This window comes from Naasia lichenicola (genome assembly GCF_004801885.1).
Lineage (GTDB): Bacteria > Actinomycetota > Actinomycetes > Actinomycetales > Microbacteriaceae > Naasia > Naasia lichenicola.
Map to the genome: position 1 here is coordinate 285,721 of NZ_SSSM01000003.1, position 397,722 is coordinate 683,442.

General features: G+C 67.3%; 371 protein-coding genes, 3 tRNA genes and 2 pseudogenes (1 of these 376 only partly in view). 135 read left to right on the forward strand and 241 right to left on the reverse strand.

The annotated features are described in order from the left end of the window. A protein-coding gene (glgP, locus tag E6C64_RS06495) for an alpha-glucan family phosphorylase (protein WP_136426830.1) crosses the window boundary here: on the reverse strand, positions 1-1,258 show its beginning. It extends 1,313 nt beyond the left edge of the window; only the first 1,258 of its 2,571 coding nucleotides appear in the window; its start codon is at positions 1,256-1,258; the stop codon falls past the left edge of the window. Positions 1,259-1,496: 238 nt separating this feature from the next. Between glgP and E6C64_RS06500 the strand changes: the two genes are divergently transcribed. The 4 genes from E6C64_RS06500 (at position 1,497) to E6C64_RS06515 (ending at position 10,311) form a co-directional block, all read left to right on the forward strand. Continuing rightward, a complete protein-coding gene (locus tag E6C64_RS06500; protein ID WP_438941845.1) occupies positions 1,497-3,701 on the forward strand; it encodes an alpha-1,4-glucan--maltose-1-phosphate maltosyltransferase in 2,205 nt (734 codons plus the stop codon). A 105-nt stretch (positions 3,702-3,806) separates the two neighbouring features. Then, complete coding sequence (glgB, locus tag E6C64_RS06505; protein ID WP_136426831.1) at positions 3,807-6,503, forward strand: 1,4-alpha-glucan branching protein GlgB; 2,697 nt, start codon at positions 3,807-3,809, stop codon at positions 6,501-6,503. Positions 6,504-7,052: 549 nt separating this feature from the next. Further along, positions 7,053-8,534, forward strand: coding sequence for a sugar transferase (locus E6C64_RS06510; protein ID WP_158437765.1), 1,482 nt, complete (start codon positions 7,053-7,055; stop codon positions 8,532-8,534). Between the two features lie 313 nt (positions 8,535-8,847). Beyond that, on the forward strand, positions 8,848-10,311 hold the full coding sequence (locus tag E6C64_RS06515; protein ID WP_438941846.1) for an MFS transporter: 1,464 nt from the start codon (positions 8,848-8,850) through the stop codon (positions 10,309-10,311). Here E6C64_RS06515 and E6C64_RS06520 read toward each other — a convergent pair. Both E6C64_RS06520 and E6C64_RS06525 read right to left on the reverse strand, forming a co-directional pair. Continuing rightward, a complete protein-coding gene (locus E6C64_RS06520) occupies positions 10,308-11,306 on the reverse strand; it encodes a tetratricopeptide repeat protein (protein WP_136426834.1) in 999 nt (332 codons plus the stop codon). The genes E6C64_RS06515 and E6C64_RS06520 overlap by 4 nt on opposite strands. Before the next feature lies 1 nt (position 11,307). Further along, on the reverse strand, positions 11,308-13,110 hold the full coding sequence (locus E6C64_RS06525; protein WP_136426835.1) for a DUF8094 domain-containing protein: 1,803 nt from the start codon (positions 13,108-13,110) through the stop codon (positions 11,308-11,310). Between the two features lie 399 nt (positions 13,111-13,509). On the opposite strand from E6C64_RS06525, the gene E6C64_RS06530 reads away from it, so the two are divergent. Then, positions 13,510-15,039 carry a coiled-coil domain-containing protein gene (locus E6C64_RS06530; protein ID WP_199240979.1) on the forward strand — a complete coding sequence of 510 codons (1,530 nt, stop codon included), beginning with the start codon at positions 13,510-13,512 and terminating at the stop codon, positions 15,037-15,039. A 34-nt stretch (positions 15,040-15,073) separates the two neighbouring features. Then, positions 15,074-16,132 carry an AI-2E family transporter gene (locus E6C64_RS06535; protein ID WP_136426836.1) on the forward strand — a complete coding sequence of 353 codons (1,059 nt, stop codon included), beginning with the start codon at positions 15,074-15,076 and terminating at the stop codon, positions 16,130-16,132. 118 nt (positions 16,133-16,250) lie between these two features. On the opposite strand, the gene E6C64_RS06540 is transcribed toward E6C64_RS06535, so the two are convergent. The 10 genes and pseudogenes from E6C64_RS06540 to E6C64_RS06585 form a co-directional block, all read right to left on the reverse strand. Continuing rightward, positions 16,251-16,964, reverse strand: a complete 714-nt coding sequence (locus tag E6C64_RS06540; RefSeq protein ID WP_136426837.1) for an alpha/beta hydrolase — start codon at positions 16,962-16,964, stop codon at positions 16,251-16,253. Next, positions 16,961-17,278 (reverse strand): Rv1322 family protein, encoded by a 318-nt coding sequence (locus E6C64_RS06545; protein WP_199240980.1) that lies wholly within the window; start codon positions 17,276-17,278, stop codon positions 16,961-16,963. The genes E6C64_RS06540 and E6C64_RS06545 overlap by 4 nt, the downstream gene beginning before the upstream one ends. Before the next feature lie 150 nt (positions 17,279-17,428). After that, positions 17,429-18,109, reverse strand: coding sequence for an aggregation-promoting factor C-terminal-like domain-containing protein (locus tag E6C64_RS19375; RefSeq protein WP_233255498.1), 681 nt, complete (start codon positions 18,107-18,109; stop codon positions 17,429-17,431). Between the two features lie 120 nt (positions 18,110-18,229). After that, positions 18,230-18,778 carry a DivIVA domain-containing protein gene (locus E6C64_RS06555; RefSeq protein ID WP_136426838.1) on the reverse strand — a complete coding sequence of 183 codons (549 nt, stop codon included), beginning with the start codon at positions 18,776-18,778 and terminating at the stop codon, positions 18,230-18,232. 98 nt (positions 18,779-18,876) lie between these two features. Then, the gene (locus E6C64_RS06560; protein WP_136426839.1) at positions 18,877-19,830 is read right to left on the reverse strand and encodes a phosphatidate cytidylyltransferase; all 954 of its coding nucleotides are present in this window, start codon (positions 19,828-19,830) and stop codon (positions 18,877-18,879) included. Beyond that, positions 19,830-20,384, reverse strand: a complete 555-nt coding sequence (gene frr / locus E6C64_RS06565; protein ID WP_136426840.1) for a ribosome recycling factor — start codon at positions 20,382-20,384, stop codon at positions 19,830-19,832. Before frr ends, E6C64_RS06560 begins: the two co-directional genes overlap by 1 nt. 101 nt (positions 20,385-20,485) lie before the next feature. Then, complete coding sequence (pyrH, locus tag E6C64_RS06570) at positions 20,486-21,202, reverse strand: UMP kinase (RefSeq protein ID WP_136426841.1); 717 nt, start codon at positions 21,200-21,202, stop codon at positions 20,486-20,488. 171 nt (positions 21,203-21,373) lie between these two features. Further along, positions 21,374-22,201 (reverse strand): translation elongation factor Ts, encoded by an 828-nt coding sequence (gene tsf, locus E6C64_RS06575; protein ID WP_136426842.1) that lies wholly within the window; start codon positions 22,199-22,201, stop codon positions 21,374-21,376. A 356-nt stretch (positions 22,202-22,557) separates the two neighbouring features. Continuing rightward, a pseudogene (gene rpsB / locus E6C64_RS06580) lies at positions 22,558-23,487 on the reverse strand (30S ribosomal protein S2); the annotation flags it as partial. 335 nt (positions 23,488-23,822) lie between these two features. Then, entirely contained in the window at positions 23,823-25,334 is a 1,512-nt protein-coding gene (locus E6C64_RS06585; protein WP_136426844.1) for a sugar porter family MFS transporter, read from the reverse strand. A 192-nt stretch (positions 25,335-25,526) separates the two neighbouring features. On the opposite strand from E6C64_RS06585, the gene E6C64_RS06590 reads away from it, so the two are divergent. After that, a complete protein-coding gene (locus E6C64_RS06590) occupies positions 25,527-26,066 on the forward strand; it encodes a murein hydrolase activator EnvC family protein (RefSeq protein WP_233255499.1) in 540 nt (179 codons plus the stop codon). Positions 26,067-26,093: 27 nt separating this feature from the next. Here the strand turns inward: E6C64_RS06590 and E6C64_RS06595 are convergent, their stop codons facing one another. Both E6C64_RS06595 and E6C64_RS06600 read right to left on the reverse strand, forming a co-directional pair. Beyond that, positions 26,094-27,122 carry a tyrosine recombinase XerC gene (locus E6C64_RS06595; protein WP_136426845.1) on the reverse strand — a complete coding sequence of 343 codons (1,029 nt, stop codon included), beginning with the start codon at positions 27,120-27,122 and terminating at the stop codon, positions 26,094-26,096. A gap of 47 nt (positions 27,123-27,169) precedes the next feature. After that, positions 27,170-28,018, reverse strand: a complete 849-nt coding sequence (locus E6C64_RS06600) for a metallophosphoesterase (protein WP_136426846.1) — start codon at positions 28,016-28,018, stop codon at positions 27,170-27,172. Between the two features lie 127 nt (positions 28,019-28,145). Between E6C64_RS06600 and E6C64_RS06605 the strand changes: the two genes are divergently transcribed. After that, a complete protein-coding gene (locus tag E6C64_RS06605; protein ID WP_136426847.1) occupies positions 28,146-28,727 on the forward strand; it encodes an MOSC domain-containing protein in 582 nt (193 codons plus the stop codon). 54 nt (positions 28,728-28,781) lie between these two features. On the opposite strand, the gene E6C64_RS06610 is transcribed toward E6C64_RS06605, so the two are convergent. The 9 genes from E6C64_RS06610 to E6C64_RS06650 all read right to left on the reverse strand — a co-directional run bounded on the left by E6C64_RS06610 (position 28,782) and on the right by E6C64_RS06650 (position 36,116). Further along, complete coding sequence (locus tag E6C64_RS06610) at positions 28,782-29,462, reverse strand: NAD(P)H-hydrate epimerase (protein ID WP_136426848.1); 681 nt, start codon at positions 29,460-29,462, stop codon at positions 28,782-28,784. Between the two features lie 114 nt (positions 29,463-29,576). Continuing rightward, positions 29,577-30,782 carry a DNA-processing protein DprA gene (gene dprA / locus E6C64_RS06615; protein ID WP_136426849.1) on the reverse strand — a complete coding sequence of 402 codons (1,206 nt, stop codon included), beginning with the start codon at positions 30,780-30,782 and terminating at the stop codon, positions 29,577-29,579. Continuing rightward, on the reverse strand, positions 30,779-32,311 hold the full coding sequence (locus E6C64_RS06620) for a YifB family Mg chelatase-like AAA ATPase (RefSeq protein WP_233255500.1): 1,533 nt from the start codon (positions 32,309-32,311) through the stop codon (positions 30,779-30,781). The genes dprA and E6C64_RS06620 overlap by 4 nt, the downstream gene beginning before the upstream one ends. Next, on the reverse strand, positions 32,308-32,667 hold the full coding sequence (locus tag E6C64_RS06625; protein ID WP_136426851.1) for a YraN family protein: 360 nt from the start codon (positions 32,665-32,667) through the stop codon (positions 32,308-32,310). The genes E6C64_RS06620 and E6C64_RS06625 overlap by 4 nt, the downstream gene beginning before the upstream one ends. Positions 32,668-32,827: 160 nt before the next feature. Then, positions 32,828-33,151, reverse strand: a complete 324-nt coding sequence (locus E6C64_RS06630) for a DUF2469 domain-containing protein (protein WP_136426852.1) — start codon at positions 33,149-33,151, stop codon at positions 32,828-32,830. Between the two features lie 10 nt (positions 33,152-33,161). Continuing rightward, positions 33,162-33,962 (reverse strand): ribonuclease HII, encoded by an 801-nt coding sequence (rnhB, locus tag E6C64_RS06635; protein WP_233255501.1) that lies wholly within the window; start codon positions 33,960-33,962, stop codon positions 33,162-33,164. Then, complete coding sequence (lepB, locus tag E6C64_RS06640) at positions 33,959-34,747, reverse strand: signal peptidase I (protein ID WP_233255533.1); 789 nt, start codon at positions 34,745-34,747, stop codon at positions 33,959-33,961. Before lepB ends, rnhB begins: the two co-directional genes overlap by 4 nt. A 305-nt stretch (positions 34,748-35,052) precedes the next feature. Then, on the reverse strand, positions 35,053-35,400 hold the full coding sequence (rplS, locus tag E6C64_RS06645; RefSeq protein ID WP_136426854.1) for a 50S ribosomal protein L19: 348 nt from the start codon (positions 35,398-35,400) through the stop codon (positions 35,053-35,055). Positions 35,401-35,630: 230 nt separating this feature from the next. Then, a complete protein-coding gene (locus E6C64_RS06650) occupies positions 35,631-36,116 on the reverse strand; it encodes a hypothetical protein (protein ID WP_136426855.1) in 486 nt (161 codons plus the stop codon). A gap of 124 nt (positions 36,117-36,240) precedes the next feature. Here E6C64_RS06650 and map point away from each other — a divergent pair, with 124 nt between their 5' ends. Further along, a complete protein-coding gene (gene map / locus E6C64_RS06655; RefSeq protein ID WP_136426856.1) occupies positions 36,241-37,011 on the forward strand; it encodes a type I methionyl aminopeptidase in 771 nt (256 codons plus the stop codon). Positions 37,012-37,111: 100 nt separating this feature from the next. Here the strand turns inward: map and trmD are convergent, their stop codons facing one another. The 5 genes from trmD to E6C64_RS06680 all read right to left on the reverse strand — a co-directional run bounded on the left by trmD (position 37,112) and on the right by E6C64_RS06680 (position 40,397). Then, on the reverse strand, positions 37,112-37,813 hold the full coding sequence (trmD, locus tag E6C64_RS06660; RefSeq protein WP_136426857.1) for a tRNA (guanosine(37)-N1)-methyltransferase TrmD: 702 nt from the start codon (positions 37,811-37,813) through the stop codon (positions 37,112-37,114). A gap of 18 nt (positions 37,814-37,831) precedes the next feature. After that, positions 37,832-38,560, reverse strand: a complete 729-nt coding sequence (gene rimM, locus E6C64_RS06665) for a ribosome maturation factor RimM (protein WP_136426858.1) — start codon at positions 38,558-38,560, stop codon at positions 37,832-37,834. A 7-nt stretch (positions 38,561-38,567) separates the two neighbouring features. Next, positions 38,568-38,804: an RNA-binding protein gene (locus E6C64_RS06670; protein ID WP_136426859.1), complete on the reverse strand. Its 237-nt coding sequence runs from the start codon at positions 38,802-38,804 to the stop codon at positions 38,568-38,570. 3 nt (positions 38,805-38,807) lie between these two features. Continuing rightward, positions 38,808-39,227: a 30S ribosomal protein S16 gene (gene rpsP, locus E6C64_RS06675; RefSeq protein ID WP_136426860.1), complete on the reverse strand. Its 420-nt coding sequence runs from the start codon at positions 39,225-39,227 to the stop codon at positions 38,808-38,810. Positions 39,228-39,470: 243 nt separating this feature from the next. Continuing rightward, the gene (locus tag E6C64_RS06680; RefSeq protein WP_233255502.1) at positions 39,471-40,397 is read right to left on the reverse strand and encodes a DMT family transporter; all 927 of its coding nucleotides are present in this window, start codon (positions 40,395-40,397) and stop codon (positions 39,471-39,473) included. Between the two features lie 190 nt (positions 40,398-40,587). Here E6C64_RS06680 and E6C64_RS06685 point away from each other — a divergent pair, with 190 nt between their 5' ends. Then, a complete protein-coding gene (locus E6C64_RS06685; RefSeq protein ID WP_136426861.1) occupies positions 40,588-41,724 on the forward strand; it encodes a glutamate--cysteine ligase in 1,137 nt (378 codons plus the stop codon). A 24-nt stretch (positions 41,725-41,748) separates the two neighbouring features. On the opposite strand, the gene E6C64_RS06690 is transcribed toward E6C64_RS06685, so the two are convergent. The 4 genes from E6C64_RS06690 to E6C64_RS06705 all read right to left on the reverse strand — a co-directional run bounded on the left by E6C64_RS06690 (position 41,749) and on the right by E6C64_RS06705 (position 46,306). Beyond that, positions 41,749-43,842 (reverse strand): xanthine dehydrogenase family protein molybdopterin-binding subunit, encoded by a 2,094-nt coding sequence (locus tag E6C64_RS06690; protein ID WP_136426862.1) that lies wholly within the window; start codon positions 43,840-43,842, stop codon positions 41,749-41,751. Then, positions 43,839-44,822, reverse strand: coding sequence for an FAD binding domain-containing protein (locus E6C64_RS06695; protein ID WP_136426863.1), 984 nt, complete (start codon positions 44,820-44,822; stop codon positions 43,839-43,841). The genes E6C64_RS06690 and E6C64_RS06695 overlap by 4 nt, the downstream gene beginning before the upstream one ends. Beyond that, positions 44,819-45,427 carry a 2Fe-2S iron-sulfur cluster-binding protein gene (locus E6C64_RS06700; RefSeq protein WP_136426864.1) on the reverse strand — a complete coding sequence of 203 codons (609 nt, stop codon included), beginning with the start codon at positions 45,425-45,427 and terminating at the stop codon, positions 44,819-44,821. The genes E6C64_RS06695 and E6C64_RS06700 overlap by 4 nt, the downstream gene beginning before the upstream one ends. A 78-nt stretch (positions 45,428-45,505) precedes the next feature. Beyond that, complete coding sequence (locus E6C64_RS06705) at positions 45,506-46,306, reverse strand: LLM class F420-dependent oxidoreductase (RefSeq protein WP_233255503.1); 801 nt, start codon at positions 46,304-46,306, stop codon at positions 45,506-45,508. A gap of 116 nt (positions 46,307-46,422) precedes the next feature. Here E6C64_RS06705 and E6C64_RS06710 point away from each other — a divergent pair, with 116 nt between their 5' ends. Continuing rightward, positions 46,423-46,848, forward strand: coding sequence for an ester cyclase (locus E6C64_RS06710; protein ID WP_136426865.1), 426 nt, complete (start codon positions 46,423-46,425; stop codon positions 46,846-46,848). Between the two features lie 129 nt (positions 46,849-46,977). On the opposite strand, the gene E6C64_RS06715 is transcribed toward E6C64_RS06710, so the two are convergent. Further along, complete coding sequence (locus E6C64_RS06715; RefSeq protein WP_136426866.1) at positions 46,978-47,808, reverse strand: META domain-containing protein; 831 nt, start codon at positions 47,806-47,808, stop codon at positions 46,978-46,980. Between the two features lie 158 nt (positions 47,809-47,966). Between E6C64_RS06715 and E6C64_RS06720 the strand changes: the two genes are divergently transcribed. Next, on the forward strand, positions 47,967-48,692 hold the full coding sequence (locus E6C64_RS06720) for an RNA polymerase sigma factor (RefSeq protein ID WP_136426867.1): 726 nt from the start codon (positions 47,967-47,969) through the stop codon (positions 48,690-48,692). Then, positions 48,689-49,219, forward strand: coding sequence for a hypothetical protein (locus E6C64_RS06725; protein WP_136426868.1), 531 nt, complete (start codon positions 48,689-48,691; stop codon positions 49,217-49,219). Before E6C64_RS06720 ends, E6C64_RS06725 begins: the two co-directional genes overlap by 4 nt. Before the next feature lie 63 nt (positions 49,220-49,282). Here the strand turns inward: E6C64_RS06725 and ffh are convergent, their stop codons facing one another. After that, positions 49,283-50,845 carry a signal recognition particle protein gene (gene ffh, locus E6C64_RS06730; RefSeq protein WP_136426869.1) on the reverse strand — a complete coding sequence of 521 codons (1,563 nt, stop codon included), beginning with the start codon at positions 50,843-50,845 and terminating at the stop codon, positions 49,283-49,285. A gap of 198 nt (positions 50,846-51,043) precedes the next feature. Between ffh and lipB the strand changes: the two genes are divergently transcribed. The 5 genes from lipB to E6C64_RS06755 all read left to right on the forward strand — a co-directional run bounded on the left by lipB (position 51,044) and on the right by E6C64_RS06755 (position 55,330). Continuing rightward, a complete protein-coding gene (gene lipB / locus E6C64_RS06735) occupies positions 51,044-51,733 on the forward strand; it encodes a lipoyl(octanoyl) transferase LipB (RefSeq protein ID WP_136426870.1) in 690 nt (229 codons plus the stop codon). Positions 51,734-51,753: 20 nt separating this feature from the next. Continuing rightward, on the forward strand, positions 51,754-52,749 hold the full coding sequence (lipA, locus tag E6C64_RS06740) for a lipoyl synthase (RefSeq protein WP_233255534.1): 996 nt from the start codon (positions 51,754-51,756) through the stop codon (positions 52,747-52,749). Positions 52,750-52,880: 131 nt separating this feature from the next. After that, the gene (locus tag E6C64_RS06745) at positions 52,881-53,807 is read left to right on the forward strand and encodes an aldo/keto reductase (RefSeq protein WP_136426871.1); all 927 of its coding nucleotides are present in this window, start codon (positions 52,881-52,883) and stop codon (positions 53,805-53,807) included. Between the two features lie 129 nt (positions 53,808-53,936). Continuing rightward, the gene (locus E6C64_RS06750; protein ID WP_136426872.1) at positions 53,937-54,455 is read left to right on the forward strand and encodes a gamma carbonic anhydrase family protein; all 519 of its coding nucleotides are present in this window, start codon (positions 53,937-53,939) and stop codon (positions 54,453-54,455) included. After that, complete coding sequence (locus E6C64_RS06755) at positions 54,452-55,330, forward strand: LLM class flavin-dependent oxidoreductase (protein ID WP_136426873.1); 879 nt, start codon at positions 54,452-54,454, stop codon at positions 55,328-55,330. The genes E6C64_RS06750 and E6C64_RS06755 overlap by 4 nt, the downstream gene beginning before the upstream one ends. A 45-nt stretch (positions 55,331-55,375) precedes the next feature. On the opposite strand, the gene ftsY is transcribed toward E6C64_RS06755, so the two are convergent. Then, entirely contained in the window at positions 55,376-56,251 is an 876-nt protein-coding gene (gene ftsY / locus E6C64_RS06760; protein WP_136426874.1) for a signal recognition particle-docking protein FtsY, read from the reverse strand. A gap of 80 nt (positions 56,252-56,331) precedes the next feature. On the opposite strand from ftsY, the gene E6C64_RS06765 reads away from it, so the two are divergent. Beyond that, positions 56,332-56,772, forward strand: a complete 441-nt coding sequence (locus E6C64_RS06765) for an EVE domain-containing protein (protein ID WP_136426875.1) — start codon at positions 56,332-56,334, stop codon at positions 56,770-56,772. 103 nt (positions 56,773-56,875) lie between these two features. Here the strand turns inward: E6C64_RS06765 and smc are convergent, their stop codons facing one another. Beyond that, positions 56,876-60,427 carry a chromosome segregation protein SMC gene (smc, locus tag E6C64_RS06770; RefSeq protein ID WP_136426876.1) on the reverse strand — a complete coding sequence of 1,184 codons (3,552 nt, stop codon included), beginning with the start codon at positions 60,425-60,427 and terminating at the stop codon, positions 56,876-56,878. Positions 60,428-60,541: 114 nt separating this feature from the next. Beyond that, positions 60,542-61,318, reverse strand: coding sequence for a metal-dependent hydrolase (locus E6C64_RS06775; RefSeq protein ID WP_233255535.1), 777 nt, complete (start codon positions 61,316-61,318; stop codon positions 60,542-60,544). Positions 61,319-61,447: 129 nt separating this feature from the next. Between E6C64_RS06775 and E6C64_RS06780 the strand changes: the two genes are divergently transcribed. Beyond that, positions 61,448-62,527, forward strand: coding sequence for a GNAT family N-acetyltransferase (locus tag E6C64_RS06780; protein WP_158437766.1), 1,080 nt, complete (start codon positions 61,448-61,450; stop codon positions 62,525-62,527). Between the two features lie 97 nt (positions 62,528-62,624). On the opposite strand, the gene mutM is transcribed toward E6C64_RS06780, so the two are convergent. From mutM to E6C64_RS06800, 4 genes are all read right to left on the reverse strand, one after another. Beyond that, entirely contained in the window at positions 62,625-63,527 is a 903-nt protein-coding gene (gene mutM, locus E6C64_RS06785; protein WP_136426879.1) for a bifunctional DNA-formamidopyrimidine glycosylase/DNA-(apurinic or apyrimidinic site) lyase, read from the reverse strand. Positions 63,528-63,560: 33 nt separating this feature from the next. Next, a complete protein-coding gene (rnc, locus tag E6C64_RS06790) occupies positions 63,561-64,226 on the reverse strand; it encodes a ribonuclease III (RefSeq protein WP_136427184.1) in 666 nt (221 codons plus the stop codon). Between the two features lie 124 nt (positions 64,227-64,350). Then, positions 64,351-64,554: a 50S ribosomal protein L32 gene (gene rpmF / locus E6C64_RS06795; protein ID WP_136427185.1), complete on the reverse strand. Its 204-nt coding sequence runs from the start codon at positions 64,552-64,554 to the stop codon at positions 64,351-64,353. Between the two features lie 3 nt (positions 64,555-64,557). After that, a complete protein-coding gene (locus tag E6C64_RS06800; protein WP_136426880.1) occupies positions 64,558-65,094 on the reverse strand; it encodes a YceD family protein in 537 nt (178 codons plus the stop codon). A gap of 260 nt (positions 65,095-65,354) precedes the next feature. Here E6C64_RS06800 and E6C64_RS06805 point away from each other — a divergent pair, with 260 nt between their 5' ends. After that, a complete protein-coding gene (locus tag E6C64_RS06805; RefSeq protein ID WP_136426881.1) occupies positions 65,355-65,762 on the forward strand; it encodes a DUF7715 family protein in 408 nt (135 codons plus the stop codon). Positions 65,763-65,828: 66 nt separating this feature from the next. Here the strand turns inward: E6C64_RS06805 and E6C64_RS06810 are convergent, their stop codons facing one another. From E6C64_RS06810 to E6C64_RS06845, 8 genes are all read right to left on the reverse strand, one after another. Further along, positions 65,829-67,190 carry an aspartate aminotransferase family protein gene (locus E6C64_RS06810; protein WP_136426882.1) on the reverse strand — a complete coding sequence of 454 codons (1,362 nt, stop codon included), beginning with the start codon at positions 67,188-67,190 and terminating at the stop codon, positions 65,829-65,831. 121 nt (positions 67,191-67,311) lie between these two features. After that, entirely contained in the window at positions 67,312-68,481 is a 1,170-nt protein-coding gene (locus tag E6C64_RS06815) for an ABC transporter substrate-binding protein (protein WP_136426883.1), read from the reverse strand. A gap of 61 nt (positions 68,482-68,542) precedes the next feature. After that, positions 68,543-69,436 (reverse strand): ABC transporter permease, encoded by an 894-nt coding sequence (locus E6C64_RS06820; protein WP_233255505.1) that lies wholly within the window; start codon positions 69,434-69,436, stop codon positions 68,543-68,545. Then, positions 69,433-70,305, reverse strand: coding sequence for an ABC transporter ATP-binding protein (locus tag E6C64_RS06825; RefSeq protein ID WP_136426884.1), 873 nt, complete (start codon positions 70,303-70,305; stop codon positions 69,433-69,435). The genes E6C64_RS06820 and E6C64_RS06825 overlap by 4 nt, the downstream gene beginning before the upstream one ends. Continuing rightward, positions 70,302-71,195, reverse strand: a complete 894-nt coding sequence (locus tag E6C64_RS06830) for an ABC transporter permease (RefSeq protein ID WP_136426885.1) — start codon at positions 71,193-71,195, stop codon at positions 70,302-70,304. The genes E6C64_RS06825 and E6C64_RS06830 overlap by 4 nt, the downstream gene beginning before the upstream one ends. Then, positions 71,192-72,220, reverse strand: coding sequence for a TIGR03842 family LLM class F420-dependent oxidoreductase (locus E6C64_RS06835; RefSeq protein ID WP_136426886.1), 1,029 nt, complete (start codon positions 72,218-72,220; stop codon positions 71,192-71,194). Before E6C64_RS06835 ends, E6C64_RS06830 begins: the two co-directional genes overlap by 4 nt. 81 nt (positions 72,221-72,301) lie before the next feature. Continuing rightward, positions 72,302-73,735, reverse strand: a complete 1,434-nt coding sequence (gene hydA, locus E6C64_RS06840; RefSeq protein WP_136426887.1) for a dihydropyrimidinase — start codon at positions 73,733-73,735, stop codon at positions 72,302-72,304. 48 nt (positions 73,736-73,783) lie between these two features. Next, the gene (locus tag E6C64_RS06845; protein ID WP_136426888.1) at positions 73,784-74,632 is read right to left on the reverse strand and encodes a nitrilase-related carbon-nitrogen hydrolase; all 849 of its coding nucleotides are present in this window, start codon (positions 74,630-74,632) and stop codon (positions 73,784-73,786) included. Between the two features lie 153 nt (positions 74,633-74,785). On the opposite strand from E6C64_RS06845, the gene E6C64_RS06850 reads away from it, so the two are divergent. Beyond that, complete coding sequence (locus E6C64_RS06850) at positions 74,786-76,159, forward strand: aminotransferase-like domain-containing protein (RefSeq protein ID WP_136426889.1); 1,374 nt, start codon at positions 74,786-74,788, stop codon at positions 76,157-76,159. A gap of 44 nt (positions 76,160-76,203) precedes the next feature. On the opposite strand, the gene E6C64_RS06855 is transcribed toward E6C64_RS06850, so the two are convergent. Further along, entirely contained in the window at positions 76,204-77,259 is a 1,056-nt protein-coding gene (locus tag E6C64_RS06855) for a hypothetical protein (protein ID WP_136426890.1), read from the reverse strand. Positions 77,260-77,380: 121 nt separating this feature from the next. Between E6C64_RS06855 and cofD the strand changes: the two genes are divergently transcribed. Continuing rightward, the gene (cofD, locus tag E6C64_RS06860) at positions 77,381-78,427 is read left to right on the forward strand and encodes a 2-phospho-L-lactate transferase (RefSeq protein WP_233255506.1); all 1,047 of its coding nucleotides are present in this window, start codon (positions 77,381-77,383) and stop codon (positions 78,425-78,427) included. 126 nt (positions 78,428-78,553) lie between these two features. On the opposite strand, the gene cofC is transcribed toward cofD, so the two are convergent. After that, entirely contained in the window at positions 78,554-79,186 is a 633-nt protein-coding gene (cofC, locus tag E6C64_RS06865) for a 2-phospho-L-lactate guanylyltransferase (RefSeq protein WP_136426891.1), read from the reverse strand. A gap of 173 nt (positions 79,187-79,359) precedes the next feature. Between cofC and E6C64_RS06870 the strand changes: the two genes are divergently transcribed. Further along, positions 79,360-81,291 carry a glycoside hydrolase family 13 protein gene (locus tag E6C64_RS06870; RefSeq protein ID WP_199240982.1) on the forward strand — a complete coding sequence of 644 codons (1,932 nt, stop codon included), beginning with the start codon at positions 79,360-79,362 and terminating at the stop codon, positions 81,289-81,291. A gap of 316 nt (positions 81,292-81,607) precedes the next feature. Here E6C64_RS06870 and fgd read toward each other — a convergent pair whose 3' ends face one another. The 3 genes from fgd to E6C64_RS06885 are packed head-to-tail and all read right to left on the reverse strand — an operon-like array spanning position 81,608 to position 84,468. Beyond that, positions 81,608-82,630 (reverse strand): glucose-6-phosphate dehydrogenase (coenzyme-F420), encoded by a 1,023-nt coding sequence (gene fgd, locus E6C64_RS06875; protein WP_136426892.1) that lies wholly within the window; start codon positions 82,628-82,630, stop codon positions 81,608-81,610. A 51-nt stretch (positions 82,631-82,681) separates the two neighbouring features. Then, the gene (locus E6C64_RS06880) at positions 82,682-83,470 is read right to left on the reverse strand and encodes a coenzyme F420-0:L-glutamate ligase (RefSeq protein ID WP_136426893.1); all 789 of its coding nucleotides are present in this window, start codon (positions 83,468-83,470) and stop codon (positions 82,682-82,684) included. Further along, complete coding sequence (locus E6C64_RS06885) at positions 83,467-84,468, reverse strand: TIGR03557 family F420-dependent LLM class oxidoreductase (protein WP_136426894.1); 1,002 nt, start codon at positions 84,466-84,468, stop codon at positions 83,467-83,469. Before E6C64_RS06885 ends, E6C64_RS06880 begins: the two co-directional genes overlap by 4 nt. A 315-nt stretch (positions 84,469-84,783) precedes the next feature. On the opposite strand from E6C64_RS06885, the gene E6C64_RS06890 reads away from it, so the two are divergent. Further along, positions 84,784-85,872 (forward strand): hypothetical protein, encoded by a 1,089-nt coding sequence (locus tag E6C64_RS06890; protein WP_136426895.1) that lies wholly within the window; start codon positions 84,784-84,786, stop codon positions 85,870-85,872. A gap of 58 nt (positions 85,873-85,930) precedes the next feature. Here E6C64_RS06890 and coaD read toward each other — a convergent pair whose 3' ends face one another. From coaD to E6C64_RS06905, 3 genes are all read right to left on the reverse strand, one after another. Then, entirely contained in the window at positions 85,931-86,443 is a 513-nt protein-coding gene (coaD, locus tag E6C64_RS06895; RefSeq protein WP_136426896.1) for a pantetheine-phosphate adenylyltransferase, read from the reverse strand. A gap of 115 nt (positions 86,444-86,558) precedes the next feature. Beyond that, complete coding sequence (locus tag E6C64_RS06900) at positions 86,559-88,730, reverse strand: ATP-dependent DNA helicase RecG (protein ID WP_136426897.1); 2,172 nt, start codon at positions 88,728-88,730, stop codon at positions 86,559-86,561. Between the two features lie 41 nt (positions 88,731-88,771). Further along, the gene (locus E6C64_RS06905; protein ID WP_233255536.1) at positions 88,772-89,140 is read right to left on the reverse strand and encodes a glyoxalase superfamily protein; all 369 of its coding nucleotides are present in this window, start codon (positions 89,138-89,140) and stop codon (positions 88,772-88,774) included. A gap of 41 nt (positions 89,141-89,181) precedes the next feature. Here E6C64_RS06905 and rsmD point away from each other — a divergent pair, with 41 nt between their 5' ends. Further along, on the forward strand, positions 89,182-89,748 hold the full coding sequence (rsmD, locus tag E6C64_RS06910; protein ID WP_136426898.1) for a 16S rRNA (guanine(966)-N(2))-methyltransferase RsmD: 567 nt from the start codon (positions 89,182-89,184) through the stop codon (positions 89,746-89,748). Between the two features lie 33 nt (positions 89,749-89,781). On the opposite strand, the gene E6C64_RS06915 is transcribed toward rsmD, so the two are convergent. Further along, positions 89,782-90,834: a thiamine-phosphate kinase gene (locus E6C64_RS06915; protein ID WP_136426899.1), complete on the reverse strand. Its 1,053-nt coding sequence runs from the start codon at positions 90,832-90,834 to the stop codon at positions 89,782-89,784. Between the two features lie 147 nt (positions 90,835-90,981). Between E6C64_RS06915 and E6C64_RS06920 the strand changes: the two genes are divergently transcribed. Further along, positions 90,982-91,551, forward strand: a complete 570-nt coding sequence (locus E6C64_RS06920; protein ID WP_233255507.1) for a DUF3515 family protein — start codon at positions 90,982-90,984, stop codon at positions 91,549-91,551. A gap of 508 nt (positions 91,552-92,059) precedes the next feature. Beyond that, the gene (locus E6C64_RS18910; RefSeq protein WP_158437767.1) at positions 92,060-92,644 is read left to right on the forward strand and encodes an endonuclease domain-containing protein; all 585 of its coding nucleotides are present in this window, start codon (positions 92,060-92,062) and stop codon (positions 92,642-92,644) included. 104 nt (positions 92,645-92,748) lie between these two features. On the opposite strand, the gene E6C64_RS06930 is transcribed toward E6C64_RS18910, so the two are convergent. The 7 genes from E6C64_RS06930 to E6C64_RS06960 form a co-directional block, all read right to left on the reverse strand. After that, the gene (locus E6C64_RS06930) at positions 92,749-93,846 is read right to left on the reverse strand and encodes a D-alanine--D-alanine ligase family protein (protein WP_136426902.1); all 1,098 of its coding nucleotides are present in this window, start codon (positions 93,844-93,846) and stop codon (positions 92,749-92,751) included. Positions 93,847-93,850: 4 nt separating this feature from the next. After that, positions 93,851-94,885, reverse strand: coding sequence for an NAD(P)H-dependent glycerol-3-phosphate dehydrogenase (locus E6C64_RS06935; RefSeq protein ID WP_199240984.1), 1,035 nt, complete (start codon positions 94,883-94,885; stop codon positions 93,851-93,853). After that, positions 94,878-95,690 (reverse strand): lysophospholipid acyltransferase family protein, encoded by an 813-nt coding sequence (locus tag E6C64_RS06940; RefSeq protein ID WP_136426903.1) that lies wholly within the window; start codon positions 95,688-95,690, stop codon positions 94,878-94,880. Before E6C64_RS06940 ends, E6C64_RS06935 begins: the two co-directional genes overlap by 8 nt. After that, positions 95,687-97,057, reverse strand: coding sequence for a UDP-N-acetylglucosamine 1-carboxyvinyltransferase (gene murA, locus E6C64_RS06945; protein ID WP_136426904.1), 1,371 nt, complete (start codon positions 97,055-97,057; stop codon positions 95,687-95,689). The genes E6C64_RS06940 and murA overlap by 4 nt, the downstream gene beginning before the upstream one ends. Positions 97,058-97,095: 38 nt before the next feature. Continuing rightward, positions 97,096-97,710: a 3-isopropylmalate dehydratase small subunit gene (gene leuD, locus E6C64_RS06950; RefSeq protein ID WP_136426905.1), complete on the reverse strand. Its 615-nt coding sequence runs from the start codon at positions 97,708-97,710 to the stop codon at positions 97,096-97,098. Beyond that, a complete protein-coding gene (leuC, locus tag E6C64_RS06955; RefSeq protein ID WP_233255508.1) occupies positions 97,710-99,278 on the reverse strand; it encodes a 3-isopropylmalate dehydratase large subunit in 1,569 nt (522 codons plus the stop codon). Before leuC ends, leuD begins: the two co-directional genes overlap by 1 nt. Positions 99,279-99,517: 239 nt before the next feature. Continuing rightward, a complete protein-coding gene (locus tag E6C64_RS06960; protein WP_136426906.1) occupies positions 99,518-100,588 on the reverse strand; it encodes a TerC family protein in 1,071 nt (356 codons plus the stop codon). Between the two features lie 318 nt (positions 100,589-100,906). Here E6C64_RS06960 and E6C64_RS06965 point away from each other — a divergent pair, with 318 nt between their 5' ends. The 3 genes from E6C64_RS06965 (at position 100,907) to E6C64_RS18915 (ending at position 102,851) form a co-directional block, all read left to right on the forward strand. After that, positions 100,907-101,602 (forward strand): alpha/beta fold hydrolase, encoded by a 696-nt coding sequence (locus tag E6C64_RS06965; protein WP_136426907.1) that lies wholly within the window; start codon positions 100,907-100,909, stop codon positions 101,600-101,602. Between the two features lie 17 nt (positions 101,603-101,619). After that, a complete protein-coding gene (locus E6C64_RS06970; RefSeq protein ID WP_136426908.1) occupies positions 101,620-102,585 on the forward strand; it encodes an arginase family protein in 966 nt (321 codons plus the stop codon). Positions 102,586-102,692: 107 nt separating this feature from the next. Beyond that, positions 102,693-102,851: a hypothetical protein gene (locus tag E6C64_RS18915; RefSeq protein WP_158437768.1), complete on the forward strand. Its 159-nt coding sequence runs from the start codon at positions 102,693-102,695 to the stop codon at positions 102,849-102,851. Positions 102,852-102,963: 112 nt separating this feature from the next. Here E6C64_RS18915 and E6C64_RS06975 read toward each other — a convergent pair. The 3 genes from E6C64_RS06975 to E6C64_RS19380 all read right to left on the reverse strand — a co-directional run bounded on the left by E6C64_RS06975 (position 102,964) and on the right by E6C64_RS19380 (position 108,480). Then, positions 102,964-103,036, reverse strand: a tRNA-Glu gene (locus tag E6C64_RS06975). 96 nt (positions 103,037-103,132) lie between these two features. Then, complete coding sequence (locus E6C64_RS06980; RefSeq protein WP_136426909.1) at positions 103,133-104,101, reverse strand: diacylglycerol/lipid kinase family protein; 969 nt, start codon at positions 104,099-104,101, stop codon at positions 103,133-103,135. A gap of 209 nt (positions 104,102-104,310) precedes the next feature. Continuing rightward, entirely contained in the window at positions 104,311-108,480 is a 4,170-nt protein-coding gene (locus tag E6C64_RS19380; protein ID WP_233255509.1) for a heavy metal translocating P-type ATPase, read from the reverse strand. Between the two features lie 152 nt (positions 108,481-108,632). Here E6C64_RS19380 and E6C64_RS06990 point away from each other — a divergent pair, with 152 nt between their 5' ends. Beyond that, the gene (locus tag E6C64_RS06990; RefSeq protein WP_136426910.1) at positions 108,633-109,268 is read left to right on the forward strand and encodes an MBL fold metallo-hydrolase; all 636 of its coding nucleotides are present in this window, start codon (positions 108,633-108,635) and stop codon (positions 109,266-109,268) included. A 7-nt stretch (positions 109,269-109,275) separates the two neighbouring features. On the opposite strand, the gene E6C64_RS06995 is transcribed toward E6C64_RS06990, so the two are convergent. The 4 genes from E6C64_RS06995 to E6C64_RS07010 are packed head-to-tail and all read right to left on the reverse strand — an operon-like array spanning position 109,276 to position 112,115. After that, a complete protein-coding gene (locus E6C64_RS06995) occupies positions 109,276-109,998 on the reverse strand; it encodes an ATP-binding cassette domain-containing protein (RefSeq protein WP_136426911.1) in 723 nt (240 codons plus the stop codon). Continuing rightward, entirely contained in the window at positions 109,995-110,858 is an 864-nt protein-coding gene (locus E6C64_RS07000) for an ABC transporter permease (RefSeq protein ID WP_233255510.1), read from the reverse strand. Before E6C64_RS07000 ends, E6C64_RS06995 begins: the two co-directional genes overlap by 4 nt. Positions 110,859-110,868: 10 nt before the next feature. Then, complete coding sequence (gene modA, locus E6C64_RS07005; protein WP_136426913.1) at positions 110,869-111,690, reverse strand: molybdate ABC transporter substrate-binding protein; 822 nt, start codon at positions 111,688-111,690, stop codon at positions 110,869-110,871. After that, a complete protein-coding gene (locus tag E6C64_RS07010; protein WP_233255511.1) occupies positions 111,687-112,115 on the reverse strand; it encodes a TOBE domain-containing protein in 429 nt (142 codons plus the stop codon). Before E6C64_RS07010 ends, modA begins: the two co-directional genes overlap by 4 nt. A 172-nt stretch (positions 112,116-112,287) precedes the next feature. Here E6C64_RS07010 and E6C64_RS07015 point away from each other — a divergent pair, with 172 nt between their 5' ends. Continuing rightward, entirely contained in the window at positions 112,288-112,887 is a 600-nt protein-coding gene (locus E6C64_RS07015; protein ID WP_136426914.1) for a molybdopterin-dependent oxidoreductase, read from the forward strand. Beyond that, entirely contained in the window at positions 112,884-113,717 is an 834-nt protein-coding gene (locus tag E6C64_RS07020; protein WP_136426915.1) for an FAD-binding oxidoreductase, read from the forward strand. The genes E6C64_RS07015 and E6C64_RS07020 overlap by 4 nt, the downstream gene beginning before the upstream one ends. Positions 113,718-113,840: 123 nt before the next feature. On the opposite strand, the gene E6C64_RS07025 is transcribed toward E6C64_RS07020, so the two are convergent. Then, on the reverse strand, positions 113,841-114,239 hold the full coding sequence (locus E6C64_RS07025; protein ID WP_136426916.1) for a PPOX class F420-dependent oxidoreductase: 399 nt from the start codon (positions 114,237-114,239) through the stop codon (positions 113,841-113,843). Positions 114,240-114,384: 145 nt separating this feature from the next. Beyond that, positions 114,385-115,299 carry a J domain-containing protein gene (locus E6C64_RS07030; protein WP_136426917.1) on the reverse strand — a complete coding sequence of 305 codons (915 nt, stop codon included), beginning with the start codon at positions 115,297-115,299 and terminating at the stop codon, positions 114,385-114,387. 70 nt (positions 115,300-115,369) lie between these two features. Here E6C64_RS07030 and E6C64_RS07035 point away from each other — a divergent pair, with 70 nt between their 5' ends. Continuing rightward, positions 115,370-115,696, forward strand: coding sequence for a nuclear transport factor 2 family protein (locus E6C64_RS07035; RefSeq protein ID WP_233255512.1), 327 nt, complete (start codon positions 115,370-115,372; stop codon positions 115,694-115,696). A gap of 27 nt (positions 115,697-115,723) precedes the next feature. On the opposite strand, the gene E6C64_RS07040 is transcribed toward E6C64_RS07035, so the two are convergent. Continuing rightward, entirely contained in the window at positions 115,724-116,434 is a 711-nt protein-coding gene (locus E6C64_RS07040; protein WP_136426919.1) for a GNAT family N-acetyltransferase, read from the reverse strand. 154 nt (positions 116,435-116,588) lie between these two features. Here E6C64_RS07040 and E6C64_RS07045 point away from each other — a divergent pair, with 154 nt between their 5' ends. Then, positions 116,589-117,038 carry a PTS mannitol transporter subunit IIA gene (locus E6C64_RS07045; protein ID WP_136426920.1) on the forward strand — a complete coding sequence of 150 codons (450 nt, stop codon included), beginning with the start codon at positions 116,589-116,591 and terminating at the stop codon, positions 117,036-117,038. Between the two features lie 39 nt (positions 117,039-117,077). On the opposite strand, the gene E6C64_RS19385 is transcribed toward E6C64_RS07045, so the two are convergent. Further along, complete coding sequence (locus E6C64_RS19385; protein ID WP_233255513.1) at positions 117,078-117,425, reverse strand: NUDIX hydrolase; 348 nt, start codon at positions 117,423-117,425, stop codon at positions 117,078-117,080. Continuing rightward, positions 117,391-117,732, reverse strand: a complete 342-nt coding sequence (locus tag E6C64_RS19390) for an NUDIX hydrolase (RefSeq protein ID WP_233255514.1) — start codon at positions 117,730-117,732, stop codon at positions 117,391-117,393. Before E6C64_RS19390 ends, E6C64_RS19385 begins: the two co-directional genes overlap by 35 nt. 116 nt (positions 117,733-117,848) lie before the next feature. Between E6C64_RS19390 and E6C64_RS07055 the strand changes: the two genes are divergently transcribed. Then, a complete protein-coding gene (locus E6C64_RS07055; protein WP_136426921.1) occupies positions 117,849-118,397 on the forward strand; it encodes a carboxymuconolactone decarboxylase family protein in 549 nt (182 codons plus the stop codon). Further along, the gene (locus tag E6C64_RS07060; RefSeq protein WP_199240985.1) at positions 118,387-119,220 is read left to right on the forward strand and encodes an SDR family oxidoreductase; all 834 of its coding nucleotides are present in this window, start codon (positions 118,387-118,389) and stop codon (positions 119,218-119,220) included. Before E6C64_RS07055 ends, E6C64_RS07060 begins: the two co-directional genes overlap by 11 nt. 67 nt (positions 119,221-119,287) lie before the next feature. Here the strand turns inward: E6C64_RS07060 and E6C64_RS07065 are convergent, their stop codons facing one another. The 9 genes from E6C64_RS07065 to E6C64_RS07105 form a co-directional block, all read right to left on the reverse strand. Beyond that, a complete protein-coding gene (locus tag E6C64_RS07065; protein WP_136426923.1) occupies positions 119,288-120,025 on the reverse strand; it encodes a glutamine amidotransferase in 738 nt (245 codons plus the stop codon). A gap of 113 nt (positions 120,026-120,138) precedes the next feature. Further along, positions 120,139-120,210, reverse strand: a tRNA-Gln gene (locus E6C64_RS07070). 142 nt (positions 120,211-120,352) lie between these two features. Continuing rightward, positions 120,353-121,849: a glutamate--tRNA ligase gene (gene gltX, locus E6C64_RS07075; RefSeq protein WP_136426924.1), complete on the reverse strand. Its 1,497-nt coding sequence runs from the start codon at positions 121,847-121,849 to the stop codon at positions 120,353-120,355. Positions 121,850-121,937: 88 nt separating this feature from the next. Then, the gene (locus tag E6C64_RS07080) at positions 121,938-123,290 is read right to left on the reverse strand and encodes a flavin monoamine oxidase family protein (protein ID WP_136426925.1); all 1,353 of its coding nucleotides are present in this window, start codon (positions 123,288-123,290) and stop codon (positions 121,938-121,940) included. 21 nt (positions 123,291-123,311) lie between these two features. Beyond that, positions 123,312-124,187: a glycerophosphodiester phosphodiesterase gene (locus E6C64_RS07085; RefSeq protein WP_158437769.1), complete on the reverse strand. Its 876-nt coding sequence runs from the start codon at positions 124,185-124,187 to the stop codon at positions 123,312-123,314. Positions 124,188-124,334: 147 nt separating this feature from the next. After that, a complete protein-coding gene (locus tag E6C64_RS07090) occupies positions 124,335-125,105 on the reverse strand; it encodes a fumarylacetoacetate hydrolase family protein (protein ID WP_136426927.1) in 771 nt (256 codons plus the stop codon). Then, positions 125,102-126,244, reverse strand: coding sequence for a branched-chain amino acid aminotransferase (locus E6C64_RS07095; RefSeq protein ID WP_136426928.1), 1,143 nt, complete (start codon positions 126,242-126,244; stop codon positions 125,102-125,104). The genes E6C64_RS07090 and E6C64_RS07095 overlap by 4 nt, the downstream gene beginning before the upstream one ends. A gap of 5 nt (positions 126,245-126,249) precedes the next feature. Beyond that, positions 126,250-127,308: a 3-isopropylmalate dehydrogenase gene (locus tag E6C64_RS07100; protein WP_136426929.1), complete on the reverse strand. Its 1,059-nt coding sequence runs from the start codon at positions 127,306-127,308 to the stop codon at positions 126,250-126,252. A gap of 79 nt (positions 127,309-127,387) precedes the next feature. Beyond that, positions 127,388-128,653: an FAD-dependent monooxygenase gene (locus E6C64_RS07105; protein WP_136426930.1), complete on the reverse strand. Its 1,266-nt coding sequence runs from the start codon at positions 128,651-128,653 to the stop codon at positions 127,388-127,390. 110 nt (positions 128,654-128,763) lie between these two features. On the opposite strand from E6C64_RS07105, the gene E6C64_RS07110 reads away from it, so the two are divergent. After that, positions 128,764-129,753, forward strand: coding sequence for a TetR/AcrR family transcriptional regulator C-terminal domain-containing protein (locus E6C64_RS07110; RefSeq protein ID WP_136426931.1), 990 nt, complete (start codon positions 128,764-128,766; stop codon positions 129,751-129,753). A gap of 33 nt (positions 129,754-129,786) precedes the next feature. Here E6C64_RS07110 and serA read toward each other — a convergent pair whose 3' ends face one another. After that, positions 129,787-131,379 carry a phosphoglycerate dehydrogenase gene (gene serA / locus E6C64_RS07115; protein WP_136426932.1) on the reverse strand — a complete coding sequence of 531 codons (1,593 nt, stop codon included), beginning with the start codon at positions 131,377-131,379 and terminating at the stop codon, positions 129,787-129,789. Positions 131,380-131,690: 311 nt separating this feature from the next. Between serA and E6C64_RS07120 the strand changes: the two genes are divergently transcribed. Next, positions 131,691-133,514: an APC family permease gene (locus E6C64_RS07120; protein ID WP_136426933.1), complete on the forward strand. Its 1,824-nt coding sequence runs from the start codon at positions 131,691-131,693 to the stop codon at positions 133,512-133,514. A 41-nt stretch (positions 133,515-133,555) separates the two neighbouring features. Next, positions 133,556-134,089: a DoxX family protein gene (locus E6C64_RS07125; RefSeq protein ID WP_136426934.1), complete on the forward strand. Its 534-nt coding sequence runs from the start codon at positions 133,556-133,558 to the stop codon at positions 134,087-134,089. Between the two features lie 84 nt (positions 134,090-134,173). Here E6C64_RS07125 and E6C64_RS07130 read toward each other — a convergent pair whose 3' ends face one another. The 5 genes from E6C64_RS07130 to E6C64_RS07150 all read right to left on the reverse strand — a co-directional run bounded on the left by E6C64_RS07130 (position 134,174) and on the right by E6C64_RS07150 (position 142,144). Continuing rightward, positions 134,174-134,674: an FBP domain-containing protein gene (locus tag E6C64_RS07130; RefSeq protein WP_136426935.1), complete on the reverse strand. Its 501-nt coding sequence runs from the start codon at positions 134,672-134,674 to the stop codon at positions 134,174-134,176. A 282-nt stretch (positions 134,675-134,956) separates the two neighbouring features. Beyond that, the gene (locus tag E6C64_RS07135; RefSeq protein WP_136426936.1) at positions 134,957-136,153 is read right to left on the reverse strand and encodes an acetate/propionate family kinase; all 1,197 of its coding nucleotides are present in this window, start codon (positions 136,151-136,153) and stop codon (positions 134,957-134,959) included. Beyond that, a complete protein-coding gene (pta, locus tag E6C64_RS07140) occupies positions 136,150-138,270 on the reverse strand; it encodes a phosphate acetyltransferase (protein WP_136427193.1) in 2,121 nt (706 codons plus the stop codon). Before pta ends, E6C64_RS07135 begins: the two co-directional genes overlap by 4 nt. A 123-nt stretch (positions 138,271-138,393) precedes the next feature. After that, positions 138,394-139,590, reverse strand: a complete 1,197-nt coding sequence (locus E6C64_RS07145; protein WP_136426937.1) for a hypothetical protein — start codon at positions 139,588-139,590, stop codon at positions 138,394-138,396. Between the two features lie 73 nt (positions 139,591-139,663). Then, the gene (locus tag E6C64_RS07150) at positions 139,664-142,144 is read right to left on the reverse strand and encodes a phosphoketolase family protein (protein WP_136426938.1); all 2,481 of its coding nucleotides are present in this window, start codon (positions 142,142-142,144) and stop codon (positions 139,664-139,666) included. Positions 142,145-142,204: 60 nt separating this feature from the next. Between E6C64_RS07150 and E6C64_RS07155 the strand changes: the two genes are divergently transcribed. Next, positions 142,205-142,612: a DoxX family protein gene (locus E6C64_RS07155; protein WP_136426939.1), complete on the forward strand. Its 408-nt coding sequence runs from the start codon at positions 142,205-142,207 to the stop codon at positions 142,610-142,612. A gap of 97 nt (positions 142,613-142,709) precedes the next feature. On the opposite strand, the gene E6C64_RS07160 is transcribed toward E6C64_RS07155, so the two are convergent. The 7 genes from E6C64_RS07160 to ilvD all read right to left on the reverse strand — a co-directional run bounded on the left by E6C64_RS07160 (position 142,710) and on the right by ilvD (position 149,572). Beyond that, positions 142,710-143,147: an MFS transporter gene (locus E6C64_RS07160; protein WP_136426940.1), complete on the reverse strand. Its 438-nt coding sequence runs from the start codon at positions 143,145-143,147 to the stop codon at positions 142,710-142,712. Beyond that, a complete protein-coding gene (locus tag E6C64_RS07165) occupies positions 143,144-143,440 on the reverse strand; it encodes a hypothetical protein (RefSeq protein ID WP_136426941.1) in 297 nt (98 codons plus the stop codon). The genes E6C64_RS07160 and E6C64_RS07165 overlap by 4 nt, the downstream gene beginning before the upstream one ends. A 47-nt stretch (positions 143,441-143,487) precedes the next feature. Continuing rightward, entirely contained in the window at positions 143,488-144,126 is a 639-nt protein-coding gene (locus E6C64_RS07170; protein ID WP_136426942.1) for a DUF998 domain-containing protein, read from the reverse strand. 114 nt (positions 144,127-144,240) lie between these two features. Next, positions 144,241-145,266, reverse strand: coding sequence for a ketol-acid reductoisomerase (gene ilvC / locus E6C64_RS07175; RefSeq protein ID WP_136426943.1), 1,026 nt, complete (start codon positions 145,264-145,266; stop codon positions 144,241-144,243). 128 nt (positions 145,267-145,394) lie between these two features. After that, complete coding sequence (ilvN, locus tag E6C64_RS07180) at positions 145,395-145,904, reverse strand: acetolactate synthase small subunit (protein WP_136426944.1); 510 nt, start codon at positions 145,902-145,904, stop codon at positions 145,395-145,397. After that, entirely contained in the window at positions 145,901-147,772 is a 1,872-nt protein-coding gene (locus tag E6C64_RS07185; protein WP_136426945.1) for an acetolactate synthase large subunit, read from the reverse strand. Before E6C64_RS07185 ends, ilvN begins: the two co-directional genes overlap by 4 nt. 75 nt (positions 147,773-147,847) lie before the next feature. Continuing rightward, positions 147,848-149,572 (reverse strand): dihydroxy-acid dehydratase, encoded by a 1,725-nt coding sequence (gene ilvD / locus E6C64_RS07190; protein WP_136427194.1) that lies wholly within the window; start codon positions 149,570-149,572, stop codon positions 147,848-147,850. Positions 149,573-149,805: 233 nt separating this feature from the next. Here ilvD and E6C64_RS07195 point away from each other — a divergent pair, with 233 nt between their 5' ends. Continuing rightward, complete coding sequence (locus tag E6C64_RS07195) at positions 149,806-152,763, forward strand: alpha-mannosidase (RefSeq protein ID WP_136426946.1); 2,958 nt, start codon at positions 149,806-149,808, stop codon at positions 152,761-152,763. Further along, positions 152,760-154,130, forward strand: coding sequence for an MFS transporter (locus E6C64_RS07200; RefSeq protein ID WP_136426947.1), 1,371 nt, complete (start codon positions 152,760-152,762; stop codon positions 154,128-154,130). Before E6C64_RS07195 ends, E6C64_RS07200 begins: the two co-directional genes overlap by 4 nt. A gap of 39 nt (positions 154,131-154,169) precedes the next feature. Here E6C64_RS07200 and E6C64_RS07205 read toward each other — a convergent pair whose 3' ends face one another. The 9 genes from E6C64_RS07205 to E6C64_RS07245 form a co-directional block, all read right to left on the reverse strand. Then, positions 154,170-155,084 (reverse strand): DUF559 domain-containing protein, encoded by a 915-nt coding sequence (locus tag E6C64_RS07205; protein WP_158437770.1) that lies wholly within the window; start codon positions 155,082-155,084, stop codon positions 154,170-154,172. Between the two features lie 114 nt (positions 155,085-155,198). Then, entirely contained in the window at positions 155,199-156,032 is an 834-nt protein-coding gene (gene otsB, locus E6C64_RS07210) for a trehalose-phosphatase (protein ID WP_136426949.1), read from the reverse strand. Further along, on the reverse strand, positions 156,029-157,534 hold the full coding sequence (locus E6C64_RS07215) for an alpha,alpha-trehalose-phosphate synthase (UDP-forming) (protein ID WP_136426950.1): 1,506 nt from the start codon (positions 157,532-157,534) through the stop codon (positions 156,029-156,031). Before E6C64_RS07215 ends, otsB begins: the two co-directional genes overlap by 4 nt. A 195-nt stretch (positions 157,535-157,729) precedes the next feature. After that, complete coding sequence (mnhG, locus tag E6C64_RS07220; protein ID WP_136426951.1) at positions 157,730-158,125, reverse strand: monovalent cation/H(+) antiporter subunit G; 396 nt, start codon at positions 158,123-158,125, stop codon at positions 157,730-157,732. Beyond that, positions 158,125-158,466, reverse strand: a complete 342-nt coding sequence (locus tag E6C64_RS07225; protein ID WP_136426952.1) for an MrpF/PhaF family protein — start codon at positions 158,464-158,466, stop codon at positions 158,125-158,127. The genes mnhG and E6C64_RS07225 overlap by 1 nt, the downstream gene beginning before the upstream one ends. After that, positions 158,463-159,071 (reverse strand): Na+/H+ antiporter subunit E, encoded by a 609-nt coding sequence (locus E6C64_RS07230; RefSeq protein WP_136426953.1) that lies wholly within the window; start codon positions 159,069-159,071, stop codon positions 158,463-158,465. The genes E6C64_RS07225 and E6C64_RS07230 overlap by 4 nt, the downstream gene beginning before the upstream one ends. Continuing rightward, positions 159,068-160,723: a Na+/H+ antiporter subunit D gene (locus E6C64_RS07235; RefSeq protein ID WP_136426954.1), complete on the reverse strand. Its 1,656-nt coding sequence runs from the start codon at positions 160,721-160,723 to the stop codon at positions 159,068-159,070. The genes E6C64_RS07230 and E6C64_RS07235 overlap by 4 nt, the downstream gene beginning before the upstream one ends. Further along, entirely contained in the window at positions 160,720-161,271 is a 552-nt protein-coding gene (locus E6C64_RS07240; RefSeq protein WP_136426955.1) for a Na(+)/H(+) antiporter subunit C, read from the reverse strand. Before E6C64_RS07240 ends, E6C64_RS07235 begins: the two co-directional genes overlap by 4 nt. Next, positions 161,268-164,270, reverse strand: a complete 3,003-nt coding sequence (locus tag E6C64_RS07245; RefSeq protein WP_136426956.1) for a Na+/H+ antiporter subunit A — start codon at positions 164,268-164,270, stop codon at positions 161,268-161,270. Before E6C64_RS07245 ends, E6C64_RS07240 begins: the two co-directional genes overlap by 4 nt. Before the next feature lie 300 nt (positions 164,271-164,570). Between E6C64_RS07245 and E6C64_RS07250 the strand changes: the two genes are divergently transcribed. Next, positions 164,571-165,440 (forward strand): sugar phosphate isomerase/epimerase family protein, encoded by an 870-nt coding sequence (locus E6C64_RS07250; protein ID WP_136426957.1) that lies wholly within the window; start codon positions 164,571-164,573, stop codon positions 165,438-165,440. Between the two features lie 238 nt (positions 165,441-165,678). On the opposite strand, the gene E6C64_RS07255 is transcribed toward E6C64_RS07250, so the two are convergent. From E6C64_RS07255 to E6C64_RS07270, 4 genes are all read right to left on the reverse strand, one after another. Then, on the reverse strand, positions 165,679-167,625 hold the full coding sequence (locus tag E6C64_RS07255) for a YhgE/Pip family protein (protein ID WP_158437771.1): 1,947 nt from the start codon (positions 167,623-167,625) through the stop codon (positions 165,679-165,681). Further along, the gene (locus E6C64_RS07260; protein WP_136426959.1) at positions 167,622-170,504 is read right to left on the reverse strand and encodes an MMPL family transporter; all 2,883 of its coding nucleotides are present in this window, start codon (positions 170,502-170,504) and stop codon (positions 167,622-167,624) included. Before E6C64_RS07260 ends, E6C64_RS07255 begins: the two co-directional genes overlap by 4 nt. Positions 170,505-170,577: 73 nt before the next feature. Continuing rightward, positions 170,578-171,153, reverse strand: coding sequence for a TetR/AcrR family transcriptional regulator (locus tag E6C64_RS07265; protein ID WP_233255515.1), 576 nt, complete (start codon positions 171,151-171,153; stop codon positions 170,578-170,580). 145 nt (positions 171,154-171,298) lie between these two features. Next, the gene (locus E6C64_RS07270) at positions 171,299-172,441 is read right to left on the reverse strand and encodes an ArsB/NhaD family transporter (protein ID WP_332908220.1); all 1,143 of its coding nucleotides are present in this window, start codon (positions 172,439-172,441) and stop codon (positions 171,299-171,301) included. A gap of 132 nt (positions 172,442-172,573) precedes the next feature. On the opposite strand from E6C64_RS07270, the gene E6C64_RS07275 reads away from it, so the two are divergent. Next, a complete protein-coding gene (locus tag E6C64_RS07275) occupies positions 172,574-172,756 on the forward strand; it encodes a hypothetical protein (protein ID WP_136426962.1) in 183 nt (60 codons plus the stop codon). Between the two features lie 34 nt (positions 172,757-172,790). Here E6C64_RS07275 and E6C64_RS07280 read toward each other — a convergent pair whose 3' ends face one another. The 6 genes from E6C64_RS07280 to E6C64_RS07305 all read right to left on the reverse strand — a co-directional run bounded on the left by E6C64_RS07280 (position 172,791) and on the right by E6C64_RS07305 (position 179,435). Next, complete coding sequence (locus tag E6C64_RS07280; RefSeq protein WP_233255516.1) at positions 172,791-174,041, reverse strand: mechanosensitive ion channel family protein; 1,251 nt, start codon at positions 174,039-174,041, stop codon at positions 172,791-172,793. A gap of 184 nt (positions 174,042-174,225) precedes the next feature. After that, on the reverse strand, positions 174,226-174,990 hold the full coding sequence (locus E6C64_RS07285) for a FadR/GntR family transcriptional regulator (protein ID WP_136426963.1): 765 nt from the start codon (positions 174,988-174,990) through the stop codon (positions 174,226-174,228). A 3-nt stretch (positions 174,991-174,993) separates the two neighbouring features. Further along, positions 174,994-175,782, reverse strand: a complete 789-nt coding sequence (locus E6C64_RS07290; protein WP_136426964.1) for a 3-oxoacyl-ACP reductase — start codon at positions 175,780-175,782, stop codon at positions 174,994-174,996. Positions 175,783-175,874: 92 nt separating this feature from the next. Further along, the gene (locus E6C64_RS07295; protein WP_136426965.1) at positions 175,875-177,269 is read right to left on the reverse strand and encodes an aldehyde dehydrogenase family protein; all 1,395 of its coding nucleotides are present in this window, start codon (positions 177,267-177,269) and stop codon (positions 175,875-175,877) included. Further along, entirely contained in the window at positions 177,266-178,000 is a 735-nt protein-coding gene (locus E6C64_RS07300) for a gamma-glutamyl-gamma-aminobutyrate hydrolase family protein (RefSeq protein WP_136426966.1), read from the reverse strand. The genes E6C64_RS07295 and E6C64_RS07300 overlap by 4 nt, the downstream gene beginning before the upstream one ends. Positions 178,001-178,034: 34 nt before the next feature. Then, positions 178,035-179,435 carry a glutamine synthetase family protein gene (locus E6C64_RS07305; protein WP_136426967.1) on the reverse strand — a complete coding sequence of 467 codons (1,401 nt, stop codon included), beginning with the start codon at positions 179,433-179,435 and terminating at the stop codon, positions 178,035-178,037. Between the two features lie 188 nt (positions 179,436-179,623). On the opposite strand from E6C64_RS07305, the gene E6C64_RS07310 reads away from it, so the two are divergent. The 11 genes from E6C64_RS07310 to mtnC all read left to right on the forward strand — a co-directional run bounded on the left by E6C64_RS07310 (position 179,624) and on the right by mtnC (position 189,977). After that, on the forward strand, positions 179,624-181,189 hold the full coding sequence (locus tag E6C64_RS07310) for an amino acid permease (protein ID WP_136426968.1): 1,566 nt from the start codon (positions 179,624-179,626) through the stop codon (positions 181,187-181,189). Positions 181,190-181,278: 89 nt separating this feature from the next. Beyond that, positions 181,279-181,662 carry an ester cyclase gene (locus E6C64_RS07315; protein ID WP_136426969.1) on the forward strand — a complete coding sequence of 128 codons (384 nt, stop codon included), beginning with the start codon at positions 181,279-181,281 and terminating at the stop codon, positions 181,660-181,662. Between the two features lie 123 nt (positions 181,663-181,785). Then, positions 181,786-183,573 carry a glycoside hydrolase family 15 protein gene (locus tag E6C64_RS07320; protein ID WP_136426970.1) on the forward strand — a complete coding sequence of 596 codons (1,788 nt, stop codon included), beginning with the start codon at positions 181,786-181,788 and terminating at the stop codon, positions 183,571-183,573. 97 nt (positions 183,574-183,670) lie between these two features. Next, complete coding sequence (locus tag E6C64_RS07325; protein ID WP_136426971.1) at positions 183,671-183,871, forward strand: hypothetical protein; 201 nt, start codon at positions 183,671-183,673, stop codon at positions 183,869-183,871. Between the two features lie 177 nt (positions 183,872-184,048). Continuing rightward, a complete protein-coding gene (locus E6C64_RS07330; protein WP_136426972.1) occupies positions 184,049-184,504 on the forward strand; it encodes an SRPBCC family protein in 456 nt (151 codons plus the stop codon). A gap of 116 nt (positions 184,505-184,620) precedes the next feature. After that, positions 184,621-185,109 (forward strand): Dps family protein, encoded by a 489-nt coding sequence (locus tag E6C64_RS07335; protein ID WP_136426973.1) that lies wholly within the window; start codon positions 184,621-184,623, stop codon positions 185,107-185,109. A 111-nt stretch (positions 185,110-185,220) separates the two neighbouring features. Beyond that, complete coding sequence (locus E6C64_RS07340) at positions 185,221-185,709, forward strand: fluoride efflux transporter FluC (RefSeq protein WP_136426974.1); 489 nt, start codon at positions 185,221-185,223, stop codon at positions 185,707-185,709. Further along, positions 185,706-186,092 (forward strand): fluoride efflux transporter CrcB, encoded by a 387-nt coding sequence (crcB, locus tag E6C64_RS07345; protein ID WP_136426975.1) that lies wholly within the window; start codon positions 185,706-185,708, stop codon positions 186,090-186,092. The genes E6C64_RS07340 and crcB overlap by 4 nt, the downstream gene beginning before the upstream one ends. Before the next feature lie 134 nt (positions 186,093-186,226). Continuing rightward, entirely contained in the window at positions 186,227-187,285 is a 1,059-nt protein-coding gene (locus E6C64_RS07350; protein ID WP_199240986.1) for a translation initiation factor eIF-2B alpha/beta/delta subunit family protein, read from the forward strand. Further along, positions 187,282-188,490, forward strand: a complete 1,209-nt coding sequence (locus tag E6C64_RS07355) for a phosphotransferase (RefSeq protein ID WP_136426976.1) — start codon at positions 187,282-187,284, stop codon at positions 188,488-188,490. The genes E6C64_RS07350 and E6C64_RS07355 overlap by 4 nt, the downstream gene beginning before the upstream one ends. Then, positions 188,487-189,977: an acireductone synthase gene (gene mtnC / locus E6C64_RS19395; protein WP_233255517.1), complete on the forward strand. Its 1,491-nt coding sequence runs from the start codon at positions 188,487-188,489 to the stop codon at positions 189,975-189,977. The genes E6C64_RS07355 and mtnC overlap by 4 nt, the downstream gene beginning before the upstream one ends. A gap of 130 nt (positions 189,978-190,107) precedes the next feature. On the opposite strand, the gene E6C64_RS07370 is transcribed toward mtnC, so the two are convergent. Further along, positions 190,108-190,491 carry a winged helix-turn-helix transcriptional regulator gene (locus tag E6C64_RS07370; protein ID WP_136426977.1) on the reverse strand — a complete coding sequence of 128 codons (384 nt, stop codon included), beginning with the start codon at positions 190,489-190,491 and terminating at the stop codon, positions 190,108-190,110. 80 nt (positions 190,492-190,571) lie between these two features. Here E6C64_RS07370 and E6C64_RS07375 point away from each other — a divergent pair, with 80 nt between their 5' ends. Next, positions 190,572-191,216 carry an NAD(P)-dependent oxidoreductase gene (locus E6C64_RS07375; protein ID WP_136426978.1) on the forward strand — a complete coding sequence of 215 codons (645 nt, stop codon included), beginning with the start codon at positions 190,572-190,574 and terminating at the stop codon, positions 191,214-191,216. A 150-nt stretch (positions 191,217-191,366) separates the two neighbouring features. On the opposite strand, the gene E6C64_RS07380 is transcribed toward E6C64_RS07375, so the two are convergent. From E6C64_RS07380 to E6C64_RS07410, 7 genes are all read right to left on the reverse strand, one after another. Further along, positions 191,367-192,605 (reverse strand): RNA polymerase sigma factor, encoded by a 1,239-nt coding sequence (locus E6C64_RS07380; RefSeq protein WP_136426979.1) that lies wholly within the window; start codon positions 192,603-192,605, stop codon positions 191,367-191,369. 49 nt (positions 192,606-192,654) lie between these two features. Beyond that, positions 192,655-193,095, reverse strand: a complete 441-nt coding sequence (locus E6C64_RS07385; protein WP_136426980.1) for a YciI family protein — start codon at positions 193,093-193,095, stop codon at positions 192,655-192,657. Positions 193,096-193,153: 58 nt separating this feature from the next. Continuing rightward, positions 193,154-193,612, reverse strand: coding sequence for a YciI family protein (locus tag E6C64_RS07390; protein WP_438941847.1), 459 nt, complete (start codon positions 193,610-193,612; stop codon positions 193,154-193,156). 304 nt (positions 193,613-193,916) lie between these two features. Beyond that, positions 193,917-195,167 (reverse strand): S-methyl-5-thioribose kinase, encoded by a 1,251-nt coding sequence (mtnK, locus tag E6C64_RS07395; RefSeq protein WP_136426981.1) that lies wholly within the window; start codon positions 195,165-195,167, stop codon positions 193,917-193,919. A 17-nt stretch (positions 195,168-195,184) separates the two neighbouring features. Further along, entirely contained in the window at positions 195,185-196,264 is a 1,080-nt protein-coding gene (locus tag E6C64_RS07400) for an ABC transporter permease (protein ID WP_136426982.1), read from the reverse strand. Further along, the gene (locus tag E6C64_RS07405) at positions 196,261-197,958 is read right to left on the reverse strand and encodes a sugar ABC transporter ATP-binding protein (RefSeq protein WP_233255518.1); all 1,698 of its coding nucleotides are present in this window, start codon (positions 197,956-197,958) and stop codon (positions 196,261-196,263) included. Before E6C64_RS07405 ends, E6C64_RS07400 begins: the two co-directional genes overlap by 4 nt. Before the next feature lie 8 nt (positions 197,959-197,966). Further along, the gene (locus E6C64_RS07410) at positions 197,967-199,058 is read right to left on the reverse strand and encodes a substrate-binding domain-containing protein (protein WP_199240987.1); all 1,092 of its coding nucleotides are present in this window, start codon (positions 199,056-199,058) and stop codon (positions 197,967-197,969) included. Between the two features lie 333 nt (positions 199,059-199,391). Here E6C64_RS07410 and E6C64_RS07415 point away from each other — a divergent pair, with 333 nt between their 5' ends. After that, on the forward strand, positions 199,392-199,976 hold the full coding sequence (locus E6C64_RS07415; protein ID WP_136426984.1) for a 1,2-dihydroxy-3-keto-5-methylthiopentene dioxygenase: 585 nt from the start codon (positions 199,392-199,394) through the stop codon (positions 199,974-199,976). A 210-nt stretch (positions 199,977-200,186) separates the two neighbouring features. On the opposite strand, the gene E6C64_RS07420 is transcribed toward E6C64_RS07415, so the two are convergent. Beyond that, positions 200,187-201,368 carry an acyl-CoA dehydrogenase family protein gene (locus E6C64_RS07420; protein ID WP_199240988.1) on the reverse strand — a complete coding sequence of 394 codons (1,182 nt, stop codon included), beginning with the start codon at positions 201,366-201,368 and terminating at the stop codon, positions 200,187-200,189. 265 nt (positions 201,369-201,633) lie between these two features. Here E6C64_RS07420 and E6C64_RS07425 point away from each other — a divergent pair, with 265 nt between their 5' ends. The 6 genes from E6C64_RS07425 (at position 201,634) to E6C64_RS19400 (ending at position 208,968) form a co-directional block, all read left to right on the forward strand. Then, complete coding sequence (locus E6C64_RS07425; protein ID WP_158437772.1) at positions 201,634-202,857, forward strand: GAF domain-containing protein; 1,224 nt, start codon at positions 201,634-201,636, stop codon at positions 202,855-202,857. Positions 202,858-203,053: 196 nt separating this feature from the next. Continuing rightward, positions 203,054-204,385, forward strand: coding sequence for a GAF domain-containing protein (locus tag E6C64_RS07430; RefSeq protein WP_136426986.1), 1,332 nt, complete (start codon positions 203,054-203,056; stop codon positions 204,383-204,385). 287 nt (positions 204,386-204,672) lie between these two features. Next, positions 204,673-205,194, forward strand: coding sequence for an alternate-type signal peptide domain-containing protein (locus E6C64_RS07435; protein ID WP_136426987.1), 522 nt, complete (start codon positions 204,673-204,675; stop codon positions 205,192-205,194). A 128-nt stretch (positions 205,195-205,322) separates the two neighbouring features. Then, positions 205,323-207,521, forward strand: a complete 2,199-nt coding sequence (locus tag E6C64_RS07440; protein WP_158437773.1) for an RICIN domain-containing protein — start codon at positions 205,323-205,325, stop codon at positions 207,519-207,521. After that, positions 207,518-208,276, forward strand: a complete 759-nt coding sequence (locus E6C64_RS18920; RefSeq protein ID WP_158437774.1) for a hypothetical protein — start codon at positions 207,518-207,520, stop codon at positions 208,274-208,276. Before E6C64_RS07440 ends, E6C64_RS18920 begins: the two co-directional genes overlap by 4 nt. Further along, positions 208,273-208,968 (forward strand): signal peptidase I, encoded by a 696-nt coding sequence (locus E6C64_RS19400; RefSeq protein WP_158437775.1) that lies wholly within the window; start codon positions 208,273-208,275, stop codon positions 208,966-208,968. The genes E6C64_RS18920 and E6C64_RS19400 overlap by 4 nt, the downstream gene beginning before the upstream one ends. Before the next feature lie 415 nt (positions 208,969-209,383). Here E6C64_RS19400 and E6C64_RS19405 read toward each other — a convergent pair. After that, positions 209,384-209,815 (reverse strand): annotated as a pseudogene (locus E6C64_RS19405) (SDR family oxidoreductase); the annotation flags it as partial. 100 nt (positions 209,816-209,915) lie between these two features. On the opposite strand from E6C64_RS19405, the gene E6C64_RS07455 reads away from it, so the two are divergent. Beyond that, the gene (locus tag E6C64_RS07455; protein ID WP_136426990.1) at positions 209,916-210,809 is read left to right on the forward strand and encodes a sigma-70 family RNA polymerase sigma factor; all 894 of its coding nucleotides are present in this window, start codon (positions 209,916-209,918) and stop codon (positions 210,807-210,809) included. 26 nt (positions 210,810-210,835) lie between these two features. Here E6C64_RS07455 and E6C64_RS07460 read toward each other — a convergent pair whose 3' ends face one another. After that, the gene (locus E6C64_RS07460; protein ID WP_136426991.1) at positions 210,836-211,168 is read right to left on the reverse strand and encodes a DUF3140 domain-containing protein; all 333 of its coding nucleotides are present in this window, start codon (positions 211,166-211,168) and stop codon (positions 210,836-210,838) included. A gap of 114 nt (positions 211,169-211,282) precedes the next feature. After that, positions 211,283-211,714, reverse strand: coding sequence for a DUF1579 family protein (locus E6C64_RS07465; RefSeq protein ID WP_136426992.1), 432 nt, complete (start codon positions 211,712-211,714; stop codon positions 211,283-211,285). An 87-nt stretch (positions 211,715-211,801) separates the two neighbouring features. On the opposite strand from E6C64_RS07465, the gene E6C64_RS07470 reads away from it, so the two are divergent. Together E6C64_RS07470 and E6C64_RS07475 are read left to right on the forward strand one after the other, a co-directional pair. Further along, positions 211,802-212,155, forward strand: a complete 354-nt coding sequence (locus E6C64_RS07470) for a VOC family protein (RefSeq protein ID WP_136426993.1) — start codon at positions 211,802-211,804, stop codon at positions 212,153-212,155. A 293-nt stretch (positions 212,156-212,448) separates the two neighbouring features. Next, the gene (locus tag E6C64_RS07475; protein WP_136426994.1) at positions 212,449-213,936 is read left to right on the forward strand and encodes an MFS transporter; all 1,488 of its coding nucleotides are present in this window, start codon (positions 212,449-212,451) and stop codon (positions 213,934-213,936) included. A 96-nt stretch (positions 213,937-214,032) separates the two neighbouring features. On the opposite strand, the gene E6C64_RS07480 is transcribed toward E6C64_RS07475, so the two are convergent. Next, complete coding sequence (locus E6C64_RS07480) at positions 214,033-214,668, reverse strand: DedA family protein (RefSeq protein WP_136426995.1); 636 nt, start codon at positions 214,666-214,668, stop codon at positions 214,033-214,035. Continuing rightward, positions 214,668-215,471, reverse strand: coding sequence for a COG4705 family protein (locus E6C64_RS07485; RefSeq protein ID WP_136426996.1), 804 nt, complete (start codon positions 215,469-215,471; stop codon positions 214,668-214,670). The genes E6C64_RS07480 and E6C64_RS07485 overlap by 1 nt, the downstream gene beginning before the upstream one ends. A 214-nt stretch (positions 215,472-215,685) precedes the next feature. Here E6C64_RS07485 and E6C64_RS07490 point away from each other — a divergent pair, with 214 nt between their 5' ends. Together E6C64_RS07490 and E6C64_RS07495 are read left to right on the forward strand one after the other, a co-directional pair. Continuing rightward, positions 215,686-216,075 (forward strand): hypothetical protein, encoded by a 390-nt coding sequence (locus E6C64_RS07490; protein ID WP_136426997.1) that lies wholly within the window; start codon positions 215,686-215,688, stop codon positions 216,073-216,075. After that, on the forward strand, positions 216,072-217,439 hold the full coding sequence (locus E6C64_RS07495) for a ferredoxin reductase family protein (RefSeq protein ID WP_136426998.1): 1,368 nt from the start codon (positions 216,072-216,074) through the stop codon (positions 217,437-217,439). Before E6C64_RS07490 ends, E6C64_RS07495 begins: the two co-directional genes overlap by 4 nt. A gap of 194 nt (positions 217,440-217,633) precedes the next feature. On the opposite strand, the gene E6C64_RS07500 is transcribed toward E6C64_RS07495, so the two are convergent. From E6C64_RS07500 to E6C64_RS07540, 9 genes are all read right to left on the reverse strand, one after another. Further along, complete coding sequence (locus E6C64_RS07500) at positions 217,634-219,208, reverse strand: ABC transporter substrate-binding protein (RefSeq protein WP_136426999.1); 1,575 nt, start codon at positions 219,206-219,208, stop codon at positions 217,634-217,636. 22 nt (positions 219,209-219,230) lie between these two features. After that, positions 219,231-220,034 (reverse strand): alpha/beta fold hydrolase, encoded by an 804-nt coding sequence (locus tag E6C64_RS07505; RefSeq protein ID WP_136427000.1) that lies wholly within the window; start codon positions 220,032-220,034, stop codon positions 219,231-219,233. 10 nt (positions 220,035-220,044) lie between these two features. Next, a complete protein-coding gene (locus tag E6C64_RS07510) occupies positions 220,045-220,884 on the reverse strand; it encodes an ATP-binding cassette domain-containing protein (protein ID WP_158437776.1) in 840 nt (279 codons plus the stop codon). Continuing rightward, positions 220,881-221,777: an ABC transporter ATP-binding protein gene (locus E6C64_RS07515; RefSeq protein WP_136427001.1), complete on the reverse strand. Its 897-nt coding sequence runs from the start codon at positions 221,775-221,777 to the stop codon at positions 220,881-220,883. The genes E6C64_RS07510 and E6C64_RS07515 overlap by 4 nt, the downstream gene beginning before the upstream one ends. Beyond that, positions 221,774-222,646, reverse strand: a complete 873-nt coding sequence (locus E6C64_RS07520) for an ABC transporter permease (protein WP_136427002.1) — start codon at positions 222,644-222,646, stop codon at positions 221,774-221,776. The genes E6C64_RS07515 and E6C64_RS07520 overlap by 4 nt, the downstream gene beginning before the upstream one ends. Beyond that, positions 222,643-223,602: an ABC transporter permease gene (locus E6C64_RS07525; RefSeq protein WP_136427003.1), complete on the reverse strand. Its 960-nt coding sequence runs from the start codon at positions 223,600-223,602 to the stop codon at positions 222,643-222,645. Before E6C64_RS07525 ends, E6C64_RS07520 begins: the two co-directional genes overlap by 4 nt. Continuing rightward, complete coding sequence (locus E6C64_RS07530; RefSeq protein WP_136427004.1) at positions 223,599-224,420, reverse strand: FadR/GntR family transcriptional regulator; 822 nt, start codon at positions 224,418-224,420, stop codon at positions 223,599-223,601. The genes E6C64_RS07525 and E6C64_RS07530 overlap by 4 nt, the downstream gene beginning before the upstream one ends. After that, positions 224,417-225,706, reverse strand: coding sequence for a M20/M25/M40 family metallo-hydrolase (locus E6C64_RS07535; RefSeq protein ID WP_136427005.1), 1,290 nt, complete (start codon positions 225,704-225,706; stop codon positions 224,417-224,419). The genes E6C64_RS07530 and E6C64_RS07535 overlap by 4 nt, the downstream gene beginning before the upstream one ends. A 209-nt stretch (positions 225,707-225,915) precedes the next feature. Continuing rightward, a tRNA-Lys gene (locus E6C64_RS07540) sits at positions 225,916-225,988 on the reverse strand. Between the two features lie 157 nt (positions 225,989-226,145). Between E6C64_RS07540 and bcp the strand changes: the two genes are divergently transcribed. Continuing rightward, complete coding sequence (gene bcp, locus E6C64_RS07545) at positions 226,146-226,625, forward strand: thioredoxin-dependent thiol peroxidase (RefSeq protein WP_136427006.1); 480 nt, start codon at positions 226,146-226,148, stop codon at positions 226,623-226,625. A 50-nt stretch (positions 226,626-226,675) separates the two neighbouring features. Here bcp and E6C64_RS07550 read toward each other — a convergent pair whose 3' ends face one another. Next, positions 226,676-227,728, reverse strand: coding sequence for an ABC transporter permease (locus E6C64_RS07550; RefSeq protein ID WP_136427007.1), 1,053 nt, complete (start codon positions 227,726-227,728; stop codon positions 226,676-226,678). Between the two features lie 97 nt (positions 227,729-227,825). On the opposite strand from E6C64_RS07550, the gene E6C64_RS07555 reads away from it, so the two are divergent. Further along, positions 227,826-228,422: a TetR/AcrR family transcriptional regulator gene (locus E6C64_RS07555; protein ID WP_158437777.1), complete on the forward strand. Its 597-nt coding sequence runs from the start codon at positions 227,826-227,828 to the stop codon at positions 228,420-228,422. Positions 228,423-228,439: 17 nt separating this feature from the next. Here E6C64_RS07555 and E6C64_RS07560 read toward each other — a convergent pair whose 3' ends face one another. Further along, positions 228,440-228,850 carry a hypothetical protein gene (locus E6C64_RS07560; RefSeq protein ID WP_136427009.1) on the reverse strand — a complete coding sequence of 137 codons (411 nt, stop codon included), beginning with the start codon at positions 228,848-228,850 and terminating at the stop codon, positions 228,440-228,442. A 201-nt stretch (positions 228,851-229,051) separates the two neighbouring features. Between E6C64_RS07560 and E6C64_RS07565 the strand changes: the two genes are divergently transcribed. Continuing rightward, positions 229,052-229,300 (forward strand): WhiB family transcriptional regulator, encoded by a 249-nt coding sequence (locus E6C64_RS07565; RefSeq protein ID WP_136427010.1) that lies wholly within the window; start codon positions 229,052-229,054, stop codon positions 229,298-229,300. Between the two features lie 175 nt (positions 229,301-229,475). Here E6C64_RS07565 and E6C64_RS07570 read toward each other — a convergent pair whose 3' ends face one another. The 6 genes from E6C64_RS07570 to E6C64_RS07595 all read right to left on the reverse strand — a co-directional run bounded on the left by E6C64_RS07570 (position 229,476) and on the right by E6C64_RS07595 (position 234,175). After that, complete coding sequence (locus tag E6C64_RS07570) at positions 229,476-230,969, reverse strand: sensor histidine kinase (RefSeq protein WP_136427011.1); 1,494 nt, start codon at positions 230,967-230,969, stop codon at positions 229,476-229,478. 136 nt (positions 230,970-231,105) lie between these two features. After that, the gene (locus E6C64_RS07575) at positions 231,106-231,429 is read right to left on the reverse strand and encodes a DF family (seleno)protein (protein ID WP_136427012.1); all 324 of its coding nucleotides are present in this window, start codon (positions 231,427-231,429) and stop codon (positions 231,106-231,108) included. Between the two features lie 5 nt (positions 231,430-231,434). After that, the gene (locus E6C64_RS07580) at positions 231,435-232,325 is read right to left on the reverse strand and encodes an aminodeoxychorismate lyase (protein WP_136427013.1); all 891 of its coding nucleotides are present in this window, start codon (positions 232,323-232,325) and stop codon (positions 231,435-231,437) included. Between the two features lie 94 nt (positions 232,326-232,419). Next, positions 232,420-233,163 carry a formylglycine-generating enzyme family protein gene (locus E6C64_RS07585; protein WP_136427014.1) on the reverse strand — a complete coding sequence of 248 codons (744 nt, stop codon included), beginning with the start codon at positions 233,161-233,163 and terminating at the stop codon, positions 232,420-232,422. 50 nt (positions 233,164-233,213) lie between these two features. Beyond that, a complete protein-coding gene (locus E6C64_RS07590) occupies positions 233,214-233,600 on the reverse strand; it encodes a CpaE/TadZ family protein (protein ID WP_136427015.1) in 387 nt (128 codons plus the stop codon). A gap of 95 nt (positions 233,601-233,695) precedes the next feature. Further along, entirely contained in the window at positions 233,696-234,175 is a 480-nt protein-coding gene (locus E6C64_RS07595) for a hypothetical protein (RefSeq protein ID WP_136427016.1), read from the reverse strand. An 81-nt stretch (positions 234,176-234,256) separates the two neighbouring features. Here E6C64_RS07595 and E6C64_RS18925 point away from each other — a divergent pair, with 81 nt between their 5' ends. From E6C64_RS18925 to E6C64_RS07615, 4 genes are read left to right on the forward strand one after another with little or no spacing between them, the layout of a single operon-like run. Then, a complete protein-coding gene (locus E6C64_RS18925) occupies positions 234,257-234,772 on the forward strand; it encodes a hypothetical protein (RefSeq protein WP_158437778.1) in 516 nt (171 codons plus the stop codon). Then, positions 234,772-235,044: a hypothetical protein gene (locus E6C64_RS07605; RefSeq protein ID WP_136427018.1), complete on the forward strand. Its 273-nt coding sequence runs from the start codon at positions 234,772-234,774 to the stop codon at positions 235,042-235,044. The genes E6C64_RS18925 and E6C64_RS07605 overlap by 1 nt, the downstream gene beginning before the upstream one ends. Continuing rightward, the gene (locus tag E6C64_RS07610; RefSeq protein ID WP_136427019.1) at positions 235,041-235,244 is read left to right on the forward strand and encodes a hypothetical protein; all 204 of its coding nucleotides are present in this window, start codon (positions 235,041-235,043) and stop codon (positions 235,242-235,244) included. Before E6C64_RS07605 ends, E6C64_RS07610 begins: the two co-directional genes overlap by 4 nt. A gap of 31 nt (positions 235,245-235,275) precedes the next feature. Further along, the gene (locus tag E6C64_RS07615; RefSeq protein ID WP_136427020.1) at positions 235,276-237,537 is read left to right on the forward strand and encodes a type IV secretory system conjugative DNA transfer family protein; all 2,262 of its coding nucleotides are present in this window, start codon (positions 235,276-235,278) and stop codon (positions 237,535-237,537) included. A gap of 53 nt (positions 237,538-237,590) precedes the next feature. On the opposite strand, the gene E6C64_RS07620 is transcribed toward E6C64_RS07615, so the two are convergent. The 26 genes from E6C64_RS07620 to E6C64_RS07745 form a co-directional block, all read right to left on the reverse strand. Next, on the reverse strand, positions 237,591-237,917 hold the full coding sequence (locus E6C64_RS07620; protein WP_136427021.1) for a histone-like nucleoid-structuring protein Lsr2: 327 nt from the start codon (positions 237,915-237,917) through the stop codon (positions 237,591-237,593). 120 nt (positions 237,918-238,037) lie between these two features. Beyond that, positions 238,038-238,580: a hypothetical protein gene (locus E6C64_RS07625; RefSeq protein WP_136427022.1), complete on the reverse strand. Its 543-nt coding sequence runs from the start codon at positions 238,578-238,580 to the stop codon at positions 238,038-238,040. Positions 238,581-238,582: 2 nt separating this feature from the next. Continuing rightward, complete coding sequence (locus E6C64_RS07630) at positions 238,583-241,381, reverse strand: hypothetical protein (protein WP_136427023.1); 2,799 nt, start codon at positions 241,379-241,381, stop codon at positions 238,583-238,585. A gap of 392 nt (positions 241,382-241,773) precedes the next feature. After that, positions 241,774-241,968, reverse strand: coding sequence for a hypothetical protein (locus tag E6C64_RS07635; protein WP_136427024.1), 195 nt, complete (start codon positions 241,966-241,968; stop codon positions 241,774-241,776). A gap of 2 nt (positions 241,969-241,970) precedes the next feature. After that, a complete protein-coding gene (locus E6C64_RS07640) occupies positions 241,971-242,636 on the reverse strand; it encodes a M23 family metallopeptidase (protein WP_136427025.1) in 666 nt (221 codons plus the stop codon). After that, on the reverse strand, positions 242,633-242,872 hold the full coding sequence (locus E6C64_RS07645) for a hypothetical protein (RefSeq protein WP_136427026.1): 240 nt from the start codon (positions 242,870-242,872) through the stop codon (positions 242,633-242,635). The genes E6C64_RS07640 and E6C64_RS07645 overlap by 4 nt, the downstream gene beginning before the upstream one ends. Beyond that, positions 242,869-243,231, reverse strand: a complete 363-nt coding sequence (locus tag E6C64_RS07650; protein ID WP_136427027.1) for a hypothetical protein — start codon at positions 243,229-243,231, stop codon at positions 242,869-242,871. The genes E6C64_RS07645 and E6C64_RS07650 overlap by 4 nt, the downstream gene beginning before the upstream one ends. Further along, a complete protein-coding gene (locus E6C64_RS07655; RefSeq protein WP_136427028.1) occupies positions 243,228-244,211 on the reverse strand; it encodes a C1q-like domain-containing protein in 984 nt (327 codons plus the stop codon). Before E6C64_RS07655 ends, E6C64_RS07650 begins: the two co-directional genes overlap by 4 nt. A 24-nt stretch (positions 244,212-244,235) precedes the next feature. Continuing rightward, positions 244,236-246,353, reverse strand: a complete 2,118-nt coding sequence (locus E6C64_RS07660) for a hypothetical protein (RefSeq protein ID WP_136427029.1) — start codon at positions 246,351-246,353, stop codon at positions 244,236-244,238. After that, a complete protein-coding gene (locus tag E6C64_RS07665; RefSeq protein WP_136427030.1) occupies positions 246,350-247,135 on the reverse strand; it encodes a hypothetical protein in 786 nt (261 codons plus the stop codon). The genes E6C64_RS07660 and E6C64_RS07665 overlap by 4 nt, the downstream gene beginning before the upstream one ends. 67 nt (positions 247,136-247,202) lie before the next feature. After that, on the reverse strand, positions 247,203-247,502 hold the full coding sequence (locus tag E6C64_RS07670) for a hypothetical protein (protein WP_136427031.1): 300 nt from the start codon (positions 247,500-247,502) through the stop codon (positions 247,203-247,205). Then, complete coding sequence (locus tag E6C64_RS07675) at positions 247,502-249,469, reverse strand: hypothetical protein (RefSeq protein WP_136427032.1); 1,968 nt, start codon at positions 249,467-249,469, stop codon at positions 247,502-247,504. The genes E6C64_RS07670 and E6C64_RS07675 overlap by 1 nt, the downstream gene beginning before the upstream one ends. Beyond that, positions 249,456-250,109, reverse strand: a complete 654-nt coding sequence (locus tag E6C64_RS07680) for a hypothetical protein (protein ID WP_136427033.1) — start codon at positions 250,107-250,109, stop codon at positions 249,456-249,458. Before E6C64_RS07680 ends, E6C64_RS07675 begins: the two co-directional genes overlap by 14 nt. Before the next feature lie 91 nt (positions 250,110-250,200). Beyond that, on the reverse strand, positions 250,201-250,587 hold the full coding sequence (locus E6C64_RS07685) for a hypothetical protein (protein ID WP_136427034.1): 387 nt from the start codon (positions 250,585-250,587) through the stop codon (positions 250,201-250,203). Further along, complete coding sequence (locus E6C64_RS07690) at positions 250,587-250,772, reverse strand: hypothetical protein (RefSeq protein ID WP_136427035.1); 186 nt, start codon at positions 250,770-250,772, stop codon at positions 250,587-250,589. The genes E6C64_RS07685 and E6C64_RS07690 overlap by 1 nt, the downstream gene beginning before the upstream one ends. A 21-nt stretch (positions 250,773-250,793) precedes the next feature. Next, on the reverse strand, positions 250,794-251,630 hold the full coding sequence (locus E6C64_RS07695) for a hypothetical protein (protein ID WP_136427036.1): 837 nt from the start codon (positions 251,628-251,630) through the stop codon (positions 250,794-250,796). A gap of 18 nt (positions 251,631-251,648) precedes the next feature. Further along, positions 251,649-252,356, reverse strand: coding sequence for a hypothetical protein (locus tag E6C64_RS07700; protein ID WP_136427037.1), 708 nt, complete (start codon positions 252,354-252,356; stop codon positions 251,649-251,651). 120 nt (positions 252,357-252,476) lie between these two features. Further along, the gene (locus tag E6C64_RS07705) at positions 252,477-252,779 is read right to left on the reverse strand and encodes a hypothetical protein (protein WP_136427038.1); all 303 of its coding nucleotides are present in this window, start codon (positions 252,777-252,779) and stop codon (positions 252,477-252,479) included. Beyond that, positions 252,769-254,649: a hypothetical protein gene (locus E6C64_RS07710; protein ID WP_136427039.1), complete on the reverse strand. Its 1,881-nt coding sequence runs from the start codon at positions 254,647-254,649 to the stop codon at positions 252,769-252,771. The genes E6C64_RS07705 and E6C64_RS07710 overlap by 11 nt, the downstream gene beginning before the upstream one ends. Positions 254,650-254,713: 64 nt before the next feature. Next, positions 254,714-254,935: a hypothetical protein gene (locus E6C64_RS07715; protein ID WP_136427040.1), complete on the reverse strand. Its 222-nt coding sequence runs from the start codon at positions 254,933-254,935 to the stop codon at positions 254,714-254,716. Between the two features lie 2 nt (positions 254,936-254,937). Beyond that, entirely contained in the window at positions 254,938-256,296 is a 1,359-nt protein-coding gene (locus E6C64_RS07720; protein WP_158437780.1) for a terminase large subunit domain-containing protein, read from the reverse strand. Continuing rightward, on the reverse strand, positions 256,283-256,792 hold the full coding sequence (locus tag E6C64_RS07725) for a terminase small subunit (protein ID WP_136427042.1): 510 nt from the start codon (positions 256,790-256,792) through the stop codon (positions 256,283-256,285). The genes E6C64_RS07720 and E6C64_RS07725 overlap by 14 nt, the downstream gene beginning before the upstream one ends. A 220-nt stretch (positions 256,793-257,012) precedes the next feature. Further along, a complete protein-coding gene (locus E6C64_RS07730; protein WP_136427043.1) occupies positions 257,013-259,772 on the reverse strand; it encodes a DNA methyltransferase in 2,760 nt (919 codons plus the stop codon). Between the two features lie 39 nt (positions 259,773-259,811). Further along, on the reverse strand, positions 259,812-260,042 hold the full coding sequence (locus tag E6C64_RS07735; protein WP_136427044.1) for a hypothetical protein: 231 nt from the start codon (positions 260,040-260,042) through the stop codon (positions 259,812-259,814). Next, complete coding sequence (locus E6C64_RS07740) at positions 260,029-260,325, reverse strand: hypothetical protein (protein ID WP_233255519.1); 297 nt, start codon at positions 260,323-260,325, stop codon at positions 260,029-260,031. Before E6C64_RS07740 ends, E6C64_RS07735 begins: the two co-directional genes overlap by 14 nt. Before the next feature lie 3 nt (positions 260,326-260,328). Continuing rightward, entirely contained in the window at positions 260,329-260,634 is a 306-nt protein-coding gene (locus tag E6C64_RS07745; protein WP_136427046.1) for a hypothetical protein, read from the reverse strand. A 61-nt stretch (positions 260,635-260,695) separates the two neighbouring features. On the opposite strand from E6C64_RS07745, the gene E6C64_RS07750 reads away from it, so the two are divergent. Then, positions 260,696-261,103 (forward strand): hypothetical protein, encoded by a 408-nt coding sequence (locus E6C64_RS07750; RefSeq protein WP_136427047.1) that lies wholly within the window; start codon positions 260,696-260,698, stop codon positions 261,101-261,103. 820 nt (positions 261,104-261,923) lie between these two features. Here E6C64_RS07750 and E6C64_RS19510 read toward each other — a convergent pair. The 3 genes from E6C64_RS19510 to E6C64_RS07760 form a co-directional block, all read right to left on the reverse strand. Next, positions 261,924-262,058, reverse strand: coding sequence for a hypothetical protein (locus E6C64_RS19510; protein WP_269846371.1), 135 nt, complete (start codon positions 262,056-262,058; stop codon positions 261,924-261,926). A gap of 119 nt (positions 262,059-262,177) precedes the next feature. Further along, entirely contained in the window at positions 262,178-262,525 is a 348-nt protein-coding gene (locus tag E6C64_RS07755; RefSeq protein WP_136427048.1) for a hypothetical protein, read from the reverse strand. Positions 262,526-262,597: 72 nt separating this feature from the next. Continuing rightward, entirely contained in the window at positions 262,598-263,305 is a 708-nt protein-coding gene (locus E6C64_RS07760) for a replication-relaxation family protein (RefSeq protein WP_136427049.1), read from the reverse strand. 623 nt (positions 263,306-263,928) lie between these two features. On the opposite strand from E6C64_RS07760, the gene E6C64_RS07765 reads away from it, so the two are divergent. The 3 genes from E6C64_RS07765 (at position 263,929) to E6C64_RS07775 (ending at position 265,535) form a co-directional block, all read left to right on the forward strand. Then, entirely contained in the window at positions 263,929-264,207 is a 279-nt protein-coding gene (locus E6C64_RS07765; protein ID WP_136427050.1) for a hypothetical protein, read from the forward strand. After that, complete coding sequence (locus E6C64_RS07770) at positions 264,192-264,821, forward strand: ERF family protein (RefSeq protein ID WP_136427051.1); 630 nt, start codon at positions 264,192-264,194, stop codon at positions 264,819-264,821. The genes E6C64_RS07765 and E6C64_RS07770 overlap by 16 nt, the downstream gene beginning before the upstream one ends. Positions 264,822-264,965: 144 nt before the next feature. Next, positions 264,966-265,535 carry a hypothetical protein gene (locus tag E6C64_RS07775; protein WP_136427052.1) on the forward strand — a complete coding sequence of 190 codons (570 nt, stop codon included), beginning with the start codon at positions 264,966-264,968 and terminating at the stop codon, positions 265,533-265,535. An 800-nt stretch (positions 265,536-266,335) separates the two neighbouring features. Here E6C64_RS07775 and E6C64_RS07780 read toward each other — a convergent pair. After that, complete coding sequence (locus E6C64_RS07780) at positions 266,336-266,797, reverse strand: hypothetical protein (RefSeq protein WP_136427053.1); 462 nt, start codon at positions 266,795-266,797, stop codon at positions 266,336-266,338. Between the two features lie 278 nt (positions 266,798-267,075). On the opposite strand from E6C64_RS07780, the gene E6C64_RS07785 reads away from it, so the two are divergent. The 7 genes from E6C64_RS07785 to E6C64_RS07820 all read left to right on the forward strand — a co-directional run bounded on the left by E6C64_RS07785 (position 267,076) and on the right by E6C64_RS07820 (position 270,749). Continuing rightward, positions 267,076-267,402 carry a hypothetical protein gene (locus E6C64_RS07785; RefSeq protein ID WP_136427054.1) on the forward strand — a complete coding sequence of 109 codons (327 nt, stop codon included), beginning with the start codon at positions 267,076-267,078 and terminating at the stop codon, positions 267,400-267,402. After that, positions 267,399-267,764: a hypothetical protein gene (locus E6C64_RS19200; RefSeq protein WP_199240990.1), complete on the forward strand. Its 366-nt coding sequence runs from the start codon at positions 267,399-267,401 to the stop codon at positions 267,762-267,764. The genes E6C64_RS07785 and E6C64_RS19200 overlap by 4 nt, the downstream gene beginning before the upstream one ends. Positions 267,765-267,858: 94 nt before the next feature. Then, positions 267,859-268,323, forward strand: coding sequence for a YopX family protein (locus E6C64_RS07795; RefSeq protein WP_136427055.1), 465 nt, complete (start codon positions 267,859-267,861; stop codon positions 268,321-268,323). Continuing rightward, the gene (locus tag E6C64_RS07800; protein WP_136427056.1) at positions 268,320-268,508 is read left to right on the forward strand and encodes a hypothetical protein; all 189 of its coding nucleotides are present in this window, start codon (positions 268,320-268,322) and stop codon (positions 268,506-268,508) included. Before E6C64_RS07795 ends, E6C64_RS07800 begins: the two co-directional genes overlap by 4 nt. Then, positions 268,498-269,292 carry an ArdC-like ssDNA-binding domain-containing protein gene (locus E6C64_RS07805; RefSeq protein WP_136427057.1) on the forward strand — a complete coding sequence of 265 codons (795 nt, stop codon included), beginning with the start codon at positions 268,498-268,500 and terminating at the stop codon, positions 269,290-269,292. The genes E6C64_RS07800 and E6C64_RS07805 overlap by 11 nt, the downstream gene beginning before the upstream one ends. Before the next feature lie 533 nt (positions 269,293-269,825). Continuing rightward, positions 269,826-270,233: a hypothetical protein gene (locus E6C64_RS07815; protein ID WP_136427059.1), complete on the forward strand. Its 408-nt coding sequence runs from the start codon at positions 269,826-269,828 to the stop codon at positions 270,231-270,233. A gap of 42 nt (positions 270,234-270,275) precedes the next feature. Continuing rightward, positions 270,276-270,749, forward strand: a complete 474-nt coding sequence (locus E6C64_RS07820; RefSeq protein ID WP_136427060.1) for a DUF3846 domain-containing protein — start codon at positions 270,276-270,278, stop codon at positions 270,747-270,749. Positions 270,750-271,022: 273 nt separating this feature from the next. Here E6C64_RS07820 and E6C64_RS07825 read toward each other — a convergent pair whose 3' ends face one another. From E6C64_RS07825 to E6C64_RS07840, 4 genes are all read right to left on the reverse strand, one after another. After that, entirely contained in the window at positions 271,023-272,459 is a 1,437-nt protein-coding gene (locus E6C64_RS07825; RefSeq protein ID WP_136427061.1) for a recombinase family protein, read from the reverse strand. Beyond that, complete coding sequence (locus E6C64_RS07830) at positions 272,419-273,330, reverse strand: CpaE/TadZ family protein (RefSeq protein WP_136427062.1); 912 nt, start codon at positions 273,328-273,330, stop codon at positions 272,419-272,421. The genes E6C64_RS07825 and E6C64_RS07830 overlap by 41 nt, the downstream gene beginning before the upstream one ends. A gap of 3 nt (positions 273,331-273,333) precedes the next feature. Next, positions 273,334-273,963: an SAF domain-containing protein gene (locus E6C64_RS07835; RefSeq protein ID WP_158437781.1), complete on the reverse strand. Its 630-nt coding sequence runs from the start codon at positions 273,961-273,963 to the stop codon at positions 273,334-273,336. A gap of 185 nt (positions 273,964-274,148) precedes the next feature. After that, the gene (locus E6C64_RS07840; RefSeq protein ID WP_136427064.1) at positions 274,149-274,736 is read right to left on the reverse strand and encodes a hypothetical protein; all 588 of its coding nucleotides are present in this window, start codon (positions 274,734-274,736) and stop codon (positions 274,149-274,151) included. A gap of 293 nt (positions 274,737-275,029) precedes the next feature. On the opposite strand from E6C64_RS07840, the gene E6C64_RS07845 reads away from it, so the two are divergent. Further along, a complete protein-coding gene (locus tag E6C64_RS07845) occupies positions 275,030-275,425 on the forward strand; it encodes an Rv3235 family protein (protein WP_136427065.1) in 396 nt (131 codons plus the stop codon). Between the two features lie 171 nt (positions 275,426-275,596). Here E6C64_RS07845 and secA read toward each other — a convergent pair whose 3' ends face one another. The 6 genes from secA to mtrA all read right to left on the reverse strand — a co-directional run bounded on the left by secA (position 275,597) and on the right by mtrA (position 284,678). After that, on the reverse strand, positions 275,597-278,488 hold the full coding sequence (secA, locus tag E6C64_RS07850; RefSeq protein WP_136427066.1) for a preprotein translocase subunit SecA: 2,892 nt from the start codon (positions 278,486-278,488) through the stop codon (positions 275,597-275,599). Positions 278,489-278,818: 330 nt separating this feature from the next. Next, on the reverse strand, positions 278,819-279,622 hold the full coding sequence (gene hpf / locus E6C64_RS07855) for a ribosome hibernation-promoting factor, HPF/YfiA family (protein WP_136427067.1): 804 nt from the start codon (positions 279,620-279,622) through the stop codon (positions 278,819-278,821). 124 nt (positions 279,623-279,746) lie between these two features. Beyond that, complete coding sequence (locus tag E6C64_RS07860; RefSeq protein ID WP_136427068.1) at positions 279,747-280,496, reverse strand: ComF family protein; 750 nt, start codon at positions 280,494-280,496, stop codon at positions 279,747-279,749. Positions 280,497-280,607: 111 nt separating this feature from the next. Next, positions 280,608-282,323, reverse strand: a complete 1,716-nt coding sequence (locus E6C64_RS07865; RefSeq protein ID WP_136427069.1) for an LpqB family beta-propeller domain-containing protein — start codon at positions 282,321-282,323, stop codon at positions 280,608-280,610. Next, positions 282,320-283,969 (reverse strand): MtrAB system histidine kinase MtrB, encoded by a 1,650-nt coding sequence (mtrB, locus tag E6C64_RS07870; protein WP_136427070.1) that lies wholly within the window; start codon positions 283,967-283,969, stop codon positions 282,320-282,322. Before mtrB ends, E6C64_RS07865 begins: the two co-directional genes overlap by 4 nt. A gap of 13 nt (positions 283,970-283,982) precedes the next feature. After that, positions 283,983-284,678, reverse strand: coding sequence for an MtrAB system response regulator MtrA (gene mtrA, locus E6C64_RS07875; RefSeq protein WP_136427071.1), 696 nt, complete (start codon positions 284,676-284,678; stop codon positions 283,983-283,985). Positions 284,679-284,887: 209 nt separating this feature from the next. Here mtrA and E6C64_RS07880 point away from each other — a divergent pair, with 209 nt between their 5' ends. The 5 genes from E6C64_RS07880 (at position 284,888) to E6C64_RS07900 (ending at position 290,718) form a co-directional block, all read left to right on the forward strand. Further along, positions 284,888-286,210: a hypothetical protein gene (locus E6C64_RS07880; protein WP_136427072.1), complete on the forward strand. Its 1,323-nt coding sequence runs from the start codon at positions 284,888-284,890 to the stop codon at positions 286,208-286,210. A gap of 194 nt (positions 286,211-286,404) precedes the next feature. Then, the gene (locus E6C64_RS07885) at positions 286,405-286,848 is read left to right on the forward strand and encodes a DUF4129 domain-containing protein (protein ID WP_233255520.1); all 444 of its coding nucleotides are present in this window, start codon (positions 286,405-286,407) and stop codon (positions 286,846-286,848) included. Further along, positions 286,845-288,113, forward strand: coding sequence for a DUF4350 domain-containing protein (locus E6C64_RS07890; protein ID WP_158437782.1), 1,269 nt, complete (start codon positions 286,845-286,847; stop codon positions 288,111-288,113). Before E6C64_RS07885 ends, E6C64_RS07890 begins: the two co-directional genes overlap by 4 nt. Before the next feature lie 169 nt (positions 288,114-288,282). Continuing rightward, positions 288,283-289,236 carry an AAA family ATPase gene (locus tag E6C64_RS07895; RefSeq protein ID WP_136427074.1) on the forward strand — a complete coding sequence of 318 codons (954 nt, stop codon included), beginning with the start codon at positions 288,283-288,285 and terminating at the stop codon, positions 289,234-289,236. Positions 289,237-289,386: 150 nt separating this feature from the next. Continuing rightward, complete coding sequence (locus E6C64_RS07900) at positions 289,387-290,718, forward strand: DUF58 domain-containing protein (protein ID WP_136427075.1); 1,332 nt, start codon at positions 289,387-289,389, stop codon at positions 290,716-290,718. 201 nt (positions 290,719-290,919) lie between these two features. On the opposite strand, the gene E6C64_RS07905 is transcribed toward E6C64_RS07900, so the two are convergent. Further along, complete coding sequence (locus E6C64_RS07905) at positions 290,920-291,177, reverse strand: hypothetical protein (RefSeq protein ID WP_136427076.1); 258 nt, start codon at positions 291,175-291,177, stop codon at positions 290,920-290,922. Then, a complete protein-coding gene (locus E6C64_RS07910) occupies positions 291,177-292,172 on the reverse strand; it encodes a stage II sporulation protein M (protein ID WP_136427203.1) in 996 nt (331 codons plus the stop codon). Before E6C64_RS07910 ends, E6C64_RS07905 begins: the two co-directional genes overlap by 1 nt. A 16-nt stretch (positions 292,173-292,188) precedes the next feature. Here E6C64_RS07910 and E6C64_RS07915 point away from each other — a divergent pair, with 16 nt between their 5' ends. The 3 genes from E6C64_RS07915 (at position 292,189) to E6C64_RS07925 (ending at position 295,004) form a co-directional block, all read left to right on the forward strand. After that, on the forward strand, positions 292,189-293,031 hold the full coding sequence (locus E6C64_RS07915) for an RDD family protein (protein WP_136427077.1): 843 nt from the start codon (positions 292,189-292,191) through the stop codon (positions 293,029-293,031). Positions 293,032-293,230: 199 nt separating this feature from the next. Then, positions 293,231-293,653 (forward strand): MarR family winged helix-turn-helix transcriptional regulator, encoded by a 423-nt coding sequence (locus E6C64_RS07920; protein WP_158437783.1) that lies wholly within the window; start codon positions 293,231-293,233, stop codon positions 293,651-293,653. 25 nt (positions 293,654-293,678) lie between these two features. After that, a complete protein-coding gene (locus tag E6C64_RS07925; protein ID WP_136427079.1) occupies positions 293,679-295,004 on the forward strand; it encodes an MFS transporter in 1,326 nt (441 codons plus the stop codon). 132 nt (positions 295,005-295,136) lie between these two features. On the opposite strand, the gene ahcY is transcribed toward E6C64_RS07925, so the two are convergent. Next, positions 295,137-296,639: an adenosylhomocysteinase gene (gene ahcY, locus E6C64_RS07930; RefSeq protein WP_136427080.1), complete on the reverse strand. Its 1,503-nt coding sequence runs from the start codon at positions 296,637-296,639 to the stop codon at positions 295,137-295,139. A 185-nt stretch (positions 296,640-296,824) separates the two neighbouring features. Here ahcY and E6C64_RS18930 point away from each other — a divergent pair, with 185 nt between their 5' ends. Continuing rightward, a complete protein-coding gene (locus E6C64_RS18930) occupies positions 296,825-296,977 on the forward strand; it encodes a hypothetical protein (RefSeq protein ID WP_158437784.1) in 153 nt (50 codons plus the stop codon). Positions 296,978-297,043: 66 nt separating this feature from the next. Here the strand turns inward: E6C64_RS18930 and E6C64_RS07935 are convergent, their stop codons facing one another. Continuing rightward, positions 297,044-297,259 carry a DUF3499 family protein gene (locus tag E6C64_RS07935; protein ID WP_136427081.1) on the reverse strand — a complete coding sequence of 72 codons (216 nt, stop codon included), beginning with the start codon at positions 297,257-297,259 and terminating at the stop codon, positions 297,044-297,046. A gap of 44 nt (positions 297,260-297,303) precedes the next feature. On the opposite strand from E6C64_RS07935, the gene E6C64_RS07940 reads away from it, so the two are divergent. Both E6C64_RS07940 and E6C64_RS07945 read left to right on the forward strand, forming a co-directional pair. After that, complete coding sequence (locus E6C64_RS07940; protein WP_136427082.1) at positions 297,304-297,744, forward strand: metallopeptidase family protein; 441 nt, start codon at positions 297,304-297,306, stop codon at positions 297,742-297,744. 202 nt (positions 297,745-297,946) lie between these two features. Then, positions 297,947-298,915 (forward strand): type IV toxin-antitoxin system AbiEi family antitoxin domain-containing protein, encoded by a 969-nt coding sequence (locus E6C64_RS07945; protein ID WP_136427083.1) that lies wholly within the window; start codon positions 297,947-297,949, stop codon positions 298,913-298,915. Between the two features lie 76 nt (positions 298,916-298,991). Here E6C64_RS07945 and E6C64_RS07950 read toward each other — a convergent pair whose 3' ends face one another. The 3 genes from E6C64_RS07950 to E6C64_RS07960 form a co-directional block, all read right to left on the reverse strand. Then, positions 298,992-300,533, reverse strand: a complete 1,542-nt coding sequence (locus E6C64_RS07950; protein ID WP_136427084.1) for a DUF5719 family protein — start codon at positions 300,531-300,533, stop codon at positions 298,992-298,994. Further along, positions 300,523-303,612 (reverse strand): glycosyltransferase family 2 protein, encoded by a 3,090-nt coding sequence (locus tag E6C64_RS07955; protein WP_158437785.1) that lies wholly within the window; start codon positions 303,610-303,612, stop codon positions 300,523-300,525. The genes E6C64_RS07950 and E6C64_RS07955 overlap by 11 nt, the downstream gene beginning before the upstream one ends. A 253-nt stretch (positions 303,613-303,865) precedes the next feature. Next, a complete protein-coding gene (locus E6C64_RS07960; protein ID WP_136427086.1) occupies positions 303,866-304,189 on the reverse strand; it encodes a WhiB family transcriptional regulator in 324 nt (107 codons plus the stop codon). A gap of 658 nt (positions 304,190-304,847) precedes the next feature. Between E6C64_RS07960 and E6C64_RS07965 the strand changes: the two genes are divergently transcribed. After that, entirely contained in the window at positions 304,848-305,372 is a 525-nt protein-coding gene (locus E6C64_RS07965; protein WP_136427087.1) for a hypothetical protein, read from the forward strand. Positions 305,373-305,446: 74 nt separating this feature from the next. Here the strand turns inward: E6C64_RS07965 and E6C64_RS18935 are convergent, their stop codons facing one another. Then, positions 305,447-305,599: a hypothetical protein gene (locus E6C64_RS18935; protein ID WP_158437786.1), complete on the reverse strand. Its 153-nt coding sequence runs from the start codon at positions 305,597-305,599 to the stop codon at positions 305,447-305,449. 147 nt (positions 305,600-305,746) lie between these two features. Here E6C64_RS18935 and E6C64_RS07970 point away from each other — a divergent pair, with 147 nt between their 5' ends. After that, positions 305,747-306,871 (forward strand): DUF2510 domain-containing protein, encoded by a 1,125-nt coding sequence (locus E6C64_RS07970; RefSeq protein WP_136427088.1) that lies wholly within the window; start codon positions 305,747-305,749, stop codon positions 306,869-306,871. A 75-nt stretch (positions 306,872-306,946) separates the two neighbouring features. On the opposite strand, the gene galE is transcribed toward E6C64_RS07970, so the two are convergent. Further along, positions 306,947-307,909 carry a UDP-glucose 4-epimerase GalE gene (galE, locus tag E6C64_RS07975; protein WP_136427089.1) on the reverse strand — a complete coding sequence of 321 codons (963 nt, stop codon included), beginning with the start codon at positions 307,907-307,909 and terminating at the stop codon, positions 306,947-306,949. A gap of 48 nt (positions 307,910-307,957) precedes the next feature. Continuing rightward, positions 307,958-308,104, reverse strand: coding sequence for a hypothetical protein (locus E6C64_RS18940; protein WP_158437787.1), 147 nt, complete (start codon positions 308,102-308,104; stop codon positions 307,958-307,960). An 86-nt stretch (positions 308,105-308,190) separates the two neighbouring features. On the opposite strand from E6C64_RS18940, the gene E6C64_RS07980 reads away from it, so the two are divergent. Together E6C64_RS07980 and E6C64_RS19515 are read left to right on the forward strand one after the other, a co-directional pair. Further along, positions 308,191-309,198 (forward strand): GlxA family transcriptional regulator, encoded by a 1,008-nt coding sequence (locus E6C64_RS07980; protein WP_136427090.1) that lies wholly within the window; start codon positions 308,191-308,193, stop codon positions 309,196-309,198. 95 nt (positions 309,199-309,293) lie between these two features. Then, positions 309,294-309,428, forward strand: a complete 135-nt coding sequence (locus E6C64_RS19515; RefSeq protein WP_269846372.1) for a hypothetical protein — start codon at positions 309,294-309,296, stop codon at positions 309,426-309,428. 101 nt (positions 309,429-309,529) lie between these two features. On the opposite strand, the gene manA is transcribed toward E6C64_RS19515, so the two are convergent. Together manA and E6C64_RS07990 are read right to left on the reverse strand one after the other, a co-directional pair. Next, entirely contained in the window at positions 309,530-310,792 is a 1,263-nt protein-coding gene (gene manA, locus E6C64_RS07985) for a mannose-6-phosphate isomerase, class I (RefSeq protein WP_136427091.1), read from the reverse strand. Positions 310,793-310,824: 32 nt separating this feature from the next. Beyond that, on the reverse strand, positions 310,825-311,871 hold the full coding sequence (locus E6C64_RS07990) for a hypothetical protein (protein ID WP_158437788.1): 1,047 nt from the start codon (positions 311,869-311,871) through the stop codon (positions 310,825-310,827). 167 nt (positions 311,872-312,038) lie between these two features. Here E6C64_RS07990 and E6C64_RS07995 point away from each other — a divergent pair, with 167 nt between their 5' ends. Beyond that, positions 312,039-312,425, forward strand: coding sequence for a VOC family protein (locus E6C64_RS07995; protein ID WP_136427093.1), 387 nt, complete (start codon positions 312,039-312,041; stop codon positions 312,423-312,425). 17 nt (positions 312,426-312,442) lie between these two features. Here E6C64_RS07995 and E6C64_RS08000 read toward each other — a convergent pair whose 3' ends face one another. From E6C64_RS08000 to E6C64_RS08005, 3 genes are all read right to left on the reverse strand, one after another. Next, the gene (locus tag E6C64_RS08000; protein WP_158437789.1) at positions 312,443-313,579 is read right to left on the reverse strand and encodes a FecR family protein; all 1,137 of its coding nucleotides are present in this window, start codon (positions 313,577-313,579) and stop codon (positions 312,443-312,445) included. A gap of 19 nt (positions 313,580-313,598) precedes the next feature. Beyond that, positions 313,599-314,063 (reverse strand): hypothetical protein, encoded by a 465-nt coding sequence (locus E6C64_RS18945; protein WP_158437790.1) that lies wholly within the window; start codon positions 314,061-314,063, stop codon positions 313,599-313,601. A 127-nt stretch (positions 314,064-314,190) separates the two neighbouring features. After that, complete coding sequence (locus E6C64_RS08005) at positions 314,191-315,906, reverse strand: MFS transporter (RefSeq protein ID WP_158437791.1); 1,716 nt, start codon at positions 315,904-315,906, stop codon at positions 314,191-314,193. A 124-nt stretch (positions 315,907-316,030) separates the two neighbouring features. Between E6C64_RS08005 and E6C64_RS08010 the strand changes: the two genes are divergently transcribed. Next, positions 316,031-316,768 (forward strand): GAF domain-containing protein, encoded by a 738-nt coding sequence (locus tag E6C64_RS08010; RefSeq protein WP_136427096.1) that lies wholly within the window; start codon positions 316,031-316,033, stop codon positions 316,766-316,768. Then, entirely contained in the window at positions 316,765-317,571 is an 807-nt protein-coding gene (locus tag E6C64_RS08015) for a S8 family serine peptidase (protein ID WP_136427097.1), read from the forward strand. The genes E6C64_RS08010 and E6C64_RS08015 overlap by 4 nt, the downstream gene beginning before the upstream one ends. Positions 317,572-317,578: 7 nt before the next feature. Here the strand turns inward: E6C64_RS08015 and E6C64_RS08020 are convergent, their stop codons facing one another. Beyond that, entirely contained in the window at positions 317,579-317,824 is a 246-nt protein-coding gene (locus tag E6C64_RS08020; RefSeq protein WP_136427098.1) for a hypothetical protein, read from the reverse strand. Between the two features lie 306 nt (positions 317,825-318,130). Here E6C64_RS08020 and E6C64_RS08025 point away from each other — a divergent pair, with 306 nt between their 5' ends. The 3 genes from E6C64_RS08025 (at position 318,131) to E6C64_RS08035 (ending at position 320,399) form a co-directional block, all read left to right on the forward strand. Next, positions 318,131-318,322: a hypothetical protein gene (locus tag E6C64_RS08025; RefSeq protein WP_136427099.1), complete on the forward strand. Its 192-nt coding sequence runs from the start codon at positions 318,131-318,133 to the stop codon at positions 318,320-318,322. Between the two features lie 117 nt (positions 318,323-318,439). Next, a complete protein-coding gene (locus tag E6C64_RS08030) occupies positions 318,440-319,639 on the forward strand; it encodes an acyl-CoA dehydrogenase family protein (protein WP_136427100.1) in 1,200 nt (399 codons plus the stop codon). 502 nt (positions 319,640-320,141) lie between these two features. Further along, positions 320,142-320,399 carry a hypothetical protein gene (locus tag E6C64_RS08035; protein WP_136427101.1) on the forward strand — a complete coding sequence of 86 codons (258 nt, stop codon included), beginning with the start codon at positions 320,142-320,144 and terminating at the stop codon, positions 320,397-320,399. A 7-nt stretch (positions 320,400-320,406) separates the two neighbouring features. Here E6C64_RS08035 and E6C64_RS08040 read toward each other — a convergent pair whose 3' ends face one another. The 4 genes from E6C64_RS08040 to E6C64_RS08055 all read right to left on the reverse strand — a co-directional run bounded on the left by E6C64_RS08040 (position 320,407) and on the right by E6C64_RS08055 (position 326,005). Next, positions 320,407-321,714, reverse strand: coding sequence for an excalibur calcium-binding domain-containing protein (locus tag E6C64_RS08040; protein ID WP_136427102.1), 1,308 nt, complete (start codon positions 321,712-321,714; stop codon positions 320,407-320,409). A gap of 188 nt (positions 321,715-321,902) precedes the next feature. Next, complete coding sequence (locus E6C64_RS08045) at positions 321,903-323,738, reverse strand: CHASE2 domain-containing protein (protein ID WP_136427103.1); 1,836 nt, start codon at positions 323,736-323,738, stop codon at positions 321,903-321,905. Between the two features lie 51 nt (positions 323,739-323,789). Then, the gene (locus E6C64_RS08050; RefSeq protein ID WP_158437792.1) at positions 323,790-324,923 is read right to left on the reverse strand and encodes a FecR family protein; all 1,134 of its coding nucleotides are present in this window, start codon (positions 324,921-324,923) and stop codon (positions 323,790-323,792) included. A 17-nt stretch (positions 324,924-324,940) separates the two neighbouring features. Next, entirely contained in the window at positions 324,941-326,005 is a 1,065-nt protein-coding gene (locus E6C64_RS08055) for a FecR family protein (protein WP_158437793.1), read from the reverse strand. Between the two features lie 172 nt (positions 326,006-326,177). On the opposite strand from E6C64_RS08055, the gene E6C64_RS08060 reads away from it, so the two are divergent. Then, positions 326,178-326,852 carry a Crp/Fnr family transcriptional regulator gene (locus E6C64_RS08060; protein ID WP_158437794.1) on the forward strand — a complete coding sequence of 225 codons (675 nt, stop codon included), beginning with the start codon at positions 326,178-326,180 and terminating at the stop codon, positions 326,850-326,852. 25 nt (positions 326,853-326,877) lie between these two features. Here E6C64_RS08060 and E6C64_RS08065 read toward each other — a convergent pair whose 3' ends face one another. Beyond that, complete coding sequence (locus tag E6C64_RS08065; RefSeq protein WP_136427107.1) at positions 326,878-327,972, reverse strand: FecR family protein; 1,095 nt, start codon at positions 327,970-327,972, stop codon at positions 326,878-326,880. Between the two features lie 198 nt (positions 327,973-328,170). After that, positions 328,171-328,614, reverse strand: a complete 444-nt coding sequence (locus E6C64_RS08070) for a hypothetical protein (RefSeq protein ID WP_136427108.1) — start codon at positions 328,612-328,614, stop codon at positions 328,171-328,173. Positions 328,615-328,846: 232 nt separating this feature from the next. On the opposite strand from E6C64_RS08070, the gene E6C64_RS08075 reads away from it, so the two are divergent. Beyond that, positions 328,847-329,281 (forward strand): DUF1003 domain-containing protein, encoded by a 435-nt coding sequence (locus E6C64_RS08075; RefSeq protein ID WP_233255523.1) that lies wholly within the window; start codon positions 328,847-328,849, stop codon positions 329,279-329,281. Between the two features lie 3 nt (positions 329,282-329,284). Here the strand turns inward: E6C64_RS08075 and E6C64_RS18950 are convergent, their stop codons facing one another. Beyond that, a complete protein-coding gene (locus tag E6C64_RS18950) occupies positions 329,285-329,449 on the reverse strand; it encodes a hypothetical protein (RefSeq protein WP_158437795.1) in 165 nt (54 codons plus the stop codon). Positions 329,450-329,698: 249 nt separating this feature from the next. Here E6C64_RS18950 and E6C64_RS08080 point away from each other — a divergent pair, with 249 nt between their 5' ends. Together E6C64_RS08080 and E6C64_RS08085 are read left to right on the forward strand one after the other, a co-directional pair. Continuing rightward, positions 329,699-330,946, forward strand: a complete 1,248-nt coding sequence (locus tag E6C64_RS08080) for a GAF domain-containing protein (RefSeq protein WP_136427109.1) — start codon at positions 329,699-329,701, stop codon at positions 330,944-330,946. Positions 330,947-331,093: 147 nt separating this feature from the next. Then, on the forward strand, positions 331,094-331,897 hold the full coding sequence (locus tag E6C64_RS08085) for a hypothetical protein (RefSeq protein ID WP_136427110.1): 804 nt from the start codon (positions 331,094-331,096) through the stop codon (positions 331,895-331,897). Position 331,898: 1 nt separating this feature from the next. Here the strand turns inward: E6C64_RS08085 and E6C64_RS08090 are convergent, their stop codons facing one another. From E6C64_RS08090 to E6C64_RS18955, 4 genes are all read right to left on the reverse strand, one after another. After that, positions 331,899-332,507, reverse strand: a complete 609-nt coding sequence (locus E6C64_RS08090; protein ID WP_136427111.1) for a DUF805 domain-containing protein — start codon at positions 332,505-332,507, stop codon at positions 331,899-331,901. Between the two features lie 47 nt (positions 332,508-332,554). Beyond that, on the reverse strand, positions 332,555-333,214 hold the full coding sequence (locus E6C64_RS08095; protein ID WP_136427112.1) for a hypothetical protein: 660 nt from the start codon (positions 333,212-333,214) through the stop codon (positions 332,555-332,557). A 507-nt stretch (positions 333,215-333,721) separates the two neighbouring features. Next, on the reverse strand, positions 333,722-334,036 hold the full coding sequence (locus E6C64_RS08100; protein WP_136427113.1) for a hypothetical protein: 315 nt from the start codon (positions 334,034-334,036) through the stop codon (positions 333,722-333,724). Between the two features lie 104 nt (positions 334,037-334,140). Continuing rightward, positions 334,141-334,290, reverse strand: coding sequence for a hypothetical protein (locus tag E6C64_RS18955; protein ID WP_158437796.1), 150 nt, complete (start codon positions 334,288-334,290; stop codon positions 334,141-334,143). 451 nt (positions 334,291-334,741) lie between these two features. Between E6C64_RS18955 and E6C64_RS08105 the strand changes: the two genes are divergently transcribed. From E6C64_RS08105 to E6C64_RS08115, 3 genes are read left to right on the forward strand one after another with little or no spacing between them, the layout of a single operon-like run. Then, the gene (locus tag E6C64_RS08105) at positions 334,742-335,386 is read left to right on the forward strand and encodes a response regulator transcription factor (protein WP_136427114.1); all 645 of its coding nucleotides are present in this window, start codon (positions 334,742-334,744) and stop codon (positions 335,384-335,386) included. Further along, a complete protein-coding gene (locus E6C64_RS08110; protein ID WP_136427115.1) occupies positions 335,383-336,600 on the forward strand; it encodes an ATP-binding protein in 1,218 nt (405 codons plus the stop codon). Before E6C64_RS08105 ends, E6C64_RS08110 begins: the two co-directional genes overlap by 4 nt. Next, entirely contained in the window at positions 336,593-337,639 is a 1,047-nt protein-coding gene (locus E6C64_RS08115; RefSeq protein WP_136427116.1) for a DUF8320 family protein, read from the forward strand. Before E6C64_RS08110 ends, E6C64_RS08115 begins: the two co-directional genes overlap by 8 nt. A gap of 30 nt (positions 337,640-337,669) precedes the next feature. Here the strand turns inward: E6C64_RS08115 and E6C64_RS08120 are convergent, their stop codons facing one another. The 4 genes from E6C64_RS08120 to E6C64_RS18965 form a co-directional block, all read right to left on the reverse strand. Further along, on the reverse strand, positions 337,670-338,101 hold the full coding sequence (locus tag E6C64_RS08120; RefSeq protein ID WP_136427117.1) for a hypothetical protein: 432 nt from the start codon (positions 338,099-338,101) through the stop codon (positions 337,670-337,672). A 330-nt stretch (positions 338,102-338,431) separates the two neighbouring features. Next, entirely contained in the window at positions 338,432-342,967 is a 4,536-nt protein-coding gene (locus E6C64_RS08125) for a PKD domain-containing protein (protein ID WP_158437797.1), read from the reverse strand. A 132-nt stretch (positions 342,968-343,099) separates the two neighbouring features. Further along, on the reverse strand, positions 343,100-343,264 hold the full coding sequence (locus tag E6C64_RS18960) for a hypothetical protein (RefSeq protein ID WP_158437798.1): 165 nt from the start codon (positions 343,262-343,264) through the stop codon (positions 343,100-343,102). Between the two features lie 124 nt (positions 343,265-343,388). Then, the gene (locus tag E6C64_RS18965; protein WP_158437799.1) at positions 343,389-343,886 is read right to left on the reverse strand and encodes a VanZ family protein; all 498 of its coding nucleotides are present in this window, start codon (positions 343,884-343,886) and stop codon (positions 343,389-343,391) included. Positions 343,887-344,226: 340 nt separating this feature from the next. Here E6C64_RS18965 and E6C64_RS08135 point away from each other — a divergent pair, with 340 nt between their 5' ends. After that, a complete protein-coding gene (locus E6C64_RS08135; protein WP_136427120.1) occupies positions 344,227-345,456 on the forward strand; it encodes a hypothetical protein in 1,230 nt (409 codons plus the stop codon). A gap of 74 nt (positions 345,457-345,530) precedes the next feature. Here E6C64_RS08135 and E6C64_RS08140 read toward each other — a convergent pair whose 3' ends face one another. Both E6C64_RS08140 and E6C64_RS18970 read right to left on the reverse strand, forming a co-directional pair. Further along, on the reverse strand, positions 345,531-345,770 hold the full coding sequence (locus E6C64_RS08140) for a hypothetical protein (protein WP_136427121.1): 240 nt from the start codon (positions 345,768-345,770) through the stop codon (positions 345,531-345,533). Positions 345,771-345,978: 208 nt separating this feature from the next. Then, positions 345,979-346,128 carry a hypothetical protein gene (locus tag E6C64_RS18970; RefSeq protein WP_158437800.1) on the reverse strand — a complete coding sequence of 50 codons (150 nt, stop codon included), beginning with the start codon at positions 346,126-346,128 and terminating at the stop codon, positions 345,979-345,981. A gap of 265 nt (positions 346,129-346,393) precedes the next feature. Here E6C64_RS18970 and E6C64_RS18975 point away from each other — a divergent pair, with 265 nt between their 5' ends. Then, a complete protein-coding gene (locus E6C64_RS18975; RefSeq protein ID WP_158437801.1) occupies positions 346,394-347,017 on the forward strand; it encodes a hypothetical protein in 624 nt (207 codons plus the stop codon). Positions 347,018-348,294: 1,277 nt separating this feature from the next. Here the strand turns inward: E6C64_RS18975 and E6C64_RS08150 are convergent. The 5 genes from E6C64_RS08150 to E6C64_RS08160 form a co-directional block, all read right to left on the reverse strand. Next, the gene (locus tag E6C64_RS08150; protein ID WP_136427122.1) at positions 348,295-348,474 is read right to left on the reverse strand and encodes a hypothetical protein; all 180 of its coding nucleotides are present in this window, start codon (positions 348,472-348,474) and stop codon (positions 348,295-348,297) included. Between the two features lie 375 nt (positions 348,475-348,849). Next, positions 348,850-348,987 (reverse strand): hypothetical protein, encoded by a 138-nt coding sequence (locus E6C64_RS18980; RefSeq protein ID WP_158437802.1) that lies wholly within the window; start codon positions 348,985-348,987, stop codon positions 348,850-348,852. Positions 348,988-349,112: 125 nt separating this feature from the next. Next, positions 349,113-349,916, reverse strand: a complete 804-nt coding sequence (locus E6C64_RS08155) for an HAD-IIB family hydrolase (protein ID WP_199240991.1) — start codon at positions 349,914-349,916, stop codon at positions 349,113-349,115. A 160-nt stretch (positions 349,917-350,076) separates the two neighbouring features. Further along, complete coding sequence (locus E6C64_RS18985; protein ID WP_158437803.1) at positions 350,077-350,229, reverse strand: hypothetical protein; 153 nt, start codon at positions 350,227-350,229, stop codon at positions 350,077-350,079. Positions 350,230-350,644: 415 nt separating this feature from the next. Next, entirely contained in the window at positions 350,645-350,932 is a 288-nt protein-coding gene (locus tag E6C64_RS08160; RefSeq protein WP_136427124.1) for a hypothetical protein, read from the reverse strand. 399 nt (positions 350,933-351,331) lie between these two features. On the opposite strand from E6C64_RS08160, the gene E6C64_RS08165 reads away from it, so the two are divergent. Further along, on the forward strand, positions 351,332-352,780 hold the full coding sequence (locus tag E6C64_RS08165) for a sugar transferase (RefSeq protein WP_136427125.1): 1,449 nt from the start codon (positions 351,332-351,334) through the stop codon (positions 352,778-352,780). Positions 352,781-352,889: 109 nt separating this feature from the next. Here the strand turns inward: E6C64_RS08165 and E6C64_RS08170 are convergent, their stop codons facing one another. The 3 genes from E6C64_RS08170 to E6C64_RS19205 all read right to left on the reverse strand — a co-directional run bounded on the left by E6C64_RS08170 (position 352,890) and on the right by E6C64_RS19205 (position 357,439). Next, positions 352,890-354,203, reverse strand: a complete 1,314-nt coding sequence (locus E6C64_RS08170; RefSeq protein WP_136427126.1) for a UDP-glucose dehydrogenase family protein — start codon at positions 354,201-354,203, stop codon at positions 352,890-352,892. 366 nt (positions 354,204-354,569) lie between these two features. Next, positions 354,570-356,732: an acyltransferase family protein gene (locus tag E6C64_RS08175; protein ID WP_136427127.1), complete on the reverse strand. Its 2,163-nt coding sequence runs from the start codon at positions 356,730-356,732 to the stop codon at positions 354,570-354,572. A 515-nt stretch (positions 356,733-357,247) separates the two neighbouring features. Then, a complete protein-coding gene (locus E6C64_RS19205; RefSeq protein WP_199240992.1) occupies positions 357,248-357,439 on the reverse strand; it encodes a hypothetical protein in 192 nt (63 codons plus the stop codon). 841 nt (positions 357,440-358,280) lie between these two features. Here E6C64_RS19205 and E6C64_RS08180 point away from each other — a divergent pair. Further along, on the forward strand, positions 358,281-359,261 hold the full coding sequence (locus E6C64_RS08180; RefSeq protein WP_136427128.1) for a glycosyltransferase: 981 nt from the start codon (positions 358,281-358,283) through the stop codon (positions 359,259-359,261). Positions 359,262-359,270: 9 nt separating this feature from the next. Here the strand turns inward: E6C64_RS08180 and E6C64_RS08185 are convergent, their stop codons facing one another. Beyond that, positions 359,271-360,641 carry an O-antigen ligase family protein gene (locus tag E6C64_RS08185; RefSeq protein WP_158437804.1) on the reverse strand — a complete coding sequence of 457 codons (1,371 nt, stop codon included), beginning with the start codon at positions 360,639-360,641 and terminating at the stop codon, positions 359,271-359,273. A gap of 364 nt (positions 360,642-361,005) precedes the next feature. Here E6C64_RS08185 and E6C64_RS08190 point away from each other — a divergent pair, with 364 nt between their 5' ends. From E6C64_RS08190 to E6C64_RS08205, 4 genes are all read left to right on the forward strand, one after another. Continuing rightward, positions 361,006-361,986 (forward strand): glycosyltransferase, encoded by a 981-nt coding sequence (locus E6C64_RS08190; protein ID WP_136427130.1) that lies wholly within the window; start codon positions 361,006-361,008, stop codon positions 361,984-361,986. Continuing rightward, positions 361,979-362,812: a glycosyltransferase family 2 protein gene (locus E6C64_RS19570; protein ID WP_136427131.1), complete on the forward strand. Its 834-nt coding sequence runs from the start codon at positions 361,979-361,981 to the stop codon at positions 362,810-362,812. The genes E6C64_RS08190 and E6C64_RS19570 overlap by 8 nt, the downstream gene beginning before the upstream one ends. A gap of 42 nt (positions 362,813-362,854) precedes the next feature. Beyond that, positions 362,855-364,045 (forward strand): lipopolysaccharide biosynthesis protein, encoded by a 1,191-nt coding sequence (locus tag E6C64_RS08200; protein WP_136427132.1) that lies wholly within the window; start codon positions 362,855-362,857, stop codon positions 364,043-364,045. Positions 364,046-365,492: 1,447 nt separating this feature from the next. Next, positions 365,493-365,870 (forward strand): hypothetical protein, encoded by a 378-nt coding sequence (locus E6C64_RS08205; protein ID WP_136427133.1) that lies wholly within the window; start codon positions 365,493-365,495, stop codon positions 365,868-365,870. 576 nt (positions 365,871-366,446) lie between these two features. Here the strand turns inward: E6C64_RS08205 and E6C64_RS08210 are convergent. Then, positions 366,447-367,226, reverse strand: a complete 780-nt coding sequence (locus E6C64_RS08210; protein ID WP_136427134.1) for a DUF4190 domain-containing protein — start codon at positions 367,224-367,226, stop codon at positions 366,447-366,449. Between the two features lie 91 nt (positions 367,227-367,317). Continuing rightward, a complete protein-coding gene (locus E6C64_RS08215) occupies positions 367,318-369,234 on the reverse strand; it encodes a hypothetical protein (protein WP_136427135.1) in 1,917 nt (638 codons plus the stop codon). Between the two features lie 419 nt (positions 369,235-369,653). Between E6C64_RS08215 and E6C64_RS08220 the strand changes: the two genes are divergently transcribed. Further along, entirely contained in the window at positions 369,654-372,281 is a 2,628-nt protein-coding gene (locus E6C64_RS08220) for a choice-of-anchor L domain-containing protein (RefSeq protein WP_136427136.1), read from the forward strand. A 127-nt stretch (positions 372,282-372,408) separates the two neighbouring features. Here the strand turns inward: E6C64_RS08220 and E6C64_RS08225 are convergent, their stop codons facing one another. The 3 genes from E6C64_RS08225 to E6C64_RS08230 form a co-directional block, all read right to left on the reverse strand. Then, positions 372,409-374,127, reverse strand: a complete 1,719-nt coding sequence (locus E6C64_RS08225; protein WP_136427137.1) for a hypothetical protein — start codon at positions 374,125-374,127, stop codon at positions 372,409-372,411. A gap of 96 nt (positions 374,128-374,223) precedes the next feature. Then, on the reverse strand, positions 374,224-374,385 hold the full coding sequence (locus E6C64_RS18995; protein ID WP_158437805.1) for a hypothetical protein: 162 nt from the start codon (positions 374,383-374,385) through the stop codon (positions 374,224-374,226). Between the two features lie 9 nt (positions 374,386-374,394). After that, positions 374,395-374,673: a hypothetical protein gene (locus E6C64_RS08230; protein ID WP_136427138.1), complete on the reverse strand. Its 279-nt coding sequence runs from the start codon at positions 374,671-374,673 to the stop codon at positions 374,395-374,397. Between the two features lie 354 nt (positions 374,674-375,027). Between E6C64_RS08230 and E6C64_RS08235 the strand changes: the two genes are divergently transcribed. After that, entirely contained in the window at positions 375,028-376,521 is a 1,494-nt protein-coding gene (locus tag E6C64_RS08235) for a GmrSD restriction endonuclease domain-containing protein (protein ID WP_136427139.1), read from the forward strand. 67 nt (positions 376,522-376,588) lie between these two features. Here E6C64_RS08235 and E6C64_RS08240 read toward each other — a convergent pair whose 3' ends face one another. From E6C64_RS08240 to E6C64_RS08250, 3 genes are all read right to left on the reverse strand, one after another. Then, positions 376,589-378,304: a hypothetical protein gene (locus E6C64_RS08240; protein WP_136427140.1), complete on the reverse strand. Its 1,716-nt coding sequence runs from the start codon at positions 378,302-378,304 to the stop codon at positions 376,589-376,591. Further along, positions 378,301-378,648, reverse strand: a complete 348-nt coding sequence (locus E6C64_RS08245; RefSeq protein ID WP_136427141.1) for a hypothetical protein — start codon at positions 378,646-378,648, stop codon at positions 378,301-378,303. The genes E6C64_RS08240 and E6C64_RS08245 overlap by 4 nt, the downstream gene beginning before the upstream one ends. Positions 378,649-378,954: 306 nt before the next feature. Further along, positions 378,955-380,937, reverse strand: a complete 1,983-nt coding sequence (locus tag E6C64_RS08250; RefSeq protein ID WP_136427142.1) for a hypothetical protein — start codon at positions 380,935-380,937, stop codon at positions 378,955-378,957. A 216-nt stretch (positions 380,938-381,153) separates the two neighbouring features. On the opposite strand from E6C64_RS08250, the gene E6C64_RS08255 reads away from it, so the two are divergent. Beyond that, the gene (locus E6C64_RS08255) at positions 381,154-383,121 is read left to right on the forward strand and encodes a hypothetical protein (RefSeq protein WP_136427143.1); all 1,968 of its coding nucleotides are present in this window, start codon (positions 381,154-381,156) and stop codon (positions 383,119-383,121) included. Between the two features lie 145 nt (positions 383,122-383,266). Then, positions 383,267-384,682, forward strand: coding sequence for an O-antigen ligase family protein (locus E6C64_RS08260; RefSeq protein WP_136427144.1), 1,416 nt, complete (start codon positions 383,267-383,269; stop codon positions 384,680-384,682). Positions 384,683-384,931: 249 nt separating this feature from the next. On the opposite strand, the gene E6C64_RS08265 is transcribed toward E6C64_RS08260, so the two are convergent. Continuing rightward, complete coding sequence (locus E6C64_RS08265) at positions 384,932-385,705, reverse strand: SGNH/GDSL hydrolase family protein (RefSeq protein WP_136427145.1); 774 nt, start codon at positions 385,703-385,705, stop codon at positions 384,932-384,934. A gap of 214 nt (positions 385,706-385,919) precedes the next feature. Between E6C64_RS08265 and E6C64_RS08270 the strand changes: the two genes are divergently transcribed. From E6C64_RS08270 to E6C64_RS08290, 6 genes are all read left to right on the forward strand, one after another. Beyond that, positions 385,920-392,015 (forward strand): PKD domain-containing protein, encoded by a 6,096-nt coding sequence (locus E6C64_RS08270; RefSeq protein ID WP_136427146.1) that lies wholly within the window; start codon positions 385,920-385,922, stop codon positions 392,013-392,015. A 319-nt stretch (positions 392,016-392,334) separates the two neighbouring features. Then, positions 392,335-392,781 (forward strand): FAD synthase family protein, encoded by a 447-nt coding sequence (locus E6C64_RS08275; RefSeq protein ID WP_136427147.1) that lies wholly within the window; start codon positions 392,335-392,337, stop codon positions 392,779-392,781. 230 nt (positions 392,782-393,011) lie between these two features. Beyond that, positions 393,012-394,214 (forward strand): DUF1972 domain-containing protein, encoded by a 1,203-nt coding sequence (locus E6C64_RS08280; RefSeq protein WP_136427205.1) that lies wholly within the window; start codon positions 393,012-393,014, stop codon positions 394,212-394,214. Beyond that, entirely contained in the window at positions 394,214-394,381 is a 168-nt protein-coding gene (locus tag E6C64_RS19000) for a hypothetical protein (RefSeq protein WP_158437806.1), read from the forward strand. The genes E6C64_RS08280 and E6C64_RS19000 overlap by 1 nt, the downstream gene beginning before the upstream one ends. 407 nt (positions 394,382-394,788) lie before the next feature. After that, complete coding sequence (locus tag E6C64_RS08285; RefSeq protein WP_136427148.1) at positions 394,789-396,468, forward strand: right-handed parallel beta-helix repeat-containing protein; 1,680 nt, start codon at positions 394,789-394,791, stop codon at positions 396,466-396,468. Positions 396,469-396,874: 406 nt separating this feature from the next. Next, a complete protein-coding gene (locus E6C64_RS08290; protein ID WP_136427149.1) occupies positions 396,875-397,684 on the forward strand; it encodes a hypothetical protein in 810 nt (269 codons plus the stop codon). The last annotated feature ends 38 nt before the right edge of the window (positions 397,685-397,722 follow it).

Below are 397,722 nucleotides of genomic sequence, written 5' to 3' on the forward strand. Positions count from 1 at the left end.
TCCAGGTGGGGGCGTGCACGCCGTTGGTCACCGACGTGATCGGCACGTCGTCCTCGTCGAATCCCGGCCAGAGACCGGAGAACATCCCCCGGCTGACCTCGCCGTGCAGGATCGAGACGCCGTTGGCGTGCTGGGCGAGGCGCAGGCCCATGACGGCCATGTTGAACACGTCGCCGTTGCCGCCCGAGTAGTTCTCGGTGCCGAGCGCGAGCACGTCGTGCACATCGACGCCGTGCAGCAGGTCCGTCGAGAAGTAGGCCTCGATCAGCGAGCGCTCGAACCGGTCGATGCCGGCCGGCACAGGCGTGTGGGTGGTGAAGACGGTGCCCGCGCGGACGACCTCGAGCGCCTCGGCGAAGCTCAGCCCGCCGGCGACGAAGTCGGAGATGCGCTCGAGTCCGAGGAAGCCGGCGTGGCCCTCGTTGGTGTGGAAGACGGACGGGAACGGCTGGCCGGAGAGCTCGGTCCAGACCTTGATGGCGCGGACGCCGCCGATTCCGAGCAGCAGCTCCTGCAGCAGGCGATGCTCGCCGCCGCCGCCGTACAGGCGATCGGTGACGCTGCGCAGCGACTCCTCGTTCTCCGGGATGTCGGTGTCGAGCATGAGCAGCTTCACCCGTCCGACATCGGCCTGCCAGACGCGGGCGAAGAGGGTGCGGCCGCCGGGCAGGGCGAGCGCCACCTGCGCGGGCGAGCCGTCGTCGCCGCGGAGCACCGAGAGCGGCAGGCCGTCGGGGTCGAGGACCGGATAGGTCTCCTGCTGCCAGCCGTCGTTGGAGATGGCCTGCTTGAAGTAGCCGGACCGATAGAACAGCCCGACGGCGAGCAGCGGCAGTCCGAGGTCGGACGCGCTCTTCAGGTGGTCGCCGGCGAGGATGCCCAGACCGCCGGAGTACTGAGGGAGGGCGGCGGCGATGCCGAACTCCGGCGAGAAGTAGGCGATGGATCGGGGGGCTTCAGGCTGGGTCTGGTACCAGCGCGGCTCGGAGATGTAGGCGCGCAGGTCGTCGCGCAGGCCGTTGGCACGGGCGACGAAGTCGGGATCTGCGGCGAGCGCCTTGACGCGCTCGGGAGCGACGGCACCGAGCAGCGAGACGGGATCGCGCCGGCTCTCCTGCCAGAGCACCGGATCGATGAAGTCGAAGAGCTCACGGGTCGGCTCATGCCACGACCAGCGGAGATTGCCCGCCAGCTCATCGAGGGCCGACAGTGTTTCGGGGAGCACCGTGCGCACGGTGAACCTGCGGATTGCCTTCATGGATCCCATTCCTCGGTCGCGTTCGATTCAGTTCACCCTAGAGCCACGACGGGGCGCAGCCGATAGCCGGACGAGCCGGTGCACGCACCTCCCAAATCGATTCGGTGACCACCGTGAACAGCCGCTGAACGGGCGGTCACCACCGGGACGATCTCCGGCATCGGATGGTCGAAGTCCGCTGCAAGGACTTCCAGCACCTGATCAGCGCCCGAACCAGGGCTCGGACTAGGGTTGGAGCGTGGCCACCACTCCGAACGGCAGCGGCGCCGACGTTCCTCCTGCCGCTCTGCCCAACACGACAACGCCCAAGCGCCGCGCCCAGCCCGGCGAAGCGAAGACAGCCGCCCGAACCAAGGCCGCGCCATCGAGCGGCGCGAAGAGTGCCACCTCCGGCACCGGATCGTCCCCGCTCGCCGCTCCCGTCCCCTCCTCCTACGTCCCGCTGGTCGGACGCATCCCGATCTTCGACCTCTCACCCCAGCAGCCGGACAACCTCTGGCCGGCCAAGGGCTTCGTCGGCGAGGTCATCCCCTTCGCCGCGACGGTGTTCCGCGAGGGCCACGACCTGCTCGGCACCGACGTCGTGCTGACAGCCCCGTCCGGTGCGACCAGCACCCACCGGCTGACCCTGCTCGCTCCCGGCAGCGATCGCTACGGCGCCGAGGCGCTCGTCGACGAGGAGGGCAGCTGGACGTTCGCGTTCCGCGCCTGGTCCGACGACTGGGGAACCTGGCGGCACAACGCCGACATCAAGATCCCTGCCGGCCTCGACGTCGAGCTGACCTTCCAGCTCGGAGCCCAGCTGCTCTCGCGCGCCGCGGCGGAGACGGACCGAAGCGACGCCGACCGGCGGCTGCTCGCCGACACCGCGGCGGCGCTCCTCGCCGACGACCGCTCGGCCGCCGACCGACTCCAGCTCGCATCGGCGTCGCGCCTGAGCACGATCATCGAGGCCGACCCGATCCGCAGCCTGCTGACCCATTCCGAGAGCCGCACGCTGCGCGTCGAGCGGACCCGTGCGGGCCGTGGCGCCTGGTACGAGTTCTTCCCGCGCTCCGAGGGCGCCATGAAGCGCGCCGACGGTTCATGGCAGTCGGGCACGCTGCGCACCGCGGCGAAGCGCCTGCCCGCCATCGCGGCCATGGGCTTCGACGTGGTCTACGTGCCGCCGATCCATCCGATCGGCCTCACCAACCGCAAGGGGCCGAACAACACCCTGACCGCGGGACCGAACGATCCCGGGTCTCCCTACGGCATCGGCTCCGAAGCGGGCGGGCACGACGCCATCCACCCCGACCTCGGGACGGAGGAGGACCTCGCGTTCTTCATCGCCGAGGCGAAGGCGAACGGGTTGGAGTTCGCGCTCGACATCGCGCTGCAGGCCTCGCCCGACCACCCGTGGGTCACCACGCACCCCGAGTACTTCACGACCCTGCCCGACGGCTCGATCGCCTATGCGGAGAACCCGCCGAAGAAGTATCAGGACATCTACCCGCTGAACTTCGACAACGACCCCGAGGGCACCTACGCGGAGATGCTGCGCATCTTCCTGCACTGGGTCGGCCTCGACGTGAAGATCTTCCGCGTCGACAACCCGCACACGAAGCCGCTGGCGTTCTGGGAGCGCCTCATCCACGACGTGAACGAGATCGATCCGTCGGTGATCTTCCTCTCGGAGGCGTTCACGCGTCCGGCGATGATGCGGGGCCTCGCCAAGGTCGGCTTCCAGCAGAGCTACACCTACTTCACCTGGCGCAACACCAAGGAGGAGCTCGGCTCGTACTTCACCGAGCTCGCCACCGAGACGGCCGACTACCTGCGTCCGAACTTCTTCGTGAACACCCACGACATCCTCACCCCCTACCTGCAGTTCGGTGGCCGTCCGGCCTACAAGATCCGTGCGGCACTCGCCGCGACGGCGTCGCCGATCTGGGGCGTCTACTCCGGCTACGAGCTCATCGAGGACGTCGCCCGGCCCGGGGCCGAGGAGAACATCGACAACGAGAAGTACGAGTTCAAGCCGCGCGACTATGCGCGGGCGGAGTCGATCGGCCTCTCGCTCGCGCCGTACCTGACGAAGCTCAACGAGATCAGGAAGGCCCACCCCGCACTCGGCCAGCTGCGCAACACCTTCGTGCACTGGACAGACGACGACCAGATGCTCGCCTACAGCAAGCACATCGACGGCCGCTTCACCGCCTCCGGCGCCTCGGACACGATCATCGTGGTCGCCAACCTCGACCCGCATGCCGTCCGCGAGACCACCGTGCACCTCGACACCACCAGGTTCGGAGTCCCCCAGGGGGGCCTGTATCAGGTCGAGGACCTGATCACCGGTGCCATGTGGACCTGGGGCACCGACAACTACGTGCGCCTCGACGCCTTCACGGAACCGGTGCACATCCTGCACGTCGTCAGTGCCGTTCCCGCCTACTTCTCCTGATCCGACGGTCAGGTCCACCCCTACCCACCCGACATCGATGCTGGATCCGGACCCGCTGCAGAAGCGCTCCCGGAACCGGCGCACAGTGAACTGAAGGGACCCGAGATGGCCCACGACAAGAAGTCCAAGAAGAAGGACGCGGAGGCGGTCGAGTCCGCCGTGGCCCCATCGCTCTCGAGCGACGCCGCGACCGTCGGCGACGCCGCGACCGCGCCCAAGAAGACTCCCGCCAAGCGTGCTCCGAAGGCATCCGCCAAGGTCGAGGCGGAGAAGGCCGAGCAGGCGAACGCGGTGGAGGCGGGCGCCTTCGCACCCGAGGCCATCGAGCCGGCCCCGAAGGCGCCGCGTCGCAAGGCTCCCGCGAAGGCTTCGACGGCGACCTCCACGCGATCGGCCGCCACACCCGAAGCCGCACCCGGCTCCTCCGAGGCCACGGCGAGCGCCGTCCTCTCCCCTGCAGGCGAGACCGACCTCACCCAGACCGCCGCAGCCCCGACCGCTGCCGTCCCGCTGACGGCCGAGAGCGCCGACGTGCCCGCCGACCTGCCCGCGCTCGACGACGCGAGCCCCGCCGTCGTCCATGCCACGACCTCGCAGGGCAGCGATCCCGAGCTGGTCCTGCCCACGGTTCCGGCCGAGATCCTGGAGCAGATCGCATCCGGCACGCATTCCGGACCGCACTCGGTGCTCGGCCAGCACCCGGTCGAGGCGCCGGGGGTCACCGACCCGGTGGTCGTCATCCGTGCGCTCCGTCCGCTCGCCGACACGGTCACCGCCGTGCTCTCGACCGGCGCGCGCATCGAGCTCGGCCACATCGGATCGGGTGTCTGGCAGGGCACGAGCATCCTCGGCTTCCAGGACTACGAGATCGAGGCGAGCTACCCCGACGGGACCGTCTGGAGCGTCGACGACCCGTACCGGTACCTCCCCACCATCGGCGAGGTGGACCTCTACCTCTTCGGCGAGGGACGCCACGAGCGGCTGTGGACGGTCATGGGCGCCCACACCCGCGAGCACTTCGGCGTGAACGCGCCGGCCGCGGGCACCTCGTTCACCGTCTGGGCGCCGCACGCGCGCGCCGTCCGGGTGCTCGGCGACTTCAACGGCTGGAACGGCGTGCTGCATTCGATGCGCCGCCTCGACGTCACCGGCATCTGGGAGCTCTTCGTGCCCGGCCTCACCGCCGGCACCTCGTACAAGTTCGAGATCCTCACCGCGGCCGGCCACTGGATCGAGAAGGCCGACCCGATGGCGCAGTACACCGAGATCCCGCCCGCAACGGCGTCGGTCGTCGGCGAGACCGACTACGTCTGGGGCGACACCGCCTGGCTGTCCGCTCGCGCCGCCCACGATCCGCACAACCAGCCCATGTCGGTCTACGAGCTGCACCTCGGCTCGTGGCGCCCCGGGCTCGGCTACCGCGAGCTGGCCGACCAGCTCGTCGACTACATCCACGAGACCGGCTACACGCACGTCGAGTTCATGCCCCTCGCCGAGCACCCGTTCGGCGGCTCGTGGGGCTACCAGGTCTCGGGCTACTACGCGCCGACCTCCCGGTTCGGCCACCCCGACGACCTGCGCTTCCTGATCGACCGACTGCACCAGGCGCGCATCGGCGTGCTGATGGACTGGGTGCCCGCGCACTTCCCGAAGGACGACTTCGCGCTCGCCCGCTTCGACGGCCAGCCGCTCTACGAGCACTCCGACCCGCGCCGCGGCGAGCAGATGGACTGGGGCACCCTGGTCTTCGACTTCGGGGAATCGCATGTGCGCAACTTCCTCGTCGCCAACGCCCTCTACTGGCTGGAGGAGTTCCACATCGACGGCCTCCGGGTCGATGCGGTGGCCTCGATGCTCTACCTCGACTACTCCCGCAAGGCCGGCGAGTGGATCCCGAACAAGCTCGGCGGGCGGGAGAACCTCGAGGCGATCAGCTTCCTCCAGGAGGTCAACGCGACCGCCTACAAGCTCTACCCCGGCATCGTGATGATCGCCGAGGAGTCGACGAGCTGGGGCGGCGTCACGCATCCGACGAGCGTGAACGGGCTCGGGTTCGGCCTCAAGTGGAACATGGGGTGGATGAACGACTCCCTGCGCTACATGCAGGAGGACCCGATGTACCGCTCCTACCACCAGGGCGAGCTGACCTTCTCCTTCATCTACGCGTTCAGCGAGAGCTTCCTGCTGCCCATCTCGCACGACGAGGTCGTGCACGGCAAGGGCTCCCTGATCGGCAAGATGCCCGGCGATCACTGGCAGAAGCTCGCGAACGTGCGCGCCTTCCTCTCGTACCAGTGGGGACACCCCGGCAAGAAGCTGCTCTTCATGGGCCAGGAGTTCGGTCAGCCCTCCGAGTGGAGCGAGGAGCGCGGGCTCGACTGGTGGATCCTCGACCAGCCCCTGCACCGCGGTCTGCTCACCATGGTCAGCCAGCTCAACCGGGTCTACCGCGACAATGCGGCGCTCTGGGAGCAGGACAACGAGGCGTCGGGCTTCTCCTGGATCGACGGCAGCGACTCGGCCAACAACGTGGTCTCCTTCCTGCGCTGGGACCGCGCCGGCAATCCGATCGCAGTGATCTCGAACTTCGGCGGCAGCACCCTCAGCTCCTATCGCGTCGGCCTGCCGCACGCCGGGGTCTGGGACGAGCTGTTCAACTCCGACGCCGTCGAGTACGGCGGATCCGGGGCGGGCAACCTCGGCGTCGTGACGGCGGAGGAGCACGGGCACCAGGGCCAGCCCGCGTCCGTCGAGCTCACCATCCCCCCGCTCGGAGTGCTCTTCCTGCGTCCCCGCGCCTGACGTCGGCCGCTCGACGAGCGGCAGCGGCAGCCTTCGACCGGCCATGCTGAGGTCCCCTCAGCGGAAGCCGGGAAAAGGTGCTGGACAGCCGCGTGTTTCCGAGAGATTTCGACGCGCCGGGAACGGCCCCCAGTTCGGGGGACCGTACCCGGACGGGGGGCCTGATCGCCTTGTCGGGGGTCTTCCGACGGCGCTACATTGGGCGGACGGCAGCGACTCAGGAGATCCCGAAAAGTCTCCTGTACCCCATCGTCGCCGCAACGCCTCTTTACCCGAAGAGTCGCTTACCCCCCTCGCCGAACAGCCCGGTGCCCCACACCGGTGACCTCACGGCGCACGCGTTGAAAGAGCCGCCCATGCTCACCCCATCCCTGCACACCCCATTCCACTCCTCTCTCCGAGAGAACGGTCGGCGCTCCTAACGAGCGCAGCGCTCCGGCGCACTCCCCGTCCACGGACACCGCGGCTCCCCCGCCGCAGTCCTGGATTCGACCCCATCTCGGAGCATCAGCTCCGAACCCTGCTCTAGCCCCCAGAGGATCAGGCTTCGTGACCACATCTGTCCGCGTCGGCACCGCCCCGACCACACTCAGCACGCCGCGCATCGCCGGCTGGGCGAAGCGCTACGCGCTGCGCCTGTCGATCAGCGACACCGCGACCGTCGCCCTCAGCATCGCCGCATCGCACCTCCTCGTGCTCGGCGCCAACAACCTGCCCATCGGCGCCGCCGGCGCGATGGACAAGGTCATGACGCAGCTCCCCCTCAGCCTCGGCATCGCCGTGGTCTGGATCCTGGCCCTGCGCCTGATGGACACCCGAGGGGCCCGCGTCATCGGCGCAGGCACCACCGAGTACAAGCGCGTCGTCGACGCATCGGTCGCCACCTTCGCCGTGTTCCTCGTCGCCGCCTTCTTCCTCGACCTCGACGTCTCCCGCGTCTTCGCCACCGTCACCTTCGCGCTCGGCACCGTCGCCGTCGTCGGCAGCCGGTGGGCCTGGCGGCAGTGGCTGCTCGCCAAGCGCCGCAGCGGTCAGTACAGCTCGCGGGTCGTCCTGATCGGCTCCGAGCAGTCCGTGACCTCCACCGCACTCGAGCTCTCGCGCAACAGCGCCTTCGGCTATCACGTCGTCGGCGTCGGCCTCTCCGACGGCCCGGACTCCGGGCTCCTCGGGAACACGGGCCTGCCCGTCATCGGCGGCATCGACGACGTCCCATCGCTGCTCGACTCCTACGGCGCCGACACGGTCATCGCGACGAACTCCGACCACCTCCCCGCCGAGCGCGTCCGCGAGATCAGCTGGGGCCTCGACCCGCAGCGCCACCAGCTGATGATCGCGCCGAGCATCGCCGACGTCGCCGGTGCCCGCGTGCACCTCCGTCCGGTCGCCGGACTCCCCCTGATCCATGTGGAGACCCCGCAGTACGAAGGCCCGCAGCGCGTCGCGAAGCGCATCTTCGACATCGTCGGTTCCGGCCTCATCCTGCTCGGCCTGCTTCCGCTGTTCTTCGTGCTCTCGGTGCTCATCAAGCGCGCCGACGGCGGCCCGGTCTTCTACACGCAGGACCGCGTCGGACGCGACGGCGAGAACTTCCGCATCCTCAAGTTCCGCTCGATGTACACCGACGCCGACGCCCGCCGTGCGGAGCTCGTCGCCGCCGTGGGCATCGGCCGTGGACTGTTCAAGATGGCGGACGATCCCCGGATCACCCCGGTCGGCAAGGTGCTCCGCAAGTACTCGCTCGACGAGCTGCCCCAGCTGATCAACGTCTTCCGCGGCGACATGAGCCTCGTCGGACCCCGCCCGGCCCTGCCCGAGGAGGTGTCGGACTACAACTCCAAGGAGCGTCGCCGCCTGGTCGTCACGCCCGGCATGAGCGGACTCTGGCAGGTCAGCGGTCGCTCGAACCTCGCATGGGAGGACGGCATCCGCCTCGACCTCTACTACGTGGAGAACTGGTCGATGACCGGGGACCTGATCATCCTGTGGCGCACCGCCAAGACCGTGCTCTTCCCGGACGGCGCCTACTGATCGCTCGATAAGACTTCCGCTGGCCGGGCGACCATCCCGGTCCCCCACCTGGACGCTGTGGCGCATACCCGCGAGACTCCCCCATCTCGACGCCCGCACGGTCGCCCGCCAGCGGAACCCAGGGCCGCACTCCCGATCCCCCGTCGGAGAGTGCGGCCCTTTCCTTCTGCGCAGCGCTTTCGGCAACCTTTCGGTCCGGCTCGGCCACCTTTCCTCCCGTGGGCACGGGAAGGAAACCTGGCCGACGGGAGGAAAGGTGGCCGACATGCCTCGACCGGGGAATAGCTCGCGCGCCCCCGGCGCTGACCTACTGGTGAGTGCAGAGACTGAAGCCGGGACCCCCAAGATCACCCGAGCCTCCGTCGGGCTGCGATCCGAACGCGGACCGGTCCTTCTCGCGCTGATGATCTCCACGGCGCTGATCGCGCTCGAGGCCACGATCCTCGCCACAGCAGTGCCCGGCATCGTGCGCGACCTCGGCGGCTTCAACCAGTTCCCGTGGCTGTTCTCGATCTACCTGCTGGCGCAGGCCGTCACGGTTCCCATCTACGGCCGGCTCGCCGACGTCTACGGACGCAAGCGGATCATGCTCGTCGGGATCGGCCTGTTCCTGATCGGCTCGGTCCTCTGCGGGCTGGCCTGGAACATGCTCACCCTCATCCTGTTCCGCGCGATCCAGGGCTTCGGCGCGGGCGCGGTGGCCCCGATGTCGATCACCATCGCCGGCGACATGTACTCCCTCGCCGAGCGCGCCAAGGCCCAGGGCTACCTGGCGAGCATGTGGGCGGTCGCCTCGGTGGTCGGACCCGTCGTGGGCGGCGTCTTCTCCGACCTCGACGCCTGGCGCTGGATCTTCGCGATCAACATCCCGCTCTGCCTGCTGGCGGCGTGGCTGATCGTGCGCAACTTCCACGAGAAGCTCGAAGCGCGCCAGCAGAAGATCGACTTCGCCGGAGCGGTCCTGATCGCGGGCGGCAGCGCCCTCCTCATCCTCGGCCTGCTCGAAGGCGGCCAGACCTGGCCCTGGCTGTCGGCACCGAGCTTCGCCGTGTTCGGCGCCGCTCTGGCGCTCATCGTGGCGTTCGTCCTGGTCGAGCAGCGCGTCGCGCAGCCCATCGTGCCGCTCTGGATCTTCCAGCGCCGCGTGACGCTGTCCACCAGCTTCGTCGCCCTGGGCGTCGGCGCGATCCTGCTCGGCCTCTCGAGCTACGTCCCGACCTTCGGCCAGGAGGTGCTCGGCGCCTCCGCCCTGCTCGCCGGCTTCGCCATCGCCGCCCTCACCCTCGGCTGGCCGATCGCGGCCACCAACGCGGGCCGGGTCTACCTCCGGATCGGATTCCGGGCGACCGCGCTGATCGGCTCCGCCTTCGTGATCACGGGGTCGGCGCTCAACCTGCTGCTCGGCGCGGACTCCACCATCTGGTTCGTCGCCATCAACTGCGCCGTGATCGGCTTCGGGATGGGCTGGGTCGCCTCGCCCGCGCTCATCGCCGCGCAGTCGAGCGTCGGATGGGGCGAGCGCGGCGTGGTCACCGCGGGCAACGTCTTCGCACGGTCCATCGGCAGCGCGATCGGCGTCGCGGTCTTCGGCGCCATCGTGAACGCGGCGGTCGGCGGCGCGGACGACCCGTCACCGGAAGCGCTCACCGGCGGGATCCACTCGGTGTTCATCGCGCTGCTCGTGGTCAGCATAGGAATCGCGATCGCCGTGTCGTTCATGCCCGGACGCACGGCGGCCATGACCGTCGAGCCGGCCCCTGTGGCCGATCCGAGCTAGTAGAGCAGGCTCGCCAGGCGTCGACGGGCGGCGATCACGCGGGGGTCGTCGGTGCCGATGACCTCGAAGTACTCCACCAGGCGATTGCGGACCGACTCCCTGGAGGCCGCATCCAGCCGCGGGAACAGGTCGAGCAGTCGTCCGAACGCGTCGTCGACGTGGCCGCCCGAGAGATCGAGGTCGGCGACATCGAGCTGCGCCGCAAGGTCGGTTGGATCGGCGGCCGCCGCCGCACGGACGTCGGTGGCGGAGACCGCGGCCAGGCGCGAGAGCAGCTGCACCTGAGCGAGGCCCGCGACGGCCAGGCTGTCCCGAGGATCCTGGGCGATGGCCGTCTTGTACTCGGCGATGGCGGTCGCGTAGTCGCCCTGCTCGATCGCGGCGTAGGCCTCGGCGTGATGCGGCGGCAGCGGCTCCTCGATCGGCTCGGCGGGCGGAGCGCTGGGATCGACGCCCTCGACGGTGACCGACTGGGTCACGCCGTTCTGCTGGGCGAGGGCGAGCAGCTGATCGAACACCTCGCCGACCTGCGCCTCGGGCAGTGCACCGACGAAGAGCGAGATCGGCCGGCCGCCGACGAGTGCTGCGACGGTGGGCACGGACTGCGCCTGGAACGCCTGGGCCAGCTGCGGATTGGCGTCGACGTCGACCGTCACGAGGAGCAGCCGTCCGCCGAAGCCGGTGACGACCCGCTCCAGGATCGGCGAGAGCTCCTTGCAGGGCTCCGACCACTCGGCCCAGAGGTCGATGACGATCGGCACCTGCTTGGAGAGCTCGAGCACCTGGCCGAAGTTGGCGTCGGTGCCCTCGAGCACGAGGCTCGGAACGCGGATGACGCCGTCACCGGTGGGACCGGCTCCGGCGGTTGGGCCACCTGTCGCACCGGAAGCGGGAGCACCCGCAGGCGGGCGCGGCGCGTTGGCGCGATTGACGAGGGGGGCGAGGTCGATGGCGCCTCGCAGATTGCCGATCGATTGCGGCGCGGGGGGATTCACGTCACAACTCCTTCGCTGAGATCAAGGCCTGAGCGTACCCGAGCAGCTGGACCTGCCCGCCATCGATGGCGGGAGGCACGAAGAACAGCAGCTGATAGCCGTAGGTCGAGACGACGCCCTTCTCGGTCGAGGTCAGTCCGGACAGTGCCTTGACCGCGCCCGTCGGGCTGACGGTCGCGCCGGTCTCCACGGGCTTGACCGTCTCCGTCTCGACGATGCTGGTGGCGATGATCGCGCCGACCTCGTTCGTGGCGAGCGTCACCACCGGCCCCGATCCCGGCCCGTTCGCATACTCGATCGACGCCGTCGTCGGCAGGGCGGCGCGCTGGCCGTTCTTGTAGTCCACACCCACCTGCGTGCGCAGTCCGTCGGGGTCGGCCTGGAACAGCGGGAACGATGCGCTCGCCTCGCCGTTCAGCAGGATGTCGGCGTACTGCGCTCCCACCTGATCCGGCTGGGTCACGAAGAACTTCGCGTCTCCAGGCAGCGAGGCCGTGCCGACCGTGGGAGGAGCGACGGCCGGGAACTCGATCCCCGGCTGCAGCTTGACCGCGTAGTTCACCAGGTACTTGTCGCGCGGCGTCTGCTGCATGAGCACGAGCGCCACGGGCGCGACAGCGGGATCCTCGGTGCCGACCACGGCGAAGACGGTGCGCGGCCAGGTGTCGGTCGCTTCGGGGAGGTCCACCTTGATCTTGCCTGCAGCGATGGCCTCCGGCGGGGCGATGGCGCCGTCGGCACCCCGCTCGGCGTAGTTGGCGAGCCGCTCCTCGAGCGCCGGGCCGGCGAAGCGCGAGGCGAGCAGATCGCCGTTCCGATTGGCGTCGGCATCGGTGGACACCGCGACGACATCGTCGATGATCCGATCGAGCTGCGAGACGGTGACCGCCACTGGCAGAGCGTCGTCCAGCGGGACGTCGGTGGACGACGGGGACGGCGACGGCACGGGCTGATCGGCGAACAGGTCGTCGACGGCCGAGCAGCCGGAGAGTGCCAAGGTGGTGAGGATCAGACCACCCGCGAGCGCCCCGACCCGGCGTGCGGAGCGGCGGCCCTTCGCCGTTGTCGCGGGCTCGAGGACGTTCTGCGGCTTGTACTTCGGCGGCTGCGGCAGACGCGGCATCTTGGGCGGCGCCTTGCGGCGGGGACCGCGCGTGCGGCGCATGTGCACGAGGCCCCAGACGTAGAGGATGAGGCCGATGATGAGGAGCACGCCGCCGCCGATGATCAGCGGTCCCGCCCATGGGGTGCTGTGCACGACGGGCCAGCTGAGGCGCAGCGCGGAGGGCGCCGGTGCCGCGCCGTCGGACGCGATGATCAGGGAGAGCTCGCTCGGGAGGTCCACCGTCCAGCGCAGCTGCGATTCGCCGGTGCGCTCCTCCAGCCACAGGTCCGAGCCCGCCGGATTCGGCGCCGGGGTGGTCGCCGTCGACGCCTCCCCCGTGGCTGTGTCGGTCGCCGTGTCGGTGTTCGTGTCGGTGTTGGTCACGACGGTGGTGTCGAGCCGGCCGGACTGCACGTCGTAGCCGACCTCGTTGTAGGGGGTGTCTCCGAGCCAGGCCTGGATGTCGGCGGTGCGGGCGTAGGCCGCGAAGATGGGTCCGGTGCCGGCGAGGTCGAGGCGCTGCTGGCCGGGATTGGCGGCGAGCACCGATCCGTCGACCACGGTGAAGGCGGTCGTGCTGTCGAACTCGGCGACGGCGACCACCCGGTCGTCGGGCGCCAGCACGGTGCGCTGGGCGATGCCGTAGGCGATCATCCCTGCGGCGATGACGAAGGCCACGATGGCGAATACGAAACGCACTGCACTCCTCCTTCCGACACCGGTCGCGGATCGACCCGGCCGATACCGCGCGTGAGTGCGCGTCCGGCGACGGCCCGCCATCGCTCATCGTAGGTCGGCGCTCTGTTCGGAGCGGCGAGGCACTCCCGGCAAGGCCGAATCGCGCTCCCGACGGTAGACGGACGTTCCACGATAGCCAGGGGCATCCGCGTAGACCGTGCGCGTTCGCTGAGAGCTGTCCGTCGAGCCTCCCCTCGTCGACTGACGCACCCTCGCCGCTTGCGCGGTTCTGCCGCCCCCGAGAGGGTGCGCGCGCGGTGGACGGTGGGCCTGCGGCCCGCGACGGACGTGCGGTCTATGCTTGCGGGTGGCTCACCCGAGCCCGCCGTCTCCGTCTGATCCGATAGCTCAGGAGTGACCGTGGCCAGCGACGAAGCCAATTTCAGCCAGGCCATGCGTGGCTACAACCGCGACGAGGTCGACAAGGCCTTCACCGATATGCGCCGGGATCTCATCCAGGCCAACACGGCCAGCGCGGATTCATCGAAGGAAGTCCGTCGACTGACGCAGCTCGTCGACGAGCTCTCCTCCGAGATAGAGGAGGTCGGCAGTCCGACCTACTCCGGTCTCGGACACAAGCTCGAGAACATGCTCCGGGTCGCGGAAGAGCAGTCGACCCGCGTCATCGCACAGGCCGACATCGACGCCGAGCGCCTCCGCACAGGAGTGCAGCAGGACATCGACCGCCTCAAGACCGAAGCCGCCGCCGCCGCCGAGCGCACGCTGCTGGATGCCCGGTCCCGTGCCGACGCGATGCTCGCCGCCGCGCGCGCCGAGGCCGATCAGATGACCGAGCGCGCCGAGAACAACTCCGAGCAGATGGTGCAGGACGCGTCACGCGACGCGGCCGCGATCCGCGGTGCCGTCGCGACGGAGGCCGCCGAGCTGCGCGGCACGTCCAAGCGGGAGGCAGCCGCCATCCGAGCCACTGCCGAGCGCGAGGCCACGGAGCTGCGCGTCGTCGCCGACCGCGAGACGATCCAGGCCCGCGAGGAAGCCGCTCGGCTCGTCCGCGAGAGCGATGTCGCTCGCGCGGCGGTCGCCCGCGAGATCGACGAGGCCCGCGAGGAGCATGAGCGCCTCATCGCCGACGAGCTCGCCACGACCCAGCGCGCGATCGCCGCCGATCGAGCCGCCTACGAGCTGGAGCGCGAAGCCGCCCGAGCCGAACTGGAGCGCGAGCTCGACGAGAAGCGCGCCGCCGTCGAGCGGGCTCTGGGCGCCGCCCACGCCGACCTCGCCCACGAGCTCGACGCTGCGCGTGCCGAATTCGACGCCGAGCTCGCCGAGGATCGCGCGGCCCACAGCCGGGAGATCGAGCAGGCCAGACTCGACCTCGATGTCGAGCTGACCGCCCGTCGCGACGAGGCGGAGCAGGAGTACCTCGCCCGCCATCAGGAGGCGGTCGCGCAGACCCAGAAGTACCTCGACGAGGCCAACATGCAGCTGGCCGACGCGATCCGCCGGGCCGGCGACAAGCGACTGGAGGCCGACACTCTCGAGATCGCCGCCGAGCGCGACACCCGCACCAAGCGCGAAGCCGCCGAGACGCATGCCGCCAACCTCGTGCAGGACGCCGAGGACCGCGCAGCGCGCATCGTCAGCGAGGCAGAGGAGCGCACGCGCGTCCTGGTCACCGAGGCGGAAGAGCGGCTCGCCGCCATCACTGCCGAACGGGACGAGGTCGCCGAGTACTTCGAGAACCTCCGCGGCATGCTCACGCCTGGCTCGGGCGGATCGGGACCGGCCTCCGGCAGCTCGACGTCCCGCGGCTCGTCCTCCAGCGCCACAGCCGACTCCGCGTCCGACGCCTCCGAGTCGGCCGCCTCAGCCGGCGCCGCGGCATCCAGCTCGTCCCCGTCCAAATCCAAGGTGAGCGCCGACAGCTGAGCTGTCGGCGTCAAGAGGCCGGTCGAAAGGCCCCGTGAAGATTCTCAACCCGTTCCGCATCGGCCTCCTTGCGGGACTCGGAGTGCTGGTCGCCATCGGCATCGGCACGATGGTCGGCCAGCTGGCCACCATCCTCACCTACGTCGGCGCCGCCATCTTTCTGGCACTTGGCCTCGACCCTCTGGTCTCCCTGCTGGAGCGGCGCAAGCTGCCTCGGTGGGCCGCGCTGCTCATCGTGGTAGTGGTGGTCCTCGGCGCCTTCGTCGGCATCATCTTCGCCGTGGTCCCGACGATCGTCGGGCAGGGCACCAAGCTCGTCCAGGGCGTGATCGACTACGGCCAGACGATCAGCTACACCGACTTCATCGGCAACATCCAGTCCGTCGTCGGCAACTCGATCGACGTGCAGGGCATCATCGACCAGGCGGTGGACTACGTCCAGAAGAACGCCGGGACGATCGGCGGCGGCGTCTTCGCCGTGACGATCAACATCGCGAGCGGGCTGTTCGGCGGGGTCATCGTCATCATCCTGACCCTGTACTTCACGGCGTCGCTCGACATGTTCAAGTCGGGGCTGTACCAGCTCGTGCCGGCCACGCGCCGAGCCAAGTTCGCCGACATCGCCGAGCAGATCAGCCAGTCGGTCGGCCGCTACGTGATCGGCCAGGCGTCCCTCGCGCTGGTGAACGGCATCCTGTCGTTCATCTTCCTCAGCATCATGGGGATCTTCGGGGCGCAGCTGCCTGCGGTCTTCGCGTTCATCGCCTTCCTGTTCTCCCTCGTCCCGCTGGTCGGCACGATCAGCGGCTCGATCCTGATCATCCTGGGCCAGGTGCTGCTCGTCCCGAACCAGCCGGGCGTCTGGCTGGCGGTCGCGATCTACTACGTGGTCTACATGCAGGTCGAGGCGTACGTGCTCAGCCCGGCGATCATGAACCGCGCGGTCAAGGTGCCGGGGGTCATCGTCGTCATCGCGGCGCTGGTCGGCGGCACCCTCCTCGGCGTCCTGGGCGCGCTGATCGCCATCCCCGTGGCCGCATCGATCCTGCTGATCATCAAGCAGGTCATCGTCCCCCGGCAGAACGAGCTCTAGCTCCGCTCCTCGTTTCACCGATCAGGCGACCTTCACCGATCAGGCGATTCTGCGGTTTCGGACACGGATCAGGTGAAAATCGCCTGAACCGTGTTCGATCACCTGAACCGTGAAAGGGCTAGTCCCCGGCCGTGGGCAGAGGCAGGGCGGACGGATTGGTGCGGGCGACGATCTCATCGAGCACCCGGCGGGTGTAGTTCTCCCCCACCCACAGGTGCTTCGCGCCTGGCACGTCGATCACCTCGATGTTCGGGGCGACGGCGAACCGCTCCCGCGCCTCGGTGGGCTGGAGGAAGTCATCGTGTTCGGGGACGAGGGCGATCACCGGCCGTGCGTCGTGCGCCCAGGCGGCGACATCCTCGTCGCTGGCGCGATGCAGCGGCGGGGAGAGCAGGATGACGCCGTCGCTCCCATAGGCGCGGGCGAACTTGAGCGCGATCTCGGTGCCGAACGACCAGCCGACGATCCAGACGTGCGGCAGCGCGCGCGATTCGAGGAAACGCCAGGCAGCCTCGAGATCCGCCGCTTCGGCCGTGCCGTGACCGAACTCGCCCTCGCTCGTTCCCCGCGGCGAGCTCGTGCCGCGGGTGTTGAAACGCAGCACGGCCAGATCTGCGAGGGCGGGAAGCCGAGCCGCGGCCTTGCGGAGGATGTGGGAGTCCATGAACCCGCCGGCAGTGGGCAGCGGATGGAGGGTGAGCAGGGTCGCCACCGGCGGATGATCGTAGGGAGTCGAGAGCTCGCCCACCAGCGTGAGTCCGTCGCTCGTGTGCAGCTCGATGTCCTCACGGACGGCGGGCAGCTCGACGCCGCCTCGGATCTCGATGCTCATGCGACCTTCCAGCAGTGCTCGTGCCAATGCCGACGAGCGGCCAGGTCGACCGCGTCACCCAGTACTCCGTCGGTGCGCCAGACGACCAGGTGGGCGATCCCGGGATCCACCGCATTGCCGCAGCCCGGGCAGCGGTATTCCTTCGTCGCCTGCAGCGCGGTGATCGGCTGCACGTTGTAGACCAGCCCTCGCTTGGTCTCCGAGCGCCGCCAGCCGCTCATCATCCGAGCGATGTCGAGTTCGCCGGGTTCGGCTGCGCCCTGCGCACGAGGATCCCCGCGACGCGATCCACGTGATCGGTTGCTGCGGGGCATGGGTCGAGTCTACGGAAGGGGTTGGGTGGGGGTGCTGGGGTGCTGGTCGAGCGGCGTTGTACTGCGGCGACTCTCAATGGTTCGAGACGTCGCGCAAGCGTGCGCGACTCCTCACCATTAGGGCTGCAAATGCTGGCGCATTTGCGGGCCCTAATACCACCCTCGGTCGACGGAGGACTGCCAGGCGCCGCAAGGGCTGCCGTAGCGGGACTCGATGTATCCGAGGCCCCAGGCGATCTGGGTGGCGGCCGAGGTCTCCCAGTCCGCACCTGCGGATGCCATCTTGCTGCCGGGGAGCGCCTGCGGGATGCCGTACGCGCCACTGGAGGCGTTGTAGGCGTTGATCCGCCAGCCCGACTCCTTGTTCCAGAGCGCGACCAGGCAGTCGTACTGGTCCGTGCCCCAGCCGCGTGCGGCGACGGCCTCGGCTCCAGCGGCCTGCGCGGATCCCGGATCGGGAACGGCAGCGGCGGGCGGAGCCCACTCGGCGGACGTGGTGTCGGCGGGCGCGGGCGCGATGACCTCGATCTTCTTCTCCGTGACGGTGAAGCCGTCGCGGACGATCGTGGTGCCGGCCCCCGATGCGGCGGCTAGCAGCTGCTCCCCGCGGGCGGCCGAGCTGGGAGCCGCGTGGTAATACGGCGAGGCCACGGCTCCGGCGTACGGATCGGTCACGTTCACCAGCACGAAGGCGAAGGCGGCCAGGAATCCGAACAGCGAAAGGGCCAGGTTGCCGTGGAACGGCGCCCGGATTCTGGGTCGCTGGGGACCTGCAGTTCGGGTTATCCGGCGGGGACGGGGGTCCACCGCGGAGTCAGCATGTCTTCCCACGATCCGCCCATGCTAGCAAACGGCCCCAGCGCGGCCCGGTTGGGGCAGTTCGCCCGCATGTCGGCGGGCCTCCGCGCCCCCGAGATCGGCCTCGCCGCGAGCTGCACGAGCACGTAGCGCTCAGCGGACGGCGAGCATCACGTCGACGACGTGATCGAGCAGCAGGTCGACCTGCCATTCGGCGTATCCGCCGTGCTTCGGGGTGAACGCAACGGTGCGCACCTCTTCGATGCCGAGCTTGGCGCCCTTGCTGAAGAACGCCTCGAGGCGGTCGCAGAACTCGTCCACCTCGTGCTTGTCGTAGCCGATTCGCAGCGGTCCCTCGCGGCGGAAGCGCCGGCCGTCGGGGCGCCCGAGCCGTTCGAGGATCTCCTGGGCCGATTGGCGGGCTTCGCCGAACCAGGCCTTGTCTCCACTGATCCGGCGGGCATGCTCACGCTCACGGAGCGCGAAGGCGTCCTCGAGTCGCTCGAGCGCGGCGTCGACCTGAACGGTCGAGTAGCCGCCCTTCTCCATCGCGAAGGCGGCGCGACGGATGGCTTCCGCATCGATGTCGGCGGTGCCGATGGGGGCGTCGTACGCACGGCGGGCGGCCTTCAGGAAGGCGTCCACGTCGTCGGGCTGATAGCCCAGCTTCGATTTCCGCGAGTGCTGAAAGGTCGTCCCCATGCGGCTCATTGTGCCCCACGGACCCCTGAAGAACGGGGCGACGGACCGTGGATCCGCCGATCAGGAGCCGTACCGCGAGCTGCGGCCGGAGGCGCCGATCAGGCGAAGATGAGGTACAGCGCGTAGGCCACGGCGGCCGACGGGAGGATCGAATCGAGGCGATCGAGGAATCCCCCGTGGCCGGGCAGCCATGAGCTGATGTCCTTGATGCCGAGGTCGCGCTTGATCAGCGACTCGGTCAGGTCGCCGACGGTGGCCGATCCGACGAGCACGAGTGCCATGAGGATGCCGAAGTACCAGGGCTCGTCGAGCAGGAAGATCGAGGCGGGGATGGCGGCCGCCATCGCGAACACGACGGATCCGCCGAAGCCCTCCCAGGTCTTGTTCGGGCTGATCCTCGGCGCCATCTTGTGCTTGCCGAAGTTCAGCCCGCTGACATAGGCGCCGATGTCGACGAACACGACTACCACCAAGAAGGTGATGGTCCACCACCGGCCGTTCGGATGCGCGGCCAGGGCGACCGCGCAGCTGGCCAGAAGGGTCAAGTAGAGCTGGATGAAGGCGCCGGCGCCGAGGTCCTTCCACAGATCCGACCGCGAGGTCCCGCGCGCGGTCGTGACCGCCTCGACCAGACGCCAGACCGTGACGAAGACGATCGCTCCGAGCACTCCCCAGAACTGACCCGAGCCGGTGAAGAGGAAGGCGAGCGGCATCACCAGGATGCCGGCGATCACCGAGGGGATGCGCGGCACGTCGCGGCCGGCATGCCGCAACGCGCTCGCCAGCTCGGTCGTGGCGAAGGTGATCAGCACAGCCACCACGACGAGGAACAGTGCCGGGATGAACAGCAGGCTCGCGAGCATGGACACGCCGAGCAGGACGCCGAAGACGATGGCGGACAGCAGGTTGCGTCCGCTCCGCTGGTTGATCCGCTCCTGGGCCTCGTCGAAGTGCTCGCGGGTGGCCTTGACCTGTGCCTGCAGCTCGGCGCGCCGATTCTCGATCTGCGACTGCAGCTCGGAGCGGCTGCGTCGACGCCCCCCGTCAGCCATCAGATCTCGAGGAGTTCGGCTTCTTTGCGCTTGAGAGCGTCTTCGATGGCGTCGACATGCGTCTTGGTGATCGCCTCGAGATCCTTCTCGCCGCGTGCGATCTCGTCCTCGCCGATCTCGCTCTTCAGCGCTTCGAGGTCGTCCTTGGCGCGCCGACGGATGTTGCGGATCGAGACTTTGGCGTCCTCGCCCTTGCCACGTGCCACCTTGACGAACTCCTTGCGGCGGTCCTGGGTCAGCTCGGGGATGGTGACGCGGATGATGTTGCCGTCGTTCGATGGGCTCGCACCGAGGTTGGGGTTGGAGACGATCGCCTTCTCGATCTCCTTGATCGCGCTCTTGTCGTACGGAGTGATGATCATCATCCGAGCCTCGGGGGTCTGCAGCGAGGCGAGCTGCCCGAGGGGCGTCGGAGTGCCGTAGTACTCGACGTTGAGGCGCTGGAAGAGCAGCGGGTTGATGCGGCCGGTCCGGACGTTGGCGAAGTCGTCCTTGGCCGCCTCGACCGCCTTCTTCATCCGGTCGGTCGTCTCGGACAGCACATCCGCGATCACAGGAGCTCCTTCGTATCTGTAGCGCTGATCATTCTAGGCCGCGCCCCCGACCGCACCCTCCGGGCGGCGGGGCCACCCGAGGCGAGCGCGACCGGTTCGGATCAGGCGTGGACCAGCGTGCCGATGGGCACGAGTCCGCTGATGGCGCCGCTCACGTGGCCGTCTCCGTCGATGCCGAAGACGATCATGTCCATGCCGTTGTCCATGCAGAGGCTGAACGCGGTCGAGTCGACCACCTTGAGCCCCTTCTGCAGGGCTTCGAGGTAGGTGACCTTCTCGAGCTTGACCGCGGTCGGATCGGTGCGCGGGTCGGCGGAGTAGACCCCGTCGACGCCGTTCTTCGCGACCAGCACGACATCGGCGCGGATCTCGAGCGCCCGCTGGGCGGCGACGGTGTCGGTGGAGAAGTAGGGAAGTCCGGCGCCGGCGCCGAAGATGACGACGCGGCCCTTCTCGAGGTGCCGGATGGCGCGGCGCGGGATGTAGGGCTCGGCGACCTGGGTCATCGAGATCGCGGACTGCACGCGGGTCTCGGCGCCGGCCTGCTCGAGGAAGTCCTGCAGCGCGAGAGCGTTCATCACGGTGCCGAGCATGCCCATGTAGTCGGCACGGCTGCGCTCCATGCCCTCCTGCTGCAGCTGTGCTCCGCGGAAGAAGTTGCCGCCGCCGACGACGATCGCGATCTCGACGGTCTTGGCCGCCTCCGCGATCTCGCGCGCGAGAGCACTCACCACCTCGGGGTCGACACCGAGTGCGCCGTTGCCGAACGCCTCTCCAGACAGCTTGAGCAGTACCCGTCGTTTCTCACCGGCGGTCATGTGCATCCTCCTAAGGCCCGGACAAGGCTACCGGAACGCGGAAGCGCCCCCATCCGCGGAGGATGGAGGCGCTTCTGTCCCGCGCGTTGCGGGGGCTTCGAGACGCGGCGCAAGCATGCGCCGCTCCTCAGCCTTCGCCGCTGCAACGCTGGCGCGTTGCGGGCGGCTCGGCTAGGCGCCGACCTTGAAGCGCTTGAACTCGCTGACGGTCAGGCCGGCGTCGGCGAGGACCTTGCCGACGGAGAGCTTGTTGTCGCGGGCGTAGTCCTGCTCGAGCAGGGCGACCTGCTTGAAGTAGGACTGCAGGCGGCCCTGGACGATCTTCGGCAGCGCGGCCTCGGGCTTGCCCTCGTTGCGGCTGATCTCCTCGACCACGCGACGCTCGTTCTCGACGTCGCTCTCGGGGACGTCGTCCTTGCCGAGGTAGATGGGGTCGGCGAACGAGATGTGCTGGGCGACACCGCGGGCGGTGTCCGCGTCGTCGCCTGTGTACGAGACGACGACGCCGATCTGCGGAGGCAGGTCCGCGTTGGTCTTGTGCAGGTAGATCGAGAACTTCGATCCGGCGATGCGGGCGACCTTGCGAAGCTCCACCTTCTCGCCGATGATCGCCGCGGCGTCATCGATGATCTGGGCGACGGTCTGGCCGTCCTTCGTCACGGCGAGGGCGGCATCCACCGTCTCGGCGCCCGACTCGGCGATCGCCTGGAGCACCGTGTTGCCGAGGCCGATGAAGCGCTCGTTCTTCGCCACGAAGTCGGTCTCGCAGGCGAGTTCGATGAGGGTGACTGCGGTCGCGCTCTCCTGGGCGGCGATGAGGCCCTCGCTCGTTGAGCGGTCGGCACGCTTCGCGTTGCCCTTCGCTCCCTTCAGGCGGAGGATCTCGACGGCCTTCTCGATGTCGCCATCGGCCTCGACGAGAGCGTTCTTGGTGTCGACCATTCCGGTGCCGAGGCGCTCGCGCAGCGCCTTCACGTCCTGCAGGCTCACAGTGGCCATGCTTCAACTCCTTGTGTCTGTTGCTGGGTGCCTGAATCAGGCATCTCTTCTGGCATTGTTCTGGCTTCGTTCGTGATGCGCCGACCGGAGCCGACTCACGCGGAAGCGGTGAGCGTCCGTCTGGACCCTCACCGCCTCCGTTCGTTCATGATCCGCAGATCAGGGCTGACTGCTCAGGCCTTGTCGGCGTCTGCCTTCTTGGCCGGGGCCTTCTTGGCGGGCTTCTTCTCGGCGGGAGTGGCAGCAGCCTCTTCCTTCGCCTCGACCTCGGCGTCGGTCTCGGGCGCGTGGTGGATGACGACGCTCTCGTCGGCCTGCGCTGCGAGGTCGGCCTCTGCTTCGGCGTCGGCGTCGTTCTCCTCGACGGGCAGCGGGGCGCTGTCCTCGGCGAGGGTCTCGGCGGCGACGTCGTCGGCGGTGGCGCCGGCCTCGACGTTGTCGTTCGAATCGGGCGACGAGGTGACCTCGGCGTCCGCGACGACCTCATCGCTCACGGCGGAGGCCTCGACGACGGGCTCATCAGCCGTGGTGCCGGCCTCGAGGAGCTCGCGCTCCCACTCGGCCAGCGGCTCGGCGGGCTCCTGCTCGGACGAACCCTGGTGGCGCTGGATCAGGCCCTCGGCCGCGGCGTCGGCGATGATCCGGGTGAGCAGGGCGACGGAGCGGATCGCGTCGTCGTTGCCGGGGATCGGGTAGGCCAGCTCGTCGGGGTCGGCGTTCGTGTCGAGGATGCCGATGACCGGGATGCCGAGCTTCTTGGCCTCATCGATCGCGAGGTGCTCGCGCTTGGAGTCGATGACCCAGATCGCGGAGGGCGTGCGGGTCAGGTTGCGGATACCGCCGAGGGTCTTCTCCAGCTTGTCGCGCTCGCGACGCTGGATGAGGAGCTCCTTCTTGGTGAAGCCGCGGGTCGTGTCGTCGAAGTCGACGAGGTCGAGCTCCTTGAGGCGGTTCAGACGCTTGTGCACCGTCTGGAAGTTGGTGAGCAGACCGCCGAGCCAGCGCTGGTTGACGTAGGGCTGGCCGACGCGGATCGCCTGCTCGGCGATGGCCTCCTGCGCCTGCTTCTTGGTTCCGACGAACAGGATGGTGCCGCCGTGGGCGACCGTCTCCTTGGCGAACTCGTACGCCTTGTCGATGTAGGCGAGCGACTGCTGCAGGTCGATGATGTGGATGCCGCTGCGCTCGGTCAGGATGAAGCGCTTGACTTTCGGGTTCCAGCGGCGGGTCTGGTGCCCGAAGTGCACGCCGCTGTCGAGCAGCTGGCGGATGGTGACGACGGCCATGGCCGTTCTCCTTCTCTTGGCGCACGGCCGCGCGAATGCGCGGCGCGAGGCCGATTCGGTTGTTCCCGCGTGCCGGTCGGCCGCGGAGCCTGGTGCCCGACACGCATCCGCCTCATCCGCTCGTGACGAGCTTCGAAGACCGCTGGATGCTGGTGCCGCGACTCGGGCCTGGGGCCGTGTCGCAGAGGGCACGCGAAGTCACCCCGCAAGCGAGGTGCATGAAGAAGGTTACCAGGATCCGGGTCGGCGCATACCCCACCGCGAGATGCCCATTTCTGCCGCTCGGAAGGCCTTCCAGGCGGCAGAACTGGGCAACTCGCGCCGAATCTGTCGAGCTAGGTCGTCGCGGCGGCCTTCTTCTTGGACCGGCCGAAGACGAGGCCGCCGACATCCTCGAGCTTGACGCCCTTCGTCTCGGGCACGAAGAAGAAGACGAAGAAGAACGACAGCGCGGCGAACGCGGCGTACAGGCCGTAGGCGAGCACGAGCGACAGCTCCGAGATGGCCGGGAAGGAGACCGTGATCAGGAAGTTCGCTATCCACTGCGCGGATGCGGCGACCCCGAGCGCCTTGGCGCGGATGCGGTTGGGGAAGATCTCGCCGAGCAGCACCCAGACCAGCGGGCCCCAGGTGGCGCCGAACGCGACGACGAAGCCGTTGGCGGCGAGCAGGGCGATGATCCCCCACGGCGCGGGCAGGCTGACCGCGTCGCCGTCGGTCTGCGCCTGGCTGAACGAGACGGCCATCAGACCGAGGGTGACCGCCATCGCCGCGGAGCCGACGATGAGCATCGGGCGGCGCCCCACCTTGTCGACGAAGGCGATCGCGATGAAGGTGACCGCCACGTTGATCACCGAGGAGATGACCGAGATGAGGAACGAGTCTTTGAAGCCGACGGCGTTCCAGAGGGTCGTCGAGTAGTAGAAGATCACGTTGATCCCGACGAACTGCTGGAAGACCGAGAGGGCGAGCCCGATCCACACGACGGGAGCGAGGCCGAGAGCGGAGCCGCGGAGGGTCGCCTTCTTCTCGTTCTCCCTGTCCTCATCGATCGACTTGCGGATGCGCGCGACCTCCTCCTTCACCTCGGCCTTGGGGACGACGGTCGTGATCACGCCGGTCGCAGTCTCGGTGTCGCCCTTGGCGAGCAGGTAGCGCGGCGACTCGGGCAGCCGGAGGGCGAGGATGCCGTAGACCACGGACGGGATGACGCCGACGAGGAACATCCAGCGCCAGGCCTCGAGTCCGAGGAGGATCTGCGAGGCGCCGTCCTTGCCGTCGAAGCCGGCCAGCAGCGCGTCGGAGAGCAGCGCCGCGAAGATGCCGATGGTGATCGCGAGCTGCTGGAACGAGGCGAGCCGTCCGCGCACCAGCGCGGGCACGACCTCGGCGATGTAGGTGGGCGCCACGACCGACGCGATGCCGATGCCCAGACCGCCGATGACCCGCCAGACCATGAAGTCGACGACGCCGAACGCCAGTGCGGCGCCGACGGAGCTGACGAAGAAGAGGATCGCGCCGATGAGCATCACCCGCAGTCGGCCGAACCGGTCGGCGAGGTTGCCGGCGAGGTATGCGCCGACAGCGCAGCCGAGCAGCGCGATCGCGACGGCGAAGCCCTGGATGAACGCGGTCAGGCCGAACTGCTCGCCGATCGCGTCGACGGCCCCGTTGATGACCGAGGAGTCGAAGCCGAACAGGAAGCCGCCGACGGCCGCGGCGAGGGCGAGCGCGGTGACCCGTCGCCGGATCTTGGGATCGACATCCGCGGTCGACGGCGTTCCGCCTGACTGACCTGTCGTCTGATCGTTCGACTTGCCGCTGGGGCGTTCGGCCGTTCCCGTCATCGGGTGCTCCTGACTCTCGATTTCATCCTGGCACCGACGCACCTCAACGGGGGCGCGAAGTTGTCTGAATCCTCAAGGTGATCAGGGCGGCAGTGCCCGCCGGGCTGCGTCCACACCGGCGCATCGGCTCGAGTTGTGCACAGAAGGGATCGCGGCCACCCGGCGACTCGCATCGAGGACGACCATGGGCGGATGACGAGCCTCTCCCGCATCGTTCGAGCCATCGGCGTCGGCGCCCTGATGGGCGGTCTTCTGGTCGTCAGCGGCGCGTCGCTGCCCGCCGACGCCGCCCGCCCGGGGTCGTGGCGATGGCCGGTGAGTGCTCCGCTGATCGTCGAACCGTACGATCCGCCGGCTACCCGGTACGGAGCCGGACACCGCGGCGTGGACCTGGCGGCGGCGGTCGGCAGCTCGGTGGTCGCGCCCGCAGACGGGGTGATCTCGTTCGCCGGCACGGTGGGCGATCGTCCGGTGCTCTCTGTGGCGCACGGGAGCGGCCTGGTGTCGAGCTACGAGCCCGTCGCGGCTGTCGCGTCCGTCGGCACCGCGGTGCATGCCGGCGAGACCATCGGCACGATCGCCGCTGCGCCCGCGCACTGCAGCGACGGCTGCCTGCACTTCGGCGTCCGGCGGGACGGCGAATACCTCTCTCCCGTCGGGTTCATCGACGGGATTCCGCGAGCCGTGCTCCTGCCGATCGGCGGCGGCTGGCCACGATCTGCAGCACGGTGATCGGCCATGGCGAGGGCGGTCGAGCGGTCAGGCCCGCGGATGCGCCTGCTGATATGCCGCCTTCAGCCGCTCGGCGGAGACATGCGTGTAGATCTGGGTCGTTCCGAGGCTCGCGTGGCCGAGGAGCTCCTGCACCGCGCGCAGATCCGCGCCTCCGTCGAGCAGATGCGTCGCGGCCGAGTGGCGGAGCGCGTGCGGCCCGGATGGGCCCGATCCGGGGACCTCGGCGAGCAGCCCGGCCACCAGTCGGTAGATGGTCCGCGGACCCACCCGGCCGCCGCGCGCGCCGAGGAACAGCGCCGATCCGGCGCCCGAGGCTTCCGCCGACTCGCTGGCAAGGACCGCCCGTCCGCGATCGAGATAGGCGCCCACCGCTTTCGCAGCCGGCACCCCGAACGGCACGACCCGCTGCTTGTTCCCCTTGCCGGTGACCAGCGCGGTCAGCCGCTCCAGGTCGAGATCCTGCAGGTCGAGGCCGCACAGCTCCGACACCCGGATGCCCGACGCGTAGAGCAGCTCGACGATCGCGAGATCGCGCAGCGACGCGGGGTCGTCCTCCGAGGCCCGCAGGGTGAGGATCGCGAAGACGTCATCCAGGTTCGACGTGGTGATCACGCGCGGCAGGTCGCCGCGGGTCTTCGGCGAGCGCAGCCGGAGCGCGGGGTCGCTCGCGATCAGCTGCTCGCGGGCGAGCCACCCCGAGAAGCCGCGCACCGATGCGGTGCGTCGGGCGATGGTCGCCTTGGCCAGGCCGCGCTCCGAGCTGTCCCAGAGCCAGTCGCGCAGGAGGTCGAGCGACAGGGTCGCGACGGGCGCCTCGCCGCCGCGGGAGGCGAACTCGGCCAGATCGAGCAGATCGGCCCGGTACGAGGAGATCGTGTGAGCGGAGTAGCCGCGCTCGCCGTCGAGATGGGCGACGAACAGCTCGATGGCGCGTGCGTATCCGACGCTCGTGTGGACGGATCCGTCGGCGTGCAGGCGGGTGTCGGCAGGTGGGTCGGGCGTCGCCGCCGCGTCGACCGAATCGACCGTCGTCGCCCCACCCGTGCCGTCCATCCATCCAGAGTGCGCGTGCGCGACTCCACGGCGGGGACCCACACCGGTCAGCGGTCGAAGAATCCGTCGGGAAGGGTCACCACGGACGGACGGACCTCGAGCGGGGCCGCGACGTGGGCGATGGAGTCCTCGTACACGTAGACGAGGTTGATCGCCTGCTCGCCGTCCACACCGGTGAATCCCAATGGGGGCGCTTCGACCCTGACCGTGTAGCTGGTGGCGGTCGCGACGGAGACGGGCCGACCCGCGAGCGTGCTCGTGATGCCGTAGTGGAAGTGTCCGGCGAGCAGTGCGCGCACGTCGCTGTCCGCTATGGCCGCTGCCAGATCGTCGGGGTTGTCGAGCTGGAACGACTCGAGCACTCGGACCTGGGTGGGAACGGGCGGGTGATGCAGGGCGATGATGGTGCCCCGGGCGGCCGGGATGGACAGCTCGGCGGTCAGCCAGGCGAGCTGCGCCTCGTCGAGATGCCCGTGCCCCATTCCGGGAACGGAGGTGTCGAGGCCGATGATCCTCAGCCCGTCGACCTCGATGACGGTCGTGACCGGCTCGGCTGTCGGATCCTGATCGAAGATCCCGACCCGCAGCGGGCCGCGCGAATCGTGGTTGCCGGCGATCCAGACGATCGGGCAGCCCAGCCGCTCGGCGACGGGCTCGATGATCGCGCGCGCGCGGCGGTACGCGTCGAGCTCGCCGAGATCAGCGATGTCACCCGTGTGCACGATCGCATCGATGGCGAGTCCCGAGTCCAGCACCCGCTCGAGGGCCCGTTCGAGATGGGCGACGGTGTCGACAGTGCCGTGCAGTGGGGCGCCGCCGGCGAGGAGGTGGCTGTCGGTGAGGTGCACGATCACATGGCTGGGCGGCGGATCGGCGATCCCTCGGTTCGCGGGCATGACGGCACCCTAACGCGAGCCTCCGATGACGGCCGTCGCGGGCCCTTCGTCGCTTGGAGGTCCGTCTGTCGTCCGTCTGTCGGCCGTCCGTCGGCCGCCCGAAACGCGTCGACCCTAGAATCGGCCCATGGCCAGCCTCATCGCCGCATGCATCGTCCACGAGCTCCATCCGGACTCGGGCACCAATGGGGTGACCGCGATCGACAAGCGGCCCGTCGATGGTCCCGTCAAGGTCGGCAGATTCGGCCTCCGCGCTGATGTGCAGGCGGACCGCAAGTGGCACGGCGGCATCGATCAGGCGGTGTACGTCTACTCCCAGGACGATGCGGACTTCTGGTCCGATCAGCTCGGACGCGAGCTTGCTCCGGGCTGGTTCGGCGAGAACCTGCGCGTCGACGGCATCGACCCGAACACCGCGAAGGTCGGCGAGCGCTGGCGGATCGGCACCGGCGCCGATGCGGTCGAGCTCGAGGCCACTCTGCCGCGCGAGCCGTGCTCGACCTTCGCCCGCTGGGTGGGCGGCGCCGACTCCAAGGGCTGGGTCAAGCGCTTCGCCGCAGAGCGACGACTCGGCACGTACTTCCGAGTGGTCAAGCGGGGCAAGGTGTCCGCGGGCGACCCGATCGAGGTCCTCTCCTCCCCCGCAGACGGCCAGACCGTCATCTCGCTGTTCGCCGTCGGTCCGTACGAACCCGAGCCATCGCGCTAGGCGTCGCGTTCTCCCGGGCTGCAACGATCCGATCAGCCCGGACGGCCCATTCGATCACCGTTCGGTGCGCACCGTGGGCTCGACGCGGCTCATATCGAGGCCGATGTCGATGAGGCGCACCTCGCCGGCGTGATCCCGCCCCGGTGCGAGCAGCAGACCCGCCTTGACTGCGCCGAAGGTGACCGTGACGTCGGCCCGCAGCGCAACGCCGGGAATGCTGCCATCATCCGGGTCGACGCCGGACGGTAAGTCCACTGCGACGACCGTGCCCAGTTCCTCGCGCACGAGCGACAGCTGTTCGAGAAGCCCCCGAGCGATCCCGCGAGGGGCGGCCCGTCCTGCGGAGCCGGTGCCGAGGATGCCGTCGACGAGGATCGATGCGGCCCTGGCTCGCGCGAGGATCCGGTCGATCGACCACGGACCGTCGGCGTCCTCGGCTGTCTCCGCCCCCGCCTGGAGGGCAGCGGCGAGGCCCGCCTCGTGCACGCGATCGGAGAGGAGCACCAGCAGCACCTCGACATGGTCAGCGAGGCGCGCGGCCGCGTAGAGCGCATCCCCTCCGTTGTTGCCCGAGCCGACGAGCACGACCACCGAGCGCGGCCTCACGGTGCGGTCGAGCTCGCGATCGATCTCGGCGGCGAGCCCGTCGGCGGCCCGCTGCATGAGGGGCACGCCGGCGTCGAGGAGGGGCCGCTCAGCGGCCTGGACCTGTGCCGCCGAGTAGCCGTCCGCCATCCCCTCATCCTCCTCCGACTCCCATTCGAGAAGGGCGAGTTGCCCGGTTCTGCCGCTCCGAACCGCTGACAGACGGCAGAACTGGGCAACTCACGACATTGGCATCGGCCTGCATCAGCCGCGACGCCAGCCCGACTCCCCCACCGATGCGATGCCCTCGAGCTCGAGCAGTCCGAGCATGGACTGCACGGTCGCGACCGACAGCCCGCTGAGCCGGGCGATGTCATCGATGGACCTCGACCTGTTGGACAGCGCATCGAGCACTCGAACGCGCTCAGCGTCATAGGGCGCCGACGAGGGCATCGCGAGTCGGTCGTCGGAGGGCCCGATGACCAGCTCGGCCATCTCGTCGGCGCTCGTGACGCAGGTGGCGTCGTATTCGCGGATCAGACGATGGCAGCCGGCGGACGCGGCAGAGGTCACCGGGCCCGGGACGGCCCCGAGCGGGCGGCCGATCGCCGCCGCGTGCCCCGCGGTGTTGAGCGATCCCGAACGGCGGCCCGCCTCGATCACGACGGTGGCCCTGCTCGCGGCCGCGATCAGCCGGTTGCGTTGGAGAAATCTCCAACGAGTGGGGCTGGAGCCGCAGGGAAGCTCGGAGGCGACCATGCCGGACGCCTCGATGCGGCGCAGCAGGCTGTCGTGGCCGCTCGGGTAGAACCTGTCGACGCCGCCTGCGAGGAAGGCGATCGTGCCGCCGCCGCTGGCCAGTGCCGCGCGGTGCGCCATTCCGTCGATGCCGTAGGCGGCGCCCGAGACGATGGTGAAGCCGCGGTCGACGAGCCCGGCGGCCGACTCCATCGCGATGTGCTCGCCGTATCCGGTCGCGGCACGCGCTCCGACCAGGGCGATCGAGCGCGGCAGGGTCCGGAGGACATCCTCGCTGCCGAGCGTCCACAGCGCGATCGGGCCGTGCAGTCCGAGATCGTCGACGCCTTCCGGCCAGACGCGGTCCGACGGGACGCGCAGCCGCACTCCGCGGTGCGCGGCCACGCGCAGGTGCTCGAGCGCGAAGTCCCCCTTCGCTCGAGGAGTCCATCGCTCGAGAGCCTGAGCGGCCGTCGCGGCCGCGACCTCCTCTCCCGATGAGTCGCTGAGCAGCTTCGCGAGCCGCTCCGCCGTCCAGCCCTCGTGCAGTGCGGCAAGTGCGCCCTCGGCACCGAGCGCGGCGATCGCGAGACCGGCCACGGAGTCCCCGGGCTCGGCGACTCCGCTCCACACCGCTCGGGCGAACGCCTCGCCCGGTTCCGCCGCGTCATCGGGCCGCACAGCGCGGATCGCCTCCGTGATGATCGCACTGTCGATCTCGGCCATGTTCATGAGGTCCCTCTCCGCATCGCGTAGGCCCGAGCGACGTGCGCGACCGTCGGCCGCTCGGCTCCGTCCAGATCGCTCAGGGTCCAGGCCAGCCGGAGCACGCGGTCGTAGCCGCGCATGGTCAGCGAGCCGAGTTCGAGCGCTCGGTCGATCACGGCCATCGCGGGCCGTTCGAGCAGCTGCGCAGGTGCGCGCAGCCAGCTCCCGGGCACCTGCCCGTTCATCCGCCACGGGGTCTCGGCGAGGCGGAGCTCCGCCATCTTTCGGGCCTCCAGCACGCGGGCCCGAGCCTGCGCCGTCGTCGTGCGCGTCGACTCCGCGCTCATCCGCAGCTGGATCGCGGTCACCCGCGGCACCCGCAGCTGGATGTCGATCCGATCGAGCAGCGGCCCGGAGATCCGCTTCAGATAGCGGTCGCGGACCAGCACGGGGCAGGTGCAGGCGGAGTCCTTCACCCCGTACTGCCCGCAGGGGCAGGGGTTCGCGGCGAGCACGAGCTGGAACGAGCACGGGAAGGTGGCGACCGCCGCCGCCCGGTGGATCGAGACGCGCCCCGTCTCGAGCGGCTGGCGCAGGGTGTCGAGGACATCCCGATTGAACTCGGGTGCCTCATCCAGGAAGAGGATGCCGTGCGAGGCGCGGGCGGCGGCACCCGGTCGGATGAAGCGGCTGCCGCCGCCGATCATCGCCGACGCGGTCGCCGTGTGGTGCGGGCTCTCGAACGGCGGAACGGTCGACAGGCTCGTGCCGATGTCGTAGCCCGAGAGCGAGCGCAGCGACGCCACCTCGATCGCGGCGTCCTCGTCGAGGTCGGGCATGATGCCCGGCATCCGCGCAGCGAGCATGGTCTTGCCGGCTCCCGGCGGGCCGAGCATCAGCATGTGATGCCCACCCGAGGCCGCGACGATGAGCGCCTCGACTGCCTCGTCGTTGCCGATCACCTCGTCGAGGTCGGGCACGGCGTCGGGAAGCGGGAAGGATCCGCGCGCGAAGAGCGGCTCGACCTCCCAGCCGTCGAGGTCCGCGCCGTGCCAGATGGCGACCTCGCGCAGGCTCGACGCCCCGACGACCGTCAGACCGGGGATCAGAGACACCTCGTCGACGTTGCCTGTCGGCACCACGACCGTCGTGGCTCCTGACCGGGATGCGGCGAGCGCGGCGGGCAGTGCGCCCCGCAGCGGTCGGAGTCGACCGTCGAGCGCGAGCTCGCCGAGGTGGATGGTGCGCGGTCGTGAGTCCAGCGGGATCTGCCCGTTGCTCTCGAGGGTCGCCACGGCGATGCCCAGATCGAAGAGGGCACCCTGCTTGGGCAGCTCGGCGGGCGAGAGGTTCACCGTCAGCTTCTGCAGAGGGAACTTCAGGCCCGAATTGGTGATGGCGGCGCGGACCCGCTGCTCGGCCTCCTTGCAGGCCGAATCGGGCAGCCCGATCATCTTGAAGCCCGGCTTCTGGGTGGACACCTCCGCCTCGATGTCCACGACGGATCCCTCGAGCCCGAGCAGCGCGATGGACGAGGCACGTCCGACGCTCACCACGTGACGCCCTGCATGAGCTCGATGACGGGCGGTGCGCCCTGCTCGGCGACGATGCCCACGACGTCGACCCGCACGGGTCCGTGCCTGCCGGGATGCGCGACGCACCAGGCGATCGCGAGTCCGTGCAGCCGCGACAGCTTGGCGTCGGTGATCGCCTCGAACGGATGTCCGAAGGCCAGGCTCGAGCGCGTCTTCACCTCGATGAAGGCCGTGCCGGCATCGGCTCGAGCCACGATGTCGATCTCGCCCTGGCTGCAGCGCCAATTGCGGTCGATGACCCGGTAGCCGTGCTCGCTCAGATACTGAGCGGCCAGCTCCTCACCCCATTGCCCGAGGGCATCCTTCTTGCGCATCTGCGACCTCCGAGCACCAAGGATGCGGAGCGCAGAGACGCCGGAACGGGGCCGACAGCGATCTGGGGAGAATGCGACGGGATCGCCGACTGTGAGCGCACGCCGACGCGAGGGTCGCGGATCGCCGGACTCGAGGGAGCAGACCGGTCAGTCGGAGGAGCTACTCGTCGAGCGCGAGCTCCTGAGGGAGCTCCAGCTCCTTGGAGGAGAGCTCCTCGACGTTGACGTCCTTGAAGGTGAGCACGCGGACGCTCTTCACGAACCGGTCGGAGCGGTAGACGTCCCATACCCAGACGTCGCTCATGGTGAGCTCGAAGTAGAAGTCGTGCTCGGTGTCGCGACGCTGGAGGTCGACCTCGTTGGCGAGGTAGAAGCGCCGTTCGGTCTCGACGACGTACTTGAACTGACCGACGATGTCGCGGTACTCGCGGTAGAGCGCCAATTCGACTTCGCGGTCGTAGTCCTCGAACTCGTCTTCGTCCATCGAACCGATCCTACCCGGCGGACGGACCCTCGAAGGCGGCCTCGACGTCGCGCTCGGATCCCTGATCGTCGACCGACGGCCCGAGGTCGAACAGCGACGGCGTCCGCAGCCAGGTGTGGCGATGCAGCTCGCTCGGGCCGACCTGATCGATCGCCGCCCAGTGCGAGGCCGAGCCGTATCCCTTGTTGCTGACCCAGCCGTAATGCGGCCGCTGCTCATGGTGGTCGATCATCAGACGGTCGCGGGCGACCTTGGCCAGGACCGAGGCGCCCGAGACGGAGGCGCAGTCCATGTCCGCCTTGATCCGGGTGACCACCCGCGGGCCGGAGCCGACGCCCTCGCGAGCCAGGGCCGGGGTGAGGTAGTCGAACTTGCCGTCGAGGATGAGGGCGGAGCCGCCGAGCTCGAAGCCCTGCTCGAGCAGGCCGATGACGGCGCGTGACCCGGCCAGCCCCAGAGCGATGGTGAGCCCGAACCGATCGATCTCGTCGTTGCTCGACATGCCGATCGCCGATCCGACCGCCCAGCCCGCTACGGGTGGCGCGAGGCTCTCGCGGACCTTCTCGGAGAGCAGCTTCGAGTCGCGCAGGCCCCTGGGAACGCGCTTGCGGATGTCGACGATGCAGACCCCGACCGCCACCGGGCCCGCGATGGCGCCGCGGCCGACCTCATCGCAGCCGATCACGAACTCCGCGCCGGCCTCCATCAGGTCGCGCTCGCGCCGCAAGGTCGGCGCCTTGGCGGCAGGCGACCGCTTCGCAGCCGGTCGAGGGCTGGGCCGACGAGGGGTGGTAGGCGTCGAATCGGTCACTGGGCGCTCTCCTTGAGATCCCGCGCGACACCTGCCGCCACGGTTTCGGGCTCTCGGGCGAGCGCGTCGTCCTGCTGTCCCGCGTCGCGGAAGACAGACGGATAGTTGTCGAGCCAGGTCCAGCGATCGATCGGCCAGCTGATCAGCAGCGCGCGCCCCACGACGTTCGAGATCGGCACGAAGCCCTTCGTCGGCTGGTCCTGGTTGTAGCGGGAGTCGCGCGAGTTGTAGCGGTTGTCGCCCATCACCCAGAGGGAGTCGGCGGGCACTGTCACATCGAAGTCGATCTCGCTGACCCGCGTGACGCCCTCGGGCAGCTTGATGTACGGCTCGTCGAGGGGAACGCCGTTGACGCTCATCTGACCGAGCGCGTTGCAGCAGGTGACGTGGTCGCCCGGAAGCCCGATCAGCCGCTTGATCAGGTGATCGTTGCTGTCGGGCGCGGACAGCCCAACGAAGGACAGCACCCAGTCGATGGCGGCCGTGACAGGCGGCTGCTGCACCGGCTCCTGGGCGAGGAGCCATCCGCCGGGATCACGGAACACGACGACGTCGCCGCGGTTGAGCGGCATCAGCTCGGGAGTGAGCTGGTTGACGATGATCCGGTCGTCGATCTGAAGGGTGTCCTCCATCGAGCCGGAGGGGATGTAGAACGAGCGCACCAGGAAGGTCTTGATGAGGAACGAGACGAGCACCGCGACGACGAGGATGATGAGCACGTCGCGTAGGAAGAGCCCGATCCCCCGCGGCTTGCCGCCCTGTCGACCGCCCTGTGCGCCACGCAGCGATCGCCGGGTCACCGGCTGCGCCGAGTCGTCCGACCGGGTTCCGCTGGAGAGAGTCGGTGCAGGCACGGGCGATGAGTCTGCGGTGGCATCCACCGCGTCGCTGGCCCGGGATGCGCCGTACGAAGCGCTGTCGGTCACGCCGGTCCACCCGTCATCTTCCATGCCGCGCTGCAGTCCGGCTGAATGAGCCGGAGCAAACGCAGAACCCCCGCGACAGTGTAAGTCGCGGGGGTTCAGTTTAGGCGTCGCGCAACAGGTCGTCCCTGTGCGCCTGCCTGCTCCAGTTGTGGAGGGGACGCTGATCAGGCGTCGCGCTTCTCCTTGATCTTGGCCTTCTTGCCGCGCAGACCACGCAGGTAGTACAGCTTCGCGCGCCGGACATCTCCGCGCGAGACGACCTCGATGTGATCGATGATCGGGGAGTGCACCGGGAAGGTGCGCTCCACGCCGACCTGGAAGCTGATCTTGCGGACCGTGAAGGTCTCGCGGACGCCGGCTCCCTGACGGGCGATGACGACGCCCTGGAAGACCTGGATACGGCTGCGGCTGCCTTCGACGATGTTGACGTGCACCTTGACGGTGTCGCCGGGCCGGAAGTCGGGGATGTCGCTCTTCAGCGATGCTGCGTCGAGCTCATCGAGAATGTTCATGGTTTCGCTTCCTGCAACCGCCGCGGGTCGATCGCATGTCTGTGCACGCACACCGACGGCCTGATGCCATCGCCTGTGGGCGAGAGATGATTTCTGGATTCGTGCGCGAGACGAGCTGATTCCCCTGCGGCAGAACCGGGCCGGGCACGACCGCTTATTGTGTCACAGTCTCCGGAGGGCTCGCAATCCGAGCCCGGTGCGGCCGATCCGACCCGAGGACGGCTCCCGGTTCAGGACCGAGGCGCTCCCGACGGCGGCTGGATGACGATGTACTCGCCCGCGTCGATGGGTGCGCGCGAGGCCGGCGTGCGAGCGGTCCGATCGATCGTCTCGAAGACTGCACGGACCCGCTTGCGGGCCTCGTCGAAGATCTGCCAGGCGATCGCCCAGAAGGCCACGATCCCCGCGGCGATCGAGAGCACGCCGAACAGTTCCGCTGTCGCACCGAAGAAGCCGAGCCCGATGATCATCGCGTGCCACGCGGCCAGCACTCCCACGTCGAGGAAGGAGAGTGCACGGGTCGTTCGCACGCTGCGGCGCGCCAGCAGCAGGCCGGTCACGACCAGCAGTGCCACGACGAGGAACGGGGCGGTGAGCGCGACACCGAGGAACGAGGAGGTGGAGGAGCCGAACACGGCCCAGCCGACGAGGATCCAGACGGGCAGCACGACGACCGACGCGAGCTGCCACCAGTAGAACGCCTTGCGCACCAACATGAGACGAGGGTACGGCCGAGTTGCTTGGAGCGCGCATGACGTTCGCCCAGAGCACGCGCCCGTTCCCGGGCCTCGACGGGGAGCTGACGCCAGGCGTTTAGGCTGATTCGGAAAGAGGAGAACCATGATCGAGCTCAGAACACCCGCCGAGATCGATGCGATGCGACCGGCAGGCGTCTTCGTGGCGAGCGTGCTCGAGACGCTGCGCGATCGCATCGCCGTCGGGGTCAACCTGCTCGAGCTGGATCGGATCGCCCACCAGATGATCACCGAGCGCGGCGCCGAGAGCTGCTACATCGACTATCACCCGTCGTTCGGCGCGATGCCGTTCGGCAAGGTGCTCTGCACATCCGTCAACGACGCCGTGCTGCACGGGCTGCCCTTCGATTACGTGATCCAGGACGGCGACGTCGTGAGCGTCGACTTCGCCGCGTCGGTCGACGGCTGGGTCACCGACTCCGCGCTGACCGTGATCGCCGGGACGGTGGACGAAGAGGATGCGCGTCTCATCCGCACCACCGAGATCGCGCTCGACGCCGCCATCGCCCAGGCGGTCGTCGGCAACAAGATCGGCGACATCTCGGCCGCGATCGGCGATGTCTGCGAGGCAGCCGGCTACTCCGTGAACCTCGAGTTCGGCGGCCATGGAGTGGGTCACACCATGCACGGCGACCCGCATGTGGCCAACAACGGTCGAGCAGGGCGCGGGCTCAAGCTGCGTCCCGGCCTCGTGATCGCCATCGAGCCGTGGCTGCTCGCGACGACGGACGAGCTCTACACGGATGCCGACGGCTGGACCCTGCGCAGCGCCGACGGATCCCGCGGCGCCCACTCGGAGCACACGGTCGCCATCACCGACGACGGCCCGATCATCCTCACCAAGCGCGCGTCCTGACCCAGGACGCATCTCATCGAGATGCCACTTTCCGTCCCTATCTGAGCGATATGAGGACGGAAACTGGCATCTCGATCGAGGGACCGGTCGAGACCCGGAGTCAGTCGGAGAGCAGGTCGGGGCGCACCCGGCGGGTGCGGGCCAGCTGCTGCTCGCGGCGCCACGCGGCGATCGCGCCGTGGTTGCCCGAGAGCAGCACGGGCGGCACGTCGAGGCCGCGCCATGAGGCGGGCTTGGTGTAGCTCGGATACTCGAGCAGCCCGTCCTCGTGACTCTCCTCGTCGAGGCTCGCGGGATTGCCGATGACGCCGGGGATCAGGCGTCCGATCGCCTCGATCATCGCCAGCGAGGCGACCTCTCCCCCGTTCAGCACGTAGTCGCCGAGGCTGACCTCGAGCACGCGCACCCGCTGGGCCGCGGAATCCATCACGCGCTGATCGATGCCCTCGTAGCGTCCGCATGCGAAGACGAGGTGGCGCTCCTGAGCGAGCTCTCGGGCGAGCACCTGCGTGAAGCGCACGCCTGCAGGCGACGGCACGATCACGACGGCGTCTGACAACCCGCTCTCGGCATTTGGCGTGAGGAGCTGGTCGAGGGCCTCGCCCCACGGCTCGGGTCGCATGACCATGCCGGCTCCCCCGCCGTAGGGGGTGTCGTCGACGGTTCGATGGCGGTCGTGCGTCCATTCGCGCAGATCGTGCGCGCGCACGTCGAGCAGTCCACTGCTGCGCGCCTTGCCCAGCAGCGAGACGTCGAGCACCGAGAAGAACTCGGGGAAGATCGTGACGATATCGATGCGCACGTCAGTGCCTCGAGGCGTTCAGTCGCGGGGCGACGAGTCGGGCGAGGCGTCATCGGGAGCCGCGGCCGCGGAGTCTGCCGACGTCCCCGGCTCCGGTCCGTCGGACTCAGCGTCGCCCGCAGCGTCGTCGGCTTCACCCTTGGGGTCGGCCGTCTCGGCGGGCTCAGAGGCCTCGGGCTCGGGGTCCTCGTCCACGAGCTCCTCGAAGAGCCCTGCCGGCGGCGTGACGGTGACCACTCGCGCCTCGATGTCGACGCTGGGCACGATCGCCTTGACGAACGGGACCAGCACCTCGCCGTCGGCGGTCTTCACGACGAGCAGATCCTGCGCAGGCAGATGCTCGAGCCGGGCGATGGTGCCGACGGGCGAGCCGTCGCGCACGACGGTCAGTCCGACCAGCTGGTGGTCGTACCAGGCGTCTTCCTCCCCCGGCTCATCGACGGGCTGTTCGACCCAGAGGATGGCCTTGACCAGGGATTCCGCTGCGGTGCGGTCGGCGACGCCCTCGAAGAAGCCGACGGGATGGCCGTTGTACCAGCGCAGCTCCGTCAGCGAGATCCGCTTGCCGTGCCACGGCGAGCTGGTGGGCACCTGGAGCGAGAACTCCGCTCCCGGTGCGAACCGCTTGGCGGGATCGTCGGTGAACAGCTCGAGCTTGAGCGCGCCCTTGAGGCCGTGCGCCTTGGTCAGGCGTCCGACGCGGAGCTGTGTCTGAGCGGACTGGCCGCTCGCCTTGCCACGAGCCACGACCCGACTACTCGTCGGTGTCGACGACGTCGACGCGCACGCGTCGACCGTCGGCGAGCGCCCCGACAAGAGTGCGGAGTGCCTTGGCGGTGCGACCGGCGCGGCCGATCACTCGGCCGAGGTCGTCGGGATGCACGCGCACCTCGAGCAGCTCGCCACGGCCCGTCGACTTCTCGGTGACCTTGACCTGGTCAGGATTGTCGACGATGCCCTTGACGAGGTGCTCGAGTGCGGCGGCAAGCATGGACTAGGCCTGGTCCGTCTCGTCAGCTGCCTCGGTCTCGGCGGCGGGCGCCTCGACGGGGGCGGCCTTGGGCTCGGCCTTGGGCTTGAGCACGGCGCGCTTCTTCTCGTCGGCCTGGAACGGCTCCTTGGGGGCCTTCACCTGAACGGTGCTGACCGCGCTGGCGTCGCCCTTGTACTTGCCCCAGTCGCCCGTGAGCTTGAGGATCGCGGCGACCTGCTCGGTCGGCTGCGCGCCGACCCCGAGCCAGTACTGCGCGCGCTCGCCGTCGACCTCGATGTACGAGGGCTGCTCGGTGGGGTGGTACTTGCCGATCTCCTCGATCACGCGGCCATCGCGCTTGGTGCGCGAGTCGGCGACGACGATGCGGTAGTACGGCGCGCGGATCTTGCCCATGCGCTTGAGACGAATCTTGACAGCCACAACTCTCCTGTGTGTTGACCTTGATGTTTGGTGAACCTGTTGCCGCGGGCGTGGGGGCACACTCGGCGGAAGCTCTGGATGGGGCCGGGCATCTGATTAGAGGGTCGGATGCAGCTGGCCCGACCAACTATTGTGACAGACCGCGCGCGCAGTCGGAACCGCCGGCCCTGCCGAATTCGGGAACGCGTGCCGTCAGCGGGCGCGAGATGGACGATTCCGCCCTGAATCGAACGTCTCGCGGGATCAGGAGAGCGACGGTCGACGCCGCGACAGACCGACGCCGACCAGGCACAGCACGCCGCCGATGATCGCCGTGACGGTGGGCACCTCCTGGAACACCACGAGCCCGGCGAGGATGACGAGCGGCGGCACCAGGTAGGTGGTGACACCGAGCTGGCCGGCGGGCATGCGGCTGAGGGCGTAGCCCCAGGTGGTGAAGGCGATCGCGGTCGGCACGACACCGAGGTAGACCACGCCGAGGGTCGATGCGATCGGCGCTGTCGCGACGTCGGAGATCAGCGGTCCGGCGAACGGCAGGCAGACTGCCGCACCCGCGAGAGCGCCGAGGAAGGTGACCTCGCTGACCGGAAGGCGTCGCAGCACGGGCTTCTGGAAGAGCACTCCCGCCGCGTAGGTGAGGGCGGCCAGGACCGCAGCGACGACGCCGACCAGGAGGTGGAATCCGCGCACTCCATTGGAGATCCCGATCAGCACGACGCCGGCGAAGGCGACGGAGGTGCCGATCACCAGCCAGCGGCTGATCCCCTCGCGGAGGATGAGGCCGCCTCCGAGGGCGATCAGGATCGGGCCGATGCCCACGATCAGCGCCGTCGTCCCGGCGTCCAGGGTCTGCTCGGCAAGGCCGAGCAGCACGTTGTAGGCGCCGAACCACAGAGCACCGAACGCGAGGATCATCAGCACCTCGCGGCGGGTCGGACGGATCCACCGCTTGCCGACGCAGAGCACGCCGAGCGCCGCGGACCCGACGAGCATGCGTCCGAGGGCGAGCCCGCCCGCCGAGAAGTCGGCGCCCGAGCCGCGGATCACGATGAACGCGCTCGCCCAGGAGAGCAGGGTGGTAACGATCGCGGCGATCACCAGAGGCTCGAGCCTGCTGCCCCCTGACGACAGGGCGGGAGGGGTGCGGAGAGGGTTCGGAGTGGTGACCACCACTCGACGCTAGTTCGAACCTCCGACGCCTCACCGGTGCCTTTCGGACACGGCACCTCCCGGAGGCGCCAGATCCGGCGAAGACCGGGCCCACAAGCCCACCACTCGGACTCTCCCGCCGCCGTCCGGATCGGCGGTATCCCCGTGTGATCAGGGCCGCCATGTCGGGCCGCTATGTCAGGATTGCCCCGTGGCCATTGACTTCACCCGGTCCGAGCGAGGAACGCTCGGACTCGAATGGGAGCTCGCTCTCGTCGATCACTCGAGCGGTGATCTCGCCCCCGTGGCTCCCGAGATCCTCGAGCAGCTCGATCTCACCGACGACAGCGGCTTCTCCCGGCTGGCGGGCGAGCTGCTGACGAACACCGTCGAGGTCATCTCCGGGGTGCATTCGACGGTCGGCGCCGCGGTCCGCGACCTGGAGGAGACCATCGCCAAGGTCCGCGAGGTCGCCGAGCCCATGGGCGTGGATCTCATGTGCGCCGGCACCCATCCGTTCGCGCAGTGGACGCAGCAGCGGGTCACCGACAAGGAGCGCTACGCCACGCTCATCGATCGCACGCAGTGGTGGGGTCGGCAGATGCTCATCTGGGGCGTGCACATGCACGTCGGCGTCGAGGACCGGAGCAAGGTCCTCCCCATCCTCAACGGCCTGCTCACCTACTACCCGCATCTGCAGGCCCTGTCCGCGTCGAGTCCGTTCTGGACCGGCGAGGCGACGGGCTACGCCTCGAGCCGGGCCATGCTATTCCAGCAGCTGCCGACCGCCGGTCTCCCGCCGCAGTTCGCGGACTGGACCGAATACGAGGCGATGGTCGACGATCTGCTGCACATCGGCGTCATCGACCACTACGACGAGATCCGCTGGGACATCCGGCCATCGCCCAAGTGGGGCACCGTAGAGGTGCGCGCCTGCGACGGGATGTCCTCCACGCTCGAGGTCGGCGCTCTCGCGGCGCTGGTGCAGTGCCTCGTCGAGGAGCTGTCGGACCAGCTCGACCGCGGCGAGGAGGTGCCCACCATGCAGCCCTGGTACGTGCGGGAGAACAAGTGGCGCGCCGCCCGCTACGGCATGGAGACGATCCTGATCCAGAACGCGGCCGGAGACGAGCGGCTGGTCCGTGATGACACTCGCGAGCTGATCGCCCGCCTCGATCCCATCGCCGACCGGCTCGGCTGCGCCGACGAGCTGCACGACCTCGAGGTGATCCTCGATCGCGGCGCGAGCTATGAGCGGCAGCTCGCGGTCTCGGCTCAGAACGCAGGCAGCACGAAGGCCGTCGTCGCCGCCCTGGTCGCTGAGCTCCGCGACGGCCTCGCCCGCTGATCCGCACCGCTTCCGCGATGCGCCTCAGAATCGAGCGGGCAGATCGGCGATGAGCTTGTCGGGCTGGATGGGCAGGTCGCGCACCCGGATCCCGGTCGCGTGCGCCACCGCGTTGGCCACGGCGGCTGCTGCTCCCACGATCCCGATCTCCCCGATCCCCTTGCCGCCCATCGGCGACAGGTGGGTGTCTTCCTCGTCGAGCCACTCGACTCGGATGTCCTTCACGTCGGCGCACGCGGGGATGTGGTAGGTCGCGAAGTCGTGGTTCGCGTAGTCGCCGAGGACGGTGTCGAGCTCGCCGACCTCGTGCAGCGCCATGCCGAGCCCCATGGTCATCGCGCCGATGAACTGCGAGCGGGCGAGCCGGGGATTCATGATCCGGCCGGCCGCGAAGACGCCCACCATCCGCGGCACGACGACCTCCCCCGAGTCGAGGTCCACCCGCACCTCGACGAACTGGGCGCCGAAGGCGTGCCGCGACAGCTCCTCCTGCGCGGCGATCTCGGCGTCGGTCGTCGCCGTCACGGTGATGCCGTCGGGCGGGATGGTCATCCCCGTCTGGAGGCTGATCCGCAGCTCGCGGCAGGCCTTCGTCACCGCCCAGCCCCATGAGGCGGTGCCGGAGGATCCGCCGGCGACCGAGGCCTTCGGCAGATTCGAATCGGCGATCCGGATGTCGATCGCCTCCGGCTCGACATCCAGGGCGTCCGCGGCGATCTGGCGCATGACCGTGCGGGATCCTGTGCCGATGTCGGTCGCGTTGATGCCGAGTCGGTAGCGGCCGTCCGGCATCGCGGTGACCACCGCGCCGCTCGGCTGCGCCATGGCCGGATAGGTCGATGCGGCCATGCCCGTCCCGATCGCCCACCGTCCGTCGATGTGCGCGGCGGGCCGCGGATCGCGCTCCGCCCAGCCGAAGAGCTCGGCTCCGCGCTCCATGCAGCCGATGAGGTCGCGGCTGCTGTACGGCACGTCGAGCTCCGGGTCGCGCTCGGGCTCGTTCCGACGACGCAGCTCGATCGGGTCGATGCCGGCGGCCGCCGCGAGCTCGTCCATCGCCGACTCGAGCGCGTACATCCCCGGACACTCCCCGGGTGCGCGCATCCATCGCGGCGTCGGGACGTCGAGGGCGACGAGTCGGTGCGTGGTGCGCCGGTTGGGCGCCGCGTACATATGCCGCGTCGCTTCGGCGGTCTGCTCGGCGAACTCGAACAGCGTCGAGGTCTGCGAGAAGGCCTCGTGCGAGATCGCCGTCAGCCGCCCATCCGCATCCGCGCCGAGCCGCATCCGCGACACCGTCGGCGTCCGATACCCGGCCAGCGAGGACATCATCTGACGGGTGTAGGCGAGCTTGACCCGCCGTCCGGTGATCTTGGCGGCGATCGCCGCCAGGGGCACGTTCGGCCGCGGCGATCCCTTCGATCCGAAGCCTCCACCCACGTGCTCCGCGCGGACATGGACCGCCTCGCCGGGGATGCCGAAGAGTGCGCCGATCTGCTCGGCGGTGACGCTACTCCCCTGCGTCGAATCGACCAGCTCGAGCCGGCCGCCCTGCCATTCGGCCGTGGTCGCGTGCGGCTCCATCGGGTTGTTGAACAGCGCGGGCGTGCTGTAGCTGTGGTCGATGGAGGTCACGGCATCGGCGAGCGCGACGTCGACCTCGCCGATCACGCTGTCGGTCTCGAAGGCGGGGTTCACCTTGTCCGGGGCGTAGAGCCGAAGATGGTCCGGGCTCATCAGGACATCGGATTCACCCGCGGAGTAGCTGACCTCGAGGACGTTCGCCGCTTCGCGCGCGGTCTCGAGGGTTTCGGCGATCACCACCGCCACGGGTTGGCCGCGGTAGGAGATGATCGCGTGCTGGAGCACATTGAGCTCCCCGTCGCCGGTGTCCTCGAGATGCGGGGCGTTCCGCCAGGTGACCACCTCGACGACCCCGGGGAGAGCGAGGACGGCGTCGACACCGATGTCGAGGATGCGTCCCGTCACGATCGACGACTGCACGACCCAGCCGTAGAGCGTCTCCTGCTCCGCCGTCGTCTCATAGGCGTAGTCCGCCGCACCGGTGACCTTCTCGATGCCCTCGATCCGGGCGAGGGAGGCGCCGATCGCGCTCACGGGTGCGCCAGCTCGTCGAGGACCCCGACGACGAGCCGGGTGACCAATGGGATCTTGAAGGCGTTCTGCTCGGTAGGCCTCGCGATGTCGAGCTCGGCTCGGATCGCCGCCTCGAATCTGTCCGGCGTGGCAGGAGAGCCGCGGAGGAGCTCTTCGGCCACGGTCGCCCGCCACGGCTTGTGGGACACGGCGCCCACAGCGATGCGGAGATCGCGGATGATGCCGTCCTCGACGTCGAGCGCCGCGGCGACGGACGCGAGCGCGAAGGCGTAGGAGCGGCGATCGCGGGCCTTGCGGTAGGTGGAACGCCCGCCGAACGACAGCGGCGGGACCTCGACGGAGGTGATCAGCGCGCCGGGTGGGAGGTTCGTGTCACGACTCGGGTCGTCGCCCGGGAGGCGGTGGAAGCCGCTCATCGGCAGCGAGTCCGGTCCGGCGGCCGTCTCGAAGTGCACGATCGCATCCAGCGCGGTGAGGGCGACGGCCATGTCTCCCGGGTGGGTGGCGATGCAGTGCTCCGAGGCGCCGAGGATCGCGAGCTCGCGCGAGACGCCGACGATGGCGGGACAGCCGGATCCGGGCTCGCGCTTGTTGCAGGGCTTGCTGGAATCCATGAAGTAGACGCAGCGGGTGCGCTGCAGGAGGTTGCCGCCGACGCTCGCCATGTTCCTCAGCTGACCGGAGGCGGCCGACAGCAGGGCCCGGGACAGCACGGGGTACCGCTCTCGGATGACCGGATCGGCGGCGAGGTCGCTGTTGCGGACGGCGGCTCCGATGCGCACGGCGCCGTCCGCCTCCACGACGATCCCGCCGAGGTCCAGCCGGTTGACGTCGACGAGACGCGAGGGGGTCTCGACGCGCAGTCGCATCAGGTCGACCAGGTTGGTGCCCCCGGCGAGGTACTTCGCATCCGGGTCCCGCTCGAGCGTCGCCACCGCACCCGCGACGTCGTCCGCACGCTCGTACTCGAATGGCTTCATCCCGCCACCTCCTCCACGGAGGGGATCGGATGGAACTCCTCGCGCCGCGGCAGGTCGGTGCCGTCGTCGCTGCCCTCGCCGGCGGCGTCGAGCACCGCAGGGACGATGTTCGCGTAGGCCCCGCATCGGCAGAGGTTGCCGCTCATCCGCTCTCGCACCTCCTCGTCATCGAGGACCACCGCTGCAGCGCTGAGGTCCTCCGTCACATGACTCGGCCAGCCGTCCTTCGCCTCGCGGATCGCGCCGACCGCGGAGCAGATCTGCCCGGGGGTGCAGTAGCCGCACTGGAAGGCGTCGCGCTCGAGGAAGGCGCGCTGAACGGGATGCAGCTCTCCGCCGTCCGAGAGACCCTCGATGGTGTGGATTTCGGCGCCGTCGAGTGTCACGGCGAGAGTGAGACAGGCATTCACGCGGCGCGAGTCGACGAGCACCGTGCAGGCGCCGCACTGCCCGTGATCGCAGCCCTTCTTCGCTCCCGTCAGCCCGAGCTGCTCGCGGAGCAGGTCGAGGAGAGAGGTCCTGTTGTCGACCTCGACCGCTGTGCGCTCGCCGTTGAGGGTGATCGCGATGGCCGACCGAGGTACCTCGATGCGCGTCGCTGCCATCGCTTCACGATAGGGATGCCGAGCGCCGCCGTCACGGGCTTGCGACCGACCCGTGACGCGGCTATGCCGCAGCCCGCCTCAGCCGTTGTGGGCGTCGCGCCAGGCGATCCAGCGGCGGACGGTGTCGATGTCGTAGGTCGGGCCCGTGACGCCGATCGTGAACAGGCGCACGCCGACCTCGAGCAGCTCGTCGGCGGTCTTCTCGTCCCGTCCGCGCAGCTCGTTCGAGAGCTCGATCTCGCTGACATCGCGGCCGACCTCGGCGGCGTGCTGCTCGAGGATGCCGAGCTTGCGGGTCATCGTCTCGACATCGCCGAAGCTGTGCCAGATGTCGGCGTGCTCGGCGACCAGGCGCAGCGTCTTCTTCTCTCCTCCGCCGCCGATCAGGATCGGGATGTCGCGGGTGGGTGCCGGGTTCAGCTTCGTCCAGCGATCGCGGATGGTCGGCAGATCTGCGGCGAGCGCGTCGAGACGCGATCCGACCGTGCCGAACTCGTAGCCGTACTCGTCGTAGTCCCGCTCGAACCAGCCGGAGCCGGTGCCGAAGATGAACCGGCCGTCGCTGATGTGATCGATGGTGCGGGCCATGTCGGCCTGGAGGTTGGGGTTGCGGTAGGTGTTGCAGTTGACGAGGGGGCCGATCTCGATCCGGTTGGTCTGCTCGGCCCACGCGGCGAGGATCGTCCACGACTCGAAGTGCAGCCCGTCCGGCTCACCGGACAGCGGGTAGAAGTGGTCCCAGTTGAAGATGATGTCCGCTCCGAGATCCTCGGAGATGGCCGCCGCCTCGCGGATCGCGGCGTATGGCGCGTGCTGGGGCGCGATCTGCACGCCGAGTCGGATGGGACGCTGGTCGGCCTTGAAGGCATCGATGCTCACTCGACAAGCCTACGGCTGGCACACACCGCTCTGACCTCGGGCGTTGAGCAGACACTCGAAGTGGAGGCGTAGGCAGGGAACACGGAAACGTCCGAACTCGATCCCCTAGGAGCGACATGGCCATCGCCACAACCTCAGCCCGAGACACCAACCTGGAGGCGCAGCAGCGGCTCGGCGAACTCCTCACCGCACGGGACATCGACTCCCTCGACGAGATCTTCGCGACCGATGTCGTCGATCACGACCCGGCGCCCGGTCAGCCGGACGGCGTCGCGGGGATCAAGGAGTTCTGGACCACGTTCCTCAGCGCCTTCCCCGACGCGACCATGACGCCGCAGGTCGTCTCGGCGGACGACGAGCATGTCACCGTCGTGCTCGACGTCGAGGGCACGCACACGGGTGAGTTCCAGGGGATCGCGCCGAGCGGAAAGCGCATCAAGGTGCGCGGCATCCAGGTGGGACGCTTCGCCGACGGAAAGCTGGTCGAGCGCTGGGGCGCCACGGACGAGGCGGGCATCCTCACGCAGATCGGCGCCGCCTGATCCCCTGCCGCTCTGCCGGTCGAGCGGGTCGAAGGAGGGGCTCCGTCCGCGCTGCAGAGGCGGATGGAGCCCCTTTCGGCGCTCGCTGCGCCGCCGCTCCCCGGCCCGAACCGGATGAGCGGAGCCTGATCAGGGCTGCGGGGTGAGCAGGCCGATGACGGCGCCGAGCTCGTCCCAGATCTGCACGGTGCCGTTGCTGAGAACCGCGGCGTGGGTGCCCGAGAGCCATGAGTAGCGCTGCACCGCATCGCAGACCCGGTCGCCCATCGCTGCGGTGTCCGGTGCGACGACGGAGGTGAGCTGCTGGCCGTCGATGGACCAGGTGCCCGACTGCACGAGGCATCCGTCGGTGGCGCTGACGGTGCCGTCGGCGCGGAATTCCACGGATGAGCCCTCGGCGACGGAGATGGCGTCCAGGTCGACGTCCGCCGGGGTCCACCGGCCGACGAGCTCCTCGGCCGTGGGCGAGACGGGCAGCGCGCTGCCGTCGCCGATGCCTGGCTCGATGGGCATCGCGCCCTCGGTGCTGGGCGTGAGCCGCCCGATGGAGGCGCCGTCGGCGTCGGCGAGCACGAGCTCGCCGTCCTCGAATCCGATCGAGCGGGCGGTGGAGAGCCAGGTGTGGGTGTCGACGTAGCCGTCGCAGAACATCTCGGTGTGCGGGCCGGTCTCCGCGGTGAAGGTCGTGCCCTCCAGCGTCCAGGTGCCCTCTCCCCCGTTGCAGCCATCGGACAGGGTCACCGTGCCGTCGTCGTCGAACTGCACGAAGGCATCGGGCGATGCGCCCTCGTCCGTCGGCACCCAGCGTCCGAGCAGCTGGGCGCGGGCCGGACCGACCGAGTCGGACTGGCCGTCCGATCCGGAGGAGCCGGCGGTGGCGGCACAGGCGCTGAGCAGAGCCGCCGCGGCGACGGCGATCGCGGCGGTGAGCAGGCGTCGGGCGATCGGCGTGGCAGTCATGTCGGTCCGTCCTCGGTTCGGCGTGAGGCGCAGAGGCGTCTCTGCAGGGGAGTGTCCGCCGACACGGGAAGCGTCTCAGATCGGCGTCGGAGGCAGTGGGATCCCGATCCGAGCGCGCCGGTGTGAGACGATCCCGAGCGAGGCGGACAGTCCATGATGTGAGCACCGTCCTCGAAGGGAACCCGACCTGGGACCGCGCGTCCTGGCGGCGGGTCCCGGCGAGCAGAGGAGCGCGGATGGAGGGCGGTGCCGAGCGCGCGGCCGCCCGCGCCGACCAGTCCGGCGTCGATCCGGCGCACGAGCCGGACATCGACTCGGGTCTCCACGGCGACGTCGAGCCGTCGGACGGCGATCTGCTCGAGCTCTTGGCGCTCGCCGGGGATCGGAAGGCGTTCGATGCGCTCGTCCGGCGGCACAGCCGGGCCGTCTATCTCGCGGCGCTGTCGGTCACCGGTGTCGCGGCGGACGCGGAGGAGCTCGCCCAAGACGCCTTCCTGGTGCTCTGGCGCAGGAGGACGGATGACGTGCGCCTTGTCGCCGACTCGGTCGCGCCGTGGCTCATCGTGACGGCTCGCAACCTGGCCCTCAATCGGATCCGCGGCGAGAAGCGCCTGCGACTGCGTGAGGAGCGGGCGCGCGAGCTGACCGAGCTCGCCGATCCTCAGGCGGAGCTGCTCGCCGCCACGGCACGCGATGCGGTCGATGCGGCGCTCGCCGGCCTCGATCCGCTCGACGCGCAGATCGCCCGACTCTGTCTGGCGGACGGTCTCAGCTACGCAGAGGCGGCCGAGAAGCTGGGCGTCGCGCACGGCGTGGTCCGCAACCGGCTCTCGCGCACCCGCCGCCGACTGCGAGATCTGCTCGGCAACGGGAGCGACTCATGACCTCTGGACGCCCGGACATCGAGCCCTCCGCCGCGGCGCTCGACCGGATCGCGGCTGCGGTGTCGCTGCGGATCGATCGATCCCGGCGACGCTCACGGCTGGCGTTCGGGCTGGCGGCGAGCATTGCGGCGATCCTCGTAGTGGCCGGGATCAGCGTCGCGATCCAGCCGACAGCCGGTCAGGTCGGCTGCTACGCCGCGTCTGATCCTGCGTCGCTCACCTCGAACGGCGACCTGGAGTCGGGTGAAGGAACGGCGGCGGAGCGCGCGTTGATCCAGTGCACGACGGTGGCTGCGGCCGCGGACAGCCGCCAGGAGAGCACGGCCGGCGGGTCGAGCGACAGCGCCGCCCCCGGTGCCGACGGAAGCGGAGACGCGAGCAGCTCGACGATGGCGGATTCGAGCGCGCTGCCCGAGTACCTGGTCTGCCGCACCGGCGACGACTACGGCGTGCTCACCCTCGATCCGACGGCGCGGATCGATCCGCTCGCCGCCTGTGCGGCGATCGGCATGCAGCCCGCCGAGTAGCTCCGGCGCGAACGCGGAGCGGGCCGGCTGGGCAGCGCCGCCCCGCGGATCGTCGGGTCCCCGCTAGCTACCGAGCATCTTCTGGAGGGCGGCGAGCTCCTCCTCGCTCGGACCACCCTTCTTGGCCCCGCCGCCGAGGCCGAATCCTGTCCCCCCGGCGTTCGTCGGCTTATTGGCGGCGCCGGCGGCGAGCGCCGCGTTCTCCGCCGCCCGCTTGGCCGGATTGCCGGAACGCGAGCCCTGCTTCTTGACCAGCGGCTTCTTCTTGCCGCCGTAGCCGGCGCCGGGGATGGGGCCCATGCCGGGCACCTGCGGAACGCCGCCCTTGGCGACGGTCTTCATCATCTTGGCGGCCTGATCGAAGCGCTGCACCAGCTGATTCACGTCGGTCACGGTCATGCCCGAGCCGCGCGCGATCCGCAGTCGACGCGATCCGTTGAGCAGCTTGGGGTTCACCCGCTCCGCCTTGGTCATCGACTGGATGATCGCCTCGGTGCGCACGATCTCGCGCTCGTCGAAGTTGTCGAGCTGCTCGCGCATGCCCTTCGCGCCGGGCAGCATGCCGATCATCTTCTTGATCGAGCCCATGTTGCGCAGCTGCTGCATCTGCTTGAGGAAGTCGTCGAGCGTGAAGCTGTCGGTGGCGAACTTCTCGGCCATCTCACGGGCCTGGTCCTCGTCGAAGGCCGACTGGGCCTGCTCGATGAGGGTGAGGATGTCGCCGAGGTCGAGGATCCGGCTCGCCATCCGGTCGGGGTAGAAGGGCTCGAAGTCGTCCAGGCCCTCGCCTGTGGACGAGAAGATGATCGGCCGTCCGGTCACCGAGGCGACCGACAGCGCCGCACCGCCGCGGGCGTCGCCGTCGAGCTTGGAGAGCACGACGCCCGTGAAGTCGACGCCGTCCTGGAACGCCTTCGCGGTGGCGACGGCATCCTGGCCGATCATCGAGTCGATGACGAACAGGACCTCGTCCGGATCGATGGCCTTCCGGATGTCGGCGGCCTGCTTCATCATGTCCGCGTCGACACCGAGGCGGCCCGCAGTGTCGACGATGACGACGTCGAACTGCTTGTCCTGAGCGAACTTGATGGAGTCCTTGGCGACGCGCACCGGGTTGCCGACGCCGTTGCCGGGCTCGGGCGCGTAGACCTGGGCGCCCGCCTGCTCGCCGACGACCTGCAGCTGGGTGACGGCGTTCGGGCGCTGGAGGTCACAGGCCACGAGCAGCGGGGTGTGCCCGTCCTTGGCGAGCCACTTGGCGAGCTTGCCCGCGAGGGTTGTCTTTCCGGCTCCCTGCAGGCCGGCGAGCATGATGATGGTCGGCGGGCGCTTCGCGAATTCGAGCCGGCGCTGCTGGCCGCCGAGTATCGCGACGAGCTCCTCGTTGACGATCTGGACGACCTGCTGGGCCGGGTTGAGCGCCTGACTGAGGCTCGCCTCCATCGCCCGCTCGCGCACCGTGCCGGTGAACTGCTTGACGACCTCGAGGTTGACGTCGGCCTCGAGCAGGGCGCGCCTGATCTCGCGCACCGTGCTGTCGACGTCGGCGGCGGACAGCCTGCCCTTGCCGCGGAGGTTCGCGAGTGCCTGGGTGAGCCGGTCGGAGAGCGTGCCGAAGGTAGCCATATCGGCGTCAAGTTTAGATCGCCGCTCGGACGTCGGATCCGAGAATCGGCGGACCCGGCGGGATGCGCCGATGTGGATGCCTGCGAAACCGGCAGATGTGCCCGAACGAGTCGGCCTACAGAGCCGTCCACATTGAGCCGGAACGCAGCAAACCGGGGTTGATGTACTCGGTACAGAAAATAGATCTACTCTGGTCGCGTGGCTGACATCGTGCACGCCGGGCTCGCTCCCGAATACCTCGACTACCGCGCGGGCTGGGATCTCCAGCGCCGCATCCATCGCGAGGTGGTCACCGGGGAGCGCCCCGACACCGTGATCTTCTGCGAGCACCAGAGCGTCTACACGGCGGGCAAGCGAACGCTGCCCGTCGAGCGGCCCGTCGACTCGAGCATCCCGGTCATCGACGTCGATCGCGGCGGCAAGATCACCTGGCACGGGCCGGGTCAGCTCGTCGGCTATCCGATCGTCCGGCTGCGCGAGCCGATCGACGTGGTGGCGTTCGTCCGCCGGCTCGAAGCCGTCATGCTCGACGTGCTCGCCGAGCTCGGTGTCGAGGCGCAGCGCGTGCAGGGCAGATCCGGGGTCTGGGTCCGCCGTGACAGTCCGTTCGGCGGCGAGGTGTTCGACAAGGTCGGAGCCATCGGGCTGCGCGTCCAGGAGGGAGTCACCATGCACGGCTTCGCCCTCAACTGCTCCAACGAGCTCACCCCGTACGCGGCGATCATCCCCTGCGGCATCTCCGACGCGGGCGTCACCACCATCAGCGCCATTCTCGGCCGCTCCGTCACGCCGACCGACATCGTCGGCATCGTGACCCGACACCTGGAGGCCGCAGTGCTGCACAGCGACGCCGGAACATCGGCCATTGTCCGAGAGGTGGCCGCATGAGCCCGGCCGTCAACATCGGCATGCCGCTCGAGATCGGCAAGGACGGCCGCAAGATGCTGCGGATCGAGTCCCGCAACGCCGAGACGCCGATCGAGCGCAAGCCCGAATGGATCAAGACCCGCGCCAAGTTCGGGCCCGAGTACAAGCAGCTCCAGGGCCTCGTCAAGGAGGAGGGCCTGCACACCGTCTGCCAGGAGGCCGGCTGCCCCAACATCTACGAGTGCTGGGAGGACCGGGAGGCCACCTTCCTCATCGGCGGGGCGCAGTGCACGAGGCGCTGCGACTTCTGCCAGATCGACACGGGCAAGCCCGCTCAGTACGACACCGACGAGCCGCGTCGGGTCGCCGAGTCGGTGCAGCGGATGGCCCTGCGCTACGCGACCGTCACCGGCGTGGCCCGCGACGACCTGCCCGACGAGGGCGCGTGGCTGCACGCCGAGACGGTCCGCCAGATCCACGCGATGAACCCGGGAACCGGCGTCGAGATCCTCGCCACCGACTTCTCCGGCAACCCCGACCTGCTCGGCGAGGTCTTCTCCAGCCGGCCCGAGGTATTCGCGCACAACGTCGAGACGGTTCCGCGGCTGTTCAAGCGGATCCGCCCCGCCTTCACCTACGAGACCTCGCTCGGGGTGCTCAGCCAGGCGCGCGCCGCCGGGCTGATCACCAAGTCGAATCTGATTCTGGGCATGGGCGAGACCCGCGCCGAGATCAGTGAGGCGCTCCAGCACCTGCACGACGCCGGGACCGACATCGTCACCGTGACTCAGTACCTGCGTCCGACTCCGCGCCACCTGCCCGTCGATCGCTGGGTCACCCCGGCCGAGTTCGTCGAGATCAAGGAGGAGGCCGACGAGATCGGCTTCCTCGGTGTCCTCGCCGGACCGCTGGTGCGCTCCTCGTATCGCGCGGGCCGGCTGTGGGCGCAGTCCATGGCTCGCAAGGGCCTCGAGCTGCCCGACGGCCTGCAGCACCTCGCAGACGAATCGCTCGGCTTCGCCCAGGCCGTCGGCTAGGCATCTCCGACCGAATCAAGGATTTCTTCGTTCACAGGGGCCGGAATCCGCATGACTTCGTCGGCGGCCAGCAGAATCTCCTTGATTCGGTGAGGACCGGGTGATGTGAGCGCGGCACCTACTCTGAGCAGGTGCTCCTCTTCCCCCTCGGATCGTCCGGCCTCTCCACCACCGAGTTCGTGTTCGGAGCCGCTGCAGGCGCGATCACGGGCGGCGACAGGCTCGGCGACCAGGTCAAGCGCGTCGATGAGGCGTGGGATGTGGGCATCCGCTCGATCGAGGCCGAGAACCTCACCGTGTCCCGCCGGAGCGAGGCCGCAGTCGGTGCGTGGCTCGGCGACAGCCAGCCCGACGACGCGCTCATCGCGACGACGGTCGGCGGGATCGCCGAAGTGGGCCAGCGGATCATCGACCTCTCCGCCGCGCACATCGATCGGCAGCTGACGACCAGCCTGCGGACACTCGGACGGATCGACCTGTACCTGGTGGAGGGCGCCGACGAGCGCACTCCCATCGAGGAGACCCTCGTGATGCTGGCCTCCGCTATCGACGCCGGTCAGATCCGCTCCTACGGCTGGAGCGAGCTCGACGTCTGGCAGCTCGAGGCGATCCTGAGCGCGGCCGACAAGGCGGGACTCCCCCGGCCGATCGCGGTGCAGAACCCGTTCAGCCTGCTCGATCGCGGCGACGAGCGGGACCTCATGCCGCTCGCGATCGGCGAGGGCATCGGCTACATCGCCTCCGCTCCACTCGAACGCGGCGTGCTGTCGGAGCGGTGGATCGAAGCGCAGAACACCCTGCGTGCAGAGCGGGCCGCCGAGGGCATCGAGGAGGATGACGACCCCCTGCTCGCCCAGGTCCAGAGCCTCGCCCGCCACGCACGCGACTTCGACGTGAGCGCCTCGGGTCTCGCCCTCGCCTGGCTGCGCCAGCATCCCTCGGTCACCGCAACCGTCGTGGCACCGCGGGCGAGCGCCCAGTGGGACATCGTGCACGAGGCCCTCGAGCGCGATCTCGACGATTCGGATGCCGAGCAGGTCGCCGCCCTCTTCCGCTAGGCCCTTTGCACGGATCCGGAGTTCGCCGTCCGGCCGGGGCTGATCGGCGGCAGAACTGGGCAACTCGTCAGTCCGCGGGGTCGGCACACCGGATCCGTGCAAAGCCTCGGGGATGGATAGCGTGAACCCATGCCCGTGATCCTCCCCTTCGGACCCGACCGTCCCGCCGTCGATCCGTCCGCCTTCGTGGCGGAGAACGCGACCCTGATCGGCGACGTCGTCCTGCACGAGCGATCGAGCGTGTTCTTCGGCGCCGTGCTGCGGGGCGACCGCGCCACGATCGCCCTCGGGGCGGAGAGCAATCTGCAGGACAACGTGGTCGTGCACTGCGATCCGGGGACGCCGACCACGATCGGCACCGGGGTGAGCGTCGGGCACGGCGCAGTCCTGCACGGCTGCACCATCGAGGACGGCTGCCTGATCGGGATGAGCGCGACAGTGCTCAACCGCGCCGTGATCGGGGCGCAGTCGCTGGTCGCCGCTGGCGCCGTCGTGCTCGAGGACACCGTGGTCCCGCCCCGCTCGCTGGTCGCCGGAGTGCCGGCGAAGGTCCGCCGTTCGCTGACCGACGAGGAGGTGGCCGGTCTGCAGCGCAACGCCGCCACCTATGTCGAGCTCAGTCGCAGCTACCTCGGAGCCGGCGCATGAGGCACGGGATCGTCATCCTCCCCCAGGCGCCCTGGGCCGAACAGGCCCGGCTGTGGCGGGATGCGGAGTCGCTGGGATTCGACTCGGCCTTCACCTACGACCACCTCTCCTGGCGCAGCCTCGCCGGTCAGCCGTGGGGCGCGACCATCCCGACGCTGACGGCGGCCGCCTCGGTGACCTCCACGATCCGGCTCGGCACCTTCGTGGCATCGCCCAACTTCCGGCACCCGGTGCCGTTCGCCAAGGAGCTCGCCACCCTCGACGACATCGCCGGCGGACGAGTCACCCTGGGGGTGGGATCGGGCGGCACCGGGTTCGACGCCTTCGTGCTCGGCCAGTCCGAGCTCACGCCCCGACAGCGCCATGAGCGGTTCGTGGAGTTCGTGCACGACCTCGATCTGCTGCTGCGCTTCGAGCAGGAGGACCGGGGGATCTCGTTCACCGGCGACTGGTTCAACGCGGTCGATGCGCGAATGGTGGGCCGCCCGGCGCAGACTCCGCGCATCCCGATCCTCATCGCGGCCGATGGGCCCAAGGGAATGGCCCTCGCCGCCGAATCCGGCGACGCCTGGGTCACCCTCGGCGAGTGGGGCGCGACGGGCGACGACTGGTGGACGGGCGTCGCCGAGAAGCTCACGCGCTTCGAGGATGCCGGAGCGGCGAGCGGCCGACACGTCGAGCGCTACCTCAACTTCGATTCCGAGGACCAGTTCGCCCTCGAGAGCGTGGACGCCTACGAGGATGCCGCAGGTCGCGCCGAGGAGCTGGGCTTCGACGAGTTCGTCACCCACTGGCCTCGGGCGGATGGGATCTACGCGGGCAGCGAGTCCACCCTGGTCGAGGTCGCGTCGCGGTTCCCCGAGAACTCGCTCTAGCCGGCCGGCTCCTCGTCGATCCGCTCCAAGCTCGGAGCGAACGCGCTAGCCGACGAGGTTCTGCGCGAAGACGTGCGGGGTGAAGCCCGTCAGGTCGCCGATGCCCTCGCCCTGGCCGACGAGCTTGATCGGGATCCCGGTCTTCTCCTGCACGGCGAGAACGAATCCGCCCTTCGCCGATCCGTCGAGCTTGGTGAGCACGAGTCCGGTCACGCCCGCCATCTCGAGGAACGCCTCGGCCTGAGCGAGGCCGTTCTGTCCCGTCGTCGCGTCGAGCACCAGGAGGGTCTCGGCGATGGGCGACTGCTTCTCGATCACCCGTCGGATCTTGCCGAGCTCGTCCATCAGCCCCTGCTTGGTCTGCAGACGACCGGCCGTGTCGATGATGACCATCTCGATGCCCTCGCGCTTGGCCTTCTCGACCGTCTGGAACGCGACGGATGCCGGATCCTGGCCGTGATGCTGCGGACGCACGATCTCGGCGCCCGCACGCTCGGCCCACGTGGCCAGCTGCTCGACCGCCGCGGCGCGGAACGTGTCCGCTGCGCCGACGACCACCGTGCGGTCGAAGTTGCGCAGGAACTTCGCGAACTTGCCGATCGTCGTGGTCTTGCCGACGCCGTTGACGCCGACGACGAGGATGACGGCGGGGCGATCGGTCAGCTTGAGCGTCGAGTCGAGTCGGGAGAGGCGCTCCTCGATGAGCTCGCGGAGCATCCGCTGGAGATCCTTGGGATCCGTCGTACGGTACCTGTCGACCTTCGCCCGCAGATCCGCCACGATCTCATCGGTCACCGTCGGGCCGAAGTCGGCGCCGATCAGCGCGTCCTCGAGGTCCTCCCACGACTGATCGTCGATGGTGCGCTTGGTGAACATGCCGCGCAGCGCTCCGGAAAGGGACCACGGGGTGCGTTCTGCCACGGGTCAAGGCTAGTCGTCGCATCGCCCGCCCTGGCGCGATGTCGGTGGCGCATGTCGGTGGGGCGGAGCAGAGTGGGCCCATGACGAACTGGATGGGCGTGGTCTCGCGCGACCACGTGCAGAAGGGCGTCCGGCTAGGCATCGCTCAGGTGAATCACGGCAAGCGGACTCCGCTCGAGCGGATCAGGCCCGGCGACGGAATGGTCTACTACTCGCCGCGCACGACCTACCCCGACGGCCCGCCGCTCAGGGCCTTCACCGCCATCGGCCGCATCGCCCCCGGCGACGTCTGGCAGGCGACGGACGGCGACTTCCACCCGTGGCGCCGCGCCGTCGACTGGTGGACCGATGCCATCGACGCCCCTGTCGCTCCGCTCACCGGGGACCTCGAGCTGACGTCCGGGCCGAACTGGGGCTACGCGCTGCGACGCGGACTGCTGACTCTGTCCGACGCCGACTTCGCGACCATCGCCGCGGCGATGGGTGTGCCGGAGCGGGTTTCCGCATATCCCGGTGGCTGAGTAGGCCCACGCCGAAGGCAGGGCCGTATCGACGCCCGTTCATCGACGGCGGCTGGGCTTCGACGCGGGCGCTGCGCGCCCGGCTCAGCCACCGGGAGGGTGGTTATTCCGCCGGCTCATCGCGGCCGATGCGCTGACCGACGACCGCAGAGATGCCGTCCTGACGCATCGAGACGCCGTAGAGAGCGTCGGCGATCTCCATGGTGCGCTTCTGGTGGGTGATGACTATCAGCTGCGAGTTCTGACGGAGGTCCTCGAAGATCGTCAGCAGGCGGCCGAGGTTGGCGTCATCGAGGGCCGCTTCCACCTCGTCCATGATGTAGAACGGGCTCGGCCGGGCCTTGAAGATGGCGATCAGCAGGGCGACCGCCGCCAGCGAGCGCTCACCGCCCGAGAGCAGGGACAGGCGCTCGATCTTCTTGCCGACGGGACGCACGGTGACCTCGATGCCGGTGAGCAGCGGCTCATCGTGCGAGGTCAGTTCGATGCTGCCGGAACCGCCGGGGAACAGGATGGGGAATACCTGGTCGAAGGCTGCTTTCGTGTCCTCGAATGCGTCGAGGAAGATCGTCTGCATCTTCACGTCGAGCTCGTCGATGATGGTGAGCAGGTCCTTGCGGGTGCTGGTCAGGTCGTTCAGCTGCTCGATCAGGAAGGCGTGCCGCTGCTCGAGCGCGGCGAACTCCTCGAGGGCCAGCGGATTGACCCGGCCGAGCTGAGCGAGCGCGCGCTCCCCCTCCGCGAGCCGCTTCTGCTGCTCGGCGCGCACGTAGGGCCGCGTCTCGATGACGCCGCCGCTGTCCGCATCGCCCGACTCGATGCCGGTCGGGATAGGCACCGTGGGTCCGTACTCCGCGACGAGCAGTCGCTCATCGAGCCCGTAGGCGCCGGCACGCTCGAGCAGCGAATGCAGCTGCAGCTTCTTCTCGTGGATGCGGATCTCGGTGCCGTGCACCGTCTCGGTCAGCACCGCGAGGCGGGCGCGCAGGTCGGCCTCTCCGCGACGAAGGGTGACGAGCTCCTGATTGCGCACGGACCTCTGGGCCTCCGCCTCGGCGAGCTCGAGACGTGCTGAGGATACGGACCGATCGACCGAGTCCAGGATGGCGGGCAGCGATTCGGCGACGCTCGTCGCCGTCGCGATCTGCCGACGGCGGATGACCGCGCGCCGGGCCGCTGCCTCGGCGGCGATCCGATCGGCCTCCAGCTGCCGCTCGAGATCGCCGATCCGCGCGCTCTCGGCCCGGACGCGCTCGCGGGCGGTCTCGAGGGCGAGACGTGCGCCGATCTCCCGCTCGCGGGCCGACTCGACCGCGGCGGCGGCGGGCTCCCGGCGGGTGGCGTCGAAGGAGGGTCGCGGGGCCGAACGGGCAGCCTCGTGGGCGGATCTGGCCGAATCGGCGGCGGCCTCGACATCGGTCACCCGCGCGGTGGCGTCGGCCAGAGCCCGCGCGAGCCGCTCGTGCTCTGAGGTGGCGGCATCCACTTGGACCCGTAGCCGGGAGATCGACTCGGTGCGGGCCGAGAGCGTGGCATCGAGCTCGCGCAGCGCCGACAGGGCTGCGGACTCCTGATCGCGCGCCCGAACGAGGTCGGCGCGCTGCTCGGCGTGGGTGAACTTCAGTCGGTCGACGGCGTGCGTGGCCGCTTCGAGGCGCTCGGCGGCGCTGTCCCGCTGGGCGACGAGCTCGATCCGGTTGGCCTCGCCTGATCCGCCGCGCAGCAGCTGCGGGGTGAGCACGTCACCTGTGCGCGTGACCAGGGTGACGGCTGGATACTCACCGCGGAGCGCTGCGAGCGCCGCCTTCGCGCCGTCGAGGTCGTCGACGAGCTGCACGCGATCCAGCAGTGCGAGCACACCGGTCGGCCCGCTGACGACGCTCGTTGCCGATACCAGCGAGACACCATCCACCCGCGGATCGGGTGACGCCCCTGCGGACGCGATCGTCGGCAGAGCCGCCGATCCGATGACGACCTCCACCTGGCCGAGTCCATGCTCGCCGGCGTGACGCAGACCATCGAGCGCCGCATCCATCCCGTCGGCGAGGGCGGCCTCGGTGAGGGTGCCGAGCGCCGCGGCGATGGCGGTCTCCCATCCATCGCGCACCGTGATGCCGTCGGCGACCAGTCCCGATACGCCGCGCACGCCGGCGGACGCGAGCACCGCAGACCCTCCGCTCGCGTCGAGCGCGAGCGTGAGTGCCGACACCCGGGCCTGAAGGGCATCGCGCTCGCGTTCGCGCTGGTGCAGCTCGTCGCGCAGCGCCTCGACCTTCTCCTCGATCGCCTGCACCGCGTCGGCCGCCCGCTCGTGGGCCTCGTCGAGATCGTCGCCGTCCACGTCGAGAGCAGCGTCCGCTTCGACCTCGGTGAAGCGCGCTCGGGCGACATCGCGGCGTTCGGCGGCCGCGTCGAGCGCGTTCTGCGCGCGGAGCACCTCTCCTCGGACTCCCGCGAGACGCGAGGCCGCGGCGTCGGCTCGACCGGCGAGCTGCGAGAGGTCCAGGTCGTAGCGGGAGAGCAGCGCGCCCTGCGTGGCGATGTCCTCGTCGATCAGATCCAGTGCGGCTCGACCGCCTCGGAAGTCTCCTTGAGCATTCTGCAGCGCCGTCTCTGCGGCCTGGACGAGGCCGCCCAGTCGCACGACCTCATCGCGCGCATCGGCGATCGTCTGCGGGGTGACCGACGGCGCGGCCGCCGGTGCATCCTCGGTGGAGCCGAGCAGCGCCAGGCGCTGATTGGCGAGGGTGAAAAGGCTGCGCAGGCGCTCCTGGACGGATTCCAGCGAGAAGGCCACTCGGCGGGCGCGGTCGACGTCGTCGCCGGTCTCCCCCACCTCGAGATCGGCGATGCGGGCGGTGCGCTCCTCGAGCTGCTCCTGGAGGAGGCCACGCTCGCTGTTGCTGTCGTTCTCGACCCGAGCGTGCTCGATCAGCGCCGTGCGGAGCTCGACGACCTCGTCGGCCAGCAGACGGGCACGTGCGTCGCGGACTCTCGCCTGGATGGACTGGGCCTCACGGGCGACCTCGGCCTGGGCGCCGAGCGGCTTGAGCTGGCGCCGGATCTCTCCGGCCAGGTCGGACAGACGCGTGAGGTTGGCCTGCATCGACTCGAGCTTGCGCTGGGTCTTCTCCTTGCGGCGGCGGTGCTTCAAGATCCCGGCGGCCTCCTCGATGAAGCCGCGCCGATCCTCGGGGCTGGCACGCAGCACGGCATCCAGCTGACCCTGTCCGACGATGACGTGCATCTCGCGGCCCAGTCCGGAGTCGGAGAGCAGCTCCTGGACATCCAGCAGCCGGCAGTTCTCGCCGTTGATCGCGTACTCGCTGCCGCCGTTGCGGAACAGCGTGCGCCGGATCGTCACCTCGGTGTACTCGATCGGCAGAGCACCGTCGGAGTTGTCGATGGTGAGGGTCACCTCGGCGCGACCGAGCGGACCCTTGGTCGCCGTCCCGGCGAAGATGACGTCCTCCATCTTGCCGCCGCGGAGCGTCTTGGCTCCCTGCTCGCCCATCACCCAGGCGAGCGCGTCGACGACGTTGCTCTTGCCGGAGCCGTTGGGGCCGACCACGCACGTGACGCCCTGCTCGAACGCGAACGTGGTCGACGTCGCGAAGGACTTGAACCCCTTGAGGGTCAGGCTCTTCAGGTACAACGTGCCTCCGGCGCTTGATGGACGGCTTCACGGTACCGCGCGGCCCGGACACAGCGGTGGAACCCGGGCCTCCGCCTTTTCCCCATCCGCCTCGTGCGCGGGTCGGAGGGAGGGCTAGAGGACGAACGGGATCCCGAGGAGCCCGAACACCGAGAATGCGATCCCGTAGCAGCAGTACGCGCCCAGCACGATGGCCAGGGCGAACTCGCGCTTGGATCCCGCGGCTCCGAGCACCGGCACGGCCACGTAGCCGTTCGGCTTCCACATGTCGTTGAGCACATTCGTGCGCCGCCACCACCTGGGCGGCTTGATGGAGATCGGCCAGAGCAGGGGCGGGACGCCCTGGATCGTGAGAGCGTCGCCGACGATGTGGGTCACATAGCCGATGCCGACAGCGAGCGGGAACCACACCGTCGAGTCGGGCGCGTAGATGAAGACGGCGATGGCGGCGACGAGGCCGAGGGCCCATGCCATCAGCCACTTCGGCACGAGCTCGCGGGACTTCGCAGCGAAGGCGATGAGGATCACGGTGGCGATCGCGGGTCCGAGCCTCCCTTCGCCCAGGAACGGGATCGTCGCCTGCCAGCGACCGAGGAATACTGCTCCGACCGTGACGGCGGCTGCGGCGATCAGCGTGTGCGCCCCGTGACGGTGGCCGCCGCTGATGTCGTTGATCGCAGTGGTGACCGCGGGTCCGATGATGGGCACGGAATGGGCGATCGTGGCTCGCGGGTGATCGGCGTCCGGCAGGATCGCGGCGCCCGCGCAGACCAAGGTGCCGGCGAGGACGCCCTCGGGTGTCAGCGGCAGGATGTCGGTGCCGAGGGCGGGCAGCGCCGCAGTCACCGCGAGCCAGGCGGCGGTGCCGCTCGTGGCATGAGTGAAGCCCATCACGCGGCCATGGTCCCCCTGCGGTGGCGCACCGACGTCAAGGCGCGCCCAGTCCGGTGCGATCCACCAGCCGGCGACCGGACCGATCAGCTCGTGACTCGGCCGTCCGCGGGCGGCAGACTGGGCCGGGTGAGCACCGATGCCCTCTCGATCGAGCCCCTGACCATCCCCGCCTTGATCGATGGGCCCGACGCGGGGCCGTTCCGCGAGATGACCGAACTGCGCAACGACATCGAGGCGTCGATCGTGGGCAGCCGCGATCTGGCCGTGAGCGCCGCCGGGCTGCTGCCGGAATACCAGGATGCCTGGATCGACAAGCAGGTGCACGTCGCCCGCCTCGGCGATCGGATGGTGGGCCGGGTGTTCGTCGAGCTCGCGCAGGAGGAGGGCGCTCGCACCGCGCTCGTCGAGGTGGAGGTGCTGCCGGAGTTCCGTGGGCACGGCGTGGGCTCGGCGCTCCTGGCGCACGGAGAGGCGATCGCGGCCGCCGCCGAACGCCCCGTCATCGAGGCGTACATCCTGCACACCCTCGGTGATCCGGCGGCCGAGCGCGTCCACGCGACCACGGGCTTCGGCGATGTCCCCGCCGACGACCCGGGTGTGCGCTTCCTCACCGCCCGCGGTTGGACGCTCGAGCAGATCTACCGGATGAGTCGGCTCGATCTCGACGATGGAGCGAGGAGGTTGGACGCACTCAGCGCCGAGGCGGTCGCGGCGTCGTCGGTGGGGTACGACCTGGTGACCTGGATCGGCGCGACGCCGGACGAGTACCTCGACGACCTCGCGGTGCTCAATGCGCGGATGTCGACGGACGCGCCGCAGGGCGGCCTGGAGATCGACGAGGAGGTGTGGACGGCCCAGCGGGTCGCCGATCTGGATGCCCGGACCCTGCGGGGCGGCTACCTGTTCCTCTCCACCGCGGCACGGCAGCGCGAGACGGGCCGACTCGTGGCCTTCAGCAACATGTACGTGGACGCGGATCGCACGCGTCCCGCGCAGCAGGGCGACTCACTCGTGCTCCGCGAGCACCGCGGCCACCGGCTCGGCCTCCTGGTCAAGACGGGACTGCACCGCCTGCTCGCCGAGGAGTCGCCGCAGACCCGGGTGGCCTACACCTTCAACGCGGAGGAGAACCGTCCGATGCTCGCCATCAACGAGGCACTGGGCTTCGTCCCGGCCGGCTACCAGGGCGTCTGGAAGCGCCCCTGACCAGCGCCTTCAACACGGCGCCGAATTGCCACCTTTGGCTCTCTGGAAGGGGGTTTGAGAGCCAGAACTGGCATTTCGACGCTGTCTTGAGTCGCCGTCAGCCTGCGCGGGGGAGGGGCTGGCAGTGCGGACAGAAGTGGCTGTTGCGGTTCATGAACGCCTCGCGGACGATCGGCCTGCCGCAGCGGGCGCAGTCCTTGCCCTGCTGCCCGTAGGCGTTGAGGCTGTGCGAGAAGTAGCCGGAGGCGCCGTTGACGTTGACGTACTGGGCGTCGAAGCTGGTGCCGCCCTCCGCGACAGCCCGCGCGAGCACGAGTCGGACCTCGGCGAGCAGGGTCATGGCACGCGGCCTGCTCAACGTCTCGGTCGGGGTGTCGAAGTGCAGCCGCGCCGCCCAGAGGGCCTCGTCCGCGTAGATGTTGCCGATGCCGCTGACCAGCGTCTGGTCGAGCAGGGCGCGCTTGATGCCGGTGCGCTTCCGCCGGAGCGCGGCGAGGAGCGCCCGATCGTCGAAGGCAGGGTCGAGCGGATCGCGAGCGATGTGCGCGACCTGATCGGGGATGAGAGCGACATCCGATCCCTGCCCAGCGGCACGGCCGTCCGTCGTCGGCACGAGTGCGCGCACCGACATGGAGCCGAAGATCCGCTGATCCACGAAGGCCACGACGAGCTCGCCGTGCTCGGGTGAATCGATGCCGATCCGGATCCGCAACAGCCGGTCGGGGTCGGCATCGGGAGCCCGCAGCAGGACCTGTCCGCTCATCCCGAGATGGGCGACGAGTGCAGTGTCCGTGTCGGCGAGCGGCAGCCAGAGGAACTTGCCCCGGCGCACCGCCGCCTCGAACCGGGCGCCGACCAGCTGCTCGACGAAGTCGAAGGCGGGTCCGTCGTGCCGGCGGAGGGAGCGCACGTCGAGCACGTCGACGGAGGAGACCGTTGAACCGGTGATGGCCGGTTCGAGGCCCGCACGGACGGTCTCGACCTCGGGCAGCTCAGGCATCGCCGCGCCCCGGAACGATCAGGACGGCGCGGATCACGCGGTCGGGCTGTGCCGACGGCGGCGCACCAGGGCGCTCCACGCGTCGAGCGCGGCCGACATCTCGGCCTGCTTCTTGCTGGTTCCCGTGCCCGTGGCCGTCACGAGGGTCCCGACGGTGACGGTGGCAACGAAGACGCGGGAATGGTCCGGTCCGCTCGACTCGATCGAATAGACGGGCAGACCCGCGCCGCGCCGGGCGGCGACCTCCTGCAGGCTGGTCTTCGGATCGACGAAGGCCCCTGTGCGGTCGGGATCGTCGAGCAGCGGCTGCACGAGGCGGAGCACGAAGCGGTCGGTCTCTTCGCCGCCGGCCGACAGGAAGGCTGCGCCGATGACCGCCTCGACGGCGTCGGCGAGGATCGATGACTTCTCGCGTCCGCCGGTGCGCTCCTCGCCTCTGCCGAGCAGGAGGTGATCGCCGAGTCCGATGGTTCGAGCGATCTCGGCCAGGGCGACGCTCGAGACCACGCTGGCGCGCAACTTGGCGAGTTGGCCCTCGTCGAGGCCGGGATTCTCGGTGTAGAGCATCACGGTCACGGCCTTGCCCAGCACGGAGTCGCCCAGGAATTCGAGGCGCTCGTTGTCGGGACTGCCGCCGTTCTCGTACGCGAACGAGCGGTGCGTCAGAGCGAGCTCGAGCAGCTCGTCATCGATCTCGATGCCGAGGCGCTCGAGAAGCTCAGCCCGCGTCGCCGGGGCCGCGGAGGGCTCGACCGACGTGGGCCGAGGTGCACGCTCCGAAACAGAGGAGACCGACTCGGACGTGTCCGAGACGACCGGCGAATCAGACGTCGGCGACCTTGCGACCCTTGTACTCGAGGTACAACGGGGTGCCCGCGGAGTCCTCGACGACCTTCGCGCGGTGCGGGAGGCTGTAGACGGTCTTGCCGTTCTCGACGGTCTTGACCAGCGTGGGGACCTCGGCCTTCCACTGCGAACGGCGCGCGTGGGTGTTGGAGCGGGACTTCTTCCGCTTCGGAACAGCCATGGTCTATCTCTCTTCTGTCGTTGGGTCGTCTTCGCGGAACCTCGCGAGACCAGCCCATCGCGCATCGAGAACAGGGGGCTGCTCGTCGTCTGCGAGCACCAGGGTGATACCGGGCCCGAGTTCGAGCTCCTCGCATCCGCCGGCGCATTCAGGCTGGAATGGCAGTGATAGCACCACTGCATCTCGCACTACCGGTTCAAGATCCACGTGGTCGCCTTGAACCTGGTAGTCGAAAGGTTCGTCAGAAGGATACGCGAAAAGCTCCTGGAATTCGACTTGGACCGGGAGCTCCAGGTCCCTGAGGCACCGCGCGCACTGCGCATCGGCCACCGAGTCGACCTCGCCGGACACGAGGATGCCCTCGTGCAGCGACTCGAACTTCAGGTGCAGGTCGATCGACTGCCCCTCGGGCACCCAGGCGAGACCTTCGCCGAGCTTCTCGGGCGAGAGGATCTCGACATCGCGCTCGCGCATCTCGCCGGGGGCGCGGACGAGGTCGCGCACATTCTGCAGGTACGGATTCTTGGCGCTCACGGCCATCGATCCTACGCGGCTGCTGCTCGACTCGGGTCGGTGTCCGCTGTCACCGAACTGCCCGCCGCCGAGCGCGCATCTCGCGCGGTCTGCAGCACCGAGCGCGGTTGGTGCACCACCCGCGCTCGGTTGCAACGACCGCGCGACGAGCGCGTTCGGCGTGCGGTTGCGTGCCCGGGGACGCGCTGTCGGAGGTCATTCGTAGGGTGCTCGCACGTGCCGGATACATCCCTTGCAATCCCCTTCGAACTCGAGGAGTACGGCACATGCATGTCTTCGTCGCAACCAGAATCACCCAGGGGCGCCACTCCGGCGACTACTTCAATGCGATCGACGGCGAACTCGTCATCTGGGACTCCCTGGGCGCCAGGAACCACAGCCCCGAGGACGACTGTCCCTGCCTGACGAGCTTCCTCGGCGTCACATCCGAGCGTCCCACCACGACTGCGATGGTGGTCGATCGGCCCGACCTGTCCTTTGACGAGTACATGCGGATCATCCACGACTCATTCCTCAGCGCCTACCGCCTGCATGACTGGGATCTCGAGGCGGCCGAAATGATCTCGCTGCGCGCGGCGATGCTCCAGCCCCGAGACATCGTCCACCGCAATCGATCACGCTTCAGCGTGCGCCTCGGCCCCTCGAGACCATCGGCTTTCCAAAGGAAGCGCTGACAGCGAGCTGCCCAGTTCTGCCGCTCGGAACTCGATTCAGGCGGCAGAACTGCGCAACTCAGATCACTATGCCTCGACGGCGGTGAAGGCCTCGTCGTAGATGGCCAGCGCGCGGGCGACCTCTTCGTCCGTCACGATGCAGGGAGGAACGACGTGGATGCGGTTGTCCGCGGCGAACGGCAGCAGTCCGCGCTTCATCAGCTCCGACTTGAGCGCAGCGATGACCTGCGGGCCCACGGGCTCGCGGGTCTCGGGGTCGCTGACGAGGTCGAGCGCCCAGAACACGCCGACGCCGCGGACGTCGCCGATCATGGGGTGCTTGGCGGCGAGGGCGGCGAGGCCCGGGGCGAGCAGGTCGCGGCCGACTCGCGCGGCGTTGTCGACGATGCCCTCCTCCTCCATGGCGTCGAGCGTCGCGACGATGGCGCCCATGGCGAGCGGGTGACCCGAGTAGGTGAGCCCGCCCGGGAAGACGCGCTCCCCGAACTCGTCGGCGATCCACGGCGGGATGATGACGCCGCCGGCCGGGACGTAGCCCGAGTTGACGCCCTTGGCGAAGGTGATCAGGTCAGGGACGATGCCGTCGGGGTTCACCGTGTCGTTCTGGAAGGCGAACCAGTCGCCGGTGCGGCCGAAGCCGGCCATCACCTCATCGAAGATGAGGACGATGCCGTAGTCGTCGGCGAGCTTCCGCACCCCGGTGAGATAGCCGGGCGGCGGGATCAGGATTCCGGCGGTACCCGGAACAGTCTCGATCAGGATCGCCGCGATCGAGGTGGCGCCCTCCGACTGGATGATGCGCTCGAGATGCTTCAGCGCGCGCTCCGACTCCTGGGCTGCGCTGGTGGACCAGAACTCGGTGCGGTACTCGAACGGGCCGAAGAAGTGCACGTGGCCGCGAGCGTACTCGTTGGGCACCCGACGCCAGTCGCCGGTCGCGACCACTGCCGCGCCTGTGTTGCCGTGGTACGAGCGGTACATCGAGAGGACCTTGTCGCGTCCGGTCACGAGGCGGGCCATCCGGATCGCGTTCTCGTTGGCGTCGGCGCCTCCGTTGGTGAAGAACACCTTCGAGAACGGCTGGCCCGCACGGGCGAGGATGCGCGAAGCGGCTTCGCCGCGGGTCAGATTGGCGTGGGCCGGGGCGACCGTGGCCAGCACGTCGGCCTGCGCCTTGATGCCGGCGATCACCTTGGGGTGCTGGTGGCCGATGTTGGTGTTGACGAGCTGACTGGAGAAGTCGAGGTAATAGTTTCCCTCGAAGTCCCAGATCTCGCAGCCGGCGCCACCGGCGAAGACGAGGGGGGTGATCTTCTCCTGCGCCGACCAGGAGTGGAAGACGTGCGCGCGATCGAGGTCGTAGGCGCGCTGACCATCGTCGGGGTCGAGCGGGCCGACAGCAGGGGCGGTGGTGGAGGCGATGGTCATGGAGTTCTCCGATAGTGCGGTGGTCGAGGAGCGGATCGCTCCGCCCCTCGACCACCATCATGGGGCTATTCGCCGCGCTCCGCCTGCGACGTGGTCGCGGGCGGCGTGTGCGAGGTGGTGCTTACTGGCCGCCCTCGGTGAGGGTGACGTCGATCGGCGTGTAGTCGCCGCTCACGTCCACATCCTCATCCGCGAGTTCCGCGAGTGCCTTCTCGATGTACTCGTTCGAGTACGCGGAGTCGGCTGGCTCATCGGTGATGAGGTTGAGGCCGTCCTGGTTGACCGCGACGAGCGCGCCCTTGACGGTCTTGTCCCATGCCGCCTGGTCGATGACGCCGAAGTCGTCGCCGGTCCAGATGAGCTTGTTGACCTCGTTCATCTGCCACAGCTGATGCACGGGGCCGACCGGGAAGGCGGCCTCGGCATTGATTGCGGCGTCGTAGGTGATCGAAGCCGCGTCCTCGGGGTTGTCGCGGGCGTAGAGCCAGCCCTTGGTGACGGCCTTGAGGAACCGCACTGCGGCGTCGGCGTAGGCCGGGTCGTCGAGGCGGGCGGTGTCGGCCCAGATCGCGTCCTGGAGCATGGCACCGTCGGTGTCCTCGTACGAGACTACGTCGAAGTCATCGGGAGTGAAGAGCTCACCGGTGGCCGGGTTGACGGTCTCGAGGATCTGCGCGTACTCGTTGTAGGTCATCGCCTGGGCGGCGTCGACGTCTCCATCGAGCAGTGCGTTCATCGAGAAGTCCTGCGTGGTGATCGACACCGTGGACGCGTCGAGGTCGTCGGCGGCCATGGCCGCGAAGATCTCCCACTCGTTGCCGAAGCCCCACGAGCCGATCCGCTTGCCCTCGAAGTCGGACACGTCGGCGACGGGATTGTCCTTGAACGAGACCTGCAGGGTGCCGGACTTCTGGTAGACCTGCGCGATGTCGGTGAGCTCCGCCCCGGTGGCCTCGAGGGTGCCGAGCACCTTCGGAACCCACGCGACCGCGAAGTCGACGTCGCCGGCGACGAGTGCATCCTGCGGCACGATGTCGCCGCCGGAGGGAATGATGTCGACGTTGTCGAATCCCTCCTCCTCGAAGTAGCCCTTGTCGAGCGCCACGTAGTAGCCGGCGAACTGGGCCTGGGGCAGCCACTGCAGCTGCAGGCTGATGTCGGTGATGGGCTCGAAGTCGCCCGAGGAGGCGTTGGGCGAGGTGCCGCCGCCGCTCGCGCAGGCGCCGAGGGTGATCGCCGTCACGACGGAGATGGACGCGACGGTGATGCCGCGTTTGATGCTGTGTCTCATGCGGTTCCTATTCGTGTGATTGGTGGAGTGCTGGTGCGAGATGGTGCGGTGGTGCCGCCGGTCAGACCGGCTTTCGCCTCGTCGCGATCCGCTCGAGGAGCGAGGTGACGAGGAAGAACGCGAGGCCGATGGCGATGCCGCCGGCGACGTAGGCGAAGGCGAGCGCTGCGCGCCCCGACTTGGCGTAGGTGGCGATGGCGGTGCCGATGCCGTCGGCGGGACCGCCGAAGTACTCGGCCACGAGGGCTGCGATGACGGCGATCGAGCTGGCGATCCGCAGTCCGGTCATCAGATAGGGCACGGCGGTCGGCAGGGTGAGCACGCGGAAGGTCTGCCAGCCGTTGGCCCCCGCCGATCGCAGCACGTCGCGATGCACGGGGCGGGTCTGTCGCAGGCCGCGCAGGACGTTCACGAAGACCGGGACGAACGAGGCGATCGCCGCCACCGCAACCCGGCCGAACTGGCTCGAGGCGCCGAACATGGTGTTGAGGATGGGCGTGATCGCCACGATCGGCACGACGGCGATGGCCGAGACGAGAGGTGCCAGCATGCCGTCGATGGGACCGAACGCCGAGGCGAGGGCGCCGAGCAGGATCGCGACGATCGCGCCCAGCGCGAGGCCGATCAGGGCGTTCCTCGCCGTGATGGCCATGTCCTCGAGGATGATGTCGTTGTGGTCGGCGATCTGCTCGAGGATCGCGATGGGGCTCGGCAGCGCTCGCGGAGCGATGGCGAGCACGTCGACGACCAGGATCCAGAGCAGCAGGATGACCAGGCCGACGACGACGGGGGCGACGATGCGCACCCAGCTGGGTGGGGTCCATCCGCTGCCGTCGTAGGCGGACCGTCCCCCGCGAGCCTGGCGCATCGCGCCGCCGGGCTTCGGCGCCTCCGTGATCGATGCGCCGTCCTGAGCCTGTCGAAGGGCGTCGTCCTGAGCCTGTCGAAGGGTCATCGCTCGTTCGCCCGCTCCACCGGTGAGCCGTGCAGCGCCTCGCGCACCGCGGTCACCCGCTCGAAGTACTCGGGCGACTCGCGCAGCGACTCGCTGCGCACGTCGCCCAGGCCGGTGGGCAGGATCTCCGTGATCCGTCCGGGCCGCGGGCTCATCACGACGACACGGTCCGAGAGGAAGACCGCCTCGGGGATGGAGTGGGTGACGAAGACGACCGCGGCGCCGGTGTCCTTCGCGATGCGGGTCAGCTCGCCCTGCAGGTACTCGCGGGTCATCTCGTCGAGCGCGCCGAACGGCTCGTCCATCAGCAGCAGCCGCGGCTGCTCGGCCAGCGCTCGAGCGATGGCGACGCGCTGCTGCATGCCGCCGGAGAGCTGGTCGGGATAGCGGTCGACGAAGTCGGAGAGCCCCACCAGGGAGGCCAGCTCGGCGACCCGTGCGCGGCGGGTCTCCTTGGCGACGCCGTGCAGCTCGAGGGGGAGCTCGATATTGCCGGCTACGGTGCGCCACGGCAGAAGGCCCGCCTGCTGGAAGGCGATGCCGTAGTCCTGATCGATGCGTGCCTGCTTGGCGGACTTGCCGAAGATCTGCAGTTCGCCGGACGAGGTGCTGTCGAGGTCGGCGATCAGTCGGAGCAGCGTCGACTTCCCGCAGCCCGAGGGGCCGATCAGGGAGACGAACTCCCCCGCCGCCACCGTGAGCTCGACGCCGGTCAGCGCGACCACGTCTCCGGTCTTGGTCGGGAAGATCTTTCCGACCCCTGCTGCTCGGACCGCCAGGGAGGTCGAGTCGGCGCCTGTCGAGTCGGTGCCCGCCGAGTCGAGACCCGTCGATGCGGCTGGCGTGCTTCCGGTGGTTGGCGCGCTCATGCGGTGGCCTCTCCCCTGCGGTAGTTCTTCAATCCGATGCCGACGAGGGCGATGGTGCCGGCCGCGACGAGGCCGAGCGCGATGGACCCGAAGGTGGGTCCCCATGGTGCGGCCGGGTCGCTCGATCCCTGGCCGGCCAGCTGGATGAGCATGCGTCCGATCCCGCCGCGCATGCCGATCGACACCTCGGCGACGACCGCTCCGACCACGGCGCTGGCGGCTCCGAGCCGCAGAGCAGGGAGCAGGTGCGGCACCGCGGCGGGCAGCCGCAGGCGGAGCAGGGTCTGCCAGTAGCCGACCGCATAGGTGCGCATGAGGTCGAGATGGATGCGGTCGGGAGCGTCGAGGCCGCGGAGCACTCCGACGGCGACCGGGAAGAACGACAGGTAGGACGCGATGATGGCGACCGAGAGCCATTGCGGCCAGGGGGTGCCCATCCGGTCGATCTGCGAGCCGATGCTCGCGACCAGTGGCGCGAAGGCGATGAGCGGCACCGTCTGGCTGACCACGATCCATGGCAGCAGGCCCCACTCTGCGAGGCGGAAGCGCTGCATGAGCAGGCCCAGCACGAAGCCCACGACCACGCCGATCACCAGGCCGACGGCGGCGATTCCCAGCGTGGTGAGTGCCGCCGTGATGACCGGGACGAAGAGCGGCGGAGTGCTTCCCCCGCTGGTCGACTGGAACAGCCGCGCGACCATGTCCCAGATGTGCGGCATCGCCCGGTCGTTGGTGCGCGGCAGCAGGAGGAAGCCAGAGCCGTTCTCGCCCTCGACGGCGCCCACCGTGAGTCCTTCGGCCGGCCCTGCGAACTTGTAGAGCTCCCAGACGGCGAGGACCGCGAGCACACCGACCACGCCCCAGAGGGCGGCCGCTCGCGACTTGGTCACGCCTTGGCCACGATGACGTCGCGCATCGCGGGGATGACCGTCTCGCCGTACACGCGGAGGGTCTCCTCCTTGTTGTCGTGCTGGAGGTAGCCCGCGAACTGGTCGACCCCGAGGGCCTTGAGCTTCTCGAGCTTCTCGATGTGCTGCTCGGCGGTGCCGAGGATGCAGAAGCGGTCGACGATCTCGTCGGGCACGAAGGTGGTGTGCGAGTTGCCCGCCCGGCCGTGCTCGTTGTAGTCGTACGCCTCGCGTCCGGCGATGTAGTCGGTGAGGGCGGCCGGCACGGAGCCGTCCGTGCCGTATTTCGAGACGATGTCGGCGACGTGGTTGCCCACCATCCCGCCGAACCAGCGGGACTGATCGCGGGCGTGCGCGAGTCCGGCCTCGGTGCCGTCGGTGATGTACATCGGCGCGGCCACGCAGAACTTGATCGAGTCGGGGTCGCGCCCCACGTTCACGGCGGCGTTGCGCACGGTGGTGATCATCCACTCCGCGATGTCGAGGTCGGCGAGCTGCAGGATGAAGCCGTCGCCGACCTCGCCGGTCAGCTTGAGCGCGAGCGGGCCGTAGGCGGCGACCCAGACATCGAGCTCGCTGCCGACCGACCACGGGAACTGCAGCGTGGCGCCGTTGTATTCGACGGATCGCGAGTTCGCGAGCTCGCGGATCACGTGGATGGATTCACGCAGCGCCTTGAGGGTCGTCGGAGCACCGTTGGTCACCCGGACGGCGGAGTCGCCGCGGCCGATGCCGCATATGGTCCTGTTGCCGTACATCTCGTTGAGGGTCGCGAAGACCGAGGCGGTCACCGTCCAGTCGCGCGTCGCCGGGTTGGTGACGAAGGGGCCGACCTTGACCTTGCGGGTCTCCGCGAGGATCGCACTGTAGATGACGTACGGCTCCTGCCAGAGCAGGTGCGAGTCGAAGGTCCACACATGGCTGAAGCCATGCGTCTCGGCCAGCTTGGCGAGCGCGACGGTCCGCGAGGCGGGCGGGTTGGTCTGGAGTACTGCTCCGAAGTCCACGGCTGCTTCCTTGAAGAATGTGCACGAAACCGGCGGATGTGCTCGCAATTACGGGCACATTGGGCCGGAACGTATGAATGGTCAGATCAGGTACTGGCTGAGGCCGCGCTTGATGTAGTTCCCGTGGCCCTTGGCTCCGACGTACTGGTTGTCGTCGACGATCACGCGGCCGCGGCTGAGCACGGTGTCGACGTGTCCGTCGATCTCGTAGCCCTCCCACGCGGAGTAGTCCATGTTCATGTGGTGGGTCTTGCCCACCCCGATGGAGGTGTGACCGTTGGGGTCGTAGACGACGATGTCGCCGTCGGCGCCGGGCTGGATGACGCCCTTCTTGCCGTACATGCCGAACATACGGGCGGGGGTGGTCGAGGTGACCTCGACCCAGCGCTCGGGAGTGAGGTGACCGTCGGCGACACCCTGGAACAGCAGGTCCATCCGGTGCTCGACCGAGCCGATGCCGTTGGGGATCTTCGAGAAGTCGCCGATCCCCATGTCCTTCTGACCCTTCATGCAGAACGGGCAGTGGTCGGTGGAGACCATCTGGATGTCGTTGGTGCGCAGCGCCTGCCACATGTGGTGCTGGTGGCCCTCGTGCTTGGAGCGCAGCGGGGTGGAGCAGACCCACTTGGCGCCCTCGAAGCTGCCCCACTCCTCGCTGCTCGCGCCGAGCTGGTCCTCAAGCGAGAGGTAGAGGTACTGCGGGCAGGTCTCGCCGAACACGTTCTGGCCGTTGTCCCGCGCGGCGGCGATCTGCTCGACCGCCTGCTTGGCCGAGACGTGCACGACGTAGAGCGGGGCGCCCGTCAGGTTGGCGAGCATGATCGCACGATGGGTGGCCTCCTCCTCCGCCTGCCACGGTCGAGAGACGCCGTGCCAGAACGGATCGGTCTTGCCCTCGGCGAGGTACTGCTGCACGAGCACGTCGATGACGCTGCCGTTCTCGGCGTGCATCATGATCATCGATCCGTTGCTCGCTGCCTTCTGCATCGCCCGGACGATCTGCCCGTCGTCGGAGAGGAAGACGCCCTTGTAGGCCATGAAGAGCTTGAAGCTCGTCACCCCCTCCTTGATCAGCTCGTCCATCGCGACGAGCGAGCTGTCCTGCACGTCGGAGAGGATCTGGTGGAAGCCGTAGTCGATGGCGCAGTTGCCGAGCGCCTTCTCCTGCCAGAGCGCGTACTGGTCGAGCACGTTCTCGCCGGCGTACTGGACGACGAAGTCGACGATGCTCGTGGTGCCGCCCCAGGCGGCCGCGCGGGTGCCGGTCTCGAAGGTGTCGGACGCCTCTGTGCCGCCGAACGGCATCTGCATGTGGGTGTGCGCGTCGATCCCGCCGGGGATGACGTATTTGCCCGCCGCGTCGATGACGGTGTCGACGTTGCTCTCGATGTCGAAGCCGAGCAGGGTCGAGCCGGGCGCGAGCACGGCGGCGATGGTCTCTCCATCGATCAGCACATCGGCGGTGGCCGTGCCGGTCGCGTTGACGACCGTTCCGTTCTTGATCAGGGTCTTCATGGTGCTCTCCTGCGGCTCTTTCGGTACGGGTGAGGCTGCCGGCTGGGGTTACGGCTGCGCGATGGCCGTGTAGGAGTCGGGGCGGCGGTCCCGATAGAACTGCCAGTCGTCGCGCATCTCGCGGACCATATCGAGATCGAGGTCGCGGATGAGGATCTCCTCGGTGTCGCCCGATCCGCGCTCCCCCACGAAGTTCCCGCGGGGGTCGATGACCTGGCTGGTGCCGTAGAAGTTCACGGCGAGCTCGCCGTACTCGTTGTCCTCGAGGCCGACCCGGTTGGGCTGGAGCACGAAGTAGCCGTTCGCGACGGCCGCGGCAGGTCCCTCGACCTCCCAGAGGCGGTTGGAGAGACCAGGCTTCGTGGCGTTCGGGTTGAAGACCATGTGCGCGCCGTTCAGGCCGAGCTCGCGCCACCCTTCGGGGAAGTGGCGGTCGTAGCAGATGTACAGGCCGATCTTGCCGACGGCCGTGTCGAACACGGGGTATCCGCCGTTGCCCGGACGGAAGTAGAACTTCTCCCAGAACCTGTCGACGTTGGGGATGTGCTGCTTGCGGTACTTGCCGAGGATCGAGCCGTCGGCATCCACGAGGACCGCGGTGTTGTAGTAGACGCCGGTGATGTCCTCCTCGTAGATGGGCAGGATCATCACGATGCCGAGCTCCTTCGCGAGCGCCGCGAAGCGCTGCACGATCGGGCCGTCGGCCGGTTCGGCGTAGCGGTAGTACTTCTTGTCCTCCGTGATGCCGAAGTAGGGGCCGTAGAACAGCTCCTGGAAGCAGATGACCTGGGCGCCGTCGGCGGCCGCGTCGCGCGCGAACTGCTCGTGCTTCGCGATCATCGACTCCTTGTCACCGGTCCACGTGGTCTGGGTGATGGCGGCGCGGACGGTGGTCATCGGGTTCCTCTCCGGTAGCAGAGCCGGGCGGGGCGGACGGTCGCTTCGTCGCAACGCAGGGCGAACGGCCTCTCGGTCAATCGGCTCGTTTGTTATTGTGAAGGGTGGACATTTCCCATTCGTTTCCCCGAGTGACAGGGGAGTAAAACCTCGTTGTCCTCCCTCGCCGACCATATCGAGGAGCCCACCTCGAGGGCTATCGCCGCCGCCGTGGCGCGCCTGGTCACGAGCGGCGAACTGGCGCCCGGCGATCGGCTTCCGACGGTGCGCGACCTCGCCACGGAGCTCGGAGTGAGCCCGGCGACGGTGAGCAATGCCTGGCAGGCGCTCAGCCGAGCGGGCCTCGTCGTCTCGCGCGGACGCAGCGGAACCACCGTCCGCGGTGCGCCCCGCGACTGGCTTCCCCAGCGGTATCAGGACATCGACGGATCCGGCGAGACGCGGCTCGACCTGTCCCGGGGCACACCCGATCCCGAGCTGCTGCCCTCACTCCAGGCCGCCCTCACCCGAGTGCCGGATCGCGCGCAGACCTCGAGCTATCAGGCGAAACCCGACATCCCCGAACTGCACGACCTGCTGCGGGACCGCTGGCCGAGCCGGGTCGAATCGCTCACGGTGACGAACGGCGCGCTCGATGCGCTGGATCGGGTCTTCGGCACTCTGCTGACCTTCGGCGACCGGGTGCTCGTCGAATCCCCCGGATTCCCGCCGATCCTCGACCTGCTCGAGCACTACGGTGCGTCCGCGATAGGCGTCTCGCTCGACGCGGACGGACTGCTGCCGGATTCGCTCGCCTCGGGGCTCTCCCGACACCCGAAGGCGCTGGTGATGCAGCCCCGCGCACAGAATCCGACCGGTGCCTCGATGACCACGGCGCGGGCCGAGGCTCTGGCCAGGGTGCTGAATCGGACCAGCGCCGGAGAGCGGGTGATCGTCATCGAAGACGACCACTCGGGCGAGATCAGCACCCGCCCGGTCGTCACGCTCGCCTCCTGGCTGCCGGACCGGGTGCTGCACATCCGCAGCTTCGCCAAGTCGCACGGCCCCGATCTGCGGATCGGCGCGCTCGGTGGCCCCCGTTCCCTGGTGGATCGCGTGGTGTCGCGACGGCTGCTCGGAGCAGGCTGGACGTCGCGGATGACCCAGCGGATCCTGCTCGAGCTGCTCACCGATCCGGTGCCCGTCGAGCAGGTGGCGGCCGCCCGGTCGGCGTACGCCGAACGGCAGCGCACCATGAGCTCCGCGCTCGCCCGTCACGGCATCGACCTGCCGCTCGCGGACGGACTCAACTTCTGGCTGCCGGTGCACGACGAGCGGGCCGCCCTCGTCAGCCTCGCCGCGGAGGGCATCCGGGTGGCGCCGGGCGGTCCGTTCCTGCCCGCGGACTCCCGGACGACTGAAGCCCGGGTCGCCGAGGCCCGGGGCGGCGATCCACGCGGAGCCCATGTGCGCGTCACCGTGGGCATCGTGCGGGAGGACCATGCGTCGATCGCCGCCGCCTTGGCCGCCGCCAGCACCGCCGGCTGACCTATGCGCCTGGCCGGAGCTCCGTGCCTGGCTGCGTCCCGGGATCAGGAGCAGCTGACGGACTCCACCGAGGCGTAGTCGGGGCTGTCCACGCCTGCCGGCACGATCAGCACCGCGGAATTCGTCTCGTCGAGTCCCGTCAGCGGGAACTTCTGCTGGTCGGTCGGCGCACCCGACTCCGATTCCGCGAACTCGACGAGTGCCGTGGCGCGTCCGTCGCAGGCCTCGTCGAGAGTGACCCGGAAGGTCCAGCAGCCGATGTCGGAGCTGCAGGAGAGCCCGGTGAGATCAGACGCGGTCGTGTCCGCGACGGAGAAGCCGACCGTTCCCGCGGCCGCCGGGTCACCGCCGGGGAGGAGAGAGCGACCGAGCACCACGACCAGCGCGAGCAGGCCGATCAGCCCCACTGCACCGAGGGCTCCTGCGACGATCGCCAGCGGTTCGCGGCGGAGTGACGTGAATTCGGGTCCTGATGCGTGAGCCGCGTGCGCTCGGACGGGAGTCGTCGGCGACTGCCCCCATGCCGCTCGCTCCTTGGCGTCCGCGAAGTCCTCGTAGTCGAGGGGCCGGTCGTCGGGCGCTCCCGCCTCGGCCGTGTGCGCCTGCTCGAAGTCGGCGAGGTAGTGCTCCCACGCGGCCCTGTCTCGACGGTGCATCTCCGGCGTCGCGCCTTCGACTGCGCTCGCTGCGGTCGTCCGGGTGATCTGCACGAGGACGAAGGGATAGCGGATGAGCCCAAGCACTCCGGCGAGCGCGACGACCGGGTAGGCGACGAACGCGCTGCCCCGAGCGGCCGGGTCGAGCAGCCCATGCACCGTGAGGATCGATCCGATCACCAGCGCGACGAGGGCGATCACGGCGCTCACATGGGCCCGACGCCGCGCGCGATCCGTCAGCCGGGACCAGACCGAGGGGTTGGGCTCCCAGAACCGCCAGCCGTCGGGGGCAGGCGGCAGGCCTTCGACAGGCGTCCAGCCCCTGCGCGGCTGCCAGCCCTGATGACCGGCCGTCCAGTCCTCGTCGGGAGCCGGCCATCCCGGTGGCGTCACGAAGCGGAGGGTGGAGGACGATCCGTCCCCTCCCCGTTCGAGCTCGCTCACCTCGGAACCGTAACCGGCGTTCCGTCGCGATGCCATCCGGCTCGCGCGCGGAAGGCGCTCTGCGGCTGTGGTTCCGCCGATCCCGGGCTGCCTCGATCCCCCGCGGATAGGCTCGAGGATCGTGCCTGCAGAAGATCCCGACGTGAGCGCTCCGGTCCGCATCGCCGTCCTGGCGGGCGGAGTCGGCGGCGCGAGATTCCTGCGCGGACTGCGCGAAGCCGCCGCTCGACGCTGGCCCGACGGCGATGGCGGTACCACCGCCGCGATCACGGCGATCGTCAACACGGGCGACGACGCATGGCTGGCGGGACTGCGCATCACCCCTGACCTCGACTCGATCCTCTACACGCTCGCCGGCGTCAACGACGAGCAGCGCGGCTGGGGCAGGGTCGGCGAGACCGAGCGGGTCAGCGCCGAGCTCGCGGAGTACGGAATCGGCTGGCCGTGGTTCACGCTCGGCGACCTGGACCTCGGCACCCACATCGCCCGCACATCGATGCTGCGCGACGGCCTCCCGCTCAGCGCCGCGAGCGCGCGCATCCACTCTCGCTGGCCGCTCGGCGTCACCCTGCTGCCGATGACCGACGACGAGGTCGAGACCCACGTGGAGGTCGACGATCCCGAATCGCCCGACCCAGACCAGCGCATCCGCACCATGCACTTCCAGGAATGGTGGACGCGCTACCGCGCGTCGCTGCCCGCCCGTCGATTCGTCCAGCAGGGCATCGAGACGGCGACACCGGCGCCCGGCGTGCTCGAGACGATCGAGGCCGCGGACGTCATCCTGCTCGCACCGTCGAACCCGGTGGTGTCGATCGGCACGATCCTCAACGTCCCGGGCATCCGAGCGGCGCTCTCCCGCGGAGCGGGTCGCGTGATCGGCGTCTCCCCCATCATCGACGGATCCGTCGTGCGCGGAATGGCGGACGCGTGCCTCACAGCGATAGGGGTGGCGACCTCAGCGTCGGCGGTGGCCCTGCACTACGGAGCGCGAATCGCGGGAGGCCTGCTCGACGGCTGGCTCGTCGACTCCGCGGACAATCAAGCGGTGGAGTCGCTCGCCGCCGCGGGCATTGCGACCGTCGCGCGTCCACTGTGGATGGTCGATCTCGAGAAGAGTGCGGCGATCGCCGATGCCGCGCTGGAGTTAGGACTCCGCGCCCGCTGAGCTCGTGGCTCAGGCTTTCGCACGCCGTTCAGGTGAATTCGCCTGATCCGTGACCGAAAACGCAGAATCGCCTGATCCGTGGGAATCGCCTGATCCGTGAAGATGGCGGCTGACGGAAGCGTCGAATCAGCGGAGAGCGGCTCGGGTGGCGGGGCCGAGAACGCGGTCCGTGGTAGATCCGAGGTCGGCGATCGTGTCGACGTCGCCGCGGAGGCCGATGTGCATCGACGGCGGGCCGAGCAGCGGGATCGGAACGTAGCCGACCGCCCGGTGGCGCGCGGCCGAGCCGTCGCCGAACAGTGGGACGTGCCGCACGCCGGCCAGCGCGGTGGTGAGCACCGTCCCGGCCCCGGATGCGTCCGGCACCAGTCCACGCGGAGTCCGGACGGCAGTGAGCGCCGTCGCCAGCTCGGCCGGCCGCAGTCGGGGCAGATCACCGAGCAGGACCGCAGTTGCGTGCCGAGGATCGCGCACTCGCCGGAGTCCTTCGCGGATCGCGGAGTTGAGGCGACTCCGCCCCGCGCCATCTCCGCTCGGCTCATCCACGCGCCGTGCGCCCAGGCCTCGGACCGTTGTCTCCAACGAGGCGGGGCCGACCACGATGACCTCTGCCACCTCGGGCACGGCGAGTGCGGCCGAGATGGTGTCCGTCGCGAACGACAGCGCGAGCGCTCCGCGCAGCTCGTCGTCGACGCGGAGCCGCGATTTCGCTGCCGCGTCTCCCTTGACGGGCACGATCACCGACCAGCGACGCGTCATCCGATCTCCGCACCCTCGACGAATGGGCACGTGATCAGGGAGTCCACCCGTCGACTCTACCCGCCGCCTCAGGCGTGCGATTTCGCGTCGCACCTCCTCGCTACTGTGTCGGTAATCCCTGCCACCGACTCGGAGGTCGAGCACGTGACATCAGCTGACAAGCTGCACAACCGATGACCGCCCCGCTCCCTCCGCTGCCCGCCCGGCCGCACCATGACGGGTCCGTGCTGCACACCACCGCGGTCGCGCCCGCACTCGACGAGACGGTCATCCTGCGCCTGCGCATCCCCGAGCACTTCGGCACCGTGGCCGACGTGCAGCTGCGCTCCGTCGTCGACCACGAGCCGCGCTACACCCGGGCGATGCTCGTGGGCGCCGCCGACGGCTGGGGCTGGTGGGAGGTGCCTCTGCTGGCGGAGAACCCGGTAATCCGGTACCGCTGGCTGGTCGTCCAGGGCGATGGGGAGCACCTGTGGCTCACGGCTGACGGCTGCACCCGCCAGGAGCCGCGGGACAACGACGACTTCCGGCTGGCCGCGGGCACCGACATCCCCGAGTGGTCGACCGAGGCCGTGCTGTACCAGCTGTTCCCCGACCGCTTCGCCCGGTCCGTGGCCGCCGACGAGCGCGAGCTGCCCGAGTGGGCGGAGCACGCCGAGTGGACGGACACGGTCATCGACCGCGGCCCGTCCATCGGCCGCCAGTTCTTCGGTGGCGATCTCGACGGAATCACCGAGCACCTCGATCACCTCGAGCGCCTCGGCATCAACCTGCTGTACCTGACGCCGGTCTTCCCGGCCCGCTCCAACCACCGCTACGACGCGCTCTCCTTCGACGAGGTCGATCCCCTGCTCGGCGGAGACGAAGCGTACATCCGGCTGATCGAGGCGGCGCACGCGCGCGGGATCCGGGTGATGGGCGACCTGACCACGAACCACAGCGGCGACGCCCATGAGTGGTTCACCCGATCGCATCTCCAGCCCGGCACGCCCGAGAGCGAGTTCTATTACTGGCTCGACCCCGAGCAGCGCACGTACGTCAGCTGGCTGGGGCACTCGAGCCTGCCGAAGTTCAACTGGAACTCCTCCGAGCTGCGCGATCGCTTCATCGAGGGACCGGACTCCGTCGTCGGCAAGTGGCTGCGGCCGCCATTCTCGCTCGACGGCTGGCGGATCGACGTCGCCAACATGACCGGCCGGTACTTCGACGAGGATCACAACGTCGACGTCCGTCGCACGATCCGCACCACCATGCGCGAGATCGAGCCAGAGACTCTGCTGCTCGGCGAGTACACCGCCGACGCCTCGCCCGACTTCCAGGGCGACGCCTGGCACGGGGCCATGACCTATCCCGGCTTCACCCGTCCGGTGCTCGAGTGGCTGTCCGTGCCCGGCAGCCCGTCGAGCTACTTCGGCATCCCCTACGGAACCATTCCCGACCGGACCGGCGTCGACTTCTACGAGACCCACCGCCGCTTCACCGCCGGCTTCCCCTGGCAGGTGCGGCTGGCGTCGATGAATGCGCTCGACACGCACGACATCCCCCGGTTCGCCACGCATGCGCGCGAGGGTGCGGTACCCGTCGCGCTCGGCCTCTCGATGACCCTGCCCGGAATCCCCGTGGTCTGGATGGGCGACGAGATCGGCGCCCTCGGCGAGAACGGCGAGGATTCACGTCGCCCGATGCCGTGGGACACCCTCGAAGACGCCGCCGAACGGATCGATCTCTACGCCCGGATGATCCGGTTGCGCCGCAGCAACCCCGCGCTCCGCGAGGGCGGGATCCGCTGGCTGCATGTCTCGGACGACGCGCTCGCCTTCGTGCGCGAGACCGCCGTCGAGAGCGCCCTGGTGCTCGCCACCCGCACGCACGCGGTCATCGACCTGGAGGACGGCGCCCTCACCGGGGCCCCCGAGCGGCTCGAGGGCCCCGGCATCGCGACGGGGAACGGCAGCGGATACCGGCTCACGACGGACGGCATCTCGTTCACCGTGTGGACGCTGCCCGGCGTCGTCATCCCCCAGGCCGTGCTCGACGAGACCATCGAGGACCTCGCTCCGACCGACATCGCCGGCCACCCGGGCTCGATGCCGGGCTCGAAGTAGAACCAGGTTGCCGCCTCGAGGCCAGCTCAGCCGGTCTCGAGACGGGCGCGGGGCGCCCTCCTCGACCAACGTCTGGGGCTGGCTATCACCACCTCGTTGGTCGAGGAGGCCGTTCACGGCCGTCTCGAGACCGGTTGCCGAGCTCAGCCGGTCTCGAGACGGGCGCGGGGCGCCCTCCTCGACCAACGGATGGGTCGACCGTCCATCTTTCGTTGGTCGAGGAGGCCGTTCACGGCCGTCTCGAGACCGGTTGCCGGACGCAGCCGGTCTCGAGACGGGCGCGGGGCGCCCTCCTCGACCAACGGACGGGTGGTGTCTAGGCGCGGGAGCGCAGGCGCGGGGCGATGTCGCGCTCGAACTGCTCGAGGAAGCGGCGCTGGTCCTGACCCGGCCCGTGGAAGACGAGGTGGTTGAAGCCCCAGTCGATGTAGGTGCCGATCCTGGCGGCGACCTCGTCGGGATCGCTGCCGACGATCCAGCGCGAGGCGATGGTCTCGATGGGCAGAGCGTCGGCGGCCTTCTCCATCTCGACGGGGTCGGTGATGTCGTGCTTCTGCTCCTTCGAGAGCGCGAGCGGCGACCAGAAGCGGGTGTTGTCGAGCGCCTTGTCCGCGTCGGTGTCGTAGGACAGCTTGATCTCGATCATCCGATCGATGGAGGACGAGTCGCGGCCGGCGGCCTGGGCGCCCTCCTCGACGGCGGGCAGCAGCTTGTCGACGTAGAGCTCCTCGCCCTTGCCGGAGGTGCAGATGAAGCCGTCGCCCGCGCGACCGACGTACTTCGCGACGACGGGTCCGCCGGCCGCGATGTAGATCGGGATGCCTCCCTCGGGGCGGTCGTAGATGCTCGCCTCATGCGTGGAGTAGTACTCGCCCTCGAACGAGACGCGCTCGCCGGCCCACAGCTCGCGCATGAGCTTCACCGACTCGCGCAACCGGGCGAAGCGCTCCTTGAACTCGGGCCAGTTCTGCTCACCGGCGCCCTGGAAGCCGGTCGCGATCTCGTTGAGCGCCTCGCCGGTGCCCACTCCGAGCATGATCCGGCCGGGGTAGAGCAAACCGAGGGTGGCGAAGGCCTGGGCGAGCACGGCGGGGTTGTAGCGGAAGGTCGGCGTCATGACCGAGGTGCCGAGCTGGATGGTGGAGGTGCGCTCACCGACCGCGGCGATCCAGGCCAGTGAGAACGGGGCGTGGCCGCCCGTGTGCCGCCAGGGCTGGAAGTGGTCGGAGACCGTGGCGCTCTCCATGCCGTGCGCCTCCGCGGCGACGGCGATCTCGACCAGCTCACGGGGGTCGAACTGCTCTGCGGAGGCCTTGTAGCCGAGCTTGAGGGGAAGCATGCGATCTCCTGATCGGTGGGTGGTGGAGGGGAAGTCGTGAAGTCCGTGAGGTCAGGGCTCGTCGCGAGCGGACTCGGACTGGCCCTCCTGGAAGCCGTCGCGGTAGCCCTCCGCATAGGCCTCGTCGCTGCCCGTGCGGAACATGTCCTCGTCGCCGACGCGCACCAGACTGCGGGCACCGGGGGCCGCGTCGTCGAGCAGGTGGGCGAGGCCGCGGACGATGGCGACGGGCCGAGACGCCGACTTGCCCTTGACCAGGTCGGCGGCGGAGGCGATCTCATCGGCCACTGCCGGAAGGGTCACGTCGAGCGGGCGCCCACCCGCGTCGAGGGTGCCGCGCAGATCGTCGACGACACGGAGTCCGCTCGCGCCGATCGCGGCATCCACCTGTCCGGTGCGCCATGGCCTGCCGAGAGTGTCGGTGATCACCACGCCGACGGTGACACCGAGGCGCTCGCGCAGTGCCGCGCGCAGCTCGCCGGCGGATCGATCGGGGTTCTCGGGGAGCAGGAGCACGTAGCCGTCCGGCACATTGCTGGCGTCGACGCCCGCCGCGGCCTGGACGAGACCGAGTCTGTTCTCGACGATCCTCGTCACACCGCCGTTCGGTCGAGCACGGGTGGCGACGACCCGGACCGTCTCGGACGTGATCGCATCTTCGCGATCGAGCGCCGCAACGATCCTGCCCTCGGCCTTCGAGACGATCTTGCTGCTGACGACCACGACGTCGCCGTCGGTCAGCCCCTCAGCGGCACCCGCGATAAGCGAGCCCAGATCATCACCGGCAGTGATCTCGGGGATGCCGTCAAGGGACCAGACCTCGATCCGGGTCGCGCTCATCGGACGACCTTCGGCAGCACGTCGCGGGCGAAGGCGTCGATCCATTCGCGCTGGTTGCGACCGGCATTGTGCAGGTAGATGCGCGTGGCGCCGAGATCGGCGAAGCGCTGGATCGCGGCTCGGTGCAGGTCGAGGTCGGCGGAGACCACCATCCGCCCCTCGAAGTCCTCGGGGCGGACCAGCTTGGCGAGCTGCTCGAACTCGAACGGCGAGCGGATGTCGCTCTTCGGAAAGCGCATCGCGCCGTTCGGCCACTCGCGCAGCGCATTCGACATCGCCTCCTCGTCCGTGGGCGCCCACGAGAGGTGGAGCTGGAGCACCTTCGGCGCGCGCGTCGGGTCCTTGCCGACCTCGCGGGCGCCGTCATCGAAGCGCGAGAAGAGTCCGGCGACCTTCTCGTACGGGGCGCCGACGGTGATCATCCCGTCCACCGTGCGTCCGGCGCGCTTCGCGGTGACGGGTCCCGCGGTGGCGACGAGGATCTCGGGGATCCGCTCGGGCATCGTCCACAGCCGGGTCGACTCGAGCTTGAAGTGGGTGCCCGAGTGCTTGACGTCCCGACCGGACCGGGACGCCGTGAAGAGCTTCTGGATGAGGTCGACCGCCTCGAACATGCGGTTGATCCGCTCGGGCGCCTCGGGCCAGTACTGACCGACGATGTGCTCGTTGAGCGCCTCGCCCGAGCCGATTCCGAGCCAGTGCCTGCCCGGATACATGGCGCCGAGGGTGGCCGACGCCTGAGCGACCATCGCCGGATGCCAGCGGAAGGTCGGGGCGGTCACACCGGGCCCGAAGTCCCCGGTCGTCCGCTCGGCGACAGCGGTGAGGACGTTCCAGACGAAGGAGCTGTTGCCTTGCGACGGCACCCACGGCTGGAAGTGGTCGGCGGCCATCACACCCGAGAAGCCCCGACTCTCCGCGTAGGCGGCGAGCTCGACGGCCTCCATGGGCGCGAACTGCTCGAGCATCGCCGCGTAGCCGATGCTGAGGGGAGCCATTCCCTTATCCTCCCACCGCGCATTCGGGTCTCTGCCGCGCACCCTCCAGGGTCCTGCGGTCCACCTGGGCTCCGGGTGTGGACTCTGCGTCCCGCCGGCTGGTTCCGACGTGTGTTGCGTTCCGTGACGCGGCAGGCTTCCGATCCGGCCGGAGCCGATGCGAGTATCGGCGTCAACCGCAGCGCATCATGCGAGGCCTCGCGTTCTCCATCCCGATGTTCCGGATCGTCGATCCGAACGTCCGCCGAGAACACGCCTGCGGCTCCCGTCGACCGGGAGTCGCGCTTCGCCACTCCCCTCCCTTTGGAGTTCCAGATGCCCATCACCTCGTCCCGCACGTCTCCCACCCTGATCGGCGCGCACCTCGTCGGCAGCATCAACCTGCCCGACGCCGCAGCGGTCTTCACCACGGCGGCCGAGCATCTCGGCGACCAGCTCGTCCGCATCCCGGACGGCGAGGTCGGTGAGCGCTTCTACTGGCTGCAGTTCCAGACCTTCCGGTTCGATGAGACCCCGGGTCTCGAGCGGGTAGGCGAGCTCGGATTCAAGATTCGCGACACCTTCGATGTGCGCCCCTTCCGGCTGGACGGCTCGGTCGACGCCGCTGCGCTCGTCTTCCCCGACCTCGGCTATGCGACCGCCGCGCTCGAGTCCTACGCCGAGTTCGCACGCCTCCGCGACTCGGGAGCGCTCGCCGAGGGCGTGCGGTTCCAGGTCTCGCTCCCGACTCCGGCCGCCGTGGTCGGTGCGTTCTTCGTGCCCGAGGATCGCGCGGCCGTCGAGCCGGTCTACGAGCAGGCGCTCTTCGGCGATCTCGAGCGCATCCTCGTCGGCATCCCGCACCGGGACCTCGCCATCCAATGGGACACGGCCGTCGAGTTCGCGCTGCTCGAGGAGGGCGCCCCCGGCCTGCCCGGACTCACCGCCTGGTTCGACGACACCCTCGGGGGCATCGTCGAGCGAGCGGCGCGTCAGGCCGCGGCCGTTCCGGACGATGTCCAGGTCGGCTACCACCTCTGCTACGGCGACATCGAGGAGGCGCACTTCGTGCAGCCGACGGATGCGGGCAAGCTCGCCGACTTCATCGGCGGGGTGCTCGCCGCGCGGCCGCGCACCATCGACTTCATCCACCTGCCGGTGCCGATCGAGCGGGATGACGAGGCGTACTTCGCCCCGCTCATCGGCCTCGACATCCCGGAGGAGACCGCGATCCACCTGGGCCTCGTCCACCACGAAGACGGCGTCGAGGGCGCCCGCCGCAGGATCGCCGCCGCCGGATCCGCCATCTCGACATTCGGCGTCGCCACGGAATGCGGCTTCGGACGCGGCCCCTCGGAGCGCACCGCTCCCCTGTTCGACCTGCACCGCGAGATCCTGACGGGCGTCCTCGCCGACGCCCGCTGACCCGGATCTTCGTTCCGGCGTGCCGAACCGTCGCTCGTGCGCGGTGGTACGAGCCGAGCTAGCGCTCGGCGCGCAGCAGGTCGGGCGAGGTTCCCGGCCGCAGGAATGCGGCAACAGCGGGCGGAACGTAGGGCGCCACGTCGCCGCCCAGGGACGCGACCTGGCGAACCAGCGAGCTCGACACATGCGCATGGGACGGATCCGGGAGCAGGAACACGGTCTCGATGTTCGCCAGGTTGCGGTTGACGATGGCCATCGGGGTCTCGTAGGCGACATCGATCTGCGAGCGGATGCCCTTGATCAGGGCGACCGCACCCACATCGTTGCAGTAATCGACGAGCAGTCCGACACTCCACGACGCGACGCGTATGTCACCGGCGAAGCCGGCATCCTCGATCGATTTCGAGATGAGCGAGACGCGCTTGCCAATCGGCAGCAGGGCGGTCTTGGCGGGATTGTGCACCACCAGCACGTGGACCTCGTCGAAGAGCTTGGCCGCGCGCTCGATGACGTCGAGATGACCGAGCGTGACCGGGTCGAACGAGCCAGGGACGACCGCGATCCTGTGCATCCCTCAACCCTATCGGCGACACCTTGCGGCGGGTTGCGAGTCGCCCTCAACTTCCATCTGCCCGGTTCTGCCGCCCGAGGACGCCTCCAGGCGGCAGAACCGGGCAGTTCGCGGGCTAGTTCTTGGCCAGGTACTCGCGGGTGGATTCGTCGAGGCGCCGCGAGATGGCCGCGCGCAGGGCAGGGTGCCCGGCGAGGATGGGATCGCCGTCGAGCACCTGTCCGGCGGCGGCGCGGGCCTGCTGGATGACGTCGGCGTCGGCGACCACCCGGAGCAGGCGAAGCGATGACCTGCCACCCGACTGCACTGCGCCGAGCACATCGCCCTCCCGTCGCAGCTCGAGGTCGATCTCGGCGAGCGCGAAGCCGTCGGAGGTGCCTGCGACGGCGTCGACCCGGACGCGGGCGGGGCTGTCCACCTCTGCGAAGGTCACGAACAGGCAGATGCCGGCAGCCTTGCCTCGTCCGACGCGTCCTCGGAGCTGGTGCAGCTGGGAGACGCCGAACCGGTCGGCGTCGAGGATGATCATCGTCGACGCGTTGGGCACATCGACGCCGACCTCGATCACGGTCGTCGCGATGATGAGGTCGAGGCTGCCGGCCGCGAAGGCCTGCATGACGGAGTCCTTCTCATCGGAGGTCATCCGCCCGTGCAGAGCGGCGATCCGCAGGCCCTTGAGCTGGTCGATCGTCGGCATCGCGCCCATGATGACCTCGACGGACGCGGCCGGACGCTGAGGGACCTCGTCCTGCTCGGGAGACGCACCCTGCTCGGGATGCTTGGCGTCGATCGCCGGGCACACCACGAAGACCTGATGGCCCTTCGCCACCTCCTCGGCTGCCCGCTTCCAGACGCGATGGATCATCGTCGGTGTCTCGGTCAGCCCCACCACGAAGCTCTCGATGGCCGAACGCCCCAGCGGCAGCTCGGTGATGGTCGAGATGTCGAGGTCGCCGAACACCGTCATCGCGACCGTGCGCGGGATCGGGGTGGCCGTCATCACGAGGACGTGCGGCGGCGTGTGACCCTTCTGTCGAAGCGCCTCGCGCTGCTCGACGCCGAAGCGGTGCTGCTCGTCGACGACGACGAGACCGAGGTCGAAGAACTCCACTTTGTCGCCGATCAGGGCGTGGGTGCCGATCACGATGCGCGCCTGGCCGCTGACGATCCGCAGCATCGCCTTGCGCCTCTCGGCGACCGACAGCTGGCCCGTGAGCAGCGTCGGCATCAGGCGGGCGGAGAGGTCGGGGCCCAAGGACTTCGCGATGGATCGGAGGTGCTGCGATGCGAGCACTTCGGTCGGAGCGAGCAGCGCGGCCTGGCCGCCCGCGTCGATCACCTGCAGCATCGCCCGGAGTGCGACCAGGGTCTTGCCCGATCCGACCTCGCCCTGCAGCAGCCGATTCATGGGGATCGGCTGCTCGAGGTCGCGCGCGATCTCCTCGCCGACGACCTCCTGATCCTTCGTGAGATCGAACGGCAGGGCCGAGTCGAACTGGGCGCGATAGCCGTCCTGCGCGTCGGGGCGAGGGGTTGCGGCCGTGGCCCGTGACACGATGCGCTGCTCGAGGAGTGCCGTCTGCAGCACGAAGGCCTCGTGGAACTTGAAGGTCTCCCTCGCCTGCAGGAAGTCGGACGCACGCTTGGGCCGGTGGATCAGCTCGAGCGCGGCACCCTGATGGATGAGCGCGTACTCCTCGCGGATCTCGGGGGGCACAGGATCGTCGAGCGGATCGAGGGACGCGAGTGCGAGCGCCACTGCGTCCTGGATCTGCCAGCTGGTGATGCTGCCGGTCGCGGGGTAGATGGGGATGAGCTGGTTCGCGAAGGCCTTGGCCGCCGCGTCATCGAGGTCGTGGTCGGGCACCGTGTCGAGCTCGCCGAACAGCCGGTAGTCGGGATGGGCGAGCTGCGCATTGCCCTTGTATCGCGAGATCTTGCCGGAGAAGATCCCGCGGACGCCGACCCTGAGCTCCTTCACCCGCCAGGACTGATTGAAGAAGGTGAGGCTGACGAAGCCCTTGCCATCGCTGATCGAGACCTCGAACAGGCTCCCCTTGCGCGACTGCATCTTGCGCTCGGTCGCGCTGCGTACCTCGCCGACGATGGTGACCTCTTCGTCCATCGGCAGCTCGTCGAGCGCGGTGAGCTCGCCCCGGCGGGCGTAGCGGCGGGGGTAGTGCGAGAGCAGGTCGCCGACCGTCTCCATCGCGAACGCACGCTTGTATGCCGTGGCGGTCTTGCCCCCGAGCACGCCATCGAGCTTGGTGTCGAGTGTGCCGGCCACGGAACGAGGCTAGCGCGACCGTCCGACACGATCGCCTGCGATCACTCCGGGTTGGGCTCGAGGAATCTGAGCTGATTGCCGAACGGATCGCTCACGTCCACGGTCCTCCCCCACGGCTGGCGTTCGAGGCCGGGCCGGGCGTGGCGGTACTCCTTCTGGTGGAGCTCCTTCCAGAACTCCGCGATCCCGGTGACCGTGATCTGCGTCGCGGTGCCGGGAGTGCCGTCCCCGAAGTGCTCGGTGAGGTGCAGGAACGCGCCGGACCGGCTGATCTGGCGATAGGTCGGGCCACCTGATGAATACGTGTGCTCCCAGTCGACCTGGAAGCCGAGGAAGCCGAGGTAGAACTCGTCCGCCTTCGGCACGTCGAAGATGCGGAGGATGGGGATGACTGGGCCGAGCAGCATCATGGCGCTCACGCTACTCGCCGCCGCCGCTACCCTCGGAGATCGTGACGCGGATCATCTCGGGCTTCGCCGGCTCGCTCCGGCTCGCCGTTCCGAACGGCGCCACCCGCCCGACGAGCGACCGGACTCGGGAGGGCATCTTCTCGGCGCTCGACGCTCGCGGGGTGCTCGACGGCGCGCGCGTGCTCGACCTGTACGCTGGCTCCGGGGCGCTCGGGCTCGAGGCCGTCAGCCGGGGAGCGGTGTCCGCGCAGCTCGTCGACTCGTCCGCCTCGGCGGCGTCGGCCTGCAAGAGGAATGCAGCGACGGTGAGCGCATCCCCACGGGCGCCACGAGGTCTGCAGCTGCTGGTGACCCGTCAGACGACTGACGCATTCCTCTCCACCGATACGGCGACCTACGATCTGGTCTTCCTCGATCCGCCCTATGACGTGGCGACCGAGGAGATCGATCGGACGCTGCAGCTCGTCGCCGAACGGATCGCACCGGACGGGCTCATCGTGCTCGAGCGCAGCACTCGATCGGCCGATCCCCGCTGGCCCGACGGCATCGAGCTCAACCGGGCGCGGGACTATGGCGAGACGCGCGTCTTCTACGCCCAGCCCGCTTGACCGGCGGGCTCACTCGGCAGGATCAGACCCGAGTCAGCCCGCTGCGCCGTCCCAGCCCACGAAGGAATCCCATCCCGTCGTGCGGACGGCGGGATCCTCGCCGTTGACGAGCACCCGGCCGTCGCCCTGACGGACGACGCCGATGGGGCGGAACGCCCCAGGGAGCGTGGCGGTCGCCGGGAAGGTCGCGAGCAGCGAGTGGTCCTCCCCGTCGGTGAGGACGATCTCCGCTGACACCTCGATCAGCTCAGGGGCGGCACCGGCGATCCAGGCGCGATCGGCCTCGAGCGCGTGCAGATCGATGTCGAGGTCGAACCCGCTGGCCGATGCGATGCGTCCGGCGTCGAGGAGCAGCCCGTCGGATACGTCGAGCATCGAGGTGGCGCCGGCGAGGGCAGCCGCCACTCCAGCCGCGATCGGCGGGGTCGGGCGCAGCTGCGCCTCGACGGCGGCCGGCCGACGCGCGACCAACTCGGCGGCTGCGGTGGGATCGGGCTCGCCGTCCTCATCGATCCCTTGCGCGAAGAGCAGCCGCAGACCTGCAGCCGCGCGCCCGACGGTGCCGGCGAGCGCGATCACGTCTCCCGCCCGAGCGCCCGAGCGAAGGACGGGGTCGACGCCACCCAGGTCGCCGAATACCGTCACGGCGATGGTGAGGGTGTCGCTCGCCGACAGGTCGCCGCCGACCACTCCGACCCCGGGCGCGAGCTCGGCGCACGCATCGCGGAGGCCGCGGGCGATGCCCTCGAGGTCGGTGATCAGCGTGTCGAGCGGCGCGGCGATGGCGACGACCAAGGCGGTCGGCCGCGCACCCATCGCGGCGATGTCGGCGAGGTTGGTGGCCGCGCCCTTCCAGCCCAGGTCGAACGGCGACGACCAGGCGAGCCGGAAGTCGGGCCCGTGCACGAGGAGATCGGTCGAGATGACGACCCGTCCGTCCGGTGCGGCGATCACGGCGCCGTCGTCCCCTGGTCCGACCGTCGCCGCGGCCGCGGGAGGCAGGATCGGGAAGATCCGACGCAGTGCCGCCAGCTCGCCCGCCGACCCGAGCGTCGCGGAGTCGGGGGCGGCAGGGTCGAGGCTCACCCTCCGACGCTAGCCCAGCCCATGTGTACGTTCCGGCCCCATGTGCACGGAATTTCGCGCACATCCGCCGGTTTCGTGCACATTCGGCTGCCACGTACGCAAGACCACGGGGCCCTTCGTCCAGGCGCCGGCCGGTACCCTGGCGACGTGCTCCGGTCCCGATCGCTCCTGCCCGCGCCGGGCCGGACCGGCACCCGGATTCAGACCCGGCTGCAGCTGGCGCAGCGGATCGCAGGAATCACCGCAGTCGTGATCCTGAGCACGGGCCTCGCCGCCTGCTCCCCCACCGTGTCGCTCGAGCCCGGGCCGGAGGCGACAGCGACCGCCTGCGCCGACGTCATCGTCCGCCTTCCCGACACGCTTGACGGCGCGGACAAGCGCGAGACCAATGCGCAGGGCACCGCCGCGTGGGGCGATCCCTCGAGCGTGCTGCTCGTCTGCGGCGTCACGCAGCGCGCTCCGACCACCGACCGATGCATCGCGATCGGCGACGGCGCGAGCGAGGTGGACTGGGTCGAGGACGACTCGAAAGCGCCGGTCTACAGCTACATCAGCTACAACCGCGCGCCCGCGGTCGAGGTGACGATCGACAGCACCAAGTCCTCGGGAACCGACGTGCTCACCGACCTGTCGGACGTGGTCTCGATCCTCGCGCTCGACCACCCCTGCGTCGGCGCGGAGGACGCAGAGCTGGTCCCCTCCACCCCCGCCCCGTAGCGGTTGCCGGATCTCCTGATTTCAGGTGTCCTTTTCTCCTGAATTCAGGCGGATGCGAGGTTCTCCGGCCCCTTCGACGGATGTCACCGGAGAACTTCATCCAGACCTGAATTCAGGACGCCAGGGCGGTCGTCCACAGTCGGCGAGCGCCGGAACGTCTGCACAGATTCCGGCGGATGGAAGGTGGGTGTCAGCAGAGCGGGCACGCTCGTATGCCATGAATCCCGAACAGCTGCTTCGCGACCAGTGCGGCGTCGCTTGGCGCGCGGACCTTGTCAGTGCAGGGTGGACGCGTCCTCAGATCAGCCGGCTCGTCGCGGCCGGACGGCTGACCGTCCTGCGCAACGGGTGGGTCGCGACAGCGGATGCTGATCCGAGCATCCGTGCGGCGGTCCGAGTGGGAGGGGCATTGACCTGCGTCTCGGAGCTTCAGCGAAGGAGCCTCTTCGCTCCGGCGGATCGACGTCTTCACCTCGCGGTGGCCCCGAACGCCTCTCGATTGAGATCGGTGGAAGGGGTCGATCCGATCGTGCACTGGAGTGGCGAGCTCGTGGCGAGGCCGCGGGGAGCCGTGACGGATCCCCTCGACAACCTGATCCCGCATCTCGCGCAGTGCCTGCCGACTGATTGGGCGGTCGCCGGAATCGACGCCATCTCGCGCTCGGAGCGGCGGTTCACCTCCGCCCACATCTCCAAGATCGCCATGCGTGCGCATAGCCAACGACTTCGCGCGCTGCTTCCGCTGCTCGATTCGCGAGCGGAGAGTGGCCTTGAATCCCTCCTCCGGGTTCGCTTGTCTGCCGCGGGCATCCAGATCGCGCCCCAGGTGCAGATCGGTCCGTTCCGCGTCGACGGGCTCATCGGCGAACGGCTGGTGATCGAAGCCGCGGGTTACCAGTTCCACTCACAACGCGAGGACTTCGAAGCCGACCATGCCCGGGCGGCCGAGTTGCAGCTGCGCGGCTTCACCGTGCTGCAGTTCACCTACCAGCAGATCGTAAATAACTGGCCGCGAGTGCTGGAGACCATCCAGGCCCATATCGCGCGCGGCGATCACCGTTGGGATTCGTGGCGGCGAAGCGGCACATCCTGAATTCAGGACGATGTGACGTTCTCCGGGCTCCTGGCGAGATGCTGCCTGCAAACGTGATCTCGGCCTGAATTCAGGAGAGAGGACTCCTGAATTCAGGGACCGCGTCAGGAGGCGGCGGGCTCCAAGGCCAGGGTGATCAGCTCCATGATCAGCTCCGGATAGGTCAAGCCGGATTCCAGCCAGCAGCGCGGGAACATCGAGATCGGAGTGAAGCCCGGCATCGTGTTGACCTCGTTGACCACGAAGCCGGTCGGGGTCAGGAAGAAGTCGACCCGGGCGAGGCCTGCGCCGCCGATCGCCTCGAAGGCGCGGATGCCGATGGACTGCATCTCGGCGAGCTCATCGTCGGTCAGCGACGCGGGGCAGACCAGGTCGACGCCGGGTGCATCCAGGTATTTGGCGGCGAAGTCGTAGAAGTCCCGGCCGGTCACGACCACCTCGCCGGCGACGGACGCCCGGGCGGGAGAGCCGGCGCGGCCGCCGAGCACCGCGACCTCGACCTCTCGACCGCTGATCGCAGCCTCCACGAGCACCTTGGAGTCCTCGGCGAACGCGAGCTCGAGAGCCGGAGCGATCCCGTCGACATCGACGACCTTGCTGACGCCCACCGACGATCCCGCACGCGCCGGCTTGATGAACATGGGGAATCCGAGCGACACCATCGAGGGCAGCAGCACATCCTGCGACGATGCCCAGCTGCCGGCGGTCACCGTGACCCACGGGGCCACCGCGATCCCGGCTGCCGCCAGCACGGTCTTGGTGAAGTGCTTGTCCATGCCGAGCGCCGAGGCGAGCACGCCGTTGCCGACGTAGGGAAGTCCGATCAGCTCGAGCATGCCCTGGATCGTGCCGTCCTCACCGAACGGTCCGTGCAGGATCGGGAACACGACGTCGATGTCGCCGAGCGAGCGGACCGAGCCATCCGACTCCACCCGCAGCTCGCGGGAGGCGGCGCTGTCGGGCCAGAGCACACGCGATCCGTTGTCGACGACCTCGGGCAGCGCGGAGGGATCGAGAGCGAAGCGAGACGCGTCATCCGCCTCGAGCACGAAGGCGCCGTCGCGGGTGATGCCCACCGGGATCACCTCGTACCGTTCGCGGTCGATGGCGCCGAGCACCCCGCCGGCCGTGGCGCAGCTGATCGAATGCTCGCTCGAGCGCCCGCCGAAGAGGAGCGCAACGCGGATGCGGCCGTCGGCCATTGGATCATTCCCCCTGGGGCAGGTCGTCGGTCGTCAGATGCGGAGCGATGTCGCGCGGATCGAGCGTACCGTCGAGCACCTGGGCCACCTGGAGCGCGATCGGCATGCTCACCCCGCGGGCCGCTGCCAGCTCGAGCACGGGTGCGATGGAGGCGAGACCCTCGGCGGTCTGCTTCATGGTCGCGACGACATCGCCGAAGCTGTAGCCCTGACCGAGCAGCCGGCCGGCCGTGTTGTTGCGGGACAGCGACGACTCGCTCGTCGCGATGAGATCGCCGAGTCCCGCGAGGCCGGACAGGGTCTCGGGCCGTCCCCCGTAGGCCACCGCGAAGTCGGTCATCTCGGCCAGGCCTCGGGTCAGGATCGAGGCCTTGGTGTTCTCGCCATATCCGACGCCGTCGACGATGCCGATCGCCACCGCGACGATGTTCTTGAGCACTCCGCCGATCTCGGTTCCGATGACATCGGTGTTCACGAACGAGCGGAAGTACTTGTTGGTGGCGGCGAGCGCGACGGTCTGCGCGGTCACCAGGTCGTCCGAGGCGATGACCGCGGCGGTCGGCCACTGCTTCGCGATCTCCAGCGCCAGATTCGGGCCCGAGGCGACCGCGATCTGAGCTCCGCCGATGCCGAGCTCCTCGCCGATCACCTCGCTCATCCGCTTGAGCGTGCCCTGCTCGATGCCCTTCATCAGGCTGACGACGATCGCGTCCGACGGGATGGAGGACGCGGCGGCGGTGAGGTTGGCGCGAAGGGTCTGGCTCGGGACGGCGACGAAGACGAGCTCCGCCCCCTCGAGCACCGCGCCGAGCCGCGAGTCCGCCCGCAGTGCGGCGGGCAGGTTGATGCCGGGCAGGTAGTCGCTGTTGCGGTGGCCGGTGTTGATCTCGTGCGCCAGCTCGGGCCTGCGGGCCCAGAGCATGACGGAGGCGCCGCCGTCGGCGAGCACCTTGGAGAAGGTAGTGCCCCAGCTGCCGGCACCGAGGACGGCGACGCGCGTCGGGCGGACCGGGATGAGGTCGGATAAGGGGTCAGTCAAAGCGGCCGATCTCCGTCTGGCCCTTCTTCTTCGGATCCCAGCGCTCGACGGGGGCCGTCTCGCCGCGCAGGTCTTCGAGCAGGGCGGTGATCGCGGCCATCACCCGTTCGGTCGCGGCCGTCAGGGTCGGTCCGTCGAGCGGCCGGCCACGATATTCGCTGAGGTCCACGGGGTCGCCGAACTTGATGGTGATCTTCGACCGCGGGAAGAGGCGGATGCTGCGGCCGTATCGGCTCATCAGCCGCTGGGCGCCCCAGTGGGCGGCCGGGATGACGGGGATGTCGTTCTGCAGGGCGATACGCACCGCACCCGACTTGCCGCGCATCGGCCAGGTGTCGGGATCGCGGGTGAGCGAGCCCTCGGGATAGACGATCAGCCCCTGCCCCTTCTCGACGAGCCGCTTGGCCTCGTCGAGCGGGATCGCCGCGCCGCTTCCGCCGCCGGCGCGCTGCACGGGCACCTGGCCTGTCGCGCGCAAAACGCCGCCGATGACGGGCACGCTGAACAGCGACTCCTTGGCGAGGAAGCGCGGCGCGCGGCCGATCCGCCAGAGGGACCAGCCGACGACGACCGGGTCGATCTCGGTGATGTGGTTGGGGGTGAGCACGAAGGCGCCCGACGCGGGCACCTTGCCGCCGTCGACGATGGTCAGCCTGCTGAACAGGCTCATCAGCGGGATGGCGGTGCCGGCGACAGGCCAGAACGCCGACGGATGGCTCTTCTCCGGATGCTTCGAAGAGCGCACCGAGCGACGGCGCGCGTCAGTGGGGCGAGGCTCCGCCCCGCCGGCCTGCTGCCCGGTCATCCCAGGATGTCGAAGCGCGCGCCCAGTGCCTGCAGCTTGGCGATGAAGTTCTCGTAGCCGCGGCTGATGATGCCCACGTTGCTGACCGTCGACCGGCCCTCCGCGGTGAGCGCTGCGATCAGGTGCGAGAAGCCGCCTCGAAGGTCGGGCACCTCGATGTCGGCGCCGTGCAGAGGGGTGGGGCCGGTGATGACGGCCGCCTGCTCGAGGTCACGACGAGGCACCCGGCGCGGCGTTCCGCCGAGCCCGGAGGCGTGCACGGTGATGTCCGCGCCCATCTCGATGAGTGCGTCCGTGAAGCCGAAGCGGTTCTCGTACACGGTCTCGTGCACGATCGAGGAGCCGTGGGCCTGGGTGAGCGCGACGATGAGCGGCTGCTGCCAGTCGGTCATGAATCCGGGGTGCACATCCGTCTCGATGACGACCGGCTTGAGCGCGCCGCCCGGGTGGTAGAAGCGGATGCCGTCCTCGTAGATGTCGAACTTGCCGCCGACCTTCCGGAAGACGTTGAGGAACGTCATCATGTGCTCCTGCTTCGCGCCGCCGACGAACACGTCGCCCTGGGTCGCCAGCGCCGCGGACGCCCAGCTGGCGACCTCGTTGCGGTCGAAGATGGCCCGGTGCGTGTAGCCCTCGAGGCGGTCGACGCCCTCGATCAGGATCACGCGATTGGGCTCGACGGAGATGATCGCGCCCATCTTCTGCAGGATCGCGATGAGGTCCATGATCTCGGGCTCGATGGCCGCGTTGCGCAGCTCGGTCGTCCCCGTGGCGCGCACGGCGGTCAGCAGGACCTGCTCGGTGGCGCCGACGCTCGGGTAGGGCAGCTCGATCTCGGTGCCCTGCAGGCCGTTGGGCGCGGTGATGTGGATGCCGCTCGGCAGCTTGTCGACGACGGCGCCGAATTTGCGGAGCGCGTCGAGGTGGAAGTCGATGGGCCGGTCGCCGATCCGGCAGCCGCCGAGGTCGGGGATGAACGCCTCGCCGAGCTGGTGCAGCAGGGGGCCGCAGAACAGGATGGGGATCCGGCTCGAGCCGGCATGCGCGTCGATGTCCGCCATGTGGGCGCTGATGACGTTGGACGGATCGAGGATGAGGTCGCCGGGCTCGGCGCCATCGCTCACCTTGACGCCGTGCACCTCGAGCAGTCCGCGGACGACCCGGACATCGCTGATGTCGGGCACGCCGCGCAGCAGGCTGGAGGTCTCACCGAGAAGCGAGGCGACCATCGCCTTCGTGACCAGGTTCTTGGCGCCTCGGACCTCGATGCGGCCCTTGAGCGGCACTCCGCCGTCGATCGCGATGCGATCGAAGGTGAGCCCCACGTGTTCGCCGGCCTTCTGAGCATCCTTGAGGAGACTGTTCACGAGATGCGGGATCCTTTTCCTGTCGTGACCACCGTCGCTCAGCTGCGTGCGGGAAGAGTGGTCGGCCGCCAGCTTTCGCGGCGTCCTTCGAATTCTGCGATGCGCTCTTCGTCGCGCAGGGTCAGGGCGATGTCGTCGAGACCCTCGAGCAGCCTCCATCTGGTGTAGTCGTCGATGTCGAACGGTACGGAGAGGCTGCCAGCGGAGGAATCTCCGATGGAGGCCTTCTTTGCAACAAGATCGACGGTAACGGCTATTCCTGGGTTCGCCTCCATTGCGGCCCAGAGTTTCTCCAGATCGCTCTCGGAGACCGTGCCGGCGACCAGTCCCTGCTTGCCGGAGTTGCCGCGGAAGATGTCGCCGAAGCGGGTGCTGAGCACGACCCGGAAGCCGTAGTCGCGCAGGGCCCAGACCGCGTGCTCGCGGCTGGAGCCGGTCCCGAAGTCGTGACCGGCGACCAGGACGGATGCCCCGGCGTACTGCGGCTGGTTGAGCTCGAAGGCCGGATCCTGGCGCCACTGGTAGAACAGCGCGTCCTCGAAGCCCGTCTTGGTGACGCGCTTCAGGAAGACCGCGGGGATGATCTGATCGGTGTCGACGTTGTTGCGACGGAACGGGACGCCGACGCCGGTGTGAGTGGTGAACGCATCCATCAGGCGGACACCTGTCCTGAGGAGGAGCTTGCGACGTCCCGAAGGGCCTGTCTGATGACGGTGCTGGTCTCGGCGATGTTGTTCAGCGCGTCGTCGTGTTCCAGGTCCCATGGGCTCGACAGCGTGCCGCGGACCGCGGTGGCGGCCGCGACGAGCGGGGAGACCAGGTGGGTGCGTCCGCCCTTGCCCTGGCGGCCCTCGAAGTTGCGGTTGGAGGTGGACGCGCAGCGCTCCCCCGGAGCGAGCTGATCGGGATTCATGCCGAGGCACATCGAGCATCCGGCGAACCGCCACTCGGCGCCGAACTCGGTGAACACCTTGTCGAGGCCCTCCGCCTCGGCCTCGATCCGCACCCGCGCGGAGCCGGGGACCACCATCACGCGCACCCCCGGCGCCTTGGTGCGGCCCTTGACGATCGACGCGAAGGCGCGGAGGTCCTCGATCCGGCTGTTGGTGCACGAGCCCATGAACACGGCGTCGACGGCGATGTCCTTCATCGGCGTGCCCGCCGCCAGATCCATGTATTCGAGCGCCCGTTCGGCGGAGGCGCGCTCGTTGGCGTCGCGGATCTCCGACGGGATGGGCACCGAGTCGGACAGCGAGACGCCCTGCCCGGGGTTGGTCCCCCAGGTCACGAACGGCTCGAGGGCGTTGGCATCGAGGAACACCTCGGCGTCGAACACGGCGTCGTCATCGGTCTGCAGGGTGCGCCAGTACTCGACGGCCGCGTCCCAGTCGGCACCTTCTGGTGCGTGCGGGCGACCCTTCAGGTAGGCGAAGGTGGTCTCGTCGGGGGCGACCATGCCGGCGCGGGCGCCCGCCTCGATCGACATGTTGCAGATGGTCATCCGGCCGTCCATCGACAGCCCGCGGATGGCGCTGCCACGGTACTCGAGCACGTAGCCCTGGCCGCCGCCGGTGCCGATCTGGGCGATGACGGCGAGGATGATGTCCTTCGCCGTGACGCCGGGACGCAGCTCGCCCTCGACCGTGATGGCCATGGTCTTGAAGGGCTGCAGTGGCAGGGTCTGGGTGGCGAGCACGTGCTCGACCTCGCTCGTGCCGATGCCGAAGGCCATCGCGCCGAACGCGCCGTGGGTGGAGGTGTGCGAGTCGCCGCAGACGACCGTGATGCCCGGCTGGGTCAGGCCCAGCTGCGGGCCGACGACGTGCACGATGCCCTGCTCGATGTCGCCGAGCGAGTGCAGGCGCACGCCGAACTCCTTGGCGTTGCGGCGCAGGGTCTCGATCTGCGTGCGGCTGGTCAGGTCGGCGATCGGCTTGTCGATGGCCAGCGTCGGGGTGTTGTGGTCTTCGGTCGCGATCGTCAGATCGGGGCGGCGAACGGGCCGACCGGCCATCCGCAGGCCGTCGAAGGCCTGCGGGCTGGTGACCTCGTGCACGAGGTGCAGGTCGATGTAGAGCAGGTCGGGGGTGCCGTCCTCGCCCTTCTTGACGAGGTGCGCGTTCCAGACCTTCTCGGCGAGGGTCAGGCCCCGCGTGCTGGAATCGGGCTCGGGAGCTCCGGACGCGGGGGTCTCGGGCTCAGGGCTGAAGGGTGCGGTCATGATTCTCTTTCGGTCGATCTCGACGTCGTGGATCGGCAGCCGGCCCGGGGAGGCGTCAGCTGGTCAGCCCATGGCAGACTCCGCGACGAGGAAGGACTGAAGAGCTCAGGCCTCGTCGCGGCAGCTAAGAAGGAGCCGGGCGGAACGCACGCCGCCACATTACCACCGCGATCAGCCGCCGATCCCGTCGAGAGATCGGGTCTCCGGACAGCCTCCACGACTCCGCCCTGGTGCTGCCCCTAGTGCTCGGCGCTCTTGTCGACCGGCGTGTCCGCCGCCTTCGGGGTGGACGCCTCTTCCGCCGGGTCCTTGGTGCTGCCGAGGTGCAGCTCGCTGGGATTGGGCAGGTCGGGATCGCGCTTCATCTTGATCAGGCTCGCGATCGTGGCGACGGCCATGGAGACGACGATCACGCCGAGCGACAGGCCGGTGCCGATGTCGGGCGCCCACTCGACGTGCTCGCCGCCGTTGATGAAGGGCAGCTCGTTCTCGTGCAGCGCATGGAAGACGAGCTTGACGCCGATGAAGCCGAGGATGAACGCGATCCCGTACTTGAGGTAGATCAGCTTGTCGACGAGGTCGCCGAGCAGGAAGTAGAGCTGGCGCAGCCCCATGAGGGCGAAGATGTTGGCCGTGAAGACCAGGAACGGATCCTGGGTGATGCCGAAGATGGCCGGGATCGAGTCGAGCGCGAACAGCAGATCCGTCGAGCCGATGGCGATGAACACAATCAGGATCGGCGTGAAGATCTTCTTGCCGTCGACGACCGTCCGGATCCTGTTGCCGTCGAAGGTGTCGGTGATGGCGATCCGCTTGCGGAGGAAGGCGATGATCCGGCTCTCGCCCTCGGCCGAGTGGTCCTTGCCGAAGGCCTGCGTGTAGGCCGTGTAGACGAGGAACGCACCGAAGATGTAGAAGATCCAGCTGAAGTTCTCGATCAGGGCGGCGCCGAGCAGGATGAAGATCCCGCGGAAGATCAGCGCCAGGATGATGCCCACCATCAGGATCTCCTGCTGGTACTTCTTGGGCACCGAGAAGTTGGCCATGATGATGACGAAGACGAACAGGTTGTCGATGCTGAGGCTGTACTCCGTCAGCCAGCCGGCGAGGAACTCCCCCGCCTGGGTCGTGTCGCCGAGCAGGAAGAGCAGGCCGGCGAAGATCAGCGCGAGCACCACGTAGATCGAGACCCAGATGGCCGACTCGCGGATCGACGGGATGTGCGGTCGCATGTAGGCGAGCACGAGGTCGCCGACGAGGATGGCGCCGAGGACGACGAACGAGGTGATCTCGAACCAGACGGGAATCATTGGAGAGAGGGCCTTTCGAGGCTCGACGTATCGTCGAAAGTCTCTCCCGCACCCGGATCGGATGTCATTCGCATGACGCGGATCGGATGCCACCATGCCCGGAGCCGCGGCTGCGCGACCCGTCCTGACGGACATGGCGAATCGGGATACTCCCCTTCGCTCGGGCAAGCGTAGCGGGCCTCCTCCCCGCTCCACGTTTCCGGCGCGTGAAAAGCTCGAAGGCAGGTGGAAGGTCATGGGCCGTTGCGCTTTTCCGGTGCCGGGCGCAGGTGTCGGGCGGGCCTGGATGCTGTCGGAGGTCCGGCGTAGCGTGCAGGGATGAACATCGTCCTGGTTCCGGGGTTCTGGCTCGACGGCTCGTCCTGGGACGAGGTGGCGCGGCCGATCCGACTGGCCGGTCACGAGGTGATCGCGCTCACGCCGCCGGGCCGAGACAGCCTGGGGGCGGACCGGGCCGGCATCGGCATCGCCGATCATGTCGCCGCAGTGGTCGACGCGATCGACGGCATCGACGGTCATGTGGTGCTGGTCGGGCACTCGGGTGGTGGTCCGACGATCTACGGCGCCGTCGATGCCCGGCCGCAGCGTGTGGTCCGAACGATCTACGTCGACTCCTTCCCCCTGCCCGATGGATTTCCGATCAACGACTCCCTCCCTGCTGTCGGCGACAGCATCCCGCTTCCGCCATGGGACTTCTTCCAGGAGGCCGATCTGGTCGATCTCGACGAGGATCTGCGCGAGTCGTTCCGTGCTCGCGCCATTCCGGAGGCCCGCAGAGTCGCGTACGACCGGCAGTCGCTGTCCGATGAGAGCCGCCGGCATGTGCCGGCCACCGTCATCACCTGCGAGTTCCCCATCGCTCAGATCGAGGCGTTCATCGCACAGGAGGTTCCCATGGTCGCCGAGCTGGCCGCGCTGAAGGACGTGGAGTACGTCGAGCTGCCGACGGGCCACTGGCCGCAGTTCACCAAGCCCGAGGAACTGGCCGAGGCGATTCTCGCCGCGCTTCGCTGACCCGCGTGGAGCAGGCGATGAACGCGGGAGCCGGACGAACCGGCGGGCGGATCGCCCTGCTGTCCGCGCCGAGCGGACTGGGCTTGCGGCCGCCGGCTCAGGGACGGGAACCCGGCACCTCCGGGGCACCCGACGCACTGCGCACGGCTGGGTTGTTCACCCGCTTCGCCAACGCCGGCGCCATCGACGCGGGTGCTGTCGTGCCGGGCAGATACGTCGATGACGATGAGACCCGCCCGCCGGGCCGTCTGAGGAACCAGGACCAGATAGTCGAGCACGCCCGTCGGCTCGGTCATCGCATCGCGCACCTTCTCGGGGAGGGACGGGTTCCGCTCGTGATCGGCGGCGACTGCAGCCTGCTGATCGGCGCCGGCATCGGTCTCTCGGGGATACCAGGCGCCGGCCTGGTGCACATCGACGGGCACACCGACTTCCGGCACCCGGGCAACTCCGACAGCTGGGCGAGCCTCGCCGGTGAGGATCTGGCGGCGGCGATCGGGCGCCATATCCCTGCCATCGCGGACGTCGACGGCCTGGGGCCCTTCTTCGCCGCCGACCGCACGGTGCACATCGGCTGCCGCGACGATGACGACGAGCTCGCTGAGGTTCGTCGCGCGATCGGGCTCGTCCTTCCGGCGAGCCGAGTGACCCGGATCGGCGCTGCGGCTTCAGCCGACGCCACGCGCGCCGTTGTCGGGCATGGCGGCTATTGGCTCCACCTCGACGTGGATGCGCTCGATCCGTCCTTCATGCCGGCGGTCGACAGTCCGGATCCCGGCGGGCTCGGCCCTGACGAGCTGATCGAGCTCCTGCAGCAGCTGGCGCCCGAGGCCATCGGAGTACAGATCACCGTCTTCGATCCCGAGCTCGACCCGGATGGTCGGTACGCCGCGCTGCTGACAGAGGTGCTCGTCGCTGGACTAGGCGAACTGGGCTCGGGTCGCGCCGGCCACATCGCCGGCGTCGACCAGACCGCCTGCTGACCGAATCTCGCGCAGATGGAACCTTCGCGCTCTGACCGGACATCCAGTGTTGAGGGTGTTCCGCGCATGGACCGCTCAGTCGTTCGGAGGGCAGGGAGCCAGCGTCGATGAAGCCACGAGGATCCGAGTCCGATGACGCGTCGGGCGACTCCCGCTGGGCCCGTACGCGCACCTGGATGAAGGCGGTCTGGATCGTGCTGGCCGCCATCGCGCTCGCCGTCGGCGGCCTGATCGCCGGCCAGATCAACGTCGACGTCATGAATTGAACGCATTCGCCCGTGGGGTGCAGACCGGACGCTGACAACGCTCCGATGCATTCACCGACACGGTGGAATGCAAGAAGCCCCCGGCGTCATGCCGGGGGCTTCTTGCGTGTCGTGACCCCAGCGGGATTCGAACCCGCGTTACCGCCGTGAGAGGGCGATGTCCTAGGCCTCTAAACGATGGGGCCGAACGATGGCGACTCCAACCTGCGGAGCGCCTCAACGAGTATAGGCGACGCCGGCGATCTCCGCGAACACGGGGTGAACGGCGGCGGCGCTGCGCGTCAGGCGGTGACGCGCTTGGGATCGGCGCGCTGGACCGGACGGGGCGGCAGGGTCTCGGGAGCCAGAATCGGCAGGGCGCCCGGCACCACGTCGATGTCGATGGGCAGCGATCCGACCCGCTCGCCGTCGGCGTAGGCGACGACGCGCGGCTCCTCGATCCGGATGCTCGAGACCCGCTTGGTCCAGACCACCTCGGTGTGCCGCAGGTGGTTGCCGGAGAACACCTCGGGATAGATCCGGAGGAACCGGTAGCGGCCGAGCGGGCGGACGAAGACCACGTCGAGCTGCCCGTCGTCCACGAGCGCATCCGGCGCGATGAGCATGCCGCCTCCGAGGGAGACGTTGTTCGCCACGGCGAGCAGCACGCCGCGCTCATCATGCGGCTTTCCGTCGAGCACCAGGTGGTAGTCGAAGGGGCGAAGTCGGAGGAGCTCGATCAGCAGTGCCAGCGTGTAGCGGCTGGGGCCCTTCGGCCAGCGCATCTGGTTGGCGCGCTCGTTGCAGAGGGCATCGAAGCCGGCGGAGAGCAGGCAGCCGAACCAGGTGGTGAAGCTGGCATCGCCCTTTCCGTGACGGACGCGGCCCGCATCGATCCGCCGCATCGGCCGGTCGAGAGCGGCGATCGCGATGTCGACCGCCGTGTCGGTGTCGTCGAACGGGATGCCGAGCCCCCGCGCCATGTCGTTGCCGGTACCCGACGGGATGATGCCGAGAGGGATCTGCGTGTTGACGGTCAGATTGACGCCGAAGTTGACCATGCCGTCGCCGCCGATCACGATCAGCGCGTCGGCGCCTTCGATCTCGCGCAGGGCGGCGGCGCGGAGCTTCTCGAAGTTGCGCTCGACGAGCGGGGTCACTCGGAATCCGGCAGCCCGGAACCGGTCGACGGCTCGTGGGCCGACGTCGCGGCCCTTGCCGAAGGAGGCGTTCGGATTGATCGCCACCACGATGTGGCGCTGGTTGTCCATGTGCCGATTATGGGGGCGCGGACGCCCCCGCCTCCCAGGCGCGCTCGAACTGGGGCGCCCCACTTGGTCCGATGAGCGTGCGCCCGCATCCCGCAGCAGCCCGCCGGCCTCGAGTCCGAGCGCCACGGCCACCTTTCGTACCGTCGGCACGGGAAGGAAACCTGGCCGACGGGAGGAAAGGTGGCCGAGCGCGTCAGAGGAGCCGGGGCTCAGCGGCGCGCGGTGAGGCGCACTCGGCGGAGCAGCTGCGCGTTGAGCGCCACGACGATGGTCGACACCGACATCAGCAGGGCTCCGACCGCGGGCGAGACGACGACGCCCGCGCCGATGGCGACACCGGCCGCGAGCGGAAGGGCGATCACGTTGTAGCCGGCGGCCCAGCCGAGGTTCTGCAGCATGGTGCGGTAGGTCGCTCGCGACAGGGTCAGCACATCGGCGACTCCGCGAGGATCGTTGGAGGCGAGCACGATCCCCGCCGACTCGATGGCGACGCCTGTGCCTGCGCCGATCGCGATCCCGACATCGGCCTGCGCGAGAGCGGGCGCATCGTTGACGCCGTCGCCGACCATCGCCACACGGGCGCCGCGGCTCTGCAGCTCCGCGACTGTCTTCGCCTTCTCGCCGGGCAGGACCTCCGCGTACACCTCGTCGATGCCGAGCTGGCTCGCGACCGCCGATCCGACCTCGTGCGTGTCGCCGGTCACCATCGCCACGCGCACCCCTCTGCGGTGCAGGGCGTCGATGGCCGCCTTCGACTCGGGCCGCACCGTGTCCGCGACGCTGAGCAGGCCCAGCACCTCGTTGCGTTCGAGCACGAAGACCACGGACTCACCGCGGGCATGGGCGGCCTTCGCCGCGAGCACGATGTCCGCTCCCCCGTGCAGTCCGCGCTCGATGAGGGCTCGGGGACCCAGCACGGAGATCTTGCGACCGCGCACGTCTGCCTGGACCCCGCGGCCGGGCAGCGCCACGAATTCGGTGGTCAGCAGGGGCGAGATGCCGCGCAGGCGTCCCTCGGCGACGATGGCCCGTCCGATGGGGTGCTCGGAGCGGCCCTCGGCATTGGCGGCGAGACTCAACAGCTCGGCCTTGCGCGAGGCGAGCTCTCCCGGATCGACGACGGGCATCGATCCGGTCCGGGTGCTGACCACGGAGATGGTGCCGGTGGAGCTCGTGACGGCAGGGATGATGTCGACGACGCCCTGCTTGCCCTGCGTCAGCGTTCCGGTCTTGTCGAAGAGGACGACGTCGACGAGGCGGGCCTCTTCGAGCGCCGCGCGACTGCGCACCAGCAGCCCGCTGCGTGCTCCCGTCGTCGTGGAGATCAGCGCGGCGAGCGGGATGGCGAGGCCGAGGGCATGCGGGCAGGCGATCACCAGCACGGTGACGACCCGCTCCAGGACGAACGCCGGATCGTCGGGTCGGATGATCGCCCACACCACGAAGGTGAGGAAGGCGACGCCGAGGGCGACGTAGAACAGCCACTTCGCGGCGCGGTCGGCGAGCAGCTGGACGTCGGACCGGCTGGCCTGGGCGTCCGCGACCAGGCGCATGATCCCGGCGAGCGCGGTGTCGCCTCCGATGCGGGTCACCTCGAGGGTGAGCCAGCGGGTGCTGACGCTTCCCGCGATGAGGGCCGATCCGAAGACCTTGGCGACCGGCGCCGACTCCCCCGTCAGCAGCGACTCGTCCACCGTCGACTCGCCTTCGAGCACGCGGCCGTCGGCGGGGATCCGGCTACCGGGCCGCACGATCACGCGGTCTCCGAGCTGCAGCTCGGAGACGGGCACGATGTCGCCTTCGTCCGACGAGCCGTTGCGCAGCCGCTCGGCGGTGTCGGGGAGCAGCGCGGCGAGCTCGCCCAGGGCGTTGCCCGCGCGCAGAACGGCGGACATCTCGATCCAGTGTCCGAGGAGCATGATCACGATCAGGGTCGCGAGCTCCCACCAGAAGTCCATGCCGTTGAGACCGAACAGCACGGCGAGGCTGTAGCCGAATGCCACGACGATCGCGAGGGAGATGAGCGTCATCATCCCGGGCGTGCGGGCGCGCAGCTCCTCGTAGCCGCCGCGCAGGAAGACGACTCCCCCGTAGACGAAGATCGCCGTGCCGAAGACGGCCGGGATCAGGTCGCTGCCCGGAAACCGGGGCCCGGTGAGGCCGAGGATGTCCTGCAGGCCGCGGGAGAAGATCAGGGTCGGGATGGCGAGCGCGAGGCTGATCAGCAGCTTGCGTCGGAACAGTGCCGGATCGTGGCCCCCATGATCGCCATGGGCCGCGTGGCCGGTGTGGCCTGGGTGATGTCCCGTGGGACCGCTGGACTCCGACCGCTCGGCGTCTCCGCGGTGGTCATGGACCGCCGACTCACCACGCTCGAGGGAAGAGCGCGCGTCGCCGTGCGACGTCGGCGCGGAGTCAGCGACAGGGTTCGCGGACAGCGCGCGCGAGCCGCCTCCTCGACGGATGGTGCGGGAGGCACGGGGAAGGACGGGCGCGTCCGCCATCGCGCGGCGGGCGAAGCGCTCGAGCGCCTCGAGCCGACTGCGCATGGCCGCTGCGGCGGCCGAGTCGACGGGGGACGAAGCGGATTCCGGGTATCGGGGTTCGGATGACTCGAGCGCGACGGCTTCATCGGCGGAGACGTCGGATGCGGACAGGCCCGGACGTCGGCGCGTGATACCCACGATCGGCACGTCGTGGGGTCTACGCGGCGATGCGTCCGCCGTCTCCGGACCGTCTGCTCCTGCAGCCGTCGCATCGGCCGGGACATCTGCGGGGAAGACGTCCGGGTGCGCCGCGATCGGCGCAGAAACAGCCGCAGTGCGCACGTCCTCCGTGCCGATCGAGTCGTCGACGTCCGCGGATGAGACGGGAGTGAGCGGCGCGCTGGTCGTCCACTCCGTCGCCGGCTGCCGACCGGCGTTCGAGGCACGGGACGGGGCTGCATCGGCCGAAGTGTCGAGAATTGAGGCGTCGACGGGCGGCGCCTCGACGAACGCGGCTTCGACACGGGGGGCGTCGGCGAGCGGAACGGCTCCGACGGGCGGCAGCGGTCGGGTCGTCTCCGCGTCCGACGCGTCGGCCCGGGAATCCCGCTGGTCAACCTCAGGAGGGAACCGCGCGGTCGAAGCCGCGCGGGAGGGAGGCGAAGCCACGGGCCCGGCGGAGCGGGATGCCGTGAGCCGCGCGGCGAGGCCCGACAGGCGGCTGCCGATGGTCTCGGGTTGGACTCCCCTCCGGATGCGCGGCCGGTACATCGGCCGCTCCTCCGTCGACCGCGCGGGCGCGCTGGCCCCGCTGCGGGATCCGCCCGGCAGTCCGCCCGATTGTCCGCCCGGCTGCGTGCGCAGGGAGCGACGACTTCCCGCCGAGCTGATCGCACGGCCGGAAGGCAGCGGATCCGATGGATCCGAGCCTCTCGAGGGACCGAGGAGATCGGTGCGGTCGTCCGCCGCGATGCGAGCCGCGAGTGAGGCGAATCCGGGATTCGAGGAGCCGTCGTCGATGTCGGCGTCCGCGGCAAGGTCGGCGGCGTCCTCGTTCGGGTGGGAATCCTCGCCGTCGACCGTTCCGTCGGTCGCGCCGAGACGGACGGCGCCGTCGATCGGCTCATCCCGTCGGCCGGCCACGGCGACCTCGGGTGCCGGCTCGGGCTGAGCCTCGAGGCGCCTCGGCGGAAGCGGTTCGGGAACGGTGCTCACCGGGCCCGTCGTCGGGTGGCCGAGGGAGGTGCGCGTCCAGGTCACCGAGCGATCCGGCGCCGGTCCCCCGAGGAATACGGGCAGGTCTGCCTCGGGCACCAGGTCGTCGGGGATCGACGGTGCGATCGCCTCAGGGGCGGACGCCCGTGCTGGCGCGGTGTCGGTGCGATCCCCCGCGACAGACGCCACCTGCAGATCGGGATCAGCGGGTGAGCGGTCGGACCGGTCGTCCGAGCCGCTGCCCCACGCGCGTGTCGCCGGGACCGCCTGGGCGGGCATCGTGTCCTCGAGATCGACGCCGTCGGGCTCGTCATCGAAGTGCGCGAGCGCCTGCACCGTTGGGGGCAGCGCTGATCCGTCGTCGCCAGCACCATCAGCCGCACCGCCAACCGCACCGTCAGCCGGGCTCGTGACGCGGCTCGACGCCGGCGCGGTCAGAGGTGCCCACTCCGCGGGATCGGCCCCGGGGCGGGGAGTATCCGTCGGCTCGGACTCGGCGAGAGGCGGTGCCGCGCGACGCGATGACGCCGACTGACGGGCAGCCTGCGATCGCGGAGCGGGCCGCTGGGCATGGCCGTCCCCCACGCCTCGGAACGTGCTCCGCCTGCGAGGCGGAGCATCCACGCCGTCGCCATCCCCGGGGTCGGATGGCGCGGGACCTCCCGGCGCTGTGGTCACCCGCCCACGCTACCCCGCAGGTGTATGCGCTCGAACCGTTCGGCCGGTGGCCCGCGCTGCTCCCGTCATGCTCCGAACCGCGCAGGCAGCGCGATCGCGGGGCCAGCCCATCCGAGTTGCACCGCACCCCACGGGGGTGTTGGCTCGGGGGCATGAGAGTCACGAAGCTGGAGCACGCCACACTCAAGATCGAGCATTCCGGATCGGTGCTGGTGATCGATCCCGGCGTCTTCACGACCCCGCTCGTGGATCAGGGCGACGTCGTCGCCATCGTGCTCACCCACGAGCACCCGGATCACTGGACGCCCGACCAGCTGACCCGGTTGATCACCCGCAACCCTGAGGCCGTCATCTTCGGTCCGCAGGGAGTCGCGAACGCGGCCAAGGACTTCTCCATCGACGTGGTGGCTGCAGGCGACACGCGCCAGGTCGGCCCGTTCACCCTCGAGTTCTTCGGCGAGAAGCACGCGGTCATCCACGAGTCCATCCCCGTGCCGGACAACGTCGGCGTGCTCGTCAACGGCACCCTCTTCTACCCGGGCGATGCGTTCACCGTGCCGGCGGTCGAGGTCGACACGCTCGCCGCACCGGCTGGTGCACCCTGGCTGAAGGTCGGAGAGGCCATGGACTACGTGGTGGCGGTGGCCCCGAAGCGCGCATTCCCCACCCATGACATGACGCTGTCGGTGGCCGGCCGCAACATGCACGGCGACCGCCTCAAGTCGTCGGTCGAGAAGGTCGGCGGCGAGTGGTTCCCGCTCGAGCCGTTCCAGTTCATCGACATCTGATCTGGCCTCACTCCGCCGGGAACAGCGCCGCCACGTAGGCCGAGATGGGATCGCGGCGCAGCTCGTCGACCGTGCCGCTCTGCACGATCCGACCGTGGTCGAGCACGAGGATGCGATCGGCGAGCACCTCGGCATCGACCGGATCGTGGGTGACGAGCACGGCGCATCCCGTGTGCTCGCGGAGTCGGATCGCGAGCTCGCTCCGAACGGAGTCGCGGATCTCGGCGTCGAGCGCGGCGAGCGGCTCATCCAGCAGGAGCAGCTCAGGTTCCGGCGCGAGGGCACGGGCGAGCGCGACGCGTTGGGCCATTCCGCCGGAGAGAGCCGATGGACGGGCCTTCGCCCGATCCTCGAGCCCTACCCGCCGCAGCCAGTCGAGCGCGATCCGCTGCGAGTCGCCCCGGGAGCGGCCCCGAGCGCGCAGCCCGAAGGCGACATTGGCGAGCACCGACAGATGCGGGAACAGCAGGTAGCTCTGGAACACGACGCCGATCGAGCGATGCGACGCGTCGAGAAACCGATCCGATCCCGGATCGTCGAGGATCGCGTCGCCCACAGCGATCCGGCCGCCCGTGAGCGGCAGCAGTCCGGCCAGCGCGGCCAGCGCGGTGGACTTGCCGGCGCCGTTGCGTCCCAGCAGGGCGACCACCTCACCGGGTCGGCATTCCAGTTCGATGTCGAGCAGGAAGTCTCCGCGCTCGGCGACGAGGTGCGCGACGAGGTCGCTCATCGGAGCGCTCCTGTCCATCGGTCGCGGAGGCTGAGCAGCACGCCGACGGCCACCGCGAGCAGGAGCAGAGCGAGCACAATGGCGGTGTCCGGGTCGGATTGCAGCCCGAGGTAGGCCGCGATCGGCAGGGTCTGAGTGACGCCGGGGAAGCTGCCCGCGAACGTGATCGTGGCGCCGAACTCGCCGAGCGCTCGGGTGAAGCACAGCACTGCCCCCGCGGCGATCCCCGGAGCGATCATCGGCAGGGTGATGCGGCTGAACGCCCGCCAGCGGGATGCGCCCAGGGTGGCGGCGGCGTCCTCGTAGCGGCGATCGAGTCCGCGCAGGGCCCCCTCGACCGCGAGGACGAGGAAGGGCATCGAGACGAAGGTCTGAGCGACGACCACGGCCGGGGTCGTGAACGGCAGCGCGAAGCCGGTCGCGGCGAGCAGCGGCGCCCCGAGCAGGCCCCGCCGGCCGAGGAGCAGCAGCAGCGCGATCCCGCCGACGACAGGCGGAAGCACGAGCGGCACGGTCACTCCGGCACGGAGCAGCCGCCGCACGATGCCCGGCCAGCCATCCGACGCGGCGAGGATCGTCGCGAGCGGGATGCCGAAGATCAGGCAGAGCGCCGTCGATGCGAGCCCGGTGACGAGCGAGAGTCGCAGGGCCTCGAGCGTGCCCTGCGACAGCGCGAGCTCGGCCACCCGATCCCACGGTGCGCGGATGACCAGGCCGGCGAGCGGAAGGATGAGCAGGGCCGCGCCGATTCCTGCGGGAACCCAGAGGATCCTCGGAAGGCGCCTCGCCGAGAGCCGGGCCGTCCGTGACGCCGGCCGGGAGCCCGTCCGCGACGCCGACCGTGAGCCCGTCCCGGACACCGCGCGCCCGTTACGGGGCGGCAAAGCCCGCCGCGGCGATGACGGAGGCGCCATCGCCGAGCACGTAGTCGACGAACGCCTGGGCGACCTCGGGTGCGGCCGAGGTGCTGATCGGCGCGATCGGGTAGTCCGTGATGGCGCCGGCCGCTTCGGGGAAGTCGATGGCGTTCACCTGGTCGCCCGCGGCGAGCGCGTCGGTGACGTAGACGAGTCCCGCCTGCGCCTCGCCGAGCTCCACCTTGGTCAGCACCGCCTTCACGTCCTGCTCGTACGTGTCGACGGAGGCGGTGATGCCCGCCGCGTCGAAGACCTTCTGGGCTGCGGCGCCGCATGGCACTTCGACGGCGCAGACCGCGATGACCTTGTCGGGATCGGTGAAGTCGGCGAGGCCCGCGATCTGGCCGGGGTTGTCGGCGGGCGTGACGATCTCGAGCTGGTTGCGGGCGAAGACGACCGGATCGCCTTCGGCGAGGCCTGCGTCGCTGACCGTCTTCATCGTGCTCGCGCTGGCTGCGGCGAAGACGTCGACCGGCGCTCCGTTGTCGACGATGTCGGTGGCGAGCGCCGAGCTGCCACCGAAGTTCAGCGTCACCGTGACACTCGGGTGCAGCTCCATGAACTCGTTCGCAATGGTGGTGAAGCTCTCGGTGAGCGATGCGGCCGCGTCGACGACGATCGTTCCGGAGAGCTCGTCGGCCGTCCCCGTCGCGATCGGCGTCCCGGCGGGGTCGGTCGCTTCGTCGGTCGCGGGTGTGCTCGAGCATCCGCTGAGCATCAGCGCCGAGATGAGAGCGCCAGCCGCGATGACGATCGAGAGTCGCCGCGCGGTCATGCGCCGGTCTCCAGGTTCGGCGACGCCTCGACGACGACGTTCGTGGCCTTGACGGTGGCGGACGCGATGCGGCCGGGCTCGAGGCCCAGCTCGTCGGCAGCCTCACGACTCATCAGGGAGACCATCCGGAACGGACCCGCCTGGATCTCGACCTGGGCCATGATGCCGTCGCGCAGAACGCGGGTGACGATGCCGGGAATGCGGTTGCGGGCGGAGGTCGCGCCGAGCTTCGGGCCGACGGATGCGAGCAGGGACTCCGCGGCGATCTCGCTCGCGAGGCCGGCGAGCTCGACCGCGTCGACCGTCATCCGCCTGCCGTCGGACTCGAGCCCGATCCGTCCGCTTTCCGACCAGCGTCGGAGTGTGTCGTCGCTGACGCCGAGGAGGGCCGCCGCGTCCGACACCTTGATCCGTGGGACCGTCACAAGAGCTCCGCATCTGCGGCAACTCCGAGTCTCGGATGCCGCATCTGCGTCGATCCTATCCAAGTGCCAGCCCACTCGACCGATATAGGGCCGATACGAGCCGGAAGGGGCCTCCTTCACGCGCACGCCGACCGCGCTAGCGTGGAGTCCCTACGCGAGGCCAGGAGGCGGAATGGCGATCTTCTCCCCCGGATTCACCGGACGGCGCAACACCGACGACGTGAAGCTGCCGCCCGGGCAGTATCTCGAGCGCGGCTTCCCGGTGCTCACCGCCGGGCCCACCCAGCGGATCCGCACGGACCAGTGGGAGTTCAGCATCGTCACGGAGACGGGCGAGAAGAAGGCCTGGAACTGGCAGGGGATGCTCGATCTCGGCCCCGAGAAGATCGACACCGACATCCACTGCGTCACCAGCTGGTCGAAGTTCGGCACGACCTGGAAGGGCGTCTCGCTCGACAAGTTCCTCGACGGCATCGAGACCACCGCCGACTACGTGATGGCCACCAGCTACGGCGGCTACACGACCAACCTCCCGCTGGCCGAGATCACCGGCGGCAAGGCGTGGGTCGCCTACGAGTTCGACGGCAAGGACCTGCACGCGGAGCACGGCGGACCCGCCCGCCTCCTGGTGCCAGCGCTCTACTTCTGGAAGAGCGCCAAGTGGGTGACCTCGCTGCGACTGATGAACGGCGACGCCCCCGGATTCTGGGAGCAGAACGGCTACAACATGCACGGCGACCCGTGGCGCGAAGAGCGCTACTGGGGTCAATGAGCACGGCGGATCCCACCCAGGCTCCCATTCCCCCGCGGGTTCCTCCTCAGGGCAGCGAGCCGGCGATCGCCGGGGCGCCGCCCGCAGGCTCCATCCGCTGGCTGCCGGCAACCGTCGTCTCGGCGCGGATGGAGACCGCCGGCTCTCGAACCCTGCACCTGTCGGCACCCGGATTCCTGCCGACCGTGGCCGGCCAGCACCTCGACGTGCGGCTCACCGCACCCGACGGCTACACGGCGCAGCGCTCCTACTCGATCGGATCGCCCGCCGCGGCCGGCCAGCTGGAGCTGACGGTCGATCTGATGGCGATGGGCGAGGTGTCGCCCTACCTCGTCGAGGCGGTCGAGGTCGGCGACATGTTCGAGGTTCGCGGACCGATCGGCCAGTGGTTCGTCTGGCGGCCCGAGCAGACTGGCTCCGTGCAGCTGATCGCCGGCGGATCGGGCATCGTGCCGATCATGGCGATGATCCGCACCCACGCGCAGATCGGATCGGCAGCGACGTTCCGGCTGCTGTACTCCGTCCGGTCCCCCGATGTGGAGTTCTACCGGGACGAGCTCGACGCACTCGAGCGGTCGAGCGCCGGAGCCCTGGTCGTCGAGCGGATCTACACCCGCACCGCCCCCTTAGGACATCCGCACCGGGTCGGCCGCATCGACCAGGCCATCATCCAGCAGCTCAGCCTGCCGCCGTCATCCGCCGATGGACCGGCGCCGACCGTCTATGTCTGCGGCCCCACGCCCTTCGTCGAGGTCGTGGCGAACGCACTCGTCGGCATCGGCCACGCCCCGGAGAACGTCCGCACGGAGCGCTTCGGCCCCACCGGCTGAGCCTGCCCGCCGCATCCCTTCACGGATCAGGGGACGTTTCACCGATCAGGGGATCCGGGTTGAGTGGGGGCGTTTGGGGCCGGATCCGGGCGGCTTTCGGGGGCAATCCCCTGATCCGTGCAATCAGTGGGTCTGGAACACCTCTGGCGTGAGGCTGACGATGACCCGGTCCTCGGAGTCGGGCGGCGGAGCCTGCTCCGCGTTGCCGTAGCGCTTGCCGAGGACGACGTAGAGGGCGCCCGTCGGATCGGGGTCGATGCTCGCGAGGCGGCCGCGCACCTCGAGGTAGCGGTACGGATCGTCGGGATCGATGATCGTGAACGAGAACCGTGGCTCCGCCTCGAGGTTCTTCAGCTTCTGCCGATACGTCGTGTGGGTGAACTGGAGACTCGTGCCGTCCCACAGGAACCACATCGGGGTCGCCGTCGGAGCGCCATCGGTGCTCCGGATGGTGGCGAGCGTGCCGACGATGGGCCGTTCGAGCAGGTCGCGGAACTCTTCGGGAAGCGTCTTGGAGGCCATCCTCCGACCCTAGCCAATTCGACCGGAGAGGCATCGGCCGTGCACGCAAGCGGACTTCCGCCCGGATTGGCGGTCGAAACGGATCTGGGAGCCGAATCTCCGCTTGCGCGAACGCTGCGCACGCGGCTGCGAGCGAGCGGGCGGCTCAGACGAAGCGGATCGTGGACTGCAGGCGGGTGCGCACCTCGAACAGGTCCGTTCCGCCGACCCCGACGTCTGCGATGCCGGCGCGCAGCAGTCCGGGCAGTCGGGAGCGCTCGACGAGCAGCGCCGGCATCCCCTTGATCTTCCCGAGCGACGCGACACCCTCCTCGGCCGCGCCGTCGGGCACCACGAGCACGATCGTGCTGAACCGCACCCGAGCGGCGCGGGCGACGTTCTTGGCGCGGACGGCCAGGTCGTGCACGGGGCGCTCGTCGGGATGGATGCCCTCGCCGATGACCTCGCCGCGCCGGATGCGGACGGGCGATCCCCAGTCCTCCGACAGCACGCCCCACAGTCCTGTCGGACCGAGCACGATGTGGTCGAGCTTGTCGATCGGCTCGCTTCCGGCGACCACGTCGTGCCAGAGCGTGTAGCCCATACCCAGCTCGGCGAGCACCCGGGCGGTGTCCTCTTCGGCCACCGCGGCCGCGAGGCTGTGCCGGATCTCCCGCGGAACCCGCCGCACCAGCGCGGGATCGTACGGATCGTCGACCGAGTTGCCCACTCCGAGCCACTCGCGGAGGCTGTCGAGGTAGACCTCGCGCCACCAGCCGCCGGGATGTCCGTGGGATCGGGCCTGCGGGCGGCTCTCCCTCTTCGGCGGCGGTGCGGGTGCCCATGCCTGTCGCGAGGTCTCCGCGGCAGGCGCCCCGCGGTCGAACGCCGCGCGCGCCTCGGGAGTGCCGATCCGCTCCCAGGCCAGCTGGACCGCGTGGAAGCGGGCGGGAGCTCCCCCGGTGTCCGGATGGGTCTCGCGGAGCTTGCGTCGATAGGCCTTGCGCAGCTCGTCGTCGCTCGCTGTCGCCGAGATGCCGAGGATCTCGTACGGGCTCGCGGTCAGCGGGCTGTCGGCCATGGCGGGTGCTCTCTCGATCGGGGCAGGACGCTCGAAGATATCAACCGGAATGCCGTGGAATGCTGAAGCGGTGAGCATTCCTCCTGCCGTGGCCGGGTTCATCGAGAGCACGAACTCCGGGGACGTCGATGCGTTCCTCGCCGGCTTCACGGACGATGCAGTCCTGATCGATTGGGGTCGGGAGTTCCGGGGACGCGCCGGGATCGCGCGCTGGAACCTCAGCGACAACATCGGGAAACAGGCTCATTTCGAGCTGATCCGCGTCGATGAGACCGCTCCTGGTGAGGAGTTCGAGGTCACCTTGACCGTCACGGGCAACGGCTACAACGGGACCGGACCGATGACCATCCGCGTGGATGGCGACCGGATCAGCGCATTGACGATCTCTCCGAGCTAGAGCATCTCGCCGAGCTGGAGGATCCGACTAGAGGATCTTCTCGGCCAGGATCCGGACCGGAGAGGTGGTGGCGCTGATCGAGCGCTCCGCCGGTCCGAGGTCGACTCCGTAGCGTCGTCGTGCCTCGCGACCGTGCTCGTCCCAGGTGAGGCCCGGCATGAGGAACGCGTCATGCTCCTCCCCCGCGGCAACGGCGTTGAAGCCGAGGCGACGCGCGAGGGCGGCCGAGCGGAGGTTGCCGGTCCGAACGATGGCGGTCACCCATTGCGCTTCGAGCACGTCGAAGGCCAGGGCGAGCATGGCGGTCGCCGCCTCTGTCGCATAGCCCCGGCCCGAGTGCCGACTGTCCAGCAGCCAGCCGATCTCGGCGGACCGGTTGGACTTCTCGGTGCTGCGAACATGAAGCGAGACGTCGCCGATCACGACGCCGTCCAGCTCGATGGCAAGTGCGAGGAAGTCGTCCGCCTGCCACAGCCGCACGTGGCGAGTCCGATGCTCGAGGTGTCTGCGGCTGGCATGACGATCGCGATGCGGCCATTCCAGGAACTCGCGGGTCTTCGGCTCGTTGACGATGAAGTGCCACGCCTCGGCGTCGGCGGCGTGCAGCCGATGCGGGCGGAGCAGCAGCCGGTTGGTGGCGATCGGCGTCGCGTCGAGCGGCCGCTCCATGAAGGGACCGCGCAGGAATCGCGGACGCCGGCGCAGCGAGAAGGATCGCCCGCCCCAGTTGATTCCCATCGGGTCACTGTGCCGGACCTACCTCAAAGGGTCATCAGAAGGTGCATCCCGGGCGTGTGCTATGCGCGCGCATGGATCTCCGACCTCGAGCGCGAACGCTGCCACTGCAGCGCAGGGCTAATCTCGTGCACACGAGCACGGTGGAGGCGCGAGCATGACGGAACCCGCGATCGGCACGATCCTGGCCCAGCAGTCCATCCGATTTCGAGGCAGCGCGGAGGACCGCTTCGACGCGGTTCGGCAGTGCGGTCGAGCGCTCGTGGACTCGGGAGCTGTCGAGGAGCCGTACATCGACGCGATGCTCGCGCGCGAGCAGGCGGTGTCGACCTTCGTCGGCGAGGGGATCGCGATCCCCCATGGCACTCTCGCCGGGAAGGATGCGGTCAACCGCGACGCCCTGGTCTTCCTCCGCTTCCCCGACGGCGTCGACTGGGAGGGTGAGACGGTCACGCTCTGCATCGGCATCTCCGCCGAGGGCGGCGGCCACATCGCGCTGCTCAGCCGGCTCGCGGACATCGTGCTGGAGCCCGAGCGGGCCGCGCAGCTGCGATCGGCGACGACGCCCGACGAGGTGTACGCGCTGCTCGACGCGACGGACGACTAGCTCACCCGCCCCGCGCGCCCGCCGGCATGGCTCGACGCCTCAGGTGGCGAACGGCCCCGTGAGGGCGGCCCACTGCAGCAGCATGATCGTCTTCGCGTCGACGATCTCGGTGCCGATCATCGTGAGAGCGTCGTCGAAGCCGATCTCGAGCACCTCGATGTCCTCGCCCTCGTCCGCCAGTCCCGCCCGCGCCCAGTCCCGCCCGGCTCCGTCGTACGGAGCGGCGTAGAAGTGCAGCTTCTCGGTGACCGATCCAGGCGACATGTAGACGTCGAAGACGTGCTCGACGTCGCCCACGACCACGTTGGTCTCCTCCTCCGCCTCCCGCCGGATGGCGGTCTCGGCGTCATCCTCATCGAGCAGCCCCGCCGCCGTCTCGATCAGCACGCCGTCGGGATGCCCGTTGACGTAGGCGGGGGTAGCGGAACTGGCGCGTGAGCAGCACTCTCCGACGGTCGTGGTCGTAGAGCAGGATCGTGGCGCCGTTGCCGCGGTCGTAGGTCTCGCGGCGCTGAGTGCTCCACTGTCCGTCGTCACCCTGGATGTCGAAGGTGCTGGCACGCAGGACGTGCCACGCGGTCGCGATGAGCTCGACCTCGCGCATGCGCACGCGCGGGTTGCCATCCAGATCCATCCCGGTGAGATGCAGGCCGGTGCGACCTCGGGCGTCGGGCTCGTCCACTCCGCGGGTCATGGGCGCCACCCTATCGCCGCGCCCGATGCGACCCGTCCGACCTGACCGGATCGGCGGGCCCACCTCCGACGTAACGGATCCGTGGGTCCCTGCGGCTCCCGCGTAGGCTCCCCAGCATGAGCTTCCTGCCCGCTCCGGACCCGGCCCATCTCACCGCTGAGCAGCAGGCGACCTGGGAGGACTTCGTCCTCCGGCACCCAGGACGTCTGACGAACCAGAAGGCCGTCATGCTCCACGATCCCGACACGTTCGAGATCTACATGGGCTGGTACACCCTGTTCGACCGGCTGGCCGCAGTCCTCGGCGAGCGGCCCGTGCATGTCTTCGCCCACGCCATCTCCGACGCGAACGACTGCCTGATCTGCTCTGTCTTCTTCCGCAGGATCCTGATCGACGGCGGCGACGACCCCGACCATCCCGCCACGACGCCGCTCGAGGACCTGCTGCTGGACTTCGGACGGGCGATCGCTCAGGCGCCCACCGCGGTGCCCGATCCGCTCTACCGCCGAGTGGAGGAGTTCATCCCCGACCCTCAGGCCCGCCTGCTGCTCATCTCGTTCGCCGGTCAGATGGCCGCGACGAACCTCTTCAACAGCGCCGGACGGGTGCCGCTCGATGAGGTCCTCTACGGGTACCGGAAGACGGGCGACGACCGTGTCCGCTGAGCCGCGCCCCGTGCTGAGCGAGCGGCTGGACGGGCGAGTGGCATTCGTCACCGGCGCCGCCCATGGTCAGGGCCGGGCGATCGCCCTCGCGCTGGCTCGCGCCGGCGCCGACATCGCCGCGCTCGACGTGGCGCAGAAGATCGCGTACCCCGGATACGGGCAGGGCTCCGTGGAGGAGCTCGACTCCCTCGTCGCCGAGGTGGCGTCTCTCGGCCGCCGAGCGGTTCCCTTCGTCGCCGACGTGCGCGACGACTCCGCGGTGCGCTCCGCCGTGGCCGACACGGTCGAGCAGCTCGGCGGCCTCGACATCGTGATCAACAACGCGGGGATCGTCGCCTATGCGGCCTCCGATGAGATGACCGACGACGAGTGGGCCACGATGATCGGCATCAACCTGACCGGACCCTTCCAGGTCGGGCGGGCCGCGATCCCCCACCTCAAGCGCTCGCCGCACGCGGTGATCGTCAACAACTCGTCCGTGATGGGACTGCGCGGCGGCAATCGACTCGCCCACTACACCGCGTCGAAGCACGGCCTCACCGGCCTCACGAAGGCATGGGCGATCGAGCTGGCGCCGCACGGCGTGCGCGTGCTGAGCATCCATCCGACCGGTGTGAACACCCCGATGAACGACGGACTCGCCTGGCTCGAGGGCGCGACCGCCGAAGAGATCGCGGAGCGCTCGGCGGGCAACCTGCTGCCAGGCGTTCCGTGGATCGAGCCGGAGGACGTCGCCGAGCTGGTCGCCTTCCTCGTCTCGGATCGATCGCGCTATGCGACAGGATCACAGGTCGTGCTCGACGCGGGGCTGCTGACGGGCTGACCCAGTCGAACCTGGTCGAATGGCGCGGTGCCTCCTGCCGGCGGCCGTGCCGAGCCCGCCGCCGCTGTCAGGCGGAGACGGCGTAGCGCTCGACGAACCGCTTGAGGACGGTCGATGGGTGCCGGACATCGCTCGCGCGAGCCCGGTCCTTAAGGGCTTCGGCCTCCTCCGGCGGAAAGTAGCCCGCGTGCCTGTAGACGTCGATCCGGGTCTCGATGCCGGCCGCGTCCAGCTCGGGATGGAACTGCGTGGCGTAGACGTTGGCGCCGATCCGGAACGCCTGCACCGGGCACGCGGGCGATGAGGCGAGCCGCACGGCGTGCGGAGGAAGCTCGCGCACCGCCTCCTTATGCCCGACGAAGGCCTCGAATTCGGTCGGCAGCAGGCCGAAGATCGGGTCCTTCCGACCCTCGTCGGTCAGCATCACCGAGACCGGGCCCACCGGCTCCGAGTAGGTGCGGTCGACCACCGCTCCCTGATGGGTGCCGATCGTTCCCACGCCGTAGCAGGCGCCGAGCATCGGGAAGTCGGCGGCCACCACCGCATCCAGCAGGGTGGCGAGCTCGCCCTCCACCCTGAGCTGCACGGCGGACTTCGTCTCAGGAGGGTCCGAGGAGTTGAAGGGGCTCCCACCCATGATCAGCCCGGAGTAGTCCTCGAGACGAAGCTCGCCGAGCGGCTGCTGCTCGAGCCGGATCCGATGCAGCTCCGACTCGTCCAAGCCGCTGAACCGGAGCATCGCCTCGTACTCGCCATCGGCCGCCGCGTCCTCGGGACGGGTGGCGAGCAGCAGGAAGGGCTTCATCCGAGAAGGCTAGACGGCGCGCCGACCCGACTGCTCACGACCCGACTCGGGGCGTAGTGAAGACGACCGCCCCGGAAACGCGGGAAGCCCCGCGCATGGCGGGGCTTTCAGTGCTGGGGTGCCTGGACTCGAACCAAGAACAAAAGAATCAGAATCTTCCGTGTTGCCAATTACACCACACCCCATTGGAGCCACCAGGGGCTCCGGGCGGTCAGGACAGAGCCCCGAACCGACGTGTAACTCTACCGTATGACGCGGCCGCGTGCTGTCCGCAGCGTCCGTCGTCCCCGCTTGTCGTCGCACGCGGGCGGGGGGATCCCGCTCGGGTCAGCTCGCCGAGAGGTGGGCGCGCAGCCGGTCGAGCCGGGCGAGGGTGGACTCCTTGCCCAGGATCTCCATCGACTCGAACAGCGGCGGACTGATCCGCCGTCCGCTGAGCGCCGTCCGCAGCGGGCCGAACGCCACCCGCGGCTTGAGTCCTGCGCCGTCGATCAGCGCCGTGCGCAGAGTCGCCTCGATCTCGGTCCGCGACCAGTCCATCAGCGGCTCGAGCGCGGCGACAGAGGCGTCGAGCACCAGCGCACCGTTCGATCCGGGGAGCGCATCCTCGTCGTAGCGGATCGCGTCGTCCGCGAGGAAGAAGAACTCGAGCAGCCCGCGCACCTCGCCGAGCACGCCGACCCGCTCCTGCACGATGGGTGCCGCCTCCCGGAGGATGGCGCGCTCGAGCGGCGTGGGCGGGTCGGACACGATGCCGGCGAGGTAGGGCACGATCCGCTCCTCGAAGTCCTCGGGAGCGAGCAGGCGGATGTGGTCGCCGTTGATCGACTCGGCCTTCTTGAGGTCGAAGCGAGCCGGATTCGGGTTGACGTTCTCGACGTCGAATGCGGCGGTCATCTCGTCGATGCTGAAGACATCGCGGTCGTGGGTGAGCGACCAGCCGAGCAGCGCCAGGTAGTTGACGAGGCCCTCGGGGATGAAGCCGCGGTCGCGGTGATGGAACAGGTTCGATTCGGGATCGCGCTTGGAGAGCTTCTTGTTGCCCTCGCCCATCACGTACGGCAGGTGGCCGAAGCGCGGCACGAAGGTGGTCAGCCCGATCTCGATCAGCGCGGCGTACAGGGCAATCTGGCGCGGGGTCGAGGAGAGGATGTCCTCGCCGCGGAGCACATGGGTGATCCCCATCAGCGCGTCGTCGACCGGATTGACCAGCGTGTACAGGGGCTGGCCGTTCGGGCGGACGACGACGAAGTCGGGGAACGACCCGGCCGGGAAGGTGATGGGTCCGCGGACCAGGTCGTCGAAGGAGAGGTCGTGATCCGGAACCCTCAGTCGGAGCGCGGGCTCGCGCCCCTCGTCGCGGAAGGCCTGGCGCTCCTCCTCGGTGAGGTCGCGTTCGAAGTTGTCGTAGCCGACCTTGGGATCGCGGCCGGCGGCGATGTTGCGCAGCTCGATCTCCTCGCCCGTGGCGAAGCTCTCATAGAGATGGCCGCCCGCCTTGAGCCGCTCGATGACGTCGAGGTAGATGCTCGTGCGCAGCGACTGGCGGTACGGTCCGTGCGGTCCGCCGACGTCGATGCCCTCATCCCAGTCGAGCTTCAGCCAGCGCAGCGCCTCGACGATCTGGCCGTAGCTCTCCTCGCTGTCGCGGGCGGCGTCGGTGTCCTCGATCCGGAAGATCAGCTTGCCGCCGGTATGCCGTGCATAGGCCCAGTTGAACAGAGCGGTGCGGACCAGTCCGACGTGCGGCGTTCCGGTCGGCGATGGGCAGAAGCGCACGCGCACGTCGGCGCCGGTCGCGGTGGTTACGGGATAGTCGGACATCGGTCAGCAAGCCTACCGACCCAGCTCTTCCTCCGTTCCGGCCGAATGTGCACCGTATTTCGTGCACATGGCGCCGGAACGTAGGAACTCAGAGGGTGCGGAGGAGCTCGTTGGCGACGCGGGAGCCGGATCGGACGGCGCCCTCGAGGTGCCCGTTGCCGATCGGCGAGGTCTCGGTCCCGGCCCAGTGAATCCGGCCGACGGGCTCGGCGAGCGCGTGACCGTAGGCGGTCCACGCTCCCGGGGCGAACAGGGCGCCGTACGCGCCACGGCTGAACTCCTCCATCGACCAATCCCGCTCGACGTACTCGACGGAGTCGCGCCCTCGCGGGCCGAAGAAGTCCACGACGCTGTCCTCGAACGCCGCCCGCCGAGCGTCGGCGCTGGCCGGCGCGGCACCCCGGCCGGCGACGCGGGTGCTCATCCCCGCCAGCACTCCCCGGCCGTAGCCGACAGGCGTGGCGTCAAACGTCGCGTGGACGGCGGTGCTGTCGCCGAGCGCCCGCCCGCTCAGGCCGTCATCGCGCCAGAAGGGAGTCGGATAGACGAGGAACTGCTTCACGGTCGCGCCGGCGACCAGGCGCGAGGCGAGCTGGTCGCGCCATCCGGGCAGGATGGGGTCGTAGTCGAGGCGCCCGGCGAGCGCGGGTGGGATGGCGACGACGACGCGATCCGCATCGAACTCCTCGCCGAATCGGGTCGTCAGCACGACGCGATCCGAGCTCTGACGGATCGCCCGGACCGGTGTGCTCAACCGGATGTCCAGGCCGATCGCCAGGCGCTCGGCGATGAGGCTCGCGCCGCCGAGCACGCGACTCTGCTGGGCGCCGCCGTCGACGGCGATGAGGGTGTCCAGCCCGTCGGAGGATCGCGCCAGGAACGCCGCATGCAGGAGGGACAGCTCCCCCGCATCTGCGCTGAGCGCCGTCTCGGCGAGAGAACGGAAGTAGCCGCGGGCACCGGCGGTGAGCAGGCTCCGCTTGATCCACGACTCGAGCGTCTGAGCGTCGAGCTCGGCTGCATCGGGCGAGTGCCACGGCTCGTCGATGTCAACATTCCGCACCAGCTCGCCGAACCGGGCTAGCGCCCGGGTCAGGTCGACGAGCGCGAAGGGCTTGAGTCGCGGCATCGCTCCGAGCTGCGGCGGCATGTACGAGGTGCGGCCGCCCAGTCGGACCGTGGTGCGTCCGACGTTGTAGGTCGGGATCAGGTCGAGCGCGAGGTGGTCGATCAGGCCGCGGAGGGCCGCCTGACCCGTGCCGATCCACTGTCCGCCGAGCTCGATCCACTGGCCGTCCGACAGCGTGCCGTTCTCGACCCGCCCGCCCACTCGCGCTCGAGCTTCGAGCACGCTGACGCTGCACCCCGCCTCAGAGAGGTTGCGGGCCGCCGTCAGGCCTGACAGCCCTGCACCGACGACGAGGACGCGCGGTTCGGTCACCCGGAGGACCTCACGCCCGGGTCACGCGATGGTCCCGGTCTCGAGTGCGATCCGCAGCTCACCGGGACGGTTGGTCGTCACCTCGGAGATGCCGAGCTCGAGGCAGAACTCGAGGTCCTGAAGGGTGTCGACCGTCCACACCCGCACGGTGAGCCCGCGCTCGATCCAGCCGCGCACGCGGTCCGGCTCCTCGCGCACCCACTCGATGTCGGGGCCGCCCTGCACCTGGCCGTCGTCGATCAGATCGATCGCCGCCGTGAGGGCGATGGTGAGCCGTTCGCGTTCGAGCGCCGCCTCGGACTCGTTGAGGGTCGGGTCGGAGGCGACGATCGCTGCGACCTCATCGGGATCCACCGCACCCGTGAGCAGCATCACGAGGGACGGGTCGACCTCTGTCCGAAGCAGGGCGACCGACCCGGGATCGAAGCTCATCAGCGAGACCGTGAGCAGGCCGAGGGCGCCGGTGCGCCGGTCCCAGTGGTGGGCGTCGAGGGTGTCGAGAACGGCTCGCTCGAGCTCACGGCCGAACGGATCGGGGCGCTTGAGCTCGATGGCCAGCATCAGCGGGCGGCCCGAGGCGAGAGCGATGTCGATGAGCTCGGGCAGGGTCAGCAGCTGCTGCTCCGGCGCACCGAAGTCCTCGGGGATGGCCTGCCCGCGCATGAGATCGATGGCGCGCAACTCGTCGATCGTGCGCTCGTGCAGGAGCCCCGACTCGTCGGTGGTGCGGTCGAGGGTGGCGTCATGCCAGAGCACCAGCTGCCGATCGGCGGTGAGGTGCACATCGCCCTCGAGGCCGTCGGCGCCGTCCGCGATCGCCTGAAGGTAGGCGGCTCGGGTGTGCTCGGGGAACGCCGCGCTGGCTCCGCGATGGGCGATGAGGCGGATGGCGGTCACCTCTCCATCCTGCCGTGGATGAACGCGCGAGGCCGCCAGGCTGTGCGGGACAGCGAGGGCCACCCTTTCCGACGACGGCCCGGGTTGCAACACGTGCCGCCGTCGTAAAGGGTGGCCGAGCGCTTCGCGCCGGGTGAAGCTGCGGAGTCAGACCCGGTTCTTGGCCGGGTTGCTCAGGCGGCCGATGCCCTGGATGTCGATGTCGACCGTCTGACCGTCGACGAAGCCGCCGAGCCCGGCGGGGGTGCCCATCAGGATGATGTCACCGGGCAGCAGGGTCCAGACGTCGGAGGCGAACTCGATGATCTCGGCGACGTCGTAGATCATCTCGCTCGTGTTCCCGTGCCGACGCGGTTCGCCTGCCACGTAAGTCTGGATCTCGAGGTCGCTCGGATCGAGCTCCGTCTCGATCCACGGCCCGATCGGGCAGAACGTGTCGTAGCCCTTGGCGCGCGCCCACTGGCCGTCGGCGAACATCTGATCGCGGGCGGAGATGTCGTTGGCGATCGTGTAGCCGAAGATCACGCTCTCGGCGTCCTCGGCCCGCACCCGCTTGGCCACGGCGCCGATGACGACCGCGAGCTCGCCCTCGTGCACCACGCGCCCCTCGACCGGCGGGATCTGGATGGTGTCGCCGGGCCCGATGATGGCCGTGTTCGGCTTGAGGAAGATCAGCGGGTTGTCGGTCGGAGCAGGCTGGGCGAGCTCCTCCTTGTGCGCCGGATAGTTGAGCCCGACGCAGATGACCTTCGATCGCGGGATGACCGGCGCGAGCAGCTTGGCGCTGCTGAGCGGCACCCGCTCCCCCGTGGTCTCGTAACCCGCGAACATCGGGTCGCCGCGGAGGACGACAAGATCCTCGTCGTCGACGATGCCGAACCGGATGTCGTCGCCGACACTGAAGCGCGCGATCTTCACGCGAGCCTCACCATCCAGTCGTGGTGGTCCGGCTTGCGGCCGTACTGGATGTCCGTCAGCTCCTGGCGGATCGAGATGGTGAACTCGCCCGCAGGGGTCGACGCGTCGCCGATGGTGAAGTCCTTCGACTTGAGGGCGGCGATCGGGGTCACGACGGCGGCGGTGCCGCAGGCGAACGCCTCGACGATCTCGCCGGACGCCCAGCCGTCGCGCCACTCGTCGATGGCGATCGGGCGCTCCTCCACGGCGTGCCCGCGATCCTTCGCGAGCTGGATGATGCTGTCGCGGGTGATGCCCTCGAGGATCGAGCCGTTGATGCTCGGCGTGACCAGGGTGCCGTCGTGGCGGACGAGGAAGATGTTCATCCCGCCGAGCTCCTCGAGGTACTTCCCCTCGCTGGAGTCGAGGAAGAGCACCTGCTGGCAGCCCTGCTTGTAGGCGTCCTCCTGAGCGAGCAGCGACGACGCGTAGTTGCCGCCGGTCTTCGCGGCACCGGTTCCGCCGCGTCCAGCGCGGGCGTACTCGGTGGACAGCCAGATCGAGACGGGTGTGACGCCGCCGTGGAAGTAGGCGCCGGCCGGGCTGGCGATGAGTCGGTAGTCGACCTTGTGGGCGGCGCGGACCCCGAGGAAGCTCTCGCTCGCGATCATGAACGGGCGCAGGTAGAGGCTGGTCTCGGGCGCGGACGGTACCCAGGACGCGTCGACCGCGAGCAGCTGCCGGAGCGACTCGAGGAAGTACTCCTCGGGCAGCTGCGGCAGGGCGAGGCGCACGGCGGAGCGCTGCAGACGCAGGGCGTTCATGTCGGGGCGGAAGGTCCAGACCGATCCGTCCGCGTGCCGGTACGCCTTGAGGCCCTCGAAGATCTCCTGCGCGTAGTGCAGCACCGATGCGGCGGGGTCGAGGGAGATCGGGCCGTACGGGACGACGGCGGCATCGTGCCAGCCGTCGGCTATGGTCCAGATGATCTCGACCATGTGGTCGGTGAAGTGCTTGCCGAAGCCGGGGTCGGCGAGGATGGCCTCGCGCTCGGCGTCGGCCTTCGCGGCGGTCGACGGGGTGGTGCGGAAGGCCAGCGGGAACGCCGCGGGTCCGTCGGACGCCCCTGTGGGTGGAGCTGTGGTGGCTGTGTCGGTCATGAGGCTCAGTCCTTGACGAGGAGTGCGGCGATGGCGTCGCCGGTCTGGGATGTCGTTCGTGGTCCCTCGGTTTCACCGCGGACGGAGAGGTCGGCCGTGACGGCGTCGGTCACCCGCCCCGCCGCGTCTGCCAGCCCGAGGTGGTCGAGCAGCAGCGCGACGGAGAGGATCGCGGCCGTCGGATCCGCCTTCTGCAGTCCGGCGATGTCCGGCGCGGATCCGTGGACCGGCTCGAACATCGAGGGATAGGTGCCGTCGGGGTTGATGTTGCCCGAGGCCGCCAGGCCGATGCCGCCGCTGATAGCGCCGGCCAGATCGGTGAGGATGTCGCCGAAGAGGTTGTCTGTGACGATCACGTCGAATCTAGCAGGATCGGTCACCAGGAAGATGGTGGCCGCGTCGACGTGCAGGTAGTCGACCGTGACACCCGGGAACTCGGCGCCGACCTCGTCGACGATCCGCTTCCAGAGGCTGCCCGCGAAGGTGAGCACGTTGGTCTTGTGCACGAGCGTGAGCACGCTGCGGCGGGATTCGGCCTTGGCGAAGGCGTAGCGGACCACGCGCTCGACGCCGTGCGCGGTGTTGATGCTCACCTCGGTGGCGATCTCGTGCGGGGTGCCCACCCGGATGCCGCCGCCGTTGCCGACGTACGGCCCCTCGGTGCCCTCCCGCACGACGACGAAGTCGACGTCACCTGGCTCGGCCAGCGGGCTGATCACGCCGGGCAGCAGTGCGGTGGGGCGCAGGTTGACGTAGTGGTCGAGCGCGAAACGGAGCTTGAGCAGCAGTCCACGCTCGATGTTCGCCCCGACCAGGCGCGGGTCGCCCGGCACTCCCCCGACTGCGCCCAGCAGGATGACGTCGTGCGCGGCGATGGCGGCCAGCTCGTCGTCGGGCAGCACATCGCCGGTCGCCAGATAGCGCGCGGCGCCGAGCTGGAACTCGGTGACCTGCAGGTCGACGTCGCCGGGAATGGCTGCCTCGAGCACCTTGAGAGCCTCGGTGATCACCTCGGGGCCGATGCCGTCTCCGGGGATGGACGCGAGTCGGATGGTGCGGGGCATGGCTCTCCGGTGCGCTCGGCGGGATTGGGCTCCATCAGGCTACCGCCGAGCGACCGCGCCGCCTCTCGGGTCGCGCTCGTCAGCCGACCGGGCCGGCGTGCACGCCGACCGCGCCGTAGTCCGGCAGGTCGAAGTCCATCGCCTTGTCGAACTGCCCCGCCATGATGCGGTTGAGCGGCCATCTCGTCATGAGTCCCATCACCGCGAGCCTCATCCGGATCTCGAGCGCCCGGGTGGGCACGAAGGCGTCCACCCCTCCCGGCGGCAGCTTCTGGGCGCTAGCGACGAACGGACGCATGCGCTCCTCGTATCGGCGGAGTGCGGCGCGGATCTCGGCGTCGCGCCCCAGGCCCCCGCTCGAGTCGTCGTTCGGAGCTGCGTCGGCGGCGTGCGCGAGCTCCCCCGCGAGGACGTAGGCGCCCACCATCGCCAGGGTCGTGCCGAGACCGGTCAGCTGGGTCGGCGACCAGGCGGCATCGCCGAGCAGCACGATGCGTCCGTGCGACCAGGACGGCAGGTGGACCTGCGCCGTGGAGTCGAAGCCGAAGTCGGACGCGTCGTGCATGGCGGCCACGAGGCGCTGCACCTCCCAGCCGCCGTCGGCGAAGTGGTCGGCGACGATCGCCTTCTGAGCGGCGACGTCTGCGCGGTCGTACGCGATGCGTCCGGACCGGAAGGACAGTCCCGCCTTGAGCTCCCCCGGCACCCTGCCGGGCCGGACGGTCGCGACGCGGCCGCCGGGGAGGTTGTGCATGAGCATCCAGCCGTCGACATCGATGCCTGCGGGAGCGGTGAACCAGCACGAGTAGAGGCCGAGGTCGCGGGTGAAGTCCTCCTCGGGTCCGAAGGCTAGCGAGCGCACGACGGAGTGCAGTCCGTCCGCGCCGACGACCAGATCGAATCGTCGGCCCGGCGCGTGCTCGAATGCGACGTCGACGCCCGAGCCGTCGTCGTCGAGAGCCACGATGCTGTCTCCGTACACGTACTCGACGTCGGCCGTCGCGTCCGCGAGGACGGCGGCGAGGTCGCCTCGGAGCACCTCGATCTCCGACACGATGCCCTCGCCGCCGAAGGCGTCGACGCCCATCCGAGCGGCGATCGAGCCGTCGCCGCGCACCCAGGCGATGCCGCGCTGATCGAGCGACACGGCCCGGATGGCGTCGAGCAGCCCCATCCGCTGCGCCACGGTGCGAGCGGCCCCTCGGAGATCGACCGCCTGACCGCCCGAGCGTGGGACGGCGGCCTGCTCGACCACCGTCACGGCGACGCCGCGAGCGGTGAGCAGGGCTGCGAGGGCCGGGCCGGCGATGCCGGCGCCTGAGATGAGTGCTGTGCGTGATGTCATGGCTGGAGCGTATGCTGTACGCAGTCTCAACCTCCATACGTTCCGGCCAGAATCCGCTCTAGTGCGGAGCACGGATCTCACCCAGTGCACTAGAGCAGGGAGCCAGCCCGATGTCCGATCAGCTCGAACCCGCCTCGGTCCGGATCGCCTCCGAGCTGCGCCGTCGCATCGCTTCGGGCCAGCTCACGCCGGGCGGCCGGATGCCCTCCACCCGCGCGATCATGCAGCGCTACGGCGTCGCGATGGCGACTGCGACGAAGGTGCTCGCCCTCCTGCGCGCCGAAGGCCTGATCGAGAGCATCCCCGGCATCGGCACGGTGGTGGCTGACCGGGTGGCAGACCGGGCGCAGGACTCCGGCGCGGGTCCGGACCGGTCGGGCTCGCCGCGACGGAATGGGGCTCCGCTCTCGGCCCAGACCATCGTCGCCGCTGGACTCCTGGTGGCGGACGGCGAGGGGATCGCCGCGCTCTCGATGCGCCGGGTGGCGACCGAGCTCGACACCGCGCCGATGTCGCTCTATCGGCACGTGCGCGACAAGGACCAGCTGCTCCTCGGCATGATGGACGCCGCCATGTCAGAGGTCACTCTGCCCGATCCCCCCGCCTCCTGGCGCGACGGCCTCGAGATCGCGGCGACGGCACTGTGGACGACCTTCCGTCGTCATCCGTGGCTCCCGTCGGCGATCTCCGTCACGCGGCCGCAGCTGCTGCCCGGCGCACTCGAGTACAGCGAGTGGGTCCTCGGCGTCCTGGAGGGGTCGGAGATGGATGCGACCACCATGTTCACGACGCATCTGACGCTGTTCACGTTCGTCCGAGGGGTCGCGATGAACCTCGAAGCGGAGTACGAGGACGAGGCCGCGAGCGGGGTCACCGGGGACGCCTACATCTCGGAGCAGGAGTCCGCGATCGCCGACCTGGTGGCCGACGGGAAGCACCCGCACTTCGCCGGGATCCTCCAGCGGATGAACTTCGATCTCGACCTCGACGAGCTCTTCCGCTTCGGCCTGCACCGACTGCTGTCGGGCATCGAGGCGTCCACCCAGACCGCGGCCGGGACTGCGACCGACACTGCGGCCGGGAAGCGCGAGCGCGGCTGACGGACGGCCGTCGCGAGACCGCCGTTTCGAGGATCAGTCGAAGTCGACGTCGATCTCGCGCAGCAGGTCCGCCCGGATGGCGGTGCGGATGTCCTCCAGCAGGTGGTCGGGCGCCGGGCTGTCGATGGTCAGGACGCTGAGCGCCTTTCCGCCGCGTGCGCGCCGAGCGATCTGCATGCCGGCGATGTTGATGCCCGCCTCGCCGAACTTCTGGCCGTAGACCGCGACGATCCCAGGCCGATCGTCGTAGGAGAACACGACGAGGTGCTTCGCGATCGGCACCTCGACGTCGTAGCCGTTGATCTCGACGATCTTCTCGATCTGCTTCGTGCCCGTCAGGGTGCCCGAGACGGAGATCTGGCTGCCGTCGGCGAGGGCGCCGCGGAGGGTGAGCACGTTGCGGTACTCCTCCGACACCGAGTCGGTGAGCAGGCGCACGAGGATACCGCGCTGCTCTGCGAGCACGGGGGCGTTCACGTAGGAGACGGACTCGCTGACCACGTTGGTGAAGATGCCCTTGAGGGCGGCGAGCTTGAGGACCTTGACGTCGTACTCGCTGAGCTCGCCCTTCACCTCGATGTCGACGCTGATGATCGCGCCGTCCGCGAGAGCGGAGAAGACCTGGCCGAGCTTCTCGACGAGCGGGATGCCGGGGCGCACGTACGGGTCGATGATGCCGCCGGCCACGTTGACCGCGTCGGGCACGAGCTCTCCCGAGAGGGCGAGGCGCACGGACTTGGCGACGGAGACGCCCGCCTTCTCCTGCGCCTCCTCGGTCGAGGCGCCGAGGTGCGGGGTGAGCACGATGTTGTCGAGCTCGAGCAGCGGCGATCCGGTCGGCGGCTCCGAGACGAAGACGTCGATGCCCGCCCCGGCGATCCGCTTCGACTTGAGCGCCGCGTAGAGCGCGTCCTCGTCGATGATGCCGCCGCGGCTCGCGTTGACGATGCGCAGCTCGGGCTTGGCCATCGCGAACATGTCGGCGTCGATCAGGCCCGTGGTCTCGGGCGTCTTCGGGATGTGGATGGTGATGAAGTCGCTCGTCTTCACGAGCTCCTCGAGCGAGAGCAGGGTGATCCCGAGCTGCTGGGCACGGCTGGGCGTGACGTAGGGGTCGTAGCCGACGAGGTTGGCGCCGAAGCCGGCGAGGCGCTGAGCGACGAGGGTGCCGATCCGGCCGAGGCCGACGATGCCGATGGTCTTCTCGAACAGCTCGACGCCGCTGAACCTGCTTCTCTTCCACTCGCCGCGCTTGGTCGACGCGTTGGCGTCGGGGATGTGCCGCGCGAGGGCGAGCAGGTGGCCGATGGCGAGCTCCGCTGCCGAGGTGACGTTGGAGGTGGGCGCGTTGACGACCATCACGCCCGCGGTGGTAGCGGCCGGGATGTCGACGTTGTCGAGGCCGACACCGGCGCGGGCGATGACCTGCAGCTGCTTGGAGGCGGCAATAGCCTCGGCATCCATCTGGGTCGCGGATCGGACGAGCACGGCGCTGGCATCGGCGAGGGCGGCGAGCAGCGCGGGCCGGTCGGTCCCGTCGACGCTGCGGACGTCGAAGTCGGGGCCGAGGGCGTCGACGGTGGCGGGCGAGAGTTCTTCGGCGATCAGCACGATCGGCTTTGTCACGTGGGTTCAGTTCCTCGGATCGAGCGGCCGGCGGACAGCGGTGGCCGGGGCGCCGCAGAGACGCCGCGACGAGGGCGGTGTTGGGCGCTAAAACCCTAGCGCGTCGCGCCACGCTCCCCCGTTTCGGCGGACTCGGAGCGACGCACAGGGCACGGGGAAACGAGGGCTTTCGCTTCGGATCCCGTGGGCGATACGTTCAGCGGCAGTCGCTCACGGAGATCGAGTGTCCGCCGACGACGGTATCCGCTGCATTGCGCGTCCGACCCCCGAAGACACAGGACGCCGAATCGCACACGAAGGATGGTCGGCTCATGACAACTGCGTCCCCCGAAGACCTCAAGCCGGGAGCCGTCGAGAGCAAGGGGCTGAAGGGCGGCGCGCTCGGCCTGCTCGGCAGCATCGTGATGGGCGTCGCGTCGACGGCGCCGGCCTACTCGCTGGCGGCGAGCCTCGGCTTCATCGTCGCGTCGGGCGGCGCGATCCTCGCAGGCGTCAAGTCGCCCGGCATCATCCTGCTGGCCTTCGTCCCCATGTACTTCATCGCCGTGGCCTATCAGGAGCTCAACAAGGCGGAGGCGGACTGCGGCACGACCTTCACCTGGGCGACCCGGGCGTTCGGCCCGCGCACCGGGTGGATGGGCGGCTGGGGAATCATCGCCGCGGACGTCATCGTGATGGCGAACCTCGCGCAGATCGCGGGCTCGTACTCGTTCACCTTCGTCGGCGGCGTCATCGGCAACAGCGACATCCAGGCGCTGAGCGGCGACGTGGTCTGGTCGACCGCGGCAGGGCTCATCTGGATCGCCCTGATGACCTGGATCTGCTACCGCGGCATCGAGGTGTCCGCGCGGCTGCAGTACTTCCTGCTCGCCATCGAGGTCGTCATCCTCGTCGCGTTCGCGGTGGTCGCGATCGTGCGGGTCGCGACCGGCAACGGCGAGACCTATTCGATCCCGTTCGACATCAGCTGGTTCTGGCCGTTCGACCTCGACTTCGGGTCGATCATCGCTCCCGCGGTGCTCACCGCGGTGTTCATCTACTGGGGCTGGGACACCGCCGTCGCGGTGAACGAGGAGAGCGACGACCCGGGCAAGACCCCCGGTCGTGCGGCGATCATCTCGACGTTCCTGCTCCTGGCCACCTATGCGCTCGTCGCGGTGGCCGCTATCTCGTTCGCCGGCATCGGCACCGAGGGCGTGGGCCTCGGCAATCCCGAGAACGCCGAGGACGTCTTCAGCGCCATCGGTCCGGAGCTGTTCGGCAACAGCGTGATCGGCAACATCCTGCTGTTCCTGCTCTACGCCTCGATCCTCACCTCGGCGTCCGCCTCGACCCAGACGACGATCCTGCCGACCGCGCGCACGACGCTCTCGATGGCGGTCTACAAGGCGATGCCGGCGAACTTCGCGAAGATCCACCCCAAGTTCCTCACCCCGACCTGGTCGACCATCGGGATGGGCATCATCTCGGCGGCGTTCTACCTGCTGTTCACGCTGATCTCGACGAACCTGCTGAACGCGCTGATCGGCTCGGTCGGCCTGCTGATCGCGTTCTACTACGGCCTCACCGGCTTCGCCTGCGTCTGGTACTACCGCAGGACGCTGACGAAGAACGTGCGCGACTTCGTCATGCGCGGGGTCATCCCGCTGCTGGGCGGGCTGATGCTGCTGGCCGTCTTCGTCTTCGGGCTCGTCCAGTACGCGCTGCCGGACTGGCTGACGGATGACGACGGCGAGAACGTGACGATCTTCGGGATCGGCGCGGTGGCGGTCGTCGGCATCGGGGCGCTCGTGCTCGGGTTCGTCCTCATGTTCGTCTGGCAGTACGTCGCTCCCGCGTTCTTCAGGGGCGACGTGCTCGAGAAGCGAGCGGATGACCTGATCCTGCATGGGGAGGGGACGCGGGCGTACTTCGGCCTGCCGGACTCCAGCGAGTATCCGACGGTCATCTCCCCCGACCTCTCGAACCTGCCGCCGGGCCAGACCGCGATCGACCCGAAGACCGGCGAGCGCTACACCCGCCCCCAACCGACTGACCTCCTCCTACGTTCCGGCCGAATGTGCTCGAAATTTCGCGCACATCGGCCGGTTTCGCAGGTACTCCTGCGCGGGCGAACGCCGAAGTGCCGTCGCTAGGATCCCGAACGGAGCACAGGCTTCCAGAATCGGGGAACAGCATGAAGTTCGGGATCTTGATCGTCCGACTCGTCGTCGGAGGCGTGTTCATCGGGCACGGTCTGCAGAAGCTCAAGGGCTACTTCGACGGCCCCGGCCTCGACGGCGTCGAGGGGATGATGAAGGCGCTGGAGATGCACCCGCCGCGACGCAACGCGCAAGCGGTCGCCCTCACCGAGACGCTGGGTGGAGCGGCCATCGCCCTCGGTGCGGCCACGCCCGCCGCCGCGGCCGGGCTCATCGCGACGATGATCGTGGCGATCCGCAAGGTGCACTGGTCCAAGGGGGTCTGGAACTCCAACGGCGGCTTCGAGTACAACGCGGTCCTGATCGCCGCAGTCGCGGCCATCGCGGGCAGTGGTCCCGGCAAGATCTCCTTCGACGCGCTTCTCGGAAAGTCCCGGTGGGGTGCGCTCGGCGGGATCCTCGCCGTCGTCGGCGGCGCGCTCGGCTCCATCGCGGCCGTCGAGCTCGGCAGGCGCTCGGCCCCAGCCGCCTCCGCCTCAAGCCCGTCCGCCCCGACCGAGTCCGAGTGACCGCGGCCACTTAGTCACCGAGATGCCACTTTCCGTCCCTATGCGGCGGTTTTAGGGACGAGAAGTGGCATCTCGATCAGCGGATCAGTCGTCGAGGACCGCACGAGCGAAGTTGGACACCCGCTCGCGGAGAGTCGCCATCCGATTCAGACGGGCGGCTTCGACGTCGTATCCGATGTACGCCATCGGTGGGAGCTTGCGCACATTGGCCGAGCACTCGAAGTCCGAGCAGATGAGGCTGCCCAGCGCGTTGCCCGTCCGGCCGGCGCTTCCGGCACGACGGGCGCCGTAGAACACCACATCGTTGGGCAGCGTCACGTCCTGGCAGAGCGAGCACTGTGCGCGCCTCCCCGACTTCGCGTCGGCCTCCTTCAGGACGATGCCGATCAGTGCGTCGCCCTCCGACGCCGAGGTCGGGACGACCATGTAGGCGCGGCGGGCGTACTTCGGGTCGCGCCAGCCGAGGTAGTCGAGCTTCGTCCAGTCGAGCTCGCCCAGCCCGGGCGGCACGGTGAGGTCGGCCAGCTCCTTGCGGGATGCGTTGACGAATGATGCGCGGATGGTGGTCGGGTCGAGCGGGTGCATGGTGTCTCCGGTAGTCGTGGGTCCGCGTTCAGAAGCGGACGGTCTCGGGCGTCGTGCCGACGGCATGACGAAATGGCGGACCTCCGCGAGATGCGGGATCCGCTGCGAGGCGGGACTACCTGCCGCCGACGGCCGAGCCGTCGACGACCTCCCGACTGCCCGAAGGCGTGTGGGAGGCGGAGATGTTCACGAGGTCAGGCTACGCCTGCGATCCACGTGCACGAAACCCGCGGATACCTACGAAATAACGTAGGTATCGGGCCGGAACGTACACATGGAGGGTCAGAGGGCGCTGGCGGTCTGTCTGGCGATCTCGAGCTCCTCGTTGGTCGGGATGACGAGGACCGCCGTGCGGGAGGAGTCGGTCGAGATGATGCGCTCGCCGCGGGCCGGCGCGAGGTTGCGCTGGTCGTCGAGCTCGATGCCGAGGCCCTCGAGCCCCGCCACCGCGCGCTGACGGATCCGGGGGGCGTTCTCGCCGACCCCGGCCGTGAAGACGATCGCGTCCGCGCCGCCGAGCTGGGCGAGATAGGCGCCGATGTAGTGCTTGAGCTGGTGCACGTAGACCTCGAGTGCGAGCTCGGCGTCCGCGTCGCCCGACTCGGCGCGCGCCTGGACGTCACGCAGATCGCCGCTGCCCGAGAGGCCGAGCAGGCCGCTTTTGCGGTTCAACAGGGTGTCGAGCTCGTCGAAGCCGAGACCCGCCTTGCGGTGCAGGTGGAACAGCACGGCGGGATCCACGTCGCCCGAGCGGGTGCCCATCACGAGTCCCTCGAGCGGCGTCATGCCCATCGACGTCTCGACCGACCTGCCGCCCGCGACCGCACAGGCGGATGCACCGTTGCCGAGGTGCATCACGATGACGCGCGACTGCTCGGGATCGAGCCCGAGGAAGGCGATCGCGCGCTCCGAGACGTACTTGTGCGAGGTGCCGTGGAAGCCGTAGCGCCGGATCCGGTTGGCCGCAGCCAGATCCTTATCGATCGCGTAGGTGTAGGCCGCGGGCGGCAGCGTGGTGTGGAAGGCGGTGTCGAAGATCGCAACCTCGGGCACCCCCGGGAACGCGTCGCGCGCGGCGAGGATCCCGGCAAGTGCGGGCGGGTTGTGCAGCGGGGCGAGCGCGGACAGGTCATCGATGTCGGCGATGGTCTGCTCGGTGATGATCGTCGGCCCCGAGAAGCGTGCGCCGCCCTGCACGACCCGGTGGCCGATCGCCGCCGGGACTCCGTCTCCGAGCGACGGACCGTGGGACGCGAACGCCTCGGTCATCGCCGCGAACGCGGCCGCGTGGTCCGGGATGGGCGCGGTCGTCCTCCACTCCTCCGATCCGACGGAGTGCGAGGTCGCTCCGGCGTCCTGGCCGATCCGCTCGATCAGGCCCTTGCCGAGGACCTCCTCGGTGCCGGTCTCGATCAGCTGGTACTTGAGCGACGACGACCCGCTGTTGACGACGAGCACGGTGGTGGACGGATCCGTCACGCCTGCAGCGCTCCCGCCTGGATAGCGGTGATAGCGACCGTGTTGACGATGTCGTCGACGAGTGCGCCACGGGAGAGGTCGTTGACCGGCTTGTTGAGACCCTGCAGCACCGGTCCGATCGCGACCGCGCCGGCGCTGCGCTGCACGGCCTTGTAGGTGTTGTTGCCGGTATTGAGGTCGGGGAAGATGAACACCGTCGCGCGCCCGGCGACCGGCGATCCCGGCAGCTTGGCCCGACCGACCGCGGCGTCGGCCGCGGCGTCGTACTGGATCGGCCCGTCGACGAGCAGCTCGGGCGCCCGCTCGCGGACGAGCGCGGTCGCGGCACGGACCTTCTCGACGTCGGCGCCCTCGCCCGACTCCCCCGTCGAGTAGGACAGCATCGCGACGCGCGGCTCGATGCCGAAGGCGTTCGCGGTGACCGCGGATGAGAGCGCGATGTCGGCGAGCTGCTCGCTGGTGGGGTCGGGGATCACGGCGCAGTCGCCGTAGACCAGCACGCGGTCGGCGAGCGCCATGAGGAACACGCTCGAGACGACCGAGACGCCGGGCTTGGTCTTGATGATCTCGAACGACGGACGGATGGTGTGAGCCGTCGTGTGGGCGGCGCCGGAGACCATCCCGTCGGCGAGGCCGAGGTGCACCATCATCGTGCCGAAGTAGGAGCCATCGGTGACCACCGAGCGGGCGATGTCGATCGTCATGTTCTTGTGCTTGCGCAGCGCCGTGTACTCGACCGCGAACCGCTCGCGCAGCTCGGGGTCGAACGGGCTGAGCACGGTCGCCTCGGTGATGTCCGCACCAAGGGCGGTGGCGCGGGTCCGCACCTCCGCCTCCTCGCCCAGGATGGTGAGCCGGACGACCTTGCGGCGCAGCAGCCGATCCGCGGCCATCAGGATGCGGTCGTCGTCCCCTTCGGGCAGCACGATGTGCGCACCCGCGGCGCGGGCCTGCTCGAGCAGCGAGTGCTCGAACATCAGCGGCGTGACCACTCCGCTGCGTCGGACCTGAAGCAGGCTGGTGAGTGCCGCGCGGTCTACGTTGCGCTCGAACAGGGCGAGCGCCTGGTCGTACTTCGCGCGGGACTCGGCCGCCAGCTTGCCGCGGCTGTTGATCACGCGGACCGTGGTGTCGTAGGTGCCGTAGTTGGTCGAGACGATCGGCAGGGTGATGTCGAGGCCCGCCATCAGCTTCTCGACGGGTTCGGGCAGGGCGAAGCCGCCGTTCAGCAGGATGCCCGCAAGGGAGGGGAAGGTGTCGGAGGTCTGAGCGAGCAGGGCGGCCAGCAGCACCTCGGTCCGGTCGCTCGGCACGACGACGACGGCGTTCTCGGTGAGGCGCGGCAGGACGTTCACCATCGACATGCCCGCGACGACCACGCCGAAGACGGGCCGGTTGAGCATCGCGTCGTCGCCCTTGATCAGCGCGCCGCCGGTCGCCTCCATGAGGTTGCGCATGGTGGGCGCGACGAGCATCCGATCCTCGGGGATCGCCCACACCTGCACGGATTGCTCATTCAGGGTGAGGCTGATCGTGAAGCGGACCGCCGAGAGGATGGCGGGATCGACCCGGTTGGCGATCACCGCGAGCAGCTGCGCGTGGGCGCTGCGCAGCTCTCCCGCCGCCACTTCGGCGATCTGTGCGAGCTCGTCTGCGGTGCGGGCGAGCGCGGCGCCGAGGCGATCCGCCCCACCGTGGGTCGCACGTCCACCCAGCACCAGGATGACGGGCGCTCCGAGGTTGGCGGCGACGCGAGCGTTGAAGGACAGCTCCGTCGGGGTGCCGACGTCGGTGTAGTCGGAGCCGAGCACGACGACCGCGCCGCACTTCGCCTCGACCTCCTTGTAGCGCTCGACGATCCGGGCGAGCGCGGCCTCGGGGTTGGCGTGCACGTCGTCGTAGCTGACGCCGATGCACTCGTCGTAGCCGAGGTCGACGCCGTCGTGCTCGAGGAGCAGCTCGAGCACGTAGTCGCGCTCGCTCACCGATCGGGCGACGGGACGGAAGACGCCGACCCGCTCGATCTCGCGGGAGAGGGTGTCGAGCACGCCGAGGGCGACCGTCGACTTCCCTGTATCGCCTTCGACGGACGTGATGTAGACGCTTCGTGTCTCGATCGGCACGTGCTCGATCGTATCGACCCCGCCTGGGTGGACTCGGGCCGGGTGGGGCTCGACGAGCCCCGTTGGTCGAGTAGGCGCGTCAGCGCCGTATCGAGGCCGTCCAAGCCCGGTTCGCAGTCAGCGCGCGATGCAGTACGGGTCGCTGCGGAGGTGGACGACGCCGAAGGTGTAGCCGATCCCGATCGATGCCGCCGGCTTGCTGACACCGCCGCCGAGCGCGGGCTCGCCGTGGATGTACTCGGGGGTCCCCCAGCCCATCGCATTCCACGCGGCCACGATGCGCTGGGCCGCCGCGACGTTGTCCGCGATGACCTCGCGGTCGCTCTCATCCGAGGTCGTGTCGGTGATGATTCCGGTCGTGAAGGTGGCCTGCGGCAGGCGGAAGCCGACCCCCGCCCCGTCGGCGCACTCGAACTCCTCGACGATCGGACCGGTCGCTCCGTCGGGATAGGTCCAGACGGCCGTCGGCCCCGCCGCCTGCACGGCGGCGTCTGCGGTGGCCTGCATCGCGGCACGCGCCTCGTCGGGGGTGAAGAGCGTGGTGGGCACGTCGGTCGACGGCGGCAGCACTCCGCCGACCGGAGCCGACTCCCCCGGGTATCCGCCGTCGATTGGCGCCGCCTGCACGGACGCGGGCGGCTGGTAGCTGCCGTAGTCGTCGGGACCGCTCGAGGGCGGCGTCCGGAGAAAGCCCGAGAGGGCGGAGATCAGGACGCCGCCGATCGCGACACCTCCGAGGGCGACGATGAAGAGGACTCCCCAGTCTCGGCGCGCCGGCCCAGGAGAACCCGCGGCCGTCAGGCGGAAGAACGCGACGCCGAGCACCGCTCCCGACACCGCGGACGGCACCATTGTGAGAGCGAGGCCAGCAGGTCCGAGGATCCAATGGACCGGCAGGAGCATCGCGAAGGTCGCGAGAGCCCCTGCCGCGCCCGCCGCCAGGGCGGAGGCCGAACGAGAGCGGGGAGCCCAGCGCGAGATCCACCCGCCGACCACGCCCGCGAGTGCTCCCGATGCGACGCCCACGAACGCGCCCATGATGGCCCCGACGGGCAGGGTGAACGCGAGCAGATACGCCCCACCTGCCAGCAGGGTGAAGACCGCCGTGAGCGCCGCCGCGACCACCGCGCCGAGGACCAGTCCGCGGCCCGCCATCGACCCGACCTGCGACGCGCGACCCGGCGCGCGTCCTGGCTGAGGCGCTGCTGGAGGAGGGCCGTAGGTGATCCCCGCCGCGGAGGCGCTGCCCGGCCGAGGAACGTAGTCGGCGCCGACCTCGGCCGCCTCTAGGCGCTCGTCAGGGGGCTCGGCCATCATCCGACTCTAGGAGGAGCGGACGGCCTCGATACGGCTCGGGGCGCCCACTCGACCAACGGGACGCGCGCGCTCAGGCGTTGTCGTCGCCCGTGGACGTGCCCGCCTGGCTCAGCGTGCGCTTCCCGCCGACGTCATCGGGCCACGTCCAGTCCTCCACCTCGGGGATGTCCTCGCCGTGCGCCCGCGTATAGAGGCGAGCGGCCAGCCGGGCATCGTGCATCTCCTGACGCAGGCGCCCCTGACGCGCACCGAGCCCGGGCACGCGATCCAGCACGTCGATCACCAGGTGGTAGCGGTCGAGGTCGTTGAGCATCACCATGTCGAACGGCGTCGTGGTGGTGCCCTCCTCCTTGTAACCGCGCACGTGCAGATTCTGGTGACCGGCACGTCGGTAGGTGAGGCGATGGATCAGCCATGGATAGCCGTGGTAGGCGAAGATCACGGGCTTGGTCGTGGTGAAGATCGAGTCGTAGGCCTTATCGCTCAGTCCGTGCGGATGCTCCGACGTGGTCTGCAGGCGCATCAGGTCGACGACGTTGACGACACGAACCTTGAGCTCGGGCAGGCGCTCCCGCAGGATCTTCGCCGCGGCCAGCACCTCGAGCGTCGGAACGTCTCCCGCACAGGCGAGGACCACGTCCGGCTCCTCGTCCTCCCGCTCGGTGCCCGCCCACTCGAAGATGCCGACCCCGCGCGTGCAGTGCGCGATCGCCTCATCCATCGTCAGCCAGTTGGCGGTCGGCTGCTTGCCGGCCACGACGACGTTGACGTAGTCGACGCTCCGCAGGCAGTGGTCGTAGGTCGACAGCAGCGTGTTCGCGTCGAAGGGCAGGTACACCCGCACCACGTCCGCCTTCTTGTTGATGACGTGATCGATGAAGCCGGGGTCCTGGTGCGAGAAGCCGTTGTGGTCCTGCCGCCAGACATGGGAGCTCAGCAGGTAGTTGAGCGACGCGACCGGCGCTCGCCACTGGATGCCCCGCGACACCTTCAGCCACTTCGCGTGCTGATTGAGCATCGAGTCGACGATGTGGATGAAGGCCTCGTAGCTGGTGAAGGTGCCGTGGCGACCGGTGAGCAGGTAGCCCTCCAGCCAGCCCTGACACTGGTGCTCGCTGAGCATCTCCATCACCCGTCCGCTCGGCGCGAGGTGGTCGTCGCCGTCGCGGAGCTCCGCATCCCACTGCCGCTCGGTCACCTCGAACACGGGCGAGAGCCGGTTGGAGTTGACCTCGTCCGGTCCGAAGAGCCGGAACGTGGCGGGATTGCGCCGCATTATCTCCGCCATCCACTCGCCGAGGACCTTCGTCGCCTCGGCGGTGGTCGCACCCGGCTCCGGGACGTCGACTGCATAGTCGCGGAAGTCCGGCAGCCGCAGATCCTTGCGGAGGAGCCCTCCGTTGGCATGCGGATTCGCGCTCATCCGACGGTCCCCCTCCGGAGCAAGGCGGGTCGCGAGGGCGACGGGCGCGCCCGCCTCGTCGAACAGCTCGTCCGGCCGATAGGAGGCGAGCCACTGCTCCAGCAGCTGCGTGTGCTCCGGGGTGTCACGCGCGTTGGACAGCGGGACCTGATGCGCGCGCCAGGTGCCCTCCGACTTCTTCCCGTCGATCTCCTTGGGTCCGGTCCAGCCCTTCGGGGTGCGGAGAATGATCATGGGCCAGGTCGGTCGACCGTCGAGGGTGCCGAGGGCGGCACGGCTCTTGATGTCGGCGATCTCGTCCATCACCGTGTCGAGCAGCGCGGCGAAGCGGCGATGCACCGAGGCGTGATCCTCATCGGCCTCGGCGGAGAACAGGTGCGGCGTGTGGCCGTAGCCGCGCATCAGGTCGAGCAGCTCGCCCTCCGGGATTCGTGCGAGCACGGTCGGATTCGCGATCTTCCAGCCGTTGAGGTGCAGGATCGGCAGCACGACCCCGTCGGTGACGGGGTTGAGGAACTTGTTCGAGTGCCAGCTCGTGGCGAGCGGGCCCGTCTCGGCCTCGCCATCGCCGACGACCGCGGCGACCACGAGGCCCGGGTTGTCGAATGCCGCACCGTAGGCGTGCGAGAGCGCGTAGCCGAGTTCGCCGCCCTCGTGGATCGATCCGGGCGTCTCGGGCGCCGCATGGCTGGGGATGCCGCCGGGGAAGGAGAACTGTCGCATCAGCGCCTTGACCCCGTCGGCGGTGCGGTCGATCGCGCCGTAGATCTCGGAGTACGTGCCGTCGAGGTAGGCGTTGGCCACCATGCCGGGACCGCCGTGGCCGGGACCGGCGATGTAGATCATGTCGAGGTCGCGCTGCTGGATCTCGCGGTTCAGGTGCGCGTAGAGGAAGTTGAGCCCCGGCGTCGTGCCCCAGTGGCCGAGCAGCCGCGGCTTGATGTGATCGCGAGTCAGCGGTTCGCGCAGCAGGGGGTTGTCGAGCAGGTAGATCTGCCCGACGGACAGGTAGTTCGCGGTCCTCCACCACGCATCGAGCGCCGCGACCGTCGGATCGTCGATCGGGGGCACGGTGCCGTGCGCATCGTTCGTGTCGGACGGATGGGCGGATTTCGAGCCACGGGCCATGCGTCGACCCTAGGAGTCGCGAGGGCGGCCGCACAGGGGCTTGCTGGAAGACTCCAGGTGATGAACGGGTTCGAGGTCGCGCAGTGGGTCATCCGGATCGCGTTCGCTCTGGCCTTCATCGGGATGGGCCTCAACCACTTCCGCCGCGGCCCGGCGAAGGTGATGGCCAAGATGGTCCCGCCGGCCCTGCGCGGGACGGGTGCGCTCTCCCCCGCGCGGCTCGTGCTCTACACCGGGATCTGCGAGGTCGCCGGCGGAGTCGGACTCGTCGTGCCTGCCGCGCTCATCCCCGGAGTGCAGTACGCGGCGGCGATCGCGCTCATCGTCTTCCTCATCGCGGTGTTCCCGGCGAACGCGTACGCGGCGGCCCATCCGGAGACCTTCAGGTCGCTGGCGATTCCATTCTGGCCGCGATTCCTCGCCCAGGTGGTCATGATCGGGCTGCTCGGAGTCACGCTCGCCGCCTGACCGCGCCTGACCGAATCAAGGAGTTTTCTGCTCTCGTGGATCCGCTCATGCGGATCGAAGGCCCTTTAGGGGAAGAACTCCTTGATCTGGTCTGCGCTCAGCGGACGAGGGCCTCGAGGGTGAGCGATGCGCAGGAGGTCGCCGCAAGGGCGGCGAACAGCACGAGCGCCAGCCGTGCGGGGCCGCGGCGTCGGCCGACCCCGAGGGCGATCGCGTAGCCGAGCGGTGGCAGGACGATGGCGGTGCCCAGCACGATCCAGGCGAACGAGTTGAGCCGATAGCCGGCCGCCGCCGCATAGTTGAGCAGGCCGACGAGGTTCGCGAGCGCCTCGAAGAGGTCCCAGCCGAAGGCGAAGCCGAAGAGGATCGCCACGATCAGGCTCCCCCAATCGCGCCTCTGCGTGGGTGCGGGAGGAGGCAGGATCGCGCCCGGCAGCTCCACCGAGCTCGAGCTGCGCTGCCGGAACTCCGGCGGGATCTCGATGGGGCCGGTGACGCGGTCCTCGTCGCGCATGTTCGGAGGAAGGTCGCTCATACCGCTCCGATCACGAACGGCCACGGCACGAGGAGCACGAGGCCCACGATCAGCACGATGTCGCGGCTCTGGGGGGTGCGCGCCAGCCAGACGGTCGCGAGGAACCAGGCGGCCGGAGCGAGCACCGCGAACGCCTCGCCCAAGAAGTAGAGGACCTCGGCGGCCAGCCCATCGGGCCCGAACGGGTTGCGCAGCACGGCGGCGACCCAGCCGAGCGTTTCGGCCGCGAAGAGCACCGCGAAGACGATCAGGACGACGACGCTGCCCTGCGCTCCCCTTCTCCGCGCTGACACACCCCCATGATCCTGCATCCCGAGCTCGAACCCGGGCAGCAGGGGCCTCAAACGGCGAACTGCCCGGAACGGACGAGAGAGGCGGTCACGAAGACCCAGCCCAGGATGCCCACGAGGCAGATCCGCTCGGCCAGCCCGAGCAGCGCCGGGAGGGCGGTGATCGTTCCCAGGAGGAGGGCCGCCCCGAGTGTGGCGAGGCCCACGGCCAGAGCGGTCGGGCGATCGATCCGGGCCTGCCCTCGCCTCGACTCGACGGTGAGGACCCAGCAGGCGACGAGCGCCAAGACGAAGCCCGTGGACGCCGCCACCAGGTGGACGACGCCCCCGCTCGTCGTCGGAGCGACGCCCGTGCCGCTCACCTCCGGGATGTCGGTGGGAAAGAAGGCGAGGACCGCGGAGCAGAGACCCGCGAGGGCGAGGATCACCAGTCCGACGTCGCGCCGGATCGTCCGCGGCAGCGTGATCAGCAGAGCAGCGGCCAGTGCGGCCGACGTGACTGCCCGCCCGAGGAAGTTGAGGCTCATGATCCAGCCGAACGGGCCGACGGCCAGATCGCTCTCCGCGTCTGCGAGCACGCTGTAGTGCGGGGGCAGCAGCTGCAGGACGACATCGACGAGGACGTAGAGGACGACACCGGCCATCGCGATCAGCGCGAGGGAGCGGCGCGCGCGGGCCCGTGACTGCATCCGCCTCGACTCCTCGTCAGCGTCGATCGGTCCGTCGGAAACGCCGAACTGCCCAGTTCTGCTGCTCGAACGCGCGTTCAGGCGGCAGAACTGGGCAGTTCGTGAGTCAGTGCGTCAGCGCGCAGCGCTGCCGTCGGTGTAGTCGGCGTCCTGCTGCTTCCAGGCGAAGAGAGCGCGCAGCTCCTTGCCGGTGGCCTCGATCGGGTGCTGGGCACCCTTCTCGCGCAGGGCGAGGAACTCGGGAGCTCCTGCATCCTGATCGTCGATGAAGCGCTTGGCGAACGCACCGGAGACGATGTCGCCGAGGACGGCCTGCATGTTCTCCTTGACGTGCGGGTCGATCACGCGCGGGCCGGAGACGTAGTCGCCGTACTCGGCGGTGTCGGAGACGCTCCAACGCTGCTTGGCGATGCCGCCCTCCCACATGAGGTCGACGATGAGCTTGAGCTCGTGCAGCACCTCGAAGTACGCGATCTGGGGCTGGTAGCCGGCCTCGGTCAGGGTCTCGAAGCCGTACTGGACGAGCTGCGAGACGCCGCCGCAGAGCACGGCCTGCTCGCCGAAGAGGTCGGTCTCGGTCTCTTCGGTGAAGGTGGTCTTGATGCCGCCCGCGCGCAGTCCGCCGATGGCCTTGGCGTACGACCACGCGAGGTCCCACGCGTTGCCAGTGGCGTCGTTCTCGACGGCGACGATGACCGGAACGCCACGGCCGGCCTCGTACTCGCGGCGCACGGTGTGGCCCGGGCCCTTGGGGGCGACCATGAACACGTCGACGCCCTCGGGCGCCTTGATGTAGCCGAAGCGGATGTTGAAGCCGTGACCGAACACGATGGCCTTGCCGTCGGCGAGGTTGGGCGCGATGTCGTCGGCGTAGAGGTGACGCTGGACCTGGTCGGGCGCGAGGATGACGATGACGTCGCCCCATGCGGCGGCCTCTGCCGGAGCGAGGACGGTGAAGCCCTGGTCCTCGGCCTTGGCGCGGCTCTTGGAGCCCTCCTTGAGTCCGACGACGACCTCGACGCCCGAGTCGCGCAGGTTCAGCGCGTGCGCGTGGCCCTGCGAGCCGTAGCCGATGACGGCGACCTTCTTGCCCTGGATGAGCGCGAGGTCGGCGTCCTTGTCGTATGCGATGTCCGTCATGTGTCCGGTTCTTTCCTTCTCTTCGGGTGTCTGTCGTGAAGCGTGCGGTGGTGAGTGTGGGGCGGTGGAGCGAGGCGGGGCCTGCTTTGGAGGTCGTCAGCCCGTGAGACTGTTGCCCCTTGGGACTGCTATCCCTTCGGAACTCGCTCGGTGATGCTCTTCGAGCCCCGGCCGATCGCGAGCAGGCCCGACTGGGCGATCTCGCGGATGCCGTACGGCTCGAGGATGCGCAGGAACGCTTGGACCTTGCCCGAGTCGCCGGTGACCTCGATCACCAGGGCGTCCGGAGCGACGTCGACGACCCGCGCACGGAACAGGTTGACCGATTCGAGGATCTGCGACCGGGTGGAGCCGTCGACCCGCACCTTGATCAGCATGTGCTCACGCTGCACGGACTGCGTCTGATCGAGCTCCACGATCTTGATGACGTTGATCAGCTTGTTGAGCTGCTTGGTCACCTGCTCGAGCGGGAGCTCGTCCACATCCACGACCACGGTGATCCGCGACAGGCCCGCGATCTCGGAGTGGCCCACAGCGAGCGACTCGATGTTGAAGCCGCGGCGCGCGAAGAGTCCGGCGACGCGGGTCAGCAGACCCGGCTTGTCCTCGACGAGGAGGGACAGCACGTGGTGGCTCATTCGTTCCCTCCGATCACGGTGCGCAGCGACGTCTCGACGCGTCCGGTCTCGGCGAGGTCGTCGTCCCAGGTCGGGCTGTGATCCCGCGCGTACTGCACGTAGCTGTTCGAGACGCCCTGCGGCACCATCGGCCAGACCATGGCGTCCGCGGAGACGACGAAGTCGATCACCACGGGGCGGTCGTTGGTCTCGAGGGCCAGCTTGATGGCCGCGTCGACCTCCGACTCCTTCGTCACCCGGATGCCGAGCGCGCCGTAGGCGTCGGCGAGCTTGACGAAGTCGGGGATGCGGATCGAGTCGTGCCCCGTGTTGAGGTTCGTGTTCGAGTAGCGGCCGTCGTAGAACAGCGTCTGCCACTGGCGGACCATGCCCAACGAGCTGTTGTTGATGATCGCGACCTTGATCGGGATGTTGTTGATCGTGCAGGTGGCGAGCTCCTGATTGGTCATCTGGAAGCAGCCGTCGCCGTCGATCGCCCACACCACGCGGTCGGGCTGGGCCACCTTGGCGCCCATCGCCGCGGGCACCGAGTAGCCCATGGTTCCGGCGCCGCCGGAGTTGAGCCACGCGTTGGGGCGCTCGTACTTGATGAACTGCGCGGCCCACATCTGGTGCTGTCCGACGCCGGCGGCGTAGACCGCCTCGGGGCCGGTGATCTCGCCGATGCGCTGGATCACGTGCTGCGGGGAGAGCAGGCCGTCCTCGGGCTTGGTGTAGCCGAGCGGGAACTCCTCGCGCAGGTCGTTGAGGTACTTCCACCAGGCGCCGAATCGCTCGGTGCCGACCAGGTCGTCGGCGGCGGTGGCCTCGCGGTAGGCGGTCAGCAGGTCGACGAGGACGTCCTTGAGGTCGCCCACGATCGGCACGTCGGCGACGCGGATCTTGGAGATCTCGGCGGGGTCGATGTCGACGTGCACCACCTTGGCGTTGGGCGCGAACAGCGCGGCCTTGCCGGTGACCCGGTCGTCGAAGCGCGCGCCGAGCGAGACCACGAGGTCCGACTCCTGCAGCGAGAGCACCGCGGGAACGGTGCCGTGCATCCCCGGCATGCCGACGTTGAGGTCGTTGGAGTCGGGGAATGCGCCGCGCGCCATCAGGGTGGTGACGATCGGAGCGCCGATGAACTCGGCGAGGGTCAGCAGCTCGGCGGACGCCTGGGCGCGGATGATCCCGCCGCCCACGTAGAGCACGGGCTTCTTCGACTCGGCGATCAGCTGGGCCGCGGCCTGGATCTGCTTGCCGTGCGCTTTGGTGACCGGACGGTAGCCGGGCAGGTCGCGCTTGGGAGGCCAGATGAACGGCACCGTGGCCTGCTGGGCGTCCTTGGTGATGTCCACGAGCACGGGGCCCGGGCGGCCGGTCGATGCTATGTGGTACGCCGCCTCGATGGTCGCCGGGATCTCGGAGGCGTCCTTCACCAGGAAGCTGTGCTTCGTGATGGGCATGGTGATGCCGACGATGTCGGCCTCCTGGAAGGCGTCCGTGCCCATGAGGGTCGAGAACACCTGGCCGGTGATGGCGAGCATCGGCACCGAGTCCATGTGGGCGTCCGCGATCGCGGTCACGAGGTTCGTCGCGCCGGGGCCCGAGGTGGCGATGCAGACGCCGACCCGGTTGCTCGACGACGCGTAGCCCTCCGCCGCGTGGCCGGCGCCCTGCTCGTGGCGGACCAGGATGTGGCGCAGCTTCTTGCTGTCCATCAGCGGGTCGTAGACCGGCAGGATCGCACCGCCCGGGAGGCCGAAGACGTCGGTGACGCCGAGGAGCTCGAGGGTCCGGACGACGGCCTCTGCACCCGTCAGCAGCTCAGGGGTGGATGGCGCAGCAGCGCTGGGGGCGTGCGGCGTCGGAGTAGGAGACGCAGGCATGTGTGTTCCTCAGAACGATGGTGGAGGAGCGGACGGAGCCGACTCGGAGATGCGCGGCCAGTCTTTCGACCAGCATTACCCGGTGATGGCGCCGACGGCAGCCGACTGCACCAGCTTGGAGTACTTCGCGAGGACGCCACGGGTATAGCGCGGAGGAAGCGGAGCCCAATCCTGGGCTCTGGCTTCTAGCTCAGCCGCGGGGACAAGTAGGTCCAGCGAGCGAGCTGCGATATCGACCCGTATCAGATCACCATCGCGCACGAAGGCGATGGGACCAGCGTCCACCGCTTCGGGTGCTATGTGGCCGATGCACAGGCCGGTTGTGCCGCCCGAGAATCTGCCGTCGGTCAAGAGTAGTACATCCTTGCCGAGCCCTGCGCCCTTGATGGCGGCGGTGATCGCCAGCATCTCGCGCATGCCCGGGCCGCCCTTGGGGCCCTCGTAGCGGATGACGACGATGTCGCCCCTGCTGATCTCGCCATTGGTGAGGGCGTCCATGGCGCCGCGCTCGCGCTCGAACACGCGCGCGGGGCCCTCGAAGACCTCGGCGTCGAAGCCGGCGGTCTTGACGACGGCGCCCTCGGGGGCGAGGGAGCCCTTGAGGATGGTGAGTCCGCCGGACTTGTGAATCGGGTTGTCGAGGGTGCGCAGGACGGATCCGTCGAGGGGTCCGATGTCCATCGCCTCGAGGTTCTCGGCCATCGTCTTGCCGGTGACGGTCATCACGTCGCCGTGCATGAGGCCCGCGTCGAGCAGCGCCTTCATCAGCACGGGCAGTCCGCCGTGGCGGTCGACGTCGTTCATCACGTACTTGCCGAACGGCTTGAGGTCGCCGATGTGCGGCACCTTGGAGCCGATCCGGTTGAAGTCGTCGAGGGTGAGCTCGACGCCCGCCTCGTGCGCGATGGCGAGCAGGTGCAGCACGATGTTGGTCGAGCCGCCGAGCGCCATGCCGACCGCGATGGCGTTCTCGAACGCCTTCTTGGTCATGATGTCGCGCGCGGTGATGCCGAGGCGGAGCAGGTTGACGACGGCCTCGCCGCTGCGGTGCGCGATGTAGTCGCGACGGCGGTCGGCGGAGGCCGGCGACGCCGAGCCGGGCAGGCTCATGCCGAGCGCCTCGGCCACGGAGGCCATGGTGTTGGCGGTGTACATGCCGCCGCACGCGCCCTCGCCGGGCGCGAACGCGCACTCGATCCGCTTGGCGTCCGCCTCGCTCATCTTGCCGGCCTTGACCGCGCCGACCGCCTCGAACGAGTCGATGATGGTGATGTCCTTCTCGGTGCCGTCCGAGAGCTTGACCCAGCCGGGCGCGATGGATCCGGCGTAGACGAACACGCTCGCCAGATCGAGTCGGGCCGCGGCCATGAGCATGCCGGGCAGGGACTTGTCGCAGCCCGCGAGCAGCACCGATCCGTCGAGGCGCTCGGCCTGCATGACGACCTCGACGCTGTCGGCGATGACCTCGCGCGAGACGAGGGAGAAGTGCATGCCCTCATGTCCCATCGAGATGCCGTCGGAGACGCTGATGGTGCCGAACTGGAGCGGGTAGCCGCCTCCGGAGTGCACGCCCTCCTTGGCCGCCTGCGCGAGGCGGTCGAGGCTGAGGTTGCAGGGGGTGATCTCGTTCCACGAGCTCGCGATGCCGATCTGCGGCTTGTCCCAGTCGGCGTCGCCCATCCCGACGGCGCGCAGCATGCCGCGCGACGTGGTGGCCTCGATCCCGTCCGTGACGACGCGGGAGCGGGGCTTGATGTCAACTGCGGGCGTGGCGGGCGCGACCTCGCCCGAAGGGTTCATTTCCGGCACATTACGTAGGGTACCGCCGCGCCACCGGCCGGACGTTCGCCGAGCGATCGCTTCAGACGACCGGGCAGCCGCGGCGACGGAGGGCTCCGAACGATCCTCATGAAAGACTGTCGGCAACCGGAGGAGGCGATGATGCCCACGCACCGCACGCTCGCTGACAAGTCGAGGCTGATCAGGGGCATCCCGTCGGTCTTCGTGCACGGCATCGCCGGGATCACCCTCTGATGGGCCTCGCGACCTTCCTCTTCGGCTTCCGCGTGAAGCAGCCCCGCGACTACCTGCGCCTGCGCCGCATCCGACGCGGCATCCACACCACGGTCGGTCGTCTCCACGCGGAGATCTCGCGCTCCCCCGAGCCCGTCCCGTTCGCCGACATCGACCCCAGCAGCTTCCGTCCCATCCGCCCCGGCACGGCGTGGGGTGCGGTGTTCGAGTGCGCCTGGCTCCGCGTCACCGGCGAGGTGCCCCCCGGCGTGCAGGACCCCGTCGTCCTGCTCGGCATCGGCGGCGAGGGGCTCGTCTACTCCCCCGGCGGCGAGGTGCTCGACTCGGTGAGCACGGTGTTCCAGCAGGGCGATCTGCCGCACTCGGCCGGTCGATTCCGTCCGGTCAGCGGCGTCGACACGAGCACCGGGCGGGTCGAGTTCTATGCCGACGTCACCTACAACGGCTTCATCCTCTACCTCATCGGCCGGGCGGTGTACCGAGGTGCGCGCCTCGCCACCCGCAATGCGGAGGTCTACTCCCTCTACTACGACTACCTCACCCTCTCGGTGCTGGCCGACTCGACCGACGACCAGGCTCTCGCCACCGAACTCCGCGCCGCCCTCGACTCGGCGTGGAATCGCTTCCGCGCGCGGGACGTCGCCGGGGCGCGCGCAGCCCTGGCACCCGCCTTGGCCGCGGAGTCCACGAGCGAGTTCACCTACAGCGCGATCGGCCACGGCCATCTCGACATGGCGTGGCTGTGGCCCCTGCGCGAGACCCGGCGCAAGGCCGCTCGAACCTACGCCCGGGCACTCAATGCCTTCGACACCCGCGCCGGCTACATCTACGGCACCAGCCAGCCGCAGCAGCTGTACTGGATCAAGCAGCAGCACCCCGCGCTGTTCGAGCGGATCAAGGCCGCGGTGGCCGACGGGCGGATGGAGCTGCAGGGTAGCTTCTGGGTGGAGACCGACACGAACCTGCCCGGCGGCGAGGCGCTCGCCCGCCAGGCGATGGTCGGGCGCAGGTTCCTCCAGGAGGAGTTCGGACTCGACGACGCGGATCTGCGCCTGTGCTGGCTCCCCGACACCTTCGGCTACAGCGGGAACCTGCCGCAGATCCTGAAGAAGAGCGGCATGGACTGGTTCATGACCATCAAGCTCGCCTGGAACAAGGTCACCGTCTTCCCCTATCGCACCTTCAGGTGGTCGGGCATCGACGGCAGCGAGGTCCTCGTGCACATGGCTCCCGAGGGCGACTACAACAGCCGGGGGGCGGCGGACGGCCTGCTCACCGGGCTGCGGCAGTATCCCGAGAAGGCGCTCGACACCGCGCTGCTCATCTTCGGCTCGGGCGACGGCGGAGGCGGCCCGGGCGAGATCCACCACGAGGTGACCGCCCGCGAGCGGAACCTGCGCGGCCTGCCACGGGTGGAGTACTCCACGGCGGGCGACTTCTTCCGTCGGCTGGAGAAGCGCGACCTGTCCCAGCTGCACTCGCACCGCGGAGAGCTCTACCTCGAGACCCACCAGGGCACGTACACGACCCAGGCGAAGATCAAGAAGGGCAACCGGCTCGCCGAACGCACGCTGCACAACGCCGAGGCCCTGGCCGCCATCGTCGGGGAGAGCAGCCGCGCGGTGCTCGAGCCGCACTGGCGCGACCTGCTGCTCGGGCATTTCCACGACATCCTGCCCGGATCGACCATCGAGCGTGTCGCCCGCGAGGCGCGCGAGAGCCTCGACCACGTGCGCCTCGAGGTCGACGGCTACATCGGGGGCCTCCTCGAGCGGCTGCCGCGGGCGCGCGCCTCGCAGAGCGACTCGTCGCCGGCGGAGGTCGGCGCCCTCAACCTGACCGGGCTGCCGCGCGACGAGTACCTGAAGACTGATGCGGGCTGGATGCGGGCGACCGCCGAGCCCTATGCCAGCGCGGTCCTCGCGCCCACCGCACCCGCGACCGGCCTGGTCTTCACGGCCGACTCGATGTCGAACGGGATCCTGTCGCTGCGCTTCGGCGAGACCGGCGAGATCGTGTCGTGCGTCGATGCCTCGGGCATCGAGCACTCCGCCGACGGGCTGTCTCGCATCGTGCTGCACCGCGACCCCTACGTCTTCCCCTTCAACGCCTGGGACATCGACCAGGGATACCTGCAGCGCACCCCGCGCATCCTGTCCCTCCGTCACCTGGAGACGGTGATCGACGGGCCGACCATCGCGCGGCGTCAGGCCTACCGGTCCGCCAAGGTGACGATCTCGCAGACCGTCGTGCTCGAGGCGGGCAGCGACGTCGTGCGCTTCGACACCCGGGTCGAGTGGCACGAGAAGCATCACATGCTGCGCGCGGACTTCCGGCCGGTCCACGTCGGCGACAGCGCGCTCTGCGAGATCCAGTTCGGCCACCTCGAGCGCGTCATGACGGAGAACACCGACGTCGAGACCGCGCAGTTCGAAGTCGTCGCACACAAGTGGATCGCCACCGAGAACGAGACGGGCGGCTTCGCCCTCCTCAACGACAGCAAGTACGGCCATCGCGCCAAGCAGGGCCTGATCAGCCTCAACCTGCTGCGCGCTCCCACCTATCCCGATCCGACGGCCGACCGCGGGCGGCACAGCTTCAGCTATGCGTTCACCCCGTTCGCCCACGGCGACCTGGCGAAGGTCGTCCGCGAGGGCTACCGCCTCAACAATCCGCTGCTCGCCACCTCCGGAACGGTGCTGCCGAGCGTCGCCAGCACGACCGATCCCGGCGTGATCATCGAGACCATCAAGCCGGCCGAGGACGGCGACGGCGTCGTCCTCCGGATGTACGAGAGCCTCGGTCGGGGCACGACGACCTCCCTCCGCACCTCGCTCCCCCATGCCGCAGCGACCGAGACCGACCTGCTCGAGCGCCCCGTCGGGACGGCCGATCTCGACCGCCTCGAATTCATGCCCTTCGAGATCAAGACGATCCTCCTGGAGCGTGCCTCATGACCGGAACCCTCGATCTCGGCCCCTCTGCCGCCGACCAGCGCGCGCCGTCGCCGCGCGCGCAGACCGTCGCCATCGTCACGGCAGGATTCGGCCAGAACCTCATCCTGACGACCGTCACGACCTTCATCACCGTCTACCTGCTCCAGTACGCGCACTTCAGCACCGGCGCGATCGCTGTCGTCACCGGGATCATCACGATCAGCAAGGTCATCGACGCGATCAGCGATCCGCTGGTCGGCAGCCTCATCGACATGACGCGGACGCGCTGGGGCAAGCTGCGTCCGTTCGTGCTGTTCTCCGCCGCACCCGTCGCCGTGACCACCGCGCTGCTCTTCGCGGTGCCCGACACCGACCAGACGACGCAGCTGGTGTTCTTCGGCGTGGTGTTCTTCGTCTGGGGCATCGCCTACACGTTCTGCGACGTGCCGCTCTGGGGCCTGATCGGGTCGGCATTCTCCGAACCAGGCCGGCGCAATCGGGTGGTCTCGCTCGTCCGCGCGTTCGGCGCGATCTCGCTCGGGATCGCCACCCTCGGGCTCCCGCAGATCGCGCACCTGCTGAGCTTCGCCGGCCAGACGACCGCCGCCGGCTGGTCGAGATCCGTCGCACTGATCGCGGTCGTCGGGATGGGGCTCTACCTGATGGCCTTCTTCCGCGTCCGGGAGAAGGAGAGCCCGGCGGCGCGCGAGCGCCTGTCCTTCCGGCAGCTCTTCCGCACCCTGTTCCAGAACACCCCGCTGCTCATGGTGCTGCTCGGCTCGGTGCTTGGCTTCGGCCGCTTCATCGTTCAGGCGGGCGGGGCGGTGTTCGTCGTCATCGCGTACGGCGACGAGGGCGCGTTCACCCTGGTGGGCGCCGGCATCATCGCAGGGCTCGTCGCCTCGTCGTTCGCGACTCCCGCCCTGCTGCGACGCTGGAGCGGTCGCACTCTGATGATCGCCAGCTCGGTCCTCGGGGCCGTCGTCTACGTCGCGATGTACCTCGCCGGCTTCGAGAACATCTACGTGCTCCTCGTCTTCATCACCCTGTCCGGCATCAGCCTCGGAGTGTTCTCGGTGTGCCAGGCGACCATGATCGCCGACTCGGTCGACGACATCGAGGAGCGCACGGGAGTGCGCAACGACGGCATCTCGTTCGCGACGCTGACCTTCTCGGCGAAGATCATGAACGCGCTCGCCGTGCTGGTCTTCGGCATCGTGATCGTGGCCGCCTGCTACCAGGACGGCGTCGAGATCACGCCGGCCCTGCAGAACACGATCTTCCTCGGCATCACCTTGGTCCCCGCGGTCAGCTGCCTGCTCTCGGCGATCCCCTTCCTCTTCTACCGCCTCGGCACCCCCGATCGAGATGCCACTTTCCGTCCCTAAAACGCGCATATAGGGACGGAAAGTGGCATCTCGATCGGGTCAGGAGCGCCAGCCGCCTCGGATCAGAGCGTCGCGGATGCGGCGGACCACGGCAGCCTCGTCGCTCAGATGGTGATTGAGCACCCGGATGACCTGCCATCCCGACGCAGTGAACCCTTCGAGCCGATCGACGTCCCGCTGGTACTGCCGCTGTTCGGTTCGATGCTGATCTCCTTCGTACTCCACCAGCACCTTCCAGTCGGGATAGACCATGTCGCCCCGGCCCAGGAAGCGCCCGAACGCATCGCGAACGTCCACATTCAGCTCCGGCTCGGGCAGGCCCGATCCGACGATGATCATGCGCAGTCGACTCTCGCGAGGTGACTCGGATCCGGCACGGATGAACGGCACGGCGTCGCGCACGGTGGCGATGCCTCGGTAGGACGGACGCATTGACGTCGTCGCGCGAAGCTGCTCCAGCGAGGCCAGGGGCCGGGGCCCTCGGACGATCGCATCGCCGAGTGCGACCAGGTCGTGCAGTCGGAGTTCATTGGACAGCTGCCGGAACACCCCGACGGCGTCGGCGACGAACCATCCGTTCACCGTCAGGGTGCGGATCGAGTCGACGCGAACATCATGGCCGACGATGCCCGCCATCCGCGGAGCCCTGTCCGGGCGGTACACGCAGACATGGAGCGGTTCGTCCTCCGCCTCGGGCCACGGCAGCGGGAGCCCGAGGATGCGGGCCGCCGTCCGATGGCTGAAGAACTGGCCGGGAGGCATTCCCTCGGCGTAGACGGCGCATCTCCCAAGAACGCTCATGTCGGCTGGTCCGGCGACACGAAGACCGCGGAAGGGCGCGGAGAGATCGGGAGACCGCATCCGCTCCTCCCCCACGCCCTTTGCGTGTGCATCCCTCACGCGGAACGGACCGGAGCCGAGCCACTCGGGCAGCGGCGAAGTGGGACGTGGCATCCGGACATGATCGACTGCGCAGCGATGCGCCGCAGAGGTTATCCACACCCCGCAATCGAGATGCCACATTCCGTCCCTAAAACGGCGAAATAGGGACGGAAAGTGGCATCTCGATCAGTTGGACTGGGGGAGCTCCGCAAGCCAGGTTTCGCGGAGGGTGGCCAGGAGGGTGAGGACGTGGGCGACGTCCTCCGGGCCGGCGACGCGGTGATCGGCGACGGTCGGGCCCGTTCCGCTCTTCAGGCCCAGATCGTGCGAGGCCAGGGCCGCGAAGGCGTCCTCATCCGTGATGTCGTCGCCCGCGTAGAAGACGGATGACGAATCCGTGTAGCGCCGCAGGTGCTCGACCGCCTCGCCCTTGGTCGTGGACCGGACCGAGAACTCCAGCACGTCCTTGCCGTGCCGGACCGTGAGGTCCTCGACTTCGGCCCGCGCCTCGGAGAGCGCGACGAGATGGGCGATCCTGCTGTTCTTGTCCGTCGCGAGCCGGGTGTGCAGCGCGAAGCCGGCGGGCTTCACCTCGACCCAGACCTCCTCCACGTTGTCCGCGACCTGGTCGAGCACGTCGCCGAGCAGACCGAGTCTGGCCTGCTCGTGCTCATCGAGGGTGAAGACGTCGTCGGGGTTGTCGAGCCGCAGCTCGATGCCGTGCGATCCGACGAGCAGCACCTCGTCCGGGACATCGGCGACCTCTTCGAGGCTGTCCAGCGCCCGACCCGAGACCAGGGCGACCCGGGTGTGCGCGATCGAGGCCAGGCGCAGCACGGCCGCCCGGGCTTCGGGGAGCGCGCGTGCCATCGCCGGGTCGTCGACCGTCGGAGCGAGCGTGCCGTCGAAGTCGAGCGCCACGAGCAGGCTGCGGCTCTTGGCGATCTCGCCGAGCGCGTCGCGGATCTCCCGCGGGACCCCTGATCCGGCCGAGCCGATCCGGGAGTCGATGGTGCTCACTCGTCCTCCCCCGGCAGCGTCACGGATGAGCTGGTGCCAGGACGGGATCGGGCGAGCACTGCGAGGAAGTCGGCTGACCAGCGGTCCACGTCGTGCTCGATCACCCGTCGGCGGAGGGCGCGCATCCGATTGGCGCGCTCGCGGGCGGGCATGCCGATCGCCGTCATGATCGCGTCCTTCACCCCGTCGATGTCATGGGGGTTGATCAGCAGCGCGCTCTTCAGCTCATCGGACGCCCCGGCGAACTCGCTGAGGATCAGGACTCCCCCGTTGTCGATGCGGCTCGCGACATACTCCTTGGCGACGAGGTTCATGCCGTCGCGCAACGCGGTCACTAGCATGACGTCGGCCGCGAGGAACATGGCCACCATCTCCTCGCGCGGGTAGCTGTGGTGCAGGTAGCTGATGCCGGGATGCCCGATCGCGCCGAAGTCCCCGTTGATCCGGCCCACCATGAGCTCGATCTCGTCGCGCAGCGCCCGATACGTCTCGACGCGCTCGCGGCTGGGGCTGGCGACCTGCACCAGGACAGCGTCCTCGGAGCGGAGCCGGCCGTCCTCGAGGAGCTCGCCGAACGCCTTCATCCGGTGGGCGATGCCCTTGGTGTAGTCGAGGCGATCGACGCCGAGCATGACGATCGTCGGGTTGCCGAGCTCATCGCGGATCTGCTTGGCGCGCTCCTGGACGTCCGGCCGCTTGGCGAGATCGCTGTAGGCCGAGGTCTCGATGGAGATCGGGAAGGCCCGGGCGATGACGGGGCGGAGGCGCTGGGATCCGTCCGAGGCGGTCTCGGGGACCTGGACGACCGTGCCCTTGGTCGAGTATCCGAACAGGCGGCGCACGGCCCGCGCGAAGTTGCCGGCATCGGCCGCCCGCTGGAAGCCGATGACATCCGCGCCGAGCAGACCCTCGAGGATCTGGCGGCGCCAGGGCAGCTGCGAGTAGATGCCGTACGCGGGGAACGGGATGTGGTTGAAGAAGCCGATGACGATGTCGGGGCGCAGCTTGCGGATCATCGCCGGGACGAGCTGCAGCTGATAGTCCTGCACCCAGACGGTGGCTCCGTGCTCCGCGACGCGGACGGCCGCCTCGGCGAACCGCTGGTTGACCGCTGCATAGGCCTCCCACCAGATCCGGTGGTATCCCGGCTGGGCGATCACGTCGTGGTACAGCGGCCACAGGGTGTCGTTGGAGAAGCCCTCGTAGTAGTCGGCGACCTCGCGCTCGGACAGTCCGACGGGCACGAGCCAGGATCCCTCGGAGTCGAAGGGCTCGTACTCGTGATCGGCGATCCCGGGCCAGCCGACCCACGCGCCGTCGTTGATGGCCATGATCGGCTCGAGGGCGGTGACGAGGCCCCCGGGCGAGCGGTTCCAGCTGCCGCCGTCGGCGGTCTCGACGCGATCGACGGGCAGCCGGTTCGAGACGACGACGAAGGAGAAGGTTCGCTCCTCCGGCGAGGACTGCGCGTCGCTCGCGGGACGTGGGGTGGGTCCGGCCACTTCGGGCTCTGCTGAGGAGATGGTGCTGTCCGTTCCATGGGCCCGCCTGTCCGGCGGGCAGCTCGAGTCTACCGAGGCGGCATGCTCATCGATGGGAAATGCCTGATCGCAGGCACATCAACCAGGCGTGGCGCACGGCGTCCGCGCACCGCGCCGCACCGGTCCGCCCCGCACCGGTCCGCGCCGAGCCGCTCATCACGACTGCGCCCGATCGATGTCGTCCTGCAGCTCGTCGCTCACGATGAGGCTGCGGCGATAGTTCTTGGTGCGATAGCCCGCGCGGCCGATCATGTGCGCCGCCATGGGCGTGGTGATCAGCTGCAGCACGACGATCGGCGCGATGAACAGCAGCGTCAGCCAGCTGCCCGACTCGAGCGCGACGGCGAGGAGCACGCAGATCAGGCCGAGCACCTGCGGCTTGGCGGCCGCGTGCATCCGGCTGAGCGCGTCGGGGAAGCGGACCAGTCCGACCCCGGCGGCCAGGGTGAGCAGCGCGCCGATCACCAGCAGCACGCCGGCGACGACATCGACGGCCCCGACATCCACAGCCTCGACATCCACAGCCTCGACGCCCACAGCCCCGACGCTCATCACTCGACCTTCCCCTCGGCGCGCTCTTCCATCTCCTCGACCCCCGGCACGCCCTCGGTATCGACCACCTCGACGCGGTCGTGCTTGGACACGTAGCGGGCGACGGCGATCGATCCGAGCACTGCGGTGCCCGAGAGCGCGAGCACGATCGGCAGGGTGCGGACGTGGTGGTTCACCACCATCTCGACGCCGAGCACGAGCACGACCGACGAGACGAGCACGTCGGAGGCGACCATGCGGTCGAGGATGCTCGGACCCCGCAGGATGCGGAAGAGGATGAGCACGGCGGCCGCGCCGAGCAGGACCGCGGCGATGGCGTGCAGCACGCCGACGATCGTCATCGGGAGCTCTCCTTCAGCTCGTCGCGCGATCCGATCGCTCGCAGCAGTCGGTGCTCGACCACGCGCACCCGCTCCCTCGCCCGCTCGATGTCCCGTTGATTCTCGGTGCCCAGGACGTGCAGGAACAGGGTGGAGTTCGATCGATCGACTTCGAGCACGAGGGATCCGGGGATGAGGGACACGGTGATGGCGATCAGGGTGAGGGCGAAATCGGATCGGGTGATCAGTCGCACCTCGACCACGGCGCTTCGAGGAACGCGCCGGAAGTCGAACGCCCGGGCGGCGACGCTGAACGACCCTTCGACGACCTCGACCGCGAGCCAGAACAGGTAGACGAGCAGCCACCACGGGTTGAAGCGGCCGGACAGCTGGACGGGCGGCAGCTCGAAGACCCGGGTCACGAGCAGCGCAACGCCGATCCCGGCGAGCAGGTCGATCGGCGTGAAGGACCGCCAGAGCACCATCCAGAGGAGGACCAGCGTGATGAGCAGCGGCGACTGCTGGCCGAGCTCCTTGAGCAGCTGACGGCTGTCGGGATCGTGCTCGCCGCCGTGCCGGCGGACGCTGACGCCGCGCCGGGCGCGCCCCGCGTCGGATCCGCTCACGGCGCCACCTCCTCAGCGGGGACATTCGACGGGTCGTCGGCGAGCTCGCCGTCGGGTCCGAGCCGGGATTCGGCGCTCTTCGGGCCGAGCACGCTCGAGACATAGCGCTCGGTGCCCTGCAGGTCCGCCCCGGCACGGGTGCTCAGCGCGTAGAGCGGTCCGGCGAGCACGGTGATCCCGACGCTGACGGCGACCATGGCGGTGGTCGCCCCCACCATCCAGCCCGACAGCGACCGGGTGGCCGTCGTCGATCCGGTCACGGCCCCGGATGCCCGCCCGGCCCACGGGTCATCGTGCAGCTCCACGGTGATCATCGACTCGTAGTTGTCGACCTCGGAGCGCGGCCGCCAGAACGCGAGGTTCCAGGTGCGGGCGAGCGGATAGAGCGTGAACAGCGAGACCACTGCGGCGGCGCCGATCAGCACGTAGGCGAGCGGCGTGCCCACCTCAGCGGCAGCCTCGAGCAGGCCGAGCTTGCCGAGGAAGCCGGAGAAGGGCGGGATGCCGCCGAGGTTGAGCGCGGGGATGAAGTAGAGCACGCCGACGATCGGCGACGCCTTGAGCAGCCCGCCGAGGGAGTTAATCGACGTGGTGCCGCCGCGTCGCTCGATGAGTCCCGTCGCGAGGAACAGGGTCGTCTGCACCACGATGTGGTGCACCGTGTAGAAGATCGCCGCGGCCACCCCCGCGGCCGTGCCCAGCCCCACGCCGAGCACCATGTAGCCGATGTGGCTGACCAGGGTGAACGACAGCATGCGTTTGATGTCGGCCTGGGCGATGGCGCCGAGGATGCCGACGACCATGGTCAGCAGGGCGACGATCAGCAGGGCGTTGTTCAGCTCGGGGCTCGGGAAGAGGATCGTCTCGGTGCGGATGATCGCGTAGACGCCGACCTTGGTGAGCAGGCCGGCGAAGACGGCAGTCACCGGCGCGGGTGCGGTCGGATACGAGTCGGGCAGCCAGAAGGACAGCGGGAACACGGCCGCCTTGATGCCGAACGCGACGAGGAGCATGACGTGCAGCAGGGTCTGCACCTGCGCCGGGAGATCCCCGATCCGCTCGGAGAGCTGCGCGATGTTCACCGTTCCGGTGGACGCGTAGAGCATCGCGATGGCGGCCAGGAAGAGCAGCGAGGAGAGCAGGCTGACCACGATGTAGGTGGTGCCCGCCCGGATCCGCGGCTCGGTGCCACCGAGGGTGAGCAGCACGTAGCTGGCGACGAGGAGGATCTCGAAGCCGACGTAGAGGTTGAACAGGTCGCCCGCGATGAACGCGTTGAAGACGCCGGCCGCCAGCACGAGGTAGGCGGGGTGGTAGATCGAGACAGGAGTCTCCTGGTCGCCGTCCGCGAGACCCTGGCCGATGGCGAAGATGAGGACCGCGAGCAGGACGATCGCCGAGATCGACACCATCAGGGCGGACAGCCGGTCGACCACGAGGCTGACGCCGAACGGCGCGGGCCAGCCGCCGACCTGCATCACCAGGGTCTCGCCGGTGTCGACGCTGATCAGCAGGACGATGCCGATGACGGCGACCGCGGCGAGGACGACGACGGTGATGCCGCGCTGCAGGATCGGCCGACGGCTGGAGAGAAGAGCGGCCGCGGCGCCGATCAGCGGCAGCAGCACGACGAGCGGGACGAGCGAGATCACGGCTTCGGTCCCTCCGCTCCCGACTCGGCGGAGGCGTCGGCATCGGCCTGCGCGGCCGATTCGGTTGCGGACCGGCCCTCGTCCTGACGTCCGGCGCCTTGCAGCACCGGGTCCAGGTCGGACGAGTCGAGCGGGTCGTCGCTCTGGAAGTCGGTGTCCTCGTCCGCTCCCTCCGGTGTCTCGGCCCGCGCGCCGGCGCGCGTGGAGATCGCGAGGTCCTCGGCGTCGGGCTCGAGCTGGTCCTCGCGGGCGAGCTTCCAGGAGCGGTAGACGAGCGCCATGAGGAACGCGGAGACCGCGAAGGTGATGACGATGGCCGTGAGGATCAGCGCCTGGGGCAGCGGGTCGGAATAGGGCTCTTCGGAGCCGCCGTCGGTGATGGGCGCAGAGCCCGGGCGTCCGGCGGTGATGAGCAGCAGGATGTTGGTCGCGTTCCCGATCAGGAGGAATCCGAGGATGACGCGGGTCATGCTCTTCTCGAGCAGCAGGTAGACGCCGCAGGCGTAGAGCACGGCCATCGGGATGAGCAGGGCGAGCGAGACGGTCATCGGGCGGCCTCCGGCTCGGTCGATTCAGTGGGGACTCCGCCTGAGGCGTCCTCGGCCGCCTCGATGTCCCCTCGGACATCGGACTGGGCGCCCGAGTCGACGTTCTCGCCGTTGCGCTCGTCCTCCTCCTGCTGACGGTCGACCTCTGCGCCGAGGCTGCGGAGCACGTCGAGGACGAGCCCGATCACGACCAGATAGACGCCGACGTCGAACAGCGTGGAGGTGACGAAGGTGATCTTCCCGAACCAGCCGAGGTCGAGGTCGAACCAGGTGGAGGTGAGAGCGTCGACGCCGAAGAACAGCGGGACGAGGGCCGTGAGGGTCGCGAAGACGAGACCGCTGCCCAGGAGCGCGCCGGCATGCACGGGCGCCGCCGCGGCGAGCTCGAGGCGCCCGGCCGCGAGGTAGCGGGCGACGAGGGCGAGCCCGACGACCAGTCCCCCGGCGAAGCCTCCGCCGGGAGCGTTGTGCCCGACGAGCAGCAGGTAGAGCGAGACCACGATGAGGGCGTGGAAGACGAGTCGCACCACGACCTCGAGCAGGATGGACCGGTTCCGAGGCGCGAGGGTTCGGCCGGCGAGCAGCCAGGCTCCGCGGTCTCCCTCGTCGATGGGCTGCTGCGGATGCGACTTGGCGAGGCCACGGCCGGAGCGGCGCGCGAAGTCGGGCATCCGGTCGCTGCGACTGGAGAGGAAGACGAGGCTGGCGACGCCGGTGGCCGCGGCGATCAGCACGCTGAGCTCGCCCATCGTGTCCCAGCCGCGCAGGTCGACGAGGGTGACGTTGACGACGTTCGCGCCGTGGCCGAGCTCGTAGGCGAGGTCGGGGAACTCCACCGAGATCGGCTCCGCGATGCGGGCACCGAGCGCGACGACCACGACGACGGCCATGAGCGTGCCGACGGCGATGCCGAGCAGTGCCCGGCCGATCCGGAACGAGCTGCCGTTCTTGGTGCCGAGCCGTGCCGGCAGTCGGCGGAGCACCAGGACGAAGGCGACGAGGGTGACGAGCTCGACCAGCGCCTGGGTGAGGGCGAGGTCGGGCGCGCCCTGCTGGGCGAAGAGCACGACCATGCCGAATCCGGTCACGCCGACGAGCACTACCGCCTGGAAGCGCTTGGCTGCCACCGTCGCCGCGATGGCCGCCACCGACATGACGACGCCCACGATGACCTGGGTGAGGCTGTCGAAGGGCAAGACGCCGTCGGGCCAGTCGCGGACGAATGCGAGAGCTGTGCCAGCCGTGCCCAGCAGCACCAGCAGGATGATGCCGAGGTAGGACGGCAGCGATCCGCGCTGGATGAAGGCGGTAGTCCGTGCCGCAGATCGGTCGACCGCGTGCAGGGTGTGACGGTAGCCGGCCGCCGCGCTGAACTCGACCGTGAGCGCCTGCTGCAGGCGGGCGACCGCGTCGCGAGTGAGGAACAGGCCGATCCCGGCCGCAAGCGTGACCGCCGAGATGCCCAGTGCCGGCTCGAGTCCGTGCCAGAGGGCGAGGTGGGCGCCGGTGGCGACGATCTCGTCCTCTCCAACCGCCGCGGGCAGACCCGTCGCGGCCGGCGCGAGCATTCCGTCGACCAGGGAGGCGAGCGGCCCGAGCAGGAGGCCGATCATCGCGAGGATCGCGGGCGACGCCAGGAAGGCGGGCTCGGCGAGCTCGACCTCGGTGTCGGCCATGCCCGGCTTGCGGGCGAAGGCGCCCCAGACGAAACGCGCGGCGTACGCGACCGTGAGGATGGAGCCGAGTCCGACGCCGAAGAGCGCGACCCAGCCCCAGATCTCCCCGTCGAGCCCAGCGTCGAGGAAGGCCGTGAGCACGGCCTCCTTGGCCACGAAGCCGAAGGTGGGCGGAAGCCCCGCCATCGAGAGGGCCGCGAGCACCGCGATGCCGGCGAGGACCGGGGAGCGTCGGCCGAGGCCCGACAGCCGGCGCAGATCGCGGGTTCCCGCGTCGTGGTCGATGATGCCCACGACGAGGAACAGGGTCGACTTGAACAGCGCGTGCGCGAGCAGCAGGGCGAGACCGGCCAGCGCGGCGTCGCGGGTGCCGAATCCGACGACGGTGATGAGGAAGCCGAGCTGTCCGACGGTTCCATTGGCGAGGACCAGCTTGAGGTCGGTCTCGCGCAGCGCGCGCCAGCCGCCGACGAGCATGGTGACGACGCCGAGGAGGACGAGCGACTCCCGCCAGCCCGGAGTGTCCGCGAAGCCCGGGGCGAGGCGGGCGACGAGGTAGATGCCCGCCTTGACCATCGCGGCGGCGTGCAGGTACGCACTGACCGGCGTGGGTGCGGCCATGGCCCCGGGCAGCCAGAAGTGGAACGGCAGGATGGCGGACTTCGTGATGGCGCCGACGAGCACGAGCGCGACGGCCGTGGTGACGATCGGGCCACTCGGCGCCGCGGCGATCAGCTCGGTGAGATTCGATGTGCCCGCCTGCTGACTGAGCAGCACCAGTCCGACGAGCATGGCCAGCCCGCCGAGAGTGGTGACCAGCAGGGCCTGCAGCGCGGACGCGCGGCTCGCTCGCCTCCGCGTGTAGTGACCGATCAGCAGGTAGGAGAAGACGGTGGTCAGCTCCCAGAAGATGAAGAGCAGGTAGACGTCGTCGGCGACCACGAGGCCGTACATGGATCCGGCGAAGGCGGTGAGGATCGCGGCGAAGCGGCCGAGCGCGGCCTCGTCCCGGGTGAAGTAGCGCACGCAGTAGAGCAGGACGAGTGCGCCGACTCCTCCGACGATGAGCGTCATCAGCCAGGACAGCGGGTCGAGCCGGGTGTCGAGAGTGAGATCGAGCTGGGGGATCCACGGCACCGACTCGACGACGTCTCTGCCGCTTCGGCCCCCACTGCCGAGCACTGTGGGGCTGAGCACGGCCGCATAGACGGTGACGGCGATCGCGGGAAGCGCCGCCACGACGAACACCTTCGTGCCCAGGCGCGGGGTCAGCGCGGGGAGGAGGAGGGCGACGATTCCGAACGCGGCGAGGAGGAAGAGCATGCTTCCTCCCGTACGTCAGGCGGCCAATGGTCGTCGCGTGCGGAGCCGATCAGATCTGCGCCACGAATTCCGAGTTTAGCCGATCTTCGCTTCTTGACCTCCTGAACGGGGGCGCAAAGCCGCGCCCCCGTAGCGCGGCACCGAGCACTACCGGCATGCCCGGACGGTCTGCCGGATTCCCTGTTTCCTGCCGTGCGAACGGGGTCGCGGTTACGCGCCCCCGAACGGAAGGGAACGGGTTGAGGAAACGTCGGGCATTCGGACACGAATCGACCGGGTTGTGGTCGTAGTGTGTCGCCAATGATCCCCATCGGCATGAGCACCACCTGCGTCTTCCCGTATGGCCTCGAGCGCTCCTTCGCGATGGCCAAGCAGGCGGGCTTCGATGGGATCGAGGTCATGGTGATGACCAATCGGGGCACGCAGACAGCGTCGACCCTGCTCACCCTCTCGGCGAAGTACGAGCTGCCGATCCTGTCGATCCACGCTCCGGGTCTGTTCGTCACCCAGTTCGTCTGGGGTCGCGATCCGCAGAACAAGCTCGACCGGTCCGCCGCCCTCGCGGCCGAGGTCGGAGCGAAGACGGTCGTCGTGCATCCGCCGTACGTCTGGCAGCGCGCCTACGCGCCCACCTTCCTCCGCTCCGTGCGCGAGACGGCGACGCGGCACGGCGTCGAGATCGCGGTCGAGAACATGTTCCCCTGGCGGGTGGCGGGCGGCAGCTTCGGCGTGTACAACCCGGGCATCGATCCGATCGCGATGGACGTCGATGCCATGACGCTCGACTTCTCGCACGCCGCGATGGCCGGCCGCGACGGACTCGAGATGGCGATGAAGGCGGGCGATCGACTCCGCCACATCCACCTCTGCGACAGCGTCGCCTCCTCCCCCGAGGGCACCGGGGCCGACAAGCACATGGTCCCAGGTCGCGGAGGGCAGCCCGTGGCGGAGACCCTGCAGATGCTGGCGGACACCGGCTGGACCGGCCAGCTCGTCGCCGAGATCCACACCCACACCGCACGCACATTCGAGAAGCGGATGGCGATGCTGCGGGAGACCGTGGAGTTCGCCCGCGCACACACCGTTCCCGCGAAGGCGCCCGAGGATGCGGCGCGCGATTCGGTCAGCGACCCGGATCCGAGTGGGGTCACTGAGGGCTCGCGAGGCTGAAGGACTGACCGGACCGCGGCGGGAGAACTCAGGTCCATCGGGAGAATTCAGGTGCTCCAACGCCTTGGGGACCTGAGAACTCCCGTTCGGCCGGTGACCTCCCGCCGGAGCCGCACTCTGCTCTCCTGAATTCAGGCGGATGTGACGTTCTCAGGCCTCCCTACCGGATGCCTCCTGCAAACGTCATCACGTCCTGAATTCAGGGCCGGCCACCCGAAGGGCGGCCCGACGGCACCACCTACGCCGTGGCCACGATCCCCAGCGCACGCGCGCTCCGGCGGCGCGACACCACGACGACCACCAGCAGTGCGCTGAAGAGGCCCCACAGGATCAGGCCGGTGCAGGCGGCGAACACCGCGGAGGCATCCGCTCCGGTGACGATCGCCTGCATGCCGTTCACCGCCGAGGTGACGGGCAGCAGCGGACTGATCGTCTGGAAGGGCTTCGACAGTAGCTCGATTGGATAGAGGCCACCGGTCGCGGTCAGCTGGAGCGCGAGCAGCACGAGCGAGACGATGAGTCCCCAGCGGCCGAAGGCGACGCTGAGCAGGGCGTGGATCGCCGAGAAGACGACGGCGATCAGCAGGGCGAACGGCAGCGTTGCGCCGATCGAGCCCCACGGGACGCCGATGACGGCGTGCAGGAGCAGGACGAGCAGCACCGCCTGTCCGGCCGCGAGCACTGCGGCGCGGGCGAGGGTGCGGAGGGCGATCCGTCCGCTGCTCGCGGTCGATGCGAGCACTCGGCGGCTGAGCGCGCCGAACGCCAGGAACACGGCGAGCGCGCCGATCCAGAGCCCGGCCGGCACGAGAAGGGTCGACACGATCTGCGGGATCTCGCTCACCTCGTTGCTGCGGACCGCGGTCAGGGTGATCGGCGACGAGGCGACATCGGCCGCCTGCGTCTTCTGCTCATCGGTGTAGGTCGGGATCTGCGCCGCGCCGTCCGAGAGGCCCGATGCGAGGGTGGTCGCACCCGCCGCGAGCGAGTCCGCCCCCGATGCCGACTGGCCGGCGCCGCTCGCCAGCTGGCCGATGCCGTCGGTGATCCGCTGCGCGCCCGAGACGAGCGGCGCCGATCCGTCGGACAGCTGTTCGGCGCCGTCGGCGAGCTGATCGGCGCCATCCGCGATGCCCCCGATGGCCGACTGGACCGACGCGGCTCCCTGGGCGCCCGCGACGAGCGAGGACCCGCCCGCCGCAAGCTGGTCGAGGCCTGCAGAGATGGCGGGCAGGCTCGCGACGACCTGGGCATCCGTGAGCTGGCCGGCCTGGTATGCGGCGAGCAGCTGGGCGAGACCCTGGGCCGACTGACTGACTCCACCCGTGTACTGGCTGACGCCGGCAGGGAGCTGTTGGAGGCCGCTGGACGAGCTGCTCAGCTGATCGAGGCCCGAGCTCAGCTCGCCTATGCCCGAGCTCAGCTGATCGACTCCGTCGGTGTAGTCCGAAAGGCCGTCCGTGAAGGTCTGCGCTCCGGTGGCCGCCGCAGCGGCGCCGGACTGCAGGGTTCCGAGCCCCGCGCCGAGCGCCGTCGCGCCATCTGCGAGCTGTGTCGCCCCGCCGGACGCATCCGTGAGGGCGGAGCCGAGCGTGGCGGTTCCTCCGAGCAGGCCGGAGATGTACTGCTGGGAGATCTGGTCGCCGAAGATGGCGGCCAGCCCGTCGCCGACCGCGTCGGTCAGCGGACCCGTCACATATCCGTGCGCGTCATCCGTCTCGAGCGTCAGCTGCGCACGCACCGGATCGTCGCTGGAGAGCGAGGTGATCGACTTCGAGAAGGTGGACGGGATCGTCAGCACGGCGTAGACGTCGCCGGACTTCAGCTTGGCGGCCGCGTCGTCTGCGCTGGAGATCTGCCAGTCGAAGGTCGACGCTGCGGGATCGTCGGAGTCGGTGCCGGTCAGCGCGGTCACCAGCAGCCGCCCGGCGAGCACCTGGGTCTCGGTGCCGTCGGCGGCGGTCTGGGTGATCAGCTCGTCGCTGTTCACGATGGCTGCAGGGATGCGCGAGTCGTCCTGCCCGACGGCGGCGAGCGCGCCGGCGAAGAGGCCCACCACGATCAGCGGGACAGCGATGAGCGCGACGAGGGCGAGCGGCCGACGGCGCTTGGGCGCTGCGAGGACGGACGGCGATGTCGCCACCACCGCGGTCGTGGAGCTGGACGAGCGTGGGGTGAGGCTCACGAGAGCACCGCCTTTCGGCTGAGGCGGACGGGGAGGGCTGGTCTGCCCGAGCGGAGGGAGATCGGCACGTTCAATCCGGTGCCGATGAGGAGGGTCGTCTGAGACGGGGCGATCGTGTCGATGAGGCGCAGCACGCGGGAGAGCTGCTCCCCCTCCGCGTCGACCAGGTCGAGGGCGAGCACGGATGCGCCGCCGGCCATTCCCAGCGCGACGGCGACGCCTGCTCGCGCCTCGAGCGGCAGCAGGGAGAAAAGCTCCCTCTCGTCGATGGGAGGGCAGTTCTCCCCCGCGAGGGCACGGTTGACCCGGTCGACGTAGTGGCCGACCGCGCCGCGACGGCCGCCCAGCCGGTACCAGGGCGAGGCGAATTCGATCTGCTCGCGCAGCAGCTCGCCGACAGTCATCTCCTCGGCGAGATGGGGCTCGACCTCGAGGAGGGCGACGCGTCGGCTCACCGCACCGGCCTCGGTGGGCAGCGCGTAGCCGAGCACCTGGGCGTGGCCGCCGATCGGATGCTGGCGGCCGGCCAGGGTGGCGAGCAGCGATCGGCGCTCGGGGATCTCGCCGACCAGCAGCGCCATGGCGCCGCTGATCAGGGTGATGTCCACCGGCGACAGCGAGGCCTGGGTCTGCAGGCCCTCCGTGGAGAGCACCATGCCGCTCTGGCCGCTGGCCCATTCGGCGCCGTCGCGGTGCTCGGTGAGGCTCTCGCCCTCGATGTCGACGTTCGGCAGGATCCGCTCCAGCCACTTCGGCAGGTACCAGGCCGCGGGTCCGGCGAGCGCCATCAGCGCGGGGATCAGGGTCATCCGCACGAGGAACGCGTCGACGACGACGCCGACGGCCAGGCCGAGCGCGATCGGCTTGAGCAGAGCGATGCCCTCCGGCACGAAGGAGAAGAAGACGAAGAACATGATCAGCGCAGCCGCGGTGACCACGCGGGCCGCGTGGGTGAAGCCCTGGGTGACCGCGGATCGCGCGTCGCGGGTGTGCACGTACACCTCGCGCATGCCGCTGACGAGGAACACCTGGTAGTCCATCGCGAGGCCGAAGACGATGGCGATCAGCAGGATCGGCATGAAGCTGAGGATCGGACCGGGGGTCGCGCCGAACAGGCTCGCACCGTAGCCGTCCTGGAAGACGAGCACGACGGCGCCGAACGCCGCGACGACCGACAGAACGAATCCGAGCGCCGCGGTGATGGGAACGAACAGCGATCGGAACACCATCATCAGGAGGATCACCGAGAGCCCGACGACGATCGCGGCGAACGGCACGAGCGCGCCGCCGAGAGTGGAGGAGATGTCTGCGGCCACCGCGGTGGCGCCGGTCACCTGGATCGGGGTGCCGTACTGGTCGGCGATGCTCGGGGCGAGGGCGCGGATCCGCTCGACCAAGGCGGTCGTCGACGGATCGGACGGACCCTCCTCGGGGATGACCTGGATGATGGCGGTGTCGACCGTCTCGTTGGGCACGCCGGGTCCGACCGCTGCGACATCGTCGAGGTCTTCGAGCTCAGCCGCGATCGCGTCGAGGTCGTCGAAGATGTCGGTCGTCTGGGTGATGTCCACCAGCACCACCAGCGGACCGTTGCGGCCCGCGCCGAACTCGTCGGCGACGATGTCGTAGGCCTTGCGCTGGGTGGTCGAGGTGGGCTCGCCGCCGTTGTCGGGCAGGGCCAGCTGCAGGCTGAGAGCCGGAACGATGAAGGCGCCGAGGAGGCCGATCACCAGCACGATCGGGATGAGCGGGATGCGGGTGACGAGCCGGACCCAGCGGGCACCCATCGTGGGCCGGAAGTTCTTCTCCTCCGGTGTGCCTTCGGCGAGCACGGCGAGCGCACGGCGGTGCGCGCGGGACCCGGTCTTCGGCGTGAGCCGGCCCTTGGCCAGGCCGAGCAGGGCGGGCAGCAGGGTGATGGCGGCGAGCACGGCGAGCGCCACCGCCACCGCTGCGCTCACGCCCATCACCGCGAGGAACGGGATGCCGACGATGAGCAGGCCGAGCAGCGCGATGATCACCGTGACGCCCGCGAAGACGACCGCACTGCCTGCCGTGGCGACCGCCGTCCCCGCGGATTCCCGCGGATCCGAGCCGGTCGCGAGCTGGTTCCGGTGCCTCGAGATGATGAACAGCGAATAGTCGATGCCGACCGCCAGGCCGACCATGAGGCCGAGCAGCGGGGTCGCGCTCGAGACCGGAGCGAAGGCCGCTGCGGCCAGCACGCCGAGGCTGGAGATGCCGACGGCGAGCAGGGCGACGGCGAGCGGCATGCCGGCGGCGAGGAACGACCCGAAGGTGAACACGAGCACGATGCCGGCGAAGATCACGCCGAGGCCTTCGATCGGCGAGACGCCGACGGCGGTGTCCTGCAGCACGGATCCGGCGAATTCCACCTGCATGCCCGCGTCGCGGCCGATCAAGGCGGTCGCCTCGATCGCGGCGATCGTCTCGTCCGAGACGTCGTCCTGCTGATCCGTGAGCGTGACCTGGCCGATCCCGACTCGTCCGTCCTCCGAGATGGCGTCCGTCGCGTACTCGGAGAACGGATCGGTGGCGGCGGCGACCCCGTCCACCTCGGTGACGGCGGCGATCGTGTCGGTGATCGCGGTCGTGTACGGCTCGTCCTGGACCGAGTCGCCCTCCGGAGCCTGGAAGACGATCTGGATGCTCGCGCCCGCGGTCTGCGGGAAGACCTGCTCGAGCCGGTCGAGCGCCTCCTGCGACTCGGTGCGGGGGATCGAGAAGGCGTTCTTGAGCGTTCCGCCGAGCCCGAGCGCAGCCCCGCCGATCGCGGCGAGCAGCAGCACCCAGGCGACGATCACGCGCCAGGGGCGCGCGTACGTCCAGAGTCCGAGTCGGTACAGGACGGTGGCCACGGCTGCTCCCGGTGCTATTGGGCGGTGCTATTTGGGCGGTGCTATCGGTGCTGTGCTGGATCAGGAGGGTGGATCACGCGGTCGCGGCGGAACTCACAGGGAGGTCCGCCAGCAGCGTCGTGATCGTGTCGACGAGAGCTGCCCTGGTCTCATCGAGGTCATCGAGCGGCTCGCTCGACCATTGGGCGGCCGCGACCAGGACGTACGCCGCGCCGCCGAGGGCGACACCGAACCGGATCCGGTCACGGACCGTGGGGATGTGGTCGGTGACGGCGTCGCCGAGCCGCTGGATGAGCGCGTTCGCACGCTGGATGGCGGGGATGTCGGCCAGCGACTGGCCCTGGTTGATGAAGACGTGCACCTCGAGGCGGTGGCTGAGCAGCAGGTCGACGAAGCGCTGGACGAACTCGTCGTCCATCGCGCCGCGGCCGGTGCGGGTGAACCCCTCGATGACTTCGGCCAGCCGGTCGACGGCCGGTTCGACGGCGGCCGCGAGGAGCGCCTCCTTGGAGCTGTAGTGGTACAGGACGCTGGACTTCGACAGTCCCGCCTCCTCCGCGATCGCGTTGAGGGAGGCGCCCGCGAACCCGATGCGGGCGAAGTGCTGCAGAGCGATGCGCCGCAGTTCCTCCGCCGATGTGTTCACCACGCAGAGCACCCTACCTGTCCGATCGGTCAGATTCCTGACCGTTCGGTCAAATGTGTACGTTCCGGCCCCATGTGCTCGAAATTCCGCGCACCTGATGCCGGTTTCGTGCACATGGTCAGCGCGCGAGGCCCTTGCGGATCAGCACTCAGTGCACGAGCAGTCCGAGGGTCGCCGCGGCGACGATCACCGGCGCCGCCACCAGCCCGAGCAGCATGTAGCGGCCCCAGCCGAACGAGACGCCCATGCTGACCAGCGACCGGTGCCAGAGCAGCGTCGCGAGAGACGCCCACGGCGTGATGAGCGGTCCGCAGTTGACGCCGATCAGCAGCGCGGCGAGCCGGAGCGGATCATCGGATGCGGCCTGCTCGAGCACCAGATACGCCGGCAGGTTGTCGATCGCGTTGGCGCCGAGAGCTCCCGTGGCGGCCAGCCGGAACAGGTCGATCGGATCCGTCCCGGTGCCGGCGACGACGGAGGTGACCGCGGTCATGCCGAGCTGATGGGCCATGTCGACGACGACGAACAGTCCGGAGGCGAAGAGCACCAGCCCGGCCGGAATCAGGTTCGGATGCAGGGCTCGAGGCCGTCGCCAGACGAACAGGCCGATCATCAGGATCGCGCCGATGAGGGCGGGGATCCACACCTCGATGCCGCTGACCAGCGCGGGAACCAGGGCGACCACGATGCCGCTCGCGCCGAGGAACAGCACCTGATCGGCGACCGGTTCGCTCGGTTCAGGCGTGTACTTCCGGCGCAGGTCGCGGAAGAAGACGATCCCGAGCACGAGCAGCGTCGCGGCGACCGAGAGCAGGAAGGGAAGGGCGAGCAGCGAGACGAACTCGCTTGCGCCCCCGATGTGCGTGGCGGCCAGCAGGTTGCTGAGGTTGGAGACCGGCAGCAGCAGAGACGCCGTGTTGGCGAGCCACACGGTGGTGAGGGCGAACGGCAGGGCGGGCAGGCCGACGTGCCGGGCGAGGATGATCACGATCGGGGTGAGCAGCACGGCGGTGGTGTCCAGCGAGAGGAACACCGTGCTGACGACGGCGATGGCCGCGACGAGGCCCCACAGCGCGACGGCACGGCCTCTGCCCCATGTGGCCGCCCGCTCGGCGAGCCAGCGGAAGACCTCCGCCTTCGCTGCGAGCTCGGCCACGACCGTGATGCAGACGACGAAGACGAGCACCGGCAGCACGCGCTCCGCCACGGGCGCGAGCGAGTCGAGCGAGCCGGTGCGCAGCACCGAGGCCCCGGTGCCGACGATGAGGAGAACGAGTCCGATCACCGCCATCTGCACGGGCTGAAACTACTGCACTCCGCGAGCCGCACGCGCCACGGCGCGGAGTCGAGCGCCATCCGATACTGCAGCCGCTCAGAATCCGCCTCTGGTCAGGAGGTAGGTTGATCCCCAGGAGGCCCCATCATGCGCAAGTACATCCTCAACGGCAGCATCATCAGCGCCATCGTCAGCTCGTGGTCGACCGTCCGGACGGGCGCCCAGGGCCAGCGCGACTGGCGCTTCTACCTCAGTGTCGCCGCGTCGATCCTCACGCTGGTCGTCGCATTCGGCACCGTGCACATCGAGTCGCAGGAGAAGCAGGACTGACCGAACGGGTCAGGCGGTCCGCCGTCTGATCAGGTCAGCTGTTGTCGCCGCGGGGCATCCGCTGGCGGCCGGTCTCGCGCTGCAGCTGCGCTGCGTCCACGGTGCTGATCGGACCGGTGAACTGCGTGCCGCGAGCGGCGTCGGCGGCGTCCTCGCCGGAGAACAGCGAGCGATCGCCACTGCTCCCCGACACCGCCGTGCGCGCCGGTCGCCGCGCGGGAGCCTCGGCCTCCACTAGCTGCACGCGCTGGCGCGGGATGGACTGCGGGCTGGAGTCGTGCAGCCAGGCGACGAGCTCCTCCCGGAGGTAGCAGCGCAGGTCGAAGAGGGTCGGCGCGTCGACCGCGGTGACGAGGATCCGCACCCGCACGTAGCCGCCGACGGCGTCCGTGACCTGCAGCACCGCCACCCGCTTGTCCCACAGCTCGGTGCGATCGAGCACGCGGTGCATCTCGTCCCGCATCTCGGCCGGGGTGACGCGCCAGTCGAGATCGAACTCCACGGATCCGAGCAGCTCGGAGTTGCGTCTCGTCCAGTTCTCGAACGGCTTCGAGGTGAAGTAGGTCGAGGGAAGCACCATCCGACGGTCGTCCCAGATGTGCAGCACCACGTAGGTGAGGGTGATCTCCTCGATCCGCCCCCACTGCTCTTCGGCGATGACGACATCGTCGACCCGGATCGCATCCGAGAAGGCGAGCTGCATGCCGGCGAACACGTTCGCGAGCGTGGACTGGGCGGCGAGGCCGGCGACGATGGAGACGACGCCGGCGGAGGCGAGAACGCTGGCGCCTGCAGCCTGGGCTCCGGGGAAGGTGAGCAGGATCGCGCCGGCCGCCAGCACGACGGTGGCCACGATCGCGAGTCGGCGCAGGATGAGCACCTGGGTGCGGATGCGGCGGGCGACGCGATTGTCGGGACCGTCGACCCGATAGCGCGCGAGCGCGAGGTCGAGCAGGAACAGCAGCACCGCGCAGATCAGCCACGCGGCCGAGGCGATGGTCGCGATGAGGAAGAGGCGCGCCACGATCGGCATCTCGGCATCGACGGTGGGAAGCGACGCTTCGACGGCCGCCCAGCTGCCGATGATGAGCGCGAGGATGCGGAACGGAATCCGCATCCGCTTGATCGAGCCGGCGGGCATGCCGCGGCGGTCGCCGACCCAGCGGACGGCGGCGCCGACGACGCCAGTGACGATCACGGCGAGCACGATGGCGATGGCCAAGGCGAGGGCGGTGCGGGCGAACGGGTTGTCGACGAGGTCGGCGAGAAGCGTTTCGGGGCTCACAAGAACTCCAGGGGATATCGGCGGTCGGTGGAGCAGACGGCGTCGTCCGAAGGAGCATCCAGTCTTACACCGATGTCATCCTCGTGCTCTGGACGAGCATCGAATTGCCACATTCGGCTCGCAAAGTACCTGGATAGCAGCCATATGCGGCAATTCGAGGCTGTTGTCGGCGCTGCGGGCGGATTCAGGCGAGGAAGCCGCGGAGCAGGGAGGCGGAGCCGGCGAGGTGCTCGGCCATCGCCGTCGCGGCGGCATCCGGATCGCCCCGGAGGATCGCCTGCACGATCCGCTCGTGCTGCTCGTTGGAGTGCTGCAGGTTGCGCTCCAGCAGCGGGATCTCGTCGAGCAGCGCGTTGACCCGCGAGCGGCTCTCGACCAGCAGCGGGAGCAGCGAGGGGATCCCGGAGAGCTCCCCGAGCGTCAGATGCAGGCGGGAGTCGATGCGCCGATAGTCGGTGACACCGGACGCGGCAGTCTCGAGCAGTCGGCTCCAGAGCGTCTCGCGCTCGATCGCGCTCAGTGCGCGCCCGGCCGCGGCGCGCACGGCGCCGAGTTCGAGGATCTCGCGCAGGTCGAGGACGTCGTCGATCTCGGCTCGACTCCGGTCCCGGCGGTCAGCGATTCCGGCGGCGTCCGCCACCGAGGCGCTGGCGATCTCTGCCTCGTCCCGCACGAAGGTGCCGCCGTAGCGCCCGCGCCGGGCGACGAGATATCCCGCATCCGCGAGGGAGCGGATGGCATCCCTCACCGTGTCCCGGCTGACGGACAGCCGCGCGGCCAGCTCACGCTCCGGCGGCAGCGACTCCCCCGGGGCGATCACCCCGAGCCGCACCGCCTGCAGCAGCCGCTCGACCGTGTCCTCGAATGCGTTGCCCGACCGCACGGGCCGGAACAGCGCGTCGTCGACACCCAGTCCGGAATCGGCGCCTCGTGAGTCGGGAGCTGGCATCGATCAGACCGGTGTGACGTAGGCCGAGCTGATGCCGCCGTCGACGAGGAAGGTCGAGCCGGTCATGAAGGAGGAGTCGTCGGAGGCCAGGAACGCGACGGCGGCGGCCAGCTCCTCGGGCTCGGCGAATCTGCCGACCGGGATGTGCACCAGGCGGCGCTGGGCGCGCTCGGGATCCTTGGCGAACAGCTCCTGCAGCAGCGGCGTGTTCACGGGGCCGGGGCAGAGCGCGTTGACCCGGATGCCCTGACGGGCGAACTGCACGCCGAGCTCGCGGGTCATCGCGAGCACGCCGCCCTTGGACGCGGTGTAGGAGATCTGGCTGGTCGCCGATCCGAGCACCGCCACGAACGAGGCGGTGTTGATGATCGATCCGCGCTGCTGCGGCACCATGTAGCGCAGCGCCGCGCGGGAGCAGAGGTAGACGGACTTGAGGTTGACGTCCTGCACCTTCTGCCAGGCGGGCAGCTCGGTGGTCTCGATCGAGTCGTCGTCGGCGGGCGAGATGCCGGCGTTGTTGAAGGCGATGTCCACCGAGCCGTAGGTGTCGTTCGCGGTGGCGAAGAGGGCGTCGACCTGGTCCTCTTCGGCGACGTTCACCTGGACGAACAGCCCACCGACCTCCTCGGCCGCGGCCTGGCCGGCGGTGGGATCGAGGTCGCCGATGACCACCTTCGCGCCCTCGGCGGCGAAGCGTCGGGCGGTGGCGAGGCCGATGCCGCTCGCGCCGCCGGTGATCACGGCGACCCGGCCGGCGAGGCGCTGGGTGAGGTCGAGGGGTGCGATGGCCATGGGGCCCTTTCGAGGTGCGGGTGGAGATCGAGCGGTCAGGCGGTGCGTGCGGTGCGGACGAGGGCAGGGAGGAAGGCGCGTTGAAGGAGGGCTCAGGAGGCGAAGAAGACGTTCTTGGTCTCGGTGAAGGCGAGGGGCGCATCGGGTCCGAGCTCGCGCCCGAGGCCCGACTGCTTGAACCCGCCGAACGGCGTCGTGTAGCGGACGGACGAGTGCGAGTTCACGGACAGGTTGCCGGACTGCACGGCTCGGGACATCCGGATGCCGCGGCGCATGTCGTTGGTGAAGATCGAGCCCGAGAGGCCGTGTTCGGTCGAGTTGGCGATCCGGATGGCGTCGGCCTCGTCGTCGAACGGCACGACCGAGACCACGGGGCCGAAGATCTCCTCGGTCAGCACGCGGGCGGTCGGCGATGTCGGCAGCAGCACGGTCGGTGCGAACCAGAAGCCAGCTCCCGTCGGCGCGGAGCCGCGGAACGCGATCTCGGATTCCGCGAGCTCGCCGCCCTCGAGGAACGACGCCACTCGATCCCGGTGCGCGGCTGAGACCAGCGGCCCCATCTGCGTGGCCTCATCCAGCGGATCGCCGACGCTGAAGGCGGCGACGGCAGGCTCCAGCAGCTCGAGGAAGCGATCGAGCACGCCGCGCTCCACGAGGATCCGGCTGCGCGCGCAGCAGTCCTGGCCTGCGTTGTCGAACACGGCACCGGGAGCCGACGACGCGGCGAGCTCGAGATCCGAGTCGGCGAAGACGATGTTGGCGCTCTTGCCGCCGAGCTCGAGGGTGACCCGCTTGACCTGGGCCGCGCAGCCGGCCATCACCCGCTTGCCCACAGCCGTCGAGCCGGTGAAGACGACCTTGCGGACGTCGGGGTGCGTGACGAACCGCTCGCCCACGACGTCGCCGCGGCCGGGCAGCACGGTGAACAGGCCGTCGGGCAACCCCGACTCGAGAGCCAGCTCGCCGAGCCGGACGGCGGTGAGCGGCGTCCATTCCGCCGGCTTGAGCAGCACCGCGTTGCCTGCGGCGAGCGCGGGAGCGAAGCCCCATGCCGCGATGGTCATCGGGAAGTTCCAGGGCACGATGATGCCGACGACGCCGAGCGGCTCGTGGAAGGTGACGTCCATCCCGCCGGCGACCGGGATCTGCTGGCCGATCAGGCGCTCCGGCGATGCGGCGTAGTAGGTCAGGACGTCGCGGACATGGCCGGCCTCCCAGCGCGCCTGCCCGATGGGATGGCCGGAGTTGCGCACCTCGAGCTGTGCGAGCTCGTCGACATGCGAGTCGACGGCGGCGGCGAATCGACGCAGCGCGAGTGCCCGGTCCGCGGGCGCGAGGGCCGCCCAGCCGCGCTGAGCGGCGACCGCGCGCGCGACCGCCTCATCCGTCTGCTCGATCGAGTTCAGCTCGATGGTGCGGATCACGGTCTCGTCCGCGGGGTTGATCAGGTCGAGCGAGGCAGAGCCGTCCGCGATCAGGAGGCTCATGAGGCGGCCGCCACGAGGCCGCGGAAGATGCGCCGATCCGCCGCATCCTGCTCGGGATGCCACTGGAGTCCGAGGCCGAACCTCGCGCCGTGCAGCTCCAGCGCCTCGACGACACCGTCGTCGCTGCGGGCGGAGACGGTGAGGCCGTCCGCCACCCGGTCGACGGCCTGATGGTGGTAGCTCGGCACGGTGAGCCGATCCCCGACGGAGCCGAGCAGGCGGTCGAGGAAGCTGTCCGGATCCACATCGACGTCCACGAGGCCGTAGCGGCCGGGCTCCGGCGCGTACTTCTCGGTCTCGACGATGTCAGGGAGGTGCTGGTGCAGGGTTCCTCCGAGGGTGACGTTGAGCAGCTGCGCGCCCCGGCAGATGGCGAGGAAGGGCAGATCGCGGTCGATGGCGCCGGTGAGCAGCGCCTGCTCCCACGCGTCGCGGTCGTGCCGGGGGTCCTGCGTACGCGGGTCGCGCTCATGGCCGTAGAGGGCGGGGTCGACGTCCACTCCCCCGGCGATGACCAGCCCGTCGAGCGCGTCGAGCACGCGGGCGACCGCCGCGTCGGACGGGGGCTGCGGCGGGAGCAGGACGGGCACGCCACCGGCCTCGGTGACCGCGATCAGGTACACCTCGGGCACGAACGCCGACCGCCGCTCCCAGACACCCTGTTGAACCTGCTCGAGGTAGGTCGTGACTCCGATCAGCGGAGGACGAGTCGAAGGATTCTCAGTGCTCATGCCCTCAGTCGACACCTTCCCGATGGACGCCCGCTCAGAAGCGCTCGAAGCCACGGACGCGCTCCCAGTCGGTGACGGCGGACTCGAACGCGGCCAGCTCGACGCGGGCGTTGTTGAGGTAGTGCTCGACGACCTCGTCGCCGAACGCGGACCGGGCGATGTCCGAGCCGCCGAACAGCGCGGCCGCGTCGCGGAGGTTCGACGGCACCCGTGGCTTGTCGCTCTCGTAGGCGTTGCCCTCGAGCAGCGGCTCGAGCTCGAGCTCGTTCTCGATGCCGTGCAGGCCGGCGGCGATCATCGCCGCCACCGCCAGGTACTGGTTGACGTCGCCCCCGGGGACCCGGTTCTCGAAGCGCAGGGACTGACCGCGGCCGACGACACGGAGGGAGCACGTGCGGTTGTCGAGGCCCCACGCCACCGCCGTGGGCGCGAAGCTGCCGTCGGCATAGCGCTTGTAGGAGTTGATGTTGGGGGCGAAGAAGAGCGACAGCTCGCGCATCGCGGCCAGCTGTCCGGCGAGGAAGTGCTCCATCAGCTTCGAGAAGCCGTAGGTGCGGCTGGGATCCGACATCACCGGGTCGCCATCGACGCTGCGCACGCTGAGGTGGATGTGGCACGAGTTGCCCTCGCGCTCGTTGAACTTGGCCATGAAGGTCAGGGCCTTGCCGTGGCGGTCCGCGATCTCCTTCGCGCCGTTCTTGTAGATCGAGTGGTTGTCGCAGGTGCTCAACGCATGCGCGTATCGGAATGCGATCTCCTGCTGACCGAAGTTGCACTCGCCCTTGACGCCCTCGCAGTACATCCCGGCACCGTCCATCGAGTTGCGGATGTCGCGCAGCAGCGGCTCCATCCGGGTCGAGGCGAGCAGCGCGTAGTCGATGTTGTAGTCGCTGGCGGGCGTCAATCCGCGGTAGCCCTTGGACCATGCGTCGCGGTAGGTGTCGTCGAAGACGATGAACTCGAGCTCGGTGCCGACGAACGGCACGAGTCCCTTCTCGGCGAGCCGGGCGATCTGCGCCTGCAGGATCTGCCGCGGGGACTGCACGACCGGAGCGCCATCGAGCCATCGGAGGTCGGCGGTCACGATGGCGGTGCCGGGCAGCCATGGGGCGCTGCGCAGAGTGTCGAGGTCGGGGATGAGCGCCATGTCGCCGTATCCGCGCTCCCACGAGGACATCGAGTAGCCGGCGACGGTGTTCATCTCGACATCCACCGCGAGCAGGTAGTTGCACGCCTCGGCGCCGTGGCCGGCGACCTCGTCCCGGAACAGGCGGGCGGCCACCCGCTTGCCGACGAGCCGGCCCTGCATGTCGGTGAAGGCCACGATGACCGTGTCGATCGACCCCTCGTCGATCTGCCGGTACAGCTCGTCGAGCGAGAGGTTGCCGGTGCCGAGGGACTGCGATGCGGCGGGAGCTGCGGGCGACGACGACATCGGTCCTCCTGGGATGGCGGGCACGCGAGGGCCCGATCGCCGACCATTGAACCACAGCCGGAACCCGGGATCCGGGTCGGGAATTTACAAGCCTTTAACACCCAATGGTGGACCCCAGGTACCAATAGCGGCCATGCTCTCGATTGTCCGCGCCGATCTCGCGTCGCCGAACTTCAGGAGCCCTCCGCATGACCAAGACCTCGCCGTCCGGCAGCACGACCGGAGGATCCTCGGGAGCCACCTACACAGCAGCGGAGGCGGGCTACTTCGAGAAGCGGACCCTCAAGCGCACCGCAGGGTTCTGGGGCCTCATGGGCATCGGCATCGCGGCCGTCATCTCGGGCGACTTCTCCGGATGGAACCCTGGTCTCGGCCAGGCCGGCTGGGGTGGCCTGTTCATCGCGACCCTGATCATCATCGTCATGTACTTCGGCATGCTCTTCTCCATCGGCGAGATGTCGGCCGCCATGCCGCACACCGGCGGCGCATACTCGTTCGCTCGCGCAGCGCTCGGACCGTGGGGCGGCTTCGTCACGGGCCTCGCGGAGACCATCGAGTACGTCGTCACGACGGCCGTCGTCGTCCTCTTCTCGGCCTACTACCTCGACGCGATCACGCTGTCCCTGATCAACTTCACGCTCGCACCTGCCGACGGCCCGAACCTTATGTGGATCTGGTGGGTCGTCCTCTACGCCGTATTCGTCGGGCTGAACTCCCTGGGGGCGCAGGCGTCCTTCCGCTTCGCGCTGATCGTGGCGATCATCTCCGCCGCCGTCCTGGTGGTCTTCGCGGTCCTGGCGATCGCGAACGGAGCGGTCGACTTCGGTCGCCTCCTCAACATCGAACCCGAGGCGGGCAACAGCCAGTTCCTGCCCTTCGGGTTCGCCGGCATCCTGTTCGCGCTGCCATTCGCGACCTGGTTCTTCCTCGGCATCGAGGAGCTGCCGCTCGCGGCCGAGGAAGCGCACAACCCGCAGAAGGACATCCCGAAAGCCGGCATCTGGGGCATCATCACGCTGGCATTCTTCGCGCTGCTCGTGCTGTTCCTGAACCCGGCGGTCACGGGATCGGCGGAGATCGCCGCATCGGGCGAGCCGCTGCTCGACGGCTTCCGGGCCTTCCTGCCCGAGGATGTCGCCGCGGTCCTGTCGCTGTTCGCACTCATCGGACTGCTGGCCTCGCTGCAGGGCATCATGTTCGCCGCAGGGCGCAACATGTACTCGCTCTCGCGGGCCGGCTACTACCCGAAGTTCCTGTCGCTGACGGGTCGCAAGCACCAGACCCCGTGGGTCGCGCTGATCGCGGGAGCGGTCATCGGCTTCATCGTGCTGCTCCTGGTCCAGGCGATCGCCTCGACCTCCGATTCGGCGTCCGCCGCGGCGAACGGCATCATCCTGTTCATCGCGGTCTTCGGAGCGGTGATCTCGTACTGCTCGCAGATGCTGTCGTTCGTGGTGCTGCGGCGCAGGTTCCCGAATGCCGTCCGCCCGTACAAGAGCCCCGTCGGCATTCCCGGAGCGGTCGTCGCGGGAGTCATCGCCTTCATCACGCTGCTCGGCATCGTGTTCGTTGAGGACTTCCGTCCCGCCATCATCACGGGGCTGATCGTCTTCGCCGCCGGCATCATCGTCTTCGCCGTCTACGGCCGGCACCGCCTGGTGCTCTCCCCTGAAGAGGAGTACGCGCTGAGCGGCGGCCTGCACCGCGACCCGGCCGTCGAGGACTACGACCACCCGGCCCCACCCCAGCCCTGACCCGAATGTGTACGTTCCGGCGCTATGTGCTCGATATTTCGAGCACATAGCGCCGGTTTCGTGCACACTGCTGCCGGAAGAATCGTGTCGTGGCAGCGATTCCCCTGCGTGACCGATACCTCGCCTGCATCGAGTGCTGCAACGCCCATCGCTTCGATGACCTCACCGAATTCCTGGCGCCGACCATGCGAACCGCTGCAGGCGACATCGTGCCGGGCGAGCACATCGCCCGACTCGATCGACTGCACGCCTCCTTCGCCGGCATCCACTGGCGTCCGCTCGACGTGGTCACCGAGGGTGTCACCGTCGCCGCCCGGTTACTGGTCAGCGCCCGGCACACCGGCGCGTACGCGGGCATCGCGCCGAGCGGACGGGAATCCAGCTGGGCCGAGGGCGCCTTCTCCACCTGGAGTGACGGTCGGATGACGAGCTGCTTCAGCCTTGGTGAGGATCTGCGCACGATGCTGAATTAGGAGCATCCGTTCGCGGGTTGGGGTAGCCGACGCCATGTGCACGAAACCGGCGCTGCGTGCACGAAATAACGTGCACATGGAGCCGGAACGTACACACAGTCGGCGGAGAGCATCATTGGCGCTATGCCGCTGCCTATCGAGGACTACGCCATGATCGGCGACTGCCACACCGCCGCCCTCGTCGGGCGGGACGGCAGCATCGACTGGCTCTGCCTGCCCCGCTTCGACTCCGCCTCCACCTTCGGCGCGCTGCTCGGCGACGAGGAGCACGGGCGCTGGCTGCTGGCTCCGGACGACGAGCGCGCGACGGCCGTCCGCCGCTTTCGAGGCTCGACCCTCATCCTCGAGACGGAATGGACCACGCCCACCGGAACGGTCCTGGTGACCGACTTCATGCCGATCGGCAACCGCCGCGGGGACATCATCCGCCGGGTCGCCGGCATCCAGGGCACCGTCACCATGCGCCAGGACGTGCGCATCCGCTTCGACTACGCCCGCGCCATCCCCTGGATCCGGCAGGTCGGCAGCGGCCACACCCACGCCATCGTCGCCGTCGCCGGACCGGACGCCGTCATCCTGCGCGGCCCGCACCTGCATCCCGCCGATCACTCCCATCAGGGCGAGTTCACCGTCCTCGCGGACGACGTCGTCGACATCTCGATGACCTGGTACCCGTCGCATCGCGAGTGGCCCGACCCGACGGATGTGGACCGTGCGCTCGAGCGCACCGCCGGATGGTGGAGCGACTGGGCGGGCACGCTGTCGCACGACGGGCCGCACCGCGAGGAGGTCCTCCGCTCCCTCATGCTGCTGCGCGCGCTCACCCACGAGGACACAGGAGGCATCGTCGCCGCCGCGACGACGAGCCTGCCCGAGCAGGCGGGCGGACTGCGCAACTGGGACTACCGCTACGTATGGCTCCGCGACGCATCGCTCGCGCTCACCGTGCTGCTGTCGCACGGCTCGACCGACGAGGCGATGCGCTGGAGCGGCTGGCTGCTGCGGGCCATCGCCGGCGACCCGAGCGACGTGCAGATCATGTACGGCATCGCGGGGGAACGGGACCTCGCCGAGCGCGAGCTGTCCAGCCTGCCCGGCTACCTCGGCGCGTCCCCGGTGCGGATCGGCAACGGGGCCTTCAGCCAGTTCCAGGCCGACGTCATCGGCGAGGTGATGATCGCCCTGCACGCCGCACGCGAGGCGGGCGTCGCCGAGACCGAGTACTCCTGGGCGCTGCAGCGCGCCCTCCTCAGTTTCACCGTCAGCCACGTCGACGAGAAGGACAACGGCATCTGGGAGATGCGCGGTGATCCGCAGTACTTCGTGCACTCACGAGCCATGGTGTGGGCGGCGTTCGACCGCGGCGTCAAGGCCGTGGAGGACTTCGGGCTCGATGGTGACAGCGACCTCTGGCGCCGGATGCGCGACAGGATCGGCGCGGAGATCGAGGCCGACGGCTTCGACGCGGATCGCGGCAGCTACGTCCAGCACTACGGGTCGACCCACGTCGACGCGTCTCTGCTGCAGCTCGCGCAGATCGGCTACGTCGGCTGGGCCGACCCCCGCATGCTCGGCACGGTGGCCGCGATCGAGGCGGATCTCATGCCCGACGGGCTCGTGCTCCGCTACCTCAGCGAGACGGGAGTGGACGGCCTGCCCGGTGGGGAGAACCCGTTCCTCGCCTGCTCGTTCTGGCTCGTGGAGCAGTACGCGAATTCCGGGCGCCACGCCGATGCCCAGGCGCTGATGGATCGCCTGCTGGGCTTCGTCAACGATGTCGGTCTGCTGTCGGAGGAGTACGACGTCGCCGGCCGGCGTCAGATGGGCAACACCCCCCAGGCGCTGTCGCATCTCACGCTCGTGCGGGCGGCCGATGCACTGGCCCACGCTTCTCAGCCTGCGAACGACTGACGCAGGATCGCCGCGACGAGGTGGCCGACTCGCGGACCGTTCCTCCAGACAGCGGGGCTACCGTGACGGCAGCCGACACCGACGCGAGGAGCATTCCATGACCGCAGACCACCACGACCCCCTCGGCGGAGCGCACCCCACGGGGCCGGACGCGAACCTCGAGGACGAGTACCAGATTGTCAGCCCGGGAAGCACAGCGACGGACTCCCCCACCGCGTCGAAGGCGCAGCCCACCCCGCCCGATGGTGATGACCGCGAGGACGCCGTGGACTCCCCTACGGACGCCGCCACGGAGTAGTCCCACCCTCATCGGTGGCGCCGCAAGCGAACGATCGGCCACCGGTGTCTGACGTGCAGGCGAACACCGAGTGAGAGGTAGCTGGGAACACGCCGAGCCCCCAGCTGGGGGCGCGTAGGTTGGGAAATCCCAGCCCGGCACGTGTCGCGGGCCCCTCAGCAGAAAGGCAGGGTTCCCATGCCCCAAGTCATCGAGACAGTAGACGTCGACGTTCCCGTCAGCACCTCGTACAACCAGTGGACGCAGTTCGAGAGCTTCCCCAAGTTCCTCAGCTTCGTCGAGGAGATCACCCAGACCGACGACACGCACAACCACTGGAAGGTGAAGATCGGCGGAGTCGAGCGCGAGTTCGACGCCGAGATCACCGAGCAGCACCCGGATGAGCGCGTCGCCTGGAACAGCATCAGCGGCAAGGACAAGCACGCGGGCGTCGTCACGTTCCACAAGCTGAGCGACAGCACGTCGCGCGTCACCGTGCAGATCGACTGGGAGGCCGAAGGCCTCGTCGAGAAGGCTGGCGCACTCCTCGGTGTGGACGACCGCGCGATCAAGAAGGACCTCGAGCACTTCAAGGAGTTCATCGAGTCGCAGGGCTCCGAGACGGGCGCATGGCGCGGAAACGTCGAGAACTGACGCCTCACCTGTAGCCCCGCATCGAGATGCCACTTTCCGTCCCTATCCGAACGTCACAAGGACGAAAAGTGGCATCTCGATCTTGAGAAGAACCACGCAGAACGAAAGGCAGCACCATGAAGGCATCCGACCAGCTCGGCGACGACCTGCAGAAGGTCCTCGTCGACCTCATCGAGCTCCACGTCCAGGGAAAGCAGGCGCACTGGAGCGTCGTCGGCAAGAACTTCCGTGACCTCCACCTGCAGCTCGACGAGATCATCGAGGCGGCACGCGGATTCAGCGATGAGGTCGCCGAGCGCATGCGCGCACTCGAGGCCATGCCAGACGGCCGCTCCAGCACCGTCAGCGCCAGCACCTCGCTGCCTCAGTACCCGGACAGCGAGGTCGACACCGCGGAGACCGTGAACCTCGTGGTCGAGCGCCTCGACGCGACGGTCAAGACCCTGCGCGACGTGCATGACGAGGTGGATGAGGAGGACCCGACCTCGGCCGACCTCCTGCACGCGATCATCATGTCGCTGGAGCAGTACTCCTGGATGGTCAGCGCCGAGAACCGCAAGCCCCGCCAGCGCGCGGTGCACAAGAAGCTCACCGCCACCAAGTAGCAGCTCGACTTCTCGTGAACTGCCCAGTTCTGCCGCCCGAAATGCATTCCGAGCGGCAGAACTGGGCAGTTCGGCGTTCGAGGGTCGCCGCGAAGGTGTTGAGTTGAGAGCGTGAGCGCACCTCGTGAGAGCCCCGGGCCGACATCCGGGCCGGCATCCGGCCCGGCACCCGGGCGGCCGCCGCATCTGCAGCCGCGGTTCATCGGGCTCGTCGCCCTCGGCGGTGCAGTCGGCACGCTGACCCGGTACCTCATCCAGCAGGCCGTTCCGCCGACCGGCTTCCCCGTCGCCACGATGGCCATCAACATCGTCGGCGCCTTCCTGCTCGGACTGCTCCTCGCGACCCTGGCGCGCCGCGGAGACGACAGCGGATCACGCCGCTCGCTGCGGCTCCTGCTCGGCACCGGCCTGCTCGGCGGCTTCACGACCTACAGCGCTCTGGCGCTCGACACGGTGTCGCTCGCAGGCGGCGCCGATGCCTCGAATGCCGCCATCTACGCGTTCGGCACGCTCATCGTCGGGGTGCTGGCAGCCGGCCTCGGCATCCGCCTCGGCTCGGGTCCGCGCAGTGCAGCGGTGCGACGGACGGTCGGCCGTTGATCCTCGCACTGGGCATCGCGGTGGCGGGCGGACTGGGAGCCGCCGCTCGCTTCGTGCTCGACGGCCTGCTCAGCCGTCGCCAGGCGGGATCGGTCCCTCGCGGCCTGATGGCCATCAACATCTCCGGTTCGCTGCTGCTCGGCCTCGTGACCGGCCTCGCCGCGCACGCCCTGCCGGAGGAGTGGCGCCTCATCCTGGGCACCGGATTCCTCGGTGGCTACACGACCTTCAGCACGGCGGCGTATGAGACGGTCCAGCTCCTCCGCGGCCGTCGGACCAACGCGGCGCTGATCACCGGCCTGTTCATGCTGATTCTCTCGATCGCGGCGGCCTTCGGCGGCTATGCGCTCGGGATCGTGCTGATGCCGGTCACCCCGACCTGACGGCCACCGCTCGTCGACTCGACCCCGTCGCGGTGACCCGATCCCGGTGAACGGCTGGGTCATGCGCACTGCTCTTCATGACGTCCGATTCGCGCCATCGCCGTCGAGACGCGACGATGGACGCGGAGGCCATCGTGACCACACGCGCCGGCGACGCGATCGCCACTCTCGACGATTCCGTCCGCCTCACCGCGGGCACGGTCGAGATCCTCGACCGCCGCGTCTTCCCCGAGCGGGTCGAATGGGTCAGCGCGCACTCTGCGGAAGAGGTCGCGGACGCCATCCGGGACATGGTCACCCAGAGCTCCGGCCCCTTCTACGCCGCGCACGCCGGGCTCACGCTCACGGCCCACCAGGTCGCCGGCCTCCCCCTCGACGCCGCGCGCGAGCGGATGCGCCAGGCGGGTGTCGCACTGGGCGAGGCGCGCCCGACCAACGCCCACCCCCGCGAGGCGGTCGACCGGGTGCTCACCGCCATCGCTCCGGCGACGAGCACGGCGGAGCTCGTCGAGGCCGCCGTCAGCGCGGGGGAAGCCGGCCTGCGGCACTATGCCGACCTGAGTGACGCACTTGCCCGGGCGACCGTGGCGCTGCTGCCCGACGGTGCGCGGATCATGACCCACTGCTGGATGGACGCCTACCTGTTCGCGATCGTCCGCGCCGCCGACCAGGCGGGCCGAGGCTACGACTGGGTTGTGACAGAGACACGGCCCTACCTGCAGGGAGCGCGGCTCACCGCGCACAGCCTCCGCGAGCTGGGCCAGCGCGTCACCCTGATCACCGATGGGATGGGCGCCGCCGCCCTCTCCCCCGGCTCGACGATCGGCCGGATCGACGCCCTGGTCACGGCCGCGGATCGGGTCAGCCTCGACGGAGCGGTGATCAACAAGGTCGGCACCCTGGGCCTCGCGATCGCCGCCTCGACCTTCGAGGTGCCGTACTACGCGCTCGTCCAGGAGCCCGATGCCTCCGCCCAGTCGGCGGCCGACATCGTCGTCGAGCAGCGCCGCACCGACGACGTGCTCGAGACGCTCGGCGTCCGCACGGCCAGCCCGCTCGTCTCCGAGGCCTGGTACCCCGCCTTCGACGTGACGCCCGCCCGCTTCGTGACGAGGATCGTGACGAGCCGGGGCGACTTCGCACCGGAGCGGATCCGCGACTACTTCGCCCCGGCGCAGGGTGGCCGCGCATGACGCCGGCCGGACTGCTGGCCTCGCGGGACGACGTCGTGGCCTACCTGGCCGCGCGTGATCTGCTCGGCCTGGTCGGTCCGATCGACCTGATCCAGGTGGACGAGGTCACGGCCGGCAACATGAACCGGGTCTTCCTCGCCCGCGGGCCCCTCGGCTCGCTGGCCGTCAAGCAGGCGCCGCCGTTCGTGCAGGCCGCCGGGCCGGACTGGCCGATGGACCCCGAGCGGATCGGCGCCGAAGCGCGCGCCTACCAGCGCCTCGCCGAGCTGGCCCCCGATGTCGTGCCCGAGGTCATCCTCGTCGACCTCGACTCGCACGTGATCGTCATGGAGGACCTCTCGGCGCTGCGCGTGCTGCGGGACGTGCTCGTCGATGAGGTCGCGGGCGCTGTCGCCGGGCGGCCCGCGGCGCGGCTGCTGGCCTGGCAGGTCGGCGAGACGGTCGGCAGGTTCGTCGGCGAGCTCAGCTTCGCGACCGGCGAGCTGCTGTCCGATCCCGCCACCCGCGACGACCTGCTCGCCGAGTCGGCCAACGAGGCCCTGTGCGAGCTCACCGTCGACGTCGTGCTCGACGAGCCGTACCGGCCGCATGAGCACAACCGCTGGCACGCCGCGCTCGAGAGCCGGATCCGGGCCCTGTACGAGGACGCCGATGTGCGGGACGCGGTCGCGCGCATCCGCGATCGCTTCGGTCGCGCCCAGGAGGCCCTGCTGCACGGCGACCTGCACACGGGGTCGGTCATGACGGCCGCCGTGTCGGACGACAACCCGGACGGCGACGAGCCTCCGGTCACGAAGGTGTTCGACCCCGAGTTCTCCTTCGTCGGTCCGATCGGCATGGACCTCGGGCTGTTCTGGGCGAACATGATGATCGCCGCCACCGCTGCCACGGCGGTCGGCGCGGAGTCCCTCGGCGTGCGCAGGCTCTCCGCGATCACCGAGAGCTGGCGCGCCTTCTCGGCGGTCTGGGAGTCGAACTGGACGGGGACGGCCGCCGAGCTGCGCGAGCGGCTCGCCGGCATCCGCTCCGACGCGTGGCGCTTCGCCGGCGTCGAGGCCATCCGCCGGGTGGCGGGCTGGTCGCACGCCGCCGACCTCGAGACGCTCCCCGAGGAGCTCATCGGCCCGGCGAGCATCCTCGTCTTCGACCGCGCACGCGAGTGGATCCTCGACGGCGACGACACCTTCCCTAGGCTGGATCGATGACCTCCACAGCTGCGCCCTCTTCCGGCACCGACACCGGCACCGACACCGGGAACGGCAGCGCCCCCGTAGCCGACTCCCCCATCCGGATCGTCGCGTCGACAGTGGTGCTGGATCTCGAAGGCACGACGAGCGCCGCCGGATTCATCCTCGGCGACCTCTACGACTACGCGCGGCCGCGGCTGCTGCCCTGGATCCAGGAGCACGCCGACGACCCCGTGATCGCGGAGGCACGGCAGCAGGTCATCGACGAGGCGGACCTGCTCGAGATCGCGACCGATGAGGACATCGAGCAGGCGCTCCTCGGCTTCATGGCATCCGACGTCAAGTCGACGCCCCTCAAGACGATCCAGGGCCAGATCTGGGCGGAGGGCTTCGCCCGGGCCGAGATCTCGTCGCACTTCTTCGACGACGTCATCCCCCGGCTGCGTACCTGGCACGGCGACGGCGTCGGCCTCGCCGTCTTCTCCTCCGGCTCGATCGCCTCGCAGGTGCCGTGGTTCCGCCACTCACCCGACGGCGACCTGACTCCCCTGATCACGGACTACTTCGACACCGTGAAGGCCGGCCCCAAGAAGGTCGCCACCTCCTACGACCGGATCGCCGACAGCCTCGGCGCCGACCCCTCGTCGCTGGTGTTCTTCACCGACAACCCGGGCGAGGTCGAGGCGGCCGTGGAGGCCGGCTGGCAGGTCGTGGCCTTCTCCCGACCGGAGGAGCCGTTCTTCGGCGCCGACTTCGGCGACGTGCCCGTGGTCGACTCCTTCGACGCGGTCGAGGTCGTCCCGGTCGGTGAGGACGCCGATGCGGACGAGGCGACGCCCGAGACACCCTCCGCCCCTGTTGCACCGGCCGAGCCGAGCTACGACGAGGTGTTCGCGGCCGGCGAGGCGCTGGCGGTCGAGTCGGCGCGCTTCGCGGCGATGGGCTGGATGCGCGGCACCTCGGGCAACCTGTCCGTGGTGCTGGGCCGTGATCCGCTCCGGCTCGCGGTCACCGCATCGGGACTCGACAAGGGCGAGCTGACGGCGGCCGATGTGGTGGTCGTCGATGCGGATGGCGAGCTGGTCGGCAAGGAGCAGGGCAAGCGCCCCTCGGCCGAGGCCGGCCTGCACGCCCGGATCGCGGCGGTCACGGGCGCGAACGCCGTCGTGCACCTTCATGCGCTGTCCGCGGTGCTGGCCGGTCTCTACTGGCCCGACGGGGTGGAGCTGCATGACCTGGAGATGCTCAAGGGCCTCGGCCACGACGCGCACGGCGAGACCGTCGTCATCCCGGTGATCCAGAACGGCCAGGACATGCGCGAGCAGGGCGACGCCTTCGAGGAGGTCTACCTGCCGCCGACGCTGCGCGACAACGAGGTGCCGGTGCTGATCATTGCCTCGCACGGCATGTACGCCTGGGGAGAGACCCTGACCCAGGCCCGCTGGCACGCGGAGCTCGCCGAGTGGCTGCTCAGGTTCACGGTCGAGACCTCTGCTCCCCGCTGACCCTCACCCGCATCTTCGCGGATCAGGCGATTCTCACCGATCAGGCGATTCTGCGATATCGAACGCGGATCAGGTGATTTTCACCTGATCCGGAGTCGAAAGCCTGAACCGTGAAACGGTGGAGCGCGAATCACCCGACCCGCGCCGAGTACTCCTCCTGCGCGTCCCGCACTCCGGCGTAGTGGTCGATCGACCACTCCTCGAGCGCACGAAGCGGACCGACGAGCGATCGGCCGGGGCCGGTGAGCTCGTAGTCCACCCGCACCGGGACCTGCAGGGTCGCGGTGCGCTGCACGAGCCCATCGCGCTCGAGCGCCTTGAGAGTCTGAGTGAGCATCTTCTGTGAGATGCCCTCGATCCGACGGAGCAGAGCCGAGAAGCGCAGCGGTCCGTCATCGAGCGCCCCGACGATCAGCACGGTCCAACGGCCGCCGATCAGATCGAGGATGCGACGGGTCGGACATCCGTCGACATAGGGGTCCAGCGGGAGCGCGCTGCCGATCACGATGGCCATCCTGGTTACTCGAAGGTGCCTACTTACCGTTGGAGAGTAACTCGCGTACCGTTGTCGATGCAACCATCGAAAGGAACCCCATGACTCAGATCGTTCTCCTCGGCGGCACCGGCTACACCGGCGCCAACATCGCGGCAGAGGCCGTCTCCCGCGGTCACTCCGTCATCTCCTGGAGCCGCACCCTGCCCGAGTCGCCCATCGACGGCGTCTCGTACGAGACCGGATCGCTGCTCGATCCCGCCGTCCTCCGCCGCGCCATCTCGGGAGCCGACGTGGTCATCGGCACTCTCTCGCCCCGAGGCGAGCTCGCCGGCAAGCAGCGCATGCTCTACGGCAGCATCGCCGAGCAGCTCGCCGGCACCGGCACACGCTGGGGAGTCGTCGGCGGGTTCAGCTCGCTGCGTCCGGCGGAGGGAGCCGCCCGCTTCGCGGACTCGGGCGAGGTTCCGGCCGAGTACCTGCAAGAGGCCCAGGAGCTCTCCGGCGTCGCCGACGACCTGGGCTCCTCCCCCGACGACCTGGATTGGTTCTTCCTCAGCCCCGCGGCGGTGTACGGCTCGTACGTCCCCGGCGAGAAGCTCGGGCGCTACCGAGTCGGCGGGGAAGTCGCGATCTTCGACGAGAAGGGCGAGTCCGTCATCTCCGGCGCGGACTACGCGACGGCGGTCATCGACGAGATCGAGACACCGGCTCACCACCGCGCGCAGTTCGGCGTCGCGTACTGAGGTCGCGTGCTGAGCATCCGGTCGAGGGCCTCGATACGGCCGTGAACGGCCTACTCGACCAACGAAGAACGCTCACACTCATGGGTCGTCGAGGGCCTCGATACGGCCGCCAACGGCCTGCTCGACCAACGAAGAACGGTCGAGTTCACCTCACGCGGTCAGGTCGGTCGCCTTCGCCTGCAGCACGGCGCGCTCGCGCTCGTTGGCGGTGAGCTCGGAGGCCCGCCGGAACTCCGCGCGGGCCTCCTCCGCGCGGCCGAGCCGAGCGAGCAGCTCGCCGCGCACGCTCGGCAGCAGATGCGATCCACGGAGCGAATCGGCAGCCGCCAGGCCATCCACGATCCGCAGGGCGGTCGCCGGCCCGGTCGCGAAGGACACGGCGACGGCGCGGTTGAGGTCGACGATCGGATTGGGTGCGAGCCGGCCGAGCGCCTCGTACAGCAGCACTATCCGCTCCCAGTCGGTGTCCGCGTAGGCGGGCGAGGTGGCGTGCACCTGGGCGATCGCGGCCTGCAGGCAGTACGCGCCTCGTCCGCGCCCGACGGCGTCGGCTCGCACCAGCGCGGCCGATCCGCGCGCGATCTGACGATGGTCCCATCGGGCGCGATCCTGGTCGGAGAGCAGCACCGGCTCGCCCGACGCCGTGATCCGTGCGGCGAATCGGGATGCCTGGAACTCCATCAGGGCCACCAGTCCGTGCGCCTCGGGCTCGCGCGGCACGAGCTCGGCGAGCTTGCGGGCGATCCGCAGCGCCTCGTTCGCGAGATCCGTCCGCATCCAGCTGGATCCACTGGTCGCCGAGTAGCCCTCGGTGAAGATCAGGTACACGACGCCGAGCACGGAGGCGATCCGCTCCTTCCACTCGGCAGGATCGGGCGTCTCGAACGGGACCTGCGCGGCGCTCAGCGTCTTCTTGGCCCGGACGATCCGCTGCTGGATCGTGGCGACCGGCACGAGGAAGAGCCGGGCGATCTCCTCCGTGCTGAGACCGCCGATGATCCGCAGCGTCATCGCGACCTGCGCCTCACGCGCGAGCACGGGATGGCAGGAGATGAAGACGAGCCGGAGCACGTCGTCGTCGATCGGCTCCCAGGCGGCATCGACCGAGGCCGTCTCCTCCGAGAGGTCGTGGGCGATGGCGCTGTACCTGTCGTCCAGCCGCTCGCGCCGGCGCCAGCCGTCGATCGCCTTCCGCTTCGCGACGGCGGTCAGCCACGCCCCGGGGTTCTGCGGAACCCCGGCATCCGGCCACTGGGCGAGCGCATCCACCAGCGCCTCCTGAGCGAGGTCCTCGGCGAGGCCGACGTCACGGGTGATGTTCACCAGCGAGGCGACGATGCGCGCCGACTCGATCCGCCAGACGGCTTCCACCGCACGTCGTGCATTCATCGCCTCGTCCCGCCGTTCTCGCTCGCCTGGCTGACCGGCCGCCCCTCGGCTACGCCTGCTCGCCCTTGCGGTGCTCAGCGCTCATCTCGCGCCACTCGTCCTCGGACCTGAGGTACTCGTTGTCGGCGAAGTCCTCGAAGTCGCTCATGTCGGTGATCCGACGGACCTCCAGCTTCTGGCCGGGGCTGAGCGGCGCCCGCTTCGCCCATTCGGCCGCCTCCTCCTTGGAGGAGACCTGGATCGTCCAGAAGCCGTTGAAGAGCTCGTGGGTCTCGCCGTACGGCCCATCCGTGACGGTGGGCGTCGGGCCGCTGAAGTCGACCACGAACCCCTCGGAGGCATCGGACAGCCCGTCGCCGTCGAGCAGCACGCCCGCCTTGACGAGCGACTCGTTGAACTGCCCCATCGCGTTGATGATCGACTCGAAGTCGGCGGTCTTCATGGCCTCCACGGCCTCATCGGTCTGACGCATGATCAGCATGTACTTCATTGCAGCTCCGTCTTCATGGTGTTGTCTCCTGTCGGATGGCTGGTCGCGGTGGACGGTCTCAGAGCTGGCCGGTGGACTCGCGCCAGGCGCGCTCGCGCTGGATGTGCTCGTTGTCGATGTCGAACTCGGCAATGGAAGGCACTCGACGGAGTTCGAGCTTGACGCCGGGCCCGAGCGGCGCCTGGCTCGCCCACTCGACGGCCTCCTCCCTGCTGGCGGTCTTGAGGATCCAGAAGCCGTTGAACAGCTCCTTCGTCTCGCCGTAGGGGCCGTCGGTGACGATCGGCGGGGTCTGCGCGAAGTCGAGCACCAGGCCCTCTGCGGCCGGTGCGAGCCCCTCGGCCGTGACGAGCACGCCGGCCGCGATGAGCTTCTCGTTGTAGGCCCCCATCTGCTCCAGGATCTCGTCGAAGGAGAAGCCGGCGAGCTCCTCGGGCGTCAGCTCCCGCTCCTCGCGCATGATGAGCATCCACTTGGACGGAGTGGCTGCGACAGTGGTGCTGGTGGTGTCGGACATGGTGTCTTCCCTCATTCGTCGGGTTCGCGATCTGGCGAACGCTGGGGGCGCCGTGTGCGTCCCTCTACTATCGCGTCGAATGGGGATGGCCGATATCGACATCTCGACGGGAGAACTTCTCGGGACATCTTCACGGTTCAGGCTTTCGCCCACGGTTCAGGTGAATATCGCCTGATCCGTGATCGAAATCGAGAAATCGCCTGAACCGTGGAGATCGCCTGAACCGTGGAAGTGCGGGGTGATGGCGGGCCGGCTCCGCCGACGAGAGGCGGCGGGGTGGTTCCTCCCCGTCCGATGGGTCGGGTCAGGCGGTGCGGCGGCGGCCCCGGAGGCCTCGAAGGCCGCGGACCGGCTTGGCGTGCTCGGCGATGATCCTGCTGGTGTGCTCAGTCAGCGCCTGCGGGCTCGAGTCCTGCAGCCGCTCGAGCACCAGCGCCCGCCCCGCGAGCAGCACGGCGCGGGCGGCGCCGACGCGCTGCTCCTCGTCGAGCGACTCGATGTCGGTGGCCTTCGCGAATCCGATGATCCGGCGGATCGCCTTCGCTCCCGCGAAGACCGCGGCGTCGGAGCGTATGCCGGCGAGCGCGGCCTCGAGGACGTCGTCTCCGTACACGCGCGGATCGGAGCGGCTCGGCCACAGCGAGCGGTACTCGAGCTCGAAGGAGTTCCACAGGGCGACCGGCAGCCCCAGCAGCTCGACGGCCCGCTCATGCTCGCCGAGCGCCTCGGCTCGCGCTGCAGCGATCACGAGGTTCGCCCACACCGCGCCGAGATCGAAGCCGGTCGGGCCGTAGAAGCCGAACTCGGAGTCGAACGCGCGCACGGACTCCCCCTCCGAGCGGACGAACACCGATCCGGTGTGCAGATCGCCGTGCAGGAGCGACTGCGAGGAGTTCTGATAGTGCAGCTTGGCGAGACCGATCTCGCGCAGCAGGTCGCGATCCGCGCGCAGGTCGGCGACGTCCTTGTCGTTGCCCGGCAGTACCCGATTGTGCGGGTGGTCGATGTACGGCTCGGTGAAGACGAGGTCCTCGGTGATCTCGCACAGCTCGGGGTTGGCGGTGGCGGCGACGAGATTGCGCTTCTGCGGTCCCGTCAGCCCGAACGCGCTCGTCCAGAACGCGGTCCGCCCGATGTATCGGCCCAGCGCGGCGGCGGCATAGGGGTGCACCCGACCTGCGTTCAGCTCGGTGCGCCAGACGACGTGGTCGCTGAGGTCCTCCATGGCGAGGATGTAGTCGATCGGGTCGAAGCCGTACAGCGCGGGCACGTGCTCGGCGTCGATCCGCGAGTGCTCGGCGAGCAGCGTCGCCTCCCGCGTGGAGCGCGCACGGGTCATCGCCCATGTCGGATCGGTGCGCACGTGCGGCAGCGACTGCTTGAGCACCAGCCCGCGTCCGCCCTCGTCCTTGACGATGAAGACGAGGTTGAGGTTGCCGTCGCCGACCTCGACGACGGAAACCAGACGCCCCGCGTCGATGTGGGTGGACAGCTCCGGGCGGCTCGCAAGATACCCGGGCACCGTCGTGATGCTCAGCTGCGAGAACTCGCTCATGCCAGACCGTTCATTTTTCAGGTCATGCTTCCTGCGACGACGACGGTCCGACGCTTGCTGAAGGTGAAGCTGAAGAGGAGCGCGACCAAGAGGACGACACCCTTGCCGAAGTCCTGAGCGTAATAGGGCAGGCCCACCATCGTGAACCCCGTCACCATCACGGCGATGAGGACGGCGCCGAGCGCGGTGCCCCACGCGTTGGGGCGTCCCGCGCCGAGCACGGACACGCCGACCAGGGCGACCGCCACGGCGTCGAGCAGAAGCGAGTTGCCGGCGCTCACGTCGCCCTGTCCGATCCGCGCGGCGAGCAGCAGCCCGGCGATGGAGGCGAGCAGCCCGCAGCCCATGTAGGCGGCGGCGCGGTAGAGGCTCACCCGGATGCCGGCCAGGCGAGCTGCCTCGGCGTTCGCGCCCACCGCATAGAGCGCCCGACCCCAGCGGGTGTGCTGGAGCACGAACCAGAGCAGAGCCGTGAGCAGCAGGAAGATGATCACGGGCACGGGGATGATGCCGATCTTGCCGCGGTCGAGCCAGAGGAAGTCCGCGGTGAACTTGCCGGGCGCGGTGGAGCCGTCCTGGAGCGTCATCTGCGACGAGATGGACTGACCGTCCACGATGATCAGCTTGAGCCCGACCACCACGAACATCGTCGTCAAGGTCGCGAGCAGGTCGGGGATCCGAGCGATCACCACGAGGACCGCGTTGATGGCGCCGATCAGCAGGCCGCCGAGCAGCACGACGGAGATCGCCACCCCGCCCACCTGATTCGCGACGACCATCGTGTACGCGGCGATCGAGACCGCGAAGCCGGCGCTCGCGCCGACCGAGAGGTCGATGCCGCCGACGGTCATCGCCAGCGCGACGCCGAGGCCGGCGATGGCCGTCGGGGCGATGTACTTGAGCATGCCCAGGGCGTTCGCGGTGGTGCGGAAGTTCGGCTCGGTGATCACGAAGAAGGCGATCAGCCCGACGGTCACGGCGATGAAGCCCCATTTGGCGATGCCGGCGGCGATGGCCGTTCCGACGGATGCCCGGGTCACCGCGGCTCGTGTCTCGGGGCCCTTTCCCTCGCGGCTGGGGGCGGTCGAAGTGCTCACCTGGAGTTCTCGTTTCGTGCGGGATCGGATTCGGGATCAGGGACGGGTCCCGGTCCGGATGCGGGAATGGAGCCGTCGGGGCCGGCGCCGGTGGGAGTGAGTCCGGAATCGGCCGAAGCGGAGTCGGCCGAAGCAGAGTCGGACGAAGCGATGGCGAGCAGCGAGCGCACGACCGTCGCGCGGTCCGTCTCATCCGCATAGGCGTCGAGGACGATGCGCCCGTCGACCAGCACGACGATGCGATCCGCTACCTCGAGGATCTCATCCACGTCCGACGAGAGCACGACGCCTGCGCGCCCGTCGGCGGCGAGCCGCCGGAGGGTGGCACCGATCTCCCGGCGAGCGCCGATGTCGACGCCCCGGAACGGCTCATCGAGCAGCGCGACCGAGGGCGAGTCGGCGAGCCAGCGTCCGACGACGACCTTCTGCTGGTTGCCGCCGGACAGATCGTCGATGGGAGTCGCCGCATCGCGGGCGACCACGTGCAGCGAGGCGATGACGCTGTCGCCGCGGCCCGCCTCGCGGAAGCGGCTGAGCACGCCGAGGGCGGAGCTGAAGGCGCGCAGGAACGGCAGCGTGGTGTTGTGCGCGATGGACCAGCCCGGCAGGATCCCCTGCGCCTGTCGATCCTCGGGCACGAGCACGACGCCCGCCTCGATCGCATCCCCGGGTCGCGCGGGCGCATAGGGCGTGCCGTCGAGCTCGAGCGATCCGCCGAGCATCGGACGGGCACCGGCGAGGGTCTCCGCGAGCTCCGTCTTGCCCGCGCCGAGCAGGCCGAGCACGCCGAGCACCTCACCGGCGCGGATGTCGAGATCGAGCGGCGCCGCATTGGCGAGCACGGGCAGGCCGCGGACCGCGAGCAGGGTGCGCTCGCCGCGGCGGATGTCGACGACGCCCTGCTGCAGCTCCGTCGGCCGCCCGAGCATCTCCTCGAGGATGGTGTGCCAGTCGAACGGCCGGGGCACGTCGACGGCGAGCACGCCGTCGCGGAGCACGAGCACCCGATCGGCGAGCGACTCGATCTCGCCGAAGCGGTGCGACACGTAGAGGATGGCGAGCCCCTGCGCGCGGAGCCTGCGCAGGACGACGAAGAGCCGCTCGACCTCCGCGGCGGTGAGCGCCGAGGTCGGCTCGTCGAGGATCAGCAGCTTGGGGGTGGTCCGCAGGACTCGGGCGAGGACCAGGAGCTGGGCATCGGAGATGCCGAGCCTGCCGGCATCCGTTCGGAGGATGCGATCGGACCACGGCAGATCGAGGGTCTTCAGCACCTCGCGCGCGCGCTCGAGGGTCGTCCGCTCGGTGACCAGTCCGCGACGGCCCCCCGATGCGAAGTCGGTGAGGATCAGGTTGTCTGCCACGCTCATGCCCGGAACGATGCCGTCGGCGACCTTCTGGTGGACCGTCGCGACGCCGAGGCGCGAGGCCACCTGCGGACTCGTCAGGCGCACGGGCGCCCCGTCGAGCACGATGGTCCCCGAGTAGTTCGGGTTGGCTCCCGACAGCGCCTTGATCAGCGTCGACTTGCCGGCGCCGTTGGTGCCGAGCAGCGCGGTGATCCGGCCCCCGGCGATGGACGCGGTCACCGACTCCAGGACGCGGTTGGTGCCGTAGCTCACCGACACGCCCTCGAGGGAGACGACCGTCTGGTCGCCTCCCTCGAGGTGCGGTTTCTCCGGGGAGATGGAATCCAATCCGATCGTCACTGCGAGACGGCGGGCAGCCAATCGGCCGTCTCGACATCGTCGAGCAGCAGGCTGGGCTCGGCGGTGCGGAGGTCGGCGACGTTGGTGATGCTCTTGTCGGCCAGGAACTGCTGGGTGATGGTCACTGCGGGGAACTGTACGTCGGTCTCGGTCGATTCACCTGCGAGGGAGAGGGCGATCGAGCGGACGACGGCTGCGCCCACCGCGGCGGGGTCGGTCGCCGACGTGGTGACCCAGGGGCTGCCGTCGGCGGTGATGACCTCGATGTCGGCGTTGGAGATGTCGATGCCGTAGACCTTGACGCTGCCGGCGAGGTCGTTCTCGTTCACCGCGAGCACGGTGCCCTTGGTGATCTCGTCGTAGGGGGCGAAGATCGCCTGCACGTCGGGGTGCTGCTTGAGGGCGGCGGAGACGAGCGGCTGGTTGTCGGATGCGGTGGAGGCGCTGACCGTTCCGGTGGAGAAGACGACATCGAGGTCGTTGTCGGCCACGACCTCGTCCCAGACCTTGGCGCGGCGGTCGAGCGCGGCGTAGCCGGTGGCCGAGACGTAGCCGACCTTGGCGCCCTTTCCGACATCCTCGATGAGCTGGTCGAGCACGCCCTGCGCCATCGACTCATCGGACTGCGAGGTGGTGATGACCCCCGTCGGGTCGTTCAGCGCGAGGTCGTAGACGATGACGGGGATGCCGGCGTCGACGGCCTGGTGCACGAGCGGCTCGATGGTGTCGGTGAGTCCGTGGTCGACGATGATCGCCGCGGGCTTGCTGGCGATGGCCTGCTCGAGGTCCGAGGCCTGCTTGGCGTTGTCGTCCTGCGCGTCGGTGACCGTGAGCTTGATGTTCGCGGCGGCGGCCTGCGCTGCAGCTCCTGCACCCCACTGGGTGAAGTAGTCGCCGGCGCCGCTCTGGCGGACCAGGGCGATCTCGACGGGGTCGCCGTCGAACGGAGCCGGAAGCGCGGCACTGGCGGTCGCGGCGCTGGAGGGCGCGGTGGTCGCGTCGGTGGTGCCGGAGGACTGCGAGCAGCCGGCGAGCGCGAGGATGCTCGCCGTTGCGGCGGCGAGGATGATCAGGGGGCGGCGTGACATGCGGAGGCCTCTTTCATGGAGCGCTGCGGTGCGCATCCGATGCTGCGGGATGCGGTGCTGGTGGGCTGCGCTGCGGTTCTGGTGCGTGCAGGAGCGGTGCTGCCGCCGTGCGCGCAGGGCGGCCCGTCGACGCTGTGGAGTCAATCAGGGACGGCCCCGCACCCACGAATCAGGTGACGCACTGTTACGGGATCGTGGCCCAGCGCATGACTTGTGCCGTCATCCGTTTTCCCGAGTCGTAGCCGGCGGGGCAGAATATGAGGCACACCCCGCCTGCCGCACTCTTCGCGGCCGGGCACCCGAGCCGCAGCGCGGCGAGATGAACGGACGAACATGACCCTCCTCACCGTGTGGGACGAGACGGATCCGGGCACCGTGGTGCTCGAGACGACCGATGCCGAGAAGATCCGCGAGACGCTCGCCGGACTCGGCGCGCGCTTCCTCCGCTGGGACCTCAAGGAGATCCCCGAGGGGGCCGGCCAGGACGACGTGCTCGCCCTCTACCGCTCCGAGATCGACGGCGTGCTCGAGTCGGAGGGCTACACGCTCGTCGACGTCATCGAGCTCAAGCGCGGCGAGGGCCCCGAGTGGCAGGAGCAGGTCACCGTGTCGCGCAACAAGTTCCTCTCGGAGCATCAGCACGACGACGACGAGGACCGCTTCTTCGCCAAGGGCAGCGGAGTCTTCTACCTTCGGGCGCTCGGCAAGGTGCACGCGGTGTTCTGCGAGGCGGGCGATGTGATCTCCGTGCCCGCGAACACCACGCACTGGTTCGACATGGGCACCAACCCCGAGTACGTCTCGGTCCGCTTCTTCCACGACGACGACGGATGGGTCGGCCACTTCACCGGCTCGACCATCGCCGAGGGCTTCGCAAGCTACGACGAGCTCGCCGACCGCCGCCTCGCCCTGGCCTGATCCGGCCCCTCTTCATCGAACTGCCCAGTTCTGCCGCTTGAAACGCGTTTCAGGCGGCAGAACTGGGCAGTTCGTGCGTTGAGGGGCGGGCCGCGGGTCGGCTCGCCCGAACACCCCGCAGCAGATCTCAGGCCGTCCGGGAGTTCTCATGTCCTCCAACGACTGGGGCTCCTGAGAACTCCCGCCGGGCCTGAATTTGACGTACCGCGGTCAGCTGTAGCGGCTCGGGGTGGCGTGGCGACCCTGCAGGGCCCACTCCCCCAGCTCCCGCGCCTTGTAGACGACGGGATCGTGCAGGGTGATCGTGCGGGCATTGCGCCAGAAGCGGTCGAAGCCGAGGCGGGTGGACGTGGCACGCGCGCCCGTCAGCTCGAACGCCTTCGTGGTGACATCGAGCACCATCCGGGTCGAGGCAACCTTCGCGGCGGTGATCTCGACGGCCAGCTCGCCGCGCTCGTCGTCGGTCAGCGCCCAGCCTCGCGCGACGGCGGCGGCGGCCCGATCCGTCGCCCGCTCGACCAGTGCATCCGAGGCGCGGGTCTGCGCGATCAGCTCGCCGGCGATCTCCAGCAGGTAGGGATCCTCGACCGCGCTGCTCACCCCCGAGGTCGCCCAGGGCCGGGTCGCCGTCTTCAGGTAGTAGATCGCCTCGTCGAGCGCGCCTTCGGCGATCCCGACATGCAGGTGGGAGAGCAGCAGCTGGAAGAACAGGATCGACAGTGAGGCGTAGGGACGGTACCCCTCGCCATCCTGATCCGACGGACCGAGCACGTGCTCGGCCGGGACGAAGACGTCGTCGAACGAGACCGACCCGCTCGCGGACAGACGCTGGCCGATGCTGCTCCAGTCGAGGTGGTGGGTCACCCCCGTCGCGCGACCGTCGATGACGATCGCCAGCTTGTCCTCCGTGCCGGCGACAGCTCCGCTGGCGGTGATCCGATCGGCGACGGACGAGCCCGTCGCGAAGAACTTCCGGCCGGACACCCGGTATCCGTCGCCGTCGGGGGTCAGGACCAGTCCCTCGTCGCGCGGGTTGCCTGCTCCGCCCCAGAACCACTGGTGCGTGACGGTGTCGGCGAGCAGCGCACGCGCTCGTGCGTCCTGGTCGTTGAGCAGCGAACGCCACGAGTGCACGTAGTGATAGGCGAGCACATGCCCGATCGACGCGTCGGCGCGGAGGATCGGCCGGATCACCCGCATCACCGTCGGCCAGTCGAGTCCTGCACCGCCGAGCTCGATCGGGATGTGGATGGCGAGCAGCCCCGCCTCACGGATGGCGGCGACCTCGGCGTCGGGATTGGCGTTCGCCGCATCACGGGCCGCGGCATCCTCCCGGAAGCGGGCGGCGAGGGACTCGGCGGCGGCGGCCGCCTCGGCTTCTGACCTGATCACGGTACGGAAGACTATCGGCCGCCGACCCCGTGAGCTGTCATGCGGAGACACTCGCCGACTCCTCCGGGCCGGCTCGTCACCGCGACGAACGACGCCCAGCTCGAAACCCGCCGGAGGCGGGGCACCCCAAACGTGCTCGAGCCATTCTGCGAACGCCACGCCGACGCCCCCTGTTGCGCCCCCATACCTACGCGTAGCCTGCACACAGATACCACTCCTGCAACCCTCCCCTGGTGCGTCGCCGAGCGATGCGGAGAGCCGGCCCATGGACACGATGCTCCGCCCACTGATGCGCTCATGGTCGGCCCGCGCCGAGCGGAAGCTCCAGAACGTGCAGCGGCCGGAGGGCCCTCCACAGGTCCACGCCCGCGGTCTCGACCCCGACCGCATCCTGCTCTACGGCTCGGGTCCCGCCACCGGATGGGGAGCGTCCCATCATCGACTCGCCCTGCCCGGGATGCTTGCCCGGGCTGTCGCCCACACCACGCATCGCGGCGTCGACATCGACATCCGGGCGGACGAGGACATCGACGCGGAGAGCTCCGTGCTCCATCTGGAGGGCCGGGACCTGGCGGGCTACGACGCGATCGTGGTGAGCATCGGAGTGCGCGACGCGGTGCGGCTGACCGATCCCGCTCTCTGGCACGCGTCGATGATCGAGCTGATCGAGACGCTCGAGGCCCGCACGACGCCCTCGACCCAGATCGTCATCGCGAGCATCCCCTCGATCCGGTCGATCCGGGCCTACAACAGCTGGTGGGGCGACGTCGCGGCCCACCGAGCGGAGGCCTTCGAGCGGATCACCCGCGAGGTCGCGATCCAGTCCCAGCGCACCGCCTATCTCGCCCTGCCGACCGATGCATCATCCCCTGCCGACGAGGTGGCACCAGAGCGATTCCGCGCGTGGGCGTCGTTGATCGCCGGACAGGTGCTGCCGAGCCTGGCGCCGTACGGGCGGCGCAGCGCGAGCAGCTCGTTGGCGCGCGACCATCGGAATCAGCCCCAGCCCGAGCTGCCGCGGCAGCGCGCCCTGCTCGAGCTCGGCATCGTCGGCACGGAGCCGGCGGACGGGCTGCAGCAGATCGTCCGGGCGGCCCGGGTGGCGTTCGGGACCCAGTCGGCGGCCCTCACCCTGGTCGACCACAACCGGCAGTGGCACCACGTGCGCGACGGCGGCGAGCGCGAGGTCATCGAGCGATCCCGGTCGTTCTGCTCCGTCACGATCACCGGCGCCGCCGAGATGGTGGTGCCGGATGCCCGAGTCGACCGACGCTTCTTCCGCAATCCGGATGTGATGGGCGGCGCGATCTGCTCCTATGCCGGCTACCCGATCGAGTCTCCGAACGGCTACCGGATAGGCGCACTGTGCGTCTTCGACACCCGGCCACGCGCATTCAGCCTTCGCGAGCGCTCCATCCTCCGCGACCTCGCCATGCTGGCGCAGGAGGAGATCTGGAGCGGCGCCCCGGACGCGGTGAGCGCGGGCTGATCGCACCGGTATTGCGAGGAGCGCGAAACCCTTGCGGGCTGAGCAGACGATCGCTCACCGTCGATGGCCCGAACGGAAACCGAGCTATCGTCATCGTTCCGCTCGGTGCGTCGTCGAGGCGATCCGCGGATCCATGACATAAACAAGAGCAGGTATATGGCATATACGGGCTTCGGTCCAGAAGGAGGACGCCATCGTGTTGGCGCCCATGATGCGGCTTCTCACGCCGTCGATCGAGAAGCGACTTGCGGAGATCCCGCGTCCTGACGACGCGCCCGCCGGTCACGCGACAGGACTCGATCCCGACCGCATCCTCGTCTTCGGCAGCGGCCCTGCGTCGGGTTGGGGCGTGCGCACGAACGACCTGGCGCTCCCGGGACATCTCGCACGCGAGCTCACCAGGCGCACCGGCCGCGGGTCCGACGTCGACCTGCTCGCGGGCGAGCGGATCACCATCCGAGACAGCATCGCCGAGCTCGGCCGGCTCGACCTGGCCGGCTACGACGCCGTGATCGTGACCCTCGGGGTGGCCGACGCGCTCGGCTTCACGGACCCGGCGCACTGGAAGCACCACATGGACGCCCTGCTGTGCTCGCTCGCCTCGAGGATGAGCCGGAGCGCGCAGATCCTGGTGGCGGGCATCCAGCCCATCCGGTCGATCACCGTCTACAACGCATGGTGGGGCGATCTGGCCGACCGTCGAGCACAGCACTTCAACCGGATCTCCGAGACCCTGGCGTCGACCCACGAGCGCACCCAGTTCCTGGCGCTGCCCGGCGAGCGCCTTCCGAAGCGGCGGCACACGGCACCGGAGATGTACCAGACTTGGGCCGCGCTGATGGCGGGCCGCCTGGCGGGCGTGCTTTCCGGCAGCGACGCAGGAGGCCATGTGAGCGGGAGGGATCGACCCGCGGAACTCGGCTCCGCCCGCGAGCACCGGCGAATGCAGCGGCCGGAGGACGCCCGCCAGAATGCCCTCGATCAGCTGGAGCTCGTCGGCAGCGAGCCGACGTCCAACCTGCAGCGGATCGTGCAGATGACCCAGATCGCCTTCGGCACCGAGGCCGCCGCCATCAATCTCATCGACCACGACCAGCAGTGGGTGCATGCGAAGGCTGGCCCCGATGTGCACTCCTCCACGCGCGCGGAATCGTTCTGCGCCGTGACCATCAAGGATCCGAACGGCCTCGTGGTGCCGAACGCCTCGCTGGATTGGGAGTTCGCCCAGAACCCGATCGTGCGCGCCGGTCGCGTCGGCTTCTACGCCGGCTACCCGATCGAGTCGCCGGACGGGCAGCGGATCGGCGCGCTCTGCGTGACCGATCCCCAGCCGCGCCGATTCAGCGGAAGCGATCGCAGCGCCCTGCGGGACCTCGCCCTGCTCGTGCAGCAGGAGCTCTGGAATCAGTGGAACGCCGCCCAGATCGCCGAGCGCCAGACGTCCGCACCGCCGCCCGCTCCCCCGCGAACACGCATCCCGCCCGTGCCGACAGGCCGATCGACCGCACCGGAGCAGCCCGCCCGCTGACCAGACGTCCTCTCCTCCGCGCCGCAGAAGGTGACCCGGTGACGGCCGCCACCTGACGAGCGCGATCAGACCCGAGCACCATTCAGCGCCCCACCATCCGGTGCGGCGCTCGTCGTCGTGCCCCGGACTGGGGGGAGTGGCGCTGCGGTCCCCCTTTTGGACGACCTGCCATGGTCGTCATCGGGGTACAGACGGGACGCTCCCATGAGTCGTGCCGAACGCGCTGCGCACATCGCAGCGCGGAAAGTCGTGCCCGCTTCGACTTCGACTCGACCGGCAGGACAGCAGTGAACAGGATCGTCAAAGGCAGCATCGCGGGCGTCATCGGAATCGCCCTCCTCACGGGCGGCGCCGGAACCTTCGCGCTCTGGAACTCGACCGCGAGCGTGAGCGCCGGGACCATCACTGCCGGCAACCTCGCACTCGTGGCCAATACCGACGGCGTGTGGAAGGACGGCAGCACGACGATCACGCCGGCCACCTACAAGATCATCCCGGGCAAGACGCTCACCTACACGCAGACGCTGAAGGTGACCGCGGTCGGCGATGGGCTGAGCGCCAACCTCACCGTCTCCAGCCTCACAGCGACGGGCACGAACAGCCTCAACACCCTGATCACGCCGAGTCTCGCCGTCACCTCGGCGAGCAGCAACGTGACCGTCTCGGGCAGCACGATCACCGTCACCTCATCGGCGACCGACGCGACGGTCCTCGCCACGGTCACCCTGACGTTCCCGTCGACGGCGACCGCCGGACAGCTGGGCACCATCAACCTCAGCAGCCTCACCTTCACCCTCACCCAGAACTGATCGCCGACGGCGGCGCGGTCCGCGCCGCCGGAGGAGCGGGAACGATGACTCGACGGCTTGCCGGCCCTCAGGGGCCATGGTGGCGCAGCGCGCGCCACCGTCGAGTCGCGCCCGGACGCGGATTGAGGGTGCTCTGGTCTGCCGCGCTCGTCGGAGTGCTCGGCATCGGCCTCGCGGTCACCGGATCGACATCCGCCAGCTGGCTGAGCGGCGCCACGATCGGCGCATCCACCATCTCGGCCGGAAGCATCCAGGCCACGATCTCCGGCTGGTCGAACCTCACGCATCGCTTCGCGCCCGGCGGGATGACCGACACCGGCTACCTGACGATCACCAGCACCGGCACGCAGACCGTGAGCTGGTCGGCGGCGTCCGCGGTGTCGGCCGGATACTCCAGCGTGCTCGACGACGCACTGGCCGTCACGATCTGGTCGACCGCATCGACCTCGTCCTGCGCGGCCAGCGCCACACCGAGCACCGGCTTCACCGGGAAGTGGACCACCGTGCCCGGATTCTCGGGATCCCTCGCCTCCGGCGCCTCCGTCTCGTACTGCATCCGCACCACGGCCAGCAGCGCCGCCCTCTCGATCACCGGATCGCTGAGCGCGACGCTGACCGTCAACGGCACCCTCCCCGGGACGCAGTGGACCTCGAGCGCGACCGCGACGGCGACCCTCGACAGCGCCGCTGCGAGCCCCGCCTACACGAAGGCGGTCGTCGCGGATTCGCCCGTGCACTACTGGCCGATGAACGAGACGACCGGCGTCAACGTCTACGACGCCATCGGCACCGATCATGCGATCGCGGGCGCCGGCGTGACCCGGAACAGCGCGGGTGCGCTGCTCGGCAGCACGGCGCCGTCGTCCAGCTTCTCCGGCGACACGACGGGCTCCGTGATCGCGCAGACCTCCGAGGCGGCGCCGAACACCTTCACCGTCGAGGCCTGGTTCAAGACCACCGACAGCAACGGCGGCAAGATCATCGGGTTCGGCTCGTCGAAGACCGGCCTCTCGACGAACTACGACCGACACCTCTACCTCGACGCTGCAGGCCGGCTGAACTTCGGCGTCTACAACGGCTCGTCCAAGACGCTGCAGACGACCGGCAGCTACAACGATGGCACCTGGCACCACGCCGCGGGCTCGATGGGGTCCTCCGGCCTGACGCTCTACGTCGACGGCGTCCAGGTGGCCAGCCGCACCGACACCACGACGGCGGAGTCGAACACCGGCTACTGGCACATCGGCATGGACAGCAGCTGGTCCGGCGACTCCTCGCTGAGCGGGCTGATCGATGAGCCTGCCGTCTACCTCTCGGCCCTGCCCAGCTCGCGGATCCAGTGGCACTACGCGGTGGGATCCGGAAGGCCCTACTCCTCGTTCGCTGCGACCCCGTCGGGCCTGACCGCCGCGTTTGACGCCTCCGGCTCCCTCGATACCGACGGCACCGTCGTCGCCTACGCATGGAACTTCGGGGACGGCACGACCGGCACGGGCATCACCCCCTCGCACACATACCCCCTCGGCAGCGCGATCTACACCGTCACCCTCACGGTCACCGACAACTCCGGCTACACCGGCACCTGGAGCTCCCCCGTCTCGATCGTCGACCCGACGGCGGCGACGAGCCCCGGCGCTCCGACGTTCAGCGGCACGACCGGCACCGCGACGACGATCAGCTGGACGGCGCCGCCCGGCGGCGCCACCATGTCCGGCTACAACGTGTACCGCGACGGCGTGCTCGTCGCCCAGACCACGGGCACCACCTACACCGACACGGGGCTGGCACTCAATACGACGTACAGCTACTACATCCGAGGCCAGGACGCGGCCGCGAAGGACGGCAGCGGGCTGACGACGCCGTCGCCATCGCGCAGCGTCAGCACCCTCGGCTTCGACACGACCCAGTGGTACCAGATCAAGAACGTGGGCAGCGGTCTGTGCCTCCGCGGCCCGGCGACGGCCAACGGCACCCAGCTCGAGCAGACCGCCTGCGCGACCGCGACCAACCAGAACTTCCAGCTGATCGCCACCACGAACGGCTATCACAAGATGCTCATCCGCACCGCGAGCGGCGTCGGCTGGGACGTCACCGACAACTCGACCGCGGCGGGAGCCCTCGTCCAGCTCTGGGGCTACACCGGCGGAGCGAACCAGCAGTGGCTCCCGACCAGGCAGAGCGACGGCAGCTTCCAGTTCGTCGGCCGGCAGGTCGGGCTGTGCCTCGACGTCGTGGGGCAGTCCATCGCCGAGGGCGCCAAGATCCAGCAGTCCACCTGCAGCGCGACGAGCACGTCGCAGCGCTTCACCCTGGTGGTCGCGCCGTGACCCGGGCGGCCGCGGCCGACCCGACAGTACGACGGCGCCGGTCCGTCGGCGCCCTGCTCGCCGTGCTGTCCACCGCGGTGCTGACCGGACTGCTCATCACCTCCGCTCCCGGGGCCGCCGCCGGTGTCACGACCAGCTCCTCGACACCGGGATCCGTGATGGTGAGCACCGATGGCATCACCTGGTCGCGCAGCCTGCCCGCCGGCCTCTTCGATGGATCACTGCTCGTGCCGGGAACCCCGCAGAACCGCACCCTCTACGTGCGCAACGACTCGTCCTCCTCTGCGATCCTCGAGATCGACGCGGTCGACGCGTCGAGTGCGTCCGCCGGCTTCCTCGACCAGCTCCGACTCTCCGTGGTCTCAGGGTCCACCGCGTCCGCGATCGCCCTCACGGCGGCGGAGAATTGCGCCCCGGTCACGGCCGGCATCGTGATGGAGCCCGGCGAGAGCCTTCCCCTCGGCCTCGCGCTGGAACTCGTCGACGCCGCGGGCGAGCACCACGGCAGCATCGCGACCGTCCAACTGCATGTGCTGCTCCGCGAGGCGGGAGCGGCATCCATCAGCGCATGTCCGACACCCGCTGCCCGCCAGTCGTTCCCCTTCGTCGGCCCCGCGGGGCTCGCTGCCACCGGCTCGTCGAGCGGCCCGATGCAGGCGCTCGCCGCAGGCACGGCGGTGGTGGGGATCGTCGGCGGTGTCGCACTGATGGTCGGATCGCGTCGAGTCCGACCGAAGTCGGCGGCGCGACGGTGAGCGGCCGGCATCGCCGCGAATCCCGACTGCCGTTCCGCGGCTCCGTGGCGGCGATCGGACTGGGCATCAGCTGGGGAGTGCTCGCCCTCGTCGTCGGGCTCGGACTGGCGACCGTCGTCGTGCCCTTCGCGACCGGGTCGACACCGCTGACCGTGCTCACCGGATCCATGCAGCCGACGCTGCCACCCGGCACCCTGCTCATCGTCCGGCCGACCGAGGCCGCCGACATCCGGCTCGGCGACGTCCTCACCTACCAGATCCGTTCCGGGAGCGACGAGGTCGTGTCGCACCGGGTCGTGGAGGTGCGATCCGTCTCGGACGGCAGCTTCGCGTTCATGACCAAGGGCGACGCCAACGACATTGCCGACGTCGAGCCGGTGACCGAGGGACAGGTGCGCGGCACCACGTGGTACAGCGTCCCGTTCGTCGGATACCTGGCCACCGCCATCTCGGGCGGCGGCCGGCAGTGGCTCGCGCCGCTCATCGGAGTCGGCCTGGTCGGCTACGCGTTCGTCCAGGTCACCCTCGGCCTGCTCACCGCGCGCCGACGTCGCATCCGCCTCCAGGCCGAAGCCAGGCGGGACCCGGCTGCGGTTGTCCCCGAGACGCCAGGGGCTCCGGCGACCCCCGCGCCCACGCCCGTTGCGGCGGCGACGACGACCACACGACCGATCGCGATCCTGCGGGCGTGAAGCGCATCTGATGCGGACGACATCGGCCCGTCAGCGCGTCACCGTGCTCGCGGACCCACGGCAGCGGAGGCGAGGAAGTCCTCCCAGCTGAGCCCCTGATCTGTCGCATGATCGGTGAGATTGGCTCCGGCGCTGAACGCCTTCGACGCGGTTCCGGGAGTGCCGACCCGCAGCAGCGGACGTCGACGACCAGGGCGGCGAGATATCCGCGCACCAGCTCCTCCATCCCGTAGGCCCGCCGGCCGCCGACCTCCGTGACGAGCCCTGCGGGTGCGCCGAGTGCCAGCTCCGCCAGGCGACGCGCCACCACATCGGCGTCAATCGGCTGGAAGCGCCAGCCGGCGGGCACGGGGACGATGGGCAGCGCCGCCATCGCGCCCACCGCCAGCAGGGTCAGCTCGTGGAACTGGGTGGCTCGCAGGGTGCTGTGCGGGATGCCCGACTCTGCGATAGCGACCTCCGCCGCGCGCTTCTGCTCGTAGTAGCCGAACATCCCGCGATCGATCGCGGACCGCACGGGGATCCGGTCGGCGCCCACGACCGAGATGAACACGATGTGCCCGACGCCTGCTCGGAGGGCGGCCGTCACCAGCGTCCGCGCCTTGAGCCCGTCTCCCTTTCCGCTGCCCGCGCAATGGATGACGGTTCGCACGCCGGCGATCGCTTCGGGCAGCCCCGCGCCGGACGACAGATCGGCGGGCAGGAAGTCCGCGCCGCTCAGACCCGTCCCTGCCGGCGTGCGGGCGGTGATCCTCACGGGATGTCCGTCGGCGATCAGGAGCCCTGCGACCCGGCGGCCGAGGTTGCCTGTGCCGCCGGTGATCAGAAGCGGGGTGGATCGGGTCATGGCCAGTGCTCTCCTCAGCGGCTCGGGATCGACTCGTCACATTCGCGCGACGGACGGGGTCCTAGAGGTATGACCCCGCCCGCGGAGAGAATGTGACGACATGGACCACACCGGCGACCTGACCGCCGCATTCGAGCTGCACCGACCACGGCTGCGCGCCATCGCCTATCGCATCCTCGGATCGTCCGGGGATGCCGACGACGCGGTCCAGGACACCTGGCTGCGACTCAACCGGGACGACCGCAGCGGTGTCGAAGACCTGGGGGCGTGGCTCACGACCGTCACCGCTCGCGTCGCGCTCAACCAGCTCCGCGCCCGCACGGCCCGCCGGGAGTCCTCGATCGAGCTGTTCGTGCCCGACCCATCGGTGCAGCCGTGGCCGGAGTCGCCAATGGGCGGGGATCCCGAGCGCGAGGCGGTGCTCGCCGACAGCGTCGGTCTCGCCATGCTCGTCGTGCTCGAGACCCTGACTCCGTCCGAGCGCATCGCATTCGTGCTGCACGACATGTTCGCCGTGCCGTTCGAGGAGATCGCGGTTCTGCTCGAGCGCAGTCCCGCCGCCGTCCGACAGCTCGCGAGCCGTGCTCGCCGTCGCGTGCACGGTGGAGCTCCCGCCGCCGATCCGGATCTCGGCCGCCAGCGGGAAGCGGTCGACGCGTTCTTCCGCGCCGCCCGTGCGGGAGACTTCCGCGCTGTGCTTCAGATCCTCCATCCCGACGTCGTGCTCCGATCCGACGGCGGCGCGAGCCGGACTGCGATGACGATGACCATCCGAGGCGGTTCCACAGTGGCGTCGCAGGCACTCATGTTCGGCCCGTTGTCGCCATTCGCGACGCCCGCTCTGGTCAACGGCGCAGCAGGCGTCGTGGTCGCCCGCGACGGCCGGCCGCTCTCGATCATGGCGTTCGGGGTCTCAGGCGGGCGGATCGGCACCATCGACGTGCTGGCCGATCCGGACCGCCTGGCGGATGTGCTTCGCGAGTGGCCGGGTTGAACGCCGACTCCTCCACGGGCCGCCGCTCACTTCTTGGGGTCGTTGCCCCAGTTCATCAGCGAGTAGCGCCACCGGGTCTCGGTGATGTCACCCGACGGGCGCTGGGCCGAGTGCCGCGAGACGTATCCGCTGACCTTCTTCATGTGCGCGTAGTCGTCATCGGTGAGATCCGCGACCTTCTTGCCGAGGATGCTGATGATGTGCCGGCCCGATGCGTGACCGACGGACTCGCCGCCGTCCTTCTGGCCGACCTCCTTGGACTCGTCCGTGTCGAGCCACTTCTCGAGTGCCGACGCGGTCATGTTGACCGCCTCGTGGAAGTCGGCGCGGATGCTCTTCTGCTCGTCGCTCTCGGTCATCCGACCATTCTGCAATCGCTCGAACCAGGCGGAAAGCGGTTCGCGGGCACTCTGCAGTAACGACAGATCCTCAGCACCTCGCGCTTCAACCGCCGACGCTGAAGATCGGTCCGCTCACTCGACGCGGGTGGCGACCCTCTCGCACAGGGTGACCCACTCCCCCTCTGGCCGGTGCTCCCAGTGGTGGGTCTGCTGATGGCCATGGGCGCTGAAGGTCACGGTGGCGCGCTCGTTCTCGCCGGTGAAGGTCCAGGTCAGCCCGTCCTTCGCCAGGGAGTACTGGTGGGCGAACCCGTGGTTCTCGACGCTCCAGGAGAAGTAGCCGCCGCGGTCGGGATCCCAGCCGAGAAAGCTCATGGTGTGGAAGGGGCCGTTGGCGCGCTCATCCTGCAGCACGAAGAACTCGCCGACGTGCCAGCGTGCGGAGTGGATGCTCTTCCAGGGCGAGGCGGTGCCGTCGGGAGCGTAGGAGGTACCCTCCGCATGCCATTCACCGAGGAACGGCGCCAGTGCGCGGTGGTGTTCGAAGACCTCGTCGTCTGTCATGGACAGATCGTGCGCCCGCAACCTGAAGCCCAGGCGAACGTCGCGGCCGCCCAAGGGCGATTCCTTCTCTGCCGCTAAAGTGCGGGGATGAAGGTCACAGGGGTCACCGTGAGCATCGGTGTGCAGGATCTGAAAGAGGCGGTCGAGTGGTACCGCCGGGCGCTCGCGATCGAGGATCCCGCGATCGAGCCCGCCCCCGGAGTGGTCGAGCTGGACCTGGGCGGCGGAAGCTGGCTGCAGTTCATCGCGGTCCCCGCCCTGCCGGAAGAGGGCCGGGTCACGCCCTACTTCACAATCGAGGACGTGGCCGGCGAGCACGGGCGGATGAGCGCGCTCGGCTTGACGGTCACCCCATTGACCGAGGTCGAGGGCGTCGTGGCGTACTTCGACCTGACCGACCTGCACGGGACGCAGATCGGCTTCGTCACCGTCTTCGACTGAGCCGGTCGAAACACGGTTGGCGGCTTCGCGCCTCGCGCTGCAGACACTTCAGCGACCCGCCGATGTTTGCATTTGTGTAACTTTGCGGTGGATGCAAGAATAGCCGAGCGATCGACTAGTCCGTTGGAACGGGACGTCCATCGCGGATCTTCAGTCGACCGCATCAACGCGCGGCTGGAGAGGACCTCCGCCCCGTGCGCACCCGTGCGCGCCGCGGCGAAGGAATGGATCGCCATCGGCCGCCGATCCTCGCATCAGGACGCGAGCCGCGCTCGCATGACAGAAGGACTGCGATGACCGAAGCAATCGCCGAGAAGGCGCTCCACACGGAGCCCGTCGGGCACTCCAACGGACGGCCACGTGCCAACAGCACGCTGATCATCATCTATCTGGCGCTCGGAGGCCTGTCCTTCGCCGTGCTCCAGTCCCTTGTCGCTCCGGCGCTGGCGACCATCGGGAACGACCTCGACGCCTCGACCACCGACGCCAGCTGGATCCTCACCGCATACCTGCTGTCCGCCTCGGTGCTGACCCCGATCCTCGGCCGACTCGGCGACATGGTCGGCAAGCGGCGGATCCTGATCGTCGTGCTGTCCCTGCTGCTCGTCGGCACGGTGCTCGCCGCCCTTGCACCCAATCTCGGCGTGCTGATCATCGCCCGAGCCCTGCAGGGCGCCGCCGGCGCGGTGATGCCACTGTCCATCGGCATCGTCCGCGACGAGCTGCCGCGCGAGCGGGTCAGCGTGACCATCGGCCTCCTCTCGGCCATCTTCGGCATCGGCGCCGGCGTCGGCATCGTCGCGGCCGGTCCGATCGTCGAGAGCCTCAGCTGGCACTGGCTGTTCTGGCTTCCGCTGGTCCTCATCGTCATCGCCCTGATCGGCGTGATCTTCGGGATGCCGGAGTCCCCGGTCCGCAAGCCCGGCCACCTCGACTTCCTCGGCACCGGCATCCTCAGCATCTCCCTCGTTGCACTCCTGCTCGCGGTCAGCGAGGGCGAGACCTGGGGCTGGGGATCCTTCGCGACCATCGGACTGCTCGCGCTCGCCGCCGTCGGCCTCGCCGTCTTCGTCATGGTGGAGCTGCGGGTCAAGGAGCCGCTGATCGACATGCGCCTGTTCCGCATCCGCGGCGTCTGGACCGCTCATGTCGTGGCGCTGGTGTTCGGATTCGCGATGTTCGGCACGTTCGTGCTCGTCCCGACGCTGCTGCAGCTGCCCACCCAGCTCGGCTACGGCTTCGGCTTCGATGTCTCGAAGGCCGGCCTCTTCCTGCTGCCGACCGTGCTCGCCATGATCGTCCTCGGACCGGTGACGGGCATCGTCGTCCGCCGGGTCGGCCCCAAGCCGCCCATGCTGATCGGCGGAATCGCCGTCACCGCCGCGTTCATCATCCCGGCGATCGGACACGGGGAGATCTGGCAGGTCGTGCTGTCCGGCATCCTCACCGGCGCGGGCATCGGCCTCGCCCTGGCCTCGACGTCGAATGCGATCATCGAGAGCGTGCCGGCCACGCAGACCGGCGAGGCGATCAGCGCCAACACCATCGCGCGGAGCATCGGCAGCAGCGTCGGCACCGCCGTGATCGCCGCCCTGATCACCTCGCACAGCACCCCGCAGGGCCTGCCGCTGGATGACGCGTTCACCATCGGCTTCTGGGTCTGCGCGGGCGTCGGCGTACTGGCCATCCTGGGCGCGATCGTGGGCCCGTCGCTCAGCAAGAGGCGCGAGCAGGCGCGCCTGCTCGGCATCGAGGACGACACCCTGGCGGCCGCGCACTGACCCAGCACTGATCACACACCGGCCCAGTGGTCGGACGCGGGAAAGCCCGGAAGTCGTGGAGGACTTCCGGGCTTTCCTGCGCCTCGCGGCAGCCGGTCAGCTGGTGGAGCGCTTGCGCCTCTGCCGCAACAGGTTGATGGCCAGCGAGCCGACGGACAGCACGACGATGCCGATGAGGATGATGTCGATGTAGCTCGACACGAAGTCCGCAACTCCCGGTATCTGGCCGAGGAAGTATCCGGCCACGATGATCAGCAGCGTCCAGGCGGCTCCGCCGACGATGTTGTAGATGAGGAAGCGGCGGTAGTGCATCCGGGCGGCGCCTGCTGCCACGGGCGCGATCGTGCGCACCACGGGGACGAACCGGGCGATGGTCACGGTGCGCGCGCCGTACTTCGCGAAGAAGGCGTTGGTCCGCTCGAGGCTCGCCTTGCTGATGAGCCCGGCCTGCTTCCGCTCGAAGACTGCCGGGCCGGCTCGATGGCCGATGAGGTACCCGAGCTGATCGCCGAGGACGGCCGAGACGATGACCGCGCCGATCACCACGGGCAGCGGCACATCCAGCACGCCGGAGAAGGTGAGCACCCCGGTGAAGAAGAGCAGGGTGTCCCCGGGCAGCACGAAACCGATCAGCAGACCCGTCTCGACGAAGATGATGGCGCAGACCACGAGCAGTCCCCACGGGCCACTGGATTCGATGATGCTCTGCGGATCGAGAATGCCTCGGATCATCAGGCTGCTCCTGGAAGGTCTGTGGTGGTCATCTGGGTCGTTTCGCGCCGCGCGCTGACGACGGCGACGAGGACGACGGTGATCGCCGCAGCGATGAGGGCGACGGCTCCCGAGCCGACGCCGAGGCCGCCGCGGCCGTGATCGACGCCGATCCAGTCCGCGAACGAGGCACCGAGTGGGCGGGTGACGATGTACGACGCCCAGAACGCTGCGACGGCGCCGAGCAGTCGCAGCCGGTGCGCGACGCCGGGCAGGGCGATGACGACGGCGAACAGCACGCCCGATCCCAGGTACCCGAGCTGGAGGCTGTGCGCCGTCCAGTCGCCGAGCGCCGTGCCCAGCGCGAAGGCGGCGATGACCGTCGCCCAGTAGAACAGCTCACGGCGGCGGGAGGTGATCGAGTGGATCGAGATGGTGCCCTCCACCCGCTTCCAGGCGGTGAGGATCGCCCCGACCAGGACGGCGAAGAACGCGGTGGATGCGAAATACGGGACTCCTGCGACGACATGCGCGACATCGGCGATCATCGTCCCGAAGATTCCCACCATCGCCACCACCAGCCAGTACTTCCACGCCACATATCGAGGGGCGCGCAGCTGCAGGACCAGGGCTGCCGCGAAGAGGGCCGCGGTGATGAGGACCACGAGAACCGGCTCGAAGCTGACGACGAGGTAGTCGGATGCCGCCTCGCCCATGCCCGTGGTGAGCACCTTGATCACCCAGAACAGCGCCGTGATCTGAGTGACCTTGCTGAGGAGGTCCGACCGGAGCGTGGACTCGCCGGATGAGGTGGACGCAGGCATCGGTCCCAGTGTGCCCGCCCCCGGCTGACGAACGGCCGCAGGGCGCGCTTCGAACCTGGCAGGGCTGGAGGGGCGCGTCATGCAAAGAGACCGGCTTCTTGTCTGGCTCCTAGCCTCTTGAACGGATCCTGTCGGCTTCGGCCGCGAGTCTTGCCCGGAAGGTCTGTGACCTCGAAGGCGAGCCGGCGGACGGAGTGACGAGGAGACGAGCTGCATGCAGACGGACCAGAGGGAGCGCACCACCGCGGCGCGCCATCGCGAGGCGACGGGCTACGAGCCGCAGGCGGCGGCGTCCGGATGGTGGCGAACCCTGCGCAGCGGGATCTCCGTCGCCGTCGCCGGCAGCGCCCTGGCCTTCGGGCTGTATCTCGGGATGACGGGGCCGCTCGTCTCTCCCGTCGCCTCCACCGCTGTCGACGCGTCAGCCCCCGTCGCGGGCGCAGCGGGCGGCGCGGCCGCCGACGCAGCGATTCCCGAGGCCGCCGATCAGGCGACGACGGATGGGTCGGCAACGACTCAGGCACCCGGACGCGATGACGACGACGGACGGATGCAGCTCGCCGACGATCGAGGCGACCGCCATCACGGCGGTGGCGGACGGTGAGCGCCTTCGACGGTCGCAGCGCAGTGCGCGACGGACGATCCGCCGCCGCGTCGGCACGGCCCGGACGGCGGATGTCGCCCGGCGCCCTGCTGACGCTGATCGGCACGGGGGCCGCCACCGCCGCGGCGCTGGGCTTCATCGGCGCTCCGACGCCGATGAGGCTCGACATTCCGCTCATCGCCCACCTCGCGGGCCTGCTCGCCGGCTACGGCGTCGTCGTCATGGTCGCTCTCATGTCACGGGTTCCGGCGCTCGAGCGCGGCGTCGGCGCGGACCGCATGGCACGGTGGCACGGTTGGGGCGGTCGCCTGGTGATCGCGCTCATCCTCATCCACGGGATCGCTGCCACGATCGGCTGGATGCAGCTGCGGGGCCTGGACGCCCTGAGCGCGATGGTCGAGGTGATCGGCTTGCCGTGGATCGGCGCCGCGACGGTGGCATCAGTGATGCTGCTGGGAATCGGCTACGCCTCGATGCGCGCCGCTCGCCGCAAGCTCGGCTACGAGAACTGGCATCTGATCCACCTCGCGACCTACGTGGCGATCGGGCTGTCCTTCCCCCACGAGCTCGCCGGCCCGGACCTCGCGGGCATCCCCGTCTTCCAGGTGTTCTGGAGCCTGCTCTACACCATCAGCTTCGGCCTCCTCCTCCGCTACCGGGTGCTGGAGCCGCTGCTGCAGTTCCTGCGCCACCGCATGCGAGTGGAACGGGTCGTCACCGAGGCGGACGGGGTCACCAGCATCGTCATCCGGGGTCGCCATCTGCCGGAGCTCCAAGCGGAATCCGGACAGTTCTTCCGATGGCGCTTCCTGACCCGGACGGGCTGGCGGGCGGCCAACCCGTTCTCCCTGTCAGCGCCGCCCAGCGAGCATCACCTCCGCCTGACCGTGAAAGCGGTCGGCGAGAGCACCCGCGCCATTCAGACCATGAAGGTAGGCACCCGGGTCTTCGCCGAAGGCCCCTACGGCGCGATGACCGAGCATCGCCGCACCGGCTCGGGAGTGCTCCTCATCGCCGGCGGGGTGGGCATCACCCCGATGAGGGCCCTGTTCGAGAGCCTCGATATCGACGGCGACCAGCTGACGCTGCTCTATCGCGCTTCGAATGAGGCCGAGATCATCTTCCGAGACGAGCTCGAGGAGATCGCGATCCATCGGGGAGCGCACCTCATCTACGTGCTCGGTCCGTCGGCCGATCCGGCGAACGCCATGTCGGGCCGCAACCTCGCGGGATGGGTGCCGGACCTGGCCGATCGGGACGTCTACATGTGCGCCTCGCCACGATTCTCGGAAGCCGCTCGTGCTGGGCTTCGAGAGGCCGGGGTGAGCGCCAGTCGGGTGCATCAGGAGGAGTTCGCGTTCTAGCGCGGACATCGAAGACTCCTGGGCTCGTGCACCCCGGGACATGAATCCGGTCACACGGTCGCGACGTCGATGGGGCGAGCACGTCTCCATTCCAGCCGTTCAGCTGGTCGGCGCACTGCCGTGCGCACTTGGCCGACTCGGACGAGCAGGCCGCCGCATCGAGCGGGATGCGGCGGCCCTTGTCGATCGGGCAACTAGCTCGTGAAGCCGATGTCCTCCATGTGCAGGCTCAGGGTGGGAGTGATGACCGATCCCGTCACGTTCTTGTTCATGAGGTAGTTGATGGTCTCGTAGTGTGTGAACACCAGAGGTGCATCCTCTGAGACGATGCCGCGGATCTGGGTGTACAGATCCATCCGCGCATCCACGTCATCGCTGGCGGCCGCCTGGTCGATGAGCGCATCCACGTCGGGGTTGGAGTACCCGGTCGTGTTGATCGGGCCACCGGACTTGATGACCAGAGAGTAGAAGTTGTCCGGATCGATGGTCCGCTCCTGATAGGCGCTCGTCATCTGATAGTTGAGCGAGCTGTAGTCGTCGTACCAGGCGGAGACGTCGACCGCGTTGATCGTCATGTCGATGCCGATCGCCTTCAGCTCGTCGCGGATGACCTGTCCGGTCTTCAGCAGCTCCGGATAGTCCGAGAGGCCCAGGTACTCGACGCTCAGTCCGTCCGGGTATCCGGCCTGGGCGAGCAGGTCCTTCGCCTTGTCGACGTCCGTCTCGGCGCCGAAGATGTTGCTGTCGTCGTACCAGCTGGATCCGGTCGGGACCTCTTCGAGCCCGTCCTCACCCGTGCCGAGGTAGGCGACGTCCTTGATGTCGTCCCGGCTGATCGCGAGAGCGACTGCCTGGCGGACCAGCGGGTCGTCGAACGGCGCGACCGTCGTGTTGAGTGCGAGGAAGTCGGGGATTCCGGCTGTCGCGCTCGTGACGTAGGTGAACCGCGAGTCCTTGCTCAGTGTGCTGACCTGCTGCAGCGGCACGGCATCCGACCAGTCGATCTCGCCGGCGGACAGGGCGTCGATGCGGCTCTGGTCGTTGGCGAGGAAGCTGAACGTGATGGTGTCGAGGTGCGGCTTGTCGGCCTTGAAGTAGTCCGGGTTCTTCTTGACGGTGATGTGGTCGCCCTGCACCCATTCGACGAAGATGAACGGTCCCGTGCCGACCGGCTCGCGGGCGGGGTCAGTGCTCTCGATCGCCTTCTGGTTCACGATCTCGCCGTTCGTGGCGAGGTTGGTGAGGAACGGACCGAAGGGCGCCTTGAGGTGGAACACGACGGTGGTGTCGTCGACGGCCTCGACCGAGTCGATCTGCTCGTACAGGCCGGCGTACGCGCTGGCCGTATCGGGGTTGAGGATGCGGTCGAACGTGTAGACCACATCGGCGGAGGTGAACTTCTCGCCGTTGTGGAAGGTCGCGTTGTCGACGAGCGTGAACGTCCACGTGGTCGGATCGGTCTGCTCCCACTTCGTCGCCAGGTCGGGCACGAACTCGCCCGACTCGTCGAGGTCGATGAGCTTGGAGAAGATGCCCTCGTACACCTGCGCGCCGGTGTAGATGGAGGAGGTGGCCGGATCGAGCACGTCCGGCTCGCCGCTCAGTGCGGCGCGCAGGTCGCCGCCGTCCACGATGGCGCCGCTTCCTGAACCGGTGCTGGAGGTGCCCGACGAGCTGCAGCCGGACAGGAGGAGCGCGGCGGCGAGAGCCGCGGCGCCGAGCGGTATTCCGAGCCGGGCCAGCCGGCGTGATCGGTGCTGTGTGTGCATGTGAGTGCTTTCTTGGTGGGGTCTAGCGCGAGGAGGTGCGGACGAAATCGAGGAACGCGGCGTTGAAGGGGTCGGGGCTCTCCCACAGGCAGGCGTGGCCGCCGGGAACGGTCCCCCACGCGGATCCCGGCAGGGCTTCGTGCAGACGACGCGAGAGTCGGACGGGAATGAGGATGTCCTCCTCACCCGCGAGCACGAAGGTGGGGACCGTGATCGCGGAGAGACGATCCATCGCGTCGTGGGTCTGGATGACGTGCAGCTGGGACAGATAGGCCTCGAGCGTCATGTCGAGCGCGGCCATGCCCTCGGCGAACTCGGCTGCATCCTCGGGACGCTCCTCGAAGAACGGGCCGGTGAACGCCCAGAGCGACACATCCCGCATCACGAACGGCACATCGACGACCGTTGCGAGGTCGGCCCAGAAGCCGAACATCTGCAGGCAGAACGCGTCGGGCGTGCCGTAGGTGCAGGCGAAGGTCGCCGAGACGAGATCCGTGCCGTAGTTGATCGCGTACTCCTCGGCGATCATTCCGCCCATCGAGACGCCCATGAGATGGAAGCCGGTGATGCCGAGCTCGTCGACGAGCGCCTTGGCGTCGTCGGCCAGCATGCGGGATGTGTACGGCCCGACCGGCTTGTCGCTGGCGCCGATGCCGCGATTGTCGAACCGCAGCACGCGATATCCGGCCTCGAGGAAGGCGGGCACCTGGAAGTCCCACGACTCGAGCGCATCGGCGAGGCCGTTGATGAGCACGATGGTCTCTGCGTCTTCCGGGCCTTCGAGCAGGTAGTTGAGGGTGATGCCGTTGACGTGGGCGGTGGGCATTGCGGTGCTCCTAGTTCTCTGGGGTGGGGGCCGGTGCGGCTATGGGGATGGCTGCGAGCAGGGTTCGGGTGTAGTCGTGCGTGGGGCGGCGCATCACCTGATCGACGTCTCCGGTCTCGACCACTACGCCGTGATAGAGGACGGCGATGCGGTCGCTGACGTGCTCGACGACGCCGAGGTCGTGCGTGATGAAGACCGAGGCCACGCCCAGGTCGTTCTGCAGATCCATGAACAGGTTGAGGATCTGCGCCTGCACGCTGACATCGAGGGCGCTCACCGGCTCGTCGGCGATGATCAGGTCGGGCTCGCTGGCCAGCGCCGCCGCTATGCCGACGCGCTGCCGTTGCCCGCCGGACAGGCTGCCGGGCAGGCGCGAGGCGAAGTCGGGGTTGAGCCCGACACGGTCGAAGAGGTCGAGTACCCGGCGATCGCGGTCCGCCGGGGTGCCGATGCGGTAGCTGTCCAGCGACTCCCGCACACTGCGCCCGACGGTCCACCGTGGGTCGAGACTGCCGTATGGGTCCTGGAAGACGGGCTGCACCCGACGGCGCACCGAGGACAGGGCACGCGGTCCGAGGCCCGCGATGTCCTGGCCGTCGAAGACGACGCGGCCGGAATCGGGCTTGGTGAGGCCGAGGATGCACCGGCCGAGCGTGCTCTTGCCGCTTCCCGACTCCCCCACGATGCCCAGGGTCTGACCCTTCTCGACCGTGATCGAGACGTCGTCGAGCGCGTGCACACGGCGGCGAGCCCACGGCGGACCTCCGGTGTAGAAGGTCTTGCTGAGGCCCTCGACCCGCAGCAGCTGATTTCCGGGGCTGCTCGCTGACCCATTCCCTCGATCGGTCACTGTGCCGCCTCCGCTTCTGCGACGGCTTCCGATTCGTGCAGGCTCTCGACGCTCCACTGGGCGGGGACGACGGGCAGCCGGGTGCCCCGCGCGACCCGGTTGGGCGATGCCGCGAGGAGCGCGCGCGTGTACGGATGGGTCGGCCGGGCGAACAGCTCGTGGGCTGTGCCGACCTCGAGCAGCCGACCGGCGTACATCACGCCGACCCGGTCGCAGACCTGCGCGACCACGCCGAGGTCGTGCGTGATGAGCAGCACGGTGGTTCCATGATCGCGTCGGAGACGGTCGATGAGCTGCAGGATCTGGGCCTGGATGGTGACGTCGAGCGCCGTCGCCGGCTCGTCGGCGATCAGCAGCTGGGGGTTGTTGGCGAGCGCGGCGGCGATGACGATGCGCTGACGCATCCCGCCTGAGAGCCGGTGCGGGGCGTCGCCATAGCGACTGGCGGCATCGGGGATGCCGACCTCGGTCATCAGCGCGATCGCCTGCTCCCTGGCCGCGCGTCGGCCGATCGCGCGATGGGCGCGGATCGTCTCGGCGATCTGGTCTCCGACGGGCCATGTCGGGTCGAGGCTGGCGGAGGCATCCTGGAAGATCATCGCGACCTCGTCCCCGCGCAGCGCACGCAGGTCGGATTCGCTGAGGCCGAGCACGTCGCGGTCGTTGACCCGCACGTGGCCGCGAACTGTCGCGGACGACGGCAGGAGTCCAAGGACGGTGTTCGCCAGGGTGCTCTTGCCGGAGCCGCTCTCGCCCACGATCCCGAAGATCTCGCCGCGACGCAGGGAGAGGGAGACGCCATCCACTGCCGGAGCGGAGGCCGTCGGCCCATCGCTCCGGAAGGCGACCGAGACGTCTGTGAAGTCGAGCACGGAGTCCGATGCCGTGGTCATTCGGCCACCCCCTCAGGATCGAAGGAGCGTCGCAGACCCTCACCGAGCAGCGTGAAGCAGAGGACGGCGACCACGATGGCGAGACCGGGGAAGATCTCGACCCACGGCGCCTGGAGCAGCACGTCTCTGCCGTCGGAGAGCATTCCGCCGAGCGACGGGGTGGGCGGCTGGGTGCCGAGGCCGAGGAAGCTCAGGCCCGCCTCGAGCTGGAGCGCGAACGCGGCGAGCACCGACGCTTGCACGATGACAGGGCCGAGGGCGTTGGGAGCGATGTGACCGATCAGCACCCTGAAGTGACTGGAGCCGCGCGCCCGCGCACCCGCGACGTAGTCGTTGCGGGTCACGATCAGGGCGCTCGTGCGCATCACGCGAGCCAGGATCGGCAGGTAGATGACCGCGATCGCGATCGCCGCGACGACGCTGCCCGGGCCGAGGATGGCGATGAAGGTGATCGCGAGCAGCATGGCCGGCAGCACGAGGATCATGTCGAGAACACGGGAGATCGCGGTATCCACCCAGCGGCCGAAGTAGCCGGCGAGCAGGCCGAGAGGGACGGCGATGATCATCGACGCGAGGACCGCCGAGATCGACACCGCCAGGCTGGTTCGCAGGCCGTAGATCACCCGGCTCAGCACGTCGCGGCCGAGGGCGTCGGAGCCGAACGGATGGGCGAGACTCGGGGCGCCGAGCACCTCGTCGACGACGACGGACTCGGGATCGTGCGGCGCGATGAGCGGCGCTGCGATGGCGATGAGCACGAGCACGCCGAGCACGATCGCCCCAGAGATCAGCAGTCGGGTGGAGGTGCGTCGCTTCGCGGGCCGATGGCTGACTGCGGTGGCGGCCACGAGCGGTGCCTGGGCGGTCATGTCGCCGCTCCGTCCGCGACTCGGGGATCGAGCCATCCAACGATCAGATCCGTGACGAGCGAGACCATGATGAACGTGGTCGCGATCGCGAGCACGCCGATCTGGACCGTCGGGTAGTTGCGCTGGGTGATGGCGGTCACCACGAGGCGCCCGACCCCGGGCAGCGCGAAGAGCTGCTCGACGATGATCGCGCCGCCGAGCAGCACGCCGACCTGGATGCCGATCACGGTGACGATGGCGGGCGCGGCGTTGCGCAGCGCGTGACCGGCGACGATGCGACGGGTGCGGATGCCCTTCGCCCGCAGGAACGTCACGAACGGGCGGTCGAGCACGGAGGTCACCGCGGCCCGCGTCGTGCGCAGGATGTAGGCGGCCTCGCCGATCGCGAGTGTGAGCACCGGAAGGATCATGTACCGGATGTTGCCGGCGGGGTCGTCGGCGAACGGCACGTAGCCCGATGGCGGCAGGATCACCAGGGTTCCGGCGAACACGAGGACCAGCAGGATGCCGAGCCAGAAGTCGGGAATGCTGATGCCGAAGACGACGAAGCCCTCCGTGAGCCGCTTCACCCACTTCCCGCCCGTCGCGGCCCGGACGCCGAGAGGCACGCCGATCAGCACGGCCAGCAGCATGGCGAGGCCGGCCAGCTCGAAGGTCACGGGCAGCCGCTGCGCGAGCAGGTCGGAGAGCGAGGCATGGCTCACGATGTCGGTGCCGAGGTCGCCGCGGAAGATGCCGCCGATGAAGTCGCCGTACTGGAGGAGCCACGACTGGTCGAGACCAAGCTGGTGACGCACCTGTTCCACGTTCTCGTCGGTGGCGCGGAAGCCGAGCATCGTGCGCACCGGATCGCCGGGAACGAGCCGGATGATGAGGAACACGATGATGCTCATCACGAAGAGCACCGGCACGGTGAGCGCCAGCCGGCGCAGGACGAAACCGAGGCGGGAGGTCACGACGGATCTCCCGTCGGCTCGAGCTGAGCGCGCGCGACGAGGTCGCGGATCAGGTCCTCCGACAGGGTGAAGTGGTGGGCGGCGATGTCTGCGGCGAGCTCGCCGTCTCCGCCGATAACCGCGGCCACGAGCTCCTGGTGCTGGACGATGGCCTTCCTGCGCACCTCGTCGGTGTACGGCTCCGCGCCGAGGTTGAGGCTGACGCGCGCCCGGAGGTCCTCGGACAGCTCGACGAGGATCGGGTTCTGCGTCGCCTCGGCGATCGCGCGGTGCAGAGCGGAGTCCGCCTGGCGGGAAGCATCGTGATTGGGGGCCGCCAGGTAGGCGTTCAACGCCTTGGTGATCGCCTGAGCGTCAGCGGGGGTGCAGCGCCTGGCCGCGGTGCGCGCGATCACCGGCTCGAGCAGGGTGCGGGCGTCGAAGAGCTTCTCGAACTCGTTCCAGGACGGCAGCAGGTGTCGACGCACGTGCTCCGCAGAGGTCGGCCCCCAGTCGGCGAGCACGAAGTAGCCGCCATTTCGCCCACGGCGCACGGCGAGGTAGCGCGACTCGGTGAGTTGCTTCAGTGCCTCTCGGACCGTTGTCCGCGAGACGCCGAGCATCCCCGCGATCGTTCGCTCGGGGGGAAGCTGCTGCCCGGGCACGTAGACGCCGAGAGCGATGGCCGTGACGAGGCGGTCCACGACATCGTCGGCGATGTGGCGCGCGACGATGGGCTCGCTCAGCGGGCCCAGTGGGATGGACGGGTCGATGGCGACCGTGGTCGGCGTCGAGGGTTCAGGCGTGGTCGTGCCGGAATCCGCAGTGGAGGTGCTCACGCGGTCGCCTCCGTCTCTGCGAAGCGGGCGAGGAGGAAGCGGGCGAGGGTCCGCGCGCCGTCGACGATGCTCTGGAGTTCGACGGATTCGTCCACTCCGTGCATGTCGTGCGCGATCGCGCCGAAGCAGACGGCAGGAGTGCCGAAGTGGTTGATATAGGTGCGGGCGTCAGTCGTGCTGCCCAGGCTGAACAGTCTCGGCTCGTCGCCATGAGCGTCCAGATGAGCGGCACGCAGATCCCGGACCAGCGGATCCTCCTCGTCGAGGAGGTAACCCGACGCCCGGAAGCCGGACGCCCGCACGACCGGCTGAGCGGGGAAGTCACTGTCCTCGTCGGTGACCTTCTGGATGAAGGCGCGCAGCTCGCGCTCTGCCCGAGCGGGATCCCAGCTTCGGGGGAAGCCCATCCGCAGGCCGAGCGTCGCCCTCGACGGCGCCGACGAGTTCCAATCGCCCGCCGTGATCCGTCCGAGATTGAGGTTGTAGGGGTGGTCCGTGTCTGGGAGCGCCGGATCGGGCTCCGCGATGGAGAGGTCGGCCGACCAGGCGCGAAGGGCTGCCACGAGGCGCATTCCAAGGTCGATCGCGTTGCTCGTCGAGTCGGCGGATTCGGCGTGGCTCGCATGGCCGGTGACCTCGACCTCGAGCCATAGCACTCCCACTCCGCCGAGCATGAGGCCGAGATCGGTGGGCTCGAGCAGGACGACCTCATCGGCGAGGACACCATGCTCACTGGCTGCGTTCAGCGCTCCGTTGCCGGTGCACTCCTCCTCGATCACGGCCAGGAATCCGAGACGACGTATCGAGAACAGGTCCGGGGCCACATCCTTCAGCGCTCGAAGCGCAAGCATCCCGATCGCGAAGCCGCCCTTCATATCGGCGGTACCTCGGCCGTACATACGTCCGTCCCGCCGATCCGGTTCGAATGGGGCCGTTCTCCACAGAATGGAATCCGTTGCCGGCACGACGTCGATGTGACCGTTGAGCAGAAGCGTGAGCGGACCATCCCCTGGGGTCCGGCCCACCACTTGGTAGCGGCCGGCGGCGTTGCCCGTCCCATACAGGTCCTGCGGGCGCGGGCTGACTCCCCCGCGAGGATCGCTGAACGGCTCGGCAGGGAAGGGCAGGAGCTGCACCTCCAGCCCTATAGCCGTCAGTTCGCGCGCGAAAACGTCCAGCGCCGTCTGCTCGGATCCGACCAAACTGGGTGCGCGCACCAGGTCCTCGAGAAAGGCGAAAGCCGATTCGGTGTGTGCGGCGATGGCCGCGTCGAGAAGGTTCAGCATCGTGTCCAAAAGGTCTAGTGTCTGGACGTTATACCGTTACCCATCCTCGCCGGGCAGCCTCGCCCAGGAATTCACGACGCCGAAACAGTCGGATACATCGGCGAAACACAAGCCGATCGAGCCTGGCCGTCGCGCACTGGCACTCGCGCCCCGGTGCCTTTGGGGAAATGCAAAAAGCCCGGAAGTCGTGGAGGACTTCCGGGCTTTCGTGCACCCCCCGGGACTTGAACCCGGAACCCACTGATTAAGAGTCAGTTGCTCTGCCAATTGAGCTAGAGGTGCGTGCGGTGCCACTCGGGCGAACCGACCGTCAACATTACCATGCGCGAGAGCCGCAAATCGCATGCTCGACGGCGCAGGATGCCGGGCTTCGTGCTGGATAGAGTGAAATCTCGACACCCGATCCTGTGGATCAGGGTGACAGGCGAAGGGACGATCCATGACGGACACCGCACGACTCGAGGTCGGCGACGCGGCACCCGAATTCGCACTGCCCGACGAGACCGGCAGCACCGTCTCGCTGGATCAGCTGCGCGGCCAGAAGGTCGTCGTCTACTTCTACCCGGCGGCCATGACGCCCGGCTGCACGACCGAGGCCTGCGACTTCCGCGACAATCTCAACTCGCTCGCCTCCGCCGGCTACAAGGTGATCGGCGTCTCGAAGGACGAGCTGCCCGCGCTGGTGAAGTTCAAGGAGCAGGAGAACCTCAACTTCCCGCTGCTCAGCGACCCCGACCTGGCGGTGCACAAGGCGTATGGCGCCTACGGCGAGAAGTCCCTGTACGGCAAGACCGTGACAGGTGTGATCCGCTCGACCTTCGTGCTGGACGAGCGCGGATCGGTCGTCCTCCCCCTGTACAACGTGAAGGCAACCGGACACGTCGCCTCACTCCGCAAGAAGCTCGGCATCGACGCGTAGCCTGCGACCTTCGGGGCCGCGTGCCTGTGCATCTTCTCCTCGCCCGAGGGTCAGGCGATGGACTCCACCACGGCATAGCGTCGACTGCGGAAGTGTCCGACCAGGGCGAGCAGCACGCCGGCCGCCGCCCACACGGCGAGCACGGTCCACGGGAACGCGGTGTCGGCCTTGGGGAAGTAGGACAGGTCCCGTAGGAGCGTCGCGCCGGCTCCCGGCGGGAGGTACTGACCGACGGCACCCCATGGCTCGGGCAGGAACTGCACCGGCGAATTGGACGACGAGATCGGATTGCCGATCAGCAGGAACAGGACAGGACCGATGGCGATGCCGGCCCGTCCGACGAGGGCCGCGACGCCGACGATGGTGCCGCCGATCGACAGGAACGCCAGCGCGAGAGCGGCCATGTTGACGAGTACGTCACCCTGCAGGATTCCGAGCCAGCCCTGGAGGATGCCTCCGGCCACGGCGCCCGCCGCGATCACGTAGATGGCCAGGGCGACCAGTCGGCGCGCGACTCCCGCCACGGCGAGAGTGAGGCCGATGCCGCCGATCATCCCGCCGATCACCATCGGGAAGGAAGCAGCCGCGAGCCCGACGCCGCGCGGGTCCGTGTCGGCGAGGGGCACGACATCGGTGACGGCGACGCTGATGACCGGCGCCTGGGCGCCTGACGCCGCGGCCTGCGCCTGGGCTGCGGCGTTCGCCTGAGCCTGGATGGAGCCGGCGATCCCGGTGAGGAGCTGGCTGACGACCGCGCTGCCGGCGGATGTGGTGAGGACCTCGGGCTCCTTGCCCAGGACGATCGCGCCATAGACCGCACGGGTCTCGATCAGCTCGCGGGCCTCGGCCTCGTCGTCGGCCGTGCGGAGGTCGAGCACACCGGGCTGATTCTCGTCGACGGCCGCGGTGAAGGCCTCGACCTGAACATCGGGGCCGACGATCGCGACGGGCAGGTCTTTCACCTCGGAGGTGACGCCCGGCCAGCTGAAGGCGAGGACGAGCACGCCGACGATGACCGCCATCAGCAGTCCGACGACGGGGATGCGCTTCCATGGTGTGGGCGCAGGTGCCCGATTCGCTGTGGTCGGTGTCGCGTTCGACATCCTGGTCTCCTCACTATAAAAAACGAATGCTCGTTCTTTATAGTGAGGATGGCGAGCCCCGTCAAACTCGCCACATCCCATCGACAGAATGGACCGCATGCCCCGCGTCACGGACGAACATCGAGCTGCTCGGCGTGAGCAGATCGCCGAGGCAGCGCTGCGCGCCTTCGCCGAGCGAGGGTTTCAGCACACCTCGATGGCCGACATCATGGACGAGGCGGGACTGTCAGCGGGTGGCGTCTACGGCCACTTCGCCAGCAAGCGAGAGATCGCGATCGAGGTCGCCGGGCGCGTGATGAGCGCACGCTCCGCCGAGATCGAGTCCGCGCGGGTGTCCGATCCCCTGCCCGAGCCCAGCGAGCTGATCGGCAGAGTCGTGCGATCGATGCGCGGCGAGCTGCGCGACAGCCGGCTGATCCTCCAGCTCTGGGCCGAATCGTCCATCGATCAGGAGATGCGCGAGATCGTCGCCGCCACCTTCGCGCGGCATCTAAGGCAGTCGATGACCGGCTACTTCACGGAATGGGCCCGCCAGAACCGCAGTCTCCCCGACCCCGAAGCAGTGCGGTGGGCCGACCTCGTGACGCCCGCCATCATCGGGATGATCCAAGGCTTCATCGTGCAGAGCGCGCTGCTCGACGACTTCGACGAGCAGGGCTACCTCGCCGCGATCGCGGAGCTGCTCCCCCACTGAGGCGGCGGCGCGACAGATCAGACGCGGCGGGTAGCCGCCACGACGCTCGGCGTGAACAGAAGAACCAGGGCGATCAGCGCCGGCACCAGCAGCGCCCATCCGACCGACGGCACGGCGAGGATGCCCTGAAAGCAGCCGATGGCGCACGCGATCTGGATCAGCTGCCAGGTGACGACGGCGCCGCGGATCCACGGCCGGGCTCTGAAGGTCGCGATGGTCAGCGCGACGAGGAAGATCGCGGCGATGACGGCGATCCCGATGAGAGCGATCGAGCCGCCCGAGACGGCGGCTCGACCGTCGATAATCTCGAGGATCAGGTAGCCCACGAGCGCGATGGAAGCGATCGCTTCGAGGCCCAGAACCACCCCCAGCGCCTTCAGGAGGACGGGCGCGACGACCCCGTCCGACATCGGTTCAGTTCCACTCACAGCGGGATCCCATACAAAGCTATTGATACAACGTTGCCCATATGCAACCATAAGTGAGGTCGTTTTCGATGCCCACACAGACGTGGGGCGCTCGGATCAGATGGTTTACCGAACATTCCGTCGCCGAGACAAACGACTGATCACCCCCCGATCTCCGGTCGATCGACCGTTCTGTCCGCACGTCTGAAGGAGCACCACCGCATGGATTGGCGCGACAAGTCCGCCTGCCTCACCGCCGACCCCGAGCTGTTCTTCCCCGTGGGGAACACCGGGCCGGCCGTCGACCAGATCGACAAGGCGAAGGCCGTGTGCGCTCGTTGCACCGTCACCGAGACCTGCCTCCAGTACGCACTGGAGACCGGCCAGGACTACGGCGTGTGGGGCGGCCTGTCGGAAGACGAGCGTCGCGCCCTCAAGCGCCGCGCAGCGCGCGCCCGCCGCGCCTCCTGACACCAGGCCCGCCAGCCCCTCCGCGCCCGCCTGCTCTGCTCCGCATCTCCACGGATCAGGCGATCCTCACCGGTCAGGCGATTCTGCGATTTCGAGCCCGCTTCAGGCGATTCTCACCTGAACCGCGTCCGAAGGCCTGAACCGTGAAAACGGCAGGTCGGATCCCGCGGGCAGCCTAGGCGGCGGTGACCCAGCGCATCGGGATCTCGATCGTGACCTCCGTGCCGCGGCCCACCATGGTGTGCCAGTCGATGGAGCCACCGAGCTCGCCCTGGATCAGGGTGCGCACGATCTGGGTTCCGAGGCCGGATCCGACCTTGCCCTCGGCGAGGCCGTTGCCGTTGTCGCGCACGAGAACCGTGAGGGTCTCGTTGTCCCGGGTTGCTCGGATCTCGACGGTGCCCTCGCGACCGGCGAGTCCGTGCTCGACCGCGTTGGTGACCAGCTCGGTCAGGGCGAGCGCGAGCGGTGTCGCCGATGAGCTCGGCAGCACGCCGAAGGTGCCGACCTTCTGCGGATGCACCTTGGTGCTGTGACTCGACGCGACCTCGGCGACGAGCAGCAGCACACGCTCGAAGACCTCGTCGAAGTCGACGTTCTGGTTGAGGCCCTCGGAGAGCGTGTCGTGCACGACGGCGATCGAGCCGACCCGGCGCATGGCCTGGATGAGGGCATCGCGCGCCTCATCGGTCCGCGACCGTCGGGCCTGGATCCTCAGCAGCGATGCGACCGTCTGCAGGTTGTTCTTCACCCGGTGGTGGATCTCGCGGATCGTCGCGTCCTTGGTGATGAGCTCCTGCTCCTGATGCCGCAGCTCGGTGACGTCGCGGCAGAGCACGATGGCCCCGAGGCGCTCGTTGCGATGTCGGATCGGGATCGCCCGCAGCGTCACGGTCACCCCGCGGGAGTCGACATCCGTGCGCCACGGAGCTCGCCCGGTCACCACGAGCGGCAGGGTCTCATCGACGGTGTGCTGCTCCTCGGCGAGCTCGGTCGTCACCTCGGCCAGCGACTCCCCCTCGAGCTCGCCGGTGAAGCCCATCCGGTTGAACGCGGACAGGGCGTTCGGGCTCGCGAAGGTCGTGATGCCGTCGACGTCGAGCCGGATCAGCCCATCGGACGCGCGTGGCGCCCCGCGACGCGGGCCGGACGGTGCTCCGAGGTCGGGGAAGTCGCCGGCGGCAATCATCCGAAACAGGTCGTCGGAGCACTCGTTGAAGGTGAGCTCCTGCCGACTCGGCATGCGCGTCTCGCTGAGGTTCGTGTGTCGGGTGAGGACTGCGATCGGCACGTTCGTGATCGCGAGGCCGCTCGGCGAGATGCGTCGCTGCACCGGGACCGCGCGCACCCGGGTGGGCGTCTCCTCGAACCAGTCGGGAGCGGACGAGTCGATGATCCGACCGCTCTCGAAGGCGTCGGTGACGAGCGCCTTCCACTCGGACTTGATCCGCTGCCCGACGAAGTCACGGTAGAAGAGGGTCGCGGAGCTCGACGGACGGGCGTGCGCGACGGCGATGAACGACCCGTCATCGGTCGGCACCCAGAGCACGATGTCGGCGAAGGCGAGGTCCGAGAGCAGTTGCCAGTCTCCGACGAGCAGATGGAGCCATTCGACGTCGGCGGCGTTCGAGCGGCCGCCGGTCGCGACGAGTTCACTCAGCGTAGGCACGGCCCCAGCCTACGACCGCCGCTCGGAACGAAGATCCGGGGCGCCCGGGTGGCGGCGGATGGAGGAGCTTGCCTCGCCCGCCGAGCGCGCGCTCATCTGGGAACCCCGATGAGACGGCTCCGACCGCCCCAAAGCATCACCGCGAGGTGAGCAGGCGCTCCAAGCCCTCCCGAAGGTCATCGCGGTCCGGCAGCGGCGAGTACTTGCCAGCGCGCGTGAGGTAGACGCGGCAAGTCAGTCCTGTCGGCTCGCCCTCGTCGAACGGAACCACTTCGACACCGTCCACTCTGATGGTCGGCGATCCGATGAAGCCGAGCGCTGCGGCATCGCCCTCCGACTCGACCCAGCGCTCCTCGATGGGCTCATCCGTGCGGCCGAGCGCATCCAAGGTCTCCCGCAGCCGCGTCCGCGCATCGTCGTGCGACGGGCAGCCCGACCAGATCAGTAGCTCGACCGCCATGGCGACTACTTCGTGCGGTGCAGCAGGAAGTCGTTGAGCGCGTCGGTGAACGTGCGGTCGATCGGCTTGGGCGTGCCGTCGACGGCGCGGATCGGTGCCGCGTGCCGCACGCTCGACAGCAGCCACGCGGCGTCGGCCTCGTGCAGAGCTGCGATCGGCAGCAGCTCGTAGGCGACCTCGAGTCCTTGGGTGACTGCGAAATCGAACACGTCGCCTTGGGTCGTTCCGGCCAGGATGCCGAGGTTGGTGCCGGGGGTGACGAGCCGGTCGCCGAACCGCAGCAGAATGTTGGACGTCGAGCCCTCGAGCAGATAGCCGTCGGAGCTGACGAAGACCGCGTCGTCCGCATCGCGTCGGTGCGCCTCGCGGATGACCGCGCGGTTCACGGCGTAGGAGAGCGACTTGGCGCCCTGGAGCAGCCAGGGGGAGGTCTGTCGGACGTCGTGGCGGTAGCCGCGATCCAGCAGCACGACGCGGATCCCCTCGGACCGAGCAGTGGCGCGGCCGAGGGCGGGAGCGGCGTACGCCCATCCGGTGGGCCGGTCGTCTCCCTCGATCCCGCGGGTCATGATCGTCTTCACGTACGCCTCGTCCACCGGATCGATGGCCGCTGCGGCAGCCTGGACCGCGTCGCGCCAGGCATCGGCGTCGGGCTCGGGCATCTCGAGGATGCCGGCTGACTTGGCGAAGCGGGCGATGTGCGCGTCGAGGGCCTGGATCGAGCCGTAGCCGACGCTGATCGTCTCGAAGACTCCGTCGCCGCGGGTGACGCCGAGGTCGAGCACGTTGACGAGCGGCTCGTCTGGCTCGACGAACCGGTGCGCGGGCGCCCCGTCGACATGCGCCGGTGCGGCGAGAGAGGGGCGGTTGAGCAGGACGAGGGCTGTGGATGGCACTCCCCCATCCTTCACCCGATCGCCGGGCCGAGCACACTCGACCGGGTCGGCGCTCGAGGGTGGCGTCGACTCCGCGCTCAACCGTGCCTCGAGCTCAGCGCCGTGGAGTCCAGCCCGAGGGCAGCGGGCCGTCGATCGAGGCGCGCTCCCGATCGACTGCGGCGGACCAGCCCTGCGCCGCGTCCTGCCCATCCATGGCTCCGCGCGCGAGGCGGAACCCGACATCCTCATGGGACATGCGGGGCGCTCCTCCGCGTCGGGTGCCGGCCCGCACGCTGAATGCATCGTCGGCGAATCCGCCGCCGCGGAACACGCGATAGCTGTCGTAGCGGGCGGGATCGAGCAGGTCCCAGCACCACTCCCACACGTTGCCCAAGATGTCGAAGAGGCCGTTGAGATTGGGCAGCTTGGCGCCCACGTTCTGCGGCGAGCTCACGCCATCGGCACTCGTCCAGGCCACCTCGTGGAGCGGCCCGTAGGTCGCGCCCGTCGATCCGGCCCGGCAGGCGAGCTCCCATTCGGCCTCCGTCGGCAGGCGGTACCCGTCGGCGTCGACGTGCCAGGTGACGTCCTCGCCGTCGAAGCCGTACGCGGGATCGAGTCCCTCCCACTCCGATGCGGCGTTGCAGAAACGGATGGCCCGCAGCCAGCTGACCTCGACCGCCGGCCGTCGCGGATGCACCGACGGCACATCCAGCAGCTCGGCCAGCTGCTCTTCCGTGACCGGGAAGACGCCGATCTCGAATGGCTCGAGGTCGACGCTCCAGCGCAGCATCCGGCGCGCGTCGTGCAGGGTGACAGTGCCCCCGGCGATCCGGGCGAGCTCGATCTCATCCACCGAGGAAGCCTGACATACGGCGCCGACGAGAGGTCTGCACCGTCTGCTGATCAGGCGTGCGCGAGCGGACGGGACCATCGCCCCCGCAGCTTGCGAGCGGTCTCAGGCACGTTCGCTGCGACGAGCTCCGCAGACACGAAGCGTGCGATGGCCGCGACGGCCGGAGACCGAGGCGCGGCCTCGCGGACGGTCCTGCCCGTCAGCAGCGCCGCGTCGTAGGCGACCGGGTCGCTTGGGACGAGGGCCGCATCGCGGATGCCCCCGAAGCGCAGCAGCGACGCGGCGATCTGCGATCCGGGATTGAGACCGACGGCGCTGGCACGCACCTTGTTGACGATCACACGGATGCGCTCGGCGTCGGCGAGCTCAAGCAGATCGACGTGCGCCCGCACCAGGCGCGAGAGTCCGATGGGATCCGCGCTGCCGACCGCGACCACGAGATCCGCTTCGGCGAGGGCGGCGAGGGTCGCCGCGTTCCTCCGCGGCGCGAAGAGGTCAGTGTAGGCGGCGCTATACGTCGGAGCTAGGGCGGCTACTCCGGCACAGCCACGATGGGTTTGAGGACAAAGAACAGGAGCCGCCTCTTCGTGTCAATCTCGACAAGCCGCCTAAATTCGCCTGATGACCAGGGCCATGGGTGACCTGACTTCGCGAGCCCTTGGATGTTTTCCATGAGTAGCTCCAGCTCTTCGACGCCCCTCCGCTCGCGCCTGATCACGTTGCGGAAGTCTGTCGCCTGAATCCGCATCATCTCTTTGCGGCGACCTTCGAGAGTCAGAGGCAGCTCCTGCGGGATGTCCTGTACCGCTAGCGCGTAGATGATCGCCTCCGTGGTTCTCGACGAAGGCAACGAATAGGCAGCACGCCTGATGTCGCGGCGCAGCTCTTCGGGAGAGTCGACCTCGAACGCCTTCAGCATCTCGGGACCCATCTGGGCGATGTGCTCGTGGGTAGCCCCAGGACCGGTCGCCAGCTTGCGCAGGAACTCGAGGCGCGCGGGGACATCGACCATTTATGAATGGTACCGCGTTGATTGGCATGCTTGCCAATGGCAGTAGTGCCAATGTACCCTCCCCAATAAGGAGGTCGTGCGATGACCAATACGGATCGTCTGAGACAGAACGTCGACGAGATCAAGGAAGCTCTCGCCTCTCAGCTGGATCCACGGCAGACGCTCGCCTCCGCTCTACCCAAGCCGCTCCCCCGGCGGCACCCGATTAGAAGGAGCAGTCCCGTGTCCCTCGTTCCAAACATCTCGTCGCTCCACGGCAGCAACCCGTTCCAGTCCGGTCACAGCTTGAGCGCGCCCCAGCTCAGTCCTCGCGCTTCGAAGGAGATGGAGAAGCAGACGGACCGGCTGGATGTCGCAGCCGAAGCCGCCATCTACGAGGACACGCAGATGCGCCGGGTCCGCTCGAATCGCGCTGAGATCGCCGAGCAGGAGGCTGCCGACCGCTCCTTCTATTTCCAGAACCGCATGCGCGACGCTGCACAGGTTGCCGACATCGTGCTGAACCAACCGAACGAAGCCCGCGCCAGCTACTTGGAACCCATGGCGGAGCTGTTCCGGGACATGGAGCTGGGCATCTACCGACGCACGTTCCTCTGATGGACCGGCTCATCGCGAGCATCACTCCGTCCGAGTTCGTGGCTGTCTGCCTGATCGTCGCGGTCATCGCCGCCCTGTTCGCCATCGCGGCGTGGAAGCTCGGCGCGCTCCTGGGCAGGAAGGCGGGCTTCGAGCGTGCCAGGCAGCTCTACGAGCGGGATGCCGTCCTATGGCGCATGCACGATGCGAACTACTGCGCGAACCTCGAGGCGCATCACCGCTTCATGAACCTGCTCAGGGCACTCGAGCAGATGGATGAGGACGTCCGGTGAAGCGCTTCTACAGCTCGATCTTCGGCATCGCGCTGCTGGTCTTCGGTGCCTTCGTCCTCTTCGACGCCATCGTCATGTTCGTGATCGTGGGCATCTCGAGGTACTACGTGCAGGTCGCGATCGGCGCATTCGTTGTCATCGCGATCTTCGTCGCCTACCGAGTCATTCGTAACCGATTGGCGCGTAAGGCGTTCTTTTAATTCGACGCGCTCCGTGTCAAAGTAATGCCAGATGTGGATGACACTTCTGGCATTACTTCTTCCTTCACTACTTCTCCCACCGGGGGTACTGATCTTGAAGTTGCAAAGCCAGAAGCAATTCGACCAGCAGCGGATCGGTTACACGCTGGGGTTCCCTCCTGATCTGACCGGCGCGCGAATGGCTGTGTGGATCGGATCCCTCCGCGGACTGATGCCCGGCAAGCTCGCCCGCGCATTCGGAATGCCCTCGATCTGCTTCGAGACCATTGGCACGAACTCCGGGATCATTCATCGCTTGCTCGTGCCGGCTGCAGATGCTGACTACATAGTCGGGCAGCTCCGAAGCCTGATCCCGGGCATCAACGTCACCCCGGACCACGACCGTGTCCGTGAGCAGTGGGTCGCCGGCATCTCCATCCGCATGTCCCGACCAATGCAGCCGATGATGCCCACTTCAGCGGAGGACATGTCGACGAGCCTCCTCGCTTCCATCGCGACCCTCGGGGACAAAGAGTCGGTGATGATCCAATGGGTCATAACGCCCGCCCCGGCGAAGATGCCACCGCGGTCCGAGGGCGCAGCGTCCGACCAGTTCGGCATCCTCCGGGCGTTGTCAGGTCGGATCACCGCGAGCGCTGAAGAACTCGAGCAGCGACGGACCAAGCTGCAGGAGCACAACGTCCTCGCTGCAGGTCGGGTCGTGTCCCTTGCCGAGACCAACGCACGTGGGCGACATCTGGTGGACCGAGTCCAGAAGGCGCTAGCCGGCATGCACACCAGCTCGAACCGCTTCAAATCCAAGCCGCTCGACCTGTACGGACTGGCTCAGGTGAACGAGGCACGCACGCCGATCCTCTTTGACGCCCAGTTCTCCGTGACGGAAGCGGTTGGGATCTTCGGATGGCCTATTGGTTCGCCTTATGTCGCGGGACTCCCCCGGGGCGCTGCCCGACACCTTCACGCCACGGCTGAGATCCCGCAGACGGGCAGGCTGATCGGGGTATCTAACGTCCCGGGGAACGAGCGCCCCGTCGCAGTCGGCTACCACGAAGCCCTCAGCCACACGTTCATCGTTGGCGGCACCGGATCCGGGAAGTCAGCGCTCATGGCGAACCTCTTCGCCCAGGACGTGGCGCATGGATATGGGGCGATCGTCATCGACGTGGGCGGCAGCGAAAGCCACGAGACCCTCTTCTCGCGCGCACTCAGCTACATCCCTACGGAGCGGATGCAGGACGTGATCATCGTCGACCCGAAGAACGGGGCAAACCGACCCGTCAGCTTCAATGTCCTCGATCAGGGCGCTCCTGGCGTGGTCGGGGATCAGATCACGCAGCTGTTCGAGCGCATCTACGGCGACTCGAAGTCCGGCGTCTGGCTACCCCAGCTGATCTTTCACGGGCTATGGACCCTTGCTGCTGCCGGCGGGTACGCCTTTACGGACATCATCCCTCTGGTCACCCCCGGCGCGAATGAACTTGCTTGGGCGGACGACATCAAGCGCTCCGTGAAGGACCGCGACCTGCAGCTTTTCTGGCAGCGCTGGGACAACATGCCAGAAGCGACCCGAAACACCTACGCGACTCCCCTGCTCAACCGCGCGTGGCAGCTAGCAAGCCGCCCCGAGACCCGCCACATCATTGGGCAGTCGAAGTCGAGCTTCCAGATGGACGACGTCATCAACCAGAACAAGATCCTGCTCGTGAACCTCGCGGGTATCCCGTCCGAAGCCGCGAAGCTCATCGCCTCTCTATTCATGGACGCGCTCTGGAACAGTGCCCAGCGGTTCACCCCGAGCAAGCCGAACTTCCTCTTCATAGACGAAGCGCAACTGCTGAAGCTGCCGATGAATGTGCAGTCGATGTTGCAGCAGGCAAGGAAGCACCGTCTCGGCGTAACGGTCGCGACCCAGAACATCGAGACCCTCGACCCGGATGTGCAGACTGGCGTGCTCACCAACGCCCTGACAAAGGTGATCTATCAAACCGAGGGACGAGCTGCCCGCCTATGGCAGGGAGAACTCGGCAGGAAGTACTTCACCGAAGAGGACCTTGCCCGCATCGGCAAGTACGAGGCTGTGGCGAAGATCGCCACGGAATCCAGTGGATCGAGCGCGCCGATCACGCTGAAGGTGACCGCTCCCCTGCCCACGACAGGCAATGACCACCACACCGTGCGCCTCAGTTCCGCGACCTATGGGCGACCGGTTGAGCAGGTCCGATCCGAGATCGAGAACAGACGAGCGCCAGCGCCAACTCCTGAGGACAAGCGACCGCCGATCGGCGAGTGGTAAACGCAAGAAACCCCGTCCAAATCACGGACGGGGCTTCTTGCTATTGCTTGTGTCTAGTGCGCTTCGTTGTACGCGTCGATGATCGACGACGCGATACGTCCGCGTGCGCTGACCTGGTGACCGTTCTCGGATGCCCACTGGCGAATCGCCTGCAGGTCCTTGTTCCCGGACGACTTAGCCGGCGCCGCGGCAGGCTTGCGACCGCCACCGTTACGGCGAGCTGAATCGATGTAGTCGCTCAGCGCCTCCCGCAGCTTGTCTGCATTCTCTTCGGACAGGTCGATCGAGTAGTCGATGCCCTCATAGCCGAACTGGACAGTCTTCGTAGCCGGCGAACCATCAATGTCGTCCAGCAGTTCAATAACGTGCTTCTGCACCATAAGAGCCTCCCTAAAGCTTGAAATAAACGATATGGGCAAATACTCGTCTTTGCAAGTTGGTACGCCTAGAAACGCCTGAGAATAGGTCATAGGTGCGTATATGAAGGGCGTTCGATGGTTCTAGACCTGAAAATAGCCCATCAGGTCAAGACGCGCCGTGTAGGCAGTCAGGGGAAGCCCCGTTGCAGGGGTATTCACCTTTGCGTATACCGCCGTGCCTCCGTTTAGCGCTGCTCGAGCTGATGCGAGGGTAAGCGCGTTCGAGGATGTCAGCCCGATACCAGCCAAGGTTCCCAACAGACCCTGGGATGCGGCGATGTCGGCGTAGTTCGGTCCGGTGGCACCCACCGCTAGCTGAGCCTGGGTCAGGACGTTGCCAGTAAGCGAGAGGATCTCGACATGCACGCCAATCACGACGAAGCGGAAAGATGTCGGAGCTAATGTGTAGATGAGAGTCGACCCGGTCGCAGCTAGATTCACTGGCGCGGTTCCTCGAAGTACGCGGAGCGCGTCCGTAGGGAACCAGCCGGAGCCGTTACTCCGATAGAACATCGTCGTGTCTGATGCGTAAGCCAGATCACCGGGGCGCCCAGTGGTCGCCATCATGTTCGCCTCGCTGTCCCAGACCTGATTCTGCCCGTAGTACTGGACGCCTACACCCATGGCTAGTTGTTTCCGATCACGATCCAGTTAGCGCCGTTGCTCTGGACACGGACGTACTTGTATTGGGTGCTCAAGCTATAGGTACTGGCTCCGTCGATGGTCTGGCTAGACGTGGTGACGACCGTTATCACTCCAGTACCCGAGTTCTTGATGAGGTACTCGCGCCCGGCGATGCCTGCGGAGGTAGGAAGCGTCGCGTTCACCGTTCCACTCGTGAAGTCGACCACCGCGTCACTGGCACCCAAGGTGTACGCCGCCGTCTTCACAATGTAGGCAATCGCAAACGAACCCGCTGATTGCAACGTCGAGTGAGGGGCACCAGCTTGCCCAACCACTAGCCGTTGGTTGACGCTGTCAGCTACGACGTATGTCGTGTTACTTGCTTGCTTCAGCTGAAACGAAATAGTGCTGTCGCCCCCGGGACGGAACACGAGAGCACCAGTCCCCTTGGTTTTGATCGTCCCTTGAACGTTCGTATCAGACCCCGTAAAAATCAGTGACGGCGAGATACCAGCTGCCCCATTAGCCATTTGTAGATAATTGACCGCTAAACCCGCTGCAGGAAGTGATAAGGCTATGGCGCCTGTCGTGTCATTTATTTGTGCAATAGCGGGTGTCGTGATGGTAGGCGAAGACGCAAGAACCAGGGCACCACTTCCGGTGGAGGTAGAACCGCCAGATCCTCCTTGAGACACCGACAAAGGTGTCGTCAATCCACTCAGACCTGTAATGTCCGAATTGGCTCCCTTGGCAGCTTTTGATCCGACCTGAGTCTGCAAAATGGCATCGGCTGAGTCAACATACAGCTTTGTTGCTGCATGGAGGTTCACCGTGGGCGCCCCCGAGAGAAGGACCGGCACAGAAAAGTTTGCAGCAGTGCTATCCACGACGACCCGGTCAGTAACGGAATTCAAGGAGTTGCCTGAAATACCTGGCGTTGGAGTCTGCAGTCGGATGACGGCCGTACCGGATCCTCTAGATTCAGACGCTACCAGGAGCAGTTCTCCGGCGTCTTTGTCTACGGCATCCAGTGCCGGCTGACCACTATAGATCTTGTGATTGAAGCCCGGGAGACCTGAGCCTCCAGAGCGGGCTACTCCAGTGTTACGGGGCGTATCACCGGCGTAGGTAAGCCCGTCTGCAGTTTGAACGCCCGCCGGAGCCCCAACAATAAGGCGACCACGTTGCGAGCTTGTAAGGCGCATACGCTCTTCCTGTATTTGGGTGGTGGTACCGCTTGACGTGTCGCGCGAAGTCCAGAAACCTACGTATCCCAGTCCAGAGTTTCCTGTTCCTATTCCAGACTTGATGTCCACATGACCGCCACCAAGGTTCGTGCCTCCGATAACGGAATCAGCCGCCTTAATTATGAGTGAGCCGCCAGCGCCAATCTTCGATTGCCCTATACCGATGGCGTGATCGCCCACGTCGCTAAGTTGTATATCTTGCCCTAACCCAACGTTTGCATGGTAAGAAATCTCATCGGAGAGACCAGCTCCCCCAGGCGTCGAGATAGGCGTAGTAGTGTTGAGGATTCGATTTCCAAGGAAGCTAATCCCGTGAACGTCATACAAATAGACACCTGTATCAGAGCCGTCGATGATGTTCTGACTTACAATCACATCTCGAAGATGCTGAAGGTTGATACCCCTAGTGAGATCAACGCCGCCTTCCTTCGTCCCATCCACCTGATTGTTCGCAATGATGACGTTCCGGGTATAGGAGACTGCCCCCTCATCTTGCCCCTGAACGTAGATGTTTCCACCAATCACATGGTTGTGGGTGATGGTCAGGAATCGACTTTCTTCTGTTTGACCGACGTTGCTGTCCGTGAAAACTACGATGCTGGCTCCGCGCCCCGACCCCCCGGGACTTAGCACATTATTCGAGACGGTCACGTGATAATGCGGAATCTTCTCGCCACCAAGCGTGATGAATCCGTCGACGACATTGTTGGCAATAACGAAGCGCTTTTGAGCAACGAGGTTGATAGCCGACGGCGAATACGTGAGTCCGAGATCACCCTGGCGAATGAAGTTGTTCTCAATAATGACCTGGCTGATCGTGGAGATCGAATCGTCTGGGCCACCAAAAATTACGTCCCCGTTTCCTCCTCCTACCAAGCGGTTGTGGTGAATCCAGATCTTGTTTGAGTCTGCCAGGTTGTTGTTCTTGATCGAAAGGCATGTTCCTGGCGTATTGAGAACCTGACAGTGGTCGACTTCCACTATGCCGCTACCATTGGCGATGTTTATGATTTTGTCGGAATCAATGCTATTGACACCATTGATAAAGAGATTGGATACGCGAGCGTTACTGATATTGCTAATATTTATTGTGCGCCCGCCACCAGGGGTAGGCGTTAAGACTGTCGCGACGCCCTCTCCCGACAGCCACACGTTGCTCCGCATGCTGATGGCACCGTTCATTGAATAGTTGCCGGCGCGCAATACAACTCGTCCTCCACCAGCTGCACTGACCGCGCTTATAGCAGTATTGATGACCGTGTGGTCATTAGTGCCACTCGTGCTGTAATCCGCTGCAATACCTGTCGGCGCGACAATCTTCGATACCGTCCGGGTTCGTACAATAGGCGACGATGCAGAGCCCGCGAGGTCACCCGCTAGTCGAACCAATCCTTTGACTGATGACGTGGCGTCTCCCGGCAGCGCCGATGCTTCGGCTAGACCTGTCACGACCCCTGTACGTCCATTGACGCTCTGAACCTGGCCATCCTCACCCCTAGGCCCTTGCACACGCGCCTGCACTTTGAAGATCGGCGCCGCCTTGACCTGCGCCACGATCTTCATAGAGCGGATAGAGCTACCCACTAGGAGCTTCCCCGTGGAGGAGTCACCTCGACTTCTACAGAGTCGAAGCGGAATGTGGTCAGCTTTTGGGCTGCGCTGAGGTACCGCCCGTACCAGTAGTACTTTCCGACTGGAATCAACGAGCTATTTGGGACGCCCGCCTGGCTCGACAACTCGAAGTCGAACGATGTCACGTCAGATTCGAACGGTCCGAGCGAGGACGTGATGACCGCCGATGGATCTACGACCGTATCGCTGGCGTTCGCACCCCTCGGAATGACAAAGAGGTAAGCGGACCCTCCCGTTACGTCCCCGAACAGAGCGGTAGCCGGGACCGGAACCGTCTGATCGTCTCCGCGGATGATCTCGGGAGGCTTAGCCATCTAGTTGGATGCCCCGTCGTTTTTCTGCACGTTGAGCGCCGCAAGCACGTTGATCACGGCTACCTCACCGCTCCAGAGGGCGACTTCGAGGGATCCGATGTAGTCCTTGGCTAGGAGATAGGCAATGACCGGCGTGCCGAGCGCGGTTGCGACATATAGGACGACGCGGACCTTGGGAGGGATGCTGACTTGCATACTCACCCCGCTACCACTTCGTAGAGCCCTGGCTTCAGGGTCGTGGCGGATTGGGACTTGCTGCCCTGGATGCCTTGAGCCACCTGGTCGCGCTTGAACCCATGTAGGTCGTTCATCACAGGGGTAATCAACTCGATCGACTGGTGCATGTCACCGTTCCATGCTTCGGATGCGATGACCGCGTCCTTGTACTTGGTGGCGTCGATGCCCTTGGCTTTCCAGCTCTTCAGGTCCTCGTACTCTTCGTATGAAATTGAGATCATGCTTCCTCCTCTCGAGGTGGTTAGTTCTTGCCCGACGAACGTCGCGACGCTGCTCAGGTGGCAGTACGTCACGTATGAGTCGCCCACCCGCACCGTGACGTAGTTGCCCCATTGGCTCCCGATTCCCACGGCGACTACGGTGCCCGGCTGAAACTCGTACGGCGTCGGGTCGATGTCCTTCTGGCAGGCGATATCCGTGCCCGCTTGTATGTGCAGGTGAGGACCGCCGGTCACCCCGGTGTTGCCCGTGTAGCCGATGATCACGCCACCGATGACGATCGGCGTTCCGACTGGACACGCTCGATCGTTCCCGCGGTGGTACTTGCCCACTGAGCCTTTAGGTCCGTAGAAGACACCGTCCGTTGCTCGGTAGCCGAAGGTCACTGGGAAGTCATTGGCGATCATCGTCCGCCTCCCTTACGACTCTTCAAGTCAAGAGCGTGGAAGAGCAACGCGAGCGAGAAGAGCGACGAGAGGACAAAAGGAAAGAGCGCAGGCGGGCTTGGAAGCGTCAGCGTGTAGAGGACGGTGGCGATACAGAGCATCGCCGCGAACGTCAGCCGGAGGAACCCCTTCTGCCAAGCGATGATCGCGGTGAGCAGGTATGGAATCAGGCGTAGTGCGATCAGCAGAGTGATCATCGCGCGGCTCCCGATCCGATGAAGAACGTGATGATGCCGGCTGCGCCCGCGGTGATGATGCCAGCTGCCTTGACGAGATCCTTGTTGTCGTACCACTTGCGCTGAACGGTGAGGTTCTCCGCCTTGATGTTCTGGATCGTCGGGTGCTTCGCCATGTAGTCCTCTTGCCACTTGGCTTGGCTCTCCTGCAGCTCGGCGCTGCGCTCGAGCTTGTTCACGCGCCCGTTGGTCTTATAGGTCTGCGTCTTGATCTCAGCGACGTCCGACATCAGGACTTCCTGGTTGATCGTGAGCGCCACGAGCTTGTCCATGATGTCTCTGCCCGAATAGCCGATGTCCTCGCGGTTGTGCTCACTCATGAGGGCTGCCTCTTCAACGATCCGGCGAAGTAGGTGAGGAATGCACCAGCCTTGACCTGATTACCCACAGTCCCGGAGATTCGAACCTCGACGTAGTCTCCAGCGACCAGCTCGATATCGTCGGCTACAGCACTGGAAAAATCGAATGTAGCGCTGGCTAGTACCTCCGTTCCCCTACTTGTTTCCGAGCCGTTCTTGAAGAGGGAAATATACAGAGCGTTTCCGCTGGCAATGTTGTGGTTCACGGCTGCTTTGAATTCATACGTCCCCGTGTGCTGGGCAGTGAAGCGGTAGGTGCTGGTGCTGAAGTTGTTCAGGGTGTCGCGATTCTCGGCATCGAGGTGCACGACGTCGCCGCTTGCTCCAAGCGCGTAAGCATTGGAAAGATACGCGCGGAAGTTTGGCTTCGTAGATGCGGGAGCGAGGATCCGATCGTTGTACAAAACAGCGACCGCTGAGCCGTTCGTGACGACCTTCGCGACTAGCAGGTTGTTCGCTGGGGTCGCGGGTACGGAGGAGCCGTTCGCGAGCGCTGAGTACTGCACGACACCATTTAGATCGATGTAAACGTAGGTGTCTTTGCTTGCAGTAAACGCATACGAAGTCACCATAGCCGTTGTAAGACGCTTTCCGGCTATGTAGGAAACAGCTGCACTCATCGTGGCGTTTAGACCGGTGAGCGGGCTCCAGACACCGCCAGAGGCAACAAAATCACCCATTGATTCGTACAGGCGTGTGTAAGGACTGGCTTCTGCCGTCATGGCAGAGCCGGGAATCGTGCTAGCGGTGAGCTTAGTTCCGCTGAGGGTCGAGACATTGGTATCATCAATGCCGCCATTGACGACGACTGCCAACGCGTTGGCACCCTGATTCACCGACTCAGCGGTTATCTCATCATTCGGATCAACTTGAGGAACGGAGGCTAATATAGCTTTGTCTCGTGAGCCCGTCCTAGTTATTCTCAATATAGCAGAATGCACCGGGCGTGAAAATAGGCGAGGGGTCTATTCTTCGCTTATTCCACCGCCATAGAGCAGGGCATTGCTTTGAGATCCTTGGAGACGAGCCCGTAGCGCCGCAAACTTCGCAGCCGCGACCCGCGGATTATCAGTTAATTGAGGTAATGCCTTAATGAGGGCTGCCGCGTCGGCGTCTGACACCGTGCCGCTACCGTTAATCGCCTTAGCGAGCTGTGACGTCGCGGACTCGGCGAGTGACGTGTATGCGGCTGCGTTGTCGTCCAATCCAGCGTTGCCGAGGAAGGTCTGGACCCGCCCACCGATTTGTCCGCCGCCGCTACCAGCTTGTTGGAACAGTCCTTCGAGCTGGTCGAGTGTGCTGAGTCCGTTCGATGATGTCGCGAGAGCCTGTCCTGTCGTGGCGCTCAGACTTCCGAGACCAGGCGCCTGTTGGGATGATTCCCAATCTGTCGAGAGCGCGTAGAGCTGCTTGAGTTGCGCAGCCGCTTCTTCGTCCCCGGCGGCAAGTGCCTTCGTATATGCCTGCGCAAAGTCGGCACTAGATGCGCCAAATGGGTTCTCTTGTTCCTCGGGCGGCGTCGTGGCTGTTTGGTCCAAGGTGCCCGCGGGGTTCGTAGTGAAGCCTGGTTGGATCGTCGGGTCGATAGGCATGGCACCGGCATCGGACTCTGGATCGGTCAGTGCGTTCACGGCGATGCGAGAGCCGCCCTGACGGGCGATTAGTGGCACCACGCCTTGCGTGCCGGCTACGCCTGCAAGCGCGTCGGTGAGACCTCGAACCGCCGGCTTAGCCCCGCTTCCTCCGACGAGATCTGCAGCGGTGCGCAGTGTTGTGCCGGCTACTCGTGCAGCCGGATTTTTTAGGACGTTTGTCGCGGCGCCGCCAAGGGTATCCAGGAGCCCGTTGCCTCCCCCTGCAAATGCGTTTCCAACTCGTCCGCCGAAAGTCATCGCGTTGCGCTCGCCCTCATCGATTATCTTGCCGACCTTGACAAATGGAGCAACTGAACTGCGAAGCTCATCCACTGTTTTGGAGCCGAAAATGTTGTCGTCGACGTACTGGGTCCATTTCGGGTTATCCGGGAAGAGACCAGTGAGAGTGTCGCGAACCTTCGGCGTCAGAGCGGAAGCAACACCTCCGTTCGCACCCGCGCCAACGAAGAGGCGATCCTCGAGTTCGTCACGTACGAGCTTCAGGACTGCTGCCTGATCGAGGCGTTCCGGAGTGCTGAGGCGATAGTTGTCGCCCTTACCGCTGAGATTCGCAATGCGCTTCTCGAGCGCGCGGATGACGCCGATCGAGGCGTCCGGATCAGCTCCTGTAGCGAGTGAACCTGCCGGTCCCCCGTTGAGCTTGCCCATTTGCGCCTTGAAGATCTGACGAACCGACTTGGCATCTGCGTCCACAAGTCCGTTGTTCGAAATAGCCTGCTCAAGTACCTCGTCGAGTCCGGAGGTGTTGACGCCCTTCGCGGTGCCTACGGCATCCGCGGTTGCCTTGGTGATGATGCCGCTGCCGCCTGTTATAGCCGAGGCGATGCGCTCTGCGTCCGCAGGCTTCGTGATACCTGCGCCGGCAAGAGTCGAGATGGTCGCCTTCGGGTCCGTAGATCGCGCGAATGGTTTCGAGATGGTGCCGTACTGCGAGGTGAGAGCGTTGTCGCCCAAAGTGCGTAGCCGACCGGCGAGCGACGTCTTGGCAGCGGTGCCACCGGTCGCTTTGACCGCAGTGTTCACAGCTGCTTTGGATCCCACCCCACCCAGAGCCTTGATGCCTGCGCCCGCGAGCTTGAGACCGCTTCCTATAGGCAGGGATGTAACGCCACCAAGTAGTGCTTCGCCAGCTACGCCCTTACCTAGATCCGCTTCACCTTCGGCTGAGTTCTGCAGCACCTTGCCTCCGGCGGAACCCCCGGCTCCTCCGATCAGTGCTCCCACGAGCCCGCCGATCGCCGTACCGAGTCCCGGAACCACTGAGCCGAGCGCAGCGCCTGCTGCGCCGCCTGCCAATGCTCCTCCCGAACCGCCCAGTGTGGGAATCAATGACGTGAGAAACGTTCCCTTCTTCTTTTTAGGTGTGGCTACGCCTGTCGCCCAGTTCGGGTTCGCCTTAGCGATGAAATTCGGATCGTTTTGCATCATGCACCTCCCAAGATGTAGCTATATCGCTGGACGTCGACAGGGTTGAACTGCCCGATGCCGGTCTTGACCTGGTTGGAGTTCTTGAGGATCGCGGCTGAGGTCTTGTCGCCCGCCTTAGCCATCATCTGGATGACGTTGATGATCGGCTGATTGGTAGCCGTGGCGTACTGCGCCGCCGTGATCGGCTGACCGGATGCGTTCACGAAGTAGAATCCGCTTGATGCGCTCTTGCCATCGTTGAAGCCGTACTGGGCAGGCGGCTTGGCAGCACTTGTCGTTGCGGTCTTGTCGGTGCCCGTCAAGTACGCACCGATACCGGCAGTCGAGCTGGAGGCTGCAGCAGCTGCGGACTTCTGCAGCGCGTAGCTCAGATCAAATTGGCGCTGTTGCTCGGCAAGAGTCGCCGCGCTCTGGTCGGCGCCGATCTCGTTATCCCGGATGCCTTGCGCCTGGCTGACAGCTTTCAGCTGCAGATCGCTGAGGGACTGAGCAAGCGTGGTGGCTTTCGCAGCGCCTGTGGCTTTGAGACCGGCGACGGCTGGTGCGAAGTCGGTGGCGGCATACTTTGCCTGCTCCCCCACGGGGATGCCAGAGAAGCCAAGACCACGCGTTCGAGCGCCGTTCAATATGTTTTCGTTGGCGACGCCGAGTTTGGCTTCTGCCTGAGCGATGCCAGCCTCTGTCTCACCCGGGACGGCATCGAGTTGAGACTGTACGACCTTACGACTGGGATCGTAATAGGGGTTCAATTCAGCAAGGATCTGATCGAGGCTTCTTGCCACTCAATATTCTCGTAAAGCCCGTCCTAGTTATACTCAAAATAACATAATGGACGCGTACTGAATAGTGCTACGCGCTGAGATCGAACGCGATATCCGACGGATTGGTCGAGAGTGCATCCTTTCCCGGCTTGGCTACCTTGAGGATGCGATTGTTCAGGCTGTCCACGGCGCCGTAGATGCCGATGTTGCCGTCAGTCCCCTTGATCATGAAGCCATAATCACCGTTGGGCATCTTGCCGATCGTCATTCGGTCGCCGCCAAACGACTTGGCGATCACTTCGAGATCGAGCTTGGCGAAGTTCGAGTTGGAAGTGCGAATAATCGAATTTGTATCCGCGCCATTGATCTGCTGCAGTCTATTTGCCATCAGACTAACCTTTGCACTTCGATAGCCAGAATCTCACTGTCAAATTCCACGGGCTCGCGCGCAGCATCGTGCTTATAGCGACGCTGGAGGCGCTTGAACTCTACGGGAATCGACAGGAAGGTTGGCTCGACGTTGCGAGTTCCTGAGTAGCGGAGACCTGAATTGAAGCGACGACCAGTGTTATAGCGAAATCCGCCACTCAGCTCCACGTCGAAGTAAATAGGAGCCTCTTCCATGTCTTTCGTCCAACCCGCCTGTATGGAATACTGCCCACTCGTCGAAAGGAAACTCGGACGCCACTTTGTTACTCGCTTTGGGGTACCAGGGTTGTCAAAGCTGCCGTACGAGGTCCTCAGCTCGAAGGCGATTGCGTCGCCCATATTGTGGTAGTCATTGCTTTGGAGCTCTCCATAGAAGAGCGCAGCGACCCTATTGCTTGCTTGGATGAAGACGTCGTCCTGAGCGTATTTGGAGAACGTCCGTCCGATCGGGGTGTTGACGTCGCGACTCTCGAGCTTGCCGAGCAACAGGTTGAAGACGAAGCACTCTTCGTTGTCGGAGGCGCCATTCGGTTTATAAAAGATGTAGAGACGATTAAGATAGATATCGAGCTTGATCGTGGTCTTGTCGGCGATGTCCAGGTACTCCTGGAGGAACGCCTTAGCGATGTTGTCCTCACCGGCACCGTTGTCCTTCCAGATCCCTTCGTGATCCGCGTAATACATGAAGTTCGCATCAAAGACGAGCGACTCCTGACTGAATGTGCCGCGCTGACTCGCTGCCTCGTCAAGATTGAAGGTGTCGTCGGTCGATCCGAAGAGCGAAAACTTGTTCCTGTGGGCGAAGAGGTAGAGCACTCCGTTGAGCTTTCCGAACGCCGTAAGGGAGTCGGATGCCTTCGGGGCAGGGGCGTACAAGAAGTCGGTGCTCGTGTAGGTCAGGTAGTCGCCGAAGTTGCTCCAGAAGCCGCGGCTGCCATCCTCGACGTCGTTGAATAAGAGCAACCCCTTGTGCTCCATGATCAGATCAGGGATATAGGGAGCGTTGGTTAGCTCTGTCCAGCCAAGGGTCGCAAGGTCGAGCTTCCACGGCTTCTCCTTGCCGTTCACTAGATAAAGCGCATCCTGAACCATCGCGAAGCGGTACCTGGTCGCGGTCGAGTTGAAGTCGTCCTTGAGCGGCGTCGTGGCTCCAGTAACGTCGTCGACACTGGAGATCGTCGACCCGTGGGCTATGACCGTGAGTGTCTGACCGTTCGGGCGGTAGGCACGGAACGTCCCTTTGGTCGGTGTTGATGTCGCGCTCGAGAGCTTGACGTTTGCAGCGAAAGCTTGCGGACTCCAGTTGCCGGCATTGCCAACGAGTGCGGTAGCGCCCGTGGCGGTCGTTGATAGTTCGTAGGCTCCGGACCGGGCGTTCTGGAGTGAGACAGTCATCCAAAGGGTGGTGCCACTGCTCGCCGACGGAGTTGAGATGAAGTACACGGGCACGTAGTCGAAAGTCGAGGCAACGTCTGCAGGCGCGATCGAGCTGCGGCAGAGCAGGACGCCCGGGACCCCACCGGCGTCCGAGTGGATCTCGACGAGCACGACGCCCGAGCTTGATGGGGTGCTTCTGATCCGGACTTCGGCTTTGGTGAGACGCTGTGACGAGCCGCTCATTGTGAGCCTCTGAGAGACGCTCTGCGATGCGTTGACCTCTATGACTGACGGATCAGCCACAGATGTGACGGAAGCCGTCACGGACTCTCCCACGGGTACTGAGTAGCGATCGCAACCGCGTCGTGTCTTGTACCTCCCGATCTTCACGAAGCGGGCGTCGATCGCCTCGATGAGTTCCGTAGGCGCGACGTCGTCATTGTCTTTATAAGTATTGCGACCACCCTTGAAGCTGATCTGGTTGGTGATCGCCTTCCGGGTAGTAATGGACGGGATGATCGTCCGGTAGCCGAACCTAGATTTCCGCACCGCGCATCCTCGATGAGCGGACCTTGCCAGGGGCACGCTTGCGAAGACCGTAGCGCCCCAGAAGGTCTTCGCTCAGATCTTCGCATTGACGGTCGTAGACCGCAGCGATGTCGAAGTTTTGGCGATAACGCTCCACACCAGCCAACCCGCCTTTGATGAGGATGTTCTTGAATTCAACGGGAAGCTGAGGCTTGTCCTCAGTGCTGTCCTCGAGACGCTTGGGCGCGATGCCATGGCGCACCCGAGCGATGTACTCACGGTCGGTCGGGCAGTTCCAGTAGATCTCGCCTGCGTAGTCGGTGTAGCTCGTCGGTCTACCAGGTCTGCTGGTATCCGGCATCGGGTACTGCTCAAAGAAGAGATCCGGAGCCAGATATAGAGGATGGCTCGTGCTGTTTGTTGTCGCGTCGGTCAGCGTGATATCGATGATGTCCTGGTGGTCGCTCTCGTAATCAAGGGTCACCGTGTCGGCGCTCATCTCTTCGTCGAAGATGTCCTCGGTAAATTTGAAGCGGTGGTGTCCGAGGACTTCATCAGACTTGTCCTGGATGTACCGCAGCACTCGATCCCGAGAGAAGGTGGGATCCTTCGCATCGTCGATAATCGAATCAATGACATTGGCGGTCGAATAGTCTGCCATTTAGCATCCGTGAGCCCGTCCTAGTTCCTTTGAATATAACAAAAAGAAGCGGTCCTGCATATAGGACCGCTTCTGTGGACGCTAGCTTTGGCTAAGCCTGGCGAGCCCAAGTTCCGATCACTGATTCGACGATCCAACCAGTTACGCCGGTCGTGCCGGTGCCGCGCAAGGTGATGAGATCACCGTACTTGTTGGTCGTTTTGTCGGAGATCAGATCCTTATTCACTGTGGCGGTGTATCCGTTTCCGGTTACTCCGTCCGACGCGTTCGGATCGATCGTGACAGTCGGTTGATTACCCGAAGTCGCACTCTGTCCGACGTGAATTGTGAAGGTCAGACCCGCTGTGCTCGCTGGCAGCGAGATAACTGCATCTGATTGCACGTCCTGGACGATGCCTGAGTCAGCTGCGGTAAGGGTCTTGTTGCCCGTCACTGCTGCCGACAGGAAGCCTTTGCGAGTGTTGTTGATTACTGGCATTACTTGCCCTCCTCGGCTTTGTCAGCCTTGTTACGAGCTTCGGCAGTCTTTTTGGCATCGAACTGGAAGCCGAGGCGCACGAATGCGTCGGCTTGCGGAACGTTCAAAGCCTCGAGTTCTTCACCTGACTCTTTGTGGACGTACACGCCCACAACGTTTGCTTTTTCACTTGCTTCAGTTGCCATGATTGATGGTCTCCTTGCCGATTAGGCGTTCTTGTGGACGCGTATCGCAACGCCCTTGTTCTTTGGGATGAAGGCGTCGTAGTAACGGCGACCTTCCGCAACTGCGCCGTCGACACCACGGACTTCAGTGAGCACGCGGACCATGTTGAACTTGGTCGGCGCAACGAGAACCTGCCTATGGACGGTCAGGTAGTCGATGTTCGCTGGGAACCACGAAGTCGGGATCTTCACCAACGTGTTGCCGTCCACGGTGCCGATGATTCCCTTTTTGAGGTCGTCATAGGCGTGGTCGCAGCCCTTGATGAAGTTCTGGTCCAGCTTGAACAGGTTGTACGTGGTTGGCGTCAGGTAGGTGACACGGTCTTCTGGCGCGACTTCAGCATCGTCGAGTGCAGCCTGATCAGCGAGGAACGTCGTGTAGGCGTTGGTGCTGTTGAGGGCGGCGGTCGCTTGCTTTTGGTTGTTGGCTACCGCGTACGCGACAAGCACTGCAAGGCGGTACTTGTCGGTGTTAGGAACTGACACCTGGCGGACTTGGCGCTTGACGGCGGTGTTAGCTTCTTGGATCAGCATGCTGTCCTCGAGGTTGCCGCGGTCGACGCTGAAGGTAAACGACTTGTCCTGGGACATCGTGAACTCTTGTGTGCCGGTTCCGAGTTCGATCAGCGAGCCGAAGCGCTCGGTTCCGTTACGGATGTAATCGACTTCGTCGACGACATCGACGGTGTAGATCGTTACGGTCTTCACACCTGTGAACTCAAGGCGAATGCCCTTGTTGATGATCATGTCGGTCTTCGACTCAGTAAAGAACTTTTCGTCGAGGACCTTCAGATGCGCCTTTGCATAGTTTTGTGACATTTGGGGTTACTCCATAAATTAATCGTCTGCGAGCAACGCCTCCATAATCGGATCACGTTCAGGGGTCTTACCTGATGCCGCGTTTCCGGAAACGGGAGTAGTTCGTTGCTTGTTCGCAAGCGTCGTGAGCGCTTCATGTCCCCCCTGCTTTTTGATCGCAGCCGTATCGACAGGCGTTGCCGCCGATGCGAGTGTGCGCAACTGATCAAGGGACAACTTCCCTCCGGTCAGCAGCTCCGCGATGTCAGGGTTGTCCTGTACGTATTGCCCCATGGCTTGGTCCTCTTCAGCAGTCACACCCTTCTCGGCTTTCCAAGTGTTGATGGTGTTCGCGTTCTGAAGATTGCGAGCTATGTGGAGTGCCTCAGTGGCTTCAGACGCACCCTCTGGTGCTGGCGTTGCTGATGTCAGCTTGCGCGCTAACTCTGATGCCTCCTGGCTCTTCTTGGTCATCGCCTGCTCTGCCTCGCGGTAGGACTTGGTCGCTTTCGCGAGCCCTTCTGGCGTGCTGATGTCGATGCCCTTCTTCAGCCAATACGCTGCGGGATCGTCTTCCTCGGTGGCTGCACCTTGTGCTGGATCAGCGGGCGCGTCGCCTTCGTCTTCAGACGGGTCATTGATTGGTTCGGTAGTCGTTGGGACCGCCGTTGGGTCTGTCGTCTCGATGCCTTGTGCTGGATCAGCGGGCGGAGTCTCGACAGGCTCAGGGGTTGTGGTTTCACTCATTGGAACCTGCTCCTTTGCTTGCTTCACCCCTCTCTATTGGTGGAGAGGTGCTGCCGGAGTAGGAGTTCAACCAGGTGACGGGCCGGGTTAATTGATGTATCTCCTACTCACGCAGCACACCTACACGATGGGGACCGCCTCCTTTGAGGATCGCCGGGACAGGGCGTCGAGCACGCGCTTCTTGAACGTCGGGCTTGTCGTGACTTTTCGCGCGATTGCGAAGTAATCCAGCTCGCTCTGGATCGTGGCAGCGATAGTGCCCGAATGGGCGCGGAACGTCTCAGTGAGAGTGACGTCCATGACGCTTGCGAGGTGGCGCGCCTTGGCATCCCTGAGACGCTTCAGGTAGTGCTTGCCGAAGTCGCTCTCGGCGAACGCCGTTGCTTCTGATGCGCGCTTCAACGCGCTGACATCACTGTCCATCTGGAACTCCTGGCGGCACCACGGCAGGCGCAGGTGCGGCATTTGGAAGCATCGGTTGCGCGGGCGCGGTCATGATCGCCTGCAGGTCCCCCTTATCGATGTTGAACATCTTCGGGTAGAGGCGCTTCTTGGCTTCCTCCAGGTTATTCGTCGGGTCCTGGATGAGGATCTGATAGCTCTCGCGCGCCTGTTCCATCTGCTCGCGCTCCTTTGACTTCGCTTCGACATCAAGAACGATGCGCGGCTTCCAATCCTCCTGATAGTCCGCAGGATCGAAGATCGCAGCGCCAGGCGGCAGATCGATGCCGTATTTCTCGAGCATCGCTGCGCGGTCCTGCTTGGCATCAAAGGTCTCGACGACAAGCGGGCGATCGACGTTCAGCTGGATGAGCCTGAAGAGGATGTAACCCCACCAGTACAACCCGTCCTTCTCGAAGATGCGGGCTTTGCTCTCGATGCGCTGACCGGTGCCGGCAAGTTGCGCGTTTACCTCTGTAGCAGTGATGTCGCCCTTGGCTTGTTGACCTTTGGCGATCTGATCGATGGCAGTGGTCTCGCGGATCTCCGCCTTGATGTTCATCCGGTTATTGAAAGAGTTCGCCGGGAGCACAGGTGTATCGCGGTCCTTAAGAGATCCGGGCTTGAACGGGTACACGATGTCGGGATCGTTGGTGATGAGGTCGATCCAGTCTTCGTACTCAGGGTCCAGCTCCTTTTGTGGGGCGAGCTGCCGGATGATGTAGTCAGCTTCCATGTTGGTGAAGTCGTTGAGCAGTTCCTGCTCCTTGGCGATCGACTCGATCTCGCCCTTGGCATAGAAGAGCGACTTGCGGCGCAAGTTGCGGAGGAAGAAGAACGGCACAAGCCCTTTGGCTTCTGACGTCGCACGGCTCTTGACCGCGTCAGACTCCTTCTCGTAGGTCTCCATGTCCGGATAGCCCTGGACATCGACATACCCCCCGGATTCGAGCTTCGCGTCGATCTCCGCCTGGAAGCGTTTTTCGAGCAGCATCTGATGGCGCTCTTTGTATGGATTGACGATGTTTTCGATGACGTCGGTGCGGTTGCGCATCGTGACGACGCGGTCGATGTCCCAGATCTCGATCAACTCGTCTTGGTCGTCTGCAGCGCTGCCGAGAGTGGATCCCGCGAACATCTCCTTGACGGCTTTGTCGTCCGGTTGCCCGTTGTTGATGCCGCCTGGAGCGTTCGTGATCGACTCCAGATTGAAGCGAGGGATCAGTTCGCCGTATGTCTTGCTATTGAGATCGGTGTCCACGACCTCGTACGTCTCGAGAGTGCCCTTCCGTACGTGGTAGCGGCGCCCGGCGTATGAGCCAGCCTTCTGGAGGTCTGCAGGCTTCTTGATCGTCGGATCGACGATGGCATCGCGCATGGCGAAGCTCTCAAGCTCGGGGTGATCAATGTCCCAAGCCAGCATGTGCGCGACCATCCCGTCGATGAAGGTTTCGCGATAGTCCTCCTCGAGCTCAAGATCCCACTGCCCCTGATCCCAGTACTCCTCGACGAGTGCGTTGAGAGGCGCCGGATCGACACGCTTCATCGGATCGCCAGACTCGTAGTCGAAGCGGAGGTTCGCGTTGTTGAGCGCGCTCGTCATGGTTTCGATGGTCTGGTAGGTCATCGGGACGAAAGTGTCCGTTGTGCCCTTGTAAGCAGCGTCAACGCGCTCGTTGTCGTAGAGCTTGTTCGCGCGGTCCCAGCGTTTGTGCCAGTTCGACCGCTGGTATTCGTAAGACTCGTCGTAGCGCTTCAGAGCCTTGACGAGGACGGGGTCATCGGTCGGAGCATCATCAGCAGGACTCTTGATCTGCTTCCCTGTTGTCGATGTCCTTTTCGCGCTAGCCATTCAGTTGATATATCCCCATTTAAATCCCCCTAAACATAACATGTGCCCAATGGCTTGAATAGTCCTATTCGGCGTCCCGCTCGGTCACAGTGCCACCTAAGTCGCTCGGCAGGAATGTGATGACCTGGCGAACCTTACAGCTGCGCATGCGCTTGTTTAGATAGATAATCTTGAACTCCGTCATTCGCCCTTCGGCGTTACGAAAACGCAGTACGTCACCCCTCTTGAAGCGGTCAAATGCCGCATCGGTCAGGTCTTGCCCAATATCTTCGATAATCTTTTTCATACTCACCTCCTGCTGCGATATGCACCGCGTTTAATTTCCGGCTTCTTGCGACTAATGCGACTCTTCATGAGCGCATAGCGCAACATGTCGTAGTCGTGATCGTCTGCGCCCGTGTCCACGTCGTCGACCTTATGGCGGTCGTACGGAAGATCAGGCAGGGTCGTGATCATGCTTGTACAAGTCGAGAAGACCTGAAGCATTGGGATGCCGTCTGCCATGGGTTGGAGTGCCTTGTGCACTACCTCGAGCCCTGCCTTGCGATCGTTGACCGCCGGCTGCCACTTCACACCTGCTGCTTCGTAAAGCTCAGCGATCGACTTGCCCTGCTGATCGTTGTGATCGGCTGAGCCGTTCCATATCGCTGGGTCCGCCATCCCATAGCGGATGTCTTCCCCAGCCTCGAGATCCTTGATGACGCTCGCCTTGTAGTCGATCGTCTTGTACTCATCCAGACGAAACTCCCGGTACATGAAGACGTGCTCCGAGGCGGGATCTTCGGCGAACCATCCGACACTGTTGTGGTTGCCGTAGTCGGTCGACCGCCAACGCTTCCAGTGATCCGGGATCGCGAAGGGATCGACCACGTGGGTGCGCCTGGACCACTCAGTGAAGACCTGACCGGCGAACATGTCCCAGTCGCCGTATCGCAGCGCTTTGCGTAGCTGGGGGTCTGAGATCTTCTGCAGCTGCTTGTTGTAGTCGGTCCTGAAGCGCTCGTCCGGGTGATCGTCCAGCGAAGCGGGGATGAAGACGCGAGTCGTGAACGATCCGTCAGGGAGGCGGATCTCCTGGACTTTGCCCCACTCCCCTATGTCGATGTAGTGCTTCTTCACCCAGCCATGCCCTATGCCGCCCGGGTTTGTTCCTGCCATAAAGATCACAGGCCATGCAGCGTTACTCGTGCGATTACGGGTCTGTAGATACTCGATCCAGTCGAAGGGGAATTGGGTCAGCTCATCGACGCCGATCACTGGCATCTCGGATCCCTGGTAGCGAAACATGTCGGACGCGTTGTCCAGATAGTTAAGCGTGATGCTCGAGCCGTTCTCAAAGACGTAGGACCTGCCCTCGTACTCAGCGCTCGCTTGCCCGTGATAGACGATGTGCCCCGCCTTCATGTAGTCGCGGGTCTGCTTCATCAGCTCGGGGCGGATGGTCTTGTTCAACTCCGGGATCGTGCGGCGGAACAGGTTGATCGGGATGCCTGGGTACTCGAGCGCGAGCGTGATGCTCTCCGCCACGATCGCGGCGGTCTTCCCTCCCCCAGCTGCACCGCCATAGAGCTTCTCGTCAGCTACAGCCGTGTGGAACGCCGTCTGCCGATCGGACGCTGTGTAGTCAGGAACCTTAAGGCTCGGCATTGCCCGTCTTTGGACGCGGAACATCGTTCACGAATGAGACGTTGCCCGTGTGGTTGTTCTCTACTTCGGTTCTGTCCTTCCAGCCCCAGTTGTTCTTCAGGCTGAAGGCTGCTCCCGCTTGGGCTCTGCCGAAGAGCTGAGACTCGGCATACTCGTGGCAGCGGTCGTAGGCAGCCTGTATCGAGCCGATAAATTCGTCGCGCTTCTTGTAGTTGATCAGGGTGTCGCGGTCGATGCCGAGAGACCTGGCGAGACCTGAGACTGTGTATGGCTTCTGCTCCGTGATGCGCAGCCGGCTATCAAAAAGCATGTTGTCGTGCGAGTCGCGCCCGACTTCAACGAGCGTCTTCTCGGTATGAGGATCGCACTCGGCGAAGTAGTTCTGGATAGCGAGTTCGAGATCCTCGACGGTCTTGAATTTGAGCGGACGACCAACAGGATTCGGTTGTTCCGAATCGTTATCCTGCGCTACTGCTGGGTCCTGCTCCGCTTCCATATCGTGCCCTTATTTATGCACAACTATTGCGCTTTTACAAGGACGAAAGCACTTCCCTTCCACGCCCGCGCAACTCCCCCGCTGCGTTTATTTTTTACAACACTTAACAGGGGTGGAGAGGGTACCCCCACGGCAGGGAAGGGGGTTTGGCTAAGGGGCTAGGTGCGACTCAGGGGTTGGGGAAGGGCACACCCCACAGGCGACCCATACGTTCACACCCCTAGACGGTGAGTGCCTCCTCGTGCTGCTTGTGCAGAGCTAGCAAGTGACGCACTCTCTCTTCCCATCCAGCGAACTCTTCTTCGCGGTAGAGACTGTCCACGTAAACGTCGATCGCATCGTGTGCCTTGCGCAGCTCAAAGGGCATCAGCACGTCGTCGTAGAGATTGGCGAGGGACTCATTCGGGTAGGCAGCTCGGGCGTCAAGGACCGCCTGCCCAAGAGCCTGCAACTTGACGATGTGCTGGTCGGTGAGCTTCGGGAAGATGAAGTTGTTGTAGACGACATCCTTCGAGTAGCGGTACCGACTTTCGAGCCTGCCGCCCACCAGCCGCATCCAGTCCATGTGCATCTGGCTGGTCAGGACCGCGAACAGTTCGAGCGTCCCGTCTTGGATCGCGAGGTTCAGATTCGTGGTCACGACGCCGGGCTCGAAGAAGCCCATGGGCACGTAGCGCCGCGACTCACTGGACACGCTGGGGATGAGTAGGAACGGGAACTTCGGCGACTGGGTGCGCTGCGCGAATAGGTGCGGGATCGACGCCAGTTCGGGACGGGCGGACTTCGCGCGGTTCGCCTTGTTGGCTTCCACCCGTGAGTAGACGAGCGGCATCGCTTTCAGCTCGGACGGCGAGATCCCTTCCAGCCACAGCGCGTAGCGATCTTCCTTCCGGATGAACTCGCGCGCTCCATAGCAAGGCAGGATCCAAGCCGCGGCTGCTGGTTCGTGAGCGACCAGGTAGTCGCGCTCTTCAGTCGACAGCAGCAGGTTCCCGTCGTCCGCCGGCATGTTGCCAAACGCCATGGGAAGCATCGAGCTGATCTGGTTCTCGCGGTTGCTCACCACGTACTCGTCGCCTTCGATCAAGTACGGGCTGATGGATGGCACCAAGCTCAGCACGGGCTCGCCCGTGATGTCCGGGTACTCGTACAGCTCCTTCTGTGCCTTCGCCTTGCGTCCGAAGCCCACGATGACGCAGTGGACCCGGGCAATCCCCTTCGCACCATTCGTCCAGCGGAAGGTCCGGTGGGCGAAGTTGATGTGCGCACCGTTTGCGAGCAGCTTCTTCCAGAGAATCCCGGGCTGCTCCCCCTGGCTGATCGAGCTGGTGGACACGAATGCCACCTGGATGTCCGGGTTCACATCGAGGAACTTGTCCGCCTTGATGTACCAGCCAGTGACGTAGTCCAGGAATCCCGACTGCTTGTAGCCCTTGGCAACCGCCTTCAGCTCAACTTTCTGGGGCTTGCTCATCACCCGCGAGCCGAGGAAGGGCGGGTTGCCCATGATGAAGTCGAGCTGGTCAGGCTTTACTACATCGCCCCAGTCCTTCGTGAGCGCGTTCGCCCACACGATGTTCGCGCCCTCAGTGAGTGGAAGGCGCGTGTAGTGCTCGCCGAGCTGCTCACTGGCTTCCATGTTCATCTGGTGGTCCGTGAGCCACAGAGCGGTCCTGGCGATGAGCGCAGGGAACTCTTCGATCTCGATGCCGTGGAACTGCTCCACGCGTACCCTGAGCAGCTCAGTGACGTCCAGCAGAGCGGTTCCGCCCGCCATGGCTGCCACGACGCGGTGCTCGAGCCGGCGCAGCTCCCGGTATGCGATCACGAGGAAGTTCCCGCAACCACAAGCTGGGTCGAAGAAGTTGAGGTTGGCGATCTTGTCGTGGAAGGTGTCGAGCCGAGCGAGGCGGTTTGCACGGACGCGCTTGTCCTCTTTATCCTCCTGCTGGGTGCGGGAGCGACGGCGGACCAGAGGCTCCAGCTCCGCGTAGAGGTCGTCGAGGAAGAGCGGCTTGATAACCCGGAGGATGTTCTCCTCGCTCGTGTAGTGCGCGCCGATGTCGTGACGCTGGTCCTCATTCATGACGCCTTGGAACATCGCGCCGAAGATTGCGGGGCTGACCTTGGACCAGTCAGGGCGCGTAGCCATCAGAAGGCTGAAGCGGGTCGTGGTGTCGAAGTCAGGTATCGGGATCAGCTCGGAGAACAGACCACCGTTGATGTACGGGAAGGCGGCGAGGTCATCGTCGAGGGCTGTGGAGCGTTCCTCTGGCTTCGTGTTGAGCACCTCGAACAGCCGCGACATCTTCGGACCGAGATCGGTGCCGTCCACCTGCGTGCGATTGCGGATGTAGTTCTGGAACTGGTTCAACTCGAAGATCCTCGAGTCCTCCGCGAAGAGGCAGAAGACCAACCGGACGAGCAGCAGCTCGAGCTTGTGCCCCCGGTACCCGGTCGCCTCGATCGCGTTGTGGAGTGCAGCCATGCGCTCCGCTGCTTCCCGGTTGACCGGGTTCTGCTCCTCGTACTTTTGAGGCGCCTCGTCGACGAGGATCGCGAACTCTCGGACGTGCTTCGGCAGATCCTCGAGCGGGAACGTGACGACCTCGCGGGTTTCGAGGTCCAAGATCTGGAACACCGAGAAGTCGCACGTGACGATGATGTTCGGAAGGTCGTAGTTCGTGAGCCCGTCGAGGTAGCTGAGCGCCTGCCCTTGCGCCTTCGACAGATCGCGACCGGAACTCTTCTGCTCGACGAGCATCTTGCCCGGCAGGAACATGTCGATGAAGCCGTACTTTTTGCCGGCTAGCTTGACCGCGTACTCGAAGTAGCCGCCTGCCCGCTTGCGGTTGATGCCGAAAACCTCGAGGAACTCCGTCCAGAAGGTTTGGGACTCACTCGTCTCCCGGGTCTCCCCTGCCCACTCAGTCGCGAACTTCGCTGCTCGGGCTGTGATCTCGTTCCAGGCAAGGTGCACATGGCGATGCTATCCAGCGCCTTGAGCGTTCGACAGCGATCAGGGTGCGAAGCGCTCGTCCATGGCTCTCGTGAGCTTGATGGCTATAGCGCCCATCAACTTCTGCCGGCGAGGCGTTATCCGGTGGACCTTCTCCACTTCCGCGAGCCAGTCATACATGTCCACGATCATGCCGGTCTCGACCTTGTCGCTGGAGTAGTCGAGCCTCAGGACAGCGAGGAGGATCGACTCCAACTCGACGTCGTCCGGGTGGGGCTCACGCTGTTCCATCACCGCCCTTCGTGGCGAAGCCGAGGCGCTCGTCGATCAGCAGGCACATGCGGAACAGGTTGCGTGAGATGCGGGTCTGACGTTCTAGGTCCTTCGCGAAGTCCGGACGCACACCCTCGAGCCATTCGAACAGGTAGATCAGGCGGGCGGTCTCAGTGCGCTTGGCGCGATCACCCATCCCCTCGAAACCATCGAGGATGTCGTCAATCGCTTCATCGCGTCCCCAAACGTTGTCGCTCTCCATATCGCCGCTGACTATGAGCCGGAGCTGCGGATCCGTCAAGACCTACAAGCGCTCCACGGCAGCCGCCCACACCCACGCGTCCCGGTAGTTGCCGTCGCCGATCCCCCAGTGGACATGCACTGCCCGGCTGGTCCGCTCACGGGCTTGTCCAAAGACCTTCGCGATCCGCCCATCGTCGAACGCCATCCAAGCGCTCACCTCATAGATGGCAGTCACCGGCTTGATGGGATCGTGCTCGAAATCGAGCTGTGCCGGCGTGAGTGAGATGGGCAGGGCAGTGCGCAGCTCGGCAGCCTTGTTGGACCGGTACGTCTGCAGCTGCTCGCCGTATCGCTTATTGCTTCCCACCGGTCGAGTAGAACATACGTTCGAATGACGCGCCAACCCTCCGCGCCGATACCCTGCTCTCGTGAGTGACGATCAACCGCACCCCGTACGTAAGCGGGTATCCACAGCAGCCCGCTGGCTGACGGATGAGTCTTTTTGGAAGGACGTCACGACCCGGACGATGGCGGGACTCATCGTGGTCTTCGTCGCTTGGGGAGTCGGTGTCGCGTCAGGCGCGTTGTCTAGCGTGGAAGGGCAACATGCCTTCAGTAACGTGCTGCAGCTCGTCTTCATATTCATCGGGGCGGTGTTCGCGGTCTATTTGGTCCGACGAGGCACGGACAGCACGCTCCGAACGAGAGTCTTGGGGACCATCTTCGTCGTATGCGGGGCACTGGTGTTCATTGTCACCGGTCTACTGGTCTTGGACTTCGTAGCGCGGGAGATCGTCGGCAGTCCCATTGGAGGATTCGGAAACGTCAGCCAATAGGGACCCCCTTCCGCAGCTAAGCGGGATCTGCAGGTCAGAGCTTCTCGTGGTGTCCCTTGAGACCGTTCGCTTCCGCGACTACTAGGTAGGGGCTTCCCGATACTTGCCGCGCACCGCATAGACCAGGGTGACGTTACAGGGGTCATTGCCCAGTCCATTACGTGACGTAACCTACTGGGATATCAGAGCCTGGCTTTAGCGCAGCCGGCAAGTATCTACTCCGATTTTGAATAGATCGGGAACTAGGGTCAGAAGTATTTGCATAAGAGAAGAGACCTGCTAAAATAGATGGCAGGTGAACGAGTCAGCAACCTCTCCGATAATACGGGGAGGTTTTCTTATACCCCCGACTGACAAGTTGGTGAACGAGTCAGCGGTTACTTCTGATTATGAACGAACGCGCGTAATTTGCAACTATTGCCAAAAGCGCCCGAGTACTTGATACTCAGGCGCAATGGGTAGTAATGAATCTAAAAGCCTCTTCCGCCGGATCCCTGTTCCGGATTTCAAGATCCCCCGGGCTGCCAGTGAGATCGAGCGCGAACGCCTCGATAACCTAAGCCGGCACGTGAACCTGAGTTGGCGATCACAGCAGGGCACAGTAGGCGATCGAGCAGATCGCTACCGTAAGCGCCGAGATGGCGACAATAAAAAAGAGGCTGCCGCTTAGGGCAGCCTCTCGCTTTTTCAGGTACGGACTCTGTGGACCGTTGTGATTGGTTCGCTGGGGCGGGTAGCTAAGCCTTCGCATCTTGCAGCTCGAGAATGTACTCGATCAATTCGCTGACACCCCAGTCCTGCAGCTCGTCGAAGTCGTAAGTCATACGGCGAGCCCTTCGATGTCACCATCCCATGGCGAACGGACGCCGGCGATGACCTCGCCTATCGCCTGACGACTGAAGAAGGTCTCGACGTTGCTGATGTGATGGAAGACGGAGTAGACCCCGTCGCTCAACCTGCTGGCTTCTTTGCTGCTGCGTATACGGTTCCCATAAAGACTGACGTCCACTATGTCGCCTTCGTCCAGACGACGGAGGCTTTCTTCTACTGACGAAGTTTCTAGTAGTACAGCCATTACAAGCCCTCCGGCACGTCTATCACCGGGTCATACTCGGGATCCCAGTTCGCCTCGAACTCGAACATCCATGGTCCGTATAGCTCATTCAACTCCGCCTCGAATGCCTTTGGGGTTCCCTGAGGCAAGTGCAGGCAAAAGTATTGCTTCGTCAGCTCCACCATTTTGAAGTGCATCTGCATCTTCACTGTTTCGAGGGTGTAGGTCGCGTGGGCGAACCCCCCGTACTTCGCGGACAGCTTGATAATGTCGACCGCCGCCGCGGCGATTTGCTCTTTTGAACCCGGACGGAAATACACTTTCAGTTCATGGGTTGGGTTGTACGGTTCTTCTCTCTTTTCTGTCATATTATCCCCTGGGCATAGCCCTATTTATTTACTCTCTTAGTATACCATTTACAGGGGTGTTAGTGAATACTTTTAGAGAAGAATATCGGGGAAATTGCTTTGTAGCGCTACCCGGAATAGGGCGTGTGATTCTGCCGGCTGCCGGCGAATCGTGTCGGCGATCTGTTCCTCCCGCAGCCGATCCGGGACAAGGAAGAGAACAGGCGGGTAGACGTCGAGATGCGCCGTCGTGGCGTGCTGGTATGCCGTCCAATAGCGATCGAGCTTGTCGGCAATCTGGCGTTGCCGCTCGGTGCCTAGATCCACTTCGATCCACAGCGCAAAGCTCGGCTTATTCGGACGCCCGATACGGACGAATAGGTCAGGCGTGAGGCGAGTACCGGCTATGAAGCGATGAGCGTCGTCCTCAACGTCGTAACGCTCGATCGTGAGTCTCTGATCCTGTTCCGCCTTATTCAGGGCTACAAACGCATCTGCGACGGCTAGGGCGTGATAACTCACGGATCGCAGCGGGAAGTACCGACCTTCCCGCCCGCATAGTTCCCAGCCCGTAGGTCCCAACTGGTAGACGTATTGACCGCTACCTGCCCCGCTGCCGCCTATCATCTTGCGCTCTATACGGACGAGGTACTTATCCCGCAGCAGGCGGGTGAACGCACGATCTAAAGGCGTTTGAGACGCGTTGTCCGCGAAAAGCAGACTCCGCACATGCGAAGAAGCGAGCTGTCCGAAACGTCCTACGGACAGCACGATTGCCTTGTCGCGGTCGTGCGTCAACATGTTCTGAGCATGACAGGTTGAGCCCCTGCGTCAAGGCGCCCGCGTTCCCTGCAATCACGGGCGATGTGGGTGGGTCGGACCACACGTCACCCACACGTCCGCCCACACACCAAAACGGAGGGTCAAAAGCGTTGTCAATTCCGCTTCGTTTAGGTATTTACTAAATCAATTGCTTGGTGCATACTAAGCCCCAGAACGAAAGCAGAGCAGTTTGGCTCCATCGCAACTAGTTCGAACATTTCTAAGTCATCGCGCAACCTGGCTACTCGATGCCCACCCTCGAGTAGCTCGTCCTGCAGCAAGCAACTAATAGTTGTTAGGCGTTTACAGCCGCTGCAGGCGTCCAGGCTGCCCGATGACGGAAGGGGGATATACGCATAGCGAAGGAATACATATGAGCAAGATTCAATGGTGGACCAAACCGCGAACCCTCGGGGGCGCGCTCAAGAACACCACACATAAATGGAGCCCAGCGTTTCGGGCAGCGGTTCAGGAACTGGCTAAGAAGGAGGGAATCTCCGCAACAGCCGTCATCGAGAACCTCACGCTCCGGAACGGCAAGGCATTCATCGCAAAGCGCAAGCAACTAAATATACGAGTCAAAGCACTCGGGGGGATAATCAGTGAAAGCACGAGCAACAGACGGGATCTCGATCCTATCGATACCGACTAACGATCAAACAGAACAGAAAGTACTTGAGCTTCTAGCCAACGCACGAGCGATTCGCCGCGACGGTAAGAAGAACAAGCGCCTGCATGCACCGCTGTATGGCGGCGGAGCCTACGCACCGTCTCGTCCGCAGCAGTTCAAGCACGACGAGTTCCAATCAGTACGACCGAAGAAGGTCATCAAACTCAACCGCATGGGCGGGAAGCTGCAGGTCATATGGCCAGTGAAATAAACGCCGAAGGGCACGAGCTGATCGCAGCTGCGCTCGTCAAAGTGCAGGGTCAGATCCCAAACATCGCCAAGAGCAAGACAGCAGGCGCCGGCACATATGCCTACAAGTACGCTGACCTCGGTTCAATCTGGGAAGCCATTCGCAAGCCGCTAACGGATGCTGAACTGGCTGTAACCCAGTTCCTCCAAAGCCGCGACAACGCGGACTGGATGGACACCACGATCTGGCACGCAAGCGGGCAAAGCCTTACGAGTTCGATCCTGATCCCACTCGAGGGTAAGAAGCCCCAGGACGTCGGCTCGATCATCACCTATTACAAGCGCTATGCGCTAGGTGCTGCGCTCGGTATCGCGACGGAGGAAGACGACGACGCCCAATCCGTAGCCACGCAGAAGCCGTCTGAACGTAAAGCACCTCCAGCTGCCAACCCCGGACCTTCCGACGAGATCCTTGACGAGATCCGTGAGCTGTCACAGAAGCTCAAGCTCACACCTGAGCAGATCCGAAAGACCAACGCGCTCATCAAGACGGAAGCCAAAGCGCTGCAGATCCGGGATGAGATGAAGGATCGGCTATCCAAGCTCGACATCGCGCCACCGGAGCAAACGGCATGACCTGCCAGTTCTGCGTAACCCGCCACCGTATGCGCGGCTCAACGCTCTGCTTCCACTGCAAGTCCACGTACGACTGGGAGATCACCAAGCTCCTCTTCGCACTCACCACACCAGTAACGGGCATCGCCCAAGGAGAACCAATGAATGAGTCAACTCACTAAACGAGGAAAACCTCGACAACGATCAGCACCAATCACCCGTAGCCGCTTCCATGCCGTCAGGCGTGACATCGCCGAGTGGAAGCGTGCCGGCGAGTACAACGCAGCGCGATTGGCATCTGCCCTCGGGCTCAGCGTTGAGTCACTAAACAGCATTCGTAGAGCCAAGAGCTGGAAGGACTTCGAGAAGTCGAAAGCCGATCGCCTCGCTAAGAAGGTGGCGAAGGAGCAGTTGCGGGCGCCACACATTCACCACCAGGAGGAGCTACCTCTCGAAACCAAGGGTTCGCTCTTGGACCGAACGGCAGCTAGGAAGCTGATCGACGAGGGGCTGAGCGAGGTCAGAGCGAGCGTCAAGAGCTCAAACAGGGCGGTCGGAAGTCTCGAGAACGAGGTTAACGACTTCAGCGATTACATCCGCAACCGCATGAACACTGTCGAGAAGCGTATCGAGCGTCGGGTCCGGTTCCTCTACCGCGGCGTGCTGGTACTCGCAGTCCTGCTACTAGTGGCGTCCATCGTAATCGCCTGGGCGAGCACATCGTGGAAACCCTAATCACCCTCGGCATCCTCTGGGGAGGAGCCATGGCAGCTGCAGCGGTGATCCTCTGCTTCGCCATCTTCTACCTAGCTGGTCTGATCGTGACGGCAGCTAACAGAGTGATCCGAGCGACTGGCGCCTGGAGGATGCGTCAGACGGAGCGGACAGCGTGACCTTGGCTGAAGCGATCGTCTGGGGTGCCTTGTGCATCTCGATCGCGATGATCGTCACGGCGGGCATAGGAGCCATCGCAGGATTATCAGCGCGGAGTAGCACCTAAACAATCAGGACTAGAGCGCAGCAGTTCCCCTGGCAAACAGTGAGGGTCTCGAAGGCAGTGCGAATGCACCAGCAACTGAGAACGGACGGCAGACGTGTGCGTCCGCAGGACCCAAGACATGTGCGGCGACCGGATCGAACTCCAAATTGGAGCCGGGGAGATGCTGCTGGGGAAGCTCCTGCGCTCTAGACATCGCCCGCAGCACTACAGCCGCGGCACACGAACACAAGATGCTCGACGGTCTTCGACCAGCTCGTGCAGCGGATGAGACAGGGCACAGCCTTGTAGTTCCCGCACACCGAGCACCAGTGCTCCCGCAGTCCCCGCTCCGTCATGGATGCCAGGACGACGGAGCGCAGCAGGTCAGGTCGAGTGATCGCCGCTCGCGTAGGGCGGGGACCAAGCCGATCTCGGATGAGCCTCTGCACCTGTCTCACCGAGATCCGCAGGTCAAGTCGCTCCTGAATCCAGGAGGCGGACTTCCCGCTCTGCGCGTAGGCGATCACTTCGTCGAGGTCATAGTGCATTTGTGGAATCAATTATAAACGAAAGGAGGCATATGAGCCGAAGAGTAGATGGCATCAACATTGATCGCGTTTTCTGGAACGGCGAGCCAGCAGAAGCGAAAGTAGTAGAAGTTATAGTGGCAAAATCCCCACGCAGCACCTGGTGGTGCGCGAGTATGGCGGGAGAAAAGCATCGAGCGATCGAGATAACGCAACACGGCAAGACGTTTTTTCTGAGCGATGACCGCGACAGTCGATTGAAGATCACGACCGGAATGGGCTCGCCTCGATTTGGTCACAAGAGTCTGCCGGTCGAGCGCGTTGTAGGTCCAGTGTCGCAATAGCGACGAGCCGCACAACCTACCTTTCACGCCACCTGCAACAGGGGTCGTGACGCACAACACACTTATGACAGGAATCGCGAGAAAAGCGAATAGCTCAAAACCTTGATTCTCGTCACGAAAAGTTGCGTCGCTAGCCTTCTTTGACATCGACTGCGAGCGATGTCAAACGAAGCCGGCGACGTGACTTATCCACAACTTGCAACCACAGGTTGCATGCACCATCAACAATTCAGTGAGTACATGGCGACGCGAGTTGACAACTAACCAAAGTTTCAAATACGCCTCGCGCCGCCAACGCCCGATCGGAAGGCAGCCAAAAGAGTAATCTGCGGCGCCGTGAGGCTTTCGAGCTGATCAAGTGGTAGGTCATGCCGATCGGGGACATGCGCTCACTGAATGACATAACTAAATAGAGGAGATCACATATGGAACCAACACAACTGGAGCAGATACTCGGGATGGCAATGGGTTCAGCATCGACGCTGTTCATGTCCAACCCTCAGCCGGGCACCAAACAGGTAATGCCGCAAGCGGAACTGCTCGACATCGCGGCGGAGGAGCGCAGTCTTATCAAAAAGCTCATCTTCCATGTCATTGGCGAAGATGAACCTATTCTGATCCCCGAGAAGATCTCGCCCATCTTCGATGAGGTAAGCGAGAAGCAAGCCATTGACGCCGTCCGCGGGATCACGGATGCCCTGGCGCGCAATAGCTTCAGACGCGATCTGCGTGAATCGGTCGAGGCGCTATGAGCGAATCCCTCAACGAACAGATTGCTCTCAAGTTCGCCGGTCTCTCAGACCACGAGCTAGCGAAGCGGATCGAGAAGGCACCTGACTTCGGCTACGACGATGAAACCGTTGAGCTGAACCGTCGGCTTGCCCTTGGCGGTATGGCTTGGCGCTGGGCGCAGGGTGACCAGCACGTAGAGATCTACGTCCCGGCAGTCGAAGCAGCCCAACAGCTCAGCGAGCCAGATCTCATCACTCTGATGACGACGCTCGAGACGTCCAGCACTCCCCTAGCGGCAGCAGCTCGCGACGAGTACTTCAAGCGCCGTGGGGAGGTGATCGACGCAGCCATCGAGGCACGACGCCTAGAGGATCTGCAATGACCTGGTGGCAGAGGCTGATGCATGAATTTGGACGCTGCCCGAAGGAGAAGCTCGGCTATCGCTGCAGCGGTCACTTCGAGACAAATGAGTGCGGATGGGAGAAGCGCTCGTGAGCCGGGTGACCAAGTTCCGAGCTTGGCAGCCTCACGCGTCGCTGCACCTTAAGCCTGGGATGTACCTAGTCGACGACATGGTTTGGTACCTCGAGCAAGACGGCAGGACTCTAGGCGGCGAGGTCTTCCTCACCAGGCACCTTGGCACGTCTCGCAGCAGCGAATTCTTCGAAGACGTCGAGATAATGCAGTTCACCGGTCTCATAGATAAGAATGGGGTGGAGATCTACGAAGGCGACATCATCGACTCGGATCACAACTTCGGAGGACCGTTTGGAGCAACGGTCCATCGAGGCACCATCGTCTACGAGCACGCACGCTACTTGATCAAGACTGGAATCGTCGGCAACGATCTGACCACGCTCTATCGGGCGAATTGGAAGATCGAAGTCATCGGCAACATCCACGAGAATCCTGAGTTGCTCAGTGGTGGAGAAGCGTCGTGAGTGTGCGCTTGGTGGACGACGAGCAGGAGATCTTCGAACTCCTATTCGCCGATCCTGCCTTCACCGAAGCAGTCAATCGCAACAAGAACGGTGTGTTCCTGCTGGGAGCCAACGGCAAGAAGCGATACATCAAGCAGCTCAGCGTCGAGTCTGACGGAGCTTCAGAGGTCGGTGATGACGCTTGAGCAAACCCGCCCACAACTCGACGTTCCCAAGTCCCGCGAACTACTCGAAGGTCTGCTGACCCTCCCAGGCTCAACTGGCGAGAGCTACCGACGCTTCCACAACTACAGCCCACGCAACATCGGCTTCCTCGCACTGCAGGGCTGCCCGCCCGAACCGGTCGCCACCTTCAAGAAGTGGCAGGAGCTGGGTCGTCAGGTCCAACGCGGCGAAAAGGCGTACTCGATCCTCCGTCCCATCCAGATACGGATCGAGGACGCGAAGACCGAGCAGGTCAAGCTGATCAAGCGATTCAAGGTGGTCCGCGCTCTCTTCGCAGTGAGCCAGACCGACGGCGAGGAGCTGCCGGCATACGAGCCGCCTGAGTGGAGCACAGAGCGCGCCCTTGGGAAGCTCGGCATCAGCCTGGTGCCGTTCCAGAACTTCGATGGCAACATCGGCGGCTACGCACGGGGCAAGGAGATCGCGATCAACCCGGTCGCACCGTTCCCGCTGCGCACAACGATCCATGAGATCAGCCACGTCGAGCACGGGCATACGACACCAGAGCATCTGCAGCTCTACGCGGGACATCGCGGCACGTACGAGTTCGAGGCGGAAGCCAGCGCCTACGTGACCCTCAACGAGATCGGCGCGCTCGACGAGCAGACAGCCACCGTGAGCCGGGGCTATGTGCAGGGATGGCTCGGAGAACAAGAACCAGCTGAGGAGTCGCTACGACGCGTCCTCAACGTAAGCACGCGCGTCCTGGAGGCAGGGTACGCGGCAGAAGAAGGAGATCAATAGATGGCAGGAACGAAAATGGGGGGGGTATTAGCCGCCCGTATCAATATGGAGCGTCACGGCAAGGACTTTTACAAGTTGATCGGGGCTAAAGGTGGGCGCAACGGCGCGGGTCCGGACTACCGCAAGGGCGGACCGCTCGCCACTGGATTCGCAGCTCATCCCGACCTTGCTCGGATCGCAGGCGCTAAGGGTGGACGTATATCCAAACGGCGTAAGGCGGACGCGTAAGTGCCGAGGTACTACCGCATCGGCACCGGGCGCTTCGCTGGCATGTGGCACGTCCGCGACTATCGCGATGGCAAATACTTTCACCTCGGGAGATTTCGCACGGAAGAGGAAGCCCTAGCGAAGATTGCAAGCCTTGACAATCAGCCCGACTAGATCAAAATAAGGGCGGCAGAGCAGAAGACGCGGGCGTATCAGTTTCCCCTCGCGTCGTGGCTCTCACTGGGGTGCGCGTCAAACCGTGAAGACGTGGTAACTGCCGAGCGAAAACGCTATTAGTACTAGGCGACCTCCCCCTTGATTTATCTATGACCACTCAACCAACTATCAGCCGCGGCAAGATCCGCCTATGCAAGGTCTGCGGCAAGCAGATCGTTGTGTACAACACGACCCACAACAAGTGCGCGGACTGCTTCTACAAGAACACGAAACCGGTCGCGCAGAGGGGCAAGCAAGCCCGCCTCTGGGAAACGTTCCGCGACAAGGTCGCCCATCCCTACCTCGATAAGAAGTACGGACGTGCCTGCGTCGACTGCGGTGCCATGCCCGGCATGAAGCCGGACGGCACTCCTCGACATCACGACGTCGACCACATCAAGAACAAGGGCAGCCACCCGGATCTGCGCTTCGACGTCAAGAACTTGGCGTACCGCTGCCGGTCGTGCCACATACGGAAGACGGACGGCAAGCCACCGATCGCGAGCAGCACGCTGTAGCCAACCGGCTCCAGCGCACATCCTCACGATCAAGGAGTCGTCATGCACGGCATCGTCATCCCCGCGGTGGAGCACATCCTCCCCCACGTCACACGAGTCCAGGGCTATCGGGACATCCAGTCCGTAGTCCGGGGACCGTTCGAGAGCATCGAGATGGAGGACCCCAACTTCGAGATGCTCGTCAACGAGGAGGGGAAGCTCACTCTGCTCCCGACCAACAGACGCGCCACCCTGCTCATGTACGTCCACAACCCCAAGCTGGCGGAACGGGACATCATTTGCGGGGACGCCCTATTGGTCGGTCCGACCGATCACATGGGCGAAGGCACCGACATCCCGCAGGAGATCGCGGATCTGATCCTCGGTCGCCAGCTGTTCGACATCCAGATGCCGGACGACGATCCGGACACCATCAAGACCGTCGAGCACGGCTTCACCAACTGGACGAACGCCTACGCGGCGGTCGTCCGGCTGCGGAGACACTACGACCGGGACTTCAAGGTAATACCCGCTTGATCGAGAGTAAGTCCGCTACCAATCCAGGTGGCGGACTCTTTCAATTAACGGGCAAGGTGATAAAATAGAAGGGCAAATGAATAGCAACGCCCTACACAATTACCTGATCAAATCCACGGAAGCCAGCGAGGTTCCGTTGAAGGTGAGCGATAAAGGTGCTATCAAGCGCATCGCAAAGATGCTGTAGACGGGCAAGCTTGTAGCTCAAAGTTACATAGAGCGATGGTCGCGAACCTAGCGTACGGGTGTGGTAATCCCGTCAAGCTTGTCCATCTACATCTTCCAATCGATCTTCACCCGTTCCGGGTCCAATGTGAACCGATTCCCGTCTACCGAGTAGGCGGGTCTTTTCGTTGCCGGCATGATCTCGATGCGTTCGATGAGTAATTCGATCAGCTCGCGCCGCCAGCCATCGGGGTTCGCATCCCAAGCAGCCCTGACTGAGTCACCCGGCTTTAGGTCGAGCGTCGCCTTCGGACGGCGATGCTTCTGGATCTCTCGGTCTACAGACTCGAGCCGCTCAGCTACGCGGGCACTCGCCCGCTGGTACGCCGGCTTGTCGAGCGTGCCATCGGCGTAGTCGTCGATCATCTGCTGCGCTCGAATCGTCAGCTGCTCGTGCTCGCTCAGGAGCGCGCGTACGGAGCGTTGGTCAACGGAAGAAGCAGCGATCAGCTCGGAGAGCAGGGGCGTGTCCAGGCGTGCGCATATGAGTTCACGGACGAAGTGATCCAGCGGCGGACTCTGCACCATGCAGCCGCCACAGCCGGCACCCTTCCGATCGGTCTCCGTCTGAGTCCTGCATTGATAGGTGCCGACCAGCCCTGAGCTGAAGCTCTTTGTCATGCCGTAGAGGTAGCCGCCACACTTCCCGCAGTGGAGCATCCCAGTAAGGAGGTAGCGACGATTCGACGGACGCTGCCGGGTCTGCGCCTTGCGATGCTTCGCCATCGACTGGATGGCTTCCCATTGGTCGCTACTGAAGATCGGCTCCCACTGTCCCGGGTAGCGCGTTCCCTCTACCTCTCTATAGCCGGCGTTCCGATCGCGCTGCAGGAACTTCTTGATCTGATCCGGGTACCAAGGCTTCCCGACTCGGGTGAGGGTTGCGGTCTCGTTGAGTCGCCATGCGATCTCCCGATAGCTGTAGCCGTTCATGAACAGCTCGCCCATCTTGCGGACGACCGTTGCTTCGACTGGGTCGAGCGTCATGCGGTCTTGGCTGTACCCGTACGGACGAACGGGCGCGCCATATGGCTTGCCATCGATCGCGTTCTGCAGAAGCTTTCGGCGGATGCGATCTGAGTGGGTCTGACTTGATTGCTGGGCATCCGCGAACCGCAGCGCATTCATCAGCACTTGGCTCATGTCGATCTCGCCGTCCATCACCGTGGCGATGAAGAACTTCTGCTTCTTGTGGATCTCCATCAGGCGCACCAGGTCCCTCAGCTGGCGCGTTATGCGGTCCACCTTCCAAGCAACGAACCCGTCGATCTCACCCGATTCGAGATCTGCCAGGAGTCGCTCGAACTCCGGACGAACGACGTCGTCCTTGTAGGCGCTCATGCTGTTGTCGGTGTACTCCCTCAGCACATCCCATCCACGTTGCGCAGCCAACCCTCGATTGTCGACTTGCTGCCTTTGGACACCAGCACCCTCACCATCCCGGTCAAAACTTATACGCGCATAGACTCCAATCATGGGTTTCATCAGGTAGTTTCCTCTTTCTGGGCATGATTATGAGCCGGTCGGTCTCATCCGTCAATACCGACGTATGGCACGTCGTAGGTTCGCTGACGATCTCCTCGTCGCTCTCGAGGTTGAAGCCGACGTCGACGATCACGGTGTCGACCCAGCTCCGGCATCGGCGGAGAGCCGTCGTGACGCGATCGGCCGAGAGCTCGGTCCAGCGACTCGGACGTCCGATCCCGGTCAGCACCGGGATGATCCGCGATCCCACCGAGTAGGGCTGGGCGATCCGCTCCAGCTGCGCCAGGTCGAGAGCGTCTGCTCCTGCGAGCCGACAGGCGGCAGCGAATCCGGGCGCCTCATCGAGCAGTCCGAGCGACGGCGCGATCGTTCCGCCATAGCTATCCGCGTCGACCAACGCGACGCGCTCCCCTCGCGCCGCCAGCTCGGCGGCCAGCGACAGGGCCGTCGTGGTGCGCCCCGGACTGCCGGCCGGACCCCAGACGACCACGATGCGACCGCCCGCTCGAGCCGGCGCCTCCGCGCGCTCGCGGGCGATGGAAGGCGGCTCGCCCTGCAGCACCGACTGGATCTCCTCCCAGCCTGCGGAGGATTCTACGACCTCATCGAGGCCGAGCTCGGCGAGGTGCGCACGATCGCTCGCCGACGAGGCGAGTGCGACCACCCGCACCTTGGCGACGCCGGCGACTCGCAGCACGGTCGGGGTGAGCACGGGCGCAGCGACGATCGCGCCCTCGGGACTCTGCCCTTCGATCGCAGCGATGAGCTCGAAGCTGCCGGCGGGACGTGCGATGAGCTCGTGACCGGCGTCGAGCAGCGATCCGATGATGCGGTCTTCGACGTCGGCCGCCAGGGCCAGCACGATGCGCATCGATCAGCCCGCGACCAGCGGCTGGCTCACCGGCACGACCGAGATCGCGTCGGAGTTGGCGATCGCCTGCAGCACCCGCGCGACCGCGGTCTTCGGGACCAGCACCTCGACAGCATGCGAGTCGGCATCGAGGATGAGTCCGGACGCCTCGACGATCCGGACGACGGTGGCCGATCCCACCAGCACCGCCGGCGGCGCGTAGCGACCCGAGTTCTCCTGCTCGGCGGCCGACCAGAGGTCGATGACGGTGCCCGCATCGACTCCCCGGGGCAGCTCGCTGGACGTCCGGATCACGATGGACGCGTCGCGGATGCTCGTCGGCGCTCCCACGGCGGCGATCGGCACGAGCTCGCCGGCGGCGACCGAGCGGGTAACCATCACCCCTCCATCCGGAAGATCGCCGTCGGAGAGGTAGCGCCCATCCGCTCCGCCGAGTCGCACCTCGATGGTGGTCAGCTGATCGGCCGTCACCAGATCGCCCGCGGCCAGCGGCTCGGCCGCCGCGTAGACCGCGACGGTCCGTTCGGCGGATCCGACGACGAGCACCACTCCCGTCACCGAGCCGACGACCAGCAGGATGCCGAGGACGAATCTGACGTCGAGCCAGAACCGCGGGCGGCTCGCCCCGCCCACTCCAGTTCGCGGCGATCCGGCGCCCGATCCCACAACGCGCCCTGGTCGCGCACCTGGTGCGCGGTTGCCTCCGCCAGCCATGCCGTTCCCTTCGATCGAGAACCATGCTGACCTGGTGCCCGAATCGCCGCTGAAGTTATCCACAGGAGATCCCGCGGATCCGCCATCTGCTCCATCACGCGTGGTCAGACGCGGACCGCGAGGATCGCGGCGAAGCTGACGATCTCGATCGCCGTGAGCGCCGCCGCCCGGCGCGGAAGACCCGGCTCGTGCAGAGCGAGATCCAGATGGTCGCGGCCGACCCGGTCGATGGTGCCCTGCAATCCACCGGCCAGGGTCAGGAGCTCGAGCGGCACCCGCCTCCGACAGAGGTCGCGGAGCATGAACGCCAGCCCGAGCTTGGCCGTCAGCCCACGCTCTTCGGCGACCACCTCGACCTCGGCGAAGCGCGCGGTCGGCGGATCGAGCACGATGCCGGCGATCGCGCCGATCGGCACCACGATCTGCGTGGTCCGGATCGCGTCGTCGATGATCCGGCCGCTCAGCCAGTCCCGTCCGAAGGTCAGCGGCATGACCCGCAGGAGCTCACCAGACCCGAGTCGGATTCGCAGCGGCCGCTCGGGCTCGGCTCGAGCCATCGCCTGCAGCCGATCGCGCAGCACCAGCCGCCCCCGCCTGAGTCGCTCCTCTTCGGCGCGCGCGCCGGATTCCTCGGCGGACAGCCCGTCCTCGAGCTGCCCTTCGAGGTCGTCGAAGAGGTTGTCCCAGCGCATGGAAGCGAACGGTAGCCGGTCGATTCGGAACCGGGAGGGAGTTATCCACAGAGCAGGAATTGGAGCTGGACAGCCACAAGAGGGAGTGCTTCTATGTCGCCACCCGATGCGATCCGCCGCACCTCGACCCGGTCCCGACACCCTACTGGACACTCCGGCGGCTCTCTTTGGCGACCGTTCCGCAGGTCCCCACCCGAACTGGAGTCGCTATGTCCATGCCTCGAACGCCATCGTCACGCAGCACGCGCCGTCCGATCGGGCCCGCGGCGTCCCGGTCCAAGTCCACGCACAACATGACCTCCGACGACGAGCTCTTCGGACCGCAGCCGACTCCGATCGCGGAGCTGGGAGACCCCGAGCGGGTGCTCCGCTTCCTCGCGCTGGCGATGGTCGAGGTCGATGAGGGCGCCCGTGAACTCGACCAGATCGCCCACATCCTCGACGAGAGCGTCTACCGCCGTCTGATGGGCCGCGCCGCGCTGCTGCATCGCGCACGGCTCCTCGAGCGAGGACCGTCGACGCGCATGCGCCCCACCATCACCGTCGGTCGGATTCACGCGCGGTCGCCACGCGAGAACGTGCTGGAGGCCGTCGTGATGGTCACCTACAACGAGCTGACCCGAGCCGTGGCCGTCCGCCTCGAGGGCGTGGACCACCGCTGGCGCGCGATGGCATTGGACATCCTCTGACGCCACAGCGCCCATCCGCCGTGCTGGTGGGAACGTTCGTTGCCTCAGGTGACCCGAATGGCGGGTCATGGGACGGCGAGGTGACCTGAATGGCGACCTTCAGGCCCTAGTACCCACCCTTCGGGTCACCTCGCCAACCACCCGACGCAGCGCGCTTGATGGCGGGAGCCGCTACTTGCGCTTGTCGGCGGCCCGACGCTCGGCGCGGTTGACCGGGGCGGGAGCGGGAGGCTGACCGCCGCTCTGCTGGCCGAATGCGCCGCGCGCTGCCGGAGCCGGACGTCCACCAGCCGGCGGGCGCTGCCCCTGCGGGGCGGGACGCTGCGCGGGGGGCGGTCCCGGCTGCGCGAATCCGGGCGCGAGCGTCTGAGCCTGGCTCTCTTCGCGCTGCTGGGCACGAGCCGTCGCGGCGCGCTCCAGCTGGCCGCGCTGGTTGCGCACCTCGACGCCACCTGCATCGCTCGGAGCGGAGTAGCTGAGGTTCTGCGCTGGCGCGGCGGTCCCACCGAGGCCCTTGGCCTGCACGACGGGCTGGGCCACGAGGCCCGGTCCGCCGAGGTTGGGCGTGACCTCGACCTCGAGGTTGAACAGGTAGCCGACGGTCTCCTCGCGGATCTGCCCCATCATGTTCTGGAACAGGGCGAAGCCCTCGCGCTGGTACTCGACGAGCGGATCGCGCTGCGCCATGGCGCGCAGGCCGATGCCGTCCTTCAGGTAGTCCATCTCGTAGAGGTGGTCGCGCCAGCGGCGGTCGATCACCGAGAGGACCACTCGACGCTCGAGCTCGCGCATGGCCGGCGCACCGAGCCCGGACTCGCGCTTCTCGTAGGCGATCCGGGCGTCGGAGAGGATCTCGCGCCGGATGAAGGTGCGGTCGACGCGGCCCTTGGATCCGGCCTCGGCGAGCACCTCGTCGATGGTGATCGTGATCGGGTAGAGCGTCTTCAGCTCGGCCCACAGGGCGTCGAAGTCCCAGTCCTCGCTGTTGCCGCCCGAGGTGTGCGAGTCGAGCACGTCATCGACGACGCTCTCCAGGAACCCCTGGGTGCGCTCGTGCAGGTCGCCGCCCTCGAGGATGCGCCGGCGGTCGGCGTAGATCGCCTCGCGCTGGCGGTTGAGGACGTCGTCGTACTTGAGGACGTTCTTGCGGATCTCGGCGTTGCGCGCTTCGACCTGCGACTGGGCCGATCGGATGGCCCGGCTGACGACCTTCGACTCGATGGCGAGGTCGTCGGGGACTCCCCCGCGACCCATCAGCGCCTCGGCGGCACCCGCGTTGAACAGGCGCATGAGGTCGTCGGTGAGCGACAGGTAGAAGCGGCTCTCGCCCGGGTCGCCCTGGCGACCGGACCGGCCGCGCAGCTGGTTGTCGATGCGCCGCGACTCGTGCCGCTCGGTGCCGAGCACGTACAGTCCGCCGGCGGCGACCACGCGCTCCGCCTCCTTGCCGACCTCGGACTTCACGCGGGCGAAGACGTCATCCCAGGCGGCCTCGTACTCGTCGGGGGTGTCGATGGGCGAGAGACCCTGGTTGTGCATCTCGGCGACGGCAAGGAACTCGGCGTTGCCGCCGAGCATGACGTCCGTTCCGCGGCCGGCCATGTTCGTGGCGACAGTGACCGAGCCGAGACGGCCGGCCTGGGCGACGATCGCGGCTTCGCGGGCGTGGTTCTTGGCGTTGAGGACTTCGTGGCGCACGCCCTTCTTGGCGAGCAGGCGGGAGAGGTACTCGCTCTTCTCCACGCTGGTTGTTCCGACGAGCACGGGCTGGCCGGACTTGTGGCGATCCGCGATGTCCTCGACGACCTGCGCGAACTTGGCCTGCTCGTTCTTGTAGACGAGGTCGGGCTGGTCCTGGCGCTGCATCGGCCGGTTGGTCGGGATGGGGACCACGCCGAGCTTGTAGGTCGACATGAACTCGGCGGCCTCGGTCTCGGCCGTTCCGGTCATGCCGGAGAGCTTGGAGTAGAGGCGGAAGTAGTTCTGCAGGGTGATCGTGGCGAAGGTCTGGTTCTCGGCCTTGACCTCGACGCCCTCCTTGGCCTCGATGGCCTGGTGGATGCCCTCGTTGTAGCGGCGGCCGGTCAGGATGCGGCCGGTGTGCTCGTCGACGATGAGCACCTCGCCGTTCATCACGACGTAGTCCTTATCCTTCTTGAACAGGGCGGAGGCCTTGATCGAGTTGTTGAGGAACGAGATGAGCGGGGTGTTCGCGGACTCGTAGAGGTTGTCGATGCCGAGGTGGTCTTCGACCTTCTCGATCCCGGGCTCGAGCACGCCGACGGTGCGCTTCTTCTCGTCGACCTCGTAGTCCTCGCCGGGCAGCAGGCGCTTGGCGATGTTGGCGAACTCGGTGAACCAGCGGTTGGCCTCGCCGGACGCCTGGCCCGAGATGATCAGCGGCGTGCGGGCCTCGTCGATGAGGATCGAGTCGACCTCGTCGACGACGGCGAAGTAGTGGCCGCGCTGCACCAGGTCGGCGGGCTGCCAGGCCATGTTGTCGCGGAGGTAGTCGAAGCCGAACTCGTTGTTCGTGCCGTAGGTGATGTCCGCGGCGTACTGCTCCCGGCGCTCCGCAGGGGTCTGACCCGAGAGGATCACGCCGGTCGTCATCCCGAGCGCGCGGAAGACGCGGCCCATCAGCTCGGACTGGTAGCTCGCGAGGTAGTCGTTGACCGTGATGACGTGCACCCCGCGCGAGGTGATCGCGTTGAGGTAGGCGGGCAGGGTGGCCACGAGGGTCTTGCCCTCGCCGGTCTTCATCTCGGCGATGTTGCCCAGGTGCAGCGCTGCGCCGCCCATGACCTGGACGTCGAAGTGGCGCAGGCCGAGTGTGCGGGTCGATGCCTCGCGCACCGCGGCGAAGGCTTCGGGAAGCAGCTCGTCGAGCGATTCGCCGTTGCCGTAGCGCTCACGGAGCACGACGGTCTCGTGGCGGAGCTCGTCATCCGTGAGGTGCTTGAAGTCCTCTTCGAGCTGGTTGACCTGCTTCGCGTAGTTCTCGAGCCTGCGCAGGATCCGGCCTTCGCCGACGCGGAGGACCTTTTCGAGTACGGATGCCACGTGTCTCCTTGGTGATGTGCCGACGGCTGGAATGCCATCACGCAGAGATCACCCCCGACCCCTGCAAACGCCTGAGCGTACCAGCGTTACCTATCTGTAATCCCGGCGCAGAGCCGCGCCAGCGGCGACAGCCGGGATGGTGAGCGGGTCGCGCACGCTTGCGCGACCCGGACGAACCATGCGGGAGGCGGCGCGTAGTTGGGCCCTCGGAGCCTCCCAGCCACAGACGTTGGTCGAGGAGGCCGTTCACGGCCGTCTCGAGACCGGCTGCATTCGGCAACCGGTCTCGATACGGCGCTGGCGCGCCTACTCGACCAACGAGGGGCAGACCTAGCGGCGCAGGGCGCGGGCCGCGGTGGCCACTTCCTGCAGCTCGTCGGCTGCGGCGTCGAGGTGGATGACACCGTAGTCCCAGCCCTTGCGCCGGTAGACGACGCTGGGGCGGTCGCTCTCGGAATCGATGAAGAGGTAGAAGTCGTGCCCGACGAGCTCCATGTAATAGAGGGCGTCGTCGACGGTCATCGGCGTGGAGGCGAACACCTTGTGCCGGATCACGACGGGCGAATAGTCGTAGTCGTCGACGGGGGCGCCGTCGTCGGTGTGCAGCGCCGCGTACTGCTCGGCGTTCAACGAGGACAGATCCATGGCGGCCGTGAGCACGGGTGGCTCCTCGACGGTACGGCCGATGGTGGTCTGCCGTGCGGAGTCGCTGATCGATCCCGTCTGCGCGTCGACCCGGCGCAGGACTTCCGCGTCCGCGGGTTCGACGTCGACGAGTCGGAAGTCTCGATGGTCCACCGACCGCATCGTCGTGGGCCGGTGCTGGCCGCGATGGACCTTGCGCCGATCCTTCGCCCGGCGCAGCCGTTCCATCAGCTTGTCAAAGGCGAAGTCGAACGCCGCGTACTTGTCATTCGCGCCCGCTTCGGCGCGCACCACCGGTCCGGGACCGATCAGGGTCAGCTCGACGCGGTCGTCGCCCGCCGTGCCGTTGGTCTCGTGATGCCGGCAGAGCCGGATCTCCAACGCCAGGGCCCGTTCGGCGAGCTGCTCCACCTTGGCAGCCTTGTCCTCGACATGGTCTCGGAACCGATCGGTGATCCCGGCCCCACGTCCGGTGATGGTTATGTCCATGCTGACCTCCCGCGATCGAAGCGCTCGCCCGAACGGTCCCCCGACGCGTGATTTGGGTCCGCTTTCTGTGCGAGCGAGCTGATCTTCGTCGAGGACGGGCGATCTGGAACGCCTTTCCCTGAACCTAGTCCGGCGTCTCGCCACTGTCACTGGGCAGGACCTGGGGATCCCTCAACACGCCCCTATTGGGGCGGCCGACGGGGGCGCGGTGCAGAGCTGTCGAGGCGACGGTGGCGGCGCCCAGCACGCACCCGCCTGCAGCTCGGATCGCCCGGGAAGCCTCAGTGATGCTGGCGCCCGTCGTGAGCACGTCGTCCACCAGGATGAAGGCTCGACCCGACAGATCGGCGCGGGCAGCCATGCTTCCGACGAGGTTGCGGTGGCGCTCCTCCGCCGAGAGGGATGCCTGATCGCGGACCGATCGGACGACGCGGAGGGTGGGCGAGGACGGCAGACGGGCTGCGTGCAGTGCGAGCTGGACCGGTCGATAGCCGCGTCGGCGGATGGCGGCACGTGAGCTCGGCATCGGGGTGAGCTCGATCGGCCACTCGCAGTCGGCCGCGATGGCGAGCGCTCCGCTCACCGCCCAGCGGAGCGCGCCGCCGATGGCGTGCGCGGCATCCGTTCGGCCGGAGTCCTTGAACGCCACGACGATCGCGGCCACGACCCCGTCATAGGCCGCGGCACTGACAACGTCGATCGTTCCGATCCGCCGGTGCAGCAGCGGCTGGACGAGCGCTGCGGCGCAGACCGTGCAGACGGCGCGGTCGGGCGCTCCGCAGCCGCTGCAGTCCACGGGCAGCACGAGCGCGACAGCATCGAGCAGCGCACCGAGGGCGATGCGCCAGGCGGCGGCGGTGTCAGGCGGGCGCATGGGGAGAGGATGCGCTCGGAAGCACGGCGGAAGGGGCCGTCGGTCGGATCTGTGCGGAACTCGTCCCGGAGCGCGCCTGGGGACGAACGCCGTCGTCGAGGCGGATCGGGCTCAGCGCTGGGTCGCGAGCAGCTGCACGCCGCTCACCGTCGCCTGCCAGTTCGTTCCGCGCAGCACCTCGACATCGCCCGACTGGGTCAGCACTCGCAAGCCGTTCTGGCCGTTGCCGCCCACCACCGAGACGGCGTCGGTGAGCCGCGGAAGAGCGGTGCTCGGGCCGCCGATGTCTTGGAGGATCACTCGGTAGTCCGCCTCCCCCACCCGCACCAGGGTGGCCACCGATGACTCGTCCACCCACGTGGTCGTGATTCCGGTCCCTGCGGGCAGCACGAGCTCGTAGGCGTCATCGGAGAGGGTGAAGGGCGAGCCCTGCTCGTCCCGGATGATGCCGTAGACCCGCAGCACCGACGCTCCGCCGATGTCGAGGAGAACAAGCAGTCGGGTGCTGTCCCGCGAGACCGCCATCGATCGGATCGCGGTCGCGTCAGTCCATGGCACCTCGATCGGGGTCGCAACACCCTCCAGCGTGACGGCCCGCAGGTTGGCGGGGTCGGTCGATGGGACGCTCCAGACGATGCCGCCGCCGTCGAGACCGGGTGCGATCAGATCGGCTCGATCATCGACGAGCGCCGCCGCACCGGTCGCGCTGACCGCCTGCACGCCGCTCGGAGTCAGCACCGCCGCGCTGTCGAAGCTGGTCGGCATGGTCACCGCGATCGGCTGAAGTCCGGCGATCGCCTCGCCGATCGGCCCGAGCGAGGTGGTGGTCGAGCCCCCGACCAGGCCGAAGGTCCCGTTGCTCAGCACGAGCGGTCGCGCGTTGACGAGTGGCTCCAGGACGGGCCCGCCCTCGCCGAACTCGGGGATCGCCACGTTGCGACCGTCCACGTTGATCCGGACGGAGGCGATTGAGCCGCCCTCCAGGGAGCTGGCGAGCTGCAGCTTCATCCGCTGCTGGGTGATGGAATCGGCGGTCGCGACGACGTCGTTGAGCTCGACGTCCGCGATCCCTCCGGTGGTCGGCACGGACTGCCGGGCGAGCCGGGTACCCGGGGGGAACGCGGAGAACACCGATTTCAGCAGCGGGGCGGCAGGCCCCGCGAGCAGCGCCTCGACGATGCGCGTGGGCGAGTCGGCGGTAGAGGGGAACCAGCGCAGGTCGGGCACGAGATAGTTGTACGAGGAGTCGTAGAAGTAGAGCGCGCGCTGGGCGAAGAGGGTCTCGAACTGCTGGCGCAGCAGCACGACGCCGTCGGGCGCATCGCTGATCCGCCACTGGCCGTCCTCCTGCACCAGGGTGAAGCCGAGGTCGAACGGGTCGCCCTCGGCGAGCTCGGTGTAGCGGCCGGTGGAGTCGACCGAGGCGACGGCGGGCACCACGAGGTGGACCTCTCCTTCGCTCTCGAGCACGGTGGTGGCCTGCTGGTGCACGAGGACGGAGGCGGACGGATCCCAGGTCGTCGCGAATGCGGCGCTCAGGTACTGGCGGGCGACCTTGTAGTTGTCCTGCGGGCCGGTGCCGGCCGCGATGAACCCCTCGACGATCTCGGTGGCGGCCGCCCCGTCGGTCGGTCCGCTCGGGCTGAAGACGGTGGAGGGGGGAGCCTCGGCGTCGGCACGATTGCCGGCCTGGACCGATCCACTGAGCGGGATCGTGGCGCAGCCCGAGAGTGCGATCGCACCGGCGAGCAGCCCGCCGATCAGGGTGAGCATGCGGGTGCGTCCTCGCGAGCGGCGGATCGGTCGGCAGATCGGTCGGTCGCTCATCGTGCGTCCTCCGGTGCGTGGGGCGCGTCGTCGGGCGGGAGCGGCAGCGGGGACGACTCGATGGGCGCGCGCGGCGAGCGCGGCAGGGTGAGTCGGAAGCAGGAGCCGCGTCCTTCGGCCGACCAGACGTTGAGCCAGCCCGCGTGCAGGGTGGCGTCCTCGAGGGAGATCGCGAGGCCGAGGCCCGTGCCGCCGGTGGTCCGCTGACGGGACGGGTCGGCGCGCCAGAAGCGGTCGAACACCCGGTCCGCGTCAGCACGGGTCATGCCGATGCCATGGTCGCGGACGGCGATCGCGACGGCCGTGGCATTGCTGTCGATGGTGACGGTGATCGGCTTGCCCTCGCCGTGCTCGATGGCGTTGCCCAACAGGTTGCGCACGATCCGACGGATCCGCCGCGCATCCATCTCCGCCTCGAAGTGCCCACCCGGAGCCACCAGCTCGACCACCGATCCCTTGCGGTCGGCGAGGGTCTCGACGGTGGCGATCGCCTCTTCGGCGAGGTGCACGAGGTTGACGGGCGCGAGCTCGATGTCGGCGGCGCGCGCGTCGTAGCGGCTGATCTCCAGGAGGTCGGACAGCAGCGACTCGAAGCGCTCGACCTGGGTGTGCAGCAGCTCGGCGGTGCGGGCACTGGTCGGATCGAAGTCGCCGCGATTGTCGTAGAGCACGTCGCCGGCGAGCCGGATGGTGGTCAGCGGGGTCCTGAGCTCATGCGACACGTCGGAGACGAAGCGCTGCTGCACCTGGGAGAGCCCGGCCAGCTGCACGATCTGGCGCTGCAGGCTGTCCGCCATCCCGTTGAACGACCTCGCCAGGGTGGCGATCACGTCCTCGCCGCGCTCGGGGATTCGCTCTTCGAGCTGTCCGGCCGCGAGTTTGCGGCTGGTCTCCGCAGCGACCCGGATGGGTGCGATGACCGACTGGACGACGATCCAGGTGACGCCTGCGATGAGCATGATGAGCGCGAGTCCGCCGATCAGCAGCGTGTTCTGCACGAAGGAGAGGGACTGCTGGACGTCGGCGAGGTCGTAGAGCAGATAGAGCTGGTAGGTGCCCTGAGTCGGGACGTTGACCGTCGATCCGACGATCAGCCCGGGATGCGGAGCGCCGGCTGCGGGGATGCTGACCGACTGGTAGTACTGGTCGTCCTGCCCCGTCGACACCTCGTCCTGCAGCTCGTCGCTGAGCAGGGTGGCGGTGCCCCGGGTGGACACATTGGGTACGGCGAAGTTGACCTGGGTGCCGGGGGCGCGCTGCAGCGCGATGCCTGCGTTGGAGGTTGCGATGGACTCGACCTGGGTGAGCACCTGCAGCTGGAGCACCGACAGCGCGCTGCCGTCGGCCGCGGTGGTGGAGTCGAACAGGCTCTGCGCGGCGTCGACGGCGCGATCCGATTCCGCCCGCACCTGATCGACGCGCGCCTGGAACAGGCCGTTGCCGATCGTGTACGACATGTACGTGCCGGTCGCGAGGAGCGCGATCGCGGACAGCGCCACGGTGATCGCGACGATCCGCACCTCGAGGGAGCGCCGGAACGCGGAGGCGATCGCCGACCCCACGGTTCGAGGCAGTCGGGTGAGGGCCGAGAGTCGGATGCCGAGCGGGATCCGGGACAGCCCGGCGGAGCTCGGCGGGATAGTCATGGCGCGGGGTGGATCAGGCGGGAGCGCCGGCGCGATAGCCGACTCCGCGGACCGTCATGACGATGCGCGGGTTCTCGGGGTCCTCTTCGACCTTGGCGCGCAGGCGCTGCACGTGCACGTTGACCAGGCGGGTGTCCGCCTTGTAGTGGTAGCCCCAGACCTGCTCGAGCAGCATCTCGCGGGTGAAGACCTGCGAGGGCTTGCTGGCCAGCGCGAGCAGCAGGTCGAACTCGAGAGGGGTGAGGCCGATACGCTCGCCGCCACGACGGACCTCGTGTCCGGCCGAGTCCACGACCAGGTCGCCGACCTTGAGCATCCCGCTGTCGCTGGAGTACGGACGCAGCCGGGCGCGGATGCGGGCGACCAGCTCCTTGGGGTTGAACGGCTTGACGATGTAGTCGTCGGCGCCGGACTCGAGGCCGCGCACCACGTCGGAGGTCTCGGACTTCGCGGTCAGCATGATGATCGGAGTGCCGGATTCGGCGCGGATCTGCTCGCAGACGTGGATGCCGTCGATGCCGGGCAGCATGAGGTCGAGCAGGACGAGGTCGGGGCGGACGTCGCGGAACACTCCCAGCGCGCGGGACCCGTCGGCGCAGAAGCTCGGCTCGATGCCCTCGGTGCGCAGGACGATTCCGATCATCTCGGCGAGCGCCGTGTCGTCATCGACGACGAGTACACGGGCGGGCGGGGCGGCGGGATCGGTCATGCTGTGCCGATTGTAGTCCGCGAGACCTGTGCCGGCACGGAGGGCCGGGCCGGGGATCTTCCGCCGGAGCGTCCGCGGCGCGCCTGGTGGTGCCGCGACGTCGTCCCTGATCAGCGCGCGAGTCCGCCCGACGGCCGTCGGACGGAGCGAGCATCCCACCCTGCGCCCGTTCCCTGCGTCGGCAGGAGCGCATGTGACACGATTGGGCCATGACCAACGCGGGCGACGGCAACGGCTGGCAGGCTCCCGGCGGCTCGTCGGACAGTTCGTCCGAGAGCGGGCGCGAGGGATCCGGCGCGACTGCGCCGGCCGACCCGCCCGGCGCATCCGCTCCCGAGCAGCCGCGCTACGGGCAGTTCGCGCCGCCGACCGGCTATGGCGCGCCGACCGCCGGCTACGGCGCCCCGGCCGCCTCCGATGCTCAGACGTACGCGGCTCCGGTCCTCCCCAGCGCGCCGGTGGGCTGGACCCCACCGCCCAAGCCCGGCATCGTCCCGCTGCGTCCGCTCGGATTCGGCGCCCTGCTGGCCGCACCCTTCCGCTACCTGCGTCACTCTCGCGGCGTGCTCGGCTTCGCTCTCCTGCTGCAGGTCGGCCTGCTCGTGCTCATCGGGCTGATCGGCGTCGCGGTGTTCTTCGGAGGCTTCAATCGGATCACCGACTACACGGATCCCGACCAGAACCCGCTGATCGCCGGATCCATCGCAGCGAGCATCATCGCCGCGATCGGCTACCTCCTGCTGAACCTCGTCGTCTCCGCCTTCATCCAGGGCGTCGTCGTCGTGGACATGTCGCTCGCCGTCCTCGGCCAGAAGCAGAGCCTGCGCCAGCTCTGGCAGCGCGTGAAGCCCTCGTTCTGGGCGCTCGTGCGCTGGACGCTGCTGCTGTCCGTCGCCGTGATCATCGCGCTGCTCGTGCTCACCGGCATCGTGCTCATCGGTGTGGCGATCGGCGGCGTCGGCCTCGCGATCAGCATCGGAGTCACGATCCTCCTCGCCCTCGGCGCGATCGTGCTCGGTGTCTGGCTGTTCGTCAAGTTCTCGATCACCCCCAGCATCATCGTGCTCGAGCGCTCCAAGGCGCTGCCCGCCGCCCGCCGCTCGTGGGCGCTGACGACCGGCTACTTCTGGCGCACGCTCGGTGCCCAGCTGCTCACCGCGGCGATCATCTACCTGGCGTCCTACCTGATCAGCATCCCCTTGGGACTGCTCCAGTTCGTCGGCCTGATCATCGATCCGACCGGCAGCAGCGGCGCTGCCATCGCCGTCATCATCGTCGTCTACGTGCTGTCCACCGTCGTCAGCCTGCTGATCGGCACGGTGGGCGCCCTCGTGCAGGCGGCCCTCGTCTCGCTCATCTACATCGACCTCCGGATGCGCAAGGAAGGCCTCGACCTCGTGCTCCAGCGCCACGTCGAGCAGACCGGCTCGAGCACAGCGAACAGCGCGGGGAGCAGCACCGGCTACTCCGACCCCTCGGCGGCCGGTACACCCGCCGACCCGTACGCCCCGCTCACGCGGGAGTTCGCCTGATCGCACCGGTCGCCGTTCCGCTCGAACCGGATGGCGACCAGGGCAGGCAGTGGCTCACCGACGAGCTGAGCAAACAGGTCTACCAGGCGGCAAAGCCGACCCCGTTCGACCTGGCGGCCCAGGCGATCTCCGACTGGTTCAACTCGCTGCTGAGGAGTGCGGGACAGGCGCAGGGCGCCATCGGACTGGTGCTCGTGGTGATCCTCATCACCGGCATCATCGTGGCCGCCTTCTTCATCTTCGGACGGCCTCGACTCAGCCGCCGGAGCGGGGTCGCTGCCGAGCTGTTCGGTGAGGACGACGCCCGCGGCTCGGCGGAGCTGCGCCGCTCGGCCGAACAGGCTGCCGCGGCGGGCGACTTCACCCTCGCCCTCGAGGAGCTGTATCGAGCGATCGCGCGCGGCCTCGCCGAGCGCACCATCGTGGAGGTCTCCCCCGGCACCACAGCCCGTGGATTCGCGCGGCGAGCGGGAATCGCGTTCCCGGCGGAGGCGGCCAGGCTGGCGTCATCCGCCGAGGACTTCGACGACGTCCGGTATCTCGGCCGGACCGGAACGCGCGAGCAGTACGAGCGGCTTCTGGACCTCGACCGCACGCTGTCGACGGCCCGTCCCAGCGCTCTCGAGGCCGCGAGGTGAGCCTGTTCGACGGCGGGACGGCGACCGCGACGGCGCCCACGGTGTCGGTGACGTCCGGCTCGTCCGACAACGCGGCGTCGGCATCACCGCGGCAGGCCTTCCGCCGCGCCTCCTTCTGGATCGTCTTCGGCGCCATCGCGATCGTGGTGGGCATCATCAGCACGATCGCGGCGGGCGGGGTCACGCCGACCGATCGATTCGGCGCGGACAACGCCGGCCCGACGGGCGGCCGCGCGCTCGCGGAGGTGCTGAGGCAGCAGGGCGTCACCGTCACGGCGGCCGGTTCGGCCGACGAGGTCACGGAGCTCGCGGCCGATCCCGCCGACACCACGCTGATGCTCTACGACACCAACGCCTTCCTCACGTCGCAGTCCGCGGCGGAGCTGCAGGGCGTCGCGGATCGGATCGTGCTCGTCGAGCCGACCGCGGATCTGCTCGACGTCTTCGCGCCGGATGTCGCGACGGCCGGGTCCCCGGACGTCGGAAGCGACGCGTCCTCCCTCGCGGCCGCGTGCTCGGTTCCCGCGGCGCAGCGCGCGGGCAGTGTCACGGTGGGCAGCATGAGCGTCCAGCCGCTGGATGACTCCGACTCATCGCAGACCCAGTTCTGCTTCCCCGATGATTCCGGGCGCTACCTGCTGGCCCAGCTGACCGCCGGCTCCACGACCGTGACGGTGCTGCCCGACTCCGAGCCGTTCACGAACGAGCAGATCACCCGATCGGGCAATGCGTCGCTGGCGCTCAGTCTGCTCGGCGAGACGGATCAGCTCATCTGGTACCTGCCCGGGCTGGGCGATCTGGCCGGCGGCGAGGACGTTCCGACCGTGGCCGACCTGACGCCGGAGTGGGTCACCCCGATCCTGCTGCTGCTGATCGTGGTGTTCGTCGCCGCGGCGGTCTGGCGAGGTCGGCGCCTCGGGCCTCTGGTCATCGAGAACCTGCCCGTGGTCGTCCGCTCCCGCGAGACGATGGAGGGTCGGGCGCGGCTCTATCAGAGATCGTCGTCGCGGGGCCGGGCGCTCGACAACCTCCGGATCGGCACCATCGGTCGAGTGGCCACCATGCTCAATCTCTCGCGCACCTCGTCGGTCGACGAGGTCGTCGATGCGACAGCCGCCCTGCTCGGCGAGCCGGCGTCGATCCTTCGCGCCCTGCTGCGCGACCTCGAGCCGGCCACCGACGCCGACCTGGTCCGGATGAGCGACGAGCTGCTCCGCCTGGAGCGCGCCGTCCGCCGGGCGACCAGCCCTCTGGGGCCTTCGTGATCCGCCGCCGCCTCCCCGCGTCCTCTCCCCTCCCGTCCACTTCCACGGATCAGGTGATTCTCACGAATCAGGCGATTCTGCGATTTCGAACACGGATCAGGCGATTTTCACCTGATCCGGGATCAAAGACCTGATCCGTGACACTCCCCGAGAACGAAAGAATGACTACATGAGCGTCGAACTCCGTCAGCAGCTCGAGCGCGTGCGCACCGAGGTCGGCAAGGCGGTGGTGGGCCAGGACGGCGCCGTCACCGGGATGATCATCGCGCTGCTCGCCCGCGGGCACGTGCTGCTCGAGGGCGTGCCCGGTGTCGCGAAGACGCTGCTGGTGCGCACGCTCAGCCACACGCTGCAGCTCGACACCAAGCGCGTCCAGTTCACCCCCGACCTTATGCCGGGCGATGTCACCGGATCGGTCGTCTACGAGCCCTCGTCCGCGGGCTTCGTGTTCCGCGAGGGACCTGTCTTCACTAACATCCTGCTCGCCGACGAGATCAACCGCACGCCTCCGAAGACGCAGTCCGCACTGCTCGAGGCGATGGAGGAGCGTCAGGTCTCGGTCGACGGTCGCACGCTGCCGCTGCCGACGCCCTTCATGGTCGCCGCCACGATGAACCCGATCGAGTACGAGGGCACCTACACGCTGCCGGAGGCGCAGCTCGATCGGTTCCTGCTCAAGCTCGTGCTCGACCTGCCGCCGCGCGACACAGAGTTCGAGGTCCTCCGGCGGCACGCTCGTGGCTTCGATCCGCGCAATCTGGACGCCGCCGGCGTCACGGCGGTCCTCGGTCCCGCCGAACTCGCCGCGGCGCAGAAGGCGGTCTCGGCCGTCGGCGCCTCGGACGATGTGATCGGCTACGCGGTCGACCTCGCGCGCGCGACTCGCAGCTCGCCGTCGGTCAAGCTGGGCGTCTCGCCGCGTGGCACGACCGCCCTGCTCGCCGCATCCAAGGCATGGGCGTGGCTGCAGGGCTTCGAGAGCGTGACACCCGACCACATCCAGGAGATGGCGCTGCCGGTGTTCCGTCACCGCCTCGCTCTCCGCCCCGAGGCCGAGCTCGAGGGTGTGTCGGTCGATGCGATCCTGCGCTCGATCCTCGCCCAGGTCCGCGTCCCGATCTGATCCGATGCCGTCCATCCTCATGAAAGCGGCGACCGCCGGCGCTTCCTCCTGTTCGTCGGTCGAGGAGCGCCTGCCGGGCGCGTCTCGAGACCGGCTGCCGTCGTCGAACGCTCGGCACCCGAACGTCGCGTCGACCGCCGAAGCGCGCTGATGGCGGTCACCGGCAGATTCGTGCTCTTCGTGCTCATCGGCATCGTGCCGGTGCTCGCGTTCGGAGTGCTGTTCGACGCGGGAGGTGCCTCGCTCGCGATCTGGCTCCTGGTCAGCATCCTGCTCGGCGTCCTCGATCTCGCTTTCGCCGCGTCACCCCGCACGGTCGGCGTCGAGCGCACCCTTCCCTCGCGGATCCGACTCGGCGAGAGCGCGGACGCCCGGCTGCTCGTCACGAACAACGGATCCCGCACCCTCCGCGGGCTGGTCCGCGACGCCTGGCAGCCGTCCGCTGGCGCCAACCGCACGCGCTTCCCGATGACGATCCCCGCGGGCGAGCGGCGCGCGGCCGACTTCACCCTCGTCCCGTTCCGCCGCGGCGAGCGCCGCACATCGCAGGTGACCGTGCGCTCGAACGGACCCCTCGGACTCTGGGCCCGCCAGGCGACCCTCTCCGCGCCGGGAGCCGTGCGCGTGCTGCCGCCGTTCAACTCTCGACGGCACCTGCCGTCCCGGCTGACGCGACTCCGCGAGCTCGACGGTCGGACGAGTGTGATGGTGCGCGGACAGGGCACGGAGTTCGACTCCATCCGCGAGTACGTCCGCGGCGACGACGTGCGCTCGATCGACTGGCGCGCGACCGCTCGGCGCAGCAGCGGACCGGACGGATCGGCCCAGCAGGTGATGGTGCGCACCTGGCGCCCCGAACGCGATCGCCGGGTGGTAATCGTGATCGACTCAGGACGCACCTCGGCCGCGCGAGTCCAGGACGAGACGCGGCTCGACACGGCCTTCGAGGCGTCGCTGCTGCTCGCCGCCCTGGCCACCCGCGCCGGCGACCGGGTCGACATGTTCTCGTACGACCGCCGAGTGCGCGCCCGCGTGCAGGGAGCGGTCGGCGCGGAGCTGCTGTCCCGGATGGTCGATGCGATGGCGCCCCTCGAGCCCGATCTGATCGAGACCGACTGGACGGCCGTTCCCTCTCAGGTCCGATCGATCAGCTCGCAGCGCTCGCTGGTGGTGATCCTGACGTCCATCGAGTCGGCGGGCGCCTCGAGGGCACTGCTGTCGATGCTCCCCCAGCTGACCCGTCGGCACGTCGTGGTCGTGGCATCGGTCGTCGATCCGGAGATCCTCGCGAGCACAGGTCAGCGCGGCGATCGCGAGGAGGTCTACCGGGCCGCCGCCGCCGAGCGATCGCTGCTGGACGGCGAGCGCGTCGCCGCCGCCATCCGCCAGCTGGGCGCAGAGGTCGTCACCGGCGCACCCGCAGACCTGCCCCCGGCGCTCGCCGACCGCTACCTGGCCCTGAAGGCCGCCGGCCGCCTGTAGTCGCGAACGCGTCGCAGCAGCCGGCCGCCTTTCCTACCGTCGGTCACCTTTCAATCTCTCTCGGCCACCTTTCGTACCGTCGGCCACCTTTGGATCCCACTCGGCCACCTTTCGTACCGTGGGCCAGGTTTACAACCCGTGCCGTCGGTAGGAAAGGTGGCCGAGCGAGTCCCCGAGAAGCCGATCCGCTCGGCCTCAGCCCTATCGGGCGAGGAGGCCGGCGATATCCAGGATCGCGCCCAGCCCGAGGGAGATGACGGTGGCGAGCGAAACTCCCCCGACGGCGAACGCGGTGATCGACAGCGCGAGGACCCATCCCTCGGCCTTGGGCCTGTCGACCGTCTCGACGTCCTGCAGCACCTCGAGGTCCCCGAGCTCGACCAGCTGCTCGCCGGTGGGATCGACCCCCGCGGGACCCGCCTGCTGCGCGGAGTGCACGTGCATCTGCGGATCGACCATCAGCCGGCCGTCAACTGTCGCGCGCCGGATTCGAACTCGTCGATGTCGCCCGTCTGCCCAGCTCGGTAGGCCCGCCCGCCGATGACGATCATGTAGAAGAGGAACGCTCCGAGCGCGAGGGCGCCGATCGCGACCTTGATCTGCCAGGGCCACGGCTGAGGGGTGACGAAGCCCTCGATGATGCCCGAGACGAACAGCACGATCACCAGTCCGATGGCGACCGAGAACAGTGCGCGCGCATCCTCCGCGAGCGCGCGTCCTCGGGTGCGACCGCCCGGCGCGATCCACGCCCAGAAGATGCGCAGCCCTGCAGCCGCCGCGACGAACACCGCCGTCAGCTCGAGCAGGCCGTGCGGAAGGATGTACTGGAAGAAGGTGTCGCCCTTGTCGTAGGCGAACATCACGCCGCCGGCGGTGCCGACGTTCTGCGCGTTGGACAGCACCACATAGGGCACCCATACCCCGGTGATCCCGAAGGCCACGCACTGCGCGGCGATCCAGGCATTGTTCGTCCAGACCTGACCGGCGAACGACGCCGCAGGATTCTCGCTGTAGTAGTCGGTGAAGTCGTTGTTCACGAATGCCTGCAGATCGGTGTTCTGGCCCAGTGCGGCGAGCACCCGCGGATCGCTGGCGATCCAGAATCCCCAGATAAAGGCGACGATCACAGTGACGGCGGCGACGGCGGCCGTGATCCAGCGGATCCGGTAGAGCGCAGCGGGCAGCTGGCCGGCGAAGAACAGGGGCAGGGTGCGCAGGAGGTTGCCGCCGACTCCGGTGAACCGCAGCCGTGCGCGGGACAGGGTGACGGACAGCCGATCGCCGATCAGCGTCGACCCGGCCGTGGTCTTGATGGCGGAGAGATTGGTCGCTCCTGCCTGATAGCGCTCGATGAGCTCGTCGGCCTCTGCGCCGTGCAGGTCGCGCCGCCGTGCGAGGGCGGCCAGGCGATCCCACTCCTCGCGATGCGCAGCGGTGTACGCGTCGAGGTCCACGCTTACGATGATAGGCATGCCCGATCGTCTGGACGGCCCCTCGATCGCCGATGACGAGGTGATCGTCGGCGAGGCGGTCGCGCTCGACGTGCGACCGGCGAGCGTGATCCTGCGAGCCGCGGGCGCCCTCATCGACATCGTCGCCGCCGGACTGGTGCTGCTCGCCTTCTTCACGGGCATCGGATTCGTCGTGCAGTTCAACTTCGACAACGCTCTGCTGGCGGCGCTGGCGATCACGATCATCGTGACCGTGCTGATCATCGTGCCGACCGTGGTCGAGCTGGTCACCGGCGGGCTGTCGCTCGGCAAGCTCGCGGTCGGCGTGCGGATCGTGCGCGACGACGGGGGTGCGATCGGCTTCCGCCACGCATTCGTGCGCGCGCTGACGGGAGTGCTGGAGTTCTGGTTCACGGCGGGCGGGCTGGCGCTGCTCGTCTCACTGCTCAATCCGCGTGCCAAGCGGCTGGGCGATCTGCTGGCCGGAACCTATTCGCAGCAGGAGCGGGTGCCCAAGACGATCGAGCCGATCTGGGGTGTCCCCGAATCGCTGCAGGAATGGTCGCGGCTCGCCGATGTCGGCCGCCTGCCGGATCGGCTCTCCCGGCGGATCGCCGCGTTCCTCGGTCAGGCGGGTCGGATGACGCCCTACTCGCGCGGCCGGATCGCCGCCGACCTCGCGGCCGAGGCGTCACCATGGGTGTCGCCCCTGCCGGCCGAGCTGGAGCCGGAGCTCTTCCTCGCCGCCGTCGCGGTCCTCCGCCGCGAGCGCGAGGCAACCGGGTACGCCCTGGAGCGGGACCGTCTGGCCCGCCTGGATCCGGTCCTGACCGGCAACCCCCACGGCTTCCCGAACCGCTGACCTCTTCCTGCGTTCCGGCCGAGTGTGCGCGCACGGGGTCAGCATGGCGCGCAGCGACAGGCTTCTCCGTGTCATAGGTCGCGAGCGGCGCCCGAAGGGTGCCCGAGCGACCGTATGGGGATGGCGTGCGGAATCCACCATCCGCGTCAGGCATATGGCGGTTCATTAGCGTCGCTAATGAGCTAGGCTAATGATCGAGATGACGACGATCGATCCTGACGACAACGAGCTGCGAATGCTCATCCAGAAGGTCGCACGGCGGATCCGGGCGAATCGCGGAGACGCCGACGTCACGGACACCCAGCTCGCGACAATGATGCGCATCACCCGGGAAGGTCCGACGACGCCCGGACGGCTTGCGGATCTCGAGAAGGTCAGCCCCCCATCGATGAACCGCACTCTCAATTCGCTCGAGGATCGTGGGCACATCCTGCGCACCCCCTCCCCCGATGACGCCCGCAAGGTGCTCGTCGACCTGACACCCGCCGCCCGCGACCTCATCGCCGAGACGAAGCGGCTGCGCGCAGAGTGGTTCAGCGCCCATCTCGATGTGCTGACCGAAGTCGAGCGCGCCCAGCTTCGCGACGTCCGCGACATCCTGCGGAAGCTGGCCGATTCGTGAGCGTGTGGTCAGTGGAGGTGAACGGATGAAGGCGATGTTCGCGTCGCTCAGCTGGGCGAACTACCGGCTCTGGTTCGCGGGGGCACTTCTCTCCAACATCGGCGCGTGGATGCAGCGCACGGCGCAGGACTGGATCGTCCTGACCGAACTGAGCGACCACAACGCGATCGCCGTCGGAATCACGATGGCTCTGCAGTTCGGCCCGCTCCTCTTCATCGCACCATTCGCCGGAGTGCTCGTAGACCGGATCAATGGGCGGAAGCTGCTCGTCATCACGCAGACGGCCCAGGCCGTGCTGGCCGTCGGACTCGGCGCCCTCGTCCTGTCCGGCCTCGCCCAGCTCTGGATGGTCTTCGTCTTCGCATTCCTGCTCGGCGTGGTGACGGCATTCGACAATCCCGCTCGCCAGACCTTCGTCGGCGAACTGGTGCCCGCGAAATCGCTGCCGAACGCGATCGCGCTGAACTCGGCGTCCTTCAACTCCGCTCGCCTCATCGGGCCGGCCATCGCGGGCGTCTCGGTCGCCGCGCTCGGCGCGGGCTGGGTGTTCGTCATCAACGGCGCGACCTTCGCCTTCGTGCTTCTCGCCCTGTGGCGACTCCGCACCGACGAGCTGCGGGTCGTGGCGAAGGCCCCACGCGCTCGTGGACAGATCCGCGAGGGGATCCGGTACATCCGTGGCCGCTCCGACCTCGTCGTCGTGCTGATGATGACCTTCCTCGTCGGCACCTTCGGGTTCAACTTCCCGATCTTCACCAGCACGATGGCGAGCATCGAGTTCGGCACCGATGCCGACGGCTTCGGCTTCCTTCTCTCAGCACTCGCGGTCGGCTCGGTCGCCGGCGCGCTGCTCAGCGCACGTCGCGAGCGGCCTCGGGTCGCCGTGGTCGTCGCGGCGGCAGGAGGCTTCGCTGTCACCATCCTGATCGCCGCCCTCGTTCCGAGCTACGCCACCTTTGCGATCGCCCTGGTGTTCGTCGGCCTCTTCTCGTTGACGTTCTCGACGAGCGCGAACGCATTCGTGCAGACGTCCACGGCGCCCATCATGCGCGGACGGGTCATGTCGATCTACATGGCGATCTTCGCCGGCACCACGTTCGTCGGAGCACCGATCGTCGGAGGTATCGCAGACACGCTCGGACCCCGGTGGGCGCTCGGCGTCGCGGCCCTGTCAGGATTCGCGGCACTCGGGATCGGGATCGTCTGGTTCGTGATGCGCCGTCGGCATGCGGAGGACTCGGGCGGACCGGCAACGGATCAGCCCGTCGGATCGAAGGCCAGCGCCGCGCCCGCTGTCACGACGGTCGCCGAAGCTCCGGTCGCCGAGGACGAGCATGCCGTAGTCCCCTGATCCGGCCGAAGGCGAGCACCGAGCGATCGATGAATGGGCAACCGGCCGGATGAGGCGAACCCTCAGCCACGCACCGGCTTTGCCGCTCGGATCACTCCGAGCGGCAGATCTGGTCAGCTCGCTGGACGATGCTCAGTAGCGGTAGTGATCCGGCTTGTAGGGTCCGGCCGGGTTGATCCCGAGATAGTCGGCCTGAGCCGGGCTGAGCTCGGTGAGCTGCACCCCGAGAGCGGCGAGGTGGAGACGTGCCACCTTCTCGTCGAGGATCTTCGGCAGCACGTGCACACCGACCGGGTAGCTCTCGGGAGAGCCGAAGAGCTCGATCTGCGCGAGCACCTGGTTGGAGAACGAGTTGCTCATCACGAACGACGGGTGTCCAGTGGCGTTGCCGAGGTTCATCAGTCGCCCCTCGGAGAGCACGAGCACGCTGCGTCCGGTGGGCAGACGCCACTCGTGCACCTGCGGCTTGATCTCGATCCGCTCTGCCTGGCCGCTCGCCGCAAGGCCCTCGAGTCCGGCCATGTCGATCTCGTTGTCGAAGTGGCCGACGTTGGCGATGATGGCGAGGTGCTTGAGCCCGAGGATCGAGTCGAGCGAGACCACGCCGGCATTGCCGGTGGCGGTGATGAGGATGTCGATGTCGCCGATGACGTTCTCGAGCCGCTGGACCTGGAAGCCGTCCATCGCCGCCTGGAGGGCGTTGATGGGGTCGATCTCACTGACGATGACCCGGGCGCCCTGGCCGCGAAGCGCCTCGGCTGCGCCCTTGCCGACATCGCCGTAGCCGCAGACGAATGCGACCTTGCCGCCCATCAGCACGTCGGTCGCGCGGTTCAGGCCGTCGGGCAGTGAATGCCGGATGCCGTAGACGTTGTCGAACTTGCTCTTGGTGACCGAGTCGTTGACGTTCATCGCGGGGAAGAGCAGCTTGCCGTCGCGAGCCAGCTCGTAGAGGCGGTGGACTCCGGTGGTGGTCTCCTCGGTGACGCCGCGGAGGTCGGCGGCGATCCGGGTCCAGCGATCGGAGCTGCGGTCGAGCGAGCGACGGAGCACGTCGAGCACGATGATGAACTCGGCGGATTCCGTGTCGGCGGCCTCGGGCACGCGGCCGGCCTTCTCGAATTCGACGCCCTTGTGCACGAGCAGCGTCGCATCGCCGCCGTCATCGAGGATCATGTTCGGCCCCGACCAGGTCTCGCCGGCGGCGGTCGCCTCGTCGCTCCAGTCGAAGATCTCCTCGGTGCACTCCCAGTACTCGGCGAGTGTCTCGCCCTTCCAGGCGAAGACAGGGACGCCGGCGGGCTGCTCGACGGTGCCGGTGGGGCCGACGACGACAGCGGCAGCTGCCTCGTTCTGGGTGGAGAAGATGTTGCAGCTCGCCCAGCGCACCTGCGCACCGAGGGCCACGAGTGTCTCGATGAGCACGGCGGTCTGCACGGTCATGTGCAGCGAGCCGGCGATGCGCGCGCCGGCCAGCGGCTTGCTCTCGCCGAACTCGGCGCGAAGCGCCATCAATCCGGGCATCTCGTTCTCGGCGAGGCGGATCTGGTGACGGCCCGCCTCGGCCAGGCCGAGGTCGGCGACCCGATAGCTGAAGCTGACGGCGGTGGGCGACTCGGTCGACGTGATGCTCATGGGCACATTCTCGCAGACCCGCCCGACATGGGCGCTGGGTGGAAGAGCGGCCGACAGCACATCGACGGAGCACGTCCCGAGCCGCGTTCGACCCGATGTCCGAGGGTCCATCTAGCTTCGAGATGAGCAGGACAATCGAACGCATGTACTAATAGACTGATCGAACGAGCTGAGGGGCGCACATCATGATCACCACCATCAACTGGAACTGGCTTTTCGAGACCACCACCGATGGCGAAGGGGCGCTGGCTGTCGCACTCGGCGTGGGAATCGTCGAGATGCCCGCCGTCGAGACGGCAGTCGCCGCTCTCCGCACGCGGGAGCTGCAGGCCGCCTGAGCCGGTCTCGGGCGCGGCAAACTCAGCGGCCGCCACCGAGGTCACGGTGAGGGACAGTGCGGGGCTTCAGACCGCCTGGTCGCGGAGGTCGACGTACCTGATGATCTGCCAGCCCTGCGGGGCCGACAGGCGCTCCGCGTGACGGGCACACAGGTCGTAGCTGTGCGGCTCGGCGGTCTGACTGAGCGGGCCGAGAACGGCCATCGAGTCCGCGTAGACGTACGTGAGGGTGGCCACGGCATCGCCAGGGCACCCCACGCGCGAACACGGACGATTGCTCATCGTGACCAGGATACGCGCCGAGCCCGCCCGAGTACGCTAACCACATGGCCCGGTCTCGCTCCGTCTCGTCGCGAGTTCGCGCTCCGCGGGCCCGCGGACGCGATCGTCACGGCCGTGGCCTGCGCTCGTCGGTGACCGGCCCGCACCTGCCGATGCTGCGTGGGCGGATCGATCTATTCGAATCGACCGTGGCCGACACCGCCGAATATCTGCGGGGCTTGTGGCCCGAGCTCTCGTCGGCGACCTTCGAGGTCGCCGGGCTCCCCCGCGCCGTCTCGGGTCCCGGCATCGACCGCTGGCTGGTGATCCCCGAGGAGAGCAGGATCATCCTGTTCCGCCTCCCCATCGAGCGCCTGTCGAAGCTGCACATCAATGACGAGGCGCACATGCGGATGATGATCGAGGGCTGCGTGCTCCGCGCGGTCGGCGAGCTGCTGGGTCGCGACCCATGGGACCTCGCGCCCGACCGCTTCCGCCACCACTGATCGGCGGCGGCCAGGTCCGCCGGCTCGTCGCTATCGCGGGTGAAAGCGTCAGACCGCGGGGGAAACGACCTCCGCGAGAAGGCCGGTGCACCCGCGACAGTCGAAGGCCCATCCGGTTCCCCACAGGCCGCAACGTGCGGTGTCTCTGCACAGATTCGATCCGTGGCCGCAATGACAAGCGTCCTATAGAGATCCTCATTGAATGCGTTCTCTGCCGAGCACAGCCGACGGCCTCCTCGTCAGCTCCGACCTGCTGCGGCTGGGCTTCGGACCGAAGACTCTGCAACGGGAACTGGTCTCCGGTCGCCTCTACCGCGTGCGACGTGGCGCCTACTGCCTTGCCGAAAAGTGGAACGCCTTGGACGAGCGTGGGCGTCATCTGTTGCGGATGCGCGCCGTGCGTGCTGGGATGAGGCTGGAGCCCGTCTTCTGCGACGTATCCGCCGCCATGGCATTGGACCTGCCCTGGCTGGGTCCGACCGGCGACGACGTTCACATTTGCTCGGCCGCCGCTTCGGGCGGTCGCTCCGAGAACGGCGTGCGACGGCATCCGCACGACCTCGAGGGCATGGAGATCGTCGAAGCCGACGGTCTCCTGGTGACCGGAGCCGCTCACACCGTGGCAGCCCTGGCCGCGCGCCTCCCCTTCGCGCAAGGGGTGGGCATGGTGGATGCCGCCCTCTCGCGAGGAGACGGCCACCGCGCGACACCGGACGAGCTGAGTTCGGCGATCAGAAGATTGGGGCCGCGCTCCAACGCTCGAGGCGCCACCGCGGCGTTCGAGTTCGGCACTCACCTGTCGGGCTCGTTCGGGGAGTCCTACTGCCGTGCGCTGATGCACGAACTGGGCTATCCGACTCCTGAATTGCAGGTGCCGTTCTTCGACGAGCGAGGGCGTATCGGGATCGTCGACTACTGGTGGCCCGAGGCGCGGGTGATCGGAGAATTCGACGGCGCGGTCAAGTACCACCGCGCGGACATGCGCAACGGCTCCAGCCCGTCGGAGATCGCCTGGCGAGAGAAGCAGCGCGAAGACAGGCTCCGTCGTCAGTGCGACGGGTTCGTGCGGGTGGTCTGGGCGGAGACCATGGATGCGTCCAGACTCGACGCCGTCCTGCGCGCGTCAGGTCTTCGGCCGGATGCGCGGGGGAAACGACCTTCCCGCGGGTGACGTTTCTCTCGCGACATGTCCGTTTCACCCGCTGAGCCGCGAGCTGCGGCTGCCGCCCGCGATGGGTCGGGAGACCTCAGTGGTAGACGGTGAGCGGAGTGGCCAGCGGATTCGCCTGGCGCACCGGGTAGGACGCGAGCGCCCCGTCTCCCTGGAAGCTCACGGCTCCTCGCACAGAGGCCACATTGGACAGCGTGTAGAAGGTGACGCCCACATCGACGCTGACAGCTCCGCCGGCTGGGACGGCGATCTCCTGCGCGGTGCCATCGGCGGCCGTCAGGGTCACAGAGGTGTCCGCGTCGCCCGAGTTGACGAGGGAAAGGCGCGGCGCGGGCCCGCCGGCTACTGCGAAGGTGGTGTCCTCTTCGAGCTCAGATGCGCTGGCGAACCAGGCCAGGTCGATCCGCTCCCCATCGACGATGGTCACGTCCGCGCCGGAGCCCGATACGAGCTCACCGCCCTGGGAGACGGTCGTCTCCTCCTCGTCCTCCTCCTCCTCGTCATCCGATTCGGACGAACTGTCGTCGGGAGGTGAGACGACCGACGCGCGGACGGCCGTGACGATGGGCACGTTCGACTTCGCGGTCACCGTGTAGGTGCCGTCGGTCAGGCCAGGCAGGAGGATGTCGGTGACGGTTCCGGAGCGTGCGGTCACCTCGAGCGAGGTGCCGAGCGCGTCCGCCGTGTCACCGGTGACGCCGACCGTGACCGTGGCGTTGTCCGCGCCCGGCACCATGACGCGGAGCGTCGTCTCGACATCCTGGGATCCGCCCACCTGCGCGCGCTGATCGCGCGCGGCCGAGGTGGCGACCCGGACGCCGGGGATGATCTGGGTGCGTGACGGTGTTGCTGACGGACCGACGAGGTCGACGCCACCCGGCTCCAGGCCGCGGACGATCGACTGCTCGAGCGTGGCCGAGATCAACCCGCCGGTGCTGTCGATGCGCATCGCCAGCTGCGCGTCGCCCGGTGCGTAGCCGGACAGCGGCAGCACGCGCTGCGTATGGGGAGCGATGATCAGCTGACTCAGGCCACCGGCCTCGACGGGACCCTCGACGCCGTACAGGTAGATGTCGACGGTCGCGGGCACAGGGCTGGGGTTGGCGAGCAGGAGCAGGCTGGTGCGGCCGGTATCGGTCGCACCCGCGACGATCCAGCTGGTGGCGCCGCCCTCATTGCAGGAGATCGCCGCGAGTCCGAACGCATCGCTCTCGAAGGCGGTCTGGGCCTGCGCTCCGGAGAGCAGATCGGACGCGACGGTGGCGGTCGTCGAACTGAGCAGAGCGGAGGTCTGGCCCGACTGGGAGGACACCACATCGACGTCCTGCAGAGGGCTGGGCGTGAGGGTGGCGGCACCCGAGGAGGAGACCATGTTCGCCGCCCCGAATGCGTTCACGGTCGTGGCGCCCTGACCGTTCGCGTCACCCAGGCGCAGCAGCGGCCCTGGGCAGACGCGCTCCTGGCCGACGGAGACGGGCGTGATCTCCACGCCTTCCGCACTGGTGTCGAGGGTGGGCAGGGGCAGCACCGAGGCGCCAGCGATGAGCACGAAGGCGGCGCCGAGCGCGACCACGCCGCTCGTGACCCGGCCGGTGATGACGAGGGCTCTATTCGCCACGACGCCCCTTTGCGAGGTTGGTGGGGGTGAACTGGAACTCCGCCGTGTCGACGGGGTCGTAGGCGTTGACGATCGCCGGAGTCCGGCGGACCGGCTCGGGGGCCGATGTCGGCACCGGCGCCGTGATGGGTCGGATGGGCGCATCCCAGCCGGTGGGTCGAACCGGCTGCACGGTCCCCTTTGCGGCGCGAACGCCCCGCAGTCCGGAACCGCGGCGGGCTTCGCGCTCGGGGCGCATCCGGTCGGCGAGATCGCTGGTCGGCAATGCCAGAAGAAGGGTCAGCAGGAGCACGAGCGCCTGAGCGCCGAGGATGAAGACCCCGGTCGAGGTCTGGAGGTTGCCCGGTCCGCTCGGCGCCGCCGTCGGCAGCCCTGCGTCGAGACCGACGAACCGCCAGAGGGATCCCTCCGTCGTGCGGGTGACAGGGCTGAGCAGGGAGTTGCCATCGAGCGCGGCGGCCGCTCGGTCGTGCATCGCCGCGGTGGCCGCGGTCGGCGGCGCCAGCAGCACGAACCCGACACGGAGCTCTCCGAACGCGGTGGTGAAGTCGTAGCCGCTCGTCGAGGACAGGTTGCCCCCGAGCTCCGACAGCAGCTCGTTGTCGTCAGAGAGGTTGTCCCCCGCCGTGCTCGCCAGCGTGGACTGCTGATCGAGGGTGCCGCCGAGGCCGCGCTCGAGTCCGACCTCGACGCCGTCGCCTGGCTGCGCGGCGAGGGTGAGGGTTCCGAGCGTCGGATCGGCCACCGCTTCGGCACGTACGAGGGCGGGGAGACCGCGCCCGCCCGACCCCACCAGTGCGGTGCCGAACGCCGATGCGCCGAGCATCGGAACGGTGGCCACGAGAACCCCGATCACGGCGACCGTGCCGAGCAGACCGCGGAGGGCACGGGCCGCGACGGCCTCGTTAGCGCCGAGGGTCAAGACGGCCGCGGCGAGCATCCCCATCCAGTAGAGGCTCAATCCGGGGCCCGGCCACAGGGTGACGGCGTCGGCCCCGATGCTCGCTACCGCGATGCGGCTGGCGGCGACGGCCGTCACGAAGCCGAGGCCCGCCATGCCGAGCGAGGCGATCGCCTTGGGCGTTCCTCGGAGGAAGGGGGCGGCGATTCCGACCACGAGCAGCGGCAGCAGAAGGACGCCGACGACGAGTCCCGGCGCGATCGCGCCGAGGCCGAGCGTGTCCAGCACGCCCTGCCAGCCCGTGCTCGATCCGCCGGGCACGCCGATGACGAGGTGCAGCGCCGAGGAGACCTGAGGAGGAAGGAAGCCACTGGCCAGCGGCGTCGGAGCAAGGGTGATGCCCGGATCGGCGAGTGCGCCGAGGGGATTGCCGCGCACGATCTGCTGAGCGGTGAGCGGCAGGAACAGCACGGCGACGGGGAGCGGAAGGGGCAGCAGCCGGTGCCAGCCGCGGCCGTGCTTGCCCGCACTGGCGAAGATGAGCACGGAGACGAGCCAGAGCGCGGTCAGCGCCGGCAGCAGCGAGGGCGCGGAGGCTGCCACCGCTGCGGCCAGCAGGGCTGTCGTCGCGGACGCCGACCAGGAGCGTCGCGCGGAGAGCGCCGCGAAGACGAGCCAGGGCAGCAGCAGGTGCACGAGGACGGCGCCGATCCGTCCCTCGTCGAAGGAGATGAGGAACGGCGGCGCGAGGGTCCAGAGGACGGCTGCGACCACGCGCAGGGTCGGCTTGGGCGTGAGTCGGGCGGCGGCGAGCCAGGCGCCGGCGGTGGCGATGGGGAACGCGGCGAGGAAGAGCAGGACGATGCTGAGCGACGGGGACCAGAACGTGAGAGTGCCGAGCAGCGCGAGTATCCAGCTGAACGGATCCGCTACGCCGACGAAGCCCGCATCGACGGAGCGCCAGCCGTAGCCGACCTGACCCCAGACCTCGCCGATGCTGCCGAGCGGGAGGATTCCTCCGCCGGTCAGCGAGGAGGCGCCGATCAGCGGGATATGCACAGCGAGGCCGACGAGTGCGGCGATGACCACGGTCCACGCGCCACCGCCGGTGAAGAACCGCAGCTCGTGACGGCCGGCGCGTTTGATGATGGCGGCGTCGTCCCGCGCGAGCCCGCGACGTCGACGCACCTCCGCCCACGGCAAGCGGAGCGAATCGGTGGCATTCCAGCTCACAGTTCGAGCGCGGGCGAGGCGGCTGCGCGCGCGGACGACCGACGGGATGGCAAGCGCCGCGCCGATCGCCGCGACGAACTCGCCGATCACGCTGCCGGGGCGCTTGCGCAGCAACTGCCCGATGGCGCGCACTAGGGCGAGCGGAAGCAGGCTCAGCCAGTGCAGGGGTGTGGCGACCGCAGGCGAGTAGACGAGGCGGCGGTGCAGCTGGGCCGAGCGGGCGACACGGGCGCGCTTGCCGCGAGACGCTCGAGGACCGAGCATCTTCGACCCTGGCGCACGACGGCCGGCAGAGAGCACCTTGGCGCCCGGGACGAGGGTGACGCGGTGACCGGCGAGGCGCGCGCGGACGCAGAAGTCGAGGCCGTCGTCGGTGGCGGGCAGTCCGGGGTCGAAGCCGCCGAGCTTCTCCCAGACCTGGTGGCGCACGAGCATCCCGCTGGAGGAGACGCCCATGACGTCGCTCAGCCGGTCGTACTGCGACTGGTCCAGCTCTGGCTCGGCGACCTCGACGGAGGTGCCGAGCGGGGTCATCGTCTCGCCGAAGGAGTAGATGTAGCCCGGATCGGCCCACTGCATGAGCTTGGGTCCGGCCACGACGACCGACGGGGACACCTCGACGGCGTGGACCAGCATTTCGAGGGCGTTGTCCGCGGGCGCGTTGTCGGCGTTGAGCAGCCACAGCCACTCGTGTTCACCCGTCGGTGTCGCGATGGTGCGGGTGGCATGCCAGGCGGCTCCGCCGAAGCTCAGCCTGGACGGCGCCGCGATGTGCTGAGTAGGTCCTGAGCCCGAAGGCGACCCGGTGACGCGCGACTTGACGCCGGTGTCGACCACGATCGTCTCGTGGACCGTGAAGGTCTGGCGCGCGACGGCCTCGAGGGTGCGCTCGAGATACTCGCCCCCGTCATGGGCGACCACGATGATCGTTACTTTCGGCCGCACCATGCCACGGTAGGCGTCGCCCGCCAGCGCCCCGGGCCGACACCCCGGGCAGCCGCGAACTGCCCAGTTCTGTCGCCCGGACGGCCGCATAGGTGGCAGAACTGGGCAGCTCGGCCTTCGATTCGCTCGCTTCAGTCCCTTAATCCACGAAGGACTCCCTCGAACCCGAATCGAGGGAGTCCTTCGCTGTGGCGAACCCGCTAGGCGGGAGCCAGCTGTGTACCGGAGTGTGACCGCCGGAAGTATGTGGGCCTCAGACGGCGCGCTTGCGGAGCTTGCGACGCTCGCGCTCGCTCAGGCCGCCCCAGATGCCAAACCGCTCGTCGTTCTGGAGTGCGTACTCGAGGCACTGCTGCTTGACCTCGCAGCTCGTGCAGATCTTCTTGGCCTCGCGAGTCGATCCGCCCTTCTCTGGGAAGAATGCCTCAGGATCGGTTTGCGCGCAGAGCGAGTCGGCCTGCCAGGCCAGCTGGTCGCTGTCGTCGACGTGGGTCTTGCGGACTCCGGGAACGCCTAGGCGAACCGGGTCGACGAACCAGTCCTGTGGGACCCCGGTCCGCTGCTCGGAAATCGTCATATGTAAAAGTCTCCCCATCGGCAAGTGACCTGGGTGGTCGAATGCGTCTGGGGTAATTACAGCGGTGTGATTAGTCGCACGTCAAGCCGCAGATGGTAGCTCCGGCTCCGAAGGGACCCGGATCAGCCGCGCCGCTAACACTGGCGAAACACATCTGCAACTCAGCCCCCGTTCGGGAGCCATGCAATCCGTTGCGACACGCGCGGAATCCGCACCTGAAAGTCCGTTTCAGTCAGGAATTCGTCGAAAGGCCCTGCCCCCCGTATTGGGGGCCATACCCCCCAACGGGATGTCACCCGCCATTCGGCGTGTCTGAACCCCGATCCGGGGGACAAATCAAGTGGGCGCCGTCGAAAGGTGTCTCGAAAAGTGAGCAAAAAATGTGCGGGAAATCATCTGAGGCGTCCATGCGAAGCGGCGTGTCGGAGGTGCGCGAAGAGATTGAGATGCATCCCCGGGTCGAATGGTGTCAACAGTGTCACGAGCCGCAGACATCGCCGCGGGACGTCGATGATCGACGGATCCGGTGGCCGCGGCTTCGTCTGCCTCGGATCAGCGTGCGCCTCCTTCGCGGGCTGTCGCTCTGCGCACTCGAGTGGCAACGTTGAAGGCGCGATGCGGGGGTGTCGCGAGGGTCGACATATAGGGGGATCGAGCGATGACCGAGGCAGGACTTCCGCGCTTCTCACCTACGACTGTTGGTCAGCTGACGTCTGAGGACGCCGCGCGGGCTGTTGCCGCTCGGGAGGATCGGCTCGCTGGACTTCGTGTGATCCGCACGCTCTTCCGGATCATGCTTCCCGTCTACTTCATCATGATCCAGATGACACGGGACCAGGGCTGGGTCAGCAACGGATCCATCGGACCGGAATTCGGCGCGATACTCCTGCTCGTTGCACCCGCCATCGTGGTTGCACTGGCCGCCTGGCTGGTCTTGCGCGTGCGACAGGACGTCGGTTCGGACCTGCATCGCAGGCTGCACTCGGCCGCAACGCTGGATGCGAGCGTCGCGATCATGTTCGCTCTTCTCGCGTTCGCCGCCGCGACCACCGTCGTCGCAGCGCTGCTCGGGCTCATGAGCGCGAATGGACTCGTCGACGCCTACTACGCCTACGCGATCGGTCTCGTCGCACTGATCGCTGCAGGAGCCCTGCTCTTCCTGAAAGCCAAGCGCGCGCTGTAGAGCGTCTGATCGATCTCATCCATGGAGACCGACCGACCGAGGCGCCCAGCGCCGAACGGCAGGCGAGCCGCTCGTCAGTTCGGCGACCCGCGCGTGAGCTCGCGCTGCATGTCGCGCAGTGCGAGACCGACGAGGAGCGTGGCGAAGACGGCGGAACCTGCCCGTTGGAAGGCGAGAGCAACGAATGCACGTACCGAAGCGGCGGTTGGCGGGACGATCGAGATCACAGCTCTCTCCTCATCGAACCATCCCGCGGACACGCTAGTAGGCGTACCTGTGACTCGAAAGGTCGACTTCTCAACCGACGCCGCACCGTCGCCTCCTCTGACGGTCGCGATGCGCATCGTCGGCGATGCGTCATATAGTCGCGTTTCATGAGCAACATCCCTGCCGGCTGGTATCCCGACAACACCGACACGAGCCTCCAGCGGTATTGGGACGGCACCGCCTGGACGCAGCACACAGCCCCTGCGGCGCCACCAGCACCTCCGGCGTCGGCCGCCTCGGGAACCGGATACGAACGGTCGACGTTCACCGCTCCGACCGCCGCCGCACCCGTAGAAACGGGCACTCCCGTTACAACCCCGCCGTATGCGAATTCCGCATCGGTCCCTCCGTATGCGGCTGCCGTCCCCAGGGGCGCCGCGCACTCCCCCGCGACCGCTCCTGGCGCCGCGCGGCCCCGCCGCGCGTGGATCCCGATCGTCATCATCGCGGCCAGCGTCGTGGTCCTGCTGGTCATCGCAGGCGGGGTGTTCGCCGTCGTCAATCTGATGAATCGCGGCCTGCCGACTCTGGCCGACAGCTCCGCCACTCCCGTGCCGACGTCACCATCGGACCCGACTCCTTCAGCGGCCCCTGAGGACACAGGCGATCTGTTCACCGCCGATGACCTCACGGTCTTCGCAGTCGGCAACGCCCTGTTGCCTGCAGACTATGAGGCGTTCGATTCGAGCTTCACCGACGCGACCGCCGGTGACGGTCTCGCCACCGCGGACAGCGAATGGTTCGAGTACAACGGTGCTCCGGCCGAGTGCGAGGACCTCAACTTCTATGAACCCCTCACGAGCTCTACCGACGCGGGATCACTCGATCCGATCGCCGCGGTGGGCGCCTATGGAACGGACACCGACGCGCTCGAGGCGCACGCACGCGTGTTCCCCGATGAGGCCGCCGCGTTCGCTCAGCTCGCGAACACCGACGCCGAGATCGGGCTATGTGCTGCGGGTTACGGAACCGACAATTTCCACGCGGACTCGGTCGCGCCCATCCGCACCGATCTGCCGTCGGGTATCACCGCGACCGGATGGCAGGAGCAGGGCTTGAGCAACGGCGACGCCTACTACTTCGAGACAGTCGAGATGCAGCGCGGCAATCTCGTCGTCCGCGCCAACTGCTATCTGCCCGCCGAGGGCGGAGGAACATCCGACATCTGCGGGATCTGGTACGACCAGGTTGCAACGGATCTGCTTCAGCTGACCAGCGGATCGGAGACGTAGGGATATCGAAGCCGCGCGGGTGGACTCGGCCACCCGCGAAGCTCCCGCTGAGGACAGTTGAACCCGTTCCCTGTCCTAAGCGGCGTTGCGGCGGGCGTCCCAGGCGCTCTGGACCATCTCGGCGAGGGTGTGCCGCATCTTCCAGTCGAGATCGCGTGCGGCCAGCTCGCCACTGGCGACGATGCGCGCCGGGTCGCCCGGACGCCGCGGTGCGACCTCGGGCTCGAAGGCGATCCCCGTGACCTCGGCCATGGCGGACATGATCTGCGCCACGGAGACGCCGTCGCCGCTGCCCAGGTTGTAGACCCGCTCCACCGACTCGCCGGCCTCGAGGCGCTGGGCGGCCGTCACATGCGCGAGGGCGAGGTCGGCGACGTGGATGTAATCGCGCACGCAGGTGCCGTCCGGAGTCGCGTAGTCATCGCCGTAGATGCGCGGCGTCTTGCCTGCGAGCAGCGCCTCGAAGACGAGGGGAAAGAGATTGTGCGGGCTCGCGTCGTAGAGATCGGGATAGCCCGATCCGACGACGTTGAAGTAGCGCAGCGACGTGTGGTCCAGCTTCGTGGCCTTGGCCTGATCGCGGAGCAACCACTCGCCGATCAGCTTCGACTCGCCGTACGGCGATTCGGGAAGGGTCGGCGTCTGCTCCGTCACCAAGTCTGTGTCAGGAGTGCCGAACACCGCGGCACTCGAGGAGAACACCATGTTCGTCACGTCGTGGTCCTGCATGACGGCGAGCAGCTTGGCCATGGCGGTGACGTTCTGGTCGTAGGTATGCAGAGGCTTCTGCACCGAGACGCCGGCGTACTTGAAGCCGGCGAGGTGCACGACTCCGGTGATGTCGTGCTCCTCGAAGGCACGCATGAGCAGGGGCCCGTCGAGCAGGGTGCCGTGCACGAGCGTGACTTCGGGCGGGACGAAGTCGAGGAAGCCGCTCGACAGGTCGTCGAACACCACAGGCTGGATGTCGGCCTCGATGAACGCACGGACCACGTGGGCCCCGATGTAGCCGGCTCCGCCGGTGACCAACCATGACATGCGGTCAGCCTATCGACGGGCGGCAGGAGGCCGACGAACGGCGGGCACCTACCGGCGGACTGCTCCCGCGAAGTCGGCGTAGTCGCTGTGCGGCTCGTCGTCGCGTTGGCGGTAGCCGTCGCGCACGGCCATCGTCACCGAGGAGGCGATGCCGATGAGAGCCAGTAAGAGGAGGACTGTTCCGAGAATCAACATGGCAGAAACGCTACGCATTGCGATTTCTCGCCAACACTGGCAGGCTTGCCGCCCACCAGCACATTTCGGCCACATCGGAGGATGCAGTGCTCAAGAAGATCGCCGTCGTCGCCCTGCCCGGAATGCCTCCCTTCGAGTTCGGGGTGGTCTGCGAGGTGTTCGGCATCGACCGCACCGAGATGGGCGGCCCTGCGTTCGACTTCCATGTCGTGACGGCCGAGCCGGGTCCCGTTCCGATGAGCCACGGCCTGCAGCTGGTCGTGCCGACCGGCCTCGGGGAGGCGGCCGACGCGGACCTCATCGCTATTCCGGCGTACTACTGGACAGGCTTCGATCCGCGCATCCTCGACCTCATCCGCGACGCAGCCGCTCGCGGCGCCTGGGTGCTGAGCGTCTGCAGCGGTGCCTTCTACCTGGCGGAGTCGGGGGTGCTCGACGGGCGCCGGGCGACGACGCACTGGATGCACGCCGAGAAGATGGCCGCTCGCTACCCGCTGATCGATGTCGACCCCGACGTGCTCTTCGTCGAGGAGGGCAACATCGTGACGGGCGCGGGCACCGCGGCCGGCATCGATGCCGCGCTGCATATCGTCCGCAAGGAGCTCGGTGCGGGGGCTGCGAACGTCATCGCCCGCCGCATGGTGGTGCCCCCTCAGCGCGACGGCGGACAGTCGCAGTACATCGCCCAGCCGATGCCGGAGTGCCAGTCCGACTCGTTCGCCGAGGTCATCGACTGGATGCTCGAGAACCTGCATGAGGAGCTGACCATCGACCAGCTCTCACGCAAGGCGATCATGTCGACCCGCACCTTCGCGCGCCGCTTCCGCGCGGAGACCGGCACCACACCCGCTGCCTGGCTGAACCGGCAGCGCATCATCCGCGCACAGCATCTGCTCGAGGTGTCGGATTCGAGCCTGGAGCAGATCGCCCAGCAGACCGGCTTCGGATCGTCCGCCGTGATGCGCCACCACTTCGTCAAGGTGCTGAAGGTGAATCCGCTCACCTATCGGCGGACATTCGGCGGTCGGCCGGTCGTCGATATCGCTTCCGTCGATGCGGTCGAGTCACGCGAGAGGATCCCTCAGCCCGCCTGACTCGTCTCGCACCGGTGTCCCCTCTTCGGGGCACCGTGCAGGGTAAGTGTGTGTCGCGAGCCTGCCCCAGCGTCACCAATCATTAGAAATGTCGCGTGCTCATCATCGCGATCCTGCTCACCTGGTGCCTCGTCTCAGTGGGGCTCGGCCTCGGGATCGGGCACGCGATGTCACTGAGCGAGAAGAGTCGCCCTCGCCTCACGCGGTCGAACTTCGACTCCGCGGCCTGACGGCCACTTCGGATGCCCGACGGGCCATAGTGATGCCTGTCCGGCAAGGGGTCTCAGTCCCGACGCCATAGGATCCAGGCGGGCCTGCCCGCTTCGCCTTCCTACCGATTCGTGGTCGCGACGAAGGCGACACCTGATCCGCTGAAGGTCAGCGCGCCCTCGTCCGGAGTGATGAAGGCGGACTCGCCGCGCTCGAGCATCGTGGATGTCGCAGCGCCGACGATCGCGACGCTGCCCTGGACGACGAGCACGATTCCGGGTCCGTCAAGCGGGAACGTCGCCTCTGCGCCGCCGCTCAGCTGATGGCCGTGCTTCTCGGCGGCCGCGCCGATGGTGATCCGGGCGAGAGCGAAGTCGGGCACATCGGGTCGGAAGATCTCCATTCCCGCTCCTCCGTCCTCCGCCGGCCAGATGGGCGCAGGAAGCGGCGTGAACTGAACGACGTCGAGCAGTTCGTCTGTGTCGATGTGCTTCGAGGTCAATCCTCCGCGCAGCACATTGTCGGAAGCCGCCATGATCTCCACGGCGAGCCCGGCCAGGTAGGCATGCACGTTGCCGGATGGCAGATAGGCGGCCTGCCCCTGCGGAAGGGTGATGCGGTTGAGCAGCAGCGCAACGCCGATTCCCGGGTCGCCGGGGTGCCGCTGGGCGAGCTCGGCGATCGTCGCGTACTCGCGGGCGAAGCTGGAGACTCGGGGCGCTTCGGACGCGAAGCGTGAGATCGCCTCGATCGCGAGCTTCGAGCCGTCGGATCCGCCGAGCAGCCAGGCCATCGTGCCCCTGAGGGCAGCTGCCGGGTCGGGGTCGTCGAGCTGCGCGCGGAGCTGGCCGAGCGCAGACAGCTCGAGCTCCGACCCCAGCGCCGACGCGATGGCGACGAGCTCCTCCACGAGCAGCTGGGTGTGACTGAGTTCGCGGAAGCCGGCGAGCGCCTCGAACGTGTCGCTGAGCGCAAGGGTCAGCTCAGGCTTGTGCAGGCGGTCCTTGTAGTTGCGCGCCGGATCGTCGAGGGAGATGCCGGCCGCGTCCTCCCGGTCGTAGCCGGCCTCGGCCTGAGCGATCGAGGGGTGGGCCTGGATGGACAGCGGCTCGTTTGCGGCGAGCAGCTTGAGCAGGAACGGCAGAGTGTCGCTGGTGCGGGCATCGCCGAGCGCGCGGGCGGGGTCGGCGGCGATCCAGGCGTCGAGGGTGGCCATGCCATCGCTCTGCGTCGTGTCGACGATGCGGCTCGGCCAGGCCGGGTGAGCGCCCAACCACAATTCGGCTTCAGGCTTCCCCGACGGCTGATGCCCGAGCAGTTCGGCGATCGCCGTCGTCGAGCCCCATGCATAGTCCCGCGGGACGTTGGTGATGCCGAGGAACATGAGCAACCTCCAGGTCTGTGCCGTCGATCAACCTACTCGGCGACAACTGGAGAAATCACAGTGAGCACGGCGTCGGCCGCCGCGGCGAGCTGCTCGTCGGAGAGGGTCCCATGGTCGTCATGCAGCGCGAGCCATCCGTCCGAGGTGAAGACATCGGCGAAGGTGTATCCCTCGGCGGTGGTGCGCAGCAGCACCGACCCTCGGCTCATCGGCAGCGATCGACTCGTGTAGCCCGGCTGGGCGACGATGAGCGGCTCGGTCCAGCCTGCTCCGGGGAGCATCTCGACGGAGAGCCCCGGATCTCCGTCGTCCCACGAGCAGCGCAGCGGGTGCTGCGAGGCGGTGGCGTAGTAGTAAGAAGGCGTGGCGCCACCCGGCTGGTCCGTCGCGGATGGCTCGACCCCCGCCGCATCGATGGCGTCAGCGACGGATCCGTCCGGATCGAGACCATCGCACGATTGCGGAAGCACCCACGTGCTCGCCTGAACCCACGGAACGCGCGCCAAAGTGGTCAGGTAGGCGCCGCTCTGTTGGGCCAACTGGAGCAGGGCCACTGACGGATCATCGACCGAGTCCGAGTCGATGGCGAATTCGATGTGCACCCAGTCGACGCCCACCACGAAGTCGCCGACACACGTGTCTCCGACGCTCACGTCGTAGCAGTCGTACGTCGAGTCAGCGGTAGTGGCGTTGCCCTCGTCCCAGTTCGCCGGTGCCGCAGCACCTCCGCCGAGCAGCACGTCGATGATGAGCTGCCCACCATCTTCTGCTCCATCGGTCCAGCTGCAATCGGCCCATCCGGCCTGGATGGCCGCGGCGCTCAATACATCGAAGACCGCGGTGCTGCTGGGATCGCCGCTGAATGCGAGATCGCCGAAGATGCTGACGCGCGCGCTGGCGGCCAGCGCCTCGCAATCGATCGCGTCAATCGCGGTCGGATCGGGGTCGATCATCGGCTCCTCGGAGGGAGTCGGCGTGGGTGTAGGAGTCATCGAGGCGGTGGCCGTGGGGCTGGGCGCGGGCGCTGCCGCCGAGCACCCGGCCAGCATGAGCGCGACCATCGCTGCACCCACTGCCACCGCTCGCCGACCTCGCACGGCTACATCTTCACCAGTCGAGACCTCATTCCCTCGGCCAAATCAAGGAGTTTTTCGATTCCATGCCCTCCGATCTGCATGAGCTGGTGGCCGGGATGCCGAAACTCCTTGATTCGGTCAGGGAGTCCGCCGGGCGACAGGATGAGCACATGCAGATCAGGCGGATCCACCACATCGCGGTCATCAGCACGGACTACGAGAGGTCGAAGGCGTTCTACATCGGCATCCTCGGCTTCACGCTGAAGTCGGAGGTCTTCCGGGCAGAGCGCGACTCGTGGATGGGCGACCTCGCACTGAACGGCGAGTACATCCTCGAGCTCTTCTCGTTCCCCAACCCGCCCGCCCGTCCGACCGGCCCCGAGGCCGTCGGACTGCGCCACCTCGCCTTCGAGGTGGACGACGTGGAAGGGTCGATCGCCGAGCTCACCGCGAAGGGTGTGCGCTGCGAGGAGGTGCGGATCGACCCGCACACCGGACGCAGGATGGCATTCTTCTTCGACCCAGATGGGCTTCCGCTCGAGGTCTACGAGGCCTGAGCGACCACTCCCCGCTGTCAGGCGCCCCAGTCGACGATGATCAGCGGCCCTTTCGTCTGGGTGTCGGTGACGATCAGGGAGAGCGACAGGCGCTCGCCCGCAGGAGAGTCGAGCTCCCATGACTCGGACGAGACGCCCTCGTAGACCTCACCGGCTATCTCGACCCTGTCTCCGGTATAGCCGTTCGCCTTGGCGACCGCGGCTATGGCATCGAGATCCTCCCGTGTTCCTCCGTAGAGGTAGGCCCAGGTGAAGGGGTTGTCCGTCGTCGCGCCGAGGACCTCCGTGCACGACGGTTCAGGGAGGAAGGCTGGCATGCCCGCCTCGTAGGCGTCCACCAGCGTTTTGGGGAAGTCGCCTTCCCGCGGCGCCGGGCATGGATCGAACGCCTTGACGAACGTCGGGCCCGGAGTGGACGCAGTCGGCGTCGGCGACGAACTGGCGCCGTTGTCGCGAGCCAAGTTCGCGGACGCCCAATCGGAGAACTCACCAGCCGACACGTCTTCCACGACAGGATCGCCGCCGCCGGGGTTCGGAATCGTGGTCCGCTGGTTCGCGCCGATCGTCACCGACGTTCCGTCGGTCAGGGTGAACTCCACTTCGCCGTCGAGAACGGTGATTTCGCAGGCGGGTGCGTCAGTGCATTCGACGGCGAAGGCCGTTCCATGCACGGCCGCGACGCCTACGGGGGTCTCGACCTCGAATCTCGCGTCTTCGGCCACAAGCTTTTGCACCCGATGCCAGGTCTGGCCGACCTCGAGAGAGACCGCGGTGCGCTGCGCGTCGGAGGAGGAGAGCTCGAGGACCGTGAGGTCGGTGCCCGGCCCGACCCGGGTGAGCGAGTCGTCGGCATACCTCAGCTCGGCCAGGCCCGCAGAGTCGGTGATGACGTGATCGCCTGCCACGGCCTCGGTCGACTGGGTGATCGAGCCGCTGGAAGCGGAGGAGACGAGTCGCACATCCGTGCCGAGAACGCTCACCCGAGCGGTCGCACCTCCGGAATCGGATCCCGAACCTGCGCCGCAGCCGGTCAGGGCGAGAGCAAGGACGACGAGAAGTGCGGGAACTGCGGCGATGCGACGCATGGTCTTCTCACTGTTCGGGGGCAACCGGTGGCTGAGCTTGTCGAAGCCCGGTCGAGTGGGCTTCGACAAGCTCAACCGTCGGGAAGGTTCAGTGGCCGATCTTGGCCGCGTGGCCTTCGACGTCGTCATCGACGAGCGGGCGCGTCGGCTGGTTGCGGAAGTCGTGCCCCTCGACGTCGTCTCCCTCGATGATGCGACCGGACTTGAGGGAGTGACCCTCGACGTCATCCTCATCGACCAGATGACCGCGGACTACGCCGTGGCCCTCGACGTCATCCTCATCGACCGCTCCGTTGAAGCGCGCTCCGTGACCCTCGACATCGTCCTCGTCGATGATTCGGCCGTGCGCGGCGGCGTGACCCTCAACGTCGTCCTCGACCAGGTGGCCGGTACGAGCGGTGTGACCCTCGACGTCGTCCTCCTCGACGACGCGACCGCTCCGGGCGGCATGACCCTCGACGTCATCCTGCTCGACGATGTGGCTGGGCTTGAGGCCGTGGCCGGCGACGTCGTCGGTGGTGTCTTCCGGGGTGGTGTCGGTGTTCTCGTTCATTGCTTCGTTCCTCTCGATGGGGTGTCGCTGGGTGCGATAGATGAAGTGTGCGTGGTGGCGCGAAGCGGAACTGTCGGCTGGCGAACACAAATTGTGTTCAGTTGCCGACCGGCGGAGATGTTCATGCTCACGCCTCTGCTCGAACGAGATCCGGATGGGTCCGCCGCAGGCGGACCATGGATGGACCGAGCAGCAGCAGTGGCTGACGCTGCGGCTCGACCGCGGCCACGAAGTCCTCCGCGCTCAGTCGCCACACGATCGCCGACGTCGCGGCCACCACGGTGGCCGTTCGCGGGATCGAGGTCAGCACGCCGATCTCCCCGACCACATCGGGCGCGGACACATCCGGGATGCCCGCAGCCGTTGACGAGGTGACGGACAGCCTGCCCTCGGCGAGCACCCAGAGCGCGTCCGCGTCGTCGCCCTCGCGGATGAGCAGGTCCCCTGGCGCGAGGTGCGCGACCTGCATGGCGCTGGCGAGACGCTCCTTGACCGTCCGCGACGACGGGGCGAACAGCCGGATCGCCTCGAGCAGCCGCACCCGATGATCGAGCAGGGTCGTTCGCGCCGCGGACGCGCGATCCACCCGGAGCAGCAGCGGCGAGAGTGCAAGCGCGACGGCGGAGAAGCCGACGCCCATCGCGATGAGCGCCGTCTCGATCGAGATGCTCGACAGCAGAGCCGCGGCCCCGATGCTTCCGATCACGCTGGCAAGCAGGGCGGCGGTGTCCTGCAGGGACAGCACTCGACTGAGCAGTCCTGCCGACACCTCTCGCTGGATGGCAGTGAGCGCCACGACGTCCACGATCACCATGCCGATGCCGGACAGCAGCTGCAGGCCGATGCCGACGGCCGCAACGTTGGTGAACGCGGTCAGCGCATAGGGGATCGCCTGCACGAGCACACCGCCGACGATGATGGGGGCGAGTCGGCGGGCGCCGCTGAGCCGATCCGCGACGACCGCGCCGATGATCCCGCCCACGGCCATGCCGGCGAGCAGGTAGCCGTATCCCTGATTGCCCATGCCCAGGTGCTGACTGATCGGGATGTAGATGACCGTGTACGCGCCGCACAGCATCGTGTCGAGCGCAGCGAACAGCAGCAGCACCGCGGCGGTCGGGGTTCGGCGAAGCGCTCCGACGCCGTCGAGCACCTGGCGGACCAGTCGCTCGCCGGGGGCCGCGTCTCCCCTGCTGCGCACGCGGAGGCCGAGCGCGAGCGCCGCCGCGGCGAAGTAGCTGATCGCATTGATCGAGACGCCGATCGCGGGCTCGCCGATGAGGACGAGCAGACCGCCGATCGCGGGGCCGATCACGATGACGATGTTGTCCAACCCGGCGTAGAGCGAGTTGGCCGTCGGCAGGTTCTCCTCGTCCACGACCTCGGGGGTCAGCGCCCCGGCGGCGGGCCCATACGGGCTGCGCACGATCGACGCGACGATGGTCAGGACCAGGATGACGATCACCGGTCCGCCGCTGATCACGATGCCGACGACGGCGAGGCCGACGACGCCCGACAGTAGCGCGGAGACCACCATCAACGTGCGGCGATCGACGCGGTCCGCGAGCACTCCGGCGAGCGGGGCGATGAGGAGGCCCGGGATCCAGCCCGCCGCGGCCATCGCCGCGAGCCAGCCGAGCGACCCGGTCACCGAGTAGACGTAGACGTCGAGGACGACCTGGGCGACCCAGCTGCCGATCGAGTTGATGAACGACGAGGTGATCAGCAGACGGAAGTCGTAGAAGCGCAGGGCGCCGGCGTAGCGGTCCATGCGGATGCCACCTTGCTCCCGGCGTTCGACTGCTGCGGCTAATTCCCCGCTGATCAGGAAGTGTGCTGACATTGCATACTTCTGCGCCGATGGTCCCACATAGATAACCCTCAGGGAAAGAGCGAGAATTCGTGCACCTCGGCGCGCTGCGGACGCTTGGTTGTCAGCACCGTCCCCCGCACACCAGACTGACGCCATGACCGACCCGACCCCCGAGCTCGTCGCACTCGTCGCACGCCTGGGCAATGCGATGGGCGTCGCCACCCGACCGTCCGCACTCGAAGCCGAGCTCGGCCGGGCGACGGCCGGAGTGCGGGCGCTCTTCGACGCGGCCGCGACATCCTGCGCACTGATCGAGGAGTCGGGCGATGAGATCCGCTTCATCGCGGCGAACGGCATCGGCGCCGCCGCGATCACCGGACGGTCGATGCCGATCGAGCGCGGGATCGCCGGGTGGGTCGCCATGACCGGCCAGCCCATCGCGATCGCCGACGTAGGCGTCGACCCGCGCTTCGCCCGCGATGTAGCGGAGGAGACGAACTACGTTCCGACCTCCATCCTCGCGGCTCCCCTGCTGGGCGACGACGGCGAGGTGCTCGGCGTGATCGAGGTGCTGGATCCGCGGGCGACGAACGAGAACACGAGCCGCGACCTGGACGTGCTCGGCCTCCTCGGCTCGCAGCTCGCCGCCACCGTGCGACTCTCCCGCACCTACGACCGCCTCGGCTCCGTGCTCGTCACCGCTCTCGCGGGCGCGACCGGCGCCGCGGACTTCGGCCAGACCCTCGACGCGCTGGTGGAGTCGGTCGACGACAGGCCACTCGCCGAGCTCGCGCGAGCCTTCCACCAGATCGCCGAGACGGGGTCAGCGGGCCAGACGTTCGCGTTGTCCGTGCTCACGGCGGCCGTCGACTACTCCCGGCGCCGCGCGTGACGCTGCCCGAGTGGTCGTCTGCGTTCAACGACGCGGTGCTGCAGCCCACAGTCGCACTGCCGCTGCCCGCCCCGACGCAGGATTGGGCCTTCGGCGAAGCGACCGGCGCCGGTGTGAAGGTCGCTGTGATCGACAGCGGCGTCTCTGCCGAACATGAGCGGGTCGGCGGGCTGGCCGGCAGCGTCGCCCTCGAGGTCGATGACGACTCCCCCGAGGGATATCGGATCGTCGACGGGCCGCATGAGGATCTCTACGGGCACGGCACCGCCTGCGCCGGCATCATCCGCGGACTCGCCCCCGAGGCCGATATCTACAGCGTCCGGGTACTCGGCAAGAACCTGACCACCCGCGGTGCGCTGTTCGCGGCCGCGATCCGCTGGTGCATAGACAATGGGATGCAGGTCGCCAACCTCAGCCTGAGCAGCCGCAGCGAGCAGTGGTTCGGCCCCCTGCACGCACTCGCGGACGAGGCGTACTTCCGCAACCTCATGCTCGTCTGCGCCGCGAACAACGTGCCGGGCCCGACCTATCCGTCGCAGTACGCGTCGGTGTTCTCCGTCGCGGCCCGCGAGGGGCACGATCCGTTCTCCCTCGCCTACAACCCGCGTCCGCCGGTCGAGTTCGGGGCGCCCGGGATCGATGTGGACGTGGCCTGGACGACAGGCAGCATCACCGCGACGGGTAACAGCTTCGCGGCACCGCACATCGCAGGGCTCGTCACCCTGCTGCTGTCGAAGCACCCCGAGCTCACCGTGTTCCAGGTCAAATCGGTGCTGCACGCCCTGTCGTCGAACGCTCGGTAGCGAGTCCCTAGGGACGCTTGTAGCCGTGGCCCTCGACATCGTCGTCCAGCACGACCGGGTGACGGTAGCCGTGACGCTCCCCGAGGTCCTCGGCGAGCGGCCGACGGAATCCGTGCCCCTCCACGTCATCGTCGATCATCGGCCGGCGGTATCCGTGCCCCGCGACGTCCTCCTCGAGAATCGGTCGCTTGAATCCATGGCCCTCGGTGTCATCCAGCGGGTCGATTCGGATGTTGGTCTCGTGCTCGCTCATTGTTCGGTTCCTCTCCCTTTCGCGGTGTTGCGATAGGAGCAGTGTCCACGCGGCTGCGGCAGGCGGATGTCCGCGGGCGAACACACCCTCAGTCCGATCCCCGACGTCCGATCTCCTTCGCCGGATGCCCGCCTCCGATCGATCGCAGGAGGTCGCCCACGCCCGATTCCGGCCCGACTATGGCGGCAGGGCGTGAAGAGGAGTTGTCTATCCGACAGACGCAGCGTGCCGCCGCCGACCGTCATCAGACCACCGGCGTCGCACCCTGAGGTCGTCGCACCCGCGACGACAGGAGAGGACAGAGCGATGAGCACACCCGAGAGCACCCCGCAGGAGCCGACCGACGACGTCGAGGAGCAGTCCACGAAAGCGAAATCGGTCGACGAGGACGACGACGTGAGCGGTCACTTCTCGTTTCAGCCGAACCATCACCTCGACGAGAACGACGCTCGGAGTGAAGGCACTCCCTTCAGCCCGAGCCGTACGGACGTCAAGTAGCGCCATAGCGGCGGATGACCCGATCATCCGCCGCTACGGACGTCACGGGCTCAGCCAACGGTGAGTACGCGGGGATAGCGTCGGAGACGAAAGATCCTCGACTGCAACGGAGCGCCAATGTCCATCGCGACCGCCACCACCCCCTTCACCACTCTGTCCAGCGACTTCTTCGGCTACGAGGACTCGCTGACGGATCGCGAGAAGCAGTCCGTGCTCGAGATTCGCGACTACCTCGAGCGCGAAGTCAAGCCGATCGTCGATGACTACTGGGCGCGTGCCGAGTTCCCGACCCAGGTCATCCAGCCGCTGGCCGATCTCAAGATCTTCGCGAACCCCTGGAAGGAGACGCAGGAGTTCGAGAACTCCGCCGTCTTCCGTGGCTGGGTCGCATTGGAGCTCGCCCGCATCGACGCATCGATCGCCACCTTCGTCGGCGTGCAGAACGGCCTGGCGATGGGCTCGATCAGCGTCGCCGGGGACCAGGCTCAGCGTGACGAGTGGCTTCCGAAGATGGCGACCGCCCAGGTGATCGGCGCATTCGGGCTCACCGAGCCGTTGTCCGGATCCGACTCGGCACAGGGCCTGCGGACCACCGCCACCCGCGACGGCGACGAGTGGGTGCTCAACGGCTCCAAGCGCTGGATCGGCAACGCCACGTTCAGCGACATCACCATCATCTGGGCGAAGGACACCGCCGACGGGCAGGTCAAGGGCTTCATCGTCGACGCGACAGACCCGGGCTACTCGGCCACGAAGATCGAGGACAAGCAGAGCCTGCGGATCGTGCAGAACGCCGACATCGTGCTGACCGACGTACGAGTGCCGGAGTCGAGAAGGCTGCAGAACAGCAACAGCTTCCGCGACACCGCCAAGGTGCTGCGCCTGACCCGCGCCGAGGTCGCCTGGGCTGCAGTCGGCAACGCGATGGGCGCCTACGAGGCGGCATTGAAGTACACGGGCGAACGCGTGCAGTTCGGCAAGACGATCTCCTCGCACCAGCTCGTTCAGGATCTGCTGGTCCGAAGCCTGGGCAACATCACCTCGTCGCTCGGCTTGGTCACCAAGGTGTCGCAGATGCTCGATGCCGGCACTCAGAAGGACGAGCACGCCGCGCTCGCCAAGACGGTCGCGACCGTGCGGATGCGCGAATCGGTCGGTTGGTGCCGCGAGGCCCTCGGCGGCAACGGCATCGTGCTCCAGCACGGCGTAGCCCGGCACATGGCCGACGCTGAGGCCATCTACTCCTATGAGGGCACCCGCGAGATGAACACCCTCATCGTCGGCCGGGCCATCACCGGCAAGGCCGCCTTCGTCTGACACCCCATCGAGATGCCACTTTCCGTCCCTATCCGGCGTCCATGGGGACGGAAAGTGGCATCTCGATCTCCTTCAAGGGGGGGGGTCGGACTGACTGATGTTCCGGTGGGAAGGTCATCCATGCCACGGTTGAGGGATGGGATTCTTCGAGCGACCGAAGCCGGCGGATTGGCGTGATGTGACGATCCTGCGCTCCTGACCGCAATCATCGCGGTCGTCGGATGGTCGTTGGCGCCGCAATGACTGTGCAACCTTCGGGCGCCCCCGATTGGCGCCGTCGGGGGCTTCGGTGCTGCGACGGGATATCGCGACTCGTCCCCCGGTAATCACCAGCAACTCAGGGGGTATAGGCTCCTCCACGCCGGTACCCCAGATAACCCGGTCGCGCCCCCGAATGCTTGCATTGCGGGGGCACCCTAATTTTTGACCGGTGACGCCCCACGCTGAGCGACACGCGCGTTCAACGGGCGGGCACCTCGATCGGCTGACCTATGGTCTGCGCATGGTCTCCGTTCTCAAGAAGGCACTCTTCTGGCTCGCCGCCACCGCTCTGTGCGCCGGAATCCTGGCTTTCGCGCTCGCGAGCGCGACCTCCGGTTACCCCGGATCGTCCGCGACCACGGACTTCGAGTACGGGCTCAGCCGCATCCTGATCCCTGGCGCCTTCATCGGATTCATCGGCTGGCTGATGCTGTCTGCCCTGATGGAAGCCGACCTCCACGCGCAAGAGCGCCGCTCGGCGTTCTCGCTCGAGGCCTAGCGCGCCGCTAGGGCCTCTTCTCGCACCCCGTTCCGTCCCCGTCCCTGTCGAACTTCTGCTGGAAGCCGGGGTCACCGCGCTTGATCGGGGCGGCATTCGCCTGCCAGACCGCCGCGCAGTTGGCGTAGCTCAGAGCGGGAGCGGGATCGGCTCGCGGAGGAACGGAGGCGGGAATCGGCTCCGCGACCGGCTCCTCTGTCACTGGACCGATTTGCGGGTCGGCAACCGGTTCTTCAAGGGATGCGGGCGTCTCGATCACCGGTGCCGGGCCTACCTCGGCGGCGGGGGACGACTCGGGTGACGCGACCTCGGCCGGCGCCACCGGTGATGCGATCGGCTGACGTGCATCCGACTCGGCCGCGGACGGTCCGGCCCAGGTGACTTCCGGAACAGTCGGCGCTGCGAACCCGAGCATCCCGGTGTCGACGACCAGCACGGGATGCACCGCCTTGTTGACGATCGTTCCGCCGACGACGAGTACGAGGCTCGCTGCCAGCAGCAGGGCGCCGGTCTGACGCGACCACAGGCGCAGCCACGACGGCCGCCCCGTCACGGCCACGTAGGCACCGGTGAGGAGGGGAAGCAATCCGAGGGCGGCCGCGAAGATACCCCATCCGGCGAGGATCGCCGGCAACGACAGGATCAGCCACACGATGGGGATCACGATCATCCAACCCGACATCAGCCGCCGAGGCCGGACAGTCTCCGCGTACTGGATAGGTACCGCAGCCGTATCGGACGCGGTACGGGTACTCAGGAGTTCGGATGGGGCCAGCTGCCGCACCGGCGCACGGATGATCTGTATCGCCGCGACCGTCGGGTCGGGGCCGCCAATGCCCACGACGGGTTGCGGCCCCAGGGTGGGTGACTCAGGCGCCAGTTCGGACACGGGTTCGATGGCCGTATCCGGCTGCGCAATCGACGCCGCAAGCGCCAGGTCTTCCTCGACGTCACCCGCGACATCGGGCTCTGGCAACCCAGCCTTCGGGCCATCCGACGCAACCGAGCCGTCGTCGAATTCAGCGGGACGAGCAACACCGACGTCTCCCGACCTCACTGCGGCCACCGCAGCGGCGATGCTCAGACTGCCCGTGGTCGGATTGCGGGTGTCAGCGCGGGCTGTGGATTCGGCCTCCAGCTCCCAGAGTCCACGACCGCGGCTGGCTCCGACGGCAAGGTCAGCATGGCCGGCGTCCTCGAGTTCGACGAAGGGACCATCGCCGGCGAACTCGGTCCACCCCTGGCCGTCCCACCAGCGCAGGCGCGCAGGATCACTCGGATCCTCGTACCAGCCTTCCGGCGCCGCCTGATTCACGTTCCCCCCAGAACATCCAGGCGCTCACGTTAGACATCTGCCCATGCGACGCCGTTCGGACCCGCGCAGGATTCCCCCGCTCTGGGGGCGCGCCTCCGACAACGCCGAATTGCCACCTTTGGCTCCCAAATCGCATTCTTGAGAGCCAAAGGTGGCAATTCGAGGGGCAGAGGGAGGTGGGGGGCAGATCAGGGGAGGCTGGTGAGCTGCTCCGCAGTGACGCGGACGACGGAAAGCGAGCGCTCGATGCCCTTCACCTGAGCGGTCTCAGGCGTGCCGCCCAACCATGTGGCCGACCCGGCTGCCTCCGCGGAGGCGACAACCTGGCCGCCGCGGGCGAGGCCGCAGAGTCGCGAGCCGACGTTGATCGGGTCGCCGATCACCGAGTACTGGCGCCGATCTGGTGGCCCCACATGGCTGGCGACGATCGAGCCCGTGTGCAGGCCCATCCCGAACTGGATCTGCGGCAGCCCCGCTTCCTCGAGTCGCGCGGACAGCGCCGGAAGATCCCGCAGCAGATCGGCGGATGCCTCACGCGCATCGCGCGCCGGCTCCTCCAGGATGCGCGGAGCCCCGAAGACGGAGAACACCTCGTCGCCGACGAACTGCATGACGGTTCCGTGGTGGGCGAAGACGCGCTCGCAGACGTAGTCGTAGAAGATGTCGAGCACGCGCTGCACGTCGCTCGGATCCAGACTCGCGGCCATCGGGGTGAAGGATCGCAGGTCGGCGAACAGGATGCCGACCGTGAGCCGCTCCCCCGATCCGGTGCTCTCCGCGCGCCCCTCGCGGAGCAGCTCGAGGGCGACATCGCGAGGAACGTAGCGGGAGAACAGCCGCTCGGCCGTCTGCCGGTCGCGCTGCTCGGCAATCGCCTTGATGCCGAGGCTGGCCACACCTGCCGCGAGGATGCCGATCGGGATGCGCACGAAGTCGGGCAGCCAGCCGAGGATCTGGAACAGCGCGAGCCCGACCGCGGTGACCAGGACGATGGCGCTGACGGTGATCAGCACGGCCCAGCGGAGGCGCAGCCGACGGGCGGCGAACGCGACAGGCAGCCCGAACAGCAGAACCGCGAGCCCGGTGATCCATGGTGAGTACGGCACAACCCAGGCGTGCTGAAGGATCGTGCTGATGGCTTGCGCCTGGACCACTACCCCCGGCGTCGTCACGCCCGGCTGGAGCGGGGTGATGTGGCGGTCACCCACTCCTCCGGCTGTGACGCCGAGAATGACGACGGCGCCCGTGAGCCGATCACCGACGGCGCCGCTGAGCACGTCTGCGGCAGAGACGATCGTCGTGTCCGCGGTCCAGTGGATCCGCAGCGCGGCGTCCTGTTCGACGGGGATGGTCTCGGCGCCGATCTGGACGGCCGAGGGGCGCACGATCACGGGATCGATCGCCCCATCGAGCGCGTCCACCGCACGGACTGACAGCGACGGCTCGAACTCACCGTCGGCGGTCTCGACGAAGGCCGGAAGCGAACGCAGGATCCCATCGCTGTCAGCCAGGACGACGGCGTGCCCGAGGCCGGCGGCGTTCTCCCGGACGGGGGGCGGGACGGCCGTCCCGCCGCTGACCTGCAGCCACCGATTGCGAAACGTGGATGCGGCGCTGAAATCCTGCGCCACGACGAACGGGCCGCTGGCGATCGCATCGGCCACGGCGAAGTCCGAGGCGGAGGGGACGACGTCGACGGCCACGACCTCCGGCCCGGCCGATGCGATCGTCCTCAGCAGGCTCGCCTGCAGTCCGTCATTCCACGGCCATTCGCCCCGCTCGGCCACGGATGCGTCGTCGACGGCGACGACGACGACCCGCTGATCCGAGGCGCCATCGGTCCAGAGCAGGTCGGAGGCGTGTCGAACGACCGCCTCGCCCACCCCACCCAGAGCGGCGAGACCCGCGAGCAGAGCGACTACCACCCCGACGATCAGCGGCGGCCAGGCGGCGCCGAGACGGGTGACCCGCGCGCGCCCCGAAGAGGGACGATTCGGACGCGTCAGATCGGATCGGCGGCTCATGTCCGCCACGGTACGAGCAAGCTGAGGCGCATATTCAATGCGCGATCACTGTCATTGGAAGTTCTCGATACCGGAGAACACGTAGGCCGTGAAGGGCGGCGTCCCTTCGGGAGCCTCGTACTTCGAATTGGTCGTGCGGCCCTCCAGGTCGACGAGCCCCGGGTCGCTCGTTCGGAAGAGGGTCACCAAGCCGAGCTCGTTGTAGTAGTTGGTGGCGAACATCCCGTCATCTGTGCGGGTCCACCTCGCAGTGGCGCTTGGAGCTGAGACCCGCGCGGAGGAATTCTCGAAGGACTCGTAGAGCGCTGAACTGAAAGCGTCGTCGGCATCGAAGTAGATGCCGAGGTACACGAGGCCGCCATCGGCTTGGGTGACCTCGAGCAGGCATGAGGGCGTCGGGAGCGACGTCAGTTCCGTCGGTCCGGTGAAGCTCTCGACCGGCGTCGCTTCACCTGTCACGTTGGGCACGATGCTGAGGGCGAGCTCGTTCGAGCATGCGCCCCCGTCCGCCTCCACCGGCGGCGCCGAACTTGCAGCCGCTGACCCGCCTGCGTCGAGGTCGAGATTGTGAGTGAGCCAATCGTCTGCCAGCTGACCTGCGGTCATCATCTCGACGGTTGGATCTCCGCCGTCGGCAGCTGGCACCACGAGCTGCTCACCCGCCGCGATCGTCAATTCCGTACCGTCCTGCAGCGTGAACCCGACCTCCCCGTCGAGCACCTGAACGGTGCAGACCTCTTCGGCCGTGCACGTCACCGCGAAGGCCGTGCCGTGCACGGAGGCGACGCCGACCGGGGTGGATACTTCGAACGCGGCATCCTCCGCGACGAGCTTCTCGACGCGATGCCAGGTCTGGCCGACCTTGAGCTCGACGACCGTCCGCTGGGCCGAAGCGTCGGAGAGCTCCGTGACTGTCAACTCCGTTGCAGGACCGAGACGGGTCAGCGACCCGTCGGCGTAGTCGAGCTGGGCGGAGCCGCTGGAGTCCGTGCGAACCGTGTCTCCGACGGCCGCCGTCTGGGGCGTGGTCCCGTTAAGGTCGCGGCTCGAGTCGCCCGTGAGGATGGAGACGAGGGTCGCGGAGGCGGTCACGTTCGCGGACGGGCCCGCCGGTGACGCAGTGCAGCCGGCGAGTACGAACAGGACTGCGACGCCGACTGCCAGTCGGGACAAGGAAGTGCGCATTCTGCTGCTTTCGATCGTCATGGCGCGGCTCGGGTCAAGGTGATCCCGTACTCACCGGGCGAGACATCGGGAACACAGGTGAAGATCACCGGGACGACCGACTGCGAGTCGACGATCGAGATGGATTCGACGGATCCATCGGCGGCCAGCTCAGGCGTCAGGGTCGAGCTGGTTCCTCGGATGTAAGCGACATCGCCGCTCCTGTTTCCGTTGAGGCAGACCGTGCCTTCCGTGCTCGTCGATGGGCCCGCGAATGTGCCATTCGGCTGCTCGGTGAACTGGAGCGCCAGCGAGCTGTCGGAGCCGACCTGCACGATGCAGGTCGGCTCGCAGGAGAGAACAGACACCGTCACCGGATCCGGAAGGTCCCGCAGCGTCGTGGAGAGCGCACCCTCGTCAGTGACGACGGTGACGTTCCATTCGCCGATGAGCGCATCGCCTGGATCGGGCTTGTCGAGAGAGACCCCATCGGAAGCAGCGTTGTCGGACAACCATGGCTCCGAGAGCTCCGCGTCCGTCAGCGGCACGGCGGCGAGTGCCGCGCCATCCGCGGACGGAAGAGTGAGGCCCTGGAACGCGCCGACTGTGACGGTCGTTCCGTTCGTCCTGGTGAAGTCGACCTCGCCCTCTATGACCTGAACGGTGCAGACCTCATCGGCCGTGCAGGTCACGGAGAAGGCCGTCCCGTGCACCGCGGCGACGCCGACCGGAGTCGAGACCTCGAAGGCGGCATCCTCCGCGACGAGCTTCTCGACCCGATGCCAGGTCTGACCGACCTCGAGATCCACGATGGTCCGCTGGGCAGAGGCGTCGGAGAGTTCGCCGATGATGAGCGATGTCGACCCTCCGAGGCGGGTGAGCGATCCGTCCTGGTAATCGAGCTGCGCCCGGCCATTCGCGTCTGTGGCCACGACGTCACCAGCGACTGCGTCCGCGGAACCAGAGACGTCCGCGGTGTCGGAATCGGAGGTGAGCGTCACCTGGTCGGCCGACGCGGTGACCGCCGCGGTGGGGCTGACATCGGACCCGTCCGAGTCTTCGGAGCCTCCGGAGCTTCCCGAACATCCGGTCAGAATCGCCACGACGGCCACCAGAGCGATCGCACCTGATGCGCGTCGGAGGGCAGAGCGGCGACTCCGCCGCGATGAGAAGATCATTTCTGCCCATCGATCAGGTAATTTGTGCAAATCTATGGCGTGGCCATGCATGGGCGCAATGCTCGACTTGCTGAGGCCGGCGGCCGATTCCGCCACAATGAGCACACCCGAGAGCGGAGCGTCGATGCTGTGGTTGGAAGCCCTGTCCGACGAGGAGCGCGCACGCATCGAGCTCTCCTTCCTCAAGCGCTCGTTCAAGCGAGGCGAGACGGTACTGCTGCAGGGCGAGCCGAGCGCCAACGTCTACGTGATCGACGGCGGGCATGCTGCGGTCAAGGTGGCGACGCCGCACGGCGAATCGATCACCGTGACGGTCCTCAGTCCGGGAACGAGCTTCGGCGAGATCGCCGCCCTGACCGGCGACGAGGTGCGCACCGCAACGATCGTCGCACTGGACGCGCTCGCCGTGCGGGTGCTGCCCCACAAGGTCTTCGATGACGTCCGGCGCCGCAACCCGGCAGTCGACACCGCCATTGCCCAGTCGCTGGCCGGCAGGCTGCAGGATCTCAGCGATCGGATGGCCGAAGCCACGTTCGAGACGGTGCAGCGCCGGTGCGGGCTACGACTACTCGAGCTGGCGGAGGCATTCGCCCCGGGCGCCAGTTCCGCGTCGCTCCCCCTCACTCAAGACGACCTCGCGGGCATCATCGGGGCGACCCGTCCCACGGTGAATCAGGCCCTGGGGGCACTCGTGGCTGCGCACCTCGTCGTGGTGAGCCGCGGAGTGATCACGATCGCTGACATCCCGGCGCTGAAGCGCCATATCCGCTGATGCGCGGCTCTTGCGAGCCCAGGGGTCAGTTGCGAGAGATCGAGATGTCGGCGGCCTCGTCGAACGACGAGTCCCCGTAGGAGCAGAAGCCGGACGGCTGGCCGTTGAAGACGTAGTGCCAGACGAGGGTGCCGGCGAAGATCGTCGAACGAGTGGCCTCGTCGTCGGTGCGGTCTGCTGTCACATCGATGCTGTAGTCGTAGGCATCGGTGAACTCCTCGCCCGTGCTGGGATCGGCACACGTCGTCTTCTGCGGCTCGCTGGTGGCCGCGGTGAAGCCGGCATCCGTCAGCGTCGCCAGGTACTTCGCGCCACCGGATGAGGTGATCGGGAAGGTGCACGCATCGTCGCAGGTGAGCTCACCGAACGTCCACGTCGACTGCCCGGTGTCGGGCTCCGGGGCCAAGAAGCCCGACACCGAGCTGTAGTCGTAGGCCATGGTCCACTCCCCGGCCAGCGAAGCAGCTGCCATCGGAATCACTTCGTCGATGCTGTCCGCCGCGATGTTCGCGGTGATCCACTCGTCTGCCTCGATGAGCGCGGAAGGAGTGACCGCCACGACCGGAGCACCGCCGTCCGGATTTGGGATCACGAGCCTCTGATAGGGAGTGATCTCGAGGACCGACCCTTCCTCGGTGGTGAACTCGACCACCCCCTCCATGACGGTGATCGTGCACGCAGGCGCATCGGTGCAGTCGACCTCGAACGCAGTCCCCCTCACCGCCGCGACGCCGACGGGAGTCGAGACTTCGAATGCCGCGTTCTCGGCCACCAACTTCTCGACCCGGTGCCAGGTCTGACCCACGTCGAGGCTGACGACGGTCCGCTGGGCCTCCGCCGAATCGAGCGTGGTGACCGAGAGCTTCGTGCTCGGCCCGAGGCGGGTGAGGGATCCGTCCGGGTAGTCGAGCTGGGCTTGCCCCTCGGAGTCGGTCTGCACGACGTCGCCCATGGAGGCGGTTTCGGTGTCGGTGATCTCGGCCGGGTTCCCGTCGGCGGAGCCCAGCGTGACCTTCGAGGCGGACGCGCTCACGTCGACGGTGGGTCCGGAGGTGCAGGCGGCGAGGACCAGGGAGACGGCGATCGCGGCCGTGATCGATCGAACGAGACGGATCTTCACGTTGCGACTCCAACTCTGCAGTCGAATGGAGGAGAGCGATGCTCGCTCGGCGCCGGGGGCACGATCATCGCGAGTGCCCGCGAGGCGCACCACTGTTCGTGACAACTTCAATGCCTGACCAGGAGTTGCTTTGCGAATCCGACAAGAGCCCGGCGTCCGGCTCGGAGAACGAGACGGGCGTCGGGCCGCTGCCGCCGATCAGCCGTAGACCCAGTAGTAGTTGTTGAAGCGGAGCGACTGGCCGTTGTAGATCCGAGTCCAGTCGCTGTAGCCCGACCAGGTCCGCCCGCCGACGTTCTCGTACGCCTGGAAGCGGAAGGCGTAGCCGTTGGGATTGGTGAACGTGAAGCTCGTGCATCCGTCGACCGACGCGATCTTGTTGGTCAGATTGATCCAGCTGGTGCCATTGCTGTACTGGGCGTAGACCCGGTTGGTCCACTTTGCGCCGTTGCTGGCGAACTTGAAGCAGACGCTGATGCTGCCTGTGTTGGTCGCCGCTTGGGCGGGAGCGGCCGCAAGAACGGATCCACCTCCGATAGCAGCGACGATGGCGAGAGCAGCGACGATGCGTGTGCGCAGTCCGGACTTCTTCTTGACGGGCTGGATGTCGGTGGCGACGGGGGCGAGGGCGATGTTGGACATGTCCGATTCCTTTTGCTTGGGGGGGGATGAGTGGAGCGGTTGTTCGTGAGAGAACTGTCTCGCTCGGCGGCTACGGGAACTGTCGGCCCAAGAACACATCAGTCGTCGGCTTCACGACAGCAACCGCGCGCGCTACCCGTGCATCGACCCCAGCGGAGCACTATCTCAAAGCTCCGGCCGGCGAACTTAGGCTTCAAGGGTGGCGCAGCTCGAGCGCCGAAATGGAGTTCCCATGACGCAGACGTCCCCGGGCAGTGGCCGCAAGGCCCCGAAGATCAACTGGCACGACAAGCACCGCGAGTCGCTGACTCCCGGCCAGCGAGCGGCCGATGCAGTGCGCAATGTGATGGGCAGCTGGCCATTCGTCATGGGCTTCGTCGGCTTCATGGTGGTCTGGGCGATCCTCAACTCCTCTGGAAAGGGCTGGGATCCGTACCCCTTCATCCTGCTCAACCTCTTCCTCAGCATGCTCGCGGGCCTCCAAGGCGCCATTCTGCTGATCGCGGCGAAGCGTCAGGATGCGATCGCCGCCTCACTGGCACAGCACGACTTCGAGACGGACACCGCAGCGCGCAAGGACATCGAGATGCTGCTCGAGATCAACAACCGCCAGCTGGCGATGATCGCCGAATTGCAGCGCGCCCTCGCGGACACCCGACGCTACTGAGGTTCAGCCCAGCAGCGAGCTCATGATTCTCGTCTCGGCGGTGGACGAGATCGGGCGGCGACGGAGGTCGCCTTCACGGCCGGCACGGCACATCTGGCTCACGAGATATCCGACGGGCACTGACCCCAGCGCCCAGGCAGCGACCGCCGCCATCAACATGATCATCATTTGCTCTATGGATAGACCTCGCGGGTGAACGCAGTGAGAACGCAGGATGTCGCCCTGCCTGCCATCGAGATGCCACTTTCAGTCCTTATCTGGCGGTTTAGGGACGGAAAGTGGCATCTCGATGGGAACGATGTCTGCTCAGGTATATGAGCAAAACGTGTCGCTCCCTGAACCGAACCTGTCCTCGGGTTACGTTTTCGGATCTGGGGGACGTTCCGTGCGCCTCCGAAGCACCTGCACAGGAGACACATGCCCGGCCCCGGCCTCCAGTTACCGCGCCCCTTCCGGAGCGCGTGGAAGAACGATGAGACGTTCAAACTCAATCTGATCCCGCGGCCGTCCGATGCTCCCCAGGTCCACGCGAGCGGACCCGATCCCGACCGGATCCTGGTCGTCGGGACTGGAGCCGTCGTCGGCTGGGGCGTGAGCAGTCACGACCTCGCCTTCTCGGGCCAGCTCGCGCGTCAGCTCTCCGAGATCACCGCTCGCGGTGTGGATGTCGACGTGATCACCGAGCACGGCCTCACGGCGAGCGCCACCCTTCGCAAGATCACCGACCTGCGCCTCTGGCGCTACGACGCCATCATCATCTCCGTCGGCACCGCCGAGGCGCTGCGCCTCGACTCGACCGCTCGTTGGAGCAACACGATGAGCGCGCTCATCGCCGACGTCGCGGAGCAGGCGTCCGCCACGACGCAGATGATCGTCTTCGGCATACCGCCCGTCGGCAGCATGGGCCCGTTCGGCGACAAGTTCGGTCGCCAGAGCGATCGGCTCGCCAAGAAGTTCGACGCCATCACCGAGGAGATCTGCGCGCAGGACCCGCGGATCTCGTTCCGATCGCTGCCAGAGAAGGGCTCGCCGGTGCAGCTGAGGGAGATCGCGCCCCGGGATCTCTATCGCATGCTCGCGGGGAGCGTCGCGGCTCAGCTGGCGCCGAAGCTCGAACGGAGCTGCGCCGACAACGCCCAGATCTCGGAGTGGGGAGCCCACTACCGCCGAGGCAAGCCGCAGAACGAGGATCAGCGTCAGGCCGCATTGACGGCGATGAACATCCTGCAGCTGCAGCCCAGCGAGCGCCTCGATCGGATCACCCGCCTCGCGCAGCAGATGTTCAGTACAGAGGTTGCAGCCATCACCCTGATGGACGGCGATCGACAAGTGTTCAAGTCCGTCGTGGGCTTCGACGACGTGGTTATCCCGCGCGAGTACTCCTTCTGCAACGAGACGATCAAGCACGAGGCGCCGACGGTGTTCCGCGACATGGGCGCGATGAAGATGTTCGGCAAGAACCCACTGGTGCACGCGGGCCCGAAGGCGCGCTTCTATGCGGGTTACCCGATCGAATCGCCGGACGGCTACCGGATCGGCGCGGTCTGCGTCATCGACTCGAAGCCACGTCCGGAGGGCGACCTCGACCTCGTCGGACTGCGTGACCTGGCGATGGCCGTGCAGAAGGAGATGTTCGGCACGGCGGTCCCGAGCTACCACATCTGAGTCCTCCGCCGCGGGCCTCGGTACGCGCCGCAGACGGCGCTACTCGACCAACGAGATCTGCTACGCCTGGTGGCTGAGCCGGGCGCGCAGCGCCCGCGTCGAAGCCCGCTCACGCGGATGGCAGGCCGCCCCGCTAGCATTCGGCGCATGAGCGAGCTCGAGATCATCGAATCCCCCGACGGCGTCACGGTGATCCAGCACGTCGGCTTCTCCCCCACACCTCGAGTGAGCCTCCAGGCGCTCCGGGTGATCGGCGGGACAGTGCTGTTCGATGTCGCCGAACCTCTGGCCGGCGCTCGCGTCGAGATCGTCGATCGAGAATCCGCGATCGGCTGGCTGGAGTCCTTCTACCCGGACGCCGTCGCTACATTGGGTGCGAACAGGGAGACATCCCCTGCCGAGACCGGCTCCCTCTACTCCCCCATCACCCGCCTCATGACGGCGATGTGGCTGCACCGCTCCTGGCCCGACGAGGCCGAGGGCATCCGCGACATCGACCTCTGGATGCTCGACTCCGAAGCCGCCGAGCTCGCCTGGATAGCGGGCGCCGCCCTCCCCGACGGCGGGCTCGCCGCATCGCTGCTCCTCCCCCACACCGCCGAGATCGCGGCTGCCCGAGACACCGCCACGGACGCGCACACGCACGCCGATCCGCTCATCCCATCCTTCGCGGCGCACGTCGGCGCCGCAGCCGAGCAGGCGGGCGTCGTCCTGGAAGACGGAGTCACGGTCTCGGATGAACCCAACGCCGAGTTGCTCCGAGAGGCCTACCCCACGCCGGACGACGAGTACGACGCATTCCGGGTCGGTCACCTGGTCGAGGGGATCGTGCGGGCACGACTGCAGAGCGCCTACGCCACGGCCGGCGTCTGGACCTCTGAGGGCGACGCGACGATCCCGTTCGCCGCCGAGATCGTGGCCGCGCGACGGAAGACCGCCGCCCTGCTCTGACTCAGTACTGCGGGGCGTAGACCGCCGGGCGCGCTGCCGTCGGCTCGCTGGCGAGGATGATGATCAGCCAGATGCCGCCGATGAACGGGATGTAGCTGACGAAGATCCACGGCCACGGATAGCCTGCGTCGCGCAGTCGGCGCACGGTGACGGCGAGCGATGGCACCAGCAGGCCGAGGGTCGCGAGGGAGTAGATCCCCGTGAACAGGAACGGCCAGACGGCGCCGACGCTGAGCAGGACAGCCAGCAGGATGAGGTCGAGGACAAGCGCGATGACGGCCGCGAGGATGGTTGCCAGGTAGAAGTACCAGAACTCGGATCGGCTGGCGACGCCGGTGAAGACCGCGTAGTTGCGGACGACCTTCGAGATCGACTCGAGAAAGCCGACCGGGGGCGCGGGCGGATAGACCGGACCGCTCGGCGCGTATCCGAACTGCGGACCCGCTGGGTAGGCGAATGCGGAGGCCGCGTACGGTGCGGAGGCTGTCGGGTTACTGGCGAACTGATATCGATCGGTCCATGTCTCGCCATTCCACCAGCGCACCTGCTCGGTGCCGGCAGGATCCGGATACCATCCGGCGGCGGGTGATGCGGTGCTGTCGTCAGCCATGGTCAATCCCTCGGGTCGAAAGCCGCGCGTTGGAGCCGCGAGAGCGTCTACTGGTGGGTGGAGCGGATGCCCACGACGACGATCATCGTGATGAGCACGGTCGTGACGATAGTGCTGGTGATCGCCGCGAGGGCGATGTTGGCGCGAGTGCCGCGCGGAGTCGCTTCGAGGATCCACTTTCGGAAGGCGAGAAGGCCACGAGCCACCACGACGACCATGATCGGCAGCGCGATCGGGATCCAGTTGAGGCCGATGCCCGAGATGACCGATGCAAGCGCCAGGCCTGCGACGACCAGCCCGATGACGGCCAGCGCGATCTCGGAGCGCAGGCTCCACGGGGCATGGTCGGCGGGGCGGCGGTTCTCGCGTGACGGGTTGAAGTGCAGGGCGGTCGCCGTCGTGATGGCGTCCCACTCGGCGAGCTCGTCGTACTCGAACGGCAGCGCCTTGCGACTGATGGTCTGATCGATCGGCAGCACGTCGAGCGCGCCGAGGTCGATGGGCGCGGTGTCGAACGGCACCAGCCCCTCAGGAGCGTCGAGCTCGTCAGCATCGTTGGATGCGACGAGCGGCGCAGCGACGAGCGGCACGCGGCCGACCGGCGCAGCGATGAACGGAGCGCGCGCTGCCGGAGCGGCGAGGCTCGCCTTGACGGACTCGAATGCGTCGGTGAGCTCATCGTGCGTGAGCTGGTCTTGCATGGTCATCTCCACCCCCATGGATCTGATGTGCGGACGCGAGCCCCCCGGCACGCTGTTCCGCACCCATCACGCTACGGGGTGGCGTCGCCGGGGTCTTTCCCCTGTTCAGGTGCTAAATGGCGGAATCCTGACCCCAGCTGTAGGGGGATACTGGCCGATTCACACCCGTTCATGGGGCATGCACCTCCGCCCACAATCCGTTGGTCGAGGAGCGCCGTCCACGGCGCATCTCGAGATCGGCTGTGGGGGTATGTGCGCTGCAGATCCGGCAGCCGGCCTCGATACGGCGCTTCGCGCCTACTCGACCAACGAGCCAGTCGGCGGTGGCGCGCCTACTCGACCAACGGGCGAGATACCCGTTGGTCGAGGAGCGCCGTCCACGGCGCGTCTCGAGACCGGCTGTCGGGGTTTGTGCGCTGCAGATCCGGCAACCAGCCTCGATACGGCGCTGGCGCGCCTACTCGACCAACGAGCGAGGGGCGCCACCGCGCCTACTCGACCAGCGAAGGAGAGCTAGGCGGCTTCGGTGAGGTGGGGCGACTCGACGAGGACCGCGACGCGGGGGTCGGCGGTTCGCCCATTCCACTTCAGCGCGCTGACGAGCAGCCAGAACAGGAAGGAGATGGCGCCGATCCCAATGATCGCGCCGCCCCAGATGAGCGATGGCAGCGCATCAGCCGCAGCATCCGGGTAGAGCGGACTGGGAGCGGCCTTCGAAGCGGCGACGCCGAAGGTGATGACGCCGATGGCGATGAGCACGACGGCTACGGAGAGCAGTGCGGCCTGGAACGGATTGTCTCCGCTCCGCACTACCCGATCCACTGTCATGCAGGGAGAGTATCGCCCCCAGACTTGCCGCGCTCGGAACACGCGGGCCAGTCGCGCGAAAGCCTCACCCTGAGCTTCAGGGCTAAGCCTGAGACCCTGGAAGCTCAGCTCGAAGAGGGCATGTGCGAGCACAGCTCGAGGGGGCAGACCACCCACGCATCGAAGCTGTCCAGCGCCACTTTCACCTGGTCGGGAGCGATCTCCGCGATGACCGTTCCTGCTCCATAGCCTTTGACGATCACTCGGTCCGACATCTCAGCCTCCTCGCTCGCGATCAGTGGATGCGAAGCTACGCCCGGCCTCCGACGCAGCGACGGAACGACACGGAAGGGATCTCGGCGGAAGGCGCGTGCGCCAGGCAACCGATGCGCAGGTCAGTGCAGGATGCCATCTGTCCCGCTAGCTGCCCTGCTCGAATTCTTGAGCATCCGGCGCGGCCGACGGGCGCTGGAGCGTGCCCCTTCATCCATCCCCATACCCCAGAATGCAGACAATCCTGCGTCCGGAATCCCCGGAATCATGCGGAATTCCGGCCGTTCCCAGATCGCGCCGCGACCATCCCACCAAACCGATTCGTCCTCAGTTGGTTCGGGCCCTCGTCGCACGCGCGTCATGCCCGAGCCGAGCCCTCGTGGCCTAGACCTGGCCGCACCCACGCCGATGGTACGGTTCAGGCCACCACCCCTAATCCGTCCGAGGGACCCGATGCCCGCGCAAGTCCATCGCATCGCCGTGCTCGATGACCACGAGATAGTGAGCGCCGGCGTCGCCTCCCTCCTCGCGGGGATCGACGGTGCGGAGCTCGCGATCACCGCCCGCACCGTTGACGAGCTGAGTCCGCACATCGAAGACATAGACCTCGTGCTGCTCGACCTCCGCCTCGCAGATGGCTCCCAGCCCGGTGACAATGTGCGCTGGCTGCGCGACAACGGTGCCAACGTGCTGGTCTTCTCCGCGGGGGATGATCCCGACCTCATCCGCTCGGCGGCTCGGTCGGGCGCCTTGGGCATGGTCATGAAGTCGGCGCCCAATGCCGCCATCGTCGAGGCGATTCGGCTGGCGATCGAGGGAAGCACCGTCCCGTCCACCGAGTGGGCGGCGGCCATCGATGGTGATCTCCAGCTCGCCGATGCTCGCCTCTCCGTTCGGGAGAAGGAGGTGCTCGCCCACTACGCGGCGGGCGACAAGGCCTTCAGCGTGGCGATGAAGACGGGCCTCTCGATCGATACGGTCAACAACTACATCAGCCGCATCCGCCGCAAGTACGAGCTGGTGGGCCGCGACTCCCCCAGCCGGATCGACCTCTACCGGCGGGCGCGCGAGGACGGGCTCATCGGCGGCGAGATGTGACCGTCGACGTCCCGTCTGCTGACTACGATGTGGTCCGTCGGCCGATCCACGATGGACTCACCGCGCGCGGGATCCGTCGTGCGCTCGGAGCGTCGATGGGGGCGGCCAGCATCGTGTTCGGAGCGCTGGCACTGCCGACCGCGATCCAGCAGATCTCCCTCCTTCGGCCCTTATGGTCGGCGCTGTTCATCGGATTGCTGCTGCTGCTGCCGGTAGTCGTGGCGGTCGGAGCGCTGATCGACAGCCTCCGGGTGATGCGCGCGGCCGCCTGGGCGCTGACGATCGCTCTCCCGGTCGCGACGATCACCTGGATACCGGCGATGGTCGACCCGCCGCTGATCCCCGACGACGGGCAGCCGTGGCTGCTCGCCATCACTGCGGTCCCAACGAGTGCGGCGTGCTTCGTCCTCTCCCGACGCTGGGCGTGGACGTACGTCCTCGCGGCGTCGTTGCTCACCGGAGGGTTGAGAGTCATCACCTCCGACGGCGAGAATCACTTCGTCCTCGCCATTGGCGACACCCTATACATGATCCTGCTCTGCTCGATCTTCGCAGCGGCCATCCTCGCTGTGCTGCGTGCGGCCACCACTCTCGACCGGTCCATCGCACGAGCCACCCGCGAGGCCGCAGCGATCGCCGACGCCAGGGCGCTCGCGCGAGAGAACGCTCGCTTCGACGCGCTCGTGCACGACGAGATCCTTTCCACACTGGTGGGGGTGCTGCGGCAGCCGACCGCGTCGGACGAACTCTTGGCACAGGCTCGCCGTGCGCTCATGCGGGTGGAGCAGCTCGATAACAGCGCCGAGCCGGTCAGCCATCCCGGAGAGCATTTCGCCGAGCGGCTGAGCCGCACCATCGCCGACATCTCCCCCAGGCCGCTCTTCACCTCCTCGGTCACTCACGGCACGTCGATGCCGCGCTCGGTCTGCGCCGCTCTGTCGGACGCGACAGCGGAGGCAGTCCGCAACGCGCTGCGGCACACGGCTCCCGACGACGTCATCGCGGTCGACGCCCGGGTCGAGCCGAATCAGGTTGCCGTGACAGTCCGCGATGAGGGCCCCGGATTCGCTCACGACGACGTCGACGATTCGCGCCTCGGAGTGAGGCTCAGCATCATCGCTCGAATGCGTGATGTGCCGGGCGGATCGGCAGCCATCAGCTCGCGGCCGGGAGCCGGCACGAGCGTAGGGCTGCACTGGCGTCGCGATGACTGAAGCGGCCTCGAACACAGAGGCAAGCGCAGAGCTCCCCGAGCCGACCAGTCCCTCGATCTCGATGACGCCGGGCACCCTGCTCGGCATCGGCACGCCTGGCGCACGGGCGCTGCTCTACCTCTTCTTCATCACCAACGCCGCGCTGCTCGGAATGAGCATCGCCGACTATCGCACGCCGCTTCCCGCGGTCGCTGCCTTCCTGGTCGTATCCGCCATCGCCCCCTTCCTGTTCGTCGACAGCGAGCGGCCGCTGCCAACCAAGCTGGCTCTGCTGATCGGTTCCGGGCCCGTGCTCGCTACGGCAGCCATCAGTTGGGAGATGCCTACGCACGGCTGGCCCGGATACGCGTCATGGCATTTGGGAGCCTCGACGATCATGCTGTTCTTCCTCGCCATGCGCGGGCGGATCGCGATCGCCTGGGTCTCCTACCTGCTGATGTCGGCGATCACCATCGTCTGGGCCGTTGATGTCGGGCAGGGAATAGGCACAGGCATCGCCTTGACCGATCGCAACGCAGGGGTCCTGCTCATCGGCTCCCTCTTCGGTGCGGCTATCGGACGACTTGCGCAGCGGATCAGGAATCTCTCCGAGATCGAGGTTCGACGCGGAGCGGCGATCAGCGCGGAGCAGGTATCCGTGGCTCAGCGAGGGGTGCGCCTCGAGCGCCTTGAGCAGATGGCTCTGCCCTTCCTTCGTCGAGTCGCCGGCGGCGCGGATCCGGCCGAGGTGCACGCGGAGGCGGTCGTGCTCGAGGGGCAACTGCGCGATCAGGTTCGCGCGGGGGTCCTGGCGCCGGCACTTGCAGAAGCGGTGAGCGAGGCACGCGCACGGGGTATCGACGTGACCCTTCTCGACGACCTCCGAGACATTCCTCCGTCCGACGTCATGGATGGCCTCACCGCCTTCGTTCGGGGACGGCTTGCGGAGATGACGGAGGGCAAGCTCGTGGTGAGGCTGCTTCCGCCCGGACGCGAGATCCGTGCGACGGTGCTGGTCTCACGACCGGACGAGATCAGTGACCGTTACGACTTCAGATGACCGTTGAGACTCGAGTAACCGGTCTTGGTCCTAGAGCTTCACCAGGCCGCAGTCGGGACAGAGCCAGCCGACCGTCGTGACCTCCATCTGAGTGAAGTCGGTGGGACAGAGGGGTGTGCGTGGCAGCCGATCGACGGGTCGACCGCGCGGCCGCCAGTATCGTCCAGTCCATACGGCTCCGCTGGCTCGTGCATCGGGATCATCGGGCTCGGGGTCTCCCGCCGCCAAGTCGTCGGCCGTAGGAAGCCAGTCGTCGTCGTCGACCTCGGGCTCTCGCATGTCGCCGAATCGCCCGTAGAACTCCGACTCTTCCGGCTTCAGCGGGCCGTAGGACGATTCGCCCTCTGGCGCCGGCGGGAGGTAAGGATGTCCATGCTCATCGAGCAGTGGCCCCCGCGCGCGCACGGAATGGATGTCTATGGTCCGACGTCCCTTGTGTGAGGTGTCGTCCGGTGTCTCCATGGTCTCTTCCTCATGCGTCGGGATCTCATTCTGACGTGAGGATCGTACACAGGCAGAAGTTACCCACAGCTCCGTGCATCCGCCCAGAGCTCGCTACCGGTGCGAGTCCATCCGAGCACCCTCGTAGACGCGCGCCCTCTGGCACATGAGTCCGACGAACACTCCCAAAGGAGCCGAGGCACAGGTCCATACCGCAGCCGTGATCAGAATCGTCGTCATTGAGAACCTGGTTCGCTTCAGAGGCGGACCTTCGGGTCGGGCCGCCATTGGCGCCCCCATTCAATCGCATTCGGGCGGAATGCCCTACTCCTGCGTCGTCGGCGCTCGCCGCTAGCCGGCGGGAACCCCTCGCACGTCGTCGACGGTGATAGCCGATGAGCTTGGCGCCGACCCGCTGCTGAGGTAGGTGTAGATGCCTACCCCTCCTGCCGACTGCAGTCCCGCGGTGGCGTCGCTCACGCTGACCTGCCACGTCGTCGGCTCCGTCATCCCGACCTTCCAGACCTTGGCGCGGACCGTTGTCGGAGATGCTCCGAACACCTGCACCCGAACCTGGAGCCGGTCGCCGGCCGCATAGGTCAGGCCGCTCACCCTGACCTCCTGCAGGGTGGTGCCGGTCCGAAGCGCCTGAAGTCGCACGGCGCCTGTGGTGCTGACGACGGCGCGGGCGGTGTAGTTGGCGGTGCCGACCCGGCGACCCATCAGGCCGACGTAGGTGCTGCCTGTCGTGGTGCGAGGGAAGCCGAACGTGGCCGTCAGGTCCGTGCTGGCCGACGACACGGAAGCGAGATAGGCGTTGCGTTCAGAGCCCGCCGGAGTGGTGATGCGGCCGAGGCCGCCGCTGACGGAGTAAGAGGCCGTGCTGCTCGAAGTCGTCCAGGCTCCACCGGTGTCGGCGGTTCCGAAGCTGTTCGTGGTGGTCCGGGCGAAGGCATCCGCCGCGAAGGCGGTGCCTACGGGAGGCGTCACTGTGCTCACGGTGACGGTGCGACTGGTCGAGTTGGTCGCCCCGCCGTTGTCGGTCACTGTGAGCGTCACCGTGTACGTGCCCGCCGCCGCGTAGGTGCGGCTGGTCGTTGCTCCGGTCCCCGTCGATCCGTCGCCGAAGTTCCAGGCGTACGAGGCGATCGTGCCGTCGCTGTCCGTCGATGTGGACCCATTGAAGCTCACTGCGAGCACGTTCGAGGTGCTGGTGAAGGCGGCCGTCGGCGGGATGTTGGCCGGCGGGGCAGAGGTCACGGTGATGCTGCGACTGGTCGAGTTGGTCGCCCCGCCATTGTCGGTCACTGTGAGCGTCGCCGTGTAGGTGCCCGCGGCGGCGTAGGTGCGACTGGTCGTCGCTCCAGTCCCTGTTGTTCCGTCGCCGAAGTTCCAGGCATAGGAGGCGATCGTGCCGTCGCTGTCCGTCGATGTCGAGCCGTTGAAGCCCACTGCGAGCCCGTTGGGGGTGCTTGTGAAGGCCGCGGTAGGGGCTGCGTTCGCCGGCGGAGTGACCGTGCCGGAGGTCGTTGCCGACAGATCATCGAACGCGATGACTGCGTTGGCGGGCGTGGCCGAGCTGCTCAGGTAGCTGTAGAGCGCGATGGAGCCCGCCGTCTGCAGCCCTGATGTGGTGTCGGTGCGGCTGATCTGCCAGGCGCTGGGCTCGGCAGTGCCGACCTTCCAGACCTTGGCGCGGAGGGTTGTCGGCGAGGTGCCCACGGTCTGAACCCTCAGCTGCAGGCGATCTCCGGTGTTGTAGGTGAGCCCGGCCGGGGTCACCGACTGCAGCGTGGTGGCGGTCGCCTGAACCTGGAGCTGGACGGCCCCGGTAGAGGCGATCACGACGCGAGCCCGGTAGTCGGAGCTGCCTACGCGGCGGCTGAGGATGCCGGCGTAGACACTGCTCGCCGTGGGTCGCGGCACCGAGATGGTCGCCGTCACGTCGGTGTCGGTCGACGAGACGCCGGCCAGGTAGGCGTAGCGGGTGCTGCCGGATGCGGTGGAGATGTTCGCGGTCCCGTTGGCGACACCGAAGCTCGTGGCGCCGCTCGAGGTGGTCCACGTGCCTCCGATCTGAGCGGTGCCGAGGCCGCCGCTCACGGTGCGCGTGAAGCTGTCGAGCGCCAGCTGGTTGCCGGTCGGGGGCGTCGTCGTAGTGCTGACAGTGATCGCGCGGCTGGTTGTTCCAATGGCGCCTGCATTGTCCGTCACCGTGAGAGTGACGGTGTAGGTGCCTGCGGAGGCGTAGCTGTGGGTCGTCGTGGCTCCGGTGCCGCTCGCACTGTCGCCGAAGTTCCAGGAGTACGACGCGATGGTGCCGTCGGCATCCGAGGATCCGGTGCCCGAGAAGGTGGCGGCGAGACCGCTGCCGCCGTTGGTGAATGACGCGGTCGGGGCGAGGTTCGCAGGTGCGCTGGCGGTGTTGATCAGGCCGGGCGTACCGCCCGTCGTCGAGGTCGCGGTCCAGCTGGAGGCGAGCGAGTTGTCGGACGAGGTCGAGTTGAGCTCGAGCGACGGACCTGTGCCATCCGCGGCGGCAGGCCACGGATCGGTCGGCGAGTAGCTGACGGTGTCGACCACACGCGCTCCCGCTCGCAGCTCGACGGTCTCGCCGGAGTTGTCGAGCGCCCCGCTGAACTGGCCGCCGACGAATCGGTTGCCGCTGTAGGCGGCGCGGAAGGCGACGTCGTTGCCGACGAAGACTACTCGTCCGCCTGCGGGGATGACTGTCCCGGGCTGGATGGTGAGGCCGACGGCGTCGATCGTCCAACCAGACACGTCGACTGCGGTGCCGCTCGGGTTTGCGAGCTCGATGAATTCGCCGCCCGTGCCCGCCGGGTTGTACTGCAGCTCATTGATCACGACCGCTGCGGTGGACGACTGAGAGGTCGGAACCAGCTTGCCGGCTCCGGTGTTGTTGGCGATCGCGTTGCGACGGTCGGCGAGGCCGTTGAGGAAACGCGTGCGGTTGGAGCTCGCAGAGCTGCTCCCCCACTTGGCGGAGTCGAGCGCCCAGTCCGAATTGGTGGTGGCGGTGATCGCGTCCCACTGCGCCTCGTACTGTCCCGCAGGAAGGAACTGGTCGGCGAGGGTGCGCAGCCGCCGGTAGTACATCTCCTTCACCTCGGGGTAGTTGAGCATCGCGATGGTGAAGTTGTTGGTGGTGTCAGGGGTGAGGAAGAGTCCCTTGTTGTCGGTCGCGGCGGTGCCGAAGGTGAGGTCGAGGTCCCACTGCCACATCTCCCAGCGGCCGGTGCCCTCGGTGTCGCGGGCGACGTACCAGTTGTGCCAGCCGCTGTCCTGATGCCGGATGATCGACTGGATTGCCATGTAGTTGACGAGCTCGGGGATGTTGACGTTCTGGTAGATCCACGCCTGCTGCGCCGCGGAGGAGGAGGCCGAGACGTTCTGGCTGAGGTTCCAGACGTCGGTGTAGTCCTCGTCTTCACGGGTCTTCTTGTCCAGCCAGGCGTTGGCCTGCAATGCCGCTGGTGATGCGGTGCGGCCGAGCGAGCCGCCGTCGCCCTTGTAGATGGCCCAGTCATCGACGCCCTGATCGTCGCGCCACGAGCCGTCTTCGGTCTCCATGATGCGGCCCAGGCTCCAGAACGTGCCGTTCTTCTGGGTGCGGACGGGGATGATGGCCGGCCCGCGGTTGCCGGCCGCCTTCACGGTCGCCCAGCTGATGTCCGCGTTGTTGTTGGAGTAGTTCTGGAGGGCGAACTCGTCGATCGGGTAAGGCAGCTGGCCGCCCATGTCCCACTCGTAGCCCTTCGGCAGCTCGACCTTCCACTGGACCTTGGCCGCCTGACGGGAGGCGCCGCCTCGGATGTTCATCAGGACGTTGTCGAAGACCTCGCCGTTGTAAGACCACACCGCTGCGCCCTGCACGTCGTCCTCGCGATGATTGGCGAGCAGGTCGTTGTAGACGGCGTCGTCCATGAACCATTCGATGACGGGCAGCTGGGTGCTGACTGCGGAGTTGGTCACGACGACCCCGCGGTAGCGGGCTGAGTCGTCGGCGGCGGGAGCCGAGAAGGTGGCCGCTCCGCGGGTGGCGTCGATACGGTATCGCACCAGCTGACCGGCCGCCTGGCCGGGGATGGTGGCTCCGTATACGCCGTCGCCGGCGCCGCCCGGGCTGGCCGCGTCGTCGAGGAACGGCAGAGGAGTGTCGGCGCCGAAAGCGATCCGATAGGTGAGCGTCGCCGTCGATCCGCTGAGCAGGCGCGCTGAGACCGCGATCGCCTGGTTGGGTGTCGGACGGTTCGGGGTGGCCGTCAGCTCGCTGATGGTGGGGGCGGGGCCGGTCCCCGCGATCGAGTTGACCGCGTGGGGCGTGCCGCCCGCGGTCAGGCTGGCGCCCCAGCTGTCGGCCAGGGTGTTATCGGAGAACAGATCGCGCAGTTCGAGGGTGGGGCCGGTGCCGTCAGGGGTCGCCGGCCAGGGGGTGGCGTCGGCGTAGGTGACGGTGTCGACGACGGCGAGGGCCGCGTCGACGATGGTGACAGCCTCGCCGCCGTTGCTGAGGTTGCCGCCGTAGACGGCGTCAGGCGCGAAGCCGTGGCTGAGCTGGAACTGAGCGGCGTCTTTCGCGATCACGAAGTAGCCGTTGCCTGCGATCGAGGCGCCGGCCGGGAAGGTGCCGGTGACGCCTGCGCTGAAGCTCCAGCCGCTCATGTCGATGGGCGCGGATGAGGTGTTGGTCAGCTCGACGAAGTCGTCCCCGTCGAGGTCGGAGCCCGCGTGGTAGTTGAGTTCCGAGATCACGACGCCGCCCGGATCCGCGAAGGCGGGAGCCGCACCTCCCAGTGCGAGGCCACCTGCGACCGTGCTCAGAGTGAGGAGTGAGATGAGGGCGCGGGAGCGTCGTCCAACCGTCATTGGTGGGGAACCTTGCATGCTGTGAGCGAGACCTCAGCGGGTGAGCCGGGGCCTGCGACCTGGGGGGTGGCTGGGGGTCACAGTACTCTCAGACGATTCATGGGCATGACCCCCATTCGGGGGCATGCTCAACTAGTTGAGCAGCATTCCTCCGATCAGACGGCCTGCCGGCTCTCGATACGGGCGTCGTCCGAGCTCTCGCAGCTGGCCTGCACGGCTCATCATCGCGATGGTGATTCCGAGTGGGAGCGATCCGATCGCCCAGATGGCCCCTGCCACCGTCAATGTCATCGTCATTGTCATATTCATCTGGTCCAGGTGTAGCCGCGGAAGGTGAACACGAGGACAACACTGGGTCACGCGCGAACGACAGATCCATGCACCGCTGGCATCTTCAGCCGTATCGGGATCAGCGGAACGCTCAGAGCACGCGGCGGCCAGCCCGCACATCTATATAGAGGAGAAGGTCGCGTCGATGCACGGCTCGGCGCACAGCGACTGCCAGGAGCGCTCCGAGGAGAGCGCCGAGGCTGTTCGCGATGATGTCGCCGATGCTGGCGACGCGGCCGGGCAGCAGCAGAAGCTGGCTGAATTCGATGAAGCTCGAGGTCCACGCCCCGCAGATGATCGCCGCCCACCAGAGGTGTCGCGGTAGCAGCAGAGCGATGAGCAGCCCGAGGGGCAGGAACATCAGGACGTTGGCCGTGAACTCGAAGACGGGATAGCCGATGAAGGCCGGCAGCCCTCGCTCCTGCAGCTCCTGGATGATCCGACGAAGCTGAATCGCGATCGGCCGGTCTGGCGCCGTGGGGGTGAGTGTCATCGCGATGACGATGACCACATATGCCGCCAAGAGGATGGAGACCAGTCGGAGACGGAAGCGTGTTGCCAGGGCCGCGCCTTCCGGTCGACGGAGCATCGAGTCTCCAAGGCTACCCGACACGGCTCCGGCTCCTTCCGGACGACCGAGGAGCGCCGAGCCCCCGCGGCGAAGCACCGCGTAGCCGCACGCCCTCCCCGCCCCACGGCTGGAGCCTCCGCCGCACCAAAAGTTTCCTATGGATTTTCGGAGTGAAGTGGTATCAGGCGGGACACATCGAGAAATCCCCGATGAGCGGTTGCTTTCGACAACGAGCATCTTAAAGGTCGAAGCAAATATGACACCTTCAAGCCCAGCCTGAGGGTGAGAGCCGGCCCGAAATAGCTCACATATGGTGATCGCCGACCCCTGCTGCTCACCCCCGAAAAGAGAGCTACTCGTGGCCAATCGCCCCATCGCCCTGTCCATGTCTCGACACCCCTACCGTGTCGCGGCCTCCGTCCCCCTGATCCTCCTCACCGCTGTGACGTTCACCGTCTCTGCGCAACCGGCCATCGCGACCCCGTCGTCCGCCGAGTCCCCTTCGATCGTGCTCGCCTCGTCGAAGCAGCCCCTGTCCATCGATCGTGAGATCACCGCCGAGATCGCTGGCCACTTCGCTGACTTGCGGGCCATTGAAAAGGCGGAGCGCGATGCCGCAGATGCGGCACACGCCGCGTACCTTGCGGCCCAGGCGGCCGCCAAGCTTGCGGCCGAGCAGGCGGCCGCCGCGGCAGCGGCAGCCGAAGTCGCCGCGGCCGAAGCCGCCGCACAGGCCGAGACGGCAGCGACCGCCTCCGCGGGCTATTCGGGCTCTGGCAGCTCGTCTTCCGGTTCGAGCGGCTCCAGCAACGGCTCTTCGGGCAATGCGGGATCTGGAGGCATCGGCGTCCCCTCCGGTGTCTCGCTCTCGGTGGTGTCCGGTGACGTCACCGTGACACAGGCGGGCACCGTGCTCGACTCTCTCGATATCCACGGACGAGTCATCGTCAAGGCTCCGAACGTCACCATCCGCAACTCGATCGTGCGCGGGACGGATTCCGGCGGCAAGTACGGCCTCATCGATGCCATGGGCGGCTACGCCAACCTCCAGGTCATCGACACCGAGATCGCGGCGAGCAATCCCAACTGGTCGGTCAACGGCATCATGGGGTCCAACTTCGAGCTGCACGGTGTGAACATCCACAACACCGTCGACCAGGTGAGCATCGCTGGAAGCAATGTCGTGATTGCGAACTCGTGGCTGCACGGCGGTCTCTGGTTCGCGGACGACCCCGATCACTCCGACGGTTCGCACAGCGACAACATCGAGATGACCGGCGGCAGCAACGTCACGATCACCGGCAACACCCTCGACGGCGGCAGCAACGCTGCCATACAGATCACCCAGGACCGTTCCACCGTGTCCAACCTGACGATCTCGGACAATCAGATCGGTGGTGGCGACTGCTCTATCAACATCAGCGAGAAGGGCAAGGGCGCCATCCAGGGCCTGTCGATCCTCGGCAACCTGTTCGGGCTCAACACCTCGATCGGTCACTGCGCGATCGTGGGTCCGAGCAGCACTCCGATCAATGCCTCGGGCAACGCATTCGTCGACGGCCTGGTGGCTGCCGTCAAGGAAGGCTGAGCGCCCCCCTCGGCCGAACTGTCCGCTCCGCGGCTTCTCGAGGCGCTCGGCCTCGACAACGGATGAACTCGTGCTCAGGCCGCGACGTCGTCGCGCATCGGCTCCTCAGCCGGCAGCGCGATGGCGGCCGCGGCCTGTTCGCGTCCGCGCCGCATGCGGCCCTGCAGGAGTCCGAAGACGGCGGCTGCGAAGAGCAGACATCCGAGCGGGACGAAGACCAGGACGCCGGTCGGGCCGAGGGTCGCGGCACCGCCGACTCCGATGATGAAGCTGATCAAGCCGAAGCCCGAGAGGGCAGGAACGTACTGAGACACGGGTGATGTCCTCTTTGGGTGAAGAGTAGGCGGCGTCGGGTTTACACCGCACCGCCAGCGTATGCGTCAGGTACGCGCGGGTATGCCCCTCTTTCGGGCAGCCGGTCTCAGACCATGCCATGCCTCGTTGGCAGACGAGGAGCGCCGGCGCCGCGGGAAGCGCTATGAGGACAACCCTCGGCAAGGCCGCTCCCAGCGACCGAAACAGCTACGCCGCGAGGTCGAAGTTCGGCTTCTCCTTGTCGTCACGGCCGGTGAATCCGTCGACGACCGTAGACACGGCGAGGCTGATGGCCATCCCAGTCACGCAGGTCACACCGAATACGACACCGAAGACGGCAAGAGGGAGACGAAGCATTCCCCCTGTCTATCTGCCGCCTGCACCGCTGCCCCGGAGGCACGCAGGTGGGGGCTCAAATCAGTAGCCGCGGCGATAGAGCGTCAACGCGCCCAAAGCGAGTCCTGCCGCCAGGAGCAGGCCGAGGATGCTGCCCACCAGTACTACAGGCCCGGGCAGGCTGCCGAGCAGGGTGGTGGGCTGCGTGGAGAGCCGCGCGACTGATGCCGCGTTCTCGGAGTTACTCGGGCCGATGGCCTCCGTCGGGAGCTGTGCGGGAGTCGCAATGGCATCTGAGCTCAGACTTGATTCTCTCGCCGGGGGAACCTCGACAGTCGAGGCCGCGGCAGGCTGCCCCAATGAAGAGGTCGAGCTCGCGCGGAAGGTAGTGGTCAGCCCAGCGATGATCTCGACGGGCGTCGCGGACGGACTCGGCATGGGGCCAGATGCCGACGGGTTGCCGCCGACCGCGGCGATGGGAGCCGTCGTGGCAGATGGAGACGGCCGCGGAGTCGACGACGGGCTCGGCTTCGGGGTGGGAGTCGTTGTCGGCCGAGGCGTTGCTGTCGGGGTCGGGGTTGCGGTTGCGGTCGGTGAGGGCGTCGCGGTCGGTGTCGGTGTCGGTGTCGGTGTCGGTGTCGGTGTGGGTGTCGCGGTCGGCGTAGGAGTCGGCGTCGCAGTGGGCTCTGGTGTCGCTGTGGGAGTAGGAGTCGCGGTCGGCTCAGGTGTTTCGGTCGGCGCGGGGGTGCTTGCCCCGGTGGGTTCCGGGGTCGGCGTCGGCTCGGGAACCGCCACCGCGCAGGAGGTCGGCGCGAAGATCCACGTGATGGACGTCAGATCCCCCGCCAGTCCCCCGCCAAGGGTGTCGACATCTCCGAAGACCAGGCCTTCGGCAAGGGTGAATGTATAGGTGCCTATTCCGAGCAGGTTCGACTGCGTCATCGTTCCGTCCGCGGTGGCAGAGAACTCCTGCATCACCGTGCCGGCGCAGTAATCGGCTAGCGACGGACTCTGCGGCGGTGTTCCCACCCACTGGCCGTCGACTACCTCGGCGTGCGCTGCGGTCGCCAGCATCGGGGCGCCGAGCGCACCGATCGCGATGCCGAGTGCCGCCAGCGCTGTGCCGCGCCGGGTCGAGCGTCGTCGAAGATGACTTTCGCGGCCGTCTGCGGCAGGCGAAGATGGATGGTTCTGAAGCGGGTGGGTCACCGCTGCTCGTCTCGGGTAGTTGAGCGTGGAGCTCACAGAGTACGTCCGAGTTGCCCTGCGCGCTACCCCTTGTGCAAAGCGACGGATCGTCGTCTTTTCGTCAGGCGGCGAGGGCGAAATCCGAGCCGCGCGTGGGCCGCCCGGTACGGGGTGATGTGCTCCGGAGAGGTGCAAGGATCACGACGACTGCCATGCAGGTGACGCAGAGTGCACCGACGAGGAGCGCGGTTGCGAGCGAGATCTTTGTCATGGCATCTGTCTAACGGACTCGAGACACCCTCCCTGCGGATTCCACGCACTCGTCACACAGCGTGCACCGACTCGTAACCTCACCCCACCACACTCACCCGGTGGCTGAGCCGGGCGCACAGCGCCCGAGTCGAAGCCCACCCGACCACACTCACCCGGTGGCTGAGCCGGGCGCGAGCGCCCGCGTCCAAGCCCACGCGACCACACTCATCCGGTGGCTGAGCCGGGCGCCCAGCGCCCGCGTCGAAGCCCACCCAACCGGCCTACGTAGCCCTCGACCTCCGAGCCCGCCTCCCTGTCACATCAGGCGCAGCGCCCGACTCCCGCTCCCCCGCCTGCGGCGGGACCACCCGCACGTGCTCCTGCACCCGGTCCACCGCCTGAATCAACGTAGACGCTCCGCCGATGCGCCTCCCGGCTTCGTCGGCGGCCACGTACTCGGTCGGCGTCATCGTGATGGTCGCGTAGGGCTCGCCGAAGGCGTCATGCAGCGTCCATCGGCCACGAGGGGCTTCGATGGCGGAAGTGAGGGGATGCCAGGGCGTCTCGGGTGACATCCGGAGTGGGGCGAACCTATGGGAACCGTCAAGGTGGACGATTTTCGGTCGTTCGGACCGAAGCCCGATTCGGATTGGTCTTTTGGGCGATGAAATGGAGAAAGCCCGAGGAACAGTAGTTCCCCGGGCTTTCGCTCAGCTCAGATCGCTCGACGCATAGTCGAGCGGCAACTCAGGCGGCCGAGGCCATCTCGCGGGCCGGCTTGCGAGTCATGGTGGAGAGACGGGCAGTGCGGGCGCTGGTTTCCTTGACCTCCGCGATACGGATGGCCCGGCCGATGCCGAGTCCAAGAACAAGACTGACCGCTACCCAAACGACCGCCACGATTGCGATGACTCCCCAGAAATCCATGTCTTGATCGTGGCAGTTTGTCCCCCGCCGCCCCACCCCCACTGAGAGCGTCGGCATAAATGAGGACATGCCTCGGGCGGGGATCCATTCCGCCCCGTCAAGAGTGTTTCGAGGCCATCACCTGCTGAGGACCGCGGTGATGATCGCCCCTGCACAGATGCTGAGCGCGCACGCACAGGCGAGGAGCAGCCAGTTCGGAGCCCCCTTGGTCTGCCGCTGCCACCAAGGCTTCGGGAGGTAGTGAGAGCGTCGTCGGGCCATGTGGGCACTGTATCCACCGACCGTGAACGAGTCCTAGTAGGGCAGAAAGGCCGATGCCTCAGCAAAGGTGCGGGTTCTTTGTTCCGGTCGAAATTGATCCCGACCTGAGCGAACCTAAAAGAGCGAGAGAATGGCGACCACGCCGCCGACGGCAAGGGCCAGCGCGACCACATAGATGAGGTAGTCGCGGGCTGTGCGCACTCGTCGTCCTCGAGCCGTGTAGCGGATGGCCTTCGTCGATGATGCGCTCATGGAATGACGTTATCCGCGGCACCTAGGAAGTCCCAACAGGCTCGCCGCTTTGCGCAGGTGGCCCCGCAGTCACCTGCTCGGCCCGGTTGCTCGCCTCGGTCGCGGCTGCGTTTGACGCCGAAAATTCAGTCGGCGTACTGCGGGATGAGCCGGCGCAGCAGCTCAGCGGTCTCTGGCCAGCCCTCGACCGCATGGCACTTCACTCCCAGCGCCTTGACCGGGTAGTCGTTGCCGTCGGCGTCCAGACGGTCGCCGACGAACAGCATGTCGTCGAGCGGGATGCCGGTCATCTCCGTCAGCTTCTTCATGCCGTAGGCCTTGTCGATGCCCAGCCGGGTGATGTCCACCGAGGTGGAGCCGCCGGAACGGACCTCGAGGTCGGGCAGGTCAGCGGCCACCGCCGCTCGGAGGCTGTTCTTCCGCTCCCCCGTCGGGTCCCATGCCTTCTTGGCCTCGACGGGCGCCGCCTGGCCGAGCGCGGAGAAGGTCACCTGTGATCCGCGGTCCTCCAGGACTGGTCCCCACGTGTCGGTCTCCCAGAGTCCAAGCTCCTTGGCGCGGGACTCGAGCGAGGTCATGGCGGCGGAGATCTGTTCTGCGGTCAGGTTCTCGGCGTAGACCTCGTTCCACTGGCCGTTCCAGGTGAGGTACTGGGTGCCACAGGTGGGCATGAGGTGCAGTCGACGCAGCTGCTCGGGTGTCGCGTCCGGGAGCTGAGCGATCACCTGGGTCTGGAACTGCCCGATCTGCCCTCCCGAGATGATGCAGACCTCAGCGACGCCGAGCAGCTCGAGCAGCAGTCGTCCCATCTCGGGGTCGATAGCCGTCTTGGAAGGGGCAAGGGTGTCGTCGAGGTCGAACGCCACAAGCGTGGGCGACCAGTCGCCGCTCCACGCGTCGTGGGCGGCGATGGTACGAGAGTCGGTCATGGCAGAATCCTCGGTCATGGTGGCGGCTCAGGAGAGATGCACCTGAAGAACGATCATCTCGCACTCCATGCGCAGACTCACTCAGACGCCACTTCTGGGCAACGCCTGCGAGCTCGAGCGCGCATGGCCGTAGAGGGTTGGCGTCCGAAGTCTCGATCGATCAGAGCAGCGGATGCGCCAGCCCAGAGCCGAAGAGGTAGACGACAGTGGCAGATCCAAGGATCAATGCAAAGAGGGTCGCGAGCAGCCAGCGTGGGGCGCCGCCGGTCTCGTGGATCCACCAGCTGGGTGGGCGGTGGGGATTTCGGGTCATGGAACCAGGATAGAAAGTCCTGGTCAGCGCCAACATGCCCAGTGAAGGGGCCAGTCGCGAGTCAGCTCACTACGAGGAAGCTCGCGCACCCGGCTTCGTTCATCTCTGGATGGCTACCAAAATCACTACCCCGCTCGCTATGAGCGCGAGTCCACTCATCATCAACAGCCACCGCGGAGCGCCTCCGATCGAGACGAGCCACCAGTTCCTCGGCCGCAGCTCCGAGTCAAAATAGCGCGGGTCCGAGTCGCGAGGAGAAACCGGTCCGGCCGGCGCCCCGTCCATCAGGTCAAGATCCTTGGTTCATCGGTCGAGCGCTCGCACGGAGCGATGGAGAAGTGAACAGCGACCACCTCGGCCCTCCTCGAAGATGTCGGAGCCCACGCAGTGCCGCGCGCCTTCGTCCGTGCGAGGACTACGCGTAGGTCGGGGTAGCGACGTCCCGAGGTGCCTCAACGAGCGCAGGGCGGGTCGGCTTGCGGCGGACGACGGTAGCACCGAACGTCACCATGGCTCCCAGACCGATGAGACCGGTCGCTCCCCACGCCAGGATGGCGGGGCTGACACCAGGGTCGACCGCCGACGTCGACGCACCTGCGGAATGCGACTGAACGGCGGATATCGTGACCGCCGTGGCAGCGGCTGGTGCGCCCAGAAGAGCCACGGCGACAAGGGTGATGGCAGGCAGAGAGCGAAGCGACAAGGTCGGAGATCCGTTCGTTCTTTTCGGGAGAACTGGTAGGAGGCAAACTCAAGCGGCATCGATCGAGTGGAGCGGGTGGTATCACCGTAACCGATCATTGCCCCCTGGACGAGGGGCAATGTTACGACGGTGTGATTCTTCGGCGCGTCGCTGCGAATGGGGCGCGTGGGGTGGGGGCAGCGAACGCCCATGCGATCGCGCGCCGCCTAGAAAGGCAGTGACCGTCGGTCGCTTCCCGCTATCTCGCACCCGCAAAGCGATGTGGATCGTTGCACTCGGGGTGACCGATAGATTGACCCAAGAGCATTCGTTCGTATGCGGAGGCCCCTCGTATCGAGCCTCCGACCCGACACGAAGGAGATGGGATCCGCCAGTGACTGCGAGCGCAGGTTCGGAGGAATGACGATAGCGAAGAGCACCGAAGCCGAAGACTGGCGGGCCAGTTATCGGCGGCGGATCGTGATCACCGACACCCTTGCCGTCGCCTGGGCTGTAACGGGCGCGCAGCTCATCACATTCAACGATCGGCTGGCTCTAGCCGCCCAGGATGGGGTCACCTCACTGGCGGTCTCCTATTGGTTGGTTTCGGTCCTCCTCATCGGCGGCTGGATGCTCGCGCTGCACATTGCAGGCAGCCGCGGAGTGCGGGTGATTGGGACCGCAGTATCCGAGTACCAGGCCGTGCTTATCGCCAGCCTGGGGCTCTTCGGGATCGTCGCGATGCTCGCGTACGTGCTCGACGTCGACATCGCCCGCGGCTACCTCATCACTGCGCTCCCGGTAGGGGTAGCCGCCCTGATAATCACCCGTGCCCTGTGGCGGCGCTGGCTCAAGGCCAAACGCCTCGCAGGCGAGTGGTCGTATCAGGTCATGCTCGTCGGCTCCGAGGGAAGCGTCACTCATCTGGCTGAGCAGCTCCGACGCAGCCCTGCGTCCGGGTACCACATCGTCGGCGCGGTGATCCCTCGCAGCCGGCTGGATCACCTCCCCGGCACTCACGTTCCCGTGTGGCCGAACCTTTCGGACCTGCTTCAGCACATGGATGCCACGGGGGCGGACACCGTGGCGGTGGCCAGCAGTGACGACCTTCCCCCGTCCCGGATGCAGGAGTTGAGCTGGAGCCTGGAGCCTGGACGTCGTCATCTTGTGGTGGCTCCTGGCCTCACCGATGTGGGCGGCCCTCGCATTCACATGCGCCCGGTGCTCGGGCTGCCGCTCATTCATGTGGAGACGCCCACGTACAGCGGGCGGAAGCTCTACACGAAACGGGCATTCGACATCGCCGGCTCTTTCATCATCCTGCTTCTGCTGCTGCCGGTCCTCGCCGTAGTGGCTCTGCTCGTACGGATCGACAGCCCCGGACCCGTCTTCTTCGGCCAGCCACGCATCGGCAAGGATGGCACCGAATTCCGCATGCTCAAGTTCCGTTCGATGGTGACGAACGCGGAAGAGCTATTGGCGAAACTTCAATCGGAGAACGAAGGCGCGGGGGTCCTGTTCAAGCTGAAGCAGGACCCACGTGTCACCAAGGTCGGCAGAGTTCTGCGGCGGTTCAGCATCGACGAGCTGCCCCAGCTGCTCAACGTGCTGCGTGGGGAGATGTCGCTCGTCGGCCCCCGACCACCTTTGTTGCGCGAGGTGGAGCAGTACGAGGACAAGGTGCACCGACGCTTCCTGGTCAAGCCGGGCGTCACGGGGCTGTGGCAGGTCAGCGGACGGTCGGATCTCTCCTGGGAGGAGTCAGTGCGGCTCGACCTCTACTACGTCGAGAACTGGACCATGACGGGCGACCTGGTCATCCTCTGGCGCACTGCCCGCGCCGTTGTCGGATCTTCGGGCGCCTATTGAGCGGCCAACGCCCGATAGGCGCTCAACCTGCCCGAAAGATCTCGAGAGAACGCGTCGAGGTCTCGAGGTCTCCAGGTCTCGAGGTCTCGAGGTCTCGAGGTCTCGAGGTCTACGGTCGGCCCATACCGCGGTAAGTCCATCCGGCCGCACGCCACTTCTCGGGGTCGAGGGTGTTGCGTCCGTCGATGATGACCTTGTCCTTCACGAGCTCGCCGATCTCGACCGGGTCGAGCTCGCGGAACTCCTTCCACTCCGTCACGAGCACGACGATGTCCGCGGAGTGCAGGGCGTCCATGGTGTCAGTGGCGAACCCGAGCTGGGGGTGCAGGCGGATCGAGTTAGGGATGGCTTCGGGATCCGTGGCGACCACCTTGGCACCCAGTCCATGCAGCTGCACGGCCACGTCGAGCGCGGGTGAATCGCGCACGTCGTCGGAGTCGGGCTTGAAGGCCAGGCCGAGCACGGCGACCTTCTTCTGGAACACCTGCCCGCCGAGCGACTCGATGACCATGTCGACCGCGCGCTGACGGCGACGGAGGTTGATGGCGTCGATCTCTTTGAGGAAGGCGACGGACTCACCGCGCCCGAGTTCTTCGGCGCGGGCAGCGAAGGCGCGGATGTCCTTCGGGAGGCAGCCGCCCCCGAAGCCGATGCCGGCATTGAGGAAGCGACGGCCGATTCGGGCGTCGTAGCCGATGGCGTCGGCGAGGGCCGTGACGTCGGCTCCAGCGACCTCGGCGATCTCGGCCATGGCGTTGATGAAGGAGATCTTGGTGGCGAGGAAGGCGTTGGCGGAGACCTTAACCAGCTCGGCAGTCGCGTAGTCGGCGACGACGAGAGGCGTCTCGTTCGACAGCGCGGTCGCGTAGACCTCGTCGAGCAGGGCTTTGGCCTTCGGCCCTTCGTTGCCGGCAGGAACGCCGTAGACAAGGCGGTCGGGAGCGATGGTGTCCTTAACGGCGAAGCCCTCGCGCAGGAACTCGGGGTTCCAGGCGAGCATGGCACCGGTCCCCGCGTCCGCGATGCTCTGAGCCAGACGCGCGGCGGTGCCGACTGGAACTGTCGACTTGCCGACGACGAGGTCGCCAGCGGAGAGGTGCGGGATCAGCCCGTCGATGGCCGAGTTGACGTAGGTCATGTCGGCTGCGTTCTCGCCCTTGCGCTGCGGAGTGCCCACGGCGACGAAGTGCACCTTAGCGCCCTTGGCGTCCGCGAGGTCGTTGCTGAACGACAGCCGACCGGAGGCAAGAGCCGACTGCAGGATCTCGTCGAGTCCTGGCTCGAAGAAGGGGGCCTTGCCTGCGGAAAGCGCCGAGATCTTGGCGGGGTCGACGTCGATGCCGACGACCTCGTGGCCGAGCTCGGCCATGCTCGCCGCGTGGACGGCTCCTAGGTAGCCGCAGCCGATGACAGAGAGCTTCATGGGGTTGATTCCTTGGGGGTCAAGAAGGAACGTCACGGCGGTGTGCGGAGTTCTTTCATATCAGAACGCCTAGGAAGCGCCGTCGACGATGGCGAGGGGAGGTCGTGGGTGCGACTGCCAGCGTGTTGCCTCGGCAAATCGCGTTAAATTAGTGTCTAACACTATTCGGCCGATTGGCGCAGGCCCCCAAGATGGTGGCGCGACGCGAGGCACCGATCCTGTACTAGCGGCTTATCGTCAAATCAGATCAGGTTTGGATGTCGTACCTCGCCTGACGTGGAGACATCAGTCCGGTAGCCGGTCAAGCTCCGGCGCCGACTACGCAAGCAGTTAAACCACACAAAATTCCGGGAACACCAGACTTCCTCAAGCAGCAGGTGCGTCAATTACCTCGCGCTGTACGAGGAACTCCCGCAGCACAGGCGCAATCCGCCGAGCATAGGCTGCCGTGATGTGGGCGGCATCCAACTTCACCGGGAATGATCCGACGAATGCAGGACACTGTCCGCCAACGCAATACCACATTTGAGGATCGATGAACGTTGCGCCAATTCTCTTCGCCAAGCCCCGGTCGGCATCGGCATACTGATCGGGCACCTCACTTATGCAGTCAGCCGGGTGACTGATGGGGGTGTAACACTCCGCGACGTTCTTGTCGGACGGAGGCCCGGGAAGCACAACGAACTTGGTTGCCGGCGAGGAAACCTTCGCGACCTCCGAGGCGGCGTTACTCGCCGTGAGGATCCCACTGATGAAAACGAGATCTGGCTGAAGCCGATTTATCGCCTCCACCGCCTCATCCGGGCGCTGCCCGCACCCCTCCCTCGTCCCCTGATCGCTTTCGGGAAGAATGCTGTAGTCCGCGAAGGGACATCCAAACATGCCGTACGGAATCACTCTCCACCCACTATCACCAAGCGCAGTTCGAAGCGTCTCGATGTAGGTCATACTTATCGAGCTTCCGACCGCGACTATCGTCCGCGGCCCTTGTGCATTTCCAAAGATGCATTCGGACTCAACGGAGGTTATGAAGCCACAAGGAAGGATCTCCTTGGGTGTCTGCAGCCCCGCAATAACCTCGTCCAATGTCGGATCCAAATCTGGCCAATCTGTTGCTCGTAGCGCAGACGCGACCTCGTTTTGTAGCGAGGCCAGTTCTGGCTGATCCGCCAGTGGGTCGTCCTGATCACCGGCTTGCGGAACGAACCGCGGAACATTGGCTGTCACGGGAGTCTGCTGGTGAACAGCGCCAGCCACCAATGCGACAATGACTAGGCCCGCGAAACTTAACGCGGTGAGCCTATAGCGAAGGGTAAAAACGGACACCTCCGTATTCCTGCGCTTTCGCCGCCGCCTTGATCCAGCCCGAACTAGCCTGGGCTTCCGCAACAGAAATTTAGATCGGCGTATGGGGTCCTCGAGAAGGTGAAAACTGTAAACGGATAAAGTACCGAACACCGCGAGACACATCATGTTCTGTATAAACCCTCCTCCAACGAGGGTCTGGAAGAAGATGATTACCGGGAAGTGCCACAGGTATAACGAATAGGATATGTCCCCGATATAACGGGACACAGGATTCACTAGCGGCCAGATCCGAGGCCCGTGGTCGCCAGAACCAGCAATGATAATTGACGCCGTGGCCAAAACAGGCAAGGCGGCCCACGGAACAGGGAAAGCCGAAGCCTCACTAATGACGATAAGAGAAGCAATCAAGCCAGCAAAGCCAAGCCATCCCAACCACGCACGAAATCGAGCCGACGGCCCTGTAAGCATCGCTCCCGAAACCGCTAATAGCGCACCCACGCCGAGCTCCCAGGTGCGCGTGATTGTGGAAAAATAGGCGACAGTGGGTCGGAACTGTGTCTCCCACGCCCCCCACGCGAAGGTAGTCGCAATTAGGAGAATCATAATCGCGGTTAGAACCGTCCGCGCCTGTATGCTTCCACGACTCCTTCGCTTCTTAACCAGAAAGAACACCAGTAACATCAACCACGGCCAAATGAAATAGAACTGCTCTTCCACGGCGAGTGACCAAAAATGCTGCAACGGCGACTCCGGGCCTGTCGCCTGAAAATAGTCAGTACCCACAGATGCGTAGCGCCAATTCGCTACGAAAAAGAACGACGCGAGCGCGTCCAAGGCTGTACTTGAAAGCCGATCCGCGTTGAAAAGAAAGCGAGCGGCAAGGATCGTGCTCAGCAAAACCAGCGTCGCGGCGGGCGCGATTCGCCTTAATCGATTTCGGTAAAACCCCTTGAACGAGATCGAACCGGTACGCTCGTGTTCGCGCAAGAGCAGGCTCGTAATCAAGTACCCGGATATCACAAAGAAGACATCCACTCCTACAAACCCACCCGCGGGCCAGCCCAGGAGGTGATCCAAGATCACGGCCACTACGGCGAAAGCCCGAAGTCCTTGAATATCACCTCGAAACCCATGCTTACCGGCACGCTCAGGCGCCACCGTGGTGACCGGGGCGATGGGCGCAGCGGGGGCGACGGGCGGAGCGGGGGTTGTTGATGACATGCGACATCCTGAGGTCCGGGATCGCAATATTATCGCTGCCGCGAAAAGTCGAGAAGGCTTGTCCCGAAAGTCGAGCACTCAAAAAGTCGAGCACTCAAAAGTCGAGCACCGCTCAGGGTAGACGCTGGAGCGACGCGCGAAGAGTGGCTACCGATTGTCTTAGTGAAAATGACCATTCCTCTGCGGCGACACCCTGATTTCAGGCCGCGTGCAGTGGCGCCTTATGGTCAAGCGCTGCTCTGCTCGGAGAGTGCGGGATCGGCAGTCCAGCGACGACCCGATGGCCTCTCATGACGAGCGCCACGCCTCGGCCGCCCTCCGACCGCGACCTCCTTCGCGGGCGGCCCACACCTCAACACGCAACTCGCCTTGAGTAACCGAGTCCTTGTTCCGCTGTCTCACGAGCGACTCTCTTCCCGGAAAATCCAACTGGCGCCGCGCCGCTCGTCTGTTCGAGGTATAGGCCGTCAACGATGCCCTCCCCCTCCGCCCACGCCCACGCCCCGCCATCCCCTTCACCTTGCGCCGTCCCCTTCACGTTCACCTTCGCCTTCGCCTTCGCCTTCGCCTTCGTTCTTACCCTCGACTCCACCGTCCTCCGAGTTGCCGAAGCCCTCCCGGTCGAGTTCGCGATACTCCTTGTTCCCTGCCCATCGGCACCGGCATCGCATCGGCATCGGCATCGGCATCGGCATCGGCATCGGCATCGGCATCGATGGTCTCGGGACGAAGCCGAACTGCGTGGCCGTGGGAATTGAGTTGAGGTTGGCCTCAGGTCGGCGATGACATTCGCGCCAAGTCACTACAGCAACAAGGCGCCGGCAATTTGCGGAAGTCGTCGAAGTCAAGCTTGAACGCTAGGCCGAGGAAACCGCCTTCTACTCAAACTCTGACCACCATGCGGCGATCCGTGCGAGGGCAGTCATGGCAGCACCTGCGACCTCCGCGATCCCAGCCACCACCGCCTTGATGAATAAGATCCTGGTGGCGAGATGCACGTCGCCGCGAGACTCACCAACTCCACGATCACTTAGTCCGCGATAACCAGAGGCGTACCGTTGAAAAGCGCCAGCCTTGATGCCCCTGGCTAGCTAGCGACTAGGCGGTCGGGAGAGCTGGTGTCTCCAACTGGGAACCCTTCGCAGAGTAACTCGAGGGCCAGGCATGCGAGGGCGAGCAGCAATGCCACCGGGCACGATCGAAGTGACCCGGACCAGGTCCCAATCGGATAGGTACGGGATGAGCCCGTCGACCGCGGACCCAACCAGGTCGCGGGAGCGGCGTCCTCTCTTGCCTCGCAGCGCCGACGGCGACGAATGGGCACCGATTGGAACCGCAAGGGCCGATGGGGACGCACAAAGAGTGTCAGCAAATGCATCCCCCGCCTCCATGCTAACTTTTCGCACGGGTCTCAGTATTGACAAAAGAACACCGCGACCCGGTTCTCGCCCCAGTGACAAGGCGGCGCGGCTACCGGGCTCGAATTATCTATCCAAGCGCCACCCCTGACCACACACGGCCCACTCACCTCTCGGAGGAAAGCACCCCTTGGAATCACAAGCGAGCATCGACAGGACATCCCCAGAAGCCCAAACCATTGTGCTTAGCTGGGTCAAGTATCACGGGCGCTCCGCAGGAATCGCAAAAGGCCTCCGTGGTACCGCTCTCTTCCCTCCGGACGAGATAATGAACTTGAAGGTCCCTAGCCGATATGTGCAACTCGCAAAATGGACCAATACGACACTAAAGGAGACATCGGCAAAACTGATAATCGTGATGATGCCGCCGTCGTTTCTCGTGTTCGCCGTCAAGCTATGGACGCCCAGGACGACGAGAGTGGTAGGGGATCTTCACTCAGCTGCATTGAGGGGCGCCCGCTGGGGTTGGCTCCGAGGGCTTGCCTTTTGGAGTTTGCGGCGTGATGGCGCAATCGTCACAAACCAGGAGGACGCAAGACTCCTTGCGCTTCACCGTGTGAACTCAGTGATTCTTCACGATGACATCAGTATTGCGAGAATCGAACTCAAGCACAAAAAATCTGCCATCCGCACGGTGGTCTTCCCCGCCAGCTACGCTCCGGACGAACCCATTCCAGCCATACTGGACGCCTGCAGGCTTTTGCCCGACATTCGTTTTGTATTCACAGGCAAAGCTCCAAACGCACTTCGCGACAACTTGCCGGCTAACACTACCGTCACCGGATTCTTGGCCTATGAGGACCTTATCGAGCTGTTGTCAACCGCAGATTCTATTCTAGCCATCACTACGAGAAACTTCACGATGCAGCGCGCAGGGTACGAAGCTTTTTCCCTGGGCGTACCTCAAGTCACGTCAAATTTCCCGGTGCTTCGAGAGTTCTACGAGGATACGGCCAGCTATTGCAACCCGACCGAACCCGAGAGCATTCGGGACGCCATCATGGACTCCCTCGCCCGGACGACTACGATTAAAGCAGATATCGAACACCTACGAGGTCGGCGCATTTCCGAACAAAGGGCGACATACGATGCGATACTCGCTAAGGCTTAATCGAGGCTTTCAGGCGGGATATTTACCCGGATGCATTTCGCCTTGCCTGCGAGCGAAGTTCTTCATCTTCGAGGCGAACCTAATACCCTTGGGCATTGAGACAATAACGGCAAGCGGCAGGAGTGCAGATGGCCAAAGTATAGCGCGGTCAACGAATCCAAGGTTTAGTTCAAGAATACCTGACAGCAGGAAGGCCACGATGTAAAGCGCGGCAGGCATCGAGCGATGTGAGGCAGACCGGATCGCCAACTTCATTGCAATAAAGAGCATCGCAAGCACCGCGATAGAAAGAACCACTCCTCCAGTGGCCAGCAATTGAAGCCACTGATTATGAGCATGAAAGACATACTGATTTGCCGTAGAACCGAAATCGCTATCTGTTCCGGTTATAACAGTGAACCACCGCGAGCCCATGCCAAGGATTGGGGACTCGGCGACGTAACTTAGCGTGGTGGCCCAGATATGCCCTCTGCCAGTAAACGCTCGCGCATCTCCAGAGAAGAAGAACGGCACAAGTAACGAAACTATCAGCGCGATCGTCCCAACAACCCAGGCCAGCCTCCTTCGAGATGTGTCCGAGTCGATGAGTACGAGGAGCAGCGCAAGCACTGCAATCACGATCATCGTGATGAGCGAAGATCTAGATCCGGTCCATACGATTGCGAAGACGACGAGAACGACTCCGAGGACCCTGCCGAACCGCGTCTTCAGGTAAAGCATTAGCGGTAGTAGCAGCACCAAAAACTGGCCCAGATTATTCCCAGAAAAGTAGACGCCGGACAAAAGGGATCCGAACAGCAGTGCCTTCTCCGAAGCTATGAACTGACCCGTCGTGATTGTCTCCAGGCCCGAATTTGGAAACATTGAACCGAGGATGACTGAGATCGCTGCTACCGCGATCGCGCAACGCGCGATGACCCGTAACCCAGACTCTCCCAATCGGGCCCGCCAGATCGCCACGCACAGCAATGGATAAAGTAGCGATTGTGGAGACGGAATTATCCGGTGCCCGAAGAAGTCAAAGACTGTTAACAACAGCCAAGGAATCAGCAAAACGACAATCCCCGCGACTGCTGGGGCAGTAGAGGCGGAACGGCGCTGTCGTCGCACGATCAGGTACACGCAAAGAATGATGGCGACCAAGCTAATGATGGTGCGCGTTAACGATGCTTGGGCCGAATCAACCACGCTGGCCCCAACGATTCTTGCTGAAGCTCCTCCTAGAAACTTCTGGATGATGTTGGGGACGAACACGAGCGCGAACATGGCGACGATGACCGCTACGGCAGGCAGGTCGCGTCGGTGGGCCCCGCCGTCAACCGTGTCCGATACTGATCGCGCCCCGTTCTGAGCATCGATGTCAGCCCCGCTCGACGGCACTCCTAGCATGATCCTCGAGACACTACACGAAGACTTCTCTCGTAATCGGCGCCCACAGGAACTATGTGAAGTCGCAATAGTCCTTCATCTCATCCATCGTGACACTGCGGCCGAGAGCTGATGACGAGCGCTAGGGTTGTAGATCGACGCTGAATGAGCAGGTCATTGCCAGCGAAGTAGCGGGATCGAAGTTGCCGACAAATTGGAGGTTCGGTAACTTCGACAACGGATGACCCAGAGTTGCGCCGGATTGCGGTACCGTGTTGCGAAGGCGCGCTTCCCCGGGCCGTAAGTTCCACGCTCGTAGGCGAGTACCCCACACTCGAGTTCCTCACGTCGCGTGCTTGCGAAAGGATCGCTGCTCTTGCTAGCGCAAGCACCCCGCTACCTCCTGGTGTCATCAGGCGGCGGCCATCTAAAGCAGTTGTTCGAGTATGCACGTCGACTTGAAATCGACCCTGCCGATCAGGATTGGGTAACGTTCGACACGGGACTAAGCAGAACGCTTCTTTCAGGGAGACGCCGGGTATTCGCACGCTACGCCGCGCCACGGGACTTGCCCAACATTTTTCGAAATTTTGCGCTGGCATTCCGCGTGCTTCGGTCCTCAAGATATGCAGTTGCGATTAGTACAGGTGCCAGCCTGGCTGTCTGTTTCCTGCCACTGGCTCGAGTAATGGGCGTCCGGACAATTTACATTGAGAGCGCTGCCCGCGCTACAGGTCCTTCACTCACCGGGAAGATAGTCGCCGCTATCCCCGGTATCGAGACATTCAATCAATATCCTGCCTGGGCAACCGACAAGTGGCGCTATATCGGGTCGATTTTTGACCGATTCGCTCGAGCAGCGGATGCAAAAACCGAGATCAAGAAAGTAGTAGTCAGCGTCGGGACAACGGAGTCCTACGGGTTTCGGACACTTTTCGAGCGCCTCGAACCGTTGCTTGCTGACGTGGACGTGACGTGGCAGACGGGAGTGACGGACCTAACCGGGTTGGATATCGACGGCCGACCAAACATCCAGTCCGCCGAGCTCAGCCGTCTCGTGGCTGAAGCGGACCTCGTGATCTCGCATGCCGGAACCGGCGCCGCCCTAACGGCGCTTGAGAACGGCAAGATCCCGCTGCTGGTTCCCCGCCGCAAGTCGCGGGGTGAACACGTGGACGACCATCAGGCGCAGATCGCCGATGACCTGGTCATGAGAAACCTAGCCATATCGGCCGAGGCGGACGACATAAACCTTATACACATGAACGCCGCGGCAGAAGGTAGGGTCTCCGCCGTTCTACCACCGACGATTTCGCTCCAACTCCACGACACTCGCAGCTTGACATCCAATGACTGACGTTTCGGGAATCGATGTTGTGATCACGCACTATCGGTCACTCGACGATTTGCGAGAAAACCTCCACGCGCTACGCAAACTCGGGTCAGCCCACGTTCGATCGGTGGTTGTCAGCGACAGCGCAGCCACAGGCGAGGCTCGCTCCATTGTCCGAGATGAGTATCCGACCGCGACTTACATACCTTTCACTCATAACGTTGGATATGCACGATTGGTGAATGCAGGCATCCTCAGCACAAGCTCTCCATACGTTCTCGTGCTCAACGCCGACGTGTCGTTAGCTCCGGGAGGCATCGAGGGGCTGGTTGGCGCGCTCGATTCCGACCCGGGTTTGGGGGTGGTTGGCCCCCAAGTATCTAACGAAGACGGGTCGCGGCAGGAGACTGCCTTCTCGTTCTACCGCCCCCTTACCTTCCTCGCGAGGCGCACTCGCTTCGGGACAACACGACTGGGACGCATGGAACTAGACCGTTTCACGAACGCAGCGCGAGTCGCTTCTTCGATATCGAGCCAGTCGCGCATGGACGTTGATTGGGTCATGGGGTGTGCGTTCGCGATTCGCCGATCCGCCCTAGTTTCGGTCGGATTGATGGACACTCGCTTTTTTATGTACTTTGAGGACGTTGATCTTTGTCTTCGTATGTGGCGCGACGGATGGAGGGTAAGTTACGAGCCAAATGCTCGTGCGCTTCACTCTTGGGGTAGAGCATCTAAAGGGGGCTTTGCCGCACTATTGATAAACCCGATGGCTCGACGTCACGTCGCTTCTGCTGTTCGCTTCTACCGGAAGCATGGATGGACGGGCGGCACGCGGCATGCAATCTGACGCTCATATCGATGGTCAACTCCCAAATATTCGATGTAGCAGATGAAGTCGAAGTTCGCCCTCTTTGCTGGCGGGCGAGTATTGGGAAGTTTGCTCCAGGCAATTATCTTCCTGCTTTTTACTCGGGTATCTACGATTTCGGAGGTAGGCGCGGCGGGCATTGTCTTCGGTGCCTGCCTATTCCTGGGGACCTTCGCGGACCTTGGGATGATGAACTTTGTATCCCGCGCTCGGGCCGTGAATCGGGACGATCACGAAGTTGCTCAGGCGCTAGTGGTAAATCGGTACACCAGCATCGCTGCCGCAGCCGTATTCGCGTTCGGCGCCTGGGCGCTAGCGCCGACTGGCGTATCTTCCCTCGCCCTCGCGCTTCTGGCTATCTCGGTGGCCGTCGAGAAGAATGTCGAAACGGCGTTGGCCGTTCCGATCGCCGACGACATCGGTGTGATGCCCGCAACGTCAATCGTTCTGCGCCGCGCTTCCGCTCTCGTTGCGTTTCTCGCCTTGCAAGTAACTGGATTGGATGGACTAACTTCCTATGCAGTGAGCGCTTTGATTGGCAACCTTGTGGGCCAAATACAGATCCAAATATGGCTGAGCAAGCACGTTCGCGCGTCGAACGATATCCGCTTCTCGCACTTGGTGTCCGTCGCTCAGAAAGGGGCACCGTTCCTCCTCAGCAATGTGGCCGGACAAGCGCGAACACTTGACACGGTCTTTCTAGGCCTATTCTCAACTTCTTTTCAAGCTGGACTTTATGCAGCCGCGACACGACTAACGGCTCCCCTTATGCTCGTCCCGGGGACGCTCACGACTATCTTGATGCCACACGCGGCGAAAAGTTCTTCAGCGGCCGCGCGTACGACGGCGCGGAACATTATCTTGGCGTACCTTGCATGCCTTCTTCCGTTAGGAATAGTGGGCATATTCGCAGAACCCCTCATCGTGCTAGTCCTAACCGACCGATTCGCCGGGGCCGCTCTTCCCTTCACCGTAGCACTCCTCTCCGTCCCATTTGTCGCATTATCTCCGGCCCTCGGTGCAATTCTTCAAGGCCAAGGCCACGAAAGGCTCGTAGCGATCAATGGCGTTGTATCCGCTTGCGTTCTTCTAGTAGCGCTCGTTGCCGGATCAATAGGGCTTGGCGCCACTGGAGTAGCGCTAGCGGTCGGGGTTGTATATTTCTTGAAGTCGGTTTCGCTCTGGCAGAGCATTCGAACCCATCTCCATTAGATCCCCCTCAGCCGAACGGGAACCGGCAGTGGATTCAGCAATATGGACGCAGTACTCTCCGAGTTGGTGGATTGCACCTGCCTGAACCAATACGGTTGTAGACGTGGAGGCACAAGACACACCCCAAGTCGCTCGACGTGTCTTCCTGGCTGGGATCATGGCCGCTTCAGCCGGTTTGCTGTCCGCGTGTGCGATACGAGAGCCAAAGGCAAGCGGGATCCCTCTTGCGCCGTCGCCAGCCGCGAGCAGTCGCCTGCCGGCCCCTGCCCCTCGGCCAGCCCCTGCTTCCCGACCAGTCTCTGTTCCCCCGCCCATACTCAGCGAGACCGCTCCCCCTGCGGTTGTGTCAGCATCAGCCCTCTTGCCGTGGGCACCGCCTGATGTTGCATACACAATCAAACACATAAATTTGGCGATGACTAGTGTCGTCAACTCTGACATTCGAGAAGTGGTATTGGACCCAAATGTTGACTATCATCTCATCTTCGATGAAGTGATACATGAGCGTATTCGCTTTAGTGGTGGGCGGAATATCAAGATAATTGGCGCTGAATTTGACATCGACTTTGATCGACCTCACGTGGGTTATAGCCCGTCAGACAGCGACTATTACGCTCGGTCGAGTGGGCCTGAGTTTCAAGGCCAAACGGGCACTCTCTTCATCGAAGGACTCTGGGTACATGGAGCGTATGCCCTTGATGGCATCCGGCAGCCAGGAGGAGCTTCTACAGACTTGGTCCTTCAAAATTCGCGATGCGAATGTGATCGAATCATACAGGGACTCAATTCCTTAGACGGATTCTATCACTCAGATGGTTTTCAGTCGTGGGGCGGACTGCGAAGCATGAAAGTGTTCAATTGGACTGTCTGCAATCCATATCAGGGCGGCATGATTGGCGACGGAGCCATCACTGGCCAATGGGGGCCCACGCTCTGGAGCCGCGTGAACCTTCGGCCAGGGCTGACTGTTGGGCAAGCTTCCAAATTGTTTAACATCGTCGCCGATCCCTCTTTCCTACGCGGTCCCCTGTCATTCTTCGATGTCTATTACGAATTGGGCGAGGGCACGCGATGGAGTACCGCCTATCACCTTCCGACGACACCCCCGTACACGTTCGGTGCTTTCTATAGTGGTTTTCAGTTCAAAAGGGACTCCTCGGGTAGGTCCTATGCAGTTCCCCCCGAGGGCAAATATCCAGGACTCGCCGGGATCGATGATGGCGCCGGAGGTGAGGCGCGCATCTACCGAGGGGTGCCTCCTGGCGGAGATTACGTGGCACCGGGCGGGACGAGTTCAGGACTCGGCTACGTCTCGCCTGGGTACCAGTAGCGCCTCGCTTCGTCGCCCTTGTCGCTCCACCCGGCTCGGCACCGGGCTCAAGCGCGGCAGGCGCCCGAGAACTTGCGAGCAAAGGAGACCTGTTGCGAAGGGAGCAACGGGTCTGAGGTGGCCGTGCAGGCGTTCCTCAAGCAGCTCGCGTTCGGTCTCCTTGACCTGGGCAAGACTCCGAAGGAAGCGGCCGCGATCCTCGGCCGGATCTCCATCGCGCTAGCCGTCCTCCCCGCGATCACCAACGAGTACGACTTCGCGTTCGAACGTCAAGCAGACGCCAATACCCGCCGAGTGACTGTAGAGGTCGGCGCCCCGGCTGCGGTGAAGGGTGTCGGGTCCACCAAGGTCGTCGACCTCCTGCCTTGGAGTGATAGGTCGACCGTCGACGGCGCCAGCGAACTGGCGGGCGACTTCTCCGGTATCAGCGGGCGAGCCGACGCATATCGGTGCTTCGGCGAGCGCAGTATTCGACGCGTGCTTCATCGCCCTTGACTCTTCCGGTAGGTCTACAGAGGCACTCTGCGGGGACGGCACCCGCGAGTGGCAGCGCGTCAACGCGGATTCCGACTTCCACGATGGAGCGGACCGTGACGCAGCCGGCCCGGGTGGAGCTCAAACTGGCGGATGGGCGAGTGTGCTCGTTGGCGACGGGCGCAGCGCCGGCTCCGCCGGTCAGCTAATTCAGTTGGCTCGGCGGCTGCGCTCAGCCGGGCGAGTACACCGATGTGCTCTGGGCAAGTCCGGACGCGCCTTCGGAGGATCTCGCCTGGCTATACATGTTCGGCGGCCTCGGGGCAGGCGGACTGCTTCAGGTGGCGGAGGGGCCGGAGGGTGCGGAGCCAGAGCTGGTATGCGTAGAGGTGGTCGATCGCTGAGAGGGGGGCGGGCGTCGCTGTTCGGTTTCCAGGGGACGTTGGGCGGGTGATCATCGGGATGATGGCCGCAATCAACTCTGCGGGCACACGGAAGGCAATCAACGATTGCAATTCGTATGCCGCGCCGCCGATGTGTGAGGGGGCGTGGACTCGCGCATAGCGCCCGCTGGGCCACGCGGGTGGACTTGCCTGACTAGGGAGTGATCAGTTCAACCGTGGAGTAATCGGTCTGGCACGAGTAGGTGAAGGTGATCGGTCCGCTCATGCCGACGAGCGAGAAGATTAGGTCGCCTGCGCGGTGGGTGCCCTCGTTCACCGTCATCTCAGCGCCAAGGGGCCGGACGGTGAATCCGGATGAATCGTGGATGCACGATGAGTCCGCGGCGCGCAGGTCGCCGTTGCCCATTGCATCGACGCTGACCCGCAAGTCATTGCCCTCTACCGAAGCGCCAAGGATGTTCGCGTAGTACACGTCGCTGTACTGCGAGACTCCCGTGACGTCGACTACTCCCTGTGGGTAGACGGCCTGAATCTCCGCGGGAGCGACGGGCTCTGGATCGGGCTGAGACTGCTCCTGAGCCTGCTGCGCCTGTTGCGCGGAGTACGACGACGACGCAATCCCCAAGCCAGCGAAGGAGATCACCCAGACTGCCGTCGTGATCACGCTGAGCGCGAGTGTGACCCCGCCGAGAGTGATGCCTGTGAGGGCCATCCCGCGTCCGACGCGTACCTCCTTCGCCCGACGCACGCCGAAGAAGCCGAAGATCACCGCCAGAAGCGCTGGAACAAACGTGGAAAAGGCGAACGCGATGCCTATCAAGGGCACGACGATCCAGATGCCGAACACGATCGCGACGATCCCCAGCACCAGCGCGGCGACGGCCAATCCGTTCGACGGACGTCTGGCGTATGGATCGAAGACGACGGATGGCATCTGCGTGGGCGGTGCAGGAACAGTGGGCTGCGTCGTCATGAGCAGAAGCTAACGGTCGCGCGGACTAACACGCCAGTGGAGGTGCGGGTCGCCGTCAATTCGTTCATCCCTTACCCACGATGCGCTCGCACTAGGGCCGCACCGTCGGAGCGAAGTTCGCGGTGATGTCCGTCACTACTCCTCCCTCCACGACGATGCCGGTCAGGGTGCCCGTCCCAATCGGCGAGTCGAAGAACTCCGTCGGGATGTCGCTGACCTTGGCAAGAGGTTCGACGCGATCGCCGATCGGATCGCGAATGTCGGTTGGAACCGAAACCGATCTGGGCGGATTCTGCATGGGCAGCTGATAGACGACGCCGCTGTCGGCGTAGGCGTACGTGATGCACCAGTTGATGGTCTCGGCACTCGGCGTGAATCCGTGTTCGGCGCAGTAGGCATCCATGTCGGCACCGGTGAGAGAGTTCCACAGGTTGAACACGATCGCCTCGTCCGTTCCCGACCGGATGTAGCCCTGATAGAAGCCGTCTGCAATCGAGGTCAGCATCGGGGACATGAAAGGTGCGCCCGAGTTACCACCACCAGGCCCGTTCTTGGTCACGGTGATGGTCACGCCGAGCAGGTCCGTGTAGACCTGCGAAATCGCGCCCGCGACCGCGAGCCCCTCGAAGGTGCGCAAGGTGTCGGGAAAAACCGTGAACAGTGACGCGAGATCCTTTGCAGAGCCCTCGACGTTCTCTTGCAGAGTGCTCAGCGCGCATTCCTTGCCTTCACGGACCGCTGCGTCGAGAAGGTCCTCGCCATCGTTCGCACCAAGGGCGCTGACCGCCGAGAGCCCGCACGACAGGATGGCGGCCACAGCCTTCGCCCCTGCCGCGGTTCCTCCACCCGTCTGAATGATCTCCTGGACCTTCTGCACTGAAAGCGCCGGCGTGAGCTCGCCGGGAGCGATCTCGGTGAGCGCGGCACGCACGGTCGAGTTCGTGATCACCTGCACGCTCTGCTTGGCGACCGGCCAGACCGATAAGGCGACGAGACCTGCATCGAGGATGAGCCCGAGGACGTCCGGGGTGAGGTATACCGTCTCGTCGTCGCCATTCTCGATCCTGCTGGCCTCGTCCGCCGAGATGGAGAGCTGGGCACGGCCTCGTGAAGGCAGCACGGATTTGTCTTGTGTCGCGGAGATCAGCCGGGACAGCAGCGAGGCGGTGTCGAGCCCTAGGTCGTAGTCGTTGGGCCCGATGCCGTAGCCGTCCGGCGGATCGACGATGTAGCGAAGGAAGATGTCGTTGTCCATCCTCAGCTGATAGTCATCCCCCGCCGGGACCATGCACGCGTCGAAGTGCGAGTTGCTGACTGACACCGTCCATGAGTCGTCCTGCTTGGAGCAGTCCGCCTCCTCCGCCTTGAAGCCGAACGTCTTCGCGACCGAGCTCCATAGTGCGCGACCTCCCGTGCTCGCGATGTCAGCCACCGCGCCGGCTGCAGCCTTGACCGGATTCACCACGTACTTCTGAAACGGGGAGAAGTGCGGGGCCTCAGCCACCAACCGCCGGGTCGCCGCGTCATAGGTGGTCGGGATCGGGATCCACGTCTCGAGCTGCCCGTTGTAGACCGCCAGGAAGGCATCAGCCGTGGTCGTCTGGACGCCGTCGATGGTCGGAAGCTCATCCGCGTCGAGCGGAACGCTGACGGTTGCGCCATCCACCTCGCTCTGGCCTTCGAAGGTGATCTCGTAGGGCGACGACAGAGGGACCGCGTAATCGGAGGCGGTGGCGTCATCCGGCCCTTGATCGGAATTGCTCACGATCTCGAGCGTGGTGTCAACGGTGAGCGCCGCGGCGGGCACGGTGACTTGGACGTCGTCTCCGAACACGCCGCCCGCCGCCCCGACTGTCCACGTCTCACTGCGCTCGTGCGGTCGGACTGCGATGTAGACGATCGCGGTGATCACCAGAAGGACGACCACCGTTGCGGCGATCAGCACGATGGGGCGTCGGCGAGCGCGGTCGAGCAGGAATTGGGCGCTGGAGCGCTCAGTTGACGTCATCGTTCTGCCCTCGTTGGATGGGTCCTTCGGGGTGTCCGACGCTGGCGTTCCCCGCGTCCCGTCCTGGGAGCGTTGCCGCACTCTATCGAGGCTCGGGGTGCCCGGGGAACGACCTCCGCGACTGGACCTGATCGGAAGGCCGCAGCGAGGAGAAGGGTCAGACGGGATTGCCTTGAAAGACGTCGCTCTCCGTCCAGCTCGGTGGCTAGGTTGGTGACCCAAGGCGCCTTCGCTAAGGAACTGGAGCATCTCAAATTCCGAGACAATCCCTAGGTTGGATCCAGCGACGTTCGAGGGACGTGTGTGCTTGCCCCTAGGTCTGCACACCACGTCGGCTCGCTACTTGACGCCGTGTACCCGAAGCGCGGTCCAGTGACTTCTTTCATTTGCTAGCCGTTTAGGCAGTCGGGGGCTCAGTCGTGCGCGCACGAATCGGAATTGCGATCTTCAGTGCGCTCCTCATGGTGGTCGGGGTGTCGAGTCCCGCCTCGGCCCATCCATGGGTGATCCAGCCGGGGACCGTGCAGGTCACGATCACGGCGCCCGACGGCGTCGCCGCTAATGTCGCGATTCGCCGCGTCGACAAGAAGGTCAACCTCGCCGTAGCGGCTAAGCCGGCGGCAGGCAAGACGCAGACCGTGAAGGTCGCCGCAGCCGTGGGCGCCTACGCCGTGTCCGCGCCAGCCATGATCGTCGCCGGCGTGCTCTACGAGGTCAAGAACCCGCAGCAGAAGGTGGTGGTGCTGCCAAACCGCACGACCAAGCTCACGGTCAGCTATGTCGCGAGCGGCGGAGCGAGCGACCTGCACACGACCGGTCTGACCACCACATCAGTCACGCTGGCCTGGACGACGTCGAAGGAGAGCACCTACCTCCTTCGTCGCGCGATCGGGGATGTGCCCCCGAGCTCGCCGACCCAAGGCGTGGCCGTGCCGATCAAGGGCTCCACCGCCATTGACGCCGGCCTCACAGCCGGGAAGCACTACTCCTACGCGCTGTTCACCAAGTCGGAGAAGAAGTGGTCCAGCAGCGAGTGGCACGGCAACTCGTGGTCCGGCGGCCACTGGTCAGGTGGATACGGTTCGGGCAGCCAATGGTCGAGCAACCGGTGGTCGACGCCGTTGACGCTTACCGCCGGTACCGCCCCGCCCGCGGGCTCGACGGACGCCTCCTACGTCGCCGAGCCGACGACGCTCATCGCGACCGCGAAGCAGATCAACTCGGCGACCCCGACTGACAGCGGAGTGACCGTCGTTCTCGCCGACGGTGTGCCGACCCCGGTGCTGGGAGCCGCGGTCATCCTGCCGATTTCGACGATCCTTGCCGGCGGGTACCTGGGCGTCGTCGCTTCCATCTCGACAGACGGCCGCACCCTGCAGCTCACAACCGGTGGGCTGGCGGATGCCTTCAACTTCTATCAGCTGGCTTCGGGCCCGTTCAGCACCGACCCGTCGATACTCACGCCCCAGGAAGCGGACGCGATCGCCGCCGCGACGCCCACCCCGACGGTCGGATCGCCGGCCGCGCCGAACACCCTCCTCGCCCCGACGCCGACGGACAAGGTAGCGGCCGCCCGCCAGCAGGATACGGATGAGGCTACGGCGGCGCCGGCACCTCACTCACTCGCGGCAGCCGCGCCGGCCACCGTCAAATGCAACGACGGCGGAGTGGATCCGACCGCGGACTTCAAGGTGGCCGCGGGAGGCCACTTCAACACGACCGTGGACAAGCACTCGTTCCTCGGCGTGGAGGTGAACGTGGGAGCCACGGTTGACACCGGCCTGGCACTCAAATCCACCGGGGCACTCGACATCAAACTCGAAGGTAAATGCGGGCTCGAGATCGCGCCCCTCTACAAGCAGATATCGGTGTACCCGGTGCCGATCGGGGTGTTGGTGTCTCCCTACGCGGAGATATCAGTAACCGGAACGGTGGAGATCAAGAACGTCGGCATGACGGCCACTGCCGGCATCTCGATGAAGGGAACGCTCAGCCTTTCCAATGGCCCCAAGTTCTCCACCTCGAAGTCGTTCTCCGCCACGCCGACCCAACCAGGCGGTGTGGGCTTCGCGTTTCCCGAGATCGGCATGAAGCTCGGCTCGAGCGTGGTTCTCGGTCCCGGCATCGGCTCCAAGGTGGCCGGAATCATCGCGGGCATCAAGGGCACGCTCGATCCGTTCAGCGCCAGCTTCAAGCTCTCGGAGAGCCCCAGCAACCCTGGTCAGCTCTGTGGGGTGGTCAACGCCAACTTCGCGCTGGCGCTCGGACTGACGGCCACTGCATGGTTCCCGAAGTGGCCGACCGCGAGCATCGACATCTCGAGCGAGGACCTGAACGGTGAGTTCCCGTACCCGGGCTTCCCCATCACCTTCCCGAACGGATGTGACAAGCCGGTCACGCCTCCACCCGCCCCGACACCGCCTAACAGCCTCTTCGGCGACGGGGTGACGAAGGTCAACGATTCGACGACCGGGACATCAGACCAGGTGGGGTACGTCGAAGGGTTCGTGCCCGGCGCGAAGACCTGGGTCTTGAGCACCGGTAGCATCGCGAGGGCTGTAGGGTCACCCGGCCAGCTGGCGAGCACGAACCTCGGTCTCGCTGGCGACGCGCAGCTCACTGCGCTTGCCGGACGCCCCACCTTCGACGCGGTGGCGTATCAGGTCACTGTGGTGCCCAAGGGGACGACCCTGCACGTGCGGTACGTGTTCGCCAGCGAGGAGTACCCGGAGTACGTCGGCAGCGCCTACAACGACGCGATGGCGGTGTTCGTGAACGGGGTGAACTGCGCCTACGTGCCGGGGACGACCACCCCTGTGGCGGTGAACACCGTGAACGCGCAGACCAACAGCGCCTATTACATCGACAACGCAGCAGGAGTAGCGGGGTACAGCACCTCGATGGATGGGCTCACGAAGCCGCTCACCTGCGACGTGCCAGTCAAGGCGGGTGTTCCGGTGACGGTGCGGATCGCTGTGGCCGATGCGTCCGATTCCGTACTTGATAGCGCGGTGGCGCTGGTGGATGGCGGGATCTGGAGCAACTGAGGCGGGCGCGGCTGATGGCCGTCTCGGAGGCTTCGTGACGGCGCTGGCGCGCCTCCTCAGCCAACGAAGGCTGACGAGTGGGCTTCGTCTCGGCAGCTTCGTGCTCGGCTCAGTCGCCGAGGGTCTCCTATTCGAAGGGGACGGCCTCATCGTCGACGTAGGTGTTGAAGAAGGCGCCGTAGCCGACCGACGACGCTCCGCATGAGCCGTCGGTACTGGCTTCGACGGTGAGGGTCTGCGCACCCGTCACGTCGATCGAGGTGCTGATGTCGTAGAACGGGTCGCCTTCGGCTATCTGCTTGTCGACGACTACCCGGCCGTCGAGGAACATCCGCAGGTGCACGCTCAGCCCGGCGGGCGCGCTGTCTATGACGGCGAAGGACCACGGCATCTGCACCCAACGACCGCGCAGGTCGTAGTCCGTGCTCGCGACCGTGCCGTTGCAGCCCACCCACTGCTCGGTCGAGTCTTCCGCAGTGAGGGTCTGCTTTGAGGTGGAGCCATCGCCGTTCACTCCCGGCAGCCGGAACGTGGCGGTGATCAGGTTGCCCGATTGCTGGGCCGAAGTGTGCGGGAGCTCGTAGAGCTGAGCCATGTCCGTGGGGTAGTCGGCGTCCTCCCCCGGCGCCGTGACATATATGGAGTAGCCGCTCGGGTTCAGCGCGGTGTCGACGGCGCCGGCGAAACCGTTGGCCGCCGAACGCACGCCGGAAATGAACCACGACATGCCCTCGGCGAAGGCGACGCCCCAGAAGCCGAGTCCCGCCTTCTCGATGGCGTCGTCCAGACAGCCGAGGGTCGTTCCGATCGCGTCGTTGAGGAAGTTGGCCGCCTGGGTGGCCGTCTGCAGGTTGGTGGTCAGCATGCTCGAGTAGCCGGACAGGCAGCTCTCCCAGTTGACCAGCTGCGCGACGGCCTGCTTGGTCATCGAGCCCTTGCCGCCCGCCTTGAGCACCAGGCCGAGGGTGTCGACGGCGTACTGGGCCGCGGTGAGGAGGTAGGCGGAAGGACTCGGCTGGACGCGGACGCCCATGTCGCCCGTGCCCGTGATCGCGTAGTCGATGGTGTCGCCGGCGCCCAGCACGTTGACGGTGTTGCCCCGCTGCGATGGAGCGGGCTTGAGGATCGCGGAGATGATCCCGATGAGATCCGAGGCGCCCGTGGAGCCGGACATGCCGGGGGTGTTCTCCGCCCCCACCCCGTAGCCGCGGCCGTTCGTCAGGCGCAGCTGAGGGCTGCCGTCGTCGTCGAGTCCGAAACACCAGTACACGCGGTTGCCGTCGTCGGACGTCACCTCGTATCCGTCGGCACGGACCTCGTCCTCGCCGTCGCAGGTCGGCTGCTTGCCTGCGTCGCTGTAGATGCGATCCATCTGCGCGCGGGCCTTGTCCAGCAGGTCACCCCACCAGCTGGTGAACCAGGTGGAGAAGTGGGTGGTCTGCACCACCGCATAGCCGTCCTCGACCGTGACGTCGGATCCCTCGAAGGCCGTGCCGTCTTCGGTCGACGCGATCAGCGGCGGCGGCTCCCCCTCTTCGAAGTCGTGCCTGAAGCGGACGGTCGCAGTGCCCGTGAGTTCGGCGCCTCCGATGAGCTCGATGCTCCAGGCGTTGCCATCCGAATCGGCGAGAGGCTCGGCGTGCAGGGTGCCTGTTCCGGTGATCGCGTCGCCGGGGATGTCGACGAGGAGGGCGCCGTCGTCGACGGACAGCGACGCGTCGTTGCCCTGAGTCACCCGGACGGACCCTGGGGCGGTCGGCTGCTCGGATGCGCAGCCGCTGAGCAGGACTGCGAGCAGGGCGACGGTGGTCGCGCCGGCGATCAGTGCTGGGAGGCGATGACGCACGATGCTCTCCTCTTCGCCGACCGGATGGCCGCCCTGTGGCGATCATTCTGGCGGACGGGGTGCGTCGGAAGGGGGATCACCCGCAGGTGTTCCCTATCAACCCGCCGCCACCGGCTGCCGGGTGGTCAGCAGGGACGCCATCTGGCTCAAGGCGTCGGTGAGGGTGTCGTCACCTCCGATGTTGTACAGCTGCACGATGTAGAAGTAGTCGCCCGGCGCGAACACCATCGCTTCCGTTCTGCCTGCTCCGATGACCACGGTGCCGTCTCAGATCGCATCCTGATCGCTGGTCGTGTTCGCGACGGCTGCCGCGCGGGCGTTGGCGACGCCCTCTTCAGCATTGGGTGCGATCCACGAGGTGGTGTGATCCGTACCGAATCCGTAGTCGCTCGTCGGGTCGTACGCCCAGAAGTCGATGTCGACCCTGCCCGGCAGGTCGATGTCGGGCTCGGAGTACTCGCAGCTGGTGTCTCCGTCGCTCGCCGGGCCAGCGAAGGTGAGGCCCTTCGCCTGCCAGGCGGCGTTCACCTCGTCGAGGGTGAGCATGCATGCGCTCTCCCAGGTGAGCACATCCCCGCCGGCGGTCGGCGCCTCGCCGATGACACCCGGCTGTACATATGACGTGTGGCTCTGCCTGCCGCCTAACTTGTGCTGAACCGAGGTGTTGTGTCGCCTCGTCGCAACGTCATGAGCGTCGGCGATGCCGAGGTGGACTCGCTGGCACCAGCCCCTCAGTCGGCGCCCACACGCTCCGTTTCTTGAGCATGCCCACCTTGACGTCGGCGCGGCATCATCGCATCTCCCCTCGGCCCGCCGATATTGGGTCCGGCGGATAGACCTCCCTGAGCCACTGATCGGTGGCGTTGTGTCTCCGCCGTCCGCTCGGACCGAAGGAGACCCGTGTCTGCACCCGCCGCCTGGTATGACAACCCAGACAACGAAGCGCAGTTGCGCTATTGGGACGGATCGGCCTGGACCGCGCACTTCGCGGAAAAGCTGCCAGCACCTGTCGCGGCGTCGACATTCAGGGACGTCGAGGTCGAGCCAGCTTCGGTCGCTGCGCCCGCACCTGCGATGCAAGCGACCGCGCCAGCCGCGCGGCGCACCTCGCGATTCAGCCGCCGGCAGCTGATCATCGGCGGGGCGCTGGCGTTCCTGGTGCTGATCATCAGCTTCTCCGGCGGATTTGGCGCGCTCCTCGTCCTCGCGGGCCTCGTCGCGCTGGGTGTCGGAGCGTTCGTCCTCGTCACCGGCCGACGGTCGTTGCTGCGCCTCGCGTCACGCAAGGTCGGAGCGGGGGTGCTGGCCGGCGGCCTCATCGTCGCGATGATCGGCGGCGGTGTGAATGCGGCCACGAACCCCGCCGCGGGGCGCTCTTCTGTCGAAGCCGCGCCGGCTACGACGGGCAATGCAGAGCCGACGATGGCGCCGACTCCCACAGCGAGCGCGAAGCCCACGCCGGCCCCGACCCCCACGGCCCCTGTATCGACTGTCGAACTCGACCCAGCGGTCGCCGAGGCACCACTAGGCAACGCGTCCGTCGCCACCGCGAGCTTCTCGAGCTCCGTTCCGGCGATCGATCTGCTCGGGACCATCGCCATCAAGGGGCGTGCGCCGAAGACCGGCTACGCCCGGACCGCTCAGTTCGGTACGGCATGGCTCGATGTGGATCGCAATGGGTGCGACACCCGCAACGACATCCTCGCCCGCGATCTCGCCGATGAGGTGCTCGAGGGTCCCTGCAAGGTGATGAGCGGAACTCTGCTCGACCCGTACACCGCGAAGACGATCAGCTTCCTGCGCGGCAACACCACCAGCACCCTCGTGCAGATCGACCACGTCGTGCCGCTGATGGACGCCTGGCAGAAGGGCGCGCAGCAGCTTACCTACGAGCAGCGCGTCACCTTCGCGAATGACCCCCTCAACCTGCTGGCCGTCGATGGTCCGTCCAATTCATCGAAGGGCGCCGGCGACGCTGCCACGTGGCTGCCGAAGAACACGAGCTTCCGGTGCGCCTACGTGGCGCGGCAGGTGGCCGTCAAGGCCACCTACGGACTTTGGATGACCCAAGCGGAGCACGATGCCATTGCGAAGATCCTCGGCAGCTGCCCCGGCGAGATGGCTCTGACCTCGCAGTTCACGCCCATGCCAGCTCCCGCTCCTGTCGTCGTGGAAGAGCAGCCCATCGCGCCCGCACCTGCTCCAGCCCAGCCAGTCATCGAGGACGCCCCGGAGCAGCCTGCGCCAGCACCAGCACCTGTGGCCGTGGCCGTGGCCGTGGCCTATGCCAACTGCGACGCCGTACGCGCCGCCGGCGCTGCCCCCATCCACTCCAACGAACCGGGCTACTCCCGGAAGCTCGACCGTGATGGAGATGGCATCGCCTGCGAGTGAGCTCCTTCTCCCGACGCGGTTTCTGGCGGAGCGGCTCACCAGCGGCGAGGTCCCCCGGTATCGGATCTCAAACCAAGATGATCGAGCTCTCCGAGGTCATGCGTCTCCGTCGCACGAGAAGAGTGGCGACAACGATTGGGACGGTCAGCCACTGGGTGGCCAGAACTGTTGCAACGTCGCCGCCGAGCAGGCTCGCAGTTCCGAGGGTGGCCAGCAAAGCGGCGGCGAGCTGCGCACTCGCAAGAGTGAGCAGTGCGCGTCCGTGGGTGTGCGGGTCTGACGACACCTTCGGCGCAGCCACGAACACAGTGACGACCAGGCCGATCGCAACCGTGGCAAGACCGAGTGGCTTGCTCAGGAAGAAGGGGAGCGCTTCACCGGCATGCACGGCAATGATCGGCACCACGATCATGCGGAGAATGACCGATGAGGGGACAACGCGCCGACGAGTCATCAGGTTCACCAGCGCGAGCGCACCGCCGATTCCGACGAGCAGAACGACCACCTGCTGTGCGGTAGCCCAGAACGGGACGAGGGCAGGATCGTCGCCGACGCCGACCGCGATGACGGTAAGGATCGGCACCAGGTAGAAGGCTGAGATCAGCGCGATCGGACGATCCACGGTGCGCCGGAATCGCGGAAGCATGACGATCGCAGCAAGGGCCAGCACGACGATGAGCGACACCCACGCGTCGACGTCGACGAAGCCGTCCCAGACGAACGGCTGCGCCGTAATCAGGAGCGAGATGACTCCGGTCACGCCGACGGCGCTCCAGACCAGCAGACTCCAGGAGCCGGCCAAGCGGATTCCCGTCATCGAGACTCTGGTGTCCTCGGCCGCGAGCGGTCCAGGGGCCGGTCGTAAGGCGAGCACGGCGATCGCCGCGGCGACGAGTGCGGCGTGCAGCCACGACCAGTTGCGGCGGATGACCCACGTCATGGCCTCGGTCTCGTTGAAGAAGCCGTTGGCGAAGGTGATGCGTGCGGCGATGATTCCTGCCGCGATGAGGAACACGATCGCAACGACCCAGGGCGAGTGGTCGGTGCGCGCTATCCAAGGCAGCCGTGTCTGCCGGCTGCGGGTCACGCTCACCAGGGCGTAGAACCCGATGAAAGCGGCGGCTCCTGTGGCGAGGGGCATCAGCTCGATCCAGATCCAGCCGGCGAAGCCGATGAACGGGGCCCGCAGCTCGAACCATGCCGCGATGACCCACGGCACCGCCGATAAGAAGGCACCGAGCGCGACGCGCGCAGCTCCGACTCGCGTGCCTACTGCTCTGTCGCGTCCAGCTCGTGTTCCGTGCTCACGCGTCGCGGGTTCTCGTGGTGCGAGCCCCAAGGCGATAGCACCCGCGGCTGAGACAGCGGCAATGGACAGGGCCACCCACTCCCGGTCGGCGGCGAGGGCGAGCATTGGCAGCGTGGCCGGGAAGCCGATGCGCACTATCGCGGTTCCTACCGGCCGTGATCTGCGCGGAGCGTCCAGCAATACAGCGGTCCAGGATGCGGCGAGCGCAGCTGCACAGATGAGGAGGCCGGACATGAACCAGGCTGGCGTAGGGAATCCGATGGGGCTCTTCATCACCGCGTCCGCGAATCCGGGAAGGAGCAGCAGCCAGGCGAGCGCGCCTGAGAACGCCCAGCAGAGCACGATCAGCACGGCAAGCGGCGGGGGAACGCGTCGAAGAGCATGCCGTCGAAATCGGATCACGAGCCAGCCGATGCCGGCGTCGAAGCGGGAGGTCGAAGGCGGCCCGGAGGGTCGGCGGGTGGCGAGCGTCATCGCGACGCGCAGCCGTCGGCCTCGATGAGCCGGCTGTCCGCCGTCGCCTTGGCCACAGCAGCGGTGGCATCCATGCCGGCGTTAAGCGAGCCGACGACTTCTAGCAGGTCGGAGACGAGATTCGTCTCGTGCTGCACCGTCTCCTGGCAGCGAGCCAGCTGACTCTGCGCGACGGCGATGTACGGGCGCAAACTCGACTCGGTCGCCAGGGAGCCGAGGACCCCGCCGATTGCAATTCCCGCGACCAGTCCGACCAGCAGTCCAACGGCAGCGCCCCGCCGGAGTCCGCGTCGAGCGGTCGCCGCACCCGGCGGCGAGGGCTCTGCGGGCAGGTCAGCGTCCATGAGTCTCCCGTCGGGTCAGTGGCCAGACGCTAGCACCCTGACCGCGCCGGAGGTGGTCTGCTCTCCTGCGGCGGGTACGCAGGAGGCTCGCGCTGCCCCCAATAGCAACCGGCTGGCCGTCCTCGGCTGGTACGGCGCGATGGAGCTGCTGGCTGAGAAAGGCCTCCGCCGACTACAGCTACACCGTGGCGCGGATCACGCGCGGCATCAGGGTCGGCGACAACGCGTTCGTAAGCTGAGCGGACCGCAAGGTCGGCGTCTATGAGCGCACCAACGGCACGCGAAACGTGGCCCGGCAGCCCTGCTCTAGAGGTCGCCCTCAACGATCATCCGGATGAGGCTGGTGCCCACGTCCACCTTGGTCACGACCCCGTCGGTGAAATAGATGACGCTCAGCAGATCGATGTCGTCCGAGGCACTGGTCACCGGCGAACGCGGGAGATCGCGGAGGGACGCGACGGACACGACGCCATCGGGCGTCCGATAGCCGAACTGAGCCGTCGGACTGATGGGGATCGTGTAGAGGACTGGACCGTCCTCATCCGAGTCCACACGGTAGGTGTGGTTGCCATTCCCATCGACGTCACCCGCCACCTTGAAGATGTCGACTGTCAGACTCGTCGCGCTCAGGCGACGAATGAAGCCCTGGTAGGCACTCGTGCCGGTCGCCGGCGTGACGCCTTGCGTGGAGGCCGCGGGTGGCGGTGGTGACTCTTGAGTGGTGCCTGGAGAAGCCGTTGATCCCAACGGTGGGGTGGTCGGAGTGGCGGTCGTGCTCACCCTAATGCTCACATCGAGCAGATCGCGGTCAAACTCGGAGACCGCTGTGGATGTGACGAGCCCCTGCCAGGCACGGATACCGTCCGGGAACACAGTGAACAGCGAGAGCAGGTCTTTCGCCGATCCCTCGACGTTGTCCCTCAGCACGCCCAAGGCGCACTCCTTGCCTTCGCGCACGGCTGCGTCGAGCACGTCCTCGCCGCTCTGCGGGCTGAGGGCGTCAAGGGCGGCAGCGCCACACGAGAGGACGCTCGCTATCGCCTGCGCCCCCGCTAATGTTCCGCCGTTCCTCACGACGTCCTTGGTGATGGTCTCGCTGATCCGTTCGACATAGAGCGCCGGGGTGGTGATGCCGCCGATCTCTGAGACGGCCGCTCGCACCGTCGTCTTGGAGATCACCTGAACGCTCTTCTTCGCGACTGGCCACACCGATAGGGCCACCAGGCCAGCGTCCATGATGAGGCCGAACATGTCCGGAGTGAGATGAACGGTGTCCTCGCCGAAGTTGGCGATCCTCTCAGCCTCGGTGGAGGGGAGGGAAACCTGGCCCTGTCCACGTGATGGCAGAACGGTGTTGTGATTGTGGATCTGCCAGAGGCGAGCGATGGCAGAACCGGCATCGAGGCCCGTATCGGAATCGTTCGCGCCGATCCCGTAGGTCTCCGGCGGATCGACGATGTACCGAAGGAAGAGCTCGTTGCTCATCCGCAGCTCGTAGTCTCCGTCGTCCCTCTTCACCATGCATGCGGGAAAGAACGACGAACTCGACGCGACGGTCCAATCAGGATCGGGCTTGGAGCAGTCGGCTTCATCGACGGTGACGCCGAACGTCTTGGCGAGGGAGCTGAAAAGGGCTCGGCCGCCGGGGATGGCATCGACGCTGGCATTGGCCAGATCTGCCGCGCCGCTGGCTGCGGTCTTGATCGGATTGATCACGTATTTGCGGAACCAGGAGAAGTGCGGAGCCTCGGCCACCAGACGGCCACCCTCGTGACTGGTGGGTATGGGGATCCAGGTGTCCAGCTGATCGTTGTACACGGCGAGAAACGCCCCCTCTGTGGTGGTCTGCCGCCCGTCGACGACGGGGAGCTCCGACGGGTCGAGTGGAACGCTGACGGTCGCGCCCTCGATCTCTGTGACCGCGGTAAAGGTGATCTCGTAGGAAGTACCGAGGGGCTCCGCGTAGGCCGCGGCTGTTGCATCACTCGGGCCGCCGTCGGAACCGCTGAGGATCTCGAGCTTCGTCGCCGACGTGAGTGCGCCGGAGGGCACGGTCACGATGGCATCCGAGCCGAACGCTCCTCCGGACGTCGGGACGGTGAAGCTCTCCGTTCTCGAGTGCGGTTGAACGGCGAAGAACACGATGGCCGAAACCACGAGGGCGAGGACGACCACCCCGGCGGCGATCACAAAAGGTCTGCGACGGGAGTCGAGGAGGACCCCGAATCGGCCGGCCGACCTCTGTGTGTTCGCCGGCGATGTCGTGCTCTCGCTGGTGTCCTTCGACATGGATCCCCACCTCGCGTTTGAATCAGCCATCCGCGGCTCGCGTCGGAGATCCGCCCTGATCACCCCGCCTCCGGAGGGGGCGTCGCCGAACTCTATCGAGGCGCGGCGCCGCATCGCACATGCCTTCTGCGGGGACGGCTGCTGGCCAGTTCATGAGTGGGCCATCTGGGAGCGACGAACTCAATAGAGTGCGCTCATGGGGATCGGTGGAAGACGATGACGCGACGCCGAATCGCGCGTGTCACGGCGGGAATAGCCGTCCTGGCGACCGTCCTTTCAGTGATCGGCTGCGCGCCTTCGTCGTCGGCCGGCCCGAGCGCTCTTCGAGCCACGGCGAACAGTCTCACCCAACCGACTATCGCCGCCCCCGAAGTCTCCGAGCAGGCGATCGAGGAATTGAAGATCCTTGCCGACACCGACTCACTCGTGGGAACCCCAGTCGAGATCACCTATCCCGACGCCATCCCATCCGATGGGCTGCGTCTCACCCGCAGCTATGCGGAAGCACTGCCCGACGAGGTGGCGGCCTCGTTCATGTACTTCGACGAGAACACCGAATCATGGACGGCGGTCCCCTCCGCACTCAGTGCAGACCGGCGCATGTTGACCGCCACTGTCCACCACCTCTCGCTGTGGGACGACATCGTCAGCGGCACCAAGGCCGGCGTCGGCTCCGTCGCCGACGCGGCGACGCGGGCTGGGCAATCGGTGGTGGCTGCCGGCACTGCACTCGCAGGGGCGGCGAGCTCGGTCGTGCCCATCTTCCAGTCCGAGTTCGAGAAGGGTGCCACCACCCTGCACTACGGGGTCGGCTCGCTGCTGACCGCCCGTGTCGATGCGCCGTCGTGCGCAGGACTGGAGCCCGACTGGGTCGACAACATCGCCGTGCCGGGCCAGGGCTCGGACGATTCCGTGCTGTTCTGCGCCGGGGCAGACCCCAGTGACGACGACCAGCTTCTGGTAAAGGCCCGCGTCAACCGCGGCTTCGGATTCACCGCCAAGTCCTACCTCGACACCGTCGCAGCGGACAATGACACCTACGACGACCTCATCGGTCAGGCGCTCACGGCGATCGGTGCCACTGATAGTTCGATCGGTCAGTCGATCGCCGACCTGACAGCCGACGGCGATCTGGTGGGCCCCGGAGCCGAGGTCGACTACACGTTCGAACGCGCTGCGTTCGGCAGCGGCTATGAAGGCTACGTCGTGGAGTTGACTCCGCCCACCGTCCTGCAGTTCGTGGCATCCACCCTCGCCTCGACTGCGACCAGGTACGGAGTCAGTCAGGCGGAGGGCACTCTCGGCGCGGTGCTCGCCGTTGCGTCATGTGCGTCGTCGATCTACGACATGGACGACGCCGGAGACATCGCTCGGGCGGTGCTGGAGTGCATCAGCGCCAACGATGAGGCGTTCGCCAAGCAGCTCGCGGTCGGACTTCTCGAGCTCGGCAAGACTCCGAAGGAGGCGGGCGCGCTCGCCGGCAAGATCCTCGGCCGGATCTCGATCGTGCTCGCCATCCTCCCCGCGGTCATCAACGAGTACGACTTCGCGTTCGAGCAGAGCGCGGCAGACGACACTCGCCGCGTGACCATCGAAGTCGGCACGCCGCCGGTGGTGAAGGGTGTCGGCTCCACCAAGGTCGTCGATCTGATGCCGTGGAGCGATGAATCGATCATCGAGGGTGCCATCTCCATGAGCGGCAACTTCTCCTGCGACACCTCGGCCATCAGTGGGAGAGCCGACGCGTACCGGTGCTTCGGCGAGGATGCCGTGCTCGACCCGTGCTTCATCGACCCCGACTCCCCCAACTCCCCCAACGAAGCGCTGTGCGGAGACGGCACCACCGACTGGGAGCGAGTGAGCGGAGACTTCGTCGCTCACGACGGAGTGGATGTTTCCGACGCCGACCCGCTGGGCGTCGAGCTCGAAGACGGCCGGGTCTGCTCGCGCTCGACCGGTGCAGGGCCGACACCGCCAACGGGGTACTCCAGCTGGCTCGGCGGCTGTGCCGAGCCGGGCGGCGAATACACCGATGTGCTGTGGGGATCACCCGACTCGGAGTCGGAGGACGTCGCGTGGCCGTTCATGTTCATCGCGCTCGGGTCGGGCGGGCTGCTTCAGGTCGCGGTAGGGCCGGAAGGCCGCAATCCGGAGCTGGTGGGCGTGACGGTGGTCTATCGCTAGAGCGGATTCGTCGCTTAGATCTTCTGGATCTGTGAGGCAACCGGTTATTCCTATCTCCGGCGGTCCGCTGATTGGGGCGCCTCCCGCGGTCAGGTCGATGCGCGAGGCGTGCGATGCTTGGCCGCCCGCCTAATACGGTGGTGCCGTGGCCACTCGAACTGCGGCGTATGCCTACGCGATCCTCGCGTTCTTCACGCTGTTCGCCGGTGAAGCGATCCGCAACACCTTCAGCTGGTACGGGTACGCCGGGTGGATTGCGGTCATGTTCGTAGGCTGCGTGGTGGTGTTCGCGCAGGGGGTGCGAGCGGGGCGGCAGGTCGAGGGTGACCAATCGAGGGCCTCGATACGCCCGCTTCGCGGGCTACTCGACCAACGAAAAGGCGCGGCATTCGGGAGGCTGTGGCCGGCGGCCGTCGTGCTGCTCGGCGCGTACATCGTGTGGGCGATCGTGTCGCTGGCGTGGTCGGCGTATCCGCTCGGAACGCTGACGGGCATCGCCGCGCTGCTGGTGGTGACGTTCGTTGCGGTGACTCTCGTGCGCAGCTTGGGCTGGATCGAGATCGCGCGGGCTCTGGCCGTTGCGCTCACGGTGATCCTGGCGTTGTCGCTGCTGTTCGAGATCATCGTCGCCGCAGTCGCCCGCCGGCCGATCCTGCCCGTGTTCCCCATCGACGTCGTGCCCGGGCAGAAGATCCCCGACGCCTTCTATTGGAGCCGGGCGCTCTTGTTCGAGGGTGGCCGTATTCAAGGCATCGTCGGCAACGCCAACCTCCTGGGCTTCATCGCGCTGCTAGCGCTGATCCTCTGCGGATGCCTGCTCGCCGCTGGCGCACTCCCCCGCTGGCTCGCTATCTCCGGCCTTGCCCTTGCGACGCTCGAGCTCGTGCTGACTCGATCATCGACCGTCATCGCGGCAACCGTGACGACGGTCCTGGTGCTCGCCCTCGGCGTACTGCTTCGACGAGGAGCACGAGCGTCTCGCGCGGTCCGACGTCGTGTGGGGAGTGGGGTCATCGCCCTGCTCCTGGTCGGTGTCGTCGTCGCGCTCATCCAGTACCGCTCGCTGCTGGCAATCATGGGCAAGAGCGACGACCTCACTGGGCGCTTCGACATCTGGTCGACCGTCGGCACCCTATTCCTGCAACGCCCTGTCGTCGGCTGGGGGTGGATCGGCTATTGGCTGCCGTGGATCGCGCCCTTCGATCACCTCGCAGAACGCCGTGGGGTCGTATACCTGCAGGCGCACAACGCCTTCCTCGACGTGGCGTTCCAGCTGGGGGTGGTCGGGCTGATCCTGTTCATCGGGCTCATCATCGCCATCGCTACCCGGATCGGCCGCGGGGAATTGGGATCCGCTGACGCGTCGGCCTCGACAGTGGGCGTGCTGCTGCCCGCTCTGCTGCTCACCGCGCTGCTCACTCAGGCGCTAGCCGAATCGCGGCTGCTGTACGAGGGGAACTGGGCACTGCTCGGAGTACTGGTCCTCGCATCGGCTGCCCCTTTGGCACAGTCACGGGCGAGGCCGGATGACGCCGCCGTGCGGCTCGACGAATCGCGCTGACCCGCAGGAGAGTGGGCTTATAAGATAAGGGCCGTCGGGCGAGATACCCGGTATCGCCCGGCGGCCTCGTCGCGCGGCTTACCCGGACGCGCGGCGTACCCCGATTGTCCCCCCGATGGGGGACGCGGACAATGGTGGACCAGCATCTCCTGGCTGATTCCCATAATCGGCGAGCTGCGGGCATCGTGGCGGGCCTCGCGTCCCACCTCAGCCAGCCATTGAACGCAAGGGGGAGGCCGGCGGGGCTGATCAGCCGGTTGACAACCCGATGTCATCGAGGGCCGAAGCGATCAAGGCGGACATCTTGGTGGCGATGTACTTCTGGCCCTCTTCCGTCGCATAGAGGCCGTCATCTGTCGTCAGTGCCTCACCGTCGACCAACCAGCCCTCCGCGATCGGATCGACGAACCGCACGGACGCCTCCTCCGCCGCTCGGCTGAGCGCGTCGCGGTCTTCGAGGATCTTGATCGGCGGCGCAATATCCGCCCAGGCCGGTCCGACCACCAGGACCTGTGCATCCGGGACCTGCCTTGCGGCGACGGCGAGCGCGATGAGAGCAGCGTCGAAGACGTTCGTCCCCTGATTGACGTCACTGCGGCTGCCGAAGAAGACGACGAGATCCGCGTCTTTGCGCACCTCGCCGGCGTGAGTGGAGAACGTGTCGCGCGACGCCTTCGGGTTGTAGGTGACGTATCCGCTCCCATCGGTCGCGAGCACCTGGAAGTCAGCGTCCACCGAGGTGGCGAGCAGCTCGGGCCAGGTCGCATCAGTCGAAGCGCCGTCGAGTGGGCCCGAGGTGAAGGAGTCCCCTATGACAGCGATCACCGGCCGAGGCGCCACGGCGAGGCTGGCGCCCTCTGCCCCGGCTTTTGACGGCGGTGCCGAGCGACTGCCGAGGACGATCGTCACCGGCGCGCCGATGACGATGACAGCGATCACGGCGATGAGGAACCAGCGGGGCGCGCCACCGAAGTCGTCGTGCCACCAGGGGTTTCGGGTCCAGCTGCGATTCGGGTCTCGCATGCGGCGGATCCTACGCGCCGCGACTGCAATTCGCCACCACCGCTGGAGTCAGCGGACCTCGAATTTCTCGCGACCCGGCCGACCCCGAAGTGGGGGCACCCGGAAAGGGGCGTGAAGCATTCAGGCAGGAACCGTACTCTGAGCCGTACAGGCGTAGTTACCCGACTTCGCGGTTACCCAGACCGCTCGCCTGACCCGAACAAGAGGCTTACCCGTGCCCTACTCCTTCCGTGCGTCCCTGCGCGCGCTTGCCACTGTCACTGCCGTCGCCGTCGTGGCGGGTACGGTGCTCGTCACCGCCCCGGCCTACGCCGACACCTCCCCCGCCGCCGGGGTGACTCAGACCGTGTCGTCTGACGCGCTGCCCACCGTGCAGATCAACGGCGTGGTCTACACGCAGGTGATCGTGGGCAATACCGTCTATGCAGGCGGCAGCTTCTCCACCGCGCAGCCGGCCGGCGCAGCGTCAGGCGTGGGCACCGTCGCCCGCGCCAACCTGCTCGCCTACAACCTCACGACGGGTGAGCTGATCAGCTCGTTCGCGCCGAACCCCAACGGAATCGTCCGCTCCCTCGCGGCCTCCCCCGACGGCACGCGCCTCTACATCGGCGGTCAGTTCACCAGCATCGGCGGCGCCGCCCGCAATCGTGCGGCGTCGATCGACGTCGCCAGTGGTGCTCTGACCACCTGGAACCCGAACAGCAACGGCGCCGTGTACGGGATCGTCGCCAGCAACAGCACGGTCTGGATGGGCGGAAACTTCACCTCGATGAAGAGCACGGCCCGGCTGCATGCCGCCGCGGTGACTGCCACGGACGCGTCGATCCTTCCCTTCTCGGCCTCCGCTGACGGCGGCCGGGTCAACGCCATCGTCGCCAATGCCGACTTCACCAAGATCGTCCTCGGCGGCTCGTTCACCACCGTCAACGGTGCAGGCAGCCCGAACACCGGCGGAGACAGCGGCTACGGCCTCGGCATGGTCGATGCCGCCACAGGAGCTTCGCTGTCCTTCCCCGCCTCACAGCGCGTGAAGAACGGCGGCGCCGACGCCGCCATCTACAGCCTCACCTCCGACGGCACCAGCTTCTACGGCACCGGCTACCACTTCGGCGGCGGCGGCAACACCGAGGGGACCTTCCGCGCCGAATGGAGCAACGGCTCCCTCGTCTGGGAAGAGGACTGCCACGGCGACACCTACTCGGTCGCCACCTCGACGGACGCCGTGTACATCGCTGGCCACCCCCACTACTGCGGCAACTCCGGCGGACACCCGCAGACCGACCCGTGGACCTTCCAGCGCGCCATGGCCTGGTCCAAGACCAGCAGCGGCGAGCGCAACCTGGCCGACCCCTACGGCTACCCGAGCTGGACCGACGTCGAACACCCCACCCTGCTCAACTGGTACCCCGACTTCAACACCGGCACCGTGACCGGGCAGAACCAGGGACCGTGGAGCGTCGCAGCCAACGCGAACTACGTCGTCTACGGCGGCGAGTTCACCACCGTCAACGGCGTGCGTCAGCAGGGCCTGGTCCGCTTCGCGAACAAGACCATCGCGCCCAACCTCGACGGACCGCGCGTCAGCAGCTCGAAGTTCCTGCCGACCCTCAACTCCTTCTCCTCCGGCCAGGTCCGCGTCAGCTGGCCCGCCAACTACGACCGCGACAACCAGTACCTGACCTACACGCTCTACCGTGACGGCTCCAACACGACGCCGATCTGGAGCGGCGTGGTCGGATCGCGCATCTGGTTCGACCGGCCAACCACGACCGTGGTCGACACCGGCCTCGTCCCCGGAAGCACCCACACCTACCGCATCCGGGCAACCGACCCGTACGGCAACACCGTGCTGGGCAACTCGGTCTCGGTGACCGTCTCGGCCGCCACCCCCAGCGGCTACGCACAGTCCGTCCTCGACGACGGCGCGAAGAACTTCTGGCGCCTCGGCGACGCGGCCGGCTCGACCACGGTCGCCGACTGGGCGGGTTCCGACATCGCGGCCGCCGGCACGGGCGTCTCGTTCGCCCAGACCGGCGCGATCGCTGACGACACCAACAGCTCCGCTCTCTTCTCGGGCGACGGCACCGGCGTCATCACGAGCAACACCATCCAGGCCGGTCCGAACACCTTCTCGATCGAGGCGTGGTTCAAGACCACGAGCACCTCGGGGGGAAAGATCGTCGGATTCGGCAATGCGAAGAGCGGCGACTCCAGCAACTACGACCGCCACGTCTACATGGACGGCAACGGAGCGGTGAGCTTCGGCGTCTACAACGGCAACACCTCCACAGTGAGCAGCAAGGCCGGACTGAATGACGGCCAGTGGCACCAGGTGACCGCGAGCCTCGGCGCTGCCGGCATGCAGCTGTTCGTCGACGGCATCAAGGTCGCCTCGCGCACCGATGTCACCGCCGGACAGACCTACTCGGGCTACTGGCGCATCGGCGGCGACTCCACATGGGGCGGCGACAAGTACTTCGACGGAAACATCGACGACGTCTCGATCTACGGCACCGCGCTCACTCGCGACCAGGTCCGCACCCACTACACGCTGTCCGGTCGCGCCCTCAGCACCGTGCCCGCACCCACCGACGCCTACGGCAGCGCCGTCTACAACGACGAGCCGACGCTCTACTGGCGCCTCGGCGAATCGACCGGCGACACCGTCGCCGATTCGAGCGGCAACGGCAACGCAGGGATCTATGAGAACGGCGTCACGCTCGGCACCACGGGCGCCGTGACCGGCACCGCCAACACCGCAGCGAGCTTCGATGGCAACGACGACACCATCGCCAGCGTCGCCCGCTTCGGCAACCCGACCAACTACACCCTCGAGTCGTGGTTCAAGTCGGACTCCACCTCCGGCGGCAAGATCATCGGCTTCGCCGGCAACCAGAACGGCAACTCCGGCAGCCACGACCGCGACGTATTCCTGCAGGACAACGGCCAGGTCGTCTTCGGCACCTGGACCGGCCAGGAGAACCGGGCCACCTCGCAGAACGGCGGCTACAACGACGGCGCATGGCACTACGTGGTAGCCACGCAGTCGTCCGACGGCATGAAGCTCTACGTCGACGGTGTGCTCGTGGGCACGAACGGCAACACCGGCGCCGAGAACTCGACGAACTACTGGCGAGTCGGCGGAGACACCACGTGGGGCGGAGCCTCGAGCTCCTACCTGCGGGGCTCGATCGACGAGGTCGCTGTCTACCCCGCCGCACTCTCGGCTTCCGCAATCGCGAGTCACTTCAACGCGGCACTCCCGGCGAACACCGCCCCGACCGCCGCGTTCACCTCGACGACCACCGACCGCTCGGTCACCGTCGACGCCAGCGCCTCCGTCGACCCCGACGGCGCCATCGCGGCCTACAGCTGGAACTTCGGCGACGGCGCGACCGCGACCGGTGCCACTGCCCAGCACAGCTACGCCACCGCGGGCACCAAGACCGTGACGCTCACGGTCACCGACAATCGCGGAACCACCGCTGCCGTCTCGCACGACGTCGTCGTCGCGAACGGCTCAACCCCGAGCGACGCCTACGGCACGGCCGTGGTCGGAGCCAACCCTGTGCTCTACTGGCGCCTCAGCGACACCAGCTCCACGGCGACGGATGCGAGCGGCAACGGAAACACCGGCACCTACCGTGACGGTGTGACCAAGCCGGTGACCGGGGCCATCCCGACCACCACCGACACCGCAGCACACTTCGACGGCAACGGCGGACTCGTCTCGGCCAACAACCCGACCAGCAACCCGACGACCTACTCGCTCGAGCTGTGGTTCAAGGCCGACCAGCAGGTCACCGGCGGCAAGCTCATCGGCCTCGGCAACAGCCAGACCGGCACCTCGGGCAACTACGACCGTCACATCTACTTCGAGAACGACGGACGCCTGACCTTCGGCACCTGGGTCGGCAGCACCAACACCGTGAGCTCGACCGCGTCGTACAACGACGACGTCTGGCACCACGTGGTCGCCGAGCAGTCCGCCGCAGGCCTCCGGCTGTTCGTCGATGGCGCTCTCGTCGGATCGAACAGCAACGGCGACTCGCAGGGCTACGTCGGATACTGGCGCATCGGCGGCGACAGCACGTGGGGCGGCTCGGGCCCATGGTTCCGCGGAGACATCGACGAGGTCGCGGTCTACGACACCGTGCTCAGCCCGTCGACCGTGAGCAACCACTACAGCCTCGGCTCCGCGCCGGTCGCCTCCAACCAGGTACCGACGGCGGCGTTCACCTCTGCATCCACCGGACTCGCAGCGACCTTCGACAGCTCGACTTCGGTCGACTCCGACGGCAGCATCGCGAGCTACGCCTGGACGTTCGGAGACCCCACCTCGGCCTCCAACAGCTCCATGGTCGCGGCACCCAGCCACACCTTCACCGGTGCCGGCACCTACACCGTGACGCTCACGGTGACGGACGATCAGGGGGCGACCAGCACGGTCAGCCACCCGGTGACCGTCGCTCCGGCCAACCAGGCCCCGACGGCGTCGTTCACGTCCTCCTCGACCGGGCTGGCAGCGGCTTTCGACGGATCGAGCTCGACCGACTCGGATGGAAGCATCGCCAGCTACGCCTGGACGTTCGGGGACACCACGTCGAACACATCGACGGCCGCAGTCCCCAATCACACCTATCCGGCGAGTGGCACCTACACGGTGTCTCTGATGGTGACCGATGACAAGGGCGCCACGAGCACGACGTCCCAGCGCGTCACCGTGACGGCCCCGCCCGTCACGTCGGCTCCCCTCGCCCAGGACGCCTTCGGACGCACCTCGGCGAACAGCTTCGGGACGGCTGACATCGGCGGCGTCTGGACCACGGTGGGCACCGCCAGTCGGCTCGCGGTCTCGAACGGCACCGGAAAGGCGACCTCCTCTGCAGGATCGACCATCACCGCCGTCCTCGGATCGGTCAGCTCGACCGACACCGATGTCCAGGTGACTGCCACTCCAAGCACGATCTCCGGCGCTTCGCACTACATCTCGGTGCTTGGCCGCCGTGTCGGAACGGACGACTACCGGGCTCGGGTCGTCATCGGAACCTCGGGCGCCGTCACCATGCAGCTGATGCGCGGAGGGGTGTCCATCGCCTCGACGGTCGTCCCCGGCCTGACCTTCGCCAACGGCGACTCACTGCGCATCCGCGTACAGGTCGTCGGCACCTCGCCGACCACCATCCAGGCCAAGGCGTGGAAGGTCGGCAGCGCCGAGCCGACCGCATGGGCACTCACACGGACCGACAGCACTGCCGGCATGCAGGCCGCCGGCGGCATCGGCCTCGCGAGCTACCTCGGCGCGGGTGCCACGGCGGCGGTGACGACGAGCTTCGACGACCTGATCGCGACCTCGACCACCGTTACCACCACCCCGGTGCCGCCGACCACGCCGACCAATGCGGCGCCCACGGCAGCCTTCACCGCGTCGAGCGTCGACCTCACGGCCGCTGTCGATGGCACCTCGTCCACTGACTCCGACGGCACCATTGCGTCGTACAGCTGGAGCTTCAGCGACGGAGGCTCGGCCACCGGTGCGACGGCCAATCACACCTTCGCGGCCGCAGGTACGTACGGCATCGAGCTCACCGTCGCCGACAACAGCGGCGCGACGGCCACGTCGACCGGGTCGGTCACCGTGACGGCTCCTGTCACACCTCCCACCACTCCGACGACCCCCGCCACGGCGATCGCAGCCGACGACTTCGGCCGCACCACCGCGAACGCCTGGGGCACAGCCGGAACCGGTGGGGCGTGGAGCCTCAGCGGATCGAGCTCCTACTTCTCGACCGACGGCAGCACAGCGGCCATCACAACGACGGCAGCCGCCAAGCAGGCCGAGGCCTATCTGTCCGGTGTCTCCGCGGCATCGACCGATACCCGTGTCACCGTCTCGCTGAGTGGGGTTCCCGTCGGCGGCAGCGTCTACGCCTCGGTCATCGGCCGACGCGTCGGCACGGTCGACTACCGGGCCCGGGCAGTCGTCTCGGCGACCGGATCCATCACCCTGCAGCTGCAGCGCGCGGGGACCACGTTCTCCTCGATCGTGGTCCCGGGCATGACCTACGCGGCGGGCGACCAGCTCATCATCCGCCTGCAGGTCACCGGCACCAGTCCGACGACGCTCAATGCAAAGATCTGGAAGGCCGGCACCACCGAGCCGACCGCCTGGCAGCTCTCGGCAACCGACGGCACCGACGGCCTGCAGCTGGCCGGCTCCGTGGGCCTGGGCGGCTACTTCGCATCGGGCCTCAGCTCGCTGCCGAGCGCCGTCCGCTTCGACGACTTCACCGTCACGCCGGTCCAGTAATCCTCAGTGCGCATGGCGCACCACACGGCGAGCGCGGCGGATCCATCCGCCGCGCTCGCCTCAATTGAGGCCACCATCGGAAACCCTGATCAGGTGCTCAATAAGTTGAGCGTTGCACAGGAAGAATTAACGGGAACGAAACGACGCCCCCCTCTTTGGTGTCGTGACTCCACCCCCACCGTTCGATAGTTTGGAACCCTGGTTCTCAGCTGTTACCCGCTGCTACCCCACGAGAACCAGACGTCACTCGCTTACCCGGCGCTGTCCACCCCGACAGAGAACTGACGACGCAGCATTACCCGAAAGCTGTATCCCTCCGATGCCCCGAATCGGCTACGCCGCTGGCGCCTTCGACCTCTTCCACGTAGGTCACCTCAACATCCTCAAGCACGCCAAGAGCGCCTGCGACTACCTCGTCGCCGGCGTAGTCTCGGACGAGATGCTCCTCGAGACCAAGGGCATCGTCCCGGTCATCCCGCTCTCCGAGCGCCTCGAGATCGTCTCGCACATCTCCTACGTCGACGAGGCCCGCGCCGAGGTCGTCCCGAACAAGCTGGACACGTGGCGCGACGTCGGGTTCGACATCTTCTTCAAGGGCGACGACTGGCGCGGCACAGACAAGGGCCTGAAGCTCGAGCGCGAGTTCGCCGAGGTCGGAGTCGAGGTCGTCTACTTCCCGTACACGATGTCCACCTCGAGCACGCAGCTCCGCCGGGCACTCGCCGCCATCACCGAGAACGCCGACCGCGGCCTCGCCCAAGCCTGAATCACCGCTTCACCTGCTCCACCGAACACCTGCTCCACCACAGCGGCCCTCCCAGCCGGTGCACCCACACCGGAGCCGAACGAACTTCCACCCGCCCACCTGTCACCCGAACGCAGGACATCATGACCAACGCATCCTCCATCCCCGACGACGACACATTCGAAGGGCTGCTCCAGAACGCGGCGCTCGCCAACGAAGCGCCCCGGCTCGAGGCACTCCCCCAGAAGCCGATGCGCATCGCGATGGTCGGGACGCGCGGGGTGCCCGCCGCATACGGCGGATTCGAGACCGCGATCGAGGAGATCGGCCAGCGCCTGGTCGCTCGTGGCCATGAGGTCACCGTCTACTGCCGCGTGGGCAAGAACGGTGAGAAGCCGGCCACGCATCTCGGCATGAAGCTCGTCTACCTCCCCGCGATGAAGAAGAAGACCCTCGAGACACTTAGCCACACCGCCCTCTCGGCCCTGCACATGATGGGCACCAAGGGTCACGATGCCGCGTTCGTCTTCAACGCCGCCAATGCTCCGTTCGTGCCGATGATCAAGGCCCGCCGCACCCCCGTCGCCGTGCACGTCGACGGCCTCGAGTGGAAGCGCGGCAAGTGGGGCAAGTGGGGCAAGCGCTACTACCGCATGGCCGAAGAGTTCGCCGTGCGCACCGGCGACGCCCTCATCTCCGATGCCCAGGGCATCGCTGACTACTACGAGGCGGAGTTCGGCGTGCCGACCGAGCTGCTGACCTACGGCGCCAACCGCCTCACCGACGTCGCCACGGACAAGCTGGCCAAGCACGGACTCGAGGCCGGAAAGTTCCACGTCGCCGTCGCGCGCTTCGAGCCGGAGAACCACGTCGACGTCATCGTCGAGGGCTACACCGCTAGCAAGGCCCAGTACCCGCTCGTCGTCGTGGGCTCCGCCCCATACGCCGAGGAGTACACCGACCGCATCGCGAAGATGGCCGCCGCCGACCCGCGCATCAAGATGCTCGGCGGAGTGTGGGACCAGGACGAGCTCAACCAGCTCTACGCACACGCGCGCACCTACATCCACGGCCACTCCGTGGGCGGCACCAACCCGTCCCTGCTGCGCGCGATGGGCGCCGGCACCGCCGTCATCGCCTTCGACGTCAACTTCAACCGCGAGGTCGCCGGCCCCGAAGGCATGTTCTTCTCCGAAGCCACGCAGCTCGCCCCGCACCTGCACGAGATCGAGGCCGACACCTGGCGCTACCTCGCCATCGGCCAGGCCATGCAGGACCGCGCGATCAAGAACTACAACTGGGACGATGTGACCCTCGGCTACGAGGCACTCGCGATCAAGCTCGCCGCGGGCGACTCCATTCACGGCATCGCCAAGGGACGCCGCCGCAAGAAGGGCTGGCAGACCACCGCCGACGCCCTGCTCCCCGCGAAGTCCTCGGCGTCAACCCGCTGATGACACCGCTCGCCTCGGCGCGGACGCCACGCCCCATCGTGGCGCTCCGGCCGCCGACGAGCACCCTGCGGGCGAAGCCCGCTCCATGGCTGAGACAAGCAATCTGGACGATCGCGGCGCTCGGCGCCACGATCGGCCTCTTCATCGCCGTGGCACCGTACCTCTAGGGCCTTTCCGCTCGGCGCAGACACCGCTCATCTCGCCCTGACGGCCATTGAGCGAAACGCCGAACGACGCACCGCACTCGACACGCCCGAGATCGAGAATTTATCTCGAACTTTGGGGGACATGTCTCTGCGGATCGTTTCAACCTCTCAACACCGTGACACCCCCGAGCTGACGGGGATCGGGACACATCCGTCTCGCTATCTCTCCTGTCCCCCAAGCGGCGGACACGCCGAAATCCTTCAGCCGCCCCTCCCGTACCCCCCTCATGGGGGGTGTTACTGTTTCACCTGTTCAGCGGCCGGGGTCCCGAACACCCCGCCTCCCGAGGTCGCTTCCGTACGCCCTCGACGTCTCTCCACGGCCCTGCGCTGTGGTCTTTCGACGTGGGCGAAAACACAAGGCGACTATGCGTTCTCAGCACAGAGCACCCTCCCAGCGGATCAGGTCCGGATACTCTCGATTCGGCCTCAGCGGCCGAGCCAAGGCGCTCGTCGGACTCGGTTCGGCGTTGGCTCTCGTCGGTGGCCTCAGTGTCGCCACGATGGTCATCGCGGATCCTCAGTACGTCGCCCTCTGCGGCGCCGACGACTGCGCCAGCACCTCGGTGAGCGCATCGGGAGAGCCGTCGGCAGACCCGACGGTGGCAGTCGTCGCCCTCGATCCGGCAGCCACCGAGGTCTCACTGGTCAACCACAATGCGGTCGGCACCACGATCGTCAGCATCCTGGGCTACTTCGACAGCTCGAACCCTGCAGCCGAGGGCGCCAGCTACTCGGCTGCCGACGAGTCGCTCAACCTGCAGTATCAGCTCGGCAGCGACGAGAAGCGCACGGTCCGCCTGCCCAGCGTGCCGAGCGACGCCAAGACCGTACTGGTGAAGCTCGGAGGCCGCGACACCGCGACGATGAGCACCGAGAAGGCCAAGTCGAAGTGCGCGATGGTGGGCATCACCTCGGCGGGCACCGTGACGGGCGAGCAGGTGCGCGACGCTCTGCATCATCGGGCCGTCGCAACCGCCACACCTGGCACGCCGACCCCGTCGGTGGTTCCCGGGGAGAACGATGTCGTCGACGACATCATCGACGACGTCACCGACGGCCTGGGCCTCGGCGGTTCGACCGGCCCGACGGCGACGCCGAGTCCGACAGCAACGGCGACGCCAGTTCCCACCGCGACGGCGACGGCTTCCCCGGAGCCGGCCCCTGCTCCGGCCGAAACGGCTGCCCCGACACCCTCGACTCCCAGCACCCCATCCGCGCCGACCCCTCCGACGACTCCAGCCCCGGCTCCATCTACGGGATCAGGTTCCGGCTCCGGCAGCTCGAACCCTGCGGGCCAGTTCGGAGTGCCCGCCGGCACCAAGCTGACCGTCGTCTACGGCGACCAGACGGTGACCCAGGCAGGCGCCGTGATCGACTCACTCGACATCCACGGCCGAGTGATCATCCGTGCCAACAATGTGACGATCAAGAATTCGATCGTCCGCGGCACCGACTCTGGAGGCAAGTACGGTCTCGTCGACAACATGAAGGGCTACTCCGGCCTGAAGGTCCTCGACACCGAGATCGTGCCCACCAATCCGAACTGGACCAACAACGGCATCATGGGCTGGAACTTCGAGCTGCATGGAGTCAACATCCACGGCACAGTCGATCAGGTCAGCGTCGCAGGAAGCAACGTGGTCGTGGCCGACTCATGGCTGCACGACTCGATCTTCTATGCCGATGACCCCGACCACACCGACGGCTCTCACCAGGACAACATCGAGATCGTCAGCGGCGACAACATCCTCGTCACCGGCAACACCATGACCGGCACGAACAATGCCGCCATCCAGGTGACGCAGGACCGCGGCAAGGTGTCGAACCTGACGATCACGAAGAACTTCATGGACAACGGCGACTGCCAGATCAACATCTCCGAGAAGGACAAGGGGCCGATCAGCGGCATCACGATCTCGAACAACACCTTCGGGGTCAACGGCAACATCAGGGGCTGCGGTGTCGTCGGTCCGACCAGCACCATCGTCAACCTGATCAGCAACCTCTTCTCGAACGGCGGCTCTGTCGTGGTGAAGAAGGGCTGATCACCTCTCTGCTCCACAGAGGAGGCGGGTGTCCATCGGGACGCCCGCCTCCTCTTCTGCTTCCCGAGGCATCCGATCTACGCAGGCAGGTGAGCCCTGGCGGCCGCGCCAGGAAATCCGTTCCTATCAATTTCCGATGCTCGGTGGTATCAAATCCGCTCCGGGAAGAATCCGCTGGTCACAGGCTTGTTACGAAGTTCAGGTCTCTCAAGGCTCGAGGCAATGTGATCCCAGAACCTTCAACTCCAGATTCATACTCACGCAACGAAACGTCTCCTAGGGTCCTTCTTGACCAGCCCCTCGACCACCCGAAACGAGAGACATCGTGGCCACCCCTACACACCTGTCTGCAACATCCATTCGCCCTCCTCGTCGCTGGAATCTCCTCGCAGCCGCTGCGGCCATCTTGGCTCTGGCATTCGCGGTCGTCCCGGGTCAGCCCGCTCATGCAGCTGCCAGCGCGAGCACTACCGGCGTCCCTTCCGGAACCAGCCTCACGACCGTCTACGGCGACATCAGGGTCACGACCGCCGGCACGGTGATCAGCGGCAAGGACATCCACGGCCGGGTGATCATCAAGGCAGCCAACGTGACCATCAAGAATTCCATCGTGCGGGGCACCGATGCCGGAGGCAAGTACGGACTCGTCGACAACATGGGCAACTACTCCGGCCTCAAAGTGATCGATACCGAGATCGTCGCGACGAAGCCGAACTGGACGGTCAACGGCATCATGGGGTCGAACTTCTCACTCCAGCGCGTGGAGATCCACAACACGGTGGACCAGGTGAGCATCACCGGGAGCAACGTGTCCATCACGGACTCGTGGCTGCACGGCAGCCTCTGGTACAGCTACGACGCCGATCACTCAGACGGGTCGCACAACGACAACATCGAGATCACCGGCGGAAGCAACATCGCGCTCAGCGGAAACACCTTCGCCGACGCTGACAACGCGGCACTCATGGTCACCCAGGACCGCGCCAAGGTCTCGAATCTGACGGTCTCGGGCAACAGGATCAGCGGCGGCGACTGCTCGATCAACGTGTCCGAAAAGGGCAAGGGCGCCATCCTCGGCTTCTCGGTGAAGAGCAACACCTTCGCCGCCGACACCACGATCAAGCACTGCGCGATCGTCGCTCCGACCACCACCAAGATCAGCCTCTCCGGCAACACCTTCCTCGACGGGTTCCTCGTCTCGGTCCTCAAGGGCTGATCCGGCTGCTGCCCGATTCGTGCAGCCCCCCCCCCCCC

Coding starts and splice junctions, on each gene's coding strand:
- glgB (WP_136426831.1), top strand. CDS start 3,807: ATGGCCCACGACAAGAAGTCCAAGAAGAAGGACGCGGAGGCGGTCGAG.
- E6C64_RS06540 (WP_136426837.1), bottom strand. CDS start 16,964: ATGAGCATCGAGATCCGAGGCGGCGTCGAGCTGCCCGCCGTCCGTGAG.
- E6C64_RS06545 (WP_199240980.1), bottom strand. CDS start 17,278: ATGCCCCGCAGCAACCGATCACGTGGATCGCGTCGCGGGGATCCTCGT.
- E6C64_RS06555 (WP_136426838.1), bottom strand. CDS start 18,778: ATGGGGACGACCTTTCAGCACTCGCGGAAATCGAAGCTGGGCTATCAG.
- E6C64_RS06560 (WP_136426839.1), bottom strand. CDS start 19,830: ATGGCTGACGGGGGGCGTCGACGCAGCCGCTCCGAGCTGCAGTCGCAG.
- pyrH (WP_136426841.1), bottom strand. CDS start 21,202: ATGACCGCCGGTGAGAAACGACGGGTACTGCTCAAGCTGTCTGGAGAG.
- tsf (WP_136426842.1), bottom strand. CDS start 22,201: ATGGCCACTGTGAGCCTGCAGGACGTGAAGGCGCTGCGCGAGCGCCTC.
- E6C64_RS06585 (WP_136426844.1), bottom strand. CDS start 25,334: ATGACGGGAACGGCCGAACGCCCCAGCGGCAAGTCGAACGATCAGACG.
- E6C64_RS06590 (WP_233255499.1), top strand. CDS start 25,527: ATGACGAGCCTCTCCCGCATCGTTCGAGCCATCGGCGTCGGCGCCCTG.
- E6C64_RS06595 (WP_136426845.1), bottom strand. CDS start 27,122: ATGGACGGCACGGGTGGGGCGACGACGGTCGATTCGGTCGACGCGGCG.
- E6C64_RS06600 (WP_136426846.1), bottom strand. CDS start 28,018: ATGCCCGCGAACCGAGGGATCGCCGATCCGCCGCCCAGCCATGTGATC.
- E6C64_RS06605 (WP_136426847.1), top strand. CDS start 28,146: ATGGCCAGCCTCATCGCCGCATGCATCGTCCACGAGCTCCATCCGGAC.
- E6C64_RS06610 (WP_136426848.1), bottom strand. CDS start 29,462: ATGGCGGACGGCTACTCGGCGGCACAGGTCCAGGCCGCTGAGCGGCCC.
- dprA (WP_136426849.1), bottom strand. CDS start 30,782: ATGAACATGGCCGAGATCGACAGTGCGATCATCACGGAGGCGATCCGC.
- E6C64_RS06625 (WP_136426851.1), bottom strand. CDS start 32,667: ATGCGCAAGAAGGATGCCCTCGGGCAATGGGGTGAGGAGCTGGCCGCT.
- E6C64_RS06630 (WP_136426852.1), bottom strand. CDS start 33,151: ATGGACGAAGACGAGTTCGAGGACTACGACCGCGAAGTCGAATTGGCG.
- rplS (WP_136426854.1), bottom strand. CDS start 35,400: ATGAACATTCTCGATGAGCTCGACGCAGCATCGCTGAAGAGCGACATC.
- E6C64_RS06650 (WP_136426855.1), bottom strand. CDS start 36,116: ATGTTGGTGCGCAAGGCGTTCTACTGGTGGCAGCTCGCGTCGGTCGTC.
- map (WP_136426856.1), top strand. CDS start 36,241: ATGATCGAGCTCAGAACACCCGCCGAGATCGATGCGATGCGACCGGCA.
- E6C64_RS06670 (WP_136426859.1), bottom strand. CDS start 38,804: ATGCTTGCCGCCGCACTCGAGCACCTCGTCAAGGGCATCGTCGACAAT.
- E6C64_RS06695 (WP_136426863.1), bottom strand. CDS start 44,822: ATGAAGCCATTCGAGTACGAGCGTGCGGACGACGTCGCGGGTGCGGTG.
- E6C64_RS06700 (WP_136426864.1), bottom strand. CDS start 45,427: ATGGCAGCGACGCGCATCGAGGTACCTCGGTCGGCCATCGCGATCACC.
- E6C64_RS06710 (WP_136426865.1), top strand. CDS start 46,423: ATGGCCATCGCCACAACCTCAGCCCGAGACACCAACCTGGAGGCGCAG.
- E6C64_RS06715 (WP_136426866.1), bottom strand. CDS start 47,808: ATGACTGCCACGCCGATCGCCCGACGCCTGCTCACCGCCGCGATCGCC.
- E6C64_RS06725 (WP_136426868.1), top strand. CDS start 48,689: ATGACCTCTGGACGCCCGGACATCGAGCCCTCCGCCGCGGCGCTCGAC.
- ffh (WP_136426869.1), bottom strand. CDS start 50,845: ATGGCTACCTTCGGCACGCTCTCCGACCGGCTCACCCAGGCACTCGCG.
- lipA (WP_233255534.1), top strand. CDS start 51,754: ATGCCGCTCGAGATCGGCAAGGACGGCCGCAAGATGCTGCGGATCGAG.
- E6C64_RS06750 (WP_136426872.1), top strand. CDS start 53,937: ATGCCCGTGATCCTCCCCTTCGGACCCGACCGTCCCGCCGTCGATCCG.
- E6C64_RS06755 (WP_136426873.1), top strand. CDS start 54,452: ATGAGGCACGGGATCGTCATCCTCCCCCAGGCGCCCTGGGCCGAACAG.
- E6C64_RS06765 (WP_136426875.1), top strand. CDS start 56,332: ATGACGAACTGGATGGGCGTGGTCTCGCGCGACCACGTGCAGAAGGGC.
- E6C64_RS06775 (WP_233255535.1), bottom strand. CDS start 61,318: ATGGGCTTCACTCATGCCACGAGCGGCACCGCCGCCTGGCTCGCGGTG.
- mutM (WP_136426879.1), bottom strand. CDS start 63,527: ATGCCTGAGCTGCCCGAGGTCGAGACCGTCCGTGCGGGCCTCGAACCG.
- rpmF (WP_136427185.1), bottom strand. CDS start 64,554: ATGGCTGTTCCGAAGCGGAAGAAGTCCCGCTCCAACACCCACGCGCGC.
- E6C64_RS06800 (WP_136426880.1), bottom strand. CDS start 65,094: ATGGCCGTGAGCGCCAAGAATCCGTACCTGCAGAATGTGCGCGACCTC.
- E6C64_RS06805 (WP_136426881.1), top strand. CDS start 65,355: ATGCATGTCTTCGTCGCAACCAGAATCACCCAGGGGCGCCACTCCGGC.
- E6C64_RS06810 (WP_136426882.1), bottom strand. CDS start 67,190: ATGACCATCGCCTCCACCACCGCCCCTGCTGTCGGCCCGCTCGACCCC.
- E6C64_RS06815 (WP_136426883.1), bottom strand. CDS start 68,481: ATGAGACACAGCATCAAACGCGGCATCACCGTCGCGTCCATCTCCGTC.
- E6C64_RS06820 (WP_233255505.1), bottom strand. CDS start 69,436: ATGACCCTTCGACAGGCTCAGGACGACGCCCTTCGACAGGCTCAGGAC.
- E6C64_RS06825 (WP_136426884.1), bottom strand. CDS start 70,305: ATGAGCGCGCCAACCACCGGAAGCACGCCAGCCGCATCGACGGGTCTC.
- hydA (WP_136426887.1), bottom strand. CDS start 73,735: ATGAAGACCCTGATCAAGAACGGAACGGTCGTCAACGCGACCGGCACG.
- E6C64_RS06845 (WP_136426888.1), bottom strand. CDS start 74,632: ATGACCACCGTCCGCGCCGCCATCACCCAGACCACGTGGACCGGTGAC.
- cofC (WP_136426891.1), bottom strand. CDS start 79,186: ATGACGCGTCGCTGGTCGGTGATCGTGCCCGTCAAGGGAGACGCGGCA.
- E6C64_RS06870 (WP_199240982.1), top strand. CDS start 79,360: ATGACCGCCCCGCTCCCTCCGCTGCCCGCCCGGCCGCACCATGACGGG.
- fgd (WP_136426892.1), bottom strand. CDS start 82,630: ATGCTTCCCCTCAAGCTCGGCTACAAGGCCTCCGCAGAGCAGTTCGAC.
- E6C64_RS06880 (WP_136426893.1), bottom strand. CDS start 83,470: ATGAGCGCGACCCGGATCGAGGTCTGGTCCCTTGACGGCATCCCCGAG.
- E6C64_RS06885 (WP_136426894.1), bottom strand. CDS start 84,468: ATGGCTCCCCTCAGCATCGGCTACGCGGCGATGCTCGAGCAGTTCGCG.
- E6C64_RS06890 (WP_136426895.1), top strand. CDS start 84,784: ATGCCCATCACCTCGTCCCGCACGTCTCCCACCCTGATCGGCGCGCAC.
- coaD (WP_136426896.1), bottom strand. CDS start 86,443: ATGCACAGGATCGCGGTCGTCCCTGGCTCGTTCGACCCGGTCACGCTC.
- E6C64_RS06905 (WP_233255536.1), bottom strand. CDS start 89,140: ATGATGCTGCTCGGCCCAGTCATCCCCATCCTCCGCATCTTCGACGTG.
- E6C64_RS06930 (WP_136426902.1), bottom strand. CDS start 93,846: ATGGCCGACGGCCGCATCCGCGTTGCGCTCCTCTTCGGCGGGCGCTCG.
- E6C64_RS06940 (WP_136426903.1), bottom strand. CDS start 95,690: ATGACCGGGCAGCAGGCCGGCGGGGCGGAGCCTCGCCCCACTGACGCG.
- leuD (WP_136426905.1), bottom strand. CDS start 97,710: ATGGATGCGTTCACCACTCACACCGGCGTCGGCGTCCCGTTCCGTCGC.
- leuC (WP_233255508.1), bottom strand. CDS start 99,278: ATGACCGCACCCTTCAGCCCTGAGCCCGAGACCCCCGCGTCCGGAGCT.
- E6C64_RS06960 (WP_136426906.1), bottom strand. CDS start 100,588: ATGATTCCCGTCTGGTTCGAGATCACCTCGTTCGTCGTCCTCGGCGCC.
- E6C64_RS06965 (WP_136426907.1), top strand. CDS start 100,907: ATGAACATCGTCCTGGTTCCGGGGTTCTGGCTCGACGGCTCGTCCTGG.
- E6C64_RS06970 (WP_136426908.1), top strand. CDS start 101,620: ATGAACGCGGGAGCCGGACGAACCGGCGGGCGGATCGCCCTGCTGTCC.
- E6C64_RS18915 (WP_158437768.1), top strand. CDS start 102,693: ATGAAGCCACGAGGATCCGAGTCCGATGACGCGTCGGGCGACTCCCGC.
- E6C64_RS06980 (WP_136426909.1), bottom strand. CDS start 104,101: ATGGACAACCAGCGCCACATCGTGGTGGCGATCAATCCGAACGCCTCC.
- E6C64_RS06990 (WP_136426910.1), top strand. CDS start 108,633: ATGAGAGTCACGAAGCTGGAGCACGCCACACTCAAGATCGAGCATTCC.
- E6C64_RS06995 (WP_136426911.1), bottom strand. CDS start 109,998: ATGAGCGACCTCGTCGCGCACCTCGTCGCCGAGCGCGGAGACTTCCTG.
- modA (WP_136426913.1), bottom strand. CDS start 111,690: ATGACCGCGCGGCGACTCTCGATCGTCATCGCGGCTGGCGCTCTCATC.
- E6C64_RS07015 (WP_136426914.1), top strand. CDS start 112,288: ATGGCGATCTTCTCCCCCGGATTCACCGGACGGCGCAACACCGACGAC.
- E6C64_RS07020 (WP_136426915.1), top strand. CDS start 112,884: ATGAGCACGGCGGATCCCACCCAGGCTCCCATTCCCCCGCGGGTTCCT.
- E6C64_RS07025 (WP_136426916.1), bottom strand. CDS start 114,239: ATGGCCTCCAAGACGCTTCCCGAAGAGTTCCGCGACCTGCTCGAACGG.
- E6C64_RS07030 (WP_136426917.1), bottom strand. CDS start 115,299: ATGGCCGACAGCCCGCTGACCGCGAGCCCGTACGAGATCCTCGGCATC.
- E6C64_RS07040 (WP_136426919.1), bottom strand. CDS start 116,434: ATGGGAATCAACTGGGGCGGGCGATCCTTCTCGCTGCGCCGGCGTCCG.
- E6C64_RS07045 (WP_136426920.1), top strand. CDS start 116,589: ATGACGGAACCCGCGATCGGCACGATCCTGGCCCAGCAGTCCATCCGA.
- E6C64_RS19390 (WP_233255514.1), bottom strand. CDS start 117,732: ATGACCCGCGGAGTGGACGAGCCCGACGCCCGAGGTCGCACCGGCCTG.
- E6C64_RS07055 (WP_136426921.1), top strand. CDS start 117,849: ATGAGCTTCCTGCCCGCTCCGGACCCGGCCCATCTCACCGCTGAGCAG.
- E6C64_RS07065 (WP_136426923.1), bottom strand. CDS start 120,025: ATGAAGCCCTTCCTGCTGCTCGCCACCCGTCCCGAGGACGCGGCGGCC.
- gltX (WP_136426924.1), bottom strand. CDS start 121,849: ATGTCCGACTATCCCGTAACCACCGCGACCGGCGCCGACGTGCGCGTG.
- E6C64_RS07095 (WP_136426928.1), bottom strand. CDS start 126,244: ATGACCGACACAGCCACCACAGCTCCACCCACAGGGGCGTCCGACGGA.
- E6C64_RS07100 (WP_136426929.1), bottom strand. CDS start 127,308: ATGCCCCGCACCATCCGACTCGCGTCCATCCCCGGAGACGGCATCGGC.
- E6C64_RS07105 (WP_136426930.1), bottom strand. CDS start 128,653: ATGACATCACGCACAGCACTCATCTCAGGCGCCGGCATCGCCGGCCCG.
- E6C64_RS07110 (WP_136426931.1), top strand. CDS start 128,764: ATGTCCGATCAGCTCGAACCCGCCTCGGTCCGGATCGCCTCCGAGCTG.
- E6C64_RS07120 (WP_136426933.1), top strand. CDS start 131,691: ATGACAACTGCGTCCCCCGAAGACCTCAAGCCGGGAGCCGTCGAGAGC.
- E6C64_RS07125 (WP_136426934.1), top strand. CDS start 133,556: ATGAAGTTCGGGATCTTGATCGTCCGACTCGTCGTCGGAGGCGTGTTC.
- E6C64_RS07130 (WP_136426935.1), bottom strand. CDS start 134,674: ATGCACCCGCTCGACCCGACCACCATCCGCGCATCATTCGTCAACGCA.
- E6C64_RS07145 (WP_136426937.1), bottom strand. CDS start 139,590: ATGGCCGAGCCCCCTGACGAGCGCCTAGAGGCGGCCGAGGTCGGCGCC.
- E6C64_RS07150 (WP_136426938.1), bottom strand. CDS start 142,144: ATGGCCCGTGGCTCGAAATCCGCCCATCCGTCCGACACGAACGATGCG.
- E6C64_RS07155 (WP_136426939.1), top strand. CDS start 142,205: ATGAACGGGTTCGAGGTCGCGCAGTGGGTCATCCGGATCGCGTTCGCT.
- E6C64_RS07160 (WP_136426940.1), bottom strand. CDS start 143,147: ATGAGCGACCTTCCTCCGAACATGCGCGACGAGGACCGCGTCACCGGC.
- E6C64_RS07170 (WP_136426942.1), bottom strand. CDS start 144,126: ATGCAGTCACGGGCCCGCGCGCGCCGCTCCCTCGCGCTGATCGCGATG.
- ilvC (WP_136426943.1), bottom strand. CDS start 145,266: ATGACGGACATCGCATACGACAAGGACGCCGACCTCGCGCTCATCCAG.
- ilvN (WP_136426944.1), bottom strand. CDS start 145,904: ATGAGCCACCACGTGCTGTCCCTCCTCGTCGAGGACAAGCCGGGTCTG.
- E6C64_RS07185 (WP_136426945.1), bottom strand. CDS start 147,772: ATGCCTGCGTCTCCTACTCCGACGCCGCACGCCCCCAGCGCTGCTGCG.
- ilvD (WP_136427194.1), bottom strand. CDS start 149,572: ATGAACCCTTCGGGCGAGGTCGCGCCCGCCACGCCCGCAGTTGACATC.
- E6C64_RS07195 (WP_136426946.1), top strand. CDS start 149,806: ATGGGCCTCGCGACCTTCCTCTTCGGCTTCCGCGTGAAGCAGCCCCGC.
- E6C64_RS07200 (WP_136426947.1), top strand. CDS start 152,760: ATGACCGGAACCCTCGATCTCGGCCCCTCTGCCGCCGACCAGCGCGCG.
- E6C64_RS07205 (WP_158437770.1), bottom strand. CDS start 155,084: ATGCCACGTCCCACTTCGCCGCTGCCCGAGTGGCTCGGCTCCGGTCCG.
- mnhG (WP_136426951.1), bottom strand. CDS start 158,125: ATGAGCGTCGGGGCTGTGGGCGTCGAGGCTGTGGATGTCGAGGCTGTG.
- E6C64_RS07225 (WP_136426952.1), bottom strand. CDS start 158,466: ATGACGATCGTCGGCGTGCTGCACGCCATCGCCGCGGTCCTGCTCGGC.
- E6C64_RS07240 (WP_136426955.1), bottom strand. CDS start 161,271: ATGACCGTCTCGCTCGCCCTGCTCATCCCGATGGCCGTGCTCTACGCC.
- E6C64_RS07245 (WP_136426956.1), bottom strand. CDS start 164,270: ATGCTCTTCCTCCTCGCCGCGTTCGGAATCGTCGCCCTCCTCCTCCCC.
- E6C64_RS07250 (WP_136426957.1), top strand. CDS start 164,571: ATGATCCCCATCGGCATGAGCACCACCTGCGTCTTCCCGTATGGCCTC.
- E6C64_RS07270 (WP_332908220.1), bottom strand. CDS start 172,441: ATGGCGGTGATCGGACTCGTTCTCCTCATCGTCGGCACCGGGGCCTCG.
- E6C64_RS07275 (WP_136426962.1), top strand. CDS start 172,574: ATGCGCAAGTACATCCTCAACGGCAGCATCATCAGCGCCATCGTCAGC.
- E6C64_RS07285 (WP_136426963.1), bottom strand. CDS start 174,990: ATGCCAGCTCCCGACTCACGAGGCGCCGATTCCGGACTGGGTGTCGAC.
- E6C64_RS07290 (WP_136426964.1), bottom strand. CDS start 175,782: ATGGCCATCGCACCCCTCGACCTCACCCAGCGCCTCGCCGGCCGGGTC.
- E6C64_RS07295 (WP_136426965.1), bottom strand. CDS start 177,269: ATGAGCCTCCTGATCGCGGACGGCTCTGCCTCGCTCGACCTGATCAAC.
- E6C64_RS07300 (WP_136426966.1), bottom strand. CDS start 178,000: ATGAGCACTGAGAATCCTTCGACTCGTCCTCCGCTGATCGGAGTCACG.
- E6C64_RS07305 (WP_136426967.1), bottom strand. CDS start 179,435: ATGTCGTCGTCGCCCGCAGCTCCCGCCGCATCGCAGTCCCTCGGCACC.
- E6C64_RS07310 (WP_136426968.1), top strand. CDS start 179,624: ATGACCAAGACCTCGCCGTCCGGCAGCACGACCGGAGGATCCTCGGGA.
- E6C64_RS07320 (WP_136426970.1), top strand. CDS start 181,786: ATGCCGCTGCCTATCGAGGACTACGCCATGATCGGCGACTGCCACACC.
- E6C64_RS07325 (WP_136426971.1), top strand. CDS start 183,671: ATGACCGCAGACCACCACGACCCCCTCGGCGGAGCGCACCCCACGGGG.
- E6C64_RS07330 (WP_136426972.1), top strand. CDS start 184,049: ATGCCCCAAGTCATCGAGACAGTAGACGTCGACGTTCCCGTCAGCACC.
- E6C64_RS07335 (WP_136426973.1), top strand. CDS start 184,621: ATGAAGGCATCCGACCAGCTCGGCGACGACCTGCAGAAGGTCCTCGTC.
- E6C64_RS07355 (WP_136426976.1), top strand. CDS start 187,282: ATGACGCCGGCCGGACTGCTGGCCTCGCGGGACGACGTCGTGGCCTAC.
- mtnC (WP_233255517.1), top strand. CDS start 188,487: ATGACCTCCACAGCTGCGCCCTCTTCCGGCACCGACACCGGCACCGAC.
- E6C64_RS07370 (WP_136426977.1), bottom strand. CDS start 190,491: ATGGCCATCGTGATCGGCAGCGCGCTCCCGCTGGACCCCTATGTCGAC.
- E6C64_RS07375 (WP_136426978.1), top strand. CDS start 190,572: ATGACTCAGATCGTTCTCCTCGGCGGCACCGGCTACACCGGCGCCAAC.
- E6C64_RS07380 (WP_136426979.1), bottom strand. CDS start 192,605: ATGAATGCACGACGTGCGGTGGAAGCCGTCTGGCGGATCGAGTCGGCG.
- E6C64_RS07385 (WP_136426980.1), bottom strand. CDS start 193,095: ATGAAGTACATGCTGATCATGCGTCAGACCGATGAGGCCGTGGAGGCC.
- E6C64_RS07390 (WP_438941847.1), bottom strand. CDS start 193,612: ATGTCCGACACCACCAGCACCACTGTCGCAGCCACTCCGTCCAAGTGG.
- mtnK (WP_136426981.1), bottom strand. CDS start 195,167: ATGAGCGAGTTCTCGCAGCTGAGCATCACGACGGTGCCCGGGTATCTT.
- E6C64_RS07410 (WP_199240987.1), bottom strand. CDS start 199,058: ATGTCACGCCGCCCCCTGATCATCCTCGCCGCCGCAACGGCGAGCATC.
- E6C64_RS07415 (WP_136426984.1), top strand. CDS start 199,392: ATGACCCTCCTCACCGTGTGGGACGAGACGGATCCGGGCACCGTGGTG.
- E6C64_RS07425 (WP_158437772.1), top strand. CDS start 201,634: ATGGACACGATGCTCCGCCCACTGATGCGCTCATGGTCGGCCCGCGCC.
- E6C64_RS07455 (WP_136426990.1), top strand. CDS start 209,916: ATGGACCACACCGGCGACCTGACCGCCGCATTCGAGCTGCACCGACCA.
- E6C64_RS07460 (WP_136426991.1), bottom strand. CDS start 211,168: ATGACCGAGAGCGACGAGCAGAAGAGCATCCGCGCCGACTTCCACGAG.
- E6C64_RS07465 (WP_136426992.1), bottom strand. CDS start 211,714: ATGACAGACGACGAGGTCTTCGAACACCACCGCGCACTGGCGCCGTTC.
- E6C64_RS07470 (WP_136426993.1), top strand. CDS start 211,802: ATGAAGGTCACAGGGGTCACCGTGAGCATCGGTGTGCAGGATCTGAAA.
- E6C64_RS07475 (WP_136426994.1), top strand. CDS start 212,449: ATGACCGAAGCAATCGCCGAGAAGGCGCTCCACACGGAGCCCGTCGGG.
- E6C64_RS07480 (WP_136426995.1), bottom strand. CDS start 214,668: ATGATCCGAGGCATTCTCGATCCGCAGAGCATCATCGAATCCAGTGGC.
- E6C64_RS07485 (WP_136426996.1), bottom strand. CDS start 215,471: ATGCCTGCGTCCACCTCATCCGGCGAGTCCACGCTCCGGTCGGACCTC.
- E6C64_RS07490 (WP_136426997.1), top strand. CDS start 215,686: ATGCAGACGGACCAGAGGGAGCGCACCACCGCGGCGCGCCATCGCGAG.
- E6C64_RS07500 (WP_136426999.1), bottom strand. CDS start 219,208: ATGCACACACAGCACCGATCACGCCGGCTGGCCCGGCTCGGAATACCG.
- E6C64_RS07505 (WP_136427000.1), bottom strand. CDS start 220,034: ATGCCCACCGCCCACGTCAACGGCATCACCCTCAACTACCTGCTCGAA.
- E6C64_RS07515 (WP_136427001.1), bottom strand. CDS start 221,777: ATGACCACGGCATCGGACTCCGTGCTCGACTTCACAGACGTCTCGGTC.
- E6C64_RS07520 (WP_136427002.1), bottom strand. CDS start 222,646: ATGACCGCCCAGGCACCGCTCGTGGCCGCCACCGCAGTCAGCCATCGG.
- E6C64_RS07535 (WP_136427005.1), bottom strand. CDS start 225,706: ATGCTGAACCTTCTCGACGCGGCCATCGCCGCACACACCGAATCGGCT.
- bcp (WP_136427006.1), top strand. CDS start 226,146: ATGACGGACACCGCACGACTCGAGGTCGGCGACGCGGCACCCGAATTC.
- E6C64_RS07550 (WP_136427007.1), bottom strand. CDS start 227,728: ATGTCGAACGCGACACCGACCACAGCGAATCGGGCACCTGCGCCCACA.
- E6C64_RS07555 (WP_158437777.1), top strand. CDS start 227,826: ATGCCCCGCGTCACGGACGAACATCGAGCTGCTCGGCGTGAGCAGATC.
- E6C64_RS07565 (WP_136427010.1), top strand. CDS start 229,052: ATGGATTGGCGCGACAAGTCCGCCTGCCTCACCGCCGACCCCGAGCTG.
- E6C64_RS07575 (WP_136427012.1), bottom strand. CDS start 231,429: ATGGCGGTCGAGCTACTGATCTGGTCGGGCTGCCCGTCGCACGACGAT.
- E6C64_RS07595 (WP_136427016.1), bottom strand. CDS start 234,175: ATGGTCGATGTCCCCGCGCGCCTCGAGTTCCTGCGCAAGCTGGCGACC.
- E6C64_RS18925 (WP_158437778.1), top strand. CDS start 234,257: ATGACCAATACGGATCGTCTGAGACAGAACGTCGACGAGATCAAGGAA.
- E6C64_RS07605 (WP_136427018.1), top strand. CDS start 234,772: ATGGACCGGCTCATCGCGAGCATCACTCCGTCCGAGTTCGTGGCTGTC.
- E6C64_RS07615 (WP_136427020.1), top strand. CDS start 235,276: ATGTGGATGACACTTCTGGCATTACTTCTTCCTTCACTACTTCTCCCA.
- E6C64_RS07620 (WP_136427021.1), bottom strand. CDS start 237,917: ATGGTGCAGAAGCACGTTATTGAACTGCTGGACGACATTGATGGTTCG.
- E6C64_RS07625 (WP_136427022.1), bottom strand. CDS start 238,580: ATGGGTGTAGGCGTCCAGTACTACGGGCAGAATCAGGTCTGGGACAGC.
- E6C64_RS07635 (WP_136427024.1), bottom strand. CDS start 241,968: ATGCAAGTCAGCATCCCTCCCAAGGTCCGCGTCGTCCTATATGTCGCA.
- E6C64_RS07640 (WP_136427025.1), bottom strand. CDS start 242,636: ATGATCGCCAATGACTTCCCAGTGACCTTCGGCTACCGAGCAACGGAC.
- E6C64_RS07645 (WP_136427026.1), bottom strand. CDS start 242,872: ATGATCACTCTGCTGATCGCACTACGCCTGATTCCATACCTGCTCACC.
- E6C64_RS07650 (WP_136427027.1), bottom strand. CDS start 243,231: ATGAGTGAGCACAACCGCGAGGACATCGGCTATTCGGGCAGAGACATC.
- E6C64_RS07660 (WP_136427029.1), bottom strand. CDS start 246,353: ATGATGCAAAACGATCCGAATTTCATCGCTAAGGCGAACCCGAACTGG.
- E6C64_RS07670 (WP_136427031.1), bottom strand. CDS start 247,502: ATGGCAAATAGACTGCAGCAGATCAATGGCGCGGATACAAATTCGATT.
- E6C64_RS07680 (WP_136427033.1), bottom strand. CDS start 250,109: ATGGCAGACTATTCGACCGCCAATGTCATTGATTCGATTATCGACGAT.
- E6C64_RS07685 (WP_136427034.1), bottom strand. CDS start 250,587: ATGCCAGTAATCAACAACACTCGCAAAGGCTTCCTGTCGGCAGCAGTG.
- E6C64_RS07690 (WP_136427035.1), bottom strand. CDS start 250,772: ATGGCAACTGAAGCAAGTGAAAAAGCAAACGTTGTGGGCGTGTACGTC.
- E6C64_RS07695 (WP_136427036.1), bottom strand. CDS start 251,630: ATGTCACAAAACTATGCAAAGGCGCATCTGAAGGTCCTCGACGAAAAG.
- E6C64_RS07700 (WP_136427037.1), bottom strand. CDS start 252,356: ATGAGTGAAACCACAACCCCTGAGCCTGTCGAGACTCCGCCCGCTGAT.
- E6C64_RS07705 (WP_136427038.1), bottom strand. CDS start 252,779: ATGGACAGTGATGTCAGCGCGTTGAAGCGCGCATCAGAAGCAACGGCG.
- E6C64_RS07710 (WP_136427039.1), bottom strand. CDS start 254,649: ATGGCTAGCGCGAAAAGGACATCGACAACAGGGAAGCAGATCAAGAGT.
- E6C64_RS07715 (WP_136427040.1), bottom strand. CDS start 254,935: ATGAAAAAGATTATCGAAGATATTGGGCAAGACCTGACCGATGCGGCA.
- E6C64_RS07720 (WP_158437780.1), bottom strand. CDS start 256,296: ATGCCGAGCCTTAAGGTTCCTGACTACACAGCGTCCGATCGGCAGACG.
- E6C64_RS07725 (WP_136427042.1), bottom strand. CDS start 256,792: ATGGAAGCGGAGCAGGACCCAGCAGTAGCGCAGGATAACGATTCGGAA.
- E6C64_RS07735 (WP_136427044.1), bottom strand. CDS start 260,042: ATGGAACAGCGTGAGCCCCACCCGGACGACGTCGAGTTGGAGTCGATC.
- E6C64_RS07755 (WP_136427048.1), bottom strand. CDS start 262,525: ATGACAGAAAAGAGAGAAGAACCGTACAACCCAACCCATGAACTGAAA.
- E6C64_RS07760 (WP_136427049.1), bottom strand. CDS start 263,305: ATGTTGACGCACGACCGCGACAAGGCAATCGTGCTGTCCGTAGGACGT.
- E6C64_RS07770 (WP_136427051.1), top strand. CDS start 264,192: ATGGCCAGTGAAATAAACGCCGAAGGGCACGAGCTGATCGCAGCTGCG.
- E6C64_RS07775 (WP_136427052.1), top strand. CDS start 264,966: ATGAGTCAACTCACTAAACGAGGAAAACCTCGACAACGATCAGCACCA.
- E6C64_RS07780 (WP_136427053.1), bottom strand. CDS start 266,797: ATGTCAAAGAAGGCTAGCGACGCAACTTTTCGTGACGAGAATCAAGGT.
- E6C64_RS07785 (WP_136427054.1), top strand. CDS start 267,076: ATGGAACCAACACAACTGGAGCAGATACTCGGGATGGCAATGGGTTCA.
- E6C64_RS19200 (WP_199240990.1), top strand. CDS start 267,399: ATGAGCGAATCCCTCAACGAACAGATTGCTCTCAAGTTCGCCGGTCTC.
- E6C64_RS07795 (WP_136427055.1), top strand. CDS start 267,859: ATGGGAGAAGCGCTCGTGAGCCGGGTGACCAAGTTCCGAGCTTGGCAG.
- E6C64_RS07805 (WP_136427057.1), top strand. CDS start 268,498: ATGACGCTTGAGCAAACCCGCCCACAACTCGACGTTCCCAAGTCCCGC.
- E6C64_RS07815 (WP_136427059.1), top strand. CDS start 269,826: ATGACCACTCAACCAACTATCAGCCGCGGCAAGATCCGCCTATGCAAG.
- E6C64_RS07820 (WP_136427060.1), top strand. CDS start 270,276: ATGCACGGCATCGTCATCCCCGCGGTGGAGCACATCCTCCCCCACGTC.
- E6C64_RS07825 (WP_136427061.1), bottom strand. CDS start 272,459: ATGAAACCCATGATTGGAGTCTATGCGCGTATAAGTTTTGACCGGGAT.
- E6C64_RS07830 (WP_136427062.1), bottom strand. CDS start 273,330: ATGCGCATCGTGCTGGCCCTGGCGGCCGACGTCGAAGACCGCATCATC.
- E6C64_RS07840 (WP_136427064.1), bottom strand. CDS start 274,736: ATGCGCTGGGACAACCTCTTCGACGACCTCGAAGGGCAGCTCGAGGAC.
- E6C64_RS07845 (WP_136427065.1), top strand. CDS start 275,030: ATGACCTCCGACGACGAGCTCTTCGGACCGCAGCCGACTCCGATCGCG.
- hpf (WP_136427067.1), bottom strand. CDS start 279,622: ATGGACATAACCATCACCGGACGTGGGGCCGGGATCACCGATCGGTTC.
- E6C64_RS07860 (WP_136427068.1), bottom strand. CDS start 280,496: ATGCGCCCGCCTGACACCGCCGCCGCCTGGCGCATCGCCCTCGGTGCG.
- E6C64_RS07865 (WP_136427069.1), bottom strand. CDS start 282,323: ATGAGCGACCGACCGATCTGCCGACCGATCCGCCGCTCGCGAGGACGC.
- mtrB (WP_136427070.1), bottom strand. CDS start 283,969: ATGACTATCCCGCCGAGCTCCGCCGGGCTGTCCCGGATCCCGCTCGGC.
- mtrA (WP_136427071.1), bottom strand. CDS start 284,678: ATGACCGATCCCGCCGCCCCGCCCGCCCGTGTACTCGTCGTCGATGAC.
- E6C64_RS07880 (WP_136427072.1), top strand. CDS start 284,888: ATGACCAACGCGGGCGACGGCAACGGCTGGCAGGCTCCCGGCGGCTCG.
- E6C64_RS07895 (WP_136427074.1), top strand. CDS start 288,283: ATGAGCGTCGAACTCCGTCAGCAGCTCGAGCGCGTGCGCACCGAGGTC.
- E6C64_RS07900 (WP_136427075.1), top strand. CDS start 289,387: ATGGCGGTCACCGGCAGATTCGTGCTCTTCGTGCTCATCGGCATCGTG.
- E6C64_RS07905 (WP_136427076.1), bottom strand. CDS start 291,177: ATGGTCGATCCGCAGATGCACGTGCACTCCGCGCAGCAGGCGGGTCCC.
- E6C64_RS07915 (WP_136427077.1), top strand. CDS start 292,189: ATGCCCGATCGTCTGGACGGCCCCTCGATCGCCGATGACGAGGTGATC.
- E6C64_RS07920 (WP_158437783.1), top strand. CDS start 293,231: ATGACGACGATCGATCCTGACGACAACGAGCTGCGAATGCTCATCCAG.
- E6C64_RS07925 (WP_136427079.1), top strand. CDS start 293,679: ATGAAGGCGATGTTCGCGTCGCTCAGCTGGGCGAACTACCGGCTCTGG.
- ahcY (WP_136427080.1), bottom strand. CDS start 296,639: ATGAGCATCACGTCGACCGAGTCGCCCACCGCCGTCAGCTTCAGCTAT.
- E6C64_RS18930 (WP_158437784.1), top strand. CDS start 296,825: ATGATCACCACCATCAACTGGAACTGGCTTTTCGAGACCACCACCGAT.
- E6C64_RS07935 (WP_136427081.1), bottom strand. CDS start 297,259: ATGAGCAATCGTCCGTGTTCGCGCGTGGGGTGCCCTGGCGATGCCGTG.
- E6C64_RS07940 (WP_136427082.1), top strand. CDS start 297,304: ATGGCCCGGTCTCGCTCCGTCTCGTCGCGAGTTCGCGCTCCGCGGGCC.
- E6C64_RS07945 (WP_136427083.1), top strand. CDS start 297,947: ATGCGTTCTCTGCCGAGCACAGCCGACGGCCTCCTCGTCAGCTCCGAC.
- E6C64_RS07960 (WP_136427086.1), bottom strand. CDS start 304,189: ATGACGATTTCCGAGCAGCGGACCGGGGTCCCACAGGACTGGTTCGTC.
- E6C64_RS07965 (WP_136427087.1), top strand. CDS start 304,848: ATGACCGAGGCAGGACTTCCGCGCTTCTCACCTACGACTGTTGGTCAG.
- E6C64_RS07970 (WP_136427088.1), top strand. CDS start 305,747: ATGAGCAACATCCCTGCCGGCTGGTATCCCGACAACACCGACACGAGC.
- galE (WP_136427089.1), bottom strand. CDS start 307,909: ATGTCATGGTTGGTCACCGGCGGAGCCGGCTACATCGGGGCCCACGTG.
- E6C64_RS18940 (WP_158437787.1), bottom strand. CDS start 308,104: ATGTTGATTCTCGGAACAGTCCTCCTCTTACTGGCTCTCATCGGCATC.
- manA (WP_136427091.1), bottom strand. CDS start 310,792: ATGTTCCTCGGCATCACCAACGTCCCGCGGGACTATGCATGGGGCTCG.
- E6C64_RS07995 (WP_136427093.1), top strand. CDS start 312,039: ATGCAGATCAGGCGGATCCACCACATCGCGGTCATCAGCACGGACTAC.
- E6C64_RS18945 (WP_158437790.1), bottom strand. CDS start 314,063: ATGAACGAGAACACCGACACCACCCCGGAAGACACCACCGACGACGTC.
- E6C64_RS08005 (WP_158437791.1), bottom strand. CDS start 315,906: ATGTCAGCACACTTCCTGATCAGCGGGGAATTAGCCGCAGCAGTCGAA.
- E6C64_RS08010 (WP_136427096.1), top strand. CDS start 316,031: ATGACCGACCCGACCCCCGAGCTCGTCGCACTCGTCGCACGCCTGGGC.
- E6C64_RS08020 (WP_136427098.1), bottom strand. CDS start 317,824: ATGAGCGAGCACGAGACCAACATCCGAATCGACCCGCTGGATGACACC.
- E6C64_RS08025 (WP_136427099.1), top strand. CDS start 318,131: ATGAGCACACCCGAGAGCACCCCGCAGGAGCCGACCGACGACGTCGAG.
- E6C64_RS08030 (WP_136427100.1), top strand. CDS start 318,440: ATGTCCATCGCGACCGCCACCACCCCCTTCACCACTCTGTCCAGCGAC.
- E6C64_RS08035 (WP_136427101.1), top strand. CDS start 320,142: ATGGTCTCCGTTCTCAAGAAGGCACTCTTCTGGCTCGCCGCCACCGCT.
- E6C64_RS08045 (WP_136427103.1), bottom strand. CDS start 323,738: ATGAGCCGCCGATCCGATCTGACGCGTCCGAATCGTCCCTCTTCGGGG.
- E6C64_RS08050 (WP_158437792.1), bottom strand. CDS start 324,923: ATGCGCACTTCCTTGTCCCGACTGGCAGTCGGCGTCGCAGTCCTGTTC.
- E6C64_RS08060 (WP_158437794.1), top strand. CDS start 326,178: ATGAGCACACCCGAGAGCGGAGCGTCGATGCTGTGGTTGGAAGCCCTG.
- E6C64_RS08070 (WP_136427108.1), bottom strand. CDS start 328,614: ATGTCCAACATCGCCCTCGCCCCCGTCGCCACCGACATCCAGCCCGTC.
- E6C64_RS08075 (WP_233255523.1), top strand. CDS start 328,847: ATGACGCAGACGTCCCCGGGCAGTGGCCGCAAGGCCCCGAAGATCAAC.
- E6C64_RS18950 (WP_158437795.1), bottom strand. CDS start 329,449: ATGATGATCATGTTGATGGCGGCGGTCGCTGCCTGGGCGCTGGGGTCA.
- E6C64_RS08080 (WP_136427109.1), top strand. CDS start 329,699: ATGCCCGGCCCCGGCCTCCAGTTACCGCGCCCCTTCCGGAGCGCGTGG.
- E6C64_RS08085 (WP_136427110.1), top strand. CDS start 331,094: ATGAGCGAGCTCGAGATCATCGAATCCCCCGACGGCGTCACGGTGATC.
- E6C64_RS08090 (WP_136427111.1), bottom strand. CDS start 332,507: ATGGCTGACGACAGCACCGCATCACCCGCCGCCGGATGGTATCCGGAT.
- E6C64_RS08095 (WP_136427112.1), bottom strand. CDS start 333,214: ATGACCATGCAAGACCAGCTCACGCACGATGAGCTCACCGACGCATTC.
- E6C64_RS08100 (WP_136427113.1), bottom strand. CDS start 334,036: ATGACAGTGGATCGGGTAGTGCGGAGCGGAGACAATCCGTTCCAGGCC.
- E6C64_RS18955 (WP_158437796.1), bottom strand. CDS start 334,290: ATGTCGGACCGAGTGATCGTCAAAGGCTATGGAGCAGGAACGGTCATC.
- E6C64_RS08105 (WP_136427114.1), top strand. CDS start 334,742: ATGCCCGCGCAAGTCCATCGCATCGCCGTGCTCGATGACCACGAGATA.
- E6C64_RS08115 (WP_136427116.1), top strand. CDS start 336,593: ATGACTGAAGCGGCCTCGAACACAGAGGCAAGCGCAGAGCTCCCCGAG.
- E6C64_RS08120 (WP_136427117.1), bottom strand. CDS start 338,101: ATGGAGACACCGGACGACACCTCACACAAGGGACGTCGGACCATAGAC.
- E6C64_RS08125 (WP_158437797.1), bottom strand. CDS start 342,967: ATGACGGTTGGACGACGCTCCCGCGCCCTCATCTCACTCCTCACTCTG.
- E6C64_RS18960 (WP_158437798.1), bottom strand. CDS start 343,264: ATGACGATGACATTGACGGTGGCAGGGGCCATCTGGGCGATCGGATCG.
- E6C64_RS18965 (WP_158437799.1), bottom strand. CDS start 343,886: ATGCTCCGTCGACCGGAAGGCGCGGCCCTGGCAACACGCTTCCGTCTC.
- E6C64_RS18970 (WP_158437800.1), bottom strand. CDS start 346,128: ATGCTTCGTCTCCCTCTTGCCGTCTTCGGTGTCGTATTCGGTGTGACC.
- E6C64_RS18975 (WP_158437801.1), top strand. CDS start 346,394: ATGGCATCTGAGCTCAGACTTGATTCTCTCGCCGGGGGAACCTCGACA.
- E6C64_RS08150 (WP_136427122.1), bottom strand. CDS start 348,474: ATGGATTTCTGGGGAGTCATCGCAATCGTGGCGGTCGTTTGGGTAGCG.
- E6C64_RS18980 (WP_158437802.1), bottom strand. CDS start 348,987: ATGAGCGCATCATCGACGAAGGCCATCCGCTACACGGCTCGAGGACGA.
- E6C64_RS08155 (WP_199240991.1), bottom strand. CDS start 349,916: ATGACCGACTCTCGTACCATCGCCGCCCACGACGCGTGGAGCGGCGAC.
- E6C64_RS18985 (WP_158437803.1), bottom strand. CDS start 350,229: ATGACCCGAAATCCCCACCGCCCACCCAGCTGGTGGATCCACGAGACC.
- E6C64_RS08165 (WP_136427125.1), top strand. CDS start 351,332: ATGACGATAGCGAAGAGCACCGAAGCCGAAGACTGGCGGGCCAGTTAT.
- E6C64_RS08170 (WP_136427126.1), bottom strand. CDS start 354,203: ATGAAGCTCTCTGTCATCGGCTGCGGCTACCTAGGAGCCGTCCACGCG.
- E6C64_RS08175 (WP_136427127.1), bottom strand. CDS start 356,732: ATGTCATCAACAACCCCCGCTCCGCCCGTCGCCCCCGCTGCGCCCATC.
- E6C64_RS19205 (WP_199240992.1), bottom strand. CDS start 357,439: ATGCCGATGCCGATGCCGATGCCGATGCCGATGCCGATGCGATGCCGG.
- E6C64_RS19570 (WP_136427131.1), top strand. CDS start 361,979: ATGACTGACGTTTCGGGAATCGATGTTGTGATCACGCACTATCGGTCA.
- E6C64_RS08200 (WP_136427132.1), top strand. CDS start 362,855: ATGAAGTCGAAGTTCGCCCTCTTTGCTGGCGGGCGAGTATTGGGAAGT.
- E6C64_RS08210 (WP_136427134.1), bottom strand. CDS start 367,226: ATGACGACGCAGCCCACTGTTCCTGCACCGCCCACGCAGATGCCATCC.
- E6C64_RS08215 (WP_136427135.1), bottom strand. CDS start 369,234: ATGACGTCAACTGAGCGCTCCAGCGCCCAATTCCTGCTCGACCGCGCT.
- E6C64_RS08230 (WP_136427138.1), bottom strand. CDS start 374,673: ATGCTCACCCTCGACGAGGTGAACGCCGCCTGGCAGGCGAAGGGCCTC.
- E6C64_RS08240 (WP_136427140.1), bottom strand. CDS start 378,304: ATGACGCTCGCCACCCGCCGACCCTCCGGGCCGCCTTCGACCTCCCGC.
- E6C64_RS08245 (WP_136427141.1), bottom strand. CDS start 378,648: ATGGACGCTGACCTGCCCGCAGAGCCCTCGCCGCCGGGTGCGGCGACC.
- E6C64_RS08250 (WP_136427142.1), bottom strand. CDS start 380,937: ATGTCGAAGGACACCAGCGAGAGCACGACATCGCCGGCGAACACACAG.
- E6C64_RS08255 (WP_136427143.1), top strand. CDS start 381,154: ATGACGCGACGCCGAATCGCGCGTGTCACGGCGGGAATAGCCGTCCTG.
- E6C64_RS08265 (WP_136427145.1), bottom strand. CDS start 385,705: ATGCGAGACCCGAATCGCAGCTGGACCCGAAACCCCTGGTGGCACGAC.
- E6C64_RS08275 (WP_136427147.1), top strand. CDS start 392,335: ATGCCCCGAATCGGCTACGCCGCTGGCGCCTTCGACCTCTTCCACGTA.
- E6C64_RS08280 (WP_136427205.1), top strand. CDS start 393,012: ATGCGCATCGCGATGGTCGGGACGCGCGGGGTGCCCGCCGCATACGGC.
- E6C64_RS19000 (WP_158437806.1), top strand. CDS start 394,214: ATGACACCGCTCGCCTCGGCGCGGACGCCACGCCCCATCGTGGCGCTC.
- E6C64_RS08285 (WP_136427148.1), top strand. CDS start 394,789: ATGCGTTCTCAGCACAGAGCACCCTCCCAGCGGATCAGGTCCGGATAC.